This window comes from Paraburkholderia sp. BR14374, assembly GCF_040948685.1.
Lineage (GTDB): Bacteria > Pseudomonadota > Gammaproteobacteria > Burkholderiales > Burkholderiaceae > Paraburkholderia > Paraburkholderia youngii.
In genome coordinates this window covers 1-461373 of the sequence record NZ_JBFPKF010000001.1, presented here as the reverse complement: position 1 = coordinate 461373, position 461373 = coordinate 1, and the positions used below count along the sequence as shown (strand labels likewise).

At 64.5% G+C, this 461373-nt stretch carries 402 protein-coding genes, 2 tRNA genes, 1 other RNA gene, 3 pseudogenes and 2 riboswitches; of the genes and pseudogenes, 223 read left to right on the top strand and 185 right to left on the bottom strand.

Features of this window, described 5'->3' with window-relative positions:
- The first annotated feature begins 52 nt into the window (after positions 1-52).
- The gene (locus tag AB3X86_RS02040) at positions 53-439 is read left to right on the top strand and encodes a RidA family protein (RefSeq protein WP_008923846.1); all 387 of its coding nucleotides are present in this window, start codon (positions 53-55) and stop codon (positions 437-439) included.
- A gap of 87 nt (positions 440-526) precedes the next feature.
- Here the strand turns inward: AB3X86_RS02040 and queF are convergent, their stop codons facing one another.
- Genes queF through ilvA form a run of 3 tightly spaced genes read right to left on the bottom strand, consistent with a single transcriptional unit; the run spans position 527 to position 3818 of the window.
- Positions 527-1351, bottom strand: coding sequence for an NADPH-dependent 7-cyano-7-deazaguanine reductase QueF (gene queF / locus AB3X86_RS02035; protein WP_368594739.1), 825 nt, complete (start codon positions 1349-1351; stop codon positions 527-529).
- A complete protein-coding gene (locus AB3X86_RS02030) occupies positions 1348-2250 on the bottom strand; it encodes a 5'-nucleotidase (protein WP_368594738.1) in 903 nt (300 codons plus the stop codon). The genes queF and AB3X86_RS02030 overlap by 4 nt, the downstream gene beginning before the upstream one ends.
- Positions 2251-2273: 23 nt before the next feature.
- Positions 2274-3818, bottom strand: coding sequence for a threonine ammonia-lyase, biosynthetic (ilvA, locus tag AB3X86_RS02025; protein WP_368594994.1), 1545 nt, complete (start codon positions 3816-3818; stop codon positions 2274-2276).
- Positions 3819-4340: 522 nt separating this feature from the next.
- Between ilvA and AB3X86_RS02020 the strand changes: the two genes are divergently transcribed.
- From AB3X86_RS02020 to AB3X86_RS01935, 18 genes are all read left to right on the top strand, one after another.
- Entirely contained in the window at positions 4341-8447 is a 4107-nt protein-coding gene (locus AB3X86_RS02020) for a DUF3683 domain-containing protein (protein ID WP_368594737.1), read from the top strand.
- A gap of 33 nt (positions 8448-8480) precedes the next feature.
- A complete protein-coding gene (locus tag AB3X86_RS02015) occupies positions 8481-8909 on the top strand; it encodes an HIT family protein (protein ID WP_176109577.1) in 429 nt (142 codons plus the stop codon).
- Positions 8910-9007: 98 nt separating this feature from the next.
- On the top strand, positions 9008-9421 hold the full coding sequence (locus AB3X86_RS02010; RefSeq protein ID WP_013088372.1) for a gamma-butyrobetaine hydroxylase-like domain-containing protein: 414 nt from the start codon (positions 9008-9010) through the stop codon (positions 9419-9421).
- 66 nt (positions 9422-9487) lie between these two features.
- Complete coding sequence (gene ubiE / locus AB3X86_RS02005; protein ID WP_368594736.1) at positions 9488-10219, top strand: bifunctional demethylmenaquinone methyltransferase/2-methoxy-6-polyprenyl-1,4-benzoquinol methylase UbiE; 732 nt, start codon at positions 9488-9490, stop codon at positions 10217-10219.
- Positions 10220-10256: 37 nt separating this feature from the next.
- Positions 10257-11261, top strand: a complete 1005-nt coding sequence (locus AB3X86_RS02000; RefSeq protein ID WP_368594735.1) for a TIM44-like domain-containing protein — start codon at positions 10257-10259, stop codon at positions 11259-11261.
- A gap of 174 nt (positions 11262-11435) precedes the next feature.
- A complete protein-coding gene (locus AB3X86_RS01995) occupies positions 11436-12080 on the top strand; it encodes an SCP2 domain-containing protein (RefSeq protein WP_176122427.1) in 645 nt (214 codons plus the stop codon).
- Positions 12081-12095: 15 nt separating this feature from the next.
- A complete protein-coding gene (gene ubiB, locus AB3X86_RS01990) occupies positions 12096-13673 on the top strand; it encodes a ubiquinone biosynthesis regulatory protein kinase UbiB (protein ID WP_368594734.1) in 1578 nt (525 codons plus the stop codon).
- Positions 13674-13769: 96 nt separating this feature from the next.
- Positions 13770-14393 (top strand): methyltransferase domain-containing protein, encoded by a 624-nt coding sequence (locus AB3X86_RS01985; RefSeq protein WP_368594733.1) that lies wholly within the window; start codon positions 13770-13772, stop codon positions 14391-14393.
- Between the two features lie 171 nt (positions 14394-14564).
- Positions 14565-14897 carry an FmdB family zinc ribbon protein gene (locus AB3X86_RS01980; protein ID WP_368594732.1) on the top strand — a complete coding sequence of 111 codons (333 nt, stop codon included), beginning with the start codon at positions 14565-14567 and terminating at the stop codon, positions 14895-14897.
- Between the two features lie 75 nt (positions 14898-14972).
- Positions 14973-15629, top strand: a complete 657-nt coding sequence (locus tag AB3X86_RS01975; RefSeq protein ID WP_176122430.1) for a DUF502 domain-containing protein — start codon at positions 14973-14975, stop codon at positions 15627-15629.
- A gap of 75 nt (positions 15630-15704) precedes the next feature.
- Complete coding sequence (gene aspS, locus AB3X86_RS01970) at positions 15705-17504, top strand: aspartate--tRNA ligase (RefSeq protein ID WP_368594731.1); 1800 nt, start codon at positions 15705-15707, stop codon at positions 17502-17504.
- Between the two features lie 180 nt (positions 17505-17684).
- Positions 17685-18200: a dihydroneopterin triphosphate diphosphatase gene (gene nudB / locus AB3X86_RS01965; RefSeq protein ID WP_368594730.1), complete on the top strand. Its 516-nt coding sequence runs from the start codon at positions 17685-17687 to the stop codon at positions 18198-18200.
- Positions 18197-19456: a cardiolipin synthase ClsB gene (gene clsB, locus AB3X86_RS01960; protein WP_368594729.1), complete on the top strand. Its 1260-nt coding sequence runs from the start codon at positions 18197-18199 to the stop codon at positions 19454-19456. Before nudB ends, clsB begins: the two co-directional genes overlap by 4 nt.
- A 214-nt stretch (positions 19457-19670) precedes the next feature.
- Positions 19671-20270 (top strand): TetR/AcrR family transcriptional regulator, encoded by a 600-nt coding sequence (locus tag AB3X86_RS01955; RefSeq protein WP_368594728.1) that lies wholly within the window; start codon positions 19671-19673, stop codon positions 20268-20270.
- Positions 20271-20368: 98 nt separating this feature from the next.
- Positions 20369-22156: an acyl-CoA dehydrogenase C-terminal domain-containing protein gene (locus AB3X86_RS01950; RefSeq protein ID WP_176367933.1), complete on the top strand. Its 1788-nt coding sequence runs from the start codon at positions 20369-20371 to the stop codon at positions 22154-22156.
- A 123-nt stretch (positions 22157-22279) separates the two neighbouring features.
- A complete protein-coding gene (locus AB3X86_RS01945; protein ID WP_368594727.1) occupies positions 22280-24715 on the top strand; it encodes a 3-hydroxyacyl-CoA dehydrogenase/enoyl-CoA hydratase family protein in 2436 nt (811 codons plus the stop codon).
- A gap of 28 nt (positions 24716-24743) precedes the next feature.
- On the top strand, positions 24744-25943 hold the full coding sequence (locus tag AB3X86_RS01940) for an acetyl-CoA C-acyltransferase (RefSeq protein WP_368594726.1): 1200 nt from the start codon (positions 24744-24746) through the stop codon (positions 25941-25943).
- 117 nt (positions 25944-26060) lie between these two features.
- On the top strand, positions 26061-26831 hold the full coding sequence (locus tag AB3X86_RS01935) for an enoyl-CoA hydratase (protein ID WP_368594725.1): 771 nt from the start codon (positions 26061-26063) through the stop codon (positions 26829-26831).
- 68 nt (positions 26832-26899) lie between these two features.
- Here AB3X86_RS01935 and fdhD read toward each other — a convergent pair whose 3' ends face one another.
- Positions 26900-27784: a formate dehydrogenase accessory sulfurtransferase FdhD gene (gene fdhD, locus AB3X86_RS01930; RefSeq protein ID WP_176378989.1), complete on the bottom strand. Its 885-nt coding sequence runs from the start codon at positions 27782-27784 to the stop codon at positions 26900-26902.
- A gap of 158 nt (positions 27785-27942) precedes the next feature.
- Here fdhD and AB3X86_RS01925 point away from each other — a divergent pair, with 158 nt between their 5' ends.
- Positions 27943-28419: a nitrate reductase associated protein gene (locus AB3X86_RS01925; protein WP_013088389.1), complete on the top strand. Its 477-nt coding sequence runs from the start codon at positions 27943-27945 to the stop codon at positions 28417-28419.
- Between the two features lie 192 nt (positions 28420-28611).
- A complete protein-coding gene (locus AB3X86_RS01920) occupies positions 28612-31791 on the top strand; it encodes an EAL domain-containing protein (protein ID WP_368594724.1) in 3180 nt (1059 codons plus the stop codon).
- A gap of 63 nt (positions 31792-31854) precedes the next feature.
- Here the strand turns inward: AB3X86_RS01920 and AB3X86_RS01915 are convergent, their stop codons facing one another.
- The gene (locus AB3X86_RS01915) at positions 31855-32466 is read right to left on the bottom strand and encodes a glutathione S-transferase family protein (RefSeq protein WP_176367928.1); all 612 of its coding nucleotides are present in this window, start codon (positions 32464-32466) and stop codon (positions 31855-31857) included.
- A gap of 121 nt (positions 32467-32587) precedes the next feature.
- Positions 32588-32983 carry an acyl-CoA thioesterase gene (locus AB3X86_RS01910; protein ID WP_176122442.1) on the bottom strand — a complete coding sequence of 132 codons (396 nt, stop codon included), beginning with the start codon at positions 32981-32983 and terminating at the stop codon, positions 32588-32590.
- A gap of 206 nt (positions 32984-33189) precedes the next feature.
- Here AB3X86_RS01910 and AB3X86_RS01905 point away from each other — a divergent pair, with 206 nt between their 5' ends.
- Positions 33190-35088, top strand: coding sequence for an ABC transporter ATP-binding protein/permease (locus AB3X86_RS01905; protein ID WP_368594723.1), 1899 nt, complete (start codon positions 33190-33192; stop codon positions 35086-35088).
- A 3-nt stretch (positions 35089-35091) separates the two neighbouring features.
- Here the strand turns inward: AB3X86_RS01905 and murU are convergent, their stop codons facing one another.
- Both murU and AB3X86_RS01895 read right to left on the bottom strand, forming a co-directional pair.
- Complete coding sequence (gene murU / locus AB3X86_RS01900) at positions 35092-35805, bottom strand: N-acetylmuramate alpha-1-phosphate uridylyltransferase MurU (protein WP_176378993.1); 714 nt, start codon at positions 35803-35805, stop codon at positions 35092-35094.
- Positions 35806-35808: 3 nt separating this feature from the next.
- Complete coding sequence (locus AB3X86_RS01895) at positions 35809-36876, bottom strand: aminoglycoside phosphotransferase family protein (protein WP_368594722.1); 1068 nt, start codon at positions 36874-36876, stop codon at positions 35809-35811.
- A 223-nt stretch (positions 36877-37099) separates the two neighbouring features.
- On the opposite strand from AB3X86_RS01895, the gene AB3X86_RS01890 reads away from it, so the two are divergent.
- The 4 genes from AB3X86_RS01890 (at position 37100) to rsmA (ending at position 42877) form a co-directional block, all read left to right on the top strand.
- Positions 37100-39472 carry an LPS-assembly protein LptD gene (locus tag AB3X86_RS01890; protein WP_368594721.1) on the top strand — a complete coding sequence of 791 codons (2373 nt, stop codon included), beginning with the start codon at positions 37100-37102 and terminating at the stop codon, positions 39470-39472.
- 65 nt (positions 39473-39537) lie between these two features.
- Positions 39538-40902: a peptidylprolyl isomerase gene (locus AB3X86_RS01885; RefSeq protein ID WP_368594720.1), complete on the top strand. Its 1365-nt coding sequence runs from the start codon at positions 39538-39540 to the stop codon at positions 40900-40902.
- A 13-nt stretch (positions 40903-40915) separates the two neighbouring features.
- Positions 40916-41926: a 4-hydroxythreonine-4-phosphate dehydrogenase PdxA gene (gene pdxA / locus AB3X86_RS01880; protein WP_368594719.1), complete on the top strand. Its 1011-nt coding sequence runs from the start codon at positions 40916-40918 to the stop codon at positions 41924-41926.
- A gap of 108 nt (positions 41927-42034) precedes the next feature.
- Positions 42035-42877, top strand: coding sequence for a 16S rRNA (adenine(1518)-N(6)/adenine(1519)-N(6))-dimethyltransferase RsmA (rsmA, locus tag AB3X86_RS01875; RefSeq protein WP_176367922.1), 843 nt, complete (start codon positions 42035-42037; stop codon positions 42875-42877).
- A 44-nt stretch (positions 42878-42921) separates the two neighbouring features.
- Here the strand turns inward: rsmA and AB3X86_RS01870 are convergent, their stop codons facing one another.
- Together AB3X86_RS01870 and gloA are read right to left on the bottom strand one after the other, a co-directional pair.
- Positions 42922-43869 (bottom strand): DMT family transporter, encoded by a 948-nt coding sequence (locus AB3X86_RS01870; RefSeq protein WP_368594718.1) that lies wholly within the window; start codon positions 43867-43869, stop codon positions 42922-42924.
- 187 nt (positions 43870-44056) lie between these two features.
- Complete coding sequence (gloA, locus tag AB3X86_RS01865; protein ID WP_176122451.1) at positions 44057-44452, bottom strand: lactoylglutathione lyase; 396 nt, start codon at positions 44450-44452, stop codon at positions 44057-44059.
- Between the two features lie 336 nt (positions 44453-44788).
- On the opposite strand from gloA, the gene AB3X86_RS01860 reads away from it, so the two are divergent.
- From AB3X86_RS01860 to AB3X86_RS01840, 5 genes are read left to right on the top strand one after another with little or no spacing between them, the layout of a single operon-like run.
- Positions 44789-45625, top strand: coding sequence for a transporter substrate-binding domain-containing protein (locus tag AB3X86_RS01860; protein ID WP_368594717.1), 837 nt, complete (start codon positions 44789-44791; stop codon positions 45623-45625).
- 37 nt (positions 45626-45662) lie between these two features.
- Positions 45663-46379: an amino acid ABC transporter permease gene (locus AB3X86_RS01855; protein ID WP_368594716.1), complete on the top strand. Its 717-nt coding sequence runs from the start codon at positions 45663-45665 to the stop codon at positions 46377-46379.
- Positions 46380-46400: 21 nt separating this feature from the next.
- Complete coding sequence (locus tag AB3X86_RS01850) at positions 46401-47045, top strand: amino acid ABC transporter permease (protein ID WP_368594715.1); 645 nt, start codon at positions 46401-46403, stop codon at positions 47043-47045.
- Positions 47042-47794, top strand: coding sequence for an amino acid ABC transporter ATP-binding protein (locus AB3X86_RS01845; RefSeq protein ID WP_368594714.1), 753 nt, complete (start codon positions 47042-47044; stop codon positions 47792-47794). Before AB3X86_RS01850 ends, AB3X86_RS01845 begins: the two co-directional genes overlap by 4 nt.
- Before the next feature lie 31 nt (positions 47795-47825).
- Positions 47826-48575, top strand: a complete 750-nt coding sequence (locus AB3X86_RS01840) for an IclR family transcriptional regulator (RefSeq protein WP_368594713.1) — start codon at positions 47826-47828, stop codon at positions 48573-48575.
- A 9-nt stretch (positions 48576-48584) separates the two neighbouring features.
- On the opposite strand, the gene AB3X86_RS01835 is transcribed toward AB3X86_RS01840, so the two are convergent.
- The 8 genes from AB3X86_RS01835 to AB3X86_RS01800 form a co-directional block, all read right to left on the bottom strand.
- Entirely contained in the window at positions 48585-49478 is an 894-nt protein-coding gene (locus tag AB3X86_RS01835; protein WP_368594712.1) for a M48 family metallopeptidase, read from the bottom strand.
- Between the two features lie 48 nt (positions 49479-49526).
- Positions 49527-50285 carry a 1-acyl-sn-glycerol-3-phosphate acyltransferase gene (locus tag AB3X86_RS01830; protein WP_176109543.1) on the bottom strand — a complete coding sequence of 253 codons (759 nt, stop codon included), beginning with the start codon at positions 50283-50285 and terminating at the stop codon, positions 49527-49529.
- Between the two features lie 39 nt (positions 50286-50324).
- The gene (gmhB, locus tag AB3X86_RS01825; RefSeq protein WP_176379003.1) at positions 50325-50879 is read right to left on the bottom strand and encodes a D-glycero-beta-D-manno-heptose 1,7-bisphosphate 7-phosphatase; all 555 of its coding nucleotides are present in this window, start codon (positions 50877-50879) and stop codon (positions 50325-50327) included.
- A gap of 10 nt (positions 50880-50889) precedes the next feature.
- Positions 50890-52989 (bottom strand): glycine--tRNA ligase subunit beta, encoded by a 2100-nt coding sequence (gene glyS, locus AB3X86_RS01820; RefSeq protein WP_368594711.1) that lies wholly within the window; start codon positions 52987-52989, stop codon positions 50890-50892.
- 15 nt (positions 52990-53004) lie between these two features.
- Positions 53005-54012, bottom strand: a complete 1008-nt coding sequence (gene glyQ / locus AB3X86_RS01815) for a glycine--tRNA ligase subunit alpha (protein WP_013088411.1) — start codon at positions 54010-54012, stop codon at positions 53005-53007.
- A 182-nt stretch (positions 54013-54194) separates the two neighbouring features.
- Complete coding sequence (locus AB3X86_RS01810) at positions 54195-55805, bottom strand: FMN-binding glutamate synthase family protein (protein WP_368594710.1); 1611 nt, start codon at positions 55803-55805, stop codon at positions 54195-54197.
- Positions 55806-56080: 275 nt separating this feature from the next.
- Complete coding sequence (gene mnmA / locus AB3X86_RS01805; RefSeq protein ID WP_368594709.1) at positions 56081-57343, bottom strand: tRNA 2-thiouridine(34) synthase MnmA; 1263 nt, start codon at positions 57341-57343, stop codon at positions 56081-56083.
- A 61-nt stretch (positions 57344-57404) separates the two neighbouring features.
- A complete protein-coding gene (locus tag AB3X86_RS01800) occupies positions 57405-57884 on the bottom strand; it encodes an NUDIX hydrolase (protein WP_368594708.1) in 480 nt (159 codons plus the stop codon).
- A gap of 282 nt (positions 57885-58166) precedes the next feature.
- Here AB3X86_RS01800 and AB3X86_RS01795 point away from each other — a divergent pair, with 282 nt between their 5' ends.
- The 3 genes from AB3X86_RS01795 to AB3X86_RS01785 are packed head-to-tail and all read left to right on the top strand — an operon-like array spanning position 58167 to position 61111.
- On the top strand, positions 58167-59309 hold the full coding sequence (locus tag AB3X86_RS01795; RefSeq protein WP_368594707.1) for a Re/Si-specific NAD(P)(+) transhydrogenase subunit alpha: 1143 nt from the start codon (positions 58167-58169) through the stop codon (positions 59307-59309).
- Positions 59310-59320: 11 nt separating this feature from the next.
- On the top strand, positions 59321-59659 hold the full coding sequence (locus AB3X86_RS01790; protein WP_176109536.1) for an NAD(P) transhydrogenase subunit alpha: 339 nt from the start codon (positions 59321-59323) through the stop codon (positions 59657-59659).
- Positions 59660-61111: an NAD(P)(+) transhydrogenase (Re/Si-specific) subunit beta gene (locus AB3X86_RS01785; protein ID WP_368594706.1), complete on the top strand. Its 1452-nt coding sequence runs from the start codon at positions 59660-59662 to the stop codon at positions 61109-61111.
- 52 nt (positions 61112-61163) lie between these two features.
- Here AB3X86_RS01785 and AB3X86_RS01780 read toward each other — a convergent pair whose 3' ends face one another.
- From AB3X86_RS01780 to AB3X86_RS01750, 7 genes are all read right to left on the bottom strand, one after another.
- Positions 61164-61907 carry a helix-turn-helix transcriptional regulator gene (locus AB3X86_RS01780; protein ID WP_368594705.1) on the bottom strand — a complete coding sequence of 248 codons (744 nt, stop codon included), beginning with the start codon at positions 61905-61907 and terminating at the stop codon, positions 61164-61166.
- Positions 61908-61945: 38 nt separating this feature from the next.
- A complete protein-coding gene (locus AB3X86_RS01775) occupies positions 61946-62329 on the bottom strand; it encodes a VOC family protein (protein ID WP_018431914.1) in 384 nt (127 codons plus the stop codon).
- 222 nt (positions 62330-62551) lie between these two features.
- Positions 62552-63838, bottom strand: a complete 1287-nt coding sequence (locus AB3X86_RS01770; protein WP_368594704.1) for a class I SAM-dependent RNA methyltransferase — start codon at positions 63836-63838, stop codon at positions 62552-62554.
- Positions 63839-64026: 188 nt separating this feature from the next.
- Complete coding sequence (locus AB3X86_RS01765) at positions 64027-64776, bottom strand: membrane integrity-associated transporter subunit PqiC (protein WP_368594703.1); 750 nt, start codon at positions 64774-64776, stop codon at positions 64027-64029.
- A complete protein-coding gene (locus AB3X86_RS01760; RefSeq protein WP_368594702.1) occupies positions 64773-66434 on the bottom strand; it encodes an intermembrane transport protein PqiB in 1662 nt (553 codons plus the stop codon). The genes AB3X86_RS01765 and AB3X86_RS01760 overlap by 4 nt, the downstream gene beginning before the upstream one ends.
- On the bottom strand, positions 66427-67077 hold the full coding sequence (locus tag AB3X86_RS01755; RefSeq protein WP_368594701.1) for a paraquat-inducible protein A: 651 nt from the start codon (positions 67075-67077) through the stop codon (positions 66427-66429). Before AB3X86_RS01755 ends, AB3X86_RS01760 begins: the two co-directional genes overlap by 8 nt.
- Positions 67078-67084: 7 nt before the next feature.
- Complete coding sequence (locus tag AB3X86_RS01750; protein ID WP_368594700.1) at positions 67085-67864, bottom strand: paraquat-inducible protein A; 780 nt, start codon at positions 67862-67864, stop codon at positions 67085-67087.
- 347 nt (positions 67865-68211) lie between these two features.
- Here AB3X86_RS01750 and AB3X86_RS01745 point away from each other — a divergent pair, with 347 nt between their 5' ends.
- From AB3X86_RS01745 to AB3X86_RS01730, 4 genes are all read left to right on the top strand, one after another.
- Positions 68212-68772 (top strand): cytochrome b, encoded by a 561-nt coding sequence (locus tag AB3X86_RS01745; protein WP_176122467.1) that lies wholly within the window; start codon positions 68212-68214, stop codon positions 68770-68772.
- Positions 68773-68780: 8 nt separating this feature from the next.
- Positions 68781-69344 carry a YceI family protein gene (locus AB3X86_RS01740; RefSeq protein ID WP_368594699.1) on the top strand — a complete coding sequence of 188 codons (564 nt, stop codon included), beginning with the start codon at positions 68781-68783 and terminating at the stop codon, positions 69342-69344.
- A 111-nt stretch (positions 69345-69455) separates the two neighbouring features.
- Positions 69456-70025 carry a YceI family protein gene (locus tag AB3X86_RS01735; protein WP_176122469.1) on the top strand — a complete coding sequence of 190 codons (570 nt, stop codon included), beginning with the start codon at positions 69456-69458 and terminating at the stop codon, positions 70023-70025.
- Positions 70026-70302: 277 nt separating this feature from the next.
- A complete protein-coding gene (locus AB3X86_RS01730; RefSeq protein ID WP_368594698.1) occupies positions 70303-71580 on the top strand; it encodes an MFS transporter in 1278 nt (425 codons plus the stop codon).
- Between the two features lie 99 nt (positions 71581-71679).
- On the opposite strand, the gene secF is transcribed toward AB3X86_RS01730, so the two are convergent.
- The 5 genes from secF to queA all read right to left on the bottom strand — a co-directional run bounded on the left by secF (position 71680) and on the right by queA (position 77759).
- Entirely contained in the window at positions 71680-72630 is a 951-nt protein-coding gene (gene secF / locus AB3X86_RS01725; protein ID WP_176367908.1) for a protein translocase subunit SecF, read from the bottom strand.
- Positions 72631-72648: 18 nt separating this feature from the next.
- Entirely contained in the window at positions 72649-74739 is a 2091-nt protein-coding gene (secD, locus tag AB3X86_RS01720; protein ID WP_368594697.1) for a protein translocase subunit SecD, read from the bottom strand.
- Positions 74740-74854: 115 nt separating this feature from the next.
- Positions 74855-75184, bottom strand: coding sequence for a preprotein translocase subunit YajC (gene yajC, locus AB3X86_RS01715; RefSeq protein ID WP_176109522.1), 330 nt, complete (start codon positions 75182-75184; stop codon positions 74855-74857).
- Positions 75185-75395: 211 nt separating this feature from the next.
- On the bottom strand, positions 75396-76586 hold the full coding sequence (gene tgt / locus AB3X86_RS01710; protein WP_176122473.1) for a tRNA guanosine(34) transglycosylase Tgt: 1191 nt from the start codon (positions 76584-76586) through the stop codon (positions 75396-75398).
- A gap of 114 nt (positions 76587-76700) precedes the next feature.
- Positions 76701-77759 (bottom strand): tRNA preQ1(34) S-adenosylmethionine ribosyltransferase-isomerase QueA, encoded by a 1059-nt coding sequence (gene queA, locus AB3X86_RS01705; RefSeq protein WP_368594696.1) that lies wholly within the window; start codon positions 77757-77759, stop codon positions 76701-76703.
- 189 nt (positions 77760-77948) lie between these two features.
- On the opposite strand from queA, the gene recG reads away from it, so the two are divergent.
- From recG to ubiA, 6 genes are all read left to right on the top strand, one after another.
- A complete protein-coding gene (recG, locus tag AB3X86_RS01700) occupies positions 77949-80249 on the top strand; it encodes an ATP-dependent DNA helicase RecG (protein WP_368594695.1) in 2301 nt (766 codons plus the stop codon).
- A gap of 104 nt (positions 80250-80353) precedes the next feature.
- Positions 80354-81313, top strand: a complete 960-nt coding sequence (locus AB3X86_RS01695) for a LysR substrate-binding domain-containing protein (protein ID WP_368594694.1) — start codon at positions 80354-80356, stop codon at positions 81311-81313.
- Positions 81314-81725: 412 nt separating this feature from the next.
- Positions 81726-83180 carry a catalase gene (locus AB3X86_RS01690; RefSeq protein ID WP_368594693.1) on the top strand — a complete coding sequence of 485 codons (1455 nt, stop codon included), beginning with the start codon at positions 81726-81728 and terminating at the stop codon, positions 83178-83180.
- Positions 83181-83275: 95 nt separating this feature from the next.
- On the top strand, positions 83276-83440 hold the full coding sequence (locus AB3X86_RS01685; RefSeq protein WP_368594692.1) for a hypothetical protein: 165 nt from the start codon (positions 83276-83278) through the stop codon (positions 83438-83440).
- Between the two features lie 156 nt (positions 83441-83596).
- A complete protein-coding gene (locus AB3X86_RS01680) occupies positions 83597-84094 on the top strand; it encodes a Dps family protein (protein WP_018431894.1) in 498 nt (165 codons plus the stop codon).
- Positions 84095-84328: 234 nt separating this feature from the next.
- Positions 84329-85192, top strand: coding sequence for a 4-hydroxybenzoate octaprenyltransferase (gene ubiA / locus AB3X86_RS01675; protein WP_176109515.1), 864 nt, complete (start codon positions 84329-84331; stop codon positions 85190-85192).
- Positions 85193-85331: 139 nt separating this feature from the next.
- On the opposite strand, the gene proC is transcribed toward ubiA, so the two are convergent.
- The 6 genes from proC to AB3X86_RS01645 all read right to left on the bottom strand — a co-directional run bounded on the left by proC (position 85332) and on the right by AB3X86_RS01645 (position 92529).
- Positions 85332-86147: a pyrroline-5-carboxylate reductase gene (gene proC / locus AB3X86_RS01670; RefSeq protein WP_368594691.1), complete on the bottom strand. Its 816-nt coding sequence runs from the start codon at positions 86145-86147 to the stop codon at positions 85332-85334.
- Positions 86148-86223: 76 nt separating this feature from the next.
- Positions 86224-86946, bottom strand: a complete 723-nt coding sequence (locus tag AB3X86_RS01665; protein ID WP_368594690.1) for a YggS family pyridoxal phosphate-dependent enzyme — start codon at positions 86944-86946, stop codon at positions 86224-86226.
- Positions 86947-86982: 36 nt separating this feature from the next.
- Positions 86983-88209 (bottom strand): glycolate oxidase subunit GlcF, encoded by a 1227-nt coding sequence (glcF, locus tag AB3X86_RS01660; protein WP_368594689.1) that lies wholly within the window; start codon positions 88207-88209, stop codon positions 86983-86985.
- 8 nt (positions 88210-88217) lie between these two features.
- Complete coding sequence (gene glcE / locus AB3X86_RS01655; RefSeq protein WP_368594688.1) at positions 88218-89306, bottom strand: glycolate oxidase subunit GlcE; 1089 nt, start codon at positions 89304-89306, stop codon at positions 88218-88220.
- 181 nt (positions 89307-89487) lie between these two features.
- A complete protein-coding gene (locus tag AB3X86_RS01650) occupies positions 89488-90981 on the bottom strand; it encodes an FAD-linked oxidase C-terminal domain-containing protein (protein WP_368594687.1) in 1494 nt (497 codons plus the stop codon).
- A gap of 129 nt (positions 90982-91110) precedes the next feature.
- Complete coding sequence (locus tag AB3X86_RS01645; protein WP_368594686.1) at positions 91111-92529, bottom strand: FAD-linked oxidase C-terminal domain-containing protein; 1419 nt, start codon at positions 92527-92529, stop codon at positions 91111-91113.
- A 221-nt stretch (positions 92530-92750) separates the two neighbouring features.
- Between AB3X86_RS01645 and AB3X86_RS01640 the strand changes: the two genes are divergently transcribed.
- Positions 92751-93305 (top strand): cob(I)yrinic acid a,c-diamide adenosyltransferase, encoded by a 555-nt coding sequence (locus AB3X86_RS01640; RefSeq protein WP_368594685.1) that lies wholly within the window; start codon positions 92751-92753, stop codon positions 93303-93305.
- Positions 93306-93367: 62 nt separating this feature from the next.
- Here AB3X86_RS01640 and AB3X86_RS01635 read toward each other — a convergent pair whose 3' ends face one another.
- From AB3X86_RS01635 to AB3X86_RS01610, 6 genes and pseudogenes are all read right to left on the bottom strand, one after another.
- A complete protein-coding gene (locus AB3X86_RS01635) occupies positions 93368-93700 on the bottom strand; it encodes a helix-turn-helix domain-containing protein (protein WP_008923434.1) in 333 nt (110 codons plus the stop codon).
- Positions 93697-94042: pseudogene (locus AB3X86_RS01630) on the bottom strand (type II toxin-antitoxin system RelE/ParE family toxin). Before AB3X86_RS01630 ends, AB3X86_RS01635 begins: the two are co-directional and overlap by 4 nt.
- Positions 94043-94243: 201 nt before the next feature.
- Positions 94244-95317: a 3-deoxy-7-phosphoheptulonate synthase AroG gene (gene aroG / locus AB3X86_RS01625; protein ID WP_176109507.1), complete on the bottom strand. Its 1074-nt coding sequence runs from the start codon at positions 95315-95317 to the stop codon at positions 94244-94246.
- A gap of 340 nt (positions 95318-95657) precedes the next feature.
- Positions 95658-97124 (bottom strand): metalloprotease TldD, encoded by a 1467-nt coding sequence (tldD, locus tag AB3X86_RS01620; RefSeq protein WP_368594684.1) that lies wholly within the window; start codon positions 97122-97124, stop codon positions 95658-95660.
- Between the two features lie 87 nt (positions 97125-97211).
- Positions 97212-98072, bottom strand: coding sequence for a carbon-nitrogen hydrolase family protein (locus AB3X86_RS01615; RefSeq protein WP_176122486.1), 861 nt, complete (start codon positions 98070-98072; stop codon positions 97212-97214).
- A gap of 149 nt (positions 98073-98221) precedes the next feature.
- A complete protein-coding gene (locus AB3X86_RS01610) occupies positions 98222-102475 on the bottom strand; it encodes a YhdP family protein (RefSeq protein ID WP_368594683.1) in 4254 nt (1417 codons plus the stop codon).
- Between the two features lie 260 nt (positions 102476-102735).
- On the opposite strand from AB3X86_RS01610, the gene glnE reads away from it, so the two are divergent.
- On the top strand, positions 102736-105534 hold the full coding sequence (glnE, locus tag AB3X86_RS01605) for a bifunctional [glutamate--ammonia ligase]-adenylyl-L-tyrosine phosphorylase/[glutamate--ammonia-ligase] adenylyltransferase (RefSeq protein WP_368594682.1): 2799 nt from the start codon (positions 102736-102738) through the stop codon (positions 105532-105534).
- Between the two features lie 112 nt (positions 105535-105646).
- On the opposite strand, the gene recN is transcribed toward glnE, so the two are convergent.
- Both recN and AB3X86_RS01595 read right to left on the bottom strand, forming a co-directional pair.
- Positions 105647-107314, bottom strand: a complete 1668-nt coding sequence (gene recN, locus AB3X86_RS01600; RefSeq protein ID WP_368594681.1) for a DNA repair protein RecN — start codon at positions 107312-107314, stop codon at positions 105647-105649.
- A 63-nt stretch (positions 107315-107377) separates the two neighbouring features.
- Positions 107378-108280 (bottom strand): NAD kinase, encoded by a 903-nt coding sequence (locus tag AB3X86_RS01595; protein WP_176122489.1) that lies wholly within the window; start codon positions 108278-108280, stop codon positions 107378-107380.
- A 210-nt stretch (positions 108281-108490) separates the two neighbouring features.
- On the opposite strand from AB3X86_RS01595, the gene hrcA reads away from it, so the two are divergent.
- From hrcA to AB3X86_RS01580, 3 genes are all read left to right on the top strand, one after another.
- Positions 108491-109510, top strand: a complete 1020-nt coding sequence (hrcA, locus tag AB3X86_RS01590) for a heat-inducible transcriptional repressor HrcA (protein ID WP_026227992.1) — start codon at positions 108491-108493, stop codon at positions 109508-109510.
- 178 nt (positions 109511-109688) lie between these two features.
- Positions 109689-110759: a ferrochelatase gene (gene hemH, locus AB3X86_RS01585; protein ID WP_176122490.1), complete on the top strand. Its 1071-nt coding sequence runs from the start codon at positions 109689-109691 to the stop codon at positions 110757-110759.
- Between the two features lie 8 nt (positions 110760-110767).
- On the top strand, positions 110768-111175 hold the full coding sequence (locus AB3X86_RS01580; RefSeq protein ID WP_176109499.1) for an RNA-binding S4 domain-containing protein: 408 nt from the start codon (positions 110768-110770) through the stop codon (positions 111173-111175).
- Here the strand turns inward: AB3X86_RS01580 and AB3X86_RS01575 are convergent.
- The gene (locus AB3X86_RS01575; protein ID WP_176109498.1) at positions 111147-111308 is read right to left on the bottom strand and encodes a hypothetical protein; all 162 of its coding nucleotides are present in this window, start codon (positions 111306-111308) and stop codon (positions 111147-111149) included. The two genes, AB3X86_RS01580 and AB3X86_RS01575, sit on opposite strands and share 29 nt — an antisense overlap.
- A 363-nt stretch (positions 111309-111671) precedes the next feature.
- Between AB3X86_RS01575 and grpE the strand changes: the two genes are divergently transcribed.
- The 4 genes from grpE (at position 111672) to pabB (ending at position 117859) form a co-directional block, all read left to right on the top strand.
- Positions 111672-112259, top strand: a complete 588-nt coding sequence (gene grpE / locus AB3X86_RS01570; protein ID WP_176122491.1) for a nucleotide exchange factor GrpE — start codon at positions 111672-111674, stop codon at positions 112257-112259.
- 331 nt (positions 112260-112590) lie between these two features.
- On the top strand, positions 112591-114546 hold the full coding sequence (dnaK, locus tag AB3X86_RS01565; RefSeq protein WP_368594680.1) for a molecular chaperone DnaK: 1956 nt from the start codon (positions 112591-112593) through the stop codon (positions 114544-114546).
- 268 nt (positions 114547-114814) lie between these two features.
- On the top strand, positions 114815-115954 hold the full coding sequence (gene dnaJ / locus AB3X86_RS01560; protein ID WP_368594679.1) for a molecular chaperone DnaJ: 1140 nt from the start codon (positions 114815-114817) through the stop codon (positions 115952-115954).
- Between the two features lie 18 nt (positions 115955-115972).
- Complete coding sequence (gene pabB / locus AB3X86_RS01555; RefSeq protein ID WP_368594678.1) at positions 115973-117859, top strand: aminodeoxychorismate synthase component I; 1887 nt, start codon at positions 115973-115975, stop codon at positions 117857-117859.
- Between the two features lie 48 nt (positions 117860-117907).
- Here the strand turns inward: pabB and panB are convergent, their stop codons facing one another.
- Genes panB through hda form a run of 6 tightly spaced genes read right to left on the bottom strand, consistent with a single transcriptional unit; the run spans position 117908 to position 123070 of the window.
- The gene (gene panB / locus AB3X86_RS01550; RefSeq protein ID WP_176122495.1) at positions 117908-118723 is read right to left on the bottom strand and encodes a 3-methyl-2-oxobutanoate hydroxymethyltransferase; all 816 of its coding nucleotides are present in this window, start codon (positions 118721-118723) and stop codon (positions 117908-117910) included.
- A gap of 37 nt (positions 118724-118760) precedes the next feature.
- Complete coding sequence (locus tag AB3X86_RS01545) at positions 118761-119441, bottom strand: deoxynucleoside kinase (RefSeq protein ID WP_368594677.1); 681 nt, start codon at positions 119439-119441, stop codon at positions 118761-118763.
- Positions 119438-119980: a 2-amino-4-hydroxy-6-hydroxymethyldihydropteridine diphosphokinase gene (folK, locus tag AB3X86_RS01540; RefSeq protein WP_176109492.1), complete on the bottom strand. Its 543-nt coding sequence runs from the start codon at positions 119978-119980 to the stop codon at positions 119438-119440. The genes AB3X86_RS01545 and folK overlap by 4 nt, the downstream gene beginning before the upstream one ends.
- A gap of 51 nt (positions 119981-120031) precedes the next feature.
- Positions 120032-121642 (bottom strand): polynucleotide adenylyltransferase PcnB, encoded by a 1611-nt coding sequence (gene pcnB / locus AB3X86_RS01535; RefSeq protein WP_368594676.1) that lies wholly within the window; start codon positions 121640-121642, stop codon positions 120032-120034.
- Positions 121639-122325, bottom strand: a complete 687-nt coding sequence (locus AB3X86_RS01530; RefSeq protein WP_368594675.1) for an HAD family hydrolase — start codon at positions 122323-122325, stop codon at positions 121639-121641. Before AB3X86_RS01530 ends, pcnB begins: the two co-directional genes overlap by 4 nt.
- Positions 122318-123070: a DnaA regulatory inactivator Hda gene (gene hda, locus AB3X86_RS01525; protein ID WP_368594674.1), complete on the bottom strand. Its 753-nt coding sequence runs from the start codon at positions 123068-123070 to the stop codon at positions 122318-122320. The genes AB3X86_RS01530 and hda overlap by 8 nt, the downstream gene beginning before the upstream one ends.
- Positions 123071-123347: 277 nt before the next feature.
- Between hda and purM the strand changes: the two genes are divergently transcribed.
- A complete protein-coding gene (gene purM, locus AB3X86_RS01520; protein WP_368594673.1) occupies positions 123348-124415 on the top strand; it encodes a phosphoribosylformylglycinamidine cyclo-ligase in 1068 nt (355 codons plus the stop codon).
- A gap of 63 nt (positions 124416-124478) precedes the next feature.
- On the opposite strand, the gene miaA is transcribed toward purM, so the two are convergent.
- The gene (gene miaA, locus AB3X86_RS01515) at positions 124479-125459 is read right to left on the bottom strand and encodes a tRNA (adenosine(37)-N6)-dimethylallyltransferase MiaA (protein WP_368594672.1); all 981 of its coding nucleotides are present in this window, start codon (positions 125457-125459) and stop codon (positions 124479-124481) included.
- A 46-nt stretch (positions 125460-125505) separates the two neighbouring features.
- Positions 125506-127596 (bottom strand): DNA mismatch repair endonuclease MutL, encoded by a 2091-nt coding sequence (gene mutL, locus AB3X86_RS01510; RefSeq protein ID WP_368594671.1) that lies wholly within the window; start codon positions 127594-127596, stop codon positions 125506-125508.
- Between the two features lie 194 nt (positions 127597-127790).
- On the opposite strand from mutL, the gene AB3X86_RS01505 reads away from it, so the two are divergent.
- Entirely contained in the window at positions 127791-128462 is a 672-nt protein-coding gene (locus tag AB3X86_RS01505) for a VTT domain-containing protein (protein WP_368594670.1), read from the top strand.
- Between the two features lie 122 nt (positions 128463-128584).
- Here AB3X86_RS01505 and AB3X86_RS01500 read toward each other — a convergent pair whose 3' ends face one another.
- Both AB3X86_RS01500 and AB3X86_RS01495 read right to left on the bottom strand, forming a co-directional pair.
- Positions 128585-129403: a mechanosensitive ion channel family protein gene (locus tag AB3X86_RS01500; RefSeq protein WP_176122504.1), complete on the bottom strand. Its 819-nt coding sequence runs from the start codon at positions 129401-129403 to the stop codon at positions 128585-128587.
- 191 nt (positions 129404-129594) lie between these two features.
- Entirely contained in the window at positions 129595-129969 is a 375-nt protein-coding gene (locus AB3X86_RS01495; RefSeq protein ID WP_368594669.1) for a hypothetical protein, read from the bottom strand.
- A 524-nt stretch (positions 129970-130493) separates the two neighbouring features.
- Here AB3X86_RS01495 and AB3X86_RS01490 point away from each other — a divergent pair.
- Complete coding sequence (locus AB3X86_RS01490) at positions 130494-130817, top strand: hypothetical protein (protein ID WP_368594668.1); 324 nt, start codon at positions 130494-130496, stop codon at positions 130815-130817.
- 251 nt (positions 130818-131068) lie between these two features.
- Here the strand turns inward: AB3X86_RS01490 and AB3X86_RS01485 are convergent, their stop codons facing one another.
- Positions 131069-131335 (bottom strand): hypothetical protein, encoded by a 267-nt coding sequence (locus AB3X86_RS01485; protein ID WP_368594667.1) that lies wholly within the window; start codon positions 131333-131335, stop codon positions 131069-131071.
- A gap of 275 nt (positions 131336-131610) precedes the next feature.
- Between AB3X86_RS01485 and AB3X86_RS01480 the strand changes: the two genes are divergently transcribed.
- The 3 genes from AB3X86_RS01480 (at position 131611) to AB3X86_RS01470 (ending at position 135953) form a co-directional block, all read left to right on the top strand.
- Positions 131611-133833, top strand: a complete 2223-nt coding sequence (locus tag AB3X86_RS01480; RefSeq protein WP_368594666.1) for a LamG-like jellyroll fold domain-containing protein — start codon at positions 131611-131613, stop codon at positions 133831-133833.
- A gap of 41 nt (positions 133834-133874) precedes the next feature.
- A complete protein-coding gene (locus tag AB3X86_RS01475; RefSeq protein WP_368594665.1) occupies positions 133875-135116 on the top strand; it encodes a glycosyl hydrolase family 28 protein in 1242 nt (413 codons plus the stop codon).
- 150 nt (positions 135117-135266) lie between these two features.
- Positions 135267-135953, top strand: coding sequence for a hypothetical protein (locus AB3X86_RS01470; protein ID WP_368594664.1), 687 nt, complete (start codon positions 135267-135269; stop codon positions 135951-135953).
- Positions 135954-136158: 205 nt separating this feature from the next.
- Here AB3X86_RS01470 and AB3X86_RS01465 read toward each other — a convergent pair.
- The 9 genes from AB3X86_RS01465 to ydfG all read right to left on the bottom strand — a co-directional run bounded on the left by AB3X86_RS01465 (position 136159) and on the right by ydfG (position 142925).
- Positions 136159-136234, bottom strand: a tRNA-Lys gene (locus AB3X86_RS01465).
- A gap of 178 nt (positions 136235-136412) precedes the next feature.
- Complete coding sequence (gene ybgF / locus AB3X86_RS01460) at positions 136413-137162, bottom strand: tol-pal system protein YbgF (protein ID WP_176122511.1); 750 nt, start codon at positions 137160-137162, stop codon at positions 136413-136415.
- A gap of 20 nt (positions 137163-137182) precedes the next feature.
- Positions 137183-137689, bottom strand: a complete 507-nt coding sequence (gene pal, locus AB3X86_RS01455; RefSeq protein ID WP_176109473.1) for a peptidoglycan-associated lipoprotein Pal — start codon at positions 137687-137689, stop codon at positions 137183-137185.
- Between the two features lie 32 nt (positions 137690-137721).
- Positions 137722-139014 carry a Tol-Pal system beta propeller repeat protein TolB gene (gene tolB / locus AB3X86_RS01450; RefSeq protein ID WP_368594663.1) on the bottom strand — a complete coding sequence of 431 codons (1293 nt, stop codon included), beginning with the start codon at positions 139012-139014 and terminating at the stop codon, positions 137722-137724.
- Positions 139015-139151: 137 nt separating this feature from the next.
- Positions 139152-140195, bottom strand: coding sequence for a cell envelope integrity protein TolA (gene tolA, locus AB3X86_RS01445; protein WP_176367635.1), 1044 nt, complete (start codon positions 140193-140195; stop codon positions 139152-139154).
- The gene (tolR, locus tag AB3X86_RS01440; protein WP_013088523.1) at positions 140192-140638 is read right to left on the bottom strand and encodes a protein TolR; all 447 of its coding nucleotides are present in this window, start codon (positions 140636-140638) and stop codon (positions 140192-140194) included. Before tolR ends, tolA begins: the two co-directional genes overlap by 4 nt.
- 10 nt (positions 140639-140648) lie before the next feature.
- Complete coding sequence (gene tolQ / locus AB3X86_RS01435) at positions 140649-141326, bottom strand: protein TolQ (protein WP_176109470.1); 678 nt, start codon at positions 141324-141326, stop codon at positions 140649-140651.
- Between the two features lie 187 nt (positions 141327-141513).
- Entirely contained in the window at positions 141514-141978 is a 465-nt protein-coding gene (ybgC, locus tag AB3X86_RS01430; RefSeq protein ID WP_368588596.1) for a tol-pal system-associated acyl-CoA thioesterase, read from the bottom strand.
- Between the two features lie 200 nt (positions 141979-142178).
- Positions 142179-142925, bottom strand: coding sequence for a bifunctional NADP-dependent 3-hydroxy acid dehydrogenase/3-hydroxypropionate dehydrogenase YdfG (gene ydfG / locus AB3X86_RS01425; RefSeq protein ID WP_176122515.1), 747 nt, complete (start codon positions 142923-142925; stop codon positions 142179-142181).
- A gap of 247 nt (positions 142926-143172) precedes the next feature.
- A riboswitch (ZMP/ZTP riboswitch) is annotated at positions 143173-143299 on the top strand.
- A gap of 178 nt (positions 143300-143477) precedes the next feature.
- On the opposite strand from ydfG, the gene glyA reads away from it, so the two are divergent.
- The 7 genes from glyA to AB3X86_RS01390 all read left to right on the top strand — a co-directional run bounded on the left by glyA (position 143478) and on the right by AB3X86_RS01390 (position 148296).
- A complete protein-coding gene (gene glyA, locus AB3X86_RS01420) occupies positions 143478-144725 on the top strand; it encodes a serine hydroxymethyltransferase (RefSeq protein ID WP_368594662.1) in 1248 nt (415 codons plus the stop codon).
- 6 nt (positions 144726-144731) lie between these two features.
- Positions 144732-145214: a transcriptional regulator NrdR gene (gene nrdR / locus AB3X86_RS01415; protein ID WP_008919734.1), complete on the top strand. Its 483-nt coding sequence runs from the start codon at positions 144732-144734 to the stop codon at positions 145212-145214.
- Between the two features lie 213 nt (positions 145215-145427).
- Positions 145428-145994 (top strand): GspH/FimT family pseudopilin, encoded by a 567-nt coding sequence (locus AB3X86_RS01410; protein ID WP_176122517.1) that lies wholly within the window; start codon positions 145428-145430, stop codon positions 145992-145994.
- Positions 145991-146440 (top strand): hypothetical protein, encoded by a 450-nt coding sequence (locus AB3X86_RS01405; RefSeq protein WP_368594661.1) that lies wholly within the window; start codon positions 145991-145993, stop codon positions 146438-146440. The genes AB3X86_RS01410 and AB3X86_RS01405 overlap by 4 nt, the downstream gene beginning before the upstream one ends.
- On the top strand, positions 146437-147243 hold the full coding sequence (locus AB3X86_RS01400; RefSeq protein WP_368594660.1) for a PilW family protein: 807 nt from the start codon (positions 146437-146439) through the stop codon (positions 147241-147243). The genes AB3X86_RS01405 and AB3X86_RS01400 overlap by 4 nt, the downstream gene beginning before the upstream one ends.
- 158 nt (positions 147244-147401) lie before the next feature.
- Entirely contained in the window at positions 147402-147842 is a 441-nt protein-coding gene (locus AB3X86_RS01395) for a hypothetical protein (protein ID WP_368594993.1), read from the top strand.
- Between the two features lie 22 nt (positions 147843-147864).
- Positions 147865-148296, top strand: a complete 432-nt coding sequence (locus AB3X86_RS01390; protein WP_368594659.1) for a type IV pilin protein — start codon at positions 147865-147867, stop codon at positions 148294-148296.
- Between the two features lie 87 nt (positions 148297-148383).
- Here AB3X86_RS01390 and AB3X86_RS01385 read toward each other — a convergent pair whose 3' ends face one another.
- The 3 genes from AB3X86_RS01385 to AB3X86_RS01375 all read right to left on the bottom strand — a co-directional run bounded on the left by AB3X86_RS01385 (position 148384) and on the right by AB3X86_RS01375 (position 149782).
- Positions 148384-148899, bottom strand: a complete 516-nt coding sequence (locus AB3X86_RS01385; protein ID WP_368594658.1) for a DUF3318 domain-containing protein — start codon at positions 148897-148899, stop codon at positions 148384-148386.
- Between the two features lie 57 nt (positions 148900-148956).
- Positions 148957-149346 carry a phage holin family protein gene (locus AB3X86_RS01380; RefSeq protein ID WP_176122523.1) on the bottom strand — a complete coding sequence of 130 codons (390 nt, stop codon included), beginning with the start codon at positions 149344-149346 and terminating at the stop codon, positions 148957-148959.
- Between the two features lie 133 nt (positions 149347-149479).
- A complete protein-coding gene (locus tag AB3X86_RS01375) occupies positions 149480-149782 on the bottom strand; it encodes a YqjD family protein (RefSeq protein ID WP_026227987.1) in 303 nt (100 codons plus the stop codon).
- A 342-nt stretch (positions 149783-150124) separates the two neighbouring features.
- Between AB3X86_RS01375 and AB3X86_RS01370 the strand changes: the two genes are divergently transcribed.
- A complete protein-coding gene (locus AB3X86_RS01370; RefSeq protein WP_368594657.1) occupies positions 150125-150763 on the top strand; it encodes a peroxiredoxin in 639 nt (212 codons plus the stop codon).
- Between the two features lie 76 nt (positions 150764-150839).
- Here AB3X86_RS01370 and AB3X86_RS01365 read toward each other — a convergent pair whose 3' ends face one another.
- Complete coding sequence (locus AB3X86_RS01365) at positions 150840-152030, bottom strand: acyl-CoA dehydrogenase (protein WP_368594656.1); 1191 nt, start codon at positions 152028-152030, stop codon at positions 150840-150842.
- 94 nt (positions 152031-152124) lie between these two features.
- Between AB3X86_RS01365 and AB3X86_RS01360 the strand changes: the two genes are divergently transcribed.
- On the top strand, positions 152125-152910 hold the full coding sequence (locus AB3X86_RS01360) for an IclR family transcriptional regulator (protein ID WP_368594655.1): 786 nt from the start codon (positions 152125-152127) through the stop codon (positions 152908-152910).
- 40 nt (positions 152911-152950) lie between these two features.
- On the opposite strand, the gene AB3X86_RS01355 is transcribed toward AB3X86_RS01360, so the two are convergent.
- Positions 152951-153784, bottom strand: a complete 834-nt coding sequence (locus AB3X86_RS01355) for a diguanylate phosphodiesterase (protein ID WP_368594654.1) — start codon at positions 153782-153784, stop codon at positions 152951-152953.
- A gap of 8 nt (positions 153785-153792) precedes the next feature.
- Between AB3X86_RS01355 and AB3X86_RS01350 the strand changes: the two genes are divergently transcribed.
- The 4 genes from AB3X86_RS01350 to fahA all read left to right on the top strand — a co-directional run bounded on the left by AB3X86_RS01350 (position 153793) and on the right by fahA (position 158110).
- Entirely contained in the window at positions 153793-153915 is a 123-nt protein-coding gene (locus AB3X86_RS01350; protein WP_368594653.1) for a hypothetical protein, read from the top strand.
- A gap of 135 nt (positions 153916-154050) precedes the next feature.
- On the top strand, positions 154051-155406 hold the full coding sequence (locus AB3X86_RS01345) for an MFS transporter (protein WP_368594652.1): 1356 nt from the start codon (positions 154051-154053) through the stop codon (positions 155404-155406).
- A 62-nt stretch (positions 155407-155468) separates the two neighbouring features.
- Entirely contained in the window at positions 155469-156815 is a 1347-nt protein-coding gene (hmgA, locus tag AB3X86_RS01340) for a homogentisate 1,2-dioxygenase (RefSeq protein WP_368594651.1), read from the top strand.
- Positions 156812-158110 (top strand): fumarylacetoacetase, encoded by a 1299-nt coding sequence (gene fahA / locus AB3X86_RS01335; RefSeq protein WP_368594650.1) that lies wholly within the window; start codon positions 156812-156814, stop codon positions 158108-158110. The genes hmgA and fahA overlap by 4 nt, the downstream gene beginning before the upstream one ends.
- A 107-nt stretch (positions 158111-158217) precedes the next feature.
- Here the strand turns inward: fahA and AB3X86_RS01330 are convergent, their stop codons facing one another.
- The 7 genes from AB3X86_RS01330 to AB3X86_RS01300 form a co-directional block, all read right to left on the bottom strand.
- A complete protein-coding gene (locus tag AB3X86_RS01330; protein WP_368594649.1) occupies positions 158218-159999 on the bottom strand; it encodes a PQQ-binding-like beta-propeller repeat protein in 1782 nt (593 codons plus the stop codon).
- Between the two features lie 125 nt (positions 160000-160124).
- Positions 160125-161342 (bottom strand): MFS transporter, encoded by a 1218-nt coding sequence (locus AB3X86_RS01325; protein WP_368594992.1) that lies wholly within the window; start codon positions 161340-161342, stop codon positions 160125-160127.
- On the bottom strand, positions 161300-161875 hold the full coding sequence (locus AB3X86_RS01320) for a hypothetical protein (protein WP_368594648.1): 576 nt from the start codon (positions 161873-161875) through the stop codon (positions 161300-161302). Before AB3X86_RS01320 ends, AB3X86_RS01325 begins: the two co-directional genes overlap by 43 nt.
- Positions 161872-162504, bottom strand: coding sequence for a hypothetical protein (locus tag AB3X86_RS01315; protein ID WP_368594647.1), 633 nt, complete (start codon positions 162502-162504; stop codon positions 161872-161874). The genes AB3X86_RS01320 and AB3X86_RS01315 overlap by 4 nt, the downstream gene beginning before the upstream one ends.
- A 402-nt stretch (positions 162505-162906) precedes the next feature.
- The gene (locus AB3X86_RS01310) at positions 162907-164064 is read right to left on the bottom strand and encodes an MFS transporter (protein ID WP_152850873.1); all 1158 of its coding nucleotides are present in this window, start codon (positions 164062-164064) and stop codon (positions 162907-162909) included.
- A gap of 173 nt (positions 164065-164237) precedes the next feature.
- Positions 164238-164630: an SRPBCC family protein gene (locus tag AB3X86_RS01305; protein WP_176379066.1), complete on the bottom strand. Its 393-nt coding sequence runs from the start codon at positions 164628-164630 to the stop codon at positions 164238-164240.
- A gap of 34 nt (positions 164631-164664) precedes the next feature.
- A complete protein-coding gene (locus AB3X86_RS01300; protein ID WP_368594646.1) occupies positions 164665-165498 on the bottom strand; it encodes a crotonase/enoyl-CoA hydratase family protein in 834 nt (277 codons plus the stop codon).
- Positions 165499-165640: 142 nt separating this feature from the next.
- On the opposite strand from AB3X86_RS01300, the gene AB3X86_RS01295 reads away from it, so the two are divergent.
- Positions 165641-166219 carry a hypothetical protein gene (locus tag AB3X86_RS01295; protein WP_368594991.1) on the top strand — a complete coding sequence of 193 codons (579 nt, stop codon included), beginning with the start codon at positions 165641-165643 and terminating at the stop codon, positions 166217-166219.
- Between the two features lie 44 nt (positions 166220-166263).
- Here the strand turns inward: AB3X86_RS01295 and AB3X86_RS01290 are convergent, their stop codons facing one another.
- On the bottom strand, positions 166264-167259 hold the full coding sequence (locus AB3X86_RS01290; protein ID WP_368594645.1) for a 2-hydroxyacid dehydrogenase: 996 nt from the start codon (positions 167257-167259) through the stop codon (positions 166264-166266).
- 461 nt (positions 167260-167720) lie between these two features.
- Between AB3X86_RS01290 and aspT (AB3X86_RS01285) the strand changes: the two genes are divergently transcribed.
- The 8 genes from aspT (AB3X86_RS01285) (at position 167721) to AB3X86_RS01250 (ending at position 179672) form a co-directional block, all read left to right on the top strand.
- Positions 167721-169403 carry an aspartate-alanine antiporter gene (gene aspT, locus AB3X86_RS01285; RefSeq protein ID WP_368594644.1) on the top strand — a complete coding sequence of 561 codons (1683 nt, stop codon included), beginning with the start codon at positions 167721-167723 and terminating at the stop codon, positions 169401-169403.
- Positions 169404-169537: 134 nt separating this feature from the next.
- Positions 169538-171220 (top strand): aspartate-alanine antiporter, encoded by a 1683-nt coding sequence (aspT, locus tag AB3X86_RS01280; protein ID WP_368594643.1) that lies wholly within the window; start codon positions 169538-169540, stop codon positions 171218-171220.
- Positions 171221-171341: 121 nt separating this feature from the next.
- Positions 171342-173006 carry a bifunctional aspartate transaminase/aspartate 4-decarboxylase gene (locus AB3X86_RS01275; protein WP_176379071.1) on the top strand — a complete coding sequence of 555 codons (1665 nt, stop codon included), beginning with the start codon at positions 171342-171344 and terminating at the stop codon, positions 173004-173006.
- Between the two features lie 156 nt (positions 173007-173162).
- Positions 173163-174386, top strand: a complete 1224-nt coding sequence (locus AB3X86_RS01270) for an alanine--glyoxylate aminotransferase family protein (protein ID WP_368594642.1) — start codon at positions 173163-173165, stop codon at positions 174384-174386.
- A 719-nt stretch (positions 174387-175105) separates the two neighbouring features.
- The gene (locus AB3X86_RS01265) at positions 175106-176095 is read left to right on the top strand and encodes a carboxylate--amine ligase (RefSeq protein ID WP_368594641.1); all 990 of its coding nucleotides are present in this window, start codon (positions 175106-175108) and stop codon (positions 176093-176095) included.
- A gap of 40 nt (positions 176096-176135) precedes the next feature.
- The gene (locus AB3X86_RS01260; protein WP_368594640.1) at positions 176136-177389 is read left to right on the top strand and encodes an FAD-dependent oxidoreductase; all 1254 of its coding nucleotides are present in this window, start codon (positions 176136-176138) and stop codon (positions 177387-177389) included.
- Between the two features lie 61 nt (positions 177390-177450).
- Positions 177451-178335 carry a polysaccharide deacetylase family protein gene (locus AB3X86_RS01255; RefSeq protein WP_368594639.1) on the top strand — a complete coding sequence of 295 codons (885 nt, stop codon included), beginning with the start codon at positions 177451-177453 and terminating at the stop codon, positions 178333-178335.
- 92 nt (positions 178336-178427) lie between these two features.
- Entirely contained in the window at positions 178428-179672 is a 1245-nt protein-coding gene (locus tag AB3X86_RS01250) for a glycosyltransferase (protein ID WP_368594638.1), read from the top strand.
- 396 nt (positions 179673-180068) lie between these two features.
- Here AB3X86_RS01250 and AB3X86_RS01245 read toward each other — a convergent pair whose 3' ends face one another.
- Positions 180069-180452, bottom strand: coding sequence for a hypothetical protein (locus AB3X86_RS01245; RefSeq protein ID WP_176122541.1), 384 nt, complete (start codon positions 180450-180452; stop codon positions 180069-180071).
- Between the two features lie 221 nt (positions 180453-180673).
- Here AB3X86_RS01245 and AB3X86_RS01240 point away from each other — a divergent pair, with 221 nt between their 5' ends.
- From AB3X86_RS01240 to AB3X86_RS01215, 6 genes are all read left to right on the top strand, one after another.
- Complete coding sequence (locus AB3X86_RS01240) at positions 180674-182893, top strand: GNVR domain-containing protein (protein ID WP_368594637.1); 2220 nt, start codon at positions 180674-180676, stop codon at positions 182891-182893.
- 142 nt (positions 182894-183035) lie between these two features.
- Positions 183036-184136, top strand: coding sequence for a glycosyltransferase (locus AB3X86_RS01235; protein ID WP_368594636.1), 1101 nt, complete (start codon positions 183036-183038; stop codon positions 184134-184136).
- Between the two features lie 4 nt (positions 184137-184140).
- The gene (locus AB3X86_RS01230; RefSeq protein WP_368594635.1) at positions 184141-185346 is read left to right on the top strand and encodes a hypothetical protein; all 1206 of its coding nucleotides are present in this window, start codon (positions 184141-184143) and stop codon (positions 185344-185346) included.
- 157 nt (positions 185347-185503) lie between these two features.
- Entirely contained in the window at positions 185504-186421 is a 918-nt protein-coding gene (locus tag AB3X86_RS01225) for a glycosyltransferase family 2 protein (RefSeq protein WP_368594634.1), read from the top strand.
- A 57-nt stretch (positions 186422-186478) separates the two neighbouring features.
- Positions 186479-188215: a hypothetical protein gene (locus AB3X86_RS01220; RefSeq protein WP_368594633.1), complete on the top strand. Its 1737-nt coding sequence runs from the start codon at positions 186479-186481 to the stop codon at positions 188213-188215.
- Positions 188216-188239: 24 nt separating this feature from the next.
- On the top strand, positions 188240-189529 hold the full coding sequence (locus tag AB3X86_RS01215; RefSeq protein WP_176379083.1) for an oligosaccharide flippase family protein: 1290 nt from the start codon (positions 188240-188242) through the stop codon (positions 189527-189529).
- A gap of 19 nt (positions 189530-189548) precedes the next feature.
- Here AB3X86_RS01215 and AB3X86_RS01210 read toward each other — a convergent pair whose 3' ends face one another.
- The gene (locus AB3X86_RS01210) at positions 189549-190760 is read right to left on the bottom strand and encodes an MFS transporter (RefSeq protein WP_368594632.1); all 1212 of its coding nucleotides are present in this window, start codon (positions 190758-190760) and stop codon (positions 189549-189551) included.
- Between the two features lie 44 nt (positions 190761-190804).
- On the opposite strand from AB3X86_RS01210, the gene AB3X86_RS01205 reads away from it, so the two are divergent.
- The 4 genes from AB3X86_RS01205 to xdhC all read left to right on the top strand — a co-directional run bounded on the left by AB3X86_RS01205 (position 190805) and on the right by xdhC (position 195712).
- On the top strand, positions 190805-191080 hold the full coding sequence (locus AB3X86_RS01205; RefSeq protein WP_368594631.1) for a hypothetical protein: 276 nt from the start codon (positions 190805-190807) through the stop codon (positions 191078-191080).
- A gap of 69 nt (positions 191081-191149) precedes the next feature.
- On the top strand, positions 191150-192667 hold the full coding sequence (gene xdhA, locus AB3X86_RS01200; RefSeq protein ID WP_368594630.1) for a xanthine dehydrogenase small subunit: 1518 nt from the start codon (positions 191150-191152) through the stop codon (positions 192665-192667).
- A 33-nt stretch (positions 192668-192700) separates the two neighbouring features.
- Positions 192701-195070, top strand: coding sequence for a xanthine dehydrogenase molybdopterin binding subunit (gene xdhB, locus AB3X86_RS01195; protein WP_368594629.1), 2370 nt, complete (start codon positions 192701-192703; stop codon positions 195068-195070).
- A 30-nt stretch (positions 195071-195100) separates the two neighbouring features.
- Positions 195101-195712, top strand: a complete 612-nt coding sequence (xdhC, locus tag AB3X86_RS01190; RefSeq protein ID WP_368594628.1) for a xanthine dehydrogenase accessory protein XdhC — start codon at positions 195101-195103, stop codon at positions 195710-195712.
- Between the two features lie 105 nt (positions 195713-195817).
- On the opposite strand, the gene AB3X86_RS01185 is transcribed toward xdhC, so the two are convergent.
- From AB3X86_RS01185 to AB3X86_RS01175, 3 genes are all read right to left on the bottom strand, one after another.
- The gene (locus AB3X86_RS01185) at positions 195818-196756 is read right to left on the bottom strand and encodes a LysR substrate-binding domain-containing protein (protein WP_368594627.1); all 939 of its coding nucleotides are present in this window, start codon (positions 196754-196756) and stop codon (positions 195818-195820) included.
- A gap of 202 nt (positions 196757-196958) precedes the next feature.
- Entirely contained in the window at positions 196959-197618 is a 660-nt protein-coding gene (locus tag AB3X86_RS01180) for a 2-hydroxychromene-2-carboxylate isomerase (protein ID WP_368594626.1), read from the bottom strand.
- Between the two features lie 161 nt (positions 197619-197779).
- Positions 197780-199183, bottom strand: a complete 1404-nt coding sequence (locus AB3X86_RS01175; RefSeq protein WP_368594625.1) for a TAXI family TRAP transporter solute-binding subunit — start codon at positions 199181-199183, stop codon at positions 197780-197782.
- 553 nt (positions 199184-199736) lie between these two features.
- Between AB3X86_RS01175 and AB3X86_RS01170 the strand changes: the two genes are divergently transcribed.
- Complete coding sequence (locus AB3X86_RS01170; RefSeq protein WP_176122554.1) at positions 199737-200075, top strand: BON domain-containing protein; 339 nt, start codon at positions 199737-199739, stop codon at positions 200073-200075.
- 264 nt (positions 200076-200339) lie between these two features.
- Positions 200340-200588: a hypothetical protein gene (locus AB3X86_RS01165; protein WP_176109425.1), complete on the top strand. Its 249-nt coding sequence runs from the start codon at positions 200340-200342 to the stop codon at positions 200586-200588.
- A gap of 45 nt (positions 200589-200633) precedes the next feature.
- On the opposite strand, the gene AB3X86_RS01160 is transcribed toward AB3X86_RS01165, so the two are convergent.
- Together AB3X86_RS01160 and AB3X86_RS01155 are read right to left on the bottom strand one after the other, a co-directional pair.
- The gene (locus tag AB3X86_RS01160) at positions 200634-201422 is read right to left on the bottom strand and encodes a sulfite exporter TauE/SafE family protein (RefSeq protein WP_368594624.1); all 789 of its coding nucleotides are present in this window, start codon (positions 201420-201422) and stop codon (positions 200634-200636) included.
- A gap of 254 nt (positions 201423-201676) precedes the next feature.
- Positions 201677-202312, bottom strand: a complete 636-nt coding sequence (locus AB3X86_RS01155) for a LysE family translocator (protein WP_368594623.1) — start codon at positions 202310-202312, stop codon at positions 201677-201679.
- A gap of 214 nt (positions 202313-202526) precedes the next feature.
- Here AB3X86_RS01155 and AB3X86_RS01150 point away from each other — a divergent pair, with 214 nt between their 5' ends.
- From AB3X86_RS01150 to AB3X86_RS01135, 4 genes are all read left to right on the top strand, one after another.
- Entirely contained in the window at positions 202527-203420 is an 894-nt protein-coding gene (locus AB3X86_RS01150) for a LysR family transcriptional regulator (RefSeq protein WP_176109422.1), read from the top strand.
- A gap of 277 nt (positions 203421-203697) precedes the next feature.
- Positions 203698-204714 (top strand): hydroxymethylglutaryl-CoA lyase, encoded by a 1017-nt coding sequence (locus AB3X86_RS01145; RefSeq protein ID WP_368594622.1) that lies wholly within the window; start codon positions 203698-203700, stop codon positions 204712-204714.
- Positions 204711-205967, top strand: coding sequence for a CaiB/BaiF CoA transferase family protein (locus AB3X86_RS01140; protein ID WP_368594621.1), 1257 nt, complete (start codon positions 204711-204713; stop codon positions 205965-205967). The genes AB3X86_RS01145 and AB3X86_RS01140 overlap by 4 nt, the downstream gene beginning before the upstream one ends.
- A gap of 73 nt (positions 205968-206040) precedes the next feature.
- Complete coding sequence (locus AB3X86_RS01135; RefSeq protein ID WP_368594620.1) at positions 206041-207546, top strand: MFS transporter; 1506 nt, start codon at positions 206041-206043, stop codon at positions 207544-207546.
- Here the strand turns inward: AB3X86_RS01135 and AB3X86_RS01130 are convergent, their stop codons facing one another.
- Complete coding sequence (locus tag AB3X86_RS01130) at positions 207547-207696, bottom strand: hypothetical protein (RefSeq protein ID WP_176122562.1); 150 nt, start codon at positions 207694-207696, stop codon at positions 207547-207549.
- Between the two features lie 880 nt (positions 207697-208576).
- Here AB3X86_RS01130 and AB3X86_RS01125 point away from each other — a divergent pair.
- The 5 genes from AB3X86_RS01125 to AB3X86_RS01105 all read left to right on the top strand — a co-directional run bounded on the left by AB3X86_RS01125 (position 208577) and on the right by AB3X86_RS01105 (position 216172).
- On the top strand, positions 208577-209572 hold the full coding sequence (locus AB3X86_RS01125) for a GlxA family transcriptional regulator (RefSeq protein WP_368594990.1): 996 nt from the start codon (positions 208577-208579) through the stop codon (positions 209570-209572).
- A gap of 83 nt (positions 209573-209655) precedes the next feature.
- Positions 209656-211257: a sugar phosphate nucleotidyltransferase gene (locus tag AB3X86_RS01120; protein ID WP_368594619.1), complete on the top strand. Its 1602-nt coding sequence runs from the start codon at positions 209656-209658 to the stop codon at positions 211255-211257.
- A gap of 53 nt (positions 211258-211310) precedes the next feature.
- On the top strand, positions 211311-212696 hold the full coding sequence (locus AB3X86_RS01115; RefSeq protein WP_368594618.1) for an undecaprenyl-phosphate glucose phosphotransferase: 1386 nt from the start codon (positions 211311-211313) through the stop codon (positions 212694-212696).
- A 40-nt stretch (positions 212697-212736) separates the two neighbouring features.
- On the top strand, positions 212737-213879 hold the full coding sequence (locus tag AB3X86_RS01110; protein WP_176379101.1) for a polysaccharide biosynthesis/export family protein: 1143 nt from the start codon (positions 212737-212739) through the stop codon (positions 213877-213879).
- Positions 213880-213928: 49 nt separating this feature from the next.
- On the top strand, positions 213929-216172 hold the full coding sequence (locus tag AB3X86_RS01105) for a polysaccharide biosynthesis tyrosine autokinase (RefSeq protein WP_368594617.1): 2244 nt from the start codon (positions 213929-213931) through the stop codon (positions 216170-216172).
- 103 nt (positions 216173-216275) lie between these two features.
- On the opposite strand, the gene AB3X86_RS01100 is transcribed toward AB3X86_RS01105, so the two are convergent.
- Positions 216276-216845 (bottom strand): hypothetical protein, encoded by a 570-nt coding sequence (locus AB3X86_RS01100; protein ID WP_368594616.1) that lies wholly within the window; start codon positions 216843-216845, stop codon positions 216276-216278.
- A gap of 10 nt (positions 216846-216855) precedes the next feature.
- On the opposite strand from AB3X86_RS01100, the gene AB3X86_RS01095 reads away from it, so the two are divergent.
- Entirely contained in the window at positions 216856-217842 is a 987-nt protein-coding gene (locus tag AB3X86_RS01095; RefSeq protein ID WP_368594615.1) for a hypothetical protein, read from the top strand.
- Between the two features lie 346 nt (positions 217843-218188).
- Here the strand turns inward: AB3X86_RS01095 and AB3X86_RS01090 are convergent, their stop codons facing one another.
- The gene (locus AB3X86_RS01090) at positions 218189-218806 is read right to left on the bottom strand and encodes a hypothetical protein (RefSeq protein WP_368594614.1); all 618 of its coding nucleotides are present in this window, start codon (positions 218804-218806) and stop codon (positions 218189-218191) included.
- Positions 218807-219126: 320 nt separating this feature from the next.
- On the opposite strand from AB3X86_RS01090, the gene AB3X86_RS01085 reads away from it, so the two are divergent.
- The 3 genes from AB3X86_RS01085 (at position 219127) to groL (ending at position 221872) form a co-directional block, all read left to right on the top strand.
- On the top strand, positions 219127-219516 hold the full coding sequence (locus tag AB3X86_RS01085; RefSeq protein ID WP_368594613.1) for a hypothetical protein: 390 nt from the start codon (positions 219127-219129) through the stop codon (positions 219514-219516).
- 371 nt (positions 219517-219887) lie between these two features.
- On the top strand, positions 219888-220178 hold the full coding sequence (gene groES, locus AB3X86_RS01080; RefSeq protein WP_008923887.1) for a co-chaperone GroES: 291 nt from the start codon (positions 219888-219890) through the stop codon (positions 220176-220178).
- A gap of 53 nt (positions 220179-220231) precedes the next feature.
- The gene (groL, locus tag AB3X86_RS01075) at positions 220232-221872 is read left to right on the top strand and encodes a chaperonin GroEL (protein WP_013088588.1); all 1641 of its coding nucleotides are present in this window, start codon (positions 220232-220234) and stop codon (positions 221870-221872) included.
- 204 nt (positions 221873-222076) lie between these two features.
- Here groL and cysC read toward each other — a convergent pair whose 3' ends face one another.
- The 3 genes from cysC to AB3X86_RS01060 form a co-directional block, all read right to left on the bottom strand.
- Positions 222077-222715, bottom strand: a complete 639-nt coding sequence (cysC, locus tag AB3X86_RS01070) for an adenylyl-sulfate kinase (protein ID WP_368594612.1) — start codon at positions 222713-222715, stop codon at positions 222077-222079.
- Between the two features lie 26 nt (positions 222716-222741).
- Entirely contained in the window at positions 222742-223953 is a 1212-nt protein-coding gene (locus AB3X86_RS01065) for a chondroitin 4-O-sulfotransferase (RefSeq protein ID WP_368594611.1), read from the bottom strand.
- 170 nt (positions 223954-224123) lie between these two features.
- Entirely contained in the window at positions 224124-224987 is an 864-nt protein-coding gene (locus AB3X86_RS01060; protein WP_368594610.1) for a hydroxymethylpyrimidine/phosphomethylpyrimidine kinase, read from the bottom strand.
- 298 nt (positions 224988-225285) lie between these two features.
- Here AB3X86_RS01060 and AB3X86_RS01055 point away from each other — a divergent pair, with 298 nt between their 5' ends.
- From AB3X86_RS01055 to AB3X86_RS01020, 8 genes are all read left to right on the top strand, one after another.
- On the top strand, positions 225286-225456 hold the full coding sequence (locus AB3X86_RS01055) for a rubredoxin (protein WP_006047743.1): 171 nt from the start codon (positions 225286-225288) through the stop codon (positions 225454-225456).
- Between the two features lie 296 nt (positions 225457-225752).
- Positions 225753-227159, top strand: a complete 1407-nt coding sequence (locus AB3X86_RS01050; protein ID WP_368594609.1) for a hypothetical protein — start codon at positions 225753-225755, stop codon at positions 227157-227159.
- A gap of 308 nt (positions 227160-227467) precedes the next feature.
- Positions 227468-228046 (top strand): YqgE/AlgH family protein, encoded by a 579-nt coding sequence (locus AB3X86_RS01045; protein WP_013088593.1) that lies wholly within the window; start codon positions 227468-227470, stop codon positions 228044-228046.
- A gap of 10 nt (positions 228047-228056) precedes the next feature.
- Positions 228057-228497 carry a Holliday junction resolvase RuvX gene (gene ruvX / locus AB3X86_RS01040; RefSeq protein WP_368594608.1) on the top strand — a complete coding sequence of 147 codons (441 nt, stop codon included), beginning with the start codon at positions 228057-228059 and terminating at the stop codon, positions 228495-228497.
- Entirely contained in the window at positions 228484-229023 is a 540-nt protein-coding gene (pyrR, locus tag AB3X86_RS01035; protein ID WP_368590163.1) for a bifunctional pyr operon transcriptional regulator/uracil phosphoribosyltransferase PyrR, read from the top strand. The genes ruvX and pyrR overlap by 14 nt, the downstream gene beginning before the upstream one ends.
- Before the next feature lie 65 nt (positions 229024-229088).
- Positions 229089-230114, top strand: coding sequence for an aspartate carbamoyltransferase catalytic subunit (locus tag AB3X86_RS01030; RefSeq protein ID WP_368594607.1), 1026 nt, complete (start codon positions 229089-229091; stop codon positions 230112-230114).
- A gap of 60 nt (positions 230115-230174) precedes the next feature.
- On the top strand, positions 230175-231455 hold the full coding sequence (locus AB3X86_RS01025; protein WP_368594606.1) for a dihydroorotase: 1281 nt from the start codon (positions 230175-230177) through the stop codon (positions 231453-231455).
- Between the two features lie 38 nt (positions 231456-231493).
- Positions 231494-232351, top strand: a complete 858-nt coding sequence (locus AB3X86_RS01020; RefSeq protein ID WP_368594605.1) for a lysophospholipid acyltransferase family protein — start codon at positions 231494-231496, stop codon at positions 232349-232351.
- Between the two features lie 36 nt (positions 232352-232387).
- Here AB3X86_RS01020 and AB3X86_RS01015 read toward each other — a convergent pair whose 3' ends face one another.
- A complete protein-coding gene (locus tag AB3X86_RS01015) occupies positions 232388-233260 on the bottom strand; it encodes a symmetrical bis(5'-nucleosyl)-tetraphosphatase (protein ID WP_368594604.1) in 873 nt (290 codons plus the stop codon).
- Positions 233261-233431: 171 nt separating this feature from the next.
- Between AB3X86_RS01015 and AB3X86_RS01010 the strand changes: the two genes are divergently transcribed.
- The 19 genes from AB3X86_RS01010 to AB3X86_RS00920 all read left to right on the top strand — a co-directional run bounded on the left by AB3X86_RS01010 (position 233432) and on the right by AB3X86_RS00920 (position 255229).
- Positions 233432-234343 (top strand): GDP-mannose 4,6-dehydratase, encoded by a 912-nt coding sequence (locus AB3X86_RS01010; protein WP_176367708.1) that lies wholly within the window; start codon positions 233432-233434, stop codon positions 234341-234343.
- Between the two features lie 385 nt (positions 234344-234728).
- Complete coding sequence (rfbB, locus tag AB3X86_RS01005; RefSeq protein ID WP_013088601.1) at positions 234729-235790, top strand: dTDP-glucose 4,6-dehydratase; 1062 nt, start codon at positions 234729-234731, stop codon at positions 235788-235790.
- 10 nt (positions 235791-235800) lie between these two features.
- Positions 235801-236694 (top strand): glucose-1-phosphate thymidylyltransferase RfbA, encoded by an 894-nt coding sequence (gene rfbA / locus AB3X86_RS01000; RefSeq protein WP_013088602.1) that lies wholly within the window; start codon positions 235801-235803, stop codon positions 236692-236694.
- Positions 236679-237230: a dTDP-4-dehydrorhamnose 3,5-epimerase gene (gene rfbC / locus AB3X86_RS00995; protein ID WP_368594603.1), complete on the top strand. Its 552-nt coding sequence runs from the start codon at positions 236679-236681 to the stop codon at positions 237228-237230. The genes rfbA and rfbC overlap by 16 nt, the downstream gene beginning before the upstream one ends.
- Before the next feature lie 9 nt (positions 237231-237239).
- Entirely contained in the window at positions 237240-238166 is a 927-nt protein-coding gene (gene rfbD, locus AB3X86_RS00990) for a dTDP-4-dehydrorhamnose reductase (RefSeq protein WP_368594602.1), read from the top strand.
- 267 nt (positions 238167-238433) lie between these two features.
- Entirely contained in the window at positions 238434-239849 is a 1416-nt protein-coding gene (locus AB3X86_RS00985) for a mannose-1-phosphate guanylyltransferase/mannose-6-phosphate isomerase (protein ID WP_368594601.1), read from the top strand.
- 1 nt (position 239850) lies between these two features.
- Positions 239851-240669 (top strand): ABC transporter permease, encoded by an 819-nt coding sequence (locus tag AB3X86_RS00980; RefSeq protein ID WP_176109395.1) that lies wholly within the window; start codon positions 239851-239853, stop codon positions 240667-240669.
- A gap of 4 nt (positions 240670-240673) precedes the next feature.
- Positions 240674-241453, top strand: a complete 780-nt coding sequence (locus tag AB3X86_RS00975; RefSeq protein ID WP_176109394.1) for an ABC transporter ATP-binding protein — start codon at positions 240674-240676, stop codon at positions 241451-241453.
- 200 nt (positions 241454-241653) lie between these two features.
- Entirely contained in the window at positions 241654-243036 is a 1383-nt protein-coding gene (locus AB3X86_RS00970; protein WP_368594600.1) for a phenylacetate--CoA ligase family protein, read from the top strand.
- Positions 243033-244610, top strand: a complete 1578-nt coding sequence (locus AB3X86_RS00965) for a polysaccharide deacetylase (protein ID WP_368594599.1) — start codon at positions 243033-243035, stop codon at positions 244608-244610. The genes AB3X86_RS00970 and AB3X86_RS00965 overlap by 4 nt, the downstream gene beginning before the upstream one ends.
- Entirely contained in the window at positions 244607-245728 is a 1122-nt protein-coding gene (gene wecB, locus AB3X86_RS00960) for a non-hydrolyzing UDP-N-acetylglucosamine 2-epimerase (RefSeq protein WP_368594598.1), read from the top strand. The genes AB3X86_RS00965 and wecB overlap by 4 nt, the downstream gene beginning before the upstream one ends.
- A complete protein-coding gene (locus tag AB3X86_RS00955) occupies positions 245721-246974 on the top strand; it encodes a glycosyltransferase (RefSeq protein ID WP_368594597.1) in 1254 nt (417 codons plus the stop codon). The genes wecB and AB3X86_RS00955 overlap by 8 nt, the downstream gene beginning before the upstream one ends.
- Positions 246971-248104 carry a glycosyltransferase gene (locus AB3X86_RS00950; protein WP_368594596.1) on the top strand — a complete coding sequence of 378 codons (1134 nt, stop codon included), beginning with the start codon at positions 246971-246973 and terminating at the stop codon, positions 248102-248104. Before AB3X86_RS00955 ends, AB3X86_RS00950 begins: the two co-directional genes overlap by 4 nt.
- 339 nt (positions 248105-248443) lie before the next feature.
- Entirely contained in the window at positions 248444-249868 is a 1425-nt protein-coding gene (locus AB3X86_RS00945) for a UbiA family prenyltransferase (protein ID WP_368594595.1), read from the top strand.
- A 2-nt stretch (positions 249869-249870) separates the two neighbouring features.
- A complete protein-coding gene (locus AB3X86_RS00940) occupies positions 249871-251187 on the top strand; it encodes an FAD-dependent oxidoreductase (protein ID WP_368594594.1) in 1317 nt (438 codons plus the stop codon).
- Positions 251184-251924 (top strand): SDR family oxidoreductase, encoded by a 741-nt coding sequence (locus AB3X86_RS00935; RefSeq protein ID WP_368594593.1) that lies wholly within the window; start codon positions 251184-251186, stop codon positions 251922-251924. Before AB3X86_RS00940 ends, AB3X86_RS00935 begins: the two co-directional genes overlap by 4 nt.
- 79 nt (positions 251925-252003) lie before the next feature.
- On the top strand, positions 252004-252402 hold the full coding sequence (locus AB3X86_RS00930) for a GtrA family protein (protein WP_176122591.1): 399 nt from the start codon (positions 252004-252006) through the stop codon (positions 252400-252402).
- Between the two features lie 120 nt (positions 252403-252522).
- Positions 252523-253944 (top strand): hypothetical protein, encoded by a 1422-nt coding sequence (locus tag AB3X86_RS00925; protein WP_368594592.1) that lies wholly within the window; start codon positions 252523-252525, stop codon positions 253942-253944.
- A 181-nt stretch (positions 253945-254125) separates the two neighbouring features.
- A complete protein-coding gene (locus tag AB3X86_RS00920) occupies positions 254126-255229 on the top strand; it encodes a hypothetical protein (RefSeq protein ID WP_368594591.1) in 1104 nt (367 codons plus the stop codon).
- Positions 255230-255258: 29 nt separating this feature from the next.
- Here the strand turns inward: AB3X86_RS00920 and AB3X86_RS00915 are convergent, their stop codons facing one another.
- The 3 genes from AB3X86_RS00915 to AB3X86_RS00905 form a co-directional block, all read right to left on the bottom strand.
- Positions 255259-256422, bottom strand: coding sequence for a methyltransferase domain-containing protein (locus AB3X86_RS00915; RefSeq protein ID WP_368594590.1), 1164 nt, complete (start codon positions 256420-256422; stop codon positions 255259-255261).
- A 77-nt stretch (positions 256423-256499) separates the two neighbouring features.
- Positions 256500-257573 (bottom strand): zinc-binding dehydrogenase, encoded by a 1074-nt coding sequence (locus AB3X86_RS00910; RefSeq protein WP_368594589.1) that lies wholly within the window; start codon positions 257571-257573, stop codon positions 256500-256502.
- A 42-nt stretch (positions 257574-257615) separates the two neighbouring features.
- Positions 257616-258572: a class I SAM-dependent methyltransferase gene (locus AB3X86_RS00905; protein WP_368594588.1), complete on the bottom strand. Its 957-nt coding sequence runs from the start codon at positions 258570-258572 to the stop codon at positions 257616-257618.
- 490 nt (positions 258573-259062) lie between these two features.
- Here AB3X86_RS00905 and AB3X86_RS00900 point away from each other — a divergent pair, with 490 nt between their 5' ends.
- From AB3X86_RS00900 to AB3X86_RS00885, 4 genes are read left to right on the top strand one after another with little or no spacing between them, the layout of a single operon-like run.
- Positions 259063-260052: a glycosyl transferase family 1 gene (locus tag AB3X86_RS00900; protein WP_368594587.1), complete on the top strand. Its 990-nt coding sequence runs from the start codon at positions 259063-259065 to the stop codon at positions 260050-260052.
- A 49-nt stretch (positions 260053-260101) separates the two neighbouring features.
- Positions 260102-261112, top strand: coding sequence for a glycosyltransferase (locus tag AB3X86_RS00895; RefSeq protein ID WP_368594586.1), 1011 nt, complete (start codon positions 260102-260104; stop codon positions 261110-261112).
- A gap of 5 nt (positions 261113-261117) precedes the next feature.
- A complete protein-coding gene (locus AB3X86_RS00890; RefSeq protein WP_368594585.1) occupies positions 261118-261708 on the top strand; it encodes a histidine phosphatase family protein in 591 nt (196 codons plus the stop codon).
- Positions 261705-262610 (top strand): hypothetical protein, encoded by a 906-nt coding sequence (locus tag AB3X86_RS00885; RefSeq protein WP_368594584.1) that lies wholly within the window; start codon positions 261705-261707, stop codon positions 262608-262610. The genes AB3X86_RS00890 and AB3X86_RS00885 overlap by 4 nt, the downstream gene beginning before the upstream one ends.
- A 67-nt stretch (positions 262611-262677) precedes the next feature.
- Here AB3X86_RS00885 and AB3X86_RS00880 read toward each other — a convergent pair whose 3' ends face one another.
- From AB3X86_RS00880 to AB3X86_RS00865, 4 genes are read right to left on the bottom strand one after another with little or no spacing between them, the layout of a single operon-like run.
- The gene (locus tag AB3X86_RS00880) at positions 262678-263793 is read right to left on the bottom strand and encodes a glycosyltransferase (protein WP_368594583.1); all 1116 of its coding nucleotides are present in this window, start codon (positions 263791-263793) and stop codon (positions 262678-262680) included.
- On the bottom strand, positions 263790-267026 hold the full coding sequence (locus tag AB3X86_RS00875) for a glycosyltransferase family 4 protein (RefSeq protein WP_368594582.1): 3237 nt from the start codon (positions 267024-267026) through the stop codon (positions 263790-263792). The genes AB3X86_RS00880 and AB3X86_RS00875 overlap by 4 nt, the downstream gene beginning before the upstream one ends.
- The gene (locus AB3X86_RS00870; protein WP_368594581.1) at positions 267019-269214 is read right to left on the bottom strand and encodes a glycosyltransferase; all 2196 of its coding nucleotides are present in this window, start codon (positions 269212-269214) and stop codon (positions 267019-267021) included. Before AB3X86_RS00870 ends, AB3X86_RS00875 begins: the two co-directional genes overlap by 8 nt.
- Positions 269211-270182, bottom strand: coding sequence for a glycosyltransferase (locus AB3X86_RS00865; RefSeq protein ID WP_368594580.1), 972 nt, complete (start codon positions 270180-270182; stop codon positions 269211-269213). The genes AB3X86_RS00870 and AB3X86_RS00865 overlap by 4 nt, the downstream gene beginning before the upstream one ends.
- Before the next feature lie 507 nt (positions 270183-270689).
- On the opposite strand from AB3X86_RS00865, the gene AB3X86_RS00860 reads away from it, so the two are divergent.
- The 8 genes from AB3X86_RS00860 to AB3X86_RS00825 all read left to right on the top strand — a co-directional run bounded on the left by AB3X86_RS00860 (position 270690) and on the right by AB3X86_RS00825 (position 277683).
- Positions 270690-270821: a hypothetical protein gene (locus tag AB3X86_RS00860; RefSeq protein WP_368594579.1), complete on the top strand. Its 132-nt coding sequence runs from the start codon at positions 270690-270692 to the stop codon at positions 270819-270821.
- Complete coding sequence (locus AB3X86_RS00855) at positions 270818-271777, top strand: NAD-dependent epimerase/dehydratase family protein (RefSeq protein WP_368594578.1); 960 nt, start codon at positions 270818-270820, stop codon at positions 271775-271777. Before AB3X86_RS00860 ends, AB3X86_RS00855 begins: the two co-directional genes overlap by 4 nt.
- A gap of 52 nt (positions 271778-271829) precedes the next feature.
- Complete coding sequence (locus AB3X86_RS00850; protein WP_368594577.1) at positions 271830-272852, top strand: glycosyltransferase family 4 protein; 1023 nt, start codon at positions 271830-271832, stop codon at positions 272850-272852.
- 11 nt (positions 272853-272863) lie between these two features.
- Positions 272864-274744, top strand: coding sequence for a nucleoside-diphosphate sugar epimerase/dehydratase (locus AB3X86_RS00845; RefSeq protein WP_176367702.1), 1881 nt, complete (start codon positions 272864-272866; stop codon positions 274742-274744).
- 454 nt (positions 274745-275198) lie between these two features.
- Positions 275199-275717, top strand: a complete 519-nt coding sequence (locus tag AB3X86_RS00840; protein WP_176121099.1) for a DUF2778 domain-containing protein — start codon at positions 275199-275201, stop codon at positions 275715-275717.
- The gene (locus tag AB3X86_RS00835) at positions 275698-275952 is read left to right on the top strand and encodes a hypothetical protein (RefSeq protein WP_176121100.1); all 255 of its coding nucleotides are present in this window, start codon (positions 275698-275700) and stop codon (positions 275950-275952) included. The genes AB3X86_RS00840 and AB3X86_RS00835 overlap by 20 nt, the downstream gene beginning before the upstream one ends.
- Positions 275953-276401: 449 nt before the next feature.
- Positions 276402-276659 (top strand): hypothetical protein, encoded by a 258-nt coding sequence (locus AB3X86_RS00830; RefSeq protein WP_368594576.1) that lies wholly within the window; start codon positions 276402-276404, stop codon positions 276657-276659.
- A gap of 634 nt (positions 276660-277293) precedes the next feature.
- A complete protein-coding gene (locus tag AB3X86_RS00825; RefSeq protein ID WP_368594575.1) occupies positions 277294-277683 on the top strand; it encodes a hypothetical protein in 390 nt (129 codons plus the stop codon).
- Between the two features lie 79 nt (positions 277684-277762).
- On the opposite strand, the gene AB3X86_RS00820 is transcribed toward AB3X86_RS00825, so the two are convergent.
- Positions 277763-278863, bottom strand: coding sequence for a glycosyltransferase (locus AB3X86_RS00820; protein ID WP_368594574.1), 1101 nt, complete (start codon positions 278861-278863; stop codon positions 277763-277765).
- Between the two features lie 249 nt (positions 278864-279112).
- Here AB3X86_RS00820 and AB3X86_RS00815 point away from each other — a divergent pair, with 249 nt between their 5' ends.
- Entirely contained in the window at positions 279113-280678 is a 1566-nt protein-coding gene (locus AB3X86_RS00815; RefSeq protein WP_368594573.1) for a methyl-accepting chemotaxis protein, read from the top strand.
- A gap of 104 nt (positions 280679-280782) precedes the next feature.
- Positions 280783-282336: a hypothetical protein gene (locus tag AB3X86_RS00810; RefSeq protein ID WP_368594572.1), complete on the top strand. Its 1554-nt coding sequence runs from the start codon at positions 280783-280785 to the stop codon at positions 282334-282336.
- Between the two features lie 79 nt (positions 282337-282415).
- Here the strand turns inward: AB3X86_RS00810 and galE are convergent, their stop codons facing one another.
- The 4 genes from galE to AB3X86_RS00790 form a co-directional block, all read right to left on the bottom strand.
- Positions 282416-283438 carry a UDP-glucose 4-epimerase GalE gene (gene galE / locus AB3X86_RS00805; RefSeq protein ID WP_176121105.1) on the bottom strand — a complete coding sequence of 341 codons (1023 nt, stop codon included), beginning with the start codon at positions 283436-283438 and terminating at the stop codon, positions 282416-282418.
- A 12-nt stretch (positions 283439-283450) separates the two neighbouring features.
- Positions 283451-284599: a glycosyltransferase family 4 protein gene (locus tag AB3X86_RS00800; protein ID WP_368594571.1), complete on the bottom strand. Its 1149-nt coding sequence runs from the start codon at positions 284597-284599 to the stop codon at positions 283451-283453.
- Between the two features lie 119 nt (positions 284600-284718).
- Positions 284719-285549 (bottom strand): glycosyltransferase, encoded by an 831-nt coding sequence (locus AB3X86_RS00795; RefSeq protein WP_368594570.1) that lies wholly within the window; start codon positions 285547-285549, stop codon positions 284719-284721.
- Entirely contained in the window at positions 285546-286808 is a 1263-nt protein-coding gene (locus AB3X86_RS00790) for an oligosaccharide flippase family protein (protein WP_368594569.1), read from the bottom strand. The genes AB3X86_RS00795 and AB3X86_RS00790 overlap by 4 nt, the downstream gene beginning before the upstream one ends.
- 328 nt (positions 286809-287136) lie before the next feature.
- Between AB3X86_RS00790 and AB3X86_RS00785 the strand changes: the two genes are divergently transcribed.
- The 5 genes from AB3X86_RS00785 (at position 287137) to AB3X86_RS00765 (ending at position 292959) form a co-directional block, all read left to right on the top strand.
- Entirely contained in the window at positions 287137-288531 is a 1395-nt protein-coding gene (locus tag AB3X86_RS00785; RefSeq protein WP_176109359.1) for a phosphomannomutase/phosphoglucomutase, read from the top strand.
- Positions 288532-288765: 234 nt separating this feature from the next.
- Complete coding sequence (waaC, locus tag AB3X86_RS00780; protein ID WP_368594989.1) at positions 288766-289707, top strand: lipopolysaccharide heptosyltransferase I; 942 nt, start codon at positions 288766-288768, stop codon at positions 289705-289707.
- A gap of 80 nt (positions 289708-289787) precedes the next feature.
- Positions 289788-290672, top strand: coding sequence for a Kdo hydroxylase family protein (locus AB3X86_RS00775; RefSeq protein ID WP_368594568.1), 885 nt, complete (start codon positions 289788-289790; stop codon positions 290670-290672).
- A gap of 97 nt (positions 290673-290769) precedes the next feature.
- Positions 290770-292083, top strand: coding sequence for a lipid IV(A) 3-deoxy-D-manno-octulosonic acid transferase (waaA, locus tag AB3X86_RS00770; RefSeq protein ID WP_368594567.1), 1314 nt, complete (start codon positions 290770-290772; stop codon positions 292081-292083).
- 126 nt (positions 292084-292209) lie between these two features.
- Complete coding sequence (locus AB3X86_RS00765; protein ID WP_368594566.1) at positions 292210-292959, top strand: Fic family protein; 750 nt, start codon at positions 292210-292212, stop codon at positions 292957-292959.
- A gap of 12 nt (positions 292960-292971) precedes the next feature.
- On the opposite strand, the gene ureG is transcribed toward AB3X86_RS00765, so the two are convergent.
- The 21 genes and pseudogenes from ureG to AB3X86_RS00660 all read right to left on the bottom strand — a co-directional run bounded on the left by ureG (position 292972) and on the right by AB3X86_RS00660 (position 309181).
- The gene (gene ureG, locus AB3X86_RS00760; protein WP_184227810.1) at positions 292972-293634 is read right to left on the bottom strand and encodes an urease accessory protein UreG; all 663 of its coding nucleotides are present in this window, start codon (positions 293632-293634) and stop codon (positions 292972-292974) included.
- A gap of 20 nt (positions 293635-293654) precedes the next feature.
- A complete protein-coding gene (locus AB3X86_RS00755; protein WP_368594988.1) occupies positions 293655-294335 on the bottom strand; it encodes an urease accessory protein UreF in 681 nt (226 codons plus the stop codon).
- Positions 294322-294930, bottom strand: coding sequence for an urease accessory protein UreE (gene ureE / locus AB3X86_RS00750; protein ID WP_368594565.1), 609 nt, complete (start codon positions 294928-294930; stop codon positions 294322-294324). Before ureE ends, AB3X86_RS00755 begins: the two co-directional genes overlap by 14 nt.
- A gap of 2 nt (positions 294931-294932) precedes the next feature.
- Complete coding sequence (ureC, locus tag AB3X86_RS00745; RefSeq protein ID WP_368594564.1) at positions 294933-296639, bottom strand: urease subunit alpha; 1707 nt, start codon at positions 296637-296639, stop codon at positions 294933-294935.
- Between the two features lie 87 nt (positions 296640-296726).
- Complete coding sequence (locus tag AB3X86_RS00740; protein WP_368594563.1) at positions 296727-297032, bottom strand: urease subunit beta; 306 nt, start codon at positions 297030-297032, stop codon at positions 296727-296729.
- A gap of 25 nt (positions 297033-297057) precedes the next feature.
- A complete protein-coding gene (locus AB3X86_RS00735) occupies positions 297058-297360 on the bottom strand; it encodes an urease subunit gamma (protein WP_368594562.1) in 303 nt (100 codons plus the stop codon).
- Between the two features lie 109 nt (positions 297361-297469).
- A complete protein-coding gene (locus AB3X86_RS00730) occupies positions 297470-298282 on the bottom strand; it encodes a transporter substrate-binding domain-containing protein (RefSeq protein ID WP_368594987.1) in 813 nt (270 codons plus the stop codon).
- A 215-nt stretch (positions 298283-298497) separates the two neighbouring features.
- Positions 298498-299367, bottom strand: coding sequence for an urease accessory protein UreD (locus AB3X86_RS00725; RefSeq protein ID WP_176109349.1), 870 nt, complete (start codon positions 299365-299367; stop codon positions 298498-298500).
- A gap of 72 nt (positions 299368-299439) precedes the next feature.
- A complete protein-coding gene (locus tag AB3X86_RS00720; protein WP_176109348.1) occupies positions 299440-299637 on the bottom strand; it encodes a hypothetical protein in 198 nt (65 codons plus the stop codon).
- A gap of 59 nt (positions 299638-299696) precedes the next feature.
- Entirely contained in the window at positions 299697-300056 is a 360-nt protein-coding gene (locus tag AB3X86_RS00715; RefSeq protein ID WP_368594561.1) for a hypothetical protein, read from the bottom strand.
- Between the two features lie 151 nt (positions 300057-300207).
- On the bottom strand, positions 300208-300900 hold the full coding sequence (urtE, locus tag AB3X86_RS00710) for an urea ABC transporter ATP-binding subunit UrtE (protein WP_368594560.1): 693 nt from the start codon (positions 300898-300900) through the stop codon (positions 300208-300210).
- Positions 300901-300950: 50 nt separating this feature from the next.
- Complete coding sequence (gene urtD, locus AB3X86_RS00705) at positions 300951-301814, bottom strand: urea ABC transporter ATP-binding protein UrtD (protein WP_368594559.1); 864 nt, start codon at positions 301812-301814, stop codon at positions 300951-300953.
- 10 nt (positions 301815-301824) lie between these two features.
- Positions 301825-303015, bottom strand: a complete 1191-nt coding sequence (urtC, locus tag AB3X86_RS00700) for an urea ABC transporter permease subunit UrtC (protein ID WP_368594558.1) — start codon at positions 303013-303015, stop codon at positions 301825-301827.
- Between the two features lies 1 nt (position 303016).
- The gene (gene urtB / locus AB3X86_RS00695) at positions 303017-304651 is read right to left on the bottom strand and encodes an urea ABC transporter permease subunit UrtB (RefSeq protein ID WP_368594557.1); all 1635 of its coding nucleotides are present in this window, start codon (positions 304649-304651) and stop codon (positions 303017-303019) included.
- Between the two features lie 189 nt (positions 304652-304840).
- Positions 304841-306139 carry an urea ABC transporter substrate-binding protein gene (urtA, locus tag AB3X86_RS00690; protein ID WP_176109344.1) on the bottom strand — a complete coding sequence of 433 codons (1299 nt, stop codon included), beginning with the start codon at positions 306137-306139 and terminating at the stop codon, positions 304841-304843.
- Positions 306140-306659: 520 nt separating this feature from the next.
- Positions 306660-307085 carry a hypothetical protein gene (locus AB3X86_RS00685; RefSeq protein WP_368594556.1) on the bottom strand — a complete coding sequence of 142 codons (426 nt, stop codon included), beginning with the start codon at positions 307083-307085 and terminating at the stop codon, positions 306660-306662.
- A 45-nt stretch (positions 307086-307130) separates the two neighbouring features.
- Positions 307131-307247 (bottom strand): annotated as a pseudogene (locus AB3X86_RS00680) (sulfurtransferase); the annotation flags it as partial.
- 16 nt (positions 307248-307263) lie between these two features.
- A complete protein-coding gene (locus AB3X86_RS00675; RefSeq protein ID WP_368594555.1) occupies positions 307264-307689 on the bottom strand; it encodes an STY0301 family protein in 426 nt (141 codons plus the stop codon).
- Positions 307683-307865 (bottom strand): BPSL0067 family protein, encoded by a 183-nt coding sequence (locus AB3X86_RS00670; RefSeq protein ID WP_368594986.1) that lies wholly within the window; start codon positions 307863-307865, stop codon positions 307683-307685. The genes AB3X86_RS00675 and AB3X86_RS00670 overlap by 7 nt, the downstream gene beginning before the upstream one ends.
- Before the next feature lie 249 nt (positions 307866-308114).
- Positions 308115-308438, bottom strand: a complete 324-nt coding sequence (locus tag AB3X86_RS00665; protein WP_018431735.1) for a rhodanese-like domain-containing protein — start codon at positions 308436-308438, stop codon at positions 308115-308117.
- Between the two features lie 89 nt (positions 308439-308527).
- On the bottom strand, positions 308528-309181 hold the full coding sequence (locus AB3X86_RS00660) for a protein-L-isoaspartate O-methyltransferase (RefSeq protein ID WP_176121122.1): 654 nt from the start codon (positions 309179-309181) through the stop codon (positions 308528-308530).
- 286 nt (positions 309182-309467) lie between these two features.
- Here AB3X86_RS00660 and AB3X86_RS00655 point away from each other — a divergent pair, with 286 nt between their 5' ends.
- The 6 genes from AB3X86_RS00655 to AB3X86_RS00630 all read left to right on the top strand — a co-directional run bounded on the left by AB3X86_RS00655 (position 309468) and on the right by AB3X86_RS00630 (position 316390).
- Positions 309468-310556, top strand: a complete 1089-nt coding sequence (locus AB3X86_RS00655) for a LacI family DNA-binding transcriptional regulator (protein ID WP_368594554.1) — start codon at positions 309468-309470, stop codon at positions 310554-310556.
- A 3-nt stretch (positions 310557-310559) separates the two neighbouring features.
- Positions 310560-312047: a sugar ABC transporter ATP-binding protein gene (locus AB3X86_RS00650; RefSeq protein ID WP_368594553.1), complete on the top strand. Its 1488-nt coding sequence runs from the start codon at positions 310560-310562 to the stop codon at positions 312045-312047.
- Entirely contained in the window at positions 312028-313041 is a 1014-nt protein-coding gene (locus tag AB3X86_RS00645) for an ABC transporter permease (protein ID WP_013088671.1), read from the top strand. The genes AB3X86_RS00650 and AB3X86_RS00645 overlap by 20 nt, the downstream gene beginning before the upstream one ends.
- A gap of 100 nt (positions 313042-313141) precedes the next feature.
- A complete protein-coding gene (locus AB3X86_RS00640; RefSeq protein ID WP_368594552.1) occupies positions 313142-314104 on the top strand; it encodes a substrate-binding domain-containing protein in 963 nt (320 codons plus the stop codon).
- Positions 314105-314172: 68 nt separating this feature from the next.
- Entirely contained in the window at positions 314173-315222 is a 1050-nt protein-coding gene (locus AB3X86_RS00635) for a sugar phosphate isomerase/epimerase family protein (protein WP_368594551.1), read from the top strand.
- Positions 315223-315238: 16 nt separating this feature from the next.
- Entirely contained in the window at positions 315239-316390 is a 1152-nt protein-coding gene (locus AB3X86_RS00630) for a Gfo/Idh/MocA family protein (RefSeq protein ID WP_368594550.1), read from the top strand.
- A gap of 39 nt (positions 316391-316429) precedes the next feature.
- Here AB3X86_RS00630 and AB3X86_RS00625 read toward each other — a convergent pair whose 3' ends face one another.
- A complete protein-coding gene (locus tag AB3X86_RS00625) occupies positions 316430-316690 on the bottom strand; it encodes a hypothetical protein (protein WP_176109336.1) in 261 nt (86 codons plus the stop codon).
- Between the two features lie 158 nt (positions 316691-316848).
- On the opposite strand from AB3X86_RS00625, the gene AB3X86_RS00620 reads away from it, so the two are divergent.
- Positions 316849-317613, top strand: a complete 765-nt coding sequence (locus tag AB3X86_RS00620; protein WP_368594549.1) for a hypothetical protein — start codon at positions 316849-316851, stop codon at positions 317611-317613.
- 12 nt (positions 317614-317625) lie between these two features.
- Here AB3X86_RS00620 and AB3X86_RS00615 read toward each other — a convergent pair whose 3' ends face one another.
- From AB3X86_RS00615 to AB3X86_RS00600, 4 genes are all read right to left on the bottom strand, one after another.
- Positions 317626-318390, bottom strand: coding sequence for a ParA family protein (locus AB3X86_RS00615; protein ID WP_368594548.1), 765 nt, complete (start codon positions 318388-318390; stop codon positions 317626-317628).
- Positions 318391-318487: 97 nt separating this feature from the next.
- Positions 318488-318898, bottom strand: coding sequence for a DUF302 domain-containing protein (locus tag AB3X86_RS00610; RefSeq protein WP_368594547.1), 411 nt, complete (start codon positions 318896-318898; stop codon positions 318488-318490).
- A 56-nt stretch (positions 318899-318954) separates the two neighbouring features.
- Positions 318955-320124 carry an ABC transporter substrate-binding protein gene (locus AB3X86_RS00605; protein ID WP_368594546.1) on the bottom strand — a complete coding sequence of 390 codons (1170 nt, stop codon included), beginning with the start codon at positions 320122-320124 and terminating at the stop codon, positions 318955-318957.
- Between the two features lie 51 nt (positions 320125-320175).
- Complete coding sequence (locus AB3X86_RS00600; RefSeq protein ID WP_368594545.1) at positions 320176-321117, bottom strand: CysB family HTH-type transcriptional regulator; 942 nt, start codon at positions 321115-321117, stop codon at positions 320176-320178.
- Between the two features lie 228 nt (positions 321118-321345).
- On the opposite strand from AB3X86_RS00600, the gene AB3X86_RS00595 reads away from it, so the two are divergent.
- From AB3X86_RS00595 to cobA, 6 genes are all read left to right on the top strand, one after another.
- Positions 321346-323025 carry a nitrite/sulfite reductase gene (locus tag AB3X86_RS00595; RefSeq protein WP_368594544.1) on the top strand — a complete coding sequence of 560 codons (1680 nt, stop codon included), beginning with the start codon at positions 321346-321348 and terminating at the stop codon, positions 323023-323025.
- A 22-nt stretch (positions 323026-323047) separates the two neighbouring features.
- A complete protein-coding gene (locus tag AB3X86_RS00590) occupies positions 323048-323593 on the top strand; it encodes a DUF934 domain-containing protein (RefSeq protein ID WP_368594543.1) in 546 nt (181 codons plus the stop codon).
- A complete protein-coding gene (locus tag AB3X86_RS00585) occupies positions 323590-324336 on the top strand; it encodes a phosphoadenylyl-sulfate reductase (protein ID WP_368594542.1) in 747 nt (248 codons plus the stop codon). The genes AB3X86_RS00590 and AB3X86_RS00585 overlap by 4 nt, the downstream gene beginning before the upstream one ends.
- 99 nt (positions 324337-324435) lie before the next feature.
- Entirely contained in the window at positions 324436-325398 is a 963-nt protein-coding gene (gene cysD, locus AB3X86_RS00580) for a sulfate adenylyltransferase subunit CysD (RefSeq protein ID WP_176366993.1), read from the top strand.
- Between the two features lie 24 nt (positions 325399-325422).
- Complete coding sequence (locus AB3X86_RS00575) at positions 325423-326739, top strand: sulfate adenylyltransferase subunit 1 (RefSeq protein WP_368594541.1); 1317 nt, start codon at positions 325423-325425, stop codon at positions 326737-326739.
- Positions 326740-326826: 87 nt separating this feature from the next.
- A complete protein-coding gene (gene cobA, locus AB3X86_RS00570) occupies positions 326827-327582 on the top strand; it encodes a uroporphyrinogen-III C-methyltransferase (RefSeq protein ID WP_090803404.1) in 756 nt (251 codons plus the stop codon).
- Positions 327583-327641: 59 nt separating this feature from the next.
- Here the strand turns inward: cobA and AB3X86_RS00565 are convergent, their stop codons facing one another.
- From AB3X86_RS00565 to lptF, 3 genes are read right to left on the bottom strand one after another with little or no spacing between them, the layout of a single operon-like run.
- Positions 327642-328022 carry a sirohydrochlorin chelatase gene (locus AB3X86_RS00565; RefSeq protein ID WP_368594540.1) on the bottom strand — a complete coding sequence of 127 codons (381 nt, stop codon included), beginning with the start codon at positions 328020-328022 and terminating at the stop codon, positions 327642-327644.
- 47 nt (positions 328023-328069) lie between these two features.
- Positions 328070-329218 (bottom strand): LPS export ABC transporter permease LptG, encoded by a 1149-nt coding sequence (gene lptG / locus AB3X86_RS00560; RefSeq protein WP_176121137.1) that lies wholly within the window; start codon positions 329216-329218, stop codon positions 328070-328072.
- Between the two features lie 3 nt (positions 329219-329221).
- The gene (gene lptF / locus AB3X86_RS00555; protein ID WP_013088688.1) at positions 329222-330319 is read right to left on the bottom strand and encodes an LPS export ABC transporter permease LptF; all 1098 of its coding nucleotides are present in this window, start codon (positions 330317-330319) and stop codon (positions 329222-329224) included.
- A gap of 137 nt (positions 330320-330456) precedes the next feature.
- Here lptF and AB3X86_RS00550 point away from each other — a divergent pair, with 137 nt between their 5' ends.
- The 3 genes from AB3X86_RS00550 to AB3X86_RS00540 all read left to right on the top strand — a co-directional run bounded on the left by AB3X86_RS00550 (position 330457) and on the right by AB3X86_RS00540 (position 333309).
- Positions 330457-331968, top strand: coding sequence for a leucyl aminopeptidase (locus AB3X86_RS00550; RefSeq protein ID WP_368594539.1), 1512 nt, complete (start codon positions 330457-330459; stop codon positions 331966-331968).
- 52 nt (positions 331969-332020) lie between these two features.
- Complete coding sequence (locus AB3X86_RS00545; protein ID WP_368594538.1) at positions 332021-332437, top strand: DNA polymerase III subunit chi; 417 nt, start codon at positions 332021-332023, stop codon at positions 332435-332437.
- A gap of 65 nt (positions 332438-332502) precedes the next feature.
- Complete coding sequence (locus AB3X86_RS00540) at positions 332503-333309, top strand: DUF2486 family protein (RefSeq protein ID WP_368594537.1); 807 nt, start codon at positions 332503-332505, stop codon at positions 333307-333309.
- 24 nt (positions 333310-333333) lie between these two features.
- Here the strand turns inward: AB3X86_RS00540 and AB3X86_RS00535 are convergent, their stop codons facing one another.
- A complete protein-coding gene (locus AB3X86_RS00535) occupies positions 333334-333672 on the bottom strand; it encodes a c-type cytochrome (RefSeq protein WP_176379182.1) in 339 nt (112 codons plus the stop codon).
- Between the two features lie 147 nt (positions 333673-333819).
- Entirely contained in the window at positions 333820-335493 is a 1674-nt protein-coding gene (gene ilvD / locus AB3X86_RS00530) for a dihydroxy-acid dehydratase (RefSeq protein ID WP_368594536.1), read from the bottom strand.
- A 158-nt stretch (positions 335494-335651) separates the two neighbouring features.
- Here ilvD and AB3X86_RS00525 point away from each other — a divergent pair, with 158 nt between their 5' ends.
- A complete protein-coding gene (locus tag AB3X86_RS00525) occupies positions 335652-336638 on the top strand; it encodes a LysR family transcriptional regulator (RefSeq protein WP_368594535.1) in 987 nt (328 codons plus the stop codon).
- Positions 336639-336695: 57 nt separating this feature from the next.
- Positions 336696-337601: a prolipoprotein diacylglyceryl transferase gene (lgt, locus tag AB3X86_RS00520; protein WP_176109317.1), complete on the top strand. Its 906-nt coding sequence runs from the start codon at positions 336696-336698 to the stop codon at positions 337599-337601.
- Between the two features lie 102 nt (positions 337602-337703).
- Here lgt and AB3X86_RS00515 read toward each other — a convergent pair whose 3' ends face one another.
- From AB3X86_RS00515 to AB3X86_RS00495, 5 genes are all read right to left on the bottom strand, one after another.
- A complete protein-coding gene (locus AB3X86_RS00515) occupies positions 337704-338426 on the bottom strand; it encodes an SIMPL domain-containing protein (protein ID WP_368594534.1) in 723 nt (240 codons plus the stop codon).
- Positions 338427-338683: 257 nt separating this feature from the next.
- Positions 338684-339142 carry an EVE domain-containing protein gene (locus tag AB3X86_RS00510; RefSeq protein WP_368594533.1) on the bottom strand — a complete coding sequence of 153 codons (459 nt, stop codon included), beginning with the start codon at positions 339140-339142 and terminating at the stop codon, positions 338684-338686.
- 138 nt (positions 339143-339280) lie between these two features.
- Positions 339281-339462, bottom strand: a non-coding RNA gene (gene ssrS / locus AB3X86_RS00505) — 6S RNA.
- A gap of 77 nt (positions 339463-339539) precedes the next feature.
- Positions 339540-339854, bottom strand: coding sequence for a cell division protein ZapA (locus AB3X86_RS00500; protein WP_013088698.1), 315 nt, complete (start codon positions 339852-339854; stop codon positions 339540-339542).
- Positions 339851-340210, bottom strand: a complete 360-nt coding sequence (locus AB3X86_RS00495; RefSeq protein ID WP_176109314.1) for an ATPase — start codon at positions 340208-340210, stop codon at positions 339851-339853. The genes AB3X86_RS00500 and AB3X86_RS00495 overlap by 4 nt, the downstream gene beginning before the upstream one ends.
- Positions 340211-340430: 220 nt before the next feature.
- Positions 340431-340695: riboswitch (cobalamin riboswitch) on the top strand.
- A gap of 90 nt (positions 340696-340785) precedes the next feature.
- Here AB3X86_RS00495 and AB3X86_RS00490 point away from each other — a divergent pair.
- The 6 genes from AB3X86_RS00490 to cobC all read left to right on the top strand — a co-directional run bounded on the left by AB3X86_RS00490 (position 340786) and on the right by cobC (position 347194).
- Entirely contained in the window at positions 340786-342717 is a 1932-nt protein-coding gene (locus AB3X86_RS00490; protein ID WP_368594532.1) for a TonB-dependent receptor, read from the top strand.
- A gap of 39 nt (positions 342718-342756) precedes the next feature.
- Complete coding sequence (locus AB3X86_RS00485) at positions 342757-343821, top strand: FecCD family ABC transporter permease (protein WP_368594531.1); 1065 nt, start codon at positions 342757-342759, stop codon at positions 343819-343821.
- Positions 343818-344672, top strand: a complete 855-nt coding sequence (locus tag AB3X86_RS00480; RefSeq protein WP_368594985.1) for an ABC transporter ATP-binding protein — start codon at positions 343818-343820, stop codon at positions 344670-344672. Before AB3X86_RS00485 ends, AB3X86_RS00480 begins: the two co-directional genes overlap by 4 nt.
- Before the next feature lie 35 nt (positions 344673-344707).
- A complete protein-coding gene (gene cobT / locus AB3X86_RS00475) occupies positions 344708-345769 on the top strand; it encodes a nicotinate-nucleotide--dimethylbenzimidazole phosphoribosyltransferase (protein WP_368594530.1) in 1062 nt (353 codons plus the stop codon).
- Between the two features lie 73 nt (positions 345770-345842).
- On the top strand, positions 345843-346619 hold the full coding sequence (locus AB3X86_RS00470) for an adenosylcobinamide-GDP ribazoletransferase (protein ID WP_368594529.1): 777 nt from the start codon (positions 345843-345845) through the stop codon (positions 346617-346619).
- Positions 346604-347194, top strand: coding sequence for an alpha-ribazole phosphatase (gene cobC, locus AB3X86_RS00465; RefSeq protein WP_176121149.1), 591 nt, complete (start codon positions 346604-346606; stop codon positions 347192-347194). The genes AB3X86_RS00470 and cobC overlap by 16 nt, the downstream gene beginning before the upstream one ends.
- Before the next feature lie 52 nt (positions 347195-347246).
- Here the strand turns inward: cobC and AB3X86_RS00460 are convergent, their stop codons facing one another.
- Genes AB3X86_RS00460 through cobU form a run of 4 tightly spaced genes read right to left on the bottom strand, consistent with a single transcriptional unit; the run spans position 347247 to position 350857 of the window.
- On the bottom strand, positions 347247-348197 hold the full coding sequence (locus AB3X86_RS00460; RefSeq protein ID WP_368594528.1) for a cobalamin-binding protein: 951 nt from the start codon (positions 348195-348197) through the stop codon (positions 347247-347249).
- A gap of 54 nt (positions 348198-348251) precedes the next feature.
- A complete protein-coding gene (cobD, locus tag AB3X86_RS00455; protein WP_368594527.1) occupies positions 348252-349328 on the bottom strand; it encodes a threonine-phosphate decarboxylase CobD in 1077 nt (358 codons plus the stop codon).
- A 33-nt stretch (positions 349329-349361) separates the two neighbouring features.
- Positions 349362-350303: an adenosylcobinamide-phosphate synthase CbiB gene (gene cbiB / locus AB3X86_RS00450; protein WP_368594526.1), complete on the bottom strand. Its 942-nt coding sequence runs from the start codon at positions 350301-350303 to the stop codon at positions 349362-349364.
- Positions 350303-350857 (bottom strand): bifunctional adenosylcobinamide kinase/adenosylcobinamide-phosphate guanylyltransferase, encoded by a 555-nt coding sequence (gene cobU / locus AB3X86_RS00445; protein ID WP_368594525.1) that lies wholly within the window; start codon positions 350855-350857, stop codon positions 350303-350305. Before cobU ends, cbiB begins: the two co-directional genes overlap by 1 nt.
- Positions 350858-350946: 89 nt before the next feature.
- Here cobU and AB3X86_RS00440 point away from each other — a divergent pair, with 89 nt between their 5' ends.
- A complete protein-coding gene (locus tag AB3X86_RS00440) occupies positions 350947-352473 on the top strand; it encodes a cobyric acid synthase (protein ID WP_368594524.1) in 1527 nt (508 codons plus the stop codon).
- A 57-nt stretch (positions 352474-352530) separates the two neighbouring features.
- Here AB3X86_RS00440 and AB3X86_RS00435 read toward each other — a convergent pair whose 3' ends face one another.
- The gene (locus AB3X86_RS00435; protein WP_013088711.1) at positions 352531-352950 is read right to left on the bottom strand and encodes a PaaI family thioesterase; all 420 of its coding nucleotides are present in this window, start codon (positions 352948-352950) and stop codon (positions 352531-352533) included.
- Between the two features lie 245 nt (positions 352951-353195).
- Between AB3X86_RS00435 and AB3X86_RS00430 the strand changes: the two genes are divergently transcribed.
- On the top strand, positions 353196-353834 hold the full coding sequence (locus AB3X86_RS00430; protein ID WP_176367012.1) for a ParA family protein: 639 nt from the start codon (positions 353196-353198) through the stop codon (positions 353832-353834).
- 46 nt (positions 353835-353880) lie between these two features.
- On the opposite strand, the gene panD is transcribed toward AB3X86_RS00430, so the two are convergent.
- From panD to AB3X86_RS00410, 4 genes are all read right to left on the bottom strand, one after another.
- A complete protein-coding gene (gene panD, locus AB3X86_RS00425; protein ID WP_018431692.1) occupies positions 353881-354267 on the bottom strand; it encodes an aspartate 1-decarboxylase in 387 nt (128 codons plus the stop codon).
- 60 nt (positions 354268-354327) lie between these two features.
- Positions 354328-355161 (bottom strand): pantoate--beta-alanine ligase, encoded by an 834-nt coding sequence (gene panC, locus AB3X86_RS00420; RefSeq protein ID WP_368594523.1) that lies wholly within the window; start codon positions 355159-355161, stop codon positions 354328-354330.
- 282 nt (positions 355162-355443) lie between these two features.
- Entirely contained in the window at positions 355444-356379 is a 936-nt protein-coding gene (locus tag AB3X86_RS00415) for a ScpA family protein (RefSeq protein WP_368594522.1), read from the bottom strand.
- Between the two features lie 20 nt (positions 356380-356399).
- A complete protein-coding gene (locus AB3X86_RS00410) occupies positions 356400-356585 on the bottom strand; it encodes a DUF3460 family protein (protein WP_013088716.1) in 186 nt (61 codons plus the stop codon).
- A 267-nt stretch (positions 356586-356852) separates the two neighbouring features.
- Between AB3X86_RS00410 and AB3X86_RS00405 the strand changes: the two genes are divergently transcribed.
- Both AB3X86_RS00405 and AB3X86_RS00400 read left to right on the top strand, forming a co-directional pair.
- Complete coding sequence (locus tag AB3X86_RS00405) at positions 356853-358700, top strand: autotransporter assembly complex family protein (protein ID WP_368594521.1); 1848 nt, start codon at positions 356853-356855, stop codon at positions 358698-358700.
- A 44-nt stretch (positions 358701-358744) separates the two neighbouring features.
- Positions 358745-363085 carry a translocation/assembly module TamB domain-containing protein gene (locus tag AB3X86_RS00400; protein WP_368594520.1) on the top strand — a complete coding sequence of 1447 codons (4341 nt, stop codon included), beginning with the start codon at positions 358745-358747 and terminating at the stop codon, positions 363083-363085.
- 97 nt (positions 363086-363182) lie between these two features.
- Here the strand turns inward: AB3X86_RS00400 and metG are convergent, their stop codons facing one another.
- Both metG and AB3X86_RS00390 read right to left on the bottom strand, forming a co-directional pair.
- Positions 363183-365318, bottom strand: coding sequence for a methionine--tRNA ligase (gene metG, locus AB3X86_RS00395; RefSeq protein ID WP_368594519.1), 2136 nt, complete (start codon positions 365316-365318; stop codon positions 363183-363185).
- A gap of 401 nt (positions 365319-365719) precedes the next feature.
- Entirely contained in the window at positions 365720-366373 is a 654-nt protein-coding gene (locus AB3X86_RS00390; RefSeq protein ID WP_176121160.1) for an OmpA family protein, read from the bottom strand.
- Positions 366374-366711: 338 nt separating this feature from the next.
- Between AB3X86_RS00390 and apbC the strand changes: the two genes are divergently transcribed.
- The 5 genes from apbC to AB3X86_RS00365 all read left to right on the top strand — a co-directional run bounded on the left by apbC (position 366712) and on the right by AB3X86_RS00365 (position 372342).
- A complete protein-coding gene (gene apbC, locus AB3X86_RS00385; protein WP_176379912.1) occupies positions 366712-367800 on the top strand; it encodes an iron-sulfur cluster carrier protein ApbC in 1089 nt (362 codons plus the stop codon).
- 130 nt (positions 367801-367930) lie between these two features.
- Complete coding sequence (locus AB3X86_RS00380) at positions 367931-368467, top strand: superoxide dismutase family protein (RefSeq protein ID WP_368594518.1); 537 nt, start codon at positions 367931-367933, stop codon at positions 368465-368467.
- Between the two features lie 180 nt (positions 368468-368647).
- Entirely contained in the window at positions 368648-369217 is a 570-nt protein-coding gene (gene dcd, locus AB3X86_RS00375) for a dCTP deaminase (protein ID WP_176109297.1), read from the top strand.
- Between the two features lie 90 nt (positions 369218-369307).
- Positions 369308-371593 carry an arginine/lysine/ornithine decarboxylase gene (locus tag AB3X86_RS00370; RefSeq protein WP_176379911.1) on the top strand — a complete coding sequence of 762 codons (2286 nt, stop codon included), beginning with the start codon at positions 369308-369310 and terminating at the stop codon, positions 371591-371593.
- A gap of 2 nt (positions 371594-371595) precedes the next feature.
- Positions 371596-372342 (top strand): lysozyme inhibitor LprI family protein, encoded by a 747-nt coding sequence (locus AB3X86_RS00365; RefSeq protein ID WP_368594517.1) that lies wholly within the window; start codon positions 371596-371598, stop codon positions 372340-372342.
- A 31-nt stretch (positions 372343-372373) separates the two neighbouring features.
- Here the strand turns inward: AB3X86_RS00365 and AB3X86_RS00360 are convergent, their stop codons facing one another.
- The 4 genes from AB3X86_RS00360 to zwf form a co-directional block, all read right to left on the bottom strand.
- Positions 372374-373300, bottom strand: coding sequence for a bestrophin family protein (locus AB3X86_RS00360; RefSeq protein ID WP_368594516.1), 927 nt, complete (start codon positions 373298-373300; stop codon positions 372374-372376).
- 151 nt (positions 373301-373451) lie between these two features.
- On the bottom strand, positions 373452-375368 hold the full coding sequence (locus tag AB3X86_RS00355; RefSeq protein WP_176121163.1) for a bifunctional transcriptional regulator/glucokinase: 1917 nt from the start codon (positions 375366-375368) through the stop codon (positions 373452-373454).
- Positions 375346-376062, bottom strand: coding sequence for a 6-phosphogluconolactonase (gene pgl, locus AB3X86_RS00350; RefSeq protein WP_368594515.1), 717 nt, complete (start codon positions 376060-376062; stop codon positions 375346-375348). The genes AB3X86_RS00355 and pgl overlap by 23 nt, the downstream gene beginning before the upstream one ends.
- Positions 376063-376252: 190 nt before the next feature.
- Positions 376253-377716, bottom strand: a complete 1464-nt coding sequence (gene zwf, locus AB3X86_RS00345; RefSeq protein ID WP_368594514.1) for a glucose-6-phosphate dehydrogenase — start codon at positions 377714-377716, stop codon at positions 376253-376255.
- A 597-nt stretch (positions 377717-378313) separates the two neighbouring features.
- On the opposite strand from zwf, the gene AB3X86_RS00340 reads away from it, so the two are divergent.
- From AB3X86_RS00340 to AB3X86_RS00325, 4 genes are all read left to right on the top strand, one after another.
- Positions 378314-379561, top strand: a complete 1248-nt coding sequence (locus AB3X86_RS00340) for an ABC transporter substrate-binding protein (protein ID WP_368594513.1) — start codon at positions 378314-378316, stop codon at positions 379559-379561.
- Between the two features lie 146 nt (positions 379562-379707).
- Positions 379708-380646 carry a carbohydrate ABC transporter permease gene (locus tag AB3X86_RS00335; RefSeq protein WP_176121165.1) on the top strand — a complete coding sequence of 313 codons (939 nt, stop codon included), beginning with the start codon at positions 379708-379710 and terminating at the stop codon, positions 380644-380646.
- Positions 380636-381493 carry a carbohydrate ABC transporter permease gene (locus tag AB3X86_RS00330; protein WP_368594512.1) on the top strand — a complete coding sequence of 286 codons (858 nt, stop codon included), beginning with the start codon at positions 380636-380638 and terminating at the stop codon, positions 381491-381493. Before AB3X86_RS00335 ends, AB3X86_RS00330 begins: the two co-directional genes overlap by 11 nt.
- A gap of 125 nt (positions 381494-381618) precedes the next feature.
- Positions 381619-382734, top strand: coding sequence for an ABC transporter ATP-binding protein (locus AB3X86_RS00325; RefSeq protein WP_368594511.1), 1116 nt, complete (start codon positions 381619-381621; stop codon positions 382732-382734).
- Positions 382735-382819: 85 nt separating this feature from the next.
- On the opposite strand, the gene AB3X86_RS00320 is transcribed toward AB3X86_RS00325, so the two are convergent.
- From AB3X86_RS00320 to trxB, 4 genes are all read right to left on the bottom strand, one after another.
- The gene (locus AB3X86_RS00320) at positions 382820-383740 is read right to left on the bottom strand and encodes a LysR family transcriptional regulator (protein WP_368594510.1); all 921 of its coding nucleotides are present in this window, start codon (positions 383738-383740) and stop codon (positions 382820-382822) included.
- 130 nt (positions 383741-383870) lie between these two features.
- Positions 383871-384530, bottom strand: coding sequence for a glutathione S-transferase family protein (locus AB3X86_RS00315; protein WP_368594509.1), 660 nt, complete (start codon positions 384528-384530; stop codon positions 383871-383873).
- 114 nt (positions 384531-384644) lie between these two features.
- Complete coding sequence (locus AB3X86_RS00310; protein ID WP_368594508.1) at positions 384645-385412, bottom strand: Smr/MutS family protein; 768 nt, start codon at positions 385410-385412, stop codon at positions 384645-384647.
- 186 nt (positions 385413-385598) lie between these two features.
- Positions 385599-386600 carry a thioredoxin-disulfide reductase gene (gene trxB, locus AB3X86_RS00305; RefSeq protein ID WP_176109287.1) on the bottom strand — a complete coding sequence of 334 codons (1002 nt, stop codon included), beginning with the start codon at positions 386598-386600 and terminating at the stop codon, positions 385599-385601.
- A 391-nt stretch (positions 386601-386991) separates the two neighbouring features.
- Between trxB and AB3X86_RS00300 the strand changes: the two genes are divergently transcribed.
- From AB3X86_RS00300 to AB3X86_RS00285, 4 genes are all read left to right on the top strand, one after another.
- Entirely contained in the window at positions 386992-389301 is a 2310-nt protein-coding gene (locus tag AB3X86_RS00300; RefSeq protein ID WP_176121170.1) for a DNA translocase FtsK, read from the top strand.
- Between the two features lie 153 nt (positions 389302-389454).
- Positions 389455-390198: an outer membrane lipoprotein chaperone LolA gene (gene lolA, locus AB3X86_RS00295; protein ID WP_176379901.1), complete on the top strand. Its 744-nt coding sequence runs from the start codon at positions 389455-389457 to the stop codon at positions 390196-390198.
- A 316-nt stretch (positions 390199-390514) separates the two neighbouring features.
- Positions 390515-390745, top strand: a complete 231-nt coding sequence (locus tag AB3X86_RS00290) for a hypothetical protein (protein WP_368594507.1) — start codon at positions 390515-390517, stop codon at positions 390743-390745.
- Between the two features lie 203 nt (positions 390746-390948).
- The gene (locus AB3X86_RS00285) at positions 390949-391137 is read left to right on the top strand and encodes a hypothetical protein (protein WP_309240633.1); all 189 of its coding nucleotides are present in this window, start codon (positions 390949-390951) and stop codon (positions 391135-391137) included.
- Between the two features lie 118 nt (positions 391138-391255).
- On the opposite strand, the gene cytX is transcribed toward AB3X86_RS00285, so the two are convergent.
- A complete protein-coding gene (gene cytX, locus AB3X86_RS00280) occupies positions 391256-392572 on the bottom strand; it encodes a putative hydroxymethylpyrimidine transporter CytX (protein WP_368594506.1) in 1317 nt (438 codons plus the stop codon).
- A gap of 226 nt (positions 392573-392798) precedes the next feature.
- On the opposite strand from cytX, the gene AB3X86_RS00275 reads away from it, so the two are divergent.
- The 10 genes from AB3X86_RS00275 to AB3X86_RS00230 all read left to right on the top strand — a co-directional run bounded on the left by AB3X86_RS00275 (position 392799) and on the right by AB3X86_RS00230 (position 402813).
- Positions 392799-394112, top strand: coding sequence for a replication-associated recombination protein A (locus AB3X86_RS00275; protein ID WP_368594505.1), 1314 nt, complete (start codon positions 392799-392801; stop codon positions 394110-394112).
- A 64-nt stretch (positions 394113-394176) separates the two neighbouring features.
- The gene (gene serS / locus AB3X86_RS00270; RefSeq protein WP_368594504.1) at positions 394177-395472 is read left to right on the top strand and encodes a serine--tRNA ligase; all 1296 of its coding nucleotides are present in this window, start codon (positions 394177-394179) and stop codon (positions 395470-395472) included.
- 196 nt (positions 395473-395668) lie between these two features.
- Positions 395669-395759, top strand: a tRNA-Ser gene (locus AB3X86_RS00265).
- Positions 395760-396501: 742 nt separating this feature from the next.
- A complete protein-coding gene (locus tag AB3X86_RS00260) occupies positions 396502-398097 on the top strand; it encodes a hypothetical protein (protein ID WP_368594503.1) in 1596 nt (531 codons plus the stop codon).
- A 486-nt stretch (positions 398098-398583) separates the two neighbouring features.
- A complete protein-coding gene (map, locus tag AB3X86_RS00255) occupies positions 398584-399369 on the top strand; it encodes a type I methionyl aminopeptidase (protein WP_176109278.1) in 786 nt (261 codons plus the stop codon).
- A gap of 92 nt (positions 399370-399461) precedes the next feature.
- Complete coding sequence (locus AB3X86_RS00250; protein ID WP_026227959.1) at positions 399462-399995, top strand: GNAT family N-acetyltransferase; 534 nt, start codon at positions 399462-399464, stop codon at positions 399993-399995.
- Positions 399996-400207: 212 nt separating this feature from the next.
- Complete coding sequence (gene minC, locus AB3X86_RS00245; RefSeq protein WP_368594502.1) at positions 400208-401041, top strand: septum site-determining protein MinC; 834 nt, start codon at positions 400208-400210, stop codon at positions 401039-401041.
- 105 nt (positions 401042-401146) lie between these two features.
- On the top strand, positions 401147-401962 hold the full coding sequence (gene minD, locus AB3X86_RS00240) for a septum site-determining protein MinD (RefSeq protein WP_013088749.1): 816 nt from the start codon (positions 401147-401149) through the stop codon (positions 401960-401962).
- A 14-nt stretch (positions 401963-401976) separates the two neighbouring features.
- Positions 401977-402231 (top strand): cell division topological specificity factor MinE, encoded by a 255-nt coding sequence (gene minE / locus AB3X86_RS00235; protein WP_008922443.1) that lies wholly within the window; start codon positions 401977-401979, stop codon positions 402229-402231.
- Between the two features lie 270 nt (positions 402232-402501).
- Positions 402502-402813, top strand: a complete 312-nt coding sequence (locus AB3X86_RS00230; protein WP_176367028.1) for a YXWGXW repeat-containing protein — start codon at positions 402502-402504, stop codon at positions 402811-402813.
- Positions 402814-402855: 42 nt separating this feature from the next.
- Here the strand turns inward: AB3X86_RS00230 and AB3X86_RS00225 are convergent, their stop codons facing one another.
- Positions 402856-404292 carry a chloride channel protein gene (locus AB3X86_RS00225; RefSeq protein WP_368594501.1) on the bottom strand — a complete coding sequence of 479 codons (1437 nt, stop codon included), beginning with the start codon at positions 404290-404292 and terminating at the stop codon, positions 402856-402858.
- Between the two features lie 236 nt (positions 404293-404528).
- Here AB3X86_RS00225 and waaC (AB3X86_RS00220) point away from each other — a divergent pair, with 236 nt between their 5' ends.
- On the top strand, positions 404529-405533 hold the full coding sequence (gene waaC / locus AB3X86_RS00220) for a lipopolysaccharide heptosyltransferase I (protein ID WP_368594500.1): 1005 nt from the start codon (positions 404529-404531) through the stop codon (positions 405531-405533).
- Between the two features lie 510 nt (positions 405534-406043).
- The gene (locus tag AB3X86_RS00215) at positions 406044-406172 is read left to right on the top strand and encodes a hypothetical protein (RefSeq protein WP_368594499.1); all 129 of its coding nucleotides are present in this window, start codon (positions 406044-406046) and stop codon (positions 406170-406172) included.
- 30 nt (positions 406173-406202) lie between these two features.
- Here AB3X86_RS00215 and AB3X86_RS00210 read toward each other — a convergent pair whose 3' ends face one another.
- From AB3X86_RS00210 to ppc, 6 genes are all read right to left on the bottom strand, one after another.
- A complete protein-coding gene (locus AB3X86_RS00210) occupies positions 406203-406382 on the bottom strand; it encodes a hypothetical protein (protein WP_013088754.1) in 180 nt (59 codons plus the stop codon).
- 209 nt (positions 406383-406591) lie between these two features.
- Positions 406592-407899, bottom strand: a complete 1308-nt coding sequence (locus tag AB3X86_RS00205) for an MFS transporter (RefSeq protein WP_176379847.1) — start codon at positions 407897-407899, stop codon at positions 406592-406594.
- Positions 407900-408258: 359 nt separating this feature from the next.
- A complete protein-coding gene (locus AB3X86_RS00200; RefSeq protein WP_368594498.1) occupies positions 408259-408789 on the bottom strand; it encodes an energy transducer TonB in 531 nt (176 codons plus the stop codon).
- 362 nt (positions 408790-409151) lie between these two features.
- Positions 409152-410558 (bottom strand): argininosuccinate lyase, encoded by a 1407-nt coding sequence (gene argH / locus AB3X86_RS00195; RefSeq protein ID WP_176367034.1) that lies wholly within the window; start codon positions 410556-410558, stop codon positions 409152-409154.
- A gap of 152 nt (positions 410559-410710) precedes the next feature.
- Positions 410711-411523, bottom strand: a complete 813-nt coding sequence (locus AB3X86_RS00190; protein ID WP_368590271.1) for a helix-turn-helix transcriptional regulator — start codon at positions 411521-411523, stop codon at positions 410711-410713.
- A 192-nt stretch (positions 411524-411715) separates the two neighbouring features.
- A complete protein-coding gene (gene ppc / locus AB3X86_RS00185; RefSeq protein WP_368594497.1) occupies positions 411716-414874 on the bottom strand; it encodes a phosphoenolpyruvate carboxylase in 3159 nt (1052 codons plus the stop codon).
- Between the two features lie 493 nt (positions 414875-415367).
- On the opposite strand from ppc, the gene hemC reads away from it, so the two are divergent.
- The 5 genes from hemC to AB3X86_RS00160 all read left to right on the top strand — a co-directional run bounded on the left by hemC (position 415368) and on the right by AB3X86_RS00160 (position 422597).
- Positions 415368-416366: a hydroxymethylbilane synthase gene (gene hemC, locus AB3X86_RS00180; protein WP_368594496.1), complete on the top strand. Its 999-nt coding sequence runs from the start codon at positions 415368-415370 to the stop codon at positions 416364-416366.
- Positions 416366-418357, top strand: coding sequence for a fused uroporphyrinogen-III synthase HemD/membrane protein HemX (gene hemDX / locus AB3X86_RS00175; protein WP_368594495.1), 1992 nt, complete (start codon positions 416366-416368; stop codon positions 418355-418357). The genes hemC and hemDX overlap by 1 nt, the downstream gene beginning before the upstream one ends.
- Before the next feature lie 2 nt (positions 418358-418359).
- Positions 418360-419550: a heme biosynthesis protein HemY gene (locus tag AB3X86_RS00170; RefSeq protein WP_176109267.1), complete on the top strand. Its 1191-nt coding sequence runs from the start codon at positions 418360-418362 to the stop codon at positions 419548-419550.
- A gap of 158 nt (positions 419551-419708) precedes the next feature.
- Positions 419709-420743 carry an SDR family oxidoreductase gene (locus AB3X86_RS00165; protein ID WP_368594984.1) on the top strand — a complete coding sequence of 345 codons (1035 nt, stop codon included), beginning with the start codon at positions 419709-419711 and terminating at the stop codon, positions 420741-420743.
- A 177-nt stretch (positions 420744-420920) separates the two neighbouring features.
- The gene (locus AB3X86_RS00160; RefSeq protein WP_368594983.1) at positions 420921-422597 is read left to right on the top strand and encodes a SulP family inorganic anion transporter; all 1677 of its coding nucleotides are present in this window, start codon (positions 420921-420923) and stop codon (positions 422595-422597) included.
- A gap of 141 nt (positions 422598-422738) precedes the next feature.
- Here the strand turns inward: AB3X86_RS00160 and AB3X86_RS00155 are convergent, their stop codons facing one another.
- The 4 genes from AB3X86_RS00155 to AB3X86_RS00140 all read right to left on the bottom strand — a co-directional run bounded on the left by AB3X86_RS00155 (position 422739) and on the right by AB3X86_RS00140 (position 428781).
- Positions 422739-423341 (bottom strand): hypothetical protein, encoded by a 603-nt coding sequence (locus AB3X86_RS00155; RefSeq protein ID WP_368594494.1) that lies wholly within the window; start codon positions 423339-423341, stop codon positions 422739-422741.
- Between the two features lie 225 nt (positions 423342-423566).
- The gene (locus AB3X86_RS00150) at positions 423567-424181 is read right to left on the bottom strand and encodes a hypothetical protein (RefSeq protein WP_368594493.1); all 615 of its coding nucleotides are present in this window, start codon (positions 424179-424181) and stop codon (positions 423567-423569) included.
- Positions 424182-424394: 213 nt separating this feature from the next.
- The gene (locus AB3X86_RS00145; RefSeq protein WP_368594492.1) at positions 424395-425009 is read right to left on the bottom strand and encodes a hypothetical protein; all 615 of its coding nucleotides are present in this window, start codon (positions 425007-425009) and stop codon (positions 424395-424397) included.
- 1 nt (position 425010) lies between these two features.
- On the bottom strand, positions 425011-428781 hold the full coding sequence (locus AB3X86_RS00140) for a type VI secretion system Vgr family protein (RefSeq protein ID WP_368594982.1): 3771 nt from the start codon (positions 428779-428781) through the stop codon (positions 425011-425013).
- Positions 428782-429156: 375 nt separating this feature from the next.
- On the opposite strand from AB3X86_RS00140, the pseudogene AB3X86_RS00135 reads away from it, so the two are divergent.
- A pseudogene (locus AB3X86_RS00135) lies at positions 429157-429450 on the top strand (glutamate dehydrogenase); the annotation flags it as partial.
- A gap of 111 nt (positions 429451-429561) precedes the next feature.
- Here AB3X86_RS00135 and AB3X86_RS00130 read toward each other — a convergent pair.
- A complete protein-coding gene (locus AB3X86_RS00130; protein ID WP_368594491.1) occupies positions 429562-431088 on the bottom strand; it encodes an aldehyde dehydrogenase family protein in 1527 nt (508 codons plus the stop codon).
- Between the two features lie 310 nt (positions 431089-431398).
- On the opposite strand from AB3X86_RS00130, the gene AB3X86_RS00125 reads away from it, so the two are divergent.
- From AB3X86_RS00125 to AB3X86_RS00115, 3 genes are all read left to right on the top strand, one after another.
- Entirely contained in the window at positions 431399-433438 is a 2040-nt protein-coding gene (locus AB3X86_RS00125) for a sigma-54-dependent Fis family transcriptional regulator (protein ID WP_368594490.1), read from the top strand.
- Between the two features lie 182 nt (positions 433439-433620).
- Positions 433621-434316: a glycine zipper 2TM domain-containing protein gene (locus AB3X86_RS00120; protein WP_368594489.1), complete on the top strand. Its 696-nt coding sequence runs from the start codon at positions 433621-433623 to the stop codon at positions 434314-434316.
- A 143-nt stretch (positions 434317-434459) separates the two neighbouring features.
- A complete protein-coding gene (locus AB3X86_RS00115; protein ID WP_176109260.1) occupies positions 434460-434753 on the top strand; it encodes a hypothetical protein in 294 nt (97 codons plus the stop codon).
- A 98-nt stretch (positions 434754-434851) separates the two neighbouring features.
- Here AB3X86_RS00115 and AB3X86_RS00110 read toward each other — a convergent pair whose 3' ends face one another.
- From AB3X86_RS00110 to AB3X86_RS00100, 3 genes are all read right to left on the bottom strand, one after another.
- Positions 434852-436171 carry an MFS transporter gene (locus tag AB3X86_RS00110; RefSeq protein WP_368594488.1) on the bottom strand — a complete coding sequence of 440 codons (1320 nt, stop codon included), beginning with the start codon at positions 436169-436171 and terminating at the stop codon, positions 434852-434854.
- A 139-nt stretch (positions 436172-436310) separates the two neighbouring features.
- Positions 436311-437069: an SDR family oxidoreductase gene (locus tag AB3X86_RS00105; protein WP_176121200.1), complete on the bottom strand. Its 759-nt coding sequence runs from the start codon at positions 437067-437069 to the stop codon at positions 436311-436313.
- A gap of 91 nt (positions 437070-437160) precedes the next feature.
- Positions 437161-438600: an aldehyde dehydrogenase family protein gene (locus AB3X86_RS00100; RefSeq protein ID WP_368594487.1), complete on the bottom strand. Its 1440-nt coding sequence runs from the start codon at positions 438598-438600 to the stop codon at positions 437161-437163.
- 297 nt (positions 438601-438897) lie between these two features.
- Between AB3X86_RS00100 and ppa the strand changes: the two genes are divergently transcribed.
- Positions 438898-439425: an inorganic diphosphatase gene (ppa, locus tag AB3X86_RS00095; RefSeq protein WP_013088778.1), complete on the top strand. Its 528-nt coding sequence runs from the start codon at positions 438898-438900 to the stop codon at positions 439423-439425.
- A 231-nt stretch (positions 439426-439656) separates the two neighbouring features.
- Positions 439657-441753: an FUSC family protein gene (locus AB3X86_RS00090; protein ID WP_368594486.1), complete on the top strand. Its 2097-nt coding sequence runs from the start codon at positions 439657-439659 to the stop codon at positions 441751-441753.
- Positions 441754-441759: 6 nt separating this feature from the next.
- On the opposite strand, the gene AB3X86_RS00085 is transcribed toward AB3X86_RS00090, so the two are convergent.
- A complete protein-coding gene (locus AB3X86_RS00085) occupies positions 441760-442077 on the bottom strand; it encodes a GIY-YIG nuclease family protein (RefSeq protein WP_176121203.1) in 318 nt (105 codons plus the stop codon).
- A gap of 10 nt (positions 442078-442087) precedes the next feature.
- Positions 442088-443257, bottom strand: coding sequence for a GNAT family N-acetyltransferase (locus tag AB3X86_RS00080; protein ID WP_176109254.1), 1170 nt, complete (start codon positions 443255-443257; stop codon positions 442088-442090).
- A 150-nt stretch (positions 443258-443407) separates the two neighbouring features.
- Here AB3X86_RS00080 and AB3X86_RS00075 point away from each other — a divergent pair, with 150 nt between their 5' ends.
- Positions 443408-445132, top strand: a complete 1725-nt coding sequence (locus AB3X86_RS00075; protein ID WP_368594485.1) for an NAD+ synthase — start codon at positions 443408-443410, stop codon at positions 445130-445132.
- A 99-nt stretch (positions 445133-445231) separates the two neighbouring features.
- Positions 445232-445570 (top strand): P-II family nitrogen regulator, encoded by a 339-nt coding sequence (gene glnK / locus AB3X86_RS00070; RefSeq protein WP_006048444.1) that lies wholly within the window; start codon positions 445232-445234, stop codon positions 445568-445570.
- Positions 445571-445754: 184 nt separating this feature from the next.
- Here the strand turns inward: glnK and AB3X86_RS00065 are convergent, their stop codons facing one another.
- The 5 genes from AB3X86_RS00065 to AB3X86_RS00045 all read right to left on the bottom strand — a co-directional run bounded on the left by AB3X86_RS00065 (position 445755) and on the right by AB3X86_RS00045 (position 450819).
- Positions 445755-446912, bottom strand: a complete 1158-nt coding sequence (locus AB3X86_RS00065; protein ID WP_176121205.1) for a porin — start codon at positions 446910-446912, stop codon at positions 445755-445757.
- 617 nt (positions 446913-447529) lie between these two features.
- On the bottom strand, positions 447530-448309 hold the full coding sequence (locus AB3X86_RS00060) for an ABC transporter ATP-binding protein (protein WP_008918159.1): 780 nt from the start codon (positions 448307-448309) through the stop codon (positions 447530-447532).
- A 39-nt stretch (positions 448310-448348) separates the two neighbouring features.
- Complete coding sequence (locus AB3X86_RS00055; protein WP_368594484.1) at positions 448349-449062, bottom strand: ABC transporter permease; 714 nt, start codon at positions 449060-449062, stop codon at positions 448349-448351.
- Positions 449059-449748, bottom strand: coding sequence for an ABC transporter permease (locus AB3X86_RS00050; protein WP_176109249.1), 690 nt, complete (start codon positions 449746-449748; stop codon positions 449059-449061). Before AB3X86_RS00050 ends, AB3X86_RS00055 begins: the two co-directional genes overlap by 4 nt.
- A gap of 294 nt (positions 449749-450042) precedes the next feature.
- Positions 450043-450819, bottom strand: a complete 777-nt coding sequence (locus AB3X86_RS00045; protein ID WP_368594483.1) for an ABC transporter substrate-binding protein — start codon at positions 450817-450819, stop codon at positions 450043-450045.
- A 608-nt stretch (positions 450820-451427) separates the two neighbouring features.
- Here AB3X86_RS00045 and AB3X86_RS00040 point away from each other — a divergent pair.
- Positions 451428-452138, top strand: coding sequence for a pirin family protein (locus AB3X86_RS00040; protein WP_176121208.1), 711 nt, complete (start codon positions 451428-451430; stop codon positions 452136-452138).
- Between the two features lie 146 nt (positions 452139-452284).
- Here AB3X86_RS00040 and AB3X86_RS00035 read toward each other — a convergent pair whose 3' ends face one another.
- Entirely contained in the window at positions 452285-452842 is a 558-nt protein-coding gene (locus tag AB3X86_RS00035; RefSeq protein WP_368594482.1) for a periplasmic heavy metal sensor, read from the bottom strand.
- Between the two features lie 218 nt (positions 452843-453060).
- Between AB3X86_RS00035 and AB3X86_RS00030 the strand changes: the two genes are divergently transcribed.
- Both AB3X86_RS00030 and AB3X86_RS00025 read left to right on the top strand, forming a co-directional pair.
- On the top strand, positions 453061-453786 hold the full coding sequence (locus AB3X86_RS00030) for a response regulator (protein ID WP_018419780.1): 726 nt from the start codon (positions 453061-453063) through the stop codon (positions 453784-453786).
- Complete coding sequence (locus AB3X86_RS00025) at positions 453770-455086, top strand: ATP-binding protein (RefSeq protein ID WP_368594481.1); 1317 nt, start codon at positions 453770-453772, stop codon at positions 455084-455086. Before AB3X86_RS00030 ends, AB3X86_RS00025 begins: the two co-directional genes overlap by 17 nt.
- A gap of 60 nt (positions 455087-455146) precedes the next feature.
- Here AB3X86_RS00025 and AB3X86_RS00020 read toward each other — a convergent pair whose 3' ends face one another.
- Complete coding sequence (locus tag AB3X86_RS00020) at positions 455147-455413, bottom strand: hypothetical protein (RefSeq protein ID WP_013088792.1); 267 nt, start codon at positions 455411-455413, stop codon at positions 455147-455149.
- Between the two features lie 168 nt (positions 455414-455581).
- Positions 455582-457273: a diguanylate cyclase gene (locus tag AB3X86_RS00015; protein WP_368594480.1), complete on the bottom strand. Its 1692-nt coding sequence runs from the start codon at positions 457271-457273 to the stop codon at positions 455582-455584.
- Positions 457274-458060: 787 nt separating this feature from the next.
- Here AB3X86_RS00015 and AB3X86_RS00010 point away from each other — a divergent pair.
- Both AB3X86_RS00010 and AB3X86_RS00005 read left to right on the top strand, forming a co-directional pair.
- Positions 458061-459812, top strand: a complete 1752-nt coding sequence (locus AB3X86_RS00010; RefSeq protein WP_368590293.1) for an ABC transporter permease — start codon at positions 458061-458063, stop codon at positions 459810-459812.
- An 18-nt stretch (positions 459813-459830) separates the two neighbouring features.
- Complete coding sequence (locus AB3X86_RS00005; RefSeq protein ID WP_176109243.1) at positions 459831-461177, top strand: AAA-associated domain-containing protein; 1347 nt, start codon at positions 459831-459833, stop codon at positions 461175-461177.
- Positions 461178-461373 lie beyond the last annotated feature (196 nt).

The following is a 461373-nucleotide window of genomic DNA, read 5'->3' as shown; positions in this document are numbered from 1 at the left end:
CACGCGCGGCGAGGGCGCCGCGCACGTGCCCGACTTTTTAAGGAGTGTGACGATGAAGCGATATGGCGTGGAAGGCGGAAAGGGAACGGGCGGTCAGGTGATGCCGTTCGCGCGTGCGGTCGAAGCGGACGGCTGGCTGTTCGTGTCGGGCCAGACGCCGATGGAAAACGGCGAAGTGATCAACGGCGGCATCGTCGAGCAATCGCACAAGGCGATCCAGAACGTGTTCGCGATCCTGAAGGAAGCGGGCTACGGCGCCGAGCACGTCGTGCGTTGCGGTGTGTGGCTCGACGATCCGCGCGACTTCGCATCGTTCAATAAAGTGTTTCGCGAGTATTTTGGCGAGAATCCGCCGGCGCGCGCGTGCGTGGTGTCGTCGATGGTGATCGACTGCAAGGTCGAGGTGGATTGCGTCGCTTACAAGAAGCCGGCGGCCTGAGCGCTTTGAGGGCTCTGAAGTGACGAGGGCGCCGCAGGCTGTGATGGCCTGCGGCGCCCTCGTTGCGTTTGTCGCGGTGCTTTACCGTTACTGCCGCGCGAGCCGCATGTTGTCCGGCATCGGCAGATTGTAACTGGTGCGGAACGGGTTGATGTCGAGCCCGCCGCGGCGCGTGTAGCGCGCATACACCGCGAGCTTCAGCGGTTTGCACATCTTCATGATGTCGACGAAGATTCGCTCGACGCATTGCTCGTGAAAGCCGGTGTGATTGCGGTAGGAGATGATGTAGCGCAACAGGCCCGCGTGATCGATTTGTGGCCCGGCATAGTGGATCTGCACGCTGCCCCAGTCCGGCTGACCGGTCACCGGGCAGTTCGACTTCAGCAGGTTCGAGAACAGCGTTTCCTCGACCGGTGCCTCGTCGTGCGCCGCGCTGAGGAGCGATGCGTCCGGCTGATACACGCTCGCCTCCAGTTCGAGCCGGTCGAGCGACAAGCCGTCGAATTCATCCATTTTCAGCTTGCCGAATTCGTGCGGCGTGTGCAGATGCACCGACACCGTCGCGCCGCACGACGCGGACACGTCGCGCTTGATCGTGTCGCGCACGCTCTCGGCCGATTCGAAGGCGGTCTGCGCGAACGAGCCGAGATACAGCTTGAACGACTTAGATTCGACGATGTTCGGCGAATCGGCCGGCACGAAGAACGTCGCGACCGCGATCTGCGGTTTGCCGCGTGTATTCAGCCACGACAGCTCGTAGGCGTTCCAGATATCGGTGCCGAAAAACGGCAGTCGCGCGGTAATGCCGATCGCCTCGCGCGCATTGCTGCGCGCAATCGGAAATAGCAGCGTCGGATCGTATTGTTCGGTGTAAGTCGAGGACTTGCCGAGCGGGGATTGTTCGGGTGTCATGATGCGTTCACGATGCCACTCAGCACGTGCCCGGTCGCCGTTACGACGCGGGCCGATTCGCAGTGGCCGATCTGGTCGTCGAAGAAAAAGTCGGGCTCGAACTCGCGCAAAAATGCGCCCTTGTCGAGGCCGCCGAGGAACATCGCTTCGTCGATTTCGATGTTCCACGCCATCAGAGTGCGGATCGCACGCTCATGCGCGGGGGCCGAGCGTGCGGTTACCAGTGCCGTGCGAATGCGCATCGGCGCGGCCGCGTCCGCCAGTTTTTGCAGCCGGTGCAGCGCTTCGAGCAGCGGCTTGAGCGGACCGTCCGCGAGCGGCAGATGCTTGTTGTCGATCTCGTGACCGACGAACGCGCGCAGGCCGTCGTTCTGGAAGATGCGTTCCGCTTCGTCGGAAAACAAGACCGCGTCGCCGTCGAACGCAATGCGGATTTCGTCCGGATACTTGCTCGCCATTTTCGCCGATTCCGGCAACACGCGTGCGGCAGGGAAGCCAGCGGCGAGCGCATCGCGCACGTCCTGCTGATTCGCCGACAGAAACAGCGACGCGCTCAGCGGCTTCAGATAACCGAACGGCGCGCGGCCGCGCGTAAACACCCCGCGCTCGATCGCGAGTCCGTGTTCGCGGCACGAATGAAACGCGCGCAGGCCGCTGATCGGATCGCTGCGCGACAGGATCACCACTTCGACGCGATGACCGACGGCGTTCAGCGCAAGCAATTTGCGGATCAGCGGAAACGCGACGCCCGGTTTCGCGGGCACGTTCAGGCGCTCGCGCTGCAACGCTTCGTAAGCCTTCAGGTCGCCGGCCTCGTAGACGCGGTTCTCTTCCTCGAAGTCGAACAGCGCGCGCGACGAGATTGCGACCACCAGTTTGTCGACAAGCGAAAGCGCCATCGGTGAGTTCGCGTCCGAAGAGATCAAGCGAGGAAGAGGCGGTAGACTGGGTTTTTCGTTTCTTCCCAGCACGGATAGCCGAGCGTTTCGATGAAGCGCTCGAACGCCGCGTGGTCGCTTTCGGGCACCTGAATGCCGACCAGAATCGAGCTGTAGTCCGCACCCTGGTTGCGATAGTGGAACAGGCTGATGTTCCAGTTCGGCGCCATCGACGACAGGAATTTCATCAGCGCGCCCGGACGCTCGGGAAACTCGAAGCGGAACAGACGTTCATCGCGCGCGAGCGGCGAGCGGCCGCCGACCATGTAGCGGATGTGCTGCTTCGACAGTTCGTCGAAGGTCAGATCGACGGTGGCGAAGCCGTGCGCTTCGAAGGCGCCGGCGATCTGCGCCGGTTCGCTGCGGTTGCGGATCTGCACGCCCACGAAGATATGCGCCGAGTTCGCGTCGGCGATCCGGTAGTTGAATTCGGTGACGCTGCGCGTGCCGACCAGTTCGCAGAAACGCCTGAAGCTGCCGCGCTCTTCGGGGATCGTCACCGCGAAAACCGCCTCGCGGGCTTCGCCCACTTCGGCGCGTTCGGCGACGAAGCGCATGCGGTCGAAGTTCATGTTCGCGCCCGATGTGATCGCGATCAGCGTCTGGTTCTCGATGCCTTCCCGTTCGGCGTACTGCTTCGCGCCGGCCACCGCGAGCGAGCCCGCCGGTTCGAGCACGCTGCGCGTGTCCTGGAACACGTCCTTGATCGCGGCGCACAGGGCGTCCGTGTTCACGAGCAGCACTTCGTCGAGATATTCGCTGCACAGGCGGAAGGTTTCTTCGCCCACGAGCTTCACCGCGGTGCCGTCGGAGAACAGGCCCACTTCGTTCAGCGTCACGAGCTCGCCGGCCTTCAACGATGCGGCCATCGCACACGAGTCATCGGTCTGCACGCCGATCACCTTGATCTCCGGGCGCACCGATTTCACGTACGCGGCGACACCGGCCGCGAGACCACCGCCGCCGATCGGTACGAAGATCGCGTGAATCGGGCCCTGGTGCTGGCTCAGGATTTCCATCGCGACGGTGCCCTGGCCGGCAATCACATACGGATCATCGAACGGATGCACGAAGGTCAGGCCGCGTTCTTCCTGCAGCTTGACCGCGTGACCATAGGCGTCGCTATAGGACTCACCGAACTGCACGACCTCGACGGTCGGCCCGCCGTGCGTGCGGATCGCGTCGACCTTCACCTGCGGTGTCGTCACCGGCACGACGATGATCGCCTTCACGCCCATGCGCGCCGCCGACAACGCCACGCCCTGCGCATGATTGCCCGCCGACGCGGTGATCACGCCGCGCCCGAGCGCCTCGGCCGGAATATGCGCCATCTTGTTGTACGCGCCGCGCAGCTTGAACGAGAACACCGGCTGGTTGTCCTCGCGCTTCAGATAGACCGGATTGCGCAGCCGCGCCGACAGGTTCGGCGCGCGTTCGAGTTCGGTCTCGCGCGCCACGTCGTAGACGCGCGCGGTCAGGGTCTTTTTCAGGTAGTCGTGGGAAGCCATGCGGGTCGCGCGGTGCGCTATGTGAGACGGGAAAACGTCAATGATAGCGCCAACGGTGCCTGCTCTGGCCGTTCCGCGCGCGGCGGGAAGGGTGGCACGCCGCTGGCCGGGCTGCTTCGGCACCGTGGAGCGAAGTTTGCCAAACCGTCCGGCCGGTCAATGGAGTCGCATGTGAAACGCCGCGGGATTCGCCGCCAAATCCCCCGAAGCGCCGTCACCGCCCAGCTTCCTGCCGTCAACGCGTGGCGGGATGATGCGGTAGAATTCCATTTTGGAATAAGGATCGGAAGATGCACTGGCAGCCTCGGATCGCCCATTTGATGCCCGTTCCGCGCGAATCCTGCCCCGCGGGGGAACGGCATGTCCGCCACGCGCGATCGTGTAGCTGTCCCTGAGTGCCGCGACGCGACCGCCGTGAGTTGGCCGCCGGTCGCGTTCGCTCCCCTGGAAGCCCTAGAAGATTTCAAGCATTGCGCCCCACGCGCATTGTCGGCCGACGCCTCGTGACGAGCGCGCCAGGCCGACCTACCGAGTCGTCCAAACATGAACGCACCTCAAGTTTTCGATCCGCACGGCGCCGCCGCTGCGGTGGCCGCCGATCCCGAAGCGCGTCTGCGCGAAATTCCCTACAACTACACGTCGTTCTCCGACCGCGAAATCGTCATCCGCCTGCTCGGCAACGACGCCTGGGACGCGCTCGCCGAACTTCGCGCCGAACGCCGCACCGGCCGCTCGGCGGGCATGCTGTATGAAGTGCTCGGCGATATTTGGGTCGTGCGCCGCAATCCGTATCTGCAAGATGACCTGCTCGACAATCCGAAGCGCCGCGCGCTGCTGATCGAAGCGCTCAATCACCGCCTGGCCGAAATCGAGAAGCGCCGCCGCGCCGATCTGAGCGAACACGGCGACGAAGCCGGCGTCGAGCGCGCCGCGCGCGTCGAAAAGCTGGTGCAGGCCGCGCGCCGCGCTGTCGACCAATTCGCCGGCGAATTCCAGCAGACCTACGACCTGCGCCGCCGCACCACCCGCGTGCTTGGCAAGGTCACGCAGAAGGACAACATCAAGTTCGACGGCCTGTCGCGCGTCTCGCACGTGACCGATGCGACCGACTGGCGCGTCGAATACCCATTCGTCGTGCTGACGCCGGACTCGGAAGCCGAAATCGCCGGCATGATCAAGGCCTGCTTCGAACTCGGCTTGACCGTGATTCCGCGCGGCGGCGGCACCGGCTACACGGGCGGCGCGGTGCCGCTCACGCCGTTCTCGGCCGTCATCAACACCGAAAAGCTCGAACAGCTCGGCCCGGTCGAAATGACCCAGCTGCCGGGCGTCGATCGCAAGGTCGCGACGATCTTCTCGGGTGCGGGCGTCGTCACGCGCCGCGTGACCGAAGCGGCCGAGCAGGCCGGCTTCGTGTTCGCGGTCGACCCGACCTCGCTCGACGCGTCCTGCGTCGGCGGCAACGTCGCGATGAACGCGGGCGGCAAGAAGGCGGTGCTGTGGGGCACGGCGCTCGACAATCTCGCGTGGTGGCGCATGGTCGACCCGGAAGGGAACTGGCTCGAAGTCACGCGTCTCGAGCACAACATGGGCAAGATCCACGACATCGAAGTCGCGCGTTTCGAGCTCAAGTGGTTCGACGGCAACTACGCGCCGGGCGAGAAGCTATTGCGCTCCGAAGCGCTCGATATCAAGGGCCGGGTGTTCCGCAAGGAAGGCCTCGGCAAGGACGTCACCGACAAATTCCTCGCCGGTCTGCCTGGCGTGCAGAAGGAAGGCTGCGACGGGCTCATCACCTCGGCGCGCTGGGTGCTGCACAAGATGCCCGCGCATACGCGCACCGTCTGTCTCGAGTTCTTCGGCCAGGCGCGCGAGGCGATTCCGAGCATCGTCGAAATCAAGGACTACCTGTTCGAGACGTCGCGCCAGGGCGGCGCGATTCTCGCGGGCCTCGAGCATCTCGACGAGCGCTATCTGCGCGCGGTCGGCTATGCCACCAAGAGCAAGCGCAACGCGTTTCCGAAGATGGTGCTGATCGGCGATATCGTCGGCAACGATGCGGACGCGGTCGCGCAGGCCACCTCGGAAGTCGTGCGCATGGCCAACGGCAAGAGCGGCGAAGGTTTCGTCGCGGTCAGCGCCGAGGCCCGCAAGCGCTTCTGGCTCGACCGCAGCCGCACCGCCGCGATCGCGAAGCACACCAACGCGTTCAAGATCAACGAAGACGTCGTGATTCCGCTCGACCGCATGGGCGAGTACACGGACGGCATCGAGCGCATCAACATCGAGCTGTCGCTGAAGAACAAGCTGCAACTGGTCGACGCGCTCGAAGCGTTCTTCAAGGGCGGCAAGCTGCCGCTCGGCAAGAGCGACGACGCGAACGAAATCCCGAGCGCCGAGCTGCTCGAAGACCGCGTGCAGCAGGCGCTCGATCTGCTCGCGCGGGTGCGCACGCGCTGGGAGTTCGTGCGCGACAAGCTCGATCTGTCGCTGCGCGAGGCGCAGCACTATCTGGTCGGCCTCGGCTATGAATCGCTCGCGGAGAAGTTTGCCGATCGCGTCGACGCGCAACCGGAAGCAACCGTATTCCACCTCGCCCAAGACCGCACGATCCGCGTGTCGTGGAAGCAGGAAATCCGTGCCGAACTGCGGCAGATTTTCAATGGCGGCGAGTTCAAGCCGATCCTCGACGAAGCCCAGGCGATCCACAAGCAGGTGCTGCGCGGCCGCGTGTTCGTCGCGCTGCACATGCACGCGGGCGACGGCAACGTGCACACCAACATCCCGGTCAACTCCGACAACTACGAGATGCTGCAGGACGCGCATACGGCGGTCGCGCGCATCATGAAGCTCGCGCGTTCGCTCGACGGCGTGATCTCCGGCGAGCACGGCATCGGCATCACGAAGCTCGAATTCCTGACCGACGACGAGATCGGCGAATTCCGCAAGTACAAGCAGCGCGTCGATCCGCATGGCCGCTTCAACGCCGGCAAGCTGCTCGAAGGCGCGGATCTGCGCAACGCGTACACGCCGAGCTTCGGCCTGATGGGCTACGAATCGCTGATCATGCAGCAGTCCGATATCGGCGCGATTTCCGAGTCGATCAAGGACTGTCTGCGCTGCGGCAAGTGCAAGCCGGTCTGCGCGACGCACGTGCCGCGCGCAAACCTGCTGTACAGCCCGCGCAACAAGATTCTCGCCACCTCCCTGCTGGTCGAGGCATTCCTGTACGAAGAGCAGACGCGCCGCGGCGTGTCGATCAAGCACTGGGACGAGTTCAACGACGTCGCCGATCACTGCACCGTCTGCCACAAGTGCGTGACGCCGTGCCCGGTGAAGATCGACTTCGGCGACGTGTCGATGAACATGCGCAACCTGTTGCGCAAGATGGGCAAGAAGAAGTTCAACCCGGGCAACGCGGCGGGCATGTTCTTCCTGAACGCGACGAATCCGCAGACCATCAATCTCGCGCGCACCGCGATGATGGGCGTCGGCTACAAGGCGCAACGCCTCGGCAACGAGGTGCTGAAGAAGTTCACGAAGAAGCAGACCGCGCATCCGCCCGCCACGGTCGGCAAGCCGGTGATCACCCAGCAGGTGATCCACTTCATGAACAAGAAGATGCCGGGCAACCTGCCGAAGAAGACCGCGCGTGCGTTGCTCGATATCGAGGACAACAAGATCGTCCCGATCATCCGCAATCCGAGGACGACCACCGCCGACACCGAAGCGGTGTTCTACTTCCCGGGCTGCGGCTCCGAGCGGCTGTTCTCGCAGGTGGGTCTCGCGACCCAGGCAATGCTGTGGGAGGCGGGCGTACAGACGGTGCTGCCGCCGGGCTATCTGTGCTGCGGCTATCCGCAGCGCGGCTCGGGCCAGTACGACAAGGCCGAGCAGATCGTCACCGACAACCGCGTGCTGTTCCACCGAGTCGCCAATACGCTGAACTACCTCGACATCAAGACGGTGGTGGTGTCGTGCGGCACGTGTTACGACCAGCTCGCCGGGTACGAATTCGAAAAGATCTTCCCGGGTTGCCGGATCATCGACATCCACGAGTACCTGCTGGAAAAAGGCATCAAGCTCGATGGCGTGAACGGGGTGCGCTACATGTACCACGACCCGTGCCATTCGCCGATCAAGACGATGGACCCGGTCAAGCTCGTCAACCAGCTGATGGGTTCGGAGCAGGACGGCTACAAGATCGAGAAGAACGACCGCTGCTGCGGCGAATCGGGCACGCTCGCGGTCACGCGTCCCGACATCTCGACCCAGGTGCGCTTCCGCAAGGAAGAGGAAATCCGTAAGGGCGCGGCGAAGCTGCGCGGGATACCGCTCGTCGCCGAAGCGGGCGCGAACGCGATCAATCCCGCCAATGCATCGGCCGGATCCGCCGGTGCGCCGAACGGTTCCGTGCTGAAGGCCGGCGACGGTCCGCAGCCAGGTAACGGCAACGCGGGTTCGACCGACGTGAAGATCCTCACGAGCTGCCCGTCGTGCCTGCAAGGGCTGTCGCGCTACAACGAAGACGCGGGTACCGAGGCGGATTACATCGTGGTCGAGATGGCACGTCACGTGCTCGGCGAAAACTGGATGGCGGACTACGTACAACGGGCGAACAATGGCGGAATCGAGCGCGTGCTGGTTTAATGGCACGACCGACGATATTTGCCGAGGACGACGATGGACTGCGTTTTTTGCCGTGAAGACGGCGGCGATGTGCTATGGCAGGACGACGCGTTGCGAGTCGTCCTCGCCGACGAACACGACTACCCGGGCTTTTGCCGGGTCATCTGGAACGCTCACGTAGCCGAGTTTTCGGATCTTTCCGCCGACGACCGCGATCACGTGATGAAGGCCGTCTACGCAGTCGAGCGTGCGCAGCGGCGCGTGATGCAGCCCGCCAAGGTCAATCTCGCGAGCCTCGGCAACCAGGTGCCGCACGTGCACTGGCACGTGATTCCGCGTTTCTCGAACGATGCGCATTTCCCCCTGCCGATCTGGGCGCCGCGCCAGCGCACGGTGTCCGAAGCGATGCTGTCGTCGCGTCGCGCGCACGCCACGCTGCTGCGCGAAGCCGTGCGGCAGGAAATCGAACAGGCGCTGGGCTGAGCATCGCTGAATCCGCCGCCGCGCACCGCCGGGCTCCGGTCGGTGCGCGGGGCGGCCGAGCCGTCGTTATCACCCCGCCGTTATCTGATGAGGCCAACATGAGCGGATTGACTCCCGAGACGCCGGTGCCGACCGGCGTGGTCGTGCATTCGAAGTCGCGCGTGCTCGAACTGCAGTACGCGAACGGCGAAGCGTACCGGCTGCCGTTCGAACTGCTGCGCGTGTATTCGCCGTCGGCGGAAGTGCAGGGCCACGGGCCCGGCCAGGAAACGCTGCAGACGGGCAAGCGCGACGTGACGATCACGATGATCGAAGGCGTCGGCAATTACGCGCTGCAGCCGACTTTCTCCGATGGCCACTCCACCGGTATCTATTCGTGGGACCTGCTGTACGACATGGCCGTACGTCAGGACGAACTCTGGCGCGCGTATCTCGCCAAACTGGCAGCGGCCGGCATCGATCGCGACACGCCGATGGTGCCCGCCGCTGCTGCGCACGGGCACTGTCACTGATACGATTCGCCCCCGAACGCCGCTCGAGCGGCGCAACATTCAAGAACACGCGAAAGGACGAGCGCGATGAGCAAAACCCACTTCGGCTTTCAATCGGTCGATGAACACGACAAGGCGCAGAAAGTGGCGGGGGTGTTCCACTCGGTGGCCGCCAACTACGACCTGATGAACGACCTGATGTCGGGCGGATTGCACCGGGCGTGGAAGGTGTTCACGATCGCCCAGGCGAACGTGCGGCCGGGCTACAAGGTGCTCGACATCGCGGGCGGGACTGGCGATCTGTCGAAAGCGTTCGCCAAACAGGCGGGCGAGACGGGCGAGGTCTGGCATACCGACATCAATGAATCGATGCTGCGCGTCGGCCGCGACCGGCTGCTCGACAAGGGCATCATTACGCCGACGCTGCTTTGCGATGCCGAGAAAATCCCGTTCCCGGATAACTATTTCGACGTCGTGACGGTCGCGTTCGGCTTGCGCAACATGACGCATAAAGACATCGCCCTTGCCGAGATGCGTCGTGTGTTGAAACCGGCCGGGCGGCTGCTCGTGCTCGAGTTCTCGAAGGTATGGGACCCGCTGAAGAAGGTCTACGATCTGTATTCGTTCAAGGTGTTGCCGTGGCTCGGCGAGCGCTTCGCCAAGGACGCGGAAAGCTACCAGTACCTGGCGGAATCGATCCGCATGCATCCTGACCAGGAAACCTTGAAAACTATGATGGAACAAGCTGGTCTCGACGGCGTCAAATATTACAATTTGTCAGCTGGCGTGGTAGCGTTGCATGTGGGGACCAAATACTAGGGTCCCTAACCCATCGATTTTTAAAGGAAAGTGCGAAATGTCCGATTCGAATCTGTTATCTGCTCGTAAGGTTAAGGGGTCGCTGGCGAGAAGAATCGGACTGATCGCGATGGTCGGTCTGCTGACGGCCGGCACCCTTGCCTCTCTCGACGCCGAAGCACGCCGCATGGGCGGAGGCCGCAGCTTCGGCCGTCAATCAAACAGTCTGCAGCAGCAGCGTCAGACGCCGCCGCCGTCCCAGCCGGCGCAGAACAATCAGGCCACGCAGCAGAGCGCGCAACCGGCGGCTCCTGCAACCAAGCCCACGCCGCCCGCCGCGCCGAACCGCAATCGCTGGCTCGGGCCGATCGCCGGTCTTGCGGCCGGTCTTGGCATCGCCGCGTTGCTGTCGCATTTCGGGCTCGGCGAGGCGTTCGCCGGCATGTTCGCCAACGTGATCGTGATTGCGCTGATGGCAATGGTCGTGATCTGGCTCATCCGCCGCTTCACCGGCCGCAAGCGCGATGCGGCGCAACCGGCTTACGCGGGCACGGCGCCGTCGCTGAACACCAAAGGCACCGACTATATTCAGGAGCCGCGTTACACCGCGCCGCCGACCGGCTCGTATCTCGAACCGCAGGGCAACCCCTTGACCACGCCATCGCTCGGCGCGACGCCGTCGGTGCCGGCCGGCTTCGATTCGGAAGCGTTTCTGCGTAACGCGAAGGTGTACTTCGTGCGCCTGCAGGCCGCGTGGGACGTCGGCAATGTCGATGACATCCGCGAATTCACGACGCCGGAAATGTTCGCCGAAGTGCGCGTCGATCTCACCGCGCGCGGCACGCAGCCGAACCAGACCGACGTCGTGCAGTTGAACGCCGAGCTGCTCGGCGTCGAGGAGCGCGCGACCGAATACTTCGCGAGCGTGCGCTTCTCCGGTTTGATCCGCGAGACGCCGGGCGCGGCGGCCGAGCCGTTCGTCGAAGTCTGGAATCTGACGAAGGCGAACCGCCCTGGCGAAGGATGGCTGCTTGCCGGCATCCAGCAGGTCGAGCAACACTGACATGCCGAAGCATCGAGTCGCGTTTGCCTCGAAAAAAGCCGGCCATGGCACGGCGATTCCTCGCCTCGCGCATCGCTTAGGCCGTTCGGCATAGAAGGCCGCGAAGCGAACGGACGTTACAATGGGAGCCCGCGCAAGCACCTCGCTCGCGCGGGTTTTTTCTTGCCACCTTCGATGACCCTCGCCGCCAAGCCCTTCGCTGCTGCTGTCAATCATCTGCTCGCCCGCGAATCGTGGGCCCGTGAGCGCCTCGCCCCGTACGCGGGCAAGACCGCACGCCTGTCATGTCCACCGGTTGTGCTTGCACTGCTCGTGCAGCCCGACGGCTATCTCGGCACGCTCGACGAAGCCGATGCGCATCAGTTCGACGTAACCATCTCGGTGCCGTCCGACGCACTGCCGGCCTTCCTGCAAGGTGGCCAGGCCGCAGTGATGAAGCACGTGAAGATCGAGGGCGACGCCGAGTTCGCGACCGTGATCGCGAAGCTCGCCGAGCATCTGCGCTGGGAGCCGGAGGAAGATCTCGCGAAGCTGATCGGTGATGGGCCCGCGTGGCGCATCACGTCGCTCGTGCGTTCGGTCGGCGAGCATGTGCAACGCACCGGCCGAAACCTGCTCGACACGGCAGCCGAGTATCTGCTCGACGAGAATCCGCAACTGGTGCGCCGCACCGCGCTCGCGGACTTCAACGTCGAACTGGCGCGCGCGCGTGATTCGCTCGCGCGCGTCGAAAAGCGCATCGAGCGTCTCGAACAGAAGGTCGAAGCCCGCGGCGCGCAAGCGTCGGGCGGCGCCGCCACGTCGCGCGGCACGCGCTAGTCAACGGGCCCAGTCATGCGTTTTCTGCGTTTTCTCAAGATATTTTTTACGGTCATCCGCTTCGGCCTCGACGAAATGATGTTGAGCCGCATCAACGATCGGCGCGTGCGTCTGCTGTTGCGTATCACGACGCTCGGCCGCAAGTTCGATGCGCCGCCGGGCGTGCGTCTGCGGCTCGCACTCGAAAGCCTAGGGCCTATCTTCGTCAAGTTCGGCCAGGTGCTGTCGACCCGTCGCGATCTGCTGCCGGTCGATATCGCCAACGAACTCGCGAAGCTGCAGGACCAGGTGCCGCCGTTCGATTCGGCGGTCGCGATCGCACTCGTCGAGAAGTCGCTCGGCGCGCCGGTCGACGTGCTGTTCGACGATTTCGAGCGGGTTCCGGTCGCGAGCGCGTCGATCGCGCAGGTCCACTTCGCGACGGTGAAGGCCGGCCAGCACGCGGGCAAGGCGGTCGCGGTGAAGGTGCTGCGGCCGAACATGCTGCCGGTGATCGATTCCGACCTCGCGCTGTTGCGCGACATCGCCGTGTGGGCCGAGCGTCTGTGGGCCGACGGCAAACGCCTGAAGCCGCGCGAGGTGGTCGCCGAATTCGACAAGTATCTGCACGACGAACTCGACCTGATGCGCGAGGCTGCCAACGGTAGCCAGTTGCGGCGCAACTTCCAGGGGCTCGACCTGCTGCTCGTGCCCGAGATGTACTGGGAATTCTGCACGCCCACGGTGCTCGTGATGGAGCGCATGGTCGGCGTGCCGATCAGCCAGGTCGATACGTTGCGCGCGGCGGGCGTCGATATCCCGAAGCTCGCGCGCGAGGGCGTCGAGATTTTCTTCACGCAGGTGTTCCGCGACGGCTTTTTCCACGCCGACATGCACCCCGGCAACATCCAGGTGAGCCTCGATCCCGCGCACTTCGGCCGCTATATCGCGCTCGACTTCGGCATCATCGGCGCGCTGTCGGACTTCGATAAAAACTACCTCGCGCAAAACTTCCTCGCGTTCTTCAAGCGCGACTACCATCGCGTCGCGACGCTGCATCTGGAGTCGGGCTGGGTGCCGCCGACCACGCGTGTCGAGGAGCTCGAAAGCGCGATCCGCGCGGTCTGCGAACCGTACTTCGATCGCGCGCTGAAGGACATTTCGCTCGGCCAGGTGCTGATGCGCCTGTTCTCGACGTCGCGGCGCTTTAACGTCGAGATCCAGCCGCAGCTCGTATTGCTGCAAAAGACGATGCTCAACGTGGAAGGACTCGGCCGTTCGCTCGACCCCGAACTGGATCTCTGGAAGACCGCGAAGCCTTACCTCGAACGCTGGATGAACGAGCAGATCGGCTTGCGCGGCTGGTACGAGCGTCTGAAGATCGAGGCGCCGCAGTGGAGCAAGACCTTGCCGCAGTTGCCGCGCCTCGTCCACAACGTGCTGGCCGAGCGCCATCATCCGGTGGGCGGCGCGAACGACGACGTGATCCGCCAGATCCTGCTCGAGCAGAAGCGCACCAACCGTCTGCTGCAAGGCCTGCTGCTGTTCGGTGTGGCGGTCGGTGTCGGCGCGATGCTGGCACGCGCGTTCCTGGCGCTCGCATACGGCGGTTGAGTGCGGCTGCCGGCCCATTGGCCGCGCGGTGTTTCAGCGGCGGTGTACGCCGCGGCTCGCGGTGACGGCCGCGCGCAAACCTGAACGAGGCATCCGATGAGCGATCCGACCCAACCCCCCATGCCCGATTTCGCGAACCGCGATCCCAACTCACCCGAGTTCTGGGACGAACGTTTCGAGCGCCGTTACACGCCATGGGACCAGGCGGGCGTGCCTTCCGCGTTTCGTGCGTTCGCCGAACGGCACCGCGACGCCGCCGTGCTGATTCCAGGCTGCGGCAGTGCCCACGAAGCGGTATGGCTCGCACGTCAGGGCAACCCGGTGCGCGCGATCGACTTCTCGGCCGCCGCCGTCGCGGCGGCGCGCGAGCAACTCGGCGCGGAGCACGCATCGCTGGTCGAGCAGGCAGACTTTTTCACCTATGCGCCCCCGTTCACGCCCGCGTGGATCTACGAGCGCGCGTTCTTCTGCGCGCTGCCGCCGACGCGCCGCGCCGACTATGCGCAACGCATGGCCGAAATGCTGCCGTCCGGCGGGTTGCTCGCAGGGTACTTTTTTATCGGCGCGACGCCGAAGGGGCCGCCGTTCGGCATCGAACGCGAGGAGCTCGACGCGCTGTTCACGCCACACTTCGAGCTTATCGAAGACGAAGCCGTCGACGACTCGATCGCCGTATTCGCCGGACACGAGCGCTGGCTCACCTGGCGGCGTCGCGGCTAGCGTCACGCGCCGCTCTTGAGAGTTCCGCGGGACGCCCCCATCTTGCGCGGTGGCGGGCGCGTCACGCGTCCGCTTCCCGAAATCCGGGGAACGGACATCGTTTGCGGCTATAATTCAAGGCTTTGCAAGCGTTTACAAGATTTCAGTAGGGATTTGGAGTAGGAAAGGATCATGCCGATCTACGCTTATCGTTGCGGGTCATGCGGCTTTGGGAAGGACGTGCTCCAGAAGATGAGCGACCCCCAGTTGACGCAGTGCCCCGAGTGCGGAAAAGACACATTTAACAAGCAAGTCACCGCCGCCGGCTTCCAGTTGAAAGGCTCCGGCTGGTACGTGACCGATTTCCGCGGCGGCAGCGGCGGCGCGAGCACGCCGGCCACGTCGGAAGGGAAGTCCGAGCCGTCCGCGGCCGCTGCCCCGGCTGAACAGGCTGCCCCGGCCGCGCCCGCGGCCCCCGCCGCAGCGCCCGCCGCCGCGAGCGCGAGCGGTTCCGGCAGCGCCTAGTGGGACCGCCGCCCCGGGCGGGCGGCGTATCTACCGCGCATGGGCTTCGGCCCGCGCAGCTTTCTGGCGGTACACATGACGACGAAGAAATTCACGCTCAAATCGGTGTTTCTGACCGGCCTGCTGGTGCTGGTGCCTCTGGCTATCACACTGTGGGTGCTCGGTCTGATCATCGGCACGATGGACCAGACGCTGTTGCTGCTGCCTACCTCGTGGCAGCCGGAACGCGCGATCGGCTATCGCTTGCCGGGCCTCGGCGCGGTGCTCACGCTCGCGTTCATCTTCGTCGTCGGGCTGTTGACGCAGAACTTCATCGGGCAGAAGCTCGTGCAGTGGTGGGAACTGCTGGTCGCGCACATTCCGGTGGTCGGCCCGCTCTACACCAGCGTCAAGCAGGTGTCCGACACGCTGCTGTCGAGCAGCGGCAACGCTTTCCGCAAGGCGCTGCTGATCGAATACCCGCGCCGCGGTTCCTATACGATCGCGTTTCTGACCGGCATCCCGGGCGGCGACGTGGCCAACCATCTGAAGGAAGATTACGTCAGCGTGTACGTGCCGACCACGCCGAACCCGACGTCCGGCTTCTTCCTGATGGTGCCGAAAAGCGAAGTGATCGAGCTCGACATGACGGTCGACGCTGCGCTCAAGTACATCGTCTCGATGGGCGTCGTGGCGCCGTCCGCGCCACCGCCGGCGCCGGTGCGCCGCACCACCGTCGAGCCTCCGCTGTAATGCCGGCGCGCAACGCTTCATGCAGGATCGTCTGCGGCGCGCCGTTCAACCAATGCAAAACGAAAGACAAACATCATGTCGATGAGATCTGAATACTGCGGTCTGGTGACCGAAGAACTGCTGGGCCAATCCGTCTCGCTGTGCGGCTGGGTAAGCCGCCGCCGCGACCATGGCGGCGTCATCTTCATCGACCTGCGCGATCGCGAAGGGCTCGTTCAGGTCGTCTGCGATCCGGATCGCGCGGACATGTTCAAGATTGCCGAAGGCGTGCGCAACGAGTTCTGCGTGCAGATCAAGGGCGTCGTGCGCGGTCGTCCGGAAGGCACGACCAACGCGTCGCTGAAGAGCGGCAAGATCGAAGTGCTGTGTCACGAGCTGATCGTGCTGAACGCGTCGGTCACGCCGCCGTTCCAGCTCGACGACGACAACCTGTCGGAAACCACGCGTCTCACGCATCGCGTGCTCGACCTGCGCCGTCCGCAGATGCAGCACAACCTGCGTCTGCGCTATCGCGTCGCGATCGAAGTGCGCAAGTACCTCGACGAGCAAGGCTTCATCGACATCGAAACGCCGATGCTGACGAAGAGCACGCCGGAAGGCGCGCGCGACTACCTCGTGCCGTCGCGTACGAACCCGGGCCAGTTCTTCGCGCTGCCGCAGTCGCCGCAGCTGTTCAAGCAGTTGCTGATGGTCGCGAACTTCGACCGTTACTACCAGATCACCAAGTGCTTCCGCGACGAAGACCTGCGCGCCGACCGTCAGCCGGAATTCACGCAGATCGACTGCGAAACGTCGTTCCTGTCGGAGCAGGAAATTCGCGATCTGTTCGAGGCGATGATCCGCCACGTGTTCAAGACGACGATCGGCGTTGCGCTCGACGAGAAATTCCCGGTCATGGAATACGCGGAAGCGATGCGCCGCTTCGGTTCGGACAAGCCGGACCTGCGCGTGAAGCTCGAGTTCACCGAGCTGACCGACGCGATGCGCGACGTCGACTTCAAGGTGTTCAGCACGCCGGCCAACACGAAGGACGGCCGCGTCGCGGCGCTGCGCGTGCCGAAGGGCGGCGAGCTGTCGCGTGGCGACATCGACAGCTACACGGAATTCGTGCGCATCTACGGCGCGAAGGGCCTTGCGTGGATCAAGGTCAACGAAGCGGCGAAGGGCCGTGACGGTCTGCAAAGCCCGATCGTCAAGAACCTGCACGACGAAGCGCTGAAGGCGATCATCGAGCGCACCGGCGCGCAAGACGGCGACATCATTTTCTTCGCGGCGGATCGCGCGAAGGTCGTCAACGACAGCCTCGGCGCGTTGCGTCTGAAGATCGGTCATTCGGAGTTCGGCAAGGCCAACGGTCTCGTCGAGTCCGGCTGGAAGCCGCTGTGGGTCGTCGACTTCCCGATGTTCGAATACGACGAGGAAGACAACCGCTACGTCGCCGCGCATCATCCGTTCACGAGCCCGAAGGACGAGCACCTCGAGTACCTCGAAACGGACCCGGCGCGCTGCCTCGCGAAGGCCTACGACATGGTGCTGAACGGCTGGGAAATCGGCGGCGGCTCGGTGCGTATCTATCGTGAGGAAGTGCAGAGCAAGGTGTTCCGCGCGCTGAAGATCAACGCGGAAGAAGCGCAGGCCAAGTTCGGCTTCCTGCTCGACGCGCTGCAATACGGCGCGCCGCCGCACGGCGGCATCGCGTTCGGTTTGGACCGCATCGTCACGATGATGGCCGGCGCCGACTCGATCCGCGACGTGATCGCGTTCCCGAAGACGCAACGCGCGCAGGATCTGCTCACGCAGGCACCGAGCGAAGTCGACGAGCGCCAGCTGCGTGAGCTGCACATCCGTCTGCGTTCGCCGGAACCGAAGGCGTAAAACCGTGGCCGCTTCGCGCGGCCGCGAAAAAGCCACACGAGCGAAACGAAAAGGCGCTGAGGTGTTCTCCACCTCAGCGCCTTTTTCATTTTTTGCGTTACAGTGAAGCCACCGCTTTCCCGACCCTTTCGACCGTCATCCGACATGTACCGCGCGTCGCGTCGCGCCCAGTTTTGAGCCATGCCGAAACCGCCGAAAATTCCGCAGTCCGTCCTCGTCATCATTCATACGCCCGCGCTCGACGTGCTGCTGCTCGAACGCGCCGACCATGCCGCGTTCTGGCAGTCGGTAACGGGTTCGAAAGACCGGCTCGACGAACCGCTCGCCGAGACGGCGGTGCGTGAAGTCGGCGAGGAAACCGGCATCATGATCGGCGGCGCGCTGGTGCCGCGCAGCGCGTTGTTCGACTGGCAGTACTCGATCGACTACGAGATCTACCCGGAATTTCGTTACCGCTACGAAGCGGGCGTGCTCTACAACACCGAGCACTGGTTCAGCCTGCAGGTGCCCGAGCGTATCGACGTGTCGCTCGCGCCGCGTGAACACACCGCCTATATGTGGCTGCCGTATGAAGAGGCCGCATCGCGCTGCTTTTCGTCGTCGAATGCCGATGCGATCCTGCAGTTGCCGCGCCGCCTCGCCGCGCGCCCGATCGACCCCCAATCCGGCCAGCTGGCCGGGGAGCGCGGCCAGTGAGCGCAGGCGGTTCGGGCCGTCTCGCGCGTCTGCGGCATACGTTGCTCGGCCGTCGTTACTTTCAGCGCTACCGCTTCACCGGCAACAACCAGGTCGAGCTCCTGCGCTCCGGCGACGACTTCTTCGACGCGCTGATCGAGCGCATCGATGCTGCAGAGCACAGCGTCGCGCTCGAAACCTACATCTTCTGCGACGACGAAGCCGGCCATGCGGTCAGCGAGGCGTTGCTGCGCGCGGCCGCGCGCGGCGTCAGGGTGCGCGTCATCACCGACGGCATCGGCACCGCGCGCCTGAAAATGTTCGAGCAATGGCCGGCGGGCGGCATCGAGCATCGCATCTACAACCCGCATCTGTTCGGCCGCTTCGGCTTTTCGCGCACGCACCGCAAACTGGCGGTGATCGACGATCGGATCGCGTATTGCGGCGGCATCAATATCGTCGATGACTACGAGAACAACGGCGAGAAGCTGCCCTACCACCGCTGGGACTTCGCGGTCGAACTGCGCGGGCCGGTGGTCGCTGACGTGCGCGACGTGATCGAGGTGCAGTGGCGGCGGATTCGCCTCGGCCATCGGCCGCTCGATTCGATCAGGCCAGACGTGTCGTCGCAGGACGCCAACTCGCTCGGCAGTCTGCGCCGGCGCCGGCGGCGCCGCAACGAGGAGCTGTGGGCCGGCGGCGAGCCGTGCGTCGCGTTCGTGGCGCGCGATAACCTGATCAACCGCCGTGCGATCGAAAAGGCCTATCTGGCCGCGATCGGCCAGGCACGCCATGAAATTCTGCTGGCGAATCCGTACTTCATGCCGGGGCGCAAGCTGCGCCGCGCGCTGGTGTTCGCGGCGCGGCGCGGCGTGGTCGTGAAGCTGATCATCGGGCGCAAGGAGTTCAAGGCGCTCGATTACGCGGTGCCGTTCCTGTACCACGCACTGCTGCGCGCGGGCGTGCAGATCGCCGAATACGAGAAGACGCTGCTGCACGGCAAGGTCGCGGTGGTCGATTCGAACTGGGGCACGGTCGGTTCGTCGAATCTCGATGCGCTCAGCCTGATGCTCAACAACGAAGCGAACGTCGTGCTCGTCAACGATCCGTCGATCGCGAAACTTCGCGAGGCGATTCTCGATGCGTTCACGGACGCGCGCCGGATCGATGAAGCGCACTACGAATCGCGACCGGCGCGCTTGCGCGCGCTGAGTTGGCTCGCGTACACGAGCTACCGGGTCGCGATGAAACTGCTGACGGTGGGCGGCTACGATTGACACCAATAGAACACGCGTGCACTCGTCCGCAACCGTCAATACAAGGCAAACGCCTCTAAAAAATCTGATTAATCTGATGGTCGAAAGCCGCAAAATTAGAGGCCCGGTTAGAAACCGGTTTCTAATAAAGTCCTTGTTTCTAGGACGGCAAGCGCTCAATAATAGTACGGCCGTTCGATTTTGAATTCGGTCACATTAGAACGGTAGAACAGCTATGCGAAAAGGCGAACAAACCCGAGCCGCGATTCTCGACGCAGCACTCGATCTGGCAAGCCGAGACGGACTGGAAGGTCTGACGATTGGCCTGCTCGCCGAGCGCATGCAGATGAGCAAGAGCGGCGTGTTCGCGCATTTCGGGTCGCGCGAGGATCTGCAGGTCGAGGTCGTGCGCGAATATCACCGCCGTTTCGAAGACGAGGTGTTTTTCCCGAGCCTGCGCGAGCCGCGTGGTCTGCCGCGCTTGCGCGCGATGATTTCCCGCTGGTTCGAGAAGCGCATTCAGGAAGTCACGACCGGATGCATCTACATCAGCGGCGCCGTCGAATACGACGATCGCGCGGACAGCCAGGTGCGCGAGCAACTGGTGTCGAGCGTGACGACGTGGCGTGCGGCGCTCACGCGCGCGATTTCGCAAGCGATGGACGAAGGGCATCTGCGCGCCGATACCGACCCGCAGCTGATGCTGTTCGAACTGTATAGCGTCACGCTCGGCCTGCACCACGACGCGCGCTTCCTGCATTTGCCGGATGCGGTGCGCCTCACGTGGGCCGCGCTGGAAAAACTGATTAATTCATATCAGAGCGAAAGCCGTTAGCGGCGTCGCCGGAACTTACCGGAAACGCGCGGCGCACAAGGTCCCTACACGGACCCGGCCAACGGCCTGGCTTTTTGTCAATCCAGGGAGAGGAAGTCATGGGACAGTACGCCGCGCCGCTGCGCGACATGCAATTCGTGTTGCACGAACTGCTCAACGTCGAAGCCGAACTTCGGCACATGCCGAAGCACGCCGATCTCGATGCCGACACGATCAACGCGGTGCTCGAGGAAGCCGGCAAGTTCTGCTCCGAAGTGCTGTTCCCGCTCAACCACAGCGGCGATCAGGAAGGCTGCACGTATGCCGGCGACGGCGTCGTGACCACGCCGAAGGGCTTCAAGGAAGCCTATCAGCAATACGTCGAAGCCGGCTGGCCGGCGCTTGGCTGCGACCCGGAATACGGCGGTCAAGGGTTGCCCGCGTTCGTCAACAACGCGCTCTATGAAATGCTGAACTCGGCGAATCAGGCGTGGACGATGTATCCGGGCCTGTCGCACGGCGCGTACGAATGCCTGCACGCGCATGGCACGCCGGAACTGCAGCAGCGCTATCTGCCGAAGCTCGTCGCGGGCGTCTGGACCGGCACGATGTGTCTGACCGAGCCGCATTGCGGCACGGACCTCGGCATTCTGCGCACCAAGGCCGAGCCGAATGGCGACGGCTCGTACTCGATCAGCGGCACGAAGATCTTCATCTCGAGCGGTGAACACGATCTGGCGGAGAACATCGTTCACCTCGTGCTCGCGCGTCTGCCGGATGCGCCGAAGGGCACCAAGGGCATATCGCTCTTCATCGTGCCGAAGTTCGTGCCGAACGAAGCGGGCGAGCCCGGCGAGCGCAATGGCGTCAAGTGCGGCTCGATCGAGCACAAGATGGGCATTCACGGCAACGCGACTTGCGTGATCAATCTCGACAACGCGAAGGGCTGGATGGTCGGCGAGCCGAACAAAGGCCTGAATGCGATGTTCGTGATGATGAATGCCGCGCGTCTCGGCGTCGGCATGCAGAGCCTCGGCCTCACCGAAGTTGCGTATCAGAACTCGCTCGCCTACGCGAAAGAGCGTCTGCAAATGCGTTCGCTGACCGGTCCGAAGGCGCCGGAGAAGGCCGCCGATCCGATCATCGTGCATCCGGACGTGCGCCGCATGCTGCTCACGCAAAAGGCCTACGCCGAAGCCGGCCGCGCGTTCTCGTACTGGTCGGCGCTGCAGATCGACAAGGAGCTGTCGCACGCCGACGAAGCCGAGCGCAAGGATGCCGCCGACCTCGTCGCATTGCTCACGCCGATCCTGAAGGCGTTCTTGTCGGACAACGCGTTCGAAGGCACCAATCACGCGATGCAGATCTACGGCGGCCACGGCTTCATCGCCGAATGGGGCATGGAGCAGTACGTGCGCGACGCGCGCATCAACATGATCTACGAAGGCACCAACGGCATCCAGTCGCTCGATCTGCTCGGCCGCAAGGTGCTCGGCGACATGGGCGCGAAGCTGAAGAAGTTCGGCAAGCTCGTCGCCGAGTTCGTCGAAGCCGAAGGCATCAAGCCGGAAATGCAGGAGTTCGTGAACCCGCTCGCCGACATCGGTGAAAAGGTGCAGAAGCTGACGATGGAAATCGGCATGAAGGCGATGCAGAACCCGGACGAAGTCGGCGCCGCGGCCGTGCCGTATCTGCGCACGGTCGGCCATCTGGTGTTCTCGTACTTCTGGGCGCGCATGGCACGTATCGCGCTGGACAAAGAGGCATCGGGCGATCCGTTCTACAAGGCGAAGCTCGCGACCGCGCGGTTCTACTTCGCGAAGCTACTGCCCGAAACGGCGATGACGATCCGCCAGGCGCGGGCCGGTTCGAAGCCGATGATGGACGTCGAAGAAGCGTTGTTCTAACGCTCACAGATGGAGCGAGGCGCCCGCGCGCAGCGAACCCGCGCTGCCTCGCTCCAGACCACACACCTCGCGCGAAGCATGGCTGACGCTTCGCGCCACCGCACAACTCTCCGGAGAAACGACGTGAGCAATCTGATCATTCGCAAGGTAGCCGTGCTCGGCGCCGGCGTGATGGGCGCGCAGATCGCCGCGCACCTGATCAACGCCAGGGTGCCCGTGCTGCTGTTCGATCTGCCCGCCAAGGAAGGCCCGAAAAACGGCATCGCGCTGAAGGCGATCGAGAATCTGAAGAAGCTGTCGCCGGCGCCGTTCGGCGTGAAGGACGACGCGCAATACATCCAGCCCGCGAACTACGACGACGACATCGAAAAGCTCGCCGAGTGCGACCTCGTGATCGAAGCGATCGCCGAACGCATGGACTGGAAGCACGACCTGTACAAGAAGGTCGCGCCGCACATCGGTCCGAACGCGATCTTCGCGACCAATACCTCGGGGCTGTCGATCACCGCATTGTCCGAAGGTTTCTCGGACGAACTGAAGGCGCGCTTCTGCGGGGTGCACTTCTTCAATCCGCCGCGCTACATGCATCTGGTCGAACTGATCCCGACCGCGACGACGCGTCCGGAAATTCTCGATCAGCTCGAAACCTTCCTGACCAGCGTGGTCGGCAAGGGCGTCGTGCGCGCGAAGGACACGCCGAACTTCATCGCGAATCGCGTCGGCGTTTTCTCGATCCTCGCGGTTATCGCCGAAGCCGAGAAGTTCGGCCTGCGTTTCGACGAGGTGGACGACCTGACCGGCGCGCGCCTCGGCCGCGCGAAGTCGGCGACGTTCCGCACCGCCGACGTGGTCGGTCTCGACACGATGGCGCATGTGATCAAGACGATGCAGGACACACTGCCGGACGATCCGTTCTTGCCGGTCTACGAAACGCCGGCCGTGCTAGCTGAACTGGTGAAGAAAGGCGCGCTCGGCCAGAAGAGCGGTGCCGGCTTCTACCGCAAGGAAGGCAAGGCGATCAAGGTGCTCGATCCGAAGACCGGCAACTACGTCGACGGCGGCGGCAAGGCGGACGAAATCGTCGGCCGCATCCTGAAGCGTCCGGCTGCCGAACGCCTGAAGCTGTTGCGCGAAACGCAGCATCCGCAGGCGCAGTTCCTGTGGTCGATCTTCCGCGATGTCTATCACTACATCGCCGTGCATCTGGAGTCGATCGCCGACAACGCGCGCGACGTCGATCTCGCGATCCGCTGGGGCTTCGGCTGGAACGAAGGCCCGTTCGAAGGCTGGCAGACGGCCGGCTGGAAGCAGGTCGCCGAGTGGGTGCAGCAAGACATCGCGGCGGGCAAGGCGCTCGCCGATGTGCCGCTGCCGTCGTGGGTGCTCGAAGGCGCGGTCGCCGACAAGGGCGGCGTGCACACGGCCGAAGGTTCCTGGTCGCCGGCTACGCAGAGCTTCGTGCCGCGCTCGTCGCTCGACGTGTACAACAAGCAGGTGTTCCGCGCGCCGCTCGTCGGCGAAACCGGCGCCGATCCGAAGACCTACGGAAAGACGCTGTTCGAGACCGATGCGGTGCGCGCATGGGTCGACGATCGCGCGGGCGAGGACGACGTGCTGATCGTGTCGTTCAAGAGCAAGATGAACACGATCGGACCGGCGGTGATCGAGGGTCTGACGCAGGCGATCGAACTGGCCGAGAAAGACTACAAGGGCCTCGTCGTGTGGCAGCCCACGTCGCTGAAGCTCGGCACGCCGGGCGGTCCGTTCTCGGCGGGCGCGAACCTCGAAGAAGCGATGCCCGCGTTCATGATGGGCGGCGCGAAGGGCATCGAGCCGTTCGTGAAGAGTTTCCAGCAGGGCATGCTGCGCGTGAAGTACGCGAACGTGCCGGTGGTTGCGGCGATCTCGGGCATCGCGCTCGGCGGCGGCTGCGAGCTCGCGCTGCATAGCGCGAAGCGCGTCGCGCACATCGAGAGCTATCTGGGTCTCGTCGAAGTCGGCGTAGGTCTGGTGCCGGCGGGCGGCGGTCTGAAGGAAGCGGCGCTGCGTGCGGCCGAAGCGGCAAGCCAGGTCGGAGCAACCAACGATCTGCTGAAGTTCCTGCAGAAGTCGTTCGAGAACGCGGCGATGGCCAAGGTCTCGTCCTCCGCGCTCGATGCTCGCGCAATGGGCTACCTGAAGCCGTCCGACACGATCGTCTTCAACGTGTTCGAACTGCTCGACGTCGCGAAGAAGGAAGCGCGCGCGCTTGCTGCTGCGGGCTATCGTGCGCCGCTGCGCGCGACGCAAGTGCCGGTCGCGGGCCGCTCGGCGATCTCGACGATCAAGGCGTCGCTCGTCAACATGCGCGACGGCCGCTTCATCAGCGATCACGATTTCCTGATCGCGAGCCGCATCGCGGAAGCGGTGTGCGGCGGCGACGTCGAAGCGGGCAGCCTCGTCGACGAAGAATGGCTGCTGCAACTCGAGCGTCGTGCGTTCGTCGAGCTGCTCGGCACGCAGAAGACGCAGGAACGGATCATGGGCATGCTGCAGACCGGCAAGCCGGTGCGCAACTAAGCGGTTTGCCGACAAAGGAGATTCACAAATGGCAAAGCAATTGCAAGACGCATATATCGTCGCCGCGAGCCGCACGCCGATCGGCAAGGCGCCGCGCGGCATGTTCAGGAACACGCGCCCGGATGAACTGCTGGTACACGCGATCAAGTCGGCCGTCGCTCAGGTGCCCGGCCTCGACACCGGCGTGATCGAAGACGCGATCGTCGGCTGCGCGATTCCGGAAGCGGAGCAGGGCCTGAACGTCGCGCGGATCGGCGCGCTGCTCGCGGGTCTGCCGAACACGGTCGGCGGTGTCACGGTGAACCGCTTCTGCGCGTCGGGTTTGACCGCGCTCGCGATGGCCGCGGACCGCATCCGCGTCGGCGAGGCGGACGGAATGATCGCGGGCGGCTGCGAATCGATGAGCATGGTGCCGATGATGGGCAACAAGCCGTCGCTGTCGCCGCATATCTTCGATCGCAACGAAGACGTTGGCATCGCATACGGCATGGGTCTGACCGCGGAGAAAGTCGCCGAGCGCTGGAAGATCAGCCGCGAAGCGCAGGACGCGTTCTCGGTCGAATCGCACCGCCGCGCGATCGAGGCGCAACGGTCCGGTGAATTCAACGACGAAATCGCCGCGTACACGATCACCGACCGCGTGCCCGATCTCGCGACCGGCGAGATCAACGTGAAAAGGCGCGAGGTGAAGCTCGACGAAGGCCCGCGCGCGGACACGTCGATGGAAGGCCTGGCGAAGCTGCGCGCGGTGTTCGCGAACAAGGGCTCGGTCACGGCGGGCAACAGCTCGCAGACCTCGGACGGCGCGGGCGCGTTGATCGTCGTGTCGGAAAAGATCCTCAAGCAGTTCAACCTGACGCCGCTCGCGCGTTTCGTCAGCTTCGCGGTGCGCGGCGTGCCGCCGGAAATCATGGGCATCGGCCCGAAGGAAGCGATTCCGGCCGCGCTGAAGGCTGCCGGCCTGAAGCAGGACGACCTCGACTGGATCGAGCTGAACGAGGCGTTCGCCGCGCAGTCGCTCGCGGTGATCCAGGACCTCGGCCTCGATGCATCGAAGATCAACCCGCTCGGCGGCGCGATCGCACTGGGCCATCCGCTCGGCGCGACGGGCGCGATTCGTGCGGCGACCGTGGTGCACGGTCTGCGCCGCCGCAACTACAAGTACGGCATGGTGACGATGTGCGTCGGTACCGGCATGGGCGCGGCGGGGATCATCGAGCGTCTGTGAGCCGCTGATCTCACCGGGGATCCTTCGGTGATCCAGTGAGGACCGCGCAACGGTTCGCAGGCCGCCCGGCTTGCGAACCGTTTTTACATTCAGCAGGAGCACAAGGAGATGAGCGGGATGACGACGGATATTCTGGTCGAGCGCGCCGATGCGGTGCTGACCATCAGCTTCAACCGGCCCGGCAGGAAAAACGCGATCACGGCCGCGATGTATCAGACGATGGCCGACACGCTCGTGGAAGCGCAGGGCGACGCGTCGGTGCGCGCGATCCTGATTCGCGGCAGCGCGGGCATTTTCAGCGCAGGCAACGACCTGGAAGACTTCATGAAGACGCCGCAGGTCGGCGGCAACCCCCCGGTGATCCAGTTCCTGCGCGCGATCAGCGCGGCGGAGAAGCCGCTCGTGGCGGCGGTTGCGGGGCCGGCGGTGGGCGTCGGCACGACGCTGCTGCTGCATTGCGATCTGGTCTACGCGGCCGACACCGCGAGCTTTTCGCTGCCGTTCACGCAACTCGGGCTGTGCCCGGAGGCTGCGTCGAGCTTGCTGCTGCCGCGCGTAGCCGGCTATCAGGCGGCGGCGGAAAAACTGCTGCTCGGCGAGGCGTTCGACGCGGCGGAAGCGCTCCGGATGGGCTTGGTGAATCGCGTGCTGTCGGCGGGCGAAGTCGACGCGTTCGCGGCGTCGCAGGCTGCGAAGCTGGCGGCGCTGCCGGCGTCGTCGCTGCGCGTGACGAAGAGCCTGATGAAACGCGCGAGCCAACAGGAAGTGCAGACGCAGATGACCGAGGAGTTCGTGCACTTCGGCAAGATGCTGCTCGCGCCCGAGGCGCGCGAGGCTTTCAAGGCGTTCTTCGAGAAGCGCAAGCCGGATTTCCGGCAGTTCGACTGAGGGACGTACGGCGCAGCCGTGCTTCGGGGCGGGTTTGCCGTGAGTCGGCGCTGCGCCGCTTCAATCGCTCAAACCCGCGGCTGCCAGGTGTCGTAATCGACGTAGCTGCCTTCGCGGCAGAAGCTCACGAGCCGCACACCCGCCTCGCGCGCAATCGCAATCGCGAGCGACGAGGGCGCCGAGATCGTCGCGACCATCGGCACGTCGACGCGCGCGGCCTTGCGCACCAGTTCGTAGCTCGCGCGGCTCGACAGAAACACGAAACCGTCGCGCGTATCGGCGCGCTCGAGCACGAGCTGGCCGATCAGCTTGTCGAGCGCGTTGTGGCGGCCGACATCCTCGAACGCATAGCGGATCGCGCCTTGCGCATCACACCACGCGGCCGCGTGCAGGCCGCCCGTCAAACGCGTGAGCGCCTGGTGCTCGGGCAGCGCGCGCGCGGCGCGCGCGATCGCATCGGGCGCGAGCCGCTGCAGAAAGCCGGTATTTGCTACACGCTGCGGTTTCAAATCGAGCAGATCAATGCTTTCGATGCCGCATACGCCGCAGCCGGTGCGCCCGGCGAGCGCGCGGCGCTTTTCCTTCAGACCGGCGAACGCCTGCTGCACGACCTGCAATTGCACCTCGGCATGCGGCAGTTCGCCGTGCCCGTGCAGTTCGACCTCGATGTCCTGAATATCGCTGCCGCGCTCGACGATCCCCTCGGAAATCGCGAAGCCGACCGCGAACGCTTCGAGATCGCGCGGTGTGCACATCATCACCGCGTGCGAGATGCCGTTGAACACCAGCGCGACCGGCCACTCCTGGCCGACGTGATCGGTCGCGGTTTCGATCGCCGTGCCCCGATGGCGGCGCACCTCGAGTTGCACCGCGCCGGGTTGTTCGTCGCTGTCGAGGTCGTGGGGCTGGCCGTTTGCCGCCTCGGTTGCACGTCCGTTTTCCTGTCCGTTCAAGCTGCTTCACTCCTGTGGCATGCCGCGCATTCAAGTGCCCGCCCGGCTCGCCGTATGCTTAGCGGCCGCCGCCGCGCGGGCCGCCGTCGCGCGAATAAGGTTCTAAAATACCTCAAGCGACGCCCGTACGCTGTCCGCCACCGACAAGGAGCACTGACATGGGACTCAACGAAGCACCGCTTCTGTTCGACTTCGAAGTCGCGTCTTCGGAGAATTTCACTTATATCCCGATGTCGGTGCGCTTCAATCTCGACCGGTTCGGCCTGCGCATCACGCTCGCGCAGTGGCAGCAACTGCCGCTCGAAGACCGCAAGCTGCTCGCGCGTTTCCCGGTCGAAGAAGACACGCAGATCGAACCCAATTTCGATCACGCGCTGTTCGAGATGCTGCGCACGCACGCGAACATCGAACCGGAGTGGTTCACGCCGGAGGAGTCGCCGGCCTGGCGACAAACCGACAGCGTGCCCGACGGCGTCGCGCATCAGGCGGGGCTCGCCGGACTCGCCGCGCCGAGCGTCGCGCGCTGGGCGGAGCTCGATCCATTCAAACGTTACGTGCTCGCGAAGCTGTCGCGCAAGCCCGAGGCGAACCACGATTTCGTCCCGGCGATGAAGGAATTTGGCGCGGCCGGCTAGGCGCGGCCGGCTAGGCGCGGCCGGCTCCGCAACTCCCCCAATCCTCAGATTTTTTTCACGCCGACCCTCAACCCGCTTCCGATCGCTGCCGATATCCAAAGGTTGGCGCGTAAAAGATTTGCATCGATGCGGCCCGACGCACCGGTAGCGAGCGCGCTCTCCCGTCCTCGGAACGATTGACGTTCGGAACCCATGAATCCTTTTTTGTCGAAGCGACTGCTGATCAATATTGCGGTCGTGGTCGTCGCGGTCGGTGCAAACGCGTTCGTCGCGTACACGCAGATTCGCGGGCAGCGAGATGCCGATGCGCGCCTCGCGCGCTCGACCAGCGTGCGCCAGAACCTCGATGCCTATCACGCCGCGCTCGGCAAAGCGCTCGCCGCGGTGCACCGCCTGAAGGAATCGGGCGATCCGGTCCCGCCGGACGCGGCCGCTTCGATGACGAACACACTCGCGAGCCGCGAGGACGCACTGCGCGACGAACTCGCGAGCGAACCGTCCATGTCGGCGGCGCTCGCCAGCCTGAGCGCGGCGCGGCACGCGCTGCAGCACGATCTCGAGGACACGCTGCGCAACCACGCGAGCGACTTACCCGGCGCGGCCAGCGCGACGTCGGGCGCGGCATCGACCGAAGCACCGATCTCGGCCCACGACGACGCGCGATTCGACGCATCCGTCGACCCCGCGCCGTCCGACCCGCAGCTTGCCCCCTCGCTAGAGCGTGTCGAAGCCGCGCTCGCCGCGTTGCGCAGCGACGAAAACCGCTCGTTGCAGACCGCGCTCGCGGCATCGGCGAGCGACAGCCAGCGCGCGATGTTCGTCCTGCTCGTGACGATGCTCTGCGGCAGCGTGCTGCTGATGCTCACGTTCGGCGTGCGCGAGAACAGCGCGCGTGAAAAGCTGCGCAGCGCCCGCGCGCTGGCGCGCAACGACGAGCGTTTTCGCAGCCTGTTCGACGACCACAGGGTGCCGATGTACATCTTCGATCGCGATACGCTGCGCTTTCTCGCCGTCAACGCAGCCGCGATCGAGCAATACGGCTACACGGAACGCGAGTTTCTCGGCATGACGATCCGCGCGATTCACCCGAATTCCGAAGTTGCGCGCCTCGAGAAGCATCTAGCGCGCAGCGCGGACTTGCGCCAGAGCCACACGATGGCCGGCATCTGGCGGCATCGGCGCAACGACGGCTCGATCATCAGCGTCAACGTGTCGTATCACGCGCTCAGCTTCATGGGCCGCGACGCGTCGTTCGTGCTGGCGGACGACGTGACCGATCAGATCAACGCCGAAGCCGAAGCGCTGCGCTCGAATCAGATGCTCGAAGCGGTGATCGACAATATTCCGCAGCGGATTTTCTGGAAGGATCTGAACTCGCGCTATCTGGGCTGCAACATGGCGTTCGCGCGCGACGCGGGGCTCGCGTATCCCGAGCAGGTGATCGGCAAGAGCGACACCGATTTGCCGTGGCGCGCGTTCGCCGACCTGCTGAACGAGCACGATCGCGAAGTCGCGAGCACCGGCGTGCCGAAGATGAACTTCGAGGTCGACTTCGTGATCGACGGCGTGCATCGCACGAGGGTCACGAGCAAGCTGCCGTTTACCGACGGCGACGGCCGGGTGATCGGCGTGCTCGGCTCGTACACCGACATCACCGAGCAAAAGCGCGCCGATCTCGCGCTGCGTCTGCAAAGCCGTGCGCTCGACGCGAGTGTCAACGCGATCCTGATCACCGCGCCGTCGCCGTCGGGCAATCTGATCGAATACGTGAATCCGGCGTTCATGCGTATCACCGGCTACGATCTCGATGAGGTGATCGGTCACGACTGTCGCGTGCTGCAACGCGACGACCGTGACCAGGAGGGCGTCGCATTGATTCGCGAGGCGCTCGCGGCGAATCGGGAGGTCAGCGCCGTGGTGCGCAACTATCGCAAGGACGGCGCGCTGTTCTGGAATCAGCTGTTCATCGCGCCGGTGCCGAACGCGGAAGGCGTGATCACCCATCATATCGGCGTCATCAACGACGTGACCGAGCTGATCCGCTACCAGGAGCAGCTCGAATACCAGGCCAACTACGACGGCCTCACGCGGCTGCCGAACCGCAACCTGCTGCGCGACCGGCTCGAACACGCGCTCGTCGTCGCGCAGCGGCACCACACGGGCGTGGCGGTCGTGTTCCTCGATCTCGACGGCTTCAAGAACGTCAACGACAGCCTCGGCCACAGCGTCGGTGACCGGCTGCTCAGCGTGGTCGCCGAACGGCTCGCGCGCTGCTCGCGCACCAGCGACACGGTTGCGCGCCACGGCGGCGACGAGTTCGTGATCGTGATGACCGACACCGTCGACGAGCAATCGCTGATCACGTGGATGGAGCGCGTGCGCGCGTCGATCGCCGAGCCGGTGTGGCTCGACGGCACCGAGCTGTACGTCGGCTGCAGCATGGGCGCGAGCCTGTTCCCGCAGGATGGCGAGGACGCCGAAACGCTGATGAAGAAGGCCGACGTCGCGATGTACCGCGCGAAGGACATGGGCCGCAACACGTTCCAGTTCTATCAGCCGGAGATGAACGCGAGCGCGGGCGCGCGCCTGAATCTCGAACGACGCCTGCGCCGCGCGCTGCGCGACAACGAGTTCCTGCTGCACTATCAGCCGCAGGTCGATATCGTCAGCGGCCAGATCGTCGGCATCGAGGCGCTGGTGCGCTGGCGCGATCCGGAGGCCGGCCTCGTGCCGCCGTCGTCGTTCATTCCGCTTGCCGAGGAAAGCGGGCTGATCGGGCCGCTGTCGGAGTGGGTGCTGCGCGAGGCGTGCCGCCAGAACAAGGCGTGGCAGGATCAGGGCTTGCCGCCGGCGCGCGTGTCGGTAAATCTGTCGGCGCGGGTGTTCCAGCAGCGCGACATCGCGAAGCTCGTGACGCAGGTGCTCGCCGAGACCGGGCTCGAACCGAAGTATCTCGAACTCGAGCTGACCGAAAGCACGATCATGCGCAATGCGGAAGAAGCGGTGTTGATGCTCAACGAGCTGCACGCGCTCGGCATCGGTCTCGCGATCGACGACTTCGGCACCGGCTATTCGAGCCTCAGCTATCTGAAGCGCTTTCCGGTGGACCGCCTGAAGATCGACCGCTCGTTCGTATCGGATATCGGCGTGTCGGGCGACGACGAGACGATCACGTCGGCGATCATCGCGCTCGCGCATTCGCTGAAGCTGCAGGTGATCGCCGAGGGCGTGGAAACGTCCGCGCAACTCGACTTCCTGAGGGAACGCGCGTGCGACGAGATGCAGGGCTTCTATTTCGCGAAGCCGCTATCGACGGAAGGGATCTCCGAACTGCTGCACGGCGGGTTGGTGCGGGAGCTGGAGCCGGCGTGAAGGGAGCGTGACGCGCGGCGCCCAGGGTCGCCGCGGGTCACCGCGTGTCGCGTCAAACGCCGGTCACTCCGCTGGCGTGTCCTTGAATACCGGCAGGCTTTCCGCGAACGCGGAAAATTTCTCGAGCCGCGGATGATCGGCCTTGCTGACCGCCTCCGGCAGCATCATGTGCGTGAACTGCCACGCGACGGCGACGGCCACGTCCGCCGCGCTGAACTGCTGCTGCGTGTCGGGCAGCGGCCCTTCGCCCAACTCGCGTTCGAGTTCGGCATAGGCGGCGAGCAGTTGCGCTCGCACGCGCTCGACCCACGCTTCATGCTGCTTCTCCTGCGGTCGCAGATTGCGCTCGTAGACGATCTGCACGCTCTTTTCGCACGCGGCGAGCGCGAGACCCGTCAGACGCGCGGCGCGCAACGCCGCGTCGGCTTGCGTCGGGAACAGCGGGGTGGGGCCGGCGAGCGTCGCCAGATACTGCAGGATCACCGTCGAATCCATCACGACCGCGCCGTTGTCGGCGACGAGCGTCGGCGCCTTGACGACCGGGTTGATCTTCGCGAACTGGTCGTAGGTGCGGAATACCGAAATCGACTCGTGTTCGAAGTCGAGCGCGAGCAGCTTCATGCAGATGGCGACGCGCCGCACGTACGGCGAGTCGAGCATTCCGATCAGTTTCATCACGTATCCATTAGAAGAGCGACTATCGGGCGCCCGGCCTCGTGCGCTGATCGGCTGAAACGGCTAGCGGGTGGCGCGGCGCGGGACGCATGGAACCGCTAGCTTAAGCATCCTTGCTGGCTCAGTCCAGCGCGGGCAGCGCGCGCGGACGGCGGTCGCTGTCGGTGGCGACGTAGGTGAGGATCGCTTCCGTGACCTTGACGACTTCCTGCGACAGTCTCATCCGCTGCGCGTAGACCTCGACCGACACCGTCACCGACGTATTGCCGGTCTTCACGATATCCGCGTAAAAGCTCAGCAGGTCGCCGACGAACACCGGCTGCTTGAACAGGAACGAATTGACCGCGATGGTCGCGACCCGTCCATTCGCGCGACGGCTTGCCGGAATCGAGCCGGCGATGTCGACCTGCGCCATGATCCAGCCGCCGAACACGTCGCCGTGAATGTTCGCGTCCGACGGCTGCGGCATCACGCGCAGCGCGCAAGGCTTGGAAGGAAGTTGAAGAAGATCGGTCATCGGGACATCCTTGGGAAACGTGTTCGAGTGTATTGACGCGCATGGACCGAACGGCTGGGGCCAGCCCGGCCACAGGCCGCGGAAAGCGCCGCCAGCTGGCTTCTGCGACAATACGGGGGATCAGGAATTGTACGGGAAAGCGCCCAGCCAGGCGCGCGAGCCGCGCCGCTGCGAACTCCGGCAGTTCCACACTCTCCCCACGATTTATGCGCCGCGCTCCTTCGTCAGAACCCTCGCCGATTTCCACTGGACCCCGCAACGACTGGCAAACGATCCTGTCGCTGCTGCCATACCTTGCAACCTACAAATGGCGAGTCGGCATCGCGCTCGGCTGCCTGATCGGCGCGAAGGTCGCGAACCTCGGCGTGCCGATCGTGATGAAGCACATCGTCGACAGTCTCGCGTCGATCCGCCATCTGACCGCGCTCGGCCGCGCGCAGGACGCGCCCGGCATCGTGCTGCTCGGCGGCGTCGGCTTGCTGGTGGTCGCGTATGCAGTGGTGCGGCTGTCCACGTCGTTCTTCACCGAGCTGCGCGAAATACTGTTTTCGAAAGTGACGGAAAGCGCGGTGCGCCAGCTTGCGCTGAAAGTGTTTCGTCATCTGCACGGGCTGTCGCTGCGCTTTCATCTGGAGCGGCAGACGGGCGGCATGTCGCGCGATATCGAACGCGGCACGCGCGGCATCACGCAGCTGATTTCCTATTCGCTGTACAGCATCCTGCCGACGCTCGTCGAAGTCGGGCTCGTGCTCGGCTTTTTCGTCGTCAAATACGAGGCCTATTACGCGATCGTCACGTTCATCGCGCTCGCGGCGTACATCGCGTTCACGGTGAAGGTCACCGAGTGGCGCACGCACTTTCGCCGCACGATGAACGAGCTCGATTCGAAGGCGAATTCGCGCGCGATCGACTCGCTGCTCAACTACGAGACCGTCAAGTACTTCGGCAACGAGGAGTGGGAGGCGAGCCGCTACGACGAAAACCTGAAGCGCTATCGCGCGGCGGCGATCAAGTCGCAGCGTTCGCTGTCGGCGCTGAACTTCGGGCAGCAGGCGATCATCGGCACGGGGCTCGTGTTCATCCTGTGGCGCGCGACCCAAGGCGTGATGGCCGGGCGCCTGACGCTCGGCGACCTGGTGCTGATCAACACGTTCATGCTGCAGCTGTATATCCCGCTGAATTTTCTCGGCGTGGTCTATCGCGAGCTGAAGCAGAGCCTGACCGACATGGACCGCATGTTCACGCTGCTCGGCGCGCCGCAGGAAGTGCCCGATGCGCCGAATGCGGTGGCCTTGCGGGTGAGCGGTGCGCAGGTGCGTTTCGACAACGTGAGCTTCGCGTACGAGTCTTCGCGACCGATTCTGCACGACGTGAGCTTCACGATCGCGGCCGGCACGACGACCGCGGTGGTCGGCCACAGCGGCTCGGGCAAGTCGACGCTCGCGCGGCTCCTGTTCCGCTTCTACGATCTCGACCGCGCGACGGGCGGCGCGATCCGGATCGACGGGCAGGATATTCGCGATGTCACGCAGGATTCGCTGCGCGCGTCGATCGGCATCGTGCCGCAGGACACGGTGCTGTTCAACGACTCGATCTACTACAACATCGCGTACGGGCGGCCGTCGGCGACGCGCGACGAAGTGATCGCGGCGGCGCGCGCCGCGCATATCCACGAGTTCATCGAGAGTCTGCCGAAGGGCTATGACACGCCGGTCGGCGAGCGCGGGCTCAAGCTGTCCGGCGGCGAAAAGCAGCGCGTGGCGATCGCGCGGACCATCCTGAAGAATCCGCCGATCCTGCTGTTCGACGAAGCGACGTCCGCGCTCGATTCGCGCTCCGAGCGCGCGATCCAGCATGAGCTCGACCTGATCGCGCGCGAACGCACGACGCTGATCATCGCGCACCGGCTTTCGACGGTCGTGCACGCGCAGCAGATCATCGTGATGGACAAGGGGCGCATCGTCGAGCGAGGCACGCACGCCGAGCTATTGCGCGCGAACGGCCTGTTCGCGCAGATGTGGGCGCTGCAGCAGCGCGCCGCGCAGACCACCGACGCGGTGGAAAGGGCGGAAGCGGTCGGGGCCGGCGAGAGCACGGCGAAGTAAAGCTCAGCGCGCGCGCAGCAGCCGATCGAGCGCTTCCAGCTGCGCCTGCGTGCCGACGTTCTCCCACACGCCTTCGTACAGCTCGCCGCTCGCGAGCCCACGCGCGATCGTCGCGCGGTAATACGGGCTCAGCGCGCGCCGTGTGCCGCGCGGCAGATCGCGGAACATGCGCGTGTCGTACAGCCCGAAACTGCCGAACGTGAGGCGCGGCTGCGTGTCGAGCGACAGCACGCCGTCGACGAGGCCAAAGTCGCCGTTCGGGTGAAACGGCGGATTCGGTACCATCACCAGATGCATGCCGGGCTCGGGCAACGCCTGCAGCGCGCCGGCGTGCGCATGCAGCGCGGCGTAGTCGTAATCGGTGTACACGTCGCCGGCCACCGCGACGAATACGTGATCCGCGCCGTCGTCGGTCAGTAGCGGCAGCGCCTGCGCGATGCCGCCAGCGGTCTCCAGCGCCTCTTGCTCGGGCGAGTAGCGCAGTTCGACCTGCCAGCGCGAACCGTCGCCGAGCGCGGCTTCGAGCTGCGCGCCGAGCCACGCATGATTGATCACTATGCTACGGATGCCGGCCCGCGCGAGCCGTTCGATCTGCCACACGATCAGCGGCTTGCCGCCCGCTTCGAGCAAAGGCTTCGGGCACGCGTCGGTCAGCGGACGCATGCGCTCGCCGCGGCCCGCGGCAAAAATCATCGCTTTCTTCACGGACATCGTCATCGGTCAGAAGGTATAGCCGATTTCCTGCGCGCGGCCTTCGAGGTCGTCGAGCAGTTTCGCGAACCCGCGCAGCGGCGCATAACGCTCGGCCACCTTGCGCGCATAGCCGATGAAGCGCGGCAGGTCTTTCATGTAATGCGCCTTGCCGTCGCGGTAGTTGATGCGGCAGAACAGGCCCAGCACCTTGATGTGCCGTTGCAGCCCCATCCATTCGAGCTGGCGGTAGAACTCGCCGAAATCGGCATCGACCGGGAGGCCGGCTTTTTTCGCGCGCTCCCAGTAGTACACGAAGCAGTCGAGCTCGAACTCCTCGTCCCAGCTGAGGAACGCATCGCGCAGCAGCGACACGACGTCGTACGTGATCGGCCCGTACACGGCGTCCTGGAAGTCGAGCACGCCGGGGTTCGGCTCGGCGATCATCAGATTGCGCGGCATGAAATCGCGCAGCATGAAGCCTTGCGGCTGCGCGCGCGCGCTCGCGATCAAGAGCGCGAACGTGCGATCGAGCTGCGCGCGCGTTGCGGCATCGACTTCACGGCAAAGGTGCCGGCCGATGAACCACTCGGGCATCAGCTCCATTTCGCGATGCAGGAACGCTTCGTCGAACGGCGGCAGCACGTCTTCGCGCGAGCCGAGCTGCCAGCGGATCAGCGCGTCGAGCGCGTCGCGCATCAGCGTGCGGGCCGCGCGGGTGTTCCCCGCGGCCTGCGCGTCGGTCAGCGCGCCGAGGTAGGACGCGGTACCGAGATCGGTGACGAGCATGAAGCCCGCGTCGAAGTCGACCTCGAGCACGCGCGGCACGTGCACGCCGGCGGCGTCGAGCAATTGCGCGATCTGCGCGAATTCGCGGCATTTTTCGGGCGGCGGCGCGTCGACGGCGATTAGCGTAGCCGCGCCGTTGCCTTGCGGCGCCTTACCGGCGAGCCGGAAATAACGGCGGAAACTGGCGTCGGACGAGGCCGGAACGATCGTGTCGAGCTCCAGCGCATGACGCGCTGCGTGGCCTTGCAGCCAGGCCTTGAGCAGGGAGAGGCGGGTGTCGGTGAAGTCTTGAGTGGAAGGCAGCGTCATGAAAAGCGGCGGCAAATTCTTGGGGACAACGTCTTGCCATATAATACCCCACGACTTTTTTGACGCGACTTACACGCCAGCTTTCGCGTGCTCCGTTTTACCGCCCGCCTTATCACTCGGCAATTGGGAATCCAGACGTGCAGCCGACTCTCACGGTCGCGGTGTGCAGGCGGTGGATCGTGATGACGGAAGCTTGCACACGGGTCGACTCGCCAAACGATACATGCCGCCCAGACAGCTTTCCGATACCACTCCTTCCTGTGCAGTAGTGCCGCGCAAAAGGCGGCTCGTCGCGGCGTTGATCGCCGCTCCGGGCCTGATGCCCGCGCTTGCGCACGCCCAGCTGGTGGGGGAAGCTGCGCAACCGCAAGCGGTCTACCCGCCGTGGGGCATGCAGCTCGCTCCGCAGCTCGAAGAGCATCCGTTGCAAACGGGTCAGCGGCCGGCCACCTTCGTGCTCGGCGACCACGCGAGCGGCACGATCGACCAGGACCTCGCCGCCAAGGGCTCGGCCGAAGTGCGCCACAACACGTCCGTGATCAAGGCCGACGGCCTGCACTACGACCAGGACACGGACATGGCCGATGCGTACGGCAATGTCCACGTGATCAATACCGGCAATACCTTCATCGGGCCCGAAGCGCATCTGCGCGTCGATTCGACCGAAGGCTTCATGACCGCGCCGAAGTATCACTTCACGTTGACGGGCGGCTCGGGCAGCGCGCAGCGCGTCGACCTGCTCGACGCCGAGCGCTCGGTGTTCACGAAGGCGACTTACACGGCGTGCCAGTGCACGGACAATCCGGCCTGGTACATCAAGGGTAGCGAGTTCGATTTCGACACCGGCGCGGACGAAGGCGTCGCCTACAACAGCGTGCTGTTCTTCCAGGGCGTGCCGGTGTTCGCGTCGCCGTGGCTGTCGTTCCCGCTGTCGGGCGACCGTCGCAGCGGTCTGTTGCCGCCGACGTTCTCGCTGAGCTCGACGAACGGCTTCGAGCTGTCGGTGCCGTATTACTTCAACATCGCGCCGAACCGCGATCTGACCGTGACGCCGCGTCTGATCTCGAAGCGCGGTGTGCAATTGCAGAGCACGTTCCGCTATCTGTCGCCGACGTATTCCGGTTCGATCACCGGTGAATTCCTGCCCGACGATCGCCTGACGAAGACCAACCGCTACGCGCTGTACATCCAGCACAACCAGAATTTCGGTAACGGCTTCGGCGGCTACATCTACTACAACAAGGTCTCGGATAACACCTATCCGCAAGACCTGTCGTCGTCGGTCAACCAGTTCATGAACGGCCTCCAGCTCCTGTATCAGCAGGAAGCCGGGGTGACCTACAACAACGGGCCGTGGTCCGTGCTCGCGCGCGAGCAGCACTGGCAGACGCTGGAGGGGTCGACCGCCCCGTACGGCCGCGAGCCGCAGTTGAACGTGAAGTACGCGAAGTACAACATCGGCGGCTTCGACTTCGGCGCCGAAGCCGACTACACGAACTTCCGCATCACCACCGCGGACCTGACCGAAGGCCAGCGGGTGCTGTTCAACCCGTACGTGTCCTATTCGGTGGTGGGGCCGGGCTACTTCGTCACGCCGAAAGTGCAGTGGCACTTCGCGTCGTACAACCTGAACAACATCGGCACCGACCTTAGCGGCGTGCCGAACGCGCAGAAGAATTTCACCGAGTCGATCCCGACCTTCACGTTCGACACGGGGTTGACGTTCGAGCGCTCGGTGCGCCTGTTCGGCCAGGATTTCATCCAGACGCTGGAGCCGAGGCTGTACTACGTGTACACGCCGTACCGGAACCAGAACAACGCGCCGCTCTTCGACACCGCCGAGTCCGACTTCGGTCTCGCGGAAATCTTCACGCCGAACACGTTCGTCGGTAACGACCGGATCGCCGACGCGAACCGCCTGACCGCGGGTCTCACCACGCGCTTCATCAACCCGGCCACCGGCGACGAACGCGCGCGCTTCGTGATCGCGCAGCAGTACTATTTCCGGGATCAGCGTGTCACGCTGCAGCCCTCCCAGACGAGCACGCAGGCCACGCACTCGGACCTGATCGCGGGTGCGTCGATCAAGCTGGGCGCCGGTTTCGCTTCGGAAACGGCGTTCCAATATAATGCGGACAACAACCAGCTCACGAAGACGAGCGTCGGCTTCGGGTTCAGTCCGGAGACCGGCAAGGTCCTCAACGTGGCGTACCGCTACACCCGCGCCAACACCACGCTCGACAACCAGCCGATCAACCAGGTGCTGATTTCGGGCCAATGGCCGCTGTCGCATCGGATGTACGGTGTCGGCCGGTTCAACTACGACCTCGATGGCCACCGTATCGTCGACGGCCTCGTCGGCCTGCAATACGACGCGGATTGCTGGACGCTCGGCGCCGGCATCCAGCGCTACGCGAACGGCCTGAACTCGTCGGGACAGAATCAGTCGAGCACGCGGTTTCTGGCGCAGTTGACGTTCAAAGGCTTGTCGAGCGTCGACAATGGGCTGATGACCGCGTTCCGCACCAGTGTGGCCGGCTACACGCCGTTGCCGCCGCCGCCGCCGCCGGAGTCGCGGTTCACCAACTACGAATGACGGTCGCCCGGTCATTCACGGCTTGCGAAAAGACGGGCGAAGCGCCCGACATCATTGGAGTATCTGTGGCAATCATGAAACAGCTTCGCTTGGCAATACTCGCGGCGGGTCTCGTCGCCGCGGCGTCCTTCGTTCCAGTCGCGTCGGTACAGGCGCAGGCATTGGGCGGCAATAGCGGCCAGACGGTCGACACCATCGCCGCGGTGGTCAACAACGGTGTCATCACGCAGCGCGAGCTCGACGAGCGGGTCGGTCTGATCGCGCACCGGCTGAACCAGCAGAACGCTCCGGTGCCGCCGACGGATCAGTTGCGCCAGCAGGTGCTCACGCAGATGGTGCTCGAGCGCATCCAACTGCAAAAGGCCAAGGAAGACGGCATCAACATCGACGACGCAGCCGTGCAGCGCACGCTCGAGCGTCTCGCGCAGGCGAACAACATGCCGCTCGCAATGTACCGCGCGCGCATCGAGGCGCAAGGCGTGCCCTGGGCCACCTTCTCGAACGACGCGCGCACCGAGCTGACGCTGTCGCGTCTGCGCGAGAAGGAAGTGGACAGCAAGATCACGGTGACGGATGCCGAGGTCGCGAACTACATCGCCAGCCAGCGCGGCCCGGGCGCCGGCCAGACGAGCGACCTGCACATGCAGCACATTTTCGTGAGTGCGCCGCTGAACGCGCCGGAGACCGACATCGAGGCGGCGCAGAAGAAGGCCCAGGGGCTGCTCGCCGAAGCGAAGGGCGGGGCGGATTTCGGCAAGCTCGCGAAGGCCAATTCACAAGCGCCCGACGCGTCGCAGAACAGCGGCGATCTCGGCTTCCTCGCACCGTCGAAGCTGCCGCCCGAGTTCGTAAAGGCCGCCTCGACACTGCGTCCGGGTGAGATCAATCCGGATCTGATCCGCACCAACGACGGCTTCGAAATCGTGCGTCTGGTTGAGCGCCGTGCCGGCCAAGGCAGCAGCGCGGATGCGCCGAAGCTCGTGCAGACGCACGTGCGCCACATTCTGCTGCGCGTCGGCGACGGCCAGTCCGAACCGCAGGCACGCCAGAAGCTGATCGACATCCGCAATCAGATCGCCGCGGGCGGCGACTTCGCGAAGTTCGCGCACACCTACTCGCAGGACGGCTCGTCGTCGCAAGGCGGCGACCTCGGCTGGATCAGCCCGGGCGAGACGGTGCCCGAGTTCGAGCGCGCGATGAACGCGCTGCAGGACGGCCAGATCAGCGAGCCGGTGCGCAGCGAATACGGCTACCACCTGATTCAGGTGCTCGGCCGCCGCGATGCGGAAGGCTCGATTGCGCAGCAGATGGATCTCGCGCGTCAGGCCATCGGCCAGCGCAAGGCGGAACAGGCGTACGCCGACTGGCTGCGCGAGTTGCGCGATACCGCGTACGTCGAAGTGAAGCCGACCACCGCGAACGTGCAGTAACGGAGCCCATGCCATGACGAGCGCCGCTCAGCTCACCCACCGCCCGCTGCAGATCGCGATCACGACCGGCGAGCCCGCCGGCGTCGGTCCCGAGCTGACCGCGCAGGCGCTGGCGGGTGCGGCGGCGCACTGGCCTCACGCGCAGTTCACCGTGCTCGGCGATGCGCAATTGCTCGCTGAGCGGGCGCGCGCGGTCGGTGTCGATTGGGCCGCGCTGCTCGCGCAGGGCCCGCGCGTGCGGCTCGAACCTCACCCGCTCGGCGCGCCCGCGCGGGCAGGCAAGCTCGACGCCGCGAACGGCCGCTACGTGCTCTATCTGCTAGATGCGGCGATCGACGGTGCGGTGGCGGGCAGGTTCGACGCGATCGTCACCGCGCCGCTGCAAAAAAGCACGATCAACGACGCCGGTGTGCCGTTCACCGGCCACACCGAATATCTGGCCGAGCGCACCCATACGCCGCGCGTCGTGATGATGCTCGCGGGCACCGGCAAGCGGCCGCTGCGCGTCGCGCTCGCGACCACGCATCTGCCGTTGAAGGACGTGTCGGCGGCCTTGACGATCGAAAGCCTCGTCGCGACGCTGCGCATCATCGATCACGACCTGCGTCATCACTTTGGTTTGCCCGCGCCGCGCATTCTCGTGACGGGGCTCAATCCGCACGCGGGCGAAAACGGCTACCTGGGCCGCGAGGAAATCGACGTGATCACGCCGGCGTTGCAGCAGGTGAACGGCGAGGGCATCGACGCGCGCGGTCCGTATCCGGCCGACACGCTGTTCCAGCCGCGTTATCTCGACGAAGCCGACTGCGTGCTAGCGATGTTCCACGATCAGGGCCTGCCGGTGCTGAAATTCGCGACGTTCGGCGAAGGGATCAACGTGACGCTCGGGCTGCCGATCATCCGCACCTCGGTCGATCACGGCACCGCGCTCGATCTGGCCGGCACCGGCCGCGCCGACGCGGGCAGCCTGATGGCCGCGATCGAGACGGCTGTTTCGATGGCGCAGCATCGTCGCGCGGGCTGACGCACAGGTGACCTGAGCGGTTGCGGTGCCCGTGACGCGCCGCGTGGCGTCGTATTTCCATCGTGACGTCTTTCATTCTCAAGCAGTTTTCTTTCTAGCGTTTCTCCGATGTCCACCAGCAGACAGCAAGGCCGGCACCAGGGCCATCTCGCGCGCAAGCGTTTCGGTCAGAACTTTCTGGTCGACATGGGCGTGATCGATTCGATCGTCGACGTGATCCGGCCGCAGCGCGGCGAGCGCATGGTCGAGATCGGTCCGGGCCTCGGCGCGCTGACCGAACCGCTGATCGAGCGGCTCGCGACGCCCGAGTCGCCGCTGCACGCGGTCGAACTCGACCGCGACCTGATCGGCCGTCTGAAGACGAAGTTCGGCGACCTGCTCGAACTGCACTCGGGCGACGCGCTCGAGTTCGACTTCGGCTCGCTCGCGGCACCGGGCGACAAGGCGTCGCTGCGCATCGTCGGTAATCTGCCGTACAACATTTCGAGCCCGCTGCTGTTTCATCTGGCAACCTTCGCGGACCGCGTGATCGATCAGCACTTCATGCTGCAGAACGAGGTGGTCGAGCGGATGGTCGCGGAGCCGGGTACGAAGGCGTTCAGTCGCCTGTCGGTGATGCTGCAATACCGCTACGTGATCGACAAGCAGCTCGACGTGCCGCCCGAGTCGTTCCAGCCGCCGCCGAAGGTCGATTCGGCGATCGTGCGGATGATCCCGTACGAGCGGCACGAAATGCCGGTAGTCGATGAAAACGTGCTGGGCGAGGTGGTGACGGCGGCGTTCTCGCAGCGTCGCAAGATGCTGCGCAACACGCTTGCCGCGCTGCGCGATACCGTCGATTTCGACGCGCTCGGCTTCGATCTGCAACGCCGCGCGGAGGACGTGCCGGTTGCCGAATACGTGAGCGTGGCGCAGGCGGTGGCGGCGCGCTCGGCCGCGGCGCCGGAATAACCTGGACGCTCGACGCTTGACCGCGGCGGACGCCGTCCAGTCCCTTACCGCTTCGCCGGCGCGTTGACGAGCGCGATGCCGGTCAGCACCAGCAGCGCGGCGATCACAAAGCGCGCGCTGAACGACTCGCCGAGCAGCAGCACGCCGAAGGTCACGCCGAACATCGGCGTCAAAAACGAAAACACCGACAGCCGCGATGCGATGTAACGCGTCAACAGCCAGAACCACAACAGATAGCTGACGAACGCGACGATCACGGCCTGATACGCGAGACTCGCGAACGCGAGCGGCGTCACGCTTTCCACGCGCACTTCACCGAGCGTGAGCGCCAGCGCGAGCAGCACCGCCGCCGACACCGTCAACTGATAGAACAGCGTCTTGCTTGCGCTCGTCTGCGCGAGCCGCGAGCCGCGCACGACCACCGTGGTCGCGGCCCACGCGATGCCGGCCAGCACGCCGAGCGCATCGCCGGCCGCACCCGCGAGCGTCGAGCCGTGGGCTGCGCTTGCAGCCGCGCCGGCGTTCGGGTGCAGGAAGCCATCGGCGAACGCGAGCGCTATCCCCACGAACGCGACGCCGATACCTAGCCACTGGATGCGCCGCATGCGTTCGCCATCGACGAACCAGTGCAGGCCGAGTGCCGTGAAACACGGCGCCGTGTACAGAAAGACCGCCATGCGCGACGCACTCGTCAGCGTCAGGCCGAAAAAGATGCAAACGAACTCGGCCGCGAACAGCACCCCTGCAAGCAGACCCGCACCGAGCGTGCCGTCGTCACGAAAGAGCGGCGTGCCGCGCGAGCGCGCCCATGCCCACACGAGCAGTGCCGCGATCGTCGAGCGCAGCCCCGCTTGAAAGACCGGCGGCACAGCCGCATTGGTGGTCTTGATCGCGACTTGCTGTAGCCCCCAGATTGCGCATAGGCCGATCATCAACAGGATCGCGAAGCTATCCGGGGCGCGGCGCGCGGGCGGGGCGGTGGTCGTGCTCATCGTGAATAGTCGGCTTTATTTTTGATAGTGCCGGCGCGAGACAGGATTGCCGGGCGAATACGCCCGGCAGCACATCCCCGGGTACAACGTGAAGCCGGGCTTTATGGTCGTTCTGGCGCCTCGCCCGAATCTGAGCAGCGGGCGCATGCGTTTCGGGAAGTGCCCAGCGTGAACGGTTGAACTCGAGTCAGTCGACTCGTCCCTTCTTCTGTATCAGCTCGATTTTGTAGCCGTCCGGATCGGCGACGAAGGCGATGACCGTCGTGCCGTGTTTCATGGGTCCCGCTTCGCGCGTCACGACGCCGCCGCGTTTCTTCACCTGTTCGCACGCCGCATAGGCGTCGTCGACTTCAAGGGCGATGTGACCGTAGCCGGTTCCGAGGTCGTACTTGCTCGTGTCCCAGTTGTAGGTCAGTTCGATTGCTGCGCCTTCCGATTCGTCCTCGTAACCGACGAATGCGAGGGTGAACTTCCCGTCCGGGTAGTCGTTCTTTCGAAGCAGGCGCATGCCGAGAACTTCGGTGTAGAAACGGATCGAGGCGTCCAGATCACCGACTCGAAGCATGGTATGCAGGATACGCATGAGTACTCCTTTGACAGTTTGTCGATAAATGCATTGACCTGCGGGAATTGTAAATGATTGCCTGGTAGGGCGAAGCGGCGTGGCCAGCCCGGACTGGATGCGCCTCATGGAATCCGCTCGGACCTATTCCAACAAAAAGGTGTGGGCAATCAGGGTTTGTGTCCGGTTGCGGGTTCGATATTAGTGCCCAACACTCAGTATCAATCCGGTTCCTCAGATAGCAGTCTGATATATCGGACAATCGATGCGTGAGCCGGCGAATATTCATGCATGCCGAAAGGCGCCGAAGCCGGTACGTCTGCCCCGGAACCCTCTTCTCCGCATAGGACCCTGCCCATGAAGCTTGCCAATCGAGGCGCCAGAGCCGCCTTTCTGTTCGCTGTTGCTGGATTGCTCGCCATCACTGGCTGCACCAAGGTCGCCACGCCGGAGCAGAGCGCGGCGGCAGCTCCGTCGACGCTTCAGGGCGTGTTGCAGCGGGGCACGCTGCGCGTCGGGGACTGCCTGACGTTCGCGCCGTTCGGGTTCTACAACAAAGACGGCCAACCGGACGGCTATGACGTGGACCTCGCGAAGGAACTCGCGAAGCAGATGGGCGTGAAGCTCGAGGTCGTGAATACGACGAGCGCGAACCGGATTCCGAATCTGCAGACCAGCAAGGTGGACGTCGTGTTCTGCAACTTCACGCGCAATCTGGAGCGCGCAAAAGTGATCGAATTCACGGCCCCTTACGTGGTTGCCAGCGAAGCGCTGCTGGTCAGAAAAAACAGCGGTATTCAGTCGATCAAGGACATGGGCGGTCGCACGATCGCGACGGTCAAGGGCTCGACCAATGGCGATGAAGTGCGCTCGTTGAATATCCCGGTGAAGATCCAGGAATACGACAGCTCGCAGGCCGCGATACTTGCCGTCAAGCAGGGGCAAGCCGACGCGATGATCGAGGACAACAACTTCCTCGCGTATCAGGCCAAGCTCGATCCTGAACTTGCCGTCACGAACGAGGCGCTGGTGCCGCTCGAATACAACGCGTTCGGCGTCAAGGCCGGTGATCAGGAATGGCTCAACTATCTGAATCTGTTCCTCTTCAACGTCAATGCGTCGAAGCTCAACGCGCAGCTCTACAACAAGTGGTTCGGCACCGATCCGCGCTATCCGCTCAATCCGCAGTTTTAAAGCGCGGCAGTGAAACCCGCACTATGGGGAGCATGAGATGAGTTACGAGTGGCTGACTTTGTGGGGCTACGTGCCCGAGTTTTTGAGCGCGAGCTGGCTGACGTTGCAGGTGACCGTGCTGGCCTTCGTACAGGCGCTAGTCCTGGGTTTGTTGACCGCGCTGGCCGGCGCTTCTCCGCTCGCGCTGCTTCGGTGGATCGCCCGTGGCTACGTTGAAATCATCCGCAATACGCCTGTCCTCCTGCAGATTTTCATCGTGTTCTTCGGTCTGCCGTCGGCGGGTATTTCGCTCGACGCATACTGGGCGGGCGTCATTGCGCTCGGCGTCAACGTCGGTGCTTACCTGTCGGAAGTGTTCCGCGCCGGCATACAGTCGGTGCCGCGCGGCCAACTCGAGGCTGCCGGCATTCTCGGCCTCGAACGCGCGCAGATCTTCGTCGAGGTCGTCTTGCCGCAGGCGACGCGCGCGGTCTATCCGGCCATCGTCAACTACCTGATCCAGTTGCTGCTCGGCACGTCGCTGCTGTCCGCCATTGCATTGCCGGAGTTGACCGGCACGGCGACCGTGATCAACTCGCGAACGCTTCTCTACCTTCAGACGTTCAGCGTGACGCTCGTCGCGTATCTCGTGCTCAGTAACGTACTGTCCTGGCTGGCGGGCCAGCTCGGCGCGCGGATCTTTCATCCTCCCCTCGCCATGCCGGCGCGCAGCGGTTTCGGGACAGGCTTTATGCGCCGGACGAAGCGGGCCTGATTCCCGGATTGGAGTTGGATCATGTCAGTCGAATTGCTGAAAACCAGTCTATCGATCCTGCTGCAGGGTCTGATGACGACGCTGTTGCTCTCCATCGCGTCCATCGTGGGCAGCACGTTGATCGGCCTGTTCGCCGCGGTCTTGCGATCGTTCGGCCCGTGGGGCACCGACCGCATCGCCAGACTCTATACGGAGCTGTTTCGCGGCACGCCGGTGCTCATCACGCTGATGTTGATCTATTTCGGCGTGTCGTACTTCGGTTATGCGATCGACGTGTTCGCAGCCGGCGTGATTGGCTTGAGCGTCTATCAGGGCGCCTATATCGCCGAAATTTTCCGCTCAGGGATCGAAGCAGTACCCAAAGGTCAATGGGAGGTATCGCAGATCCTCGGCCTCACGCGGGCTCAGGCGTTCTCGTTCGTCGTGCTGCCTCAGACCGGAAAGATCGTGTTGCCGCCTCTCGTCGGACAGTATCTGTCGCTCATCAAGGACACGTCGATCGTCAGCATGATCGGAATGTCCGAGTTGATGCACGGTGGCCAGGCGATCGTCGACCGGATCGGCAAGCCGGTGGAAATCTATGGACTCGTCGCACTCATTTACTTCGCCGTGTGCTTCCCGCTTTCGCAATGGGTGCGCCACCATGACCGCAGGAGATTGTCGTGAGTAACCAAAGCCAAACCAGGCCGATCATTTCACTGACGGGCGTCAGCAAAGCATTCGGTTCGACGAGAGTGTTGAACGAAATCAATCTCGAGGTCCGCTCGGGTGAAGTGCTGGTGCTGATCGGCGCGTCCGGCTCGGGCAAGAGCACGGTCCTGCGAATCATGGCGGGATTGGAGACCACCGATTCCGGCGAGGTCTGGGTCAACGAGGTGCCCTTGCATGATCCGCGTCGAGCACGGGAGATTCGTGGCCACGTCGGCATGGTCTTCCAGCAATTCAATCTGTTTCCTCACAAGACCGCGCTCGGCAATGTCACGCTCGCGCTGATCAAGGCGCGCCGCATGAGTCCGGCCGACGCGCGCAAGCGCGCGATTGAGACACTCGATCGCGTCGGGCTCGCGGACCGCGCGGAACACTATCCCAGCCAGCTTTCGGGCGGTCAGCAGCAACGCGTGGCGATTGCGCGCGCGCTCGCGGTCGAACCCGGCATCATGTTTTTCGACGAGGCGACGTCCGCGCTCGACCCGGAGCTGGTCGGCGAGGTCACCGAGGTGATGCGCGGGCTCGCGCGCGACGGCATGACGATGGTCGTCGTCACGCATGAAATGGGCTTTGCCCGCAAGACCGCTGACCGCGTCGTCTTCATGGACAAGGGGGTCATCGCGGAGCAGGGCGATCCGGAGCAGATCTTCGTCAATCCCTCGAACGAACGCACCCGGCAGTTTCTGCATCGAGTTCTCGACCATTGACGGTCGGATCAACGCATTACGGAGTGAACGCATGGCTGTTACAGAATCGTCTCGGGCTAGAGGCGTGGACCGCGTGATCGCGATCTTCCGGCAATTGCATGTCGCCCAACGCCCGCTGACGATGCGCGAACTGATCGAGGCAACCGGTGCGCCGCGTTCGAGCATTTACGAGCTGGTCGCGATTCTCACGGAAGTCGGCTGGCTCGAGACGGCCGCGGATGGCAGCGTGTTTTTTGGGCGCGAGATGCACTACTACGGGTCCGACTATGCCACGCACAACGATCTGATCAGCCGTGCGCATCAATCCATCCTGGGACTGGTGAGGAAGTACGACGAGACCACGCAGCTGTGCATGCTGGAAGGCAACAAGTACACGGTCGTGTTGTCCGAGCACAGTGCGCGGCCCTTCAACATCAGTTCGGACATCGGCGTGAGAGTGCCGATACCTTGGACCGCTACCGGACGTCTGCTGCTGGGTCACCTGAGCGCCGACGAGATTCGCGCGCTGATTCCGGCGGAAGATTTCATTCTCGACAATGGGGCGAGCATCGAATTCGACGCATTCCTGAAGGACGTGCAGGCCGCAAAAGAACGAGGCTACTGCTGCACCGAAGGACTTTCGAACGCGTTCAGGCTGTGTATGGCAGCGCCGATTCGCGATCGTGCGGGACTGCCGATTGCAGCGCTGTGTTTCATGACTGGCCGCGACACGAGCCCGGACAGGCGCGGCGTGATGCTCGACGATCTGTTGCAGTCCGCGAAAGCGCTGTCGCAGAGATAGCGTCCGGGCTCAAAGCGTCGGCAACAACTCCGGCGGATGCGACTTCAGTGTCTGCCGCGCCTCGCGGAATTCCGGAAAAATCGATTCGACCGTTTGCCAGAAGCGCGGACTGTGATTCATCTCGCGCAGATGCGCCAACTCATGGGCGACGACGTAATCGATGATGGACAGCGGAAAGTGGATGAGCCGCCAGTTCAGGCGAATCTTGCCGTCGCTCGAACAACTGCCCCAGCGCGTCGCCGCCGAAGACAGCGCATACGAGCGATAGTTGACGCCGAGCATCTGCGCGTAGATCTCGAGACGTTCGCCGAACAGCCGCTTCGCTTCGCCTTGCAGCCAGCCCTGCACGCGATCCTTGATCTGCTGCGGATCGGCTTGCAACGGCAGCGGCAATTGCAGCGCGCTGTGCTCGGCGCTGAACGCGAGCATGCCTTGCGGCGCGCCGAGCGTCACCCGCACCGGCTGACCGAGGTAGGGCACTTCGGCGCCATCTTTCCAATCGATCTTCGGCAGCGCACGCTGTTCGACGCGCGTTTGCCATTCGATCAGCTTCGTAAAAATCCAGCGCTGTTTTTCGGTGATCGCGGTTTCGATATCGGCGAGCGTGACCCAACGCGGCGCGGTGATCGTGAGGCCGGTGCTGTCGATCGCAAAGCCGATCGAGCGGCGCGCGGAACGCTTGAGCGCGTAATGCAGCGTGCGTGAACCGATGGTGAGGCTGCGCAGCTTGCTGCCATCCGGCGCGAGCGGCGCGACGGGCGGCCTGGCCGGCGCTGTGCCGGATGAACCCGGCGTGGAAGGCGAAGGGGTCGACGACGTCGACCCCGGCTCGGCGAAGAGCGGGAGATCGAGCTGCCGGTTTTCGAGCGCCGCGGCGGGCTGCGGCGTGGGAGACTTCTGCATCGGGTTCGCTTCGCGCAATACGCCCGCGGGCTTCGAGGGCGTGGCGCGTCAGATGGGAGCGGCGGCGGAGTCGTTAGCCGCCGCGCTGTAGGCAGTCGGATCGATGCGGCGCATTTCGGCTTCGATCCACTGTTCGACGCGCGTGTTCACTTCGTCGGGCGTGAGCCCCGTCGTTTCGATCGGCTTGCCAATCGACACCGTGACTATACCCGGATATTTCGTAAACGAGTTGCGCGGCCACACACGACCCGCATTGTGCGCGATCGGTACGACCGGCGCGCCGGTCGCGATCGCGAAGCGCGCGCCGCCGGTCTTGTACTTGCCCTGCTTGCCGGTCGGCGTGCGCGTGCCTTCCGGAAACATGATGACCCATGCGCCTTCGGCCATGCGCGCCTTGCCCTGGTTCGTGACCGATTCGAACGCGTACTTGCCTTCCTTGCGGTTGATGTGAACCATCTTCAGCATGCCGAGCGCCCAGCCGAAGAACGGCACATACAACAGCTCGCGCTTGAACACGTAGCACAGCGGTCGCGGCATGATCGCCGGAAATGCGATTGTTTCCCACGCCGACTGATGCTTCGACAGCAGCACGGCCGGGCCGTTGGGCAGGTTCTCGAAGCCTTCGATGCGGTAGCGGATGCCGTTCAGGTAGCGCACCGCCCACAGCGTCAGGCGACACCAGCCGGCCGCCATCCAGTAGCGGTTTTCCGCGCGCAGGAACGGAAACGCGATGATGCACGCGGTCGCGTACGGCACCGTGACCACAACGAAATAAATCAGCAGCAGCAGGGAACGGATAAAGCGCATCGGCGTGGTCGGTGAGGGTTGGGAGCGCGCAGTGCGCGTTTATTCATGCGCGTCGGCGAGAAAGTCGAGCGCGAACGCGCGCAGGTCGTCGTGCACGATCGTGCCTTCGGGCAGGCCGCCCGCGGCGAGGGTCTTGCGGCCCTTGCCGGTCAGCACGAGGTGGATCGGGTGACCGAGCGCCGCGCCCGCTTGCAGATCGCGCAGCGAATCGCCGACGGTCGGCGTATGCGCCGGATCGACCTCGAAACGCTCGGCGATCATCTTCAGCATGCCGGGCTTCGGCTTGCGGCATTCGCAATGATCTTCCGCCGTATGCGGACAGAAGAACACCGCTTCGATGCGCGCGCCGACCGCTGCCGCCATGCGGTGCATCTTCAGATGCATCGCGTTCAACGCATCCATGTCGAACAGACCGCGGCCGATGCCCGACTGGTTCGTCGCGATCGCGACGCGATAGCCCGCCTGGTTCAGACGTGCGATCGCTTCCAGCGCGCCGGGCAGCGCAACCCATTCGTCCGGCGACTTGATGAACGCGTCGGAGTCGACGTTGATCACGCCGTCGCGGTCGAGGATCACCACTTTCTTGATCGGCATGGCGCGGTGCTCAGGCGGCGAGTCGGGAAATATCGGCGACGCAGTTCATCTGCTGATGCAGCGCGCCGAGCAGAGCCAGACGGTTCGCGCGCAACGCCGGGTCTTCCGCGTTGACCATCACGTCGTTGAAGAACGTGTCGACCGGCTCGCGCAGCGCGGCCAGTGCGGTCAGCGCGCCGGTGTAGTCGCGTACTGCCAGTTGCGATTGCACGCGCGGCGTCACCTGTTCGAGCTGCGTGTTCAGCGCCTTCTCCGCCGCTTCGGTGAGCAACGCGGGCTGCACGCCGCCGTTCGTCACGCTTTCCGACTTCTTCAGGATGTTCGAGATGCGTTTGTTGGCCGCCGCGAGCGAAGCCGCTTCGGCGAGCGACGCGAATTCGCGCACCGCGTCGAGGCGCGCGACGATGTCGTCGAGGCGCGTCGGGTTCAGCGCGAGCACCGCGTCGATTTCACCGGCCGCGTAGCCGCGTTCACGCAACAGGCCGCGCAGGCGGTCCATGCTGAACTCGTAGATCGCGTCGGTCGAATCGGCGACGTTCGGCATGCCGGCGAATTGCGCATAAGCGATGCGCAACAGATCGACGAAGTCGACGTTCAACTGCTTCTCGATCAGGATGCGCAGCACGCCGAGCGCATGACGGCGCAGCGCGAACGGGTCTTTTTCGCCGGTGGGCTGCAGGCCGATGCCCCAGATGCCGACCAGCGTTTCGAGCTTGTCGGCGAGCGCGACGACGGTGCCGGTCGCGGTAGTTGGCAACGCGTCGCCCGAGAAGCGCGGCTGGTAGTGTTCCGAGCATGCGAGCGCGACTTCTTCCGCCTCGCCATCGTGGCGCGCGTAGTACGTGCCCATCGTGCCTTGCAGCTCGGGGAATTCACCGACCATGTCGGTGATCAGGTCGGCCTTCGCGAGGCGCGCGGCGCGGGTCGCGCGCGCGACGTCGGCGCCGGTCATTGCGGCGATCGCGCCGGCCAGCCCTTCGAGCCGCTCCACGCGTTGCAGCGCCGAGCCGAGCTTGTTGTGATAAACGACGTTCGCGAGCAGCGGCACGCGATCCGCGAGCGGCTTCTTCATGTCCTGCGTGAAGAAGAACTTCGCGTCGGCGAGACGCGGACGCACCACGCGCTCATTGCCTTCGACGATCTCGGCCGGCGTCGCCGTCTCGATGTTCGACACGATCAGGAAGCGCGAGCGCAGCTTGCCGTTCGCATCGGTCAGCGCGAAGTATTTCTGGTTGGTCTGCATCGTCAGGATCAGGCATTCCTGCGGTACCTGCAGGAATTCGTCCTCGAAGCGGCACTCATAGACGACCGGCCATTCGACCAGCGACGTCACTTCGTCGAGCAGCGCCTCGGGCATCACGACCTTGTCTTCGCCGGCATGCGCGAGCAGTTGCGAGCGGATCGCTTCCTTGCGCCTGGCGAAGCTCGCGATTACGCGGCCGCGGTGTTCGAGCGTTTCGGCATAGGCCTGCGCGTGCTGGATCTGCACGAAGCCCTCGGACAGGAAGCGGTGGCCGAGGGTGGTGTCGTCGGCGTCGATGCCGAGCGCGCTGATCGGCACGATTTCTTCGCCATGCAGCGCGGTTAGACGATGCACCGGGCGCACGAACTGCACGCTCGACCCGTCCGGGCGCTGATACGTCATCACCTTCGGAATCGGCAGCTTGCCGAGCGTTTCGTCGAGCGCGGCTTGCAGGCCGTCGGCGAGCGTCGCGCCCGGCGCGGCGTAGCGCAGGAAGAACGCTTCGGCTTTACCGTCCTGGGCGCGTTCGAGATCGTTCACCGTGAAGTCGGGGAAGCCGAGCGCGGCGAGCTTCTTCGCGAGCGGTGCGGTGGGCTGGCCGTCTTTATCGAGCGCGACGGAAACCGGCAGCACTTTTTCGCGCACGTGTTTTTCCGGCGCGACCGCGCGCACGTTGTGAATCGTCACCGCGAGACGGCGCGGAGTAGTAAAGCGTTCGAACGACGGTTCGCCTTCGATCAGGTCGCGCGCCGCGAGGCGCTGCGCAATGCCCTCGGCGAAGGCGTCACCGAGACGCGCGAGCGCCTTCGGCGGCAGTTCTTCGGTAAGCAGCTCGACGAGCAGGGTAGCGTGTTGAGATTGAGTCATTGGTTGAAGTTCTCGTCAGTCCTGGTCGATCTTGCGTTCGACCTTCAGCGGCGGCGCCCACGCGGGCATCGCGGCGTCCTGCTCGTCGGTGGTGAGGCCGGGCACGCCATGCACCGGATTGCCGAGCATCGGGAAGCCCAGCTTTTCGCGCGAGTCGTAGTAGGCCTGCGCGACCAGACGCGACAGCGCGCGAATCCTGCCGATGTACGCCGCGCGCTCCGTGACCGAAATCGCACCGCGCGCGTCGAGCAGGTTGAACGTGTGGCCGGCCTTCAGCACGAGTTCATAGGCGGGCAGCGCGATCTGCGCATCGATCATGCGCTTCGCTTCCGCTTCGTAGCTGTTGAAGAACGTGAACAGCAGATCGACGTTCGCGTGCTCGAAGTTGTAGGTGGACTGCTCGACCTCGTTCTGGTGATACACGTCGCCGTAGGTCAGGCGGCGCAGTTCGGGGCCGTTCGGGCCTTGCTCTTCCCACTCGGTCCAGACGAGGTCGTAGACGTTCTCGACCTTCTGCAGATACATCGCGAGGCGTTCGAGACCGTAGGTGATTTCGCCGAGCACCGGCTTGCAGTCGAGACCGCCGACCTGCTGGAAGTACGTGAACTGCGTCACTTCCATGCCGTTCAGCCACACTTCCCAGCCGAGACCCCACGCGCCGAGCGTCGGGTTTTCCCAGTCGTCCTCGACGAAACGCACGTCGTTCTGCTTCAGGTCGAAGCCGAGCGCTTCGAGCGAGCCGAGGTACAGGTCGAGAATGTTTTCCGGCGCGGGCTTGAGCACCACCTGGTACTGGTAGTAGTGCTGCAGACGGTTCGGGTTCTCGCCGTAGCGGCCGTCTTTCGGGCGGCGCGACGGTTGCACGTAGGCGGCGCGCCACGGCTCGGGGCCGATCGCGCGCAGAAACGTATGGACGTGGGACGTGCCCGCGCCGACTTCCATGTCGATCGGCTGGAGCAACGCGCAGCCCTGCTTGTCCCAATAGGACTGCAAGGTCAGGATGATTTGCTGAAACGTGAGCATGAAGTGCCTTTCGGGCATGGGGGGCCGTGCCGCGTGCGCCTAAGCGCGCGAGCGGGCCGTGGAGCGAAGTGCTAAACCCGAGATTTTAACGGAAAGGAAGGGGGGCGGCCCGTTTTACGAGGGCGGACGGGCCGCGATGCGGCTTTTGGGCGACACGCGGCGTGGCGAGGGTCCGCGCGCACTCAGCAAGCCGCCAGCTCCGCCTTCGGCGAGAACGAATCGCTTTGCGCGATCGGCCAGTACTTCTCGAACAGCGTATAGCGAAAGTTGCCGTTCAGCAGATCGTTCGGTTCGAGATACTTGAGCAGCTCCGACATCAACCGCACCTCATGCGACGACACGCGCCGCACGATGTGATGCGCGCGCAGCTCCGCCGGATGCCGCAGCCCGGCGGCCTGGATGATTTCCTGCAACGCGTGCAGCGTGTTGTGGTGGAAGTTGAACACGCGATCGGCCTTGTCCGGCACCGCCAACGCGCGCTGGCGCACCGGGTCCTGGGTCGCGACGCCGGTCGGGCAGCGGCCGGTATGGCAGGTCTGCGCCTGAATGCAGCCGACCGCGAACATGAAGCCGCGCGCCGCGTTGACCCAGTCGGCGCCGATCGCGAGCGTCTTCGCGATATCGAACGCGGTGATCATCTTGCCGCTCCCGCCGATGCGGATGCGCTGCCGCAGACCGATGCCGACCAGCGTGTTGTGCACGAGCAGCAGCCCTTCCTGCAACGGCACGCCGACGTGATCGGTGAATTCGAGCGGCGCCGCACCGGTGCCGCCTTCCGCGCCATCGACGACGATGAAGTCCGGCAGGATGCCCGTTTCCAGCATCGCCTTCGCGATCCCGAAGAATTCCCACGGATGCCCGATGCACAGCTTGAAGCCGGTCGGCTTGCCGCCCGACAGCGTGCGCAGCCGCTCGACGAATTCGAGCAGCTCGCGCGGCGTCGAGAACTCGGAGTGCGTCGCCGGCGAGATGCAGTCGCGGCCCATCGGCACGCCGCGCGTCTCGGCGATTTCGGGCGTGATCTTCGCGGCCGGCAGCACGCCGCCGTGGCCCGGCTTCGCGCCTTGCGACAGCTTCACCTCGATCATCTTCACCTGCGGTTCGGCGGCCTGCTTCGCGAATTTTTCGGCGTTGAAGCTGCCGTCGTCGTTACGACACCCAAAATAACCGGATGCGATTTCCCAGATGATGTCGCCGCCATGTTCGCGGTGATATTTCGACATCGAGCCTTCGCCGGTGTCGTGCGCGAAGTTGCCTTTCTTCGCGCCGAGGTTCAGCGCCATGATCGCGTTGGCCGACAATGAGCCGAAGCTCATCGCCGATACGTTGAAGATCGACATCGAATACGGCTGCGCGCGATCGGGGCCGACGACGATGCGAAAGTCGTGACCATCGAGCCTGGTCGGCGCTAGCGAGTGGCTGATCCATTCGTGCGCGATCGCCTTCACGTCGAGTTCGGTGCCGTACGGGCGGCTATCCACATCGTTCTTCGCGCGCTGGTAGACGATACTGCGTTGCGCGCGCGAGAACGGCTTTTCGTCGGTATCGTCTTCGACGAAATACTGGCGGATCTCCGGCCGGATGAATTCAAAAATGAAGCGCAGGTGGCCCCACAGCGGGTAGTTGCGCAGGATCGCGTGGCGCTGTTGCGTCAGGTCGAACACGCCGAGCGCGACGAGCGCGGCCGGCGCGATGATCCAGAACCACGACAGGCGATGCGTCGCGGCGAGCGCGGCACATACCGCGGCGAGCGCGATTGCGCACCACATGGCCAGGAAGCGTCGAGAAAACATGGAGACTCCAGTGCAGTGAAGATCATTGTGGCGGGATCGTCCGCGCGAGGGGCGCGGGCGGTACCCGTCGCGAAGGAAAACTGGCGGCTGCGGTCACGGCGCGGCGTGGACGGTCGAAGCCCGAAGATGAGGCCTGCGAATGGAAGCCAGGCCTCGCACGCGAAGGTGAAACGAGTGTGACCGCGCCAGGCGGCGGAAACAAGATGAACGGCTAGGATGAACGGCGCGAGTGTGTCGGAGTGGTGTGACCCACCGCGCGCGCCGTTATGCATCGCTCAACGCGCGCCGAGCAGCGCCGCTTTTTGCCGCGGGGTCTGCGGCTCGTCCTGCGAGGCGCGTTGCGGCTGCTTCGGCTTATGCGCCTGCTTGCGACGCTGCGCGCGAGTTTGCTTCGGCGCCAGGTCCGGCGGCAGCTCGGCCGGTTGTCCGGTCATCGCGCGTTCGATGATGCCGCCGCCGAGGCACACGTCGCCGTCGTACAGCACCGCCGATTGTCCCGGCGTGACGGCCCATTGCGCGGCGTCGAAGGTCAGCTCGAACAGGCCTTCGCCCGAACCGCCTGCCGCCGCGGCGTTGAACGTGCACGCCGCGTCGGCCTGCCGGTAGCGCGTCTTCGCGCCGCACGCGAAGCCGTCGGCCGGCGGCTCGCCCGCGACCCAGCTCGTGTTGCCCGCCGACAGCGTATGGCACAGCAGCCACGGATGATCGTGCCCCTGCGCGACGTACAGCGTGTTGCTCGGAATATCCTTGCCCGCGGCGAACCACGGCTCGCCGCTGCCGTCCTTGCTGCCGCCGAGACCGATGCCCTTGCGCTGGCCGAACGTGTAGAACGCGAGGCCGATGTGCTCGCCGACGGTCTTGCCGCCGGTAGTCTTCATCGGCCCCGGCCTGGTCGGCAGATAGCGGTTCAGGAAGTCGCGGAACGGCCGCTCGCCGATGAAGCAGATGCCGGTCGAATCTTTCTTTTTCGCATTCGGCAAGCCGATCTGCGCGGCGATCTCGCGCACTTTCGTCTTGGGAATTTCGCCGAGCGGGAACAGCGTCTTCGACAACTGCGCCTGGTTCAGCCGATGCAGGAAGTACGACTGGTCCTTCGTATGATCGAGCGCCTTCAGCAGCTCGAAGCGGCCGTCGCGCTCGTGGTTCTGGCGCACGCGCGCGTAGTGGCCGGTCGCGATCGTTTCCGCGCCGAGCGACATCGCGTGATCGAGAAAGGCCTTGAACTTGATTTCGGCGTTGCACAGCACGTCCGGGTTCGGCGTGCGGCCGGCCGAATATTCGCGCAGGAACTCGGCGAACACACGGTCTTTATATTCGGCCGCGAAGTTGACCGCCTCGACGTCGATGCCGATCAGGTCCGCCACCGACACCACGTCGATCCAGTCCTGGCGCGTCGAGCAGTATTCGCTGTCGTCGTCGTCTTCCCAGTTCTTCATGAACAGGCCGACCACGTCGTAGCCCTGTTCCTTCAGCAGCCACGCGGTAACCGACGAATCGACGCCGCCCGACATGCCTACTACGACTTTACGCTTGCTCATAAGGTACTCACTGGGTGCTGCATGACTGCATGGATCTTGTGGGGGGCCGCTCGTGACGGCCTTATCGCTTCGGCCCGACCGAATGGGTATGGACGAAGTCGAGCGGGAAACGCCGGCCGGCCAGGTAATCGTCGATGCACCGCATCACGAGCGGGGTGCGATGCCGCTCGGGGCATTCGCGCAACTCTTCGGCGCTCATCCACAGCGTGCGGACGATGTCGGGATCGAGCGAACTCGCCGGGTCCGGCTCGCCGCCCGCGCCGCAATAGGTGAAACGCAGGTACGTGGTGCCCGCTCGGTTCGGCCGCTCGAAGTGGGTCATGTACATGCCGACGAGCGCCTCGGGCGCAAACGGATGGGCGGTTTCCTCGAACGTTTCGCGGACCACCGCTTCCAGCAGCGTTTCGCCCGCCTCGAGATGGCCGGCGGGCTGGTTCAGGCGCAGGCCGGCGGCGGTGTGTTCCTCGACCAGCAGGAAGCGCCCGTCACGCTCGACGATCGCCGCGACGGTCACATGCGGCAGCCAGGTTTCCGGTTTCATGGGTGCGCATTTTACCGGTTATGCGCGCCGGCTGCCGGGCGCCGCACCGACTCCTGCCGGGCAATCGCCGGCGTAAGCTGACGGCCGGTTCGCGGCGGGTTCGCAGCATGTTCGCGACCGAATCGCAACAGTTTGGCGGTCTGCCGCGCATTCGCATCGACCCCGATTTTGGCGGCGTGACGGTTTCGGTTAAAGTGGGGCCTGCGTTAGCCGTTGCATGTGCAAGCCGGCGAGCCTCGTCGGCAGATCTGTCGTCAAACAGGAAGTCGAGGAGGAACAACGATGCACATCGGAGTGCCAGCCGAAACGCGCGCGCATGAAACCCGCGTTGCCGCGACGCCCGAAACGGTCAAGAAATACGTGGCTCAAGGCCACCGGGTCACGCTTCAAAGCGGCGCCGGTGCCGGCGCGAGCTTTCCCGATGACGCCTATACGGCCGTGGGCGCGGAAATCGTCGATGCCGCCACCGCGTTCGGCGCCGATCTCGTCCTCAAAGTCCAATCCCCCACCGATTCCGAACTACCGCTGCTCAAGCGCGGCGCGACGCTCGTCGGCATGCTCGACCCGTTCAACGCCGAGAATTCGGGCAAACTCGCCGCGGCCGGCGTCACCGCATTCGCGCTCGAAGCCGCGCCGCGCACCACGCGCGCGCAGAGCCTCGACGTGCTGTCGTCGCAGGCGAATATCGCCGGCTACAAGGCGGTGCTGCTCGCGGCGACGCTGTATCCGCGCTTCATGCCGATGCTGATGACCGCGGCCGGCACCGTGAAGGCGGCGCGCGTGCTGATTCTCGGCGCGGGCGTGGCCGGCCTGCAGGCGATCGCGACCGCGAAGCGCCTTGGCGCGGTGATCGAAGCTTCCGACGTGCGCCCGGCCGTCAAGGAGCAGATCGAATCGCTCGGCGCGAAATTTCTCGACGTGCCGTACGAAACCGACGAGGAGCGCGAGGCCGCACAGGGTGTCGGCGGCTATGCGAGGCCAATGCCGCCGTCGTGGCTCGCGCGCCAGTCGGCTTTGGTCCACGAGCGCGCGAAGCAGGCCGACGTGGTGATCTCCACCGCGCTGATTCCGGGCCGCCCCGCGCCGACGCTGCTGTCGGTCGAAACCGTGCAGGCGATGAAACCAGGCTCGGTGCTCGTCGACCTCGCGGCAGGACGCGGCCCCGAAATCGACGGCCGGCGCGGCGGCAATTGTCCGCTGACCGAAACGGACCAGGTGGTGGTGCGCTATGGCGTGCAGATCGTCGGCTATACGAATCTCGCCGCGATGGTGCCCGCCGACGCATCGTCGCTATACGCGCGCAACCTGCTCGACTTCCTGAAGCTGATCGTCACGAAGGAAGGCGTGCTTAACATCGATCTCGCGGACGATATCGTCGCGGCCACGCTGCTGGCCCGCGATGGCCAGGTCACACGCAAAGCATAGGGAGACCGAAGATGGAAGTCCTCAATCACACGGTGATCAACCTGATCATCTTCGTGCTGGCGATCTACGTCGGCTACCACGTGGTCTGGAACGTCACGCCCGCGCTGCATACGCCTCTGATGGCGGTGACCAACGCGATCTCGGCGATCGTGATCGTCGGCGCGATGCTCGCGGCGGGTCTCACGGTGGGCAGTGCGGGCAAGTTCTTCGGCACCATCGCGGTGGCGCTCGCGGCCGTCAACGTGTTCGGCGGCTTTCTCGTCACGCGGCGAATGCTGGAGATGTTCAAGAAAAAAGAGCCGAAGAAGCTGGAATCCAAACACCAGGCTGGTGGCAGGGAGGGTGCGTAAATGAGCCTGAACGTCGTCACATTGCTGTATCTGGTCGCGTCGGTCTGCTTCATCCAGGCGCTCAAGGGGCTGTCGAATCCGAAGAGCGCGCGCGCTGGCAATACCTTCGGCATGGTCGGCATGGCGATCGCGATTCTGACCACCATCGCGCTGATCTCGCGGCAGGCCGAAGTACTCGGCTCCAATCTCGGCCTCGGGCTCGGCCTGCTGCTGTTCGGGCTCGTGATCGGCGGCGCGATCGGCGCGTTCGTCGCCGCGCGCGTCGAGATGACCAAGATGCCCGAACTGGTCGCGGCGATGCACTCGCTGATCGGTCTCGCGGCCGTGTGCATCGCGTACGGGGTCGTGTCGGAGCCGGCCGCGTTCGGCCTCGTCGATCCCGAGGTGCCGATCGAGGGCTTCCTGCCGTACGGCAACCGCATCGAGCTGTTCATCGGCACCTTCGTCGGCGCGATTACGTTTAGCGGCTCGGTAATCGCCTTCGGCAAGCTGTCGGGCAAGTACAAGTTCCGGCTGTTTCAGGGTGCGCCGGTCGTCTACGGCGGCCAGCATCTGATCAACCTGATGCTCGCGCTCGCGATGCTCGGCTTCGGCGTGCTGTTCTTCCTCACGCAGTCGTGGCTGCCGTTCATCATCATGACGATCATCGCGTTCGTGCTCGGCGTGCTGATCATCATTCCGATCGGCGGCGCGGACATGCCGGTGGTGGTGTCGATGCTGAACTCGTACTCGGGCTGGGCGGCGGCGGGGATCGGCTTTTCGCTGAACAATCCGATGCTGATCATCGCCGGCTCGCTGGTCGGCTCGTCGGGTGCGATCCTGTCGTACATCATGTGCCGCGCGATGAACCGCTCTTTCTTCAACGTGATCCTCGGCGGCTTCGGCAACGAGCCGGGCGCGGCCGCGGGTGGAACAGCCGAGCAGCGGCCGGTGAAATCGGGTTCGGCCGATGACGCGTCGTTCATGATGGGCAATGCCGAGACCGTCGTGATCGTGCCGGGCTACGGGCTCGCCGTGGCGCGCGCGCAGCATGCGCTCAAGGAGCTGACCGACAAGCTGGTCGAGAAGGGCATCGAGGTGAAGTATGCGATTCACCCGGTGGCCGGCCGCATGCCGGGTCACATGAACGTGCTGCTCGCCGAAGCTGAAGTGCCGTACGACATGGTCTACGAGATGGACGATATCAACGGCGAATTCGGCCAGGTCGACGTGGTGCTGGTGCTCGGCGCGAACGACGTGGTGAATCCGGCCGCGAAGAACGATCCGAAGTCGCCGATCGCGGGCATGCCGATCATCGAGGCGTACAAGGCGCGCACCGTGATCGTCAACAAGCGCTCGATGGCGGCGGGCTACGCCGGGCTCGACAACGATCTGTTCTACATGGACAAGACGATGATGGTGTTCGGCGACGCGAAGAAGGTGATCGAGGATATGGTGAAGGCGGTCGACTAGATCGTCTTTGGTGAGTAGCCGTCAGGATCGCGGTGCATCGCCGCGATCCTTTTCATCTGTTCGGCCTCGCGTTCACATGCCGCAGCAAATCCGCGAGCCGCCTGCCTTCCTGATCCGGGTAGGTCTCGAGCACTGTCAGATCGCGCATCTTCTCCAGCCCGAAGTTGCGGAAATCGCTGCGCAGCTCGCACCATGCGCCGAGCGTCCAGCGCTCGCCCCAGTACGCGAGCGCGAGCGGCCAGACGCGGCGCTCGGTGTCGGCGCCGTTCGCGTCGGTGTACGCGAAGCGCACCACCTGGCGCGTGTCGATCGCGCGATGCAGCGTGTCGAGCTGCGTCGAAAAATCTCCCTTGATGTGAAACGACGGCGCGAAGATCGCGAGCCGTTCGAGCGCTGCGCGCTTGTCGGCGGGCATCGCCGATGCGATCTTGGCTAGCGCGCCGCGCGCGCCGCTCGCGAAGCCCGCGCCGCCCCACGATTCGAGCATGCGCGCGCCGGCGGCTAGCGCGGCGAGTTCGTCGGCGGTGAAGGTGAGCGGCGGCAGACTCGCCGAGCGCGACAGCCGATAACCGATGCCTGCTTCGCCTTCGATCGGCACCCCCGACAATTGCAGATCGCGCACGTCGCGGTAGACCGTGCGCAGCGAGATGTTCAGCCAGTCGGCCAGCTGCTGTGCGGTGGTCAGTCGCCGGCCGCGCAGCAGCTCGGCGATCTGGAACAGGCGGTCGGCGCGGCGCGTCATCGTGGGCGTCGGGTAGAGGATGAGGGGAACGGTCCCGCGATGATAGCGCCGCATGGCGGCCTTCGGTTGGGGCGCGGTGGCTGCGGATGCGCCTAGCCGTTGGTGCGCGAATGCAGCCCGAGGCGGTTGCCTTCGGTATCGGTGAAGAACGCGATATAGCCGATGTCCTGCGGCAACTTGATTACCGGGCCGTCGGTCTTGCCGCCCGCCCGTTCGATGCGCTCGAGCGCGGCGTCGACGGTGGGCTGCGCGTTCAGGTAGACGGTGACGCCGTCGGCAGCCGGCGTCATCGACGGACTATGGACGATCGCGCCGCCGGTCGCGGGCTCCTCGTAGCTGAACACGGCGATCGGCTGGCCGCCGATTTCCTGACGATTCAGCGGGGCGTCGAGCGCGGCTTCGTAGAAGCGCACCGCGCGATCGAAATCGACGGACGGGATTTCGAACCAGGCAACCACTTTGGGCAATGCGGACATGACACTCTCCTTCGATTGGCAGTAGGCCGTTCAAGCGCCGGATGGCGTGAGAAGGAGTGTGCGGGGGTGCTGCTGACAGCGTGGTGGCAGTAGGGTGGGGAACGGGTAGCCTGCACTTCGAGTGCGCGCTGTCGAAGGAAGGGAAACGGCGTGACGGGCGCAATAAAAAACCGCGGCACGAGGTCCGCGGTTTCGATGTCGACTTGCCCGACCGGCGCAGCGTCAACCCGCCTGCGTATCGCCCTGCGGACGCTGCCGCACGCTGCCGGCGATCAGGTCGAAGCGGAACAGCCGGCATTCGAGTGCGCCATTGAAGAGCGGCGTCTTCGTCGATTCGCGCAGCCGCAATTGCCCCGGCAGCTTGCGATCCGACGTCAGGATGAACGCGTGCCAACCGGCAAAGCGCTGCTTCAATGCATTGCCGAGCAACTGGAAAAACTCGCTGTCCGGCGCTTCTTCCTGAATGCGGCGGAAGCCGTCGTCGTCGCGATTGCCGCGGCCTTCGCGAAGCTCGCCGCGCGCATTGCGGCCGCGCACTTCGATCCGCTCGCCATACGGCGGATTCGCGACGAGGATGCCCGGCGCCGAGGTAGGCGGCGTCATGTCGCGCGCGTCGAGCTGCTTGAGCGCAATGGCCGGCAAGCCGGCGCGCTCGAAGTTCGCGCGCGCTTTTTCGAGCATGTCTCCGGAGATGTCGCTGCCGAAGATCTGCAAGTCCGCGCCGCGCGAGTCGCGCGCCGCGTTCTTCGCTTCGAGCGCGGCGCCCCGCAGCGTTTGCCAGGTCCGCGTATCGAACTGTATGAGCTTTTCGAAGCCGAAGCGCCGCTGCACGCCCGGCGCGATGTCCAGCGCGACCTGCGCCGCCTCCGCGAGGAACGTGCCGCTGCCGCACATCGGATCGTAGAGCGGCGTGCCGGCCTGCCAGCCGGTCAGACGCAGAATGCCCGCCGCAAGGTTCTCGCGCAGCGGCGCCGCGCCCTTGTCGAGACGCCAGCCGCGCTTGAACAGCGGATCGCCGGACGTGTCGAGGTACAGCGTGCAGTCGGTCGCGGTCAGGAACGCGAACACGCGCACGTCGGGCATCGCGGTATCGATGCTCGGTCGCGCCCCGCTTTTTTCGCGCAGACGATCGCAGATCGCGTCCTTCACGCGCAGCGTGGTGAACTCGAGACTGCGCAGCGGCGACTTGATCGCGGTGACGTCGACGCGCAGCGTCTCGTGCGCGGAGAACCACTGCTCCCAGCGCTGCTCGAGCGCGAGCGCGTAGATATCCTGCTCGCTGCGATAGGGCCGCTGCGCGATTTTCAGCAGCACGCGGCTCGCCAGACGCGAGTGCAGATTGGCAGCCATGCCGGCGGCCCAGCCGCCGCGAAAATGCACGCCGCCCGGCACTTGGGCGCCGGCCGTGAACGGGGCGCCGTTCAGATGTTTGGCGGCAATTTCGGCGAGTTCGGCCGCGAGCGGAGCTTCGAGCCCGCGCGGGCAAGGAAGGAAGAAATCGAAGGACATTGAGGTTGCCGCAAGGCGTTGGATAAGGCGCTATTGTACGCGGTCGGGCTCGGCGGGCCGGCGCGATTGGCGCGCCGGGCCGTCGATCGCGTCGCTTGTCGTTGCGTGATCTCGCCTCGCGTACCGCCCGACCCGGCGATGCCCGCAGGCATGCGGACGCCGTTGGGCTGGTTGCGCCGCCGGGCCTGTCAGGCGCCGGTTTCCGCGGCCGTTCCCGCCGAAGGGCAGGGCGGCACGACCGGCGCCGCGGCCGGCCTGGACGAAGACGAAGTCCGGCCCGTCGTGCTCGTGGTAGTGGCGGCCACTGCCGCCATCGCGCGTACGCCCGTCGCGATCTGCGTCGACACTTGCGCGAGCGCGCGCCGATGTCCGTCGACGAGCGCGTCGTACCCGCCTCCGACCGTCTCGCTGACCACGCTGCGACACGTCATCACCGCATTGCTGCGCACGGCCCGCACGCTCCACACCGCATCGATCAACGCATGCGAGCCGGGCCACGACTCGAAGCGCTGCACGTTCATCGCGATCCGGTAGACGGCCGCGTCATCGGGGTGCGCGGTGCCGAACGTATCGATGGTGCCGAGCTGCTGCGTCAGATTCGTCGACAGCGCGCGGCGGATCTCATCGCCGGGCAGCGAGGCCCAGCGTTCCTGTTCGAGCAGCTGCACCTGAGTCGGCCCGGTCTGCACGACCAGCTGGTTTCTCGCCACCTGCGGTGGCACGTTGACCGGCGCGACTTCGATCAGCCACGCGGGCGCGGCGCCCGTGCGCGCGGCGGCGCCCGCGCTATCCGCGCCGCCCAGCGTATAGAAACGGCTCGACGGCGACGAGCACGCCGAGATCGCGAGCGCCGCGGCCAGTGCGGCGCCATACACGACGCCGCGTACGGCACCGCGCACGAGCGCGCGCCGCGGACGGGGGAGCCGGGCAAACATCATGGTTTGTCTCCTGATTTACCGCGCAACAACGATTCGGGATGACGCTCGAGGTAATCCGACAGCGCATTCAGCGACTGCAAGGTGCGCGTCAGTTCCTGCAACGCCTGATGAACGTCGGACTGCATCGGCGAATCCTGCTGCAAGGTTGCCTGAGCCGAATTGAAGGTCTGCTTCGCGGCGCTCAGCGTGTCGCGCGCCTGCGGCACGACTTCCTTGTCGAGACGCGAGAACAGCTGATCGGCGTTCTTCAGCGCGATGTTCAGATTCGCGCCGATCTGGTCGAACGGCACCTTGTCGAGCTTCTTCGCGATGTCGGCGACCTGCAGCTGCAATTCGTCGAGCGTGTTCGGAATGGTCGGCAGCTCCAGCGGGTCCTTCGTCACGTCGACCTTGGCCGGCGCCGCTTTCGGGAAGATATCGAGCGCCACATATAGCTGGCTCGTGATCAGGTTGCCGGTGCGCAACTGGCCGCGCAGGCCGTGCCCGACGAGCTCCTGCAGCATGTTCTCGCCAGCGAGCGTGCCCGGCTGCGGCGCGCTCTCGCGGAAGCGCTTGCCGAGTCGGTCCGGGTACAGGTTCAGCGTGACCGGCATCGTGAAGCTCTGCGTTTTCGGATCGTAGTCGATGCCGATATTGGTCACCTGGCCGAGCACGATGCCGCGGAAGTCGACCGGCGCGCCGATCGACAGCCCGCGCAGCGACTGGTTGAAGTTCATCACGACGCGCAACGGGACGCCGTCCGGTTCCCGCATCGCGTCCGCTTCGTCCGAAGCGAGGCGGAACGTCTGGTTGTTCGGCGCCTGCGGGCCCATATTCTGGCCGGGCGGCGACTGGAACGACAGACCGCCGACGATCACCGTCGCGAGCGACTGCGTGTTCAGCTTGAAGCCGCTCGAATCGAGCCGCAGATCGACGCCGCTGGCATGCCACCAGCGCGTGTTCGTGCCGACGTACTGGTCGAACGGCGCCGACACGAACACCTGCATCGTCACGCCGGTGCCGCTCTTGTCGAGCGAGAAGCCGACCACCTGGCCGACCTGCACGCGCCGGTAGAAGATCGGCGAGCCGATGTCGATCGAGCCGAGCGACTCGCCATGCAGCGTGTACTGATGGCCTTTCTGGTCGCCGGTGATGGGCGGCGGCGTTTCGAGGCCGACAAAGTCGCTCTCGCTGTCGCTCGAGCGGCCCGCGTCGGCGCCGATATACGCGCCCGACAGCAGCGTGGTCAGGCCCGATACGCCGCTCGCGCCGACGCGCGGACGCACCACCCAGAAGCGCGAGTCCTTGACCGCGAACTTGCCGCCTTCCTTGGTCAGCTGCACCTGCACGAGCACGTGCGACAGATCCGGTGCCAGCGTGATGGTCTTCACTGAACCGATCGCGACGTCCTTGTACTTTACCTGGGTCTTGCCCGGCTCGAGCCCTTCCGCGCTGATGAAGCTGATCGTGATCACGGGCCCGCGCTCGGTCACCGACCTGACCACGAGCGCGATGCCGATCAGCGCGGCGATCAGCGGAATCACCCAGACGAGCGATGGCAGCCAGCGGCTGCGTGGTTCGATGTCGGGGTCGGGCAGTTGGGGCGGCAGTCCTGGTCCGTTCGAATCGTTGCGCGGCGCGTCACCTGAAGCGGGCGTCGGTCCTTGCGGGCTAGTCATGGTCGAGATCCTGAGGTGTTGGGGTACTGCTTTCCACGGGGTCCCAGATGAGGCGTGGATCGAATTGCATGGAGGCCAGCATCGTCAGGATCACGACCGAGCCGAACGCAATCGCGCCGGGCCCGGCCGTGATCACGGCCAGCGATTTGAAACGCACGAGCGCCACGGTCAGCGTGACGACGAACACGTCGAGCATCGACCAGCGGCCGATGCGCTCGACCATCCGGTACAGCGTCGTGCGCTGTTGCGGACGCCAGCGCGAGCGGCGCTGCGCGGTGATGGTCAGCAGCACGAGCACCGAAAGCTTCAGCATCGGCACCATGATGCTGGCGATGAACACGATCACCGCGAGCGGCCAGTCGCCCGAGGTCCAGAAATAGACGACGCCGCTCATGATGGTGTCGTCCTCGGAGCCAAGCAGCGATGACGTGTGCATCACCGGCAGCAGATTCGCCGGAATATACAGCAGCGCCGCGGCGATCAGCAGCGCCCACGTGCGCATCAGACTGTCGGGGTTGCGCGAGTGCAGATGCGCGCCGCAGCGGCTGCAGTGCTGCGGCGTGATCGAGCGGATGCGCGGTTCGACGCGCCCGCACGCGTGACAGGACACGAGGCCCGCGCGTTTCGCGGTGACGTATTTCATCGCGGGCTTATCCTTCGCGCGGCGCCGGCGGCAAGCCGGGCGGAGCGCTGCCGGCGGCACCGTCAGCGCTGCCACCGGTCGAGCCCGCGACGCGCGTGGACGGCGCCGGCGGATCGGCGAGCGAGCCGAGCGCGAGCGCCGCGCTGTCGGCCGACGTGCGCGGCAACGGCCGATCGCCGCTCGCATCGATCTCGTCGGCGACATCCCACAGCACCCGCGGATCGAACGTGACGACGACCGCGAACATCAGCGTGAGCGCGCCGAACGCGAACAGCGCCGCCTCGGGGATCACGCGCGCGAGACTGACCATCTTCACGATCGTGATCAGCACGCCGAGCATGAACACTTCGATCATGCCCCACGGCCGCACGAACTGGATCGCGCGCAGCACGCGATTGAAATGCGGGGGCACGTAGCCGGAGCGCAGCGGCACCAGCACGTACAGCAGCGCGACGAGTTCGGTGAGCGGAAAGAGGATCGTCGAGCAGAACACCATCACGGCGACGATCTCCATGTCCTCGCCCCACAGCGCGACGAGCGCGCCGAACAGCGTAGTCTGAGAGGTGATGCCGTTGGTTTCGAGTTCGACGATCGGAAAGCCCTGCGCGATCACGAACGTGATCAGCGCGGCGAGCGTCAGTGCGCAGATCGCGTCGAGCTTGCGCGATACGCCGCGAAAGAGCGTCGCGCGGCAGCGCGGACAACGCGCGGCGACGCGCCCGACAAGCAGTGGCTTGCGGAACAGCGTATCGCATTCATGGCACGCGATCAGGTTCTCATGTTCCATGCGGCAGATGGGCTAACGACGTAGTGGCGGCGTGCAAGGCCTGCTCGTTACGAGGGAAGGGGCGGCAGTGAGCAGCAATAGTACCAAACGCGGCCTCGCGACCGACGCGAAGCGCGCGCGGCGCGCTCCGGCGTGCTGCGCTGCAAAATTCGGGTCCAGTTCCGCCGATGCGCTGCAGCCAGCTTTGCGCGCTTGGGGTAGCATGGCGCCCGTGGCACCCCCAGCGACCTTTTCTGGCGATGATGCCGGCCGCATCGGCGGCGCGCGCCGTGCCGGTGCGCGGCAGGGATCGCGGAATAGCCGGCCGCGGCGCGCCGTTAACTTCTAACAGCCTGCGTTGATCTGTCATGACACTCAATCCATCGTTCGGTACCCGGGAGTCGTACACGCGGACCGCCATCGCGTTTCACTGGCTGATCGCATTGCTGATCGTCTGCGGCTTTGCGCTCGGCTGGGTGATGACCGACATCCCGGGCTTCACGCCCACCAAGCTGCGCTATTTCTCGTGGCACAAATGGATCGGCGTGACCGTGTTCGCGCTCGCGATCGTGCGCATCCTGTGGCGCGCGACCCATGCCGGACCGCCAATGCCGCGCCGCATGCCGAGCTGGCAGCGCGCCGCCGCGCATCTGACGCATCTGCTGCTGTACGCGCTGATGATCGTGATCCCGGTGTCCGGCTATCTGTATAGCTCGGCGGCGAACGTGCCGGTCGTCTACCTCGGGCTGATTCCGCTGCCGCGAATCATCGCGCCCGATCCGCACCTGAAGGAACTGCTGAAGAACCTGCATATCGCGTTGAATTACACGTTGCTCGTGCTGGTCGCGCTGCACGTCGCGGCGGCGCTCAAGCATCAATGGCTCGATCGCGACGGCCTGCTGTCGCGCATGATCCCCTTCCTCAAATAAGGACAACCATGAAGGTTTCGTTTTATCGCTACATGCTCGCCGCATTCGCGGCGGCGTCGCTGAGCGCCGCGGGCGCGGCGCTCGCGCAGGTCGACGTCGCGAAGAGCTCGGTAACGGCCACCTCGAAGCAGATGAACGTGCCGGTCGAAGGCAAGTTCAACAAGTTCACCGCGCAGGTCAGCTTCGATCCGGCGAAGCCGACGGCCGGCAACGCGCAGATCGACATCGACGTCGCCAGCTACGATCTCGGCGACGAGAGCTACAACGAGCAGGTGCGCGGCAAGGAATGGTTCGACGCAAAGACTTTTCCGCGCGCGACGTTCGTGTCGAGCGAGATCGCGCCGGCCGGCGGCAATCAGTTCAAGGTGACCGGCAAGCTGACCATCAAGGGCAAGTCGCAGACGGTCGTGGTGCCGGTCACGGTGAGCCAGCAGGGCGCAACGCAGACTTTCGACGGCGCGCTGCCGATCAAGCGCTCGCAGTTCGACGTCGGCACCGGCGAATGGAAGGATACGTCGGTCGTCGCCGACGAGGTCGTGATCAAGTTTCATATCGTCGCCGCGCACAAGTAACGCGCGCGGCGTTTGCGATGTGCGCCGCGCCACGTGGGGCGCGGCCGTTTTCCCACCGCAGGTTGCACCGCGATTTTCAACGCAAAACAGGAGCACGAATTGAAAACGTCCATGTTGATCGCTGTTGGCGCGCTGGCTTCGTCGCTGTCGCTCGGCGCCTTCGCCGCCGATACCTACATGCTTGATCCGATGCATACGTTTCCGAGCTTCGAGGCCGACCACTTCGGCGGTCTGTCGATCTGGCGCGGCAAATTCACGAAGACCACGGGCACGGTCACGCTCGATCGCGCGGCGAAGACCGGCACTCTCGACGTGAGCGTCGATCCCGCTTCGGTGCAGACCGGCAACCCGAAACTAGACGATCACCTGAAATCCGACGAGTTCTTCGACGTCGCGAAGTATCCGACCGTGACCTACAAGGGCACCGAGATCAAGTTCGACGGCGATAAGCCGGTCGAGGTGATCGGCAATCTGACGATTCGCGGCATCACGAAGCCGGTGAATCTGAAGGTCGATTCGTTCAAGTGCATGCAGCATCCGGTGCTCAAGCGCGAAGTGTGCGGCGTCGAGGCGAGCACCGAATTCAATCGCGCCGATTACGGCATGGACTTCGGCGCGAAGTACGGCTTCAGCATGCAGACGCGCCTGCATATCCAGTCGGAAGGCATCAAGCAGCAGTAAGCGCGACGGCATCTTCGCGCTGCACCGCCACACGAAAACCGCTTCGGCCGTTCTCCGACGAAGCGGTTTTTTATCACCCGTAGCGAACGACGCGGCCATGCTTGGCGCGCATCGGCCCGCATCCACCCGCATCGGGCATTTGTCGCTCGCTTCACCTTTATTTTTTCAGTTAAATAGAGCGCACGCAGTCATGCCGGTGGTGCGCGTTGCCGGGATGGTCAACGCGGACGTCACGCGTTGCTTCGAATAAATATTTCGCGCAGCACAGGAGATCTGGATGAATGCAACGACAGCAGCAAGCGTCGCGGGAAGCCGGCAGAATTCGTGGCGCGCGGTGGCGGCCGCCTCGATCGGCAACGCGCTCGAATGGTTCGACCTCGTGGTCTACGGCTTTTTCGCCGTGACCATCTCCAAACTGTTTTTTCCAGCCGGCAACGACACCGTGTCGCTGCTGCTGACGCTCGGCACCTTCGGCGTGTCGTTTTTCATGCGGCCGCTCGGCGCGATCGTGATCGGCGCCTACTCGGACCGCGCCGGGCGCAAGGCGGCGCTCACGCTTTCCATCCTGCTGATGATGAGCGGCACGCTGATCATCGCGATTCTGCCGACCTATCAGAGCATCGGTCTCGCCGCGCCGCTGATCCTCGTGCTCGCGCGGCTGATGCAAGGCTTCTCGGCCGGCGGCGAGTTCGGCAGCGCAACCGCGTTTCTCGCCGAGCACGTGCCGGGGCGGCGCGGCTTCTACGCGAGCTGGCAGATGGCGAGCCAGGGCCTGACGACGCTGCTTGCGGCCGGCTTCGGCGCGTTGCTGACGGGCGGGTTCTCGCAGGAGCAGATGACGTCGTGGGGCTGGCGCGTGCCGTTCTTCTTCGGTCTGCTGATCGGGCCGGTCGCGTTCTACATCCGCGCGAGGCTCGACGAGACGCCCGAATTCCTCGCCGCCCAAACGACACAGACGCCGCTGCGCGACACGTTCGCGACGCAGAAGCTGCGGCTCGTGATCGCGATGGGCGTAGTGATCCTCGGGACGGTGTCCTCCTATCTGATGCTGTTCATGCCGACTTATGGCGTGCGGCAACTGGGGCTCGCGCCGTCGGTCGCGTTCGCGGCGATCGCGGTGACGGGTCTGATCCAGATGGTGTTCTCGCCGGTGGCCGGGCATTGGTCGGATCTGCATGGACGCACGCGCATCATGCTCGGCGCGGCCGTGCTGCTGTTCGTGCTCGTCTATCCGGCGTTCGCGTTCCTGATCGCGCATCCGAGTTTCGGCACGCTGATCGTGTGGCAGATCGTGTTCGGCTTTCTCGTCAGCGGCTACTTCGGCGCGACGCCGGGCCTATTGTCGGAGATCTTCCCGGTACAGACGCGCACGACCGGCATGTCGCTCGCGTATAACATCGCGGTGACGATTTTCGGCGGCTTCGGGCCGTTCATCATCGCGTGGCTGATCAGCGTGACCGGATCGAAGGCGGCGCCGAGCTACTACATGATGTTTGCCGCGCTGCTGAGCATCGCGGCGCTGATTGGCGCGCGGCGCAAGCTGGGGTTTCGCTAAGTTCGAGGCGGTGGCGACCGCGCACGGCGTAAACGCAAAAGGCCGATTCGACAGAACCGGCCTTTTTTATTCGCGCAATCATCAGCGACTACTTGTGCATCAAACCTGCGCGCCAGCGTTCGGATCGTCCGGATTGTGGCTTTCTTTCTTTTCCTTGATCAGGTCTTCGCGCTTGACGCCGAGCCACATCGCGAGCGCCGCGGCGACGAATACCGACGAGTAGATACCGAACAGAATACCGACCGTCAGCGCGAGCGCGAAGTAGTGCAGCGTCGGCCCGCCGAACAGGAACATCGACAGCACCATCATCTGCGTGCAGCCGTGCGTGATGATGGTACGCGACATCGTGCTGGTGATTGCGTGGTTGATCACTTCGATCACGCTCATCTTGCGTTCGCGGCGGAAGGTTTCGCGAATCCGGTCGAAGATAACCACTGACTCATTGACCGAATAGCCGAGCACCGCGAGCACCGCGGCCAGCACCGACAGCGAGAACTCCCACTGGAAGAACGCGAAGAAGCCGAGAATGATCACGACGTCGTGCAAGTTCGCGATCACGCCGGCGACCGCGTACTTCCATTCGAAGCGGAACGATAGATAGATGACGATACCGACCACCACGCACGCGAGCGCGAGCAGACCGTCGGTAGCGAGTTCTTTGCCGACCTGCGGACCGACGAACTCGACGCGCTGCAACTGCACCTCGGGCGTATCGGCTTTCAGCGCGCTCATCACCTGCTCGCTCTGCTGTGCGGACGTCAGGCCCGGCTTCAGCGGCAGACGGATCAGCACGTCGCGCGCGGTGCCGAAGTTCTGCACCTGCGCGTCGGCATAGCCGAGCTTGCCGAGCGTGGCACGCACCGGGTCGAGCGGCACCGCGCCCGGATACTGAACCTCGATCACCGTACCGCCGGTGAATTCCACCGACAGATGCAGCCCGCGATGCACGAGGAAGAACACGGCGGCGAGAAAAGTGATCAGCGAGATCGCGTTGAAGATCAACGCGCGCTGCATGAACGGGATGTCTTTGCGGAAACGGAAAAATTCCATGGTCTTGTTCTCCGGGACTCAGCGGGATGAACCCGGTTTCTGCGGCGTCGAGCCATTCGACGTCGGCGTGCCCGGCGCATTGCGGCGGCGCACGGTCGGCTTCGTGCGACCCTGCGCGCCGGCTGCGGCCGGTGCCTTCGAGCTTGCCTTCGCGCTCGCCTTCGCCGTGGCGATGGCCTGCGCGGTGTCGGTCGCGGCGTCGCTGCTGCCGAGGCCGCCGGCGTAAGCAGCCGAGCCGGCGGCTGCCGCTTGCGGACGCCACACCTGGCCGATCGACAGCGACTTCAGCTTCTTCTTGCCACCGTACCAGAAGTTGACGAGGCCGCGCGAGAAGAACACCGCCGAGAACATCGACGTCAGAATGCCGATACAGTGGACGATCGCGAAGCCGCGCACCGGACCCGAGCCGAACGCGAGCAGCGCGAGGCCGGCGATCAGCGTGGTGACGTTCGAGTCCAGAATCGTCGCCCATGCGTGCGCGTAGCCGTTCTGGATGGCTAGTTGCGGCGGCGCGCCGTGGCGCAGTTCTTCACGCACGCGCTCGTTGATCAGCACGTTCGCGTCGATCGCCATACCGAGCGCGAGCGCGATAGCGGCGATACCCGGAAGCGTGAGCGTGGCTTGCAGCATCGACAGCACCGCGACCAGCAGCAGCAGGTTCACGGACAGGCCGATCATCGAGATCACGCCGAACAGCATGTAGTACGCGATCATGAACACGGCGATCGCCGCGAAGCCCCACACGACCGAGTGGAAGCCCTTCTTGATGTTGTCGGCGCCGAGGCTCGGGCCGATCGTGCGTTCCTCGATGATTTCCATCGGCGCGGCGAGCGAGCCGGCGCGCAGCAGCAGCGCGAGGTCGGCGGCCGCTTGCGGGGTCGGCTGGCCGGTGATCTGGAAGCGGTCGCCCAGTTCCGACTGAATCGTCGCGACCGTCAGCACTTCGCCCTTGCCGCGCTCGAACAGCACCATCGCCATCGGCTTGCCGATGTTGTCGCGCGACACCGCGCGCACCGCGCGGCCGCCGGCCGAGTCGAGACGGATGTTGACCGACGGGCGCTGATGCTCGTCGAAGCCCGCCGATGCGTCGATGATGCGGTCGCCGGTGAAGATCACCTGCTTGCGCAGCAGCACCGGCGCCTGGTTGCCTTGCGTGAAGAGTTCGTCGCCCGGCGGCACCGGGTCGTTCGGATTCGGATGCGTGTTGACCGGGTCGGCGAGGCGCGCTTCGAGCGTCGCCGTGCGGCCGATGATGTCCTTCGCCTTCGCGGTGTCCTGCACGCCCGGCAACTCGACCACGATGCGGTCCGCGCCCTGCTGCTGGATCACCGGCTCGGCCACGCCGAGTTCGTTCACGCGGTTATGCAGCGTCGTGATGTTCTGCTTGAGCGCAGCGTCCTGCACCGCGCGCTGCACGGCCGGCGTGAAAGTGCCGACCAGCTGCACGCCGCCGTCCGCGCCGGTGTTCGGCTGCGAGGTCCACTGGAGTTCGCTGACGCCGCGGCCGAGCAGCTTGAGCGCCGCGTCCGCCGTGGCCTGATCGGCCAGATTCACCACCACCGACTGGTTCACGCGATTCACGCCGCCGTCGCGGACGTTGTTGTCGCGCAGCAGCGTGCGCACGTCCGAGGCGTCAGAATCGAGCTTCTTGTTCAGTGCGCCGGCCATGTCGACCTGCAGCAGGAAGTGCACGCCCCCGCGCAGGTCCAGACCGAGATACATCGGCAGTGCGCGCAGCGCGGTCATCCATGTCGGCGATGCGCTTTGCAGGTTCAGTGCGACGATGTATTGCGGATCGTTCGGATCGCTATTGAGCGACTTCTGCAGCAGGTCTTTGACGCGCAACTGCGTGTCCGTGTCCGTCAGGCGCACGCGGATGTTGGCGTTGGTCTGCGAGTTGTCGAACGTGACCGCGGTCGGCTTGATCTGATTGCCCGCGAGCGCGGCTTCGACCGACGCCAGCGTGGTGGCGTCGAGCCTGACCGTGGCCTTGCCGCTCGACACCTGCACCGCCGGCGCTTCGCCGTACAGATTGGGCAGCGTGTACACGAGGCCGATGACCAAGGCCACCAGCATCACGGCGTATTTCCAGAGGGGGTAGCGATTCATGAGTGGTCCAACGGGAAGGTTGGCTTGGATGCGATGCGTCCGGCGATGAGCGCGGGCCGTCAGCGAAGTACCTGAACCGCCGGCGAGGCCGCGCCGGACGCGAGGAGTGCAGGCCTTACAGCGACTTGATCGTGCCCTTCGGGAGAATTGTCGTGACCGACGCCTTCTGCACGGTAATTTCCGTGCCTTCCGAGATTTCGATGCCGACGTAGGCTTCGCCCACCTTCGTCACCTTGCCGACGATACCGCCGTTCGTCACGACTTCATCGCCCTTGGCCATCGCTGCGAGCATGTTGCGATGTTCCTTCTGACGCTTCATTTGCGGGCGAATCATGATGAAGTACAGCACGCCGAACATCAGGATCAGCGGCAGGAAGCTCATCAGGTTCGATTCGACACCACCTGCTGCAGCGCCTTGGGCGAAGGCATTGGAAATGAACGACACGTTGGTCTCTCCGTTATTGGTCAAACAAACGAACAAAAAATCAGCCGATTATTCTACCACCGGCCACACGCACGCCGGCACGGGCGAATCGGCTTTGCGATCAACCGTTTAAAGGTCCGATGCGGGGCAAATTCAGCGGTCGGCGAAAGAAAATTGTAAGTTGTCCGCGTGCGGCATGGGCAGTCTTCAGTGGCATTCGCCTACCGGGCCGTCAGGACGACGGTTCGACGCCGCGCGCGCGGTCTTCGTGGAAGCGCTTGCGGAACGCGTCGAACAGCTTCGCCTCGATCGCATCGCGCATTTCCTGCATCAGTTCGAGGTAGTAGTGCAGGTTGTGGATCGTGTTCAGCTGCGCGCCGAGGATTTCGCCGACGCGATGCAGGTGGTGCAGATAGCCGCGCGTGAAGTTGCGGCAGGTGTAGCAGCCGCATTGCTCGTCGAGCGGGCGCAGCGAGTTCTTGTGCGTCGCGTTGCGGATCTTGAGGTCGCCGAAGCGCGTGAACAGCCAGCCGTTGCGCGCGTTGCGCGTCGGCATCACGCAGTCGAACATGTCGACGCCGGCCGCGACGCCGGCCACCAGGTCTTCCGGCGTGCCGACGCCCATCAGGTAGTGCGGCTTGTTGGCCGGCAGCTTCGGGCCGATATGGTTCAGAACCCTCATCATGTCTTCCTTCGGCTCGCCGACCGACAGACCGCCGATCGCGAGGCCGTGGAAGTTCTTCTCGGCGAGACCGGCGAGCGACTCGTCGCGCAAGTCCTCGAACATGCCGCCCTGCACGATGCCGAAGAGGGCATTCGGATTGCCGAGGCGCTGGAATTCGTCGATCGAGCGCTGGGCCCAGCGCATCGACATGCGCATCGATTCAGCGGCTTCCTTGTGCGAGGTCGGGATGTTGTTGGTCGCGTACGGCGTGCATTCGTCGAACTGCATCACGATGTCCGAGTTCAGCACCTTCTGGATCTGCATCGACACTTCCGGCGACAGGAACAGCCGGTCGCCGTTGATCGGCGACGCGAACGTGACGCCGTCCTCGGTGATCTTGCGCAGATCGCCGAGCGAGAACACCTGGAAGCCGCCCGAGTCGGTCAGGATCGGCTTCTTCCAGCCCATGAAGCCGTGCAGGCCGCCGTGCGCCTCGATCGTTTCGAGGCCGGGGCGCAGCCACAGATGAAACGTATTGCCGAGGATGATCTGCGCGTGCATTTCGTCGAGCTCGCGCGGCTGGACTGCCTTCACCGTGCCGTAGGTGCCGACCGGCATGAAGATCGGCGTCTCCACCACGCCGTGGTTGAGCGTGACGCGGCCGCGGCGCGCGAGGCCGTCGGTGCCGAGCAGTTCGAATTTGAGGCCATTCTCCGGGCGCTCGTGGGCAGGATGCTGCGAGGGATGACCAAGGGTCATGGGGATCACTCCTGTGCTACCGGAAAACAGTCCGGCGCAATCAATGAAAACCGCCACGAAGGATCGCGGCGGCTAGGAAAACTGCCAATACGGTGAAGCAGTGCTGGAACCGGCTCAGGCATCGCGCCGCGTCAGCAGCATCGCGTCACCGTAGCTGAAAAAGCGATAACGCTCGTCGATCGCATGACGATACGCGGCGCGAATCGTCTCGACGCCCGCGAACGCCGACACCAGCATCAGCAGCGTCGACTTCGGCAAATGGAAGTTCGTGACCAGCCGGTCGACCACGCGGAAGCGGTAGCCCGGCGTGATGAAGATGTCGGTTTCCGCGCTCGCCGCGGCGAGCGGATGGCCGGCCGCTTCGGCGTCGCGCGCGGCGGCTTCGAGCGCGCGCATCGACGTGGTGCCGACCGCGATCACGCGGTTGCCGCGCGCTTTGGTCGCAGCGATCCTGTCCGCCAGCTCTTGCGGCAGGTGATACCACTCGCTGTGCATCTTGTGCTCGGCGATGTTTTCGACCCGCACCGGCTGGAATGTGCCAGCGCCGACGTGCAGCGTCAGCGTCGCGCGTTCGATGCCGAAGGCGTCGAGCCTCGCGAGCAGCGCGTCGTCGAAGTGCAGGCCGGCGGTCGGCGCGGCGACCGCGCCCGGGTTCTGCGCGTACACCGTTTGATAGCGGGTTTCGTCGGTCGCGTCGGGATCGTGCTCGATGTACGGCGGCAGCGGCAGACGGCCGTATTGCTCGATCAGCGTCAGGCAGTCGGCGGGGAAATGCAGCGTGTAGAACTGATCGACGCGCTCGCCGACGGTGACGTCGAACGCATCGGCGAGACGGATCGTCGTGCCCGCCTGCGGGCTCTTGCTCGCGCGGATCTGCGCAAGCGCGCTGCGCTCGCCGGTCAGGCGCTCGACCAGCACTTCGATCTTGCCGCCGCTCGCCTTCTGGCCGAAGAAGCGCGCCTTCAGCACTTTGGTATCGTTGAAGACCAGCAGATCGCCGGGCGCGAGGCACTCGGGCAATTCGGTAAAGCGGCGGTCGATCAGGCGCGCGGCGCCGTCGGCGGCGCCCGCGGCGTCCACCTCGAGCAGACGGCTTGCGCTGCGCTCGGGCAGCGCGACTTGCGCGATCAGCTCGGGCGGCAGATCGAAATCGAAATCGGAAAGCGTAAACATGCGAACGACTGGAAGCGGATTGGTACTGATTTGGGACTGAATTGAGCCGAAGCCGGAGCCGGGCGGCTATGATGGCGGGACGCCGAAGCGGCCCGCGCGCGCGTTGAGCCGCATCTTGCCCACGCTGGATGCGCGCAGAGCGGCACGTTTTTTTCGACAGCAGCCGATATTGTACTTGCGAAGCAGCCCATGCCTTTGTCCGACCGCCGATCGTCCGTTGCCACCCTCGAAGCGGGCGCCGCGCCGCGCCGCCGCGGTGCGCGAGCGGAGGCGGGGGAACGGGATGCGGCAGAAGGGCGCGCGCAAGGCGGCATGATCGCCGCAGGCCGTGATGCCGGGCGCGACGGCGACCCGGCCAGCGGCGACAAGCCCGCCGCCAAAACCAGAGCCACCGCGAAGGCCGCCGCCAAACCTGCAGCCAAAGCCCCCGTCAAAACCGCCGACAAGCTCGCCAAACTCGGCCTCACACGCGACATCGACCTCGTGCTGCATCTGCCGATGCGCTACGAAGACGAAACCTCGCTGACGCCGATCGGTCACTTGCTGCCCGGCGGCGTCGCGCAAACCGAAGGCGTGGTGTTCGACAACGAGATCGCCTATCGCCCGCGCCGGCAGCTGCTCGTGAAGCTGCGCGACGCCGACGGCGACGAGCTGGTGCTGCGCTTTCTGAATTTCTACGGCTCGCAGGTCAAGCAGATGGCGCCCGGCGCGCGCCTGCGCGTGCGCGGCGACGTGCGCGGCGGCTTCTTCGGCATGGAGATGGTGCATCCGACCGTGCGCGTCGTCGATGAAGACACGCCGCTGCCGCAGGCACTGACGCCGGTCTATCCGAGCACCGCGGGCGTGTCGCAGGCGTATCTGCGCAAGGCGATCGACAACGCGCTCGCGCGCACCTCGCTGCCGGAGCTGCTGCCCGCGCCGGTCGCACGCGCGTTTCTCGAACCGCTCGGCGTGCCGGCGCTGATGGACGCGGTGCGCACGCTGCATCATCCGGGCGCGCAGTCGGACGAAACGGCGCTGATCGACGGCACGCATCCAGCGTGGGTGCGCATCAAGTTCGAGGAGCTGCTCGCGCAGCAGATGTCGCTCAAGCGCGCGCACGACGAGCGGCGCAACCGCGCCGCGCCGGCGATGCCGCGCCGCAAGCTCGGCGACGAATCCGCACTGGTCGCGCGTCTGCTGAAGGCGCTGCCGTTTTCGCTGACGGCCGCGCAGCAGCGCGTCGGCGGCGAGATCGCGCTCGATCTGACGCAGCCGCATCCGATGCAGCGCCTGTTGCAGGGCGACGTCGGCAGCGGCAAGACGATCGTCGCGGCGCTCGCCGCCGCGCAGGCGATCGACGCCGGCTACCAGGCCGCGCTGATGGCGCCGACCGAAATCCTCGCCGAGCAGCACGCGCGCAAGTTGCGCGGCTGGCTCGAACCTCTCGGCGTGAACGTCGCGTGGCTCGCGGGCAGTCTGAAGACGAAGGAGAAGCGCGCCGCGATCGAAGCGGCCGCGCTCGGCACCGCGCAGCTGGTGATCGGCACGCACGCGATCATCCAGGACGCGGTCGACTTCGCGCGCCTCGGGCTCGTGATCGTCGACGAACAGCATCGCTTCGGCGTCGCGCAACGGCTCGCGCTGCGCGCGAAGGCGCAAGGCGCCGCCGACGGCGCGTCCGACTTCCAGCCGCATCAATTGATGATGTCCGCGACGCCGATTCCGCGCACGCTCGCGATGACCTACTACGCGGACCTCGACGTCTCCACGATCGACGAACTGCCGCCGGGGCGCACCCCGATCCTCACGAAGCTCGTGTCCGACGCGCGCCGCGAAGAGGTGATCGGCCGCGTGCGCGAGGCGGCGCTGACGGGGCGCCAGGTGTACTGGGTGTGTCCGCTGATCGAGGAAAGCGAGACGCTGCAGCTGCAAACCGCGGTCGAGACCTACGAGACGCTCGTGGCCGCGCTGCCCGAGCTGAGGGTCGGCCTCGTGCACGGGCGCCTCGCGCCCGCCGAAAAGGCCACGGTGATGGACGCATTCTCGCGTAACGAGATCCAGCTGCTGGTCGCGACCACGGTGATCGAGGTGGGCGTCGACGTGCCGAACGCGTCGTTGATGGTGATCGAGCACGCGGAGCGCTTCGGTCTCGCGCAGCTGCATCAGCTGCGCGGACGGGTGGGGCGCGGCAGCGCCGCGTCGGTCTGCGTGCTGCTGTACACCGGACCGCTGTCGATGACCGCTCGCGCGCGCCTGCAAACGATGCGCGAAACCACCGACGGCTTCGAGATCGCCCGCCGCGACCTCGAAATCCGCGGACCCGGCGAGTTCCTCGGCGCGCGGCAGTCGGGCGCGGCGATGCTGCGTTTCGCCGACCTGCAAAACGATCAGCACCTGATCGAGCCAGCGCGCGAAGCCGCCGCGACGCTGCTGGACCAGTATCCGGACGTGGTCATTCAGCATCTGACGCGCTGGCTCGGCGCGCGCGAGCAATATCTGAAAGCCTGAGTGCAAACCCTTCGCCACGAACGGAACGGCTAAAAGGTTGGCGAACCGACCCTATAGGTGTATAACTAGAACCTATCGAATCTATCGCACTGATTGATCCCCGAATGACGCTCACCGAATTGAAATACATCGTGGCGGTGGCCCGCGAGCGGCACTTCGGCCGGGCCGCCGAAGCGTGTTTCGTCAGCCAGCCCACGCTGTCCGTCGCCATCAAGAAGCTCGAAGACGAGCTGAACGTGCAGATTTTCGAGCGCGGCACCAGCGAGGTCAGCGTCACGCCGATCGGCGAACAGATCGTCACGCAGGCGCAACGCGTGCTCGAGCAGACGCTCGCGATCAAGGAAATCGCCAAGCAGGGCAAGGACCCGCTGGTCGGTCCGCTGCGGCTCGGCGTGATCTACACGATCGGGCCGTACCTGCTGCCCACCCTCGTCAAGCAGATGATCCAGCGCGTGCCGCAGATGCCGCTGATGCTGCAGGAAAATTACACGCTGAAGCTGATCGAACTGCTCAAGCAGGGCGAAATCGACGTCGCGATCATGGCGCTGCCGTTTCCCGAAACCGGTTTGATGCTGCGTCCGCTGTACGACGAGCCATTCGTCGTCGCGCTGCCGTCCGGTCACGCGTGGGAAGGCCGCTCGAAGATCGACCCTGACGATCTGAAGCAGGAAACCATGCTGCTGCTCGGCAGCGGCCACTGCTTCCGCGATCATGTGCTCGGCGTATGCCCCGAGCTGATGCGCTTTTCGCAGAATGCGGACGGAATCCAGAAGACCTTCGAGGGTTCGTCGCTCGAAACGATTCGTCATATGGTCGCGAGTGGCGTCGGCATTACCGTGCTGCCGCGCATGTCCGTGCACGAGGTCAAGCCGCATGCGGGCGGTATCGACGCGGGCCTGCTCAGCTACGTCGCGTTCGACGAGCCGGTGCCCGATCGCCGCGTCGTGCTGGCGTGGCGCAAGAGCTTCACGCGCATGCCCGCGATCGATGCGATCTGCGAGGCAATCGCCGCCTGCGATCTGCCGGGCGTCAAAAAACTCGATCTGCCCGCTGCCGTCAACTAACGCACGGGTCATCCCGCAGCCGCGCCGGATCACGGCGCGGCCTGCCGCCAAAAAGGGCGCGAGCCCTATCGAATAGATTAAATTAATCAAATACGAATATTCGATAGCTATTGCTATTGTTTCCTCCATGGATCGCCCGATCCTCTTATTCGACAAGGCTCAGCCTCAGACTCCCCATTCGGGGCGTCAGACACGCCAGGAGGAAAACATCATGCAAGCAGTTTCACAGCCCATCCACGCTTTTCCCGCCCAACCGACCGTGACGGACGCCGCGCCGAGTATCCGCGCGGTCGCGATGTCGTTGCTGGTCGACCGGGTGCTGGCCGCCTGACGCACCTACCCATGACGGCGTCCGTCCCGCACCGATGCCGCGCGATTTCCTCTGATCCAATAAAACCACGCAGGAGTGCTCATGTCCGAACGTAGGCTCACCAATGCCGCCGGCGCGCCCGTCGCCGATAACCAGAACTCTATGACCGCCGGCCCGCGCGGCCCGGCGGTGCTGCAGGATGTCTGGCTGCTCGAAAAGCTCGCGCACTTCGATCGCGAAGTGATTCCCGAGCGTCGCGTTCACGCGAAGGGTTCGGGTGCGTTCGGCACGCTGACGGTCACGCACGACATCTCGCGCTACACGAAGGCGAAGGTGTTCGCGCAGGTCGGCAAGGAAACACCGCTTTTCATGCGCTTTTCGACGGTGGCCGGCGAGCGTGGCGCGGCCGATGCCGAGCGAGACGTGCGCGGCTTCTCGATCAAGTTCTACACCGAAGAAGGCAACTGGGACGTGGTCGGCAACAACACACCGGTGTTCTTCATCCGCGATCCGCTGAAGTTTCCGGACTTCATTCATACGCAGAAGCGTGATCCGTACACGAACCTGCGTAACAACGTGGCGGCGTGGGATTTCTGGTCGCGTCATCCGGAGTCGCTGCATCAGGTGACGATTCTGATGAGCGATCGAGGGATTCCGAAGAACTACCGGCAGATGCACGGCTTCGGCTCGCACACGTACTCGTTCATCAACACGAACAACGAGCGTTTCTGGGTCAAGTTCCATTTCAAGTCGCAACAGGGCATCGAGAACTTCACCGACGCCGAAGCCGCGCAGGTGGTCGCCAATGACCGCGAAAGCGCGCAGCGCGATCTGGTGAACAGCATCGACGCGGGCAACTTCCCGAAGTGGCGCTTCGCGATTCAGGTGATGCCCGAAGCGGATGCGGCGAACTACCGCTTCAACCCGTTCGACATCACGAAGGTGTGGTCGCAGAAGGACTATCGGTTGATCGACGTCGGCACGATCGAGCTGAACCGCAACGCGGCGAACTATTTCGCGGACGTCGAGCAGGCGGCGTTCACGCCGGCCAACGTGATACCGGGCATCGGCTTTTCGCCGGACCGTCTGTTGCAGGGCCGTCTGTTCTCGTACGGCGATACGCAGCGTTACCGGCTCGGCATCAATCATCACCAGATTCCGGTGAATGCGCCGCGCGTGCCGAACCCGCATTCGTTCCATCGCGACGGCGCGATGCGTACCGACGGCAACCTCGGCGGCAACGTGAATTACGAGCCGAATCGCTTCAGCGACTTCGCGCAGGACGCGAACGCATCGGAGCCACCGCTCGCGGCGGGCGCGGTCGCGCGTTACGAGCATCGCGAGGACGACGACTACTACACGCAGCCGCGCATGCTGTTCGCGCTGTTCGACGACGCGCAGCGTCAGCGTCTGTTCGGCAATATCGCGCGACATATCGACGGTGTGCCGCAGGACATCGTCGCGCGTCAGATCGAGCATTTCCGCCGCGCCGATCCGGCTTACGCGGAAGGTGTGATCGCGGCGCTCGCCGCGTTGCAGGAACGCAGAAACCGCTAGGCGTCCAGTACGCGGCGCATGGCAAGGCAGTAGCACAGTAATCGACGGCGCAGCGCGTTGCTGCGGCCGTCACGAGACGAACCGGGAGTACGATCATGATTCAGATGATGATGGCAAGCATCGGCGGTTCGACCGCCATGCCGAGCATGCAGGTGCAACGGCAGGTGTTGATGCTGCGCAAGGCGATGGGCGTTGCGATCGTCGCGAGCGGCTTTGCGGTAATCGCCGCGCAGGCGGTGCAGCACGCGCTGGGCGGCTAAGCGCAGTACCGCCGGGATGGCGGCGCAGCAAGGCCTCCGGAGCACGTCTTGAGCGAAGCTTGCGGCATTTCACGCTACACTGTCGAACAGTTTTATTCGTGTTTCCGCAGACCGTCATCTGCCGACCGGTTCGTATCACTCTTCGAAGGAGTCATCATGGCCAAGAAAGAAGCCGCAGCAGCCGTACAGCACGTCAACATCGGGATCAGCGACAAGGATCGCAAGAAGATCGCCGAAGGGTTGTCGCGTTTGCTCGCCGACACCTACACGCTGTACCTGAAGACCCACAACTTCCACTGGAACGTCACGGGTCCGATGTTCAACACGCTGCACCTGATGTTCGAAACGCAGTACAACGAACTGGCGCTCGCGGTCGACTCGATCGCCGAACGCATCCGCGCATTGGGCGTGCATGCGCCGGGCACCTACAAGGATTTCGCGAAGCTGTCGTCGATCCCCGAAGCGGACGGTGTGCCGGCCGCGGAAGACATGATCCGCCAACTGGTCGAAGGCCAGGAAGCGGTGGTGCGCACCGCGCGCGCGATCTTCCCGGCGACGGAAGCCGCCAACGACGAGCCGACCGCCGACCTGCTCACGCAACGCATGCAGACGCACGAAAAGACCGCGTGGATGCTGCGCTCGCTGCTCGCGTGATTCGACGCGGCTAAGCCGGCCGAGTCACGTTCGAATGCAGGTGCGGGCAACACCCGCGCCGTGCCAGAAACGCACAAGCCTCCCTGCACGGGAGGCTTTGTTTTTTGCGCCGCCGCCGCGTGATGCAGGGGCGCGAGCGCGAGGCACTTCGATACGCGGCCAGATGAATTCAGAGCCGCCGTGCGCTTCCCGTAAAATAGGCGCACCGTGTTCGCACTTCACCGAATTCGTCCCATGTTCGCCCGACTTCCCCTGTATCTGCGCCTCGTGCGCATGGACAAGCCGATCGGCAGCCTGCTGCTGCTGTGGCCGACGCTCAACGCACTGTGGATCGCTTCCGGCGGTCATCCGTCGTGGCAATTGCTGGTGATCTTCACGCTCGGCACGGTGCTGATGCGCTCAGCCGGCTGCGCGATCAACGACTACGCGGACCGCGATTTCGACCGCCACGTGAAGCGCACCGAGAACCGGCCGATCACGTCTGGCAAGATCAATGCGTGGGAGGCGGTCGTGCTGGCCACCGTGCTGTCGCTGATCGCTTTTCTGCTGATCCAGCCGCTCAATGCGTTGACCAAGGAGTTGTCGGTGGTCGCGCTGTTCGTCGCCGGCACGTATCCGTTCATGAAGCGCTTCTTCGCGATTCCGCAGGCATATCTGGGCATCGCGTTCGGCTTCGGCATTCCGATGGCGTTCGCCGCGGTGCTGGATCACGTGCCGCTGCTCGCATGGGTGATGCTGGTCGCGAACATCTTCTGGGCCGTTGCGTACGACACCGAATACGCGATGGTGGATCGTGACGACGACATCAAGATCGGCATCCGCACGTCGGCGCTGACTTTCGGTCGCTTCGACGTGGCCGCGGTCATGCTGTGTTACGCGGTGACGCTGGGGATTTACGTCGGCATCGGCCTGACGCTCGGGTTTGGTCTGCTGTACTGGCTCGGCTGGGCGGTCGCGGTGGGTTGCGCGATCTATCACTACACGCTGATCCGCAATCGCGAGCGCATGCCGTGCTTTGCCGCGTTCCGTCACAACAACTGGCTCGGCGGCGCGTTGTTCGCGGGGATTGCCGCGCATTACGCGGTGACCTCGTTTTAATTCGCGCCGCGCTTTTCTGGCTTCAAAACGCTGGTGTTTCTACACGCCGTAGCGCGCGTGCCCTTAATTAGAAAATTAGAAAAGGCAGGCGTGCCACGGCGTGTTAGTTTCCGCTGATTCTTTTCGACGCCGGTTCGCGTTACTGCTCGCCGAACTCGTCGCCCATCTCGCGCGCCCGTGCATCGGCGGCCAGTGCGCCCCGTACGATCGCGTCCTTGATGCCGCTCGCGTCGAACGAGGCGAGCGCTGCCGCGGTCGTGCCGCCCTTCGAGGTCACGCGCTCGCGCAGCACGCTCGGCGGTTCGTCGGAATTGGCCGCGAGTTGCGCGGCGCCCGTGAACGTCGCGACCGCGAGCGCGCGGCCCTGCGCTTCGTCCATACCTAGCTGGCGCGCTGCTTCCTGCAGCGCTTCGATGAAATAGAACACGTAGGCCGGTCCACTGCCCGAGATCGCAGTGACCGCGTCGATCTTCGCTTCGTCGTCGAACCAGACGGTCTCGCCGACCGCGCCGAGCACCTGCGACGCGAGCGCGCGGCCCGCTTCGTCGACGCTGCCGCTCGCGACGAGACCCGTCACGCCCATGCCGATCAGCGCCGGCGTATTCGGCATCACGCGCACGATGCGGCTGTGGCCATTCAGCCAGCGCGACATGTCGCCGATGCGAATGCCCGCGACGATGCTGACGATCAGTTGCGACGCGCGCAGATGCGCCGCCAGCGTCTCGGCGACGCTCTTCAGGATCTGCGGCTTCACCGCGAGCACGACCGCGTCGTAGTCGGCGAGCGTGCCGTCGGCGGCCGCGCCGGTGCGGATGCCGAATTGCTGCTCGTTGCGCTTGCGCGCGTCTTCGTTCGGATCGATCGCGTACAGGTCCGCGGGCGCGGTGCCCCGCTTGATGAGGCCGCCGATCAACGCCGCGGCCATGTTGCCGCCGCCGATAAACGCAATTTTCATGATGGTCCGGATAGCTTCAGATGAGATGCGGTGAGGGCTTCGCGCAGCCAGGTTCGCGCAAGGCCCGTGGAAAAGCTCAGTGCGAGTAATCGCGCGCGCCGAAGATCGCGGTGCCGACGCGCACGATCGTTGCGCCTTCGAGCACGGCTGCTTCGAGATCGGCCGACATGCCCATCGACAACGTATCGAGCTCGAGCCCGTCGTTAGATAAGCGCTCGAACAGCTCGCGCAATATGCGATGCGGCGCGCGCTGTTCTTCGAGATCGCCGCCCGGTTCCGGAATCGACATCAGTCCGCGCAGCTTCAGCTTTGGCAGTGCGGCGATCTGGTGCGCGATGGCGGCCGCCTCGTCGGGCGCAACGCCGCTCTTCGACGCCTCGCCGCTGACGTTGACCTGCAGGCAGACGTTGAGCGGCGGCAGGTTGTCGGGGCGCTGCTCCGACAGCCGCTGTGCGATCTTCAGCCGATCGACCGAATGCACCCAGTCGAAATGCTCGGCAACGGGGCGCGTCTTGTTCGATTGCAGTGGCCCGATGAAATGCCATTCGAGCGATGCGCGCAGATCGGCGAGCGTCTGGATCTTGTCGAGCGCTTCCTGCACGTAGTTCTCGCCGAATGCGCGCTGACCGGCCGCATGAGCGGCGCGTACGGCATCGGCGGGAAACGTCTTGGAGACTGCGAGCAGCATCACAGACTGCGCATCTCGGCCGGCCGCTTGCGCGGCGCGGGCGATGCGCTCATGCACGTCGGCGAGACTCTGAGCGAAGTGATCGGCGAAACGGTGAGGCAGATCGGACATGGAACGAACCGGTGTTCAGCGAAGACGATGCCCCGATTATACGGACAGCATGTGCTCGACCAATTCGATCCAGTGCGCGACCGGCGTCGACGTGCCGCTTTGCAGATGCGCGATGCAACCGACGTTCGCCGACACGATCACCTGCGGCTCCTGCTCCTGCAAACGCTCGAGCTTCTGGTCGCGCAGCGCGTACGACAGGCGCGGCTGCAGCAGCGAGTAGGTGCCGGCCGAGCCGCAGCACAGATGGCTGTCGGTGGGGAGGTGCACTTCGAGGCCGAGCGCGGTGAGCAGTTGCTCGACTTTGCCGCGGATCTGCTGGCCATGCTGCAGCGTGCAGGGCGGATGAAACGCGACCGTGTGCACCGAGCGGCGACGCGTGATCGCGACGAGCCGTTCTTCGAACTCGGGCAGGATTTCGGAGACGTCGCGCGTCAACTCGACGATGCGGCGCGCCTTCTCTGCATACTCGGGATCGAGGCGCAGCAGGTGCGCGTATTCCTTGACCGTCGCACCGCAGCCCGACGCGTTCATTACGATCGCTTCAACGCCCTGTTCGACGTAGGGCCACCATGCGTCAATGTTCGCGCGCACGTCGTCGAGTGCTTCTTCGTTGTAGCCGAGGTGCAGGCGGATCGCGCCGCAGCAGCCGGCTTCGGGCGCGATCAGCGTTTCGATACCGAGCGCGTCGAACACGCGCGCGGTCGCGATGTTGACGTTCGGCATCATCGACGGTTGCACGCAGCCCGCGAGCATCAGCACCTTGCGTTCGTGTGTCGCGCTCGGCCATTCGAGCGGGCGTTGACGCGCAGGGACCTTGTCGCGCAGCTTCTTCGGCAGCAGGCCGCGCACATGCTGGCCCAGCCGCATCGCGGGCGTGAAGATCGCGCTGTTCGGCAGCACGCTCGCGAGCAGCCGCCGCATCAGCCGCTGACTGAGTGGACGCGTGACCTTCTCCTCGGTGAGCTTGCGGCCGATTTCCACGAGCCGCCCGTATTGCACGCCGGACGGGCACGTCGTTTCGCAGTTGCGGCAGGTCAGGCAGCGGTCCAGGTGTACCTGGGTGCTGCGCGTGACCGGCGCGCCTTCGACCATCTGCTTGATCAGATAGATGCGCCCGCGCGGACCGTCGAGCTCGTCGCCGAGCAGTTGATAGGTCGGGCAGGTGGCCGTGCAGAAACCGCAATGCACGCATTTGCGCAGGATGGCGTCCGCTTCGTTGCCATCGGGGGTATTGCGAATGAAGTCCGCGAGGTTGGTTTGCATCGCGTCGCTCAGAAGTCGGGGTAGAGACGGCCGCGGTTGAAGATGCGGGCCGGGTCGAATGCATGTTTGAGGCCGCGATGGATTTTCATCAACGGCGCGGGCAGCGGTGTGAATACGCCGGCGCTGCGGTCGTAGCCGTGGCCGCTGCGAAAAATGGTTGCGTGGCCGCCGGCCTGCTTCGCGCTGATGCGCACGGTCTGCGCGTCGGTGTCGGTGATCCACCAACGCTGGCCGCCGCCCCATTCCATCAGTTGCGCGCCGGGCAGTTGCAGCGGCTCGGTGATCGACGGCAACGCGAGACGCCACAGCGCGGCCTTCGGCGGAATGCTTGCAAAGAACGAGTCGGTCTGTTCGCGCAGGCCGCCCCAGAAGCGCTCGGCTTCGACCGCATCGACGACTTCGCCGCCGAGCCCGGTGCGCGCGGCCTTGACCGCGGCCTCCGCGCCGCCCAGGCGCACCGCGAGCGTGCCGTTGCGCCATGCGCTCGCGGTGATGGGCAGTGGCCGGCCGCCCCATTCGTTGAGCTTGCGTACCGCGTCGGTGCCATTCATGTCGAATTTCAGCGTGGCTTCGGCCTGCGGGCGCGGTAGCACTTTGACCGACAGCTCGAGGATCAGCCCGAGCGTGCCGAGCGAGCCCGCGAGCAGCCGCGACACGTCGTAACCCGCGACGTTCTTGACGACCTGGCCGCCGAAGTGCAGCACCTGGCCCTGGCCGTTCATCACGACCGCGCCGAGCACGAAGTCGCGCGCGGCGCCGACGGCCGGCCGGCGCGGCCCGGAAATGCCCGCGGCGATGCAGCCGCCGAAGGTGGCCTGCGGACCGAAGTGCGGCGGCTCGAACGCCAGCATCTGGTCGTGCTCGGCGAGCGCGGTTTCGATTTCCAGCAGCGGTGTTCCCGCGCGCGCGGTGATCACGAGCTCGGCCGGATCGTACGCGATGATGCCGCGATAAGCGCGCGTGTCGAGGATCTCACCTTCCAGCGTCTGGCCATACCAGTCCTTGGTGCCGCCGCCACGGATGCGCACCGCGCGTCCCTCGGCGCTGGCCGAGCGCACGCGTTCGGACCATACGGCGACGATGTCGTCCTCTTCCATGGTGTCCTGCTCGTTGTGTTTCGTTTGATTGTACCGGGCGGCGGCTCGCTGGCAAGCCGGAGCGCACCCGCATGACGGGGCGCGGCATCGGTCTGAAGGGGCGGCGCAAATCGCCGTGCAGGCCGCGCCCGCATCGGCGCGGGCGCGGCAAACGGTGGCTGCGCGATGCCGACGCCAGCCGCTAGAAGCGCGGCAGCTCGGGATGTGGCAGCAGTCCGCCGCGCACGTGCATCTTGCCGTATTCGGCACAGCGCGCCCGCGTCGGAATGCCCTTGTCGGGATTCAACAGACCGGGCGCGTCGAATGCTCGCTTGACCGCGTGGAACGTGTCGCGCTCCTCGGGCGAGAACTGCACGCACATCGAATTGATCTTCTCGATGCCGACGCCATGCTCGCCCGTCACCGTGCCGCCGAGCTCGACGCAAGCTTCGAGGATGTCGGAACCGAACAACTCGGCGCGATGCCACTCGTCCTGGTCGTTGCCGTTGAACAGGATCAGCGGATGCATATTGCCGTCGCCGGCATGGAACACGTTGATGCAGCGCAGCTGGTAGGTTTTCTCCATCTCCTCGATGCGCGCGAGCAGTGGCCCGATACTTCGGCGCGGCACGGTGCCGTCCATGCAGTAGTAGTCCGGCGAGATGCGGCCGGCGGCCGGGAACGCGTTCTTGCGCCCGGACCAGAAGCGCAGGCGCTCGGCCTCCGTGCGCGAAATCTGGATACGGGTCGCGCCGTGCTCGCGCAGCACCGCGGTCATGCGCACGATCTCGGCCGCGACTTCCTCGGGCGTGCCGTCCGATTCGCAGAGCAGGATCGCCGCCGCGTCGAGGTCGTAGCCCGCGTTGACGAACTCCTCGACCGCGCGCGTGGCGGGCTTGTCCATCATCTCGAGGCCGGCCGGGATGATGCCCGCCGCAATGATGCCGGCAACGGCGTCGCCGCCTTTGACGACATCGTCGAAGCTGGCCATGATGACCTGCGCCGTTTGCGGCTTCGGGATCAGTTTGACGGTGACCTCGGTGACGATCGCGAACATGCCCTCGCTGCCGATCAGCACCGCGAGCAGATCGAGCCCCGGCGCGTCAGGCGCGAGCGAGCCGAACTCGACGATCTCGCCGTCCATCGTCACCGCGCGCACGCGCAGCACGTTGTGCACGGTGAGGCCGTACTTCAGGCAATGCACGCCGCCCGAATTCTCGGACACGTTGCCGCCAATCGTGCAGGCAATTTGCGACGACGGATCCGGCGCGTAGTAGAGGCCATACGGTGCCGCGGCTTCGGAGATCGCGAGGTTGCGCACGCCCGGCTGCACGGTCGCGATGCGCGCATACGGGTCGACCTCGACGATCTTGCGAAAGCGCGCGAGCGACACCACGACGCCGTGCCGAATCGGCATTGCGCCGCCGGACAGCCCGGTGCCCGCGCCGCGCGGCACGATGGGCACATCGAGACGATGGCAGATCTGCACGATGCGCTGCACTTGCGATTCGGTTTCCGGCAACGCGACTGCGAGCGGCAGACGCCGGTACGCGGCGAGGCCGTCGCAGTCGTACGCGACGGTATCTTCCTCGCGATAGAGCAGACAGTGGCTCGGCAACACGGCCATCAGCGCCTGCACGACTTCGCGCTGACGCTGCGCGAGGACTTCGGCCGACAGTTCAGCGGGTGCGTTCATGTGAGTTGTCTCCTCGTGGCTTGCGCCGGTCCGGCTTCCAGGTTCGAGCCGGCTGTTTCGGGCGGCCTGCTTCGCGTCACTTGCGTGTTCCGGCCGGCGGCTTGTCGCGGCCGGCCTTCTCAATGTAGATCAGGCCGCCGCCCAAGCGAAAATCTTGCCCGGGTTCATCAGATTGCGGGGGTCCAGCGCGTGCTTGATGGAGCGCATCGTGTCGACCGCGACGTCGCCATGCTCCTCGAGCAGAAAACCCATTTTGTGCAGACCGACGCCATGCTCGCCGGTGCAGGTGCCGTCCATGCGCAGCGCGCGCTGCACGATGCGATGGTTCAGGCGTTCGGCTTCTTCGAGCTCTTCGGGCTTGTCCGGATCGATCAGGATTGCGACGTGGAAATTGCCGTCGCCGACATGGCCGACGATCGGGCAGGGCAGCGGCGACGCCAACAGATCCTGCTCCGTTTCGACCACACACTCCGCCAGACGCGAGATCGGTACGCAGACGTCGGTAGTCACGGCGCGCGAGCCGGGCTTCAGTTGCAGCATCGCGAAATAGGCGTTGTGACGCGCGTTCCACAGGCGGCTGCGGTCTTCGGGGCGCGTCGCCCATTCGAAGCCTTCGCCGGCATTTTGCGCGGCGATTTCCTGCACGAGTTCGGCCTGTTCCTTGACGCCGGCCTCGGTGCCGTGAAATTCGAAGAACAAGGTGGGCGCTTCGCGCAGCGTCAGATTCGAATGGCGATTGATCGAGCGGATCGCCAGCGAATCGACGAACTCGACACGCGCGATCGGCACGCCGATCTGGATCGTCTCGATGACCGCGCGCACCGCATCGCCCATCGACGGGAACGTGCACACCGCGGCCGACACCGCCTCCGGCTGCGGATAGAGGCGCAGCGTGATTTCGGTAATCACGCCGAGCGTGCCTTCCGAGCCGACGAACAGGCGCGTGAGGTCGTAACCCGCCGACGATTTGCGCGCGCGCGAGCCGGTCTTGATCACGCGGCCATCGGCGAGCACGACCGTCAGGCCGAGCACGTTCTCGCGCATCGTGCCGTAGCGCACGGCGTTGGTACCCGACGCGCGGGTCGCCGACATGCCGCCGATGCTCGCGTCCGCGCCCGGGTCGATCGGGAAGAACAGGCCGGTATCGCGCAGCGCTTCGTTCAGCTGCTTGCGCGAGATACCGGGCTCGACGGTGACGGTCAGGTCTTCGGCGTTGATCGACAACACCCGGTTCATCTCCGACAGATCGATCGACACGCCGCCTTGCACGGCAAGCAGATGTCCTTCGAGCGACGAGCCATTGCCGTACGGAATGATCGGCACGTCGAACTGGCCGCATAGCTTGACGGCGGTTTGCACGTCTTCGCTCGTGCGCGCGAAGACGACGGCGTCAGGCAGTTGTGGATCGAACGGTGATTCGTCGCGGCCGTGGTGCGCACGCACGGCTTCGGCAACCGAGATCCGATCGCCGAAAGCGGCTTTGAGCTGGTTCAGCAATTCGGCGGGAAACGGCCGGCGAAGCGGGGCCGGCGGTACGGGATGGTTCACGCATGTCTCCTGTCGAGCGGAGTTGGCGCTTCAACGCTTACTCCGGTCCGATGAAAGTTTCTTTAGATAACAGCCTGTTTGCAGCAGCCGTTTCATTTTACGCCGTTCGCCCGCCGGACGGCGCTGCGCCGGCTTCCGCTCATATAATGGCGGCGATTTCGCGATGCGTGCAATATGGACAAACGTGGTGGCCGCATCGTCACTGAATACAGGGGAGCATCATGGGCAATCGGCTCAGCAAGATCGCCACTCGCACCGGCGACGACGGCACCACCGGTCTCGGCGACGGCCGCCGTGTGCGCAAGGACAGCGCGCGAATCGCCGCGATCGGTGATGTCGACGAACTCAATTCGAACCTCGGCGTGCTGTTGTGCGAGAACCTGCCCGAAAACGTACGCGCGGCGCTGATCGCGATTCAGCACGATCTGTTCGATCTGGGCGGCGAGCTGTGCATTCCCGGTCACACGATGATCACCGAGCGGCATCTCGCGCAGCTCGACGGCTGGCTCGCCGACTACAACGCCACGCTGCCGCCACTGAAGGAATTCATTCTGCCGGGCGGTTCGCGCGCGGCTGCGCTTGCGCATGTGTGCCGTACAGTTTGCCGCCGAGCGGAGCGCGCGATCGTCGCGCTTGGCGAACACGAGACGCTGAACGCGGCGCCGCGTCAGTACGTGAACCGGCTGTCCGATCTGCTGTTCGTGCTGGCGCGCGTGCTCAATCGCGCGGACGGCGGCACCGACGTGCTGTGGCAGCACGATCGCGGCACGCCTTGAGCGGCGACGCCCATCCGCATATAGATAGGTACTGAGCTTCGCACGAGCCGACGCTCAACCGCTCAACCGACGGCGAGCGTAACCGGCTTGCCGATGCGGCTCAGCATTTCAACGAGCGTGTCGATCGTGAACTTGGTGGTTTTCTTGTTGACGACGTCTGACACGCGCGGACGCGACACCATCAGAATTTCGGCCGCCTCGGCCTGCTTCAGATGATGCTGTTCGATCCACGTGGACAGCTCCGTCATCAATTGTTCCTTGAGCAGCCGCGTATCGTTGATCTGCTTTTGCGACGCCGCGTGAAGGCGCTTCGCTTCCTCGGCCGAAAAACCGAGTTCGAGGAACACGTTCGCGCCGGCTCGCGTTACGTGACGAATGTTGGTGTCGATCGTCATGGCTGGGTGGTCCTGTAATGAGTGATGGCGCGATAGCGCGTTTCGGCAATTTTTCTGTCGCGCGGTCCGAGCTTCTGCGTTTTCTTCTGAAAGCAATGCAGCACGTACAGCGCTTCGGCATATTTGGTCACGTACATCACGCGAAAAATACCGTCCTCGTCTCTGATGCGAATTTCGCGAGTTCCCGCGCCGATAGACTCGAACGGTTTCCAGTCGTCAGGGTCGAGTCCTGACTGGATCTTGTGAAGCTGAAACCCGGCGAGACGACGCGCTTCGTTGGGAAAAGCAAGGCAAATCACGGTAGCTGGAGCCTAACCAGCGAATTTCTTTTTCCTGCTCCATCGCCACCTCATGTACAAAATATTATACGCATTCTCCAGCCCGGTCAAGTCGTGCAAGCAACCAGGCAACGAGCTATGACGATAGCGAGGCGGCCGGCTTAGTACCATTCGTCCGAATGGCCAATAAAAAACCCGGTTCGAAATCGAACCGGGTTTTCTACGGACTACCGACAAGCCCCCGCGATGGCGGCGGGGCAGGCGTTCAGTTGCCGCTGCCGCGCGCGACGCGGCGCTGCTTGACCGCTTCGGCAAGGCCTTCGAGCACGGCGACGCTTTCGTCCCAGCCGATGCATGCATCGGTAATGCTCTGGCCGTACGTGAGCTGGCAGCCTTCCTTCAGATCCTGGCGACCCGCGACGAGGTGCGACTCCACCATCACGCCAACGATGCGCTCGTCACCCGCGGCGATCTGACGGCCGACGTCCGCGCACACCGGAATCTGGTTTTCGTGCTTTTTCGAGCTGTTCGCATGGCTCGCATCGATCATCAGACGCGCGGCGAGACCCGCCTTGCCGATGTCCGCGCAGGCCGCATTGACGCTGTCGGCGTCGTAGTTCGGCGTTTTGCCGCCGCGCAGAATGACGTGGCAGTCCTCATTGCCCGCGGTCGATACGATCGCCGAGTGCCCGCCCTTGGTGACCGACAGGAAGTGGTGCGGCTGCGAAGCGGCCTTGATTGCGTCGACGGCGATCTTCACGTTGCCGTCCGTGCCGTTCTTGAAGCCGACCGGGCACGACAGTCCCGAAGCCAGCTCGCGATGCACCTGCGATTCGGTCGTGCGCGCGCCGATCGCCCCCCACGAGATCAGATCCGCGATGTACTGCGGGCTGATCATGTCGAGGTACTCGGTGCCGGCGGGCAGACCGAGTTCGTTGATCCGCAGCAGCAGCTCGCGCGCGGTGCGCAGACCTTCGTTGATCTTGAAGCTGTTGTCCATGTGCGGGTCGTTGATGAGACCCTTCCACCCCACCGTCGTGCGCGGCTTTTCGAAGTACACGCGCATCACGACTTCGAGTTCGCCGGCGAAGCGCTTGCGCTGCTCGATCAGGCGTCCCGCGTATTCGATGGCGGCCTTCGGATCGTGAATCGAGCACGGGCCGATCACGACGATCAGACGGTCGTCCATGCCGTGCAGAATGCGATGCATCGCGGTGCGCGATTCGTAGATCACGTTGGACACCGTCTCGTCGCAAGCAAACTCGCGGATCAGGTGAGCGGGCGGCGTGAGTTCCTTCAATTCGCGGATGCGGACATCGTCGGTATTGTGCGGGGGCATGTGGTTCTCCTGAATCGGTTCGTAGCGTGTTCGCGTAGGTCAAATAGGTATCGAAAAGCGCGAGGCGAAAAAAAACCGCCAGGCTAGCTGGCGGTTTTTCGGGAATTCTCGGTGTCCTGCGTGTACTAACACCCCTCTCGATCCGCCAGCGGTCTGAGATACCAAAAAAAGTAAAAATAAAACTTGGCGGACATGGCGAAGTGAATGCGTCGCTGGTCAAAAAAGGGTGAGTGACTTTATAACCCGGTACAGGCTCGGGTGACAAGCCGGGGCGTCGAAAAATGCGGAAAACCCGCACGCTTCGCGTTTTGCGTGCGCAAAGCGTGCATTCGCCGAGTAATCAGGCCGTGCCGCCGACCGTCATCTTCTCGATGCGCAGCGTCGGCTGACCGACGCCCACCGGCACGCTCTGGCCTTCCTTGCCGCACACGCCGACGCCCGAATCGAGCTTCATGTCGTTGCCGATCATCGTGACGTACTTCAGCGATTCCGGGCCGCTGCCGATCAGCGTCGCGCCCTTGACCGGATACGTGATCTTGCCGTTCTCGATCATGTACGCCTCGGAGGCCGAGAACACGAACTTGCCGTTCGTGATGTCCACCTGACCGCCGCCGAAGTTCACCGCATACAGGCCGTTCTTCACGGACGCGAGGATTTCCTGCGGGTCCTTGTCGCCGTTGAGCATGTACGTGTTGGTCATGCGCGGCATTGGCAGCGCCGCGTACGATTCGCGCCGCGCGTTGCCGGTGACCGGCATCTTCATCAGGCGCGCGTTCAGCGTGTCCTGGATGTAGCCCTTCAGGATGCCGTCCTCGATCAGCGTCGTGCACTGGGTCGGATTGCCTTCGTCGTCGATATTGAGCGAGCCGCGGCGGTTCGGCAGCGTGCCGTCGTCGACCACGGTGACGCCCTTCGCGGCGACCTGCTCGCCGATGCGTCCCGCGAACGCCGACGAGCCCTTGCGGTTGAAGTCGCCCTCGAGCCCGTGACCGATTGCTTCGTGCAGCAGCACGCCGGGCCAGCCCGGGCCGAGCACGACGGTCATTGCGCCGGCCGGCGCCGGACGCGCGTCGAGATTGACGAGGGCCGCGTGCACCGCATCGTCGACATAGCGCGACAGCACTTCATCGGTGAAATAGCCGTAGTCGAAACGTCCGCCGCCGCCGCCGCTGCCGATTTCGCGGCGGCCGTTCTGCTCGGCGATCACAGTGACCGACACGCGCACGAGCGGCCGGATGTCGGCCGCGAAGCCGCCGTCGCTGCGTGCGACCAGCACCACGTCGTATTCGCCGGCCAAGCCCGCCATCACCTGCTGGATGCGCGGATCGCGGCCGCGCGCCATCTGTTCGATGCGCTCGAGCAGCTTGACCTTCGCGGTGGCGTCGAGCGAATGCAGCGGGTCGGACGGCAGGTACAGATCGCGTCCGGCGATGCCGGTCAGCGACGACGCCACCTTGATCTTCTGCTTGCCGCCGCCCGCCCTGGCGATTGCGCGCGTGGCGATGGCCGCCTGGCGGATCGCTTCGGGCGACAGGTCGTCCGAGTAGGCGAACGCGGTACGGTCGCCCGACACGGCGCGCACGCCGACGCCCTGGTCGATGCTGAAGCTGCCCGATTTCACGATGCCTTCCTCGAGACTCCACGCTTCGCTGCGGGTGGTCTGGAAGTACAGGTCCGCGTAGTCGACGCGGTGCGTGAAGATTTCGGCGAGCGTGCGCGTGAGCAGCGACTCGTCGAGGCCATAGGGAGTGAGGAGGATGTCCTTGGCGGCGGCGAGATTACGGATACCGGGTTCGATGATGTTCATGCGAAGTATGTTCTGCTCGATACGAAGGGGTCGGGGAGCGCCTGCGTCGGTATATGCGTGGCAGGCGCGGCAGTTTCAATGTCGGTTTCAGGTCAGCACGCGGTGACGCCATGCCGGCAGGCTCTGCCGCACTTCGTCGATGCGCGCGCGTTCGAGGTTGCCCGCGACCACGCCGGCGCCCTCGTCGCGCACCGCGACGATCTCGCCCCACGGGTCGATCAGCATGCTGTGGCCCCAGGTGCGGCGGCCGTTTTCATGTTTGCCGCCCTGCGCCGCGGCGAGCACGTAGCACTGGTTTTCGATCGCGCGGGTGCGCAGCAGCAGCTCCCAATGCGCGCGGCCGGTCGTGTAGGTAAACGCGGACGGCACCACGATCAGCGCGCAGTCGCCCAGGCGCCGGTACAGCTCGGGAAAGCGCAGATCGTAGCAGACCGACAGGCCGACCCGGCCGAATGGCGCCTCGAAGCTTTGCACCGAGGTGCCGGGCCGGATCGTGCGAGCTTCGTCGAACGATTCATCGCCTTTTTCGAAGTTGAACAGGTGGATCTTGTCGTAGCGCGCGGCTTCGTTGCCGAGCGGGTCGAACACCAGCGTCGTGTTCAGCACGCGCGACGCCTCCGGCGCGTTCAGCGGCAGAGTGCCGCCGATCACCCAGAGCCGGTGGCGGCGCGCGGCGTCGGCCAGAAAGCGCTGGATCGGGCCATCCCGATGCGGCTCGCGCACGGCGAGCTTGTCGGTGTCCTTGAAGCCCATGAAACAGAAATACTCGGGGAGCAGCACGAGCTGCGCGCCGTCGGCGGCGGCTTCGGCGATCAGGCGCTCTGCGTCGGCGAGATTGCGATCGCGATCCGGCGTGCTGACCATCTGCAGCGCGGCGACCCGAAAGGGGCTGGCGACAGAGCCGGACGTTGCGGCGGATGCGGATGATGTGACGTGTGTTTCGCTCATGAGCGTGTCGAAAGACTCCCGGCGGGTGGCGGTATGAAGCGCGGGCACCGCATGGTTCTGGGCTGGCTCGGCCCCGTTGGCGCATCGAGTCGGCAGAGCGGCACGAGCGGCCGCGTGGAACGAGACAGCGGCGCCAGGGAAACCGAAGCTCAGTGCGCTTCCACGGTCGAAGCCGGAGCGTCAATCTTACCCCGTTCGCCCGTCACCCGCTGAACCTGCGGTTTGGACCACGAACCGGTGATCGCGTAGTCGCGCGCGAACACGTGCGACACCCCATGTGTGAAGGCGATATCGGCGACCAGCGCGCCGAGGCCGATCAGCGGATTGATGATCGTCGCGGCGATCACCGCGGAGCCGGCGCTGACGGTCGGTATCACGTGCAGGTGCAGGTTCTGGGTTCTCTGCGCGATGTCGACCGAGCCCACCATTTCGGCGCGGGCCGGCGCGGTCACCATCCTGAAGTTGTCGGTGCGGGCGATGCCGTCATGAATCTGCGCGGTACCGGTCACGCTCGAGAACGGCAAGCCCTCGCCGAGCACGTCGCGAAAATCGAGCGTGGCGATGCGCGCGAGGCTTTGCAGGCTCAGAACGCCGAGCAGCGTTGCGACGCCTGGATCAACTTTCAGGATCTGGCCGTGGCGCAGATCGAGCGCGAGGTTGCCGTTCAGCGTCGAATAGTCGATCGTGGTCGGGCCGCCCTGCCACACGGCCTTGCCCTGGATAGAGCCGATGCCGCCCTTGAGCGTTCTCGGCAGACCGAAGCGCTCGAGCATCGCGCCAGCGTCCTTGATGTCGAGCTTGAAATCGAACACGGTGCGGCGCGGCGTGGCTTCGTCGGCCGAGATGGGCAGTTCGGTCGAGGTGCGCCAGTTCGCGGTCGCGGTGAGCGTCGCGGTAGGGTTCGTCACGTCGAGCTTGTCGAGCTGCCACACCGGCACGCCGTTCTCGTCGTAGTTGTGCGCGTCGACCTCGAGCCGGCCGACGTTGCGGTCGTGCACGATCAGCTCGTTCACGACCAGATCGATCGACGGCATGTTCAGCGCGGGCGCCGACATCGCCGGGCCGAGCAGGTCCTTGTCCGCGACCGATGGAATCACGACGCGTGCGAAGCGCGCCTGCAGTTCTCCCGGCGATTCGCGGGTCACGCCCGGCAGCCACGACACGTGGCCGGACACCTGATTCGACGCGATGTTCGCCTGCCACGTGCGGTCCATGTGCGACGCGCCGACGATCACGTTGTCCCAGTGACGCTTGAGAAGCGTCAGCGTGTCGATGTGCAGCGCGAAGCGGTTTGGCAGGAACTGCGTGAGCATCGGATTCGGCGCGGCGGCGGGGGTGGTCGCGCTGCTGGCGTTGGTTGCGCTATTGCCGCCGTTCGCGCCGCCGTTCACGCCATTCGCGCCGGCCGCGCCCGCGCGCAACTGCGCGGCGAGCGCGCGCCAGGCATCCGCGTTGAACTCCTTGATGTCCACCGCGGCGACCACGCCCTCGGACGGCAGCTCGACCGCCCGGTTCACGCCGATCGCGCCGCGCACGACGGTCGGTGGCGTACGCGGCTGCGCGCTCGGCCGATAGCGCAGCAGATACGCGGCGGCGACCGGCCCCAGCGTCAGGTCGGCGCGTTCGAGGCCGGCTTCGCCCGGCACCGTCGACGGATTGACCGCGAAATGCAGCGGCATCGGTGTGCCGGCCTGCTTCTCGAACGGTGCTGGAAAATCGAGAGCGAGGCCGCTCAGATCCGAGTTGGCGCTGACCTGCGGCAGGCGGCCCCTCGCGCCGGCGACGCGCAACGCATAAGGCGCGCTGCCGCTCATATGCGTTAGCACCTGCGCGGCCGCGCCAGGCGGATGCAGCTCGCGCGCGGCATCGACGGCGATGTGGCCGTTGAGCGCGAGCGCGTATGTGCCGTCTTGCCGCAAGCCGCCGTTCGCATGCACGTCGCCGCCAAGGAACTGTCCGGAGAGCCGCTCGACCTCGGCCGTTCGTTCGGTGAAGCGCACCCGGCCGTTCAGCCGCGACAGCGGCGGCGCATTGCTCACGCTCAGGCGATTGTTCAGGAAGCCTAGCGCGCCTTCGACGCCGACATGCGGCTTCGGCGTACGCGGGATCGTCAGCTTCAGCGCGAGGGATGCAGGCCCTTCCGCGCGAATCTTTTCGGTCTGATGCCGCGCCATGATGCCGAGCGAGCTGCGGTTCACATAGTCGAGCATGTCGGCGAGCGGGCCCCGGCCATTGCCCTGGATGGTGAGGTTCGAGCCTTTGGTGCCGAGGTCGTCGATGCGGCCGTTCACGCCGGTCAGCGCGACGCGCTTGTAACGGCCGCGGTCGATGTCGAAGCGCAGCACGTTCTGCTTGAGCTCGAACACGCCGTCGATGCCGTCGAGCGGCGGCCAAACGTTTGGCGTGCCGTTGCGCATGTTGCGCGGCGGGAACGGCGTCGGATCGAACTTGCCGCCGGTGAACGGCGCGACGATGTGGAAGAGGCCGGCGTCGGCGTCGCGTGCGTAGGGGAACTTGGTCAGGTCGCCGTGCACTTCGATCGTGCCGCCGCGCGACACGCCAGCCTGCAGGCCGTGGTCTAGGTAAATACGCAGCTTTTCGCTGACCGCGGTCGGCAGATAGCGGGCGATACGGGTCACCTGCGCGCGCCGGAAGTCGGCTTTCAGGTCGAGCGAGCCGCGGCCGTGGCCGGGATTGCTGTAGCTCGCGGTCGCGCTTGCCTCGACGTCGGAGTTCGATACGCTGAAATCGTTGAGCTTGACCGCGAACGCGGGACGCGTGTCGCCCGGTGCCTTCTTGCCCATCGTCCACTCGGCGCGGCCGCGCAGACGCGCGAGCGTCAGACGCGGATCGTCGAACACGCCTGGCAGCGTGATCGCCACGTTGGACGTATCGAGGTTCGCGCGGCCGCCTTTTTCGTCGGCGTCGACGGTGCCCCACAGGTTCTCGATGCCGGGAATGCCGGCGCGCGGGTGGCCGCGCGGCGTCAGGCCCGGCCCCGGCTCCTGGGCGGCGAAGCTGATGCCCTGCAGATCGCCCTTGAAGCGATAACGCTCGATCGGCTCCGCACCCGTCGGCCGATGGTCGCTGCCCACTTCTCCGGATTCCGGTTTGTCGCGCTCGACCTCGATCACGTAGTTCGCGACCAGCCCGCGCGGATTGATGCGCACGAGTTCGTTCAGAAAGTGCCGCGGCAACGGCAGCGCGCGGCTGAATTCGGCGAGGATGCCGAGATCGACGCGATCGCCGCTGATGCTCAAAAGCTGCCCGTGCTGCTGCGACGCGGTCCGGTAGCGGCTGTCGAGGGTCCGGAAGCGCAGGATGCGCGTGAGCGGCGTGCCGTCTTCGAGCGGCGGCTGGCCGAGCTCGGCACGCAGGTCCGACAACTGCAGCCGGTACTCGCCGTCGTCTGCCTCGACGCGCCACAGAAAGTGGGCGATCGGCACGAGCAGCTTTGGCTGGGTCGGGCGCACCCGCATCGCGACGTCGTTGCCGTTCAGCTGGCCGGTCGCCTGGTTCATGCGGCCTTCGCTGAAGTCGATCCAGATTGCATTGTCGATGCGGCCGGCGAACGTCTCGATCGGGAATTCGACGTAGCGCGCGAGAGTCGGCAGATCGACCGGGCCCGTCGACATATACACCTGGCCGCTCCAGTTGATCGGCTTGCCGATCGCGGAGAGCGGCGCGTGGCGAAAGTGCGTGCGGAAGTCGAGCGGGCCTTTCAGCACGCTGCCGTCGGGCGGTGCCTGCAGCGCCATGCGGTGGTCGCGGCCGTCATTGAGGATCGCGATGCGGATATCGCGCAGCGCCAGCTCGGGCTCGTGGCGGGTCGCGTCGCGCCAGCGCAGCACGCCGCCGCGCACGACGATCGCCTGCTGACGCAACAACCAGGTGGACAGCGCGTCGTTGCCGCTGTGGCGCGTCGGTACCGGCACGCCCGCGACCGACAGCACGCCGTCGTCGCTGCGCGACACCAGCACGTCCGGCTGATCGACGATCAGGCTCGACAGCGCCGGATGAAACTCCCATAGCGAGCGCCAGGATACCGTCGCGGTGGCGTGCGGAATCGTCAGCGCGGGTTGGCCGTCGTGATCGCGGATGACGAGGTTGGTGACGTCGAGCCCAGGCTGGAAGCCGCTCCAGTGCGGCGCGAGCCGGCCGATCGTGAATTGGGTGTGCAGCTTGTCGGAGACTGCGGCTTCGATGCGCGGCCGGAACGTGTCGACTCGCGGCAGCACCACGTACCGCAAACCCAGAAACACTCCGCCCGCGATGAAATAGAGGACGAGTGCGAGCGTGGCGAGCACGCGCAACGTCCGACGCAACACGATGTGGTCGCTTCCGCTCACATGCCGGACCTGCGATGGGGCTTGCGGGTCGGCGGATTCGTTTCGCTCGGACATGCTGCGGCGGCTGGGCGTATGGTAGTTTTGCGTGTTAACGACGAAATGTAACACACGGGAAAGTGTCGGCGGACTTCCTGCAAACCCTGTCCGAAAGCCCGTGACGGGGATTCGCGAGGCCGTTCGGCACGGGCTTCGGCATGCTTGCCGCCGGGTGCCGGTTGCACAATAGAACGATATGACAGCGACCCCGAAACGACACCCCACATCGTCAGAATACCGCCGGACAAATTCGATCAAGCAACGAGCGAGCCAGATTTTTGATGACTGACGCAACCCTCCTGAGTTCCAGCTATTCGCACTATGCCGCGCGCGCCGCCGCGGCCCGCCCGCAACTGGTCGCGCATGTCAGCGCGCTGGCCGACGAACCGCTGACGCGCGAGCGCATCGACGCGCGTCTCGACGCACTGTGCGCCGAGGCGGCTGGCCCCGCCGGTGCGCCGGTCAATGAAGATGCGCTGAAACGCGCGCTGCGCCAGTTGCGCACCGAAGTGTTCTGCGCGGTGATGGAGCGCGACCTGGCCGGCGAAGCCGATATCGCCGAAGTCACCGGCGCGATGACCGATCTCGCGGAAACGACGATCCAGCGCGCGCTGACGGTGCTGAGCGCCGAGCTGGAAGCGCTGTATGGCGAGCCGCGCGACCAGCAGGGCGAGCGGCTCACGCTCGGCGTGGTCGGCATGGGCAAGCTCGGCGGGCGCGAGCTGAACGTGTCGTCGGATATCGATCTGATCTTCGTCTACGAGGACGATGGCGAGACGACCGGCGGCCAGCGCTCGCCGCTCGCGACCCAGGAGTTCTTCACGCGGCTCGGCAAGCGGCTGATCGGCGCGCTCGCGGAAGTCACCGCCGACGGCTACGTGTTTCGTGTCGATATGCGTCTGCGGCCGAATGGCGATTCGGGGCCACTCGTGTGCAGCCTCGGCATGCTCGAAGAGTATTTCTACGTGCAGGGCCGCGAGTGGGAGCGCTACGCGTGGATCAAGGGCCGGCTCGTGTCCGAGGGCGCAAGCGCCGCGGCGCAGCGGCTGCAGAAGCAGCTCGATGCGATCGTCACGCCGTTCGTCTATCGACGCTATCTGGATTTCGGCGTGATCAGCGCGATCCGCGCGCTGCATCTGCAGATCCGCCAGGAGGCGCAGCGCCGCGCGTCGATGCGCCCCGACAAGGCCGACGACATCAAGCTCGGCCGAGGCGGCATCCGTGAAATCGAGTTTAGCGCGCAGGTGTTCCAGCTGATCCGCGGCGGCCAGGACGCCGGCTTTCGCGTGCGGCCGACGCTCGCCGTGCTGCGCCATGCGGCCACGCATGGGTTGATGGACCCGTCGGTGTGCCTGAAGCTGTCGCAGGCGTATCGCTTTCTGCGCGAGCTCGAACATCGCTTGCAATATCGCAACGACGCGCAGACTCACGCGATGCCCATCGATGCCGAAGACCGCGCGGCGCTCGCGCGCGCGATGGGCTGCGACGACTACCCGGAATTGATGACTAAGCTCGACGCGCATCGCGAGTTCGTCGAACAGCAGTTCGACCAGATTTTCGCCGACAAGGTGGGCGGCCGCGACGGCTGCGGCGCGCCCGAGGACGGCGCGGCCGCGTGGGTGTGGAGCAGTGCGCTCGCCGACGATAGCGCCGACGACGCGCTGCGCGCGCGCCTCATCGAACTCGGTGTGGCCGAACCCGGCGAGTTGCTCGCGCGGCTGCAGGCGGTGTGGCGCTCGTCGCGCTACACGGGCCTGAACGAGCGCAGCCGGCAGCGCTTCGACATCGTCGCGCAGCGCGCGCTCGAAGCTGCGCGCACGCTGGAGCCGGCCGGCCGGCGCGGCGATACGGTCGCGCGCCTGTTCGATCTGCTCGAAGCGGTGAGCCGGCGCGGCGCGTATCTGGCGCTCTTGACCGAGTATCCGCAGGCGCTGCACCAGGTGCTGTCGGTGCTGGGCGGCTCGCGCTGGGCGGCCGGCTATCTGATCCGCCACCCGCAGCTGCTCGACGAACTGCTCGACGGCGAGGCGATCAACAGCCCGTTCGACTGGCCCGAATTCAAGCGTACGTTGCGCTTGCGGCTCGCCGCCGCCGACGGCGTCGAGCAGCAGATGGATCTGCTGCGCCACGCGCATCAGGCCGAGGTGTTCCGCATTTTGCTGATCGATCTTGCCGGCAAGCTGTCCGTCGAGCACGTCAGCGATCGGCTGTCCGAGCTCGCCGACGCGGTGCTCGACGTGACGATCGAAGCCGTGTGGAATCAGTTGCCCAAACGTCACCGCGACGTGCCGCGCTTCGCGGTGATCGCCTACGGCAAGCTCGGCGGCAAGGAGCTCGGCTACGCGTCGGACCTCGACCTGATCTTCCTGTATGACGATCCCGACGATGCCGCGGCCGACGTCTACGCCACCTTCACGCGGCGCCTGATCACATGGCTGACCACCGCGACCGGCGCCGGCACCTTGTTCGACATCGATCTGCGGCTGCGGCCCAACGGCGAGTCGGGCCTGCTCGTCACCGATCTCGACGCGTTCCGCCGCTACCAGCTGCGCGAGGGCGACGCGGCGAATACCGCGTGGGTGTGGGAGCATCAGGCGCTGACGCGGGCACGCTACTGTGCGGGCGACCCGGAGATCGGCGCGAAGTTCGAGGCGATTCGCGAACAGGTGCTGACGACACCGCGCGAAGCGCCGCCGCTCGCGAAAGAGATCGTCGAGATGCGCGCGCGTGTCGAAGCGGGTCACCCGAACCAGACGCCGGCGCTATTCGACCTGAAGCACGACCGCGGCGGCATGGTCGATATCGAGTTCACCGTGCAGTACTGGGTGCTGCTGCATGCGGCGCGCGATCCCGAACTGATCCGCAATACCGGCAACATCGCGCTGCTGCGTGAAGTGTCGCGTTTCGGGCTGATGAGCGAAGCGGAAGCGGAGACGGTCGGCGCCGCCTATCGGCGCTATCGCAAGCTGCAGCACACGCTGCGGCTCGATGGGATGGAGAAGGCGCGGGTCGATCCGGCGCTGGTCGCGGCCGAGCGCGAGGCGGTGCTGGCGTTGTGGAAGAGGGTGTTTGGGTAAAGGCGCTTGCGCATTTCGCGTAGCGCCAGCGCAGCATGCGCGGCCGGGATCGGTGTGACGTCCCGGCCAATCCGACTCAGGCCGTGTGCGGTGAGCTGCGCACGGCGCAATCTCAGGCGGCCAGCATTTCCTTCGCGTGCTTGCGCGTGGTCGCCGTGATTTCGAGGCCGCCGAGCATGCGCGCGACTTCCTCGATGCGGCTCGCCTTGTCGAGCGAGGTCACGCTGCTGAGCGTGCCGCCGGTGCCGTTGCTCATCTTTGCGACCTGGAAATGATGATCGCCGCGCGCCGCGACCTGCGGCAGATGAGTCACGCACAACACCTGGCGCGCCTCGCCGAGTTGATGCAATAGCCGCCCGACCACTTCGGCCACGCCGCCGCCGATGCCCGTATCCACTTCGTCGAAGATCAGCGTCGGTGTCGGGCTGGCCGCGCTCGCGATCACTGCGAGCGCGAGACTGATACGCGCGAGTTCGCCGCCCGACGCGACTTTCGCGAGGGGCCGCAGCGGCACGCCGGCGTGACCCGCCACGCGGAACTCGATCTGCTCGAGCCCATGCGCACCGCCTTCGGGCAACGGCACCAGCGCGACTTCGAAGCTGCCGCCTTTCATCGACAGTTCCTGCATGCCGGTCGTGACCGCCTCGCCGAGCGCCTTGCCTGCTTTGGCCCGTGCCTTCGACAGTTTTTTAGCCTCGGCGACGAACGCGTCCTTCGCTTGCGCCTCGGCGGCGCGCAGGCCGTCGAGGTCGGCGGCGGCGTCGAGCGCGGCCAATTGCTTGCGGCGCGCTTCGTGTTCTTCCGGCAGCGTCTCGGGCTGCAGGCGGAATTTTCGCGCGGCCGAGTGCAGCGCGTCGAGGCGCTTTTCGACCTGCGCGAGCCGCTCCGGATCGAGTTCGAGCTTCTGCGCGTAGTGGCTCAGCGAATACGCGGCTTCCTGCAACTGGATCTCGGCGGGTTCGAGCGCGGCGAGCACGTCGTTCAGCGCCGGGTCGATCTCCGCGAGGTCGCGCACCTTCGATACGATCGAGCCGAGATGCGTGATCATCGCGTCGTCCGATTCGGAGAGCGCGCCGAGCGCACCCTGCACGCCGTCGATGAGATTCGCGGAATGCGACAGCCGCCGATGCTCGGTGTTGACCTCTTCCCATTCGCCCGGCTGCGGCGCGAGCTTGTCGAGTTCGGTGAGTTGCCACGCGAGTCGCTCGCGTTCGAGTTGCAGCTCGCGATCGCGCGTTTGCGCGTGCTCGACCGCCTGCGCCTTGTCGCGCCACGTGCGCCACGCGCGTGTCACGGCGGCGGCCAGGTCGGACAGGCCCGCGTGGGTGTCGAACAGCTCGCGCTGCGCTTCCGGGCGCATCAGCAACTGGTGCGCATGCTGGCCGTGAATATCGACGAGCATTTCGCCGACCTCGCGCAGCTGCGCGAGCGTCGCGGCCGTGCCATTGATGAACGCGCGTGAGCGGCCGTTCGCGTCGACCACCCGCCGCAGCATCACGGTGCCGCCGTGCTGGCCGTCGTCGGCCGCGCCGAGCGCCTGCGCGTCGAGCCATTGATCGACCTGCGCGTGCGTTTCGAACTCCGCGGTGATATCGGCGCGGCTCTCGCCGGTGCGCACGACGCTCGCCTCGGCGCGGGCGCCTAGCGCGAGCGCGAGGGCGTCGATCAGGATCGATTTGCCGGCGCCGGTTTCGCCCGAGAAAACGGTAAAGCCGCTGTCGAATTCGAGGTCGAGCGCGGCGACGATGACGAAGTCGCGTATCGAGAGGTGGCGAAGCATGGAGGTCGTCGGGTAGCTTGGATTCGGTTGGCGGCCGCGGCGGCGTGGGCATGAAAGCGCCGCTTACGGCCTCGGGTCTTCTTCGTGCGACGGGTACTCGTGCCAGTGCAGCTTCTTGCGCAGCGTCGCGTAATAGCTGTAGCCGACCGGATGCAGCATTGGCACCGTGTGACGCGAACGACGCACCTCGATCGTGTCGCCGAGCTCCAGCGACGTGAACGACTGCATGTCGAAATTGACGTTCACTTCGCGCCCGGAAACGATCTGGATGCTGACCTTCGAGTCGTCCGGCAGCACGATCGGCCGGTTCGACAGCGCGTGCGGCGCGATCGGCACGAGCACGAAGCCCTGCAATTGCGGATGCAGGATCGGCCCCTGCGACGACAGCGCGTACGCGGTCGAGCCGGTCGGCGTCGCGACGATCAGGCCGTCCGAGCGCTGGTTGTACATGAAACGGCCGTCGACCGACACGCGCAGCTCCGCCATGCCCGAAAAACCGCTACGGTTGACCACCACGTCGTTGAACGCGAGCGCGTGATAGATCGACGTGCCGTCGCGCACGATGCGCGCTTCGAGCAGCACGCGCTCCTCGCGCTCGAAATTGCCGGACAGCATTTGCGGCACGATCTCGCGCATGTCGGAGATCGGAATGTCGGTGATGAAGCCGAGCCGTCCGTGGTTGATGCCGATCAAGGGCGTGCGATATGGCGCGAGCTGGCGACCGATGCCGAGCATCGTGCCGTCGCCGCCGAGCACCACGGCGACGTCGGCGCGCGCGCCGATCTCGGCGGGACGCAGCGCCGGATAGTCGGTTACGCCGATCTCGGCGGCGGTGTCGGCTTCGAACACGACTTCGAGGCCGAGCTTCGCGATGCACGCGGCGAGCGCGGTCAGCGGCTCGCCGATGCCTGGCGTATTGCTGCGCCCGACGAGCGCGACGGTCTTGAACTGGCTGGTCACTTGCATGCCGGCATTACACCATAGGTAGGGCCTGAAAAGAACCGCAGGCCAACCCGGTAGCGGGCCGGCGCACGCGGGGCGTCTGCGCATGTCGCGATTATCGTTAGAATGATGAAGACCCGATGACCTGCGCGCCCGCTGACGGCGCCGCATTGGCCGGGAGCGGGCGCCGCGGGCGCTCGCGGCTGCGATGCCATTGAGCTAAAATTTTTCGTCATGCTAGATCCTCGCGCACAAACCCTCCTCAAAACGCTGATCGAGCGCTACATCGCCGAAGGTCAGCCGGTCGGCTCGCGCACGCTGTCACGTTATTCGGGCCTCGAGCTGAGCCCGGCCACGATCCGCAACGTGATGTCGGACCTCGAGGATCTGGGGCTCGTGATCAGTCCGCATACGTCGGCGGGGCGCATTCCGACGCCACGCGGCTACCGTCTGTTCGTCGACACGATGTTGACGGTCGAATCCGCCGCCGACGAAGAAGCGGTGATGCGCGCGGTCAAAACCACGCTGCAGGTGGGCGAGCCGCAGAAGATCGTCGCCGCGGCGGCGAGCGTGCTGTCCAACCTGTCGCAGTTCGCCGGCGTGGTGCTCACACCGCGCCGCAGCCACGTATTCAAGCAGATCGAATTCATGCGCCTGTCCGACAAGCGCATTCTGCTGATCATCGTGACGCCCGAAGGCGACGTCCAGAACCGCATTCTCGCCACCCAGCGCGACTTTTCGCCTTCGCAGCTGGTGGAAGCCTCCAATTACATCAACGCGCACTTCGCGGGCCTCTCGTTCGACGAAGTGCGCCGCCGCCTGCGCGAGGAAATCGACGAGCTGCGCGGCGACATGACCTCGTTGATGCACGCGGCCGTTACCGCGAGCACCGACGAATCCGATACCGGCGAAACTGTGCTTATCTCCGGCGAGCGCAATCTGCTCGAAGTCGCCGATCTTTCGTCGGACATGGCGCGCCTGCGCAAGCTGTTCGATGTGTTCGACCAGAAGACCAGCCTCCTTCAGTTGCTCGACGTGTCGAGTCACGCGGCGGGTGTGCAAATTTTCATTGGCGGCGAATCGACGCTGGTGCCGATCGAGGAAATGAGCGTCGTCACCGCGCCGTACGAGGTGAACGGCAAGATCGTCGGCACGCTCGGTGTGATCGGACCGACCCGCATGGCCTACAACCGCGTGATTCCGATCGTGGACATCACCGCGCGGCTGTTGTCCATGACACTCAGCCAGCAGTAGTCCTCGCGCTCCGCGGCGCCGCCGTCATCGCAGCCCGTGCCGGCCATGATGCGCGAACGGGCGGCGTCTGCCAATCGTCCGAATGGCCAGGGTCCGGCGACTCCCGGCCGAACCCGCGCCGCTATAATGAATTTCCATTGAATCGACTCGCCGCGTGAAGCGGTGATTTCTGCTGCCTATGCGCTTCGACCTCGAGCGGCCGTCACAGAACGCCACATCGCATCGCGTCGCCGTGTTGCTGATCAACCTCGGCACGCCCGACGCGCCGACGCCGCGCGCGGTGCGCCGCTATCTCGCGCAGTTCTTGTCCGATCCTCGCGTGGTCGAAATTCCCGCGCTGCTGTGGCAGCTGATTCTGCGTCTGCTGATCTTGCCGTTTCGCGGCCGCAGCTCGGCGAAGAAGTACGCGGCGGTGTGGATGCCTGAGGGCTCGCCGCTGCGCGTGCACACCGAAAAGCAGGTCGAGGGCTTGCGCCATCTGCTGCAAGTCAACGACTACACGGTGCTGGTCGACTACGCGATGCGCTACGGCACGCCCGGCATTCCGGCAATGCTGAACCAGCTGAAGCTCGCCGGCACCGAGCGCGTGCTGCTGATGCCGATGTATCCGCAGTATTCGGCGTCGACCACGGCGACCGCGTTCGACGAAGCCTTTTCCGCGCTCAAGCGCATGCGCAACCAGCCGGAAATCCGCACGGTTCGCCAGTACGCCGATCACCCGGCGTATATAGCGGCGCTCGCCGCGCAGGTGCGTCATCACTGGCATCTGCACGGCCGCCCCGATTTCGCGGCGGGCGACAAGCTCGTGCTGAGTTTCCACGGCGTGCCCAAGCGCACACTCGACCTCGGCGACCCCTATCACGAGCAATGCCAGCAGACCGGCGCGCTGCTGATGCAGGCGCTGGAGTTGACGCCGGTCGAATGCCGCATCACGTTCCAGTCGCGCTTTGGCAAGGCCGAATGGCTGCAGCCCTACACGGCGCCGACGTTGAAGGAACTGGGCGCGGCAGGCGTGCGGCGTGCTGACGTGTTTTGTCCGGGTTTCACCGCCGACTGCCTCGAAACGATCGAGGAAATCGGCATGGAAGTGCGCGACGAATTTCTGCAGGCGGGTGGCAAGGAGTTTCACCGGATTCCCTGTTTGAACGCGTCTCAGCCGTGGGTTGCCGCGCTCGGCGAAATCGTCGCGCAGCATCTGCAGGGCTGGCCGGTGCAGGCGGTGCCGGTGCCGCACACGACAGGAGCTTGAATACGCAGATGAACTACCGCATCTCAACCGAACCGGGCGCGAAACTGCGCATCGACAAATGGCTGTGGGCCGCGCGTTTCTTCAAGACGCGTTCGCTGGCCGCGGATGCGGTCGACAAGGGGCGGGTGCGCATCGGCGGCGCGGCCGTGAAGCCGGCCAAGGACGTGCGTGTCGGCGATCTGGTCGAAATCGAGATCGAGCGCTACGTGTGGCAGGTCGAGGTGCTGGGCGTGTGCGACGTGCGCGGCCCGGCGAGCGTGGCGCAGACGCTTTACGTTGAAACCGCGCAGAGCAAGGAGAAGCGGCAGGTCGAGCAGGAACGGCGCAAGGTGTATCACGAGCCGGCCGCCGCGCTGCACGGGCGACCGACGAAACGCGACCGGCGCACTATCGACAGATTTTCGGGTGGGAACTAAAAAACTGCTCGACCGTGGCGTGTGCGCCACCGTACTCGGTGGTGTGGTCGTTAACCGCGCCGGACATGCAGATGGTCGTGGTGCCCGCGATCAGTACCAGTGCGACCACCCCGATTGCAACGGTCAGTTTCACGGTACTCCCCTCGATGGGCTGAAACGGGCTATCGGAACGACTGTCAGGTGTCGGTAAGGCGTACGTCAAATTAGGGTTAACGTGCGTTGCCGCTCCATGACTGGAGAATAGGTCAGTTGCGGGCTGCACTCAATCCCTATCTGATTACGCCACGTGAATGCCTGTTACGGCGCATTTCGCCTGCACGACGGTGGTGCGAAAAAACCTCGGAGCCGCTTGAAACGGCTATTTCAGGCCCCATCTGGGGTCCGGTCTGGCGGATCGGCGCGAAGACACGTGTCGCGATTTTGCAAAGCACGAATCGTACTGTGTCGGAACGGCTATTTCCGTCTTTGCTTTTACTTTTTAACGACTTTCAGCGACATGGAAAACACGCAAGAGAACCCGACGAGCCAGAATCCCACGCCCGCCGACGAAGCCGCGCGCCAGGCCGCCGAGGCGGCTGAGGCCGCCACTCAACAGCAGGACACCGGCGCCACCACTGAATCCGCCCAGGCTGCCGCCGAGCAGGCGCTGGCCGACGCTCAGGCGAAGATCGCCGAGTTGCAGGAAGACTTCCTGCGCGCGAAGGCCGAAACCGAAAACGTGCGCCGCCGCGCTCAGGAAGACGTCGCCAAGGCGCACAAGTTTGCGATCGAGAACTTCGCCGAGCATCTGCTGCCGGTCGTCGACAGCCTCGAGGCGGCCGTCGCCCATTCGTCCGACGACCTGCAGAAGGTCCGCGAAGGCGTCGAGCTCACGCTGCGCCAGTTGAGCGGCGCGCTCGAGAAGGGTCGCGTCGTGGCCATCAACCCGGTCGGCGAGAAGTTCGACCCGCATCGCCATCAGGCCATTTCGATGGTACCGGCCGACCAGGAGCCGAACACCGTCGTCGCGGTGCTGCAAAAGGGCTTCGTGATCGCAGATCGTGTGCTGCGTCCCGCGCTCGTGACCGTCGCCGCGCCGAAGTAAGCACGTCGAAGCGCACCCCGGGCGTCCACGCCGGCGGCGTCTGCTTCGTCGCTTCGCATCGCCGCGCGCCGCAAAACATCCAGTCGATTCAGGCACTTCCGGCGAACCCCGCCGGGGCGCCGTGCAGGCTGGCGGAGCGGGCTCGCAGCTAGGATTCACGAGGCCGCCCCGTGATTGAAAAAAATTAAAGACCGCATCGCGATAGAGGTCTTGAAAACGATGTGGCCGCACTTATTTTGAGTGCAGGTAGGAATTGAGAGCGGATCGTCCCGCCGCCAGATGGGCCAACCGGGCGCTTTCCGCAGCGATCAAAGTCAGGAGATTTGTAAAAATGGGCAAAATCATCGGCATCGACCTCGGCACGACCAACTCGTGCGTGGCGATCATGGAAGGCAACTCGGTCAAGGTCATCGAGAACTCGGAAGGCGCGCGCACCACGCCGTCGATCATCGCTTACATGGAAGACAGCGAGATCCTGGTCGGCGCGCCGGCCAAGCGTCAGTCGGTCACGAACCCGAAGAACACGCTGTTCGCGGTCAAGCGCCTGATCGGTCGCCGCTTCGAAGAGAAGGAAGTGCAGAAGGACATCGGCCTGATGCCCTACAAGATCATCAAGGCCGACAACGGTGACGCATGGATCGAAGTGCGCGACCAGAAGCTCGCGCCGCCGCAAATCTCGGCCGAAGTGCTGCGCAAGATGAAGAAGACCGCTGAGGACTACCTCGGCGAGACCGTCACGGAAGCCGTGATCACGGTGCCGGCGTACTTCAACGACAGCCAGCGTCAGGCGACCAAAGATGCAGGCCGCATTGCCGGTCTGGAAGTGAAGCGGATCATCAACGAACCGACCGCGGCCGCATTGGCATTCGGTCTGGACAAGGCTGAAAAGGGCGACCGCAAGATCGCCGTGTTCGACCTCGGCGGCGGCACGTTCGACATCTCGATCATAGAAATCGCAGACGTCGACGGTGAAATGCAGTTCGAAGTGCTGTCCACGAACGGCGATACGTTCCTCGGCGGTGAGGACTTCGACCAGCGCATCATCGACTACATCATCGGCGAGTTCAAAAAGGAACAGGGCGTCGATCTGTCGAAAGACGTGCTCGCGCTGCAGCGCCTGAAGGAATCGGCTGAAAAGGCCAAGATCGAGCTGTCGTCGAGCCAGCAGACCGAAATCAACCTGCCGTACATCACGGCCGACGCGTCGGGTCCGAAGCACCTGAACCTGAAGATTACGCGTGCGAAGTTGGAAGCGCTGGTTGAAGAACTGATCGAGCGCACCATCGAGCCGTGCCGCGTGGCCATCAAGGACGCGGGCGTGAAGGTCGGCGAAATTGACGACGTGATCCTGGTCGGTGGTATGACCCGTATGCCGAAGGTGCAGGAAAAGGTAAAGGAGTTCTTCGGCAAGGACCCGCGCCGTGACGTGAACCCGGACGAAGCCGTGGCCGTTGGTGCCGCGATCCAGGGCCAGGTGCTGTCGGGCGACCGCAAGGACGTGCTGCTGCTCGACGTGACCCCGCTGTCGCTCGGCATCGAAACGCTCGGCGGCGTGATGACGAAGATGATCAACAAGAACACCACGATCCCGACCAAGCACGCACAGGTCTACTCGACGGCTGACGACAATCAAAGCGCCGTGACGATCAAGGTGTTCCAGGGTGAACGCGAAATGGCAGCGGGCAACAAGCTGCTCGGCGAGTTCAACCTCGAAGGCATTCCGCCGGCACCGCGCGGCGTGCCGCAGATCGAAGTGAGCTTCGACATCGACGCGAACGGCATCCTGCACGTCGGCGCGAAAGATAAGGCGACCGGCAAGGAAAACCGCATCACGATCAAGGCGAACTCGGGTCTGTCCGAAGCCGAAATCGAGAAGATGGTGAAGGATGCGGAAGCGAACGCTGAAGAAGATCACAAGCTGCGTGAGTTGGCCGACGCCCGCAACCAGGGTGACGCACTCGTCCATAGCACGAAGAAGGCGCTGACCGAGTACGGCGACAAGCTCGAAGCGGGTGAGAAGGACAAGATCGAAGCCGCGTTGAAGGAACTCGAAGACACGCTGAAGAGCAGCTCGAGCGACAAGGCCGCGATCGAAGCGAAGATCGAAGCGGTGGCCACGGCCTCGCAGAAGATGGGCGAGAAGATGTACGCCGACATGCAGGCTGCGCAAGGTGCCGAAGCGGCAGCGGGCGCGGCGGGCGGTGCGGGTGCCGGTGCATCGACGGGCGCGAGCCAGCAGGCCGACGACGTGGTCGACGCTGAGTTCAAGGAAGTGAAGAAGGACTAAAGCCAGGTCGGCATCCGACCGTAAAGCCGTGCACAGCGATGTGCGCGGCCCGGCTGCACGAGATCGGCGCCCTTTGGGCGCCTTGAGTGCAAGAGCGGTTTTTCGCGCCTGGCGAGCCTTTTGGGCTCTCCGGGCACGTTCGTTTTATGGAGGGCGTTGTTTTGAACCGTGTCGAGACGCGGCGCAGACAGCGGCCGGACGAGTCGTGAGACTCCACAGCATTCACAAGGAGCTACCGCGTCGCTTTGCGCGGCGGCGTTGAACCGATATGGCGAAACGGGATTACTACGAGGTTCTGGGCCTCGCAAAGAACGCGAGCGACGACGAAATCAAGAAGGCTTATCGCAAGCTCGCGATGAAGCACCACCCCGACCGCAATCCGGGCAACAAGGATGCGGAAGAGCATTTCAAGGAGGTGAAGGAAGCCTATGAAATGCTGTCGGATTCGCAAAAGCGCGCCGCGTACGATCAGTACGGTCACGCGGGCGTCGATCCGAACATGGGTGGGGCCGGTGCGCAAGGTTTCGGCGGCTTTGCCGATGCATTCGGCGACATCTTCGGCGACATCTTCGGCCAGGCGGCCGGCGCCGGCGCACGCGGAGGCGGCCGCGCGGGCCCGCAGGTGTATCGCGGCGCGGATCTGCGCTACAGCATGGAAATCACGCTCGAGCAGGCCGCACACGGCTACGACACGCAGATCCGCGTGCCGAGCTGGGTTTCGTGCGAAGTCTGTCATGGCTCGGGCGCGAAGCCGGGCACCAAGCCGGAAACCTGCCCGACCTGTAGCGGCTCGGGTTCGGTGCGCATGTCGCAGGGCTTCTTCAGCATCCAGCAGACTTGCCCGAAGTGCCACGGCAGCGGCACCTACATCCCCGACCCGTGCAATCACTGCCACGGCGCGGGCAAGGTGAAGGAAACCAAGACACTCGAAGTGAAGATCCCGGCCGGTATCGACGACGGCATGCGCATCCGCTCGGCCGGCAATGGCGAGCCGGGCATCAACGGCGGACCGTCGGGCGATCTGTACGTCGAGATTCATATCAAGCAGCACTCGGTGTTCGAGCGCGACGGCGACGATCTGCATTGCCAGATGCCGATCCCGTTCACCACCGCGGCGCTTGGCGGCGATATCGAAGTGCCGACGCTGGCCGGTCGCGCAACTTTCACCGTGCCGGAAGGCACGCAGTCGGGCAAGACGTTCCGTTTGCGCGGCAAGGGCATCAAGGGGCTGCGTTCGAGCATCGCCGGTGATCTCTACGTGCATGTGCAGGTCGAAACGCCGGTCAAGCTCACCGAAGCGCAGCGCGACCTGCTCAAGCAGTTCGAAAAGGCGCTCGTGGAAGGCGGTGCGCGGCATAGTCCGCAGAGCAAGAGCTGGTTCGATCGGGTGAAGAGCTTTTTCGATTGATCTGATTTGGCGGTCAGGATGACGGTGGACAGGCGCGGCGCGGTGTTCGCGCTGCTTGACGATTGCGGTGCAACGGCGGCGCGTCCGTCGAGCCGCTTGTACACGGGTTTCGTGCGCGAGCGGGTCTGCACCGAGGCGGCGCAGCTCGAAGCGGTGTGCGACAGCGTCGCGGCCGATACCCGCAACGGCCTGCACGCCGTCGTGCTGGCCGACTATGAATTTGGTCGTGGGCTCGTCGGTATCGACAAGCTTCGGTCCACTGAAACGCAGCGTGGCAATGCCACGCTGCGTTTTTTATTGTTCGAACGCTGTGCGAAGCTTGCGCGCGACGAGGTCGACGCGTGGCTGTTGACGCGTGACAACGGTGCTCCGGAGCCGTCGGTCGCGGGTACGGCGAACTTGCGCGAGAGCGTCGATCGCGCCGAATTCGATGCGTCGATCGACGCGATTCACGCTGCGCTGCGCGCGGGCGATTCCTATCAGGTCAACTACACGTACCGCCTCGGCTTCGACGTGTTCGGTTCGCCGCTTGCGTTCTATCGGCGTTTGCGCGCGCGCCAGCCGGTGTCGTTCGGCGCGCTGATCGCGTTGCCCGACGATGCGTGGGTGCTGTCGTGTTCGCCCGAATTGTTCGTCGAGAAGCACGGCCCGACGTTGCGCGCGCGGCCGATGAAGGGCACGGCGCCGCGCTCGCAAGATCCCGCCATCGACCGCGGCAACGCCGAGTTCCTCGCCACCGATCTGAAGAACCGCGCCGAGAACGTGATGATCGTCGATCTACTGCGCAACGATCTGTCGCGGGTTGCGCGGATCGGTTCGGTCAATGTGCCGGCGCTGTTTTCGGTCGAGCCGTACGCGTCGGTGTGGCAGATGACGTCGACAGTGGAGGCGACGTTGCTCGATGGCACCTCGTTCGCGACGATCCTGCGCGCGCTCTTTCCCTGCGGTTCGATTACCGGTGCGCCGAAGCATCGCACGATGCAGCTGATCGACGAACTGGAAAGCACGCCGCGCGGACTTTATACCGGCGCGATCGGCTGGCTCGATGCACCGGACGATGATCAGGATTGCGGCGACTTCTGCATGTCGGTCGCGATCCGCACGCTGACATTGACCGCGTCGACGGCGCAAGCGGGCGGCACGGACGGTCTGCGCGGCAGCATGGGTATCGGCGCGGGCATCGTGCTCGACAGCGTGGCCGCCGACGAGCACGAGGAGTGTCGATTGAAAGCACGTTTTCTGACCGGCGCCGAGCCCGGCTTCGAACTGTTCGAAACGATGTACGCAACGCGGGAAGACGGCGTGCGGCATGTCGAGCGGCATTTGCGGCGCTTGTCGTCGAGCGCCGCGACCCTTGGTTTCGGGTTCGACGAAGCGCGCATTCGCGAGGAGATTTCAGCGCGGTGCGCCACGCTGCCGGCGCAGACGCCGCATCGTATGCGGCTTGCGTTGAGCAAAAGCGGTGTGACGCAGTTCACCGCCGCGATACTTACGCCGTTGACGGATGCGATCGTTGGGGTTCTGCTCGGCCCCGAAGCGCAGTTCACGCCGACCCAGGCCGCCGATCCGCTGCTGCGCCACAAGACCACGCGCCGCGCCGACTACGACCGCGGCTGGCGCGAAGCCGAGGCGAAGGGCGCCTTCGATACGCTGTTCTTCAACGAACGGGGCGAACTGACCGAGGGCGGCAGATCGAACGTGTTCGTGAAGCTAGGGGGACGATGGTGGACTCCGCCGCTCGCGTCGGGCGTGCTGCCTGGCGTGATGCGAAGCGTATTGCTCGCCGGGGCCTCGGACCTGCAGGCGGGTGAAAAAGTGCTGACGCAGCAGGACGTGCTGAACGCCGAAGCGCTGCTCGTGTGCAACGCGCTGCGCGGCGCGATACCCGCACGGGTTGTCAGTTAGAGCACTGAAACAAACGGGAATGCTGCGCGCCCGCGCGGCAAACATACATCAGAACGTGTGCTCGGCGCCTGGGAACGTGCCGTCCTTCACCGCCCGCACATACGCCTCGACGGCCGCCTGAATGTTCGGCTGTCCCTGCATGAAATCTTTCACGAAGCGCGGCCGCTTGCCGGGGAAAATCCCGAGCATGTCGTGCAGCACGAGCACCTGACCCGAGCAGTCGAGACCCGCGCCGATGCCGATCGTCGGAACGCGCAGTTGCCTCGTGACCTCGCCCGCGAGTTGAGCCGGGATCGCTTCCATCAACAGTGATTGCGCGCCGGCGGTCTGCATCGCGAGTGAATCGCGCAGTAGCTGGCTCGCGCCCGCTTCGGTCTTGCCCTGCACCTTGAAGCCGCCGAATGCATGCACCGACTGCGGCGTCAGACCCACGTGCGCGCACACCGGAATCGAGCGCTCGACCAGAAACCGCACCGTATCCGCGAGCCATTCTCCGCCTTCGAGCTTGACCATCTGCGCGCCCGCGCGCATCAGTTCGACCGAACTCCTGAACGCGTCTTCGCGCGTGCCGTACGTGCCGAACGGCAGGTCCGCCATGATCAGCGCCGACGGCCGCGCGCGCGAGACGCTCGCCGTGTGATACGCGATGTCCGCCAGCGTCACAGGCAGCGTGGTCGCCTGGCCTTGCAGCACATTGCCGAGCGAGTCGCCGATCAGCAGCACGTCGACGCCCGCGCGATCGAGCAGCGCGGCGAAGCTCGCGTCGTAGCAGGTGAGCATCGCGATCTTTTCGCCGGCGTCGCGCATTGCCTGCAGTTTCGGCACGGTGATCGCGCTCCGGCTCGCTTCCTGCAAATAAGTCATGGTCAATCCAGTGAGAAAAATGAACTAGCCGCGCCGCTCACAGCGACGTGGCTTTGACAAAGAATTCCTTGCGGCCGCGCATTGTCTCGATGCGTTCGGCGAGCAGCGCAAGGTCCGCGTCGGAGTCGAGCGGATTCAGGTGTTCGGCGTTGACCGTCAGCACGGGCGTGCGGTCGTAGTGGTAGAAGAATTCGTTGTATGCGTCGCACAGCGCGCGCAGATACGCATCGGAAATCTGCAGCTCCATCGGCACCGCGCGCTTCTGGATGCGCGCGAACAGCACCTCGGGACTCGCCTGCAGATAAACGACGAAGTCAGGCTCCGGCGCGCTGACGTCGAGCCGCGCGGTCAGCGCGCGGTACAGCTGCCACTCGTCTTCCTGCAAGGTCAGACGCGCGAAGATGTCATTTCGCTGTGTGATGAAGTCGGCGATCAGCGGTGTGCCGCTCGCCTGCGCGGCGCTCACTTGCTGCGCCTGCTGCGCGCGTTGCAGCGCGAAGTGCAACTGCACCGGCAGCGCATAGCGCGCGGTGTCGCGATAGAAGCGTTCAAGAAACGGATTGTCCTGCGGGCGCTCGAACAGTTCGTGCATCGACCAGCGTTGCGCGAGGCGCCGCGCGAGTGAGGTCTTGCCGACGCCGATCGGCCCCTCGATCGCGATGTAGCCGAACGGCGGGCGCAACTGCGGCGCGGTGACCGTGAGCGGCGGCGAACTCATTCGCAACGGCCTTTTCCGGCGGAATTACCGGCGAGCGCATTGAGCATCGGACACTGGCAGGGCCCCTTCACCTTCTCGATGCGCTGATCGCTGACGCTATCGAGCAGCGCGGCGGCCCGGCCATGTTGCGGAATCACGATCGCCGCGTCGATCTCGACCAGCGGCACCAGCGCAAACGCGCGCTCGACGAGGCGTGGATGCGGCACGATCAGATCGGCTTCGTCGATCGATTGATCGCCGTACAGCAGGATGTCGAGATCGAGCGTGCGCGGCGCATTGCGGAACGGCCGCTCACGGCCGAAATGATGCTCGATCTTGTGACACAGCGCGAGCAGATGCCGCACGGGGAGCGTCGTCTCCAGCTTCACGACGCAATTGAAATAGTCGTCGCCGCCCGCGTCGATCGGGGCAGTGCGATATAGGCTCGATTTGGCGAGCACGGTGATGGTGTGCTGTTGTGCGAGGCACACCACCGCGTCTTTCAGGGTCTGGCGCGCGTCCCCGAGATTCGCGCCGAGGCCAAGATAAGCAACCGTCATGGCATAACTTCCTGCAGCTATCGTTTCGACGGCTCTTCCGCGAACGCCGCGTCAGTCTTCGTGCGAGCCTTCGCGGCCCGCGTCGTTGTCCGTGCGTTCGGCGGATGAGCCGCCCTCCACCCCGTCACCTGATTTGCGGTTTCTGGCGCCACCGCGCCGCCGTCGTTTTCTGGGGCTCCGGTCTTTCCCGCCCTGCGTGAGCAATGCTTCGCGCGCGGCGGCGTCTCCTTCGATGAACTCCGTCCACCACGTACCGACCGACTCGTCGAGTTCGCCCGATGCGCAGCGCAACAGGAGGAAATCATACCCCGCTCTAAATCTTTGGTGTTCCAGCAGCTTCAGCGCGCTGCGGCCCGAGCGCTTTTCGAGGCGCAGCTGCAGACCCCAGATCTCGCGCATGTCGGCCGAGAAGCGCTTGTGGATCGCGAGCTTTTCGGTCTGCATGTCGAGCACTTCGTCCATCGCGCGATGCAGCGCGGGCACCGGATACTCGCCTTCGGCCTCGAACTTCTGCCAGCGCTGCTGCACGTCGTGCCACAACAGCGTCGCGAACAGGAAGCCCGGCGACACCGGTTTGCCGGCGAGCACGCGTGCATCTGTATTAGAGAGTGCCAGAGAAATGAATTTCTCGCCGGTCGGCTGCTCGAGCACCACGTCGAGCAGCGGCAGCAGCCCGTGATGCAGGCCTTCCTGGCGCAGCCGCTTCAGGCACGCGAGCGCGTGACCCGACAGCATCAGCTTCAGCATTTCGTCGAACAGACGCGCGGCGGGCACGTTGTTGATCAGATCGGCCATCTTTTCGATCGGCGCGCGCGTGGCGTCGTCGATGTCGAAGTCGAGCTTGGCGGCGAAGCGCACGACGCGCAGCATGCGCACCGGGTCCTCGCGATAGCGCGTAGCCGGGTCGCCGATCATGCGCAGCAGGCGCGTGCGCATGTCGGCCATGCCGTTGTGGTAATCCAGCACGGTTTGCGTGGCCGGATCGTAGTACATCGCGTTGATCGTGAAGTCGCGGCGCGTGGCGTCCTCGTGCTGCTCGCCCCACACGTTGTCGCGCAGCACGCGGCCGCTCGCGTCGACCGCGTGGGTGCGGCGGTCGAGCTCGTCGCGCTTCAGACGCTTCGGCGGCGGCGCGTCGGCCGCGGGCGGATCGACCAGCGCGCGGAACGTCGAGGTCTCGATGATTTCCTGGCCGAACTGGACGTGCACGATCTGAAAGCGCCGGCCGATGATGCGCGCGCGGCGGAACAGCTTCTGCACCTGTTCGGGCGTCGCGTCGGTCGCGACGTCGAAGTCTTTCGGCTTCACGCCGAGCAGCAGGTCGCGCACCGCGCCGCCGACGATGAACGCGCGAAAGCCCGCCTGTTGCAGGCCCTCGGTCACGCGGATCGCGTTGCGCGAGATCAGCGTGGGGTCAATGCCATGCACGTCGTGCGGAATGATGACGGGGACGTCCGGTTCGCGCGGCGCTTGTGCGGCGGCAGCGGCGGTGGATTTGCGACGCGGCCGCGCGGCCGTGCCGGATACGGCCGTGCCGGAAGCGGACTTGCCGCGCGCCGGCGGCTTGTCATTGGCGTTGCCGTCGACGCTGGCGGCGGAGAGCGCGTCGTCAGCGCTCGCCGCGTCCTGGCCGAATAGCTTGCGGATGAGTTTCTTGATCACGAGGGTTGGAAGAGTTCGAGGATGCGCCAGCCTTTAGCCTGCGCATGGGCGCGCAACGTGTCGTCCGGATTGGTCGCGATGGGATCGGTGACTTTTTCGAGCAGCGGGATGTCGTTGTGCGAATCGCTATAGAAATAGCTGTGCTCGAAGTCGCTCCACGTCTTGCCGAGCGACGCGAGCCACATTTCGGTGCGCACGATCTTGCCTTCCTTGTAGCTCGGCGTGCAGGTCGGGCGGCCGGTGTAGGCGCCGTGCGGATCGCCGCCGACGGTCTCCGCCTCGCACGCGATCAGCGTGTCGACGCCGAACGCCTGGGCGATGGGACGCGTGATGAATTCGTTGGTCGCGGTGACGACGCAGCACAGGTCGCCCGCTTCGCGATGCTGCTTCACGAGCTCGATCGCCACCGGCTGGATGGCCGGCGTGATGACCTCGTGCATGTACTGCGCGTGAAAGTCCGCAAGCTGCGCGCGCGTGTACTTCGCGAGCGGCGTCAGCATGGCGATCAGATAAGCGTGAATGTCGAGCTTGCCGGCCTTGTAGTCGGCGTAGAAGCGGTCGTTTTCACGGGCGAAATTTTCGGCGTCGACCATGCCTTTTTTCACCATGAAGCGGCCCCATTCGTGGTCGCTGTCGGTGGGAATGAGCGTGTGGTCGAGATCGAAGAGTGCAAGGTTAGCCATGGGGGCCCATTTTACTTGAAGCCGGAAGAACGGCGTGTGAACCCGGCGTGGTGGCGGGATCGGGCGACGCGAGCATCGTGCGCAACAGCGGCAGCGTGACCGCGCGTTTCTGTTCGAGCGAGAAGCGGTCGAGCGCGTCGAGCAGCGCCATCAGGCTCGGCATGTCGCGGCGAAAGTGCGTGAGCAGGTAGGCCGGCACGTCGTCGGCGAGCATGATGCCGCGCTCGCGCGCCGCGCGTTTCAACACTGCGGCCTTCGCGTCGTCGGGCAGCGGCGCGAGGTGAAACACGAGACCCCACCCGAGCCGCGTGCGCAAATCCTCGCGCACCGTCATGCCGATCGGCGCCGCGTTGCCCGCGGCGACAAGCGCGCTGGTCGGATGCGCGCGCACCTCGTTGAACAGGTTGAACACGGCGATCTGCTGAGCGGCCGACAGCGCGTCGCAGTCGTCGATCGCATAGAGCGCGACGCGCGGATCGAAGCCGAAGGCGGCAAGGCTGCTTTGCGGACCGGCGAAGCGCGCATGTCCCGGCGGCGCTTCGTGCACGAGCGCCTGCAGCAGGTGCGTGCGGCCGCTGCCGGCTTCCCCCCAGATGTAGAAGGTGCGATCGGCGACCGGTCCGGAGGCGAGCGCGTCGTCGAGCTCACGCAGGCGCGTGACCAGCTCGGCGTTCGCGCCGGCGAAGAAATTGTCGAATGTCGATGGCGGCGGGGTGCCGAGATCGAGCGTCAGTTGACGAAGCACAGTAGGTTAATGCCGAAAATGAGGCTCGGGCCGCGAGTGGCCCGGACCGCGGAGCCTGGAACGTTGCCAGGCGCTCAGTTGTGGTGAAGCGTGCTCGCCGGGTCGTGAGGCCGCAGGTCGCGAAGCGCGACGGACGCAAATGCGCGGGGCGGCGGCGCCGGAATCGGGGTATCGTGCTGCAAAGGTCGTTTCCAGGATCTCGTCGGAACGCGCGAATTCCAGCCACGCGGCCAGCATCGGGTAAAATCGCATTTTACCGACCTTCTTGCTCTTCCCCATGAATCAACCGAAATCCGCCCAGCCTTCACCCGATTCGGCCCAAGGTTTGTCGTATCGCGACGCCGGCGTGGACATCGATGCGGGCGACGCCCTCGTCGACGCCATCAAGCCCTTTGCCAAGAAGACCCTGCGCGACGGCGTGCTGGGCGGCATCGGTGGATTCGGCGCGCTGTTCGAAGTGCCGAAGAAGTACAAGGAACCGGTGCTCGTGTCCGGCACCGATGGCGTCGGCACCAAGCTGCGTCTCGCGTTCCAGCTGAACAAGCACGACACGGTCGGCCAGGATCTGGTCGCGATGAGCGTCAACGACATCCTCGTGCAGGGCGCCGAGCCGCTGTTTTTCCTCGACTATTTCGCCTGCGGCAAGCTCGACGTCGGCACGGCGGCGACCGTCGTGAAGGGCATTGCACACGGCTGCGAGCTGTCGGGCTGCGCGCTGATCGGCGGCGAAACCGCGGAAATGCCGGGCATGTATCCGGACGGCGAATACGATCTGGCCGGTTTCGCGGTCGGCGCGGTGGAAAAGAGCAAGATCATCGACGGCAGCAAGATCGCTCCGGGCGACGTGGTGCTCGGGCTCGCGTCGAGCGGCATCCATTCGAACGGCTTTTCGCTGGTGCGCAAGATCATCGAGCGCGCCAATCCCGATCTGAACGCGGACTTCGACGGCCGCCCGCTCGCCGACGCGCTGATGGCGCCGACGCGCATCTACGTGAAGCCGCTGCTCGCGCTGATGCAGCAGCTCGAGGTGAAGGGCATGGCGCACATCACCGGCGGCGGCCTGGTCGAGAACATTCCGCGCGTGCTGCGCGAGGGTCTGACGGCCGAGCTCGATCATCGCGCGTGGCCGCTTCCGCCGCTGTTCTCGTGGCTGCAGAAGCACGGCGGCGTCGCCGATGCGGAAATGCACCGCGTGTTCAACTGCGGTATCGGTATGGCGGTGATCGTGTCGGACGCGGATGCTCAGGCGGCGATCGGTCTGCTGTCCGCGGCGGGCGAGCAGGTCTGGAAGATCGGCACGGTCCGCGAAAGTGCGGCGGGTGAAGCGCAGACGGTCGTGGTCTAACGATTGACGACGGTTCGCGTGGCGTGCCGCAACGGCGCGCCGCGCGGGCTTCAAATCCCCGCTTCAGGTCCCTCTAATTCCCTCACTTCGATCGGCGTCTCCAACCAGCGTCTCGATCAACTCCACTACCCGCGCCGTCGCGTGCGGATCGCAGCAATCCACCACCTGTCTCTCCGGCATGCTGCGCAGCCACGTGAGCTGCCGCTTGCAGAGTTGCCGCGTCGCGAAGATGCCCTTGTCGCGCATGGTCCGATAATCGACCGCGCCATCGAGGTATTCCCACACCTGCCGATAGCCGACGCAGCGCATCGACGACATTTCCGGCAGCAGGTCGCCGCGCGCGCGCAGCTTGACCACTTCATCGACGAAACCGTGCGCGAGCATCGCATCGAAGCGCTGCTCGATGCGCGCGTGCAGCAAGCCACGCTCGGACGGCTCCAGCGCGACCGGCACGAAGCGCCATGCCGACGCGACGTCGTCCGTGCGCGCGGGCGCGGCGAGCAGCGCCGACATCGGCTGGCCGGTCAGCATGAACACTTCCAGCGCGCGCTGAATGCGCTGCGAATCGTTCGGTGCGAGACGCGCGGCGGTGACCGGATCGAGCGCGGCGAGGCGTGCGTGAAGCGCCGGCCAGCCGTCGCGGGCGGCATCGGCGTCGAGCGTCGCGCGTAGTTCGGCATCGGCGCCGGGCAGGTCGTTGAGCCCCTGCGTGAGCGCCTTGTAGTACAGCATCGTGCCGCCGACCAGCAGCGGCAGCCGACCGCGCGCATGAATTTCACCGACGAGCCGCAGCGTGTCGGCGCGAAACTGCGCGGCCGAGTACGAGTCGGCCGGATCGACGATATCGATCAGATGATGCGGCGCGACCGCGCGTTCTTCCGCGGTCGGCTTCGCGGTGCCGATGTCCATCTCGCGATAGACAAGCGCCGAGTCGACGCTGATGATTTCGACCGGCCGCCGCGCGGCGAGCGCGAGCGCCGCGGCGGTCTTGCCGGACGCGGTCGGGCCGAGCAGGCACGGGATCAGGGTAGGGCGTGACGTCATGGGCAAGCGGGCTCGCGGCGCGGGCGGTGTGATCGAACGCGGCGCGTTACTGGCCGCGCATGAACAGCCGATCGAGATCGGCCAGCGTCAGCTGATACCAGGTCGGACGCCCGTGGTTGCACTGGTCAGCGCGCTCGGTCGCTTCCATCTGGCGCAACAGCGCGTTCATTTCGTCAAGCGTCAGCCGCCGGTTCGCGCGCACCGCGTGATGACACGCGAGCGTGCCGAGCAGTTCGTGCTGACGCTCGGTCAGCACGCGCGAGCCGCCGAACGCGTGCAGGTCGGACAGCACCGCGCGCGCGAGCGCTTGCAGATCGGCGTCCTTTAGCAGCGCGGGGACCGCGCGGATCGCGAGCGTGGTCGGCGACAGTACCGCGAGGTCGAAGCCGAGCGCATCGAGCGTATCGCGTTCTTCCTCGACCGTGCCGATTTCGACCGGATCGGCCTGCATCGTCTGCGGAATCAGCAGCGGCTGCACCGCGATCGCTCGGTCGGCGAGCGCGTTCTTGAACTGCTCGTACAGGATGCGCTCGTGCGCGGCATGCATGTCGACGATCACGAGCCCGTGGCGGTTCTGCGCGAGCACGTAGATGCCGTGGATCTGGCCGAGCACGAAGCCGAGCGGCTGATCGTCGGTGGCGTCGAATGCGGGGGCAGCCGGGCGTGACGCGAACGGTGCCGCGTCGTATGGCGACGTCGTTTCGCTCGCCGAGTCGCGCGCTTCGAACAGCGACGCGCCTTCGACCCGGCCCGCGAGCGGATCCTTGCGGCCGAACAGCGCGTCGTAACCGGCGAGCGGTTGCGCGACCGGCAGCGTGCCTTGCGTCATGCGCGCCTGGCGCATCCACGTGTTGCCCGGCTGCGAGGCGCCGAAGCTGCTGAAGCCGCCGCCAAAGCTGCCACGGCTTCCGGCGTCGAAGCCCGCGCCGCTCGAAATACCGGGGCCCGCACCAATGCCGTCGCCTGCGCCGCTTGCGCCGCCCAGCGGCGTTGAACCAAACGAAGCCGGTTCACCGGCCGACGGTTCCAGGTGCGCCGCATGCCCGCCAGCCGTCGTTTCCGGCGACGCGCCCGCGTGCCGCGCGAGCGCGCGCTGCACCGCATGGAACACGAACTGGTGAATCGAGCGCGAATCGCGGAAACGCACCTCGATTTTCGACGGATGCACGTTCACGTCGACGCCCTCGGGCGGCAGATCGAGGAACAGCACGTACGACGGATAACGATCACCGTGCAGCACGTCTTCATACGCGGCGCGCACTGCGTGCGTGAGCAGCTTGTCCCGCACGAAGCGGCCGTTGACGAAGAAATACTGTTGATCGGCGCGGCCGCGGCTTGCGGTCGGCAGACCGGCGCAGCCGTAGATTGCGAGCGGACCGGCGGATTCGTCGAGCGGCAGATGGGCGGTCGCGAACGTGTCGCCGAGAATCTTCGCGACGCGCGCGGGCGGCTCGCTCGCGTTCCAGTGTTCGACGGCCTTGCCGTTGTGCAGCACCGAGATCGCCACGTCCGGCCGCGCGAGAGCGGCGCGGCGGATCTGTTCGAGACAGTGGCCGAGTTCGGTCTGTTCGCTTTTCAGGAATTTGCGGCGCGCGGGCGTGTTGAAGTACAGCTCGCGGACTTCGATCGTCGTGCCTTGCGTGCCGGCGGCGGGGCTCAGCACGCCGGTTTGCGCATCGATGCGCACCGCGTGCGGCACGTCGGCGGTGCGGCTCGTGATGCTCATCTGCGCGACCGACGCAATCGACGCCAGCGCTTCACCGCGGAACCCGAGCGTCGTGACCGCCTCGAGCTCGGCAAGCGAGCGGATCTTGCTGGTCGCATGGCGCGTCAGTGCGAGCACGAGTTCGTTCTCGGGGATGCCACAGCCGTCGTCGGTGATCGAGATGCGTTTGACGCCGCCTTCGTCGAGCAGGATGCGCAGCGTCTGCGCGCCCGCGTCGAGCGCATTCTCGAGCAGCTCCTTGACCACCGACGCCGGCCGCTCGACCACTTCGCCGGCGGCGATCTGGCTGATCAGTTGATCGGGGAGCGGCTGGATCGCGCGCAGCGGACGCGGCGCGGGCGCCGCGCGGGAGCCGTCGGAGGGTGCGGCCGCGGCCGCGGTGCCCGCAGGCGTTTCGGAGAATTCGGACATGGCGAAATTATAGCGACTCGGCGTACGTCGCCCGTGCCGGTGCCCGACCCGCAGTTTTTTAATCGACCCGAGGCACTTTCTGTATCATGTCGCGGTCAATTCGCAGCGGTCGGCCCGCCGCTTGCTGCCCCTGTTATCGGGTCGCGCGACGGCCGTTTTTCCTCTACGCAATCATCGGTTTATAAGGACATTCCTTGGATACGTTGCTCCATTTCGCCAACCTTGTCCTACACATCGACAAGTTCCTCGGGGACTTCATCCAGGTGTATGGCACCTGGGTCTACGCGGTGCTATTCGCGATCGTGTTCGCAGAAACCGGACTCGTGGTTCTGCCGTTTCTGCCGGGCGACTCGCTGCTGTTCATCGGCGGCGCGTTCTGCGCGGCCGGGCAGATGCATCTCGGGCTGCTGATCCTGCTGCTGCTGGTGGCGGCGATCGGCGGCAATACGACCAACTATCTGATCGGCCGTGCGATCGGACCGCGCGTGTTCAATACGCATATTCCGGTGCTCGAGCGCTTTCTCGATCGTGCCGCGCTGCAGAAGACTCACGATTTCTATGAGAAGCACGGCGGCAAGACGATCGTGCTCGCGCGTTTCATCCCGGTCGTGCGGACCTTTGCGCCGTTCGTCGCCGGTGCGTCGTCGATGACCTGGAGCCGCTTCCAGATGTTCAACGTCGTCGGCGCGCTGTCGTGGGTGCTCCTGCTCGTGCTGCTCGGCTATTTCTTCGGCAACATTCCGTTCATCCGTCAGTATCTGAACGTGATCGTGCTGGTCGGTATCGGCGCGGCAATTGTGCCGGTCGTGCTCGCCGCGTTGTGGAAGATGCTGCGCAAGAATGGCGCGAACGCGAGTACGCGTTGACGAGCTGTAGCCGGCTGTAGTTCGGACCTTGATGACCAGAAGGCGTCGCGAATCTCGCGACGCCTTTTTTCATGCCGGGGTGCCGGCGACCCGTGCCGGCTTCGCGCGCACGTTAGGTCGCATCAATCGCGCGTGATCGCGCGTGGCGCGAGCGGCGTTTCCGGCGTCGGATAGCCGGCTTCCTTGAAGGTCTGCACGATCGCGCGATTGGTGTCGAAGTAGACCTGCCAGTAGTTTTGATTGGACGAGTAAGGGCGTACGCACAGCAACGGTCCTTCCGGCGTGAAGCTCAAGACCTCGATGTCCGGCGCGGGGTTTTCGGACACGTTCGGAATCTTTGCGACGGCGGCTTTCAGACGCGCGATCGCATCGGTCGGATCGACGCTGTTGGCGATCTTCGCGGTCAGCTCGACGCGCCGGAACGGCAGCACGCTGTAGTTCGAGATCGTGTCGGAAAAGATCTTGTTGTTGCCGACGATGGTCATCACGTTGTCCGGCGTGACGATCGTCGTGCCGAACAGGCCCAACTCGGTGACGGTGCCGGTGACGCCCGCGGCCGTGACGAAATCGCCGACCTTGAACGGTCGCAGCACCTGCATGAACACGCCGGCCGCGAAGTGCGCGAGCAGGCCGCCCCACGCAGTACCGATCGCGAGGCCAAGACCGGCGAGCAATGCGGCGAACGACGTTGTCTGCACACCGAAGATTTGCAGGATTGCGAGGATGAGCAGCAGGTTCAGCAACGCCCCGAGAATCGACGCGAGGTAGTGGGCGAGCGTCGGATCGACCTTGCCGTTGCGAGCGAGCACCTTGCGCAACAGGTTGGAGATCAGCCCGATGACCCAGCGGCCGACGATCCACAGCACGATGGCGCCGAGCACCTTGGTGCCGATGTCGATGCCCCGGGTCATGATGAATGCACGTGCGGTTTCGATATCCAAGATGTTCCTCGTTATAAGTTGCCATCAACGGATTGAACGACGGTGGTGCCATGACCCACAACGCGCGGTCTTCGGAGTTATAGCCGACGGCGCCCGCATGCGCAAGGACCGTTCCTGCCCTGCTCGCGGGCGGCAATTGAGAGACGAAAAATGGCGGGGCGTATGCGAGAAGCCGCTCGAGCGCGCCGCCCCTACATGCGCAATCGCGATTCGGAATACGGTGACGTGCAGATGACAACCGCGTTGCCCTGGTCGCTTTTCACGGCTCGCCTGCGCTTCGACACGCGATGCCATGAGAACGCGATCACGATTGCGAGCGCATATGCGCCAGCACGCCGAAGAAATAGAGTCGGCCGGACGAATTGTCCATAGCGACTCTGCGCGTCGGCGAACACGACAAAAGTCAACAAGCCGTCGAGCACGCACCCGAGCAGCGCGAGCACGATGAAAATCGCCGGGCCGCTCAACGCGGCACCCGACCCGAACCGGTTATACAGTCGGCAGACCATCGATACGATGGCGAGCAAGGCGAGGTTCGATAGCAGATCGAACAGAAAATTGGTCATTATCGGTTCAATGAAAAAGCAATGCGCCGTGGGGTTGTGGAGTTGCCGGAACGGATGCTCACGCAAGGTTCAGACATGCTCCGCTGATCCGGCGGCGATCATTGCATATCTTTTCATCTCGATAAATAACCAGAAAAAGCGATAGCCGTGTCGCGCTTTCTCTCGAGCGTTTCTATGCGCAATCGGAATGTGAAAAGTTCTTTGCAAATTTATAGTACTGCGACGGACTCCGATTGCTGCGCGTCAGAAGCGACAAGAAATGCCGAGTTGCAGCGTCGGATACCATCGAAAAGGCGAGACCTCTAAGCCATAGCCGATGCCGAGGTAGGTCATCGCGCTCGCCGGGAAAGGCCGGCGACGGTGCGTCGTCAATGAATGACGCGTTGCGTCGCAACACTCCGCCACTGTGGTGAAAATGCCAAATCGAACTTGTTTGTATTTTGAAACGTCGCGCCGTGCGTTTATACGTGCGAGGATCAGGTCATCGTATTCCTGATACGAAGATCCAGACTCACGGGGGCTCCATGAGTAGCATTCCGCTTATCTGGGCAGCGGTGCCGCATAACAGCGACGGTGTTGTCTTTCAGATCCAGCTTGGCCGCGGGCTTCAGCGTTTTCACGTGTCGCGGCGGGTGCTCGAAGACGTATTCGGGCTCGAACGAAAAGCGTCCGACGCGCGCCAACTCGAATTGTTCTATGTGCACGAGCAGCGCATCTTCGCGCGTGCCAGCGCCAAGCGTTCGCTGGCCAATTCGGCCACCGTTTCACTGCAGGCCACCGATTTCGGCGTGTCGAACGACCGGGAGCGTTGGGAGAGGACGAGCGGCATCGCGCACGGCCTCATGTAGGCGGGCCGGTGTTTCACACGCAGCGGCGAGGCTGCCCTCATCGAGCGCCATCGTTTTTGCGCCTTCCTGCGTTGGCATATTCTGCGCAACCGTGTAGTGGTCCGCATCGTCTTCATGCACGATCGTTAGCGTGCGGTCCGCGCCGTTCGAACTGGGCGCGAGCTTCAAGGACGGATCGAAAGCCGCAGCATCAGGGCGGCCCCCTATCAACACCTAGGCCACGCGACGGCCCGACGTCGCATCGACGATCATCATGCGGTGATTGGCGCAAACCGGCCCCGCGCGTACTGCGCATACGCGCTCCATTGCGGCGTGATCTGCTGATGCAGAATCAATGACGGCAGAACCTTGTCCCAGGTGTGGCGGAAATCGAGCGGTTCACCGGTCTTCTGGTTCATCGGCGTATCGATGCTGCGGTGGAACGACACGTACTTGAGTCCCGGCGTAATCGTCGAACCGTTCTGCAGTTGCCAGGCGCATTGCAGATATGGCTGGAATGTCAGCATCGTGTCGTTCATCGTGAAGTTCTGCGAAATGAACGCGAAGTTCAGCGCGACGCATCGGCATTGGAGTTGTCGCGGGCGTTCCTGCTCGGTCCATAGGATTTTCCCGCGCCAGGTTTCAGGCAATCCCTACACGATTCCACGGTCAGGAAACAGCACTTTGCGTCGATAACACGGAAGGATGCGTCTCTGCTGCACCAGTTCGCCGTCCACCGACGCAAACGTTTGCTAGCAGGGCGCCTCCACCGGATCAGTTTCGTCAGCCACGGCCTCATAAACGGAATCGCGATATGGATCGAACCAAAACAAACAGTTTCACCTTGGCAGTGTCGCGCCGCACCTTTTTGCACAGCCTCGGCGCGTTGGCGCTGAGCGCTTGCGGCGTCGGCGAAGCGGCCGTGAGCCGCTCGGCCGTTGCGAGGGCGGCGAGCATCAACACGGCCAGCCTGGTGCTCGCACGAGCGGCAACCGGCGAGGCCGCCGTTGCAACGAGCGGCGCGTTCGTGCATCCGGGACTGCTGCACACGCGGACCGACTTCGACCGCATGGCGCAGAAGGTCGCCGCGCAGGCGCAGCCCTGGTACGCCGGCTTTCAGGTGCTGACCGCCAACGGCCACACGCGACTGTCCTGGTCGCCCCGGCCGGCCGCGCAGATCAATCGTGGCGGCACCGGACCGCAGAACTATCCGCAGCTGTATGGCGACATCGCCGCCGCCTACGCTTGCGCGCTGTACTGCAAAGTCACTGGCGACACGGCCTACGCCGACAAGGCGGTGCAGATCATGAACGCGTGGTCCTCGACGCTGCAGAGTCTCGCCGGCGACACCAACGTCGATCTGGCCGCCGGCATCTATGGCTACGAGTTCGCGATCGTCGGCGAGATCATGCGCAGCTACCCAGGTCTCGCCGCAGCGGACCTCACGGCGTTCCAGTCGATGATGTCCAACATCTTCTATCCGATCAACATCGACTTCCTGAACCGCCACAACAACACCGACTACACGCACTACTGGGCCAACTGGGACCTGTGCAGCATGGCGTCGATCATGGCAATCGGCGTGCTCTGTGACGACCGCGCGATGTTCGCCGAAGCGGTCAACTACTACCTGAGCGGGCTTGGCAACGGTGCGATCGCGCAGGCGGTCTACTACCTGCACCCGGGCTACCTCGGCCAGTGGCAGGAGAGCGGGCGCGACCAGGGGCACAACAACCTCGGTATCGGGCTGTGCGGCGCCATCTGCGAGGTGGCCTGGAACCAGGGCATCGATCTCTACGGCTACGACAACAACCGCTTCCTCGCCGGCGCGGAGTACGTGGCGAAGGCGAATCTCATTCAAGCCGACGGAACCTACCTCACGGTGCCGTACGAGAGCTATGCGAATGTCGACGTAGTGCAGCCCGGGTTTTCGACGGCCTCGCAAGGCGATATCCGTCCGATCTGGGCGCTCGTCTACAACCACTATGTCAATCGCAAGGGGCTGGCCGCGCCGTGGTCCGAGAAGTTCGCGCTCGCGATCCAGCCGGAAGGCGGCGGCGGCAACTACGCTACGACGAGCGGCGGCTACGACCAGCTCGGCTACGGCACGCTCGCCTACACGCGCGATCCGGTGACGCCGGCCGCCGCGCCGAGCGGCGTGACCGCCTGGCCGGCGGCCGGGCAGGTGGTGCTGTCGTGGTGGGGCGTGGCGAATGGCACGAGCTACAGCGTCAAGCGCGCCGCGAATTCGGGCGGCCCCTACACGACCGTCGCGAGCGGCATCACCGACGTGCTGACCTATACCGACAGCCCGCAGGCCGGCGTGTGGTACTACGTCGTCAGCGCGACGACGGCAGCGGGCGAGAGCGCGAACTCGAACGAGGTCGCCGCGGTGACGGCCGTGCAGTTACATACCTGGCTGAACTTCGACGAGTCGAGCGGCACGACCGCCGCCGACGCGACCGGCAACGGCCATACGGGCACGCTAGTCGGCGGCGCGTCGCGCACCGCTGGCAAGTCCGGCAACGCGGTGCTGCTCGACGGCTCGAGCGGCTACGTCAGCCTGCCCAACGACATCGTCGGGGACGTCTCGGATTTCACGATCGCGACGTGGGTGTTCCGCAATTCAAACAGCACGAAGCAATGGGAGCGCGTGTTCGATTTCGGCACGGGCACCGGCCGATACATGATGCTCACCCCCGACAGCAGTGGTGGCACGGTGCGCTTTTCGATCACGCTGAACGGGTCTCACAACGAGCGTCAGGTCAATGGCAACGCGCCGCTGCCGAGCGGCCAATGGACCCATGTGGCCGTGACGCTCTCGGGCACGACGCTCACGCTGTACGTCAACGGCAGCCAGACCGGCCAGACGACGGGCGTGGCGTTCGCGCCGTGGCATCTCGGTCCGAGCGCGCAGAACTGGATCGGACGTTCTCAGTACGCGGCGGACCCGTACTTCAACGGAGCGATCGACGAGTTTCGCATCTATCGCGGCGCGTTACCGCCGGATCGGATCGCGACGCTCGCGCAGGGTTGATTGTCAGCGTGAACTTCTTCGTCAAAAGGATGACCGTTTCAATGAAAATGAACAACGACGCCAGCCTCTTCATCGCCGCCATCTTCCTGAGCGTGGGCTCAGCGGGCGCGCAATCGCTGGCGACCGGCGATAGCCGGTCCGTGAGCGAAACGGCCTATCCCGGCGTCTGCCAGACGCTGTACGCGAATTTCTCCAGCTCGCAGCGCTCGTCGCCTCCGGCCGCCGACGACACGAGCCGCCTTCAGGATGCACTGAATCAGTGTGCGGGAACCGGCCAAAGCGTGGTGCTTGCGCCATCGGGCTCCAACGATGCGTTCTACACGGGCAGCCTGACGATCAATGGCGCGGGCCTCGCGATCAGCGCGGGCGCGACGCTCATCGGCAACAGCTACGCGAGCAATGCCAACCTGCTGCAATTCTCGGGCACCAATGCATCGCTGATGGGACCGGGAACCGTCGACGGGCGCGGCAACCTCATCTCCGGAACGCCGAGGCTGGTGCAGGCCAGCAAGATTTCGAACTTCATCGTCTACAACGTGACGCTGGCGCAGGCCGCGCATCCGAATCTCTATGTGGAAGGCGGCAACAGCTTCACCGCCTGGGGCGTGTCCATCCGTACGCCCGCGACGCGCAAGAACGCCGATGGCATCGATATTGATAGCCTCACCAACGCATCGGTGATCAACTCCGACATCGAGGCCGGCGACGACGGCATCGCGATCAAGACCAACTCCGGCAACATCTCGAACGTCACCGTTGCCAATACCCGGCTGCATGGGACGCACGGCCTTTCGGTGGGCGGCATCGACAAGAACACCGTGTCGAACATCCTGTTCCAGAACAACTACGTGTACGGGAATGATCTGAACGGCACGCCGTCGACCGACGCCAACGGCATCAACGTGAAGACCGGCCCGTGCGCGCTGACGGTGAGCCAGGTGAGCTACGTCAATACCTGCATGGTCGATGTGAAGCACCTGATCGTCATGGACACCAACTACGACACCTGCACGGCAGGCGGCAGCCCGTCGCTGTCGAACATCGTCGTGAACGGCGCGTATGCGACCCAATCGCTGTCGGGCGCCTACACGAAGATCGACGGGCGCAATTCGAGCTATCCGGTCAACGCCTGGCTGGCCAACGTCAGCCTGGATGCGACCGCGCAAAGCGGCGACCAGTATGCGAATGTCGGCTTGTATAACTCGAACGTCACGCCGTCTGGAACCGGCGTGACCACATCGAGCTTCACGACGACGGGAAGCGTGCCGAACTGCGCTTTCTGAAACCGCCAATCCGCTGCGCGCCCCATCCGACGGAACCCGTCAGCGGTCCGTGCGCATGGGGGAAACGGGATATCCATGCAGATTGATAGCCACATCGAACAACGCCGTTACATGCGGCACCTGTGCATCATTGCGGTCGCGGTGGTCTGCGTGACGGCGGGCGTGCTGCGGATTCTGCATGCCGATCTGGAACCTGCCGTCGCGAGTCCGACGAGCGAGGCGCGCCCGGCCGGCTCGTCTAGCTCGTCCGGCTCCGAGCCGAGCGTCGGGCGTGACGATCCCCGGCTCATCGTCGCGGAAAACCACGAGCTGATCGTGAATGCCGCGCTGCTCGACCTGATCAATGCTTTCCTGCTGCGGAAGACGGACGACGACCGGGCCGATCAGTTGCGGATCTATCTGAAAAGCGAACTGCCGTCGCCCGCGTACGGCGAAGCGGAGCGGATCGTCGAACGTTACCAGGCGTACATGAGAGCGCACGACGAGTTGCTCGCCGCTCAACATCTCGCCGGCGCGACGGATGCATCGGCGGTTGACATCGAACGCGTTGCGGTCTGGTGTCAGCAGCGCGACCGCTTGCGGCGAAGCATACTGGGCGATACCGTCGTGCAGGCGTGGTACCAGAACGATGACGCGCAACTCGATCAGGTACTTCAGGAGTGGAGGCAGCGCGCCGAGGATGATCAGGCGCCGGAATTGTCCGCACAGCAGCCGCGATATCCGGTTCCTCACTGGCGCAACAAGAGCGACGAAGAGCGCCATCGCCAGTACATGCTGAGTGTACTCGATCACGCTATGACGAGTTTAGAGACGTTGAGTCATGACTCGGGGCTTTGACGCGCGGTGCGGGTAAGCGAGTAACGCTTCCCGGCGGACGCACTTTTATGCTGCCGTGCGGGTGACAGCACTTTGCCAGCGTTTTGCCAGCGTTTTGCCGATAGGCACGAGGATCGAAATGGATTCAATTTGCTCCGAAATGCCTACTCGGTTCAGCAAAAAGAAAAGGGCTTACATACGAATGTATGTAAGCCCTCGAATCTTTTGGTAGGCCGTACGGGATTCGAACCTGTGACCAACGGATTAAAAGTCCGCTGCTCTACCAGCTGAGCTAACGACCCAAAAGAGAAGCGAAATTATATCGGCGAACCGACGACCTGTCAACACTGCAGGCCAATGTGAAAAGCCCGGGCATTACTACCCGGGCTTTCCAGCGAGAGGCGCGCGTGGCTATCACTTCGGACACTGCGCGTTACTGCCGACAACTACTTCAAAACATGATCAATCCGCCACCACGAACTACTTGATCTGCGACAGCTTGCTCTGCGCCGACTGCGCGACGTCCGAGCCGGCGTATTGCGCGACGATCTGCTCGAGCGTCTTTTTCGCCGCGGCCTTCTGGCCTTGTTCGAGCTGATTGTTCGCGATCGCGAGCAGCGCTTCCGGCGCGCGCGGATGCTGCGGGTACTTGGCCACAATACCTTGCCAGACCGCCGTCGAACCCTTGTAGTCGCGCAGTGCATACAGCGCGTTGCCGAGCCAGTATTGCGCGGTCGGCTGATAGGGGCTGGTCGGATATTTGGAGATGAAGCTGCGGAACGATGCTGCGGCGGTCTTGAAGTCTCCGCTGCGGAACTGCTGTGAAGCCGTGTTGAACGCATCGGTTTCACCCGGCTGGACCTCGCCCTGGACACCATCAACCGTCTGCTGCTGCGGCTCGAATTTCTTCAGGCGCGTGTCGAGATCGGTGTAGTAGTCCTTCTGCTGCTTTTGCAGCGTCGTGAGCTGGTTCGCCATGTCCTCGTTCTGTCCGCGCAGAGTCGCGACCTGCTGGTTCAGCTGGTCGAGGCGGTTGGACTGATCGAGGATCGTGCGCTGCGCCGCCGACAGCTGGCTCGACAGACTATCGGTCTTCGAGCGCAGATCGAGAATGGCCTGGCGGGCCTGATCGTCGTCGAACATGCCCGCATGGGCGGGCACGGCCGCGAGGGCCGTGCCTGCGACGCAGGCCGCTGCGGCAACCCGCAGCCAGGAGAAACGATGCGTCATTCGGCTTATCACCCGTTGACTTACTGTTGATACACGAGGTCGGCGCGGCGGTTCTGTGCCCACGACGCTTCGTCATGACCCGTTGCCAGCGGCTTTTCCTTGCCGAGGCTCACGGCTTCCATTTGCGAATCCGACACGCCCATCAGCGACAGCGAACGACGCACGGCTTCAGCACGCTTCTGGCCGAGCGCGAGGTTGTATTCGCTCGTACCGCGCTCGTCGGTGTTGCCCTGGATCAGCACGTGACGCTGCGGGTGACCCTTCAGATATTGCGCGTGTTGTTGCAGCAGCGGTTGATAGTCGTCCTTCACCGAGTAGCTGTCGAAGTCGAAGTAGATGCTGCGCTTTGCGAGCGGGCTGTTCGGATCGTTCAGCGGGTCGACGTTGACCGTCGCGACGTCGTTCGGATTCGGTTGAGCCGAGCCTGCGCCCTTGCCGGCGTTTTCGTCGAGCTTGACGCCAGAGTGACATGCGGCCAATGCACCGACCATCACGACGGCGAATGCGAAACGAAGTTTGGACATCATTTGATTACTCTCCTTGTGTTATTGCATCAACGTTATTGCATAAACGGGCCCCAGGATGGCTCGCGTACGCTGCCCCCCTGAACGGACAGGACCTGCCGAGTGCGACCATCGGTCGATACTGCGGCCAACACGCCACGGCCGTTCACCTGAGTGGCGTAAAGAATGTACTGACCATTCGCCGCGAAGCTCGGCGATTCGTCATGCGAGGTGTCCGTCAGGCCCGTGGCAGTTCCGCCTTGCAGGTCCTGGATGTACAGCTTGAATGCACCGCCGACGCGCGAGATGTAGGCAAGCTCCTTGCCGTCAGGACTCACACGCGGGCTGGTGTTGTAGCTGCCCGTAAACGTGACGCGTTGCGCGTTGCCCGCGCTTTCACCTTGCGCCGGCATCTTGTAGATCTGCGGAGCGCCGCCGCGGTCGCTCGTGAAATAGATCCACTGACCGTCAGGAGAGTAGGTCGGCTCGGTGTCGATCGAGCTGCCCTGCGTCAGACGACGCAGACCGCTGCCGTCCGCGTTGACCGCGAAAATCTGCGTATTGCCGGTACGCGACAGCGCGACGGCGAGCGTGCGGCCATCCGGCGACCACGCCGGCGCGCTGTTGTTGCCCTTCTGGTCCGATACGACGATGCGCCGGCCGGTGGGCAGGTCGTGGATGTAGACAATCGGCTTTTTCTTCTCGAACGACACGTACGCGACCTTGGTGCCGTCCGGCGACCAGGCCGGCGAAATGATCGGCTCGGGGCTCGACAGCGCGATATGCGCGTCCTGGCCGTCCGAATCCGAGATCTGCAGCTGGTAGCGGTTGCCCGACTTGATCACATACGACAGGCGCGTCGCGAACACGCCGCGATTGCCCATCAGCTTGGCGTAGATGTAGTCCGCGACCTTGTGCGCGCTCATGCGCAGACCGCTCTCCGGGCTCACCAGCACGAGGCCGCCGAGGCTTTCGCCCTTGACCGTGTCGTACAGCTTGAAGCGCACTTCGTACTGGCCGTTCGGCAGGCGGTTCACGCTGCCCGCGACGAACGCGTTGGCGCCCTTCGCCTTCCATGCGCCGAAGTCGACGGAATCGGTCTCTGACACCGGCGTCGAGCCTGCGTCGATATTCGTGAATTTGCCGCTGCGTTGCAGGTCCTGACGCACGATCGTGCTGACCTGCTGCGGGGAGTTCGCTTCATTGGCGAAATTCGCCGTTGCGATCGGAAACTGGGTGGATCCGACGCCCGTCACGAGGACGTTGAGTTGTGCGTTGGCGGCGCCGCCGACGGCGATCAGGCACGTTGCCACGAGTGTTCGCAGGCCTAGCTTGGTCATCAAACTCATGCTGTATGGGTTCCTCAAAACGGTTTTACTTAATACTCGAAGACAGCAGACAGACCGGTAAACGGCTATTTCGTTCCCGCGCAACGCCGGCCTGGTGGGGCGCGGCGTTGGATGTCAGTGCGCTGTCAGCCTGCACATCAAGCCGCCGGCCGCAGCGTGATAGTGAAGTAGTCCGGCGTCTTGCCATTCACGTCCCGCGGCATCGGATCGGAGGCTTTCACCGCCCGCAACGCGGCGGCGTCCCACGCGGCGTTGCCGCTGCTGTGGGTAATGTTTGCGCTCAGCTGATTGCCGTCCGGCGAACAGCGCACGGCGATCACGGTCTCCAGACCTTCCGTTTCGCCGCCCCAGTTCACATGCTGAAGCACCAGCCGGCGCACCTTGTCCGCGTAACCCGGCGATGCCGCCGTGCCCCCGGAGCCGCTACCCGTTCCGCTCTTGCCCAGCCCGTTGCTGCTCGAACTGCTGCCGCCGACGCCGCCAGCCAGACCCTGCATTTGCGCCAGCCGCGCGCGACGGTCCGCATCGAGCTGCTTCTTCGCTTGTGCCGCCGCTTCGGCTTGCGCCTTCGCCTTCGCCGCCTTCTCGGCCTCAGCCTTCTTTTGCGCTTCCGCCTGAGCCTGTTTTTGCTGCTGCTCCTGCTGTTCCTTCAGTTGCTGCTGCTTCTGCTGCTCGGCGAGCTGCTGCTGCTTGAGCTTCTCGGCCTGCTGCTGTTGCTGTTGTTGCTGTTGCGCCTGTTGCTGCTTGAGCTTGGCGGCTTTCTGCGCCGCGAGTTGGGCCGCCTGTTCGGCCGCCAGTTGCTGCTGACGCTTCGCTTCCGCTTCCTGCTGCTCTTTCAGCTTCAACTGGCGCTGCTGTTCGGCCAATTGCGCGGCGCGAGCCGCTTCCTGCTGCTGACGCTTCTTTTCCTGCAGCGCGATGTCGGCCTGCTCGTCGCGCACGGGCGGGGCAGGGGCGACCGGCGCGGGCGGCGGCGTGACGACGGGATGCGGGATTGCCGAATCCGGCACCTCGGTCCACAGTTCCGCCTGCTCGCCCTCGGGCGTGCTGTTTTGCCACTGGATGCCGTGATAAAGAAAGAATCCGAGCAGCGCATGCATCACCAGCGCGAACAGAAAAGCTCGCCCGGTGCCGCGTTCACGCGGTGGCTGAAGCGGATATTCGGTGTTCTTGCGGATCATTGCGATTTGACAAGCAATCCAACGCGCTTGACGCCCTGAGCCTTCAACTCGGACATCACATTCATCACGACTTCGTACTTCACGGTTTTGTCGGCGGCGATCACGACGGGCTGATCCGGGTGCGATTGTGCCCGATCGGCGATGAAACCTTTGAGGCCAGCTTTCGTCATGTCTTCCTGCTGCTGCGTGCCGGAGTCGTCCTTGTACTTGACGCTCATGTTGCCGTCCGCGCGGATGTTGACGATCACGGGCGGCGTCTGCTGCTGCGGCGCGGCGCCGCCGACGGTCGGCAGATTGACGATCGACGGTGCGACGAGCGGCGCCGTGACCATGAAGATCACGAGCAGCACGAGCATCACGTCGATGTACGGCACGACGTTGATGTCGGCCATCGCGCGACGCGAGCGCGAGCCGCGCATGCTGGAGGAGCGGGAGCCTGCCATCGGGGCCTCCTTAGTGTGCCTGACGCTGCAGGATGTTCGAGAACTCTTCGATGAAGGTTTCGAAACGGATCGCCAGACGGTCGATGTCGTGCGCGTAGCGGTTGTAGGCGACCACTGCCGGAATCGCCGCGAACAGGCCGATCGCGGTGGCGGTCAGCGCCTCGGCGATGCCCGGCGCGACGTTCGCGAGCGTGGCCTGCTGCACGTTGGCGAGGCCGCGGAACGCATTCATGATCCCCCACACCGTGCCGAACAGACCGATATACGGGCTGACCGAACCGACCGACGCGAGGAACGCGAGGTTCGCTTCGAGCACGTCCATTTCGCGCTGGAACGATGCGCGCATCGCGCGCCGGGCACCGTCGAGGATCGCGCCGGCATCGTTCAGGCGTTTCTCTTTGCCTTTCAGGAATTCGCGCATGCCCGACTCGAAAATCCGCTCGAGCGCGCCGATCCTGTGGCGGTTGTTCGCGGCGCTCTGATACAGCGCCTGCAGGTCGCCGCCCGACCAGAAATCACGCTCGAAGCGTTCAGTTTGCGCGCGCGCCCGGCGAATCGCAAACCACTTGCGGAAGATGAAAGTCCAGGAGAGTAGCGACAGCAACAGCAGCAGAGCCATGACGGCCTGGGCCAGCAGGCTCGCGTTGAGTACGAGTGAAACGATCGACAGATCTTGTGTAGTGTTCATAAAGGTTCGTTTTAACGTCCCGGGAAGGGGGCGTCCGGCTGCAAAGCCGCTTCAAGCTTGCCGTGAGCAAAACGGAAGCTTCGGCGATATCGAAGCCGAACCATGCTTTGTATTACCTGACCGGTATGTGTTCGCTGGCCCCGTAACAACGAGGCGCAGGTATCGTCCGTTGACATGCCGCCGGGGTTCAGTCCGCGCTCTCGCCGACGCCCGGTCCGTGCCGCAGCGCGGCAAGAACCGAAGGCGGGATCGCGGCTGGCCGCAGCGTCGCGCGGTCCACACAGCCAACCCGGACCGACCCGCTGGCAAGCAACGTGCCTTCGCGCCAGGCTTCCTGCACGAAGTCTACCGAAGCTCGGCCAAGACGCTCGATCCGGCTGATAATTTTCACCAGATCGTCGAGCCGGGCCGGAGCCCGGTAATCGACCGCGGTACTGCGCACGATGAAAATCGCGTCGTTTTCTTCCGCAAGCCGATGCTGGTCGACGCCGCACGCGCGCAGCCATTCGGTGCGAGCCCGTTCGAAAAATTTCAGGTAATTGGCGTAAAACACGATGCCGCCGGCGTCGGTATCTTCGTAATACACGCGGATGGACCACGTATAGCCGATTTCCGTGCCTGGCTGGCTGGTCGACATATTCATGCGGCGCATTCTACCGGAACGCAAACTCCGGGGTCTGTTTCGAAGTGTGAGTTGCGCGTGGCGGGTGTCGGCGGCGATGGTGGCCGGCTTTGCCGGCCGCGCCGGGACTGGGGGAGCGGGATATCGGCGCGCCGCGAGAAAAAGCCAGCACGGTGACGGGCGGCGGCGCGACCAATGGAAGGGGCGGCTGTCGCCGCCCGCCTTCAAACTCAGCCGCGATGCACGGATAGACCCGCGAACGACTGTGCGACCGGCATCAGCTCGATCGTGTTGATGTTGACGTGGGCCGGGCGCGTGGCGATCCAGTAGATTGAATCGGCGATGTCTTCGGCCGTCAGCGGCTGCACGTTTTCGTAGACCTTGGCGGCCTTGTCGTCGTCGCCGCGATAGCGCACGTTCGAGAATTCGGTGCCGCCGCACAGACCCGGCTCGATGTCGGTCACGCGCAGCGCGGTGCCGGCGAGGTCGGCGCGCAGGTTCAGGCTGAACTGGCGCACGAACGCCTTGGTCGCGCCATACACGTTGCCGCCTGCGTACGGCCAGCGGCCCGCCACCGAACCAAGATTGAAGATGTGTCCGCGATTGCGCTCGACCATGCCGGGCAGCAGCGCATGCGTGACCTGCACGAGGCCCGTGCAATTGGTCTCGATCATGGTGTTCCATTCGTCGAGGCTCGCCTTGTGCGCCGGCTCGGTGCCGAGGGCGAGGCCGGCGTTGTTGACGAGCACGTCGATTGCGGCGAAGTCGGCCGGCAACGAGGCCGGCACGGCTTCGACGGCGGCGCGGTCGCGCACGTCGAGCTCGTACGGCAGCAGCGCGTCGCCGAGTTCGTCGGCGAGTGCCTGGAGACGGTCCTTGCGGCGAGCAGTGGCGACGACACGATGGCCGCCCTTGACGAACGAGCGGGCGATGGCAGCGCCGAAGCCGGCCGACGCTCCTGTGACAAACACGATCATTGCAGTTCCCTGGTCGGTAAGAGACAAAGGCCCCAAGCCTACTTCCAATGCCGCGCTGCGGCAAGGATCCACGAGCCGGATCGGCGGCTGCCGCGGCGGCGCGCAACGGGTGCGCGGCGCGGTCGGGGTGCTTTCGTCAGATGGTTGCGCAGCGGGGTCGCCAGACCGTCCGCAGGGCCCGCCAGCAGCCGCCGGAGCGCCCGCAAGTCGGTTGCCTATTCGGGCCTCTTCCAATACACTAACGCGCTCGACCCTGCGTGACTGGCGATAGAACCGAGTCGTCCGACTCAGCCGATTCAACCAATCGGGTTCAAGGTGGAACAACCCACCGTGAAGCGCAGGGTGCCGTTTTGCCGTTCGCCTGGGCAGCCGTGAACCGCGCGCATTAATCTGCGCTGACGGTGGCTGGCCTGCCTCGCGTATGCGGCGACTCTCCACTCGCCAAGTCAGGGCAAGCCTCGCCGCCCACAGCGCTGCGTACCCCGCTGTGTACCCTCTACGCAGGATTCGGCGCACGATCCGGTCAACCTGAAAACACTCAACGGAACCCGTATGTTTGACAGAGCCCAAAGCACCATCGCCAACGTCGATCCTGAACTCTGGAAGGTCATCGAGCAGGAAAACCGCCGTCAGGAAGAGCACATCGAACTGATCGCGTCGGAAAACTACACGAGCCCGGCCGTGATGGCCGCGCAAGGCTCGCAACTCACGAACAAGTACGCCGAAGGCTATCCCGGCAAGCGCTACTACGGCGGCTGCGAGTACGTCGACGTCGCCGAGCAGCTGGCGATCGACCGCGTGAAGCAGCTGTTCGGCGCCGAAGCCGCGAACGTGCAGCCGAACTCGGGCTCGCAGGCCAACCAGGGCGTGTTCTTCGCAATGCTCAAGCCGGGCGACACGATCATGGGCATGAGCCTCGCGCACGGCGGCCACCTCACGCACGGCTCGCCGGTCAACATGTCGGGCAAGTGGTTCAACGTGGTCAGCTACGGTCTGAATGAAGCCGAAGACATCGACTACGACGCTGCTGAAAAGCTCGCCCAGGAACACAAGCCGAAGCTGATCGTGGCGGGCGCATCCGCGTTTGCGCTGCGCATCGATTTCGAACGCATGTCGAAGATCGCGAAGTCGGTTGGCGCCTACTTCATGGTCGACATGGCGCACTACGCCGGTCTCGTCGCCGCGGGCGTTTATCCGAACCCCGTGCCGCACGCCGACTTCGTTACCACCACCACGCACAAGAGCCTGCGCGGCCCGCGCGGCGGCGTGATCCTGATGAAGGCCGAGTTCGAGAAGCCGATCAACTCGGCGATTTTCCCAGGCATACAGGGCGGTCCGCTGATGCACGTGATCGCCGCGAAGGCCGTCGCGTTCAAGGAAGCGCTGTCGCCGGAATTCAAGGCTTATCAGCAGCAGGTCGTCGAGAACGCGCGGGTGCTCGCTGAAACGCTGGTCAAGCGCGGTCTGCGCATCGTGTCGGGCCGCACGGAGAGCCACGTGATGCTGGTCGACCTGCGTGCGAAGAAGATCACCGGCAAGGCTGCGGAAGCGGCACTCGGCGCGGCGCACATCACGGTCAACAAGAACGCGATCCCGAACGATCCGGAAAAGCCGTTCGTCACTTCGGGTATCCGCCTCGGTTCGCCGGCCATGACCACGCGCGGCTTCGGCGTAAAGGAAGCCGAGCAGGTCGGCAACCTGATCGCCGACGTGCTGGACAACCCGGATGATGCAGCGACGATCGAGCGCGTGCACGCGCAAGTCGCCGAGCTGACCCAGCGCTTCCCGGTTTACGGCTAAGCCGTCATGCATTGCCCCTTCTGCCGCCACGCCGATACGCAGGTCGTCGACTCGCGCGTATCCGAAGACGGCGCGACGATTCGCCGGCGCCGCCGCTGCCCGGCCTGCGACAAGCGTTTCACGACGTATGAGCGGGTCGAGCTGGCGTTGCCGTCGGTCGTCAAGAAGGATGGCACGCGCACGGAATTCGATCGCCGCAAGATCGTCGCGAGCATGCAACTGGCGCTGCGCAAGCGCCCAGTTGCGGTGGATGCGATTGAAGCGGCGGTCGCCCGCATCGAGTATCAGCTGCTCGGCAGCGGCGAGCGCGAGGTGCGTAGCGAGCGCCTCGGCGAACTCGTGATGAACGAGTTGCGCGCGCTCGACACAATCGCTTACGTCCGCTTCGCCTCCGTATACCGGCGCTTCGAAGACGTCTCCGAATTCGAGGACGTGATCGAGGAATTTCGCCGCGCCTCTTCCCCGCCCAAGCCTTCCCGCAAGCGCTGAGCGCGCGCGTGCCGCAGCTGAGCTGCGGTCATTCGCATCCATCGCCTCGCGCATTTCGCGCTTTTCTTCACGCATCGCTTCTCCCGCCTTCGTGATCGATCGTCACGTGCATTGTTGCGTGCGCTGACGTCTGAATGCCACCTGGCCATTCGGACGATGGTCGGCGCGCTCGCAAATCGCTAGATTGGCTGCATCCGTTCGAAACGCTCAGGGATGCAGATGAAAATCAAGGGAACTCGCCGGCCATCGCGCGCCGGTTTCACGCTCGTCGAGACGCTGGCGGTGATAGCGCTGGTGATGCTGATGGCGGTGATGGCGATGCCGTCGTTCGCCGCATGGCATATGCGAGATCAGGTCGACGCGCGCTCGAAGGCGCTGCTGTCCACCTTCGCCTACGCGCGCAGCGAGGCGCTGCGGCGCGGCGCGCGCATCACGGTGTGTCGCGTCGATGCCGCGCGCGTCTGTCTTGCGTCGGGCCAACCCTGCGCCGACGGCGTCGCCGACTGGGCCTGTGGTTGGGCCGTATTCGCCGAACGCGGCGGCAAGCCGGCGTTGTTGCGCGCGCAGCCGGCGCTCGCGGCGGTGAGCATCGCCGGCGTGCAGACGGATATGACGTTCACGCCGCCTGCAGGGCAACTGATCGGCGCGTTCCGAAGTTTCGATATCGCGCCGCGCAGCCCATCGAAGTCGATGCAGGGAAACCCGTGGCGGCGCTGCATCAGTGTCGCGGCAGGAGGTCGCGCGCGGATCTCAGAAGGCGCTTGCGGAGCGACGTCATGAGACGGCCCACATTCCACATCCGTTTGCGTGCGCAAGCGTCGGCATGTGGCGGCAGTTCGTTGATCGAGGTGATGCTGGCGGTCGCGTTGGTCGCGGTGAGCGCGCTGGGGTTGATCGCGGCTCAGGTGTGGACCGCACGTGAAGCGCACGCGATGTCGCTGCGCGAGAGCGCCACGTGGATAGCCGACTCGATCGCCGAAGCGACGCGCACGCCTTCCGTGGGCAATGCCGCACTCGATCAATCGAGCGGGTGGGCGAGTGTTCTACTGCCGCAAGGCGACGCATCGATCGGCGAGAGCAGCGCGGTCGCGTCGGCGCGCGTGACGTGGGCGTCCGTGCGGGATCGGCCCATTGCGGGCGATGGGATCGGGCCGCCGGCGGAGCCTTGCGGCGACATCGATGCACCGGCCGGATCGTCGTGTGTCGCGTTGGCGTTCGCGAAATGAAGCGGCCGCATCGCCCACGCGGTCACACGCTGGTCGAATTCCTGATCGCGATGGCGCTCGGGCTGATCGTGACCGCGGGCGCCGTGTCTCTTTACACGGCGCAGCGCAACGCGTTCGTGCAGGCGAGCAACGCGACCCGGATTCGCGAAGCCGGCTTGACCGCGCTGACGCTGATCGGCCAGCAATTGCAGATGGCCGGCTTCGTCCCTGCCGACGTCGTTGGCTATAACGCGGCGCCTGCGCTGTTCGGCTGCTCGGGCGGTCGCCCGACCGGCGCCGACGACAACCTCGCTTGCACCACGTTGAGTACCGGCTCCGATGGCGTCGCGATCCGTTACGTCGCAGACGTCGTATCGACGTGGCCATCGTCGAGCGGGCAGATCACCGACCGTGTCGGCCAGGCCGTCAAGAGCAGCGATGCAGTCCTTGGCGATCAGGGCGCGCCGGTGGTCAATCGGTACTTCGCCAACCTCAGCGGCTCGACCGGCGAGCCGGAGCTTTACTGCGTCGGCAGCGGCAATGCGGGGTCCGCGCAGCCGCTGGTCGAAGGCGTCGAGCGCGTGCGGTTGCGTTACTGGCTGGGCGGGTCGGCCAATGCTGTGAATGCGTCGGCCGTCGCGGCGGATCAATGGACGAACGTCGTCGCGGTGGATGTCTGCGTGCTGGTGCGCGGCGCGCCGCAAGGACGGCGCTCTAAGTACGTCGACTGCGATGGCGTGAGTACGCTCGGCAGCGACTTGCGGCCTCGACAGGCGTTTTCGCGCAGGGTGGCGCTGCGCAATCGCGCGGAGGTGTCGTCGTGACAAACCGTGACTCAGCAACGCAACGCTGCCGCGCCTACGACATATGCGGCGGGGCAAGTGGAAAAGCGAAACGCTTAGGTAGGCGAAGTTGTCGGGACGGTGTCCGACGCACACATCAACGCGGTGTCGTGCTAGCTATCGTGCTGTTGATCTCGGCCATGATGCTCGCCACGTCCGCGATCTGGTTCGAAACATCGCTCGCGGCCGCTCGCGCGGCGACCAATACGCGCGACTATCTGCAGGCTTTCCATGCGGCCGATTCGGCGTTGAGCTTGTGCGCGCGCAAGGTGCAATCGGCACCTGGCGACGCGCCCAATGGGCCGCTCTCATCCGGCGAGCCGGCTCAATGGAGGCTTGAAGCCGCGTTCGACGCAGGCGCCATCACGCCTGTGCCGCAATGGCCGGGATCATCGCGTGCGCCGCAATGCCTGATCGAGCCTTGGCGTCTCTCGACTCGACCGAACGCGAGCGCTTATCTGCTCACCGCGCGCGGCTTCGGGCAGAGCGGCGAGTCACAGGTCTGGTTGCAGATGGAGCTGGTGACCGAGGATGGCGCGATCGAGCGTCATTGGCGGCGCGTTGCCGCGAGACCATTCTGAGGAACGCACCCACTGGACACGTATGAAAAGGCCCAACACATCCGCATTCACGCTGCTCGAACTAGTGATCGCGCTCGCGATTGCCGCCACGCTCGCCGCGTTTGCGATCCCTTCGTATCGAAGCCACATCGCGCGCACCCATCGCATCGACGCGGCGTCGGCGTTATATCGGGCGGCGCAATTCGTCGAGGCCGCGGCGAGCGATGGCGTGCCGGCCTTGCCACCGGGCATCGATCAGGCGCCGCAGTTCGGCGCGCCGGTGTATCGCGTGCGCGTGCTGCCCGCCGACGATACGAACGGCGGCTATTCGATCGAAGCGGGTCCAGCGGAAGCGGGCCCGATGCGCGATGACCCGTGCGGCACGTTCACGCTGGACGCGACAGGTCAGCGAGGCAATAGAAACGACACGAGCGGCGCGACGCCCACGAGCAGCGAATGCTGGAATACGGGTTAGCGGGTGAATTGAAAACCGACGCGCGCAGCCTTGCGAGCGAGACATCCGATAGTTCGCAGATCGCAGCCACTCGCCGCGGCCAGGACCTCAATAGCCGCTTCTCGTCGAATCGGCCTGCTCTGCCGCCGACTGCGCCGTAGCGGAAGCCACCGCGGCAGCCCGCGCCGCCGCCGACTCGTTCTTCATCTGTTGCCAGATCCGGAACGCTTCCCACGCGCCGAGCGCAAGGCTGCCCCACTTGAGCGCGGGCCTCGCGCTCCTGACGACCGTCGCGCGCAGCGGTTTGGCGAGCAGCAGCGAAACGACCGAACTGATGAACGGGTACTGCTTGAGCAATGCGCCGATCGTCCCCGCGTTGAGCACGCTTGCCTTGGCCCCTTTGCCGACACGCACGCCGCCGAAGCCGGGGATCACGAACCTGAGCCAGCTGAAATGCGTGACGGCCTGGCGCAGTTCGAAGGTGGCCTGCGCGAGCTCGACGCGTTCGACATCCGCGCGCACGAGCAGCAATTCCTTGCGCAGCGCCCGCAGATGCGGGGCGCTCAGATCCTTCGACGGATGGCGCTTGTTACGAAAGGCTGTATCGGGACGGGATGGGCTCATGGCGTGTCGGCGGGAGTGGAGGTGAGGCGATGGATCGGATGCAGACAAACTTGCCCATCAGTTGCGGCTGCGAAACGCTTCGCGATCCTTTTCGAACTCGGCGAGGGTCGCTTCGAATACCAGCGGCGCATTGCGCAAACCGCTGCGCGCCTTCAGCGCACAGGCGAGCCCAGCAATCGCGTAGACCGCGGTGATGCCGGCAAGCGCCTGCCATCGGTAGGTGTCCCAGAAGGCAATGGCGACGAGTGCGGTCAACGCGATCAAGGCCATCGTGGCGAGCATCATCGCGGCAAGGCCGAGAAACAGCACGCCGAGCAGGCGGTCTTTTTCCTCGGCGAGTTCGATGCCCACCAGTTCGAGCCGCGTCTGCAGAATCGCAAACACGGAACTGAGAATACGGCGCAACGGGCTGTGTTCTGCGCGCTGCGAGTGTGTTTCGGTCGTCATGGCTGTGGGCGTTGCGCGTGAGGGCCTGGCCAGCGCGCGCGCGCGCCAGCAGAAGGGGACCGGCGAGGCTCGCGCCGGTCCGCCCGTATCGCCGGTGCGCCGGGCATGCCTGCTCCGGCGGACTCACCGGCCTTTACTTGCGATTGATCAGCAGACCGACCACCATGCCGATGCCGGCGGCGATGCCGATGGACGCCCACGGATGTTCGTGCACGTAGTCGTCGGTAGCGCGGGCAGCCTTCTTCCCTTTTTCAACGACCACGACCTGAACGTCGGCTGCTTTTTCTTTCGCCTGCTTCAGGCGCGTCAGCGCGGTCTCGCGCAGTTCGGACGCGCGTTCGCCGGTAGCGCTCGCGGCCTGTTTCAGCAGGTCTTCAGCGTCCGCGAGGACGGTTTTGATATCCGACATCAATCTCTCCTTGTTGACTTCCGACATTGACAGCTCCCTTTGTCTCACGCTACGCGTAAATCGTAACCAAAGAAACGGTCGCTGGCGAGCCTAGTGCCGGTTGCAGGCCGCCGACGCACGATCCGTTCCCGGCAGCGCGTGGCGACACCAGGTTGAGGGCACTTTGCTCCAGACCAGTATCGGATTGAGTTGATCTGTCCCGCAAAGTTTCCATCAAACGGGAGAAAATTACAAAAACGCATAAAGTACTGACGCGATCTTGGTTCGCCATGTACCACCGCGGCCTTATGCTTTATCTTGACGGGCCGTCGCGCGCACACGCCCGCGACCTTATCTGGATACGTTCCGAATACCTACAGGAGATGCACTATGAGTCTACGTCTTGGCGACATTGCGCCGGATTTCGAACAGGAGTCGAGCATTGGCCGTATCAGTTTTCATGACTGGCTCGGCAATAGCTGGGGCGTGCTGTTCTCGCATCCTGCCGACTTCACGCCGGTCTGCACGACCGAGCTGGGCCTGACCGCGAAGCTTGCAAGCGAGTTCGAAAAGCGCAACGTGAAGACGATCGCGTTGTCGGTAGACAGCGCGGAGTCGCACAAGGAGTGGATCAAGGACATCAACGAGACGCAGGCCGCCAACGTCGGTTTTCCGATTCTCGCGGACGGCGATCGCAAGGTCTCCCAGCTTTACGACATGATTCATCCGAACGCGAACGAAACGTTCACCGTGCGTTCGCTGTTCGTCATCGATCCGAATAAGAAGGTGCGTTTGATCATCACGTATCCGGCGAGTACCGGCCGCAATTTCGACGAAGTGCTGCGCGTGATCGATTCGCTGCAACTGACCGACAGCCACTCGGTCGCGACGCCGGGCAACTGGAAGCAGGGCGATGACGTCGTGATCGTGCCGTCGCTGAAGGACGAAGAACTGATCAAGCAGAAATTCCCGAAGGGCTACAAGGCACTGCGTCCGTACCTGCGCATGACGCCGCAGCCGAACCAGTAAGGTGCGCAGCATCGAACAGAAAAGCCGGATCGAATGAACCGGCTTTTTTTGCACCATCGGAACGCCAGCATCGGCATCAGAAGAACGCCTGAATACCTGTCTGCGCACGGCCGAGGATCAGCGCATGAACGTCGTGGGTGCCTTCGTAGGTGTTGACGACCTCGAGGTTCACCAGATGGCGGGCAACGCCGAACTCGTCCGAAATACCGTTGCCACCGAGCATGTCGCGCGCGAGGCGGGCGATGTCGAGCGCTTTGCCGCACGAATTGCGCTTCATGATCGACGTGATTTCGGTGGCGGCCGTGCCTTCGTCCTTCATGCGGCCGAGGCGCAGCACGCCTTGCAGCCCGAGCGTGATTTCGGTTTGCATATCGGCGAGCTTCTTCTGGATCAACTGGTTCGCGGCAAGCGGCCGGCCGAACTGCTTGCGATCGAGCACGTACTGCCGCGCGATGTGCCAGCATGCTTCGGCCGCGCCGAGCGCGCCCCAAGCGATGCCGTAGCGCGCCGAGTTCAGACACGTGAACGGACCGCGCAGGCCGCTGACGCCCGGCATGATGTTCTCTTCCGGCACGAACACATCGTCGAGCACGATTTCACCGGTGATCGACGCGCGCAGCCCGATCTTGCCGTGGATCGCCGGCGCCGACAGACCCTTCCAGCCCTTCTCGAGAATAAAGCCGCGGATGTGGTCCTTGCCGTTTTCCTCGAGCTTCGCCCACACGACGAACACGTCGGCGATCGGCGAATTGGTGATCCACATCTTCGAGCCCGACAGCGAATAGCCGCCATTGACCTTCTTCGCGCGCGTGACCATGCTGCCCGGATCGGAGCCGTGGTTCGGCTCGGTCAGGCCGAAGCAGCCGATCCACTCGCCGCGCGCGAGCTTCGGCAGGTATTTTTCCTTCTGCGCGTCCGAGCCGAACTCGTAAATCGGCACCATCACCAGCGACGACTGCACCGACATCATCGAGCGATAGCCGGAGTCGACACGTTCGACTTCACGCGCGATCAGCCCATACGCGACATAGTTCAGACCGGGGCCGCCGTACTGTTCGGGAATCGTCGGGCCGAGCAGGCCGAGTTCGCCCATTTCGCGAAAGATCCCGACATCGGTCTTTTCATGGCGGAACGCTTCGAGCACGCGCGGCAGCAGCTTGTCCTGCGAGTAGGCCGCGGCGGCGTCGCGCACCATGCGTTCGTCTTCGGTCAACTGCTGACCCAGCAGCAACGGATCTTCCCAGTGAAACTGCGCGGCTACGGCCATGACGTATCTCCTGATTTCACGCTCAGAACAAGCTTGACTTGGGTTCCGCCTTGCGAAACAATGTTTTGCAAACGACGCCCGAGTGTAGCACCCTATGACGCTGCCATCCACTTTCTCCGCTCCGCTCGACGAACGCAAATTCGTCGTCGCCCTTGCCCGCGGGCTGGACCTGTTGCGCGCGTTCCAGCCGGGCGATACGTTGCTCGGCAACCGCGATTTCGTCGAACGTACGGGTTTGCCGAAGGCAACCGTGAACCGGCTCGCCTACACCCTGACCGTGCTCGGCTATCTGCGGCTCGACGAAAGACACGGCAAATATGCGCTCGACGCGGGCGTGCTGTCGCTCGGCTTCGCGCTGCTATCGGGCAGCGACATGCTCGAACTCGCGCGCCCGCACCTGCGCAGCCTCGCGCGCGAGGTCGGCGCGGCGGTTTCGCTCGGCTGCCGGGATGGGCTCGACATGGTGTATCTGGAGACGATTCGCAGCGAGACCGCGTTGACGCTCGGCCTCGCATCCGGCTCGAAACTGTCGATGCTGACGAGTTCGATGGGCCGCGCGTATCTCGCCGTGCAGCCGCTCGACGCGCGTACCGCGTTACTCGCGGAACTGAAAAAAGCGGCAGGCAGGGCAGGGGCGATGCTGGTCGCCGAAGCCGAACAGGAGATCGCCGCGTTCGCGACGGAGCGCTGCTGCTACTCGTTTCGCGCGTGGCATGACGACGTGAACGCGGTCGCGGTGCCGTTTCGCGAGCCGCGCGAAAACCGCTGGCTCGTGCTCAGCTGCAGCGGGCCGGCATCATCGATGGGGGAGGAGGTGTTTCGCGAGAACGTCGCGCCGCGCCTGAAGGCGCTCGCGGCGCGGCTAGGGGAGCCGGGCTGAGGGAAGGCCGGGGCGCCCGGGTCAACCGGCCCACGCCGTGTCACGCCGCCCGGTCGTGATAATGCGCGTTGAACAATGGCCCTTGCACGAACCGCACGTCGTACTGTTGTAGCGCGGAGAACTGCGTCTCGTCCATCACGCGATTGAAAATCAGCGGCACCCGCAGCCGGCCTGCGTAGCCGACGAGCGGCTTCACGGTCGCGTCGCGCAATGCGGCCGTCGCATCCATCTTGATGAAATCGAGCCGCGCGGTTTCCGATACCGACAGGATCTGCCCCGCGTTCGACAGATTGCCCGCCACCTTGAAGCCGTAGTGCTGATAGCTGCGCGTCAGATAGCCCAGAAACGTCTTGTGTGCGACCGCCGCCGCCGGCAGCTCGATGACGATGCGCGTCGGACTCAGATCGAACGACGTCAGCACGCTCGAAAAATGCCGGCCGTGGTCGTACTTCACGCTCTTCAACAGCCTCTCGTGCACGCGTAGAAACAGCAGCCCATGCCGCTGCGGCCCGAAGAAGTTGATTGCGTGCAGCGCGCGCGACATGCGATCCAGCGCGACCAGCTGCTGATCGTCGGCGATGTTGTCGAACGGATCGAACACGTCGAACGGCGGTGCGCCAAGCCGGTGCGTGACCGCCTGAAAGCCGAGCTCGTCACCGAAGCGGTCGACCCCTTCCGCGCCGCATGACAGCGACTGCGCGAGCCCGTGCACGCTGATGTCGAAGATCGGCTCGTAGGCGCTCGTGAGCTCGATGCCGTCGAAATGCGCGAGCGCGATGCCGGCGTGCGCGCCTTGTCCCATCGCCAGATGCTCGCCGAGAAACGGGTGATGAGCGGCGCGGGCGATCAGATCGGGGATGGTCGGCGAAATCATGAAGGCGAATGAAAGGCGACGATGAACGCGCACCGGGCGCGTGGCTGCGCGACGCGATGGCCGCATCCATTGATGGTAGCAGTACGCGCCCTGCGCAGATTAACAAAATGCTCATAACGTTATTGGCCTAAGGCTTATTGGCCGGGCCTCAGCGCGCAATCACAAGATTGGCACGCACGTTTCCAGGGGTATACGTTAGTTTCACTATTCGTAATTCGTTTTACTATGCGTAAAACGCAATTTCACCCAGTCCGAGGGATGCCCCAATGAGTGACCAACCCGCCGCCAATGTCATCGAAGTCGAGCGCGTGCTTGCCGGAACGCATCGCCCGACTTTTCAGGCGATGCTGCTCGCGCTGTGCGGGCTGTGTCTGCTGATCGACGGCTTCGACGCGCAGGCGATGGGCTATGTCGCGCCCAGCGTGATCGCCGAATGGCACGTCGCGAAAACCGCGCTCGGCCCCGTCTTTAGCGCGAGCCTGTTCGGCATGCTGCTGGGCGCGCTCGGCCTGTCGGTACTGGCCGACCACATCGGCCGCCGGCCGGTGCTGATCGGCGCGACGTTCTTCTTCTCGCTGTCGATGCTCGCCACGCCGTTCGTCGCGACGATTCCCGCGCTGATCACGCTGCGCTTCATCACCGGTCTCGGGCTCGGCTGCATCATGCCGAACGCGATGGCGCTGGTCGGCGAATTCTCGACGCCCGCGCATCGGGTCAAGCGCATGATGTTGGTGTCGTGCGGCTTCACGCTCGGCGCGGCGCTCGGCGGCTTCGTCAGCGCCGCGCTGATTCCGGCCTACGGCTGGCGCGCGGTGTTCTGGGTCGGCGGCGCGGTGCCGTTGCTGCTCGGGTTCGCGATGCTGACGAGGCTGCCGGAGTCGCTGCAGTTTCTGGTGCTGAAAGGGCGCAGTGCGCGCGCAGCGAGCTGGCTGGCGAAGTTCGACCCGGCCTTGCCGATCAACGCGAACACGCGCCTCGTCGTCAGCGAAAAGCGCAACGACGGCGCGCCGGTCGCGGAGCTGTTCCGCGCGGGACGCGGTCCGGTCACGCTGATCCTGTGGGCGATCAGCTTCATGAACCTGATCGTGCTGTACTTCCTGTCCAACTGGCTGCCCACCGTGATGCGCGAAGCCGGCTACACGCCGGGCACGGCGGTGATCGTCGGCACGGTGCTGCAGACGGGTGGCGTGATCGGCACGCTGCTGCTCGGCTGGTTCATCGAGCGCATGGGTTTCGTGCGCGTGCTGTTCGCGTGCTTCGCGGTTGCCACGGTAGCGGTCGGCACGATCGGCGCGGTCGCGCATCTGCTGCCGTGGCTGCTCGTCGTCGTGTTCGCGGGCGGCTTTTGCGTGGTCGGCGGACAGCCGGCGGTCAATGCGCTCGCCGGGCATTTCTATCCGACCGCGCTGCGCTCGACCGGCATCGGCTGGAGTCTCGGCATCGGCCGGATCGGTTCGGTGATCGGGCCGCTCGTCGGCGGACAGCTGATCGCGCTGAACTGGTCGAATGCCGCGCTGTTTCATGCGGCGGCGGTGCCGGTGCTGTGCTCGGCGCTGCTGGTGGTCGTGCTCGCGGGCGCAACGCGGCAACCCAGGCGCGCGTCCGAAGCGGAGCCCGCCTGAGCCTGACTGCAAAGATCACGTAGCACCCGGGAAAGAATCGAGCAACTCGCGGAGAACCTTGTATGGATACCTCGACACGTACGCCGGCCGACCAACGCCTGCGACCTGAAATCGAGCCCGGCTATCAGACCGGTTTCGCCAACGAATTCGCGACCGAGGCGTTGCCGGGCGCGCTGCCGACCGGCCGCAACTCGCCGCAGCGCGCGGCCTATGGTTTGTATGCCGAGCAGATGTCGGGCACGGCGTTTACTGCGCCGCGCGGTCACAACCGTCGCTCGTGGCTGTACCGGATTCGTCCGGCGGCGATGCACAAGCCGTTCACGATGATGCCGTCGGAGCGGCTCGTCGCGAACTTCGCTGAGGTGCCGCCGACGCCGCCGAACCAGCTGCGCTGGGACCCGTTGCCGATGCCGGGCGAGCCGACCGATTTCATCGACGGCTGGGTGACGATGGCGGGCAACGGCTCGGCCGAAGCGATGAACGGTTGCGCGATCCATCTATACGCAGCCAACCGTTCGATGCACGACCGTTTCTTCTACGACGCCGACGGCGAACTGCTGATCGTGCCGCAACAAGGCCGCCTGCATATCGCGACCGAAATGGGTCGCGTCGCTGTCGAACCGTTCGAGATCGCGGTGATTCCGCGCGGCGTGCGCTTCGCGGTCAGCCTGCCGGATGGCAGCGCGCGCGGCTATATCTGCGAGAACTTCGGCGCGTTGCTGCGTCTGCCGGAACTGGGGCCGATCGGCTCCAACGGTCTCGCGAATCCGCGCGATTTCCTGACGCCGCACGCCGCGTACGAAGACCGCGAAGGCGCGTTCGAACTCGTCGCGAAGATGAACGGCAATCTGTGGCGCGCGGACATCGGCCATTCGCCGCTCGACGTCGTGGCCTGGCACGGCAACTACGCGCCGTACAAATACGACCTGCGCCGCTTCAACACGATCGGCTCGATCAGCTTCGACCATCCGGACCCGTCGATCTTCCTCGTGCTGCAATCGCAAAGCGACACGCCGGGCGTCGATACGATCGACTTCGTGATCTTCCCGCCGCGTTGGCTTGCCGCCGAAGATACGTTCCGCCCACCCTGGTTCCATCGCAACGTCGCGAGCGAGTTCATGGGGCTCGTGCATGGCGTCTACGACGCGAAGGCCGAGGGCTTCTTGCCCGGCGGCGCGAGCCTGCACAACTGCATGACGGGCCACGGCCCGGACGCGGACACGTTCGAGAAGGCGTCGCATAGCGATACCTCGGTGCCGAAGAAGGTCGACGACACGATGGCCTTCATGTTCGAGACACGTACGCTGATCAAGCCGACGCGCTTCGCGCTCGAAACCGCGCAACTGCAGGCGCATTACTACGAGTGCTGGCAAGGCCTCGAGAAACACTTCAATCCGGAGCAACGATGAACGCGGTGAACGATCTCAAGGCGACGCTCGATGCGTCGCGCAAGAGCTGGATCGAGTCGGCCAACGATCCGGCTAGCGACTTCCCGATCCAGAATCTGCCGTTCGGCATTTTCAGCGATCGTGGCAACGACGCGCGGCGCGTGGGCGTCGCGATCGGCGATCAGATCGTCGATCTCGGCGCGCTGCAGGCAGCGGGTCTGCTGAGCGTGCCGGCGCAGAACGTGTTCGCGCGCGAGGCGCTGAACGATTTCATCGCGCTTGGCCGCGATGCATGGCGCAGCGTTCGAATCCAGCTGAGCCAACTGCTCGCGCGCGACGCCGCGACGCTGCGCGACGATACCGCGTTGCGCGCGAAGGTGCTGGTGAGTCAGGCCGATGCGCGTCTGCATCTGCCGGTGCAGATTCCGGGCTATACGGATTTCTATTCATCGAAGGAACACGCGACCAATGTCGGCGCGATGTTCCGCGATCCGAAGAATGCGCTGCTGCCGAACTGGTCGGAGATGCCGATCGGCTACAACGGACGGGCGTCGTCGGTGGTCGTGAGCGGCACGCCGGTGCGCCGTCCGAATGGTCAGCTGAAGCTGCCGGATCAGGAGCGGCCGGTGTTCGGCGCGTGCCGCAAGCTCGATATCGAACTGGAGACGGGTTTCATTATCGGCGGCGGCAATGCGCTGGGCGAGCCGATCGCGTGCGAGGACGCGGAAGCGCACATCTTCGGCATGGTGCTGCTCAACGACTGGAGCGCGCGCGACATCCAGCAATGGGAATACGTGCCGCTCGGTCCGTTCAACGCGAAGACCTTCGCGACGACGATTTCGCCGTGGGTCGTCACGCTCGATGCGCTCGAACCGTTTCGCGTCGCGCAGCCGGTGCAGGAGCCAGAGCCGCTCGCGTATCTGCGGCATCGAGGAAAGCATGCGTTCGACATTCACCTCGAAGTGAGCTTGCGCGCGCCACGCGCGCGGCAAGCGAGCACGATCGCGCGGACCAACTTCAAATACATGTACTGGACGATGGCGCAGCAGCTCGCGCATCACACGGTGGCGGGCTGCAATACGCGGGTGGGCGACCTGATGGGCTCGGGAACGATCAGCGGGCCGACCGAGGATTCGTACGGCAGCCTGCTCGAACTGACGTGGAACGGCAAGAAGCCGCTGGAGTTGCAGGAGGGCGGTACGCGCACGTTCATCGAGGACGGCGATGAGTTGACGCTGGTCGGCTGGTGCCAGGGCGACGGGTATCGCGTCGGGTTCGGCGCGTGTGCCGGAGAGATTCTGCCGGCGCGAGAGTGAGCGCGCGGCAGTCACGATCAGCGAGGGCCGGCAACGAATGCCGGCCCTCGTCGTTTGTGCGAGACTGCGGGCGCGCCATGTCGCAATGACTCGGCGCGTCGTCCGCTTCACCCACCCAGCAAGCCGAACACGGCCACGCCGTTCGTCGTGCCGACATACACCTTGCCGTTCGCGATCATCGGTGTGATGAACTTGTTGCCGGTGCCGAATTGATCGCGCGTGCCCATCTGGTTGCTGTTGTAAAGCTCGTTGAGCGTGACCGGGTCGAACGCATGCAGTGCCGCGACGTTGCCGTTTTCGGCGGCCCATACGATGCCATTCGTCGTGCCATTCGCCGAGATGCTCGGCGTCGTGCCGGGATAGGCGAACGTCATCGCGCTTTGCGCGGTTGGGGTGATCGACAGCTTCGCATTGGTCACGGTGAATGCCTTCAGATGATCGCCGACCGAGCCGAAATACACGCGCCCGTTGAAATAGGCGGGCATGCCGAACTCGCCTCCGGCCAGTTGCGCGGGAATCTCCTGATAGATGTTGTCGGTCGTCGGGTTGAACTTGCCCATCGAATCGCGATTCAGCACGTAGATGGTGCTGTCCTTGCCCGCGCCGAGCGTCAGATGCTGCACGACGCCGTTCGCGTCGGTCAGGTCCGGCAGCACCAGTGCGCCGCCGGAGCCGAGGTCGATGTCGTCGTTGGACTCCTGCACGAGGTTCGTCATCGCGAAGTAGTCCGCGACCGACAGGCCGCCCGACGTGCCTAGCTTCAGGAACGTATTGCCGAAGTCGTTGTTGGCCGGAAAGCCGCTCGAGGTCATCGTCGTTTCGAAGGTGCCGTTCGCATCGAGCAGATAGATCGACGAGCCGTCCGACGCCGGTCCCGCGCCACTCATCCAGATCGCGCCGCCGATGCCGTTAGGCGTCACGTTGAGCACGGTGGTCTGCTGCAACGTGTCGGCGCCGTAGCCCATGATCCAGCCGGTATAGCCGCCGTGGTCGCAGTGCGAGGTCCATGATGTGTAAAGCGTGCTGCCGAGCAATAGCAGCCCCGCGCGCTCCGCGTACAACGACGTGGTGAACGGCAGGACGCCGTTCGTATTGCCCGCGCCAGTGCCCGGGTAAGAGGCGACGGCGACTTCGGTGGGACCGTTCAGCAGTTCGGCGCCGGTCGCGAGGTCGAGCGCGTGAATGCGATGATGGTAGCCGCCGGCCGCGTCCTTCGACATCGCGACGACATAGATCGTGCCGTGCGTGCCGCGCGAACGGTCGATCACCGGTGTCGAGGTGATGCCGATCGTGTTCACGATCTGGCCGCAGCCGAGATCGTCGCTCGGAGTTTCGCCGCTGCCGAGTGTGCGCACCTGCCACAGGGTCGCGCCGGTGTCGGCATCGAATGCGTACACGGTGTCGTTCTCGGTCGCGACGTACAGCACGTTGTGCGTGCCGCCTGCGATCGCCAGCGAAGCGACGAATAGCGGCTGCGCGTCGACCTTGCCGTCGACACTAAAGAAGCCGACCTTGCCGAACTTCGCGGCCGTCACGTTGGCGGGCGTCAGCGTGGTTTCGCCGAGGTTCTGGCCGGTGCGCGCAATGTCGTTGTGATATGTGAGCACGTCCTGCACGGCTGCCGTCGATGTACCGCCCATCGACGTGCCCGAGCCGCTGCCCGAGGTGCCGGTGCCGCCGCTCGTGGTGCCACCGGTGGTGGTGCTGCTGCCGCCGCTTGCCGCGGCTGGGGTCGATGCGCCGGATGAGGCGCTGCCGCCGGCGCTCGTGCCCGTCGGGGCACTGCTGTTTCCGCCTCCGCCGCCTCCACAGTTTGCGGCGACGATCGCGGCTACCGCGATCGCCGTGCCCAACAGGCTGGCACGGAGCAACAAGCGCATCGAGACCATGGCGGACTCCCCGTTGCTTGCGGTGGCACCACCAAATATGGGCCGTGTCGAGTGCCCGCGCAACGTGGGTTGAAGATTATCACCCGGCGTATAGATCGTAAAAGCCAGCAACTAGCGTCTAATCGTCAACTCGCCACCCGCAGCGTGATCCGCCGACGCTCCCACCACGCCGTCACCAGAAACGCGAGCGCCGCGCACAACAGCACGCCGATCACCGCATCGTGGCCGACCGTTTTCATCAACGCGCCGGCGACGAGCGGGCCGCCGAAGCTCGCGGCGCTCCACGACGCGCCGACCAGCGAACTCGCCGACACCAGCGCGACACCGCGAAAGCGTTCGCCGCAGGCCACCAGCGACAGCGTGTAGATCGCGCCCGCGGCCGCGCCGAGCACGTACAACAGCGGCCAGCGCAGCCACGGCGAGCCGACTGCCCACGGCAGCAGCGGCAACAACGCGACGACCACGATGCCGCAGCCGATATGCACCCGTTCGCGACCGAGCCGGTCGGCGAGCCAGCCGATCGGAAACTGCATCGTCGTGTCCCCGAGCAGCAGCGCGGACGCGAACAGCACGGCCACTTCGCTCGAAATGCCATGCGACATCGCGAACAGCGGCAGCAGCGATAGCGCGATCGTGTCGAACAGAGCGAAGAAGCCGGTGCCCATCACGAGCGCGGGCATGCGCGGCAGTACGCGACGCCAGCCGCCATGCTCGGCGTGTTCTTCACTCGATGCATGCGGTGTGGCGCGGATCGCCGCGAGCAGCGGCAGCGCGAGCAGGAAGATCGCGCCGCACAGCAGAAAGCGCCCCTGCGTGAAGCCCGCGATCTGGCTCACCAGCACCGGCCCCGACATCTGGAACAGCGTGAAGTTGGTCGCGTAGATCGCGATCACGCGGCCGCGCGACGCATCGTCGGCGAGCTGGTTGACCCACGCTTCGCCGATCGTGAACAGCAGCATCAGCGCCGCGCCGCACAGCACTCGCAGCAGCGCCCATAGCCACAGGTTCGCGGTGAGCTGCATCAGCGCGGTCGCGCAGGCCACCACCAGCACCGCGCCGACGATCACCCGACGGCCGCCGAAGCGCGCCGCGATCCAGCCGGCGAGCGGCACCACGGCGAGACCGCCGCCCGCCTGCGCGGCGGTCATCAAGCCGACCACGTCGGTGCCGTAACCGGCTTGGGCGAGCGCGAGGGCGGTGAGGGGAAGGGTGGCGCCGCTGCCGAGGCCGACGGCGGCGACGCTCAGGATCAGCGCGAGGAAATCGCGGGTGAGGATCACTTTCATCGGCGGGGATGCTACTACGCGTGCGGGGGGCGCGCGATCTTCATCCCATCGGCGGATTTGCCGCGTCGCGGCGGTATCGTCAGACCGCTCAGACGGATTTGCGTGAGACGCTCGTCGTCATCGACGCCGATCGCGAGCGTTGGCGCAATACCGTACCAGTGAGACACGTTACCCCACGACAGATAAAGGGTGCCGTCGCGAGGCTCGTAAAAGACCTCCGGCGCGCCCATGTCGTCCGCATGTCCGTGGGCGTCGAATTCTGACTCGATGTGTGGAGTTTCGTCGCTTGGCTCTGCCAGTTCGGACGTGCGGACGGCCCATCGCTCAGGATTGGTGTAAAAGTCCAATCCGGTCAATCGGTGATGCTGGTCGACAAGCATCGATAAGGTGCCCGCCGTGAGGACATAACGGGGCGCGCCAATGCCGAAGCGTGCATTCAGCAAGTCGCTGAGATTGTTTTGCGGGTCCGGCGGCGCAGCCAAAGGCGGATATGTGACCTCACAGGTCAGCGTAGAGCTTTGTTCATCCCACCGCATGACGGCGGAAACGCCGGTGGCAGGGGTAGTCGTGTAGACGGTGGGATGCTTCATCGAAGAGGTTTATAGGCAAAGTGCAGAATGGTGTGATCGCTCTCGCGAACCACGACTTCGAGCCTATAGGCCGTGCCGTTGCGTGTGATGGGATAGGTGTATTGGAACACTCCCGCATGCCCGGCGGGGTCAGAGGCACGTTTGCCGTATTTCAGCGTGAGTCGAAGGATGTGAACGGGTACATAGCGGGCGGGATTATCCATATGCGCGAGCGGCGCGGCGGCAAAACGCAAAGGCCGCTGCATGAGCGCATAGTACCGCGTTCGCAAACCAAGAAGCGTCGCCCGGTCGATTGCGGAGCCGACTCCTCTTATCCCCGCTCGCGTTATCCCTCGAGCGCCGGCCGTCCAGATGCCGCCGACCACGAACAGCAGGTCGACCGGATCGATTAGCGGGGCTTCCAGCGGTTTTTCGCTCCAGGATACCCCGCCGTCCAACGTATAGATACGGAACACGCCCGCTGCTTCCTGCTTGTATCCAACGATGCAGCGGAGATTTTCGTCGTAGATGGGTTTCGCGCCACGTGGAACGGTAGGAGGGCGGGCGTCAAAGAGTGCGGTGCATCCCGGTTTTTTCCCGTTCCAGGCGAAGGACGGTTCGGAGGCTGTGTAAGGCAACGTCGTGGCCATGTGCGGATAGACCGTCTGGCCCGACAGGGACGACAAGCCGTGGCGAATCTGCCGTTACCGTCGGACGCTGTCGCACGTCGCCGTCGAGCCTGTGAGTCTTGAGAGTTGGAGGACCGACAACCTAGCATGGCGGTCCGCACGCGGGGCATGCCACTGCTCATCGCAAAAGCCACGCTTGCTGGAAAGCGTGAGTGGACGCGCGCATTGGCCTTGGCGCCCGGTTCGAGATTTGTTGCAGACCGTTTCCACTGGTTGGGTATTGCTGTCGAATGAAGCCTTACCCTCAGTGGTGCTCGTCGTTGCAGCGAGACATCGCGCACTGCTGAACTGGTGCCCGAAAGCGGCTGTCACGGGCAGGAAACAGATACGTCAAACCGCGCATCGCCACAATGGTCGGCAAGCTTACCCCGCCACCGCCACCCGCCGCTCGATCGACACCGACCACAACGTCAGCAACAGCGCACCCAGCGCGGTCGCGACACCGACCCACGGCAGCGTCGTCAGCGGCGCGCCCGCGCCGATCGCCATGCCGCCGAGCCACGCGCCGGTCGCGTTGCCGAGGTTGAACGCGCCCTGATTCAGCGTCGATGCAAGATTCGGCGCATGACTCGCGCGATCGACGATCAGCATCTGCAGCGGCGGCACGATCGCGAATGCGAGCACACCCCACACGAATACGGTCAGCATCGCCGGAATGCGCGCGTGCATCGTGCCCGCGAACACGCACAGAATCACGACGATCGCCATCAGGAACGCGACCAGCGACGGCATCAGCCGCCAGTCCGCGAGCTTGCCGCCGAGCGTGCTGCCGACCGTCAGTCCGAGGCCGAACAGCAGCAGGACCAGCGTGACCGCGTGCGGCGTGAAGCCGGTCACGTCCTCGAGAATCGGCGTGATGTAGGTAAAGGTCGAAAACAGGCTCGCCGACGCAAGCACGCTGATGCCGAGCACCATCAGCACCTGCGGGTTCTTCAGCACGCTGAACTCGCGCACGAGGCTCGCCTTGTGCATCTCGATCTTCGCGGGCAGGCACACCGCGAGCGCGGCCGCCGCCAGCACACCGATGCCGGTCACGGCCCAAAAGGTGGCGCGCCAGCCGACCGCCTGGCCGAGCGCGGTGCCGAGCGGCACGCCGAGCACATTGGCGAGCGTGAGGCCGGTGAACATCAACGCGATCGCCTGCGCGCGGCGATTCGGCGCGACGAGGCCGGCCGCGACCACCGAGCCGATGCCGAAAAACGCGCCGTGGCAGAACGCGGTGACGATGCGCGCGGCCATCAACACCGCGTAACCCGGCGCGATCGCGCACAGCAGATTGCCGACGATGAACACCCCGATCAGGCTCATCAGCGCCTTCTTGCGCGGCATGTTGGCGACCGCGATCGCGACGATCGGCGCGCCGATCGTCACGCCGAGCGCATACGCGGACACCAGCATGCCTGCCGCTGGAATCGACACGGACAGATCGCGCGCGACGTCGGGCAACAGCCCCATGATGACGAACTCGGTGGTACCGATTCCAAACGCGGCAACGGCAAGGGCAAGCAGAGGCAAAGGCATGGCGATGATGGGGGGTGTGGCGCGTGAAGCGGCGCGAAAAACAGGCGCCGGGCGGGCGTTTCGGAAGGCGGAAACGCTGTCGCCGGATAGGGGAAAACAGTAGGGGATTCTACCTAAGTCAAATCTGCCTTGCAGGCCGTCAGGGCGGCTGTTGTTTTTATGGAAAGCGGCGCTCAGTGTCGCGCCAGGTTGCGCTGCAGCGCCGCGCAGCCCGCATCTACCAGCATTTCGACCACGGTTGCGCGCTCGTCGGGCTTGAAGTCGCTGATCCAGATCACGCGGCAACGCGTGGGCGTCTCGGCGACGACCTGCAACGTCGAGTGATGATGCTCGAAGCGTCCGCCGCCCACCGAGTAGGCGAGCCGCAGGTGCGCATCGTCGACGGCGATCACGCGTTCCTCGACCACGGTGCCGTCGGCGAACGTGACCCAGCGCAGCTCGCCTTCCATGCGCGCCTCGGTCAGCACGCCCGCGAACGCGCGGGCGACGTCGGCGGGATCGCGCAGCGCGGCCCATGCATCGGCCGCGGCGGTTTCCACGGCGATTTCCCGGTAGATCGTAGCCATCGCAGTTCCTCTCTTCGATTCAGGTAAGCATGTCTCAACGATTGGGCGGCGCCGGCTGATCCGCGTCGAACCTGTCGCCATGACGGCCCGCGCCCGACGCAAAGCGCGCCGCGCCCGCCACGCCCTCGGCGAAGACCGCCGCGTAGCCGCCCGCGCCTTCGCGCCGCAACGCCTCGGCGAGATCTTCAAGCGTGCTGTTCTCGAGCACGGAGCGGCGATCGGCGAGCAGCGCCGCCTGCGGAAACGCCGCGAGCTCCGCGGCCAGTTGCTCGGCGGCCGCGCGCGCTTGGCCCTTCGGCACCACGCGATTGGCGAGCCCGAACGCGAGGGCCTCGCGCGCATCGACCGCGCGGCCGGTCAGGATCAGATCGAGCGCGCGCGACAAGCCGATCAGCCGCGGCAGCCGGATCGTGCCACCGTCGATCAGCGGAATGCCGACGCGCCGGCAGAACACGCCAAGCACCGCGTCTTCCTCGACGACGCGCAGATCGCACATTGCGGCAAGCTCGAGTCCACCCGCGACCGCGTAGCCGGCGACCGCGGCGATCACCGGCTTGCTGAAGCGTGTGCGTGTCGGTCCCATCGGACCCGGGCCGCTGCCGTCGGCGTGCAGTTCGTTGCGGCGCGTGTCGTCGGTGAGCGCGCTCAGGTCGGCGCCCGCGCAAAACGTGCCGCCCGCCCCGAACAGCACGGCCGCGCGCCATGCGGACTCGGCCTCGAAGCGGCTGAACGCGGCGCTCAATGCGTCGGCCACCTGCCGGTCGACTGCGTTGCGCCGCGCGGGCCGGTCCAGCACGATCGTCGCGACGCCGTTGACGTCATGCGACTCGATTCGCACGTGGCTATTGAAATGTTCGGTGGCTATCATCGTTATGTATACCTGAAGGGTATCTGAAGCGCCGTATTCGCCTGCTGACCAGGCGGTGTTGCCAACCGCTCATGCAGCGCAATTAATCCGGTAGGCCGTCATGTTTTCGTCACATCCGGCTCGTAGCGTGAGCGCTCTATTAATGCGCTGGCGTCCTGCCGCCAGCTTGCCGAGTGTGCCTTTGTCCCTGCCTTTGCCCAATTCATCCCCGGCCTCCGCACCGACCAGCGCCGAAACGGTCTGGATCGTGCCGTTGCGCGAGCATTCGTGGTACGACCATGTGCGTCTGAAGCGCGTCTTCGTGACTGACGGCACGCGTCATCAGGTGGTGCTCGTCGATCTGCGCAAGCTGCTCGTGTGCGCGAATCGCGACAACACCGATTACGTGCTGAAGCCGGTCGCCGAATGGCACGCGGGCAAGGTCCGCGGCATTCGCGAGTTTCTCGACCCCGACAGCGCGCGCATTCCGCAGATGCCTTACGTGACGATCTCCACCCGACGCGCGCCGGGACTGCTCGGCTGGATCGGCATCGAGCGCGAGGGGGTGGTGGCGTTTCGCAACGGCCAGCATCGCGCGCGCTATCTGGCCGAGGCGGGCGCGCGCTGGTGTCCGGTAGAAGTGCACGAGCGCGAGGCGGCATTGCTGCGTGAGCTGTGCGGCGCGGCCGATGATGCCCGCACCGAGATTCGCGCGACCCAACTGGGCGACAGCGACGTCTGACTTTCGCGGTCCTCGGCAACTCGCATAGGCCCCGGTTATCACCGCTACCCCGCCTGCACGACGTTGCGCGGCGTGCCCGCCTGCCACGCCGCGATGTTCGCGAGCGTGGTCTGCGCGATCTCGGTCATCGCCTCGCGCGTGAAGAACGCCTGGTGCGCGGTGACGATCACGTTCGGGAACATCAACAGACGCGCGAGCACGTCATCTTGCAGCGGCAGATTCGAATGATCCTCGAAGAAGATGCCGCCTTCTTCCTCGTACACATCGAGCCCGAGATGGCCTAGCTGGCCGTCCTTCAACGCGCCGATCAGGGCGTTCGCCTCGACGAGCCCGCCGCGCCCGGTGTTGATCAGCATCGCGCCGCGTTTCATCTTCGCGAGCGCGGCGCGGTTGATCAGATGATAGGTGTCGGGCAGCAGCGGGCAATGCAGACTGACGATGTCCGATTCGGCGAGCAAGGTATCGAGCGGCACGTAGCGCGCGCCGAGCGCGATCAGTTCGTCGGCGTGCGGCCCCGGGTCGTAGGCGAGCACCTGCATGCCGAAACCCGCCATGATGCGCCCGAATACCCGGCCGATGATGCCGGTGCCGATCACGCCGACCGTCTTGCCGTGCAGGTCGAAGCCGAGCAGCCCATGCAGCGAGAAGTCGCCTTCGCGCGTGCGCGCGACAGCGCGTGGCAGGCGCCGGTTCAGCGCGAGAATCAGCCCGACCGCGTGCTCGGCGACCGCATACGGCGAATAGGCCGGCACGCGCGCGACCGGCAGGCCGAGCCGCTCGGCCGCCGCGAGGTCGACGTGATTGAAGCCCGCCGAGCGCAGCGCGATCATGCGCGTGCCGCCCGCATGAAGCCGTTCGAGCGTGGCGGCGTCGACGTTGTCGTTGACGAACGGGCAGACCACGTCGTAGCCATGCGCGAGGATCGCGGTCTCGCTGTCGAGTGGGGATTCCTGGAAATGCAGTTCATAGCCATGCGCGGCATTGGCTTCGGTGAAAGTATCGACGTCGTATTGACGACTGCTGAACAGGATCGTGCGCATATGAGGCTCCGAAGAAGCGTGCTTTAGACGTGATTTGCGAAGTCGGTTTTTCGTAAAAAATAACGTTGACAGGGCTGGCGAACTGCAATATCAAATAACCAGCATTCCGAACAAAGCATGTACAAACATGCGGCAAGAAACTGGCCAAACAGCAGATTATCTTTTCACGATGTTAGGCGACTTCGCGATGAAAGAGTAACTGTCGGGCGTTCGGGAAATCGTTTCACCGCCGGCATTGCCAGGCGGTGCGTTCGTCCAGGCGCGCCGGTGCCCGCTGTGCGGCGCTTGCGGCATCCATTGCGTGGTTCTCCTGTCGTCGCAGCGTTCTTTGAGGTGTCGTGCATCGCGCCCGTTGTCCGCGCGACGTCACCATCGCGTCACCTTTGTCAGACGGTTTGATTCGGTTTTCAAACGGTTGGTGTTCCGTTTTTCGTTAATCAACTGTAAATCGGCGAGCCAACATGATCGGTGAATTGCTGAGATCGCAACCCGAAATCGCACTATTCGCATGTCTCGCCATTGGCTATTTCATTGGCTCGTTTCATATCGGACCGATTCAGCTCGGCGGCGTGTGCGGCACGCTGATCGTCGCGCTCGTGCTCGGGCAGAGCGGTGCGCGCATCGCGCCCGACCTGAAGAACATCGCGTTTGCGCTGTTCATCTTCGCGCTCGGCTTCACCGGCGGGCCGCAGTTCTTCGCGAACATCGGGCGCGGCTGGCGCTATGGGCTGCTGTCGCTGATCGAAATCGTCTCGGTGCTGGTGCTGATCATGATCGCGGTCAGCGTGCTGCGGCTCGACGTCGGCACCGCGTCTGGACTGCTCGCGGGCGCGGCGACCGAGTCGGCGGTGATCGGCACCGCGTCCGAGGCGATCGCGAAGCTCGGTCTCGGCGACGCGGCAACCCAGCGTCTGCAGGCCAATATCGTGACCGCTTACAGCGTCAGCTACCTGTTCGGCCTGGTCACGATCGTGCTGTTTACGAGCCAGTTCGCGCCGCTGCTGCTGCGCGTCAATCTGCGCGAAGAAGCCGAGCGCGTGTGGCGCAAGCTCGGCGGCGAGGGCGCGTTCAGCGAAGGACAGAGCGCGGCCGCGCCGGCGCTCGTCGGCCGCGCGTTTCGAATCGGCAAAGCCGCCGGCATCACGGTGCGCGCGCTCGAGGAGCAATACGGCTACAACCTGACCGTCGAGCAGATCGAGCGCCACGGCGCGGACCTGCCGGTCGCCATGGAGACGCGGCTCGCGGCCGGCGATGTCGTGCTCGTCGCCGGACGGCGCGCGGCGGTCGTCGCGGCGTCGGCTGGCCTCGGTGAAGAGGTGCTGGGCGCCGATTTCGGCCAGGTGTTCGCGCAACGGCTCAACGTGGTGCTGACGCGGCCCGACGTCGATGGGATGACGGTCGCGCAACTGCGCGCGCAGGCCAAGCCGGAAAACGCGCGCGGCGTTTATATCGCCGCGATCACGCGGCTCGAATCGACGATTCCCGCGCTGCCCGGCACCGATCTGCATCGCGGCGACGTGCTGACGCTGGTCGGCGCGAAAGCCGACGTCGAACGCGGCGCGAAGCGGCTCGGCTATGTATTGCCGCCGACCGAAAAGACCGACTTCGTCTATCTCGGCCTCGGCGTGCTGGTCGGTATAGCGATCGGGCGGCTCGGCGGCACGATCGGCGGCGTGACGCTCGCGCTCGGCACAGGCGGCGGCTGTCTGCTGTCGGGGCTGCTGTTCGGCTGGGTCCGCTCGCGCCATCCGCTGGTCGGCTCGCTGCCGTCGGCGGCCGCGCAGATCCTCAAGGACTTCGGACTCGCGACGTTCATCGCCGCGGTCGGGCTGTCGGCCGGTCCCGACGCGATCAAGCTCGTGCGCGAGTACGGGCTCGCGCTGCCGCTCGCCGGGATCCTGATGGTGCTGGTGCCGGGCCTGCTGTCGCTATGGGTCGGCCATGCGCTATTGAAGCTCGAAGCGCCGATGCTGCTCGGCGCGATCGCGGGCCAGCAGTGCAGTACGCCGGCCATCAGCGCGCTCGTCGGCGTGGCCGGCAATTCGACGCCGGTGATCGGCTACACGATCACCTATGCGCTCTCCAACATCCTGTTGCCTTTGATGGGGCCCGTGGTGGTGGGCCTCGCCGGCAAGCTCGGCTAGCCGGACTTGCCGAAGCCGCATGCCGCGCGGCGTTTCGCAGTTCGCGGCAAATCAGGCGCTCGCGCCGCACAGGTGCGCGCCGTACCCGTGCCGGGTATCGCCAACGAACCCGACAACTACTCAGCGAGGGCGCGATGGACTGGCTACACAACATCTTTCACAAGTCACCGGAGATGGCGCTGTTCCTGTCACTCGCGGTCGGCTATTTCATCGGGCAGATCAACTTCGGCAAGTTCCAGCTCGGCGGCGTGGGCGGCTCGCTGCTCGCGGCGGTCGCGATCAGCCAGGCGGGCGTGACGGTCGACAACGGCGTGAAGGCGGTGATGTTCGCGGTGTTCATCTACGCGGTCGGCTACGACTCCGGGCCCGGCTTCTTCAACTCGCTGAACCGCAAGACGCTGCGCGAGATCGCGATGGCCGTGTTTCTCGCGGTCACCGCGCTGATCACGGTGGTCGTGTGCGCGAAGCTGTTCCATCTGAACAAGGGGCTCGCGGCCGGACTCGCGGGCGGCGCGCTCACGCAGTCGGCGATCATCGGCACCGCGGGCGACGCGATCGCGCGGCTCGGCCTGCCCGCCGATCAGGTTAGATTACTGCAATCGGACGTCGCGATCGCGTACGCGGTCACCTACGTGTTCGGTTCGCTCGGCGCGATCATCGTGTGCGTGAACATCCTGCCGAAGTTCATGGGCCAGGGCTTGCGCGAAGCGTCGATCGAGGCGGAGCGCGAACTGTCGTCGGGCGCGCCGACGCGCGGACCGGGGCAGGTGGCGGCGCTGCCTGAACTGGTCGGGCGCGCATACCGGATCGACTTCAGCGCCGGCAAGAGCGTGCAGGCGGTCGAGTCGCTGCACGGCGAAGGTCTGACGATCGAGCGCGTCAAGCGCGGTAACCAGCAGATCGAGCCGAAGCCCGACTTCGTGCTGCAACCGGACGACATCGTGCTCGTCGTGGGCCGCCGGGAGGCGGTCGTCGCGTTCGGCGCGAAAGGCAACGAGGTCGGCGACGCCGAGGACATCGGCGTCGTGATGCAGACGCGCGAAGGCGTGTTCACGCGCAAGGGCATGAATCACACGACGATCGCGGCCGCGCGCCAGATGATCGATCGCGACATGCGGCACGGCGTCTACGTTCAGGGCATCACGCGCGTCGGGCAGCCGCTGCCGGTGTTGCCCGAAACCGAGCTGCAGCACGGCGACGTGATCACCTTCTACGGCTCGCCAAAAGATACCAAGCGCGCGGTCGAAGCTGCCGGCTACGAGCTGCCGTACAGCAACAAGACCGATTTCATCTACATGGGCGTCGGCCTCGTGATCGGTCTGCTGATCGGGCTGATCGTCGTCAACGTGGGCGGCGTGCCGCTCACGCTCGGCTCGGGCGGCGGCTGTCTGCTCGCGGGCCTGCTGTTCGGCTGGATGCGCGGCAAGCATCCGATGTACGGCGTGATGCCATCGGCCGCCTCGCAATTGCTGAAGGACTTCGGGCTCGCCGCGTTCGTCGCGGTGGTCGGTCTGAACTCGGGCCTGCAGGCGGTCGTCACGGTCAAGCAAAGCGGCGTGACCATCTTCCTGCTCGGCGTGTTCGTCACGCTGTTTCCGCTGCTGCTGACGATGCTGTTCGGCCGTTACGTGCTGCGCTACAACAACGCAGCGATTCTGGCCGGCGCGCTGTCCGGTTCGCGCAGCGCCAACCCGGCGTTCGGCGGCGTGCTCGATAAGGCCGAAAGCGCGGTGCCGACCGTGCCGTTCGCGATCACCTATGCGATCGCGAACGTCGCGCTGACACTGCTCGGGCCGCTGGTGGTCGGGCTCGTGTAGCGCTCACCCGTCGTTGATCGCACGGTTATCGAAAGCCGTTGCGTATCGATCCCTGTAGCCGGCCGCAACCGGGACCCCTCGCCACGCCGGCGTGTTTCACCTCTTCACTGGAGAACGCATCATGGCTAAAGAGAAGGGCGATAAGAAACGCTCGGGCGTCGACGCGGGTCTTGCCGCGCTGAGCCCGTTCGAACTGAAGGACGAACTGATCAAGGCCGCCGGCGGCGGCGCGGTCGAGCGGGCCGCCAACATCGCGATGCTCAACGCCGGCCGTGGCAATCCGAACTTTCTCGCGACGATCCCTCGCCACGGCTTCTGGCAGCTCGGCCTGTTCGCGATGCGCGAGTCCGAGCGCTCGTTCGCGTACATGCCCGAAGGCGTCGGCGGTTTTCCGCGCCGCGACGGACTCGCGGAGCGCTTCGACCTGTTCATACGCGAGAACCGCGGCGTGCCCGGCATCGACTTTCTGCGCGGCGCGGTGTCGTACGTGCGCGATCAGCTCGGGCTGTCCGGGACCGACTTTCTGTATGAGATGTGCGAGGGCATTCTCGCGTCGAACTACCCGGTGCCCGACCGCATGCTGAAGCTGTCGGAAATCATCGTCGGCCAGTATCTGCGCCGCGAGATGATCGGCAAGCATCCGTTCATCGGCGAGTTCGACATCTTCGCCGTAGAAGGCGGCACCGCGGCGATGACCTACATCTTCAACACGATGCGCGAGAACCATCTGATCAAGGCGGGCGACTCGATCGCGCTCGGCATGCCGATCTTTACGCCCTACATCGAGATCCCGGCGCTGAACGACTATCAGCTGAAAGTCGTGCATATCAATGCCGACGTCGCGCACGGCTGGCAGTACTCGAAGCAGGAGCTCGACAAGCTGCGCGATCCGAAAGTGAAGGCGTTCTTCCTCGTCAATCCGAGCAATCCGCCGTCGGTGAAGATCGACGACGCGAGCCTCGAGCACGTCGCGGACATCGTCAAGGAACGGCCCGATCTGATCCTGCTGACCGACGACGTATACGGCACGTTCGCCGACAACTTCGTGTCGCTGTTCGCGCTCGCGCCGAAGAACACGATCCTCGTCTACTCGTACTCGAAGTATTTCGGCGCGACCGGCTGGCGTCTCGGCGCGGTGGCCACGCATCGCGACAACGTGCTCGACAAGCTGATCGGCAAACTGCCGGCCGACGTGAAGAAGGAGCTGCATCGTCGCTACGAGTCGATCACGACCGAGCCCGACAAGCTGAAGTTCATCGACCGGCTCGTGGCCGACAGCCGCACCGTCGCGCTCAATCACACGGCCGGGTTGTCGACGCCGCAGCAGGTGCAAATGGTGCTGTTCTCGCTGTTCTCCTTGATGGACACGCCCGACGCGTACAAGAACGCGCTGAAGCGCCTGATCCGCAAGCGCAAGCAGGCGCTGTACGAGGAAGTGGGCATCGCGTTCGAGGACGACGACCCGAACCAGGTCGACTACTACACGATCGTCGACATCGAATTCCTCGGTGAAAGAGCCTACGGGCGCGAGTTCGTCGACTGGCTGCTGAAGAACACCGAGCCGTCCGAGCTGCTGTTCCGGCTCGCGCGCGAGGCGCGCGTGGTGCTGCTGCCAGGCCGCGGCTTCGGCACCCAGCACCCGTCGGGGCGCGTGTCGCTCGCCAATCTGAACGAGTCCGACTATCGCAAGATCGGTCGGGCGATGCGCAGGCTGATCGAGGAGTATGTCGAGCGCTACAACGCGGCGACCGGCAGCAAGCTCGACAAGAGCAAGGTGATGAAGTGATTGGCGAGGGTGTATCGGTCGCGCCTGCGGCCCGCGACCCTGGCCAAAAAACTTGCGCAATCGCGCGGTTCGGTGAATGATCGGACGAACGGCCTCGAGCAGCGTATCTGCGGCGAGGCCGTTCGTTCCTTTGCGCTTCACATTCACACACCGATCATGCCGACTTCAACCTCTACTACCGTTGCTTCGTCCGTCCCCTGTCCGGTTGTCGAATCGCTCGACGCCATCCTTCCCGAAGAACCGCTGCTGATGATGGGCGCCGGCCCGGTGCCGATTCCCGCTGCGGTCGCGAAGGCCAATGCGATCGTGATCAACCATCTGGGCGGCACGATGGCGAAGGTGGTGAACCAGGTGAAGACGATGGCGCGCTACGTGTTCCAGACGCAGTCGAAGTGGGTGCTCGGCGTGGCAGGACCGGGATCGGGCGCGATGGAGATGGCGATCTGCAATCTCGCGTGGGAAGGCACGCGCATGCTGTGCATCAAGAACGGCTTCTTCAGCGACCGCATGGGCGAAATGGGCCGGCGCGTCGGCGCGAAGGTGACCACGCTCGAAGTCGCGGACCGCACGGTCGCGAGTCTCGATCTGGTCGCCGACGCGCTGCGCCGCGAGCGTCCCGAGGTCGTCACGGTCGTGCAGGGCGAGACTTCGAACACCGTGTGGAACCATCATCTGAAAGACATCGTCGCGCTCGCGAAGGAAGCCGGCGCGCTCGTGATCGTCGACGCCGTGTGCACGCTGAGCACGATGCCGCTCGAAATGGACAACTGGGGCATCGACGCGGTGATTACCGGCGGCCAGAAGGGCTTGTCGTCGATTCCGGGTGTGTCGCTGATCGCGTTCTCAGACGCGGCGTGGGCGCGCGTCAAAGGCCGCACGGTGCCCAACACGCACTGGTGCCTGGATGCGTCGCTGGCGGAAAACTTCTGGCACAACGCCGGCTATCACTACACGGCACCGGTGTCGGGCGTACTCGCTTTGCATGAGGCGCTGCGGCTCGTCTGCGCTGAAACGCTGGAGAAGCGCTTCGCGCGCCATCTGAAATGCTCGCTCGCGTTGCAGCAGGGCGTCACCGCGATGGGCCTGCAACTGTATGCGCCGGAGAATTGCCGGCTCAACTCGGTGATCGGCATCGAGGTGCCTGACGGCCTGAGTCCCGCCGACGTCTGCGCGCATATCTCGCGACAGCATCAGGTGGAAATCGCTGGCTCGTTCGGTTTGCCGATCGTGCGGATCGGCCAGATGGGCGAGCAGTGCCGCGAGCACAACCTGTTTCGCACCGTGCACGCGCTCGGCCGCACGATGGTCGATCTCGGCGTCAAGGTCGATCTGCCGGCGGGTGTCGCGGCGCTCGAGCGCGGATTGAGCGAAGGTAAATAAGGCATTTGACGACGCGCTACGAATAGCATTCGTAGCGCATATTTTTTTGTGCGATCCAGCACTTTATAGTCCCATTAGAAAGCTTTTTTCCGCCGTTATCGCGTTGCGATAAATTAATGCTTCGCAACCTTTTTACATAACAATTGCAGCATCGCTGAAAGCCTTACGGAATAAGGCTCTGCGCCTTTCGAAAGGGCTTTTTTCTGTTCTTACTTTCTAGTGTCCTCTGTGCGCCGGCGCACGTATCGAGATCAGGCGGAAACGTAAAGTAGGTCACGGCGAGAGCAGCGCAATGCGCTCGCTGCGGTAAATCGCAAGACCATGATTCGACACACGGCGCGTGCCAGGACGCGCCTGCCGCGCTCATGCATGCTTTCCGCCGAAACATGGCTTTAACGCCCGGGCGCCCCCGCGGGGCGATAAAAAAGGATTTCTATCCGATTCGATTGTTCGATCGCGTGGAGCTCGAAGCATGTCTTCGAGGGACCATGCACGTACGAAGCAAGGAAATCGACACTATGGCGAGCGCATACGACTCAGGTCAATCGGCAGGGGTTATTGTTGGAGCAGAGTTGAACGGACTGGGGGTAGCGCGATCGCTCGCGCAGGCCCGCGTTCCGGTTATTGCAGTCGATACGAGGAGCCGCGCGGCGACGTGGTGCCGACACGTTCATGCGCATCAGATAAAAAGCTTTGTCGGGAAAATATTTGTTGACGAAATGATCGAACTCGGCAAACGGTTCGATCGTCTGCCGGTACTGATACTGACCGACGAAGACGCGGTGCATGCGGTGTCGGAAAATCGGCTGGCTTTGTCGCACTGGTATCGATTCCGTTTGCCGGCCGACGACACCGTCAAGATGTTGTCGAGCAAGGCGCGCTTTCACGAATTCGCACAGAGCCATGGCTTTCCGGTGCCGCGCTCGGTCGTGCTCGAAAAGCTTGCCGACATCGAAGGGCTGGCCGAATTGCGCTACCCGTGCGTGCTGAAACCAGACGACAAGCGCAACGTGCTGCGCGGCGAGAAAGAACGCGCGGTGCGCGTCGACACGCTGCAGCATGCACGCGATCGCGCGATCGCGATGCTCGCGACGCCGGGCGGCATCATTGCGCAGGAGTGGATCGAGGGGCCCGACAGCAACATCCACTTCACGCTGTTCTATCGCGGCGCCGACGGCAAGATGGTCAGCATGTTCACCGGCCGCAAGGTGTTGAGCTCGCCCCCGGGCGTCGGCAACACCGCCATCTGCGTGGCCGCGCCCGACGCCCGCGGGACGCTCGAACCGCTGACGCGGCGCTTTGCCGAGGCGGCCGGTTTCGACGGCATGGGCAGCATCGAGTACAAGTGGGACGACAACTACAACGAGTTCGTGATGGTCGAGCCGACGGTCGGCCGCACGGACTGGCAGGAGGAGATCGCGACGCTGTGCGGCGTCAACATTCCGCTTGCCGCGTACCGCCATGAACTCGGCCTGCCGTTGCCAGTCGAGCGCCTGAGCCGGCTACCGGTTGCGTGGCGCGCGACGTTTTCCGACCGGCCGCCGCCCGAACTGCTGAGCGAACGCACCAAAATTTTCGATGGCTATTTCCGCTGGAACGATCCGTTGCCAGCGCTGCAGCACTATGTCGTGATGAATCCGCTCCGACGCATGAAGCGCAGCTGGAAAAAAGCGATCAGGGCGCCCGAGTCGCGTCAGGCGAAAGCCTGACGCTAACGACAAAAAAGCCGTTCCCCCCTGGAGACCAGCAATGTCTTGGACCGATACCATCATCATTGGCGCGGGGCCGTACGGGTCATCTCTTGCCGCGCATCTGAAGGCCGCCGGCGTGGATCACCAGATCCTCGGGGAACCGATGGGAGCGTGGCGAAACTACATGCCGCCCGGCATGCTGCTGCGCTCCGAAGCTTTCGCGTCGAGCATGCACGCGCCGCGCAGCGGCTTTACCGTCGAAGACTTCTGCCGCCTGAAAGGCCTGCCTTACCGGCCGCTCGGCATGGCGCTGCCGCTCGAGACCTTCGTCGAGTACGGGCTGTGGTTCCAGTCGAATCTGGTCGGCGAAATCCAGCCGGTCGATGTGCTCGCATTGCGCCGCGTCGGCGATCAGTTCCAGCTATCGCTGAGCGACGGCCGCTCGGTCGCCGCACGCCGGGTCGTGATCGCGCTCGGCCTGAAGGGCTTCGCGCAAACTCCGCCGGCGCTGCAGGGCTTGCCGCCGCAGTATGCGTCGCATTCGGAGCTGTACGGCAACCTCGAATGGGCGCGCGGCAAGGACATTGCGATCGTCGGCGGCGGGCAGTCGGCGCTCGGGCTGTCCGCGTTGCTCAATGAGCTCGGCGCACGCGCGCACGTGCTGATGCGCGAGAGCAGCGTGGTGTGGCACGAGCGGCCGCACGGCGGGCGCAACATCCTGTCGCGCATCAAGGGGCCCGACGCGGGGCTCGGGCGCGGCTGGCGGTCGCTGTTCCTGTCCGAGTTTCCCGGCGTGTTCCACATGCTCGACCCGCGACGCCGCAAGCTGATCATGGAGCACACGTATGGCGCGTCTGGCGCGTGGTGGCTGCACGATCGCGTGGTCGGCAAGGTACAGATATCGCATCGCACCGTGGTGCGCTCCGCGGCGATCGAAAACGACCGCGTCGTTCTGAACGTGCTGACCGACGGCAAGGAAGCACGCGTGAGCGCCGATCACGTGATCGCCGCGACCGGCTTCAAAACCGACATGCGCCAGCACGCGTTCCTGTCGAAAGATCTGGCCGACGCGATTTCGAATCAAGGCGGCATGCCCGACCTGAACTCGCACTACGAAACGCGCGTGCGCGGCCTCTATGTGATCGGACCCGCATCCGCGCATAGCTTCGGGCCCGTGATGCGCTTCGTCTATGGAACCAAGCACGCGTCGCCGACCGTGGCGCGGCATCTTGTCGGCTCGTTGAAAGCGGGCTCGCGGCAACGCGCGTGGCCCGTCGCCCATGCACCCATGCCGGAGCGCTCAGGTGAATAAGACCCAAACAACGGGCGCGTCTGTGCGCTCGCGCCTGTCCGATCACTACCGCGGGCCCCGCATGAAGCGCTACAAAGCGCTCGTGAAGGAGATGCTCGCGGGCTTCGTGTTGATGTCAGGGCTCGCGTGGTGCACGCGCAAGCTGCTGTGGCGCGATCGCGTAGCCGTGCTGCTTTATCACGATCCCGATCCGCACACGCTCGACCGTCATCTGACTTATCTGAGCAAGCTGTGCGAGTTCGTGCCATTGACCGACGTCAGCGCGCCCGGCCGCGGCCGGCCGCGCGTGGCGATCACGCTCGACGACGGCCACGTGGGCAACGCGAAGCTATTGCCGGTGTTCATCAAGCACAAGGTGCGCCCGACGATCTTTCTGTGCAGCCGCATCGTCGGACGGCCGCGCAGTCACTGGTGGCTGCATCCGGGTTCGCTGCGCGTCGGCCATGAACGTCTGAAGCGCATGACGAACGAAGAGCGCCTCGCCGCGCTCGCGGCTCAAGGCTACCAGCAGGACGGCGACGACCGGCCGACCGGCCTGTCGATCGAACAGATGCAGGCGATGCGCGAGCACGTCGACTTCCAGGCGCATACGCGCTTCCATCCGATCCTCACGCATTGCAGCGACGCTGAAAGCGAGGCCGAAATCAGCGACAGCCGCCGTGAAATCGCGGCGCTGCTGCAACAGCCGTGCGAGCACTTCGCGTATCCGAACGGCAATTATGGCGAGCGCGAAGTGGAGTTCGTGCGCGCGGCGGGCTTCAAAACCGCGCGGACTTGCGACATCGGCTGGAACGATCAGCACACCGATCCGTACCGGTTGCGCACGATCATCATCGACGATGCGGCGTCGACGCTGCGCTTCGCGGCGCAATTGAGTGGCATTGCGCTGTTTCTGCGCTATCTGCGCGAGGGGGGTGGCTGGCGCGGCAAGTTTCCGCAGTTTTGAACAGGGGGAGCGCCCGGACCAGGCGATTGGTCCGGGCAAGCCGTCCGGGTTCTTCGCGAGACGGCACGAGAGGCAGACAACAGGAGGGGAACATGCAGCGCTGCAGGGTACTGGTGATCAACGATTACGCGCACATGGGCGGCGCGGAAGTGGTCTATCAACAATCGGCCGAGCTATTGGGCACGCTGCGCGGCGTCGAGGTCGAGCGTTTCGACGATAGCCAGTTTTCCGGCCGCTCGACGATGCTGACGCGCTCCTGGAACACGACCGCCGCGCGCGCGCTCGAAAAGACGCTGCACCGTTTCCGGCCGCATCGGCTGATGGTGCACAACTACCACAACGTGCTGTCGCCTTCGATTCTCAGCGTGATCGCGCACAACCAGCGTCAGTTCGGTTACCGCGCGTATCACACCTGCCACGACTATCACCTCGTCTACTACAACCCGTCGCTGCAGTACTTCGACAAGGACAAGCGGCCGATCATTCTGCCGCTCGACGTGCTGCGCACCCGCGCGGTCCTCACGTTGCGGCCGACGCCGAAGGGCCTCATGCACGATCTGATGACGAAGGCATGGTGGCATGCGGTACGCGCGGCCTATCAGCCCGCGCGCGTGTTCGACAGGATCTTGTGCCCGAGCCTGTTCATGCAGCAGGCGCTGCATCGCGTGGGCATCGAGAACACGGTGATCGTGCACAATCCGTCGGCGGTACCGAGCGCGATGCCGATCGTCACGGTGCGTGGCAAGGAACGCTTCAACATCGCGTTCGTCGGACGGATCTCGCCCGAGAAAGGCCTGATGCAATTTCTGACGCTCTGCGAGGCGGCGGGCTTCGAACGCATCAATAGCATCGGCGTGTATGGCGACGGGCCGGATCGCGCGGCGATCGAAGAACGCTACGCGTCGCTGATCGCCGAGCGCAAGCTGATCCTGTTCGGCACGATGCCGCAGCAGCAGTTGTTTCCCGCGATGCGCGAGTTCGCCGATGCGGTAGTCGTGCCGTCGGTGGGCGCGGAGAACGCGCCCCTCGTCGTCGTCGAGGCGGCGATGCTCGGCCTGCCGGTGCTGATTCGCGATGGCGGCAGCATGGCGGTGACCGCGGAATCGGTCGGCAACAAGATCAAGTTCAAGTTCGATCCGGGCAGTCTGAAACAGGCGCTCGGCGAGTTGGCCGTTCATCTGGCCGATGAGCACAGAAAGTACGACGTCGGAGAATATCTGCCCGAGCATTACGCGCGGCGTCTGGCCGAAATCATGCACATCGGCGAAAGCTCGGCGCCCAACGCGCCGTCGCGCCGGCGCGCGCGTTATGCAGATAATCCGCGTCCGGCGCCCTGAAAATAGTCGGCGCTGATTGTGGCGAACGGCGTGTATATCCACACGGTTATCGTCGCTTTAAACATGCGTTTTTTATTGCGTGATTTGTCTGAAGCAATCCTGTAGCAATCGGCTTTGTGTGCGCTGCCGAACGTTGTAAGGACGGGCTCTCTGAATATTATGATTGCCAAGAAAGGCTTTTTATCGAGCGTTGTAGCGCGCCGACGAAACGGCCGACTCATCAAAACAAGAGCATGTGCATGTCGTGAGCGTTTGCGTGGAAAGACGGCGGACGAGACGCGGCTAATCGGGGATACATCTCTACCGGGCCCGGCAGTCAGCTCAACCCAAACAGGAATGTGGCCGCAAGCGGCCACATCGGCGATACGGGGGATCCAGACGGTGATGCGCTACAGCTCAGCGCACGCTGTAGGGATCGGAGGTCTCGGGAGACGCGTAGGTCTGGTCTGAATTCCACAAATCGCTGCCGTAGGGGTCCGCTGAGTTCTTGCCGCGGACAGGCTGTGCAACGCTTGTACGTTTCTGCTTCGGAAGGCTGTTTTTAGTTTGGGTGTACACGTTGGGCGCGACATAGCGGTTCTTTTTTGCGTACGCGAGATCCGACGGAGAGCCGTAGAGCGTCGGTGAACTGGCCGCATGAGGCGTCATCGCGTCGAGTTGCGAGTGCTTGGCGACATAACGCGGGGCATAAGCGGAAGAGGAGGCGGACACGATGCTCTGGGCGTAGCCCACCTGGGCAGTCAGTAATACCGGTAATACGGCGGCAAGAAGTTTTTTCATTTCGGTCTCCGTAAGAACGCGAGTGGTGCGATGTTAGGGAAAAGAGCCGAGCTCGCATAGGTGCTGTTACACACAAAGGTAGCCGATGTGGCGTAAATCGGCTACCCCCGTCCGATCGAGGCGGTCGGCTCGATCGGACACGGGCGTGACTGGATGCGGCGATGTGCCGGTTCGGGCGCCGGGAAGAAGTGGGAAACCGTCGGGACTTTGGGAGAACTCGCATGAACCAAAGCAGTGCACCATTCGATAGCCGGAACAACAACAGCGAACATCCGCCGGCAGGCTTCGCGAACTATCTGGATGCGCTGTATGACAACCGCAAGCTGATTGCCCTCACGACGGCCATCGCGGTCGCGCTCGGCATCGGTTATTCGGTGTTCTCCGAACCCGTCTATCGCGCTGACATCCTGGTGCAGGTCGAGGAGAACGCAGGTACCTCGTCCAAGAGCGTGATCGGCGACGTGTCCGCGATGTTCGACGTGAAGACCGCGACGTCCGGCGAGGCCCAGGTGATCGGCTCGCGCATGGTGGTGGGCCGCGCGGTCGACAAGCTCAATCTCGACATCGAAGCGGCACCGCGCTACTTCCCGCTGTTCGGCCGCTGGCTCGCCCGTCATTCCGATCATCTGTCGACGCCGGGACCGCACGGCTACGTGTACGGCAACGAGCGCATCAAAGTGTCGAAATTCGATGTGCCGGAAGAGCTGTTCGATCGTCCGTTCGTGCTGAGGATGGGCGAGGGATCGAGCTACGAACTGCAATACGGCAAGCTGAAGCTCGAAGGCACGGTCGGCCAGGCGCTGAACGCGACGACCAACTACGGGCCGCTTACGCTCGTCGTCGACCGGATCGACGCGAAGCCCGGTGCGACCTTCGAGGTGCGGCGCCAGTCCGCGCTGACGACGACCGAAAAGCTGCGCAAGGAATTGACGATCTCCGAAAAAGGCAAGGAGTCCGACATCCTCGGCGTGTCGCTCGAAGGCAGCGATCCGAATAAGATCAGCGCGATTCTCGGGACCATCGCGGGCGAATACGTGAGCCAGAACCTGAAGCGCAAATCCGAGGAAGCGGAGCGTTCGATCCGTTTCCTCGAAATGCAGCTTCCGGAAATGCGCCAGCAGCTTTCCGATTCGGAAACGCGCTTCAACGACTTCCGCGCGAAGCATGGCACCGTCGATCTCGGCGAGGAAGCGACCAACCTGCTGCAGCTGTCGGTTCAGGCGCAGACGCGGCTCGCGGAACTCCAGCAGAAGCGCAATGAACTGCTGTCGCGCTTCACCGACCAGCATCCGGCCGTGCAGTCGGTCAACGCGCAGTTGCGCGCGGCGCAACAGGAAGCGAAAGATCTCGCGAGCCGGACGCAGTCGCTGCCGCCGCTCGAACAGAACGTGCTGCGCCTGCAGCGCGACGTGCAGGTCGGCACCGAACTCGACACGTCGTTGCGCAATACGCTCGAACAACTGAAGCTGATCAAGGCGGGCAAGGCCGGCAACGTGCGCATCGTCGACGGCGCCGTCGCGCCCGATACGCCGGTCCGGCCCAAGCCGCTCCTGATCATCATCGGCGCGATGATGATCGGCGTGTTCGTCGGCTCGGTGATCGCGCTGGTGCGTCAGCGTCTGTTCGATGCGATCGACGATCCGTACGAAGTCGAGCTGCGCACTGGGCTGCCGGTCTACGCGAGCGTGCCGTTCAGCCGTCAGGAAGAGCGCTTCGCGCATAGCCGTCGCCGTCCGGAATCGAAGGCGCTCGTGCTCGCGGGTGAAGCGGTGATCGATCCGGCGATCGAAAGTCTGCGTGGCTTTCGCACCGCGCTCGAATTCACGATGACCAAGGCGCGCAACCATATCGTGCTGATCACGGGCCCGACGCCGGGCATCGGCAAGTCGTTCGTGTCGCTGAATCTCGCCGCGGTCATCGGTGCGACCGGCAAGCGCGTGCTGCTGGTCGACGGTGACCTGCGCCGCGGCTTCCTGCATCGGCATCTCGGCGGCGATCGCGGTCCCGGCCTGTCCGATCTGATCCAGGGCGCGTACCGCCCCGAAGAGCTGATTCGCGCGACCCGTTTCCAGGGTGTCGATTTCATCGCGAGCGGCCGCCAGGTGGCGAGCCCGAGCGACGTGCTGTCGAACACCCGGCTCGAGTCGGTGCTGCGCCAGGTCGCGACCGGCTACGACGTCGTGCTGCTCGACGGACCGCCGGTGCTGCTCGCCGCGGATGCGGTGCGGCTCGCGTGCGTGGCAGGTACGACGTTCTTCGTCGCGCGTCAGGGAGTGACGGGTATCGGCGAGCTGCGTGAGTCGGTCCGCCAGATGCAGAAGGTCGGCCTGCCGGTGCGCGGCGTGATCATGAACGGACTGAAGATGCGGCCGGGACGCTACAGCTACGGTTACGGACGCTATCGCTACGCGGCCTACATCTACAAACCGTACGACCGATAAACCCGGGCGCGTGGTTCGTGACGCTCCCGCGGTGCGGGGCGTAGCGCCCGAATGGACCGATCAGAAAACCAACATAGCAATGCGAAGGGATCTTACGGCCGCGCTTGCCGAGCGCACACCGTACAGGCAAGGGACTACTCGGATGAAACAGCTATTTGTCACGCCTTTTCTGCCTCAGAAAAACGCGCCGCAAGCTGGCCACCGGTTGGCCTACGACTACCTGATCAAACTGAGCGCGGAATCGGAGCTCGACGTGCTGATCGTGTCGCGCGTGCCGGTCGACGAAAAAGACATCGAGTTTCGCGCGAACGTGCGCAACGTCTACATCCAGTACGTGAGCCGGTTCGACCTGATTCCGTCGTTCCTCGCGAACCCGCTGGCGTTTTCACCGCGCCTGTTCTCGCGCTATAAGCCCGCGATCGGCAAGTTCCTTTGCGAGCTCGTCGACAGGCACCGTTACGACACGGTGCGGCTCGAATTCTCGCAATGCTTCACGTATGCGCAGAATTTGCGCGAGCGTTTCGACGACGGCGTGAAGATCGTGATGTGCGCGCATGACGTGCAGATCCAGGTCATGCTGCGCATCAAGTCCATCGAAGGATGGCTGTTTACACGGCAGACCTTCATGCTCGAACAGCGTCTGCTGAAGCTGGCCGACAAGGTGCTCGTGCTGTCGAGCAAGGACGCGCAGCTGATCAACGGCCTGTACCCCGGGGTCGGCACGGTGCAGGTCGTGCCGATCTCGCTGCCGGCGTTTCTGAAGGAAGTGCGGCGCTCGAAAGACACGGTCGAGAAAGGCAACATCCTGTTCTGGGGCGCGATGCAACGCCGCGAAAACGAAGAGGCGCTGCTCAATTTCATCGACACGATTTTTCTGCCGCTGCGCCGGCGCGGTCTGCAACTGAAGCTGTTCGTGGTCGGTTCCGATCCGAGCGAGCGCGTGAAGCGCCTCAATAGCGACGATATCTGCGTGACCGGCTTCGTCGAAAATCCGGGCAAGTACTTCGAGGCCGCCGCTATTGGCGTGGTGCCGCTGCTGTCGGGCGCCGGCGTCAAGCTCAAGACGCTCGAAATGCTCGCGGCGAAACTGCCGGTCGTGTCGACGCCGCTCGGCGCGGAAGGCGTCGAGCACGACGGCACCTTGCTCAACGTCTGCGAGATCGATGAGTTCCAGCACGTGATCGAGCGCATCTACCGCGGGGAACCGGTCAACCTCAACGCCTCCGTGGCGTATCAGGCGTGACGCCATGATCGCCACCATTGCCTATCTGCTGGCCGTCGTGCTGTGCGCATCGCGCGGCGTGCTCGAGTATCTGATCGGCAAGGACGCCGCCTATCTGATCCAGGTCGGCGGCATCGTCGGGCTGCTCGTGTGGTACATCTCGCCGACGGCGATCGCCGCTTACTTCCGCGACCAGGGACGCCTCTCGTTCGGCTTGCTCGTGGGCATGCTGTTCTCGATCGGGCTGTCGATCGTCGCGACCCTCGCGCTCACCGATCAGCTCGGGCTGTCCTATCTGTTCGTCTTCATCTTCACGCTGTTCATCTATTTCTACGCGATCTCGAACTATCAACGGCGCTTCGTGCGGCCCCGCGTCGCCTATGTCGGGCTCGTGCTGATCGCGCTGATCGAGGCGGGCGTCGCGCTCGCGCAGCAGCAGAACGTGTTCCCTATCGATCTGCCCGGCGCGACTTACGGTTTCGACAATCTGCGCGCGCCGTCGCTGACCGGCAGCTATCTGCATTACCCGCTGTTCGTCGCGATTGCCGCGTCGCTGTGCGGCGTCGACTATCTGGTGCGCAAGAACGTGCTGTCGGGCCTCGCATGCGTGGTGCTAAGTTTCGCGATTTTCTCGGCACTGTCGCGCAGCGGCATGCTGATCGTTCTCGGCACATTCGGGCTCGCGTTCGTGCAAGGACCGATCGAGTTCATCACGAGAAACGCGAAGCTGATCGTCGCCACCGTGTTTGCGACGATGGCGATCATGATCTTCGGCGTCGCGGTGAGCAGTCAGAACGATAGTGTCGTCAACGTCGGCACCGAACGGATGATCGGCGCGACCGACCTGCAATCGGACGGCAACGACGGCCGCACCGAAGCATGGGAAAAGGCCAAGTCGCTCGGATTGCCGGTCAACGCGATCGCTGGCACGTACTTCGGGCTCGTCACGAACTCGGCGCCAGAACCGGTGAAACAGGAGTACGGCGTCGTCGAATCGAGCGTGCTGCAGCAGATTCTGAATATCGGCCTGATGGGCGCGATCTTCTATTACGGCGTGCTGATATCGGTGACGAAACTCGTGAGCAGCGCAAGCCGGATTGCGTTGTGTGTATGGGCCGCTTTATTTCAAACGCTCTTCTATCAATCGATCGAAGTGATTCCGTTTGTCTTCATCCTGATGACATTGCCGGTGTTCGATTACGTGGACGGACCGCGTCGAAACAGCGCGTAGCGAACCGCAAGGCAGTGCATGCCAGATCGTCCGCATCGCGCGGACGAGCAGTGGGTGGTCGATAGTGCGCGCGACGAGCGCGAAGCATGGTGAACGAACTGGAAAGCCGTGTTTGGGGGTAATTCCACGAACACCAGATGCAAAGCAGGAGGTGGGGATGAACCTGAAGGGAATGATCAGTGTGGTGATCGTCAATTACAACACGCCGAAACTGGTCGGAAATTGCGTGCGCTCCGTGCTGGAACTTTCGATTGCGGATAAGGAGGACATCGTCGTAGTGGACAACGCTTCACCTGACAATTCGTTTTCCTATCTGAGGGAGACGCTTCCGACAGGAGTGAGACTCGTCAAAACGTCGATCAATCGCGGCTTCGGAGCCGGCGTCAATTTCGGCATGGTCGGTTGTCTGCGCGAACTCGTGCTCGTGCTGAACCCGGACACCTATTTCGTCGATACATCGCTCGAGAACGCGGTGCAGTTGTTCGAGACGGAGAAGGATGTCGGCCTCGTCGGTCTCGATCTGGTCTATCCGGATGGCGAGCGGCAGTTTTCCGCGCGGCGCTTCTATTCGGTGCTCGACATACTCGGCCGGCGCTCGCCGCTCGGGCGGCTCGGCGTGTTCAAGCGCCGCATCGACATCCACATGATGCGCGAAGCGTGGGCCGCGGGCACGCCGTTCGAAGCCGAGTGGGTGCTGGGCACGGGCTTTATCGTGCGGCGCGCATTGTTCGGCGAACTAGGCGGCATGGACGAGCACTTCTTCCTCTATATGGAGGATGTCGATTTTTGCGCGCGCATCTGGCAGGCGGGCTACCGCGTGCTGTGCGTGCCGGGCGCGCGGCTCACGCACGAGCATCAGCGCGCGTCGGCAGCGGGCTTCCTCAGCAAGGCGGGACGCCGGCATATGAACAGCTTGTGGCGCTTCAGCCGCAAGTATCGTGTGCCGCTGTTCAGGCCGCCAGGCGTGCAGGGCCTGATGCGCGGCGCGAAGGCGCGTGCGCTGCCGGTCCCGATGGCCGCCGTGAGCGCGCGTGCGGCGGCCGCCGAGCAGGCGCAAAGCATCACGGTCGAGTGACGCCTTGCGCCGTATCGACGTGAAAAAAGCAGGAGTAACGCAATGGGGGAGGGGTAGATGAAAACCCGGCGACAGGCGCTCAAGACGTTCCTGCTCGGCGGCCTGGCCGGGGCCAGTGCAAGCGCAGCCGATCTGGGCATCGCGCGCGCGACCGGTCACGCGCCGCGCGCGCCCGTCGCGTTCGCGACCGCGGGTAACGGCGCGGCCGACGGCGCAGGCGGCATCCTGCGCGTCGGCGCGTCCGTGCCCGAGCGTGCCGCATCGGAACCGGTCGCGCCGAGCTACTTGAAGACGCTCAGCGACATCGTCGCGGGACTCGAGGTCAGCGTCGCGCGCTTCGTCGATCCGCGCAGGCTGGCGGCGATCCAGCGCGGCGCGTCCGGCTACGATGTCGGCGCCGAACTTCGCGAGGCGTTCGCAAGCGGCGCGCGCGGGCTGTATCTGCCGCGCGGCATCTGGCGTTACACGGGCGACTTGACCACCGCGAACGGTTCGAGACTGCGCGGCGACGGCGGCGGCGAATACGTGGTGATCACCGACATCGCGATGGGGGCGACCGTGCTGGAGAGACAGGACGCGGGCGGCCCGACGTCGGCGGCGCTGAAGCTCGGCGACTCGGCCTTCGTCGAGCATGTGCAGGTGCGGCCCGCGCATTACGACAAGGTCATCTACTACCTCGCCAACTATCCGGCGCACACCGGCAACACGGCGATCGGCATTCACTTCGGCACGTCGGCCGGAGCGAGTCGTTGCACGGCGATCGGTTTTTCGCGCGCGGGCTACGAGCTCGGCGTCACGTCGACGCTCGAGCGCTGCTATGCGTACATGTGCGAGCGCGGCTTCTATGCGACCGAGCACACCGACGGCTCGCTGATCAACTGCATCGGCATGTTCTGCCATACGGCCGGCGCGGATATCGTCGACAACTTCTGGCAGGTGATCGGCGGACGCTGGGAATGGAATGCGCGTCACGGCGTGATTCTCGGCGCGGAGTCGCTGATCGTCGGCGCGGTGTTCGATCGCAATGGCTTTGCCGGCGTCTATATGAAGAGCGGCAACTGGGGCAAGGTGGTGAACGGCAACTACTTCTCGCGCAACGGTTGCGGCGGTGACGGCAAGATCGGCCGCTGGAAGTTCTCGACGCGCGGCCATCCGTCGTACCTCGATGTGCCGCCCGGTCAGAGCTGCCACATCCAGATCGACTACCAGCAGGGCGCGACGATCGTCGGCAATCGCTATCGTGCCGGCCAGGACGACGAGAACGCCGGCTGCGACGGCCCGCAGTTCGTGTACGGCAGTTCGACCGCGCCGGGCAGCACGCCGCTCGACGGCATCACGATTCAGGGCAATTTCGGCGATCGCGCCGGCGATTCGATCGTCGGTTACGCGAAGGCGTATCCGGGCGGCGGCGCGATCGCGGGCGGCAAGGACGCGAGCCTCGTGCATGCGCTGAATCTCGGCGTCGGCTACGAACGCGGCGGCGTCGCGGCAGCACTGCATTGCGGCAACCAGACGGTCTCGCAGGAGACGACGCGCATCTCGATCAACGTGCTGCGCTCGACCTCGGGCCGCGTGGTGCTGCGTGCGGCCACACGCGGCCATGCTCTACTCGCCGAAATCCTGTTCGCAACCGACGCAAGCGACGCCAACTACAAGACCGTCGTGAGCAATCTGATCGGCAATGCGGTGAAGAGCGCGGTATTGAACGCAAATAGTGAAGACGATCGCTACAACAAGATCGATGTCGCACTAAGTGAACCTGCTTTCGTGTCGTATTCCGTTTTTTCGACTTGAGATTTAACTGCAAACAGGACGATCGTGTCGACGAGAAACGTCATCATCGCGCTGTATTCGGTGTATGCGCTGAACTACGTGCTGCCGCTCGTTACGTTGCCGTATCTGTCGCACGTGCTTGGGCCGGCCGGGTTGGGTGTGATCGGTTACGCGCAATCGATTTCGCAGATTCTTCTCGTCATCGTCGACTTCGGCTTCGGTCTGTCGAGCGCACGCAAGGTGGCGGTGCACATTGGCAATCCGCAAGTCGTGAACCGCATCTACTGGTCGACTACGATCGGCCGCGCGATTCTCGCGTTGCTGTGCTCGCTGGTGCTGGTCGTCTGGGCGTTCGCCGCTCACATGTCGCCGCAGGAGCGCGGTGCGACGCTGCTCGGCTCGCTCGTGATCTGGGGCGGCGTGCTGACGCCCGGCTGCTTCTACGAAGGCACGCAGCGCCTGCCGGTGCTCGCGGGCACGCTGCTCGCCACACGCGTGGGTCTGCTGATTCCGCTGTTTCTGTTCGTGAAGACTCGCGACGACGTGATGCTCGCGGCCGCGCTGCAATATGCGCCGACCTTCGTGTGCGGCTTGATCCTGATGGGCGCGCTGATCTGGAAGCGCGAGATTCTGCTGACCGTGCGGGTCGGTTGGGCCGACGTGATGGCCGAGGCGAAAGAGGCGTATCACATCTTTCTCGGCTCGGCGCTGACGTCCGTGTACATGTACGCGAACGTGATCATGCTGCGCATGATCAGCGGCCCGGGTGCGGTCGGCTATTACGTGGCGGCCGAGCGACTCACCAACGCGCTGCGCGCGTGCACGGCGCCGGCCATCCAGGCGTTCTTTCCGAAGATCTGCGTCGCGTACGAGCGCAACGACTTCGGCTATATCCACAAGGTCAACCGCGGCTTCATGCTCGCGTTCGCGGCGTCGGCGGTGCTGATCCTGGTCGGCTTTACGGTGCTCGGCGAATGGTTCGTCGGACGTTTTCTCGGCGAGGCGTTCGGCGAGACGTTCCGCATTTTGCGCGTCCTCGTGTTCGTGCCGGCAATCGTCGGCATGACGACGACCCAGGTCATGTTGACGGTGATCGCGTCGGGCAATCAGTCGTTGCTGAAGCGGATCTATCTCTACGGCGCGCTGTTCCATCTGGTGCAGGCGCCGATCAGCATCTACTTCTGGGGCGGCGTCGGCACCGCGTGCTCGGTGGCCGCGACCGAGCTGTTCATGCTGATCGGCGTGTACAACTTGTCGAGCCGGATCAATCACGGCCAGATCGCGGTGCGCTCGCAGACGGCGATCAAGCAGGAGATGGCCGCGGAGAGGGATTAGCCGCCGAGACGGGCGGTGTTCACTGCGCGGTGGACAGATTGGTCACTTTCGCGTTGCGCAGATACAGCACCGTCGACAGCACGACCGCCGCGGCAGCCGCGAGCGCGGCGAACAGGAACACGGAGCCATAACCGAACTCCCCGGCGATATACCCCGCCAGCGGCCCGGTGATGCCGAGCGACAGATCGAGAAACACCGAGTACGCGGACAGTGCCGCGCCGCGGCTCGCCGGCGGCACCAGCCCGACCGCCTCGACGCCGAGCGCCGGAAATACCAGCGCGAAGCCGAAGCCGGTCAGCGCGGCGCCCGCGAGCGCGATATGCGGCTCGGGCGCGAGCCACAGCATCAACAGACCCGCGCATTCGAACGAGAACGATGCGATCGCGACGCGAAAGCCGCCGTAGGTCTTGATCGTGTTCGCGAACAGCAGGCGCGCGCCGATGAACAGCGTGCCGAACAGCGTCAGCGACAGCGCCGCGTTCGGCCAGTGCTTCGCCGCATAGAACAGCGTGATGAAGGTCGCGATCGAGCCGAAGCCGGCCGAGCCGAGCGCGAGACCCATGCCGTGCGGCAGCACGCGCGTCAGCACGCTGCGATACGACATGCGCTCGCCGTGCACGACCGGCACCGGCGCGATCAGACGCGCGAGGTAATAGCCGAGGCCTGCCAGCGCGATCACCAGGATGCCGAGCGCGGTGAAGCCGATCGAGCGCGAGATCATCACGCCGAGCGGCGCGCCGATTGCGAGCGCGCCGTAGGTTGCGATGCCGTTCCACGAAATGACCCGGGCGTTGTTCGACGTGCCGACCCGGCCGATCCCCCACAGGATCGCGCCGGTGCCGCACAGACTCTCGCCGAAACCGAGCACGAGGCGGCTGCACACCAGCAGCGCGAGGCTCAGCACCGGCCAGGAACCGGCCAGCGCGGCGAGCAGCAGCAGCACGCCACTCGCGCCGCAGCCGAGCAGACCGATCGATACCGTGCGCTTCGGCCCGAGCGTATCGGCGGAGCGGCCCGCGAGCGGCCGAGACGCGAGCGTCGCGAGGTACTGCACGCTGATCGCCGCGCCGGCCAGCACCGCGCTGTAGCCGAGGTCGCCGTGCACGTAGCCGGGCAGCACCGCGAGCGGGATTCCGATCGCGAGGTAGCAAAGAAAGGTGAAAAAGACGACTGGAATGATTTGTAGGGTCGTCGCAAATTCGCTGCGGGCGGGCGCGGAGTCGGTGGACATCGGGAAAACGAGACTTGAAATCGGCGATGAGGCGTGATTGTCCCATGGAACCGATTCCTTTGCAGGGCTTGCCTAAAAAAACGGGACGAACGAATGGCGGGTCGCGACTCGGTAAAGGTCCGTTTTCGCGCGTTGGCCGCGTGATTTTCTGGCGAGTCGGCTGGCTTACCGCGCTAGAGCATGTCATTTCGTCCGCAAAAACTATAAAAATACGGAAAAATACCAATAGCAAAATAAGCGTTGCCGCGCGCAAATCCAGTTCTATATCGCGCCACGAATATGTCCCCCATGTGATTCAGGCTATGGGTTGCGTTTATTGACGGTGATAGCTTTCAAACCATCGACGCGGCGCGTCCGCGCGAACACCGAACACACGAGAGCACCGAGACATGACCGAGCCGATTCGCTTCTATCACCGCAACGCGATCCGCGAAATCCAGGACGCGCCCGTCACCCGTACGGTGCTGCAGTATCTGCGCGAAGACGCGCATTGCACCGGCACCAAGGAAGGCTGCGCCGAAGGCGACTGCGGCGCCTGCACCGTCGTGATCGGCGAGCGCAACGCGGCGGGCGGCGTCGACTTCAAGGCGGTCAACGCCTGCATCCAGTTCGTGCCGACGCTCGACGGCCGCGCGCTCTTCACGGTCGAAGACCTGCGCCAGCCGGACGGATCGCTCCATCCGGTGCAGCAGGCGATGGTCGATTGCCACGGCTCGCAGTGCGGCTTCTGCACGCCGGGCTTCATCATGTCGATGTGGGCGCTCTACGAGAAGCACGGCCACGAGCATGGCTGCGCGAACCGCACGGTGCCGTCGCGCGAGGCGATCGGCAATGCGCTGACCGGCAACCTGTGCCGCTGCACCGGCTACCGGCCAATCGTCGATGCGGCCGAGCGCATGTTCGACGCGCCCGCGCCGCAAGCGCCGCTCGACGTGAAGGCGCTCGCCGACACGCTCGCGACGCTCGAACGCGACGACACATTCCAGTACGAGCACGCGGGCCAGCGCTTCGTCGCGCCGCGCACGGTCGCGGCGCTCGCGCAGCTCAAGGAGCGGGAACCGGCCGCGCGCATCCTCGCGGGCAGCACCGATATCGGCCTGTGGGTCACCAAGCAGATGCGCGAACTCGGCAACCTCGTCTACATCGGGCAGATCGCCGAGCTGCAAAAGCTCGAAACCAATGACGAGTGGATCGATATCGGCGCCGGCGTCAGCGTCGAAAGAGCGTATGCCGAGATCGCGAAGCAGTATCCGGAGCTGACCGAAATGTGGCAGCGCTTCGCGTCGCTGCCGATCCGCAACGCCGGCACGCTCGGCGGCAACATCGCGAACGGCTCGCCGATCGGCGATTCGATGCCGGGGCTGATCGCGCTCGGCGCGCGCGTGATCGTGCGCGGCGGCGACATCGAGCGCGAGATGCCGCTCGAAGACCTGTACCTCGCATATCAGAAGAAGGACATGGCCGAGCACGAGTTCGTCGTCGGCCTGAAGGTGCCCGCGCGCGGCGGCGCGCGCAAGAATCTGCGCTTTCGCACCTACAAGCTGTCGAAGCGCTTCGATTCGGATATCTCGGCCGTGTGCGCGGCGTTTTCGTTCATCGCCGACGGCGACGTGATCCGCGAGCCGCGCATCGCGTTCGGCGGTATGGCCGCGACGCCGAAGCGCGCGCTCAATGCCGAAGCCGTGCTGCGCGACGCCGCTTGGCACGAGGCGACCGCGCAGGCCGCAATGCTCGCGCTCGGCAACGACTACGCGCCGCTCACCGACGTGCGCGCGACCAGCGACTACCGCCTCGAAGCGGCGAAGAACACGCTGTACCGCTTCTGGCTCGAAACGCGCGCGCGGGAGCCGCTGCCGAAGAGCGCGCTCGATGTGCGCGCGGTCGCGCCGGCCGGCGCGAGCGTTTGAGCGCCGCGCGTCCACGGATACGGAGACCCAACAATGAACCAGCAAGCCGAACCGTTCCTGAAAGAGCTTCAGGATCTCGACGAGTTCACCCAGGTGCACGTGTCGCGTCCGCACGAGTCCGCGCATCTGCACGTGAGCGGCCGCGCGACCTACACCGACGACATCCCCGAAGTGGCCGGCACGCTACACGCGGCGCTCGGGCTGTCGGCGAAGGCGCACGCGAAGATCGTGTCGATCGCATTCGACCGAGTGCGCGCGACGCCCGGCGTGGTCGCGGTCTTCACCGCCGACGACATCCCCGGCGCCAACGACGTCGGCCCGATCGTTCATGGCGACGATCCGATCCTCGCCGACGGCGTCGTGCAATACGTCGGCCAGCCGATGTTCATCGTGGTCGCCAGCTCGCATGAGGCCGCGCGGCTCGGCGCGCGACGCGCCGAGGTGGTCTACGAGGAACTGCCGGCGGTACTGACCGCGCAGCAGGCGCGCGCCGCGAACCAGTTCGTGCTGCCGCCGATGAAGCTCGCGCGCGGCGATGCCGGCACTAAGATCGCGCGCGCCGCGCATCGCGAGGCCGGCGAGATGCTGCTCGGCGGCCAGGAGCAGTTCTATCTGGAAGGGCAGATCTCGTACGCGGTGCCGAAGGATGACGACGGCATGCACGTCTACTGCTCGACCCAGCATCCGAGCGAAATGCAGCACCTCGTCGCGCACACGTTGGGCGTTGCATCGCATAACGTGTTGATCGAATGCCGGCGCATGGGCGGCGGGTTCGGCGGCAAGGAATCGCAGTCGGCGCTGTTCGCCTGCTGCGCCGCGCTCGCCGCATGGAAGCTGCTGTGCCCGGTCAAGCTGCGCCCCGATCGCGACGACGACATGATGGTGACCGGCAAGCGCCACGATTTCCACTACACGTACGAAGTCGGTTACGACGAAGACGGCGTGATCGAAGGCGTCGCGGTCGACATGACCTCGCGCTGCGGCTTTTCCGCGGACCTGTCGGGCCCAGTGATGACGCGCGCGCTGTGCCACTTCGACAACGCGTACTGGCTGTCGGATGTATCGATCGACGGCTTCTGCGGCAAGACCAACACGCAGTCGAACACGGCGTTTCGCGGCTTCGGCGGTCCGCAAGGCGCATTCGCGATCGAGTACATCCTCGACAACGTCGCGCGCTCGTGCGGCATCGATGCGCTCGACGTGCGCCGCCGCAATCTGTACGGCAAGACCGAGCGCAACGAGACGCCGTACGGCCAGGTGGTCGAAGACAACGTGATTCACGAGCTGATCGACGAACTGGAAGCGACCAGCGACTATCGCGCGCGCCGCAAGGAGATCGACGCATTCAACGCGAACAACGAGATCCTCAAGAAGGGCCTCGCGCTGACGCCGGTCAAGTTCGGCATCGCGTTCAACGTCACGCACTTCAACCAGGCCGGCGCGCTCGTCCATATCTACACCGACGGCTCGGTGCTCGTGAATCACGGCGGCACCGAAATGGGCCAGGGGCTGAACACGAAGGTCGCGCAGGTCGTCGCGCATGAACTCGGCGTCGGCTTCAAGCGCATTCGCGTGACCGCGACCGATACGAGCAAGGTCGCCAATACGTCGGCGACGGCTGCTTCGACCGGCTCCGATCTGAACGGCAAAGCCGCGCAGGACGCGGCGCGCCAGTTGCGCGAGCGGCTCGCCGCTTTCGCGGCCGAGCGCTACGGCGCGGGCAGCGTGACCGCGCGCGACGTGCGCTTCGCGCATGATCGCGTGGTGGTCGGCGAGCTCGCCGTGCCGTTCGAGGAAGTGATCGCGAAGGCTTATCTCGCGCGTATCCAGCTATGGTCCGACGGTTTCTACGCGACACCGAAGCTCTACTGGGATCAGTCGAAGCTGCAAGGCCGGCCGTTCTATTACTACTCGTACGGCGCGGCGGTATCGGAAGTCGTGATCGACACGCTGACCGGCGAAATGCGCGTGCTGCGCGCCGATGCGCTGCACGACGTGGGCGCCTCGCTGAATCCGGCGCTCGACGTCGGCCAGGTGGAAGGCGCGTTCATTCAGGGCATGGGTTGGCTCACCACCGAGGAACTGTGGTGGAACGCGGGCGGCAAGCTGATGACGCACGCGCCGTCGACGTACAAGATCCCGACCGTCAACGACGTGCCGCCGGTCTTCAACGTGAAGCTGTTCAAGAACCGCAACGTGGAGGACAGCATCCATCGTTCGAAGGCGACCGGCGAGCCGCCGCTGCTGCTGCCGTTCTCGGTGTTCTTCGCGGTGCGCGACGCGGTGTCGGCGGTGGGCGGCCACCAGGTCAATCCGCCACTCAATGCGCCCGCGACCAGCGAGGAAATCCTCAAGGCGGTCGGAGCGGTGCGCGCCGCGACCGCGGCCGCTCGGCAGGCGTGATGGCGAATGGCGGACGAGCGGGAGCGCGATATGGAAACACACCTGAACAATTATCTGAACGGCACCGGCGCCATCGACGATGCCGCACCGGTGCGGATCGGCCGGCGTAGCGTCGCGTCCGAACTGGCAGCGCGGCCCGCGCCGATGCATATCGTGCTGTTCGGCGCGGGGCATGTCGGCCATGCGCTCGTGCATTTGCTCGGCGGCCTGCCGTGCGTGGTCCAGTGGGTCGACGAACGCGACGAGCTGTTCCCTGACGAAACGCCGCCCAACGTGCAGGTCGAAGCGACCGACACACCCGATGCGATCGTCGACGCGGCGCCGCCCGGCGCGTGGTTTCTGGTGATGACGCACAACCATGCGCTCGATTTTTCGCTCGCCGCGCGCATCATGCGACGGCGCGATTTCAGCTACTTCGGCATGATCGGCTCGAAGACGAAGCGCGTGAAGTTCGAGCGGCGTTTGCTCGCGCGCGGCGTGGAGCTGGAGCGGCTCGCGGAGATGACCTGTCCGATCGGCGTCGAGGGTATCGTCGACAAGGCGCCAGCGGCGATCGCGATCGCGGTGTGCGCGCAACTGCTGCGGGTGAGGACGCGGCAGGCCGCGAGCCAGATCCACGCAACCGAGCAGATCGTGGCATAGGCCACGCGCAACGGCTTGCGCGAGTGTTCGAGGGGGACGGGCTCACACGCCGTCCCCTTCTTTATTTGCCGCTGGACGGTTGTTGTTGGCCCCGCTGCGGCGTCTTCACGCGCGGCGCTTGCGCGCCACCAATTCATCCGACACCTCGGACATCAACGTCCTCAGCCAGCCGATATCGCTCGGCCGATCCGGCTGCGGATGCCACAACTGATAGCAGCGGATGCGCGGAAACGCGATCGGCACATCGACGACCGCGAGCGGCAGCATGCTCGCGTAGTGCATCGCGAAGCGCCGCGTGGTCGTGAAGATCAGATCGGATTGCAGAAGCGTCTGCGCGACGAGCCCGAAGTAGGGCAGCGTAGCGACGATGCGCCGGCTCGCCTTCGCGCGCGCGAAGCCGGTATCGATCGCGCCGCCGCGCGTGCCGCTGTACGGTGTCGGCGCCAGATGCGGCGCGGCCAGATAGGCGTCGCGCGTGAGCGGCTCGCGCGCGAGCGGATGGTCCGCGCGCATCATGCACACGACGGTATCGGCGAACAGGTCGCTGCGCTCGAAGCGCGGATCGGGCTTCGGCCAGTTGCCGATCACGAGATCGAGTTCGCCGGCGTCGAGCGCGGCCGAATGATCGAGCAGCGGCCCCAGCGATTCGATTTCGAGCCGCGCATGCGGCGCCGCTTCGCGAAATCGCGCGATCACGGTCGGCATGAAGAAGTCGTTCAGATAGTCGGGCGCGGCGACGCGAAACGTGCGGCGCGAGCGGCCCGGGTCGAAATCGCCGTGCGGCGTCGCGACGAAATCGACATCGCGCAGCACGCGCTGCGCGGCCGCGAGCAGCGACTCGCCGTATTCGGTCGGCACCATGCCCGACTTGCCGCGCACCAGAATCGGATCACCGAGCGTTTCGCGCAGCTTGCGCAGTGCGGTGCTGATTGCGGGCTGGGTCTGGTTCAGCCGCATCGCGGTCTGCGTGACGCTGCGCTCGACGAGAAGCGTGCGCAGCACGCGCACGAGCCAGATATCGAGTGAGGCGGCGGTGTCGTCCATGGTCGAAGCGTGGTGACGCGGGCGCAGCCGATCGGCTCGCCGCGCGGCGAGCGCGTGGGGTGCGAAAGCTTATAACCTTAGGCCCGTTTGCGCGTCGGCGGCATAGCGGGCGCGGTATGGCCGGCATCAGCGCGGCGCGTGCCGGCGGCGCTTCGTTCGGGCGGAAGCCGCAGCCGCGGCGCGGCGCGCTGCCGCCGCCGAGTTATGGCGCCGGTGCCGGCTTGTCCGCGAGGCCCCACGGCAGCGAACTGATCCGCTTCACTTCGCGCGATTCGAGCCAGTTCGGCGTGCGCGCGCAGTACAGCACCATCGGCAGCGCGTCCTCGCCCCAGAACAGCTGGTCGTTCAGACGAAACGTCGGCACGCCATAGACGCCGAGGTCGATCGCATCGGCGGTATTGCGCTGCAGTTGCGCCTTCACCGCTTCGTCCTGGATCAGCTTTGGGCCGTCCGGCTTGCCGACGCGCTCGCACAGCTCGGCGAACGCTTCATCGCTCGACGGGTCGCGCCCGTCGCGCCAGATGAAGCGGAAAATCTCGCGCACGAATTGCACGTCGCCGTTCGCGGCGGTCGCGAGCAGCAGCGGTTTCATCGAATCGAACGGATGAGCGGGCGGCATCTTGTACGGAATGCCGAGCTGCTCCGCGCGAAACAGCGCATGCCGGTACATGAAGGTGCGCTTGGCGGGCACGCTGTACGCGGAGCGCTGGCCCCAGTGGCGATACAGATCGTTCAGCACGACCGGCGTGAATGCGAAGTCCATGCCGGGCCATTTGTCGTGTTGCTCGAGCAACAGGTAGGTGAACGGCGAGACGAAATCGTAAAACCACAGCGGCTGTTGGGCGTCGATGCCAACGGTCATAAAGGTCTCCCGGTTTGCCTGGGTCGGACGGAGCGGAGGGTGCGTCCGTTATCTCATCAAAATTGTAGCGATCTTACGCGGTGCGCTCCCGGCTTGCACCGGTCGATATCCCCTGGTGGAGGGCGGCGGGTGCGGGGTCAGGCGGTGTCGCCGGCGCGCGCTCAGCCTTTGACTTGATCGGCCGCCTGCTCGTCGGCTTCGTCCAGCCCGGCCGGCGTGTCGCGGCTTGCCATGAGCCGCCGTCGCACGAAGCCGATGTGCTCGCGCAGCACGTAGAACTGGTCCGCGTACGCGAGCGGCATCTTCATGCCGTTGACCGAGTCTTCGATCGTGTCGAGCCGCTCGATCAGCGACGCGCGTTCGGCCGACGAGTGTTCGCTGAGCGCGCTGCGCTCGATCGCGATCAGCGCGCCGTACCAGCGATAGATGCGCGACTTGACGCGCCACGCGTACAAGCCCGGCACGACGCGCAGCGCCGGCACCAGCAGCACGATCAGCGGCACGACGATCACCAGCAGGCGGTCGGCGAGGCTCGCGATCCAGAACGGCAGCGTCCGGTACAGGAAGCTCTTGCCCGACTTGTAGTAGCGCGCGGCATCGTCGGACAGCGGGAAGTCGTGCGCGAGCGGCGCGGGGAATTCACCGGCGCGCTGCATCGTCGTCGCGCCGCCGTGCACCTCGCGCGCGGCTTCGATCAGCAGATCCGACAGCGCCGGATGCAGCGAATCGCGCGCGATCAGCTCGGCGGTCGGCGCGACGATGCTGATCGAGTTCGCCGGCAGGTTCTTGCCGAGGTCGAACGCGCCCATCGGCACCTTCAGCTGCGTCAGGTACGGAAAGCGGCGGGTGTACGCGTCGGCCTGCGAGAAATCGTAGAAGCGCACGTTCTGCGTGCGGTAGAGCTTGCCCATCACGGCCGGCTGCGCCGAGTCGCCGGCGAGGAAGGTCGCGTCGATCGTGCCGTCGATCAGCGCGTCGGCGGCTGCGTCGCCCGTCAGCGGCAGCAGTTGGGTCGGGCCGCCCGGCACGATGCCGTTGGCCTTCAGCAGCGCGAGCGCGAGCTCGCGCGTGCCGCTGCCCTCGGGGCCGATCGCGAGGCGCTCGCCCTTGAAGCCGGACAGCCAGTCGACCGGCGCGCCGCGATAGAAGATCGCGAGCGGCACGTAAGCGACACTGCCGAGCGACATCAGGCTTTTGTCCTTGTCGGCCGCGGCGGGCGCGATGCCGCTCTGCACGAAGCCGACATCGACGTTGGCGTTGGGGTCCAACAGCCGCTTCAGATTTTCCTGCGAGCCCTGCGAGGCCAGCACGTTCAGCGTGATACGGTTGCGCGCGAGGATCGCCTTGTACTTCTGCGCGGCGATCCAGAACGTGCTGCCGACCGGGCCGGCGCTAATCGTCAGCGTATTCGGCGGGGCGGGCTGAATCAGCCGCACGGCGGCCCAGATGCCGACGATCACGAGCAGCAAGAGCGGGCCGAACGAGACCGCCAGGTCGCGCCACGAGATCGCGACAAAACGGGCGACGAGACGGGTAGGGCGGCTGCGGCCGGTGTCAGGCTTCATCGGATCTTCTGAAAACGGCGGTCGGTCGGGCTCGAATGCGCGCAGGCGGCTTGGGCGGCGCGCCAGCACGCGTCGCGCCGATGGTACCTGAGATTGGCACGGCCGCGAATCGCGTAGCCGCCCGTCAGGCCGACAAACGCGTAACAAATGGTGAGCGTCGCGGGTGCGTCAGCACGACGCCCAGGCAATTTTTGCGCGACCACGGAGCGTGTCCGTATTTATCCGGCAAGCATGACGCAGCCGCTGTCGGTGCGCCACGCCGCGCGCTAAACCCTTTGCGCTTCTGTGCCGGCTAGATTAAATTGTGCATCGCTACCGCGATCCAACGTTTGCGGCGATATCCCGGCAAGACGGACAAGAACCGGGCACGTCGGCGGACTTCGCGGTTTGCCGGTTACCGATTACAGGTAATCAGCCTCTCTCGCCTCTTGCACATCGTGTCAGACGTTGATGGCCGTCGCGCACGCGCGCGTTCGCGCGATGACGGCCGCCCGTAGTCGTAACGAAGCCGCTCGTTGATGCGGTCCAATGTGAAACCAAGGAGAAGAGAGCTATGAAAACGGTCGGTTTTCTGAAAACACTGGGTGCGGTCGTGGCGATGGTGGCGGCGTGCAGCGTCTACGCCCAGAACGCTCCAGATACGGCGTCGGCGGCAGCCACCGTCAAGGCCGGCAAGGCAGCGAATCACGAACTTGGCCGTAAGGTGCGCCACGCGCTGACCAAGACCCAGGGTCTCGACGTGTCGCACATCGCCGTGCGCGCGCGTGGCGGTGCCGTGACGCTGACCGGCACGGTGCCGGACCAGGGCCAGGCCGATAAGGCCGGCGAGGCAGCCAAGGGCGTCGAGGGCGTGACGTCGGTGACCAACAAGCTGACGGCGAAGCAGCAGTAAGCGGTGCGCGTGCGCGCGGCGCCGCAAGGCCCGCGTCGCGAGGTCTATCAATCGATTCGGAGGCTCCGGCATTTTCGCCGGAGCTTTTTTTTCGCCGCCGATTTGGGGCGCGAGACGGGCGAGGTTTGCGGGACCGCAGCAATGTGGCTTGCCGCACGCACAGGTGCTGATCGAGACGCGGCTGTCCCTGCTTCGTGCGCTGCGGCACATTACCGATGCATCGCGCGGGGTACTGTGACGAAGAGGGAACGGGGAGCCAAGCTCATGCAAACCACGCAGTTTCGCTACATCGATCTGCCGATCGGCGATCGCGCGGCATTCGAACTGGTGTGCGCAAGGCACGGTTTCGCGCCCGCGCATTTCGACATCAGCGCGAGCGCGGCACCGGGTGAGCCGGCGCATGAGCGGGTCGTCACCGTGCGGCGTGTCGACTGGTCACGGTCGTATCGCGACGGCCACGGTCAGTGGGTCCGGCAGTTCGAGGCGGATCTGACCAGCCGGTTTTTCAAATAGACAGCGGTCGCGGCGTGTGCGCTTGACGCGTCTTCAGCGGGCGGCTCACGACAACACCAGCCGCACGCCGACCAGCGTCAGCGTCGCCGCGAGCAGATTGCGCAGCAGTACTTCCGGCGCGCGCGACGCCATATAGCTGCCGATTGCGATGCCGGGCAGCGATCCCACCAGCAGCGACAGCAGCATCGACCAGTCGATCGAGCCGAGCAGCCAATGTCCCGCGCCCGCAAGCAAGGTCAGCGGCACCGCGTGCGCGATGTCGGAGCCGACGATGCGTGTCGTCGGCAGCATCGGATACAGCAGCAGCAACACCGTCACGCCGATCGCGCCCGCGCCCACCGACGTCAGCGACACCAGCGTACCGAGGATCGCGCCGGTCAGCATCGTCAGCGCGAGCGTGCGCCCCTGGCTCGGCGCGCGCAGCTTGCGCGCGCCGAGCGCCGCAAGCTGCGGACGGAACACCAGCGCGATCGCGGTAACCAGCAGCGCCGCGCCGAGCACGACCTGGATCAGCCGGCCCGCGCCCGGCGTGTCCATCCCGTAGCGATGCAGCAGGATCAGCGTGATGGTGGCCGCGGGCACGCTGCCGGCCGCGAGGCGCAGCGTGATCTGCCAGTCGACCGAGCCCTTCAGGCCGTGCACCAGCGTGCCGGTCGCCTTGGTGGCGGCCGCGTACAGCAGGTCGGTGCCGACCGCGGTGGCAGGGTGCACGTTGAATAGCAGGACGAGGATCGGCGTCATCAGCGAGCCGCCGCCGACGCCCGTCAGCCCGACCAGAAAGCCGACGAACAGGCCGGAGACGGAGTACAGCAGATCGATGTGGGGGAGTGCCATTGAACGGACAGCTGACGCAGCGCGGGTGAAGGATTGGGCGGCAAGGCCGGCGGACGCGCCGGGGCGGCTGGCGGCGGCGGTGTGCGGTGCGCTGCACGGCCGCGTCGGCCGGCGCCTGAGCGGCGAAAGGCGCTATTGTCGCAAAACTGCCGCGCCCGCGTGCGGCACTTACTCAGGGGAGCGCGTCGCGGCTGGCAGCGGGCCGCGTTCGGCGGGTGCGGCGCGGATGCGCCGCTTCGCGCGCGAAGCGCCGCTCAGAGCGCGCGGCGGATTTCGACGACGCCGAACGCCGCGAGCATCAGGCCGACCACGCGATCGATCGCGTGGCGCAGCCTGCTGCCGATCGCATGACGCGCGAGCGACACCATCGTCACCAGACAGCACCACCACGCGATCGAGCCGGCGAACACGCCGCCGACCGTCGTCAGCGCGATGGCCGGCGAAAACGCGCCGCGCGGTGCGAGCGTCGTGAACAGCGCCGCGAACATGATGATGGTCTGCGGATTGGTCAGCGTCAGCAGCAGCGCGCTCGCGTACGCACGCAGCGCGCCGGCGCGGCCGATCTGCGCGAGCTTGCCGTTGCCGTCGGCGCTTTCAGCGGACGGCTTCTGCAGCAGCGCGCGCACCCCGAGATACAGCAGGAACAGGCCGGCGAGCAGATGCAGCGGGCGGTCGTACGCGAGCATGAACTGCGAAATGCCGACGAGGCCAAGCGCTGCGATCAGCCCGTAGGCCGCGTCGCCGCTCGCGATGCCGAAGCCGATCGCGAGTCCCGCGCGCGGGCCGCCGGTCAGCGTGCGGCGGATGCACAGCATCCCCATCGGGCCGACCGGCGCGGCGATCGCGAGGCCGACGCCGGCGGCGGTGAAAAACAGACTGTTGGTGGACATGAGCAGGTTCTCGAGCGGTTGTTCTGGTTGGAGTGTGCGGTGCAGGCGCGGCCCGGTCGTCCGCGGGTAGCCGACGCACCCGCCAGCATAGCCAGACCGCAAATCGCGGGCAAGCTCGGGCAAGGGCGAAACGCGTGGCTGGGTGACCGCTCGTCAGCGCCCGCCGTCGTCAGGGCATAATTCCCCACTCCCAACTCCCAAATCCGCTTCGCCGATGTGGCAAATCGATCAGGTCACGCTGCGCTTGTTCATCGCCGTGTGCGAGGAAGGCACGATCGCGCGCGCGGCCGAGCGCGAGTTCATCGCACCGTCGGCGGTCAGCAAGCGGCTCGCCGATCTCGAAGCGCTCGTCGATGTTGCACTGCTGTCGCGCAGCCAGCGCGGCGTGCGCGCGACCGCCGCGGGCGAAGCGCTGTTGCGCCACGCGCGGCTCATCATGCGCGGCCACGAACGCTTGCAGGCCGAGCTCAGTGAATACGCGGCCGGCGCGCGCGGCCATGTGCGGGTGCTGGCGAACGTGTCGTCGATGGTGGAGTTCTTGCCCGAGGCGTTGTCCGCGTTTTTGCAGGCGAATCCGGCGATTCGGGTCGATGTCGAGGAGCGCGTCAGCGCGGACATCGTGCGCGGGCTCGAAGAGGGCGTCGCCGATCTGGGCATCTGTCGCGACACGGTGCCGCTCGGCAGTCTCGACACGCTGCCGTATCGCGCCGATCATCTGGCGCTGATCGTGCCGCGCGCGCATCCGCTCGCGGGCGAGACGCAGGTCGGCTTCGAACAGACGCTCGGATTCGATCATCTGGGGCTCGCCTCCAATGCGTCGGTCAACGCGCTGATGCAGCGCATTGCGCTGGAGAAAGGCAGCGAGTTGAACTACCGCACCTATGTCTCGACGTTCGATGCCGCCTATCGCTTCATCCAGGCGGGTCTCGCGGTCGCGATCCTGCCGCGCGAGGCATTGCCGCGCCATGCCGCCAACGAGTACGGCATCGTCGCCGTGCCATTGCGCGACGCGTGGGCCGAGCGGCGCTTCGTTATTTGCATGCGCGATCGCGCGGCGTTGACGCTGGCGGCCGCGCGCTTGCTCGAGCATCTGTTGGACGCCAGGTAAGACGGGAGACGCACCGGGTCTCTCGCACCGGCAGTCCCTGGCAGCTCCCCCGGCGACGCCGTTCGCCACCTCTCCAGACAAACCCTTAAGCATTTCACCCAGGCGAGCGTCAAAGGCCGCCCCATCGGCCTGAGCGGCCATCGCGAGCGGCGATGGCGGGCGTCGTCAATGCAGACTTTGCCGCGCGTCTGCGCGCGAGCACGCTGTGATCCAGTTAGCGCATCACTTCTATCCAACGGGCGTCCGAAGCCCGCGTCCACGATCAGGATTCAAACCGATGAATGACACCCGCGAGCGCGTCGTCGTGACCGAAGTCGGTCTGCGCGACGGTCTGCAAAGCATTCCCCGCATCATGTCCACCGACGACAAGCGCCGCTGGATCGACGCCGCCTACGCGGCCGGCGTGCGTCATATGGAAGTCGCGTCATTTGTGCCGGCGAAGCTGCTGCCGCAAATGGCCGACGCCGCCGCAGTAGTGGCCCACGCCCGTAGCTATGGCGATCTGAGCGTCACGGCGCTCGTGCCGAACCTGAAGGGCGCGCAGCACGCGCTCGATGCCGGCGTAGAGCGCATCGTCGCGCCGATTTCGGTGAGCGTCGCGCATAGCGTCGCGAACGTGCGCAAGACGCCTGCCGAGATGATCGACGCGTTCGCCGCGATGCGTGAACTGATCGATCGCGCGACTTCGGCGGGTGGGCGCCGCGTCGAGTTGATCGCCGGTTTGTCGACGGTGTTCGGCTGCACGCTGCAAGGCGCGGTGCCGTACGCGGATATCGCCGCGATCGCGCGCGCCGCGGTGCAGGCCGGCGCCGACGTGATCGCGCTCGGTGACACGACCGGCGAGGCGACGCCGCGCCAGGTCGGCAAGGTGATCGAGCTGGTGCGCGACGTCGCGGGCGACACGCTCCGCTCGCTGCACTTCCACGACACGCGCGGCCTCGGTCTTGCCAACACGCTGGTCGCGCTGCAGCACGGGATTCGCGAATTCGATGCGTCGCTGGCCGGTCTCGGCGGCTGTCCGCATGCGCCGGGCGCGACCGGCAACGTCAATACCGAAGACCTCGTGTTCATGCTCGACAGCATGGGCTACGACACCGGCATCGACATCACGCGGCTGCTCGCCTCGCGCGCGGTGCTCGCGCAAGCGCTGCCGGGCGAGCCGCTGTATGGCTATCTCGCGCGAGCGGGATTGCCGAAGCAGTTCTCGCACGCGCAATCGACCGCGCGCGAATCCGCTGAGCCCTCCGAATCTTTGCGTTATTCCCATTCTTCCGCTCCGCAGGTGCCGCAATGACTCCGCTGTCCTCCTCTACCTCAACTCCGTCTTCGACGTCTTCGGCGTCTTCGCCGCAGCCCGGCACGTTGCCGCTCGCAGGCATCCGCGTGATCGAGCTGTCGCATATGGTGATGGGCCCGACCTGCGGCATGATCCTCGGCGACCTCGGCGCCGAAGTGATCAAGGTCGAGCCGCCGCGTGGCGACAGCACACGCCGGCTGCTCGGCACCGGCGCAGGATTTTTCCGCACCTTCAATCGCAACAAGAAGAGCGTCGCGCTCAATGTCGACAGCGAAGCCGGTCTCGCCGCGCTGAAGCAACTGGTCGATAGCGCCGACGTCTTCGTCGAAAACTTCAAACCCGGCCGCATGGCGAGTCGCGGCCTCGACTACGCGACGCTGCGCGAGCGCAATCCGAAGCTGATCTACGTGTCGCACAAGGGCTTTCTAAATGGTCCGTACGAACATCGTCTGGCGCTCGACGAAGTCGTGCAGATGATGGCGGGCCTCGCGTACATGACCGGGCCGGTGGGCCGTCCGCTGCGCGCGGGCAGCTCGGTCAACGACATCATGGGCGGCATGTTCGGCGCGATCGGCGTGCTGGCCGCGCTGCACGAGCGGCACGCGAGCGGCCGCGGCAAGGAGGTGCAGAGCGCGCTGTTCGAGAACTGCGTGCTGCTGAGTGCGCAGCACATGCAGCAGTTCGCGGCCACCGGCGTGGCCGCAGCGCCAATGCCCGAGCGCATCAGCGCCTGGGCCGTCTACGACGTGTTCACGCTCGCGCACGGCGAGCAGATGTTCATCGCCGCGACCGGCGACGCGCAGTGGCGCGCGCTGTGCGCGATTCTCGAGCGCGACGATCTGCTCGCCGATGCGCGCCTCGCGACCAACAACGACCGCGTGCTCGCGCGCGGCTGGCTGCTGCCGACGCTCGGCGAAAGCCTGAGCCGTTTCGACGGCGCGACGCTCGTGCCGCTGTTCGAGCGCAATCACATTCCGTTCGCGTCGATCACGAAGCCCGAAGAGCTGTTCGACGACCCGCACCTGAACGCGAGCGGCGGCCTCGTGCCGCTGACTCTCGACGACGGCAGCGAAACCGCGATGCCGTTGCTGCCGATTTCGCTCGATGGTGCGCGTCTCGGGCCGCGCCAGCCGATCGCGAAGATCGGCGAGCACACCGTCGACGTGCTGCGCGAACTCGGCTTCGACGACGCGCGGATCGCGGAACTGAGCGGTGCCGTGCCATCGCGGAAGCCCCGCGCGGCTGCGTGAGCGGCTGCACGAGCGCCGTGCCGCGCTGCACCCGTTGCAACGGGCAATAGACCAAAAACTCTGGAGACAGACGATGAAATCGTCGAATCAGGCGATGTACGCCACTGCGCTCGGCGAGGCGGCCGGCGCGCTCGATGGCTCACCCACGGACGTGCGCGCCGATGCGACAGCGACGGAGCGCGCCGGCGCGATCGCGCTCGATGGCGCGCGGATTTCCGCGCGGCTCGACCGGCTGCCCGCGACCCGCACGATCTGGCAGCTCGTGATGCTGCTGAGCTTCGGCATGTTCTTCGAACTCTACGACCTGATGTACTCCGGCTATATCGCGCCGGGGCTCGTGCATAGCGGGCTGCTCACCGCCACGACGCGCGGGCTGTTCGGCACGAGCGGCGTCGCGAGTTTCATCGCCGCGCTGTTCGCGGGCCTGTTCATCGGTACGGCGGCGTGTGGCTTTCTCGCCGACCGCTTCGGCCGCCGCGCAATCTTCACGTGGTCGCTGCTGTGGTACACGGCGGCCAACGTCGTGATGGCGTTCCAGCACACGGCGTTCGGCTTGAACTGCTGGCGCTTTATCGCGGGGATCGGCATCGGCGTCGAGATCGTCACGATCGGCACGTATATCTCCGAGCTCGTGCCGAAGCACATTCGCGGGCGCGCTTCGGCGTGTTCGCAGGCGGTCGGCTTCTGCGCGGTGCCGATCGTCGCGTTCCTGTCGTATCTGCTGGTGCCGCAACGGGTGTTCGGTTTCGATGGCTGGCGTGTGGTCGTGCTGATCGGCGCGATTGGCGCGATCGTCGTGTGGTGGATTCGCAGAGGTTTGCCGGAGAGCCCGCGCTGGCTCGCGCAAAAGGGCCGCCTCGAAGAAGCCGACGCGGTGATGACGCGTCTCGAAGCACGCGTCGCGCGCGAGTACCAGCGGCAATGCGGCCTGCCGTTGCCCGAGCCCGCGTTGCCCGAACCGGTGCGCGCGCGGGCGGCGTTTCGCGATCTGCTGGTGCCGCCGTATCGCAAGCGCACGCTGATGCTGATCATCTTTCACGTGTTCCAGACGATGGGCTACTACGGCTTCGCGAACTGGATTCCGACGCTGCTGATCAAGCAGGGCGTCACGGTGACGACGAGTCTGATGTACGCGAGCATCATCGCGATCGCGGCGCCGCTCGGTCCGTTGCTGGGATTGCTGATCGCCGATCGCTTCGAGCGCAAGAGCGTCATCATCTGCATGGCGGCGATCAACGTCGTGTGCGGACTCGCGTTCAGCCAGGCGCGCGAGACGGTGCTGCTCGTGAGTCTCGGCGTGTGCCTCGTGCTCGCGGGCAACATCATTTCGTACAGCTATCACGCGTATCAGGCCGAGCTGTTTCCGACCGGCATCCGGGCGCGCGCGGTCGGCTTCGTTTATTCGTGGAGCCGGATTTCGGCGATGTTCTCGGCGTTCGTGATCGCCGCCTGCCTCGGCCGCTTCGGCGTGAACGGCGTGTTCGTGTTCATCTCGGGAGCGATGGCGATCGTCATGGTCGCGATCGGTACGCTCGGGCCGAAGACGCGCGATGTCGCGCTCGAGGATATTTCGAAGTAGCTAGGAGTCCTGGCGAGTCTCGTCGTTGCTCGACAGCCGGTCCGACACGTTGCCGAGCAGCAGCGCGAGCAGCAAGACGCCGATCATGGCGAACAGGAATCCGCCGATCATCGTGGCAAGTATCAGCGTGATCCATGAAATGCCGTTCATGTGTGCGGTTCCAGCGCGTTTGTCGGGGGCATCGTAGCCCGTTCAACATCATTTCTATGTGCGCTTGCCCGCCGTAAGCCTGTCAGGCGACGCCGAACTATCGTCGCGACGTGCCATTACGCGGCGCGTTCTGGATGGCTGTCACCTTCGTTGCGTACCGGGAAGCGGGTTTCGTTCGCTGTCCGCGACCATCCTTGCGAAGAACCTCATAGTGCCTTTCCGCAATCGGTTGGCGGAAATGCACCCGGTCGCACCCGATGTATTCCGCCATTGGCCCGCCTATTGCAGTGACGCTAAAGTTGTCCGATATCCATGTTTCAAGTCTGAAACGTTAATCGCCATGTTTATATTCCGGCCGTCAATAAAAATGATTTAAATAATCTTTTCTGGCGCGTTGAGTGTTCGTATTGGACGGTGGAATCGGCGGTCGCGCGGTGCTTGCGCCGATGGTTAGGGGAGCTTGCCGATGAAGCCGGGCTCGCTAGGGGAGGGTGGGGTACCTTCTACTCATCATCGGCGACTTCTAGCAAAAAATCGCTTTTAAAATACGCGCCAGTGGGTGAATAAAGCGGAGGTGCGTCGTTTTTCGAGTAGCCCGATAGTGTGCGCTGGCGTACGCATTCATTTTTCAAATTGCTTTAAGCTTCACGAGTGCATATTCAACCATATGCGGATAGACGATTAATCCATTGAAAAGACGGTCGCTTCGGTATTGAGCCGAATTGCACTGGCCGATCATGTAGTCATAGCGCCAATATGTCCGCACTTTCGGACATGGCGGCAGAGCGCCGGAGGTCGTCGCTATGATGCACTGCGCGGAGTTCGCATTGCGCGTGATCGTCAAAGGTGTAGTTGATCGTTTTCTGTCGAGAGGATGACTATGACCTGCGCGAGTCTCGAGTCTGCAATGCTGCGTTGGGTGCATGCGCCGAACAAGGGCGTGCGTCGTGTCGCGATTCTGTTGTTCAACGACTGCTCGCTGCAAGGAGCAGGAGTTATCGCCGAGATGTTCCAGGCTGCCAACGAACTGTCCACTTCCGGTTCGGGCGCGTGGCTGTACGACGTATCGTTTTTATCCGCCGACGGCGGCATGGTGAGTTCGTCGTCGGGGTTGCGCGTATGGACCGATGGACTCGACGCGCGCCATTACGTCGGCTTCGATGCGCTCTATGTGGCGGGCGGCAAGGGCGCGGCGTCCGCAGCGCGCGATGAGCGGGTGCTCGGATGGCTGCGGCGGGTGCGTCGCAACACCGCGATGATCCGCTCGATCGCCGAAGGGCGCGCGGTGCTCGACGCGGCGGCGCTGCCCGAGGACAAGGATGCGAGCGACCTGCGCCAGCCAACTATGGCCAGGAATGGTACGGGTTCGGCAGAGCAGGGTGCCGTCGAACTGAGCGACCGGCTGGAATCGATGCGCAGCGCGCTCGCGATGATCAAGCGCGATCTGGGCAACGCAACCGCACGCTCGGCAGCCGAACGGCTGCTGTCGGACTCGTGCACGAACCTCGCGCCGCTGCTCGGCGAGGACGGCGGCATGAGTCCCGGCGACAAGGTTCGCGCGGCGGCGCGCTGGCTGCAGGAAAACTGCCAGCAGGCGATTTCGATTGCGGATGCCGCGCAGTTCGCGGCGATGAGCGAGCGCAACTTTCTGCGCCGCTTCAAGATGGAAATGGGTATTACACCGTCGAGTTTCCTGTTGCACGAGCGCCTCGCGGTGACGTGCAGCCTGTTGACCGAATCGGAATTGCCGGTCGACAAGATCGCACGTCGAACCGGGATGGGCAACGGCGATCGGCTCGCGAAAGTGTTTCGCAAGCGGATGAGGATTTCACCGACCGAGTTCAGGATTCAAAGCCGCCGCATGGCGGGCGAGTAGCACCGACGGAGCCAACCCGGTCACCGCGCAGTGCAGGCGGGGACGGGTCCGTTGTACCTTGCAGACCGATAAGGATTCCCGATATGTTGACGCAGGCAGGTGTGAGCGCCCGATCCGTCGAGCCGAACGGCGCAAGCGCCGGGGTTGCTGGCGCGCGCTGCGCGCACATCGTCCCGGTCATTCTCGCGGGTGGCTCGGGCACGCGGCTTTGGCCGGTGTCGCGCGAAAACTTTCCGAAGCAGCTGATCGACGTGGTCGGCTCCGACTCGCTGCTGCAGGCGACCGCGCGGCGGCTCGAGGGCTTCCCGGCGGGCTGGAGCGTCGATGCATCGCCGATCGTCGTGTGCGGCGAGGAGCATCGCTTCGTGATCGCCGAACAGTTGCACGAAAACGGCGTCGACGCGCGTCTGATCGTCGAGCCCGCGCGCCGCGACACGGCGCCGGCGCTGACACTCGCGGCCTCGCTCGCGTGCGCCGCCGGCGACGACGCGATCCTGATCGTGATGCCGGCCGATCACGCGATCGCGGACGTGCCCGCGCTGCAGCGCGCGCTGGCGTGCGCGGCCCACCACGCGAGCGAGGGCGCGATCGCGACGCTCGGCGTGCCGCCGACGCGTCCCGACACCGGCTTCGGCTATATCCGCATCGGCGCCGCATTGGCCGCCGGCGGCCACGCGATCGACGGTTTCGTCGAGAAGCCCGCCGAGGAAATCGCGCGGCAATACCTGAGCGCGGGCACCTATTGGTGGAATAGCGGCATCTTCATCGTGCGTGCGCGCGTGTGGCTCGACACGCTCGCGTCGCTGCGGCCCGACATGCATGCGCCGTGCACGAGCGCGTTCGCGAGCGGCAAGCAGGACGGCGACGTGTTCCGGCCGTCGCACGACACGTTCCTCGACGTGCCCGCCGATTCGATCGACTACGCGGTGATGGAGCGTTTGACCGAACCACCGCCGGCAGAAGGCGACAGCGGGAGCAACGCCGACACGCAAGGCGCGGCGCCAAGCGAGACGCAAGCTCGAAACCCGGCCGCGGACATGCCGCCCGGCGTCGTGATCCCGCTCGAAGCCGGCTGGTCCGACCTCGGCTCGTGGGACGCGGTATGGGCCGCGATGGAGAAGGACCCGAACGGCAACGCCGGGCGCGGGCGCGTGACGTTCGAAGGCGCGGTGTCCTGCTATGCGCATTCGGAAGGGCGGCTCGTCGCGTGCGTCGGCACTGCCAACGTCGTCGTGGTCGAGACCGCCGACGCGGTGCTCGTGGTGGACCGCTCGCATGTGCAGGACGTCAAGGGGCTCGTGTCGCGCATCAAGGCGCAGCACGCGCCGGAGGCCGACGCGCATCGCAAGGTGCGGCGCCCGTGGGGCTTCTACGATTCGATCGATCGCGGCGAGCGCTTCCAGGTCAAGCGCATCGTCGTGACGCCCGGCGCGAAGCTGTCATTGCAACTGCATCATCACCGCGCCGAGCATTGGGTGGTCGTGCGCGGCACCGCGCTCGTCACGCGCGGCGAAGAGCAGTTCCTGCTCAGCGAAAACGAATCGACCTATATTCCGCTCGGCACGCGTCACCGGCTCGAAAACCCGGGCAGGGTGCCGCTTGAAATCATCGAAATTCAGTCGGGTACCTATCTCGGCGAAGACGACATCGTGAGGTTTGACGATAACTACGGCCGCTGCCCGTAGGCAGCTCATGCACACCCTTTTTGCGTACAGGAAGGCAGAACGAGGTAAGGAAAATGCGCAAGTTTCAGGATCTGCTCGCGCGGATTTTCGATGTCGCTTTGGTATTGGTGGGCGCGACCGTGGCGTCACGGATTCGCTTCGACTATCTCGGCCAGTCAGGTTTCTACTGGGCGCTGGTGATGTTTTCGGCTGCGTTCGCGCTCGCGATCTTCCCCGCGTTCGGGGTATATGAATCATGGCGCGGACGCTCGAAGCTCGGGCTCGCCGGGCAGGTGTCGCTCGCGTGGCTGATCGTGCAGGCCTGCGCGCTCGTGCTGATGTACTCGCTGCATCGCATCGATATCGTGTCGCGGCTGTGGTTCTCGTACTGGACGGCGACGACGGGCGGCCTGCTGATCGCGAATCGGGTGATTACGCACGCGGTGCTCGCGCGGGCGCGCGGCGCGGGCATGAACCTGCATCAGGTCGCGATCGTCGGCAGCGGCTCGCAGTGCGATGCGATCCTGCGCCGCATCGAGTCGGCGCCGAGCGCGGGCTTTCGCGCGACCGCCGTCTACAACACGCGCCCGGACGACTCTGGCGTGACGAATCCGCGCGTGCCGGTGTTCGATCGCGTCGATCTGCTGGCCGACTACATCCGCAGCAACGACGTGCACGAGCTATGGCTGATGCTGTCGCTGTCCGAAGAGCCGCTGATCTGCGCGCTGATCGACGAGTTCCGCGACGACCTCGTGAATATCCGCTTCATGCCGGACGTGCGCAGTCATGCGCTGTTCGAAGGCAGCGGCGTGGTCGATCTGCTCGGCATGCCGGCGATCAATCTGGTCGCCTCGCCGCTGTCGGCCAACGCGATGCTGAAGAAGGAAATTTTCGACCGGCTGTTCGCGGCGGCCGCGATCGTGGCCCTCGCGCCGCTGCTCGTTTGCATCGCGATCGCGGTGAAGCTCTCGTCGCGCGGACCGGTGCTGTTCAAACAGAAGCGCAAGGGCGCGGACGGCCGCGTGTTTACGATCTACAAGTTCCGCTCGATGCGCGTGCATACCGAAGCGAAGGGTACCTTAAGCCAGGCGACGCGCAACGACAAGCGCGTGACGAAAGTGGGCGCGTTTTTGCGCCGCACGAGCCTCGACGAGCTGCCGCAATTTTTCAACGTGTTGCGTGGCGACATGTCGGTCGTAGGACCGCGTCCCCATGCGCTCGAGCACGACGACCTCTATCAAAAGGTGGTCGCGGGCTATATCCATCGCTACCGGATCAAACCGGGAATCACGGGCTGGGCGCAGATCAACGGCTTCCGTGGCGAAACCGACCGCATCGAGAAGATGGAGCGTCGCGTCGAACATGACCTGTACTACCTGGGTCACTGGTCGTTCGCACTCGATATGCGGATCATCGGCGCGACGATTGTCGCCGGACTGGTGCATCGAAACGCTTATTAGAAAGTCGATAACAACGCCTCGGGGCGAAGGAGTAAAGATCATGAGCTCACTTGGTTTTCGCACAGGAAGTCTTGTGGTTTTCGCTAGTGCAGCAGTATTACTTTCCGGATGCCAGATCGTGCCGGGACAACGGATGATCACGCCGGCCGGGATTCAGGACACGGGTGGCGAATTCAGTACCGAAGCTTCGCAGCAGAAGCAGATTCCGATCACCGATATCAATCTGGAACTGCTGAGGAAGATTGGTGCCGATCAGAAGGCTTCCCAACTGCCGCCGGAGACGGCGGGGCTGTTCGGCAAGCCGGCGCCGTACAAGCTGGGCCCTGGCGACGTGCTGCAGATCGTCGTGTGGGATCACCCGGAACTCGCGGCCGCTCTTGGCCAGCCGCCGACCAATTCGCGCCCTAGCGATGCGATGCCGGGCTTCCTGATCGATGAAACCGGCGACATCCAGTTTCCGTATGCGGGCACACTGCACGTCGTGGGCAAGACCGTCTCGCAGATCCAGCGCGAATTGAATCAGCGTTTGAGCAAGGTGTACCAGAAGCCTGAGATAACGGTGCGCGTCGCGTCGTTCCGTAACGCGACGGTGTATGTCGATGGCGAAGTGCGCACGCCGGGCACGCAATCGATCAACGACGTCCCGATGTCGCTGACGAATGCGATCGGCCTGGGCGGCGGCTTCACCACGACCGCGGATCGCAGCCGCGTCGATCTGATCCGCAACGGCACGACCTATAGGCTGAACATCGACGACCTCGTCAAACGCGGCCGCAATCCGTCGGAAATCTATCTGCAGCCGGGCGATACCGTGCGCGTGAACGCGCGCGAAGACAGCGGCGTCTACGTGATGGGCGAAGTCAACAAGCCGGCCACGGTGCTGCCGCTGCGCAACGGCTCGCTGACGCTGTCGCAGGCGATCTCGGACGGCGGCAGCTTCGACTCGAACACGGCCTCGGGGCAGCAACTGTTCGTGATCCGCAATTCGACCAGCGAGTCGCCGCAGATCTATCACCTCGACGCGACTTCGCCGGTGGCGATGCTGCTCGCGAACCAGTTCGAGCTGCAGCCGAAGGACATCGTGTACGTCGGCCAGGGCGGTCTCGTTCGCTTCAACCGCGTGCTGAACCTGCTGTTGCCGGCGATCAACGCGGCGGTGACGGGAGTCGTCGTGTCGAAGTAACGCAGGCGTGACGCGATATCTGAACCGGCAGGCCTTGTTGGGTGAAAACATGGCAATCAATTACGAAAATCGCTACGCCGGCGTGTATGAACCGGGGCAGTTGCATCTGTCGGACTACGTGCGCACGATCGTGCGCGGTTGGCGCACGATCCTCATCGTGACGCTGATCGCGCTCGCGCTCGGTAGCGCGTACGCGTTCCTCACGCCGCCGGTCTATCGTTCGGACGTGCTGTTTCACGTTCAGGACAGGACGGCGAATGCGGCGAACGTCAATGCGAACGGCCGGGATGCGGCATCGCCGCTTCCCGGCGCGTACGATTCGAAACCGTCGACCGCGGCGCAGATCGAGCTTTTGAAGTCGCGTCTCGTCACCGAGGAAGCGGTCCGCGCGCTGCACCTCGACATCACGGCGAAGCCGCGTTATCTGCCGGTGATGGGCAGCAGGATCGCGGGACTCGTGAACGGGCACTGGTGGTTCCGGCTGCCGTCGTTCATCAACCTGCGCGGATTCGCGTGGGGCAACGAAAGCATCGCGGTGTCGCGCTTCGACGTGTCGAAGGACCTGTATGGCGAGACCTTCACGCTGGTTGCGGGCGCCGGCAACACCTTCATGCTGCGCGATCCTCACGGCAGCGCGATTCTGTCGGGGCGCGTCGGCGAGACCGTGCAGACCGATACCGCGGTCGGGCCGATCACGCTGCACGTCGACACACTGGTCGGCGCGCCGGGCTCGCGTTTCGAACTGACGCGCGCTTCGACGCTCGGCACGGTGGAGCGTCTGGCGAAGACGATGGTCGTGCAGGAGACGGCCGAGGACTCCGGCGTGATCCGCGTGAGCCTCGAAGGCGCCGACCCGGCGCTGACCGCGGCGATCGTCAACAACGTGGCGCGCCAGTTCGTGCGCCAGGATCTGGCGAGCCGTTCGAGCGAGTCCGATCACACGCTCGCGTATCTCGAGCAGCAACTGCCCGCCGCGCGCAAGGCGCTCGACGATGCGGAAGAACGCTACGGCAAGTTCCGCAATGCCCATGGCACCGTCGATCTCGGCGAAGAAAGCAAGCTGCTGCTGCAGCAGATCGTCGACAACAAGACGAAGCTGCTCGATCTGCAGCAGCAGCGCGCGGAGCTATTGCAGAAGTTCACGCCGAACCATCCGACGGTCGCCGCGCTCGATGCGCAGATCGCCGCATTGCAGGGCGCGCAGAGCACGATGAACCGCAGCGTCTCGACGATGCCCGACACCGAGCAGACCGCGTTGCGTCTGCAGCGCGACGTGCACGTGAACACCGATCTCTACACGAACCTGCTCAACAGCGTGCAGCGGCTGCGGGTGGCGCAGGCCGGGCAGGTGGGCGGCGTGCGCGTGGTGGACTTCGCCGAAACGCCCGACGATCCGGTGCGCCCGAAGCGGATGCTGGTGATTTTGATGTCGCTCGGCGGCGGCCTCGTGCTCGGCTTGCTGCTGGTGTTCCTGAAGCGCGCGATGCGCGGCGGCGTGGAGCGCCCGGACGAACTCGAGGGGATGCTCGGCGTGCCGGTATTCGCGGTGGTGCCGCGCAGCCAGACGCAATTGCGTCTGCAGGAAAAGGTGTCATTGCGCCAGCGCGGGCAGCATGTGCTCGCGCAGCAGGCGCCCGAGGATCTCGCGGTGGAGGGCGTGCGCAATCTGCGCACGTCGCTGCAGTTGTCGCTCGATCATGCGGCCAACAACGTCGTGATGATCACCGGGTCGCGGCCCGATGCGGGCAAGTCGTTTCTGTCGGTGAATCTGGCGACGCTGGTCGCGTCGGCAAACAAGCGCGTGCTGATCATCGACGGTGACATGCGGCGCGGCGACGTGCATTCGCATTTCGGCGTCAGTCATCGGCCGGGACTGTCCGACGTGCTGTGCGGTGGCGATCTCAACGCAATGATCCAGCGCGACGTGCTGCCGGGCCTCGACGTGCTCGCGAAAGGCACGCTCCCCTCGCACCCGGCCGAACTGCTGATGAGCCGACGCTTCGAGGCTATGCTCGAGGTGCTGAAGCCGCAATACGACGTCGTGATCATCGATACGCCGCCGGTGCTCGCCGTGACCGATTCGACGCTGATCGGCAAATACGCGGCGACGTCGCTGCTGGTCGTGCGGCATGGGCGTCAGCCGCTGCACGAGATCATCGAAACCGCCAAACGCCTGCGTAACGGTGGCGTCGGCCTGCGCGGCGTGCTGCTCACTGACGTGCCGCAGGAAGCTGCGTTCCTCGGCTCGGGGTATCAGGGCGGCTATTACGGCTACGACAGCATCGTCGGTTGACACGGCTGCCCGCGCGGCGCGTCTTTGGGGAGCGCCGCGCGGGCAGCCGTGATTGGCGGCATGCTCGTGCCGCCGTCTCGCGAGATCCCTCGCAATCCTTAGCTCAGTGGTGGCGCAGCAGATCGCGCAATGCGTGCGACTCTTCCGCCGGCGGCTCCACGGTCTGCCACGCCGACGGCGGGATGGTCTGCCACGCCGATTCGTGCGACGCGAGCGAGACGAGGCGCTGCGCGTCCTTGCTGCTCGAATCGATCCGCAACGCTTCGTTGGCGTTGTGCGACGCGCACTCCCAACGTCCGACGTTGCTACAGCCGCGCGCGAGACTCAGCAGCGCGTCCCGTTGCTGCTCTAGCGTGCTCACCTGGGCGCGCATGCGGCGCGCGTCGCGATTGTCGGGCTGCGCGGTAATGGCCGCGCCGAGGCGCGCTTTGGTCGCCGACAGATTGCCTCGTTGCAGATAACCGTGCGCGGCTTTCAGATTGCGCTCGGCGTCGGCGCGCTGTTTGTCGGCCAGCTTGAGCGGGGCGGCCAACGTGTCGGTGTTGCTGCTGTGGTTGGTGTTGATCGACGCGACCGCCGTACCGCGCGGCGTGGTCGCGGCGACGCCCGCGCCCGATTTCGTGGTTGGCGCTGCGGTGGGTGCGGTGGTGACGACGAGTGGAGACGATGGCACGACGGCCGGCGTGGTCGCAACGACTGACGGTGACGGTCGGGCCGGGATGGGTGCGGTCGCCACGGCTGGCGGTGACGATCGCGTCACGGTAGACGCGGACGCGACGACGGGCGGTGCTGCGCGAGCTACGGTCGGCGTGGTCGCCACGGCCGGCGGTGCCGAGCGCGTTACGGTTAGCGCGGACGCGACGACGGGCGGTGCTGCGCGAGCTACGGTCGGCATGGTCGCCACGGCTGGCGGTGCCGATCGCGTTACGGTTAGCGCGGACGCGACGACGGGCGGTGCTGCGCGAGCTACGGTCGGCGTGGTCGCTACGGCTGGCGGTGCCGATCGCGTTACGGTTAGCGCGGACGCGACGAAGGGCGGTGCTGTGCGAGCTACGGTCGGCGTGGTCGCCACGGCGGTCGGCGCCGAGCGCGCTACGGTTGGCGCGGTCGCCACGACGGGCGATGACGATGGTGCGACGGTCGAGGTGGTGGCCACGACTGGCGGTGACGACCGCGCCAAGGTGGGCGCGGTCGCAACGACGGGCGACGAGGACGGCGCGACGTTCGGCGTGGCCGCCACGGCCGGCGGTGACGATCGCGCTACGGTGGGCGCGGGCGCGACGACGGGCGGTGACGAGCGCGCCACGGCAGGCGCGGTCGCCACGACCTGCGACGCCGATGACGCGACAGGCGCGCTCACATTCGCCGGTTGCTGCCGCGCGACGATCACGGGACGCGGCGCTTGCGCGACGATCGACGCAGGCGTCGGCGCCGCGGCAACCGACGGCGCCGCATTCCGCGCAACGCTCTGCGCAGGGACTTGCCCAGGCGTGTCCGGGTGCACTGCGCCGGAGAACGTCACTGGCGTGTCGACGCTCGCATCGTCGTCGAGAAGAACGAAGCCGATATACACGGCGCCGAGCGTCGCGAGCGCGGCCGCGGTTAGCGCAAGCGGATGCCGCCGTCGACGTCCGCCCGGCTCGAACGTGGCCTCGTCGAGCAATTCGTAGGGGCTCATCTTCGTTTGCGCGGAGCGCCGCGACGCACGGTCCGCGGGCAAGCCCGCGGCCGCTCGCAGCGGGTCGAGTTGCGCGCGCGATGTACTCAGCGCCCGGGATCGCGCGGTGCGCTCGCCGGGCTTGTCGTCCGTATAGAACGAATCGATCGGCAGCGCATGGCACGCGGGACACGGCGAAAAGCGGCCCGGCAGCGGCACGCCGCAGTATGCGCAATGATGGAAAAATGGCTGGTCGGAAGTCGAGTCGCGCGGCATGGCCGTGTCGCTCCACTGGCGCCGAAGGTCGGCGCCATTAGAAAGAATGAATGCGACGACGCTCGCAGGCGGCGTCGGCCGAACTACTGGACGACGTAACCGCGCGCCTGCATACACGCGCCGTAGGCGGCCCAATAGCGGGTCATCGGAGGCTCGGGCGCGGGCAGCGGCGGCAGCTTCACGTTCGACGCCGCGTTGGCCTGCATCGAAGCGCCCGCTCCATCCGACGCGCCGGCTGCCGCGCTCGCACCCGGTGTCGCCGCCGATGCGCTCGGCGGTGCATTCGCCGTCGCGGTGGCCGGTGCCCCTGGCGCGCTGGCGCCGTTCGCAGCTTCGTTCACGGGCTTCGCCGACGCTGCGCCGCCAGGCGCTTGCGCGCCGGCGAGCGGCGCGCTCGCGGCTTCGGGCGCGCTCGCGTTCCACGGCAGCGGCGTGGCCGAGAAGGAACTGGGGGGAAGCGGGGGTTTCGACGCTACGCCGGTCGACGCACCTTTGGCCGCCGGCGGATGACGCGGCGGAATCTGCGACTCGTGGGCCATGTTGACCCCGGTCACGCGGTTCGCCTCGGCGTAGCACATCGCGTTATCGATGCTGCGCTCGTAAGGGCTCTGACTTCGGATCGGATAGGTGACTGGCCGCCACGCGAACGCGGCAGTGCTCGTCACCAATAGCGTCAGTACGGTATATGTTTTGAATGCCATCGCAGTCACTCCCGCAGCGATGTCTCGCCTTTTTGTGTTTGATTTCGTGTCGTGTTCGAGCTTGTTGTCGATGCCTGGCGCTCGTGTTTCTGTCGCGGCCTGCCGATAGGCCGTGGCGTTGCGGTGCTCGTGCCACGGCTCCCCGGAAGGGCACGTCGCGAATGCCGCTTTGACGAGCGTAGCACCGCGGCTTGGCCGCGCGATGCATCGAATAGCGCGCGAAAACGCCATCGTGCAGTGCAATCAGGACACAATCGGCGAGGCGACGTTGAAGATCGGGACAATCCCTGGTCGCCACGAAGGATCGTCACGAGTCGAAGATGAAGAATCCATCGTATCGCTATCGATCGCTTTGCGCTGCGCTTTGTTTGTCGATGCTGTCGTTCGCCGCGCCGCTCGCGAGCGGCGCGAGCGACGCCAACATGAGCGCGGAGACGGCGGGCGAGCGGGCGAGTTTCGCGCAGGCGTTTTGCGGCGTGCCGCCCGAGCGCATCGGCGCCTATAAGGAGCGGCTCCGAAAGGTGCTGACCGGAGCGACCGATTTCGATCAGCACTGGGACGCGGGCTGGCATCGCGCCGACGACACCAATAGCCAGATGAACGCACTACGCGAGCGAGACCCGACGGAATTCGCGGCGCGTATCAAGGTCAATTGCGAACGGCTCAAGTGGATGGCAGGTAACGCGTTGCGCCCGCCTGCGCAGAAGTGAGTGGAACCATGCTCGATCGGACGGGGGTTTTCCCTGGAAATCGCAGATCCGACGGTATCGAGTACGGTGCGCGGCTGCGGTTTGTTTGCGATAGCGCCCCTCCGCCGTGCAGCGACAAGCCGCAAATCTCGCCGCAAGTATTTGTTTTTGCTTGGGTTCGCAGCTCAGACGCATGATTGCGCCGGCGCGCCGGAACCGCGCCGGTCGTGCAAAAGCTCGGCCGCAGCGCGGCTGCTCCCTACTTCTTGAATTTGTCACTACCCGTCCATATAATTAGCACTCGCTGCACGAGAGTGCTAACAACATCTCCGGTTGGCTCGTCCAGCCGGGTTTTCTCAGCGTTCTTCAGTCTCAATCAGAGAGGAGTATGTATGAACCTTCGTCCTTTGCATGATCGCGTGATCGTCAAGCGTCTGGATCAGGAAACCAAGACCGCGTCGGGCATCGTGATCCCCGAAGCCGCAGCGGAAAAGCCGGATCAAGGTGAAATCCTCGCAGTCGGCCCGGGCAAGCGCGACGACAAGGGCGCAGCGATCGCCCTCGACGTGAAGGTCGGCGACCGCGTCCTGTTCGGCAAGTACGCAGGCCAGACCGTCAAGGTCGACGGCAACGAACTGCTGGTGATGCGCGAAGAAGACATCATGGCCGTGGTGCAGAAGTAAGCGCAAAGTCGCTACTTCCCCGGTTATATCCAAAGTATTCAAGGAGTTAGAAGATGGCAGCTAAAGACGTCGTATTCGGTGATTCCGCCCGTGCCAAGATGGTCGAAGGCGTGAATATTCTCGCCAACGCCGTGAAGGTCACGCTGGGTCCGAAGGGCCGCAACGTGGTCCTCGAGCGCAGCTTCGGCGGCCCGACGGTCACCAAGGACGGTGTGTCGGTCGCAAAAGAGATCGAACTGAAAGACAAGCTCCAGAACATGGGCGCGCAAATGGTCAAGGAAGTCGCTTCCAAGACCAGCGACAACGCAGGCGACGGCACGACGACCGCTACGGTTCTCGCGCAATCGATCGTCCGCGAAGGCATGAAGTACGTCGCATCGGGCATGAACCCGATGGACCTGAAGCGCGGCATCGACAAGGCTGTTGCAGCCGCAATCGAAGAACTGCGCAAGATCAGCAAGCCGTGCACGACCAACAAGGAAATCGCCCAGGTTGGCGCGATCTCGGCGAACAGCGATTCGTCGATCGGCGAGCGCATCGCTGAAGCAATGGACAAGGTCGGCAAGGAAGGCGTGATCACCGTCGAAGACGGCAAGTCGCTGCAAGACGAGCTGGACGTCGTCGAAGGTATGCAATTCGACCGCGGCTACCTGTCGCCGTACTTCATCAACAACCCGGACAAGCAAGTTGCCGTGCTCGACAACCCGTTCGTGCTGCTGCACGACAAGAAGGTGTCGAACATCCGTGATCTGCTGCCGGTTCTGGAACAAGTCGCGAAGGCTGGCCGTCCGCTCTTGATCATCGCTGAAGATGTCGAAGGCGAAGCGCTCGCAACGCTGGTCGTCAACAACATCCGCGGCATCCTGAAGACCGTTGCTGTGAAGGCACCGGGCTTCGGCGATCGTCGTAAGGCGATGCTGGAAGACATCGCGATCCTGACCGGCGGCCAGGTCATCGCAGAAGAAACCGGCCTCACGCTCGAGAAGGCAACGCTGGCTGAACTGGGCCAGGCGAAGCGTATCGAAGTGGGCAAGGAAAACACCACGATCATCGACGGCGCTGGCGAAGCAGCGAACATCGAAGCTCGCGTCAAGCAAGTGCGCAAGCAGATCGAAGAAGCGACCTCGGACTATGACCGTGAAAAGCTGCAAGAACGCGTTGCCAAGCTGGCAGGCGGCGTTGCAGTGATCAAGGTCGGTGCTGCGACCGAAGTCGAAATGAAGGAAAAGAAGGCACGTGTCGAAGACGCACTGCACGCAACGCGCGCAGCTGTGGAAGAAGGCATCGTCGCTGGCGGCGGCGTCGCGCTGATCCGTGCGCGTACGGCGATCGCTGGCCTGAAGGGCGCAAACGCCGATCAGGACGCAGGTATCAAGATCGTTCTGCGTGCAATGGAAGAGCCGCTGCGCCAGATCGTCACCAACGGTGGCGAAGAAGCGAGCGTCGTCGTGGCAGCGGTTGCTGCTGGCAAGGGCAACTACGGCTACAACGCAGCGACCGGCGAGTACGTCGACCTGGTTGACGCAGGTGTCGTGGACCCGACGAAGGTGACGCGCACGGCGCTGCAAAACGCAGCTTCGGTTGCTGGCCTGCTGCTGACGACCGACGCAGCTGTCTGCGAACTGCCGAAGGAAGATGCTCCGATGCCTGGCGGCATGCCCGGCGGCATGGGCGGCATGGGCATGGACATGTAATTCCGCTCGGGCCTCGTGGTCCGGCCGCGTGGTTGAACTGCCGCGCGTCTGGATCACGGACGAGGCCCGCTTGGAAGATCATGTGGGGGGTGCGCGCCGCGAGGCGTTTCCTCAAACGAAAAAACCCGCTCAGGCGGGTTTTTTCGTTTGGAGCCGGCGTTGATGTGGCGGCCAGCAAGCGCTTCCGGACGCCCTTTGTCCGGATCAGGCGCCCGCGACGTGAGCCGTACGCTGAGCCGATCTTCCGAGACACTTTTCGTGCAGGTAGCGGAAAATCTGCGCGACGCTTTGCGCGGGGCTCAGCGTTCCGGTTTCGACGTGCAGGTCAGGATCGATCGGTGCTTCATAGGGCGCTGACACGCCGGTGAACGAGCTGATCTCGCCAGACCTCGCTTTCGCGTAAAGACCTTTGGGATCGCGGCTTGCGCAGGTGGCGAGCGAGGCGGACACGTAGGTTTCGACGAACTTGTCGGCTCCGATGATCTCGCGCGCCATTGCGCGGTCTTCGCGTAGCGGTGAAATCAGCGCGGTAATCACGATCAAACCCGCATCGTTCATCAACTGGGCGACGTGCGCGACGCGGCGGATGTTTTCGCGCCGGTCGTCGCGCTCGAAGCCCAGGTCGCTCGCCAGACCGTGGCGGATGTTATCGCCGTCGAGCACATAGCAGGCATGACCGAGCGCGATTAGCCGCTCTTCGAGCGCGAACGCCAGTGTGGATTTACCGGCGCCGGACAGGCCGGTCAGCCATATCGTGGCGGGCGTCTGATCGAATATGCGCATGCGGTCCTGCGCCGCGATCTTGCCGGTGAAGCGTTGCACGAAGATGGGCGGCTCTTTCATGTATAAGTTCTCCTGTCTCCTTTGGCTCACTCGCAGTGCCAGCCTTGTCGCCACGTGCCAGCGTTGTGCAGGCGTTCCGTGGAATCCGCGATCGTAACGCAAAAGCCTTCTGGGATGCCGTCTGGCAGCGCAATTGAAAATCCGCTGTTCGAACTCGGATAGCCGGCGCTTGCCACATCGGGCCGCGGTTCGCCGCTGAGGCCGGTTGCGACGATCTGCGCGCCGATCCGCACTTCGAGCGGCACTTGCCGCTCTGGCCTGCTCAAGTTGACGGCCCAGCCGCGCACTACACCGTCCCCCACCGTGTCGACGAAGCCGTCGAACAGGTCGGCTAGCGGACGCCGCTGGCTTTGCGCGAACTCCAGATAAATATCGATCGGCGTCAGATCGAAGCGGCGGATCACCTGATGCACGCGCGACAGGAATGAGCCGTCGATGCCTAGAACGGTTGCGCTATAAATGTGCGGATTCTCGAGCTGATCTATTTCTGCCTGGATCACGCGGACCAATTCGAGTGCATTCGAAAAGACGCTGCCCGATTTTTTCGCATAAGCTTCGACGATGCGATTGGCATCGCGAAACAGCTCGTAATCAAGACTATTGTCATCGATAAATTTCTGTCTTGCTGCTTCGCTTAACAGGGCTGTGCCATTCGGTTTGCCATTAATGCGGTTCGCTTGGAAGCAGAACGGTAATTTCATTCCGGTCGAACCGCACAACCGCAGTAAGAATTCGCTCATGTCCTCGCAGACGCCCACGGTACCGATATGTTCGCGCAAATGGATTTGCGCGACGGCGAGGGATGCTTCGTTGACCGCCGGTTCGCCGCTCAGCATCTGCACGAACAGGTTCCGGCCGCCGAGCGATTCGCTGACCCACTCGTCGAGCGATAGCACGCCTTGAAGCGCCATAGCCTCCGGCGTCGACACGCTGACGCCGCGCATGATTTGGCCGTTCTTGCCGTTCGCGGCATACCGGTAGTGAGAGATGTGGCGCGAGAGCGGATCGCGCAGGATCGTGCAGTAGTTGACCGGATGTTTCATCACCCGATGAATCCCAAACGGATGATGTCCACCGCCGACTTGCGTCTCGAGCAGCTTCGCGCGACAGTTTCCCCACCCATCCTGATCCCAAACAAAGCTAATGAATTGATCATTACCTTTGTTCAAATCAAAGCACGAAATAACGGTCGAACCGCCGCATTTCGGTGGATGGATAAAAAAGGTCGGAAAAGACATGTGGGGACATATGGCTGTCAGTGATGCGTAAAGTCTAGGCAAAAGGTGTCCTTGACGTTGTAACGTTTAATTACGCAGGAACACGTCTGGTTACATTGGCGCGAAGACGCGCTGAATGAAAAAACCCGCCTGATAGCGGGTTTCTAGTCGATTACCGATGAATGACGAGGTCAGTGTCGCGCTTCCCCGGGCGCTGCGCCCTTGCCTTGGGCCGGCGGGGTTTCGTCGTCGTCGCTGCCGCGTGCCCAGAAGAAACGATCGGGCATGTACGCCCCCATGCCGGGCCGGAACGCATTGCGCACCGCCTGGTACAGATACTCCTGGCTTTCGCGCACCGCTTCCGCGGGCTCCTGGCCGTTGGCGAGCAGCGCGGCGATCGCCGCGCCAAGCGTATCGGTCAGGCCCGTCAGCCGATGGGGCGCACGGTCCCACAAGTCCTGACGCAACTGGCCGTCCTCGCTGAAAAGCGTGTTGACGAGCCGGTGCGTGCCGGTTTCGGTCGACAGAATGTACTCGCAGCCCTGCGACAGCAGATGCGAGATCGCGGCGTCGAGGCTCGGCGCCTCCGCGTCGCCGTCGGGCTGCGCAAGCGCGAGCAGCGTCGAGGAGTCGGCGACCAGCAGCGTGGTTTGCGGGGCGAGCAGATCGGCGATCGCTTCGCGCAGTTCGTCGGCGGCGAGCACGTGTTCGTCGTCGAGCGTGAAGTCCGGGGCGAGGATCAGCGGGACATCGTCGTAGTCGGCAACCACTTCCGCGATCGCGCTGACCACCTCGGCGCGCGTGCACGCGCCGACCTTGAAGGCGGCGATCGGCATGTCCTCGAGCAGCATGCGCGCCTGCGTCGCGACGATGTCAGGGTCGAGGCCGGTGACTTCATCGCAGCTCGCCGAGTCGCGCACGGTATAGCCCGTGAGCACGGATACGCCGTGGCAGCCCATGCTGGCAAGTGTCATCAGGTCCGCTTGCAGGCCGGAACCGCCAGTGGGATCGGAGAGGCCGAAGGTGAGGACGATCGGAGGCGTGTCGCTGGGCATGAAAATGGATAAGAAAAGCAGGATTTCGGCGCACAGTGCGCAATTGGCTCAATTATGCGGCCTAAACCGTTGACAGGGCGTTTTTTCGCGCGGCTTGCCCGAGGGCCCGCTCCACCGTGTCGCTGGCGCCCGCCCAACGCGTGGCAAGACGCCGCAAGCGGCGCTGACACGGCGCGCGGGCGCCCCGCCGAAGGCCGGTCCACGCTGCGGTTGCGCGTTTTCGATTGCTAGGCATGGGGGCGCCAACACGGTACCATCATGGCTCCCGTTTCCACGGACTCAACGACGCGACAAAAGAATGGAATATCAAAGTTGGATGTGCCTGATTTGCGGCTGGATTTACGACGAAGAGGCCGGCTTGCCCGACGAAGGCATTGCGCCGGGCACGCGCTGGGAAGACGTGCCCATCAACTGGACGTGTCCCGAATGCGGAGCGCGCAAGGAAGACTTCGAAATGGTCCAGATCTGAAGCACGGCAAGCCCCCGGAAGCTTCGGCCCCAAAACGGTGTCCCGAGGTTCGGTCCCGAACCTGAACCCTGAGCTTCAATCCCGAAAGTGAGCGGTGTCGCCACCGCACAATTGCTGCAATCGCTTGATGCGTCCGGCGCACCCGGCGCCTGTCTGAGCGCGCTGGCGCGGAACATCGCCGGACGCGTCGTGTCGCAACGGTAGTCTGTCATTGTCCTGTCGCCGGTTCGCGCGGTGGCCGCTCACTCGGCACGCGGCGCGAAGCGACGGCGCCGTCAGCTTCGTGTCGCCTGCCCATGACTCTTCGATCCGCAGCACCCGTTTCCAACGATGCACTGCCGAACCCGCGCGGCGGCGCGGTCCGCCCGGCGGAACTGGCGCTCGCCGAGGCGTCGCTCTCGTTCGAGCAGCGTCACGAGAGCGGTGCCGCGCTTCTGCGTGCGTCGCATGCCTTGCGCACGGCGGGCTGGCTCAGCGCGCAGCGTTTCGCCGACGCGCTGGTGCGGCTCTCGCCGCTCGCGAGCGACGAGTCGGCCGAAGCGCAAAGCGCCCGGCCGGTGTTCGGCGCGGCGCTGCGCGACTTCCGCGCGGCGCTCGAACGTCACAATCTGCGCGAGCTCAGCTGCTCGCCGACGCTGTTCAACCATTACCGCGAGCTGTGCGCGCAACTCGTCGAACCCACGCCGGGCTCCGCCGTCGCGTTCGAAGAGCTCGCGCTGTGCGCGCGGCCGGTGCCCCCGGCGTCCCTGCACGCTCAATCGGCCGATCAGCTGGCACATCTGCGGGCGCGCTACGAGCGCGCTCTGCTGCCGGTGCTGCGCTCGCAGGCCGACACGGGTAGCGCGGTTGCGCTTGCGGTCACGAACGCCGCGCTCGACGAGCTCGACGCCGTGTTCACCGAACTCGCCGGTCCCGATCCCTACGACTTCTGGCGGCTCGCGCGCGCCTGCGCGAAGGCGCTGCGCGCGCGCGGCCACGCAATTCGCGATACCGAGGCACGGCGCTTTTACGCGCGCTGCAACCTGGCGCTCGCCGATCACGCGCGCGGCATCGAGCGCGCGCCCCGTTCGCTGGTGCGCGCGACGCTCGCGCTGCTGTGGCGCGACTACGCGCTGTTCGGCGCGGCCGCCCAGGACGCCGACCAGGTCGAGGTGCTGCACGATTACGGCTTGACCGTCGACTGGCACGTCGCCGGCACGCAGTCGTCGGAAGCGCTGTGGGAGGCGCGCGCGCTCGAGGCGCAGTCGCTGCCGCACACGCGCGATCTCGGCGTGCTGAGTGTCAACGCGAACGCGTACGAAGATTTCCTGCAGACCGCCGAAGCGTCGATCGAGGCGCTCGCCGCGCATGCCCGCGCGGCCGATCAGCCAGAGAAAGCCGACCCGAGCGAAGCACTGCAGGCGGGCGACGCCGCCTACCGGCTCGGCTCGGCCGCCTGCGCGCTCGGCCTCGGTCACGTGGCGCTGCTCGCCGATGCGCTCGGGCTCGCATGGCGGCGTCGTGCGCATGCGGCCGTCGCGACGCCGGCGGTGCGCGTACACGTGATCGTCGGCGCGCCGGCGGCCGACACGCTCGAGCAGGCCGCCGAGGCGTTGCGCGCGTCGCTGCACAAGGTCGCCGCGGGCGTTGGGCCGGCCGGCGGCAGCTTCACGCAGGCGGCGCTCACCGCGCTCACGCGCGCGATCGAGCAGGGCGGCGCGTGAAGCGCAAGCCAGGCCGAACCAAACGCGCGACGTGGCGCGCGAATTGCGTCCGCAACGCCTCGACCGACGCGCGCCGAATCCGCTGAAACCCATTTTGACGAGTCACGACCCCGCTACTTCGCGACACGCGTCGAACCTGCCGTTCTACGCGGTGTTTCGGCGCCTGATCGCGGCATGGCGCGAGTCGCGCGCGTGATAGAGTGGAACTTGATCCGGCGTCGATGACGCCGCACGTAGCGTGCAACCCAACGCGTTGCAATGCTCAAAGCAGCCCGCCATCGCGCATCGTCTTTGCTAAAATCCGAACTATGTCCAAGAGTACCGATCGCATCAATCTGACCAACCAGTTCCTGATCGCCATGCCGAACATGGCCGATCCGACGTTTTCAGGAACGGTGGTCTACCTTTGCGATCACAGTGAGCGCGGCGCGCTCGGCCTCGTGATCAACCGGCCGACCGATATCGACCTGGAAGCGCTCTTCAATCGCATCGATCTGAAGCTCGAGATCGAACCTCTTCTCCATGTTCCCGTGTATTTCGGCGGCCCGGTGCAAACCGAGCGCGGCTTCGTGCTGCACGATCCGAAAGGCGGCAGCGCGTACACGTCGTCGATGTCGGTGCCGGGCGGGCTCGAAATGACCACCTCGAAAGACGTGCTCGAGGCCGTCGCGAGCGGCAACGGTCCGGAGCGTTTCCTGCTGACGCTCGGCCACGCCGGCTGGGGCGCCGGTCAGCTCGAAGACGAAATCTCGAAGAACGGCTGGCTGACGGTCGAGGCCGATCCGAAGATCGTCTTCGACGTGCCGGCCGAAGATCGTCTCGAAGCGGCGCTCGCGCTGCTCGGCGTGTCGCTGTCGATGCTGTCGGGCGAGGCCGGGCACGCATGAGGGGCCGCGCATGAATCTGCCGGCCGGACGTGAGGCGACGCTGCTTGCGTTCGACTACGGCGTGAAACGTATCGGCGTGGCGGTCGGCAATTCGCTGACGCGCCGCGCGCGGCCGCTCGTCGTCGTGCAGAACCGCAGCAAGGATTACCGTTTCGAAGCGCTCGGCAAGCTGATCGCCGAATGGAAGCCCGATGCGCTGGTGGTCGGTTTGCCGATGCACCCCGACGGCACGCCGCACGAGCGCACGCAGCTCGCGAAGCGCTTCGGCAACCAGCTGAACGGCCGCTTCAATCTGCCGGTCACGTGGGTCGACGAGCGCTACTCGTCGGTCGAGGCCGAGGCGCAAATTCGCGCCGGCAACGCCCGCGCCGACATGCTCGACGCCGAAGCCGCGAGCATCATCCTCCAGCAATATCTTGACGGACTTTCCGACGATCATGAGTTCCATTGACGCCGAAGCGCTGTATCGCGCGTTGCTCGACCAGATTCGCGCGGCCTATGGCGACCAGCTCGCCGCAGCGCACGACGGCGCCCAGGCGGCGGTGCTCGCGGGTATCCATAGCGGCGGCGCATGGCTCGCCGAGCGGCTCGCGCGCGACCTGAACCTGCCGAGCTTCGGCGTGGTGAACGTCGCGCTGCATCGCGACGACTACGCGAAGAAAGGGCTGCACGCGCAGGCGAGCCCGACCTCGCTGCCGTTCGCCGTCGATGGCAGCCGCATCGTGCTGGTCGACGACGTGCTGTACACCGGCCGCACGATTCGCGCGGCGGTAAACGAGCTGTACGACTATGGCCGGCCTGCCTCGGTCGAACTCGCGGTGCTCGCCGATCGCGGCGGACGCGAGTTGCCGGTGGCGGCGCGCTTCGTCGGCGGCGTGGTCGACGTGCCGGCCGACGCGACGCTCGTGCTGGCCCATGAAGACGACGGCGCGGGCGGCCAGCGGTTCTCTTTTCACACTGAAGCACGCGTCGATTGAAACTTGCGCGAGCAACGCGCCGCGTTCTCGATCACGTTGCAGTCCGTATTTGAAGCAGGTACATCATGAACACCGCCACCCAGGCTCCGCAGGATTCCTCCGCTAGCGCATCCGAGCGCTTCCGTTACGGCTTCCTGAAGGGCAACCCGCAGCTCACGAAGAACGGCGAGCTCAAGCATCTGCTGTCCATCGAGGGCTTGCCGAAGGCCATCGTCAATCACATTCTCGAGACCGCCGACCAGTTCGTCAGCGTGACCGACCGCGAAGTGAAGAAGGTGCCGCTGTTGCGCGGCAAGTCGGTGTTCAACCTGTTCTTCGAGAACTCGACGCGCACTCGTACCACGTTCGAGATCGCGGCCACGCGGCTGTCGGCCGACGTGCTGAATCTGAACATCAACGCGTCGTCGACGAGCAAGGGCGAATCGCTGCTCGACACGATCAACAACCTGTCGGCGATGCACGCGGATCTGTTCGTCGTGCGTCATGCGTCGAGCGGCGCGCCGTTCCTGATCGCGCAGCATTGCGCGCCGCACGTGCACGTGATCAACGCCGGCGACGGCCGTCACGCGCACCCGACGCAGGGTCTGCTCGACATGTACACGATCCGCCACTACAAGAAAGACTTCACGAAGCTGCGCGTGGCGATCGTCGGCGACATCCTGCATTCGCGCGTCGCGCGTTCGGACATTCATGCGCTGACCACGCTCGGCGTGCCCGAAGTGCGCGCGATCGGTCCGCGCACGCTGCTGCCGGGCGGCCTCGAACAGATGGGCGTGCGCGTGTTCCACAACCTCGACGAAGGGCTGAAGGACGTCGACGTCATCATCATGCTGCGCCTGCAGAACGAACGCATGAGCGGCGCGTTGCTGCCGTCGTCGCAGGAGTACTTCAAGAGCTGGGGGCTGACGCCCGAGCGTCTCGCGCTCGCCGCCCCGGATGCGATCGTGATGCACCCCGGCCCGATGAACCGTGGCGTCGAGATCGACTCGCAGGTCGCGGACGGCCCGCAATCGGTGATCCTGAATCAGGTGTCGTTCGGTATCGCGGTGCGCATGGCGGTGATGGGGATCGTCGCGGGTAACAACGATTAAGCAGCGACTCATCAGGAAGCCGAAGCACAGGCTGAACCACAGGTTTAACAAAGGCAGCGCATGAAGATTCATATTCAAGGCGGCACGCTGATCGATCCGGCAGCGGGCACCGAACAGCAGCAGGACATTTTTATCGAGGCGGGCAAGATCGCCGCTCTCGGCCAGGCGCCGGCCGGCTTCCAGGCGGAGCGCACGCTCAACGCCCAGGGTCTGTCGATCGCGCCGGGTCTCGTCGACCTGTGCGCGCGTTTGCGCGAGCCGGGCTACGAGCACAAGGCGACGCTCGGCTCGGAAATGGCCGCGGCGCTCGCGGGCGGCGTGACGAGCCTCGTATGTCCGCCGGACACCGATCCGACGCTCGACGAACCGGGCCTCGTCGAAATGCTGAAGTTCCGCGCGCGCAATCTGAACAAGGCGCACGTATATCCGCTCGGCGCGCTGACGGTCGGTCTGAAGGGGCAGGTCATCACCGAGATGGTCCAGCTGACCGAGGCGGGCTGCGTCGGCTTCTCGCAGGCCGATACGCCGATCGTCGATACCCAGGTGCTGATGCGCGCGCTGCAATACGCGAAGACCTATGGCTTCACCGTGTGGCTGCGTCCCGTCGATGCGTACCTCGGCAAGGGCGGCGTCGCCGCGAGCGGAGCGCTGGCGTCGCGGCTCGGCCTGTCGGGCGTGCCGGTCTCGGCCGAAACGATCGCGCTGCATACGATCTTCGAACTCGTGCGCGTGACCGGCGCGCGCGTGCATGTGTCGCATGTGTCGTCGGCGGCGGGCGTCGCGCTCGTGCGCGCGGCAAAGGCCGAAGGCCTGCCGGTGTCGTGCGACGTCACCGTGAACCACGTGCATCTGATCGACCTCGACATTGGCTATTTCGACGCGCAGTTCCGGCTCGATCCGCCGCTGCGTCAGCAGCGCGATCGCGAAGCGATCCGCGCAGGCCTCGTCGACGGCACGATCGACGCGATCTGCTCGGCGCACACGCCGGTCGACGACGACGAAAAGCTGCTGCCGTTCGCCGAAGCGACGCCCGGCGCAACCGGCCTCGAACTGTTCCTGTCGCTGACGGTCAAGTGGGCCGACGAAGCGGGCGTGCCGCTCGCGAGCGCGCTCAATCGCATCACCGCGGCGCCGGCGCAGGTGCTCGGCCTCGAAGCGGCTGGCCGCATCGCGGTCGGCGCGGTGGCCGACCTCTGCGTGTTCGATCGTCATGCTCACTGGCGCGTCGAGCCGCGCGCGCTGAGGAGCCAGGGGCACAACACGCCGTTCCTCGGCTACGAGTTGCCGGCGCAGGTGCGCGCGACCGTCGTGTCGGGTCAGCTCGCGTACGAGCAGCGCTGAGCGGCATCGTCTCGGTCCAGTCAAGGAAAGCCCCGCCCATGAAGCTCGCGTTACGCAAGATCCGTCTCATCACGCATCTGCTGCACGGCATGTGGACCGTCGCGACACGCTTTCCGAACGCGAGCGCCGAGCGGCGTCACGCGCTCAATCGCGCGTGGTCGCTGAAGATGCTGCGGCTGTGCGGCATGCGCCTTGTCGTGCATAACGATGCGGTGCGGCTCGATCGTGGCGCGCTCGTCGTCGCCAATCACATCTCGTGGATCGACATCTACGTGATCAACGCGTGGCGGCCGACGCCGTTCGTTTCGAAGGCGGAGATCCGGCAATGGCCGGTGGTCGGCTGGCTCGCGCAGCAGCTCGACACCGTGTTCATCCAGCGCGAGAAGCGCAGCGACGCGAAGCGGATCATGCACGAACTCGCCGATCGCCTCAGTGCGGGTGAACTGATGTGCGTGTTTCCCGAAGGCACCACGTCGAACGGGCTCGGGTTGCTGCCGTTTCACGCGAACATGTTTCAGGCGGCGGTGTCGGCCGGTGTGCCGGTGCAGCCGCTGTGCATCATGTACGAGGATGCGCAGGGCCGGCAGTCGACCGCACCCGCGTATATCGACGATGTCTCGTTGTCCGACTCGCTCGACATGCTGTTGCGTGGCGGTCCGCTAACCGCTCACGTCTATGTCGGCGCACCGCTCGCACCGAACGCTGACCGGCGGGTGCTCGCGGCGCAGGCTCAGAACGTGGTGGCGAACGCGTTGCGGGACATGCAGGCCGGCAACGCAGTGGCGGGGACGGTCGCGCAAGAAGGCGACGTGGTAGCTGCCTCGTCGTCGAGCGACGCCGCCGAGACGCCGCAAACGCTGATCGAGCCCGTCGATCAGCCGCGCCGCTCGGCCTGAGCGGCGGCGCTGCCGGGCAGCGTCGCCGGCTTCTGTTTAATTGCCCCCGCGCGGCACACCGCACGAATCGCAATCGACCTGCGTCAACGTACGCTCCGCAGGATTTCGCGCGAGCCGTACCGCCGACAGCTTCTGCCCCCACACGCAACCCGAGTCGAGGCCGATCAGGTTGTCACGCAGCATCAGGCCGAGCGCGGCCCAATGACCGAACACGACGGTCACGTCGGCGGTCTGGCGCGACGGCACGTCGAACCAGGGCATGCAACCGCTCGGCGTGGCTGCGAGCGTGCCGCTGCTGCTGAAATCCATCACCCCATCGGCGCTGCAAAAGCGCATGCGTGTCAACGCGCTGCACGTCACGCGCAGACGCTCGATTCCCTTCAGGCCCGGCTTCCAGCGGTTCGGCTCGTTGCCGTACAGGCCGGCAAGCGTTTCTTTCCAGTTCGGCGCACGCAGCGCGCGCTGCAATTCGTCGGCGAGTTCCAGCGTCAGCGTCGTATCCCATTGGGGCAGCACGCCCGCGTGCACCATCAGCATGCCGTTGTCGAAATGCGCGAGCGGCCGGTGGCGGATCCAATCGAGCAGATCGGCGGCATCGGGCGCGGCGAGGATGTCTTCGATCGTGTCGCCTTTCTTCGACTTGCGAATCCCCGCCGACACCGACAGCAGATGCAGATCGTGATTGCCGAGCACCGGCACTGCGCGCTCGCCGAACGCGATGACGTCGCGCAAGGTGTCGAGCGAGTCGGGGCCGCGGTTGATCAGATCGCCGGCGAACCACAGCGGTGTGCCGTCCGGCGGCGCGGCCTTGGCGAGCAGTTGCTGAAACGGCGCACGGCAGCCTTGCAGATCGCCGAAAGCAAGAGGAACGAGAGGAGCGGACGTACTGGAAGCGTTGTGGGGTGTCATCGAGGAAATCGGATCGATTCGATACGCGCGGTGTTGCACGACGCGTGCCACGCTGGGCAGAGCAGCAAGCTAGCGTGACATAATAGCCCGTTTGCGGTTCGGATATCGCGCTATGGACCGCGCGCTATTCCAATACAACAACAGGATGACTCTCTCGTGAACGAAGCCAGCATGTCGTCTCCCGCCGCGAAACAATCATTTCGCACGCTCGTCACCGGTGCGAACGGTTTTACCGGCCGCTATCTGGTCGAGAAGCTGATCGGGCGTGGGCACACCGTGATCGAAGCGGTGTCCGGCCGCGACGAGCCCGACACGCCGACACGCGTCAAGCTCGATATCACCTCACCGGAAGACTGCCGGCGCGTGCTCGACGCCGTGCGGCCCGATTACATCGTGCATCTGGCCGCGATCAGCTTCGTGGGACACAACGATCCGCTCGACTTTTATCGCGTCAACGTGATCGGCACGCTGAACCTGCTGGAAGCCTGCGCCGCGATCGGCCACGTGCCGCGCAAGCTGCTGATCGCAAGCAGCGCGAACGTGTACGGCAACGTCAGCAGCGCCGCGATCGACGAGAGCTTTGCGCTGACGCCGGTCAATCATTACGCGGCCAGCAAGGCGGCAATGGAAGCGCTGGTGCGCACATGGTTCGACCGTCTGCCGATCCTGATCGTGCGGCCGTTCAACTACACCGGCCGCGGCCAGGCGGTGAACTTCCTCGTGCCGAAGATCGTCAGCCACTTCGCACGTCGCGCGGCGTCGATCGAACTCGGCAATATCGACATCGCGCGCGACTTCTCCGACGTGCGCTATGTGGCGAGTGCGTACGAGGCGCTGCTCGACTCCGATGTCGCCGCCGAGATCGTCAACGTCTGCACCGGCAAGCCGTATTCGTTGCGTGAGATCCTGACGACCGCGAGCGAACTCACCGGTCACGACATCGAAGTCCAGGTCAATCCCGCCTTTGTCCGGCAAACGGACGTCAAGATGCTTGCCGGATCGCCCGCCAAATTGCAGTCGCTGGTGCCGGCGGTCGAGTCGATCCCGTTCATCGATACGCTGCGCTGGATGCTCGCGGCCTGAGCGCGTTCGCGCGAGCAATCTTCTGATGGTCTGCATTCGCGGCCGTTCGCGGTGCTTTTGCCCGTTCTTCCTGTTCGTTTCCCGGTCTTTGCGCGCTGGACCGCATAGTATGTCGTGCAGATCATTACAAGCGTCAAAATGCGCGTAACCGCACCGAAAGGCTCCATTTTGCAGACCAGCGGCAACGAATTCTGTCAAGCTGTTTCAAGTTGTTAGGGTTCTAGTTTTTGCACTGGGCAGCTTTATAATTGTGGCTTCATAAAATTGGCGTCTGAGTGTCCGCTCTCCGCGGGACGCGTCGGTCGGCCAGAGAAACAGACACCACACGGGGTGAACAGGTCGCAAGTTCTTCGCTGCCTGTCACTAACATCGACAAGGGAATTAAATGATCCTGGTAACGGGCGGTGCCGGCTTCATCGGCGCTAATTTCGTGCTCGACTGGCTGAATGCGTCGGACGAAGCGGTGCTCAACGTAGACAAACTGACCTACGCCGGCAACCTGGGCACGCTGAAGTCGCTACAGGGCAATTCCAAACACATTTTCGCGCGCGTCGACATCTGCGATCGCGCCGCGCTCGACGCGCTATTGGCGGAACACAAGCCGCGCGCCGTGCTGCATTTCGCGGCCGAGAGCCATGTGGATCGCTCGATTCACGGTCCGGCCGATTTCGTGCAGACCAACGTGGTCGGCACCTTTACGTTGCTCGAAGCGACGCGCAGCTACTGGAACACGCTGGGTGAAGCGGAGCGCGCCGCGTTCCGCTTCCTGCACGTGTCGACCGACGAAGTATTCGGCTCGCTGTCCGCAACCGATCCGCAGTTCTCCGAAACGACGCCTTATGCGCCGAATAGCCCCTATTCGGCGACCAAGGCCGGTTCGGATCACCTCGTGCGCGCCTACCATCACACGTACGGCCTGCCGGTGCTGACCACCAACTGCTCGAACAACTACGGTCCGTACCAGTTCCCCGAAAAACTGATTCCGCTGATGATCGCCAACGCGCTCGGCGGCAAGCCGCTGCCGGTGTATGGCGACGGGCAGAACGTGCGCGACTGGCTGTACGTCGGCGACCACTGCAGCGCGATCCGCGAAGTGCTCGCGCGGGGCACCCCGGGCGAGACGTACAACGTCGGCGGCTGGAACGAGAAGAAGAATCTCGAGGTCGTGCACACGCTGTGCGACCTGCTCGATCAGCAGCGTCCGAAGGCGGCGGGCTCCTATCGCGACCAGATCACCTATGTGACGGATCGTCCGGGCCACGACCGCCGTTACGCGATCGACGCCCGCAAGCTCGAGCGCGAACTCGGCTGGAAGCCGGCGGAAACGTTCGAGACGGGGCTCGCCAAAACGGTCCAGTGGTATCTCGACAACCAGCAATGGGTCGACGAAGTCGCTTCGGGCGAATACCGGAAGTGGGTCGAGACCAACTACGCGCAGCGCGCGTAAAGGCACGGCAATGGCGCGCAAAGGCATTATTCTCGCGGGCGGTTCGGGCACCCGCCTGTATCCGATCACGCATGTCGTCTCCAAGCAACTGCTGCCGGTGTACGACAAGCCGATGATCTACTACCCGCTGTCCACGCTGATGGTGGCGGGTATTCGCGACGTGCTGATCATCTCCACGCCGCAGGACACGCCGCGCTTCGAGGCGATGCTCGGCGACGGCAGCCAGTGGGGCATGAATATCCAGTATGCGGTGCAGCCGTCGCCGGATGGGCTCGCGCAGGCGTTCATCATCGGCCGCGAGTTCGTGAACAACGATCCGTCGGCGCTGATTCTCGGCGACAACATCTTCTACGGCCACGATCTCGCGAAGCAGCTCGAACGCGCCGACGATCAGACCGAAGGCGCCACCGTGTTCGCATATCACGTGCAGGACCCGGAGCGCTACGGCGTGGTCGAATTCGACAAGCAGTTCCGCGCGCTGTCGATCGAAGAAAAGCCCGCCAAGCCGCGTTCGAACTACGCGGTCACGGGACTGTACTTCTACGACAAGCAGGTCTGCGACATCGCCGCGGACATCAAGCCGTCCGCGCGCGGCGAGCTCGAAATCACCGACGTGAACTCGCGCTACCTCGCGAACGCGGCGCTCAACGTCGAGATCATGGGCCGCGGTTATGCGTGGCTCGACACCGGCACGCACGACTCGCTGATCGAAGCCGCGACCTTCATCGCGACGCTGCAGAAGCGCCAGGGTCTGGTGGTCGCGTGTCCGGAAGAGATCGCCTACCGGCGTCAGTGGATTGACGGCGAGCAGCTGCTCGCGCTCGCCAAACCGCTCGCGAAGAATGCCTACGGGCAATACCTGCAAAACATTCTTACGGATCACGTCGCATGGCCATCCAGGTAAGCGCAACCTCACTGCCCGAAGTCAAGATCATCGAGCCGAAGGTGTTCGGCGATGCGCGTGGCTTCTTCTTCGAAAGCTTCAATGCGCTCGAATTCGCCGAGAAGGTCGAGCCGGGCGTCGAGTTCGTGCAGGACAATCACTCGCGCTCGGCGCGCGGCGTGCTGCGCGGTCTGCACTATCAGATCGAGCATGCGCAGGGCAAGCTCGTGCGCGTGGTCGAGGGCGAGGTATTCGACGTGGCCGTCGACATCCGCAAGAGTTCGCCGAACTTCGGCAAGTGGGTCGGCGTGACGCTGTCGGTCGAGAACCACCGGCAGCTGTGGGTGCCGCCCGGTTTCGCGCACGGCTTCGTCGTGCTGTCGGAGTCCGCGCAGTTCCTCTACAAGACCACGGATTACTGGTTTCCCGAGCACGAGCGCAGCATCGTATGGAACGATCCGTCGATCGGCATCGAATGGCCGATCGACTTCGAGCCGCTGCTCGCGGCCAAGGATGCGGCGGGCAAGCGTCTCGCCGACGCCGAAGTCTACGCATAGGGGAAACGCATGAGCGCACACGACGCGACACGGACGATTCTCGTCACCGGCGTAAATGGCCAGGTCGGCTATGAGCTCGCGCGCACGCTGCAAGGGCTCGGCAACGTGGTCGCGGTCGACCGCTCGCGGCTCGATCTGTCGAACCTCGATCAGATTCGCGCGGTGGTGCGCGACGTGCGTCCCGCGCTGATCGTCAATCCGGCCGCTTATACCGCGGTGGACAAAGCCGAAGAAGAGCGCGATCTGGCGATGCGCATCAACGGCGAAGCACCGGGCGTGCTCGCCGAGGAAGCGAAAAAGCTCGGCGCCGCGCTGATCCACTATTCGACCGACTATGTGTTCAACGGCACGAAAGAAGGCGCATACGTCGAAGACGATCCGACCGATCCGCAGAACGTCTACGGCCGCAGCAAGCTCGCGGGAGAGCAGGCGATCGCGGCGAGCGGCGTGAATCACCTGGTATTGCGCACGAGCTGGGTATACGGCACGCGCGGCAAGAACTTTCTGCTGACGATGCTGCGGCTCGGCGCCGATCGCCCCGAGCTGAAGGTGGTCGCCGACCAGATCGGCGCGCCCACCTGGTGCAACACGATCGCGACGCTGAGCGCGCATCTGTGCGCGCAAGCCTTCGCCGCCGAAGACAGCGCGAAGTGGTGGAGCGAGCGTTCGGGCATCTATCACCTGTGCGCGGGCGACGCGACGTCGTGGCACGGCTTCGCGTCGGCTATCTTCGAACTCGCGGATTTGCCGAACAAGCCGAACACGCTGCCGATTCCCGCCTCGGATTACCCGACGCCGGCCAGGCGCCCAGCCAATTCCAGAATGTCGAACGACAAGCTGGCGCGCGTGTTCGGGCTGGCCGCGCCGCATTGGCGCGACGCGCTGAAGCTGTGTTTGACGGACGGTTTTCCGAAGTCGCCGGCGGCGCGCGCCTGAGTCGCGGTTTCGACGCGGGGGCTCGCAAGCGCCGATGCGGCGAAGCTGCCGCGCATGCCGCTCGCCATGACGCCGTCGTGGTTCTATAACGAGATCGAAGCGATGGTTCCCTGACAATGGTGAAAGGGGGCGGCGGTAGAATGTCGCTCGACGTGAGCGGGTTCCAGGCGCGGATTTCGCGTTCTATGCGCAGTAGATTGCCAACGTGTTTCAACCGTACGCAAAACCAGTGTGGCCGCGTAAAAAATACGGTATTGAGAGGGATCTGTGAGTTTGTTACCGATCATTCTGTGCGGCGGAGCGGGATCGCGGCTTTGGCCGGTCTCGCGCGAATCGCACCCGAAGCCGTTCATCCGTCTCGCGGACGGCGAAAGCCTGCTGCAGAAAGCCTTCCTGCGGGCGGTCGCGTTGCCCGGCGTGAAGGAAGTGCTCACGGTAACCAACCGTGAGCTGTTCTTCAAGACCGAGGACGATTTCCGCGAGGTGAACCGCAAGAACATCGCGACCTCGTTCATTCTCGAACCGTTCGGCCGCAACACGGCCGCCGCGGTTGCCACGGCGGCCTTGCACACGGCGAAGGCGCATGGCGAAGACACGGTGATCCTGGTGCTCGCAGCCGATCACCTGATCGCGGATCAAACTGCGTTCGCCGCGGCGGTCGCGCGTGCGCAGACGCTTGCGCAGGCCGGCAACGTCGTGACCTTCGGCATGCATCCGGATGCGCCCGAAACCGGCTACGGCTATATCGAAGCCGATGGCGAGCGGGTCGTGCGCTTCGTCGAGAAGCCATCGCTGGAAAAGGCCCGCGAGTATCTGGCGTCGGGCAGGTTCGTGTGGAACTCGGGCATGTTCTGCTTCACGGCGGGCACGATCCTGAAGGAAATGCGCGTGCATTGTCCGGACATTCTCGATGCCGCGGCCGAATGCATGGACAAGTCGCCGTCCGCCGAAGGCAAGAGCGGCGCGCAGGTGCGTCTCGAGCCGGGCTGCTTCGGCGCGGTGCCGGAGTTGTCGTTCGACTACGCGGTGATGGAGAAGTGCGAGCACGCGGCGGTCGTGTGCTGCGACCTCGGCTGGACCGACGTCGGTTCATGGACCGCGCTGTCCGACCTGTCGCCGGCCGATGCGAGCGGCAACCGCGTCGAAGGCGAGGCGCTGCTCGTCGACGTGAAGAACTCGTATCTGCGCAGTGCCGGCCGTTTGATCGGCGCGGTCGGCGTCGACAGCCTGATCGTGATCGACACGCCGGATGCATTGCTCGTCGCGCACCGGGATCGCGCGCAGGACGTGAAGCAGATTTTCGCGGAGCTGAAGTCGCGCGGCCACGAGACGTACAGGGTGCATCGCACCGTGCATCGGCCGTGGGGCACGTACTCGGTGCTCGAAGAGGGGCCGCGTTTCAAGATCAAGCGCATCGAGGTGAAGCCGGGCGCGAGCCTCAGCCTGCAGATGCATCATCACCGCAACGAGCATTGGGTCGTGGTAAGCGGTATGGCGAAGGTCGTCAACGGCGAGAAGGAATTCTTCGTGTCGACCAACGAGTCGACCTATATCCCGGCGGGTCACAAACATCGCCTCGAAAATCCGGGCGTCGTCGAGCTCGTGATGATCGAAGTGCAAAGCGGCGAATACCTGGGCGAAGACGATATCGTTCGCTTCGAAGACATTTACGGACGTACTTGAGATGGATATCAGTTTTACCAACGACTCCGAAGACCTGACACGTCACAACGAGCGCGACGACCTGCTGGTCGGCATGAAAGCGGTGCGGGTCTGGGGCACGCTCGGCTGGCACGACATCCGGCAGCGCTATCGCCGCTCGGTGCTCGGGCCGTTCTGGTTCACGCTCAGCACGATCATCATGGTGGTCGTGCTCGGCGCGTTGTATTCGACGCTGCTGAACCAGGAAATCTCGGACTACCTGCCGTATCTGGCGGTGGGTCTCGTCGTGTGGGCGTATCTGGCGTCGGTCGCCAACGAGGGCTGCATGGCCTTCATCGGCTCGGCCTATCTGATCAAGCAGATCAGGCTGCCGCTGACGGTCCACGTATGCCGCATCGCCTGGCGCAACTTCGTGATCCTGCTGCATAGCCTGCCGGTCGTCGTCGTGCTGCTGTTCGTGTTCGGCCACTGGCAGGGCTGGGAAATCCTGCTGGTGCCGTTCTCGCTCGTGATCCTGCTGCTGCACGGCGTGTGGCTCGGCGTCACGCTCGGCGTGCTGTGCGCGCGCTTTCGCGATATTCCGCCGATCGTCACGAACCTGATCCAGGTCGTGTTCTTCTTCACGCCGGTCATGTGGTCGCCGGAAATCCTGAAGGACCGCGCGTGGGTCGCCGAATACAACCCGCTGTATCACCTGATCGAAACGGTGCGCGCGCCGCTCACCGGCCGCCCGACCCACTGGGAGTCGTGGGCGTGGTCGATTGGTCTGTTGATCGTCGGATTCGCGTTCGCGCAGATCCTGATGAAGCGTTTCCGTAATCGCGTTCCTTACTGGCTTTGATATTGTGAGTTCCTCATCGATTGTCGCTCGTAACATCTCCGTCGAATTTCCGATCTACGAGAACTCGCATCGCTCGCTGAAAAAGGCGGTGCTCAATCTGACGACGGGCGGCCGGATCGGCCAGGACGCGGGTCGCCATGCGGTCGTGCGCGCGATCGATGACCTGAGCTTCACGTTCAGCGAAGGCGAGCGCATTGGCCTGATCGGCCACAACGGCTCGGGCAAGACGACGCTGCTGCGCACGCTGTCGGGCGTCTATGCGCCGGTGCGCGGCGAGTTGAAGGTGCAGGGCAAGATCGCGTCGCTGCTCGACGTGTCGATGGGCCTCGACCCAGACGCGACCGGCTTCGAAAACATCTATCTGCGCGGCATTCTCGACGGGCTGAAGCCCGCGCGCATCCGCAGCAAGATCGACGAGATCGCCGAGTTCAGCGAACTCGGCGACTACCTGAATCTGCCGGTGCGCACCTATTCGAGCGGGATGATGCTGCGCCTCGCGTTCGCGATCTCGACGAGCGTCGAAGCCGACATCCTGATCATGGACGAATGGCTCAGCGTCGGCGACGCCGAGTTCAGCGTGAAGGCGGCCGAGCGCCTGGAAGGCCTCGTCGGCAAGGCGGCGCTGCTGGTGGTGGCGTCGCACGATCCCTCGCTGGTCGCGCGCGTGTGCAACCGCAAGATCTCGATGGAGCACGGCAAGATGGTCGCAGACGAACCCGTGCTGCCGCCGCCGGAACCGATCGACGAGCCGCTCATCAGCCACACCGCGCAGCTGCCGCACTGAGCACACGGGCGCGCCGCCGGCGCGGCGCGTTGCGCGCCGGCCCTATGCGCCCCATAGCGCGATGTGTGCCCTGCGAATGCGCCGGCGGCAGGCGAATCCGACGGCTTGGCGGCTTGCCGGCTCTCTTCGGCGCCAACCTGTCCCGCAGTTCAGCAACACCCTCGTGGCAGTCGCCCGAGGCGTAACAAGGTTCGAATTTGATGCGAGCTAATCACCCATTTCTGCGCTACTCCGAATCCCTGCTGGTGCGTCAGCCGTTTCGCACACTGAAGGGTTTCGCGGGCGGCTATATCGCGTATCCGATTGCGGAGAACGCCGAAAAGCGCAACGTGCGCCCGAAAATCCGCGAGCTGCGCGAGCACTATTCGCTGCCGATGCCGCATCGCCGGCGCATCGCGCTCGAACGGCTCGTCGCCACGCTCGAATTCGCCGGCGCGAAGGTGCCTTATTATCGCGAGCTATTCCATGCGAAGCAGTTCGATCCCGCCAAGGTCAAGGACGACCCGCGGTACCTGGAAGAACTGCCATATCTGACCAAGGACATCATCCGCGAGCAGGGGACGCGTCTGCTTTCGGGGCCGCTCGAGGCGGGCAAGCACCACGCGTGCAAGACCGGCGGCTCGACCGGCCTGTCCACGACGATCTACTACGACCTGGAAGGCGCCGATTATTCGTCGGCGGTCACCAACTATTGCCGCGAGCGGATCGGCAAGCTGCGCCATCGTTCGGAGCTGCACTTCGCGTGCCGCTTCCCCGATCAGGCGGTGCCCGAGTGGCCATCGCGCGAAGACTTCAAATGCTTCGCGATGAATCGCAGCAACATCTTCTTCGACCGCATCGACGATCAAGGCCTCGAGGAAATGTGGCGCACGCTGAAGCGCCGCCGCCCGTATCTCGCGCACTCGCATCCATCGACAATGTACGCGCTCGCCTGCTACGTCGAGCGCAAGTACGGCGGCGGCAACGCGTTCCAGGTGTTCGAATCGAGCGGCGAACTGCTCGAGCCGCATGCGCGCGAGATGATCGCGAAGGCGTTGCGCTGCCGCGTGATCGACCGTTACGGCCTCGCCGAGCTCGGTGTGATGGCCTACGAGCTCGACGGTCATGAGGGCGGCTTCCAGATCCTCGAATCGGAAGGCTGGCCGGAGAGCCGCGTCGCGCCCGACAACCCCGATGGCGCGCACGAACTCGTGTTCACCGGTTTCCGCAACCGGCTGATGCCGCTGATCCGCTACACGACGGGCGACCTCGCCCGCGTGCAGGAGACCGAGAAAGGTTTCTTCCTGACCGACGTGGTCGGCCGGATTCACGACGTCGTGCCGATCAACGGCGTCGCGCATCCCACGCACCACATCCAGGACATGCTCGATCACCGCGTCGGCGGCATCCAGGAATTCCAGATCGATCTGCGCACGACGCCGCCCACGCTGCGCATCGTGCTCGAACCGCACGCGAACGCGGAAGAGACGACCGCGAAGCTGCGCCACTTCTGGCAGGACGCATTCACGATCGCTTACGTCGGTCACGACGATTTCGTGCGGGTGGGCAGCCGCGCCAAATTCCGCCACGTGGTGAGCGCATGATCGGCGTCGCATTTCCCGATGCGCGCGCCGACGCTGGCCAATATGTGCTCGCGGCGCTGCGGCGCTCGGTCAGTGGGACCCAGGCGCAGGCGATCACGCGCAACATGCTGCACGAGATCGCGCCCGACGTCGTGGTCGCGGTCGACGCGCCCGACGCGTGGAGCGCCGACCTGATCGCCTACGTGAATGCGCGGCCGCGCAAGCTGATCGTATTCGGCCATATGCCGATCGCGCTCGCGGGCTATCTGCGCTATCGGCCCGCGGCCTTGTCAACCGAACTGGCACAAGCGAGCCGCAGTGCATCGGCGCCTTCGGGCGAGTCGCGCGAAAGCGCGGCGGCGGTGCGCTACGGCGCGCTCGCGCGGACACTCGGTGGCGCGGCCTGGCATCGCCCGTTCGAGCGCTTCGATTTCACCGACGAATGGAACAACCTCGGCTATGGCGCGATTCGCGCCGACGGTTCGATCTGGGCGCTCGCGGAAGCGCCTGAAGTCCCGGCCGAGGCAGAACTGGCCGCGGTCGTCGTGAACGGCGAGCGGCAGTTCGCGTATGCGGCGCTGTGGGATGCCGGCACATCGGGCGTGCTGTGGTTCAACCGGCCGGTCGGCCCGTGCGATTCGTTCGAATGGCGCCTCGTCGAGCAGTTTCTGTCCGGCTACCGCTCCGATTCGCTGCCGTGTCAGCCGGTGCTGAGCGAACTGCCGTGGGGCTATGACGCGGCGATCACGTCGCGGCTCGATTGCGACGAGGACGTCGAATCGGCGCGCCCGCTGTGGCAGGCGTATCGGCGTCTCGGCGTGCCGTTCACGCTCGCCGTGCATACGCAGAACCTGCAACGCGGCGGCCAGCACGACATCCTGCGCGAACTGCTCGCCGATCGGCAACAGGGCGCGGTGCTGTCGCACACGGCGACGCATTCGCCGAACTGGGGCGGCAGCTACGACACCGCGATCGCGGAAGGTGCGCAATCGGCCGAACTGCTCGAACGCGCGACTGGTGTGCCGGTGCGCTACGCGGTGTCGCCGTTTCACCAGTCGCCGCCGTACGCGATGCGCGGCCTGATCGACGCGGGCTACGCGGGCTGTATCGGCGGCATCATCCGCAATGATCCCGAGTTTCTGACCGCGCGCGGCGGCGCCCTGGCCGGCTTGCCCGCGGGCTTCGTCGGTCATAGCCAGCAGTGCATGCTGCACGGCGACTGCATGCTGAAACAGGGCGATCCGCTTGCGATCTTCAAGCAGGCTTTCGACACCGCATACGCGACCAACACGCTGTTCGGCTATCTCGACCATCCGTTCTCCGAGCGTTACGCGTACGGCTGGTCCGACGAGGCGGCGCGCATCGACGCGCACGAGCAGTTCATCGCCTACATGCGCGGCAAGGCGCGACGGCCTCTGTTCCTGCACGAGGAAGCCGCGCTCGATTTCCTGCGCTTTCGCTCGCTCGCGCAGATCGTCGAACAAGACGGCGTATTCAGCGTCGTCACGCCATGCGCCGACACGACGCCGCTCGCGCTCGGCGTCGAGTTCCGGGGCGCTCATACCCAGGTCGAGGCGGGGAAAGCACTGCGATGAAAGTCATGGTAGTGATGGGCACGCGCCCCGAGGTCATCAAGCTTGCACCGCTCGTGAGAGCGCTGCGCAGCGAGTTCGACACGATCGTCTGCGCGAGCGGGCAGCACAGGGACATGGCCGCGCAGGCGCTCGAATTCTTCGGCATCGAACCCGACATCACGCTCGAAACGATGCACCCGGGGCAATCGCTGAACGCGCTCGCGTCGCGCCTGATCGCCGCGCTCGATCGCGCGCTCGACGAAGTGCGCCCCGACTGGGTGATCGTGCAGGGCGACACGACGACTGCGTTTTGCGCGGGCTTCGCGGCGTTCCACCGTGGCATCCGCGTCGGCCACGTCGAGGCGGGGCTGCGCACTGGCGATCTCACGAGTCCGTTTCCGGAGGAAGCGAATCGCAGCCTGCTCGGCCGCATCGCGACGCTGCACTTCGCGCCGACCTCGCGCGCCCGCGACAGCCTGCTTGCCGAAGGTGTCGCGGCGGAGAAGATCGTCGTGACCGGCAACACGGTCGTCGATGCGATCGGCGAAGTGCGCGCGAGTTGGAGCGTCACGCCGCCGACGAGTCCGCTGCCCGCATGGCATGGCGCGCAGCAGCAGCACGTGCTCGTGACATGCCATCGGCGCGAGAATTTCGGCGATGTGCTGCAGGACATCTGCCGCGTGCTGCGCGATTTGTGTCAGCGCTATAGCGAATACCGCTGGGTGTTCCCCGTGCATCTGAACCCGGCCGTGCGCGAGCCCGTGCATCGCGAGCTCGATGGCATTCCGAATCTCGCGCTGATCGAGCCGGTCGACTATCCGACGAGCCTTTACCTGATCAGCGGCAGCGCCGTCGTGGTCAGCGATTCGGGCGGCATCCAGGAGGAAGCGCCGACCTTCGGCGTGCCGGTCGTCGTGATGCGCAATCACACCGAGCGCCGCGAAGGCGTCGATGCCGGCTTCGCGACACTCGCGGGCCAGAGCGCGGCGAGCATCGAAAGCGCGGTAATCGGCTGGCTCGACGATCCGGCGCGGCGCGCCGCGCTGCGCGATCGCGCGAATCCGTACGGCGACGGGCTGGCGTCGCGGCGCATCGTCGACAGCCTGCGCGGCCGACCGGTCGAGGTGTTCGTTGGCTGACGGCGAGAACCCCGTGCTTCCCCCGCAAGACTGCGTGCTGTTTTCGACCGCCGACTGGGACGAGCCGTACTGGACCAACAAGCAGCACACCGCCAGTATCCTCGCCGCGCGCGGCTGGCGGATCCTGTATGTGGAAAGCGTCGGCTTCCGTTCGCCGAAAGTGGCCAGCGGCCGCGACTGGTCGCGACTGTGGCGGCGCCTGTGGCGCGGCGTGCAGTCGCTCGTGCTCGGTCCGCCGCGCCGCGCCGACAACATCTGGGTGCTGTCGCCGCTGATGGTGCCGGCCGGGCATCATCTGCCGTTCGTGCGCTCGCTGAATCAGGCGATGCTGCGCTTTTCGGTGAAGCGCTTCGCGAGGTCGCGTCGCTACGACAAGCCGGTCGTGTGGACCTACCACCCGTACATGCTCGATGCGATCGCGACGCTGCCGCGCGGGCCGTTGGTTTACCACTGTGTCGACGATATCGCGGCGATTCCGGGTGTCGACGTCGACGCGTTCCGCAATGCCCAGCAGGATCTGCTCGGCCGCTGCGAGGCGGTGTTTACGACCGCGCAGTCGCTGAAGGACGTGTGTCTGCCGTTCAACCCGAATACGCATTTCTTCGGCAACGTCGTCGATGAAGCGCACTTCGGCACGGCGCGCGAAGACGGCCCGCTGCCCGCCGAGCTCGCCGCGATCGACGAGCCGCGGCTCGTGTATCACGGCGTGCTGTCGGACTTCAAGGTCGACCTGCCGCTGCTGCTGCAGACCGCGCAGGCGCGGCCGCGGTGGCAATGGGTAATCATCGGCGAGGAGCGCGAAGGGCAGCGCAGCGACCTGCTCGCGCAGCTCAAGCGTCTGCCGAACGTGCATCTGCTCGGCTACCGGCCGTATCGCGCGCTGCCGCAGTATTTGCGCGGCATGCGGGTCGGTGTGCTGCCGACGCTGATCAACGAATACACGCACTCGATGTTTCCGATGAAGTTCTACGAATATCTGGCGGCCGGTCTACCGGTTGTGTCGACGCCGCTCGATTTCGCGAAGGAACCGCGCGCAGGGCTCGAAGTGGGCGGCGATGTGGACGCGTTCATCGCGGCGATCGAGAAGCAGCTTGCGCGCGGCAACCTGAGCGCGGATGAAGCGCGCGCGGCGGTCGGCGAGAACACGTGGGAAGCGCGGCTGGACAAGATGCTGGCGATTACTTTCCGCTACCCGCAAACGGGCGGCGGCAGCGCGCAGCCACACGGCGCGGAGGTGCGCACGTGAGGGTCGTCCATGTGTACCGCACCTACTTCCCGGACCCGCCCGGCGGCTTGCAGGAAGCGATCCGCCAGATCGCGCTATCGACCCGTGAACGCGGCGTCGAAACGCGCATCCTGACCCTGTCACCGAGCCCGACGCCGACGGTCGTCGAGCGTCCGGAAGGGCAGGTGATCCGCGAGAAATCGTGGGCCGCGCCGGCATCGTGCGATCTCGGCGGGCCGTGCTCGGTGATCAGGTATCGCGAGATGGCCGACTGGGCCGACGTCGTGCATTTTCACTTCCCGTGGCCGTTCGCCGACGTCTTGCATCTGCTCGGACGCACGAACAAGCCGACGGTGATGACGTACCACTCCGACATCGTGCGGCAGAAACTGCTCGGCACTGTCTATGGGCCGCTGATGCGGCGCACGCTGCGCAGCATGTCCGCGGTGGTCGCGACGTCGCCGGCCTATGCGCAGACCAGCGAGACGCTCGCCGCGTGCGTGTCGAAGGAGCGTTTGAAGACGATTCCGCTCGGCATCATCGACTATCGCGACGAGCCGCAGCCGCTCGACGCGCAGCGCCAGATCGAGAGCCGGCTCGGTATGGTGCCGGGCGAGCCGTATTTTCTGGCGCTCGGCGTGCTGCGCTACTACAAGGGACTGCATACGCTCGTCGAGGCCGCCCGGCACGTGCAAGCGAAAATCGTTATTGCAGGCTCCGGGCCGGAGCGCGAGCGGCTCGCCGCGTTGGCGCGGGAGCATGGCGCGAGCAACGTCGTGTTTGCCGGCCAGGTCACGCATGAGGAAAAGGTCGCGCTGCTCAAGGGCTGTCGCGCGATGGTGCTGCCCTCGCATTTGCGCTCCGAAGCGTTCGGGATGGTGCTGGTCGAAGCTGCGATGTTCGGCAAACCGATGGTGTGCTGCGAGGTCGGGTCCGGGACGTCGTTCGTCAACGAGGATGGCGTGACGGGCTTCGTCGTGCCGCCGGAGGCGCCGGAACCGCTGATCGCCGCGATCAACCGGCTGGCGCTGGATGAAGCACTGGCGCGCGGCATGGGGGCGGCGGCGCGGCAGCGATATGAGCGGCTATTTTCCGGGCCAGCGTTGGGAAACGCATATAAATCGCTGTACGAGCAAGTATCGTCTTCCTGAGTCGCTATTTTCTTTGCCGGTATTGCGCCGAAAAGCTTGCGAACGTGTTTAATTCACGTTTGTTCGCGCTAATTCGGCCTATAAGCGAGATGTTGGTATTATCTGCGCCGTTGAGCCCGGCACACTGATTAATCTGCTTCGTCATAATCTCGCAGGCTCATGGTTGTTGAATCAGTCGGCAATATATTGACACGTAAATTTGCGGCGGGTTGTAGGGCAGGGCGCGAGATGGTAGCGTGATGCCGCTTTACGCGGTCAGGATATCGAACGCGCCAGAACCGATTTCTATGACATCGCTTCGCCTTCCACACTCTTTTTTGCTTTGCGACGGTTTACTGAATGAGTAGCAAACCCCTCGTTGTCGATCTGGATGGAACTCTCATTCGCTCGGACGTCCTGATTGAATGCGGTTTTGCTTTTACCCGATCCGCTCCGCATCGGTTCTACGAGCCGCTTCTGTGGCTCCTGCGCGGGGGTAAAGCCGGGCTCAAAGCGCGCCTCGCCGAAGCGACCGATATCGACGTCACCGTCCTGCCCTACGACGCCACGGTCATCGAGTGGCTGAGGGAGGAACGGGCCGCCGGGCGCTCGCTCGTGCTGGCGACCGCTAGCCATGAACGCTACGCGAATGCGATTGCCGATCATCTCGGGCTATTCGACAAAACCTTCGCCACGCATAGCGACATCAATCTGTCCGCGCATCGCAAGCGCGACAGGCTCGTGGCCGAGTTCGGCGAGAAAGGCTTCGACTACGCGGGCAATTCGCACGACGATGTCGCAGTCTGGGCCGCGGCCGAGCGTGCCTATGTGATCAATCCGTCGAGTGGCGTAGAGCGCGCGGCCCGCAAGCAGGGCAACGTCGAGCGCGTGATCGACCAGCGCTCCGCATGGCCGGGAACCTGGGCGAAGTCGCTGCGGCTGCATCAGTGGCTGAAGAATCTGCTGATTTTCGTTCCGCTGCTCGCGGCGCATCAACTGTCGGACGCCGCACTGGTCGTGTCCGCGCTGCTCGCTTTTTTTGCCTTCGGTGTCTGTGCGTCGAGCGTCTACCTGTTGAACGATCTGCTCGATCTCGAGGACGACCGGCATCATCCGACCAAGCGCAAACGCCCGCTTGCCTCGGGCGCGTTGCCGCTGGTGTGGGGCGCGGCGCTATTTCCCGTTCTGCTGGTGGTGGGGGGCGCGATCGCATGGTTCTGCCTGCCTCATAAATTCGCGCTGGTTTTGCTGGGATATTACGTACTCACGCTGGCCTATTCGTTGCATCTGAAGCGGCGAGTCATGATGGACGTGGTCGTGCTGGCCTTGCTTTATACGACGCGCATCATCGCCGGAAGTGCAGCGATCGATGCGCGGCTCTCGTTCTGGCTGCTCGCGTTTTCGATGTTCGTTTTTCTCAGCCTCGCGCTCGTCAAGCGGTATGCGGAACTGCACGCATTGAAGGAGCGCGGCCTCGTGAAGTCGCGCGGCCGCGGCTATGTCGCGAGCGATCTGCCGTTGATTTCGTCATTAGGCGCGGCCTCGGGCTATCTGTCCGTGCTGGTTCTCGCTCTTTATATTCAGGACGGCAATACGGCGGGCCTCTACCGGCACCCGCAGTACATCTGGGTGGCCTGTCCTCTGCTGCTTTACTGGGTGAGCCGCACGTGGATCATCGCGCATCGCGGTTCCATGCATGATGACCCGATCATATTCGCGGCAAAAGACCGCAGCAGCTGGCTCATCATGGCGCTATGCGGCGCGGTGTTCTGGATGGCGATCTAGCCATGTCCAAGGTTCAATCCTGGGGGCGCTATCCGTACGCGCCGCAAGATGCCCATCCGATCGCCTGGCGTGATACGGCCGCGGCCGTCTGGCGAAGTGTCGGCGGCGCGCAGCGCACGACCCTTGCGTTTGGCAATGGGCGCAGTTACGGCGACAGTTGCCTCGCGTCGTCAGGGCACGTGGTCCAGACGCTGCCGCTGGACCGGCTGATCCTGGCTGACTGGCAAAACGGCGTGTTGCGCGCTGAACCAGGCATGACGCTCGAGCAGATTCTCGACGTCGCGATTCCCCGTGGATGGATGTTGCCGGTGACGCCGGGCACGAAGTACGCAACCTTGGGCGGCGCGATCGCCAACGACGTGCACGGCAAGAATCACCATGTGCGCGGCACGTTTGGCCGGCATGTGCGGCGGTTCTCCTTGCTGCGCAGCGACGGCGCGCAGTTCGAATGTACGCCGGACCTGCACCCTGAGTACTTCGCCGCAACGATTGGCGGCCTTGGCATGACGGGATTGATCACGTGGGCGGAAATCCAGTTGATGCCGATCACGTCGAGCATGCTCGACGTGACCAGCATTCGCTTCGCCAATCTCGACGAGTTCTTCGCGCTGTCCGAACGGCTCGACCAACTGCATGAGTACAGCGTCGCGTGGGTGGACTGTCAGAGTCGCGATGCCGCGTTGGGCAGGGGCATTTTCATGGTCGGCGATCACGCTTGCGAAGGCGGACTTGACATCGAACGCCGCAAGACGCGGACCGTGCCGTTCACGTCGCCGATCCCCGTTTTCAACCGCTTGACGCTGCGCGCCTTCAACGAGCTGTACTACCGGCGGCAGCGCGCGAACGCGGTTCGCTCGACCGTCAGTTACGACTCGTACTTCTATCCGCTCGACAGCCTGCTTGAATGGAATCGCATCTATGGCCGCTCGGGCTTCCAGCAGTATCAATGCGTGATGCCGGCGCCCGTTGCGCGGGACGCAACGCGGGCCATTCTCGACGCGATTGCCCGCAGCGGCACGGGGTCGATACTTGCCGTGCTGAAGCGCTGCGGCGCCATCGAATCGCCGGGCCTGCTGTCTTTTCCGCTCGAAGGCACGTCGCTCGCGCTCGATTTTCCGCAGCGCGAGGAATCGAATCGCAAGCTCTTCGACCGGCTGGATGCGATCGTGCGCGAGAGCGGCGGCCGTCTGTATCCCGCCAAGGATGCGCATATGTCGGGCGAAGATTTTCGCGCTGCCTATCCACAGTGGGAACAGGTCGAAGCACTGCGTGATCCGGCCTTGCTGTCACGCTTTTGGGAACGAACTACTCGAGTATGAAAAACATCGTCATCGTAGGCGCCACTTCGGCGATCGCCATTGCCTGTGCACGGCAATGGGCTAAACAGGGCGCGCGCTTCTTTCTCGTCGCGCGCAACATGGAGCGCCTCCAGCAGGTTGCCGACGACCTGAAGGCACGCGGTGCGCAAGAGGTCCTGTGCCAGCAGTTGGACATCGATCAGCTCGGTGAACATGCCACCATGATGCAGCGCTGCTCGGCCGAGTTCGGCGCGCTCGACATCGTGCTGGTGGCGCCCGGTACGCTGCCTGACCAGCAGGACTGTCAGAACGATGCCGACGTCGCGGTCCGCGAGTTCAATACCAATGCCGTGTCGATCATCGCGTTGCTGACGCGTTTCGCGACTGTGATCGAGCAGCAGCGGCGCGGCACGATCGCGGTGATCTCGTCGGTGGCCGGCGATCGCGGTCGCCAGTCGAATTATCTGTATGGCAGCGCCAAAGCCGCGCTCTCCGCGTTTTGCGAGGGTCTGCGGGCGCGCCTGTTCAAAGCGGGCGCGCATGTGGTGACGATCAAGCCTGGCTTTGTCGCTACGCCCATGACCGCGGGCCTTCCGTTGCCGGGACCGCTTGTTGCTACGGCGGACAAGGTCGCGGGCGATATCGTGCGCGCAGTGGAAAAGGGCAGGGATGTCATTTATACACCGTGGTTCTGGTGGGGCATTATGCTGATCATTCGCTCCATTCCTGGCCGCGTGTTCAAGCGGCTCTCGTTGTGATGCATTGCGCACTTCGCGGCGAAGCGTTGTTCGATCTTTCTGACCTGGCGTGCCTCTCGTGAACTCATCGGCAAACTCCATGAGCGCTTCGCGCCTCGTGATCTTTTACGCGATGTTCGCGGCGATTTCGATCGCCGCGAACATCGGTCTTCAGAAGCTCTCGCTGATCACCTATTCGGGAGCGTTCAGCGTGCCGCTGTCCGTGGTCGTCGGAACGGGTGGCGGGCTGGTGGTGAAGTTCCTGCTCGATAAGCTGTGGATCTTTCGATACCAGCATCGCGATCTGTCGCACGGCATACAGAGTTTTCTGCTGTACACGGTGATGGGGCTCGCCACTACCGCGATTTTCTGGGGCTTCGAATTCGGCGCGGACGCGATCTATCACTCCGAGCCTGCCCGGTTTACGGGAGGCGTGATTGGCCTCGTGATTGGTTACGTCGTCAAATACCGGCTCGACAAGAAGTTCGTTTTTGCCTGATTGCGGCGATGCATTGATTTTTGTAGTTGCGCTACTGCCGCGCGCGCGTAATCAAAAAAATATTGACCAACGAATATGCAACGATTTAGACAGTACCTTTCGGAGAACGCGCTTCTACTGGTGGTTACCATTGCGGTGGGTGGTTATCTCTCATGGCAGACGCGCAACTATCAGCTCGATGATTCGCTGATTTATTTGCGATACCTGCGCAATCTGTTTGACGGACAAGGGCTCACCTACAACGCGGGCGATCGCTTTAACGGGCTGACCTCGCCGTTGTATTCCTACTTGCTGATCGTGGCCAACGTGGCGGCCGGAAATTTGCAGTACACGACGATCTTTTTGTCGTTCGTATTCCTGTGCGCAGCCGCGATCACCGGAGCGCATCTGCTGGCGAGGGGGAAATACGAACAGACGCTGTGCGCGCTGATCGTTGTTTCGTTCAATTACTTTTACGACACCTTTGGAATGGAAACTTCGTTGTTTCTGTTCCTCTCCGCGCTCGCGTTGATACTCTATCGCAGGGAGCGATTTTTCGGTCTGGGTGTGGTGCTGGGTCTGCTGTTCATCACGCGCGGTGAAGGTGTGTTCCTTGGCCTGGTCGTGGTCGTCGATTACCTGATCAAGAACAGAAAGCTGCCGCATGTTAAGTATGTCGTTGCGCCGGTCATCCTGGTCGCGGCCAATTTCATCTTTAACTATTACTACTACGGCGCGTTTCTTCCGGCTACCGGTAATGCGAAGCTCGGACAGGGCAAGTCAGGGTACTGGGGCGAGGGACTGATTTTTCTCCACGTGCAGTATATGAAGGACGCTTTCTTCGGCGGCAATTTTCGGCTGCTCGCGTTCATGCTGCCGGTCGGCCTCATCGGCGTGCTGTCGAGCCTCGGCAAAAGGATCGCGTGGCTGGTTGCTTTTTATCTTGTCCTGCTGGGTTCGTTTTATGTATTTCTGCGTATTCCGAATTACCACTGGTACTACGCGCCATTCTTCTTCTTCGGCTTGCTGTTCGTTGGTGTCGGCGCGTGGAAGGTGCTCAGCTTCACGTACGAGCGGTCCAGGGAGAGTACTGTTTTCCTCACGCTGTTCCTTGCGTTTTTTCTCGTCACGAGCGGATTCGTTTACCACAGCTTTGGTATCTCGAACGTGCAGCGTGGCCCGATGGACGAATACAAGAATATCGGTGAATGGATAAAAGCCAACACACCGGGTAATGCGGTCGTTGCAAGCGTCGAGATTGGAACCGTGGGCTGGTATTCCGACCGGCACATCATCGACATCCTGGGGCTGACCAATCCATATAACGCAGACTACATTGCGCGCAAGGATCTGTACTCCTGGCTCTCGAAGTACAGCCCGGATTACATTCTCGTGCATGAGCCGCTGTGGACCTTCGAGGCAAGCGCGAATTGCCTGCTCGCGAGCCACGCGTATGCGCCCGTGGACGCGTTCGATTTCGCTGGTTACCGCCTGCTACGGCGCAGTGACGACGCGCAGGCGCAGCAGCAGATTCAAACATGTGCAAAAGGGCCGCGGGCCTGATAAGCCGCAGTGGCACTCGTAAACGGCCGACTCGATCTTCGAGTCGGCTGTCGATTTCTGCTCATCTTGTCTTCTGAAAGAATAGCGAATTGCTAGCATGCGGCGAGAGAAAACCTGCCTTTTTCCATTGCTGATGTTCTTATGCGCGTTGCTGCTCATGTGGTATCGGGCGCCACAGCGCGTGGAACACGGTTTTCTATGGGCCGAAGACGCCACGATCTTTATCGCGCAAGCGCACGAACTGGGTATCCGGTCATTCGTGCAGGGCTATTCCGGCTATTGGCATTTCGTTCCGCGTCTCGTCGCGTGGCTGCAGATGAAAACGACGCCGATCGACGAGGCGCCGTACTTTTTCATGTGGGCATGTGCGTTGATTACGGCCGGTTCGAGCGCCTACATGGCTCACGCGTTTCGGATTTTCCCGCGTCCCATCGCCGGGCTGCTCGCACTCGCACCTTTGCTGGTCCCGCAGACGGGCGAGACGCTGCTGAACGTGACGAATGTTCAATGGATACTCCTTCCGACGCTCATCGTTCTGCTGTGGGAAAACCTGTTCAATCCGCCGACATCCTGGTATAGCCCTCGGGCATTGGCGGCTGCCATCATTGCATTGACGGGCCCGTTCGGCATCATCACGTTCGGCCCGGCGGTGCTGGCTTGTATCCATGCGTGGCGTCGAGGGAAATTTTCATCTCGTCAGACCGGATTTCTGCTCGCGTACACCGCGGGCGTAGCGGCGCAGGTTTACGCGATCGCAACCAATGCGTCGCCGCCGCTCGATTTCGGCCCGGCGCCGTATGTGTGGCGCTATGGCGCCCGGATGATCCGCGAGCTGTTTTGCGGTCTGCTGCCTTCGCCGGATAGCGCTCCGCTCATCGCTGGCTTGATCCTGGCGATAGTGTTGGTGTTCGTCGTGGCGAGCTCGCGAGCGGTTCTTGCCTGTCTGCTGCTCGCGCCGATGGCGGGCATGATCTGGTTGCTCGGCGCGGCGCGATCGAATCCGTACTCGCTACACATGGAGTGGTACGGCTTCGGTGCCCGGTACATCTATCCCGCCTTGCTGTTCTTTTTCTGGGCCGCGCTGCTGTCGATCGCAACCTCGAGCTCGAAGCTGTCAAGGGTATTGGCGGGTGGCTTTGCCGTGGTTATGCTGCTCGCCAGCGCCACGCAGTTTCGCGCGTCGGAATGGCCAATGTGGAGCATTACGGCGAACGACAACGGGTATTCGCTAAAGATCGCGCCGAACTGGGCGGTACAGATTCCTGATAGCGCGCCCAGCCATTAAGCCCTCGAGCGTTTCTCCGGTTTCGATCGTTATCTCGTTTCAACGGCAACCGCAGCTGGCGCAGCCTGGGTCGCCGCGGGGGCCGGCCGCAAGCCCCGCCCTTCCCGCCACCCATGTTGCAGGTAATGCTGACCCGCGTTCACTCCCGCCGCCGCCACGTCCGTATTGACGGCGAGATATTCCTGTTCATTGAAGCTCGGGGGCAATTCGACCGCTACGTCCGGGTCCAGTTCGCTGGGCTGTCCGCTCACGCGCGGCGTGCTCTTGCCGGCGCCGGGTTCGGCGCATAGTTCCTTCAGTTTGCGGTGCGTGCGCCAGAACGGCACGGCCGGCGTTGCGTCGTTAGCCATGCGCTCCATTCGGCGCCAGCTGTCGGCGATATATCCGCGATCGCGCGAGCGCCTCATCACGACAGAAAACTCGATATCGTTGTGCAGCGTGTCGTTGAAATCTTCACAAGCGAAATCGATCAGCTCCATTTCGCAAAGCTCGGCGAACAGCTTTGCAAACGAGCGCGGCGTGAAAACCCAGCAGTGCACGTCGTGATAGGTGCCGTTCTCGAAGGCGTCGCGTGCGATATGCAGCGCGCCCTGCCATGTATGGAGCCGCTTGACCGAACGCGGGTCGATCTGTTTTTGCCATGCTTCCAGCGTCGGGATATCGGCGGCGGACAGGCAGTGATCCAGCAGCGAGTAGGGCTGCGGTATCCGGGCACGGGAGATATAGCTCGCCAGCACTTCGGGCAGCCGGCTTTCGCGGCGGAAGTAATCGAAAGTGTAGCGCCGGTCGGGCACGGCGAGCCGAACTTCGCCGGTTCGCTTGAGCACCGTGGCCAGTTCTCTTAGCCACGTCACGAGATCAGGAACATGTTCGACAACGTGAGAGGCCACCACGTAGTCGACATAGCGGCCTTTGATCGCTTCGTGCAATGTATTGCGCCCCCACACCGCGTCCACATCGACGATCTCGTTGACGTTGAGATGAGGATCGTCCTTGTACTTCTCCCGCAGGTGCGGTGTGTCCGTATGGTCCACGTAAATGATTTCGCCGCCGTCGCTGCGTCGTACGAGAGGCCAGCAAAGCGGGCCGATTTCCACGCCGACGCTGTCCTTGACGTTCAGTCCTTTCAGCAAACGGCAGCGCCGCTTATCTCGAATTTCGTCGATGCTTGGAGCATTGTCTTCCTTCGCCATGTTGCCTCCTCGTATTGGACGGCACAGCTTCCAGTGATGACCGATGTTCACCGCATTGCGCGAGACCGCTTACGCCATCAGGTATGCATCTGCACCTTGATCGAGTCCGAACTCTTGTCGCTGGCCAAACGGAAGGCCTCGTCGACGTCGTCGAGGCTCAGGTCGTGCGTGATCATGGCTCGCAACGTATCGCCCTTGCGCGCCAGCAGATCGATCGCGAGCGCGAAGTCGTGCTGACCGTCGACATAGCCGTAGCAGTTCGGCAGATGAATCGTCAGTTCCTTGATGTGCGGCTTGATGATCTCGATGTTCCTGAAGCCGTGATCGAAGGCGCCGAGCACGCACACGTGGCCGAGCGGGCGCACGAACTGACAGGCGAAGTCGAAGGTGTCGGCCGTTCCGCCGACCGCTTCGATCGCATAGTGCGCACCCAATCCGCCGGTTGCCTGCTCGACCACGGCGAGCGCTTCGGCGCGATCGGCCGGCAAGATCGCGGCGGCGCCCATTGCCAGCGCCGCGCGCGCCTGAGCCGCATGCCTCGCGACCACGTAGACTCTTTCACTGCCGGCGTCCAGCGCCGCGGCGAGTGCCGCGAGGCCTATCGTGCCCGCGCCGATCACCACGCCGACCGAGCCGCGCGCAATCGGCATCTTGCGGCACCCGTGGATGCCAACCGCCACCGGCTCGACGATGGCGCCGAGCTGATCGTCGACGGCATCGGGCAGCGGGAACACGCCCGCTTCTTTGGTGCGCACGTATTCGGCAAAGCCTCCGCCGAACGAAAACTCGCGCGCGCGGCAGTGAATCGGCGTGCCGAGTTTGCAGTACTCGCATTTGCCGCACGCGGTGCCCAACACCATGTCGGTCGTCACACGCTGGCCGACGCGCACGTTCGTCACACCGTCGCCGATCTCGACTACGGTGCCGCTCAGTTCGTGGCCGTTCGGAAAGCTTTGATGCACGTCGACGTTCCGGTAGGCGTGCAGATCGCTGCCGCAGATGCCGACGCTCGCCACCTTGACGATCACGGTGCCGGGTAGCAGATCAGGTACCGGGATGCGGCCGATCTTCATCGCGCGCACGCCGTCTTGCAAGCCGGCTCGCATGGACGCGCCTGCGGCGCGATGCTCGAGCGCGTTCGTCGAAGTCATCTATGAACCTCCGCAAAATGTGAAACGTTTGCGCTGCGGCGCCTAACGAGTCTTTCGAATCCAGAAGCTCGCGCCGGGATTGCGCATGAAGAGCGGCATCCGTGCGTTCATCAGATCCGCGTGGAAGTGTCCCAGGAAGGTATTCATCAGGACAACTTCGAACGCGCTGTTGTACTGGAGGAAGGCGCGCAGCAGATAGGCTTCGTTCCACGCGCGGCCTTCGTAGATCCACTGCGGCGGGTATTCGAGCGGCAGGAATACATCGTGGAAGTGCACGTGCACGCCGGGCGCGAGGATCGGCAGTATCTCGAAGACGATGCGGTTCACATCGCTGCCGATCTTGCTCACGTGCGACGAGTCGACGAACAGGATGTCGTTCGCTTCGAGTTCCGCGAATACCGACAGGTCGACGTCCTGCGCGAGCGACTTGACGATCTTCGAGGTGACCTTGTCCTTCTCAGTCAGCAATGACAGCAAGCGTTCGTTGTTCGGTTCGACGAAGGTGCACTGGATCTGCCCGTCGAAGAACAGGTCGTTGGTATCGAGCGAAACGGCGGACGAGAATCCCGAGCCGATCTCGACGATGCGGCGCGGCCGCAGGTGGCGAATCATGCAGTACAGCGACGTCGCGTCGCCATACGAGAACATCACGTTCTCGAAGTAGAAGCGCAAGCCGTCTTTCTTGTGCGGCTCGAACGGCATCTGGCCGTAGTACTTGTCGGCAAATGCCTCGACGAGCCGCACCTGCGCGTCTTCGTTGAACTCGATGCCGGGCAGCGTGCGCGAGACGTTGCCGAACAGCCTTGCTTCGTCCTGCTTGATGTCGGGGATCGACGGGATCGGCGAATAGTAGTGGCCCGGAGGCACGTCGCCGAGATTCGAAAAGTGCGGAATGTTGACCTGAAGCGCGTCGCGATATTTGTTCCGTTCAGCGATCAGTTCAGCAATCTCGGGATGCTGCGTGGCAAGTGAATCGAGAAGTTCAGCCGATGCCGACATCTTGTTTCTCCACTTGAATGAATTTGCAAAAAGCCGTGACAGAAGCGCACATCGATAGCGGTATGCGGATTGGCTTGCGGCCAGGCATTTCAGGCTGGCCCAGTCTATCGTACCGCCAGTATTCTGCACGCCCAATACTTCCCAATGTTCCGACATAAACCAGCATTTACCGTTACTTACAAATTATTCGTCGGAGTAGTCGACAGGTGTGCAAGCCCGCCGGATAGCGCGTTCAGGCTGCAATTGAGCGGGAAAAAGATCGGGGCGGCCGCCGTTTTCGGTAAGCGATGTAATGTTAAAAATGCCTGGCACAAGGGGCGCGCTGCGTCGCCGGGGCGGTCGTTTGCGCTCCGATTTGGCGTAAAATCAAGCCCCTGCCGATAACGGTCCGCGCCTCGTTCGCAAGCGGCGCGAGCGCGTGATTCCGCACCGTCCGGCGGACGGCAGCAGCGCCCATCAAACGGGACGATTCGGGACGGAGCCCCGCAATATGCATTTCAAAATTCTCCTGACTACTCACAGTACCGCGTTCATGACGAGCGGTGGTGGTGAGTCGGAACTCGTGCAGGTCGCCGAACTTCTGAACGATTCGGACGTACAGGCCGACATTTACGGCATTCGCAGCCGGCCGCTACGCTTTTACGACGCGGTGATGCATTTCTCCGTCCATGCGGACGGCGAAGCGATCGTTCGCGAAACGGTGAATCAAGGCAAGAAGCTGTTCCTGTGGCCGAACGTCTGGTGGTTGAACGCGCCCGACCCGGCGGAAATCAGCCGCATCGAGGCGTTCGTGCAGCGTGCGGAGCGGCTGCTGTTCAAGTCCGCCACCGAGCTCGCGCACTTCAACACATACATCACGGTCGATCCGGGCAAATCCGTGGTGGTGGGCTCCGGCATATCCGACCGGTTCCTGCTGCCCGCCGACAAGGACTTGCTCCCGACGGTCTGCGACGTCTCAGACTACGTGCTGTGCCTCGGCTTGATCGAGCCGATCAAGAATCAGCTCGAACTGATCCGCGCGCTGAACGAGCTCCAGATCAACGGCTTGATGGTCGGCGGTTTCAGGGACGAGGAGTACTACCGGCAGTGCGTTCGCGAAGCGCATCGCGGCATTCATTTCCTGCCGTTCATCCAGCCGTGCAGCGCGCTGTTGCGCTCCGCGATCGCGAACGCGCTGGTGGTGGCGGAGCCGAGCTTCGATCCGCCCGGGCGCTCGTGTCTCGAAGGCGCGTTCGTGAAGAAGCCGCTCGTCATGGTTGATGGGGATTGGCAGCGCGAGCACTTCGACGACAATGTCTGGTATGCGGCGTCCACCCGCGCGCCGGACATCGTTCCCGCCCTTCAGGCTGCCCTGTCCGACCCGGCCAGGGACGAAAAGATCGAACGTAACTACCAACGCGTCTATGCACGGCACTCGTCGAGCACGGTAGCAGCAGACCTAATCAGACACCTGATCGATGCCGGCCTCACAAATTACTAAAATTCCCCGACTGCTGGTCGTACAGCGGCGCTCCATGACCGATGGGCGAATGAATTCACGCACCATCGGCGCACGCTTCGCACCTTTGCTTTCGTATATGCAGCGCCATCAACTGATCGAGTGGGAGCAAATCTCGGAAGCGGACGTTGGCGTCAGCCACCTGCATCGCTTCGACGTCGTGCTGTTCAACAAGCACGTGTCGAACCTGTCGCTGAAGATCATGCGGATGGCGAACGAACTCGGTCTTCATACGATTTACGATCTCGACGACTGGCTGCTCGATCTGCCGTCGTGGAGCGTGCTCGAAATGAACGAGGACGTGCTCTACAACGTGCTCGCGATGATTCGCGAAGCGAGCGCGGCCACGGCGTCGAACGCGCTGTTGCAGGAGCGCATGCGCAAAGTGCGGCGCTCCGACGACGTGCTGATCATCCCGAACGGGTTCGACGATCAGGCGTTCGACCTGTCGCCGGAACTGTGGACCGAAGCGCAGCCGCCCAAGATCATCTTCTCCAATCTCGACGGCATCAAGCTCGTGAGCTTTCGCCAGGAGTTTTTCGGCACCTTGCGCAGTTTTCTCGCGCGTCACGAAAACGTGACGATCGACTTCTGGGGCGATCCGTTTCCGGAGCTCAATACGATTCCTCGTATGACCCATCGCGGCAGCCGCGGCAACCTCGAATACAAGAAGGCCATTCGCGACGAAGGCTACACGTTCGCGATCGTGCCGCTCGGCGCCGAAGAGGATCCGGAGACGCTGTTTTTCAACTCGTGCAAGTCGCCGATCAAATACGCGGACTACGGCAGCCTCGGCATCCCGAGCATCTATTCCGATTGCCCGACCTACCGCGAGAACGTCAAGCATCGTGAGACCGGATACATTGCGTCGAACACGGCCGAGAGCTGGACACGAGCGCTGGAGGACATGCTGGGCGACGCGCAGCTTCGCCAGTCGATCCGCCGCAACGCCTACGCCGACGTATTCGACCGTTTCAGCGTGAGACGCATTTCGTCGATGTTCCTGAAGGCCTTGCCCGGCCCCAAGTCCCAAAGCAGCTAACACCTATGGATCTTCTTCTGATTCGCCACGGCCAGTCGCATGCGAACGTGGCCGGCCTGTTGAACTCGACCGAACAGGACGAGTTGACCGAACATGGGCTGCAGCAGGCCGCGAAGCTGCGCACGTTGATGGAAAGCCACGGCTTCGTGCCCGACCGGGTTTTTTCGAGCCCGTGGCGGCGTGCGTTGCAGACCACTGAAGTGCTGTTCAAGGACAGCAGCGACTGGACCGTCGACGCCCGTCTCGGCGAAACCAACGCAGGGCGCTTCGCGACCTGGAAGGCCGAGGATTTTCGTCTGGCGTTTCCCGACTGGGGCAAACATCTGTCGGACCGATACGAGGGCGGCGAGTCGCATCTCGAACTGGCTATGCGTTCGGTGAACTGGCTCGAGGAGGAGGTGCTGCGGCATGCGGAGCAACCCGGCCTGATCGCCGCGGTGTGCCACGCGGGACCGATCTCGGTGATCTCGCAATACCTGCTGAACGTGCCGTTGTCCCGATTTCCCAACGTGCTGGTACCGAACGCATCGCTCACGCTGTTCCGGCGCAACGTGCATACCGGAAACTTTTATCTGCAGATTGCAGGGCTGTCATGAGTGCATCGATCAAGATCTTCGAGCCGCTTTACGCGCCGGGGCAGGTCCTGTCCGAACCGGCTTTTCATCCGCTCGAGATGCGCGACAATGCGCACGCAGCGTGGCGCGAGTTCTATATCCTCGTCGACATGTACCGCAAGGGCATGCATCGGCAGCAGCAGATCACCGGCCTGTTTTCGCCGAAGTTCGCACTGAAGGCGCGCATCGACGGCAGCCGGTTTCTGGAGTTCGTGAAGGCCAATGCCGACGCCGACGTCTGGATGATCAATCCGTTTCCGCAGCTTGCGTATTTCTCGTACTCCGCGTGGATGCAGGGCGAGCACGCGCATCCGGGACTCGTCGAACGCAGCCAGCAACTGCTCGACGCCTGCGGCATTGCGTGGAATCTGCGCAAGGCGCCCCGTCAGTCGCCGCGCACGCTGTGCTACTGCAATTTCTGGGTCGGTTCGCAGTCGTTCTGGGAAAACTACGTCGGCAAGGTGCTCGAGCCGATTGCCACGTTCCTCGAAACGCAGAGCAACACCGAAGCCGCGCGCGGTGTGCTGGAGCCCACGATCCACTCGGACGACGCCCCGTTCCTTCCGTTCGTTGCCGAGCGTCTGTTCAGCACCTATCTGTCGCTGCATCCCGAGTTGAAGGTGGCAGCCTATCCGATCGAAGGCGATCAGGTGCTGGACTATTGCGTCAGCGATTTCGAAAAAGACATCGTGCGCTACATGCAAAAGCCGATCGACGCGGCGGATCGCGCGCCGGTCTTTCCGCCCGAACAGATTGCGTTGATGGATTTGCTGTGCACGCTAGCGCAGAAGTACGTGCGCGCGCATTTCTCGTTCACGCCGCACCCGCATACGGGGCAACCGATCGACTTCGACAGGGCCGGCAAGCCACCTGTGAACGAGTGACGCGGCGCGATGGGTTCGATCGCGCCGATATGCCGAATATGCGCTGGTCAGCGGCGGCGCTGACTCTCTATCTCTTCTCAGCGGAAGCGCTCGCCGTACCCGCGCGCGCATGCGTTGACGCGGCCGCGATGCCGACACCGGCGCTGATGAAAACGTTGCGCCATACCTCGTCGCTGGCACGTTGCAGGACGCCGTCGGCGTGCTTGACGAAGGCCGCGTCGATCGGACTGCGGCCGTTGGTCTGGCCGAGGCGCTGCGTGATCACCGGTATCCAGGCGGCGAGTTCGGCATTGGCGTCGAACACGCAGTCGGGCGGGCAAATCTCCTGAGCGGCCGTACCGCCGCGCACGAATACGGGCTTGCCGTAATGCATCGCTTCGAGCACCGGCACACAGAAGCCTTCGTGGCGGCTCATCGCAAGCAGCGCGTGGGCGGATTCGTAGCATTCGAACAGATCGGCGTCGTCGAGCATGCCCTTGAAGTCGACCTGCTCGAGCACGCCGAGACGCCGCGCGTGATTGATCAGAAATTTCAGGTAATCGTAGTTCGGCGTGCTGCCGACGATGCTCAGCGTCGCGCCGAAACCACGCTGCTTCAGCAGCGACAGAATCTCGATGCCGTCCTCGATGCGTTTATGCGGCACCACACGGCCCACCATCAGCAGGTTGGGCTCAGGGCGCTTGCGGCCCTTGCGCGGCCGTTCGCGCCGGAACACGTACATGTCGGGAAAGATCGGCGGCACGACCTTGATGGCGTGCGCCGCGACGATGCCGGCGAGGCTCGCCGCCGTGCTGCGCGAATTCGCGACGACGGTGTCGGCGCGCGCGAGCAGCGGCAATTGCGCGAGTGCCTTCTCGCACAACTGCGCGGTGCGCGGTTCCAGCGCGCGCAGCAACTGCGGGTCCGTCACGCCGTGGACGTAGCAGATCTTCCTGCAGTCGAGCGCGAGTATCCGTTCGAGGTACGGATCGTAGATCGAGTAACTCAGCAGGACCACATCGTCGCGAGTGACCTCTTCAAACAATGCGTCGAGCGGGCGCACTCCATTTGTTCCCTCCTCGAAACCGCTCGCATACAGCTCGGCCCTCATGGCGAGACGCTCAGCCATGCGTACGAAACCGATGCAGTGGTTACCCACCGCATCGCCTGAGAAAATGTCCGGAGCACATACCCTCAGCGTCATGTCGTCTTCGCCTCCGCAATGTCGTTCAACCGCCGCGCATACGCGCGTGCGACTGCCTCAACTGAGTAATCGCGCTCGATGCGCGCCTTCCCCGACAGTGCGATGCGCTCACGGAGTGGCGCATCGTCGATCATGCGTTTGAGCTGTTCCGCCGCGATCGATACATCCGGATCGCACCAGTACTGACCTTCGGCGAACAGGTAGTCGCCGGGACGCAGCGGCACGAGTTCGCCGTCTACGAGAAATGCGGTGTCGGGTTCGCAGAAGTCGACATTGCCCGAGAAGTTCGTGACTACGACCGGCTGCCCCAACGCCATCGCCTCGGCAATCACGCGGCCGAAACCTTCGCTCCGGTGCAGCGAAATGTACGCGTCGCAGCAGGCCATGAAGTCGGTCGAGTCCTGGCGGCTCAGACGCTCGGACACGATGTGGATGCGGCTATCGCCCGCGGCCAGGTCGAGCACGGCGCGCCACACCGGGTCGTCGTCGCGCACGTTCATCGCCTTGATGACGAGCCCGACGCCCGGTGAGCTGTTGCCGAACGCCTGCTTGAACGCCTGCACGCCGGCGAGCGGATTCTTGCGGCTCAGCCACGAGTTGCCGTCGAACATCAGGTAGAACAGGAACTCGTTGGTCGGCAGGCCAAAGCGTTCGCGCTTCGGCTCGAGCGGCGCGGGCACTTCGACCGCCATCGGCATCTGGTAGACCGGCGTGTTGCCGAGCCGGCTGTAGACGCTCTGCACGAAGCGGCTCTGCGCCCAGATTTCGTCGACCATCTGATGCACGTTGCCGAACGCGTTCGGCCAATGAGGCAGTTCCCACGGCCACGCGCCGATCTTGTGCGTGGGCGCGTCGATCAGCTTGCGGCCGCCTTCCAGCGCGAGCCGCACCATTTCGGGCGCCGGCAGGCAGATCAGGCTGATGTTGTACTTGAGCTCATCGCTGATCAGATGATCGACCGAGTGTTCGAGACGCGCGGGTCCCGCCATCGGCGCATTGAGCAGCGTGACCGGCGTCGACGACAGTTGCAGCACGCGCGCGGCCATGCGCGCGTCTTCGCCGAGGCCGAGCACGCCCTGCGGGAAGCCGATGATGTTGACGCCGAATTCATAGCCGATGCCTTCGACGCGCGCGTGATAACGGGCGGGCTCGGGCGCGTCGTCATCGGCTTCTTCGTCGGCGCTGTCGGCCCAGCGCACCTTCAGCGAGCCGACCAGCGGGTATTCGCTCGGCGCCCACTCGTTCCACCAGCGCACGAGCTGGTCGCGGCCTTCCGTGGTGGTCAGGTCGTACACGGCGCGCAGATCCGGGCGGTCGTTCGCGATCATCGTCAGGAAGCGCGGCAGCGACGTGTTGTCGGCCGGCTGCTCGTCGTCGATTCTCGCGAGTTCTTCGGCGAGATGAGTCGGCGTCCATTTGATCGCGTAGTACTCGTCGTGGCCGTGCTGGTCCCACCACGCGATGAAGCCGAGCCGCTCGCTGAAGCTGTTCAGGTTGAACGACGCCTGCAGGTCGGGGCGCTCGTTCCAGATCAGCAGTAGAAAGCGCGGCAGCAGCGGCAGCGCGCCTTGCTCGCCGGCTTCCCCGGCGAACAGGGTGTCGGGCAACGGCGGGATCACCCAGTGAAGCGCCGGATACTGTTGCTGCCCATGTTCGATCCACCACGACAGGCACTTCAGACGCCCGGTGAAGGTGTCGAGCGAGCAGAGTTCCTGCAGATCCTGGCGCTCGTCATGCAAGAGCCGCAAAAAGCGCGGCACCGGCAGCCAGTCGGCGTGCGTGCCCCATTCGGGCTCGAACATCAGCGCGGGCGTGGCGGGCTGCACCCATTCGCCCTCGCGTGCTTCGGCGAGATCTGGCGGCGACCATTCGATCGCGTTGTACTCGCTGTGCCCGTGCTTTTCCCACCACGAAATGAAGGCGAGCCGCTCGCGGAAGCTGCTCAGGTTGAACGACGCCTGCAGGTCGGGCCGCTCGTTCCAGATCAGCGGCAGAAAGCGCGGCAGCAGCGGCAGCGCGCCTTGCTCGCCGGCTTCCATTTTGAACAGGCTGTCGGGCAACGGCGGGACGCCCCAGTTAATCGCCGGATACTGTTGCTGCCCGTGCTCGATCCACCACGACAGGCACTTCAGGCGCCCGGTGAAGCTGTCGAGCGAGCAGAGCTCCTGCAGGTCCCGGCGCTCGCTGTGCAGAAGCCGCAGGAAGCGCGGCACCGGCAGCCAGTCGGCATGCGAGCCGAATTCCGGCTCGAACATCGCGGCGGACGGCGTGGGCGGCACCCATTTGATCGCGTGGTACTGATGCTGGCCGTGTTCGATCCACCATGACAGGCAGCTGAGCCGCCCGCGGAAGGACTGCAGCGTGAAGGTCGCCTGCAGGTCCGGCCGGTCCTTGTAGATCTCGCACAGGAAGCGCGGCACGTAAGGGCCGCCGTCCGCGGGAGGCGCTTCGGGCTCGAGCATGAAGCCGCCGATCGGCGGCTGCGACCACTTGATGCGCGGATACTCGCGCTGGCCGTGGTCTTCCCACCAGCTGAGCGCGTTGAGCCGCGACGTGAAACTGTTCAGATTGAAGGCGCTGCGCAGATCGGGCCGCTCGGTCGTGATGAGCGCGAGGAAGCGCGGAAACGGCATCGCGCTGGAGTCGGGTGCGTCGATCGCTTCCAGCAGCCCCGGCCACGCGATCGGCGGACGCCACGTCACGCGCGGACAGGTGACCTGACCGTACTGCTCCCACCAGTCGAGGACGTTCAGATAGCCGGTCAGCGTGTTCAGGTTGAACGCCTGGGACAGATCGCCGCGATTGCGCACGATCGTCGTCATCAGCTTTGGCAATTGCAGGCCGGCTTCTTCGAGCACGGTGACGGGTTCGTGCAGCGTTTCGCTCAGATGCTTCGCATCGAGCACGCTCGGTTTGGTCGAACCGAGCCAGTACGTGACGGCGTCCGGATGCCGCTCGATCAGCGTGTCGTTATCGAGCCGGCGCAGATATTCGAGGTCTTCCTGTCGCAGTACCCAGTCGAAGTCCGGATACGTCTCGCGCGCCGACATTTCCCACCAGAAGTACAGCGTGACGCGGTCATCGAGCACTTTGGAATTGAAGCGTGCGAGATCGGCTCTGAACTTCATCAGAAAGTAGATCGCGCTCGGCAGGCAGAACAGTTCCCCCGGCGATGGATGGCGGTACTCCGCCAGCCATCCGGTCTTATTTTTTTTGGGTCCCAGATTAATCAAGATTTGCAATCCTTGAAGGCCAAGCAAAAGAAAAATCGTCGGCAGTCAGTGTCAGATTCGGTGAATAGCAGGGGTCGTTCATTAACAGATGTCCCCAGCGCTGTCTGACCAACTCGGATTCCTGGTTGAAGCGGCTGATTTTTTCCGGTGTGTCTTCGGCGCCGCGGGTTGCCGATTCGTGATGATAAAGCTCCGCGTAGGGCGTCCACACATTGCGATAGCCCGCTTGCCGCACGCGCAAGCAAAAATCGATGTCGTTGTAGGCGACGTGTAATTGTTCGTCGAGGCCGCCGACTTCCTTGTAGATCGATTGGCGGATCAGCAGGCACGCGGCGGTCACCGCGCACATCGCGTTGCGCAGGCGCGCGCGCGCGAAGTAGCCGGGGTGCGTATTGGGGAAATGCTTGTGCGCATGGCTCGCGATCCCGCCGACGCCGAGCACCACGCCGCCATGCTGGATCGTGTCGTCCGGATACAGCAGCTTCGCGCCGACCGCGCCGACATTCGCCTGCAACGCGACCGACACCATTTCCTCGAGCCAGTCGGCGTTGATCACTTCGATGTCGTTGTTCATCAGACACACGAAGTCCGCGGTGCTCGCGAGCGCGACGCGGTTGTTCAGCGCCGAGTAGTTGAACGGCGAATCGTCGCGTATGACCTTGATGCGCTCGTCCTGTTGCAGGCGGGCGAACAGGTCGTGCGTTTCCTGCTTGACCGAGCCGTTGTCGATGATCGTGATGCGGAAGTTCGGATAGCTCGACTTCTGCCGCACCGATTCCACGCATTGCTCGACGAGTCCGGCGGAATCGCGCGTCGGAATGATGATCTCCACCGACGGCAGCACCTCGGGCAGGTCGTACACGACCTTGTTGAACGCATCCGTGCCCGGCGCGTGCTCGGTGTGCGCGTTGATGCCGTTGCGCGCGAGATGTTCGTCGAGCGCGCGCATCGCAGCAATGTGCGCATACGGCTTGGCTTCGTGGCCGGCCGCCGTGCTTTCGGGAATCATGCGCCAGTGGTACAGCGCGCGCGGCACGTGATAGACCGTGTGATGGCCCGCGCGGTCGATCACGCGCAGCGCGAGGTCATAGTCCTGCGAGCCTTCGAAGCCGGCTCTGAAGCCGCCGACCTCCTTCATCACCGAAGTCTTGTACACGCCGAAATGCGAGATCATGTTCTGGCTCAGGAACAGATCGTAGTTGAAGTCGCATTTGAAGTACGGGTCAGAGCGGACGCCGTCGATCGAGATCTTGTCTTCGTCGCTGTAGATTACCGTCGCGTCCGGATGCGCGTTGATCAGTTCGGCGACGCAGTAGAGCGCGAGCGGATGCAATTCGTCGTCGTGGTCGAGCAGGCCGACGAAGTCGCCGACGGCGAGTTCGAGCGCCGTGTTGCTCGAGTTGCTGATGTGGCCGTTGGTCGTGCGATACGCGATCTTGATGCGCGGATCTTTCGCCGCGTAGCTGTCGAGCACCTGCTTGACCTCGGGGTTCGTCGAGCAGTCGTCGGCGATACAGAACTCCCAGTTTTCATAGACCTGGTCGACGACCGAATCGATCGCCATGCGCAGCCATTTGGCCGGCGTGTTGTAGGTCGGCATCACGATGCTGATGAGCGGCTGCAGCGCCCAGGTTTTCGAGCGCGCGCGCAGTTCCGGGTAATGCGACGCGGGCGGCTCGTGCCGCTCGATCCATTCCTGATACGTGTGACCGACGGTGGGTGCCGGCGCGGGCTGCGCGCCGCCGCCCCACGACGCCATTCGGCGTGCGCGTTCGAGCAGCTCCGTCGGGCAGTCGGCGTCGGCCACCAGTTCGACCTTGAAGCCGTTGATGGAAAACAGTCCTGAGCGCGCGATCGGATCGAGGCGCAGCGGACCGACCAGCGGCGGAAACGCGACCACCTGATCCACCTTGCCGTTAGCGTCGACCACGAGGCCGATAGTCGCGTGCTCCGACATGCCCGCGCCCGCATCGAAGTAGATCATGCACGGCGAGGCCGGCATGTCTTCTTTCGCAAGCTCGAACGAAATGCGCGCGGCGCGACCCGACAGCTCCTCCCATCCCGTGAGCTCGAACTGTGGATCGCTGTTCGTCGCTTTCCACGCGAACCTGGAATTCGAGGCGGCCTCGACGTGATTCAGGGGACGAAGTTCAAAGTTCTTCATGATGTTCGTCACGGGATTTGTCATTTCGTCAGCAAGGAATCGTAGAGGTCTTTCAGGGGCGACAGGACGGCCTGCCAGGCCAGATCTCGCGTCGGGGCCGCGCCAGCGCCGCGCGGTTGCGCGAGCGCCGCGCGGATCGAACCGGCAATGCTGTCGACGTCGAACGGATCCAGGTAGGCGACATGCTGCGCGAAATATTCTTCGGTAGAGCCAACTTTCGTCACCGCGATGCGCGCGCCCGCCGCATGCGCTTCGAGCGCGGCGAGCCCCGGCGTTTCGAGCGTGCTCGGCAGCACGAACGCTTCGCAAGCCGCGTAGGCCGAGCGCAGCAGCGGCGAATCGTGAGGCAGCGTGCCGGCGTAGACGACTTGCTCGCCACCCTCGTCGAAGCACGTCTTCGCATATTCGGGATCGCGCTGATGGCCGATCAGCACGAGCTTCAGTTCGGGGAACGATTTCATCGCGCGGATCAGCGCGAGCTGGTTCTTGCGCGGCTCGATGTTGCCGACGTTCAGGATGAAGCGTTCTTCGATGCCGAATTCACGGCGGAACGGCTCCGGCGCGACTGGCTCGTAAAAGCTCGGTTCGACGCCGTTCAGCACACTCGCAAATTTTTCGCGCGGCAGATCGAAGATGCGCGCGAGCGTATCGCACTCGATCTCGGAGTTCGCGACCACACGGTCCGCGAGAGAAAACTGATGATGGATCTCGCCGATCGGATAGAGGTGCCTGGTTTCTTCGGTCACCCACAGGCTCGACGACACGACGAGCGGCAAGCCGAGTTGCTTGACGAAGTTGCACAGGTGCACCGAGCCACCGACGCACGAGAAGAAATGCACCACGTCGTGTTCGAGAAAACGCGGCTTCCACGGATCGAACAGCGTGACGTCGACGCCATGCGCGGGCAGATGCTTGTGATACGCAAGCAACTGGATTTCTCCGCCGCCGGGGGTGTGGAAAGCCATCGGGTAGGTGGCGAACAGCACTTTCATAGATCGGACTCTAGTCGCTCAAACAGTTCTTTTCTTCAGACCAGCACGTCGTGGCACGCCGCTGCGCGTAGCGCGCGGGATCGGCGGCGAGACCGGCAGGTTTCGGGGCATTCACGTGGATGCGCGCCGCGCGCTTGCGCGGCCTTCAGGCGTTGACTTGCCGGTGCGCGGGCCGGGGCCTGTTCGCACGGCCAGCGAGCAGGCCTGAGTGTGCTGTTGTCGAGCACGTCGGATCGATACCACGAATTCCACATGCGCGAATATGTTTGAGTTGTTACGAAGTGTACGAACGACGCGCCAGCGGGCGCAGGTCCGTTTTATTATCACGGCCCGACGCTCGTGCCGCGTGTTGGGGCTGCCGGCGTGGTCGCGGCGGCGCAGACATTCTAGCGCCCAGGTGACGCGCTGCCATCCCTGACGACTCGCAGGCCGCGACGGGTGTCGCCCGAATACAATACGTTCCCAGCCAGACTTCCTGAGAAAGCACCGCCGATGCCAGATTGTATCGTGTCTGATCCGCCTTTCCCGCCGTTTGCGGCCGTGTCGAGTCCTGACGGCGACCGTCTGTTTGCGTGGGTCGCGCGGCATGGCGTCGGCGAAGTCGGGCGCCGCGAAGTGCGTGACGGAGCGTTGCGATGAGTCTGCAGATCCTCGTCACCGGAGCCAACGGTTTCGTCGGCCAGGCGGTGTCGCGCGCGCTGCTGCGGCGGGGCGATCGGGTGACCGGCGCGGTGCGCCGGCCGCAGACGGCCGCCGAGGGCGTGCGCGAATGGCTGCTCGATACCGAAGACTTCGCGGGTATCGACCAGCGCTGGCCGGTCGCTCTCACCTGCGATGCGGTGATCCATCTGGCGTCGCGCGTGCACGTGATGCAGGAAACGCTGACCGAGCCGCTCGCCGCCTATCGTGCGACCAACGTCGAGGGCAGCTTGCGGGTCGCGGCCGCGGCACGGCGCGCGGGCGTGCGGCGCTTCGTGTTCGTCAGCAGCATCAAGGCGGTGGGCGAGGCGAGCAGCGGCCGGCCGATCGCCGAAACGGATCAGCCCGCGCCGTCCGATGCATATGGCATCTCGAAACTGGAAGCCGAGCGCGCGCTGTTCGACTACGGCCGCTCGGCGGGACTGGAAATCGTCGTGGTGCGCCCGCCACTGGTCTACGGACCGGGCGTGCGCGCGAACTTCCTGCAGCTGATGAACGCGGTCGCGAAGGGCATTCCGCTGCCGCTCGGCGCGGTCACCGCGCTGCGCAGCCTCGTGTTCGTCGATAACCTCGCGGACGCGCTCGTGCATTGCGCGACCGATCCGCGCGCGGCCGGTGAAACCTTTCACGTGACCGACGGCCGCGATCTCACCGTGCCGGAGCTCGCGCGGCTGTTGGCCACCCAGCTTCACGTGCCCGCGCGGCTCGTGCCGGTGCCGGCCAGCCTGCTGCGTGTCGCGGGCCGCCTGACCGGCCGCTCGGCGCAGATCGACCGGCTGATCGGCGAGCTGAGGGTCGACAGTTCGCATATCCGCGAATGTCTTAACTGGTCTGCGCCGCATACGGTCGAGCATGGGCTGCTCGAAACCGTCGCGTGGTATCGCTCGACGCATTGACCACGTACCGAACCCGCCTCGACTCCGACCTGATCCGCTAACGCTATCGACGATGCCGCTCGCCGCACATTCCGCCTCTTCCGTCGTCTCTCTACTGCCGTGGGGCGTCGCCGCGCTGGCCGCCTGCGCGGCGATCCTGTGGACGCTGCTGCGCACCGGCCTCGCGTGGCGGCTCGCCACCGACATCCCCAACGACCGCTCGCTGCACACGCGTCCGACACCCCGCGTCGGCGGCTGGGGCATCGTGCCGGTCGTAGTGTTGCTGATCGCGCTCGCGGTGCCGTCGCTGTGGCTGCCCGCGCTTGCCGCGGCGTTGCTCGCGGCGCTTTCGCAGATCGACGATCGCCGCGGCCTGCCCGCACGGGTGCGCTTCGGCGGCCATGCGGCGGCGGTGGCGGCGCTGATCGCCGTCTATCCAGCCGACGTGCCGTGGTGGGCGCTCGCGTGCATGGCGGTCCTACTCGTGTGGCTCGTCAATCTCTACAACTTCATGGACGGCTCGGACGGCCTCGCGGGCGGCATGGCGCTGTTCGGCTTCGGCGGCTACGCGGTGGCCGCCTCGCTGTCGGCGCATGCGGACCCGGCGCTCGCGACGGCGAGCCTGATCGTCGCGGGCGCGGCCGCGGGCTTTCTGCTGTTCAACTTTCACCCAGCGCGCATCTTTCTCGGCGACGCCGGCTCGATCCCGCTCGGCTTTCTGGCCGGCGCGCTCGGCTATTGGGGGTGGCGCGAAGGCGTGTGGCCGGTGTGGTTTCCGGCGCTGTGCTTTGCGCCATTTATTGGCGATGCGTCGGTCACGCTGCTCAAGCGCCTGCTGCGCGGTGAAAAATTTTGGCAGGCGCATCGTGAACACTACTATCAAAGACTGGTGCAGTCGGGTTTGGGGCATGCGTCGACCGCGTGGATTTGGTACTTGTTCATGGCGGCGGGCATAATGCTTGCTCTCTGGGCGCTACAATTCGCTCCTATGTATCAATGGCTGGTTGTCGTCGCATGGGCCGTCGTGCTGGTCATAGCAGGGCTGTGTATTGATCGCCGCTGGCGGCGCCATGTGTCCCGTTCCGGGCCAATCTGAGGTTCTGCGCAATGAAAAGCTTCAAAGCCAGATGGCTTTCGTTCAGTGCGTTTGCGTTCGACCTGTGCGCGGTGGCCATGGCCTGGATGCTGGCCTATGTGATCCGGTTCAACGGACCGGTGCCCGCGCCGTTCTGGTCGAGCGGGCTCCATGCACTCGTGTGGGTGCTGCTGATCTACGCGGTGATGTTTCGCAGCTACGGCCTCTATCGCGGCATGTGGGTGTTCGCGAGCCTGCCCGATCTCGTGCGGATCGCGAAAGCGATCGGCGTCGGCGCTCTCGTCGTCGTGATCGGCTCGGCGCTGTTGCAGCCCGCGCCGGTTGTGCCGCGCTCGGTGCTGATCGTGTCGCCGATGCTGCTGTTCCTGACCATGGGCGGTTCACGCGCACTGTATCGCGCGGCCAAGGAGTTCTATCGCTACGGCGGGCTGGTCGGCCAGGGCAAGCCGGTGCTCGTGCTTGGCGCGGGCAATGCCGGCGCGAACCTCGTGCGCGAGCTGAAGCGCTCGGGCCAATGGCGCCTCGTCGGTCTGCTCGACGACGATCCGATCAAGCAGGGCCGTGAAATCTATGGCTATCGCGTGGTTGGCGCGATCAGCGATCTGCAGAAAATCTGCACGGAGCTGAAGGTCGAGCACGTGATCATCGCCGTTCCGTCGGCGTCGGTGGAAGCGCATCGGCGCATCGCCACGCTGTGCGTGCGCGCCGGCGTACGCGCGATGACGCTGCCCGCGCTCACGCCGCTCACGCAGGGCCAGGCATTCCTGTCGCGGGTGCGGCAGATCGATCTCGAAGACCTGCTCGGCCGCGACCCGGTGACGATCGACACCGAGCACGTCGCCGCGCTGCTGAAGAACCGCGTCGTGATGGTGACGGGCGCGGGCGGCTCGATCGGCTCGGAGCTGTGCCGGCAGATTCTGCGCTTCGGTCCGGTGCAACTGGTCGCGTTCGACATCTCCGAGTTCTCGATCTATCGCCTGAACGAAGAGCTGCGCGACAAGTATCCGGAAGTGTCGGTGGTGCCGCTCGTCGGCGACGTGAAGGATTCGCTGCTGCTCGATCAGGTGATGGCGCGCTACTGTCCGCACATCGTGTTTCATGCGGCGGCCTACAAGCACGTGCCGTTGATGGAAGAGGTCAACACGTGGCAGGCGGTGCGCAACAACGTGCTCGGCACGTACCGCGTCGCGCGCGCGGCGATCCGCCACGACGTCGCGCATTTCGTGCTGATCTCGACCGACAAGGCCGTCAACCCGACCAACGTGATGGGCGCGAGCAAGCGGCTCGCGGAGATGGCGTGCTCGGCGCTGCAGCAGCAGGGCGCACGGCGCACACAGTTCGAGACCGTGCGCTTCGGCAACGTGCTCGGCAGCGCGGGCAGCGTGATTCCCAAGTTTCAGGAGCAGATCGCGCGCGGCGGGCCGGTGACGGTCACGCATCCGGAAATCACGCGGTTCTTCATGACGATTCCGGAGGCGTCGCAACTCGTGTTGCAGGCGTCGAGCATGGGGCGCGGCGGCGAGATTTTCATTCTCGACATGGGCAAGCCGGTGCGTATCGCCGATCTCGCGCACGATCTGATCCGCCTGTACGGCTTCACCGAAGAGCAGATTCGCGTCGTGTTCACGGGTTTGCGCCCGGGCGAGAAGCTTTACGAGGAACTGCTCGCCGACGACGAAACCACCACGCGCACGCCGCACCCGAAGCTGCGCATCGCGCAGGCGCGCGAGGTGCCGGACAGCCTGATCGACAACCTGCTGCCGTGGCTGATGCAGCATCGCGTGCCGGCCGACGATGAAGTGCGGCGCGATCTGCGGCGCTGGGTGCCGGAGTATCTGCCGGCGACGGCGACGACGCTGCGTAGTGTGGCGCCGGCGACGCGAGTGTCGTAGGCGGTTCGCTGTCGCGAGTCGTCGGCGTAGTCGCCCCAGAAGGTAGGTCATTCGACCCGTTGAAATTGGCCGGTGGATGTTTATCGATATGAGCCCCTGCAGACCTGCTGGGGCTTTTTTATTTTTTGCCCATCAGAGTAGACGAGCATCGCGCACGACCGCGCTTTTCGGAGTTGTCTGAAGCGGGCGCCCGGCACATACACCTAGCATTGAACCGTCGCCGCCCAGTATGTCAGCCCGCTGAGGTGGCGGCTCTGTTGGCTCTCTTATCTGTGATGCAAATGTTTTGCGCGCCCTCGAGGCGCGCTTTTTTGTCCAGGCAAAAAAGGCGGCAAATCCGCAATCGACTTGTAGGGCGCCAGTTGCACGCGTGCTTGCGGTCAAGGCTCACCAACGGGAGGAACCTATGCAGGACGCAATGACCTACGGCCAGCGCAATCAGGAGACGTGACACATGGCCTACACTGGCAAATTTCTCGTGAATAACGAGCCACTATCACCGCTCATCATTTCTGGCATTGGAACGTTCAACGCTTATTCGGGTGACCGGCAATACCGCAATCGGGGCGGCTGCACGGCGGTGCCCAACAAGGGGCCGATTCCCGCCGGCAAATACTGGATCGTTGACCGTCCGACTGGCGGCATACGTTCCAAGGCTCGGGCGTGGTTGGCAGATGAATGGAATGCCTCCCGGGGAAAGCCGACATATCACGCTGAATGGTTCGCCCTGTATCGGGATGACGGGAGCATTGATGACTTTACATGGGTCAATGGTGTCAAGCGCGGGCATTTCCGGCTACATCCGGCAGGCGGTGACGGCGTATCACTTGGTTGTATTACACTGCCGAGCCGTACGGATTTCCTGAGAATCCGTAACTCACTGCTGCACACCATGACGACTCCTGCCGGCAATTCGGGGCTTCGCGCCTACGGAACAATCGAGGTCATCACGCATGGCAACACTTGTCCGTAGGCTGTTCAAGATTGGGCTATTCATTTCGTTGTTCCTGCTGTCGATTCGCTATGTCCCGCCAAATAATGTGTGGACAGAAAGCGAGTCGAACGCATATTGGGCGGCTTCTGATTGGCTCGGTGTTCAGGACCCTAGGGACTTCTATTTCGTGTTCTGGGTGACTATCGAACTGATCGTGGCGGCGCTGGCGTATGTGGCGATCATGAAGCTATGGCGGTGCTATCGTATGAAGTAGACGAAAGCCCTGGGCGGCGGGGCTCTTTTTTGGCCCTCAGAGTTGACGACCAACGCGCGCGCGCCGGCTTTTCGGAGTTGGCTGAAGCCTTCGCCCGGCACATACATGTAGCATTGAACCGCCGCCGCCCAGTATGTCATTCCCGCTGAGGTGGCGGCTCTGTTGGCTCTTTTATCTGTGATGCAAATGTTTTGCGCGCCCCTGAGGCGCGCTTTTTTTGTCCAGGTGAAAGAGGCGGCAAAACCGGAATCGAGCTGTAGCGCGCCAGCGGCACGCGTGCTTACGGTCAAGGCTCACCAACGGGAGGAACCTATGCAGGACCCAACGACTTACGGTCAGCGCAATCAGGAGGCGTGACACATGGCCTACACCGGCAAATTTCTCTTGAATAACGATTCCCGCGCGCACTTCGGGGCTTCGCGCCTACGGAACAATTGAGGTCATCACATATGGCAATACTTGCCCGTAGGGTGTTCAAGGTCGCGCTGTTCATTGGCCTGTTCTATCTCTCCCTTCTCTATGTCCGTCCATACCCCTATGAATGGACAGAAAGCGAGTCGCGCGCATGGTTTGCTGCTTCGAGCGGGCTTGGTGTCCGCGACCCCGAAGATTTGTATTACCTGGTGTGGGTAACGATTGAACTGATCGCGGCGGCACTGGCGTATATGGCGATCATGAAGCTATGGCGGCGGTATCGCACGAAGTAGACGAAAGCCCCGACGACGGGGCTTATTTTTTGCCCATCAGAGTTGACGACCATCGCGCACGCCCCGGCTTTTCGGAGTGGTCTGAAGCCAGCGCCCGGCACATACACCTAGCATTGAACCATCGCCGCCCGGTATGTCCCCACAACATCGAAGATCAGTGTTCCAAAGACGGGGGTGTCCTAGCGGCATTCTTCACTCTTTAAGGGAACCGGTATGACGTATAACGGGAGCTTGGCTGCAGATTTCGCGTATAGCAACGCTAAGGGACACAGCACGCAGAATTGCGCGAAATTTGTTCGGCAGGCGATTCAATGGGGCGGCGTCACCGTTGCGCCAACCAACAGCGCAAAGGACTATGGCTCACACCTTGTTCAAGCGGGGTTTTACGAGGTTTCCGGGCCTGTGCGTAAGGTGATGTCATCGTGATACAAGCCACCAGGAGGCATCCACATGGACACATGGCGATCTTCGATGGGTCGATCTGGATATCCGACTTCAGGCAGCGGCCCGGTCCAGATGGATTTTATCCCGTCCAGACTACCGAACCACAAGGCCCTCATACAAGATCTACCGCCACGACTGACATGCACATCAAGCGCTTTCTTTCAGTTCTCGCGCTATTGGCCTTCGTCTTTTGGCAATCGGCGTTTTCCGCTACCACGCAAACGACGCCGGAAGGGCAAGCAAAGGCGTTTTATTCCTGGTAGGTGCAAACCTGGCGTTTCCGTTGCTTGACGAAGGAATCTTTGACTACGTGGCGAAAGGTACAGTCAGCAAGCTACGAGACGACTATGAACACGACAGGTTGCCCGGCGATAGTGACTACTTTCTTAAGGTGCAAGATGAAGATGAGAATGATTGGCTCGCCGACATTGCAGTTCATCCAGCAGTGATGTTAGGCCATGTCGCGGTCGTGCCGGTTACGTTCGGTTCGAAGGACAAATTGAGCGTGATTGTGTTCATGCGCAATTTTGGTGGCATCTGGAAAATAACGAAGGTTGACGACATATCCGACCTTCCCTAGTCGGAGGCGAGCGACTAGTTAGAACAGCCGTGTGAGGTCGCACGGTCTTTTTTCGCGTGCATTAATGAATTTCGAGGAATTACCGCTTCCCCTTCCTCACCACCATCCACCTCGGCGACTTGAACCGCACGATGCTCACGTAAAGCCACACATAAGTCGCCGCAAATACGACAACGAAGCAGAACAGATGCAGCGTGTGCCGCCAGAACAGCGTCGCCGGCACGACCGCGATCAGGCACAGCAGCCACAGGTACGGCGACGTCAGCGAGTTGCGGCGCGTCAGCTCGCGCGCGGTGCGCGCGCCGACCGCCCACCGCATCAGCCGCTTGTAGACCAGCATATGCAGATGCACGCCGTCCGGAATGCCCGGCGACATGCCGCGAATGAACTTCTTGCGGTAGATCGAGAAGCAGGTCTCGAAAATCGGGTACATGAAGAGCAGCACCGGATACCACGCGGATACGTCGCGATTGCGCATCACGAGCAAGATCGACAGCTCGGCGAGCATGAAGCCGATGAAGTACGCGCCGCCGTCTCCGAGAAAAATCAGCCCGGCCGGGAAGTTCCAGATGAAGAAGCCGAGCACCGCGCCCATCATCATGAACGACGCCGACAGCACGACCGGGTCGTGCACCTGGAACGCCACGTACGCGAGCGACGCGAACATCATGAACGCGACCATCGACGCGAGGCCGTTGAAGCCGTCGATGATATTGATCGCGTTGGCGAGCGCCGCGACCGCGAGCACCGTGACCACGAACGAGATCGCCGCATATGACAGCAGAAAGTCGAGCGGCGGCACGCTGATGCGCGTGACCGCGATGTCGAGAAAGAACCAGGCGAGGGCGGCGGCCGCCATCGTGCAGACGAGGCGTACGAGCGGCGACACGCGCTTGGTCAGATCCTCGACGAGCCCCGAGCCGAACGCCGGCATGCCGCACGCGATCAGCCCGAGAATGCTGCCCGACACGGCCGGATACGCACGATGCAGTTGCATCGCGGCGGCGAGCAGCCCGAGCAGAATCCCGGTCCCGCCGATGCGCGGCACCGGACGCACATGGAATTTCTGCACGCCGGCCAGATCCGTATCGGTCGAAAATTTTTCATGCAGATGCGCATAGCGCACGATCAACAGCGTGATCAGCAGAGAGACGAGAAAGCCGAGCGCAAAACTAAGCATGAAAATGGGCCTGAGCGAAGACGCGGAATTATACAAACGAAACGCACGGCGGCCGGCGCGCGGCAGGGACGCAAAGCTTTCAGGAGGGCCAGCAGGAATATCCCAGATAGCGAGATCGAGGCGGCCCTCAGAGGCCCGTCAGCACTCGCTCCTCATGGATTCCCCCTATGCGCCGCATGCGCGCCGCAACCGTAAACCTGGATGCGACGAAGTGTCAGTCGCGCGCAACAAAGGCGTTCCGGAGACCCAATGCTAAACAACATCACAATTCGCGGCGGACTGACGCTCGTGATCAGCGTATTCGTCGCCTTCCTGCTGACAGTCATCGCTGTTGGATACGGCGCGCTGAAGCTCGCCAACGACAGCCTCGACGACACGCAGCGCAGCGAGGCCGCGCTGTCGCATCTGAAGGCCAGTTCCGAGAAGCTCCTGCAGGTGCAGCTCGCGCTGGGCACCTATCAGACGTTGTTCAGTATCGGCAAGCAGACCGACGATCTGCTGCCGGCCGCGCACAAGGTGCTGGTCGAATCGAACGACGACTTCCGCAACTACATGGCCGGCCCGTTCGCGAGCGACGCCGAGCGCAAGCTCGCGCACAGCGTCGGCGAAGCGCGCGCGGCGCTCGTCGACAAGGCGATCGAACCGGAATTCAAGGCACTGACCGACTTCGACTTCAACACCTTCCGTACCATCCAGGGGGATACCGCGAACAGCCTGTACGCGTCTTACTCGAAGGCGATCGACGCGCTCGAAAAAGCGCAAATGGACAATCAGCATCAGCAGGCCGCAACCGGCGCGCGCCGCTTCCAGCTCGCGACAGTGCTGTTCGGCGCGATCGCGGTGATCGCGCTCGTGATTGCCGTGGGCGCGCGCGTCGCGTTGTCGTCGGCGCTGATCAAGCCGGTCAACGCGACGGTCAAGCACTTCGAGCGCATCGCGGCCGGTGACCTGAGCGTCGTGATCAAGGTGAAATCGCGCAATGAGATGGGCCAGCTGCTCGGCGCGCTGACGCGGATGCGCGACGGCCTCGTCGAAACGGTCGGCAAGGTGCGCGGCAGCACGAGCGCGATCACGCGGGGCGCGAACGAGATCGCGTCGGGCAATGCCGACCTGTCGGCGCGCACCGAGCAGCAGGCGGCCGCGCTGCAGGAGACCGCGGCGAGTATGGAGCAGCTGTCGGCGACCGTGAAGCAGAACGCCGACAACGCGAAGCAGGCGAACCGCCTCGCGCACGGCGCGCTCGATACGGTCACGCGCGGCGGCAAGGTGGTGTCGCGCGTGACGGAGACGATGGACGGCATCAGCGATTCGTCGCGCAAGGTCACCGAGATCATCGGCATGATCGAGGGGATCGCGTTCCAGACCAACATCCTCGCGCTGAACGCGGCCGTCGAAGCGGCTCGCGCGGGTGAGCAGGGCCGCGGCTTCGCGGTGGTCGCCTCGGAAGTGCGCAGCCTCGCGCAGCGCTCCGGCGCGGCGGCCAAGGAGATCAAGGAGCTGATCGGCGAGTCGGCGGCGAAGGTCGAGGAAGGTGCGTCGCTGGTGTCGGATGCGCAGAAGACGATTCAGGAAGCGATGAAGGCCGTCGAGCGTGTGACCGGCGTGATGAGCGAGATCGAGGCCTCGGCACTCGAACAGAGCGACGGCATCGAGCAGGTCAACAAGGCGGTGTCGCAGATCGACGAGGTCACCCAGCACAACGCGGCGCTCGTCGAGCAGGCGGCGGCCGCGGCGAAATCGCTGGAGGAGCAGGCGGTCATTCTGAAGGATGCCATTGCCGTGTTCCGGCTCGAAGAGTCGGGGGCGGCAGCTTAGTTTCCGGCCGGAAGAAATGCGTGGCTGTCGATGACATAGCGCGCCGACAGCTACCTTAGAATCCTGTTTTCCATCTGGTTGGATAAAACGAAAACAGGTGTTCGATGCTCAAAGGGTTGGCAGCGTTCGTTATTTCGGCGCTCTGTGTCTGGCTGTTCATCATCGTGTTCGGTCAGACCTTTCCGTCGGCGCAATTGCACGAGGTCGGAGACTTTGCGGCGAATTCGTTGCTGATCGACGATGCAAAGCATCTGAAGCTGCTCGTCGGACATTACTCGCGCGTGGGGTTCAATCATCCTGGTCCTGCGCTTCTTTACGCGCTTGCCGCGGGCGAGATCGTATTTTTCGACCTGACGCACGCGGTCGCGTCGCCGTTTTCCGGTCAGATCCTTGCGGTCGCGCTGCTTTCCGCTTTCTGGATCGCGGCAATCGGGACGCTTTTGCTCAGGATGCAGCAGGCGGCGAGGGACGCCACCGCGGCAGCCGTCGTCACCACGGCCCTATTCGTTGGTGTCACCGCTTACATCAACTACCAGGCCTTCGCGGGTCCCTGGTTCCCGCATCTCTACTACTTTGCTTTTGCGGCGTTCACTGTGTCCGTCGCCGCATTGATCATGGGACGCGCAGACGGGCTTATGCTCCTTGCCGTAAGCCTTGGATTTTTGCTGAACGGTCATGCTTCTTTTCTGGGTATGACGGCCGTCATGCTGGGGTGCGCGCTGATAGCCAATACCTGGATTTCCGTCAGATCGGGTTCCAGTGAAACCTGGGTCTTGAGCCGGCAATTCCTCGCGGGCAATGTTCGAACGATTGCCGTTGCACTGGCGATCGTGGCGCTTTTCCTCATTCCTCTCGCGATCCAGACGATCCTTCATTTTCCCGGACCGCTCGCTGAATATGCCGCTTTTAGCCATGTCCACCGAGCGAATCGTTTAGTGGACGCCGCGCGTTTCGCCGGAGTTTTCTGGAGTAGTGGACTCTTCGGCATCCTGCTGGGCGCGGCGGCTTGTGCTGTGCTCGTGACGAACGATCCCGCGCGCGACAATGAAAGCCGCGTCGCGCCTGAGCGTGCATTGTCGCTGGCGCTAGCGAGCGCGACAGTCGCCTTCGTCTTCTATGCCGCTTTCGGCGTCGACGATCTTTCGCTGACCTATGTCGGAATTTTCTACGACGTCGTTCCTGCTCTGGCGCTGACGCTGCTGGTCAAGCGCTTCCTCGACAATGTGACAGCGGCGACCGTGCCCGTTGCCGTGATCGTTTGTGTGATCGTGGCGGCTTTCACGGCGATCCGGATTCATCAGCCGCCTGAAAACGTTTCCCAGTACGACGATCCGCGAATTCCGGCTGCTTACTCGACTATCCGCAATCTCAACGCGGGGAGCGGCATCGCGGTCTTCGACCTCGATGGATCCGCGGATTGGGAACGGCTGTGGCCAATTCTGGTGGGCATCGAAGCATACGCGAAGCGTCAGGGCAGCGTGCCGTTTTGCATCGCGCAAAACTGGCAGCTCGTGTTCACCCGGGCGGCGCGCTGCACGCCTGACGAAATGCGAGGCGCCCACAGGCGTTTTCTGGTGTCGGCGGTGCCGAAGGAAGGAATGACCGGTGCGTTGAGCGTTGCCGGCTTGTATTTTTATCCGCGCGAATCCGCGCAGTAGGCGGGCAAACGGCGGCGGTATCCGCGTTATGCGAATGCCGCCGTCGTTTTTTATCCCGACGCGATGACGCCGAAGCGCTTTAAGCAAACCCCTGCGGATTCGTCGACTGCCAGCGCCAGTGGTCCGCGCACATGCGCTCGATGCCGAACTGCGCGCGCCAGCCGATGATCTTCTCGGCCGCGCTCGGGTCCGCGAAACACTGCGCGACGTCGCCCGGTCGGCGCGCGACGATCTCGTACGGCACCGGTCGGCCCGACGCCTTCTCGAACGAGCGCACCACGTCGAGCACGCTATAGCCCTGGCCCGTTCCCAGATTGACGACGAAGCTCGCATCGCGCTCGACGAGCGCATCGAGCGCGGCGAGATGCCCGCGCGCGAGATCGACCACGTGGATGTAATCGCGCACGCCGGTGCCGTCGGGCGTTTCGTAGTCGCCGCCGAACACGCGCAGCTTTTCGAGCTTGCCGACCGCGACCTGCGCGACGTACGGCATCAGGTTGTTCGGAATGCCGGCCGGATCTTCGCCGATCAGGCCGCTCTCATGCGCGCCGACCGGATTGAAGTAGCGCAGCGTCGCGATGCGCCACGACGGGTCCGACACTTCCAGATCGCGCAAGATCTGCTCGGCGATCAGCTTCGATTGACCATACGGATTGGTCGCCGACAGCGGGAACGATTCGTCGATCGGCGAGCTTTTCGGCACGCCGTACACCGTGGCCGACGAACTGAACACGAACTGCTTGACGTTGCGATCGCGCATCACGCCGAGCAGCGTCAGCAGGCTGCCGACGTTGTTCGCGTAATACTCGATCGGCTTCGCGACCGATTCGCCGACCGCTTTCAGCGCCGCGAAATGGATCGCGCCGGTGATCGGATGCGCATCGAAAATGCGCTGCAGCGCGGCTGCGTCGCGCGCGTCGTTGTCATAGAAGCTCACCGCACGGCCGGTTATTTGCTCAACGCGCCGCAACGATTCGCGCTTGCTATTCACGAGGTTGTCGATCACCACGACGTCGTAGCCGCCGTTCAGCAGTTCGACGCAGGTGTGCGAGCCGATGAAACCCGCGCCGCCGGTTACCAGAATCGTGCCCTTCGTGGTCATGCTGTTGCTCCCTTAAAGTAAAACACCCGTGATTTTCTGGACCAGGTCTTTATACGTTTCGACGACCATGCGTTCGTCGAATTCGGTCGCGACTTTCTGCCGGCCGCGTTCCGCCATCGCGCGCCGCTCCGCGTCGCTCATATCGAGCATGCGCGCGAGACTCGCGGCGAGGCTCTGCGCATTGCGCGCTTCGCACAACAAGCCGTTGACACCGTCGGCCACTACCTCGCGGCAGCCGGGCACGTCGGTCGCGACGATCGGCCGGCCCATCGCCGACGCTTCCATCAGCGTGCGCGGCACGCCTTCGCGATACGACGGTAGCACGACACAATCCGCATCGGCGATGCACGGCCGCACGTCGTGCGCTTCGCCCAGATATTCGACCACGCCCTCCTGTTCCCACGCGGCGACTTCGTCGCGCGTGATCGCGCTCGGATTGTCGACGCCGACAGGCCCGAGCAACTGGAAGCGCGCATGAGGATAGCGCGCGCGCAATTGCCGCGCGGCCTCGACGTACTCGCCGACGCCTTTGTCCCACAGCAGCCGCCCGATCAGCACGAAGCGAAACTCCGCCCGAGCGCGCAGCGGCGTGAACGCGAACTGTTCGAGATCGACGCCCTCGCCGTGCAACAGCCGCGCGCGCTCGGGATGCGCGAGCAGCTTGCCGTCGATGAACGCGGCCTGATCGTCGCGATTCAGGAACCACACTTCACGCGGAAAGCGGAACGCGAAACGATACAGCCTTTTGGCGATCTGCGCGGCACGGCTGTGCTGGATGAATACATAGCCGAGCCCCGTGGTGACCGCCACCGACTGCACGCCAGCCAGCTTCGCCGCGATCGAGCCGTAGATGTTCGGCTTGATCGTGTAGTGAAACACCACATGCGGACGGATCGTCCTGTACTGCCGATAGAGCGCGAAGAGCGTGCGCAGATCTTCGCCCGGACTCGTGCCCTTCGACGCCATCGGCAGCTCGATGCAGCGGCAGCCCATCGCGGCGAGCAGCTCGAACGTGCGGTCGCGCGGCGCAAGCACCGTCACATCGACCCCGCGCCCGATCAGTGTGCGGATCAGCCCTTGCCGATACGTATAGATTGCCCAGGCCGTGTTGCAGACGAGTGTAATGCGCAGCGCGGGCGTCGACTTGAAAGAGGGCTTCATGCGAAAAAGGGCACGGCGTTGAATGAAGTGTGGACCAGTGATACGAAAACAGCACCGTACGCAGCGGCGCGAAGCTCAGCGAACCAGGCGGCTGCGACAGCGCTCATACGCGGCGCGCCTCAACGGCTCGCGCGCGGCGTGAGCAGCGCGCGCTTGACCCGCTGCAACGTGCGATAAGGCAGCAGCAGATGCGACAGATTCTTCGCGAGGCCGAGCCAGTCGTATGGATTGGCCACGTTGAAATAGCGCATCTGCAAACGCAGCGTCGAACCGATCTGCCGGCGCCGCTTCGTCGCGCTGATGCCGCCTTCGTTCAGCTCATAGAACAGGCCGAGTTCCGGCAGATTCGCGCAGTCGTAGCGTTCCATCAGACGTAAGAACAGATCGAGGTCCTCGGCCGAAGGATACGCGGCGCGGTAGTTGCCGACTGTGCGGACGGCATCGATACGCAGCATCATCGACGGATGCGCGAGGCACGAGCGGAAAAAGCGCTGGCGCCGAATTACATAGGGCTCGGCCGGCGGCGTCAGCATGAAAAGCGGCTCGCCCGCACGCGTGACGACCTGGGTCCACATGCCGAGGCCCGCCACGTTCGGATGCGCTCCCATGAACGCGCGCTGCTTCGCGAGCCGCTGCGGCACCGCGCGATCGCCCGCGTCGATGCGCGCCGCAAAACGAAACCCGCGCTGCGCGAGGGCATCGATGCCGGTTTGCAGCGCGCGCTCGATGCCGCTGTTGCGCGCCATGCGCAGCACTTCGATCTTCAGGTTCGGCAGCGTGGGCGCGACGATCGGCGGCGTGCTGCCGTCATCGACGATCAAAACGTGCACCAGCGCACTTTCTTCAAACGACGCGAGCGTAGAATCGACGTCCGCCTGGCCGTTGTAGGCGGGCATCAGCACCGCGACGTCGTCGAGCGTGGTTTGCGCGGTGGCGGATGAATTCGTCATGGGCGCAATTTGAAACGGATGTAATAAAGATTGACCGAGGCGGCCGCCAGATAACCGGCCGCGAGGCCGACGAGCGCGCCATACGCGCCGAGTCGCGGGATCGCCAATAGATTGACGGCGAACGCGACGGCGAGCGCGAGCAGCCACTTCGCCAGCAACACGAACTTGGCCTGATACTTGAGCACGACCAGATTGCCGATCGCCTCGATACCCGCGGGCACCGACAGCCACACGGCCCAGCGGAAGATCTCGATCGCGCCTTCGAACTCCGGCCCGAACACGCGGCGGATGATGAAGCCCGCGAGCAGATCGAGCACGAACGCGCCGCACACCATCAGCACGGCGGTCAGCGCGGTGAGCCGCCACATGTTGCGGCGCAGTTGCGCGATGCCTTGCACGCGGTAGACGAAGGCGGGCGCAATGGTTTGCGCGAGCATCAGCGCGAGCGTGATCCAGTTTTCATTCAACTGCTGGGCGGCCGAGTAGCGTCCGAGGTCGGCGAACGAAATCGCGCGCTCGAGCATCAGCCGGTCGAGCTTCAGGAACAGATACATACAGATGAGCCCGAGCCAGAATACCGTGCCCGCGCTCGCGAAGTGCTTGAAGAGCGAACGTTCGACATGCCAGCCCAGCTTGCCGCCATGCCGGCGCATGAAGTAGAGCAACAGCACCGCGCCGATCGCCGCCGATTCGAGCGCCCACAGCCAGCCGAAACGTGCGGGCGCGGCCGTCGCGCGCACCAGCAGATAGACGAGGCCGGCCTTGATCACAGCGGTGCTCATGCTGGTCAGCAACTGCGGCTTGCTGTAGGTCATGCTTTGCAGCCACGCGTTGATCACGCCGACGAACGGCTCGCGAAACAGCATCGTGAGCGCGAGGCCGGCGAGCATCGCGCCGACGAGCGGCTCGAAGAAATGCAGCGCAATGCCGAGCCACGTGAGCAGCAGCGCGACGGCCGAGACGGAGAAACGCAACGCGAACGCGCTGCCGAGTACGGTACCGAGTTGTTCGGGCGGCCGGTTGACGATGGTCGGTACGAGGATTTCCGCGCCGCACACCCATGTGATCGGCGACAGCACCAGCAGCAGCGTGTTCGCGTACTGCCATTTGCCGAACGTATCGGGTCCGAAGTAACGCGCGAGGATGCCGCTGATCACGATTGCCACGCCGATCTGCGTGAGCCGTTCGAGACCCAGCCAGACGATGTTCGTAAACGCGCGCGTGACGTCGGGATTGGCAAAGCGCTTGAGTGTCAGCATCCGTTGGCCGCTCGCCGCTGCGCGTCGGTCAAGCCACCTCGTGCGGCCATGCATGCGGCGCTATGCGCGTTCGCCCGCCCGGCCGGCAGCCACGGCAACTTTACAAAGGGAGGGCGTCTAAGCATTAGAATGGCGTTATTCAGGCTGGTCAGAAGAACGCAATTATAAGTTGGAACCGGACCGCTTCCGGCAAGGGCGCAACGAGGCGTGATAACGCGGTTTTTTAACGCGCGTATTACGGTGGTTTTTAATGCGATTTTTTCCGCGTTTTTACCGGTTATCGTCTGTGCGCAGGTCAAAATTTTCCATTGCACGCAAGTGAGCCAACATGATCTCCAAATCGATTTTCAAGGCGTATGACATTCGTGGCGTCATTGGCAAGACGCTCGACGCGGACGCCGCGCGTTCCATCGGCCGCGCCTTCGGCAGCGAAGTGCGCGCGCAGGGCGGCGACGCGGTCGTGGTCGCGCGCGACGGGCGCCTGTCGGGCCCCGAACTGATCGGCGCGCTGTCCGACGGCCTACGTGCGGCCGGCGTCGATGTCGTGAACGTGGGTATGGTGCCCACGCCGGTCGGCTACTTCGCGGCGAGCGTACCGTTGAAGCTCGCGGGCGGCGAGCGCCGGGTCGACTCGTGCATCGTCGTGACCGGTAGCCATAATCCGCCGGACTACAACGGCTTCAAGATGGTGCTGCGCGGCGCGGCCATTTACGGCGAGCAAATCCTCGCGCTGCATCAGCGCATCGTCGACGAGAACTTCGCCGACGGTAACGGCAGCTACACCGAATACGACATCGCCGACGCGTATCTCGAGCGCATCGCGAGCGACGTGAAGCTCGCGCGTCCGATCAAGATCGTCGTCGATACCGGCAACGGCGTGGCCGGCGCGCTCGCACCCAAGCTGTTCAAAAAGCTCGGCTGCGAACTGGTCGAGCTGTTCACCGAAGTCGACGGCAACTTCCCGAATCACCACCCGGACCCGGCGCACCCGGAGAACCTCGAAGACGTGATTCGCGCGCTGAAGGAAACCGATGCGGAAATCGGCTTCGCGTTCGACGGCGACGGCGACCGCCTGGGCGTCGTCACCAAGGATGGCCAGATCATCTACCCGGACCGTCAGCTGATGCTGTTCGCCGAAGAAGTGCTGTCGCGCAACAAGGGCGCGCAGATCATCTACGACGTGAAGTGCACGCGCAATCTCGCGAAGTGGGTCAAGGACAAGGGCGGCGAGCCGCTGATGTGGAAGACCGGCCACTCGCTCGTGAAGGCGAAGCTGCGCGAAACCGGCGCGCCGCTGGCCGGTGAAATGAGCGGACACGTGTTCTTCAAGGACCGCTGGTATGGTTTCGACGACGGCCTGTACACCGGCGCGCGTCTGCTCGAGATCCTCACGCGCGTCGCCGACCCGAGCAAGCTGCTGAACTCGCTGCCGAACTCGCACTCCACGCCCGAGCTGCAACTGAAGCTCGAGGAAGGCGAGAACTTCGAGCTGATCGCGCGTTTGCAGCAGAACGCCAAGTTCACCGGTGCGGACAACGTCGTGAAGATCGACGGTCTGCGCGTCGAGTATCCGGACGGCTTCGGCCTCGCGCGTTCGTCGAATACGACGCCGGTCGTCGTGATGCGTTTCGAAGCCGACAACGACGCGGCGCTCAAGCGCATCCAGGACGACTTCCGCCGCGTGATTCTCGCGGAGAAGGCCGATGCGAAACTGCCGTTCTGACGGCTGATGCGGCGGCGCGCTTCGAAATTCGTCAAGACGGATCGAAGCTCGCCGCTACCGAACGCGGCGCGGGTTGCCTTACCGCGCCGCGTTTTTCATGTCTTTGATATCCGACGCGCTAGAATTGCGGTCCTTTCAACGCATCTTCGAGCCGGATAGCCGGTTTTCCCACTCTTGAGCGCGCAAAAGATACTCATCGTGAGGGTGTCGTCGCTGGGCGACGTCGTTCACAACATGCCCGTGATAGCCGACATCCGGCGCCGCCATCCCGACGCGCAGATCGACTGGCTCGTCGAGGAGAGCTTCGTCGGGCTCGTGGAGCTCGTGAGCGGCGTGCGGCGCGCGATTCCAGTGTCGCTGCGGCGCTGGCGCAAGCGCATCCTGTCCGTCGACAACTGGCGCGAGATCGGCGCGTTTCGTCGCGCGCTCGCCGCCGAGCACTACGATCTGGTGATCGACTGCCAGGGGCTCATCAAGACCGCGTGGGTCGCTCGCATGGCGCGCGGACCTCTCGTCGGCCTCGGCAACCGCACCGACGGCGCCGGCTACGAATGGCCGGTGCGCTTCTTCTACGGGCGGCGCGTGCCGATCGCGCCACGCACGCACGTGGTCGAACGCACGCGGCAACTGGTGGCCGCGGCGCTGAACGATCCGCCGCCGCAACCCACCGACGACATCGACTTCGGTCTCGATACGGGCCGTGCCGCGCTCGCGCTGTCGCAAGCCAATCTGAATCTGCCGGTGCCGTACGTGGTGTTCGTGCACGCGACTTCGCGCGCCGACAAGCAGTGGCCCGACGCCGCGTGGATCGAACTCGGGCAAACGCTGGTGCGGCGCGGCGCGTCGATCGTGCTGCCGTGGGGCAGCGACGCCGAGCGCGCGACCAGCGAGCGGCTCGCGAAGGAATTCGGCGCGGCCGCGATCGTGCCGCCGAAGCTGTCGCTGTCGGCGGTGGTCGGGCTGATCGATGGCGCGGCCGCGACGGTCGGGGTCGACACAGGTCTCGTCCACATCGCGGCGGCGCTGAAGCGGCCTACGGTCGAGTTGTACAATTTCTCGACCGCGTGGCGCACCGGCGGCTACTGGTCGCCGAACGTCGTCAATCTCGGCGCGGCCGGTCAGCCGCCCACGCTGCAGCAGGTCAAGTCGGCGCTGGCCGCGTTTGGTTTGCTGTAACCCGGGCCGGCAGTCATCGGCACGGGCTGTCACCCGCCGGTGCGCTTCGCCTTGCGCACCCTCCGTTCCCAAGGGCGATCATGAACGAAACCCAGATCATCGAAGTAGCGAACGCCGACTGGCACGGCTGCAACCTGTCCGTGCCGCGCGAGACGCTGCTCGCCGGCGTCGAGCGCGGCAAGGTGCTGTACTTCCCGAACCTGCGCTTCGCGATCGACGGTGGCGAGCAGGCGTTGCTCGATCCCGCGATCGCCGATCCGAACCGCAAGAACATCAGCCTCGAACCGAACGGCGGCGCGTTGCATGGCGTGGCCGGCGATGCGGTCACGCAATCGGCGGTGCGCGCGTTGATCGCGCGTTATCAGGCGAATGCGCGCACGCTCGTCGACGGGCTCTTTCCCGAGTACAACGGCAAATTGCGCGTCGCGCCGACGAGCCTGCGGCTGCATCAGGTCGAGACGCGCGAAACCTCGTGGCGCAAGGACGACAGCCGTCTGCACGTCGACGCGTTTCCGTCGCGGCCTAACTACGGCGAGCGCATCCTGCGCGTGTTCACCAACGTGAACCCGCATGGCGTGCCGCGCGTGTGGCGCGTCGGCGAGCCGTTCGAGGACATGGCGCAGCGCTTCCTGCCGCGCATCAAGCCGCAGATGCCGGGCTCCGCGTGGCTGCTGAACCTGCTGCATGTGACGAAGTCGCTGCGCAGCGAATACGACCATCTGATGCTCAATCTGCACGACAGCATGAAGGCCGACCTCGACTATCAGAAGACGAGTCCGCAAGAGACCATGCCGTTTCCGCCGGGCAGCGTGTGGGTGTGCTTCTCCGACCAGACCTCGCACGCGGTGATGTCCGGCCAGTTCATGCTGGAGCAGACTTTCTTCCTGCCGGTGAAGGCGATGGCGCAGCCGGAATGCGCGCCGCTCGGCATTCTCGAGCGCCTGAAGGGCAGGGCGCTGGTTTGAGCGCGGCTGTCGATTCGAGGGCCGGGCAGGTGCCGGCCCGCATCGGGCGTATCAGCGCCGTGGACTTTGCGACGAAGACGAACCACGCGGAGCGCCGATGCTAAGAGCGATCTATCGCGCGCTCTGGTGGCTGATCGCGCCGCTTGCCGTGCTGCGTCTGTTGATCCGTTCGCGCAAGGAGCGCGGTTACCGCGAGCATATCGGCGAGCGCTTCGGTTATTCGCGTGGACGCCTGCCCGAAGACAACGCGCCGTTGATCTGGGTGCATGCGGTGTCGGTTGGCGAGACGCGCGCCGCGCAGCCGCTGATCGATGCGCTGATGAAGGCGCGCCCCGACGCGCGCATTCTGCTCACGCACATGACGCCGAGCGGCCGCGCGACCGGCAGCGAGATTTTCGGCGATCGCGTGTTGCGCAGCTATCTACCGTACGACATGCCGCATGCGGTACGGCGCTTCTTGCGCGCGTGGCGGCCGTCGCTCGGTCTCGTGATGGAGACCGAGGTATGGCCGACCTTGATCGACGAATGCCGGCGCGCCGACGTGCCGCTCGTGCTGACCAATGCGCGGATGTCGGCGCGGTCGTTCAAGCGCGCGGCGAAGTTCGGCGGCGCGACGAAAGACGTGTTCGGCGGCTTCGCGCGCGTGCTCGCGCAGAGCCCGTCCGATGCCGAGCGGCTGACCTCGCTCGGCGCGCGCAACGTCGCGGTGCTCGGCAATCTGAAGTTCGACATGAGCACGCCGCCCGAACTCGCGGCGCGCGGCCACGCGTGGCGCGCGGCGATCGGCACGCGGCCCGTGTGGGTCGCGGCGAGCACGCGCGAGGGCGAAGAAGCGCTGGTGCTCGACGCGTTCGCGGCGCTCGGCGTCGACGATGCGCTGCTGATTCTGGTGCCGCGTCACCCGCAACGCTTCAATGAAGTCGCGGCGCTCGTCGAGAAGGCGGGGTTGCGGCTCGAACGCCGATCGAACTGGGCACCAGATGCAAAGGTCGCGTCGGCCGCGCGCATCGCCGACGATGGCGTGCCACCGCTGCCGCGAGACGTGAACGTGCTGCTCGGCGATTCGATGGGCGAGTTGGGCGCTTACTACGCGGCGTCGGATCTTGCGTTCATCGGCGGCAGTCTGCTGCCGCTCGGCGGACAGAACCTGATCGAAGCGTGCGCGGTCGGCGTGCCGGTGCTGATCGGGCCACACGTTTTCAACTTCACGCAGGCCACCGCCGATGCGGTCGCGGCCGGTGCCGCCGTGCAGGTGCAGGACCCGGCCGATCTGGCGCGCGCGCTGCGCGAGCTGTTCGGCGACAAGTCGCGGCGGCTCGCGATGGGCGGTGCGGCTGCCGCGTTTGCGGCGAGGCATCGCGGGGCGACGGCGAGGACGGTCGATGTGTTGGCGGCGTTATTGCCGGAGTGACCAAGGGTGCCGCGCGAGGTGGCCCCTGGTCTTGCGCTTCACGCGCCCACAAATAAGTTATTCTCCGCACATTGGGGTTCTGCAAGCACCGGCCCTGCCATCTGAACTGCTTTCTCAACACCTGCGATGACGCTTTTCACCGAACTCGGTTTTCAATGGGATCGCGCTGCGGTTCCACAGGACATTCCGGTCCATTCGATCAAACGGGTGTGTTTCCGTTTTCATCGCATGCTGCCGGAATTCGTCTGGGATGCAAGCGTGCTCGAAGGGAATCCGTTTACGTTTCCCGAGGTTAAGACGCTTCTCGACGGCGTCACGGTTGGCGGACGGAAAATCTCCGACCAGGAACAGATCCTCAATCTCGCCGAGAGCTCGAAACGTTTGCTGCTGATCGTCCAAAACGGTCAGTTTGCACTCGACAAGGCGACTTTCTGCGACCTGCATCGCCTCGTCGCGCGTAACGAAGCGCTCGAATGGGGTGTTTTCCGCGGTGAAGGTGAAGAGACGCGCTATACGCCAGACGTCGCGTTGGGTGAGGCGGGGCGATATACGCCTTTGCCCACCGTGCCTGGTGCTCCAGAGCTCAACCGGGTTTTTGGCGCAGGTGTCCGCGCGCTCAGCCAAGAAGTTTCCAATCCATTCGAACGCGGCTGTGCGTTCTTCCTGTTCGGCGCGTTGCAGCAGTTTTTCTTCGACGGCAACAAGCGCACGTCGCGCTTCATGATGAACGGCGTGCTGATGGCGAACGGTATCGATGCGATCAGCGTGCCCGCTCAGCGCGCGGCCGAGTTCAACGAGAAGATGGTGCGCTTCTATCTGTCGAAGGATGGCAGCGAAATGATGGCATTCCTGCACGAATGCCATCCTGGCGAGTGACACGTCACTGGCTCACACCTTCAACAACCCCTTCTTCTCAATAAACTTCACCACCTCGTCGAGCCCCTCGAGCGCCTTCAGATTGCACATCACGAAGGGCCGCTCGCCGCGCATCTTCTTCGCGTCCGACGCCATCACGTCGAGATTCGCGCCCACCAGCGGCGCGAGATCGGTCTTGTTGATCACGAGCAGATCCGACTTCGTGATGCCGGGTCCGCCCTTGCGCGGGATCTTCTCGCCGCCCGCAACATCGATCACGTAGATCGTCAGGTCCGAGAGCTCCGGGCTGAAGGTTGCCGCGAGATTGTCGCCACCCGATTCGATGAACACGATGTCCGCGTCCGGAAAACGCGTGAGCATGCGCTCGACCGCTTCGAGGTTGATCGACGCGTCCTCGCGGATCGCCGTATGCGGGCAGCCGCCCGTCTCGACACCCATGATGCGCTCGGCCGGCAGCGCGCCCGCGACGGTCAGCAGACGCTGATCCTCTTTCGTATAGATGTCGTTCGTGATCGCGACGAGGTCGTACTGGTCGCGCATCGCCTTGCACAGCATTTCGAGCAGCGTGGTCTTGCCCGAACCGACCGGGCCGCCGACGCCCACGCGCAGCGGCGGCAGCTTCTTCGTGCGGGTCTGGGTCGCGGTATGAGAGGCCGGATGATGAGGTGCGTTCATGATGGACCGTAGAAATCGTGTTACGAGCGGAAGAGCCGCGAATACTGCGACTCGTGGCGCGCCGACAGAATGCCGAGCTGCGGTGCGAATGTGTTGAGGCCGTCACGCGAAATGGCGAGCGCACGCGCGACGGCTGCGTCGATTGGTTCGCGCAGCGCGACGATGATGCGCTGTCCCGCGAGCTGGCCGAGCGGCACCGCCTTCAACGCGGCGGCGGCCTGGTTCTCGACCCAGCTGAACGCGTAGGCGGCGAGCGCGGCATCGGTGGACGCATCGTGCGCGTAGGCGGCGAATGCGAACGCGCTCGGCAGCGCGAGCGGCGCGAGCGACGCGAGCGTTTCGCGCCTCGCCGCATCGCCCCATTCGAGCGACACGGACAACTGCCGCAGCGACCAACCCATCTGCTCGGTTTCGCGGCGCAGTTCGGCGGACTCGCGGCTCGCGAGGAATTCGGCGTTGGCGTCGGCGAGTTCGACGGCGTCGTGCGTGCGCCAGCGTTCGATCTGCTGCGCGAGGAACGGCAACTCGCCGCGCGCGAGCACGTCAGTCAGCCCGCACTCGATCCACGTACGCGCGGAGTCGGCGTCGGTGATGAGTTGCGCTTCGATCGCCGCTTCGAGACCCTGTGAATAGCTGAACGCGCCGATCGGCAGCGCCGGCGACGCGAGATGCAGCAGCGCGGTGAGTTCAGCGATGCGCATGGTGATGCGAGTGGTGCCCATGTCCGCACGATTCGTCGTGCACGTGGTCATGGTCGTGATCGTGCGAGTGCTCATGCCCATGATGCTCACCAAACACCTGTTGCGCGATCGCATAGTCCTCGGCGAACGTCTCGTCGTGCCCATGCTTGTGCCCGCCGCCATATGCACCGGCCTCAGGGTGAAACGGCAGCGACACCTGCTCGAGCGTCGCGCCGATGCGCTCGAGCATGTCGGCGAGCACCGGATCGTATTCGAGCTTCAGATAATCGGTGCCCACTTCGACCGGCGTATGACGATTGCCCAGGTGATACGCGGCGCGCGTCAACGTCAACGCGTCCGAAGCGCGTACCACAAGCACGGCTTCGTCAGCCGCGACGACACGCACGAGCGCGCCATCATCGGCGACGAGCACGTCGCCATCGCGCAGCACGGTGCCGCGCGGCAACAGCAAGGCGATTTCCTCGCCGTTATCGAGCGTCGCGGCAAGACGGCTCTTGCGACGTTCATCGAACGCGAGCGTCAATGTCGGCGCTCGCTTGACGAGTACGGGCGCAATCCTCAGATGCGGCGCGAGAAGTTTGTTCAGTGTACGCATGGTCAGAACAGGAAATAGCGTTGCGCCATCGGCAGCACGGTGGCCGGGTCGCAGGTCAGCAGCTGGCCGTCGGCGATCACCTGGTAGGTTTCCGGATCGACGCTGATGTTCGGGCGCCACGCGTTGTGAATCATGTCGGCCTTCGTCACGCTGCGGCAGTTCTTCACCGCGACGATGCGCTTTTCCAAACCATAGCGTTCGGCGACGTTCGCATCGGCGGCGAGTTGCGACACGAAGGTCAGCGACGTGCGACCCAGCGCGCCACCGCGCGTCGCGAACATCTCGCGATAATGCACGGGCTGCGGCGTCGGAATCGATGCATTCGGATCTCCCATCTGCGCCATCGCGATCATGCCGCCCTTCAGGATCAGCGACGGCTTGATGCCGAAAAACGCCGGCTCCCAGAACACCAGATCGGCCCACTTGCCAGGCTCGATCGAGCCGACCTCATGCGCGATGCCGTGCGTGATCGCCGGATTGATCGTGTACTTCGCGACGTAGCGCTTCGCGCGGAAATTGTCGCAACGCGCGTTGTCCTCGGGCAGCGCGCCGCGTTGCACCTTCATCTTGTGCGCGGTCTGCCACGTGCGGATGATCACTTCGCCGACGCGGCCCATCGCCTGCGAATCCGAAGATAGCATCGAAAGCGCGCCGAGATCGTGCAGGATGTCCTCGGCCGCGATCGTCTCGCGGCGAATCCGCGATTCGGCGAACGCGATGTCTTCCGCAATCGACGGATCGAGGTGATGGCACACCATCAGCATGTCGAGATGCTCGTCGAGCGTGTTGACCGTGTACGGCCGTGTCGGATTCGTCGACGACGGCAGCACGTTCGCTTCGCCGCACACCTTGATGATATCCGGCGCGTGGCCGCCGCCCGCGCCTTCGGTGTGATAGGTATGGATCGTGCGGCCCTTGAACGCGGCAACGGTCGTTTCGACGAAGCCCGCTTCGTTCAGCGTATCGGTGTGGATCGCGACCTGCGTGTCGGTATCGTCGGCGACGGAAAGACAGTTGTCGATCGCCGCGGGTGTCGTGCCCCAGTCCTCGTGCAGCTTCAGGCCGATCGCGCCAGCGGCGATCTGTTCGGTCAGCGGTGCCGGCTGGCTCACGTTGCCCTTGCCGAGAAAGCCGAGGTTCATCGGATAACCATCGGCCGCTTGCAGCATGCGTTCGAGATGCCACGGCCCCGGCGTGCAGGTCGTCGCATTCGTGCCGGTCGCGGGGCCGGTGCCGCCGCCGAGCATCGTCGTCACGCCGCTCGCGAGCGCTTCCTCGATCTGCTGCGGGCTGATGAAGTGGATGTGCGTATCGATGCCGCCCGCGGTCACGATCAGCCCTTCGCCCGCGATCACTTCGGTGGCCGCGCCGATCGCGATCGTCACGTTCGGCTGAATGTCGGGATTGCCCGCCTTGCCGATCGCCGCGATGCGGCCGTCCTTGATGCCGATGTCGGCCTTCACGATGCCCCAGTGATCGAGGATCACCGCATTCGTCACGACGGTATCCACGACCTCGGCATGCACGCGCTGCGATTGGCCCATGCCGTCGCGAATCACCTTGCCGCCGCCGAACTTGACCTCTTCGCCGTAGGTCGTGAAGTCGCGCTCGATCTCGATCAGCAGTTCGGTGTCGGCGAGGCGCACGCGGTCGCCGGTGGTGGGGCCGAACATCTCCGCGTACGCGCGGCGGCCAATGCGTAGTGTCATGGTGTGGGTCCGGAGTGAGCTACAAGCGGGCTACAAGCAACGTATGGCCGAGCAGGGTGGTCGAATCGCCAGGGCGCGGGCAGCGCATCACAGCTTGCCCATCACCTTGCCGTTGAAGCCGTACACGATGCGCTCGCCCGCCACCGCGACGAGTTCGACCGTGCGCTCCTGGCCGGGCTCGAAGCGCACCGCGGTACCCGCCGCGATATTCAGCCGAAAGCCGCGCGCTGCTTCGCGATCGAATGACAGCGCGTCGTTCACTTCGTAGAAGTGGTAATGCGAGCCGATCTGCACGGGACGGTCGCCGGTATTCGACACGACCAGCGTGAGCGTCGCGCGGCCCGCGTTCAGTTCGTGCTCGCCGTCGTCGATGAGGAGTTCGCCGGGAATCATGGGGCCTGCCTTGACGAAGAGGACTTCAGGGAATCGGATGATGGACGGTGACGAGCTTGGTGCCGTCGGGGAACGTCGCTTCGACCTGGATGTCGGGGATCATTTCGGGGACCCCCTCCATCACGTCGGCGCGCGTGAGCAGCGTGGTGCCGTGGTGCATCACCTCGGCGACGCTCTTGCCGTCGCGCGCGGCTTCCATCAGCGCGGCGGTGATGAAGGCGACCGCCTCCGGATAGTTCAGCTTGAGGCCGCGCGCACGGCGCCGTTCGGCGAGCAGCGCGGCGGTGAAGATCAGCAGCTTGTCCTTCTCGCGAGGTGTCAGCTTCATCGGGTGTGGATCTCGGCGTTGATTTGTCGTGGCGGCGTGGTCGTCGCGCCATCAGCCGGTCACGGTATCAAGCCCGGCTAACGGCGCGCTTACAGTCGTGCTTGCAGGATCACAGATCGGCAGGCAGCGGTGCGCCGAACCACTTCTTCGACATCGCACCGAGCGTGCCGTCCTGCTTTGCCTGCGCGATCGCGGCATCGACCTTCTGTTGCAGACGCGGCTCGTTTTTATTCATGCCGACGAAGCACGGCGAGTTCTTGATCACGAACTTCGGTTCTGGACGGCGCGGCGGATTTTTCGCGAGGATCGCGGCCGCGACGATGTTGCCGGCCGCGATCAGCTGCACCTGGCCGGACAGGAACGCGGCGATCGTCGCGTTGTTGTCCTCGAAGCGTTTGATCGTCGCGTTCGGCGCCATCTGCGTGAGACCGATTTCCTCGAGCGCGCCGCGCGTCGCGCCGACGGTCTTGCCTGTCAGATCGGCAGGACCGCTGACCTTGATATCGGCGGGACCGAACACGCCCTGGTAGTACGGCGCGTACGCGCTCGAGAAGTCGATTACTTTCTCGCGCTCAGGCGTTTTGCCGAGCGACGAGATCACGAGATCGACCTTGCCCGTTTGCAGATACGGAATGCGGTTCGCGCTGTTGACCGGCACCAGTTCGAGCTTCACGTTCATCGCTTTGGCGAGCAGCGCGGCCGTGTCGATGTCGTAGCCCTGCGGCTTCATGTCGGGACCGACCGAGCCGAACGGCGGATAGTCTTCGGGCACGGCGACCTTCAGCACGCCGGCCTTGGCGATGTTGTCGAGCGTGTCGGCGTGCGCGGCGCCCGCATGAAACGCGAGGTCGGCGACGATGGGCAGGGCGAGCAATGCGGCCAGCAAGGTGCGGCGCGCGGAGCGGGAGAAGGTGCGGGTCATCGGCGTGAGCGGTGGTGGTGTCGTTGGGGTCGGGTCGTCGCTGGCTTCTTCGTGTCCGGTGGCGAAGTGGCGAATCCAACGCAAACTGTGTGCCATCGCGCTGGGCTGTGGCTGGGCGGCACGCTACGCCGGTTCGCGCACATGGTTGGGGCGCGCGCGTGCGCCGCCTTGGTGCGCGAAGAGGGTGATGAAGGCGAAAGAAGGAAGCCGCGCGCTCAGGTCGACCAGATCCGCAACGGCACCGCCGCGACACCATGCACGACCGGCCGCAATTGCAGCCAGCAGCGCGTGAGCGCGTGCTGCAGCGTTTCCATCGAGCGCGACACCGCGCGCACGAGCAGTACGCCGTTGGTCACGCACGAGGCTGCCGCTCGCAACGTGTCGTCGAACGGCAGTTGCGCGGTGAGCGACTCGGCGAGCGCGTCGTCGCAAGCGGCGCCTACGGCCCACAGCGTGCCGTAGGCCGGAAAGCCGGCGAGACCCTGCGGCGCGTCGCGCAGCGGATCGTCGGCGCTGAGAGTCGCGCGTTCGAACCACAGCAGCTCGCCATTCGCGCCGACGATGCGCGACACCGCGCGCAAGCTACCCGCCGACCAGCGTTCGCCGGCCGCCTGGCGTCCGAGCTGCGTCGCGTCCCAGCCGATCGCGCTCGCGCCGGCGCCGAGCGTCAGCGAAAAATCGAGTTGCGCGTTCGCGTGATCGAACACGATGTTGTTTTGCGGCAGCCAGTCGAGCTTCGCCTGTTCGCCGACCCTGAGCGCGATGCACTGCCGCGCCGCGCGGCCATTCGACTTGTACCACTTGGTTGCGCCCGGCGTCGTCAGCACCGCATGTGTGTGCGCGGCGAGCGTGATGTCGATGTCGAGCTGATCGCCACCCGCGACGCCGCCGGGGGGATGCACGATCACCGCGTGACAGATCGCCGGGCCTTCCGGATAGAGCGGCCGTTGCACGCGCAGCGGCCCATCGTGAAGCCGGTGGGCGAGCGTCGTGCGAGCGTCGCCGCCGACGAAGCCGAGTTCGAGTCGCGCGCGCCACGAGGAGTGCGCGGCGGCGAGCGAGGCGTGATTTTCGTGGAGCGACATGCGGATGAAAGGGGGAACCGGCGTGCGGCGAGGATAGCACGCGGTCGCGGCGCGAGAGCCGCGCGCTAGCGACTACGACGCAGTGCCTTCAGGCGAGGCCTCGGTCACCGACAGCACCTTGATGCCCTCCCACTGCGGATGCAGCAGCCGCAGCAACGCGACGATCGCGCGCGGGGTGTTTTCCTGGACGGTCAACGAGTCGCTGCCTGTCTCGATTGCTTTCTTGCCATGTCGGCAGTACTGATACTCGACGTGAACCGTCACGGACATGCTTTTCTCCCTTCTTTAATGATGTTGTGTTGCTAACCTGGTTTTTACTGCGGCAGTGTCTAGCGCACGCGGGTCGGCGCGGCGTGATCGTCCACGCCGCGTTCCGCGCGATTGATGAACCCGCAGTCGAGCAAGAGCTGACAGAAAGCTTCCGGCGAACACGACGGACCGGTCGTCTCAGCCATTCTCGCGAGGACGTCCTGGAACGACGCAAGCACGTGCCAGCTGTCGTAGTACGCGTGCAGCTGGGGCGCGAGCTCGTTGCCGAGCTTCTCGCAGCGCACCGACAGCATGCCGACCGTACCGCCGCTGTCCACCTCGAATAAACCGAAGGTGACCGCCGACACCACGTTCATCACCCTGCAATAGGAGGCTGGGTTCCTGTAAAACTCGCGTCTGACCTGCTTGTTGTCGTCCATGGTGTCCACCTCGTCGAACCGTTGCGGCGCTGCCTAGCCTATGTAACGGTTGCGCGGCGGATAACTTGAGTGGTGAGCTTCAGTCGCATCAGACGGGGCCGACGGCGCGGGCCGCAAGCTTTCTAATGGCTGTTGCAGATTGAAGAAACGCTTACACGGCAATCAAACCCCGCACTCCATCGGCATCCATGTTCGCCCCTTCACCGCCCGCGATGATTTCGCCGCGACTCATCACCCAGTAACGATCGGCGATCGCTTTGGCGAAATCGTAGTACTGCTCGACGAGCAGCACCGTCATGCCCATGTCCTCGACGAGCTGCCGCAGCGTGCGGCCGATGTCCTGAATGATCGACGGCTGGATGCCCTCGGTCGGCTCGTCGAGGATCAGCAGTTGCGGCTCGCTCATCAGCGCGCGGCCGATCGCGAGCTGTTGCTGCTGACCGCCGGACAGATCGCCGCCGCGCCGGTTGCGCATGTCCTCCAGCACCGGGAACAGCTCGTAGATGCGATCGGGGATTTTCTTCGGCGACTTTCTGCTGGCGGCGCCCACCAGCAGGTTTTCCTCGACGGTCAAGCGCGGAAAAATATCGCGGCCCTGCGGCACGTAGGCGAGCCCCTGGGCGACGCGCGCATGCGTGGGTAGTTTCATCAGCGGTTCGCCGCGCCACGCGATCGCACCGCTCTTCGCGGGCACGACGCCCATCAGGCAGCGCAGCAGCGTGGTCTTGCCGACGCCGTTGCGCCCTAGCAGCACCGTCAGCTTGCGGTCGGGCACCGTGAGCTTCACGTCGCGCAGAATATGGCTGCCGCCGTAGTACTGGTTCAGTCGGTCTACTTCGAGCATGGTTCAGTCATCCTGTCGGGTGGACGATGCGGTACCGCCTCGAGCTGCAATCAGCGGCCGAGATAAGACTCGATCACGGTCTCATCGCGCTTCACTTCGTCGAGCGTGCCGTGCGCGAGCAGGCGGCCTTCGGCCATCACCGTCACCTTGCCCGTGTCGCCCGCGAGCGCCGCGACGAACTCCATGTCGTGCTCGACGACCATCATCGAGCAGGTGCCGCGCAGGTGGTTGAGCAATTCGGCGAGCTGCATGGTTTCGTCGTCGGTCATACCGGCCGCGGGTTCGTCGAGCAGCAGCAGCGCTGGGCGTTGCATGAGCAGCATGCCGATTTCGAGGCGCTGCTTCTGGCCGTGCGATAGCTCGCCGGCGAGCCTGCGCGCTTCGCTTTCCAGCCCGATCAGCGCGAGCGTTTGCTCGATGCGCGCCTGCGCGTCGCGATCGAGCCGCGCGCGCAGCGACGCCCACCAGCCCTTGTCGGTTTTCATCGCGAGTTCGAGGTTTTCCCACACCGGATGCTGCTCGAATACGGTCGGCTTCTGGAACTTGCGGCCGATGCCGGCGCGCGCGATCGCCGGTTCGTTCATCCGCGTCAGATCGATCGACTGGCCGAGAAACACCTTGCCGTGATCGGGTGCGGTCTTGCCCGTGATCACGTCCATCATCGTCGTCTTGCCCGCGCCATTCGGGCCGATGATGCAGCGCAGTTCGCCCGCGTCGATCGCGAGCGATAACGCGTTGAGTGCGCGAAAGCCGTCGAAGCTGACGGTCACGTCTTCGAGGTACAGGATCGTGCCGTGCGATATGTCGATCTCGCCGGGCACGACCGTGTGCCCCATGCTCGCGACGCCGCTCAGCGAGCGTTCCGGCGGTGCTTCGGGCAAATCCAGATCGGGAACCATCGGGTTTTCGTTCATCAGCGGTTCCTCAGCGGTTTCTTTTACGCGTCAGCAGATCGGCGAGACCCATGATGCCGTTCGGCAGCAGCAACGGCACCAGCACGAAGATCAGGCCGAGAAAGAACAGCCAGTATTCGGGGAAGTTCGCCGTAAAGAAGCTCTTCGCGCCGTTCACCGCGAACGCGCCGATGATCGGTCCGATCAGTGTGCCGCGTCCGCCGACCGCCACCCAGATCGCCATTTCGATCGAGTTGCCCGGCGACATCTCGCCCGGATTGATGATGCCGACCTGCGGCACGTACAACGCGCCCGCGATGCCGCACAGCACCGCCGACACGGTCCACACGAACAGCTTGTACGCGAGCGGGCTGTAGCCGAGAAACATCAGCCGCGTTTCGCCGTCGCGCACTGCGGTCACGACACGGCCGAGCTTCGACGTGACGATCGCGCGCGCGCCGATGAACGCGGCGATCAGCACCGCGAACGTGATCAGCAGCAATACGGCGCGGGTGCCCTGATGCGTGATCGGAAAACCGCCGATGCGCTTGAAGTCGGTAAAGCCGTTATTGCCGCCAAAGCCCGTTTCGTTGCGATAGAACAGCAGCATCGCGGCGAAGGTCATCGCCTGCGTGATGATCGACAGATACACGCCCTTCACGCGCGAACGGAACGTGAAGAAGCCGAACACCCACGCGACCACGGCCGGCACCAGCACGACGAGCAGCAGCGCGTAGCCGAGATGCTGCGTGCCTTGCCAGTACCACGGCAACTGGTGCCAGTCGAGAAACACCATGAAGTCGGGCAGATCGCTGCCGTACTTGCCGTCGTGACCGATCGCGCGCATCAGGTACATACCGATCGCATAGCCGCCGAGCGCGAAGAACAACGCGTGGCCCAGACTCAGGATGCCGCAGTAGCCCCACACCAGATCGAGCGCCAGCGCGGCGATCGCATAGCACATGAACTTGCCGGTCAGCGTCATCGCGTACGCGGACAGATGCAAGGCGCTCGTTTGCGGAATCACCAGCGCGGCGAACGGCACGCCGAGGCCGACCACGATGATCAACGCGATCAGCGCGAGCCACGCGCGACGCGACAGCAACGCGGGCCGCGGTGGCAGGCCGAGCGCAAAGCCGGTGTTGAACTCGCGCGCGGCGCCGGCACCTGCGCGCGACGATGTCGCGGAAGAGGGGTTCGCCGATGAAGTAGCCGATGCCATCTCATGCCTCCGCGCTGCGTCCCTTCAAGGCGAACATGCCCTGCGGACGCTTCTGGATGAACAGCACGATCAGCACGAGTACCGCGATCTTCGCGAGCACCGCGCCCCAGAACGGTTCGATCGCCTTGCTGACGAGCCCGAGGCCGAAGCCGCCGAGCACAGTACCCGCAAGCTGGCCGACACCGCCTAGCACGACCGCCATGAAGGAATCGATGATGTAGCTCTGGCCAAGGTCGGGCCCGACATTGCCGATCTGCGACAGCGCGCAGCCGCCGAGCCCGGCGATGCCCGCGCCGAATGCGAACGCATACGAATCGACGCGCGCGGTTTTTACGCCGACGCACGCGGCCATCCGGCGGTTCTGGGTGACCGCGCGCACGAACAGACCCAAGCGCGTGCGCGTGAGCACGGCCCACGCGATCGCGACGACGATCAGCGAGAACGCGAGAATCGCGAGCCGGTTGTACGGCAGGATCAGGTTCGGCAGGACGGTGACGCCGCCGCTCATCCACGACGGATTGACGACCTGGACGTTCTGCGCGCCGAACAGCATGCGGGTCGCCTGAATCAGAATCAGGCTCACGCCGAAGGTGGTCAGCAGCGTTTCGAGCGGGCGGCCGTACAGATGCTTCAATACGAGCCGCTCGAGCACGATGCCGACCAGCGCGGCCGCGACGAAGGAGGCCGGTATCGCGAGGAGCGGATACCAGTCGAACGCGTTGGGCGCGAAGCGCTGAACGAGGTTCTGCACGACGTAGGTCGCGTAGGCGCCGATCATCAGGAATTCGCCGTGGGCCATGTTGATCACGCCGATCAGCCCATACGTGATTGCGAGGCCGAGCGCGGCGAGCAGCAGCACGCTGCCGAGCGACAGCCCGGCGAACAGCGTGCCCGCGATCTGGCTGCGGCGCTGGATCGCATCGAGCTCGTCGATGCCGCTTTGCGCGGCCGCGCGCACGCGTTCGTCGGTTTCGACATACGTGCCGTCGCCTTTCTTCGCGACTAGCGGGCGCAGCAACTCGTTCATTTCGAGGTCGTGGCGCGCGGCGACCAGTTGCACGGCTTCGAGACGCTTCGAAGGGTCCGGGTCGTGCAATGCGCTCATCGCCCAAAGCGTGTCGAGACGCTTCTTCAGCGCGGGATCGGTTTCTTTGGCGCGGGCGGCGTCCACCAGCGGTTTGATCGATGGATCGGGGTTTTGCAGCAGCGCATCGATGGCGGCTGCGCGTGTCGCCTGATCGGGCGACGCGAGTTGCAGACCCGACAGCGCGCCCGCTACTTTCGAGCGCAGCAGATTGTTCAGCGTGATGGGTTGCCCGTCGCTCGCGGCGACCGGTTGGCCGGTGACGGCATCGCGGGTGGCGTCGCCGTCCTGCAGCAGTACCGCGCCTGAGTCGGTGGCGAGCGCGCTGTCGTCGGCGAGGGCCTTCAGCACCGCGAGCGACGCGGTATCGTGCGTGGCGATCAGTTTGTCGATCGCGGCGGACTTCGCCTCGAAGTCGTCGCCGGCGAGCGGCGCGACGTCGGCCTGGGTCAGCGCGAATGCGGCGCCCGGCGCGGCGGCGAGAAGGACCGCGAGCGGCAGCACGAGCGCCGCGCTGCGTCGTCGTACGGAAGTCGGAAATGAAAACGCCATGATGGCCTTTTGCACTGGATTGAATCGATGAGCCGCTCGGGCGCGCGAGGGTGCCGCCGCGGCTTCAGGGAGGCGCCGCCGCGCGTGCGCTGCGCGTGCCGGTACGCAGGCCGCACGTCGCGGCACGCGGCTGCTGTGGCGAGACACGCGCGGTTCGCCGCGCGCCGCGGTGCGATTCACGCCGACACGTCACGCGACGCGCGAGCGCCGCAGGAACGCCGGAATCGAGCTGACGACATCCGGCTTGCCCGCATTGCCGGCGATGAACGGGCTCCACGGTTGCGCGCGGATCGGCCCCTTGGTACGCCACACGACGTTGAACTGGCCATCCGCGCGTACCTCGCCGATCATCACCGGCTTGTGCAGATGGTGGTTGCCGTCCATCTCCAGCGTGAAGCCCGACGGTGCCGCGAAGGTCTGCCCGACCATCGCGACGCGCACCTTGTCGACGTCGGTGCTCTTTGCTTTCTCGACCGCCTGCTTCCACATATGGATGCCGACGAAGGTCGCCTCCATCGGATCGTTGGTCACGCGCTTCGTGCCACCCGGCAGGTTGTTGTCCTTGACCCACGTGGCCCATTGCTTCTTGAACTTCTCGTTGGACGGGTTGCGCACCGACATGAAGTAGTTCCAGGCAGCGAGATTGCCGACGAGCGGCTTCGTGTCGATGCCGCGCAGTTCCTCTTCGCCGACCGAGAACGCGACGACCGGCACATCCGACGCCTTCAGCCCCTGGTTGCCGAGTTCCTTGTAGAACGGCACGTTCGAATCGCCGTTCACGGTCGAGATCACCGCGGTCTTGCCGCCTTGCGAGAAGGTCTTGATGTTGGCGACGATGGTCTGATAGTCGCTGTGACCGAAAGGCGTATAGACCTCCTGAATGTCGGCTTCCTGCACGCCCTTCGATTTGAGGAATGCGCGCAGGATCTTGTTGGTCGTGCGCGGATACACATAGTCGGTGCCGAGCAGGAAGAAGCGCTTCGCGCCGCCGCCTTCGGCGCTCATCAGGTATTCGGTCGCGGGAATCGCCTGCTGGTTAGGAGCTGCGCCCGTATAGAACACGTTGCGCGACATTTCCTCGCCTTCGTACTGCACCGGATAGAACAGCAGGCCGTTCAGTTCCTCGAACACCGGCAGCACCGACTTGCGCGACACCGAGGTCCAGCAGCCGAACACGACCGCGCATTTGTCCTGCGTGAGAAGCTGGCGCGCCTTCTCGGCGAACAGCGGCCAGTTCGACGCCGGGTCGACGACCACCGGCTGGATCTGACGGCCCATCACACCGCCGTTCTTGTTGATGTCGGCGATCGTCATCAACGCGGTGTCTTTCAGCGAGGTCTCGGAGATCGCCATCGTGCCGGACAGCGAATGCAGGATGCCCACCTTGATCGGACCGCTATCGGACTGCGCGTGCGCGAACGGCACGCGGCCCGCGAGCGCGAGCGCGCCGGACATGGAGCCGTACTTCAACAGACTGCGACGTTTCATGTGCTTTCCCCTTGTCATCGATGGTCACTGTTTATGAGCGCCGATTTCAGCCAGCCTGGCTGAGCTCGCACGGCTTGCCGCTCGTCTACTGCAAGGCACATGCCATGTGATGCGTTCGACGCAATGCGCGTGCGATGCCTGTGGTGGCGCGGTTATGGGCGCGGGGGTGGCGACACGGTCCATCGATGGCACGGCGCGAAACTGGTGCAGTCGCGCGCGGCGCGCCTCGTTCGGGTGCGCGTCGCGCCGCGACGAAGCGTGCTTCGACGCCAGCGAAGCGTCGCTGGCGCAGGGGGTGCATCGGCGGTGCATCGGCGCCCCATGAGACGCCGCGCTTTTGTGCATGGCGTGGGCGTTGCCCACACCGGAACGCCAGTGATACTGAATGCTGGTCAGGGAGACCGGACATGATCGAACGCGCCGCGGTTGCTCGCGAGCGCGAAAGGGATGTACTACACGACGATCACTTTGGGCTATTCAGCTCGAAGATCTTTAGGAAGCGGTGTGTCATGCAATGAGCTTAGTCTGGTCCTGCCATTAAACACGACAAAACTTGCCGTTCGGGTAACGGGGAATTTTTCCAATCTGGCAAATCCCTTTTTTGAAATCTTTCCAAGGACTGGTAACCACTCACATTCCAGTTGTGACGACTTGCTTGCTCAGCTTCCACAATCTTGAATCGACACTGATGACCTGGATTTTTCAAGTGAAAGACAATGCGTCTTTGCTCATCGCTGAAATTCTTTTCCAATATTTCGTAGCGTGTTGGCTTACAGAAGCTATACGTTGAATTCCATTCAATTGTGTTAGCTCGCACGTAGAGCGCACCGGAACACGCACGACCTGTTCCCTCAAAATCCCCTTTAAAGCCGCCTTCGGCGCCAATCGCTATATTTGATATGCTGTAAAGAATGATGCACATCGCCGTAATTTTCACTGAGCACATAATTTAGTCTTGCGCCGCTTTAACGCGCTACCTTCGCGCCAAACCTCAATAAGTCAGAACCGACGGATCGACCTCACGCGACCATGCGTCTATCCCACCTTGCAGATTGAACACGTGGGCATGTCCGCAGGATTCGAGGAACATCGCGACCTGCGCGATGCGCTGCTCGTGAGCATAACTACTCGCAGCTAATCTTCTTGACGACTCCAGCCGGGCCATAAACAAGCTGGCATTCTTTATAGGAAGCGGGTAGTTGCCTTGTAAGGACGATGCCAGTGCCCTCATATCGACACCCGAGCCAGACCGGGATACCGCTTGGTCGAAAGCGCCACCGGGCTATTCGGTCGTGGCCTGTCAAGGCTGTGTCGCTAGTAGGGACGATGCTTGCGTTCTTTTTAGAATCATCATCGAAGAATGTTATCCCCTGCAAAAAGCGAGGTGACTTATCCAACTGGGGAATCCATTCTTGGGATATCGGTTGACTCAATGACTCATTGACTGAAATTGATGGCAAGCACGTCAATTCTTTTGCGCAAGCCTGATTCGCGAGAGCGGCGCCAAGTGACACGATTACCGCTACCGCAAAGAGATTGGATTTCACCATTCGATCACTGATAAAGCATTCGCATCGTTGCTCAAGCCACCGGAATGCGGGTGCCAATATAAAGTTCGCCGGTGTACCTGATTCTGACTGTTCCACTGATTCATGACCTGAGTACCACTAGCGTCCTGTTCGAGATAGATAGCAGCGTGTTTTGCCCGTGCTCCCGTGTTGCGGATACCGGCCGCTCACAAACGTGTCTCGTCGTGTCTTGAAAGCCTCGAAGGCTACGCGCGAAACTCCACCGTACATATGGGCATATTCCGAAAAGATATGGCTGAATAACGCGTCAGCAAAAACAAAGACCCCGCAAGCCAAAACCTTGGCTTGCGGGGTCCTTGCCCCCATCCAGGCACAGCACAAAAGAAAAACGGCGCAAGGACCATCAGCCCTTGCGCCGCTTCAACGCGCTACCTTCGCGCCGAACCTCAATAAGTCGGAACCGACGGATCGACCTGTCGCGACCACGCATCGATCCCACCTTGCAGATTGAACACATTGGTGTGTCCGCGCGATTCGAGGAACATCGCGACCTGCGCACTGCGCGCGCCGTGATGGCAAATGCAGACGATCTGCGCGTCGTCATCGAGTTCTTCGCTGCGCGCAGGAATCTCGCGCATCGGAATCGACACGACGCCGGCCATCGACGCGGTTTGCAGTTCCCACGGCTCGCGCACGTCGAGCAGCACGGGTGCGGGACGCGAGGTATCGGCGAGCCATTCGGCGAGTGCGGGAGCGGTCAGATTTTGCATCAGCGAGACATCCAGTTCGTGGGACGGTGGGCTTGCTCGCCGCCCGTCCAGATCAACAATACAACTCGAAGCGCAGCGAAAACCGCCGCTTAGAACCTGAACCGCGCCGGCTGCACTGCATTGGCGAGCGGCTCGACATAGGTTTCGAACACGTCGGAGATGCGGTATTGCTTCTCGTCGATGCGCGTGATGATTTGCGCCTTCATCACCGGCGCGCTGCCGACGAACGCCGCGAGACGGCCGCCGACCTTCAGCTGTTCGAGGATTTCCTGCGGCAGCACCGGCAGACCGCCCGACACGCAGATCACGTCGTACGGCGCCGCGCCGCTCCAGCCGCGCGAAGCGTCGCCGGTCACGACTTCGACGTTCAGCACGCCGTTGGCGATCAGGTTGCTCTTCGCAAGCTCGGCCAGTTCCGGTTCGATGTCGACGCTCAACACGTGTTGCGCGCGATGCGCGAGCAGCGCCGCCATGTAACCCGAACCCGCGCCGATTTCGAGCACGCTTTCATGCTTCTTCACCGCCAGCTCCTGCAGCACGCGCGCCTCGACGCGCGGCGCCAGCATGTGCTGGCCGGCCGGCAGCGGCACTTCGAAGTCGGCGAAAGCGAGGTCGCGGTAAGCGGCGGGGACGAATTTCTCACGTTTGACGATCGACAGCAGATTCAGCACGTCCTGGTCGAGCACTTCCCAGGGGCGGATCTGCTGTTCGATCATGTTGAAACGCGCTTGCTCGATGTTCATGGTGGATTCGGCGGTTTTGGTTTGGCGAGCGGGCGACGATTGCCGCTGACTTTTGTCCTGACCCGGCCACGGCGGATGCTGTCGGCCGCGGCTTCCGAAAGGCGTTCGCTTGGCAAGCCGCGTCAGGAGAACTGCGGGATTGTACCAAATGACGGACTTGCGCCGGACGCTCGCGGGCAAGTGCCAGGCCGGCCCGCCCCCGTGTTAATCCCTAGCGATCCGGGCTTGCGATTCGCATCGCCATCGCCACAAAATGTAATCGATTACATTTTTGCTGCGAGGTCGTGTGTCCCGAACGCCGTCCCGATCGTCGCCGGCCGCGTCGTCCGGCGCGAGCAGTCAACCGCTACGTCAGACGCCGAGGCACTCGCCGCGCACGGCCGATGAGCCGTCGATCGCCGGCGTGGCCGAGCAGGCGGGCGTGTCGGTCGCGACGGTGTCGCGCGTGCTGAACGGCCACGACAATGTGCGGCCCACCACGCGCGACAAGGTGCTCGCCGCGATCGACGCGAGCGGCTACCGCGTCAACGAACTCGCGCGCAATCTGCGCACCGCCGAAAGCCGCCTGCTGCTGACGATGGTGCCGGACTTCGGCAATCCGTTTTACGCGGAGATCGTGCGCGGCATCGACAGCGTCGCGCGTCAGCACGGCTACTTCATGCTGCTATGTGACACCGGCGCGGACCCGGGCCGCGAGCGCAGCTACTTCGACATGCTGCGGCGTCGCCGCGCGGACGGCGCGATCTGCCTCGATCCGGCGACGATCCAGCAGGCGCTCGGCGAGGCGTCGCAGGCGCTGCCGTGGGTCGCGTGCTGCGAGTTCGATCCGGAGATGGGCGTGCCGTACGTCGGCATCGACAACTATCGCGCGGCCGGCGACGCGGTGCGCCATCTGCTCGCGCGCGGTCACCGGCGCATCGGCCTGATCAATTCCGACGTCGACTATCTGTATGCGCGCCAGCGTCAGCAAGGCTACCTCGACGCGTTGAGGGACGCGGGCATCGCGCCCGATCCGCGCTGGCGCATGAATCTGAACAGCCTCGATTACGAGGCGGGCGCGTCCGCCGCAGCCGGGTTGATGCAGCGGTCCGATGCGCCGAGCGCGATTTTCGCGGTGTCGGACACGCTCGCGATCGGCGTGATCCACGGCTTGCGCAGCGTCGGCAAGCGCGTGCCCGACGACGTCGCGGTGGCCGGCTTCGACGACATCTCGCTCGCCGCGCAGATCGATCCGCCGCTCACGACGATCGCGCAGCCGATGCGCGAGCTCGGCGAGACCGCCGCGCGTTTGCTGCTGCAGCGTCTCGCGAATCCGCAGGCCAACGTGCCGGGCGTGCTGCTGCCGCATCGTCTGGTGATTCGTGGGAGCGCGTGAACCATGAGCCTTGCGATCCGCTTCGACGACATCCGCAAGGACTTCGGCCCGGTGCGCGTGCTGCACGGCGTGAGCTTCGAGCTGGCGCCCGGCCGCATCTACGGTCTGCTCGGCGAGAACGGCGCGGGCAAATCGACGCTGATGAAAATCCTCGCCGGTTATGAAGCGGCAACCTCGGGCAGCGTGCTGGTCGATGGCCACGCGCAGCGCTTCGCCGGTTCGCGCGACGCCGAGGCACAGGGCATCGTGCTGATCCACCAGGAATTCAACCTCGCCGAGCATCTGACGATCGCGCAGAACATGTACCTCGGCCACGAGAAGCGCCGCGGCTGGTTCGTCGACGATGCCGCGATGCGCAGCGACGCCGCGCGCTATCTCGCGCAGGTCGGGCTCGAGCGCGCGCCGGACACGAAAGTGCGCGAGCTGATCGTCGCGGAAAAGCAGATGGTCGAGATCGCGAAGGCGCTGTCGCGCCGCGCGCGTCTGTTGATCATGGACGAGCCGACCGCGACGCTGACGCCCGCCGAAACCGAGCGGCTCTTTGCGCTGATGCTGAAGCTGAAGGCCGATGGCGTGACGATCGTCTACATCTCGCACAAGCTCGATGAAGTGGAGCGCATCACCGACGAAGTGATCGTGATGCGCGACGGCCGCTTCGTCGCGCGCGGTCAAACCTCGGGGCTCGCGCGTCAGCAGATGGCGAACCTGATGGTCGGACGCGACGTGTCCGACATGTTCCCCGACAAGCAGACGGTGCCCGCCGACACGCCGGTCGCATTGCGTGTGAACGGCCTGACGGTGCCCGACTGGGTCGAGGATCTGAGCTTCGACGTGCGCGCGGGCGAAGTGCTCGGCTTCGCGGGCCTCGTCGGCGCAGGCCGCACCGAGGCGTTCGAGGCAATCATCGGCTTGCGCAAACGCACCGGCGGCACGATCGAAATCGCCGGCCGGTCCGTCGATCTGAAGAACCCGCGCGACGCGATGCGCCACGGTCTCACCTATCTGAGCGAGGACCGCAAGGGCAAAGGCCTTCATGTCAACATGAGCCTGCAGGACAACGTCACGCTGATGACGCTCGAACGCTACGCGCATCCGCTGCTCGATCTGAAAGCGGGACGCGCGGCGTTGCAGAAGGCCGTCGGCGAATTCGGCATACGCACCGGCGACCTGTCGAGCCGCGCGCGCATGCTGTCGGGCGGCAACCAGCAGAAGCTCGCGCTCGCGAAGTTCCTGCAGCCCGACCCGAACGTGATCGTGCTCGACGAACCGACGCGCGGCGTCGACGTCGGCGCGAAACGCGACATCTACTTCCTGATTCATCGTCTCGCCGCGCAGGGCCGCGCGGTGATCGTCATTTCATCCGAACTGATCGAGCTGATCGGCTTGTGCCATCGCGTCGCCGTGATGCGCGCGGGACACCTGCAAGCGACGCTGACGCTCGAGCATCTGACCGAAGAGGAGTTGATCGCTCATGCGACCGGCACCCACTGAAGCCGTGCAATCACGGCGCGCGCTGCGCGTCGCGCAGCGGCTCTACACGCTCGGGCCGCTCGCCGGGCTGATCGTGCTGTGCATCGTCGGCACGCTGCTCAACCGCGACTTCGCGACGCTCGACAACCTGATGAACGTGCTCACGCGCACGTCGTTCATCGGCATCATCGCGGTCGGCATGACCTTCGTGATCATCTCGGGCGGCATCGATTTGTCGGTCGGCTCGATGGCCGCGTTGATCGCCGGCATCATGATCTGGCTGATGAACGGGCTCGCGGCCGGTGCTACCGGTCATGCGTTGCCGCCGTTGCTGATCGTGACGATCGGCATCGTCGCGGCGTTCGTGCTCGGCGCGCTGTTCGGCTGCGCGCATGGGCTGCTGATCACCAAAGGGCGCATCGAGCCGTTCATCGTCACACTCGGCACGCTGGGGATTTTCCGCGCGGTGCTGACATGGCTCGCCGATGGTGGCGCGCTGACGCTCAACGATTCTCTCTCGAATCTGTATGGTCCCGTCTATTACGCGAGCCTGTTCGGTGTCCCGGTCCCGATCTGGGTGTTCCTCGTGGTCGCGGCGGGCGGCGCGCTGATCCTCAATCGCACCGCGTTCGGCCGGCACGTGCAGGCGATCGGTTCGAACGAGCAGGTCGCGCGTTACGCGGCGATTCGCGTCGATACGGTCAAGATCGTCACGTACGTGCTGCTCGGAATCTGCGTAGGCGTGGCTACCGTGCTCTACGTGCCGCGCCTCGGCTCCGCCACGCCGACCACCGGCCTGTTGTGGGAGCTCGAAGCGATCGCGTCGGTGGTGGTCGGCGGCACCGCGCTCAAGGGCGGCGAGGGACGTGTGATCGGCACCGTGATCGGCGCGATCCTGCTGTCGGTGATCGCGAACATCCTGAACCTGACCAGCATCATCAGCGTGTATCTGAACGCGGCGGTGCAGGGCGTGGTGATTATTTTCGTCGCGTTCGTGCAGCGCGGGCGGCGGTAGACGTGCGTTTCAAGCAGGTGTAGCAAGGCAGGCGCGGTAAACCAACGGCAGGTCCGAAAAATCGGGGCGAGCGAACGCCTCTTGATTGGAGACACACACCATGAAGCAAGTCATTCGAGCGATCGGCGCCGGCGTGCTGGCGTTGGGGATGCTGGGCACGAGCGGCGCGGCGCGCGCCGACGACAAGGTCACGCTGGGCGTCGCGATTCCGACGGCCGATCACGGCTTTACCGGCGGCATCGTCTGGTGGGCGAACAAGGCGAAGGAGGATCTGGAAAAGGCGCATCCCGATCTGAAAGTGATCGTGAAGACCGCGGCCAATGCGCCCGAGCAGGCGAACCAGTTGCAGGATCTGGTGACCGTCAACAAGATCAATGCGCTCGTGATCTTCCCGTATGAATCGGCGACGCTGACGCAACCGGTCGAGCAGGTGAAGCGCAAGGGCGTGTACGTGACGGTGGTCGATCGCGGTCTGACGAACACCAGTGCGCAGGATGCCTACGTGGCCGGCGACAACACCGCGTTCGGCAAGATTCCGGCCGAGTACCTGGCGAAGGCGCTCGACGGCAAGGGCAACGTCGTCGCGCTGCGCGGCATTCCGACCACGCTCGACAACGAGCGCTGGACCGCTTTCACCGGCGTGCTGAAGAACTACCCGGACATCAAGATTCTCGACGCGAAGTACGCGAACTGGAATCGCGACGACGCGTTCAAGGTGATGCAGGACTACCTGACGCGCTTCAAGCACATCGACGCCGTGTGGGCCGCCGACGACGACATGGCGGTCGGCGTGCTGAAGGCGATCGATCAGGCCAAGCGCAACGACATCAAGATCGTGTTCGGCGGTGCGGGCTCGAAGGGCATGGTGAAGAACGTGATGGACGGCGCGCCGATGATCAAGGCCGACGTGTCGTACTCGCCGAAATTCATCTACGACGCGATCAAGCTGACAGCCGAAGCTCGGCTGAAGGGCGACAAGCTGCCGCCCACGACGATCATTCCGTCGGTGCTGATCACGAAGGAAAACGCCCAGCAGTTCTATTTCCCCGACTCGCCGTTCTGAGCGGCGCTCCGAGCATCGTCTAACGCGCGCGGGTGCGGCCCGCGCGCAACGTTCGAGGAACCGTAAAGATGAAAACCACCAAAGGGCCGGCGATTTTTCTCGCGCAGTTCATGGGCGACGACGTGCCGTTCGACAACCTCGCACATCTCGCCGAATGGGCCGCGGGTCTCGGCTTCAAGGGCATCCAGGTGCCGTGCGACCCGCGCCTGATCGACCTCGAGAAAGCGGCCGCGAGCGACGCGTATTGCGACGAATTGCGCGAGACGGTCGACAACGCGGGCGTCGCGATCACCGAACTATCGACGCATCTGCAGGGCCAACTGGTCGCCGTGCATCCCGCATACGACACGCTGTTCGACGGCTTCGCCGCGCCGCACGTGCGCGGCAAGCCGGCGGCGCGCACCGAGTGGGCGATCGCGCAGATGAAGCTCGCGGCGCAGGCGTCGCGTCGCTTGGGCCTGAGCACGCATGTGTCGTTTTCGGGGGCGCTCGCGTGGCCGTATATCTACCCTTGGCCGCAGCGGCCGGCCGGTCTCGTCGAAACTGCGTTCGACGAACTCGCGCGCCGCTGGACGCCGATTCTCGATACGTTCGACGCGGCCGGCGTCGACGTCTGCTACGAACTGCATCCGGGCGAAGACCTGCACGACGGCGTGACGTTCGAGCGCTTTCTCGCGTCGGTCAAACAGCATTCGCGCGCGAACATCCTGTACGACCCGAGCCATTTCGTGCTGCAGCAGCTCGACTATCTCGCGTTCATCGATATCTATCACGAGCGCATCAAGGCGTTTCATGTGAAGGACGCGGAGTTCCGTCCCACCGGCAAGCAGGGCGTGTACGGCGGCTATAGCGGCTGGGTCGAACGCGCGGGGCGCTTTCGTTCGCTCGGCGATGGGCAGATCGACTTCGGCGCGATCTTCTCGAAGATGGCGCAGTTCGATTTTCCGGGCTGGGCCGTGCTCGAATGGGAATGCGCGTTGAAGCATCCGCACGACGGCGCGCGCGAAGGCGCGGAGTTCATTCGTCGGCACATCATCCGCGTGGCCGAGCGCGCATTCGATGACTTCGCGGGCAGCGGTGTCGATACCGCGCAGTTGAAGAGCGTGCTGGGCATCTGACATGGGAGCGCAAACGATGCAGCGAAGAAGGCTCAGGCTGGGCATGGTCGGCGGCGGGCAGGGCGCGTTCATCGGCGCGGTGCACCGGATCGCCGCGCGGCTCGACGATCGCTTCGAACTGGTGGCGGGCGCTCTGTCGTCCGATCCTGAGCGCGCGCGGGCGAGCGCCGTCGAAGCGGGCATCGCGCGAAGCTACGCGGACTGGCGCGAGATGGCGCGCGCCGAGGGCGCGCGCGACGACGGCATCGACGCGGTCGCGATCGTCACGCCCAATCATCTGCACGCGCCGGTCGCGACGGCATTTCTCGAAGCGGGCATCCACGTGATCTGCGACAAGCCGCTCGCGGTCTCGCTCGCCGAAGGCGAAGCGCTCGCGAAGCTCGCGCAGTCATCAAAGCGGCTGTTTGCGGTGACGCATACCTATTCGGGCTACCCGCTGGTGCGGCATGCGCGCGAACTGGTCGAACGGGGCGAGCTGGGTGAGATACGCGTCGTGCAGGTCGAGTATGCGCAGGACTGGCTCGCCGAGCCGCTCGAAACGGGCGGCGCCAACAAGCAGGCGGGCTGGCGTACCGATCCGGCCTTGGCGGGGCCGGCCGGGTGCCTCGGCGATATCGGCACGCACGCGTATCAGCTGGCCGCTTTCGTGACGGGGATGATGCCGCGCGCGCTGTCGGCCGAGCTGCACACGTTCGTGCCGGGGCGTCGTATCGACGATCACGTGCAGGCGATGCTGCGTTATGCGAACGGCGCGCGCGGCATGTTGTGGGCGAGCCAGGTGGCGAGCGGCGCGGAGAACGCGCTGCGTTTGCGGGTGTATGGCACGAAGGCGGGGCTCGCGTTCGATCAGGAGGAGCCGAACGCGTTGTGGTTCACGCCGCTAGGCGGCGCTGCCGAGCGATTGACACGCGCGCGTGTGAAAAGTGCGGTTGCCGCGCATGCAACGCGCGTGCCGGCCGGGCATCCGGAAGGCTATCTGGAAGCGTTCGCGCAGTTGTACAAAGATGCGGCGTTGCAGATCGATGCACTGAACGAAGGCCGCGCACCGCCGGCGGAAAGCCTGTTGTTGACGACGGTCGAGGATGGCGTCGACGGATTGCGGTTTATCGAGGCGGTGCTGAAAAGCAGTGCGGCGGACGGGCGGTGGGTGGAGATCGAAGGGGCGTAAAGCATCGCAACGAAGCGCCAGGTCGGCGAAGCTGGAGCGTCAACCGCCCTTGCTTTTCTTGATCTGCGCTTCGAACGCGATATCGAGCTTGCTGGCCTTGCGCGGTTTCTGCGGGCCGTAGGCGTCGACGAACTTGACGAAGTCGTCGAGTGTCAGCGGGTCGGATACCTTCTGGTCGACTCCGGTTGATTTGTCCACGAGATAGAACAGGCCGCCGGACAGGCTGATCGCGGCGAAGCGCGGGTTGCCGGTGCGCGTTTTCAGGCGCTCGACGGCGTGGATGGCTCGGGTGGTGCGCATGATGGGGGACTGCGGCTGCTGATTGACGAGAGCGTTACTTTAACAAGTTTGCTGACGATGTGCGGATGGCGCCAACGGACGAAAACACGCGATGAACCTCGACCCGCCCAGCCCCGAGCTACCGCGTCTCACGCAGATGTCCGCAACGGAGGCATTGCATGCAAGCATTCGTCGATCATCCTGGCACGCTGTTCGTGGTACTGCTGGTCGCGTTCGTCGGCGCGATCACTTTTGGCGCATTGGCGCTGCGACGCGTTCTCGCATTGAAGAGCGAGGAGCGCGAAGATTTCACGATCGTGGAGACGTCGACGTTGACGTTGCTCGCGCTGCTGATCGGCTTCAATCTGTCGATGGCGGTCAATCGCTACGACCAGCGCAAGAACCTGGAGGAAAACGAAGCGAACGCGATCGGAACCGAGTACGCCCGGGCCGATGTGGTCGCGCCGCCCGTCAGCGCGCAGATCAAGGCTGAATTGACGCATTACGCGCAATTGAGACTCGCGCATTTTCGAACCCGAGATGCGCAGGAAATCGCTCGCATCGAGGCAGACACAGCGAAGTCTCAGGCCGCACTTTGGCGCCTCGCGGCACAGGTCGCGAGGGACCAGCCGACGCCGATCGGCGCCGTCGTGATGACCGGCATGAACGACGTCCTCAATTCGCAGGACTATTCCCAGGCGGCGTTGTTGAACCGGATTCCGCTGGGCGCGTGGACGCTGATGATCCTGATCGGACTATTTGCGTGCGTCGTGCAGGGTTATGGAGCGAGAGGCAGCGTCCGACGAGGCATCCTGATTATCGTGCTGCCCGTTACGGTTGCTCTGTCGCTGACGCTGATCGCGGACATCGACAGTCCGCGAGGCGGGATCATTCATATCGAGCCGCAAAACCTCGCGCGGCTGCTGAGATCGCTGGGGCAATGACGTCGCTCGGGCTTATTCGCTCAATTCGCGATGCAGCGCCCGATACTCCTGCGCGAGCTTATGCCCCGGATCGAGATGAATGACGGGCGTCGCCAACTGATGCGACTCACGGATCTTCACCGACGATGACAAGCGCGACCCCAGCACCGGCAGCCCTTCGCCGATCAGTTCGTCGACGAGCTTCTGCGGCAGGCTCGCGCGCGGCTGGAACTGGTTGATGACGATGCCTTCCACCTGCAGCGCGTCGTTGTGATCCTGCTGGATCTCCTTGACGTTTTCGAGCAGCGTGTAGAGCGCGCGACGCGAAAAGTCGTCGCAGTCGAACGGAATCAGACAACGCTCGACGGCGATCAGCGCCGAGCGCGTGTAGAAGTTCAGCGCGGGCGGCGTGTCGATGTAAATCGCGTCGTACATCGAGAGTTCGTTCAGCGCGTCGCGCAGCTTGTAGATCTTGTAGCGCGATTCGAGCTTGCCATGCAGCGTGTCGAGATCGGGATGGGCGGGCATCACGTCCAGATTCTCGAAGCGCGTCGGATGGATGTACGAGGTCGCTTCGACGGGCTTGAAGCTGAAGCCGAGCGCGGTTTCGAAGAAGCCTGCGACAGTGGGGTGGACTTCGCTCGCCTGCGGACCGAGCAGATACTGGGTCGAATTCGCCTGGGCATCGAGGTCGATCACCAGCGTGCGCAGCCCTTCGCTCGCGCTGATGGCCGCCAGGTTGCAGACGATGGTCGATTTGCCCACGCCACCTTTCTGATTGAATACAACGCGCCGCATGATCTCCCCTTGAACGGAAGCGGTTACAAAGGGCCCAGCATACCTGAGTCGCGTGACGGCGAAGATTTCGATGGGTTGTTCGTGACCGTTCGACGCTTTACCGCGCGGCCGCATCCACGAGGGCGGCCACACCGCTCACCGGCTTCATCAAGTCGTCCGGCAGACCATGACGTTCGCGAAGATAGGCCGTCGAGTTGAAGGATAGCCACGCGCGGCCGTCCGCGTCTTCCCACACGAGCACCTTCAGGGGAAGATCGAGCGCGGCGGTCGGCGCGAGTTGCATCAACGGTGTGCCGGCTTTGGGATTGCCGAAGACCAGGAGCTGGCTGAACGGCATCGTCAGTCCCGCGCGCTCAGCGTCGCCGCTGAAATCGATGCACGCGAAAACGGTCAGCCCGCGCTGCAGAATGATGGTTTGCAGACGCTCGGCCGTCGCGCTGCCCGCGTGGGCGCTTGGAACGGTGACGATGCCAGTGCTGGCGTTCTCTGCGATCGAAGCGGTGGCCATCTTGCCTCCCGTAGTTCTACCGAAAGGCGGAGCGTCATCGACGCCCCGCTGCCGGATTACTGGCTCAGATAAACGAACTTGCCATTCTTGATGGTACCCATCACGCTCGCGCGCTGATCGAGACCGACGTGATCCTTCGGGCTCGTATTGACGACCCCGTTCGGCACCACCAGCTCATGCGCATGCTCGAGCTCATCGCGCAGCGCGACGCGAAACGCCGGCGTGCCCGGCTGCGCGGTCTTCAACGCGCGCGCGACGGCATCCTGCAGGCGCGGGTACACGCCGGCCGCGTCGCCCGCGAACTGCGTGACGCTGCCGGGGCCGTACTTCGCTTCGTACGCGTCGACGAACGCGAGCGCCGCCTTCTTCGACGGATGATCGGCCGGCAGCGTGCGCGCAACGACGACCGGCTGCGTCGGGAACAGCGTGCCTTCCACGTCTTTACCGCCGAGCTTGATGAACTCCGGCGTCGCGATGCCATGCGTCTGATAAATCGGCCCCTTGTAGCCGCGCTCGATCAGCGTGCGCTGCGGCAGCACCGTCGGCGTGCCCGCGCCGGCGATCAGGATCGCGTCGGGCTTCGCGGCCATCAGCTTCAGGATCTGGCCGGTCACGCTCGCGTCGGTGCGGTTGTAGCGCTCGGTCGCGACCAGCTGGATATGCCGCAGCGCCGCGAACTTGCTGAACTCGTTGAGCCAGCTTTCACCGTAGCCGTCCGCGAAACCGATGAAGCCGACCGTTTTCACGTTGTGATTCGACATGTAGCGCGTCATCACGTCGGCCATCGCGCTGTCGGTCTGCGCCATCTTATACGCCCAGACCTTCTTGCCTTCCTGGGGTTCGACGACGCTCGCCGAGCCGATCAGCGTGATCATCGGCGTCTGGCTGTCGGCGACCGGATCGAGCGCGGCCATCGCGGCCGGCGTGATGTTCGGGCCGACGACCACATCGACGTGGTCCTCGTTGATCAGCTTGCGAATGTTGCGCACCGCGTTGCCGGGGTCGGACGCGTCGTCGAGGAAGATGTAGTCGGCTTTCTGGCCGGCGATCGTCTGCGGCCACATCAGCATCGCGTTCTTGCTGGTGATGCCGATCACGGCGGCCGGCCCGGTGTTCGACAGATCGATGCCGACTTTCAGGTCGGCGTGCGCCGCGCCGGCGACGAGCAGCGCCGCGGCCGCGAGGCCGCGCAGGGTGTCGCGTACTTTATTGTTGTGCAACTTCATCAGAAGTGTCTCCGTAGCGAGAGAGCGGTATGGAAGCGGTATGAAAGCGGTTCAAAGCTCATAGGTTTCGTGTTCGCCCTTCAGCGCCTGCTCGATGAGCTTGCGGTTCAGGCTCGGCGACAGCAGCTCGACGAGCGTGTACACGTAGCTGCGCAGATACGCGCCCTGTTTCAGCGCGACGCGCGTCACGTTGCTGCCGAACAGATGGCCGACCGGCATCGCGCGCAAATGGCGGTCGCGCTCGCCGTTGAACGCGATGTCGGCCATGATGCCGACGCCGAGGCCCAGCTCGACGTAGGTCTTGATCACGTCGGCGTCGATCGCCTCGAGCACGATGTCCGGATGCAGCCCGCGCAGGCGGAACGCCTCGTTGATCTTGGTGCGGCCGGCGAACGCATTGTCGTACGTAATCAGCGGGTACTGGGTCAGGTCGTCGAGCGACAGCAGCTTGCGCTCGAGCAGCGGATGGTCCGGCTGCACCACCGCGACGTGGTGCCACTGGAAGCAGGGCAGCGACACGAGATCCTTGTAGTTCGAGATCGCCTCGGTCGCGATCGCGAGGTCGGCCTGGTCGTGCAGCACCATTTCGGCGACCTGGGTCGGGCTGCCTTGCAGAATCGAAAGATGGACCTTCGGGAAGCGCTTCTTGAACTCGGCGATCGCCGCCGGCAGCGAGTAGCGCGCCTGCGTGTGGGTCGCGGCGATCGTCAGGTTGCCCTGATCCTGCGCCGCGTAGTCCTTGCCGACCCGCTTCAGGCTTTCCACTTCCTGCAGGATTTTTTCGATCGATTGCAATATGATGCGGCCCGGCTCGGTCAGCGAACGCACGCGCTTGCCGTGCCGGGTGAAGATTTCGACGCCGAGTTCGTCTTCCAGCTCGATGATCGCCTTCGAAACGCCTGGCTGGCTCGTAAACAGCGATTTGGCAGCTTCGGTGAGGTTGAAATTCTGGCGCACAGCCTCGCGGACGAAGCGGAATTGGTGCAGGTTCATATATAACCTCGCCGCATATAAAAAGAATTTTTTAGTCGTTTGAAATATAAGACGAGTTTATTACGATCTGTCCATCTTTTTCAATATGGATATCTGTTTTTGTTATAAGCAAATGAGCGATGGGTCTAAACGCTTGCTTGCGACAGCTGACAAACACGGATATTCGAGCCGCGGCGGAAACCGGACCGCTGCGAGTCACGCGAAGTTTCGAATAATTGGGGCCCCCGAATGTACCAATACGATCAGTACGACCAGACCATCGTCGATGAACGGGTCGCGCAGTACGCCGATCAGGTTCGCCGCCGCTTGTCGGGCGAATTGAGCGAAGAGGAATTCCGTCCGCTGCGTCTGCAGAACGGCCTGTACTACCAGCGCCACGCGTACATGCACCGCATCGCGATTCCCTACGGCAACCTGCGCAGCGACCAGATGCGCGTGCTCGCGCAGATCGCGCGTGAACACGACCGCGGCTATGGCCATTTTTCGACCCGTTCGAACATCCAGTACAACTGGATCAAGCTCGAAGAAACGCCGGAAATCCTGCGCAAGCTCGCCGCCGTGCAGATGCACGGCATTCAGACCTCGGGCAACTGCATCCGCAACATCACCGCCGATCAATTCGCCGGCGTCGCACCCGACGAAGTCGTCGATCCGCGTCCGTGGGCCGAAATCCTGCGTCAATGGTCGACGTTCCACCCCGAATTCGCGTGGCTGCCGCGTAAGTTCAAGATTGCCGTGTCGGGTTCGAAGGAAGACCGCGCGGCCGTGCAGATCCACGACATGGGCGTGTATCTGAAGAAAAACGCGCAAGGCGAACTGGTGGTCGACATTCTGGCGGGCGGGGGTCTCGGCCGTACGCCGATCGTCGGCGCGATCATCCGCCGCGATCTGCCGTGGCAGCATCTGCTGACCTACAGCGAAGCCGTGCTGCGTGTGTACAACCGCTACGGCCGCCGCGACAACATGTACAAGGCGCGGATCAAGATTCTGGTGAAGGCGCTGTCGCCGGAGAAGTTCTCCGCGCAGGTCGAGGAAGAGTGGCAGCACCTGAAGGACGGTCCGTCGACGCTGACGCAGGCCGAAGTGGATCGCGTGTCGCAGTACTTCGCGCCGCCCGCTTACGACAAGCTGCCGGACACCGATACGTCGTTCGAAAAGCATCTGCTGGAAAACCGCGCGTTCGCGCGCTGGGTCGAGCGCAACGTGCGTCCGCACAAGGTCGCGGGCTATGCGTCGGTCACGCTGTCGCTGAAGCCGACCACGGTCGCGCCGGGCGACGCGACGGACGCGCAGATGGAAGCGGTCGCCGACTGGGCCGACGAGTACTCGTTCGGCCAGATCCGCGTGTCGCACGAGCAGAACCTGATTCTCGCCGACGTGAAGAAGCGCGACCTGTTCGCGCTGTGGGAAAAGGCCAAGCCGCAGGGTTTCGCGACGCCGAACATCGGCTTGTTGACCGACATCATCTCGTGCCCGGGCGGTGACTTCTGCTCGCTCGCGAATGCGAAGTCGATCCCGATCGCGCTCGCGATCCAGGAACGCTTCAACGATCTCGACTACGTGTACGACCTCGGCGACGTGTCGCTGAACATCTCGGGCTGCATCAACGCGTGCGGTCACCATCACGTCGGCAACATCGGCATTCTGGGCGTCGACAAGGATGGCTCAGAGTGGTACCAGGTGACGCTCGGCGGCGAGCAGGGCACGGGCGCGACCGGCGCTCACCTTGGCCGCGTGATCGGCCCGTCGTTCTCGGCCGAGGAAATGCCCGACGTGATGACGAAGGTGATCGATACGTTCGTGGACAACCGCCAGGAAGGCGAGCGTTTCATCGATACGTATACCCGCATCGGCATCACGCCGTTCAAGGAGCGCGTGTACGCCGCGCGTCAACCGGCTCACGCGTAACCGCGAAAAGGATACTGAACAGATGGCTTCTATCATCAAGAACCGCGACATCGTCAACGACGACTGGAGCGTCGTGCGTGCCGCGGAAGACGGCGCTTTGCCGGCGCTGAGCGAACTGCCGGCCGGCAAGGTCATCGTGCCGCTGGTGCTGTGGCAGGCCGAGCGTGAAGCGCTGGTCGCCGCGCGCGGCGCCACCGAAATCGGCGTGTGGCTCGCGCCGGATAGCGAACCGGCGGACATCGCTGGCGACTTCGACAAGCTCGCGCTGATCGCCGTGGACTTCCCGGTGTTCCGCGACGGCCGCGGCTACAGCATCGGCCGTCTGCTGCGCGAGCGCTATGGCTACAAGGGCGAACTGCGCGCGATCGGCGACGTGCTGCGCGACCAGGTCAGGCTGATGTTCCGCTGCGGCTTCGACGCGTTCGCGGTGCGCGCGGACAAGGACATCAACGACGCGCTGAAGGCGTTCGACGACTTCACCGTGCAGTACCAGGGCGCCGTCGATGACCCGTCGCCCCTGTTCCGCCGCCGCGCGGCGCAGGCTGGCGCCGACAAGGTGCCGGCATGAACACCGCCCAATCGTTGAGCCCGGAGCTGGCAGCGAAGGTCGAGCGACTCGACGCGCTGCTCGATTCGATCGCCGCGCGTCACGCGAACGTGAAGCTCGCGAGCAGCCTCGCCGCCGAAGACATGCTGCTCACGCACGCAATCCTGTCGCGCGGCGTGAAGATCGGCATCTTCTCGCTGAACACGGGCCGTCTGCATGCGGAAACGCTCGGCATGCTGGACCGCGTGAAAGAGCGCTACGGTTACGACATCGAGCAGTTTCATCCGCAGGCGGCGGCGGTCGAGCAGTACGTGGGCGAACACGGCCTGAACGCGTTTTACGAAAGCGTCGAGCTGCGCAAGCGCTGCTGCGAGATCCGCAAGGTCGAGCCGCTAAATCGCGCGCTCGCCGACGTCAGCGCCTGGGTGACCGGGCAGCGTCGCGAGCAGTCGGTCACGCGTGCCGAGCTGCACGAGGAAGAGCACGACGGCGCACGCAACATCGCCAAGTTCAACCCACTCGCGGACTGGACCGAAGCCGAAGTCTGGGATTATCTTAAGGCGTTCGATGTGCCGGTCAATCCGCTGCATGCGCGCGGTTATCCGAGCATCGGCTGCGAGCCGTGTACGCGTGCGATCCGCCCCGGCGAAGACAGCCGGGCGGGGCGCTGGTGGTGGGAGTCGCGCGATACGAAGGAATGCGGCTTGCATATCACGGCGATTACCCCGATTGCGGTCGAGCGCAACGAAGACGCGCCGGCCTGAATGCCGCGCACGAGCTTGCGGTCGACCGCCGCCGAAACCGATCCGAATACTTCCGCCCACACGCATGCGCTTGCCGGGCGAATCAACGAAGGACCCGCTATGAGCACCACGCTCGATTCCACTGTCAACGCTCCGCTTGCCAACACGGTCAACCGGATGGATCACCTCGATTGGCTCGAAGCCGAGTCGATTCATATCCTGCGCGAACTGGTCGCCGAATGCAGCAAGCCGGCGCTGCTGTTTTCGGGCGGCAAGGATTCCGTCGTGGTGCTCGCGCTTGCACTGAAGGCGTTCGGCCTCGGCGCGAACCGCAAGACGCAGCTGCCGTTCCCGCTCGTGCATATCGACACCGGTCACAACTACGACGAAGTGATCGACTTCCGCGATCGTCGCGCGCAAGAAATCGGCGCGGAACTGGTGGTCGGTCATGTCGAAGATTCGATCAAGCGCGGCACTGTGCGTCTGCGTCGCGAAACGGATTCGCGCAATGCCGCGCAAGCGGTCACGCTGCTCGAAACGATCGAGCAATACGGCTATACCGCGATGATCGGCGGCGCGCGCCGCGACGAAGAAAAGGCCCGCGCGAAGGAGCGCATCTTCTCGTTCCGCGACGAATTCGGCCAGTGGGACCCGAAGGCGCAGCGCCCGGAACTTTGGAGCCTGTACAACGCGCGTCTGCACAACGGCGAACATATGCGCGTGTTCCCGATCTCGAACTGGACCGAGCTCGACGTGTGGCAGTACATCGCGCGTGAGCAGCTCGAACTGCCGTCGATCTACTACGCGCACCAGCGCGAGATCGTGCGCCGTAACGGGCTGCTGGTGCCGGTCACGCCGCTCACGCCGATGCGCGAAGGCGAGACGAGCGAACAGGCACTGGTGCGTTTCCGCACGGTGGGCGACATCAGCTGCACGTGCCCGGTCGAAAGCGACGCGGACGACATCGAGAAGATCATCGCCGAGACCGCCGTCACCGAGATCACGGAACGCGGCGCGACGCGGATGGACGATCAGGTCTCTGAGGCTGCGATGGAACAACGCAAGAAGCAAGGCTATTTCTAAGCACACGACGAGGGCAATGCAATCATGAGCAGTATTCATCAACCAGAAGACCTCGGCGTGCTGCGTTTCATCACCGCGGGCAGCGTCGACGATGGCAAGAGCACGCTGATCGGTCGCCTGCTGTACGACAGCAAGGCGGTATTGAGCGACCAGTTGTCGGCACTGTCGCGCGCGAAGAACAAGCGCACCGTCGGCGACGAAATCGATCTGTCGCTGTTGACCGACGGCCTCGAAGCCGAGCGCGAGCAGGGCATCACGATCGACGTCGCGTATCGCTACTTCGCGACCGCCAAGCGCAAGTTCATCATCGCCGATACGCCGGGCCACGAGCAGTACACGCGCAACATGGTGACGGGGGCCTCGACCGCGCATGCGGCGATCATCCTCGTCGACGCGACGCGCGTGACGTTTGAAAACGGCGTCGCGCAACTGCTGCCGCAAACCAAGCGTCATAGCGCGATCGTCAAGCTGCTCGGTTTGCAGCACGTGATCGTCGCGATCAACAAGATGGACCTCGTCGACTACAGCGAAGCGCGCTTCAACGAGATCCGCGACGCGTATGTCGAACTCGCGCGTCACCTCGGACTGCAGGACGTGCGCTTCGTGCCGGTGTCGGCGCTGAAGGGCGACAACATCGTCACCGCGAGCGAGCGCATGCCGTGGTACGCGGGCCAGCCGCTGCTCGACGTGCTCGAAGCGCTGCCGGTCGAAACCGCGAGCGGTGAGGCGCTGCGCTTCCCGGTGCAGTGGGTCGCGCGTCAGGACGGCAGCCAGGCCGACGATTTCCGCGGCTACATGGGCCGCGTCGAATCGGGCGAAGTGAAGCTGGGCGACACGATCGTCGTGCTGCCGGCCAATCGCGAAGCGACCGTGGCCGAGATCATCGCGCCGGTGGTCGGCGGTACCGCGCAGGTGGACCGCGCGTTCGCCGGTCAGACGGTGACGATCCGTCTCGCGGAAGACGTCGACGTGTCGCGCGGCGACACCTTCGTGCTGCGAGCAGCGGCGCCGCAACCGGCGAAGAAGCTCGAAGCGGACCTGTGCTGGTTCGACGACACGCCGCTGTCGACGCAGCGCAAGTATCTGCTGAAGCAGACCACCAATACGGTATTCGCGAAGATCGGTGCGATCAAGGAAGTGCTCGACGTGCATACGCTTTCGCAGGCGACCGATCGCAAGGAACTGGCGATGAACGACATCGGTCGTGTCGCGCTGACTTTGCAGAAGCCGCTCGTATGCGATGCGTACGACGCGCATCAGGGCACGGGCGCGTTCGTGCTGATCGACGAGGCGACGAACCATACCGTCGCGGCCGGCATGATCCGGGCGTTTTCGGCCTGAGTTCAGCATAGGCCGGTAGGCGACGGCAGGGCCACGCAGCGGCGCAACGCGCCGCCTGCGTCCGCTCCAACGAACAGGTTGAGGTCAATGGGTAAGGTTTATCTGATCGGCGCGGGACCCGGTGCTGCGGACCTGATCACGGTACGCGGCGCGCGGCTGCTAGGCGCCGCCGACGTGGTGCTGCACGACGCGCTGGTCGAGCCGGCGATGCTCGACTACGCGCCCGCGCGCGCGAAGCGCATTGCGGTCGGCAAGCGCTGCGGGCAGCTATCGACGGCCCAGCAGTTCATCAACAAGCAGATCGTCGATGCGGCTTTGGAGCACGACGTGGTCGTGCGTCTGAAGGGCGGCGATCCGATGCTGTTCGGCCGCGCCGACGAAGAGATGCGCGCGCTCGAAGCCGCGGGCATCGAGTATGAAGTGGTGCCGGGCATCACCGCCGCACTGGCGAGCGCGGCCACGCTGAAGCGTTCGCTGACGTTGCGCGGCGTGTCGCGCAGCGTCGCGCTCGCAACCTTCAGCCGCGCGCCCGGTTCCGACGAGATCCGCGAGCAGGTCAACGCCGATTCGCTGGTGTTCTACATGGGCCGCGACAGCGGCGTCGAGATCGCACAGCAACTGATCGACGCCGGCAAGCCCGCGACGACGCCCGTGGCGATCGTCGAGGCGTGCAGCACGCCGCGCGAACGCATGCTGACGCTGACACTCGAAGATCTGGCGGCGGGCGAAGCGCAGCGCTGGGTCGATGCGTCGCAGCCGAGTCTGTTGATGATCGGCGAGGCGTTCGCGGCGCGGCAGACCGAGGCGAAGCGCTCGTCGAACGGGATGCTGGTCGCGGCCTGAATGTCCCCGGCAGGGCCGGCCTGAAAGAGCGGCGAATCTGAACAACTAGAACGAAAAAATCAGAGCTGCCGCAAGCAATACTGCGCGAGCGCATCGAGCACCGAATCATCCTCACCGACCGCCACCGCGCAGCGAATCTCGACACCGGGATGCGCGGCGCGGCATTGCTCGACGAGCGCGGGCAAATCCGTGCGGACATGTCCGCCTTGGCCGAAGAACACCGGCACCACAGTGATCGCAGCGCAGCCTTGCGTGACGAGGTGCGCTACGGCCGCGGGCAGGTCGGGTTCCATCAGTTCCAGAAAGGCGAGCGTAACCGCATCCGCTTCGCCCGTTGCCGCGCGCGCGGCGCGCAGCTTGTCGGCGAGTCGCTCGAACGGCTCGCGCCAGCGCGCATCGCGCGCGCCGTGGCCAAACAGAATCAGTCCGTGCATAGCCATCGCATCAGCTCCTGACGATGCCTCTCAACGCCCTCTGGCGTTGCGAGTTAGTGCCGGTCGACCCACTTCAACCCGACGAGCCCGAGCACCAGGTAGATGAGCCCCGGCGTCGCCGCAGTCAATGGCGCGGGCCACGTATTGAGCGTGCCGATGTGCGAGAACAGCGTGTTGAACAACTGGAAGCTCATGCCGAGCATGATGCCGCCGAACACCTTCATGCCGACCACGCCCGCGCGCGTATGCAGATACGCGAACGGCAGCGACAGCACCAGCATCACGAACACCGCGAACGGATACAGTACCTTTTTCCAAAGCGCGATTTCATAGCGCTGCGTGTCCTGATGGTTTTCGGTCAGATGCTGGATATAGCGGAACAGATTGAACATCGACATCCGGTCCGGCGACACCAGCAGCACCGACAGAATCTGCGGCGTCAGCTCCGAGCGCAGCGAATACTCAGGCAGCGTGACCTGGTTCGCGCGATACACCGGATTGAGCGCATCGTCCGGCGTGCCGGGAACTCGGGCCACGTCGAGCAGTTGCGTGTCGGTCACGCCAGTCAGCAGCCAGTGGCCCGGTGGTTGATAACGGCCGCTCTGCGCGATGCGGATGTTCGACAGACGGAACTTCGAATCGAACTCGTAGATGCGCACGTTGCTGATCGTCGCGTCGGGTCTCAGTTCGCCGACGTTGACGAAGCGCGTGACCTGCTCGCCGTCGGCGCGCTCGGTCAGCGTGTCCTTGACCCACACGCCCGACTGGAAGTTGCTCGACACCGATGAGCCGAGCGCCTCGAGCCGCACGCGCTCGGACAGCTGATCCGTGTAGGGGCCGACCACTTCGCCGATCAGATAGGTGACGAGCACGAGCGGAATGCCGATTTTCAGCAGCGAGCGCAGCGCCCGGTTGGTGGCGAGACCGGACACGCGGAAGATCGTGTACTCGGAGTTGGCCGCCATCTGCGCGAATACGTAGATCGCGCTGATCAGCGCCGCGACCGGAATGATTTCGTAGAAGCGCGACGGCGTTTGCAGTGCGACGCGCAGCACCGCGTACTGAAACTTGTAGTTGCCGTGGCCGACCGAGTTCAGTTCGTTGATCAGGTCGAAGAAGAAGAACAGACCTGAAAATGCAAACAGGATGAAGACGAACGTGAGATAGATCTGACGCGCGAAATATCTTTCATAAATGCGCATCGGTCAGGCTCCCTGCGAACGGCTGAACATGGCGCGTGTGAACAGCGGCCGGTTGCGCACCCGCATCCAGAAGATGAACGCGACGATGCCGAGCACGATCACGTGCAGGATCACGAGCCCGATGCCGAACGACATCTTGCCCTGCTCGATCCACGCCTGCACGACGTTCAGCAGATTCGAATAGGTGAGGTAGATCAACACGGCCATCACGAGGTTGATCGTGCGGCTGCGCCGCGGGTTCTGGTGCGCGAGCGGAATCGCGAGCAGCATCAGGTTTATCGCGATCAACGGCAGACCCGCGCGCCACGCGAATTCGGCAAGGTTCTCGTTGGTCGGATTGCGCAGCAGCGTCATTGTCGGCAAGCCGGTGGTGGTCGGTGTATTGACGACCGGCTGGCTCTGGATCTTCACGCCGTAGCGCTCGAACTCCATGATGCGGAAATCGGGGTGGCCCGGCTCGCCGTCGTAGCGGCGGCCGTTTTCCAGCACGACGAAGCGGTCGCCGTTCTTATGCGTCTCGACGTGGCCGTTCTTCGACACCACGACGTTGACCTTGCCGCCCTCGGTGCTCGTCACGAACACGTTTTCCACGTGCCCCTGGTCGGGCGACATCTTCTCGATGAAGAACACGCGGTGCGTGCTCGGCGATTCGCGGAACTGCCCGGGAGCCAGCAGCGAGACTTCGTCGCGCTGCTGGAAGCGCGCGCGGATCAGCTTGCTCTGCTGGTTCGACCACGGCCAGCCGACGAACACGAAGAACATGATCAGGATGATGATCGGTGTGGCGAAGATACCGATCGGCTTGATGAATTGCGTGAGACTGACGCCCGAAGACAGCCACACGACCATCTCGGAGTCCTTGTACCAGCGCGTGAGCACGAACAGGATCGACACGAACAGCGTCGCGACGAGCATGATGGCCAGATAGCCGATCACGGTGAGGCCGATCAGGACCAGCACGTCGCGCGGATCGATCTCACCCGAGGCCGCGAAGCCGACGATGCGGATCATCATCGTCGTCAGCACGAGCGTGAGGAGAACCATGAACACGGCGCCAGCCGTGTACGCGAGCTCGCGCTGGAGGGAGCGTTCAAAGATCATTATTGATGACGAGAGGGGGCGCTCACGGCGACGCGGGGGTTCGTTCCCGTCACGCCTCCGGTGCAGCCGCCGCGGGAAAAATAGCGGATAATTGCGGCTTTCATCCTAAGCCCAGATTTTATCCGAGGACAAGCGCGATGGACTTTAGCATAAAAGCCTGTGATTGGACCAAAGGCTCGACGAACGGTTTCCTGACCGGGAAATCCGATTGCATCGTGATCGGTGTGTTCGAGTCGCAAACGCTGTCGGGCGCCGCGCTGGAAATCGACGCGGCCACCAAGGGCCTGCTCACGCGCATCATCAAGGCGGGCGACATGGACGGCAAGGCGGGTACCACGCTGTTCCTGCACGAGGTGTCGGGTATCGGCGCGTCGCGCGTGCTGCTCGTCGGCCTCGGCAAACAGGATGCTTTCAGTCAGAAAGCCTACGGCGAGGCGGTCCGCGCCGCCTGGCGCGCGCTGCTCGGCACGAAGATCGTGCAGGTCACGTTCACGCTCGCACAACTGCCGGTGCTCGAGCGCACGGCCGACTGGTGCGTGCGCGCCGCGATCCTTGCGCTGCGCGAGCTGACCTACCGCTTCACGCAGATGAAGAGCAAGCCGGACAACACGCCGCGCGCGTTGAAGCGCGTCGTGTTCAGCGTCAACATGGGCGACGAGAAGGCCGCCAAGCTCGCCGCGAAGCAGGGTGCCGCGCTTGCGAACGGCATGGACCTGACGCGCGACCTCGGCAATCTGCCGAGCAACGTCTGCACGCCGACCTACATTGCGAACACCGCGAAGAAGCTCGCGAAAGACTGGAAGCTGAAGGTCGAGGTGCTCGGCGAGAAGCAGTGTGAAGCGCTGAAGATGGGCTCGTTCCTGTCGGTCACCGCGGGCGCGGTCGAGCCGGCGCAGTTCATCGTGCTGCAGTACCAGGGCGGCGCCGCGAAGGCCGCGCCGGTCGTGCTGGTCGGCAAGGGCGTCACGTTCGACACGGGCGGCATCTCGCTGAAGCCGGGCGAGGGCATGGACGAGATGAAGTACGACATGTGCGGCGCGGGCTCGGTGCTCGGCACGCTGCGCGCGGTCGCCGAAATGGGTCTGAAGATCAACTTGGTCGGCATCATTCCGGCCGTCGAGAACATGCCGTCGGGCACGGCGACCAAGCCGGGCGACATCGTCACCAGCATGAAGGGCATCACGATCGAGGTGCTGAACACCGACGCCGAGGGCCGCCTGATTCTGTGCGACGCGCTCACCTACGCGGAGCGCTTCAAGCCGGCCGCGGTGATCGACATCGCGACGCTGACGGGCGCCTGCATCATCGCGCTCGGCCATCACAACAGCGGCCTGTTCTCGAAGGACGATGCGCTCGCGGGCGAACTGCTCGACGCGTCGCGCGAAGCGGCCGACCCGGCCTGGCGCCTGCCGCTCGACGACGAGTACCAGGATCAACTGAAGTCGAATTTCGCCGACGTCGCGAACATCGGCGGGCGTCCGGCCGGCAGCGTGACGGCCGCTTGCTTCCTGTCGCGCTTTACGGATTCGTACCCGTGGGCGCATCTCGACATCGCCGGCACCGCGTGGAAGAGCGGCGCGGCGAAGGGTGCGACGGGTCGTCCGGTGCCGCTGCTCGCGCAGTTCCTGATCGACCGCGCCGGCCAATGACGCAGTGCGCTAAGCGCGCGCACGGCGCACGGCAAGCGGGGCGGAGCGGCCGATGACGAGAATCGACTTTCACTCGAACGTCGGCGATTCGCTGCTGTACGCGTGCCGCCTCGTGCGCAAGGCGTATCTGGCGGGCCAGCCGCTCGTCGTGCTGGCCGAGCCCGCGCGTCTGCGCGCGTTCGACGAAATGCTGTGGAGCTTCTCACCGCTCGACTTCGTGCCGCACTGCATGGCGGGCACTCCGCTTGCCGCCGATACGCCCGTCGTGCTGGCCACGAATCTCGACGACGTGCCGCATCATCAGGTGCTGCTGAATCTGGGCGCAACGGTGCCGGCGCAATTCGCGCGCTTCGAAAGATTGCTCGAAGTGGTCGGTAACGCACACGAGGAACTCGCTGCGGGCCGCGAGCGCTATCGCTTCTATCGCGATCGCGGCTATGCTTTGAACAACTACAAGCAGGGCGGCTAGTTCGTTCCGCTCTCGCGGCATGCGGACCGCCTGCCCTGGCTTCGACTCAAACACGGAGAGCGCACGTGTCCGATCCCAACGACAATTCGATTCCGATCCTGAACGAGGTCATCGTGCCGGGCCGCGCGCGCGAAACGCGCGAGGCGTCGGCCGATGGCGCCGCGCCCGCGCCCCAGGGCGCCAAGCCCGCAACCCCAGCAGCCGCGCAACCGGCGGCGCGCGAGCCGGGATTGCGCACCGAGCCCGCGTTCGCGCCGCCGGCCGCGCATCCGGCCGCGCCTCCGGTCGAACCGACGCTGGCGCCCGAGCCCGTGCTCGCGCCGCAGCCCGTGCCCACACCCGAGCAACTGAGTTCGCCCGAGCCGGTTCTCGCGCCGGAGCCGGCGCAGACCGAACTTCATCAGCCGCACGTGGCCGATCACACGCACGCGAGAAAGCAGGCCCGGCCGCATCACGGCATTCATGCGCGACATGGGCATGAGGAGCTGCGCGACGGCCTGCATGAAGGACTGCATGAGGACGTGCCCGAGGTGTCGCCCGGCGTGTTCGATCGTACCGAACCCTTCATACCGCTCGAAGCCGGCGCGACCGTGCCGCCGGACGTCGCCCATGAAGGCGCGCACGAAGCCGCTCCCGCTCAGCCCCCACTCGACGCCGACGCGCTCGCCGAACGTTTGCACGGACGCTTCCAGCGTTTTCTGACGGGCGAGGGGCGCGGCATCATCGAGGCGCGCTGCCGCGACTCAGTGCAGCAGCACACGAGCCTGCTCGTCAGTCAGATCACGCGCGAGGTCGCGCAGACACTCGAAGCCGAGATGACCGGTTGGGTACGTGAAGCGGTGGAAGAAGAAATCGCGCGGCGCTCGCGTTGACGCCGCGGCGACACGAAAGGTCCGTTATTTGAGAGTCAGCACCCAGGCCGCCAGCGTGGCCGCCTGATCGGGCGTCAGTTGCGTGTTCGCGGGCATCGGCATGGTTCCCCATGCGCCGGTGCTGCCATCGAGGATCTTGTGCTTAAGATAGGTCGCGGCGTCGTCGCGACCCGCATACCGGATAGCGACGTCGTGCAGCGCCGGCCCCATGAACGGGCGGTTGACCGAGTGGCAACTCATGCAGTTCTTCTGCTGGGCGAGCGCGAGGCCGGCTGCTTCGGCGCGGGCTGCGGGACTCGTGGCGCTCAATGCGGCGGCGAGCGCAACAGAGGCTGCTACGGCTGCGTACGACATCGATTTCATTATGGTCTCCGCCAGTGCAGTTGCCCGGCTCGTGGTGCACGCATTATAAGAGCAAAGGGGCGCACGGATTTTCGTGCGCCCCTGGCGTTTTTGCGTAGCGTGGCGGCGGGTTCGTCCAGCGGAGCGGGGCGCGCCGGCCCGTAGCAATTAACCCGTCACCGCCCCTCGATTCGCCGGCAGCGCGAGCGCGAAATACTTCGCCAACACGCCGCGTGTATAACGCGGCTTCGGCGCCTGCCATGCGGCGCGGCGGCGCTGCAGCTCGGCGTCGTCGATGTTCAGTTGCAGCAGCAGCCGGTGCGCGTCGATCGTGATCGAATCGCCTTCCTGCACGAGCGCGATCGTGCCGCCGACGAACGCCTCCGGCGCGACGTGCCCGACCACCATGCCCCACGTGCCACCCGAGAAGCGGCCGTCGGTGATGAGCCCAACCGATTCGCCGAGCCCCTTGCCGATGATCGCCGAGGTCGGCGCAAGCATTTCCGGCATGCCGGGGCCGCCCTTCGGGCCCAGATAGCGCAGCACGACGACATCACCGGCGACGATCCTGTCGGCGAGGATCGCTTCGAGCGCGCTCTGCTCGTCGTCGAATACGCGCGCCGGACCCGTGATGACCGGGTTTTTCAGCCCGGTGATCTTGGCGACCGCGCCGTCTTCGGCGAGATTGCCCTTCAGGATCGCGAGATGGCCTTCGGCGTACAGCGCGTGGTCGATGGGGAAGATCACCTGCTGATCGCTGCGCGGTTTGCTGGGTACGTCCTTCAGCTCCTCGGCGAGCGTTTTGCCGGTGATAGTCATGCAATCGCCGTGCAGAAGCCCGGCGTCGAGCAGGATCTTCAGCACCTGCGGAATGCCGCCCGCCTTGTGCAGATCGGTGGCGACATACTGGCCCGACGGTTTCAGGTTGCAGATCACCGGCACTTTCTTGCGCATGCGCTCGAAGTCCTCGATCGTCCATTCGACCTCGGCCGCGTGCGCGATCGCCAGATAGTGCAGCACCGCGTTGGTCGAGCCGCCGGTCGCCATGATCAGGGCAACCGCGTTTTCGATCGACTGCTTCGTGATGATGTCGCGCGGCTTCAGATCCTTTTTCACCGCTTCGACGAGCACGCGCGCCGATTCGGCGGCCGAGTGGACCTTCTCCTGGTCGGGATTCGCCATCGTCGACGAATACAGCAGCGACATGCCGAGCGCCTCGAACGACGAGCTCATCGTATTGGCCGTGTACATGCCGCCGCACGAACCGGTCGACGGACACGCGTTCTTCTCGATGCCCTCGAAATCCTCCTGCGACATGCGGCCCGCCGTGAATTCGCCGACCGCCTCGAACGACGACACGATCGTCAGATCGGTGCCTTTCCAGTTGCCCGGCCGGATCGTGCCGCCATACACGTAGATGCCCGGCACGTTCATGCGCGCGAGGCCGATCATGCCGCCAGGCATGTTCTTGTCGCAGCCGCCGATCACGACCACGCCGTCCATCCATTGACCCTGCACGCAGGTCTCGATGCAGTCGGCGATCACCTCGCGCGACACCAGCGAGTACTTCATGCCTTCGGTGCCCATCGACATGCCGTCCGAGATGGTCGGCGTGCCGAAGGTCTGCGGATTCGCGTCGGCGCGCTTGATCGCGGTGACGGCCGCGTCGGCCAGACGCTGCAGGCCCGCGTTGCACGGCGTGATCGTCGAGTGGCCGTTGGCGACGCCGATCATCGGTTTGTCGAAATCCTCCTTCTGGTACCCGAGCGCGTAGTACATCGAGCGATTCGGGGAACGCGCGATGCCTTGCGTGATGTTCTTCGAACGACGGTTGTAGGCCATGGGGAGCTCCAGATCTGGCTGTTCTGTTGAGTGCGCACGCGGCGCCCGCGCGCGCATCCGTTCAGTGTAGTTCCGCCAGACCGCGCGAACAGGCGGTTTTGCGTGGCCCGCGTCGCATGTATTATTCGCGGCTGTTCAGGTCGTAAATTATATTAATCATGCTGCCGACGATTCCTGATCTGCGCCAGTTGCGCTATTTCGTCACCGTCGCCGAAGAAAAGCACTTCGGGCGCGCAGCCGCGCGTTTGTCGATGACGCAGCCGCCGCTGTCGCAGGCGATCCGCGCGCTCGAAGAGACGCTCGGCGTCGAGCTGTTCGCGCGCACCAAGCGCTCGGTGGAGCTGACCGCGGTCGGCGCCGATCTGCTGCCGGAGGTGCAGCGGCTGCTCGCGGCGGCGGAAGGTTTAAGACCGCTCGCGCAGAGCCTCGCGCGCGGCGAGGCGGGCGTGCTGTCGCTCGCGTTCGTGTCGACCGCGGATTACGGCCTGCTGCCGCTGCTGCTGCGCGATTTCGGCGCGCGGCATCCGCGCGTGCGGCTCGAGCTGACCGAGGCGACCAGCGACGTGCAGGTCGAGGAACTGGTGGCTGGGCGTATCGACGCGGGTCTGGTGATCGCGCCGCTGCCGTCGCGGCATGCATCGCAGCTGTCGTGGCTGCCGATCGCGCGCGAGCCGCTCGTGATCGCGATGTCGACGGAGATGGCGCGAGGCTTGCAAGGCAGCGTGAACAAAAACGGCAAGGGCAAGCCAAATGAAGACCCCGCCGCCGAATGGCTCGACACGCCCGTCAGCTTGCGCGATCTCGGCGACGCGCCGCTCGTGATCTTCCCGAGACGTCTCGCGCCAGGCTTTTATGACATCATTATGGATTGCTACGGCGTCGCGGGGCTCGCGCCGCGGATCGGCCAGGAGGCGATCCAGATGCAGACCATCGTGAGTCTCGTGTCGGCCGGCATGGGCGTCGCACTGGTGCCGCAATCGTTGCGTAACCTGCGGCGCACGGGCGTCGTGTACCGGCCGTTGTCCGAGTCGGTGCCCGCGATCGAAACGGGGCTCGTCTGGCGTACCGACGAGGTCAGCCCGGTGCTGGCGGGCTTCATCGACATCGTGCGCGCGCATGCGGCGAGCGTGGCCTTGCGCGTCTAGATCCCGCTTCTGATCCTGTAAAACTGCTTTCGAACCTGAACTGCCCATAACTACACGATGCTCATTCACCCGAATTTCGACCCTGTCGCCATCCATCTGGGGCCGCTCGCCGTGCGCTGGTATGGCTTGATGTACCTCGTCGCGTTCGTCGCGGCGATCGTGGTCGCCCGGCTGCGGCTGCGGCTGCCGTACGTCGCCGCGCAAGGCTGGACCGCGAAAGACATCGACGACATGCTGTTCTTCGGCGTGCTTGGCACGATCCTCGGCGGCCGGCTCGGCTATGTGCTGTTCTACAAGGCCAGCTTCTACTTCGCGCATCCGCTCGACATCTTCAAGGTGTGGGAAGGCGGTATGTCGTTTCACGGCGGCTTTCTCGGCGTCACCATTGCGATGATGCTGTTCGCGTATCAGCGCAAGCGCTCGTGGCTGCAGGTCACCGACTTCGTCGCGCCGATGGTGCCCACGGGCCTCGCGGCGGGGCGGCTCGGCAACTTCATCAACGGCGAGCTGTGGGGTCGCGTGACCGATCCGGCCGCGCCGTGGGCGATGCTGTTCCCCGGCGCCGCGCCTGACGACGCCAGCTGGCTCGCCGCGCATCCGCAATTGGCCGCGCAATGGCATCTGAACGAAGTGTTTGCGCAATATCACATGCTGCCGCGGCATCCGTCGGAGCTGTACGAGATCGCGCTCGAAGGCGTGGCGCTGTTTTTCGTGCTGATTTTCTTCTCGCGCAAGCCGAAGCCGCTCGGCGCGATCTCCGCGATGTTCCTGATCGGCTACGGCCTCGCGCGCTTCACGGTCGAATTCGCGCGCGAGCCGGACGATTTCCTCGGCCTGCTCGCGATGGGGCTGTCGATGGGTCAATGGCTGTCGCTGCCGATGATCCTCGCGGGCATCGGCCTGATGGTGTGGGCGTATCGCCGTGGGCGGCGCGAGCCGGCACAGGCGGTTGGCGCGAACTGAGCGACGCCAGGCTCGCGTAGCGAGCGCTGCATGAAAAAACGCCACGGCTTCGATGGATGCCGTGGCGTTTCTCTTTGATGCGCTGGCGTTCGCGCGTGCGCGTCACTTCATCTGCACCGACCCCGACACGTTGACCGTCACCGTCGAGGTGCCGCCTTCGAGCGGCATCGGCGCGCTCTTCGCGTCGGCGCCCATCGTGCGTGCGCTCATCATCATCGGACGCGGCATCACGCCGCTGTGATTCACGTTGACCTCGCGGATCGAATAGCCGCTAAAGCCGAACGCCTGCGACGATGCCGCGGCCTGCTCGCGAAACGATTTGATCGCCTCGCCGCTGAGCCGCTGTTCGGCGGCGCGCTGCGCTTCCGGCGACAGCGAGAAACGCACGTTGCCCACCTGCATGATCGATGCCATCTGTCCGGCGAGCTTCGAAGCCGCGGCGAAGTCGCGCGATTCGAGCACGACTTCCGTGCGGCCGCGCCACGCCGAGATGCGTCCGTCACGGTCCGTCGACGGGAAGATCGAGAACGCACCCGAGCGCGCGGTTACGCCGGCGACGCCGCGCGCCTTCTGCAATGCCGCGTCGGCACGTTGGTTCAGCGTCGCCGTCAACGCCGACGGCTCGCTCGCTTCCTGCTCGTAAAACAGCGTGATTTCGACTTCGTCCTGCGGGACTTCCGCGCTCGCCTGCGCGTTCAGCGACAACACGCCCGAGGGCTGCGGCATCATGGTTTGTGCGCGAGCGGGCGCTGGGTTCAGCGCGAGCGCCACAGGCGCGCCAAAGGCGAGCGCGAGTGCGAGAGCCCGTGCGGTTTTTGTCGTCATGGCTGGAATCCTTGTTTGACTAGGTTGTGCACGTTCGACGCGTGCGCCGCGTGATGACGCGATGGTGGCGCGCGGTTTGACGGATGCGCTGGCGAATGGATCGGGGGTGCCGTTGAGCGGTTGATTCGAGCTCGCGCGTTCGTCGACCGATTAGGCGCGTTTTACCGACGCTTGGTTCCCCAATTAGTACTTCGCCGCCGCATCGGAAATGATCGCCCGGACGCGATCACGACACGCGCCGCGTCGCGCATTTGCCCTTAAACCAGCTGTTTAGTAATGAAGCGCCATTCGGCGTCGGTCACCGGTGTGATCGACAGACGGTTGCCTTTGGCGAGCACGCGCATGTCCTGCAATTCGGCATGCTCGCGCAGCGCGGCCAGCGGAATCAGCGCGATTTTCTTCTTGAACACGACGTCGACGAGCATCCAGCGCGGCGTTTCCGGCGACGATTTCGGGTCGTAGTACGGACTCTTTTTATCGAACTGCGTCGGGTCCGGATACGCGGTCGACGAGACTTCCGCGATGCCCGCGATGCCGGGCTCCGGACAGCTCGAATGATAGAAGAGCACGCCGTCGCCGACCTGCATCACGTCGCGCATGAAGTTGCGCGCCTGATAGTTGCGCACGCCGGTCCACGGCAAGGTGCGATGCGGTGCGTTGGCGAGGTCGTCGATGCTTGCTTCGTCCGGTTCGGACTTCATCAGCCAGTAGCGCATGAATCGGAGTGAGCGTGTGAGATTGAACGAGGCGCCAACAACAGGCGCGTGCGGAAAGCCCCTGAAACAGGCACTCAAACGAAAGAACGACGACCAAAGAAAAACGGCATCGAACCGAAGTCCGATGCCGTTCCAGATAAGGTCCCCGCCTTAGCCGCTAGGCCGGCATCCTGAACCGAGGGTTCAGAATTGGTCGCAGTTAGCAACACTTCGGGTACATCAGACAGAGTGACGCGCACACCCGTGCTACAAATTTCCGCAACCGTGCACATGGCATTGGTTCAAGGAATATATGACCTTGGCGAACCAGGCAGGGAAGCTAAACGATGAAGCTACAACACAAACTGTTGAACAAGCGACCGGTTCGAAACCGGCCCGCTATTGAGTCAACTACTGCTTACTGCATGCTGTACTGCTCAATCACAGTACCTAGCTGTTCGTTCATTTGCTGCATTGTACGCCGGATTTCTTCAGCAGGAAATGCTTCTCCGTGTCGCACACTGCTTTGCAGCTTAAGCAGTTCCGATGCCAGCGACAGTGCCGCCATCACCGCGATGCGATCGGTGCCGCGCACATTGCTGCCGCTGCGGATTTTCTTCATCTCGGCGTCGACGCGCGCGACCGCCTCGAGCAGCGCGCCTTCCGTTTCGGGCGAACAGGCGAGACGGTAGGGTACTTCCAGAATCGATACTTCGATCTGCTTGGTGGTCATGCGCTTTCTCCGTGTCGGCTCACGTCGCCTTCCGCTTCCTCGTGTTCGGGCTGGGCGGACTCGAGCAGATCGAGCTGGTTATCCGGTTCGCTGCTTGCGCGTGCGCGCGGCAATTTTTCGAGAATCGCATTCAGGCGCACCTGAGCGTCGTCGATCTTGGCGGACAGCGCGTCGCGTTCAGCTTGCAGTGCGTCGCGCTCGGCACGCAATTGCGCGAGTTCGGTGTGCGTGGCTTGTACTTCGGCACGCGTTTGCGCGAGCTGCTCTTCGAGCGCGATCCGCGCTTCGTTGTGGCGCTTGCTGATCGCAATCAGCTTGCCGATGTTCTGGGAGAGTGATTCGAGTTCGGTGAGCATGTGCTGCGTCCTCTAAAGACATCGCATTTTAGCGCGGAATATTACAGGTTCCGACAATTGTCTCGTTTCGAGACGTAACAGCATCGCTTCATGCAAGTTCGTTGCGAGTCGTGTCGTCGACCATAAGATCAAACACCGGCAATCCATCGGACAATAACCTGCATTCGACAGAACGGATCGCGCTCCGGTTGGCCTTTCTTGACGCCCCGCGAAGCCGCTCCTACACTTCCCGCACTCTGGTGCCCGCGCGCGCTTTTCGGCGCGCGCAGTTAAACGGGAAGCAGGGCGCGCGCGGTGCCAAACCGGATGCGCGAACCTGCGCTGCCCCCGCAACGGTAAACGACCGCATGTGATGTGCTCATGCAGGTCGGTCCTTGTCGCACGGTTGGAAGTTCAATCTGCGAGTGTGCCACTGCGCGTCACGCGTGGGAAGGCGGGATCGATGTGTCGTAGCCCGGATACCGGCCAGAAAAGAGGGACGTCCCCCGCGAAAACGTTAAACATGGGGGACGCCTCGTGACGCGTCGGCCTGCGGGGAAGCAGGCCGCGCATGCCATCCACAGGAATGTCATCCCATGTTGTCCCCCATCGCCCGCGCGACGCTGCTCGCGTTCGCGAGCCTGCCGCTCGTCGCGCATGCGCAAAGCGCCGAGCCTGTGCCTTCATCGTCAGCTGCGGATGCAAACACCGCGAACGCCCTAAACGTTGCCGATGCGGCCAATCCCACTTCCGCCGATGCATCGGGCAACGTGCTGTCGCCGATCGTCGTGACCGCACAACGCGGAGCGCAAGCGTTGCGCGACGCGATCCCGCAGACCACGCAGTTCGATCAGCAGGATATCGCCGACACGACCGCGACCGATCTGCCCGGCCTGCTGCGACTCGCGCCCGGCGCGCAAATTTCGCGCACGGGTGGCCCCGGTTCGACCACGAGCCTCTTTCTGCGCGGCGCGTCGTCGACGCAATCGCTGCTGCTGATCGACGGCGTGCGCGTCGATTCGGTGAGTCTCGGCTCCGCTCAGCTCGCACAGATTCCGCTCGACCAGGTCGATCACGTCGAAGTCGTGAACGGCAACGTGTCGGCGTTGTACGGCTCGGGCGCGATCGGCGGTGTCGTGCAGGTGTTCACGAAAGACGGCGGCGATCATCCGCCGCGCTTCAATTTTTCGCTCGGCTACGGCAGCTATCACACGCAGATGCAAACGGCCGGCGTGAACGGCGCGCTCGATCAGGACGGCCGCACGACCTTCAACATCTCGCTAGCGCGCACGAAGAGCGACGGCTTTTCGTCGCTCGATCCGCTCGAGGCGCCGGGCGCGAATCCGAACGCGAACGGCAATCTGAACGAGAGCATCAGCGCGTCGCTGCGCCATGAGTTCACCGACAAGTGGGATGCGGGCGTCAGCTACTTCCAGTCGAACAACAACAACAGCTACGACAATGCGTACGGCGTGCCAACCGATCTGAACAACCTCTATAGCAAGGTGCGTCAGGTATCGGTGTTTGCGAACGGCAAGCTGACCGACTGGTGGACCACCCACTTCACGCTCGCCGAGGGCGACGACCGCAGCGTATCGAACACCAATGGCATCTACAACGACCGCTTCGATACCGACAATCGCCAGTACACGTGGCAGAACGATTTCGCGCTCGCCGCGAACCAGAAGCTGCAATTCGGCTACGAGCATCTCGACCAGACTCTCGACTCCGACACGTTCGCCGCGCCCGACCGTCACGTCGATTCGGTCTTCGCCGGCTACAGCGCACGCTTCGGCCGCAACCAGATTCAGGCCAACGTACGCCGCGACCAGTACTCCGATTTCGGCGGAGCGAACAGTTACTATCTCGGCTACGGTTTCGACATCACGTCGCACTGGAAGGTAACCGCAAGCTATTCCGATGCGTTCCGCGCGCCGAGCTTCGACGATCTGTACTATCCGATCAGCGGCAACCCGTCGATCCAGCCCGAGCGCAGTCACTCGGTCGAAGCCGGTTTGCAGTACGCGACCGATGCGCTCGGCGTGATGCGTCTGAACGCATTCCAGACGCGCTATACGAATCTGATCGACTACGTGCAGACGATCCCCGGCATCTATCTCGCGGAGAACGTCGGCCATGCGAAGGTGCAGGGACTCGAAGGATCGTGGAGCGGTCATGTCGGCAAGACCGACGTACGCGCGACATTGACGCTGCAGAACCCGGTCGATCTCGACAGCGGTACCGACCTCGTGCGACGCGCGCGACGCTTCGGGTCGTTCGCGGCGAATCGCAGCATCGGTGGATGGCGGGTTGGGGGCGAGTGGATCGTCAGCGGTCCGCGTCCAGACAGCACCGGCAAGCTCGGCGGTTATGGCATCGTGAATCTATCGGCGCGCTACAACATCACGAAGGCGTGGTACGTCAGCGCGCAAATCGACAATCTGTTCAACAAGGACTATGAGACGGCCTACTCGTATAACTCGCCGCGACGCGGTGCGTATGTCATGCTCGGCTGGCAGCAGCAGTGACGCGCGCGCCGGGTTGGCCGCATGCGTGAGCGCACGCGGATGAGTCGCGCGTCCGGTTCGCTGTCCGCCGCGATGGCAACGCCGCGCCCGATGAACGCGAAACGCGCGGCCGCGATCTGGCTCGGGCTCGCGCTCGCCGCCGTCGCGCTGCTCGGCGCGTCGCTGGTGCTCGGCAGCGTGCCGCTCGCGCCGTCGCGCGTGCTTGCGGCGCTCGTGCCAACGCACACGTTCGGCGCCACGGGCAGCGACGATCTCACCGGCGAAATCGTGCGCACGTTGCGATTGCCGCGCGCGCTCGCGGGCTTCGCGTGCGGCGCGTTGCTCGCGCTCGCCGGCGCGCTGCTGCAGGTGCTGCTGCGCAATCCGCTGGCCGAGCCGTACGTGCTCGGCGTGTCGGGCGGCGCGGCCAGCTTCGCGCTGGTCGCGATGATCGCGGGCGGCGCATGGTGGATCGTCGATGCGAGCGCGTTCGCGGGTGCGTTCGTGTCGATCCTGCTGGTGCTCGGACTCGCGCGTCGCGAACTGTGGCGCGGCGAGCCGCAGGACACGTCGCCGCGCTTGCTGCTGACCGGCGCGGTGATCGCGGCCGGGTGGGGCGCGATGATTACGCTGCTGCTCAATCTCGCGCCCGATAGCCGTCTGCGCGGCATGCTGTTCTGGCTGACCGGCGACCTCAATGGCGGCGCGCTGCCGTGGACCGCGCTGATCGCGCTCGCGCTCGTGTTGCTCGCGATCGTGCCAGCCGCGCCGCGTCTGAACGTGCTGCTGCGCGGCGACGCAGCCGCGCAAGCGCTCGGCGTCGCGGTAATGCCACTGCGTTTGCGCGTGTACCTGGTCGCGTCGCTGGCGGCGGCCGTGGCGGTGACGACCGCGGGCACGATCGGCTTCGTCGGTCTCGTCGTGCCGCATATGCTGCGGCTCGCGTTCGGCAACGACCAGCGCATGCTGCTGCCGGCCGCTGCACTCGGCGGCGGTGTCGCGGTGATGGGCGCGGATCTGATCGCGCGGACCGTGATTGCGCCCGCGCAATTGCCGGTCGGCGTGATCACGTCGCTGGTCGGCGTGCCGGTGTTCCTTTGGATGCTGCTCAAACGCCGCCGATGATGCAAGCCGAACCCAGCCCCACCTCTTCGATGCTGAGCACGCAGCGCCTGACACTGCGCGCCGGCGCGCGCACCTTGCTCGACGCGTTCACGCACACCTTCAATGCGGGCGAAGTCTGGTGTATCGCCGGGCCGAACGGCGCGGGCAAGACCACCTTGCTGTCGACGCTGGCGGGCCTGTTGCATCCGGCGGCGGGCCATGTCGAACTCGATGGCGTGCGCGTGGCCGACTGGCAGCCTCTGCCGCTCGCACGGCGCCGCGCGCTGATGCCGCAAAGCGCGGCCGATGCGTTCAATGCCAGCGTGCTCGACATCGTGCTGCTGAATCGCTTCCCGCATCTGGGCGGTTGGGGCTGGGAGCGCGATGAAGATCGCGCGGCTGCACAGGCGGCGCTCGAATCGCTCGGCCTTGCGGGCTTTGCGGCGCGCGACGTGCTGTCACTATCGGGCGGCGAGCGTCAGCGCGTCGCGCTCGCGGCAGTGCTGTGCCAGGACGCGCCGCTGTTGCTGCTCGACGAACCGTTGTCGCATCTCGACCTGCATCACCAGATCGACTGCCTCGAAGCGCTCGTTGCATGGACGCGCGAGCCGGGACGCAGCATGCCGCGCAGTGTGCTGTTTTCCTGCCACGACCTGAACCTCGCGCGCCGCTTCTCGACGCACGCGTTGCTGCTCGACGGCGCGGGCGGCGCGTATGCGGGCCCGGTGCGCGACGTGCTGACGCCCGCGTTGACGAGCCGCGCGTTCGGCTATCCGCTGATTCTGATTCGCGATGGCGAGCACGAGGCGCTGATTCCCGCGCCGCGCGCGCGTCATGAATCGCCTCCCGGTCATGACGAACAGTCAGGCTGACTATTAATCCCCTATACCTTGTTTCGATCACACCTATGACTCGCATCCCACTCCCGGCCGGTTTGCCCGAAGTCGCGCCGCTCGATCAGACGCTGCGCGCCGAGCTGCAACGGATCATCGATACGCGCACCAAACCGCCCGGCAGCCTCGGCCGGCTCGAAACGCTCGCACGGCAGATGGGCCTGATCCAGCGCAGTACGCGTCCCAGCGTGCAGCGTCCCGCGATGATCGTGTTCGCGGGCGATCACGGTATCGCCGCCGAAGGCGTGAGCCCGTATCCGCAAGCGGTGACCGCGCAGATGGTCGCGAACTTCATCGCGGGCGGCGCGGCGATCAATGCGCTCAGCCGCGTCGCCGGTCTCGAACTCGAAGTGGTCAACGCGGGCATCGCGACGCCGCTGCCGTCCACCGACGGAGTCGTCGACATTCCGGTCGGGCCCGGCACGCGCAACTTCGCGCACGAAGCCGCGATGACGCAGGCCGAAACGCTCGCCGCGATGCAGGCAGGCGCCGCGCGCGTGCGTCATCACGCGGCGCTCGGCACGAACGTGATCGGCTTCGGCGAGATGGGCATCGCGAACACGTCGGCGGCCGCCTGTCTGATGAGCCGCCTGTGCGGCGTGCCAATCGACGACTGCGTCGGCCGTGGCACCGGTCTCGACAATGCCGGGCTCGCGAAGAAGCGCAACGTGCTCGCGGCGGCGCTCGCGTGTCATGCGGACGCCACCGCGCCGCTCGACGTGCTCGCGACCTTCGGCGGCTTCGAGATCGCGATGATGACGGGCGCATTTATGGCGGCCGCCGAGGCGCGCATGACGATCCTCGTGGATGGCTTCATCGCGACGTCGGCGCTGCTGGTCGCCGATGCGCTGTCGCCCGCCGTGCGCGAGTACTGCGTGTTCGCGCATGCGTCGAACGAGGCCGGCCATCGGCGCATGCTCGATCATTTCGGCGCGCAGCCGCTGCTGTCGCTCGACATGCGGCTCGGCGAGGGCACGGGCGCCGCGCTCGCGGTGCCGCTGCTGCGCGCGGCGGCGGCCTTCGTCAACGAGATGGCCAGCTTCGATTCCGCGGGCGTCGCGGATCGCGAACCGTGACGCGCTCGAACCCACGCTTCGCGGCAACGCGAAGCTCGGCCCGCATCGCAGCGAACATGCACTCGACACGTCCATGAACCCGCTCGCGGAGCTGCGCTATTTCTTCACGGCGCTCGGTTACTTCACGCGCGTGCCGGTGCCGCGCTGGGTCGGCTACGAGCCGCATTATCTGAACGCGGCGGCGCGCTATTTTCCGCTCGTCGGCGTGCTGGTCGGCGGCTTCAGCGCGCTCGTCTATCTGGCCGCGCTGCGCGTGTTTCCGGCGGGCGTCGCGGTGCTGCTGTCGATGGCCGCGTCGCTGCTCGTGACGGGCGCGTTCCACGAGGACGGTCTAGCCGATTGCGTCGATGCGTTCGGTGGCGCCTATACGCGCGACGATGCATTGCGCATCATGCACGACTCGCGCATCGGTGCTTTCGGTGCCATCGCGCTCGTGATCGCGTTGGCGATCAAGTGGCAAACGCTCGCCGCGTTGCCGCCGCTTTCCGCCGCAAGTCTGATGGTTGCGGCGCATGGCGCGAGCCGCGCGTGCGCGATCAGTTATCTGTCCACGCTCGACTATGTGCGCGCCGCGGGCAAAGCGAAGCCGGTCGCGCAGCGTCTGAGCGGGCTGGCGCTCCTGTGCGCCGCGCTGTTCGGGCTGCCGTGGCTGCTGTGGCCGAACGGCCCCGGCGCGCCCGACTTTCGTTTCGCCGCGCTCACGTGTGTCGTGCTGTTGGCGCTGCGCTTCGCGATGGGCCGTTATTTCGTCAGACGCATCGGCGGCTATACCGGTGACTGTCTCGGCTTCGCGCAGCAAATCTTCGAATTGAGCATCTATCTGGTGGGGCTTGCATGGATATCGTCCTGATTCGACATCCCGCTGTCGCGCTCGAGGCGGGGGTTTGTTACGGCCATAGTGATGTCGCGTTGGCGGAAAGCGCCGAGGTCACGTCCAATGCGTTGGCGGTCAAGCTCGCGAGCTTGCAGGTGCCGGCGCCGCGCGTGCTGATCACGAGTCCGCTCACGCGCTGCGCCGCGCTCGCGAATGAGATCGCCAACGACTTCGGCTGCGTGGTCAGTCACGACGAGCGTCTGAAGGAGATGGACTTCGGCGAATGGGAAGCGCAGCGCTGGGATACGATCGATCGCGCCCAGCTCGACGACTGGGCCGCCAATTTCGAGCATGCGCGCGCGCATGGCGGCGAGAGCGTCGCGCAATTCGTCGCGCGCGTGCGAGCGTGGTTCGATGCGTTCGCGCTGACGCGCGAGCTCTCGCCCGCGTACGTGGTCACGCACGCGGGGGTGATGCGCGCGATCGCTTCGTGGGTGCTGGAGGTGCCGCTCGCGCGTTGCCTGCAGTGGTCGCTCGATATGGCCGGGATCGTCTGGTTGCGGCGTAACGACGAGACGCTGCAGTGGTCGCTGGTGCGATGGAATGCGTGACCCGCGTGGTCATGCGGAGAACTGAGCGTTTTTTTGCGCGACCCGCGGCGCGTCATGGCGCGGGTTTGTTTGCGCGCGAGCGCGCCATTTCGAGGTCCTCGCACAGTTGCCGCGCGCCTTGCGCGATGCGCGGCGCGGGGCGATTGATCAGATCGCCGTCGATCGCAAACAGGTTGTCGTTCGCGACGGCCGCGAGACGCGGCCACGCGCGCCATGCGTCGAGTTGCGGCAGCGTCGTGTCGGGCTGCGTCGCGCCGGGCGCCGCCGTGACGATCGCCTGCGGATTCGCCGCGAGCACCGCTTCGGTCGATACGGTCGGCACGAGCGGCTGCAAGTCCGCGAACACGTTGCGGCCGCCGCATAGCGTGATCACGTCGCTGATCATGTGCTCGCCGTTGAGCGTCATCAGCGGCCGGTCCCATACCTGATAAAACACGCTGACTACGGGGCGATTCGCATACCGCGCGCGCAGGCGGCCGATGTCGTCGCGATAGGCGGCCGCCGCCGCGTCCGCGCTCGCGGAGGTGCCTAGCAGCCGGCCGAGCTTCGTCAGCGACACGGCGATGTCGTCGAGACGGCGCGGCTCGCTGAAAAAGAGCGGCACGTGCAGCTCGCGCAAGCGCTCGAGCTGACGCTGCGCATTGCCATGCCGCCACACGACGATCAAATCCGGTTTCAGCGCGACGATGCGTTCGAGGTCGAGCGCCTTGTTGTCGCCGACGCGTGGCAGTTGTTTCGCTTCGGGCGGATAGTCGCTGTACGACACCGCGCCGACAATCTTCGGGCCGCCGCCCGCGGCGTACAGCAATTCGGTCACGTGCGGGGCGAGGCTGATCACGCGCTGCGCGGGCGCGGCGAGCGTGACGGTCGCGCCGCTGTCGTCGGTGACGATGATCGCGGCGTGCGCGCTCAGCGCAGTTAGAGCGAGCGCTGCGGCGCTGAACCAAGGGATGAAGTGGCGCGCGGGCGCGGCAAAGCGAGCGGCGCGAGTGAAGCGGGTCATCGGGCGAGGGCGGGTCACGAAGCGTTGAACGGCTGGGGTGCGAAGGACGGTGCGCTAACTCGAGCGCGCGGTATCGATCGAATCAACCGCCTGTTGAAGCAGTTGTTCGAAGCGGGTCCATTCGGCTTCATCGCCCGGCAGCCCGAAGCGCACGCTGGCCGATGGCACTAGGGGCGATGGCGGAAAAAGACGCGTCCACACGCCGCGCCGCGCGAGCGCTTCATGCAATGCGGCGGCGCGCGCATCGTCGGTCCATGCGAAAAGCGGCGTGCCGCGAGTCGCGAAACCGTGCGCATGCAACAGTCCGGCAAGCCGTGCACTTTCGCCGATCAGCCGCTCACGCATCCGCGTTTGCCACGCGGCATCGGCGAGGGCGGCGCTCACCGCATGACGCGCGGGACCGCTGACCGTCCACGCGCCCAATCTGTCGCGCAACGCGGCGAGCAAGGCGGGCGCGCCCAGTACGAAGCCGGCGCGCACACCCGCGAGCCCGAAGAACTTGCCGGGCGAGCGCAACACGACGAGCCCGTCCCGCTGCGTATGCGCCGCCAGCGACGCGACGCGCGCGGCCGGCAGCGTATCGGCGAACGCCTCGTCGACCAGCAGCGTGCCGCCGCGTTCGCGCAGCTGCGCATGCCAGTGCAGCAGCCTCGCGGCATCGAGATGCGTAGCCGTCGGATTGTTGGGATTGACGATCACGACATGCGTGAGCGCGGCGGGCAGCGCGTCGAGCTGCACGTCGAGCGGCGCGACCTCGTGTCCGGCACGCGCGAACGCGGGCGCGTACTCGCCGTAGGTCAGCGGCGCGATGCCGAGCGTCGCGCGCGGCAGCAGCGCGGGCAGCGCGCGAATCGCCGCCTGGCTGCCGGCCACCGGCAGCACATGCGCGGCATCGGGTGCGCCGTAGTAGCGCGCGGCCCGTTCGGCGAAGCCGTCGCCTTCGTCGGGCAAACGACGCCACGCGTCGGCGGGCAACGGCGGCACCGGATAGCCGTGCGGATTGATGCCGGTGGACAGATCGAGCCACTGTGCGTACGGAATGCCGTAGCGCGCCGCCGCTTCGTGCAGGTTGCCGCCGTGTGCGATCGGATCGCCTGCGGCGTGTTCGCGCGCTTGTCTCCGGTCGGTCATGCGCTCATCCCATCGCTACGCGTGTCGTTTCGCTCAGCCATGAAACGGCACGCTCAACAAGGCCAGCACGATCAGTACGGCCAGCCACAGAATCACCGTGCGTTCGACCAGCATCAACGCGGCGCCCACATGACGCGCCTCGGCGCGATGCCCGAAGCCCAGCGTCGGCCGATGCTCGAGCGTGCCGTGATACACGGCGGGCCCGCCGATCAGCACGTTCAGGCTGCCGGCGCCGGACGCCATCACCGGTCCCGCGTTCGGGCTGTCCCAGCGTGGCGCCTGCTCGCGCCAGCAGCGCCATGCGGTCAGCGTGTCGCCGAGCAGCGCGTAGCTGGTGGCGGTCAGCCGCGCGGGAATCCAGTTCAGTACGTCGTCGATGCGCGCGGCGGCCCAGCCGAAGCGCACAAAGCGCGGCGTGCGATAACCCCACATCGCGTCGAGCGTATTGGCGAGGCGAAAGCCGAGCGCGCCAGGCCCGCCCGCTAGCGCGAACCAGAACAGCGCGCCGAAGATCGCGTCGTTGCCGTTTTCGAGCGCCGATTCGACCGCGGCGCGCGCGAGTGCGGCTTCGTCGGACTGACTGGTGTCGCGCGACACGATCCGCGCGGTCAGCTCACGTGCGGTGGCGAGATCGTGCTGGCCGAGCGCCCGCGAGATCGGCGCGATGTGATCGCGCAGGCTGCGCGCGCCGAGCGCGAACCACAGCAGCGCGACATGCAGCGCGCAGGCCGCGAACAACGGCAGCACGGCGACCAGCCACCACGCGATCAGCACCGGCGGCAGCACCGCGAGCGCCCACGCGAGCAGCCCCTTGAGCCGCAGACGCCGGTCGTGATTGAAGCGCGCCTCGATGCGCGCGGCCCAGTTACCGAAGCCGACCAGCGGATGCCGGCGGCTCGGCTCGCCGAACCAGCGATCGACGGCGACGCCCGCGACCGTGAGCGTCGCGACCAGCGGCATCGTCAGCGGCGGCATTACGAGCGGCTCGCGCTTTTCAGCGCGAGCGGCAGTCCCGCGACCATCAGCGTGGCCGCGCTGCTCAGTGCGGCGATGCGCTGATTGAGGCGGCCGAGTTCGTCGACGTAAAGACGGGTGGCTTCGCCAAGCGGCACGACGCCGAGCCCGATCTCGTTGCTGACGACGATGATCTTGCCGCGCGCGCCGGCGAGCGCCGCTTCGAACGCGGAGGCCTGCTCGTAGTAGTGCGACAGCGGCGGCGCGGTGCCGTCGGCGGGACACAGCAGGTTGGCGAGCCACAGCGTCAGGCAATCGATCAGCAGACACTGGCCCGGCGCGTCGTGTTGCGCGAGCGCGCCCGCGAGATCGTCGTCCGCTTCGACGAGCCCCCAGTGCGCGGGCCGCCGCGCGCGATGATGCGCGATGCGCGCGTTGAATTCGGCGTCGTCGGTGACGCGGGCGGTGGCGATGTAGGTGACGGGGAGGGCGCTGTCGCTGGCGAGCCGCTCGGCATGCGCGCTCTTGCCCGAGCGGGCGCCGCCGAGGACGAAGGTGAGGTCGCGGGGAGTCATGCCCTGATTGTACCGGCGCGATGGGATAATGCCGCTCGATTCCATTGCAACGCCACTGTCCACCTTCCACCTGCACCGCCGTGATCCGAATGCCCATTTCCCCCGACACCCTGCCCGTGCCTCGCGGCACGCTGATGATCCAGGGCACCACGTCCGACGCGGGCAAGAGCACGCTGGTCGCGGGACTGTGCCGCCTCGCGCGGCGCGCGGGCGCGCGGGTCGCGCCGTTCAAGCCGCAGAACATGGCGCTGAACAGCGCGGTCACCGTCGACGGCGGCGAGATCGGCCGCGCACAGGCATTGCAGGCGCTCGCCGCGGGCATCGACGCGCACACCGATCTGAACCCGGTGCTGCTGAAGCCGACCAGCGATCGCGGCGCGCAGGTGATCATTCACGGCAAGGCGCGCATCAATCTCGACGCGCGTGCCTATCACGACTACAAGCCGGTCGCGTTCGAGGCGGTGCTGGAGTCGTATGCGCGGCTGCGCGCGGCGTACGACACAATTTTCGTCGAAGGCGCGGGCAGTCCGGCTGAGATCAATCTGCGCGAGCGCGACATCGCGAACATGGGTTTCGCGGAGGCGGTCGATTGCCCGGTCGTGCTGGTCGCCGACATCGACCGCGGCGGCGTATTCGCGCACCTGACCGGCACGCTCGCGTGTCTGTCCGACAGCGAGCAGGCGCGGGTGCGCGGTTTCATCATCAACCGCTTTCGCGGCGACATCGGTTTGCTGAAGCCTGGGCTCGACTGGCTGGAAGCGAAGACCGGCAAGCCGGTGCTCGGGGTCGTGCCGTATCTGCACGGCCTGACGCTCGACGCCGAGGACATGCTGCCGCCCGAACTGCGCGCGGCGGCGAGCGGGGGATCGCGCCGGCTGCTGCGCGTGGTCGTGCCGGTGCTGCCGCACATCAGCAACCACACCGACTTCGACGCGTTGCGCGCGCATCCGCAGGTCGATTTTCACTATGTGCGCGCGGGTACGCCGCCGCCGGCCGCCGATCTGATCATCCTGCCGGGCTCGAAGAACGTGCCGGACGACCTCGCGTTTCTGCGCGCGCAGGGCTGGGGCGACGTGCTCGCGCGGCATCTGCGCTATGGCGGCCGGGTGATCGGCATTTGCGGCGGCATGCAGATGCTGGGACGAGAGATCGCCGATCCGCATGGCATCGAAGGCGCGCCCGGCACCTTTGCGGGCTTCGGCTGGCTCGACTATGCGACGGTGCTCACGCGCGACAAGACGCTGAAGAACGTGAGCGGGCGCCTCGCGCTGCCCGGCGCACCGGACGTCGCCGGCTACGAGATTCATATGGGCGAGACGCGCGGGCCGGCATTGGATACGCCGGCGCTGCGGCTCGACCGTGCTGGTCCGCGCGAGGGCGGCGCGGACTTCGGGCGTCCCGATGGCGCGTTGTCCGCCGACGGCCAGATTCTCGCGACCTATGTGCATGGCCTGTTCGACACGCCGGCCGCGTGCGCGGCGCTGCTCGCGTGGGCGGGGTTGAGCGACGCGGAAGCGCTGGACTATCCGGCGTTGCGCGAGGCGTCGCTGGAGCGGCTGGCCGATACGCTCGCCGAGCACGTCGATATGCGCGGGCTGTTCGCGGCGCTGGGGTGACGCTTTGCGCTGATCTTTTCGATCGGATCGAAAGCCATTGCTGCGCGGGCGCGTCGCTTAGTACAACACCATCTGCGTGCAACGAAACAGGGCGATGGTCTTACCATCGGGACCAGTGACCGTCGCGTCCCAGACCTGCGTGCTGCGCCCAAGGTGCACACTCTTCGCGACCGCGCGGATCGTGCCCTGTGTGGCGGTGCCGAGGAAGTTGCTCTTCAGCTCGACCGTCGTGAAATTGCGCGAATTTTCGGGCAGATGCGCGATGCACGCATAGCCGCAGGCGGTGTCGGCGAGGCCGATCACGGTGGCCGCGTGCAGGAAGCCGTTCGGCGCGAGCAGTTCCTCGCGCACGGTCAGTTCGGCGATCAGCGTGCCCTGGTCCACGGTCAGCACGCGCAGGCCCAGCAGGTCCGGCAGCGTGCCCTTCTGGCGCTCCTGCAGGCGTTCGACGGTGTATTCCGGGCGCAGTTTGCTCATGAGATTTCAGGTCCTTGTCGATAAAAACGGCGGTTTGCGGCGGCCGATTCGCGATGCGGGGGTTTCGGCCGCGCGGGATTTGTCGATATTATCAACGGCTGAACCGGTGGGCGAACCTGAAAGCCGAACTTCGAACGGCAGCGTTCATGGAGCCCGCCGGCGCCGGTCACAGCGGATCGGCGGGTACGGAGCAATAGCGCGGCAAACCGGCTGGCAGCGGTCCAGCCTTCTTTCCGGGAGATTTCATGTCGGTGATCGTGGTGGCGAATCCGAAGGGCGGCGTGGGCAAGAGCACGCTATCGACCAATCTGGCCGGCTATTTCGCCGCGGAGGGCGAATGGGTCGCGCTGGCCGACCTCGACAAGCAGCACTCCGCGCACGCGTGGCTCGAATTGCGGCCCTCCACGCTTCCGACCATCGAAACCTGGGAGGTCAATCCCGACACGCCGGCCAAGCCGCCGAAAGGCCTCGAGCACGCGGTCGTCGACACGCCGGCCGGCCTGCATGGCAATCGCATGAACATTGCGCTCGATCTCGCCGACAAGGTGATCGTGCCGCTCCAGCCGTCGCTGTTCGATATTCTCGCGACCCAGGAATTTCTCGAGCGGCTCGCGAAGGAAAAGGCGGTCAGAAAGGGCGCGATCGAGATCGGCGTGGTCGGCATGCGCGTCGATGCACGCACGCGCTCGGCCGAGCAGCTGCATCGCTTCGTCGAGGGATTGAAGCTGCCGGTGCTCGGCTTTCTGCGCGACACGCAGAACTACGTGCAGCTCGCGGCGCACGGCCTGACGCTGTGGGATGTCGCGAAAAGTCGCGTGGAGAAGGATCTCGAGCAGTGGCAGCCGATCGTCGAGTGGACGAACGGCGCGGGAAAGAAGGGCTGAGGCGGGGGCTGCCCGCCATCAGTGAAGCATCGAGCTGATGCCTCGCTCAGCTCCAGGCCTGCGTGGGCACGTGGTCGCGGCTACCCTTGATCTTGTTGTTTTCATCGACGAACACGAGGTCCGGCTTCCAGCCCGCCTTCAGCTCCGCCTCGTCGACCACCGCGAACGCCGCGATGATGACCAGATCGCCGAGCTGCGCGCGGCGCGCGGCCGAGCCGTTCAGCGAAATCATGCCGCTGCCGCGCTCACCCTTGATTGCGTAGGTCGAGAAGCGCTCGCCGTTGTTGATGTTCCAGATGTCGATGCGCTCGTTTTCGACGATGTTCGCCGCTTCCAGCAGGTCTTCGTCGATCGCGCACGAGCCCTCGTAGTGGAGCTCGCAGTGCGTGACCGCGACGCGGTGAATCTTCGACTTCAGCATATTGCGTTGCATGATCAATCCAATCCTGTGTGACAGCGCAGTGTAGCTGTGTTTGCGCGGGCGGGTGCGGCGTCAGACTTCGAGGTTGTCGATGAGCCGGGTCGCGCCGAGTTTCGCGGCGGCCAGCACGACGAGCGGTGCGTTGGCGTCCTGCGCGCCGGGCGCGATCAGGTTCGAGCGCTTGCGGATCGCGATGTAATCGGGATTCCAGCCGCGCGCCGCGAGCGTCGCTTTGGCGGACTCCTCGAGCTTCGCGAAGTCGCGCTCGCCCGCGAGCACCGCGTTGCGCACCCGATTGAGTTCGGCGGCCAGCATCGGCGCCTCGGCGCGCTCGGCGGCCGAAAGGTAGCGGTTGCGCGAGCTGAGCGCGAGGCCGTCGGTGTCGCGCACGGTTTCGGCGGCGACGATGTCGGTCGGCAGCGCGAATTGGTGGCACATCTGGCGCACGATCATCAGCTGCTGATAATCCTTCTTGCCGAACACCGCGACGCGCGGCTGTACGCACGACATCAGCTTCATCACCACGGTACAGACGCCGTGGAAGAAGCCGGGGCGGAATTCACCCTCGAGGATGTCGCCGAGATCGTGCGGCGGATGGACGCGATACTCCTGCGGCTCCGGATACATGTCCTTTTCGGTCGGCGCGAACAGCACGTAGACGCCTTCCTTCTGCAGCTTTTCGATGTCGGCTTCGAGCGTGCGCGGATATTTGTCGAAATCCTCGTTCGGGCCGAATTGCAGGCGATTGACGAAAATGCTCGCCACGACCGGGTCGCCGTGCTGGCGCGCGAGGCGCATCAGCGACAGATGGCCCTCGTGGAGGTTGCCCATCGTCGGCACAAAGGCCGTGCGATTCTGGCCGCGCAACTGGTCGCGCAATTCATGGATCGAGCTGATGACTTTCATGATCGGACAGGGATAGGCTCGCGCGGCGCGCGATCCGGTTGGCGCGACACCTGGCGGAATCGCGCGGGTCATCGCCTCGCCGGCAAATGACGGGTTCGGAGCGCGGATTGTAGTGGATTTGGGCAGCGGGCGCATCGGATCGCGGCGGCACTTCCGAGCGGCGCGCCGCGCGCTTGCCGCGCAGTTCCCGCTGAGGCCCGCCAGGCTTCGCTGCGACGGTTCCTAACGATTTTCCCGCGGTTGCGGCCGCGATCCGGCCGTTAAGCGGCTGTCTTTCCGCACTCAGGCCGGCAGATACGCCAATCGCACGTAAATCGGCGCGAACGGCTCCGCCTGAGTGATTTCGACGAGTGATTCACGGCACAGTTCGAGCACGGCGATGAAGTTCACCACGACCACCGGCACACCGCGGCTCGTGTCGAACAGATCGGAAAACTCGATGAAGCGCGCGTTCTGCAACTGCCGCAGGATCAGGCTCATGTGCTCGCGCACCGACAGTTCCTCGCGCGAAATCTTGTGATGCTGGACCAGCTTCGCACGCTTGATCACGTCGGCCCACGCGGCGCGCAGGTCGTCGCTGTTCACGTCTGGAAATCGCGGCGTGACGCTCTGCTCGATGTAGACCTCGGCGCGCAGAAAGTCGCGCCCGAGCTGCGGCAATTGGTCGATGCGTTGCGCGGCGAGCTTGATCTGCTCGTATTCGAGCAGGCGGCGCACCAGTTCGGCGCGTGGGTCTTCGGCTTCCTCGCCGGTGTCGGCCTTCTTGACCGGCAGCAGCATGCGCGACTTGATCTCGATCAGCATCGCGGCCATCAGCAGATACTCGGACGCCAGTTCGAGATTGGTCTTGCGCAGTTGCTCGACGTAACCGAGATATTGCTCGGTGACATCCGCCATCGGGATGTCGAGCACGTTGAAGTTCTGCTTGCGGATCAGGTACAGCAGCAGGTCGAGCGGCCCCTCGAAGGTCTCGAGGAACACCTCGAGCGCATCCGGCGGGATGTACAGGTCGTTCGGCAGCTTGAACAGCGGCTCGCCGTACAGACGCGCGAAAGCGACGCCGTCGACCGTGTCGGGCGTCGAATCGGTAGCGGGCGTGGCAAGCGCGGTGTCGGACGGTGCCGGCGCTGGGCCGCGAACCGGGCCGTGTATCGGGCCGTGAACTGGGCCGTGAACTGGGCCGTGAAGCGGACCATGCACCTCGTCAGCGTGACTCATCGTCGGCGTGACTTGAGGGCTTAGAAGTTCTGGTAGTACGAGTAGGGCGTCTGCTGCACGCGCGAAGCTTTCTGCTCGGCGCGCTCTTCCAGATCGATCGGCTGTTTGTCCCACAGCAGTGCGCGGCCTTTGCGTTGCTCGGCCTCCAGATTGGGCTTCTGTTGCTTGAGCTGGTTCAGGAACTGGGTGATGTCCGATTGATACATGGCTCGACGTCCGTGGTGGGTAAGGTGGCGGCTCTCGGGCTGGCCGCTGCGCGGTGCCTCGAGGGGGCGCCTTCGTCCGCGATTTTACCGCATGCGCCGCGCGCGGTCGAAAATCGCCGCAAGCCGTCTATTTTCGAGATGAAGCGCGGGGCGCCGCCTGGGGCACGATAGGGGCCGATTGGGGTCGCATTGTGGTCAAATAGCATGCCTCGATCGCGCAGCGCGGCCGGGACACGAGAATTCACTCATTGAGGCCGGAGGTCCTGTTTGGCGGGAGGTACGATCGACAAGCCGCGTGTGTGGCGCGGCGCAACCGGTCAGACGCGAGGGCGCGCGCGTGAGCGCGAGTCGCTCGCGCGGTGCTGGCTGCGCGTGTCGCTCGCCTTCGGCCTCCTGATGATGCTGCTCGCCGGGGGCGAGGCCTGCGCGGCGAGCAAGGCGCCGAGCTACAAGGTCGAGGTGGTCGCCGAGCCGCGCGCGCTGCGCCGGCTGCTCGAACAGAACCTCGATATCTCGCGTTTCGCGAAGCGCCCCGACGTCACCGACGACCAGTTCTCGTTCCTCATCACCGCGACGCCGCAGCAGGTGCGCGATCTCGCCGCGACGCAGGGCTATTTCTCCCCGCTCGTCAGCACCGACGTGCGCACAGTCGACAACATGCGCCAGGTCACCGTGCGCGTCGAGCCGGGCCCACAGACCAAAGTCACGTCGGTCGATCTGTCGTTTCGCGGCGCGGTGCTGACCGAAGACCCGTCGCGCGAAAACGCGACGCGCTTCGCGTTCTCGCTGCACGAGGGCCAGCCGTTCTCGCAGGGCGACTGGGACGACGCGAAGAACGCGTCGCTGCGCGAGCTGCAATCGCGCCGCTACCTCGCCGCGAAGATCTACCACTCCGAGGCGCTGATCGATCCGCGCACGCACACCGCGAAGCTGTCGGTGATCTACGACAGCGGGCCGACCTTCACGATGGGCCAGCTCGACGTGCAGGGCACGAGGCGCTATCCGGAACGCATCGTCCATAACGTCAATCCGATCTCGCCGGGCGACATCTACGACACGCGCACCGTCGCCGAGCTGCAACGGCAACTGCAGAACACCCCGTACTTCGCGAGCGTGGCGATCGACCTCGACAACGACCCCAGCAAGCCGCTCGACACGCCGGTGCACGTGAAGGTGTCGGAGTTTCCGTATCACAGCTTCCGCGGCGGCGTAGGCTATTCGACCGACAACGGTCCGCTCGTGCAGGGCGGCTACACGTATCTGAACACGTTCGGCGCGGCGTGGCCGTTCACCGTCGAGGGCCGCGCCGACCAGACTCAGCAGTACGGCCAGGTCCAGCTATCGATGCCGCCGGGCCTGCACGGCTGGACCAATAGCGTGCTCGCGTCGTACACGACCACCGACGTCTCCGACACGCGCATCTACAGCATCCGCGGCGGCGTGCAGCGCTCGCGCACGTCGCAGTTCCTCGACTACAGCTATTCGCTGCTGTTCTACGACGATAAGCTCGACCAGAACGCCGCGCCGCCGACCCGCGCGCACGCGCTGGTGCCGGGGTGGTCGTGGACGCGGCGCGACACCGATGACCCGCTGTTCCCGCGCCGTGGCAACCTGATCCACGTCGAGGCGGGCTTCGCGGTCAAGGGAGTGCTCGCCGACCAGTCGTTCATCCGCGGCTACGCGCGCGGCCAGCAGTATTTCCCGATTCGCGACAACGACATCGTGCTGATCCGCGCCGAACTCGGCGGCGTCTTCACGAGCGGCAGCTCGAGCGGCATTCCGGCGTCGCTGCTGTTCCGCGCGGGCGGTTCGAACTCGGTGCGCGGCTACGGCTTCCAGAGCATCGGTAACAACGTCGCCGGCTCGGTCCTGCCGACCAAATACCTGGTGACGAGCGCGGCCGAATACCAGCACTGGTTCTCGCGCAACTGGGGCGCGGCCGTGTTCTTCGACATCGGCACCGCCACCGACACCTGGGGCGAGAAAATTTTCTATCCGGGCGCCGGCGTCGGCGCGCGCTGGCGCAGCCCGGTCGGCCCGGTCAATCTCGATGTCGCTTACGGAATCCGCGACAACCGGGTGCGGCCGTATATCACGCTCGGCATCGCGTTCTGACGTTTGACGACAACCCGCCACCTTATTTGCCATCGTATTCACGCATGACCACCGACGTCACCGACCCGCCCCCCGCGCAGCCGCCCGGCGCCACGCCGCCAGGACCGCCGGACGGGCGGCAGCCGCCCGACACGCCGCCGCCGAAGCGGCGCTGGGGCCGGCTGCTGCTGAAGACGATCGCGGGCACGGTGATCATGCTGTTGCTGCTCGCCGTACTCGCGCTCGGCCTGTTGTACGGCGCGCTGACGACCGAACGCGGCACCGCGTATGCGTGGCACGCGGCCGTGAAGCTGCTGGGCGGCCGGCTCACCGGCACGCTCGACGGCGGCACGCTCGCGCAGGGCGTGCAACTGCGCGACGTGCGCTGGCGCAGCCTCGACGGCAACGGCACCGACATCCAGATCGACCGCGTCGCGGGCAGCTGGGCGCTCGCGCGCGAGCCGTGGCGGTTCACGATCGATTACCTGCACGTCGGCACGATCGAGGCGCGCGTGGGCCCGCCGTCGCCGAGCAGCAACGAGCCGATGAAACTGCCGCAAGATCTGCAATTGCCGATGCAGCTGGAGATCCGCGACGTGCGGGTCGAGCGGCTGCTGCTGCACCAGGGCGCGTCGACGACGGAGCTGTCGAGCTTCGCGTTTCATGGGCGCAGCGACGGGCGTCATCACGAGGCCGCGATCGACCGGCTCGAGACGCCGTTCGGGGCGCTGACGGCAGCGGCGAAACTCGATGGCGTGCAGCCGTTCCCGCTCACGGGCGAAGTCGGTTATGCGGGCAAGGTCAACGATGAAGCGGTGCAGGTCGCAGGTCACCTGAGCGGCACGCTCGAGCAACTGGTCGCCGAGCTCGATGCGAGCGGCATGAAGCTCGCCGGCCACGCGCGGGTCGAAGCGGCGCCGTTTGCCGCGGTGCCGTTGCAGCGCGCGACGCTGAGCTTCGATCATGTGAATCCGCAGGCCTTCGCGCCCGGTGCGCCGTTGGCCGATCTGGCGGTGCGCGCGGAGTTGCAGCCGGTGGAGTCCGGCGCGGCCAGCACAGCCCACGCAGCGAGCGCGGCCAGCGCGGCCGAACCGTCGGCCGCCAGCCATCCGCACCACGTGTTCGGCGGCCATCACGCGCCGGTCGAACCGGCGGCGGGTTTCGCCGTCGCCGGCCATATCTCGATCGTCAACGCGAAACCCGGCGCAATCGACCAGAAACTGCTGCCGCTGATCGACGCGAACGCCGACGTGCGGCTCGACGCCCGCACGCAGAGCATCGCCAACCTGAACGTGCGGCTCGTGCGCAACGCGACGCTCACCGGCGGCGGCACGCTGAGCGGCCGGCACGGCCAGCTCGATCTGAACGTCGCGCGGCTAGACCTGAACGCGCTGCAGGCGACCGTGCGGCCGACGCAACTGTCCGGCCCGATCGGCATCCGCCTGAACGACGACATCCAGAGCCTGACGCTCGATCTCGCCGACCCCGCCGCCGCGCTGCGCGCGCAGGGCAAGATCACGTTCGACCCCGCACGCATCAGTTTCAACGACATGCGCGTCACGTCGGGCCGCGGCCGCATCGATCTATCGGGCGCGCTGAAGCACGATGCGAACTCGACCTACAACCTGAAAGCGCAACTGACCGATTTCGATCCGCTGTCGCTGACCTCGCAGATGCCGGCGCGCACGCCCGTCACGAGTTCCGGCGCGCCCGCCGCGAGCGGCGCGCGGAGCGAGCGGCAAGCGCAGGCCGCGGCGCTCGCGGGCAGCACCGCTCGCGCGAAGAGCGCGGCGCCCGGCGATCAGGCCGCGGCCATCGCAAAGAACACCGCGCAGGCGGCGGTGCGGACCGAAGTGCTCGAGCGCAGGACGCCCGCGCCCGCGCATCGCGCAGCCGGGCGCGCGGCCCTGCGCCCGGCCACACCCGCGCGCAGGATCGAGGCGCGCGTAACCGCCACGATCACCGCGGCCGGTGTGCTCGCGCCGGTCTTCACGACGCGCGCCGAATTCACGCTCGGCCCGAGCGTCTACAACGACCTGCCGCTGACGGGCGGCGGCATGATCCAGTTGGCCGGCTCGCGAATCCTGCCGAGCCGCGCGAATCTTTCCGTAGCGGGCAATCAGGTCAATCTGCAAGGCAGCTTCGGCGCGGCCGGCGACCGGCTGCGCTTCGCCATCGACGCGCCGCAGCTCGATCGGCTCGGCTTCGGCCTCGCGGGTGCGGTCGCCGCTGACGGCGACGTGACCGGCTCGTTCGCGCATCCGAACGTGACGCTGAATTACAAGGCCGACAGCGTCGTATTCGCGAGCAACCGCGTCGGCCACGCACAAGGCCATGCCGAGTTGCGCGACGGCGCGAACGGCGCGCTCGCGTTCACGACCGACGCGCGCAATGTGAGCGCGGGCGGCGTGGACCTCGCCACGCTGAGCGCCCGCCTGTCCGGCACGCGCGCGAATCACACGCTCGAAGCCGCCGCGACCGGCAAGCTGCAGGACCGTCCGCTTGACCTGACGCTCGCCGCCCACGGCAAGCTGACCGACACGCGCGACGGCTCGCGCTGGGACGGTACCGTCACGCGTCTGCAGAATCGCGGTACGCCGGCGCTCAATCTTGAATCACCGCTCGCGGTCAGTGCCGGGCCGGGCCACCTGACGCTCGGCGCGACGCGCCTGACGATTGAAGGCTCGGTGCTGGCCCTGAAGTCGTTCGCGTTCGATCACGGCCGCATCCAGTCGACTGGCAGCCTGACCGATGTGTCGCTCGCGCACTTGCAGGAGCTGCGTCGCCAGATCACCGGCGAGCCGCCCGCCGTGCGCACCGACCTCGTGTTCGACGGCGACTGGGACTTCTCGCTCGGCACGACGGCCAGCGGCCACATCGAGCTGCGCCGGCGCAGCGGCGACGTGACGGTCGAAATCGGCCGCGGGCTCGCGTCGATGGGCATTGGCGCGATCCGCGCGCGCGCCGAATTCACCGGCGGCAACCGGCTCAACGCGACGGTGCATGCGCAGGCGAGCCGCATCGGCGTGATCGATGCCGACGCGCACACGCCGCTAGTGCTGCGCGACGGCATGTTGACCGTCGATCCGCAGAGCGCGCTGTCGGGCAACGTCAACGCGAACGTGCCGTCGCTGCGCACGACGGGCGGCCTGCTCGGCCCGAGCTACCTGCTCGACGGCCGTCTCGCGCTGCAACTCGCGCTCGGCGGCACGGTCGCGAAGCCGAACGTGACCGGCTCGCTGACCGGCGACGGTCTGTCCGCGACGGTCGTGAGCCAGGGCGTGCAACTGAAGGACGGCGTCGTGCGCATCGCGCTGTCGCAGAACACGGTGGACTTCCAGCAGGTCGAGTTCCACGGCGCGAGCGGCACGCTGCGCGCGACCGGCCGCGTGCGCCTCGACAGCGCGGAGCCCGACATGACCGCGAGCATCGTCGCGGACAAGCTCGATGTGTTCGCGTCGCCGGACCGCCATCTGTCGCTGTCGGGCAGCGCGAACATCTCGAACGGCGGCGTGGAGCGCGGCCCAGTGATCGACGGCAAGTTCGTGGTCGACCGCGCGCTGTTCGATCTGCCCGAGCAGGCCGCGCCGAGCCTCGGCGACGACGTCGTGATCATCCGCCCGGACGGCACGCGCTCGGGCGGCCGGCCGCGTCCGACCGAAGGCGGTCAGCCGCCGGCGAGCCCGTTCGCGCCACGCGCGAACATCGAGATCGGCCTCGGCAACGACTTCCGTTTCCGCGGCAAGGGCGCCGATCTCGGCCTCGCCGGTACGATCACCGCGACGAGCGCGCCGAATACGCCGCTGCGCGCGGTCGGCAACGTGCGCGTCACGCCGGGTTCGACCTACACCGCATTCGGCCGCAAGCTCACGATCGAGAACGGCTTCTTCACGTTCAACGGTCCGGTCACGAATCCGGGCATCAACATCCTCGCGATGCGCCGCAACCAGCAGGTCGAGGCCGGCGTGCAGGTTACCGGCACGCTGCAGGCGCCGGTCGCGCGGCTCGTGTCGGAGCCGAGCGTGCCGGACAACGAAAAGCTGTCGTGGCTGCTGTTCGGCCACGGCACCGACCAGGGCAACAACCTCGGCCAGCAGAGCACGATGACGACCGCGCTCGCGCTGCTCGGCAGTGCGACGGGCGCGCGGATCGCGCAGACCGTCGGGCTCGACGAGTTTTCGATCGGCCGCAGCGATGTCGGTCTGACCGATCCGCAAGTCGTGATGGTGTCGAAGGCGATCAACGAGTGGCTCGTGATCGGCTACGAGCAGGGGCTGCAGTCGGCCAGCAATGCGATCAAGGCGACGATCAATCTGACGCGGTACTGGTCGCTGGTCGTCTACGGCGGCACGTTCTATGGCGCCGACGTGCTCTACACGCGGCGCTTCGATCGGATCGCGTGGTGATGAGGGCAGCATAAAAAAACGGCACGCCTGGAAGCGTGCCGTTTTCGTCATATCTGCGTGCTGCGAGGTGGGTCGGGGCGCCCGAAAGCGCCGCGCGTTACTTCACGCGCATGCCGGGCTTCGCGCCGCTATGCGGCTCGAGCACGTAGAGGCCCGGTTCGGCCTTCTCGTCCGCGGCCGAGGCCGCCAGCACCATGCCTTCGGACATGCCGAACTTCATCTTGCGCGGCGCGAGGTTCGCGACCATCACGGTCAGCTTGCCGATCAGCTGCTCGGGCTGATACGCGGACTTGATGCCCGAGAACACGTTGCGGGTCTTCTCTTCGCCGACGTCGAGCGTCAGTTGCAACAGCTTGTCCGAGCCTTCCACCACCTTGCAGTCGACGATCTTCGCGATACGCAGATCGACTTTCGCGAAGTCGTCGATCGAGATGATGCCGGACTCTTCTTCCTTCGCGGCGGCGGCGGCCTTGGCGTGGGCCTTCGCCTTCGCCTTCGCGTCGGCCGCCGCCGCTTCCGGCGTGGCCTGCAGCGACTCGCGATTGGCCGCGAGCAGCGCCTCGATCTGCTTCGGATCGACGCGCGTCATCAGATGCTTGTACGCGTTGATCGGGCGCGCCGAGTTGAGCGGTACAGTGGCGTCGGCCCACACCAGCGGCTCGATGCCGAGGAATGCCTCGACCGCTTCGGCGAGCTTCGGCAGCACCGGCTTCAGCGCGAGCGACAGCAGGCGGAACGCCTCGATGCTGACGCTGCAGGTCTCGTGCAGTGCGACCGCGTTGGCCGGGTCTTTCGCCTGATCCCACGGCTTCGCGGTATCCACGTACGCGTTGACCGCGTCGGCGAGCTCCATGGTTTGACGCAGCGCGCGGCTGTACTCGCGTGCCTCGTAGTGCGCGGCGATCTGCGGCAGCGCCGCGCGCAGCGTGCCGAGCAGCGGATGGTGCATCGCGCTGTCCTGTACGCGGCCGTCGAAACGCTTGATCAGGAAGCCGGCCGCGCGGCTCGCGATGTTCACGTACTTGCCGACCAGATCGCTGTTCACGCGCGCCTGGAAGTCGTCCAGATTCAGGTCGAGGTCTTCCATCGTGCTGTTCAGCTTGGCCGCGAAATAGTAGCGCAGCCATTCCGGATTCAGGCCGGTGTCGATCACGCTTTGCGCGGTGATGAAGGTGCCGCGCGACTTGGACATCTTCGCGCCGTCGACGGTCAGAAAGCCGTGCGCGAACACGTTGGTCGGCGTGCGATGGCCCGAGAATTCGAGCATCGCGGGCCAGAACAGCGTGTGGAAATACAGGATGTCCTTGCCGATGAAGTGGTACTGCTCGGCCGTCGAGCCCTGGCGGACCCACGCGTCGAAATCGAGGCCGCGCTTTTCGGCGAGGTTCTTGAAGCTCGCGTAGTAACCGACCGGTGCGTCCAGCCACACGTAGAAATATTTGCCGGGTGCGCCCGGAATCTCGAAGCCGAAGTACGGCGCGTCGCGCGAGATGTCCCAGTCGGCGAGCTTGGCTTCGCCGGCGTCGCCGAGCCATTCACGCATCTTGTTGGTGGCTTCCGGCTGTGCAAGGCCGCCGACCCATGCGCGCAGGAAGTTCTCGCAGCGCGGATCGGACAGGCGGAAGAAGTAGTGCGTCGAGGTCTTGCGGATCGGCGTCGCGCCCGAGACGACCGAGTACGGATTGACGAGCTCGGTGGGCTGGTAGGTCGAGCCGCAGACTTCGCAGCTGTCGCCGTATTGGTCTTTGGCGCCGCATTTCGGGCACTCGCCCTTGATGAAGCGGTCCGGCAGGAACATTTCCTTGACCGGGTCGTACGCCTGTTCGATCTCGCGCGCGTCGATCAGCCCCGCTTCCTTCAGCGCGAGGTAGACGTTTTCGCTGAGCACGCGGTTTTCGTCGGAATCGGTCGAGTAATAGTTGTCGAACGAGATGCCGAAGCTGTCGAAGTCGCGCTTGTGCTCCAGCCACACGCGATCGATCAGCTGTTTCGGCGTCAGTCCTTCTTTTTCCGCGCGTAGCATGACCGGCGTGCCGTGCGTGTCGTCGGCGCCGACGTAGTAGACCTCGTGGCCGTGCATTCGCAGCGCCCGGACCCAGATGTCCGTCTGGATATATTCGACCAGATGGCCGATATGAATCTGCCCGTTCGCATACGGAAGGGCCGACGTGACGAGAATCTGACGGCGGCTTGACGGGGCGCCTGCGCGGAGGTCGGTGGCGGGTGCTGACATAAGGATCGGGGTGCCTGCGGTGGGACGAAACGATGATTTTAGCAGGGCGCACGCCGCACGCGGGCTGGGACGCGGCGGGCTGGACGAGCGGAGCGGAAGGGGATCGGCGCCGCGGTGACGGACAACCGGGGCGACGCCCGCGAGCGAGATGCAAAACCGCGCGAGCAAAAAAAACCGGGGTCGATAAACCCCGGAGCAACAACGACAAGAGGAGAATGGTGACGTGACGGCTTCGCCAGTCACGTACCGTAAAGAGAGACCGCGGATTTTCCGTAGAGTTCGAAATTTTTTTTCGATTTGCGGACAAACAGGTCCGGCGGCTCGTTCCGCCCGCCAGCCGGGCTCGTGTGGCCGCAACACCCGGCCGGCCCGGCGGCGCTTTCTCTCCTTTTGACTTGCCCTTATTGCGTCGCGTGCTGGGCGGTGGCCCGGAGGTAGATCTCGACGCGACGGTTCGCCGCACGACCGGCTTCGGTGTTGTTGTCGGCGATCGGCTGGTTCGGGCCCATGCCGGTGGCCGACAGGCGCTGCGGCGCGATACCGCGTTGCGTCAGATAGCCGGTCACGCTCTGTGCGCGGTTGACCGACAGCGTCTGGTTGTATTGCAGCGAGCCGGTGTTGTCCGTATGGCCGACGACCGATGCAACGACTTCCGGATTCTGCTGCAGCGTCTGCGCGAGCTGGTCGAGTACCGGCGCGAACGTCGGCTTGATCGCGTAGCTGCTGGTGTCGAAGGTGACCGAACTCGGGATGTTCAGCTTCAGCGAGCCGTCCGGCTGCTCGGTGATCTGCGTGCCGGTGCCCTTGGTCGCGCCCGACATGCGGTTGCGGATGTTGTCCCAGTTGTAGCCGGTGATGCCGCCCACCGCCGCGCCGGTGGCCGCGCCGATCGCCGCGCCCTTGCCGCCGCCGAAGATTGCGCCGAGCGCGGCGCCGGCACCGGCGCCCACGCCCGTGCCGACTGCTGTGTTGGTGCCCTGTTGGGTCGCGCAGCCTGCCACAAGTGAGCCTGCCACGGCGAATACGGCCACGCGAGTCATGATTCTTGCATTCATCTTGGTTTCCTTTCGGGTGCGAATAAACCAGCGGGTAGCGGTCAGTCTATGCAGCGAACATTACGGCAACGCAGCGACCACTCAGAAAGTTCAGGAACGGTTTCTGCGCCTTGCTTCGCGCGGCCCGACAGCGAAGCAGGGTCTTCGGGCACCGCCTGCCGTCAGACACTACAATATGCCTGAACAAGCAGCGGTGCGACCCTACGGCTTCCCGCGTGCCCCGAAGGGTGCCCGGCACGTAACATTTTCGCAATGCCGCATAACAATTTCTTGCAAATTCCGCCGCGTGCGCGATTCGTCCATCTCGCCACGCCGCACCTCTTCCCCACGGAGTATCAATGAGTATCGATCGGGCTTTGGTCGACGCCGCTGTCGCGGCCGTCACTGACCCCAACACGGGCGCGCCGTACGCGGCCGCGAAGAGCATCCGCAGCGTGGTTGTGGAGGGCGACGCGGTCAGCCTTCAGGTGACGCTCGGCTATCCGGCGAAAAGCCAGTTCGACGCGATCCGCCAGCAGTTCGCCGACGCGCTGCGCGCGGTGCCCGGCGTCGCGCACGTGCGCGTCGAGGTTTCGCAGCAGATCGCCGCGCACACGGTGCAGCGCGGCGTGAAGCTGCTGCCCGGCGTGAAGAACATCGTCGCGGTTGCGTCGGGCAAGGGCGGCGTGGGCAAGAGCACGACCGCCGTGAATCTCGCGCTCGCGCTGGCGAGCGAGGGCGCGTCGGTCGGCATTCTCGACGCCGACATCTACGGCCCGTCGCTGCCCACCATGCTCGGCATCGAGGGCCGCCCCGAATCGCCCGACGACAAATCGATGAACCCGATGACGGGCCACGGCGTGCAGGCCAACTCGATAGGCTTCCTGATCGAGGCGGACAACCCGATGGTATGGCGCGGCCCGATGGCGACCTCGGCGCTCGAACAGCTGCTGCGCCAGACCAACTGGCACGAACTCGACTACCTGATCGTCGACATGCCGCCCGGCACCGGCGACATCCAGCTGACGCTCGCGCAGCGCGTGCCGGTCACGGGCGCCGTAATCGTCACGACGCCGCAGGACATCGCGCTGCTCGACGCGAAGAAGGGCCTCAAGATGTTCGAAAAGGTCGGCATCCCGATCCTCGGCATCGTCGAGAACATGGGTCTGCACATCTGCTCGAACTGCGGCCACGAGGAGCACATCTTCGGCGCCGGTGGCGCCGAGCGCATGAGCAAGGAGTATGGCGTCGACGTGCTCGGCAGCCTGCCGCTCGACATCACGATCCGCGAACAGGCCGACTCGGGCCATCCGACGGTCGCCGCGGACCCGAACGGGCGCATCGCGGAGATCTATCGCTCGATCGCGCGCAAGGTCGCGGTGCATATCGCCGAACGCGCGCGCGACATGAGCTCGAAGTTTCCGAACATCGTCGTGCAGAACACCTGAGCGGCCGTTCGGGCAAGGGATTAGGGGCGATCTCGATCCCTATTTTCACCAGCTCTCGCGGTATCATGTCGACTTCACGAGTTCGGCTCGGCGGCCGCAGGGGCGGCCGCCAGGCCGACAAGAGGATCGCATGGGAAAACGAATCGACGGGCACGCGGTACATGCGTTCATCATTCTGACTGCCGGCTGTGTGCTGTTGAGCGGCTGTGGCGTCTTCCTGAGACCACAGGAAAAGCGCGCCGACGCGCAATTGCTGCCCACCGTGGGCAATCAGGCCCACGGCCTCGTGACCTTCATCGAGCGCTCGGACGGCGTCCAGGTCACCTACAATCTCACTGGCTTGCCGCCCAATAGCGACCACGCGCTGCAGGTGCACGAGCGCGGCGACTGCAACGCCGCCGACGGCTCCAGCGCCGGTCCGGTATTTTCACCGGCGGCCGAACGGCTCAAGGCCGGCGCGCGCGTCGAGGGCGATCTCGGCAATATCCATGCGGACGCGAACGGCGTGGCCACCGGCTTCATCGTCGCGCCGGACGTGTCGCTCGACGGCATCCGCTCGGTGCTGCAGCGCGCGGTTTTGCTGCACCGCGACGCGACCGATCCCTACGCGTACCCTCAGCATGGCGCTGGCACGGCCATCGCCTGCGGCGTGATTCGCCAGCAGTGAACGGCGAGCGCGCTTTCGCCGCCAGGCCACCGCTCGGTGGCGCACATGACGCCATCGGCGGCAGCGATTCCGTGATCGCGTAAAATAAGCGGCCTTCGCCGGCTGAGCGCCGCAGCGCCGCCGGCAGTTTTCATCTATCTTTTCGTCACACCTGACATTCACGTCAAGCAGCGTTCACCTATGACCATCAAATCTGACAAGTGGATCCGGCGCATGGCCGAGTCGCACAAGATGATCGAGCCGTTTGCGCCCGATCAGGTTCGCGTCTCCAAAGACGGCCGGAAGATTGTCAGCTACGGCACCTCGAGCTACGGCTACGACATTCGCTGCGCCGACGAATTCAAGATCTTCACCAACATCAACTCGACGATCGTCGATCCGAAGAACTTCGACGAGAAATCTTTCGTCGATTTCAAGGGCGACGTCTGCATCATCCCGCCGAACTCGTTCGCGCTCGCGCGCACGGTCGAGTACTTCCGCATTCCGCGCAGCGTGCTGACCGTGTGCCTCGGCAAATCGACGTATGCGCGCTGCGGGATCATCGTCAACGTGACGCCGTTCGAGCCGGAATGGGAAGGGCACGTCACGCTCGAGTTCTCGAATACGACACCTTTGCCTGCGAAAATCTACGCGAACGAAGGCGTCGCCCAGGTGCTGTTTTTCGAAAGCGACGAGATTTGTGAAACCTCGTACGCGGATCGCGGCGGCAAGTATCAAGGTCAGCACGGCGTCACGTTGCCGAAGACCTGACGTCGGCAGCGTCTGAACCCACCAGTTATTCGGGTGACCGCTGCGCTTTCTACGTAACGCAGCGGTCGTTTTCTTTTTGGAGAATCGCCCATGAAGTTCCGTTTCCCCGTCGTCATCATCGACGAAGATTTCCGCTCGGAGAACATCTCGGGTTCCGGCATCCGGGCTTTGGCCGAAGCCATCGAGAAAGAAGGCGCGGAAGTGCTCGGGTTGACGAGCTACGGCGATCTGACCTCGTTCGCGCAGCAGTCGAGCCGCGCGTCGTGCTTCATCCTCTCGATCGACGACGACGAACTGCTGCCGTACGTCGACAACGTGGTCGTCGAAGGCGAGACACCCGAGCTCGCGGCCGCGATCGTCGCGCTGCGCGCGTTCGTGACCGAAGTGCGCCGCCGCAATGCCGATATCCCGATCTTCCTGTACGGCGAGACGCGCACCTCGCGCCATCTGCCGAACGACATCCTGCGCGAACTGCACGGCTTCATCCACATGTTCGAGGACACGCCGGAGTTCGTCGCACGCCATATCATCCGCGAGGCGAAGGTGTACCTGGATTCGCTCGCGCCGCCGTTCTTCAAGGAACTGGTGCAGTACGCGGAAGAGGGTTCGTACTCGTGGCATTGCCCGGGCCACTCGGGCGGCGTCGCGTTCCTGAAAAGCCCGCTCGGCCAGATGTTCCATCAGTTCTTCGGCGAGAACATGCTGCGCGCCGACGTCTGCAACGCGGTCGACGAACTCGGCCAGCTGCTCGACCACACCGGTCCGGTCGCGGCCTCGGAGCGCAACGCCGCGCGCATCTTCAGCGCCGACCACGTGTTCTTCGTGACCAACGGCACCTCCACCTCGAACAAGATCGTCTGGCACGGCACGGTCGCGCCCGGTGACATCGTGCTGGTCGACCGCAACTGCCACAAGTCGATCCTGCACGCGATCACGATGACCGGCGCGATTCCGGTGTTCCTGACGCCGACCCGCAACAACTTCGGCATCATCGGCCCGATCCCGCGCAGTGAGTTCGAACCGGAGAACATCCGCAAGAAGATCGAGGCGAATCCGTTCGCGCGCGAAGCGCTCGCGAAGAACCCGAACCTGAAGCCGCGCATCCTGACGATCACGCAAAGCACGTACGACGGCGTGGTCTACAACGTCGAGATGATCAAGGAGATGTTGGGCGAATGGCTCGACACGCTGCACTTCGACGAAGCGTGGCTGCCGCACGCGGAATTCCACGAGTTCTATCAGGACATGCACGCGATCGGCGCGGGCCGTCCGCGCATCGGCGCGATGGTGTACGCGACGCACTCCACGCACAAGCTGCTCGCCGGCATCTCGCAGGCGTCGCAGATCGTCGTGCAGGATTCGAAGAACAGCCGCTTCGACAAGCATCGCTTCAACGAGGCGTATCTGATGCATACGTCGACGAGTCCGCAGTACGCGATCATCGCGTCGTGCGACGTCGCCGCGGCGATGATGGAAGCGCCGGGCGGCACCGCGCTCGTGGAGGAATCGATCGCCGAAGCGCTCGACTTCCGCCGCGCGATGACCAAGGTCGACACCGAATACGGCGACGACTGGTTCTTCAAGGTGTGGGGCCCGGACCAGTTCGCCGAGGAAGGCATCGGCTCGCGCGAAGACTGGATGCTGCGTCCGGACGACGCGTGGCACGGCTTCGGCCCGCTCGCCGAAGGCTTCAACATGCTCGACCCGATCAAGGCGACGATCGTCACGCCGGGTCTCAACATGGACGGCGGCTTCGACGACAACGGCATTCCGGCGGCGATCGTCACGAAGTACCTGGCCGAGCACGGCATCATCGTCGAGAAAACGGGCCTGTACTCGTTCTTCATCATGTTCACGATCGGCATCACGAAGGGCCGCTGGAACTCGATGGTGACCGAGCTGCAGCAGTTCAAGGACGACTACGACACCAACCAGCCGCTGTGGCGCGTGCTGCCCGAGTTCGTCGCGCATCATCCGATGTACGAGCGTGTCGGCCTGCGCGATTTGTGCCAGCAGATCCACAGCGTGTATCGCGCGAACGATATCGCCCGTCTGACGACCGAGATGTACCTGTCGAGCATGGAGCCGGCGATGAAGCCGTCCGACGCATTCGCGAAGCTCGCGCACCGCGAGATCGACCGGGTACCGATCGACGAACTCGAAGGCCGCGTCACGTCGATCTTGTTGACGCCGTATCCGCCGGGCATCCCGCTGCTGATTCCGGGCGAGCGCTTCAACAAGACCATCGTCAACTATCTGCGTTTCGCGCGCGAGTTCAACGAGCGCTTCCCGGGCTTCCATACGGATATCCACGGGCTCGTCGGCGAAATGGTCAACGGGCGCATCGAATATTTCGTCGATTGCGTGCGCATGTGACGATGGCGTGGGTGAAGTTGCTGACGGGCCTGCCCGCTATCGGGCCTTGGCGGCGCCGGGCCGGCGTGCTGAGCTTCGCGCTCACGGCCGGTACGCTGGTGCTCGTCGCCATCGCTAGCCCGGCGGCGCATGCCGAGGTGGCCGCCGCCGATCCGATCGATGCCGCGATGCGCACGTGTCTAGCGCGCGCCGACATGTCGACGACGATCGGGCAGGTGCAGTGCATGGACAATGCGCGCATCGGCTGGATGGCCGCGGTCGATAGCGCGTACCAGCAGTTGCTCGCGAAGGTGCCGCCCGCGCGGCGCAGGCTATGGGAAAAGAGCCAGTCGAGCTGGCTCGCGTCGCGCGATGCCGAGAAGCAACTGCTCGCCGCGGTGTTCGCAACGACCCAGGGCTCGATGTACGTGCTTTCCGAAGCCGACATGCAACTGCAGCCAGTGCGCGACCGCGCGCTCGTGCTGCGCAGCGCGCTCGCCGATGCGAGCGGTCCGGCGCCGCGCCGGCCGCGCTCGTGCAACGCCGATGCGCGTTGCGAACACGCGATGTTCGATCTGAACCGCTACTACCGTGTGCTCGAAGCGAAGATGCCAGCGAAGTCGCGGCCGACGCTGGTGCACGCGCAACGCGCGTGGAATGCGTATCTGACGGCATCGACGCCGCTCGTCGACGAGCGCGGACGTATCGACATCATCGGCGCGCGCGTCGCGACGATCAAACGGCTCTCCGAAACGGCCGGCAACCACTGACGGCCGCCGAGCGGCGCGGCCCGCCGCAGATTCAATCCCATTGAACCCCGTCTGCGCGCGGCTGCGGCGCCGCGAGCGCCGGCTCGCCGCGCAGATCGCGCATCGCATCCTCGATGATCGCGGACATCGTGTTGAGCGCGAGGTCGTTGTCGTCGGTGCCGAACGGTTCTTCGAGCTGCGACGCGATCGCTTCGTGCGCCATGAACGTGTACGCGACGAACACCGCGAACACCGGCGTAAAAATACCGATGCTGTTGACGAGCCCGAACGGCAGCGACGCGCAGAAGAAGTACACGGTGCGGTGGATCATCACCGAATACGCGAACGGCAACGGCGTCGAAGCGATGCGCTCGCAGCCGCCGATCACGTCCGATAGTCCGTTCAGATTGCGGTCGAACGCGAGCGCCGTGATCGGATCGAGAGTGCCCGCGCGCGCCGCGCGCTGCACCCATTCGCCGAGGCACAGCATCAGCGTGGCCGGCTTGTAGCGTGATCCCATCACACGTTCGAGCAGTGCGCCGGGCAGCCGCGCGGCAAGGTCGTCGCGCGGTTCGGTCTTGCGCAACTGGTGACGCAGCGCGTGCGGGAGCGCGCTAAGAATCGCCAGGAACGCGGCGGCTTCTTCTTTGGGCAACTCGCGCTGCGGCAACGTCAGCGCCTGGCGCGTCAGCGAGCGCGACTCGTTGAGCAATTGCCCCCACAGCTTGCGCGCTTCCCACCAGCGGTCGTAGCTCGCGTTGTTGCGAAAGGCGAGAAACACCGCGAGCGCGATGCCGACCAGCGAGAACGGCGCGATCGAGTTCAGGTTCAGGCTGATGGGCAGCAGATGATCGTGCGCGGCGAGCGCAATGATCGAGATGATAAAGATCAGGAATAGCCGCGGCAGCAACTGCGGCAGCACCGAGCCGCGCCACGCGAGCAGCATGCGGAACCAGTGGAGATGCGGGCGAATGATCATGGACGCGCGGTTCGTCTGAAGCGATAGAGCGCTTATTATCGATCGCTTTTCGTGTCCCCCGAACAGAAAAACCCGCGGCGTGCGCATCGGAGACGATGCACGCGCCGCGGGTTCGTCCACCGCAAGCGAAGCGGACAGCGCTAAGTCAGCCTCAGTCGCGCGCCGACGAAGCCGCGCCGTGACTCAGCCAGTCGAGTACGGCCGTCGCGTCGTCGTCGGCGCCTTCGCGCGCTTTCTCGACGGTCTCGGCCACTTCATCGCTCGGCACCGCGCGGCGAATCGCCACGCCGACCGCCAGAATGTCGATCATCACGAGGTGCAGGATGCGCGAGATCATCGACAGTTGCGACTCGCGAATCTCGATGTGATCGGTTTCCAGCGCGACGGTCGCGCGCTTCGCGAGCGGCGTGTTGCTCGAGGTGATCGCGATCACCTGCGCGCCGGCCTGCATTGCGACGTCGAGCACGCGCAGCAGCTCGGGCGCGCGCCCGGACTTCGACACCGCGACGATCACGTCGCCCTTGCCGAGCAGCGCGGCCGAGGCCGCCTGCATGTACAGATCGCCGTATGCGATGGTCGGAATACCGAAACGGAAGAACTTGTAGTGCGCATCTTGCGCGACGATGTTCGAGTTGCCGAGCCCGTAGAACTCGATGCGCCGCGCGCCGTTCAGCAGGTCGATCGCGCGTTCCACGTGCTCGAAGTTCAGATGCTCGCGCAACTGCAGGATCGCCGACACGGTATTGTCGAGCACCTTCGCGCCGAAGTCGGTCGCGGTGTCGCCGAGATGCACCTGGCTGTGGCTGACCGGAATCGTGCCGGTCAAACCAGTCGCGAGCTTCAGCTTGAAATCGGACAGCCCCTGGCAGCCGAGCGAGCGGCAGAAGCGGATCACGGTCGGCTGACTGACGTCGGCTTTGCGCGCGATGTCGACGATCGGATCGTTGATGATCGAACGCGGATGGTTCAGCGCGAGGTCGGCGACGCGGCGCTCGGCCGGCGTCAGCGCGTCGCGCATCTGGCGAATCCGCTCGAACACCGCCGACGAGCTGCCGCCCGCGCGGTTCGACAACTGCTCCGCGAGAATCGCCGATACGCCGAGGAACGCCGGGTATTCGGCGGTGATCACGTAGGTCGGCACGTTCTGCAGATACGCCTCGAAGCGGCCCTTCGCCTCGAAGCGCTGGCGGAACGACGAACGCGCGAACAACTCGCCGAGACGCGGCACGACACCGCCGCCGATATAGATGCCGCCGAGCGCGCCGAGCGTCACCGCGATATTGCCGGCGAAGGTGCCGAGGATGCCGCAGAATACGTCGACCGATTCGGCCGCGAGCGGCTCGCCTTCGTGCGCGCGCTTGACCACATCGGCCGGATTGACGCTGGCCGGCACGCGTTTCTTGTCGCGGCCCGCGAGCGCGCGATAGATCACCTCGAGGCCCGGACCCGCGGCCACCCGTTCGAACGACACGTGCGACCACTTCTTGCGCGCGTAGTGCAGCACGATCTCTTCGCGTTCGTCGGCGGGCGCGAAGGTGGCGTGGCCGCCTTCGCTGCCGAGCGCGATCCAGCGATCGTCGGCGGGGATCAGGCCCGACACGCCCATGCCGGTGCCGGGGCCGAGCAGGCCGATCACGCTGTTGGGCCGGCGCTGGCCGCCGCCCACCTGCACGCGCTGGGTGTCGGTGAGGCCGGGCAGCGCCATCGCGAGCGCGGTGAAGTCGTTGACGACGAGCAGCGTGTCGAAGCCGAGCGTGCGGCGCGTCGCTTCGATCGAAAAGGTCCAGTCGTGATTGGTCATGCTGACCTGGTCGCCGTCGACCGGGTTCGCAATCGCGATCGCCGCGTGATTGACGCGGCCGATCTTCGTGTCCTTCAGATACGTCTTGATGACGTCGGCGACGCTCGGATACTCGGCGCAAGGATAGACCTGCACCGAACCGATTTCGCCGGGGCCCGTCTCGAGCGCGAAACGCGCATTGGTACCGCCGATGTCGGCCAGCAGCCTCGGTCCATCGGCGTGCTGGGCCGCGCCCGGCACAGCTTTAGTTTGCACACCAGTAGACATCGAGTCTCACTCCCTTGTCGTTTGCCAGTTGCGAGATGGCATTTTTTTGTAGCGCAGCGGATGCGGCGTTGAGCACGTCCATCTTGCGCGGTCCTGCAATCAGCAGAAACAGATGCTTGACGTCCTTCAGCGCGGACAGCGACCAGCTCACGCGCGCGTGCGGCGCCGCGCGCGGATGCACCGCGACGAAACGCTCGGTCGTGGTGATCGCGTGATCCCATTCGGGCGCATCGGCGAAGATCGACGCGGTGTGGCCGTCTTCGCCCATGCCCAGCACCGCGACGTCGGGTGCCGTGGCGAAGCGCGCGTCCGCGTTCAGCGCGGCAACGCGCGAGTGCAGATCCTGGCTGGTGTCGACGAGCGGCCAGAAGGTCGCGTGTTGCGCGGCGTTCTGCAGCAACGTGGCGCGCACGAGTTGCGCATTGCTCGCGCCATCGGTCTCCGGCACCCAGCGGTCGTCGACCAGCGTGATCGCGATGCGGGGCCAGTCGAACGTCTGCGTCGACAACGTTTGCAGAAACGGACGCGGGCTGCTGCCGCCAGACACGGCCAGCATGGCCGGGCGCGCGAGCGGGGTTGACGTCCCCGTGCCGGCCGCCTGTGCGGCAAGCGACGCATGTAATGCGTCGCCCACCGCTTTCGCCAGCGCGTCGGATTGGGCGCGCTGGTCGTCGAAAGCGTGAAGCTCGATCACTTCTCCTCCGTGCTGCATTTTTGTTAGGTCTGCGGAATCAGCCTGACTGCTCTCGCGCGATGCCTGCACAACCGGATGGCTTGCAGACACCTACGCGATACCGGCGCGACTCCGTTCAGTTCGTCGGTGGTGTTGCCGACGCCGCGCTGGGTGTTTATCGCGCGCGGCGTCGTACGTCAGTTCATCAAAATCAATTCTCTTCTTCGAGCCAGCAGGTGCCGTGCTGGGCGAGCATCGCGCTCGCCGCGGCCGGTCCCCACGTGCCCGCCGCGTACGGCTTGGGCGGCTTGGTCGAGGCTTTCCATTCGTTCAGGATCGGCTCGACCCAGCGCCATGCGGCTTCCTGTTCGTCGCGCCGCACGAATAGCGCGAGGCGCCCATGAATCACGTCGAGCAGCAGCCGCTGATACGCCTCCATCTGGCCTTCGCGGAAGAACCGGTCGAACGCGAGATCGAGGTACACGCTCGCGAGGTTCATACCCTCGCCGGGCTGCTTCGCGAGACAGTACAGACGAATCGTCTCGTTCGGCTGCAGACGGATCACGAGGCGGTTCGCGCCCGCGCGCAGCGCCGACGCGCCAAGCGCCGAATGCGGCACCGCACGGAAATTCACGACGATCTCAGCGACGCGATCGGCGAGCCGCTTGCCGGTACGCAGGAAAAACGGCACGCCGGCCCAGCGCCAGTTCTCGATCTCGACCTTCAGCGCGACGAAGGTTTCGGTCGAGCTGTCCGGTTTCACGCCGTGCTCGGTCGCGTAGGCCGGCACCGTGTTGCCGCGGATCACGCCCGAATGATACTGGCCGCGCACCGCGACCTTGCCGATTTCCTGCGAATCGACCGGTTTTAGCGCGCGCAGCACGCGCAGCTTCTCGTCGCGAACCGAGTCGGAGTCCATCGAGTGGGGCGGCTCCATCGCGACGATCGACAGCAGCTGCAGCAGGTGGTTCTGCACCATGTCGCGCAGCGCGCCGGTATTGTCGTAGAAATCGCCACGCGCTTCGACGCCGAGTTCCTCGGCGATCGTGATCTGGATGCTCTCGACCCATTCGCGGCGCCACAGCGGCTCGAACAGCGCATTGCCGAAGCGCAGCGCGAGCAGGTTCTGCACCGGCTCCTTGCCGAGGTAATGATCGATCCGGTAGATCTGCTCTTCCGCGAAGATTTCGCCGACCGCGTCATTGATCGCATTCGACGACTTCAGATCGTAGCCGAGCGGCTTCTCGAGCACGATGCGCGCGTTGTGGTTCAGACCCACCGCGGCGAGCGCATGGCAGATCGGCACGAACAGCGACGGACCGGTCGCCAGATAGAACACGCGGATGCCGGGCATATCCTGGATCGCGTCGCGCAGTTGCGCGAAGTCATCCGGATTGCCGAGATCGATCTTCACGAACTCGATGCGCGCGAGGAAGCTCGTCCACGCGGCTTCGTCGAGGCCGTTTTTCGACACGTGCGGCTTGACGTGCCCGTCGACCCACTGCAGGTACTCGCCGCGATCCGCGATGTGCCGCGCGACCGCGACGATCTTGCCGTTGTCGGCGAGCATGCCCCCCGCGCGGTGCGCCTCGAACAGCGCGGGCAGGATCTTGCGCATCGACAGGTCGCCGGTGCCGCCGAAGAGAACGAAGGTGAAGCTTGAGTCGGTATGCATGAGTCTCCGTCGATGTCCTGAAGGGCCGCCGCGCTGATCGGACACTGCACGTGCAGCGACCTGGAAGAGCGACCGTAGTCCAATAAAATATTTTTTGACACTGAATTGTAGTTTAACTACAATCCAAATCAAGAGGTAGCGTTAATTCGAAGAAAAAAGCGTGCGCTGTGCACACGAATTGCACGCTTTTTGCGAATCGGCGGGCGTCCCCGGCATGCTAACGGACAATGGGGCAACGCTTTCCGGTACGCGCCAGCAGGGTGCCGGCGGACCTTACGGAAGGCCGGGGAGTCGACGGGCTTGCGGGTCGTTTCCGTGGCCGACGTCAGGCTGGCGTCGGATTGGTATATGAGGTACCTCGAGTCTGCCGCGCGATGCGGGCAGGCAAAAATCAAAAGAGGAGACAGTCAGTTGCATCCCGAACCACTCACCTCTTGAGCGTCTAGCGGCCGGACATCGGTCCGCCGGCACATGCCCTCGCGCATGCGCCCGACCGTGCTCGATCGCCCAGTTTTTGCCTGTTTGAACCAACCACAGCACCCTGGCGACATCAGGGGCCATTCGTTTTTTTGTTCAGGTGTCTGGAGGAGATAAGCAATGAAATTTCGCGCGATCATGGGCGCTCTGTGCGCTGCGGGTCTGATGTGTGGCGTGTCGGCCGTGCAGGCCGCCGAGTCGATCGAAGTGCTGCACTGGTGGACTTCGGGCGGCGAATCCAAGGCCGTCGGCGTCCTCAAGGACGACATGACGAAGCAGGGCTACACGTGGAAGGACTTCGCGGTCGCAGGCGGCGCTGGCGCGGCTGCGATGACGGCACTGAAGACGCAGGTGATCTCGGGCAACGCGCCGAGCGCCGCGCAGATCAAGGGTCCGCTGATCCAGGACTGGGCTTCGCAGGGCGTGCTGGTGCCGATCGACTCCGTCGCGGGCGACTGGAAGAAGAACCTGCCGCCGCAAGTCGACAAGATCATGCAAGCGGACGGCCACTATGTCGGCGCGCCGTTCTCGGTGCATCGCGTGAACTGGCTGTACATCAACAAGGCAGCGCTGGACAAGGCAGGCGGCAAGGTGCCGACCACGTGGCCCGAGTTCTTCGCGGTGGCCGACAAGATGAAGGCCGCGGGCATCCAGCCGATCGCGATGGGCGGCCAGCCGTGGCAAGACCTGACGCTGTGGGAAGACGTCGTGCTGTCGGAAGGCGCGGACTTCTACAAGAAGGCGCTCGTCGACCTCGACGAGAAGACCCTGACCTCGGAAAAGATGGTTCAGGTGTTCGACACGGTCCGCAAGATCCAGGGCTACTTCGACGCGGGCCGCACGGGCCGTGACTGGAACCTTGCCACGGCGATGGTCATCAACGGCAAGGCCGGCATGCAGTTCATGGGCGACTGGGCGAAGGGCGAGTTCACCAACGCCGGGAAGAAGTCGGGCACGGACTACATCTGCGCGGTGGTGCCGCAAACGGACAAGGCCTACACGTTCAACGTCGACTCGTTCGTGTTCTTCCAGCAGAAGGGCCAGAAGGCCGCGACGCCGGGCCAGCTCTCCCTCGCGAAGACGATCATGTCGCCGGAGTTCCAGGAGCAGTTCAGCCTGTACAAGGGTTCGATCCCGGTGCGTCTCGGCGTGCCGATGGACAAGTTCGACGACTGCGCGAAGAAGTCGTACGCGGATGAGCAGATCGCGATCAAGGCCGGCGGTTATGTGCCGTCGCTCGCTCACGGCATGGCTCAGCCGGATGCCGCGGCAGGCGCGATCTCCGACGTCGTCACGAAGTTCATGAACTCGCAGCAAGATTCGAAGACCGCGGTTCAGGCTCTCGCGAAGGCAGCGAAGACCAAGTAAGCGTAGGTACGAAGCGTTGCGCCCGGCCGCTTGCATCCGAAGCGCCGGGCGCGCCCGGGTTTCATGGAGTCACACCCAGGCCGTCGCGGTCCCGCGCCATTCGCGCACGGGCAGCCCGGCGGTACAGTTTCAGCAGGAGTCGAGTAGTGACTGCTTCCATCAGCGGGAACGGGAAAACGGCCACCGTCGCCCGCCGCACGTCGCCCATGGCGGCCCTTGCCGATCGCTATATTCCGAAGCTGGTGCTCGCACCCAGCGTCGTGATTAGCCTCATCTTCGTGTATGGCTTTATCGCAATTACCGGCTATCTGTCGCTGTCTACTTCGCGACTGATGCCTCGTTGGGAGTTCGCGGGTCTCGACCGCTATCGCGAGCTGTTCCAGAACGACGTGTTCTGGACTTCGGCCGAAAACCTCGGCTGGTTCGGCATTCCGTTCATCGGTATCTGCATCGGTCTAGGTCTGTTGCTCGCGATCCTGCTCGATCAGCAGATCCGCAACGAAGGCGCGCTGCGCGCCGTGTTCCTGTATCCGATGGCGCTGTCGTTCATCGTGACCGGCACCGCGTGGCAATGGATTCTGTCGCCGGGCATCGGCATCGAGAAGGTGTTTCACGACTGGGGCTGGACCAGCTTCGAGTTCAACTGGCTCGGCGACCCGGACCGGGCGATCTTCTGTATCGTGATCGCGGCGGTCTGGCAATCCACCGGCTTCGTGATGGCGCTGTTCCTCGCCGGTTTGCGCGGCGTCGACAGTGAAATCTTCAAGGCCGCGCAGATGGACGGCGCGGGCCTGCCGACCATCTATCGCAAGATCGTGATTCCGAGCATGCGGCCGGTGTTCTTCTCCGTGCTGCTGATTCTTTGCCACATCACCATCAAGACGTTCGACCTGGTGGTCGCGCTGACCGCCGGCGGTCCGGGCACGTCGTCGTCGCTGCCGGCCATCTTCATGTACACGTTTTCGTTCAATCGCGGGCAGCTCGGCGTCGGCGCGGCCTCGTCGATCATGATGCTCGCCACCGTGGTGGCCGTGCTCGTGCCGCTGATGTATCTCGAATCGAGGAGCACCCGCAATGCAACCTAAGATGACGATAAGCCGTGCCGTCATTTACGCGGCCCTGCTTCTGTTCGCGCTGTACTTCCTGTTTCCGCTGTATGTGATGCTGTCGACGTCGTTCAAGGACATCGATCAGCTGCGCACCGGCAACCTGCTGACGCCGCCGACGAGCTGGACCTTCGCGCCGTGGATCAAGGCGTGGAGCGGCGCATGTACGGGCGTGCGCTGCGACGGCATGCAGCCGTTCTTCATGAACTCGGTGCGCATGGTGATTCCGGCCGTGCTGATCTCGTCGATCATCGGCGCGTTCAACGGCTACGTGCTCACGCACTGGCGCTTCCGCGGCGCCGATCCGATCTTCACGATGCTGCTGGTCGGCTGCTTCATCCCGTTCCAGGCGATCCTGCTGCCGATGGCGCGCCTCGAAGGCATCCTCGGCCTGTCGAACACGGTGAGCGGTCTGGTGCTCGTGCACGTGATCTACGGTATCGCGTTCACCACAATGTTCTTCCGCAACTTCTACGTGAGCGTGCCGGCTGAACTCGTGAAGGCGGCGCGTATCGACGGTGCGGGTTTCTTCACGATCTTCACGAAGATTCTGCTGCCGGTGTCGCTGCCGATCTTCATGGTGTGCCTGATCTGGCAATTCACGCAGATCTGGAACGACTTCCTGTTCGGTATCGTGTTCTCCGGCGTCGATTCGATGCCGATCACCGTGGCGCTGAACAATCTCGTGAACACCTCGACCGGCGTGAAGGAATACAACGTGGACATGGCCGGCGCGATCATCGCGGCGCTGCCCACGCTGCTCGTCTACATCATCGCCGGACGTTACTTCGTGCGCGGCCTGACCGCGGGCGCGGTGAAGGGCTAACCAGCTCGACCCCGGGGGCGTGCCCCCGAGAGCGCGGCGGCGCTTCGGCCAATCAGCGTGACTGAACGGGCGCCGCCGTCAGACAGACGTTTTAAGGCAGTACCAGAGACAAGAGGATTCACAGCATGGCAAGCCTTTCCATCCGTGACGTGTACAAGACCTACCCGAACGGGGTGCCGGTTCTGAAGGGTGTCAACATCGACATCGAAGACGGCCAGTTCCTGATTCTGGTCGGCGGCTCGGGCTGCGGTAAGTCGACGCTGCTCAACATGATTGCCGGTCTCGAAACCGTGACCAAGGGCGAGATCCAGATCGACGGCAAGACCGTCAACAACCTGTCGCCGAAAGATCGCGACATCGCGATGGTGTTCCAGTCGTACGCGCTGTATCCGTCGATGACGGTGCGCGACAACATCTCGTTCGGCCTGAACATCCGCAAGGTGCCGAAGCAGGAGCAGACGCAGATCGTCGAGCGCGTGTCTAACACGCTGCAGATCAAGCATCTGCTCGAGCGCAAGCCGGGCCAGCTGTCGGGCGGCCAGCGTCAGCGTGTCGCGATGGGCCGCGCACTTGCGCGTGATCCGGTGATGTTCCTGTTCGACGAGCCGCTGTCGAACCTCGACGCGAAGCTGCGTATCGAAATGCGCTCGGAAATCAAGCTGCTGCATCAGCGCCTTGGCACGACGATCGTCTACGTGACGCACGACCAGATCGAAGCGATGACGCTCGGCGACCGCATCGCGGTGATGAAGGACGGCATCGTGCAGCAGTTCGGCGCGCCGCAGGAAATCTACGACTCGCCGTCGAACCTGTTCGTCGCGGGCTTCATCGGCGCGCCGCCGATGAACTTCATCGAAGGCAAGCTGGTCGAGCAGGGCTCGGGCGTCGGCATCGAACTCGATACGGGCATCGCGCGCAAGGTGCTGGTGCTGCCGTTCGATTCGGCGAAGGTGCGCTCGCACGTCGGCAACAACGTGATTCTCGGTCTGCGTCCGGAGCGCATCACCGATGCGCGCAGCGCGCACGGCGACGACTCGAAGCTGCAGCCGGTCGAAGTGAAGGTCGACGTGATCGAGCCGACCGGTCCGGACACGCTGGTGTTCGCGCAGGTCAACGGCAAGCGCATCGTGAGCCGCGTGCACCCGGCGTCGAACCCGCAACCGGAGAAGAACGCGACGCTGCTGTTCGATACGTCGAAGGCGGTGTTGTTCGATCCCGCGAATGAAGAGCGCATTGCGTAAGCGGTCGCATACGCGCTAGAGACGTCGCTTCAGAAGAGCCCCATGCGTTCAGTTGCGCGTGGGGCTTTTGCTATTTTTGCAGCCGTCATGCCGACTCTGGCAAACGCAAATCCGGATTGCTGCGCGCGAGCTCGCCGACCCAATCGATGAACGCGCGCAGCCGCGAACTCAGATTGCGGCGGTGCGCATACAGGATCGACAGCGGCGTGCCGGGGCTCGTGTAGTTGCCGAGAATCTCCGTGAGCGCGCCTTGCTCGATCAGCTCGGCGACCATGAAGCGCGACGGCTGGATGATGCCGTGGCCCAGCACGCCCGCGGTGATGTAGACGGAGCCGTCGTTGACGGCGAGCGTGCTGTCCATCGCGACGCGCTCGATTTCGCCGTCGACTTCGAATTCGAACGGGAAGGTACGGCCGCTGCGCGCGGACACGTAGTTGACCGCGCGATGCTCGCCGAGCTCGGCCAGCGTGGTCGGCGTGCCGAACTTCTGCAGATACGCGGGCGACGCGCATGTGACGATGCGCGCAAGCCCGATGCGCTTCGCGACGAGGCTCGACTCTTCGAGCGTGCCCATGCGAATCACGCAATCGACGCCATCCTGGATCAGATCGATGTTGCGATCCGCGAGACCGAGACGCACGTCGATCGCGGGGTATTGTTCGTAGAAGTCGTCGAGCGCGGGCAGCAGCAGCGAGCGCGCGAGCGTGCCGGACGTGTCGACGCGGATCGTGCCGGCCGGATTCTCGCGCTTGTTCGATAGCGACGACTCGGCATCGGCGACGTCGGCGAGAATGCGCACACAGCGCTCGTAGAACGACGCGCCGTCTTCGGTCACGCTGACCTGACGCGTCGAGCGGTTCAGGAGCCGCACGCCGACGTGTTCCTCGAGCGCCTGGATCGTGCGGCTGACCTTCGCGCGTGGCAGATCGAGCGATTCCGAGACCTTGGTGAAGCTGTTCGCTTCGACCACGCGCGTGAAGATCTCCATCGCTTCGAAACGGTCCATGGTGTGCCTTGTGGGTGGTGAGCCAAAAGAAGGGCGGGGCAGGCTTGCGATACGACAGAAAGTCTACAGCCACGAAATCAGGTTGTCTGCCGTGCCACGTTCGCGCAAATCTGCCACCGCCGCTCGCGGCTCAATCCCGGTCTGGCGCACCCAGCGGAAATAGCGGCCGATACGGCCGCGCCTCGTCGACCGCGCGGGCGAACGACGGCCGCGCGAGCAGCCGCTGCCGGTACGCGCGCACGTGCGCGAACGCGGGGTCGATCGGATGCGTCCAGTCGGCGTAGAACAGAGACGGGGCGGCGCCGCAGTCGGCGAGGCTGAAGCTGTCGCCGGCGGCCCATTCGCGCTCGGCCATGTGGCGGTTGAGCCAGGCATAAGCGGTGTCGAGCATCGCGCGTGCATCGGCGACGCCACGCGCGTCGCGCTCGGCTTCGGGACGCAGGCTATCGAACACGACCTTTTGCTGCGGCGTCGAAATGTAGTTGTCGAAGAAGCGGTCCAACATGCGCAGCTCGAGCGCGGCGCGCGGGTCGGCCGGCAACAACGCGACAGGCCCCGGATACTGCAGGCCAAGATATTCGATGATGATGGTCGCCTCGACCACCGTGCGCCCGCCGTCGACGAGCACCGGGAAGCGCTTGATCGGCCACAGCGCGGCGAATTCGGCCATGATCTGCGGGTCGTCGTACGCGAGCACGCGCATCTCGAACGGCGTGCCGTTTTCGTACAACGCGGTCAAGGCCTTCTGGCAGTACGACGAGAACGGATGGGCATAAAGCTTCAGGGGCATCGCGATCACCTTTGAAGGTTGCACAGCACGAATCCACGGTGGCGACGAGAGCCACCGCGCGACGGCCAGGCTGGCCGTTTACCCCACGACGAACGACGGCCGAAAAAATCGACCTCAGACCTTCAGGTTTGTCCCGTGCGGCGGCAAGGACCCCGGCTGCAACAGCACGACCACCGCGCCGGCGCCGCCGTCATGCGGGCGCGCCTGACAGAACGCGATTACTTCGGCTTTCTGGACGAGCCACGCGCGCACTTTGCCTTTCAGCACCGGCTCCTTGCCGATCGACCCCAAACCCTTGCCGTGAATCACGCGCAGGCAGCGCAGGCCGCGTTTGACCGATTCGCGAATGAATTCCGCGAGCGCCTCGCGTGCTTCCTCGCGCCGCATGCCGTGCAGGTCGATCTGCGCCTGCACGATCCAGTCGCCACGCCGCAGCTTGCGCACGACGTCGCGGCTCACGCCGGGGCGGCAATACGACAGCGTTTCGTCGGTTTCGAGCAGCACTTCGGGGTCGAACTCATCCGAAATCGCTTCGTGCAGCACCGCTTCCTCATCGAGCAGCGTCTGCACCGGCAGCGGCGGCGGGGGATTGCGCGTGAGCGTCGCGCGTGGCGGAACCGCGAGCGGCGCGACTTCGCCGATCTCGCGGCGGAACAGATCGGCGTCGGCGGCCGCTTCGCGCTGCGCCGCTCGCGCCGCCGCCTGTTCGCGCTCGCGCCGCTCGGCGTCACCCTTTAACGCTTCACGCAACGCACCCAGTCCGGCGAGCCCGGACGCGCGATCGAGCTTCGGCGCAACGGCGGGCGCGGCTGTTGCAGGTGCGGGGCGCGGGGCGGCTTGCGGGCGTTTCGGTTCGTTCGGATGGGGCTGATTCTTCGGCATGTCGGCAATACAGGCGGAGAGGTCGGTGGCTGGTGCGAAGCTGAGGCGGCAAAAACGACAAAGGCCGCCGGCATTGCAGCCGCGGCCTTCGTGAGCCAATGACGGCAGCGCTGCGCGCTACCGTCATTTTACTGTCGCGACCCTTGTCGCGACATTGTGCGCGGTACGGCGCCGCGGATCAGCGGATCACCGGTCCGCTTCCGCGCTCATCGCGTGCTCGCCGGCCATCTCGTTGATGGTCTCGAGATAGCGCTGTGCATCGAGCGCGGCCATACAGCCGGTGCCCGCGCTCGTGATCGCCTGGCGATAGATATGGTCCTGCACGTCGCCAGCGGCGAACACCCCCGGCACGCTCGTCGCGGTCGCGAAACCGTTCAGGCCGCCCTTGGTGATGATGTAGCCGTTCTTCATCTCGAGCTGGCCTTCGAAGATGTCCGTGTTCGGCTTGTGGCCGATCGCGACGAACAGGCCCTGCAGCGCGATGTCGGTGGTCTCGCCAGTCTGCGTGTGCTTGATGCGCAGGCCGGTGACGCCGGAGGCGTCGCCGGTTACTTCTTCGAGCACATGGTTCCACTTGATCTCGACGACGCCTTCCTTCTCTTTCGCGAGCAGACGGTCGATCAGGATCGGCTCGGCGCGGAACTTGTCACGGCGATGAATCACGGTGACCTTCTTCGCGATGCCGGCGAGGTACAGCGCCTCTTCGACGGCCGTATTGCCGCCGCCGATCACGGCGACGTGCTGCTGCTTATAGAAGAAGCCGTCGCAGGTGGCGCAGGCCGACACGCCCTTGCCCATGAACGCCTCTTCCGACGGCAGGCCGAGATATTGCGCCGATGCACCCGTCGAGATGATCAGCGAGTCGCACGTGTATTCGCCCGAATCGCCGATCAGGCGAATCGGCTTCTCATCGAGCTTCGCCGTGTGGATGTGGTCGAAGATGATCTCGGTGTTGAAGCGCTCGGCGTGCTCGAGGAAGCGCGCCATCAGTTCCGGGCCTTGCACGCCGTTGGCGTCGGCGGGCCAGTTTTCGACGTCGGTCGTGGTCATCAGCTGGCCGCCTTGCGCGAGGCCGGTGACGAGTACCGGCGCGAGGTTAGCGCGCGCCGCGTAAACCGCCGCCGTGTAGCCGGCGGGGCCGGAACCGAGAATCAGAACCTTGGCGTGTTTCGTTGCAGTTGCGGGCATGATCGAATCCTTGTACGGCGCGCGGCTCGCCATTGCGTAGCCGTGCGTTTTTGAACTGAAACTGTAGATGGGTATCAGACCGGCATTATAAAGGGCGGGGCCTACGGCTGCGCCATCAAGCTTTCTCATCGCCGCGATAGCGTGGCGGCGTGGGCGCGCGGTGCGAGCACGCGGCGCGATACGACGAATTCAGCGCGCGTCGCTCGTTCATTTGTGGTCAAACCGCCAAGTTACCGTCATTTACAGCCTCGCGCGGGACACAGCGTTTACAATAGCCCGGATCGAAGTTTCCGGTAGCCGGGATCGGGCCCGAAGCCGCGCGCGGCGAGGCTCGGGCCGCGTTCCCGGCGGCAGTTTCAGCCTGAACCGGCTACCCCAGGCAACAGGATCAATGGCAAAAGCTCCCTATACCGCGAGCGCGCAGGCATTGCCGCACCGCATGTCGCGCCTCTTCACCGAAATCCGCTGGATTCTGCAGGTGGCCCTCGGCGTGTTCCTGCTGATGTCCCTCGTCAGCTACAGCAGGCACGACCCGAGCTGGACCCATGCCGCGCAGGTCGACCATATCTCGAACTGGGCGGGCCGCGTCGGCGCGTGGACCTCGGACATTCTGCTGCTGCTGTTCGGCCTGTCCGCCTACTGGTGGATCGTGCTGCTCGGCCGCCACATCTCCGCGAACTACAGGCGCATCACCCGCAACGAAGAGCCGCAGGACGACGACGCGCCGCGCGGCGTCAGCTGGCTCGCGGACGCGTTCGCGTTCATGCTCGTGCTGCTGTCGTGCAACGGCCTCGAGGCGCTGCGCATGTGGTCGCTGAGAGTGCAGTTGCCGCGCGCGCCGGGCGGCGTGATCGGCGAGGCCGTCGCGCGCGGCATCTCGCATGCGCTCGGCTTCACCGGCGGCACGCTCGCTCTGCTGCTCGGTCTGGGGATCGGGCTGTCGCTGTACTTCCGGTTTTCGTGGCTGTCGGTCGCGGAGAAGGTCGGCGAATCCATCATTTCCGCGGTGACGTTCGCGAAGCTGCGCCGCGAGGCCGGGCTCGATCGCAAGCTCGGCGAAGCGGCCGCCGTCAAGCGCGAAGGCAAGGTCGAGAAGGGCCGCGTGCGCATCGAGGAGCACGAGCCCGTGGTGATCGTGCCGCCGCTCGCCACGCCGGCGAAGTCGGAGCGTGTCGAGAAGGAACGCCAGGTGCCGCTCTTCACCGATCTGCCCGGCGACTCCACGCTGCCGCCCATCTCGTTGCTCGACCCCGCGCCCGCCGCGCAGGAAACCATTTCCGCGGACACGCTCGAATTCACGTCGCGCCTGATCGAGAAGAAGCTGAAGGACTTCGGCGTCGAAGTGAGCGTGGTCGCCGCGTATCCGGGCCCGGTCGTCACGCGCTATGAAATCGAGCCGGCCACCGGTGTGAAGGGCAGTCAGATCGTCAACCTCGCGAAGGACCTCGCGCGTTCGCTGTCGCTCGTGTCGATCCGCGTCGTCGAAACGATTCCGGGCAAGAACTACATGGCGTTGGAGCTGCCGAACCAGCGCCGTCAGACCGTGAGCCTGTCCGAAATTCTCGGCTCGACCGTGTATGCGGATGCCGCGTCGCCGCTCACGATGGGTCTCGGCAAGGACATCGGCGGCAAGCCGGTGTGCGCGGACCTCGCGAAGATGCCGCATTTGCTCGTCGCCGGCACGACCGGTTCGGGCAAGTCGGTCGGTATCAACGCGATGATCCTGTCGCTGTTGTACAAGGCGAGCGCCGAGCAGGTGCGCATGATCCTGATCGATCCGAAGATGCTCGAAATGAGCGTCTACGAAGGCATTCCCCATCTGCTGTGTCCGGTCGTCACCGACATGCGTCAGGCGGGCCATGCGCTGAACTGGGCGGTCGCCGAGATGGAGCGCCGCTACAAGCTGATGAGCAAGGTTGGCGTGCGTAACCTCGCCGGCTACAACAACAAGATCGACGAAGCGGCCAAACGCGAAGAGAAGCTGCCGAATCCGTTCAGCCTGACGCCGGACGATCCGGAACCGCTGACGCGTTTGCCGAACATCGTGATCGTCATCGACGAACTGGCCGACCTGATGATGGTCGTCGGCAAGAAGGTCGAAGAGCTGATCGCGCGAATCGCGCAGAAGGCGCGCGCGGCCGGCATCCATCTGATACTCGCGACGCAGCGTCCGTCGGTCGACGTGATCACCGGCTTGATCAAGGCCAACGTGCCGACCCGGATGGCGTTCCAGGTGTCGTCGAAAATCGATTCGCGCACGATTCTCGACCAGCAGGGCGCCGAGTCGCTGCTCGGCATGGGCGACATGCTGTATCTGCCGCCGGGCACTGGTTTGCCGGTGCGTGTGCACGGCGCGTTCGTGTCGGATGACGAAGTGCATCGCGTCGTCGACAAGCTCAAGGAGCAGGGCGAGCCGAACTATATCGAGGGCATTCTCGAAGGCGGCGTGAGCGGCGAGGGCGACGAAGGCTCGGCGGGAACCGCGTCCACCGAAGGCGAGTCGGACCCGTTATACGACCAGGCGGTCGACGTCGTGCTGAAGAACCGCCGCGCGTCGATTTCACTGGTGCAGCGGCATCTGCGCATCGGCTACAACCGGGCGGCGCGTCTGCTCGAACAGATGGAGAATTCGGGCGTGGTGTCGGCGATGTCGTCAAACGGCAATCGCGAGATTCTGGCGCCGGCGCGCGAAGCGGAATAGCCGCAACAAGTCATTGCGGCTATTGCGAGCGCCGCTGCGTACACCGCCATGTGTGCGCTATTGCGGCTCGACACCGGGCCAGTCCCTTTGTGTTCAGCGAGGGCGGCGTCCCGGCACAGTCCATCACCGAATTCATTCAACGGAGAAATACCTATGCAAGCAATCGCGCGGCAGGATGCCCGACAGCGTCGAGCGGGCCGCCTCGGCGAGCGCGTGTGCCGCGGCATGCGCAAGATCGCGCGCGCCGCCGGCAGTGTCGCGATCGGTGCGTCGCTGCTCGTCGCGTCGCACGCGTTCGCGAGCGGCACCGAGCAACTGAAGGCCTTCGTCTCGCAGGTCCATTCGGCGCGTGGCACCTTCGTGCAACAGGAAGTGCGCGCGCCGAGCAAGGCGCAGGGCGCGAGCGGCGCGCTGTCCACCGCGAACCCGGGCAAGCCGACCACCTCTAGCGGCACGTTCATGTTCGCGCGGCCCGGCAAGTTCATCTGGCAATACGAGAAGCCCTACTCGCAATTGTTGCAGGCGGACGGCGACAAGCTCTTCGTCTATGACAAGGATTTGAACCAGGTGACGGTGCGCGCGCTCGGCAATGCGCTCGGCGCGAGCCCGGCGGCGATCCTGTTCGGCAGCAACGACCTTGAGAAGAATTTCACGCTGCGCGACGCGGGCGTGAAAGCCGGCATCGACTGGCTCGAACTGACGCCGAAGGCGAAGGACACGCAGTTCGAGCGCGTCGGCATCGGCTTCAAGGACGGCAATCTGGAAGCGATGGAATTGCACGACGTGTTCGGTAACGTCACGCTGCTGACGTTCTCGAACATCCAGAAAAATCCGCCACTACCGTCCGATGCGTTCAAGTTCACGGTGCCGAAGGGCGCAGATGTGATCAACGGATGAATCACGCGGTGCGCGCCGGCGAAGCCGCGCTTGTCGAGCGCGGCTTTTTTTATTGTGCGCGGCACGTGGCGCGTGGATTGCTCAGGGTGCGCGCTCTGTGCCGCGATGAAAAATCAAATCGTCGTGCCGGCAGACGTAATGATTTAGTGGGAGACTGTAAAGACCGGCATCGCTGATCGGCTGCATTAGCGCGTGCGATCATTTCCAGGATTGGGCGCGCAGTCTCTAACAATTTTTTGCTGCAACGCAACAAAATAACGCCTAAACTGATTGGAGCTGGTTGTTGCTTCGAATGTCTGGAAAGGTGAGGCATGTCATGAGATTGTCTTCTTCACACGAGTTACGCTTGTCCCCGTCCCTCCATGTATTCGAGCAGGAGGGCGGATGGCACTGGGGAATCACGGTTCCACGGTCGGCCGGAAGTGGTTTCAAGGTCGTGGCATACAGCGAAAAAACCTTTATCGATGAGGCCGAAGCTCATCGGGAAGGCAATCGCGCGCTTGAACGTTTTGCCGACGAGCCGTCGGTTTCCCTCGAGCGGCAATAACGCCATAGATTTTCATGCATATAACGTGCACATTATTTCGATCGCCGGTGAAAACCGCAATGATTACCTGTCGGAATACCTTGATATGCAACGAATTGCATATCTTTTTTGACTTCCGAAAAATCGTAGCGATAATGTCTCGTTTTTGAGATATCGCTCTTACTTTGACTTTCGCGGAATATGAAACCACCCACGCGCTCAGCGTGGAACTGGACGGCGTGAACTATGCCGGAACCTATCGCGTCATGACGGGCACCGTCGTTGTCCACTTCGCGAACGAGAGCAAATTCGCGTCGTACGCACCGAACCGGCCCGAGACCGTCGCCCGTTGGCTGCTCACGGACCTGTGTCGAAAGGTCGAATCGCGTCGGCGCAAAGCCGCGAAAAAATAGCCGGCGGCGCGAACAGCGGCTGGCGGTTTCAGGTCATAAAAAAGACCTGCAATTGCACTGCAGGTCTTCGTTACTTTCTGGCAGCCGCGTTTAACGCAACGCGCTCAGACTAATGCGCTCATGCATACGCAGTCTTGCGCGCCGATACGAACACGTAGTAGCACGCCGCACCGATCGCGAGCGACGGCAGCGTCGCGCCGAGATTCGGCAGCCATTGATTGATCACCTGATACGAGGCGATGCCGATCGCCCATGCGACGAACGCGCTCAGGTGCCAGCCGCCCGAGAAGCCGTAGCGGCCGCGCACATCGGCGAGCACCGCGGCATCGATGCGACGCTTGCGCACGATGAAGTGATCCATCAGCACGACGCCGAACAGAGGCGCGAATACCGAGCCGATCAACAGCAGGAAATTCTGGTACTTCGCCATCGGCACGAGCAGCGCGATCAGTGTGCACAGCGCGCCGAACGCGGCCGACAGCAACGGCACGCTCGCGCGTGTCCAGAACGTGCCGGTCGACACCGCGGCCGAGTGGATATCGGCGAACGCATTGTCGATTTCGTCTATCAGGATCAGCAGCAGCGCAAACCCGCCGCCTGCTTGCGCGAGCGCGCCGGTCAGCAATGCATCGCCGCCGCCGGCCGCGAGGCCATAGACCGCGCCGAGCGCATAGAACCAGATGTTCGCGATGCCATAGCCGTACAGCGTGCCGCGGAACGTCTCGCCGGCGCGGCGGCCGAAGCGCGTGTAGTCGGCGATCAGCGGCAGCCACGACAGCGGCATCGCGACCACGAGGTCGACCGCGCCGCCGAACGACATCTCGCCGGTGCCGGGACGCTGCATCAGATCGGCGAGATTGTGGCGCGCGAGCAGGTTCCACGTGAGCCACGCGGCGCCCGCGAGCAGCAGCCAGATCCCCCACTTGCGCAGAAAACGCCGCACGAAAGACAGCGGGCCGCTGATCGCGAGCAAGGTTGCGAGCAGGCCGAAGATCACGGTCCACACGAGCGGCATCGACAGGCCGAAAGCCTGCTTCGCGAGCGCATCGGCGGAATCGCGCATCACGATCACCTCGAACGAGCCCCAGCCGACCAGTTGCACCATGTTCAGGACGGCCGGCACCGACGCGCCGCGCACGCCGAGCGTCGGACGCAGCGACGACATCGCCGCGAGCCCGGTGTCGGTGCCGATCACGCCCGCGAGCGCGAGCAGCACGACGCCGATCACGCTGCCGAGGACGATCGCGACGAGCGCATGCGGCAGCGACAGCCCCGGCACCAGCAGCGCGCCCGCCTGGGCGACGAGCAGGCCGATGCCGAGCGAGAACCACAGCGCGAACGCGTCGCCGGTACGGAACGCGCGGCGCGCGTCGGGCACCGGCGAGAGCGGCGCGTAGGTGGAGCCGGCTTGGCCGGCGACAGAATCTTGTGCCATCTGATGTGTGTTCCTCCTGGTGGTGCGGTGAAGCTCTGTGCTGTGAATTTATGCGCTGTCGGCGCGCCGGGTCGGCCATCGCGCGGTCGCCGTCACTGTCATAATGCAGGACGTTGCCCGCGTTGTTGCCTCTGCTTGCGGCCGTGCGCTGGCTTTGCGCTTGTCCTGCGCGGCGCCGCTCGAACGCGGTGCGTACCCGGAAAGCCGAGATTATCCCCAAAACGTCATGTTTGAAGAAACCCGTGCCAATGTTCCGCTCGCCGAACGCCTGCGGCCACGCAATATCGACGAAGTGATCGGCCAGTCGCATCTGCTCGGTCCGAACAAGCCGCTCAGGGTCGCGTTCGAATCCGGCGAGGCCCATTCGATGATCCTTTGGGGCCCGCCAGGCGTCGGCAAGACCACGCTCGCGCGGCTGATGGCCGATGCGTTCGACGCGCAGTTCATCGCGTTGTCCGCGGTGCTGTCGGGCGTGAAGGATATCCGCGAGGCGGTCGAGACCGCGCAGATCCATCGCGCGAACGGCCATCAGACGCTGGTGTTCGTCGACGAGGTGCATCGCTTCAACAAGAGCCAGCAAGACGCGTTCTTGCCGCACGTCGAGTCGGGCCTGTTCGTGTTCGTCGGTGCGACGACCGAGAATCCATCGTTCGAGGTCAACAGCGCGCTGCTGTCGCGCGCCGCGGTCTACGTGCTGAAGAGCCTGACAGACGACGAACAGCGCGAGTTGCTCGAGCGCGCGCAAAAAGAACTCGGCGGCCTCGCGTTCACCGAGGAAGCGCGCGCCGCGCTGATCGGCTCCGCCGACGGCGACGGCCGCAAGCTGTTGAACAACCTCGAGATCGTCGCGCGCGCGGCCGCCCAGCAGAAAACCACCGAAATCGACGGCGCGTTATTGGGCAGCGCGCTCGCGGAAAATCTGCGCCGCTTCGACAAGGGCGGCGACGCATTCTACGACCAGATCAGCGCGCTGCATAAATCGGTGCGCGGCAGCAACCCGGACGGCGCGCTGTACTGGTTCTGCCGCATGCTCGACGGCGGCGCCGACCCGCGCTATCTGGCGCGTCGCATCGTGCGTATGGCGTGGGAAGACATCGGCCTCGCGGACCCACGCGCAGCGCGCATCACGCTCGACGCCGCCGAAACCTACGAGCGTCTCGGCTCGCCCGAAGGCGAACTCGCACTCGCGCAGGCGATCATCTATCTGGCGGTCGCGCCGAAATCGAATGCCGGATACAACGCGTACAACGAGGCGCGGCGTTTCGTCGGCAAGGACCAGTCGCGCGCGGTACCGGTGCATCTGCGCAACGCGCCGACGAAGCTGATGAAGGAACTCGGCTACGGCCACGACTATCGCTATGCGCACGACGAACCCGATGCGTACGCGGCCGGCGAGACCTATCTTCCGGACGGCATGCGCGAGCCGCATTGGTACGAGCCGACGCCGCGTGGCCTCGAAGGCAAGATCGGCGAAAAGCTCGCGCGGCTTGGCGAGCTCGATGCGCGGTGGCGCGCCGAGAACAAGCCCAAGAAGACTTGAGGCGTTTCGCCTTGGCCGGTGCGTTAAAATCGCGGTTTCATACAACGAACATCCGTCCCATCCCATGCTCGACATCCAGTTGCTGCGCAAAGACCTCGACGGCGTCGCAAAGCGCCTCGCCGACCGCGGCTATATCCTCGACGTCGCGGCCTTCACCGCGCTCGAAGCGGAACGCCGCGATACCCAGACCCGTACCGAAGAACTGCAGGCGCGCCGCAACAGCCTGTCGAAGCAGATCGGCGCGATGAAAGGGCGTGGCGAAGATACGTCGGCGGTAATGGCCGAAGTGAGCGGCATCGGCGACGAGATGAAGGCGTCGGCGGTCAAGCTCGAAGACATCCAGAAGCGTCTGTCGGATCTGCTGCTCGGCGTGCCGAATCTCGCGCACGAAAGCGTGCCGGTCGGCAACGACGAAGCCCATAACGTCGAAGTGCGCCGCTGGGGCACGCCGCGACAGTTCGACTTCGAAGTCAAGGATCACGTGGACGTCGGCACGCCGCTTGGCCTCGACTTCGAGACAGGCGCGAAGCTGTCCGGCGCGCGCTTCACGATGCTGCGCGGCCAGATTGCGCGGCTGCATCGCGCGCTCGCACAGTTCATGATCGACACGCACACGCAGCAGCACGGCTATACCGAGATATACACGCCGTACATCGTGAATCCGGACATCCTGTACGGCACCGGCCAGCTGCCGAAGTTCGCGGACGATATGTTCCGCGTCGAGAAGGGCGGCGGTGAAAGCACGGTCACGCAGTATCTGATCTCGACCTCGGAAATTTCGCTGACCAACACGGTGCGTGAGAGCATCGTCGAAGCGGACGCACTGCCGATCAAGTTGACTGCGCATTCGCCGTGCTTCCGCTCGGAGGCGGGCTCGTACGGCCGCGACACGCGCGGCATGATCCGCCAGCATCAGTTCGACAAGGTCGAGATGGTGCAGGTCGTCGCTCCTGACGCATCGTACGACGCGCTCGAGCAGATGGTCGGCCATGCCGAGGCGATTCTGCAGAAGCTCGAACTGCCGTATCGCGTGATCACGCTGTGCACCGGCGACATGGGTTTCTCCGCAGCGAAAACCTATGACCTCGAAGTATGGCTGCCCGCGCAGAACACCTATCGTGAGATTTCGAGCTGCTCGAATACCGAGTCGTTCCAGGCGCGACGCATGCAGGCGCGTTTCCGAAACGCGCAGGGCAAGCCGGAGCTCGTGCATACGCTGAACGGCTCGGGTCTCGCGGTGGGCCGCACGCTCGTCGCGGTGCTAGAGAACTTCCAGAACGCCGATGGCTCGGTGACGGTGCCCACGGCATTGCGGCCGTACCTCGGCGGCGTGGAGCGGCTGGAAGTGCCGGCGGCCTGAGCGTCGCTGGCATGTGTGCAGGTGCGGTATCGTCGCGTGTCTGACGGTGCCGCTGCCGGCACCCAGGCCTCTCGAAAAAATTTTGAGGTTTTTTCGTCGAGGGGCTTGGAAAACTGATTCAAGCTGTTTTATAATCTTTTTCTCCCAAGCAACGGCCCGCTTGGATCCGACGAAGCAGCAACGAGTTGGAATACCCGGAAAGGTGGCAGAGTGGTCGAATGTACCTGACTCGAAATCAGGCGTACGGTTTCCCCGTACCGTGGGTTCGAATCCCACCCTTTCCGCCAAATTCTGAAACCCCTTGATCTCACCGAGATCAAGGGGTTTTTTGTTTTGGGTTTTCGAATTGTTTTGCCAAGGCAATCCGATGTCGTTCGAGCATTATTTCTATTGGCGAAATCCATTGTTTCAATTTTTTGTACATGAGCTATTCGTCGCTCGTGGGTTTTTTCATTCCGATTTCCATACAAATACCTTAAGCGATACCTGCTGCGCTGTCTCCGCATTCATACGCGCGGACATATTCGGGACATGGCCGTCGCGCGCTATAAGGGGTCGAAGTAAGAAAGTTTGCGGGCGACCCGCCCCCCGATCGACTTCTTAAAGTGCGAATCTTCGCGGACCCAACACATCTCCGCAAGATCTGCCTTTTTTTACAAATAAATACGATTTTTGGCTGGGCTCGGTCATTCGTTCAGGGTACGATTTACGCCGTCAGCAGCTTTTACGGGAAGAATTTTCCTACAAGTCAAGAGTTGCGGCAGCAATCGGTAAAAGGTTCGCAAGGCAAACGTTTGCGGACTGACGCGCACCAGCTTTGTCAATCTGGACCACCGCGAGGAGCTCTTCGCGAGCATCGGTTCAATCGGACATCACAGACGTGCGTTCCACGGCACCTCAGGACAAGTGTTTTTTAAGGAATGCAAATTCATTTGCATCGAATCCTTATGCATTGTCCGTCCGAATCACAGCGAATTCACCTTTGGTCTTTTTATCGGGAATTTTCCCGACATTTGGAATTACTCTGCGATGATAAAACGACGTCAATTCATTGGGGGCCTCACGGCCCTGAGCGCAAGTTATCTTTTGGCCGCATGTGGTGGCGGTGGATCCGGCACCTCGGACGACAAGACTGCCGCTGCTGCCGCTGCATCCGGCGCTTCCGGTACCGCGGCTTCGAAAACGGCCGTCGCAAAGACGAGCGATCCGAACAGTGTCTCCATTCCGCCCGCCTCGTCCATCACGGACAACTCCGGCAACGTCTGGACGCTGTCCGGAGGTGTCGGTGGCTCGGTCTACTGCAACGGTTCGCCGGCAAGCAACACCTACAACGTGCAGATGGTCCTGTTTTACGCCGGCGTGATCTATCACGAGGGCACGGGTGGTCAGTTCTACCAATGGACGGGCTCGGGCTGGAAAGGTTGCATCGACCCGCGCCTCGGTGGCACCTCGGCTGATGGCACCACGATCCCCGGTTCGTCGTACATCATCGACAAATCCAACAACATCTGGACGGTGAACAACGGTGTCATTCTCTGCAATGGGGCGCCCGTAGGCAACACGTACAACGTCTCGCTGCTGTTGTGGTACGGCGGCAAGATCTGGCATTGCGGCACGGGTGGCCAGTTCTACGTGAACAACGAGACCGCCGGTCATTGGCTGCCATGTAGTGATCCGCGCACCGCGATCGCACCGGCCGCGGGCATGTTCTACGGCATGAACGGCCACTTCGACTACACCTACACGCCTCAACAGGTCGTGTCGATCCTGAAGGGCATGGGCTGCACCAGCTATCGCGTGGGCTGCACCAACACTTCGAACCAGCTGAACGCACTGATCGGGCTTGCGCAGGCTTTCCAGTCAGCGGGCATGACGTTGGTCGTGCTGATCAATCAGGGCGTCTACGACTCCAATGGCAACGTGTTCGCCAACGAGAGTGCCGCTTACAACCAGGGTTACTCGGTCGCCCAAGGCATCGCGAACGCACTGAAGCCGTATGGCGTGACCATTTACGAATGCGGCAACGAGTTGACGCGCACGAACGCCACCGTATTGGACTTCACCTGTGCGGGCACGAAGGCGTCGGACTTCAACAACGCGAACTGGCCGGCGATGCGCGGCGTGATGCGCGGCATGATCGACGGCGTGAAGTCGGTTCAGTCCAACGCGAAATGCGGCATCAACTTCTGCGTGAACGATGTGGGCGCAGCGGACGCGCTGTGGGAAGGTATGCAGCCCGATGGTAGCGGCGGCCACCCGACCGTGCGCTGGGATATCACCACGTGGCACAACTACGAGGTGTATGGCGACGTGTTCTCGCTCGGTGCGGACGGCGCCCAACCTGGCTTCGATCTGCCGACCTATTGCAAGGCCCGTTACGGCGTGCCGTTCCTCATCACCGAGTGGAACACCGGACCGGAACGGGACGAGACCTATCGTGGGAACTACATCACGACGAGGCTCGGCGAGTTCTATCAGAATCGCAAGACGCACAATATCCAGGGCGTCATGTATTACGTGCTCGACAGCGGCGACGAGACGTTCGGCATCATGAAAAACGGCACGCCGTTGAACCCGGCGTACAGTGCGTTCCAAAGTTTCACCGCAGCTAATCCCGACAACTAAGCCGGGACCTCGACGCAAGCAGCCTTGCGCGTCAGTCAGAATCGCGCCCGAACCCTTGTCTCAGCGTATCGAGGCTAGGGGACGGGTGTCTCATGCGACTCGAACCCCCTCCATTACCTCCGTCAACGCGCCCGGCGACGACCGCGAAGCCGAGCGAACCCACAATTTAGTTCGGGAAACTGAACGATGGGCGTTGCATGGCTCGATCAACGTTCGAGCCTTCTCGCCGCAAGTCCGTGTGAATGCGCAAGCCGGGCAAGCCGACCACGCACGAACGGGTCATCCCGATTCGGGCGCGTGCCCCGGCATCCCCCCCTTAGCGCCGCCGCCTTCCGAGCATCTTTTCAGCCGGTTTGCTCGGGGTCCCTCCGCGATCCTCTGTACAATTGCCCGAAATCGCCCATCGAGCGGCGGTTGCGGGCCGCCGGGCTTTCGGGCGCGGCGGGTCATCTCGCGTTTGACCCGCGACTCACATCGACTGAATTCATGGCCATTACCTACAAGACTCCCGACGATATCGCGAAGCTGCGCATTGCAGGCCGCCTCGCGGCCGATGTACTGGCAATGATCGGCGAGCACGTCAAGGCAGGCGTCTCGACCGACGACCTCGACGCGCTGTGCAACGACTACATCGTCCATACGCAGAAGGCGATTCCGGCCAACGTCGGCTATCTGGGCTTTCCGAAGACCGTCTGCACGTCGGTCAACCATGTCGTGTGCCACGGCATTCCGAATCGCGGCGAGATCCTGAAGGACGGCGACATCATCAACATCGATGTCGCGATCATCAAGGACGGTTATTTCGGCGACACCAGCCGCATGTACTGCGTCGGCCAGCCGAGCACGGTCGCGCGTGCGCTGATCGACACGACCTATGAGGCGATGGTGGCCGGCATCCGCGAGGTGAAACCGGGCGCGACGCTCGGCGACGTCGGCCACGCGATCCAGAAGGTTGCGCAGCGCGAGGGCTTCTCGATCGTGCGCGACTACTGCGGACACGGCATCGGCAAGATCTATCACGAGGACCCACAGGTGCTGCACTACGGCCAGCCGGGGCAGGGCGTTCGCCTGAAGCCGGGCATGGTCTTCACGATCGAGCCGATGATCAACGCGGGCCGCGCCGGCACGTCGGTGCAGCGCGACGGCTGGACCGTGATCACGAAGGACCGCTCGCTGTCGGCGCAATGGGAACACATGGTCGCCGTGACCGACGACGGCTATGAACTGCTGACGCCGTGGCCGGACGGCACCGGCGACTACGACGCACCGTGAGCGGCATCGCATATTCTGGTCAATAATAAATTTGACTCGCCGGCCAGTTCGGTTAAAGCTACGCGTTAGGGTTTCCAGGGGTTTTCGTCTGCATGAGTCCGTCATTGACCGTTCGCCGCATCACTGCTGATCAGGGCGCCGTTTTTCGCGAACTCCGCACCGCCTCGCTGCGGGAGGCGCCATATGCGTTCGGCGCGACGCTCGAGGATGCGTTGTCGGCCGATGCCGCCAGTTTCGACGCGACCGCGGCGAATCACGCGGTTTCGCAGTCCGTCGGCACCTTCCTGCTCTACACCGAGGGCCATCCGGCCGGCCTCGTCGAGGCGCATTTCGACGACACCGCGGCGCGCCGCGCGTTCGTCTGCGAGTTGTGGGTGGCGCCGGCCGTGCGTCATCTGCGCGGCGGCGAACTGCTCGTCGACACCGCGAGCAGCTGGCTCGCGAATGCGGGCGCCACGGAAATCTACGCGTGGGTCGCCGACACGAACCGCAACGCGATGCGCTTCTACGAGGCGCTCGGTTTTGGCCCGACCGGCGAGCACCGGCGCGTCGAGCGCGCGCCCGAGCAGGTCGAAAGTCTGCTGGTGCGGCACGTGCCGACTACCTCGCAGGTGCTTCAACAGTGATCACCCGAGCGGCGCGTTGCGCGTGCCGCTCGTCTTCGCCGTCCGTCCATCACGGTCTTTTTCCCGCCAGCATTTTTCTTGCGCACCGTCGCGCGTCGATAGCATCGACGACACGCGTCGCGCCCACGCGCGCGAGCACCGATTCTCCCGGGAAAAATAGTGGCCGCGCGCACGTACGCCTGTAAAATACGCAAAATTTTTTGCCGAACGCTATGTCGCCCAAGAAATCGCCCTTTTTCGAACTGCGCAGCGGCTCTGTCGACACGCTGATGTTCGTGGTCAAAACGACCGACCTCGATGCGATGCGTGCCGAGCTGACGCGACGCTTCGAGGCGACCCCCGAATTCTTCGCTAACGACGTCGTCGCGATCGACGTACGGCGTCTCGCCGACAGCGAACGCGTGCCGCTCGCCGATATCGCGCAACTGCTCGACAGCGTGCGCATGCGTCCGGTCGGTGTGGTCGCGAATGCGGAGCAACAGTGGGCGACGGAGTCGGGATTGCCGCTGCTCGAAGCGCGCGACCGACGCGGCGCGCCGGCCAGACAGGCCGATGAGGACAGCACGGCGAGCGCGGCAAGCGCGGCGGCAGGCACCGAGGCAAGCGCCGCCACGAGCGCGGCCACCAGCACCGCATCCGCAACCGCCAGCACCGCTTCCGCCGCCGTCGAACCCACCTCCGCCGCCGAGCCGGTGCGCCTCGCCACGTCGCCGCAAACGATGGTGGTCGACAAGCCGCTGCGCTCCGGCCAGCGCATCTACGCGAAAGGCGATCTGGTGGTGCTCGGTCTCGTCAGCTATGGCGCCGAGGTGATCGCGGAAGGCAACATCCATATTTACGCGCCGCTGCGCGGCCGGGCATTGGCCGGCGTGCAGGGCAATCACGACGCGCGCATCTTCTGTACGTGTCTCGAACCGGAACTGATCTCGATCGCGGGCATCTATCGAACGACCGAGAACCCGCTGCCGGCCGACGTGCTCGGCAAGCCGGTGCAGATCTGGCTCGAAGACGAAAAACTGATGATCGAACCGCTGCGGCTCACGTAAAGCGCCGAGAAACGCGCGCTGCCCGAGCGATTTCGGCATGCGGCGTTTCAGGGCGACGCGCGCCGCGCATCAATTGACGCATTTGACGAACACAAGGTAAGGGTAATGGCAAAAATCATTGTGGTGACTTCGGGCAAGGGTGGCGTGGGCAAGACGACCACGAGCGCGAGCTTTGCGTCGGCCCTCGCGCTGCGCGGCAGCAAGACCGCCGTGATCGACTTCGACGTCGGCCTGCGCAATCTCGACCTCATCATGGGCTGCGAGCGCCGCGTCGTGTATGACCTGATCAACGTGATCCAGGGCGAAGCGAATCTGAACCAGGCGCTGATCAAAGACAAGAAGTGCGAGAACCTGTTCATTCTGCCGGCTTCGCAGACGCGCGATAAGGACGCGCTGACGATGGAAGGCGTCGAGAAGGTCATCAACGATCTGATCGCGATGGACTTCGAATACATCGTCTGCGATTCGCCGGCCGGTATCGAGTCGGGCGCGCTGCTTGCGATGCACTTCGCCGATGAAGCGCTGATCGTGACGAACCCGGAAGTGTCGTCGGTGCGCGACTCCGATCGCATTCTCGGCATCCTGTCGTCGAAGACCAAGCGTGCGATCGAAGGCAAGGAGCCGATCAAGGAGCATCTGCTGATTACCCGCTACAACCCGAAGCGCGTCAGCGAAGGCGAAATGCTGTCGCTGACCGACATCCAGGAAATTCTGCGCATCGATCTGATCGGCGTGATTCCGGAGTCGGAAGCGGTGCTGCACGCGTCGAACCAGGGTCTGCCGGCCGTGCATCTGGACGGCACCGATGTGGCCGAAGCCTATAAGGACGTCGTGTCGCGTTTCCTTGGCGAGCAGAAATCGCTTCGCTTTGTCGATTACCAGAAGCCCGGGCTGCTGCAGCGCCTCTTCGGCACCAAGTAAGGGGAGCGCACGTAATGTCGATTCTTTCGTTTTTGCTGGGCGAGAAAAAGAAGTCCGCGTCGGTAGCGAAGGAACGCCTGCAGTTGATCATCGCGCACGAGCGCGCCGGCGGCCATGCGCCCGCCGATTATCTGCCTGCGTTGCAACGCGAACTGGTGGCCGTGATCTCGAAGTACGTGAAGATTTCCGATGACGACATTCGCGTGAGTCTCGAGCGTCAGGACGATCTCGAAGTGCTCGAAGTCAAGATCGAAATACCGCAGGCCTGAGCTTCCGATGGACCGCGGTCCATCTCGCATCATGTGCAGGACGTCGCATTGCATCGCGTTGGTTCGACGCGATGGCGTGCGGCGTTCGGCTCGTCCTCTGGCTTCTGTCTGAAGCCGTCTCTTCGCGCCTGCACGGCGCTCGTCATTTCCCGGTCGAAATAAACCGTTGCACTTCAGCGGGTGCCGTTACACGCGCATCGTCAGCCTCGTGTCGCCCTCGCGCATTAAACCGGTAACGCCGCATCCGGTGTTCAACCTAAGAGGGAAATCATGAACAGAAGCTTTCGCCTGCTGCTTGCCAACACCGTTCTGATCGCCGCGGGTGCCGCCGCAATGGCCTCGGCTTCGGCCGCGGAAGTCATCATCGTCGCGCCGTCCGCGCCGCCCGTCGAACGCTTCGAAGCGGTGCCCGCGCCGCGTGTCGGTTACGTATGGGATCACGGTCACTGGCGCTGGGATCACGGCCGCTACGTGTGGGTCGCCGGACACTGGCAGGCCGAGCGCGTCGGCTATCACTGGATGCCCGGCCACTGGATCGAGCATGGTCCGAACTATCGCTGGGTACCGGGACACTGGGCTTGATGCGGCCGTCGATGGTGCTTGCGACGCGCCGCGCGTGGTCGTCTACGGACGCGGCGAGCCGGAAGCATCCGTCGTGATGTCGTCTGCGGCATCACCGGCGGGCGGCTCGCCGTCGACGCTTCCCGCTTCCGGCACCTCGACCTCGGGCACTTCCGGCACCGGCGCGGGCGCCGGTTGCGGCAGCGGCGCCATGTAGCGCTCGGCGAGCGACTCATAAAGCGGCGGTGCGAACAGGCGCGACACGCGGCTCGCGATCAACGCGGTGGCCATCAGCGAAATCACGAGCGCGTGACCGTCGATCATCTCCATCACGATCACGAACGACGTGATCGGCGACTGCGTGACCGCGGCCAGATAGCCGACCATCGCGAGCGCGATCAGCATCGGCAACTGCATCGAATCGAACACCATGTGCAGCAGATTGCCGAAGCCCGCGCCGATCGACAGCGACGGCGCGAAGATGCCACCCGGAATGCCGGGCAGGTACGAGCCGACCATCGCGATCATCTTCAGGAACGGATAGAACACCGACAACTGCCCGTGTCCCTCCAGCAGGCCACGCGCTTCGGTATAGCCGCTGCCGAACGTCGTGCCGCCCGCGATCACGCCGACCACGGCGATTGCGAAGCCGCACAGCGCGGCGAACACGACCGGCCGCTCGCCGTGCAACTGACGCAGCGGCGCCGGAATCCAGCGCGCGGTGTTGAGCAGCAGCCAGCCGAAAATGCCGCCCGCGATGCCCGTGACGATTGCGGTGAGCACTACCGCGACGGCGAGCAGATCGGGGAAATGCGCGCCGATCCTGATCGTGCCGAAATACGTGTAGTTGCCGTTCAGGCCCAGCGCGACTACACCCGCAACGACGATCGCGGTGATCAGCACACCGCTCGTGCGAGCCTCGAAGCTGCGCGTCAATTCCTCGATCGCGAACACGACGCCCGCGAGCGGCGTATTGAATGCCGCCGATAAACCCGCTGCCGCGCCCGCTAACGCGAGTTGCCGTTCGATTTGCGCATTCGAGCGCGGATAGAACCGGCGCAGATTGAACATCAGCGCGGCGCCGACCTGCACGGTCGGTCCTTCACGGCCGATCGTCAAGCCGCCGAGAATCGCGATAAACGATACTCCGATCTTGCCGAGCAGAATTCGCAGCGAGAGCAGCCTCGCGCCGTACCCGCGCTGCTTCGTGTGCAGCGTCGCGATGACCTGCGGGATGCCGCTGCCCTCGGAGCCGCGAAAGAACTTGCGCGTGAGCCAGACCGCGAGCGCCGCGACCACGGGTGTGATCACGAGCGGTGCCCACGGATATCGCTGCCGGACATCGAGAAACGCGTCATAACCCCAGTCGATCAGACGCGCATAGAGCACCGCGACCAGACCGACGGCGATGGCACCGAGCCAGAAGATGCCGTATTGTCGCCACAGGCGTTTCGCGCGACGCATGACAGCGTGCGAACGGGAAGGGAAGGGCCGGGACATGAATTGGATTCGTGCAAAGGGCCCAGTATAAAACGTGCGGGACAGGCCAGAATGCGTGAAAGACTTTTGAAAAAATGAACTACGATGGATTGTCAGGCGTATAACTTTTGTTGCGTATATCTTTTGTTGTAATTCGCCGTATTGAAAACCGGACCGGGCACAATGCCCATTTGGCAGGGGGGCGGTAATAACGTCGGCTAGAATAGTTTCCACTTCGGAAAACGAAGAGACCCTCAATGAAGCGAATCCTAATCGTCAAGGTCACTTCACTAGGCGATATCGTGCAGGCGCTGCCAGTCGTCGCCGATATCAAACGCGCATTTCCTGGTGTTCAGGTGGATTGGGCGGCGGACGAAGCATTTGCACCAGTCGTGCAGTGGAGCCAGGGCGTCGATCGCGTGCTATGCGCGCCGCTGCGCCGCTTCAAGAAGTTGCGTCGCTGGAGCGATCTCAAGGCGATCTGGGCATCGATCGGGGAGCTGCGCGCGTATCACTACGACTACATCATCGATATTCACGGCGTCTACAAGAGCGCGATCATCGCCTTCCTCGCGCGCTCGTCCCGGCGCTTCGGCTATCAGTCTCAGGATCTGGGCGAGCGGGGCGCCTCGTTCGCCTATACCGGGCGTTTCGGTCCACGCCCGCAAGGCAGCGCGTGGCACGGCATGCGCATCAGCGCTAGCGAGGCGCTCGGCTACGAAGTGGAAGGCCCGCCCATCTACGACCTGCGGCTACCTGCAGTCGTGCCGCAGCCGTTCGCGACGCAGGACGCGCCTGTCGCGGCGCTCTTTCATGCCACCTCGAAAGCCGAGAAGAAATGGCCGCTCACCCATTGGGCGGCTGTCGGGCGCGAGTTGAGCGAGCGCGGGTTTCGTGTGGTTCTGCCGTGGGGTTCGGACGGTGAGCTTGCCGAAGCCTTGCAGATCTCCGCACAGGTGCCGGGCGCGACCGTGCTGCCGCAAATGAGCGTGACCGAAGTCGCGAAGATGATCGACGCGTGCGCGCTCGTGGTCGGTACCGATACGGGCTTCGTGCACCTCGCGCATGCGCTGCAGAAGCGCACCGTGATGATCTTCGTCGCGACGTCGCCATCGCATTGCGGCGTCGAGACGCCGTATCGCTCGACCTCGATCGGTGACGGTCGCTCGGTACCGCCCATTAGCGCGGCGCTCGAAGCGATCGACTATGTACATGCGGCGGAGCCGGTCCTCGCTATGCAGCACGGATCGGCCGCCGCCTGAGTTCACGCCATCGTTTGCGCAAAAGAAAAAGAGGCGCGACGCGTAGTCCACCCCTGCGGGCGGGGACTGCATCGTCGCGCCTCGAAGAACGCCCGTGTCGGGGAACAGCGGGCGGAGAGGAATCGATTACACGTCTGTTAAAACTGTCGCTTTTCGTTGGACGCCGCAGCGTCCGATGCGCGCACGACAAGGCGGCCAGCTGGTAGGTTGCGGTGCATCGAGGCTAGCGCGGCGCGCGTTGAACCGCTCGATTGCGGCGACGCTGGCGCGGCCAGCAAGGCTTCTATCGCGACAGTGCGCTCAACGGAGTATAGGCGGTGTTTTTCGCCAGGGCGGCGTGACCAGGCGATAACGGGGCAGGTCGTTCGAACGCGCTCGTCCAACGCGCCGTTCCTGTAACAGCCCGGTGATCTTCCCTTACAAATGGCAACGTTCGCCGCGGCGCGCATCGTGTCCAATCGGGTCATTCGGGGTTTGCGCTCGAATCAATCCGACTCGATGGAGAACAACATGAAACGCTTGATCCTGACTCTCGTGGCCGGCGCACTGCTGGCATCGGCGCTCGGCGGCTGCGTCATTGCGCCGGCGCCGGGCTACTACTACGGCGGTGGCTACTACCATCACGGCTACTACCACTAAGCCGCGCTCGAGCTCCTCGAGCCACTGGTCTTAGGCGACCAGCATTTCGAATGCGACCACAGCGGCAATAGCCGCGGCGTTCGCGGCCAGCGCCTCGACGACGATGGATTTCCATGACGCCGGACGGAAGCGCAGCGCGAGCAGCAGCGAGCCGAGCAAGGCCAGCGCGATGATCATCACGATATCGGCATTGTGAAGATGGACGTTCATGCGAGTCTCCCTGTTTTTTATAGGGTTAATTCGGGGAGTATAGGCAAGTCAAAAAGACGCGCAAGGCGGGGGATTACCCGGACCGCCGGGCGGAAACGTCGAAGCAATAATGCCCGTTGCCGACGCGTAAAAACTGCGCGTGAGCGGCATCGGTCGAACTTCGGCAAACGCGAATCGACGCAAGCGTGGTTGCGTCGATTCGCATTGCATCACTTCATCAGACTCGCGTCACGCGTCTCGCGCATGCAAAGCACGCCGACGAGACTCACGGCCGCCGCGACCGACACGTACGCGCCGACCCACGGCAAGCCGCCATGCGCGGCCAGCACCTGCGCGATATACGGCGCGACCGACGCGCCGAGAATCCCGCCGAGGTTGTATGCGACGCCGGCGCCCGTATAGCGCACATTGGTCGGAAATAGCTCTGGCAGCAGCGCGCCCATAGGCGCGAACGTCACGCCCATCAGGAACAGCTGGATTACGAGGAACAGCAGCACCAGCAACGGCTCACCGCTGCCGAGCAGCGGCGCCATCGTGAAGCCCGACAGGATCGCCGCGATGATGCCGACGATCAGCACCGGCTTGCGCCCGAAGCGGTCGCTCGCGCGGGCCGACAGCGGCGTCGCGATCGCCATGAACACGACCGCGATGCACAGCAGGCCGAGGAACGTCTGCCGCGGAATATGCAGCGAGCCGACGCCGTACGACAGCGAGAACGTCGTCGCGTTGTAGAACAGCGTGTAGCAGACCACCATCGCGAGCGCGCCGAGCACGGTCGGCACCCAGTGCTGCGAGAACAGCGTCGCGATCGGCACGCGCACGCGTTCCTTGCGCTCGATCGCTGCCTGGAACGCGGGCGTCTCGGCGATCTTCAGCCGCACGTACAGGCCGAGCGCGACCAGCACCGAGCTGACGAGGAACGGCACGCGCCAGCCCCAGCTACGGAACTGCTCGTCGGAGAGCGACATGGCGAGCGCGAAGAACAGGCCGTTGGACGCGAGAAAGCCGATCGACGGTCCGAGCTGCGGAAACATGCCGAACCAGCCGCGTTTGCCGGCCGGCGCGTTTTCGGTGGCGAGCAGCGCGGCGCCACCCCATTCGCCGCCGAGGCCGATACCCTGGCCGAAACGCAGCACGCACAGCAGGATCGGCGCAAGGCTGCCGATCGCGTCGTAGCCCGGCACGAAGCCGATCAGCGTGGTAGACAGGCCCATCACGAGCAGCGACGCAACCAGAGTCGACTTGCGGCCGATGCGATCGCCGAAGTGGCCGAACAGGAACGAGCCGATCGGTCGCGCGACGAACGCGATGCCGAACGTGACGAACGCGGACAGCGCTTGCGCGGTGGCCGAGCCATGCGGGAAGAACACCGGTCCGATCACGAGCGCCGCGGCGGTCGCGTAGACATAGAAATCGTAGAACTCGATCGCGGTGCCGATGAAGCTCGCGAAGATGATCCGCGCGCTACTGTTTTGCCCGCTTGCGGGCTGAGCCGCGGAAATCGGCGAAGTGGACATGCAGGGGTCTCCAATTGTCGTGAGGCCGCGGCGCGCCGAGCCTTGCTTCGCAAGGCGGCGCGCGAGGTCGGCATCCTCGTTGAGGTATAGGCTTGGGCGCCGCACGCGGGTGGCGCCGCGGCACTGCAGTCGGCTCATGCGCCGCGCCGACGGGTGTGCGGGCAGCGTGAGCCATGCCGGAAGGCTCCGGCGCGGGGAATCGGAAAATTATAGCGAGCGCGCTCGTCGCGCAGCAATGGCGGCGTAAGCTTGCGCGGCAACGAGGGGGGCGTTGAGAGCTATGCGCAATGACTCGAGCAGGTCACCTGTGGCCTGGTGATGCGCGAGATGGCGCGTGTCAGTGCACGCGCCAAGCACGCTCATTCGTACGTTTCCGCTTGCGGCGAGGCGAGTTCGCGCAACTGGAACTTGCCGTTGTCGTTGAACAGCCAGTCTTCGAACAGCTCGAGCTGGCCGCGGCCGTTCAGCAGCTTGCCGGGCGGTAGCGGCAGGGGCGCCGAGCGGCGCAGCGACGCGAGCGCGGTGCTTTCGGCTTCGTCGTCGCCGTTGGTGCGATACACCGACGACTGGACGATGCGTCCATCACGATCGACCGTGAACGACACGACCACCAGCGAGCGCAGCATCGGCTGAGGCCTGCCCTGGAGCACATACGACGGATTACGCTCGACGATTCGTCGGGCGACCGCGTCGCGATATTGATCGAGCGTCGCGCTGTTGATCGCGGCGACCGGTGTGCTGACGGTTTCGTGCGGCGCGAGCGGAGTGATCGTGCAACCGGCCACGGCAACGACACCAAGCGCGGCGAGCAACAGCCGATGCCTGGGTGCTGCGGTGAAGAAGTGCGGGGCCACACGGGGAACAGAACGGAGAGAAGTGCGTGAGAGCATCGTCGACGAACCGCGAGGAGAGCCTGATTGAATGGTAGTCAAAAACCGGCGGGATTCAATTGGCGTTCGCCCGCTGAATGTCATTGCGCATGCGCCGCTGACGCGCTTCGCTTTTGGATGTAATGGTCGGAAATATGCGCGCGTTGGTCGGCGGGCGAAACCCGCCTACACTCTGATGGCCTCATGCTGAGGCATCGGTGGAAGTCTTTTCAGCCCGCTTCTCGCGGGCTTTCTTTTATCTGCGATTCGCCAATTAAACGCGGCAACAAAAAAGGCGAACCCGCCAAACGGGTCCGCTTTTTCGCTCTCGGTTCAACCAGCCACGCCGCAAGCCCAGGCTCACGGCGCTGCCCAATCATCGATTACTTCAACGCCGCACGCGCTGCCTTCACCGCGGCCAGCACCTGCTCAGGCGCGGTGCCGCCCGGATGATTGCGGCTCGCCACCGAGCCCTCGAGCGTCAGATACGAGAACACGTCGTCGCCGATCAGATGCGCGACGTTCGGCAATTCGCTGCGCATTTCGTCGAGCGTCAGGTCCGCGAGGTCGCAGCCGCGGTCGGCGCATACGCGCACCGCGAGCGCGACGGCTTCGTGCGCGTCGCGGAACGGCAGGCCGCGCTTGACCAGATAGTCGGCGAGGTCCGTCGCGGTCGAGAAGCCTTGCAGCGCGGCGTCGCGCATCGCCTGCGGCTTGACCGTGATGCCGGCGACCATTTCAGCGAAGATGCGCAGCGTGTCTGCGACCGTATCGACGGTGTCGAACAGCGGCTCCTTGTCTTCCTGGTTGTCCTTGTTGTACGCGAGCGGCTGGCCCTTCATCAGCGTGAGCAGCGCCATCAGATGACCGTTCACGCGGCCGGTCTTGCCGCGCGCGAGTTCGGGCACGTCCGGGTTCTTCTTCTGCGGCATGATCGACGAGCCGGTGCAGAAACGGTCGGCCAGATCGATGAAGCCGACGCGCGGGCTCATCCACAGCACCAGCTCTTCGGAGAAGCGCGACACGTGTGTCATCACGAGCGCGGACGCGGCCGTGAATTCGATCGCGAAGTCGCGGTCGGAAACCGCATCCAGCGAATTCGCGCAGATGCCGTCGAAGCCGAGCGTCTTCGCCACGGCGTGACGATCGATCGGATAGCTGGTGCCGGCGAGCGCAGCCGCGCCGAGCGGCAGACGGTTCACGCGCTTGCGGCAGTCGACCATGCGCTCGGCGTCACGCGAGAACATCTCGACGTAGGCGAGCAGGTGATGGCCGAACGTGACCGGCTGCGCGACCTGCAGGTGCGTGAAGCCCGGCATGATGGTCGCGGCGTTCTGCTCCGCGATGTCGAGCAGCGCTATGCGAAGTTCGGTGAGCAGCCCGCCGATGCGGTCGATCTCGCCGCGCAGCCACAGGCGGATGTCGGTCGCGACCTGATCGTTGCGCGAGCGGCCGGTATGCAGGCGCTTGCCGGCGTCGCCGATCAGCGCGGTCAGGCGCGCTTCGATGTTCAGGTGTACGTCTTCGAGATCGAGCTGCCATTCGAACTCGCCGCGCTCGATTTCACCCTTGATCTGCGCCATGCCGCGCTCGATCGCTGCGAGGTCGTCGGCGGAAATGATCTTCTGCGCGGCGAGCATCGACGCGTGCGCGAGCGACCCTTCGATGTCGACGAACGCCAGACGCTTGTCGAAGAAGACCGACGACGTATAGCGTTTGACGAGCTCCGACATCGGCTCCGAGAAGCGAGCCGACCAGGCTTCGCCTTTTTTGTGCAGTTGGGACGTCATGGTGTTGAGCGGTAAAAACGAGCGGTGAAGAGGCTGGCGACGCGAGTGCGCGAGTCGTGCAGAAGCGCCGCCGCAGCGAAGAAAGACGGAGATTTTAACACCGGGCGAGGGCGGCCAAGGCGCTGCCGCCCGTCGCGGACACATTCGCGGGCCTATTCGCGCACCAGCACCACCAGCTTCAGATCTTCGCGATGCGCGGGCTTGAACGTGATCTGGTCATAAACGATGCGCCCGTCGCGCGGATGGTTGAACTCGCGCCTGCCGCCCTCGCGCCCGCCGACGTCCTGCGAGGCCCAGTAGCGCGCGAACTCGTCGCTCGCGGCTGAAAGCGAATCGATCAGCCCACGCGTGGGCGCATCGTTCAGATGGCGGATCGAGTCGGCGCGGAATTCGGCGGCGAGCCGCCGCGCGCGCGTTTCCCAATCGACGATCAACGCGCGCGCGGCCGGCTCGGTGAACGTGTAGCGCAGCAGGTTGCGGTCGTGCGCGCCGTCGAGCCAGCCGACGAACAGATCGGCCGCGCGCTCGTTCCACCCGAGCGCATTCCACTGCCGGTCGAGCACGTAGGCCGGCGTGTCGATGAGCTGCACGGTTTGCAGCAGCGTGGCGGGTGCATCGGCAGCGGCCGGATCGGGCTCGGCCGGATCGCGCTGCGCGGCCAGCTCGAACAGATACGCGCGCTCGGCGCGCGACAGCTGCAACGCGACCGCGATGCGCGCGAGCGCATCGGCGGAAGCGGACACCGGCCGGCCCTGCTCGATCCACGTGTACCAGGTCGGGCTCACGCCGCATAACTGCGCGACTTCCTCGCGCCGCAGACCGGGCGTGCGGCGGCGCGGCCCTGGCGGCAGACCGACCGCCTGCGGCGACAGCCGCTCGCGATGGGCGCGGATGAAGTCGCCGAGTGCGCGGGCCGGCGTGGCGTCGAGCGGCGGCGGGTGATCGGCGGAGGACGGCGTCGTCATGCTATCGGCTGCGCGTGGAGGGGAGTAGTAGAGATACCAGAATAATTGCCGAACTTGTACTGGTACATGGCGGGCTCTATTGTAGCGGCTGGATTCGCGCAACGCGTTGTTCGCCATCTCGACGCGCAATGAAAAAAGCCGGGTGTGGCCTGCGTCGGCCACACCCGGCTTTTGCTTGCTTCAGCGTCGAGCTCAACCGGTATTGCGCAACCCCGCCGCGATCCCGTTGATGCACAAATGAATGCCGCGCCGCACGCGCGCATTGGTGTCGCCCGCGCGATAGCGTTTGAGCAGTTCGACCTGCAGGTGATTGAGCGGGTCGAGGTACGGGAAGCGATTCTTGATCGAGCGCGCGAGCAGCGGATTCTCGGCGAGCCGCTCGCTCTTGCCGGTGATCTCCGACAACACCTTCGACGTGCGTTCCCACTCGGCAACGATGCGCTCGAACACGTGCTTGCGCAGCTTCTTGTCGGTCACGAGCGCGGCATAACGCGACGCGACCGCGAGGTCGGTCTTCGCGATGACCATGTCCATGTTCGACATCAGGTTCGCAAAGAACGGCCAGCTCTTGTGCATCTTCTTCAGCAGCGCGAGGCGGCGCGCGCGTTCCGCGTCCGACGGCGCGCTGTCCAGATGCTCGGTGACCGCGCTGCCGAAGCCGTACCAGCCGGTCAGCAGCAGCCGGCATTGGCCCCACGAGAAGCCCCACGGAATCGCGCGCAGATCCTCGATCTTGCGCTGCTTGGGGTCCTGCAGCTTGCGCGACGCGGGGCGGCTGCCGATGTTCAGCTCGGCGATCTCCGCGATCGGCGTCGACTCGAAGAAATACTCCTTGAAGCCCGGGGTTTCGTAGACGAGCGCGCGATACGTGGCCATCGCCGTATCGGACAGCTGCTGCATCGTTTCCTCATACACCGGCAGCTCGGCCAACGTGTGGTCGTGCGGCAGCAGCGACGCTTCGAGCGTCGCGGCCACGACGGTTTCCAGATTGCGCCGGCCGATTTCCGGATTCGCGAACTTGCTCGCGATCACTTCGCCCTGCTCGGTCAAACGGATCTGACCGTCGACGGTGCCTGGCGGCTGCGACAGGATCGCCTGATAGGTCGGGCCGCCGCCGCGGCCGACGGTGCCGCCGCGTCCATGGAACAGACGCAGCTTCACTCCGCGTTCGTTGAACAGCGACACGAGCGCCAGCTCCGCGCGATACAGCTCCCAGTTCGACGTCAGGAAGCCGCCGTCCTTGTTGCTGTCCGAGTAGCCGAGCATCACTTCCTGCTCGTTGCCCTGATGTTCGATCAGCGTGCTGATGCCCAGCAGCGCGAACAGATCGCGCATGATGTGCGGCGCATTGCGCAGATCGGGGATCGTCTCGAACAGCGGGATCACCATCAGGCCCGCGCGCGCGGGGTCGCGCTCGTCGCCGAGACGCCCGCGCAACAGGCCGGTTTCCTTCTGCAGCAGCATCACCTCAACCAGATCGCTGACGGTTTCCGTGTGCGAAATGATGTAGTTGCGCACCGCGCGCGCGCCGAATTTCTCGCGCGTGAGGCGCGCTTCCTCGAGCACCGCGAGCTCGCTCTTCACGAGGTCGGAGTACTCGGCGTAGGGCACGCGCAGCGCGCGCGGCTGCGCGAGTTCGGCGAGCAGCACGTTCAGCTTGTCCGTTTCCGACAACCCCGCGTAGTCGTCCTCGACACCGGCGCGCTTCAGCAGCTCGGCGATCACCGCTTCGTGGATGTCGGAGCTTTGCCGCAGATCGATGCTCGCGAGATGGAAGCCGAACACTTCGGCCGCGCGAGCGAGCGGTGCGAGACGCGGCGCGGCGAGCGGCGCGCCGTGATGCTCGGCGAGCGAATCGATCAGCACGTGCAGGTCGCGCACGAAGTCGGCGGCGTCGTCGTAAGGGGTCGCGCGAATCGGCGCGACGCCGCGGCCGGCGCTGCGCAGCGGCACGCTGCCTTCGCCGAGACGCACGCGCGCGCTCGCCGCGAGCCGCGTGTAGATGCCGATCAGCGCGCGACGATACGGCTCGTCGGTGCGATGCGGCGAGTGGTCGGGCGAGATGGCCGCGAGCTCATTGAGCGCATCGCTCACGCCGACGAGCACATTCGACATCGACAGCTCCTCGCCGAGCTTGTGCACCTGCACCAGGTAGTGCTCGAAGATCACCGCGGCCTGACGGGTGATCGCGTTTTCGAGCGTTTCGGCGGTGACGTTCGGATTACCGTCGCGATCGCCGCCGATCCAGCTGCCCATCTGGAAGAACGGCGGCAGGCGCGCTTCGAGGCCATGCTCCTTCAGCGCCTCCTCGATGTCGGCGTACAGCGCCGGCACTTCTTCGAGGAAGGTGCTGCGGTAGTACGACAGCGCGTTCTCGATTTCGTCGGCGACCGTCAGACGCGCGTCGCGCAGCATCCGTGTTTGCCACAGCGACGTGACGCGCGCCCGCAGCATCGCTTCGTTGTGCGCGCGCTCGCGATTCGTCAGCGGCTGGTCGCGCTCGGCGAGCAGCCGCGCGATGTCGTGCTGCGCGTCGAGAATGCTCTTGCGCTGCACCTCGGTCGGGTGCGCCGTCAGCACCGGCATGATCAGCGCGTGATCGAAAAACCGCTGCAGCACCGGCGTCGCGGCGGCACCGACCGCAACGAGCCGCTCGAGCGCATGCGCGATCGTGCCCGGCTGCGAGGCCGAGCCCGCGAGCGCATGAATGCGGTGACGACGGTTGCGGTGGCGGTCCTCGGCGATATTCGCGAGATGCGAAAAATAGCTGAACGCGCGCACGACGCTGACGGTCTGCTCCGGCGTCAGCGAGCGCAGCTTCTTGTCGAGCGTCTGCGCGGCGGCGCTATCGTCCTCGCGACGGAAGCGCACCGCGTTCTGCCGGATCGTTTCGACGACGTCGAATACGGCGTCGCCTTCCTGCTCGCGCAGCACGTCGCCGAGCAGCCGGCCGAGATAGCGGATGTCCTGGAACAGCGGGTGGTCCTTGTCCTCGCGCGTGCGGCCGCCGTTCTTCACGGTGGGCGCGGCGGCGGGCTCAGCTTGCGACACGGCCTCGAGCTTTTCCGTTTTAGCGGCGCGCGGGGGTGTCGCGTCCCCTTCGATCTTGATCTTGACCTTGGCCGGCTTGCTGGCGGTGGCCGAAGTCGCGGCTTTTTCGGCCTTGCCGGATTTCGTTGCTTTGGGCGCCTTCTCCTGCTTGACGGGCACAGAGGTTTGCGAGGCCTTCGAGGCCTTGGCGGCTTGCGCGGCAGCGTTGGACAGGACGTCGGGCGCCGCGGCGTCGGCCGGGCGAGCGGTGTGCGAGGCAGTGTTGCGGCGGGCGGGGCGCGCCGATCCGGAAGACGTCACGATGAGTTTCCTCGGGGAAGCCAGGGTCTGTTGATTGATGAACTGCGACTGCGAACTGCAACCAGCAAGTACAACGTGAACTGCGTGCAATAGGGACTGCGCAACGGACTACAAGACAGACTGCTAATGCGACTGCAACAAAGACTTGAGACGGCGGACTGCAAACGGCGACTGCCGACCCGCTACGAAGCGAGCCGCGCGTGCCGCACCGCGTGCGACGAACCGCGCAAGCGCTGCCGATCGCGCGACGCCGACGAGGGAGAAGGGAGCCACGGGCTGCCAGCCCGCGGAGAGACTGAACGCGCGGCACGCATTGCCGCGGCGTGTTCGCCGCATTGCATCATCCCGCATGCCGCCGCGCGGCGCGAAGCCCGTCTCCTCCGTCGATAGCGCTTGCGCACGGCGCCCCGCGGTGCCTTGGAACCCAAGGGCACAAATAAGGGCGCGTGCTAACATTGATTGTTATCCCATCACGACATCAAGCAGCAAGCTAATGAACACCGAGACGTTTTCCACGCCACCCCACACGCTTGTGATTGCGTCGCGAGAGAGCCGCCTTGCCATGTGGCAAGCCGAGCACGTGCGATGTGCGCTGCACAAATTATATCCATCTTGTGACGTAAAAATCCTCGGAATGACGACACGTGGTGATCAGATTCTCGATCGCACGCTGTCGAAGGTCGGTGGTAAGGGGCTCTTCGTGAAAGAGCTGGAAGCCGCGCTCGCCGATGGCCGCGCCGACCTCGCGGTGCATTCGCTGAAAGACGTGCCGATGGAGTTGCCCGCCGGTTTCGCGCTATCCACCATCATGGAGCGCGAGGACCCGCGCGATGCGCTCGTATCCAATGAGTACGACTCGCTCGCCGCGCTGCCGGCCGGTGCCGTGGTCGGCACCTCGAGCCTGCGCCGTGAAGCGATGCTGCGCATGCGCTATCCGCATCTCGACGTGCGGCCGTTGCGCGGCAATCTCGATACCCGACTCGCCAAGCTCGATCGCGGCGACTACGCGGCGATCATTCTGGCCGCGGCCGGGCTGAAGCGTCTCGGTCTCGCCGAGCGCATCCGCGCGCTGCTCGATCCCGAGGATAGTCTGCCCGCGGCGGGCCAAGGCGCGCTCGGCATCGAGATTCGCGCCGATCGCGTGGACCTCGCCGCATGGCTCGCGCCGCTGCATCATCAGCACACGGCGGCGGCGGTCGAAGCGGAGCGGATGGTGTCGCGCGCGCTCGGCGGCAGCTGCGAGGTGCCGCTCGCCGCCTACGCAACCTGGGGCGACGGCGCGCTGCATCTGCGCGGCATCGTCGCGACGCCGGACGGCCAGCGCGTACTGAGCGCGCAGGCGTCGGCGCCGGCGCCCACCATCGAACGCGCGCTCGCGCTCGGCGAGGAAGTGGCGCAGTCGCTCGTGCAGCAAGGCGCGCTCGAGATCGTCCGCGCGCTCAGCACCGCGAGCGGTCCCGCGGCTGCGCCCGGCGCGGCGGCCAGCGAGTGATGGCCGCCGGCACGCCCGGGAAGGCGCCGTTCACGGTCGTGATCACGCGGCCGGCCGGCCAGTCGAGCGAACTCGTCGAACGGCTCGAAGCAGCCGGACTCGCGTCGCTCGACTTCCCGCTGATCGATATCGCGCCCGTCATCGACGACGCGCCGTTGTGCGCCGCGCTCGCGTCGCTCGAACGCTACGCGCTGGTCGTGTTCGTGTCGCCGAACGCGGTCGATCACGCGTTCGCGCGCCATCACGATATCTGGCCGCACGCGCTGCCGGTCGGCGTGGTCGGTCCGGGCAGCGTGCATGCGCTCGCGCGCCACGGCGTCAGCGCGCCGGAGCATCGCGTGATCAGCCCCGCAGCGGGTGCCGACGACGAATCGACGAGCTTCGACTCCGAGGGCCTGTTTGCGGCGATCGAGGCGCAACTCGGCGCCGCGGGCCTCGAAGGCAAGCGCGTGCTGATCGTGCGCGGCGACGGCGGCCGCGAATGGCTCAGCGAGCGCCTGCGTGAAGCTGGCGCCGAAGTCGACACGGTCGCCGCGTACCGGCGCATCGTGCCGGAGCCGTCGATCGGCGCCTGGGCGCGCGTGCACGAACTGCTCGCGGGCGCGCCGCACGCATGGCTTCTGAGCAGCTCCGAAGGCGTACGCAATCTGCAGGAACTCGCGCACGAACATCTGACCGCCGGCGAGATCGAGCAGCTCAAACACGCGCCGCTCGTCACGCCGCATCCCCGCATCGCGCAGACCGCGCGGGCATTGGGTTTTGATAGGATTACGGTGTCCGGCGCGGGCGACGAGCGCATAGTCCGCGCCCTCGTGGCCGCGGCCGCCGTGCCTCCCGTCGTCCAACCGGTATCGTCCAACCCGGCTCAACCACGCATGACTGAAACGAACGCATCCACGAACGCCTCACCTCAGCCGCCGGCAAGCACCGCCTTGCCGCCGAATCAACCCTTCACGCCGTACGAAGCGCAAAAGCGCAGCAGCACGAGCGGACCGCTGCTGTGGTTAGTCATCGTGGTCATCGCGTGCGCGGTGGGCGTGGGCGGCTTCGCGATGAACCGCAAGCTGGTGCGCACCGAGCAGGAGCTCGCGCAGCGTCAGCAGGCCAACGACACGCAGACCAACGAGCTGCGCATCAAGATCGACCAGGCGCTCGCCACCGTGCATCAATCGGACGCGCAGGTCGCGCAGCTCGAAGGCAAGCTCGCCGATGCACAGGCCGCGCAGCAGGCGCTGCAACAGCAGTACGCGGATCTCGCGCGCAATCGCGACGACTGGACGCTCGCCGAAGTCGGGCAGATGCTGTCGGCGGCCAGCCAGCAGTTGCAGCTGACCGGCAATACCCAGCTCGCGCTGTTCGCATTGCAAAGCGCCGATACGCGCCTCGCGGCGTCCGATAGCCCGCAGGCGCTCGCCGTGCGCAAGGCGATCGCGCAAGACATCGACAAGCTGAAGGCCGCACCGTCCACCGATCTGACCGGCCTCGCGATCAAACTCGACAACGCGATCGATCACGTGAGCGGCCTGCCGCTCTCGGGTGAAGCACCGATTCCGCGTGCCACGCCGCACGCGGCCACGTGGGCCGACACCGCCAAGGTGGCGGCGGCCACCGGCAAGCCGCGCTGGGAAGTGTGGATCGACGAGGTCACGCACGGCATCGGCGAACAGCTGTCGAGCCTCGTGCAGGTGCGCCGTATCGATAACGCCGACGCGATGCTGGTTACGCCGGATCAAGGCTACTTCGTGCGCCAGAACCTGAAGCTGCGTCTGCTATCGGCGCGTCTCGCGCTGCTGTCGCGCAACCAGACCACGCTGAAGTCCGACCTGGAGGCGGCGCAGTCTGCGTTGACACGCTACTTCGACACTTCGTCGAAAGACACGCAGATGGTCATCGATCTCGTCAAGCAGGTGGACGCCGGTTCGGCCGCGGTCGAGCTGCCGAACCTCGATACGAGCCTGCAGGCCGTCAATCAATACCGGAACCGGGGTTAATCATGGCGATCCGGGGACTTCTGTGGCTCGCGGCGCTGTTCGCCGTCGCGGTCATGCTCGCGGTGGGCGGGCGCTTCGACGCGGGGCAGGTGCTGCTGATCTATCCGCCGTACCGCGTCGACATGTCGCTGAATCTGTTCATCGTCGGGCTGGTGGTGCTGTTCATCCTGCTCTACGCGCTGTTGCGCATCATCCGCAATATCTGGCGCATGCCGCAGCGCGTCGCCGCGTACCGGGCGCGCGCGCGTGTCGCGAAGGCGCACGCGGCGTTGCGCGACGCGATCGGCAACCTGTACGCGGGACGTTTCTCGCGCGCGGAAAAGGCTGCCAAGGACGCGCTCACGAATGGCGACAACAAGGGCGCGGCCGGTTTGATCGCGGCCACCGCCGCGCATCGCATGCATGAGTATGGGCGGCGCGACGAATGGCTCGCGCAGATCGACGAAGCCGAGTGGCAGGACGCGCGCCTGATGGCCACCGCCGACATGCGCGCCGACGGCCGCGACGCCGACGGCGCGCTCCATGCGCTCACCGAGATGCAATCGCAAGGGGCGCGGCGCATTCACGCGCAGCAGATCATGCTGCGCGCGCAGCAGCAATTGAAGAACTGGGGCGAAGTGCTGAAGCTCGTCAAGACGCTGGAGAAGCGCGAGGCGATCCATCCGGCGGTCGCGGTGCGTCTGCGTCAGCTGGCGGCGGAAAATTTGCTGCGCGATCGTCGCCACAACGCTGAGGCGCTGCTCGAATTGTGGCATTCGCTGTCGGCGACCGAGCGTCATTCGCCGCGCCTCGCCGATACCGCCGCCGAACTGCTGGTCGCGCTGAATCGTCCGCAAGAGGCGCGCAAGATCGTCGAGGAAGCGCTTGCGCAGAACTGGGATGCGCGGCTGTTGCGGCGCTATCCGGACACGGCCGGCGGCGATGCGTTGCCGCTCATCCAGAAGGCCGAGGCGTGGCAGAAGGATCGGCCGGAAGACGCGGACCTGATGTTCGCGCTGGGGCGTCTGTGTCTGCATCAGCAGTTGTGGGGCAAGGCGCAGTCGTTCCTCGAACGCGCGCTGAAGCTCGCCGACAACGAGACGCTGAAGATCCGTTCGCATCGCGCGCTCGCGCGTCTGCACGAGCAGCTTGGAGACACCGACAAGGCGAGCGAGCACTATCGCGAGAGTGCGTTGGCGATGAACGTGACGTGAGTTAAGCCTCTTTAGCCGCTACCGGATGGCCGCAGCCTCGTGCTGCGGCCATTTGTTTTTCCGGCGCCGCTGTCCGGCTCGAATCGGCGGGACTGCGCTTTGCTTCACACCTCACTGGATGCGCAGCCTGGGAGGTGTTCAAAGTGGCCAGCGACGCTATGACGGTGCAAACCGACACCAGCAGCGGCGACGTCGAGCGCAAGGGCGTCGTCGTCATTACAGGGGCAAGTGCCGGCGTGGGGCGCGCCACCGCGTCCGAGTTCGCGCGCCAGGGCTATGACGTTGGGCTGATCGCGCGCGAGCCGCGACGGCTCGCGCGTGCCGCCGAGGAGATCGCCGCGACCTATGGCATGCGCGCACTCGCGTTGCCCGCCGACGTCGCCGATGCAGATGCGATCGAGCGCGCCGCGCAGCGCGTGAATCGCGAGCTGGGCGGCATCGACGTGTGGGTCAACGTCGCGATGGCGACCGCGTTTGCGCCGGTGTCCGCGCTCAGTGCGCGCGATGTCGAACGCGGCACGCAGGTGACCTATCTGGGGCAGGTCAACGGCATGCTGGCGGCGCTCCCCGTGATGCGCGCGCGCGGGCACGGGACGATCGTCAATGTCGGCTCGGCGCTCGGGTACCGGTCGGTGCCGTTGCAGTCGGTGTATTGCGGCGCGAAGTTCGCTGTGCGCGGCTTTACCGATTCATTGCGTTCCGAGTTGCTGCACGACGGGGTCGATATCCATCTGACGATGGTCGATCTGCCCGCGGTCAATACCCCGCAATTCGACTGGGCGCTCAATCGCACGGGGCGCAGAGCGCGGCCGGTGGCGCCGGTGTTTCAGCCGGAAGTGGCGGCGCGGGCGATCTACTTTGCGGCCACTCATCGGCGGCGACAGGTGTGGGTCGGGTGGTCGACGGTCAAGGCGATCCTCGCGAACCGGATCGCGCCGACGCTGCTCGACCACTATCTCGCGCGTGCGGGTTACGACGGGCAACTGACCGATGAACCATTGCCCGCCGATGCGCCCGCGAATCTCTACGAGCCGGTGCCCGGCCACTACGCCGCGCATGGCCGCTTTGACGATGAAGCGCGCGCGTACTGCTGGGAGCTGTTTACCGATCGGCATCGCAACGCGGTGTATGGCGCGGCGGTGCTGGCACTGGCAGGGGGCATCGGGTGGCTGCTGAGGCGCAAACGGCCTTGATGCGCAATCGGTGTGCCTCCTCCCTGTCGCCGATGAAAGGTCTGGACTATCCTTCGAATGACAGGGCCGCCCACAATCCGTGGCGCGGCGTCCTCGACTGCGAACATTCCAAAAATGGAAGCGGACAGGCCAGTTCCTCACAAAGAGCAGACCACTGCAAGCAGCGAGCACCGCTTGATGCGCTGGCTGCCGGGACTGACGGTGCTCAAGGCGTACCGCTTGAGCTGGCTGCCGAGCGATCTGACGGCCGGACTGGTACTGACCACGATGCTGGTACCAGTCGGGATCGCTTACGCGGAGGCATCGGGGGTCCCCGGCGTGTTCGGCCTCTACGCGACGATCGTCCCGTTGTTGGCGTACGCGCTCTTCGGCCCGAGCCGGATTCTCGTGCTGGGCCCCGACTCCGCGCTTGCGGCTCCGATTCTGGCGGTCGTCGTGCAAGTGGCGGCGGGCGACCCGTCGCGCGCGATTGCGGCGGCCAGCATGATGGCGATCGTGTCCGGGGTTTTCTGTATCGTGATGGGCTTGCTGCGGCTGGGATTCATCACAGAATTGCTGTCTAAGCCGATTCGATACGGCTATATGAACGGCATCGCGCTCGCGGTGCTGATCAGTCAGTTACCCAAATTGTTTGCCATTTCGATCGAAGAGCGCGGGCCATTGCGGGACATCGTGAGCCTCGTGCAGGCCATCGCCGATGGCAAATCGAACTGGTACAGCTTCGCGGTGGGCGCGGGAAGCCTCGTGCTGATCCTGTTTCTCAAGCGGTTCGAGAAACTGCCGGGCATTCTGATCGCCGTGATCGTCGCGACGTTATGCGTGAGCGCATTGCACCTCGATAGCGTCGGCGTGAGAGTGCTCGGCAAGATCCCTCAAGGCCTGCCGACCTTTGCGCTACCGTGGCTCACCGACGCCGATCTGGTGAAGATACTGCTCGGCGGCTGCGCGGTCGCGCTGATTTCGTTCGCGGATACCAGCGTGCTGTCGCGGACCTTCGCGGCACGTTTTCGCAGCCGCGTCGACCCCAATCAGGAGATGGTCGGGCTCGGCGTGGCCAATCTCGCGGCCGGCCTGTTCCACGGTTTCCCGATCAGCAGCAGTTCGTCGCGCACGCCGGTCGCCGAGGCGGCGGGCGCGAAGACGCAACTGACGGGCGTGGTCGGCGCGCTGGCGGTCGCGGCGCTGCTGCTGGTCGCGCCCAACCTGATGCACTACTTGCCCAACAGCGCGCTCGCCGCGGTTGTCATCGCGGCGGCGATCGGCCTGTTCGAGATCACGGACCTGAAGCGGATTTTCCGCATCCAGCAATGGGAGTTCTGGCTGTCGATGGCCTGCTTTGCCGGCGTCGCGGTGTTCGGCGCGATTCCAGGCATCGGCTTCGCGGTGGTCATCGCGATTATCGAGTTTCTGTGGGACGGCTGGCGACCACACTACGCGGTGCTCGGTCGCGTCGAGGGTTTGCGCGGCTATCACGACCTGGAGCGTTATCCGCACGCGGAGCGAATCCCCGGACTCGTGCTGTTTCGCTGGGATGCACCGCTGTTCTTTGCGAATGCCGAGCAGTTTCAGGAGCGCCTGCTCGAAGCCGTCGCCGACTCGCCGGCACCCGTCAAGCGCGTGGTGGTGGCGGCCGAACCGGTGACGAGCGTGGACGTCACCTCGGCCGACATGCTGCGGGAGCTGACGCGCTCGCTCGACGAGCGCGGGATTGCACTGCACTTTGCGGAGATGAAAGATCCGGTTCGCGACAAGCTCAGGCGCTTCGAGCTGACCGATCTGATCGGCGATGCGCGCTTTCATCCTACGGTCAGTAGCGCGGTTGATAACTATGTCGAGACGGTTGGGGAGGAATAGTTTTCGGAGCTGAGGCTAGATCCACCGGAGAACGGGTTTGCGCCTCGCTTTTGCTTTTGAAATGGCTGTGAAAACGGTTTGGGGCCGCGCCAGTTCACTCCTGTTCTTGGTCATCGGGCGACGCCCTTTGCCACCATCTGTTCACGAGGGATTCTGTCCACGGCGTCGCGGTCTCAGCGCGGAATAGTCACGATTCAGGAGAACGTCCATCAGGACCGGCGTTTTGGGTTCATCAGGCGCCGGATTGTTTGGGTCTGGGTCTCCGAAAGCCAGATCTACATCCACCGGGAACCGGCTCGTCGGCAGATTCGAAGCACGATAGCGATAGCCATGCAGACGGACCTGCGGCGGCAACACTCCCATATCATTGCCGGACCGCCGGATGCCGTCCCCATCGATCCAGTAGCCGATATCGAGAGGAAAGAGGTCTTCCAGCGTCGAGCGGCTAATGTCTGTCAATAGTGGACTGAAACGGATCGTGAAGTCGGTGACGACTCGGTTGACTTTCGTGCGGTCGGCGGAGGGGTCGAGCGGATCGGGTATCGCAACTACGATGATTTGCGTATCCGGCAAAACCGGATTCACGAAGCAATACTCCGTAACACCTACTACACCGCGCTCAGGCCGCGCCGCAAGAATGCGGCCGAATATCGTACGAGCGGGATCGAAGGGCTGGTCGTCCCGCAGGATCGCCATTGCCGTGGTCAATATTCTGAAGGCCATGTCGCGCTGCGCGTCGGTCACGGTCTCTCTGGTCGCCGCTCCTGGCGCTGACGGTCCCGTGAGCGTCGACGTACTGGGCTGTGCAGGTACTGAGGTTGCGAATGAGAGGATCATCAGGATTCCGCCAGTATGCTTGGACCACTTCCGCGCTAGCGTAGGCATCTTTTTCATGAAGTTGGCACCTATAGCCGGGTTTGAATTGCGCCATCTTTTGTGCTGTTTCCGCAGAGACGTTCAACAGGTCACTCAAGAAGGGCTCTGTCCATGGCGTCGCGGTTTCAGCGCGGAATAGTCACGATTCAGGAGAACGTCCATCAGGACCGGCGTTTTGGGTTCATCAGGCGCCGGATTCTTTGGGTCTGGGTCTCCGAAAGCAAATTCCACATTCACCGGAAACCGGCTCGTTGGCAGATTCGAAGCACGATAGCGATAGCCATGCAGGCGAACCTGGGGTGGTGCGGTTCCTAGATCATTGCCGGGCCACCGGTTGCCTTGCCCGTCGATCCAGTAGCCGATATCGACCCGGAGGAGGTCTTCCAGCGTCGAGCGGCTGATATCTGTCAATAGTGGATTGAAACGGACGGTGATGGCCGTCACGACTTGCTTCACTTTCGTACGGTCGGCAGAGGGAGCGGCCGGATCGGGTACCACATACAGAATGATTTGCGTCTCCGGCAAAACCGGGTTCACGAAGGAATACTCCATAACACCTACCACACCGCGCTCAGGCCGCGCCGCAAGAATGCGGCCGAATATCGTATGTGCGGGGTCGAAGGGCTGGTCGTCCCGCAGGATTGCCATTGATGTGGTCAATATATTGAATGCCATGTCGCGCTGGGCGTCGGTCACAGTCTGTCCCATCTCAGTTCCTGGCCCCGACGATCCTGAGGGCATCGACATACTGAGCTGTGCATGTACCGGGATTGCGAACGAGAGGATCACCAGGATTGCGCCAGTAGGCCTGAACCACTTCCGCGCAAGCGTAGGCGCCTTCTTCATGAAGTTGGCTCCTATAGCCGGTTTCAAATTTCGCCATTTTTTGTGCTGTTTGAGCAGAGACGTTCAACAGGTCACTCAAGACGGGCTTTGTTCACGGCGTCGCGGTTTCAGCACGGAATAGTCACGATTCAGTAGAACGTCCATCAGGACCGGCGTTTTGTGTGCGTCCTGCGCCGGGTCCTTTGGGTCCGGGTCGCCGAAAGCAAATTCGACGTCCACCGGAAATCGGCTCGTTGGCAGATTCGAAGCACGATAGCGATAGCTATGCAGCCGAATCTGCGGCGGAGCCGTGCCCATATCATTGCCGGGCCGTCGCTCGCCATTGCCGTCGATCCAGTAACCGATATCGACCTGCAGGAGATCTTCCAGCGTCGAGCGGTTAATGTCGGTCAATAGTGGACTGAAGCGAATCGTGAAGTGGGTCACGACTTGCTTGACTTTCGTGCGGTCGGCGGGGGGAGCAAGCGGATCGGGTACCACATAGAGAATGATTTGCGTCCGCGGGAAAGCCGGATTCACGAAGGAATACTCCGTCCCACCTCCTTTGCCGCGCAGATGGTCAGCCGCAAGAACGCGGCCGAAAATCGTATGAGCGGGATCGAATGGCTGGTCGTCCCGCAGGATCGCTATTGCAGTGGTCAAAATGCTGAATGCCATATCGCGCTGGGCGTCGGTCACAGTCGGTCTCATCTCAACTCCTGGCCCCGACGATCCTGAGGGCGTCGGTGTACTGAGCTGTGCATGTACCGGGATTGCGAACGAGAGGATCACGAGGATTTTGCCAGTAGGCTTGGACCACTTCCGCGCAGGCATAGGCATCTTCTTCATGAAGTTGGCTCCTATAGCCGGTTTCGAATTGCACCATTTTTTGTGCTGTTTCAGGAGATACGTTCAGCAGGTCACATACCTTCCTTTCGGCAAGCGGGAGATCTCGGCTGAGATACTCCCGACCGGGCATGTCCTGCATGTAAGAGATCAGCCAGTAGTAGTGGAAGACAAGCATCCTGTGCAGACCGATGTGAACGCGGTGATCGTCAGGTAGTGGCGTGTTCCCAGCCGCTGTATAGGCTTCTTTTAGCATCGTCGACCAATACAACCTCTGGACATTCGGCAGGTCTTTGTAGTCGTCTGGAAAGTGCTGAAGCAAAGAAAACATCCAGAAGTACTGTTGGCAGTGGCGAGACTCGTGATACAGCGTGTCGGCAAATGCCTTGAGGCGGTTATCCAGCAAGGTCGGCTGGTGCTTGAGTTCGACGATGTGCGCGATCTCGCTCTCGTTGACGGCGATAAGCCAGTACTTCCCGATGAATGCGGCACTGACGTCCTGTCGCAGGTTGTACTGCGTTGTCCGCTCTGGATCGACTATCACGATCTGTGGCATGCCATCACTAGTTTCCGGACTAGCGGCATCGCGTCGTGGCAATCCAAAGGGCCCGGCACCAAGCGCGTCTTCCAATTTCGGCATGACCGCGTTTTGAATCATTCTTATCGAATCGGCAGTCAACGGCCACGCCACCCCGCCCCAATCGATCCCCTGCAGCGCAGCCTTAATCGCAGCCGCATAAGCCTTGGTCACCGGGTATTCGACACCCTTGCGCATCGACATACCGGCGGGCGTGTCACCCTCGGCCGCACCATTGACGAAGTGATAAAACCGCAGCCCGAAGTTCATCGGATCGCACGAGACGAATTCGGGTCGTTTATCTTCCGTCGTCGCGCTCTCGTTCGGAGAGGCCACGGCCTTTCCTGCGACCGTGGCACTGCGTTTCTCGGCATTGGGTACAGCGCCAGTGAATGACTCATTCGCCGCTCTGATCACCGCGCCTCTGCTAACCGCAATCACTTTGTCCGGCTCGCTCGCGGCAAGCAGTTCGACCGTCGCGAACGCAAGCATATTGCTGGTGACGAGGCTCGTTTCGCCAAGCGCGTTCGTCACACCCTGAATCAGCCGACCATCGTCGAGCGTGATCCGGTATGGCTGATTCGGCAGCGCAAAGCCGGAATCGTGTTCGATCAGCACATGATGCGCCGCCAGCCTGCCGGGATCGTCTGGCGTGACGGGCAGACTGACAGGCCGTGCCGCTGGCCCGTCGGTCCGATGACCGCTCGCATGGACCCGATGCTCGCCACCCGTATAGACCTTGTACCCATCCGAATTGATGACCACCTTCGTGTTACCCGCATGAAAGACGATTTCCTTGCTGGCCATCAGATTGATCGAATCGGTTCTACTGATGATACTGACGACACGTTGCGCGATGACCTCGACATCGTCGTTTTGCGCATCGATCTGCACCTTGCCCGATGCGGCCTTGAGCCGGATGCCGAGATGTTGCGCAAACACCCGCACGCCGTTGACCGCCGACGCCAGCAGCGATTTCACCGCCGCGACGCTGACGTGTCCGCCCGCGCTGAGCGCGATGTGTTCGGCACTCGCCACGTGCGTGCTTTGCGCTGCCGTGAGACCGAGACCCGCCGCGCTGGCCAGCACCAGCTCGGGCTGGGTCAGTTGCGGAAAGGGAAGCTCCGCGCTTGCCCTGCCGCCGCGAATCGCGTCGTTCTGCGCCTTGATGGCCTGCGCGACTTCGCTTTGACTGGTCTGCTGTTCCTGTGCCTCGTGCCGCCGCGCGAGACTCGCGAGGTTCTCGTGGGTGTCGCGCGCCTGAGTGAGGCGCGCCACGGTCTCACCGGCATCCTTTGCCGGCGTGCTCGCGCCGTGACGTGCCTCGGTGGTGATCAGCATGCCTCGGTTGGCTCGCGCGACACCCCATGCGTTCGTCGCCAGTTCCCAGCCTTCACCGCGTGCCTGCTGCCGGCCTGCGTCGCGCACGACACGCGTGTTGTAGCCCAGCACGAGGCGCGACTGGGCGTGGTCGCTGGCGATCTGTGCCTGCAGCTGGCCCGGCGTGTCATCCAGTACGACGTGATTGGTCTGGCTCGCGCAGCCCGCCTTGAGCTCGCTGCTAAGGATGCCCGAGAGCGCCTGGTTGTCGGGCAGCCTCCAGGGCGGCTGATTCTGGCCGTTGACCATCCGGTCCGACACGTAAGGCTTGTCCGGGTCGCCTTCGTGATAACTGACCGTGACCTCCTGACCGATGCGCGGCGGATAGATCGCACCGAAGCCGTTGCCTTGCCACGGCGACGACACCCGCACCCAGCAACTGGCGCAGTCGTTCTTCGGGGCAAGCCGCTCCCACGCAAAGCGCACCTTCACGCGTGCATATCCATCGACCCATATCGGCTGATCCTCGGGGCCGACCACGATTGCCGTTTCCGCCGCGCAACGCGGCTTTTTCTTCGGACGGTTTTTGAAGAACGTATTGGCGGGTTGGAGCACGAAGTCGGTCGCGCACTGGTGCAGCGCATCGTACGTGTCCGCGCCGGGTGACCGCGTGTTCTGCGGTGCATTACGGATATCGAGGGTCGTCGATATGACCAGGTACTCGGCGTTGACTTCCCGCAGCGGATGGTTGTCGAGCCAGAATGTTTTCCCGGTTGTCAGACCGCGCAGATTCCCTTGACCCTTCAGCCGCAGACGATGACCGCGCATTGCATCGACACGCACGCTCGCGAGGTGCCCGGCTTCATCGCGGAAGTCGCTCCGCTCACCTGACAGTCCCGTCGCACCCGCAAGCGGCTGCGAATAGTCGCCCCAACCGTATTGCTCGATGTTGTCGTGGGCCTGCTCACTGTGGCTCTCGTACTCGCCCTCGAAGCGCGCGCCGGGGCGCGTGTAGTCGTAATCGATCAGGCTGACCTTGCCTGTCGTGATTTGATGCGACACATCGAGCTTGTGAACGTGCTCCTCGTCGACGTGCCTGCTGTCGGGCGCATGGTAGCGCAGCGTGTCGTATGCGTTGTCGTGTCGCTTGTGCGAGCCGGGCGAATCGCACAGTACCAGCGTCATTCCGTCGAACAGGTAGTAGATTCCCCATTCTCTCCAGATCCGCGTGAGGAAATCGAAGTCGGATTCCCACATCTGCCGGACATAGTCCCGCTTCGGGTAGCCGTTGCGCAGGCCTGGCGCGCCGAGTTCCATCACGAGCGGGAAGTGATATCGCTCCTTGAGTACCCGGTCAGTGATGTCCACCACGCTGGCGTCCTGGAAGATCCTGCTGTCGCAGTTCTTCGTGGCCAGCCACAGCCAGGGACGGACGACGAGGCGGTAATAGGCGCGCCGTTCATCGGCACCCATCTGTTTGATGCCTGTGATGAGGCCCGACATCGTGCGGCGGCCGGCGCTCGCGTGTGCCACGTCGCCGCGTACCAACCCATGACGACCGAACAATCCGTTGCCGTCGAAAGCGATCGAAATGTCGATGACCTTGCCGATCAGGCGATCAGCCACGACGAGTTCCTGTGCTTGCCACACTCCGAGCGTCGGACTTTCGATCGTCGCGACATCGAGCGTGTATCGATAAAGCTTGCCTAGGGTTTCGGCGCCGCGCAGACGGAGCGGCACCAGCAAAGGCGCATTGCCCCATGTGGGTAATGCGTCAGAGGAAAGACCCAGGATGTGTTCACGGGGGTGAGCAAGTTCTCGCAATTGGCACGCTCACGATGCAGTCAGAATCGCGCCGCAGCCCGTGCTATTGCCTGCGAGCCGGATCATTGGCCGGCCGTTGCCGTTCGTCATCGTCGTTCCTTGTTATGTGCGAACGACAAGTATCGGGACGAAGATGACCCGCGGCGATCGGAATTGGATGAATTTTTAGCGTGATTAGGCAATAAATTTGATTCGTCGGGCGAAGGACTCTTCATGACGATCAACATCGCAGGACCAGCGACCCGATTCCTACAATTGAATTCATTGCGCCACGCAAAACGAACTGAATGCGAGGACGCCGCAACGCTGATCAAAAACGGCGTGCTTTGCGTCGCCGAAGGCGCCAACATGCCGTCGACCAACGACGCGGCCAAGTGCTTCGAAAGCAACGGCGTTCTGTACGCTATGCGCATCTCCTGGCCGCGCTAAGAAGTCGATGCACGTCTGCACGACATGATGCGCAGCATTCACGAAGTCTGCCTGCGACATGGCCGTCGCGACGACGGTTCGGTCAGCTATTTGAACGGAGCGAATATCGCCGGCTTTGTGAGGGTCGCCGACGCAATGCTGGCACAAGGCGTGGTCTGCGCGACGGGGTGGGATGCCAGCGCAATTGCTTGCCCCCGCGCCTACCCAACGTGTGCGGCACGCGCAGGGTAGAGCGCGCGTCGTCAGCAAACGACGCGCGCCCTTCGCTCAGAAGAACCCAAGCGCCTCCGCCTGATAGCTGACCAGCAGACACTTCGTCTGCTGATAATTCGACAACGCCATCTTGTGCGTTTCGCGCCCGATCCCCGACTGCTTATAGCCACCGAATGCCGCGTGCGCCGGATACAGGTGATAGCAGTTGGTCCACACGCGTCCCGCCTCGATCTCGCGTCCCATCTTGTAAGCGCGCGTCCCATCGCGCGTCCATACGCCCGCGCCCAGGCCATAGTACGTGTCGTTCGCGAGTTCGATCGCTTGCCGTTCGTCCTTGAACGTCATCACCGAAGCGACCGGCCCGAAGATTTCCTCCTGGAACACGCGCATATCGTTGTTGCCGAACAGCATCGTCGGCTTCACGTAGAAGCCCTCGCCGAGACCGGCGCCGGGCGTGGCGCGCTCGCCACCGACGAGGCACTGCGCCCCTTCGTCCCGGCCGATGTCGATATACGACAGGATCTTGTCGAGCTGCTGCTGCGAGGCCTGCGCGCCGATCATCGTTTCGAGGTTCAGCGGATGGCCGGCCTTGATGCGTTCCACACGGGCGATCGCCTTCTCGATGAAGCGCTCGTAAATCGACTCCTGAACCAGCACGCGCGATGGGCACGTGCAAACCTCGCCCTGATTCAACGCGAACATCGCGAGACCTTCGAGCGCCTTGTCGAGAAATGCGTCGTCGCGATCGAGCACGTCGGCGAAGAAGATGTTCGGGCTCTTGCCGCCGAGTTCGACCGTCGACGGAATCAGGTTGTCCGCGGCTGCGTGCAGGATGCGCCTGCCGACCGGCGTCGAGCCGGTGAACGCGATCTTCGCGATGCGCTTGCTGGTGGCGAGCGCTTCGCCCGCTTCCCTGCCGAAGCCGTTGACGATATTGATGACCCCGGCAGGCAATAGATCGCCGATCAGTTCGATCAGCACGAGTACCGAAGCCGGCGTCTGCTCGGCGGGTTTCATCACGATGCAGCAGCCGGCCGCGAGGGCGGGCGCAAGCTTCCATGCGGCCATCAGCAGCGGGAAATTCCACGGGATGATCTGGCCCACCACGCCTGCCGGCTCGTGAAAGTGATAAGCGACCGTGTTGTCGTCGATCTCGGAGATGCCGCCTTCCTGCGCGCGGATGCAGCCCGCGAAATAGCGGAAATGATCGACGGCGAGCGGAAGGTCCGCGGCCATGGTTTCGCGCAGCGGCTTGCCGTTATCGATTGTCTCCGCGACCGCGAGCAGCTTCAGGTTCTTCTCCATGCGCTCGGCCACTGCGAGCAGCAGGTTCGCGCGCTCCGTCACCGACGTCTTCGCCCATTTGCGGCGCGCCGCGTGCGCGGCGTCGATCGCGAGGTCGATGTCCGCGGCGCTCGAGCGAGGCACGCGGCAAAACGGCTGCCCGTTGATCGGCGACACATTGTCGAAATAGTCGCCGCCGACCGGCGGAACCCACTTGCCGCCGATGTAGTTTTCATAACGCTGGCGATAGGGATACTCGATGTCGATGCCAAGAGCTTTCAGGTCAAATGGATTCATCACTTGTCTCCGTTTTGTGATGGTGATCGGGTGACTGCGCGGCACCACATCAGGCAGAAACCATACCAATGCATCGACATGCAAAATTTCAGGGATTGGGCTGGGCTATTAAGCGGAAGTGTTCCGTTTCGGAACAGATGCGCGGGCAGCGGTTGTTCAGAAACGCCGCAGATTCGGCCGACGCTGATGCAGATCAACGATGCGGGCCCGCGCGGGGTCACGGCGGGCGTCGGGCGGCCTAGCAAACGGAGTATTCTGTCGACACGCATCAAAGCGTCCGGCACGAGCCGGGCGCACCAAGGAGGAGACAATGCGCGAAGACGTTCATCCGGTCAGCCCGGCGGCGGCTAACCGCTCCAAAGCTTGGCCTGCCCCGGCGATCCAGAAAGCGCACGAACGCTCCGAGACGTTCGGCCTGCGCGCATCGTTCCGGCCGGATTACGACATCCTGTCCGACACGGGACTCGCGCTGAAGCGCGAGCAAAACCAGGTGCTGTGCGCGCATGCGATGCCGGTCATGGAGACGCTGCGCGAGCAGATCGTCAATACGCAAAGCATGATCGTGTTGACCAACGCCGAAGGGTTGATCCTGCATTCGATCGGCGACGCCGACTTTTTGCATCGCGCGGAAAAAGTGGCGCTGCGGCCTGGCGCGAACTGGGCCGAGGATCGTCAAGGGACCAACGCGATCGGTACCTCGCTTGCCGAGGGGTGTGCGATGGTCGTTCATGGCGATCAGCACTATCTGGCGGCGAACCGCTTCCTGACCTGTTCGAGTGTGCCGATTCTCGATCCGTATGGTGATCTGATCGGCGTGCTCGACGTGACGGGCGACCACCGCAGCTATCACCAGCACACGATGGCGCTCGCGAAGATGTCGGTGCAGATGATCGAAAACCATCTGTTCTCGACTGCGTTTCGCGACGTGCTGCAAGTGTCTTTTCACGGACGTCCTGAGTTTCTCGGTACGCTGATGGAAGGGATCATTGCGTTTACCGACGATGGTCGCTTTCTGTCCGCGAACCGGAGTGCGCAATTTCAGTTGGGCTTGTCGCTAGCTGCGTTGCGCGCGCATACACTGTCGTCGCTGTTCCAGATCTCGTATGCGCAACTGATCGACCGTTTGACGCATGGCGTTGCACCGCATCTGATGCTGAATCTGCACAACGGTGCGGTGGTTTGCGCACGTGGGCAGTTCAGGCGGGCGTCGTTTGGGCTGGAGCGCGGGGCTGTTGACGTGCAGGGTGCGGCCGCACCGCGACCGGTCTGTGCGAATGCGCGTCAACCGGCTGCGGGACTGTCGCGGCTCAGCGATCTCGATACCGGTGATGCTCGTGTGTCCGCACTGATCGCGAAGGTTCGCAAGGTGCTCGGCAAGGATATTCCGATTCTGGTCACCGGCGAGACCGGTACCGGCAAGGAGTTGCTCGCGCAGGCGATTCACAACGATTCGCCGCGACGTGATGGGCCGTTTATTGCGGTCAACTGCGCTTCGATTCCAGAGTCGCTGATCGAATCCGAGCTGTTCGGGTATGAAGAGGGGGCGTTTACCGGCGCGCGGCGTAAAGGGGCGATCGGCAGGCTGATGCAAGCGAATGGAGGTACGCTGTTTCTCGATGAGATTGGGGATATGCCGTATTCATTGCAGGTGCGGTTGCTGCGTGTTTTGCAGGAGCGGATGGTGACGCCGCTGGGGGCGATGCGGTCGGTTCCAGTCGATGTCTCCGTTATTTGCGCGACACACCGCAACTTGCGCGAGATGATTGCGCAGAATCAGTTTCGTGAGGATCTCTACTATCGGATCAACGGGCTTGCGGTTCGGTTGCCGGCGTTGCGTGAGCGGAGCGATCTGGCGGTCGTCGTTCAAAAGATGCTGCAGTGGGAATCAGTGGAAAGCGGGGGGCGACACGCGCTTAGCGTTGCGGCTGATGTGATGGCGGCGTTCGGGCGGCATGCGTGGCCGGGTAACTGCCGGCAACTGGCTAATCTGCTGCGGACTGCGGCGGCGATGGTGGAGGAGGATGGGGTGATCCGGTGGGAGCATTTGCCGGATGATTTTTTGGAGGACGTTCGTGGTGCGGGTTGTGGCGACGACGCAGGTCAAGGTGACTCTGCCATATCGGCCGTCGCCGACGTTGCGAATGCGGACGCGCTTGCCACAGGCGAAGCGTCGGTACGCGACGGCGCGCGGCTGCAGGATGTCGCCGCATCAGTCGTCGCGATGACGCTGGCGCGGTACGGCGGCAACGTTTCGGCGGCGGCGCGTGCGCTTGGCGTGTCGCGGAACACCATTTACCGGAGGATGCCAGCGGCGCAGTCGCAGTCGGGACGGAGCGCGGAAAAGGATTGACGCGGAAGTTTTCGCGGGCCCAATCGATCATGGCCGGGAGACCGGCCATTGTTTTTTCTATAAGTCGATTTGGAATGCCAGCGTGTCCCGGCGAACTACAACTGCTTACATATCTCACAATAGCCAGGTCCACCGACTCGATGGCATCGGCGTTCTTGCAGGCACATACCACGGAGCCAGCAATGACCACCAACCTGCCTTCCGATTCATCCGCGCGCAGCCGCATTCATCCTCTGGTCGCCGGAGCTGCCGTTGCTGTGATTCTCGCCAGCGGCACCGGCATTGCCGCAATGACCGGTCTGCTTCCGACATCCCGAGCGCTAACCCCGCCGCCGTCGCAAACTGCATCGGTTGCGGTGAAGCCGGCCAGCACGCCGCTCGACTCGGCTAAACCGTATGCGGAGCAACAAGGCACGCGGACCAACACGGTGAGCGAATCCCATGTTCATCCCCACCACAGCAGTGCGTCGTCGCCCGCGCCCAGATACGCGCATGACGATAGTTACCGTGATGCCACGCAGCCGCCATCTCGACCCGTTGCCGTCGACCCTGATGCAGGTGAAGTCGTCGCGGTCAACGCGGTCCAAACGCAGGAGCCGACCACCGGACTCGGTGCGGTAGGCGGTGCGGTGGCGGGCGGGCTGCTGGGCAATCAGGTTGGTCAAGGTCGCGGCCGTGTTCTGGCGACGATAGCGGGTGCGGTTGGCGGCGGCCTTGCCGGTAACGGCATCGAACATGCGGTACGCAAAGCTGCCACCTACCAGGTGCAAGTCAGGATGCAGGATGGCAGTTATCGAAACTTCAATTACGACAATCAGCCTGCCGTTCATGTTGGTGAGCGGGTGCATGTCTATGGCGATTCTCTGAGTGCTTCGTAAGCACGCAGAGAACTGGAGGGCACGAGGCCTTACAAACGGTTACCAGACTGACACTTCGCGTTTATTTGCCAACCAGAGCTACACATACAATCGATATCGCTAATTCGCATCAACAACCGATGCCAGCGAACAGGGAGAGAAACATGAAGCGCAGCTTCATTTTGTGGATTGCAGGCGTTTGCGCTGCGTGCGCTTCCAGCGCTGCGCTGGCTCATGTCGACCTTGGTGTTTACCTTGGCGCGCCGGGGCCGGTTTATGTCGCGCCGCCTCCGGTGGTCTACGAGGCGCCACCCGTGACGTACGTGCCTGCTCCGGCCTATGGCTACGGTTACGGCTATGGGTACCAGTACAACGACGACCGTGACAGGCACTGGCGCCATGACCATGGCTGGCACAGGGGCTGGGAGCACCGTCATCACGGGGACGATGACGACTGATCTGGCAGGCCATTCGATGGTTGGAAGCTCGTACCCCTGGCAACAAAAAGCCCTGGCGCAGAAAGACCGCCAGGGCTTTGCTCATCTGCGAGTCTGTTTCATCTATTAACCATCCTCGCCGGCACACTAATAGCAAGCAAACCGCCGAGCACCATGAACGCCGCGAGCATATACATCCCTGAGTCATTAGCCGCGGTAACCTCTTTCAACCACCCCACAGCATAAGGACTAAGGAACCCCGCCAGGTTCCCAATGGAATTAATCATCGCGATCCCCGCGGCCGCCCCGGTCCCAGCAAGAATCGCCGTAGGCAAACTCCAGAACAACGGCAGGGTAGTGAGGATGCCCATCGTAGCCAGCGTCAATCCGGTCATAGCAAGCACGGTGTTATGCGTCCAAACGACGGAAAGCACGAGCCCCACAGCACCAAGAAACGCCGGCACCGCAATATGCCACCGCCGTTCCCTCGACCGGTCCGCACTCCGCGCAACGAACACCATCGCCACGACAGCCGCCGCAAACGGCACCGCCGACAGCAAGCCGATCAAAAATGCATCGGTAACGCCGGTCGATTTGATGATCGTCGGCAACCAGAAACTCACCCCATAAAGCCCCATCACAAACGAGAAGTAGGTGAGGCTGAACATCAACACCCGTCCGTTAGTGAGCACCTGCCGAATCGGCATATCGTGCTTGGTCGCTTCCTCGGCCGACACCTGACTCTCGAGCAACTGTTGCTCTTCCCGGGTAAGCCACCTGGCGTTCGTAATCCGATCGTCGAGCACCACGAACACGATGATCCCAACCAGTACCGAAGGTATCCCTTCGAGCAGAAACAGCCACTGCCAGCCGTGCCACCCGTTCACGCCATTAAAGTTCTTCAGGATGTACCCCGACACCGGCCCGCCGATCACCCCAGACAGCGCAATCGCCGTCATAAACCAGGTCGTCATCCGCCCACGCCGATGCGCCGGATACCAGTAGGTGAGGTACAAAATAATCCCAGGAAAGAACCCCGCCTCGGCAATCCCGAGCAAAAAGCGCATCACGTAAAACATCGTCGGCGTGGTGACGAACATCGTCAGCATCGATATCACGCCCCACGAAACCATGATCCGCGCGATCCAGACACGCGCGCCGACCTTATGCAGAATCACGTTGCTCGGCACTTCGAAGATGAAATAGCCGATAAAGAAAATCCCCGCGCCGAAGCCGTACACCGCATCGCTCAAGCCAAGATCCGTGCTCATCCCCAGCTTCGCGAAACCGACATTCACACGGTCCAGATATGCAACGATGTAGCACAGCATCAACAGCGGCGCGAGCCGCCAGGTAACCTTGCGATAAGTCGCCTCTTCGAACGTCGAAGGTGGCGCGCCAGCGCCGGGATGGTGGAGCGGATCTGCAGGACTAGCCATGACTGTGTCTCCTCTTGTTATGGAATTGAAATGCCACCGCCGGTCGATTCTATCCGCGCCAGGCCATTTGCACGACGAATCGATATTGGGGGAAAACACTGAATGCGCACGCAGCGCGTGCGCAGCGTCGGACCCACCACTACACGCAGCGCCCCCCATCCACTTCGAGGCACACGCCGGTAATGAACTCCGCTTCATCCGAAGCCAGATACAGCGCCGCATTCGCAATATCCTGCGGCGTCGAAAACCGCCCGAGCGGTATCCCCGCGAGGAACTTCTGCCGATTCTGCGGCGTATCCTCGACCCCCATGAACTCGGACAGCAGCGCGGTCTCGCCGATTACCGGATTCACGCAGTTCACGCGAATCCGCTGCGGCCCGAGTTCGACGGCGAGCGACTTGCTGGCGACGATCACCGCGCCCTTGCTGCCGTTGTACCAGACGAGCCCCGGCCGCGGCCGCACGCCCGCCGTCGACGCGATATTGATGAAGCTGCCGCCGCCTTGCTCGCGGAAATACGGCACGAACTCCTGCACGCTCCAGTAGATGCTCTTTACGTTCACCGCATAGACGCGGTCGAACTCGGCCTCGGTCACTTCGAGCACCGGCTTGTTGCGATGCGTGGTGCCCGCGTTATTGACGACGATCTGCACGCTGCCGAAGTCTTCGAGCGCGGCTTCGCGCAGCGTGCGCCAGTCGTCGCGATGCGCGACGTTGCCGGGCACCGCGATCGCTTTTCCGCCCGTAATCGCGATCTCGCTCGCGACGCGTTCGGCGGCCGGCCCGTTGAGGTCGTTGACCACGACGTTCGCGCCTTCGCGCGCAAAGGTTTTCGCGATGCCTTCGCCGAAACCCGAACCGCCGCCCGTGACGATGGCCGTTTTACCTGTCAACCGCATGATGTCTCCGTTGTTTGTGATGGATAGAGCGATGCGTTGCTGCATGTAACGCGCTGGTCGCGATGATCGCGAGCGAGCCCTGCCGGATTCGCTAGCCGTGGCGGATCGCGATCGTCTTCAGCACCGTAAAGCCATACAGCGCCTCGAAGCCTTTCTCGCGGCCATGCCCCGAATGCCTGACGCCGCCGAACGGCAACTCGACGCCGCCGCCCGCACCATAGTTGTTGATGAATACCTGGCCCGAGCGCACGCGTCGCGCGAGCCGCATCTGGCGCGCGCCATCGCGTGTCCAGATACCGGCGACGAGTCCGAACTGCGTGCCGTTCGCGAGCGCGAGCGCTTCGGCTTCGTCGCGGAACGACATCGCGGCGAGTACCGGGCCGAACACTTCGTCTCGCGCGAGGCGGTGGCTCGCGGGAACGTCGCGCAGCAAGGTCGGGGCTTGGTAGAAGCCGCTTTCAGGCGCTTCGGGAACCACTTCGCCGTGCGCGGCCATTGCGATGCCGTCGTGTTGCGCGTCCGACAGGAAATCCCACACGCGCTGCTGCTGTTTCGCGCTGATCAGCGGCCCGCAGTCGAGGTCGGCTTTCGACGGCCCGACGCGCAGTGCCTGAAAGGCGCTGCTGAGCCGGTCGAGCAGCGGCTCGTAAATGGCCTGCTCGATCAGCACGCGACTGCCCGCCGAGCAGGTTTGCCCGGCGTTCTGCACGATCGCGGAAATCAGCACCGGCAGCGCGGCGTCGAGATCGGCGTCGGCGAAGACGATTTGCGGCGACTTGCCGCCGAGTTCGAGCGTGACGGGGACATGGTTTTCGGCGGCCATCTGCGTGACGAGCTTGCCGGTTTCGGGCGAGCCCGTGAACGAGATGTGATCGATGCCCGGATGGCGCGCGAGCGCGGCGCCCGCTTCGTGGCCGTAGCCGGTGACGATGTTCAGCGCACCGGCCGGCAGGCCGGCTTCGGCGGCGAGTTCTGCGACACGCAGTACGGAAAGGCACGCGTCCTCGGCCGGTTTGACGACGCACGCATTGCCGGTCGCGAGCGCCGCGCCGACGCTGCGCCCGAAGATCTGCATCGGGTAATTCCACGGCACGATGTGGCCGGTCACGCCGTGCGGCTCGCGAATCGTCAGCACCGTGTAGCCGGATTGGTAGGGCAGGGTCTCGCCGTGCAGTTTGTCGGCCGCGCCGGCGTAGAACTCGAAGTAGCGGGTGAGGGCGGCGGCGTCGGCGCGCGCCTGCTTGAGCGGCTTGCCGGTGTCGCGCGCTTCGAGCTGTGCGAGGTCTTCCTGGCGCGCGGCCACCAGCAGCGACAGCCGGTACAGCACGCGGCCGCGCTCGGCGGCGGCGAGCGCGCCCCAGGCTCCGTCGAACGCGCGGCGCGCCGCGTGCACGGCGGTGTCGATATCGGCCTCGGTGCCGCGCGCGATGCGCGTGAACGGCTGGCCGTCCGATGGATCGAGTACGGCGATCGATTCGCCGCCGGAAGCGGCGCACCACTCGCCGCCGATGAAATGCCGTGCTTCTTCCATGCATGCTCCTTGATGACGTGCGGCCGGCGTGCGGCGGCGCGGGTTCGAAGGGGAGACACAAAACGGTAGAGACGCGAAGCGAGACTCGCCAGACGATTATCGCGCCGATCCGACCGCGGATGCCACCTGCCGATTGGCTATAATGGCGCATTCCGTACGGTCCGGTGCGCGGCCCCGTCGTTCGGGGCGAAAGGGCTTCAGGGCTTGGCGTTCGCGGTTCGCACGCAGTTCGCACCGCATCCGCAGCCCGCGCGCCGTTCGCCGCCTTCCGATTTCCATCCCCTTCAGAGAGCGCTCATGAGCTTCAATCACGTTCCCGCAGGCAAAGACCTTCCGCACGATTTCAACGTCATCATCGAAATCCCGGCGCAAAGCGACCCGGTGAAGTACGAAGCCGACAAGGAGCTGGGCCTGCTCGTCGTCGACCGTTTCATCGGCACCGGCATGCGCTATCCGGCCAACTACGGCTTCATTCCGCAGACGCTGTCGGGCGACGGCGACCCGGTCGATGTGCTGGTGATCACGCCGTTCCCGCTGCTGGCAGGCTCGGTCGTGCGTGCCCGCGCGCTCGGCATGCTGCAGATGACCGATGAATCGGGCGTCGACGCGAAGCTGATCGCCGTGCCGCACGACAAGATCTGCCCGATGACGGCGAACCTGAAGTCGGTCGACGACGTGCCTGCTTACCTGAAGGACCAGATCAAGCACTTCTTCGAGCAATACAAGGCGCTCGAGAAGGGCAAGTGGGTCAAGGTCGAAGGCTGGGCCGACGTCGATGCCGCCCACAAGGAAATCAGCGAAGGCGTGGCGAACTACAAGAAGTAAGCGCACCACGGTTCATCCGCTCGCTGCATGCAGTACGAAAACCGCGCGAGTCCGCAAGGACCGCGCGGTTTTTTTATGCGCTTTGCGGCGCGCATAACCTGAACGCATCGCTTCGATGAACGGAACGCATTTTTATATTTAGGTGTAAACCCTTATGATTCGCCGCACGACCTCGCGCGCGAACTCACGGCATCCACGCGCGTTTCCATCACTTCAACGAGCACTATCCGGATGATGAACCGCAGCAAGTCCCGCTCGACACCGCCGCGCTGGTCGACCCGGCTGAATTCGGTCGTCAGCGCGATCTATCGCAAGCGGCCGGTCTGGATGGTGTCGTTCGCGGCGAGCGAGGCGAATCTGTCGGAGGGCTTGAGGGCCGCGTGCGCATCGACGGCGATGCTCGCGCTCGGCAACGTGCTGCACGATCCGGTGTTCGCGTGGGCCGCAATTGGCGCGTTCTGGACCTGCCTCGCCGATGCGGCCGGCTCGAACCGCGCGCGCTTCATGTCGATGATGGGCTTCGCGCTGCTGTCAACGCTGTGCGGTGGCATCGCCGCATTCGCCTCCGCGTCGGGCACCGCGTGGGCCGCGCTCGCGGTGCTCGCGTTCACGACGCTCGGCGCGTTCGGCCGCATCTGGGGCGCGGCCACGTCGCAGGTGACGATCCTCGCGGCGACCGCCTGCGTCGTGATGGTCGATCGGCCGATGCACGACGCGCGAGCCGGTGTCGAGTTTCTCGGCGTCTATCTGCTCGGCTGTCTGTTCGCGATCGTGCTGAGCCTGACCGTGTGGCGCATCCATCCGTTCGGCGCGAGCCGCGCGTCGCTGCGCGCGGTGTATCTGCGCCTTGCCGATATCGCGTTCGATAGCGCGCGGCTAGTCGGCGCACGGGCCGCGCCGCGTGAGTGGGCCACGCATGCCGCGCGCTTTCGCGCCGATGCGCGCGCGTCGCTCGAACGCTCGCGCGATGCGCTCGCGAACGTGCCTGCCTCGAAAGCGGGCGGCGCGGCCGTCTACGACACGCTGCTCGGCTTGCTGACCGATGGCGAAGCGTTGTTCGCTTATCTGATCGCGGTGTCGGGCGCGGGCGAGAAAGTGCCCGACGATCCGCGCCGCACGCAACGCGCGGTGCGCCTGCTCAATGCGATCGGCGAAGTGCTGAGCGACATCGGCAGCGCGACCGGCGACGCGCGCTGGGAACGTCTGGCGGAGCCGCAGGCGCGTCTGCGACGTCTCGCGCATCGGCTCGAAAGCGTGCTGATCGAACCGGTGAAGCTGCAATCCGGTTTCGAGCTCGTCGATTTCGCGCCGCGTGAGGTGCATGCCGAGCCGTGGAGCGCATGCGTCGCGCGTTATACGGCGCGCGCATGGTCGACGCTGAAGGCGAACCTGTCGTGGCAGTCGGTCGGCTTGCGCCACGCTGCGCGTGTCGGCGTGACGACGACCGCGGGCTTCGTCGTGATTCGGGCGCTCGGTCTGCCGTTCGGCTATTGGGCGACGATGGCCACTCTTCTGATCCTGCAGCCGTCGATCGCCGCGACCTGGCCGCGCAGCATCGAACGCGCAGCGGGCAGTATCGTCGGCGGCGTGCTCGCGGCGGCGATCGGCTACGCGATTCATTCGCCGCTCGGCATCTCGCTTGCGGTGTTCCCGCTCGTGATGGCGACGATGGCGCTGCGCCCCGTCAGCTACAGCCTGTTCGTCCTGTTCCTGACGCCGACCTTCGTGCTCGTCGCCGACTTCGCGACGCCGGGCGCCAACGAACTGTCGTTCGCGCTGACGCGGCTCGGCAACAACGTGCTCGGCTGCGTGCTCGCGCTGCTCGCGACCTTCCTTCTGTGGCCGACGCGCGAGAAGTTCGACCTGCGCGTCTATCTCGGCGACGCGGTGCGCGCGAATCTCGCGTACCTGCGCGCGTCGCTCGAAGCGCCGCGGCACAGCGGCAAGGAGATCGAGCAATTGCGCCGCGCGGCGGGCCTCACCAGCAACAACGCGGAAGAAGCGATCGGCCGCGTGCGGCTCGAAAAGCTCGAGGACTCGATGGCCGATACCGTCACGCTGACGGTGCTGAGTCTGCTGCGGCGGATGGCCGGCACCGCGACGCAGTTGCGCCTCACCGCGAACCGTCGCGACATGCATAGCGAACTCGACGAATGGGTCGTGGCGATGAGCGAGGCGATCGAGGCCGCGTTGAACCGCACGTTACGGCCGGTGCGGCTCGAGTTGCCCGCGCGCGAGCGGTTGACGTCGCTGGAAGCGGATGTGGTGGGAGAACTCGCGCGCGTGCATCGGCTGCTGACGGAGAGGATGCGCGAGGCGAGGGGGTAGTGCGACTCAGCCGTCGGAGCTCGCGCCGTCGTCGGCGGCGTCGTTCACCGCCACCGCCGGCAACACCGACTGCAGCGTGAACACGCCGGCCGCCAGCGCCCGCTTATCGGCGGCCGTGAGCCGCTTGACCCAATACTCGGCGCTCGACGCGCTCGACCGGTCCGCCAGCTCGAATGACGCCAGCACTCGCACCGGCTTGCGCGAGCGTGTATAACGCGCGCCCGTGCCGCTCACGTGTTTGTCGAAGCGGGCAGCGACATCGGTCGCGATGCCGGTATAGACGCTGCCGTCCGAGCATTCGAGCAGATAGAGAAACCACGCCATAACCGCGCTTCTAGCCTTTGAACGGATTGTGTTCGCGCAGCTCGTCCACGTATGCGTGGATGCTGTTCTTTTCGTTGTCGAGGAAATGGCCGACCGCATCGGCGAACGCCGGATGCGCGAGCCAATGCGTCGAGCGCGTGACCGTCGGCAGAAAGCCGCGCGCCATCTTGTGCTCGCCCTGCGCGCCGCCCTCGAATGCGCCGAGCTTCTCTTCGATGCAGAATTCGAGCGGCTGATAGTACGCCGTTTCGAAGTGCAAGCACGGCACGTGTTCGAGCGCGCCCCAGTAGCGGCCATACAAGGTACCGCCGGTTTTGTCGTCGCGCTGATAGACGACGAGCGAGCTCGCGATCGGCTTGCCTTCATATTCGGCGATCACCAGCAGCAGATTCTCCGGCATCGACGCGCCGATCATCCGGAAGAAATCTAGGTTCAGATACGGACTCGAAAAATGCTCGCGATAGGTTTGCCGATAGCACTTGCTGAAGAAGCGCCAGTCGGCATCCTTGATGTCTTCGCCGCGGATGCGCCGCATCGTGATGCCGGCCTCGTGCACCTTGCGACGTTCGGCGCGAATGTTCTTGCGCTTCTTCTGTTCGAGCGTCGACAGGAAGTCGTCGAAGTCGCGGTAGCCGTCGTTGAGCCAGTGAAACTGCACGCCTTCGCGTTGCATCATGCCGATATCGGTGAGCGCGTCGGCTTCGCTCTGCGTCGGAAACAGCACATGCAGCGACGACACCTCGGCCTGCTCGGCGAACGCCATCAACGTCGCCGCGAGATGGCGCAACGCGTGCTCGTTCGCCGATAGCAGGCGGTTGCCCTGCACCGGCGTGAACGGCACCGCGCATAGCAGCTTCGGGTAGTAGGGCAGGCCGTTGCGCTTGTACGCGTCGGCCCAGGCCCAGTCGAACACGTACTCGCCGTACGAGTGACCCTTCAGATAGACGGGGGCCGCTGCCGCGAGCTTGCCCGTGCGTGCGTCGGTCAGTGTGACGAATTGCGGCGCCCAACCCGTGTCGGGAACCGCGCATTGCGTCGCGTTCAGCGCGCTCAGAAACTCGTGCCGCAAAAACGGCGTGGGCTGCGGCTGCGCGGCAAGGAGGGCGTTCCACTCGGCGGCGTCCACCTCGGAGGGCGATGCCAGAATGCCCGTGCGATAATCGATACGTTGCTGGTTCAATCTGAGTGACTGTTTGCAATGACCGGCGCGGCGCGATGAAGCTGAAGCTGCCACGTCGTTCGTTGAGTTCGTTTATCCGGTTTGTTCAATTCCGTCGAGCCATCGAGCCGCGGTACCGCGAGCCGTGAAGGCTTGCCTGTCGATCCTGCCATGAAGACCCGAATCGCTCTTGCTCAAATCAATGTCACCGTCGGCGACTTCGCCGGCAACGTCGCGAAGATCGTCGCCGCCGCGCGCGCCGCGCACAGGGATGGTGCGAAGCTGCTGGTCGCGCCTGAACTCGCGTTGTCGGGTTATCCGCCCGAAGACCTGCTGCTGCGCCCCGCGTTCTATACCGCGAGCGCGGCCGCGTTGGCCGATCTCGCCGCGCAGTTGAAGCCGTTCACCGGTCTGCATGTGATCGTCGGTCATCCGCTGCGCGACGGGTCGGACAACCTCGCGCACAAGCTCGTGCACAACGCGGCGAACGGCCATGTTAATGCAAACGCGCCGATCGAGCGCGGCGTGCCGCCGGTCGATACATTCAACGCGGCGTCTCTGATCGTCGACGGCGAATTGAAGGGCACCTATCGCAAGCAGGATCTGCCGAACACCGAGGTGTTCGACGAGAAGCGCTACTTCGCCGCGGACCCGCAGCCGTTCGTGTTCGAACTCGATGGGATCAAGTACGGCGTCGTGATCTGCGAGGACGCATGGCATGCGTCGGCCGCGCAGATGGCGAAGGCCGCGGGCGCGCAGGTGCTGCTGATTCCGAACGGCTCGCCGTATCACCTGAACAAGGAAGCGGTGCGCTTCGACATCTTGCGCGCGCGCATTCGCGAGACCGGCATTCCGATGGTCTACGTGAATATGGTCGGCGGGCAGGACGAACTCGTGTTCGACGGTGGTTCGTTCGTGCTCGACGCGCAGGGCGCACTCGTCGCGAAGCTCGCGCAGTTCGAGGAAGCCACGGCGATCGTCGAGTTCGAGGACGGCAAGCCGCTGCCGGCCGCGATCGCGCCGGAGCAGTCGATCGAAGCGCAGGTGTACGCGGCGCTCGTGATGGGCGTGCGCGACTACATCGGCAAGAACGGTTTTCCGGGCGCGCTGATCGGTTTGTCGGGCGGCGTCGATTCGGCGCTCGTGCTGGCCGTTGCGTGCGACGCGCTCGGCGCCGACAAGGTGCGCGCGGTGATGATGCCGTCGCGCTACACGGCCGACATTTCCACGACCGACGCCGCCGAGATGGCGCGCCGCGTCGGCGTGCGTTACGACGAGATCGCGATCGCGCCGATGTTCGATGCGTTTCGCGCGTCGCTCGCCGAAGAGTTCGCGGGCCGCGCCGAAGACGCGACCGAAGAGAACATTCAGGCGCGCATTCGCGGCACGCTGCTGATGGCGCTGTCGAACAAATTCGGCTCGATCGTGCTGACCACCGGCAACAAGAGCGAGATGGCGGTCGGCTACTGCACGCTGTACGGCGACATGGCCGGCGGCTTCGCGGTGATCAAGGACATCGCGAAGACGCTCGTGTACCGGCTGTGCCGCTATCGCAACGCGGCCACGACGTTTGCAAAGCGCGACGTGATTCCCGAGCGGATCCTGACGCGTGCGCCGTCCGCCGAGCTGCGCGAGAACCAGACCGACCAGGACAGCCTGCCCGAATACGAAGTACTCGACGCGATCATGCGCATGTACATGGAGGAGGACCGTTCGCTCGCGGAAATCATCGCGGCGGGCTATCGGGTCGACGACGTGAAACGGGTCACCCGCCTGATCAAAATCAACGAGTACAAGCGTCGTCAGGCGCCGATCGGCATCCGCGTCACGCATCGCGCGTTCGGCCGCGACTGGCGCTATCCGATCACGTCGCGCTACACCGAACCGGTGGAGTGAAGGACGGCACCCGCGCGGATGCCGCAATGCATCCGGCGCGGCGTAGAATAAAAATCATCTTTTCCCTTTTCACTCTTCCCATCAAGAGACGAGGTCGCCATGAAGCGCATCACCGCAGTCATCAAACCGTTCAAACTCGACGAAGTGCGCGAGGCGCTCGCGGAAGTCGGCCTCACCGGCCTGACCGTTACCGAGGTCAAGGGGTTCGGCCGCCAGAAAGGGCATACCGAGCTGTATCGTGGTGCGGAGTACGTGGTCGACTTTCTGCCGAAAGTGAAGATCGAAGTCGTGGTCGCAGACAACCAGTGCGATCAGGTCATCGACGCGATCATCGGCGCGGCGCGCACCGGCAAGATCGGCGACGGCAAGATCTTCGTCGCGGATGTCGAGCGCGTGATCCGCATCCGTACCGGCGAAGAGAACGAAGCGGCCGTCTGAAGCCGCGCAAGCACGCACCGGCCCGGTGCGCGCAAGAACTCAAATTCGGCCGCCGAAGAAAAAACGGTGCAATACCCTTGCGGATATTGCACCGATACGCGCCTCTCGCAGCAGCGTGAAAAAGATTCTCTTGAAGAAACCTGTGTTACACCCCGAGGTGTGACCCTCGGGGCGCACCGTCCGATTAGAACGAGTGCTGGATGCCTGCGTACACGCCGGTTTGCTGGCGGCCTTGCAGCGGGTTGTCCGTTGCAGCGGCGAAGCCCGCATTGTTCGCGTTCAGACCGAAGTTAGCATTGCGGCTGTTGCGCACCGTTGCTGCCTGCAGGTCGAGCAGCGTGCGCTTCGACAGGTTGTACGAACCGCCGACCGTGTAGATCGTCGCATTGCCAGCGCCGTTGTTGCCGTTCACGTGATAGACCGCCGCGATCAGCGCTGCAGCCGGCGTTGCCTGCCACGTCACACCGCCCCATTCGTGATCCAGGGTCGTCGGCTGACCAGGAGCAACGTTCGTCGCACCTGCCGAGCGGACTGCCTGGTAAGCGGCCTGAATCTTGAACTGGCCGAGGAACACGTTCACCAGAGCTGAGTACTCGCGCGATGCCGCGAATACGCCGTTGCTCGTGTTAGCCGTATTGATGCCGTTGTTGGCGACCGGGCCACCCCACAAACCGCCGGTCGTCGGGTTGCGAATTTCGTCGTACAGACCGCGGATCTGGAACAGCGAGGTCGTGTAGGTGACCTGCGCGCCAGCTTCGCGACCTTGCGGCGTCGTGCCGTTACCGTTCCAGCTCGTCGCGTTCGACAGCGCGTATTGACCGTAGAAGTCAAAGCCCGCGATCTTCGGCGACTGGTACGCGAAGTTGTTGCTCGACTGCGGCCAGTTGCGGCCACGCACGAGCGATGCCGACGACCAGTTGGACTGACCGAACGGGTCGAAGTCCCACACGCCGTTCGAGATGAAGAGCATGCGGCCCATCGTGAACGTACCGAACTGGTCGTTCGAAATGCCGACCGTTGCCCAGCGATTGAAGAGACCACCGCCGCCAGGACCCGCGCCCGTCATCGTGTTGAACGAGCCTTCCAACTGGAACAGAATCTTGTTGCCAGCGCCGATGTCCTCGACACCCTTCATGCCCCACAGGCTGGTGCCCCAGTCGCCGCTTTCCGCCTTGAAGCGGTTCGAGCTGGTGTTGGCCGCGCCGTTGGCGTTAGCGCCGGTCGGGACGCCCGACATGTACTCGAGACCTGCATCCAAACGGCCATACAGCGTGACGCTGCTCTGAGCGTGTGCAACAACGCCGGCCGACATCAGCGCAGCGACGAGCAAAGCTTTCTTCATCTTCTCCTCCATACCCTGTCAAAAAAAGAAACCCAGTACTGCGAGTGGTGTTCGGACGCGATCAGCGCCGAACAGAAAGCGGTACCAGGGGAGAGTGGCGGGTGGATAGGGGTGCTCCTGCCATGACATGTAGCGTCGAGCTATCTTTGCGTCATGCCGATCCCACGCCGACCGGTTCTCCTCTGTGTTTTGAAGTGAAACTACTTTTAATCAACTTTGTTTTGCTACTTTGGTTACCAATTTATCAAAAATAACTTTAACTGGGAGAAGAAATTGGTACCGTCCACAGGCGGTGTCGCCAAATTGCAATACGAATGTGCGGCGGAACCCGGAGGAACCCCTCGGAAAAGGGCGCAGAGCCTTGTCCGGCAAGGGAAGCGCGGCTCGGAAGGGGACGCATTAAGGATTGTCACTATTGACGAGTCAAAAGTGGCAGGTTAGGGCGAAAACCAGGCCGGAATAGCCCGTTTTGTGGGATTTTCGGCGCTTTTTCGTCGTTCGAATGACCGGGAGGAAGGACGCGGTAAAAATGGAAAAGGCGCTCGTAAGCGCCTTGTAAAACTACATTGACTACATTTTCGATGTTATTCGCATCGTAAGTCGCGGGGCAATTTTTATTACTTGAGACTGCCCGACAGGAATTGCTTCAGACGCTCGCTTTTCGTGTTTTTGAACACTTCGTCGGGATGGCCTTCTTCCTCGACGCGGCCCTGGTGCAGGAACATCACATGGTTCGACACGTTGCGCGCGAAGCCCATTTCGTGTGTGACGACGATCATCGTGCGGCCTTCCTCGGCGAGCTTCTGCATCACCTTCAGCACTTCGCCGACGAGCTCCGGGTCGAGCGCCGAGGTCGGTTCGTCGAACAGCATCACATCCGGGTGCATCGCCAGCGCCCGCGCAATCGCCACGCGCTGCTGCTGGCCGCCCGACAGATGCGACGGATACTGCTTCTCGAGACGCGGCGCGAGGCCGACTTTCTCCAGATATTCGCGCGCGCGGTCCTCGGCTTCCTTGCGCTTCAGACCGAGTACATGCACCGGCGCCTCGATGATGTTCTCGAGCACGTTCATGTGGGACCACAGGTTGAAGTGCTGGAACACCATCGAAAGCTTGGTGCGCACGCGCTGCAACTGTTTCGGGTCCGACACGCGCAACGCGCCGTCTTTGGCGGTCTGCGTGCGCACTTCCTCGCCGTCGACGAAAATGCGCCCTGCGTTCGGCTGTTCGAGAAAGTTGATGCAGCGAAGCATCGTGCTCTTGCCCGAACCGGACGAACCGATCACGCTGATCACGTCGCCGGCATTGGCTTTCAGCGACACGCCCTTGAGGACTTCGTTGTCGCCGTACTTTTTGTGAAGCTCGTCGACGAAGAGCTTCTGCTTCTTGGAGTTCATCAGGATCCTTAACGAGCTTGCTTGTCCAGGGACGCGCAGTTACTTGCCTTGCGGCCGCAGGTAAGCGAGCCAGCGACGCTCGGCGCGGCGGAACAGCCACACGAGCGCGAAAGAAATACACAGATACAGCAGCGCGGCGATGCCGAACGCGTTGAACGACTGATACGTCGCGGAGTTCACGTCGCGCGCGATCTTCAGGATGTCCGGCACCGTGGCCGTGAACGCGACCGTGGTCGCGTGCAACATCAGGATCACTTCGTTGCTGTAGTAGGGCAGTGCGCGGCGCAGCGCCGACGGCAGAATCACGCGCCGGTACAGCGTGAACGACGACATGCCGTACGCGCGCGCCGCTTCGATCTCGCCATAAGGCGTCGCCTTGATCGCGCCCGCGAAGATTTCGGTCGTGTACGCGCAGGTATTCAGCGTGAACGCGAGCAGCGTGCAGTGCATGCCGTCGCGGAAGAACGCGTTGGTCAGCTCGTTGTTGCGAATGATCTCGAGGCTGTAGAGACCCGTGTAGCACAGCAGCAGCTGCACATAGAGCGGCGTGCCACGGAAGATATAGGTATAGAGCCACACGAGGCCCGCGAGCCATTTCTTCTTCGAGACGCGCGCGACCGCGAGCGGCACCGACAGGCAGAAGCCGAAGCCGATCGACACGACCAGCAGCCACAATGTGATTGCGACACCGGTGAAGCGATAGCCATCGGTGAACAGATAGTTGCGCCAGTATTGCTGAATGATCTCGATCATAGATCCGCCTTTCGCACGCCGGTCGAGTAACGCTTTTCGAGGTACATCAGCACGAAGTTCGACACTGTGGTGATGACGAGATAGATCGCCCCCGCGAGCAGGGTGAAGAAGAAGAACCGCAGGGTGCCCTTGCCGGCGTCCTGCGAGGCCTTGACGACGTCGGCGAGACCGATGATCGACACCAGCGCGGTCGCCTTGACCATCACCTGCCAGTTATTGCCGATGCCCGGCAGCGCGAAGCGCATCATCTGCGGGAACATCACGCGCGAGAACACCTGCCAGCTCGTCATGCCGTACGCCGCGCCCGCTTCGAGCTGGCCGCGCGGCACCGCGAGAAACGCGCCGCGGAACGTCTCGGTGAAGTACGCGCCGTAGATGAAGCCGAGCACCGCGACGCCGGCCACGAACGGGTCGATGTCGATCTGGTCCCAGCCCATCGCGTCGGTCAGGTTGTTGAGCCAGATCTGAATGCTATAGAACAGCAGCAGCATCAGCACGAGATCGGGCACGCCGCGCACGAGCGTCGTGTAGACGGTGCCGATGCCGTTCGACAGGCGGTTCTTCGACAATTTCGCCGCCGCGCCGAGCAGGCCGAGCACGAACGCGAGCGCGAGCGAGAACACCGCCAGCTTGACGGTTTGCCAGGTGCCGCTGAGGAGTAGCGGGCCGTAGCCTTGAAGGAACATAGGAAGTCCTCGACGATGCGTTTCTCGCGCACCGCGAAAGACGCGGCCCGCGATGCGCCGCGTCGGGGTCGAGCGCCTGGCTCGCCGTGATCCGCGGCGCACAGCGTGCCGCTGTGCAAATCATGCCGCAGAAACGTTGGTGGCTCCTGCGGCGCGCTTTTGGGACTTTCGTCTCGGATTGTTTTGAATCTACTGCCTGGTATTGCCACCTTCGGTTGTCACCTTCGGTGCCACTTGCACTGCCATCGCCACCGGCCCGAGCCGGCTTACCACTCAGTATCCTGCCTGTTTTGCTCAACGGCCAGGATAAATGTCGAAGTCGAAGTACTGCTTCTCGAGCTTTTTGAACGTGCCGTCGCGATGAACCTCGGCGAGCGCCTGATTGAACTTCACCTTTAGCTCGGCATCGCCCTTGCGAAGACCGATCGCGGTGCCTTCGCCGATCGTCTTCGGATCTTTCACTTCCGGACCGGCCCAACCGAAGCCGTTGCCGCGCGGTGTCTTCAGAAAGCCGGCGTCGGCCTGCACTTCGTCCTGCAGCGCGGCGTCGAGACGGCCCGATGCGAGATCCGCGTACACCTGGTCCTGATTCTGGTACGGCACGACGACCACGCCCTTCGGTTCCCACCAGACCTTCGCGTACTGTTCCTGCGTCGAGCCCTGCTCGACGCCGACGCGCTTGCCTTTCAGCGATTCAGGGGTGGGCAGAAGCGGAGAACCGGTCTTCGCGATCATGCGGGCGGGCGCGTCGAACATCTTGTCGGAGAAGTCGATCTGCTCGCGGCGCTTGTCGGTAACGCTGAGCGAGGAGACGATCGCGTCGAACTTGCGAGCTTTCAGCGCCGGAATAAGGCCGTCCAGATCCTGCGCGACCCATACGCACTGCACGTCCATCTTCGCGCACAGCGCGCGGGCCAGGTCGGCATCGAACCCGACGATGTCGCCATTAGGTGCCTTCGATTCGAATGGCGGATAACTGGCGTCGACCCCGATGCGCACCGTTTTCCATTCTTTCGCCATCGCGCCGGTGGCCATGACTGCCAGAGCCACGCACAGTGCGAACTTCTTCATGTTTCTCCTGAACCAAACTGATCGTCGTGATGACTCGACCTCGACCCGACGAGCGCCGGCCGAGGCCGACGGTCGCTATTCTAGGCGGTCAAAATTGCCGTGCCGCAGGGATTGTCGCCGCGCGCTCGTCGTTCTTGCGCGGGCGGTTCGTCCGACGTGGTGCGCTGTTCCGGCGCGTTCGGTGCTTGCCGGACGTGCCTCGCGCGGGTTGGCGCCGAGTCGGAGCCCGTCGCACACCGGTTGCGGCCGGCCCGGCGAGGCTTGCCGGCGCTGCCTGCACGTCCCGCTGGACGTCCACGCGGCTTGAAAAGCGCGGTATTTTACCCGAAGAGCGGCAAGCTGCCAGTGCGGGGCGGCACCGAGCGGCAAGACGCAGCGCAGCGCGTTGTGCGTGCGCGACGCCGGCGCGGTTTTGCTCGCGCCGGGCATCCGGGCGCCGGGCAGCCGGACGCCCGCCTTTCCGCGCGGTCAGCTCGCCGACCGCGCCGTGCGTGTGATTGCATGCAGCGATGGAACGCTGCGGTGCGGTCGCGCACGATTGTTTAGTGGGCACGCAGCCCCTACATTCCTCGCATCGCTCTGATTGAGTACTTACCGGGAGACTTTCCATGATCGAGATTCGCCGCTCCGCAGAACGCGGTCACGCCAACCACGGCTGGCTCGACTCGTATCACAGCTTCTCGTTTGCCGATTACCGCGACCCCGAGCATGTGCACTTCGGACCGCTGCGCGTGATCAACGAAGACCGCATCGCCGGCGGCCAGGGTTTCGGCGCGCATGGGCATCGTGACATGGAGATCGTCACGTATGTGCTCGAGGGCGCGCTCGCGCATCGCGACAGCATGGGCAACGGCTCGACGATCCGTCCGGGCGACGTGCAGCGCATGAGTGCGGGCACCGGCGTGCAGCACAGCGAGTTCAACGCGTCGCGCGACGAACCCGCGCATCTGCTGCAGATCTGGATCATTCCGCGCCGCGCGGGCGATCAGCCCGGCTACGAGGAAAAGCGCTTCGACGCCGACAGCAAGCGCGGCCGCCTGCGCGTGATCGCGTCGCCCGACGGCCGCGACGGCTCGGTGACGATCCATGCGGACGCGTCGATCTACGCGGGACTGTTCGACGGCGCCGAACACGCGACCTTCGCAATACCGGCGGGGCGTCTCGCCTATCTGCACGTCGCGCGCGGCACGCTGAGCGTGAACGGCACGGTGCTCGAAGCGGGCGATGCCGCGAAGCTCAGCGACGTCGACACGGTGACGCTCGAAAAGGGCGCCGACGCGGAAGTGCTGCTGTTCGACCTCGGCCAGTTGAACGGCTGATCCGAACGGTTGGTTCGCGCGGCCCGCGGACCGCGGACCGAGCCGCGAGCAGTGCCAAACGACAACGCCACGGAAAACCTCTTCCGTGGCGTTTTTCTATGAGCGAGGCGCCCTCCCTGGCACGCCTCGCGGATGCAACGTGCCGCTTACTGATTGGGGGCCGGCGCCGACGCCGCGTCTTTGTGATGCTCCCAACGCTCGCGCATCTTCTCGTGGCGCTGTTCCATCCGCGAGAAGCGCTGCTTGATCGCCGTGCTCACCGTGGTCTTCTGCTGGTCGTTCAGGCCGTTATAGAACTTGAGCCATGCGTCGGTGGTTTGCTGACGCAGTTGCGCGTCCTTCTGCTCGATCTGCTGATGCGTCGCGGCCATCGCGTTCAGATCGAGGATCGGCTGCTGTTGCGCGGCCTTGAACCGGTCGTGAGCCTGCTCGTGGTTCGCGCGCATCGCTTCGTGATTCTGCTTCATGGTATCGAGCGCGCTTTGCCACAGCTTTTCCTGATCCGCGTTCAGCTTCAGCTGATCGTGGAGTTGGGTCAGTTCCTTCATGAAGTGGCCGTGCCAGCTGCCAGGGCCGCCATGCGCCTGCTCGGCGGGTTGAGCGGCGGGTTGAGCGGCGGGTTGGGCGGCGTAAGCGGCGCCCGCGCCGATGGCGAGAGCGGTGGCAGCAACGGCGAGAACGCGCGACATCTTTTTGGTGGACATATGAGGCTCCTTGTAATGGAATAGCCGACGATGCAACCGGTCTTTGGACTGCCTGCACTCGGTAAGCCACAGCGTAGAGAACCGCGTGCGCCGCTGTGTTACGCGCCAGGACGCCGCCATTACCAGCAATTACGCGCGGCTTTCACCGTAACACCCGGTAACCCTTCAGACCGTTTGGAAAACGAAATCCCTTTCTGCCGCGCGTTAAACTTCATTTCATGGCTACTCAAATCCTGGTCGTCGACGACGACGTCGAACTGCGCGATCTGCTGCGCGACTATCTGGCCCGTCAGGGCATCGAAGTTTCGGTGCTGCACGACGCGGGCTCACTCGAACGGCGCCTCGAGCGCGAGCGCCCCGACCTCATCGTGCTGGACCTGATGATGCCCGGCGTCGACGGCCTCACCGCGCTGCGCAAGCTGCGCGCATCGGGCGACGATATCCCTGTCATCATGCTGACCGCGCGCGCCGACGACGTCGACCGTATCGTCGGCCTCGAACTCGGCGCGGACGACTACCTCGGCAAGCCGTTCAATCCGCGCGAACTGCTCGCGCGCGTGCAGGCGGTGCTGCGGCGGCGCCGCACGCTGCCGTCCGCGGCCGCGCCCGAACAGCGCGAGCCGTTCAGCTTCGGCCGCTTCACGCTGGATTTCCAGTCACGCACGCTGCATCTCGAAGACAAGCCGCTCACGCTGTCCGGCAGCGAGTTCGCTCTGCTGAAGATCTTCGTCAATCACCCCATGCGCACGCTCACGCGCGAGCGCCTGCTGGAACTGCTGCACGGTCCCGAGTACGACGGTACCGACCGCGGCATCGACGTGCAGGTGTGGCGCCTGCGTCGCATTCTCGAAACCGATCCATCCACACCGCGCTTCATCCAGACTGTGCGCGGCCGCGGTTACGTGTTCGTGCCGGACGGCGAGCAGCATGCGTCGGCCCATTGATTCGCTGTTCGGGCGGCTCGCACTGCTCGTCGTCGCGGTGCTGATGTTGTCGCATTTCGCGTGGTACGCGCTGATGCGGCTCGAACGTTCGCAACTGCAAACGCGCTACGCGGTCGAGGAAGCGACCTTCCTCGTCGACGCGGTGCGTCAGCACGTCGCCCGCACACCGGATCAACCGTTGCCGTCGCGCGTGAAGCTGGTCGACCCGGCCAGCCCGGATGTGCCGGCAGCCAGCGCGAACATGCCGGCGCCGCTCGAGCGTTTCGTCGAGGACGTGCGCGACCGCATGCCGGCCGACACCCAGGTGCGCATCAGTCCGCCCGGCGGACCGCCCACGCTATGGGTGCGCGCCGCGACTGATCGAAACTGGATCGTCGTGCCGGTTCAACCGCTGCGCATGCCGCGCTCGCTCGACCGCACGGTGTCGTGGCTCGTCATTATTTTCTCGTTCGCAGTGATGGCGGCGCTGTTCGCCGCCTGGGCTCTCCAGCGGCCATTGCGCTTGCTCGCGCAGGCGGTCGCGCGCTTCGGCCGCGGTCTGCCGGTGCCGCCGGTGCCGGAGCGCGGGCCGCGCGAGTTGCGGCAACTCACGCATGGCTTCAATCAGATGGTGCAGGAAGTCGCGCGCACCGAGAACGATCGCGCGGTGATGCTGGCCGGTGTCGCGCATGACCTGAAGACGCCGCTCGCGCGTCTGCGGCTGCGCGCCGAAATGATGGACGACGCGAAGACACGCGACGGCGTCGTGCGCGACGTCGATTCGATGACGCATATCGTCGAGCAGTTCCTGCTGTTCGCGCACGACGGAGCGGACCGCAGCGAACCCGTGGAAGTCGATGCACAGTGCGAGCGTGTCGTGCGCAGTTATCGGGCGGTGGCCAGCGGCGCGCCGATCGTACACACGGAGCTGAACGCCGGGCCGTCGTTTCAGCTGCCTGCCGCCACGCTCGACCGGATCCTGTCGAACCTGATCGACAACGCGCATGCGTATGGCGCGCCGCCGGTGGTCGTCGCGACTGCGCGCACACCGCAGGGCTTTACGCTATCCGTTAGCGACAACGGCAAGGGCATCGCCGCCCAGGATCTGATCAGCGCGAGCCGGCCGTTCGTGCGGCTCGATCCGGCGCGCGGCGGCAACGGCCACAGCGGGCTGGGCCTTGCGATCGTCGAGCGGCTGGTGCGGCGCGCGGGCGGTGAGTGGGAAATCGGCAATCACGACGGCCGCGGTTTGCGGGTGTTGATGAGCTTTCCGTTCGAAGTGCTGCCGCGGGTCGCGACGGCCTCGGAAAATGCGTGGTAGGAGCGGGGTATTGGAGTCGCGATGCGCGCGCGGGGCGTCGGCATCGCGAGCGGCGAGAGGTCAGTCCGAAAACAGCGTATTCAACGCATTCGCCGTTTCGCTATCGACGGTATTCCACGTCACCGATTCCGCCTCGAAAATATAGTGCGTCGTATATTTGCCGAGCCGCGCGAGTATTTCCTCCTGAATCAATTCCGGCGCGACCTCCAGTTTCAGATACCACGCGGTCGACGACAGACGCGTCTGGAACGCGCCGTATTCGGCGAGCAGATGGTCGAATGCCTCAGCGTCCTGATCGCGACAGACGATCACCAGATTTCCCTTCATGCGAATCTCCCGTTAGTGCGGTAGTGACACTCCGATATCAGGATCGATGATACCTGCTTCGTTGCGGGAAGCTCGGCGTCGTTTTAGCGCGGGCAGGGTGTTGGCGTGGGTCGGCGAAGCGGAGAGGGCGATACCGTCGCGCCGAGTACTCCGGCTAGCGTCGGGCATTCACCATGCGTTCACCGCCGTGCGCGCAGACGGTGCGGTATCGTCGGGCGGCAGCGCTTCGGTGCGGTCGCGCCCGCCGGTTTTCGCCGCGTACAGCGCGGTATCGGCTCGGCTCATCAGGCGCTCGGGCAGATCGTCGGGCGACAGCTCGGTGATGCCGATGCTCACGCTCAGCCCCGCCGCGGCCGGCAGCTTCGGCGAGGGTATCGCTTTTAGCCGCAGCCGCAGACGCTCGACCACCTCGCGCCCGCCTGCCAGATCGGTGGCCGGCAGCAGCAGGCCGAACTCTTCGCCGCCGAGCCGGCCGATCGCGTCGGAGCTGCGCAGCTCGGCGCGACACGTATCGACGAAATGTTCGAGCGCGCGGTCGCCGGCGGCGTGGCCGAAGCGGTCGTTGATCTGCTTGAAGTGGTCGAGATCGGCGATCGCCATGCACAGCGGCTCGCGGCCCGCGTGCGCGCGATCGATCTCGTGGCGCAGCAGGTCGAGGAAATAGCGCCGCGACAGCGCGCCGGTCAACGCATCGTGCCGCGCCTCGGCCGACAGCAGCGTATTGGCCGACTGCAACTGCTCGGCGAGATCGCGGGTCGCGCGATGGTGGCGCCGCTCGCGCACGTAGGAGACGGTGATCACCCACGCGAGCGCGACGGTGCCGGACAGCGTCAGGAACACCAGCAGATGGTCGCGCTTGTGGTTGCGCAGCAGTTCCGGCCACGCGGCGAGCGGATCGACCAGATGCGCGGAGAGTCCGGAGTTCAGGCCACCGCGGTTCTGATAGAGCGCCGGGGCCGGCTGCTCGATCATGCCGAACAGCTGCGCGGCGACCGACGCCGGCACCCACGGCGCCTGCTCACGCACTTGCGTGTCTTCGCGGATCAGCATGTCGGGGAAGGTCTCGCGGCGGTAGATGATGCGCCGCTCGGCTGGGCTCATCTGCGTGACGCGCGAGTTCGGCAATGCGTGGCCTTCGAGCGCGCTGTTGTGCGCCATGATGATGACGCCGTTCTCGTCGGAGACGAAGGTGCCCGCGTGCGCGACCCAGTGGCGCAATCGCGCGATGCCGACCTTGGCGACCACCGCGCCGACCAGCAGCCCCTTCGAGTACACCGGCGCGGCAATGAAGATGCCCGGCTCGCCGCTCGCGCGACCGACGCCGTAGGCTTCGGCGAACGCGCCGAGCAGTGCGCTCGTCAGATAGCCGCGCGCGCGCATATCCATGCCGACGAACGATTGCTGCGCGCCCTCGGGGTTCGACATCGTACTGCTGGAGGCGACGCAGATGCCGTTCGCGTTGACGATCCAGACCTGGTCGAGCCCGGAGAAGCCTTGCGCTTCATGCAGGAACCTGCTGACCGCGGCCATCTGCGGATCCTTCAGCAACGCGGCCCGCAACGCGGGTTCCGCCGCCTCGCCGTTCACGGCATAATTCTGCGATTGCACGAGGGCACGCTGGACCACGTCCATTTCGGCCATGGTTGCGGGGATGGCGCGGGACATCGCGAGGTCGCTGGCAATCACTTCAGCCATGTTGTCGACGATCGACGTGGACATTTGCCGCTGCGTGCGCAACGCCGCGTCCAGCTCTTGCTGTACCATCCGGTCCGCGACCATGCCAGCCACGAACCAGCAGACGAGGACGATCAGCACGAAGCTGACCGGCCCGGCTACCTGGCGCAAGGTTGTCCTGTTCATCGACCCTCTGATCCGTCTGGCTGTGACATGCAACTTGCTTGTTGGTGGGCAGCGCACTCTCAACGCTGTGTCGTTATCTGCGTCAGCTGCGGTTTCGCCGCGGTTTCGCTCCGTCACGAGCGACGCGCGCTGCGCCGTCGCCATGCCCGGAAGGAATCGCTGATAAACAGGTACTTCGTTTCCCGATTTTAACCGTCGCGAAGCACGTTGCCACCGTTATTGCTGGGATGCTGTCTGCATATGCCGCGCCGATCAGATTCTTAACGGCAGCCGCGCGGCATTCTTGATAGTTGTGCGGGCAGATGGGGCGAATGAGCGGCGGCGGCCGCGGCGACGCGCCGATGTGGCTTACGCGCCACGCCGCGAGACAGCCTCGCGACGTGTCACGCCGAAGTACGCGCGAGCAGAGGACAGTGCGGCGCGGGGACGCGGGCCGGGGCTTGCTGAAGCCTTACGCCGCGCGTGCGACGCCGTCTCGCGATTTGCGGCGAAAGGTTGTGCCTGAAACATAGGATGGTGTAGTGTCGTGCCGTCCAAAACGAGGAAAGCCCGCCAGCCCTCGGGCGGCGCACGCGGCGACAGGAGTTCGGCGTGATGGTTGTGGTCGTGGGCGACGCGTCCACGTAACTGCCCATTGCCGGCCCATGTGTCTCCAACGCTAACGATTTACCACGCACGCGCGTTTTGCCATGCCTGATTTCCGCTTTCCGGACCGACCCATAGACCGCCGCGGAGCCGCGGCCTCCTTCGAGCGTTCGAATGCCTGTTTCAAGAGGGAGGGCATCTGATGGATTTCAGCTTCAACCTGAAGCGCACCGCCAATGCGTCGGCATGGCGCGTGTTGCCCAACCGCTGGGACTTCGTCGCGTTCCCGCTGATCATCTGCCTGATCGCGATGGCGTCGATCGGCTTTCACGAGACGCTCGCGCCGATGTCGACGCTAAAGACCCAGGCGATCTCGCTCGATCCGGCCAACCTGCCCGAGTACGCGATGCGCACCACGCTGCGCATGCTCGCGGCGATGGTCGCCTCGCTGATCTTCACGCTGGTCTACGGCACGCTGGCCGCCAAGAGCCGCCGCGCCGGCCTCGTGCTGGTGCCGATTCTCGACATCCTGCAGTCGGTGCCGGTGCTCGGCTACATCTCGTTTACGGTCACCTTCTTCCTCGCGATGTTCCCGGGCCGCGTGCTCGGCGCCGAGCTCGCCGCGATCTTCGCGATCTTCACGAGCCAGGCGTGGAACATGACGTTCAGCTTCTACCAGTCGCTGCGCACGGTGCCGCGCGACCTCGATGAGGTGTCGCGCGGCTTTCACCTGACGTCGTGGCAGCGCTTCTGGAAGCTCGAAGTGCCGTTCTCGATGCCGGGCCTGATCTGGAACATGATGATGTCGATGTCGGGCGGCTGGTTCTTCGTCGTGGCTTCCGAAGCGATCACGGTCGGCAACAACACGATTACGCTGCCGGGCATCGGCGCCTACCTCGCGCAGGCGATCAGCGACAAGAACCTGCACGCGATCGGCTGGGTCATCCTCGCGATGACGGTCGTGATCCTCGCCTATGACCAGCTGCTGTTCCGTCCGCTCGTCGCGTGGGCCGACAAGTTCCGCATGGAGTTCACCAGTTCGGGCGATGCGCCGGAATCATGGCTGCTCGACCTGATCCGCCGCACGCGTCTGATTCACCGGCTGCTGGTGCCGCTCGGCTGGATGTTCGCGCGCGCGGCGCGCGTGCGCTTCCAGTTGCCGGCGTTCAGCGCGCCGCGCTTTCACATCCCGCAGCGCGAGAAGAACTCGAAGCTCGGCGACATCATCTGGGCGGCGATCGTGCTGCTCGCCACGGTCTACGTGGTGTACCGCGTGTTTCTGTATGTGCGCACCGGCGTCACGCTGGACGAGATCGGCCACGTGTTCGTGCTCGGCCTGATCACGCTGCTGCGCGTGGTGGTGCTGATCGCGATCGCCTCCGTGATCTGGGTGCCGGTCGGCGTGCTGATCGGCCTGCGCCCGGCGCTCGCGGAAAAGGTGCAGCCGCTCGCGCAGTTCCTCGCGGCGTTCCCGGCGAACCTGCTGTTCCCGGTGTTCGTGATCGTCATCGTGCGCTTTCACCTGAATCCGGACATCTGGCTGTCGCCGCTGATCGTGCTCGGCACGCAGTGGTATATCCTGTTCAACGTGATTGCCGGTGCAAGCTCGTATCCGAACGACTACCGCGAGGCGGCCAAGAATTTTCACATTCGCGGCTGGCAGTGGTGGCGTCAGGCGATGCTGCCGGGCATTTTTCCGTACTACGTGACGGGCGCGATCACCGCGTCGGGCGGTGCGTGGAACGCGAGCATCGTCGCCGAGTTCGTGCAGTGGGGCGATACCAAGGTCGCCGCGCATGGCCTCGGCGCCTATATCGCGCAGACCACCGCGGCGGGCGACTATCCGAAGATCATCGTGGGCATCGCCGTGATGTCCCTGTTCGTGACCCTGTTCAACCGTCTGCTGTGGCGTCCGATGTACGCCTACGCCGAAGGCAAGCTCCGTCTAGATTGAGAATGAAGGCTTAACGCGATGCAAAATCCTAAAGCTGCTATGACCGCCGCGCCGATCCAGACGCCGCCGAAGCCCCCGCGCCTCGGCGAGGAAATTCTGCGCGTCAAGGACGTGTGCCGCGGCTTCAACAAGACTCAGGGTGAACTGCTCGTCCTCGACGACGCGAATCTGTCGCTGCGCGAGGGCGAGATCGTCGGTCTGCTCGGCCGTTCGGGCTCGGGCAAGTCGACGCTGTTGCGTATCATCGCCGGCCTGATCGAGCCGACCGACGGCGAAGTCACGTACATGGGCAAGCCGCTCGAAGGCCCGGCGAAGGGCGTGGCGATGGTGTTCCAGACCTTCGCGCTGTTTCCGTGGCTGACCGTGCTGCAGAATGTGGAAGCGGGTCTCGAGGCACAAGGCGTCGGCGCGTCGGAGCGGCGCACGCGCGCGCTCGCGGCGATCGACCTGATCGGTCTCGACGGCTTCGAAAACGCGTATCCGCGCGAGCTGTCGGGCGGCATGCGTCAGCGCGTCGGCTTCGCGCGCGCGCTCGTCGTCGATCCGACACTGCTGCTGATGGACGAGCCGTTTTCCGCACTCGACGTGCTGACCGCCGAAACGCTGCGTACCGACCTGCTCGATCTGTGGACGCAGGGCCGCATGCCGATCAAGGCGGTGCTGATCGTCACGCACAACATCGAGGAAGCGGTGTTCATGTGCGACCGCATTCTGGTGCTGTCGTCGAACCCGGGCCGCGTGATCGCCGAGATCAAGGTGCCGTTCAAGCATCCGCGCAATCGTCTGGACCCGGCGTTCCGTCGTCTCGTCGACGAGATCTACGCGAAGATGACCGCGCGCCAGACCGACGAAAAGACCAAGAAGGGGCTCGAGCTCGGTAGCTGGCTGCCGCACGTGTCGACCAACCTGATGGCCGGTCTGATCGAGACGCTCGCCGCCGCGCCGTATCACGGCCGCGCGGACATGCCGGAAATCGCGCGCTCGCTGCATCTGGAGGTCGACGATCTGTTTCCGATCGCCGAAGTGCTGCAGCACCTCGGTTTCGCCGACGTGCGCGAGGGCGACATTTTCCTGACGCCGCCGGCACGCGTGTTCTCCGAGTTCGGTACCCAGGAACGGAAGATGATGTTCGCCGAGCATCTGCTGCGGCACGTGCCGCTCGCGGCGCGGATCAAGAAGGTGTTGAACGAGCGACCGGGGCATCGCGCGCCGCGCGTGCGCTTCGAGCAGGAGCTGGAAGACTTCCTGTCGGACAGCGCGGCGGAAGAGACGCTCGACGCGGTCATCAACTGGGGCCGTTATGGCGAGATCTTTTCGTATAACGATCAGACGGAAATCTTCAGTCTGGAAGACGTGGAGTCTTGAGCCCGGGTTGCCGCGGAAACGACCGCGGTTCAGACAAAAAGGCGGCGAGGAAAACTTCGCCGCTTTTTTTTATTGCAAATTGCCCCAGCGTGCGACCGCCGGCTCGGCCGTCGCCCACTTCCAGCCCTTGTCCTGCTGGCAAGCGCTCGCCGTGAACCACCTCTCGGGCGCGTTCGGGCCGTCGCCGTCCTGCACC

What these genes read in the sequence shown, in the direction of transcription:
- AB3X86_RS00115 (WP_176109260.1), top strand. Translation starts at nt 434,460, where the DNA reads ATGAAGCGCAGCTTCATTTTGTGGATTGCAGGCGTTTGCGCTGCGTGC.
- hemC (WP_368594496.1), top strand. Translation starts at nt 415,368, where the DNA reads ATGAACACCGAGACGTTTTCCACGCCACCCCACACGCTTGTGATTGCG.
- ubiB (WP_368594734.1), top strand. Translation starts at nt 12,096, where the DNA reads ATGCGTTTTCTGCGTTTTCTCAAGATATTTTTTACGGTCATCCGCTTC.
- AB3X86_RS01925 (WP_013088389.1), top strand. Translation starts at nt 27,943, where the DNA reads ATGGGACTCAACGAAGCACCGCTTCTGTTCGACTTCGAAGTCGCGTCT.
- AB3X86_RS01695 (WP_368594694.1), top strand. Translation starts at nt 80,354, where the DNA reads ATGACGCTCACCGAATTGAAATACATCGTGGCGGTGGCCCGCGAGCGG.
- AB3X86_RS00545 (WP_368594538.1), top strand. Translation starts at nt 332,021, where the DNA reads ATGACGAGAATCGACTTTCACTCGAACGTCGGCGATTCGCTGCTGTAC.
- AB3X86_RS00645 (WP_013088671.1), top strand. Translation starts at nt 312,028, where the DNA reads ATGCGACCGGCACCCACTGAAGCCGTGCAATCACGGCGCGCGCTGCGC.
- AB3X86_RS01390 (WP_368594659.1), top strand. Translation starts at nt 147,865, where the DNA reads ATGAAAAGGCCCAACACATCCGCATTCACGCTGCTCGAACTAGTGATC.
- AB3X86_RS00620 (WP_368594549.1), top strand. Translation starts at nt 316,849, where the DNA reads ATGCAAGCATTCGTCGATCATCCTGGCACGCTGTTCGTGGTACTGCTG.
- glyQ (WP_013088411.1), bottom strand. Translation starts at nt 54,012, where the DNA reads ATGCTCACGTTTCAGCAAATCATCCTGACCTTGCAGTCCTATTGGGAC.
- AB3X86_RS01940 (WP_368594726.1), top strand. Translation starts at nt 24,744, where the DNA reads ATGGCAAAGCAATTGCAAGACGCATATATCGTCGCCGCGAGCCGCACG.
- AB3X86_RS01530 (WP_368594675.1), bottom strand. Translation starts at nt 122,325, where the DNA reads ATGGCTAACCTTGCACTCTTCGATCTCGACCACACGCTCATTCCCACC.
- AB3X86_RS00900 (WP_368594587.1), top strand. Translation starts at nt 259,063, where the DNA reads ATGCATTTCAAAATTCTCCTGACTACTCACAGTACCGCGTTCATGACG.
- AB3X86_RS00035 (WP_368594482.1), bottom strand. Translation starts at nt 452,842, where the DNA reads ATGTCCACCAAAAAGATGTCGCGCGTTCTCGCCGTTGCTGCCACCGCT.
- AB3X86_RS01795 (WP_368594707.1), top strand. Translation starts at nt 58,167, where the DNA reads ATGCACATCGGAGTGCCAGCCGAAACGCGCGCGCATGAAACCCGCGTT.
- AB3X86_RS00225 (WP_368594501.1), bottom strand. Translation starts at nt 404,292, where the DNA reads ATGTCCCGGCCCTTCCCTTCCCGTTCGCACGCTGTCATGCGTCGCGCG.
- AB3X86_RS00795 (WP_368594570.1), bottom strand. Translation starts at nt 285,549, where the DNA reads ATGACGAATTCATCCGCCACCGCGCAAACCACGCTCGACGACGTCGCG.
- AB3X86_RS01240 (WP_368594637.1), top strand. Translation starts at nt 180,674, where the DNA reads ATGAACCAAAGCAGTGCACCATTCGATAGCCGGAACAACAACAGCGAA.
- zwf (WP_368594514.1), bottom strand. Translation starts at nt 377,716, where the DNA reads ATGCATACCGACTCAAGCTTCACCTTCGTTCTCTTCGGCGGCACCGGC.
- AB3X86_RS00075 (WP_368594485.1), top strand. Translation starts at nt 443,408, where the DNA reads ATGAAGACCCGAATCGCTCTTGCTCAAATCAATGTCACCGTCGGCGAC.
- urtA (WP_176109344.1), bottom strand. Translation starts at nt 306,139, where the DNA reads ATGAAACGTCGCAGTCTGTTGAAGTACGGCTCCATGTCCGGCGCGCTC.
- ubiE (WP_368594736.1), top strand. Translation starts at nt 9,488, where the DNA reads ATGAGCAAAACCCACTTCGGCTTTCAATCGGTCGATGAACACGACAAG.
- AB3X86_RS01830 (WP_176109543.1), bottom strand. Translation starts at nt 50,285, where the DNA reads ATGCGCTTTATCCGTTCCCTGCTGCTGCTGATTTATTTCGTTGTGGTC.
- AB3X86_RS00355 (WP_176121163.1), bottom strand. Translation starts at nt 375,368, where the DNA reads ATGTCTACTGGTGTGCAAACTAAAGCTGTGCCGGGCGCGGCCCAGCAC.
- AB3X86_RS00945 (WP_368594595.1), top strand. Translation starts at nt 248,444, where the DNA reads ATGAGTAGCAAACCCCTCGTTGTCGATCTGGATGGAACTCTCATTCGC.
- AB3X86_RS00325 (WP_368594511.1), top strand. Translation starts at nt 381,619, where the DNA reads ATGGCAAGCCTTTCCATCCGTGACGTGTACAAGACCTACCCGAACGGG.
- miaA (WP_368594672.1), bottom strand. Translation starts at nt 125,459, where the DNA reads ATGACGTCACGCCCTACCCTGATCCCGTGCCTGCTCGGCCCGACCGCG.
- nudB (WP_368594730.1), top strand. Translation starts at nt 17,685, where the DNA reads ATGCCGAAACCGCCGAAAATTCCGCAGTCCGTCCTCGTCATCATTCAT.
- AB3X86_RS00685 (WP_368594556.1), bottom strand. Translation starts at nt 307,085, where the DNA reads ATGTGCTCAGTGAAAATTACGGCGATGTGCATCATTCTTTACAGCATA.
- ydfG (WP_176122515.1), bottom strand. Translation starts at nt 142,925, where the DNA reads ATGATCGTGTTTGTCACAGGAGCGTCGGCCGGCTTCGGCGCTGCCATC.
- AB3X86_RS00480 (WP_368594985.1), top strand. Translation starts at nt 343,818, where the DNA reads ATGATGCAAGCCGAACCCAGCCCCACCTCTTCGATGCTGAGCACGCAG.
- AB3X86_RS00165 (WP_368594984.1), top strand. Translation starts at nt 419,709, where the DNA reads ATGACGGTGCAAACCGACACCAGCAGCGGCGACGTCGAGCGCAAGGGC.
- murU (WP_176378993.1), bottom strand. Translation starts at nt 35,805, where the DNA reads ATGACGATGTCCGTGAAGAAAGCGATGATTTTTGCCGCGGGCCGCGGC.
- AB3X86_RS00025 (WP_368594481.1), top strand. Translation starts at nt 453,770, where the DNA reads ATGCGTCGGCCCATTGATTCGCTGTTCGGGCGGCTCGCACTGCTCGTC.
- AB3X86_RS00230 (WP_176367028.1), top strand. Translation starts at nt 402,502, where the DNA reads ATGAACAGAAGCTTTCGCCTGCTGCTTGCCAACACCGTTCTGATCGCC.
- cbiB (WP_368594526.1), bottom strand. Translation starts at nt 350,303, where the DNA reads ATGCCGCCGCTGACGATGCCGCTGGTCGCGACGCTCACGGTCGCGGGC.
- AB3X86_RS01380 (WP_176122523.1), bottom strand. Translation starts at nt 149,346, where the DNA reads ATGACGACCGAAACACACTCGCAGCGCGCAGAACACAGCCCGTTGCGC.
- ubiA (WP_176109515.1), top strand. Translation starts at nt 84,329, where the DNA reads ATGTTCGCCCGACTTCCCCTGTATCTGCGCCTCGTGCGCATGGACAAG.
- AB3X86_RS00020 (WP_013088792.1), bottom strand. Translation starts at nt 455,413, where the DNA reads ATGAAGGGAAATCTGGTGATCGTCTGTCGCGATCAGGACGCTGAGGCA.
- AB3X86_RS00625 (WP_176109336.1), bottom strand. Translation starts at nt 316,690, where the DNA reads ATGCGCACCACCCGAGCCATCCACGCCGTCGAGCGCCTGAAAACGCGC.
- AB3X86_RS00585 (WP_368594542.1), top strand. Translation starts at nt 323,590, where the DNA reads ATGAACACCGCCCAATCGTTGAGCCCGGAGCTGGCAGCGAAGGTCGAG.
- AB3X86_RS01610 (WP_368594683.1), bottom strand. Translation starts at nt 102,475, where the DNA reads ATGTCCGAGCGAAACGAATCCGCCGACCCGCAAGCCCCATCGCAGGTC.
- AB3X86_RS00310 (WP_368594508.1), bottom strand. Translation starts at nt 385,412, where the DNA reads ATGCCGAAGAATCAGCCCCATCCGAACGAACCGAAACGCCCGCAAGCC.
- AB3X86_RS01210 (WP_368594632.1), bottom strand. Translation starts at nt 190,760, where the DNA reads ATGTCCACCGACTCCGCGCCCGCCCGCAGCGAATTTGCGACGACCCTA.
- AB3X86_RS01495 (WP_368594669.1), bottom strand. Translation starts at nt 129,969, where the DNA reads ATGACCAATTTTCTGTTCGATCTGCTATCGAACCTCGCCTTGCTCGCC.
- rfbC (WP_368594603.1), top strand. Translation starts at nt 236,679, where the DNA reads ATGGCCATCCAGGTAAGCGCAACCTCACTGCCCGAAGTCAAGATCATC.
- AB3X86_RS01980 (WP_368594732.1), top strand. Translation starts at nt 14,565, where the DNA reads ATGCCGATCTACGCTTATCGTTGCGGGTCATGCGGCTTTGGGAAGGAC.
- AB3X86_RS00525 (WP_368594535.1), top strand. Translation starts at nt 335,652, where the DNA reads ATGCTGCCGACGATTCCTGATCTGCGCCAGTTGCGCTATTTCGTCACC.
- rfbB (WP_013088601.1), top strand. Translation starts at nt 234,729, where the DNA reads ATGATCCTGGTAACGGGCGGTGCCGGCTTCATCGGCGCTAATTTCGTG.
- cobC (WP_176121149.1), top strand. Translation starts at nt 346,604, where the DNA reads ATGGATATCGTCCTGATTCGACATCCCGCTGTCGCGCTCGAGGCGGGG.
- argH (WP_176367034.1), bottom strand. Translation starts at nt 410,558, where the DNA reads ATGACGTCCCAACTGCACAAAAAAGGCGAAGCCTGGTCGGCTCGCTTC.
- aspS (WP_368594731.1), top strand. Translation starts at nt 15,705, where the DNA reads ATGTCGATGAGATCTGAATACTGCGGTCTGGTGACCGAAGAACTGCTG.
- AB3X86_RS00970 (WP_368594600.1), top strand. Translation starts at nt 241,654, where the DNA reads ATGCGAGCTAATCACCCATTTCTGCGCTACTCCGAATCCCTGCTGGTG.
- AB3X86_RS01665 (WP_368594690.1), bottom strand. Translation starts at nt 86,946, where the DNA reads ATGTCCGATCTGCCTCACCGTTTCGCCGATCACTTCGCTCAGAGTCTC.
- groES (WP_008923887.1), top strand. Translation starts at nt 219,888, where the DNA reads ATGAACCTTCGTCCTTTGCATGATCGCGTGATCGTCAAGCGTCTGGAT.
- lolA (WP_176379901.1), top strand. Translation starts at nt 389,455, where the DNA reads ATGCAAGCAATCGCGCGGCAGGATGCCCGACAGCGTCGAGCGGGCCGC.
- AB3X86_RS01065 (WP_368594611.1), bottom strand. Translation starts at nt 223,953, where the DNA reads ATGTCTTTTCCGACCTTTTTTATCCATCCACCGAAATGCGGCGGTTCG.
- AB3X86_RS00340 (WP_368594513.1), top strand. Translation starts at nt 378,314, where the DNA reads ATGAAATTTCGCGCGATCATGGGCGCTCTGTGCGCTGCGGGTCTGATG.
- minE (WP_008922443.1), top strand. Translation starts at nt 401,977, where the DNA reads ATGTCGATTCTTTCGTTTTTGCTGGGCGAGAAAAAGAAGTCCGCGTCG.
- aspT (WP_368594643.1), top strand. Translation starts at nt 169,538, where the DNA reads ATGGACTGGCTACACAACATCTTTCACAAGTCACCGGAGATGGCGCTG.
- AB3X86_RS01475 (WP_368594665.1), top strand. Translation starts at nt 133,875, where the DNA reads ATGAAAATGAACAACGACGCCAGCCTCTTCATCGCCGCCATCTTCCTG.
- pyrR (WP_368590163.1), top strand. Translation starts at nt 228,484, where the DNA reads ATGAGTTCCATTGACGCCGAAGCGCTGTATCGCGCGTTGCTCGACCAG.
- AB3X86_RS01220 (WP_368594633.1), top strand. Translation starts at nt 186,479, where the DNA reads ATGAAAACCCGGCGACAGGCGCTCAAGACGTTCCTGCTCGGCGGCCTG.
- AB3X86_RS00910 (WP_368594589.1), bottom strand. Translation starts at nt 257,573, where the DNA reads ATGACTTCGACGAACGCGCTCGAGCATCGCGCCGCAGGCGCGTCCATG.
- AB3X86_RS01205 (WP_368594631.1), top strand. Translation starts at nt 190,805, where the DNA reads ATGGAACCGATTCCTTTGCAGGGCTTGCCTAAAAAAACGGGACGAACG.
- cysD (WP_176366993.1), top strand. Translation starts at nt 324,436, where the DNA reads ATGAGCACCACGCTCGATTCCACTGTCAACGCTCCGCTTGCCAACACG.
- AB3X86_RS02030 (WP_368594738.1), bottom strand. Translation starts at nt 2,250, where the DNA reads ATGGCGCTTTCGCTTGTCGACAAACTGGTGGTCGCAATCTCGTCGCGC.
- AB3X86_RS00300 (WP_176121170.1), top strand. Translation starts at nt 386,992, where the DNA reads ATGGCAAAAGCTCCCTATACCGCGAGCGCGCAGGCATTGCCGCACCGC.
- AB3X86_RS00360 (WP_368594516.1), bottom strand. Translation starts at nt 373,300, where the DNA reads ATGATCATTCGCCCGCATCTCCACTGGTTCCGCATGCTGCTCGCGTGG.
- AB3X86_RS00415 (WP_368594522.1), bottom strand. Translation starts at nt 356,379, where the DNA reads ATGAGTCACGCTGACGAGGTGCATGGTCCGCTTCACGGCCCAGTTCAC.
- groL (WP_013088588.1), top strand. Translation starts at nt 220,232, where the DNA reads ATGGCAGCTAAAGACGTCGTATTCGGTGATTCCGCCCGTGCCAAGATG.
- xdhB (WP_368594629.1), top strand. Translation starts at nt 192,701, where the DNA reads ATGAACCAGCAAGCCGAACCGTTCCTGAAAGAGCTTCAGGATCTCGAC.
- AB3X86_RS01485 (WP_368594667.1), bottom strand. Translation starts at nt 131,335, where the DNA reads ATGAACGACACGATGCTGACATTCCAGCCATATCTGCAATGCGCCTGG.
- dnaK (WP_368594680.1), top strand. Translation starts at nt 112,591, where the DNA reads ATGGGCAAAATCATCGGCATCGACCTCGGCACGACCAACTCGTGCGTG.
- AB3X86_RS00675 (WP_368594555.1), bottom strand. Translation starts at nt 307,689, where the DNA reads ATGGTGAAATCCAATCTCTTTGCGGTAGCGGTAATCGTGTCACTTGGC.
- serS (WP_368594504.1), top strand. Translation starts at nt 394,177, where the DNA reads ATGCTCGACATCCAGTTGCTGCGCAAAGACCTCGACGGCGTCGCAAAG.
- AB3X86_RS00065 (WP_176121205.1), bottom strand. Translation starts at nt 446,912, where the DNA reads ATGAAGAAAGCTTTGCTCGTCGCTGCGCTGATGTCGGCCGGCGTTGTT.
- pal (WP_176109473.1), bottom strand. Translation starts at nt 137,689, where the DNA reads ATGATGTCCAAACTTCGTTTCGCATTCGCCGTCGTGATGGTCGGTGCA.
- lptF (WP_013088688.1), bottom strand. Translation starts at nt 330,319, where the DNA reads ATGATCTTTGAACGCTCCCTCCAGCGCGAGCTCGCGTACACGGCTGGC.
- AB3X86_RS01545 (WP_368594677.1), bottom strand. Translation starts at nt 119,441, where the DNA reads ATGAGTTCGCCGCCGCTCACGGTCACCGCGCCGCAGTTGCGCCCGCCG.
- AB3X86_RS01835 (WP_368594712.1), bottom strand. Translation starts at nt 49,478, where the DNA reads ATGCAGAAGTCTCCCACGCCGCAGCCCGCCGCGGCGCTCGAAAACCGG.
- AB3X86_RS01615 (WP_176122486.1), bottom strand. Translation starts at nt 98,072, where the DNA reads ATGAGCGAAACACACGTCACATCATCCGCATCCGCCGCAACGTCCGGC.
- AB3X86_RS00735 (WP_368594562.1), bottom strand. Translation starts at nt 297,360, where the DNA reads ATGAAGCTGACACCTCGCGAGAAGGACAAGCTGCTGATCTTCACCGCC.
- AB3X86_RS01950 (WP_176367933.1), top strand. Translation starts at nt 20,369, where the DNA reads ATGGGACAGTACGCCGCGCCGCTGCGCGACATGCAATTCGTGTTGCAC.
- AB3X86_RS00850 (WP_368594577.1), top strand. Translation starts at nt 271,830, where the DNA reads ATGCCGCTCGCCGCACATTCCGCCTCTTCCGTCGTCTCTCTACTGCCG.
- AB3X86_RS00630 (WP_368594550.1), top strand. Translation starts at nt 315,239, where the DNA reads ATGCAGCGAAGAAGGCTCAGGCTGGGCATGGTCGGCGGCGGGCAGGGC.
- AB3X86_RS00365 (WP_368594517.1), top strand. Translation starts at nt 371,596, where the DNA reads ATGGCGTGGGTGAAGTTGCTGACGGGCCTGCCCGCTATCGGGCCTTGG.
- waaC (WP_368594989.1), top strand. Translation starts at nt 288,766, where the DNA reads ATGCCCGTGATAGCCGACATCCGGCGCCGCCATCCCGACGCGCAGATC.
- AB3X86_RS00535 (WP_176379182.1), bottom strand. Translation starts at nt 333,672, where the DNA reads ATGAAATCGATGTCGTACGCAGCCGTAGCAGCCTCTGTTGCGCTCGCC.
- AB3X86_RS01270 (WP_368594642.1), top strand. Translation starts at nt 173,163, where the DNA reads ATGCCGACTTCAACCTCTACTACCGTTGCTTCGTCCGTCCCCTGTCCG.
- AB3X86_RS00575 (WP_368594541.1), top strand. Translation starts at nt 325,423, where the DNA reads ATGAGCAGTATTCATCAACCAGAAGACCTCGGCGTGCTGCGTTTCATC.
- AB3X86_RS00060 (WP_008918159.1), bottom strand. Translation starts at nt 448,309, where the DNA reads ATGAACTCCAAGAAGCAGAAGCTCTTCGTCGACGAGCTTCACAAAAAG.
- AB3X86_RS01165 (WP_176109425.1), top strand. Translation starts at nt 200,340, where the DNA reads ATGCAAACCACGCAGTTTCGCTACATCGATCTGCCGATCGGCGATCGC.
- AB3X86_RS00605 (WP_368594546.1), bottom strand. Translation starts at nt 320,124, where the DNA reads ATGAAGTTGCACAACAATAAAGTACGCGACACCCTGCGCGGCCTCGCG.
- rfbA (WP_013088602.1), top strand. Translation starts at nt 235,801, where the DNA reads ATGGCGCGCAAAGGCATTATTCTCGCGGGCGGTTCGGGCACCCGCCTG.
- mnmA (WP_368594709.1), bottom strand. Translation starts at nt 57,343, where the DNA reads ATGAGCAAGCGTAAAGTCGTAGTAGGCATGTCGGGCGGCGTCGATTCG.
- AB3X86_RS02020 (WP_368594737.1), top strand. Translation starts at nt 4,341, where the DNA reads ATGAACGCACCTCAAGTTTTCGATCCGCACGGCGCCGCCGCTGCGGTG.
- AB3X86_RS00250 (WP_026227959.1), top strand. Translation starts at nt 399,462, where the DNA reads ATGAGTCCGTCATTGACCGTTCGCCGCATCACTGCTGATCAGGGCGCC.
- folK (WP_176109492.1), bottom strand. Translation starts at nt 119,980, where the DNA reads ATGACGGTTGCTTATCTTGGCCTCGGCGCGAATCTCGGGGACGCGCGC.
- AB3X86_RS00110 (WP_368594488.1), bottom strand. Translation starts at nt 436,171, where the DNA reads ATGGCTAGTCCTGCAGATCCGCTCCACCATCCCGGCGCTGGCGCGCCA.
- AB3X86_RS00190 (WP_368590271.1), bottom strand. Translation starts at nt 411,523, where the DNA reads ATGACGACGCCGTCCTCCGCCGATCACCCGCCGCCGCTCGACGCCACG.
- AB3X86_RS01230 (WP_368594635.1), top strand. Translation starts at nt 184,141, where the DNA reads ATGATCGCCACCATTGCCTATCTGCTGGCCGTCGTGCTGTGCGCATCG.
- AB3X86_RS01255 (WP_368594639.1), top strand. Translation starts at nt 177,451, where the DNA reads ATGAAGCGCTACAAAGCGCTCGTGAAGGAGATGCTCGCGGGCTTCGTG.
- AB3X86_RS01250 (WP_368594638.1), top strand. Translation starts at nt 178,428, where the DNA reads ATGCAGCGCTGCAGGGTACTGGTGATCAACGATTACGCGCACATGGGC.
- AB3X86_RS00490 (WP_368594532.1), top strand. Translation starts at nt 340,786, where the DNA reads ATGTTGTCCCCCATCGCCCGCGCGACGCTGCTCGCGTTCGCGAGCCTG.
- waaA (WP_368594567.1), top strand. Translation starts at nt 290,770, where the DNA reads ATGCTAAGAGCGATCTATCGCGCGCTCTGGTGGCTGATCGCGCCGCTT.
- ppa (WP_013088778.1), top strand. Translation starts at nt 438,898, where the DNA reads ATGAGCTTCAATCACGTTCCCGCAGGCAAAGACCTTCCGCACGATTTC.
- hrcA (WP_026227992.1), top strand. Translation starts at nt 108,491, where the DNA reads ATGCTAGATCCTCGCGCACAAACCCTCCTCAAAACGCTGATCGAGCGC.
- mutL (WP_368594671.1), bottom strand. Translation starts at nt 127,596, where the DNA reads ATGTCCGAATTCTCCGAAACGCCTGCGGGCACCGCGGCCGCGGCCGCA.
- cysC (WP_368594612.1), bottom strand. Translation starts at nt 222,715, where the DNA reads ATGAAAGAGCCGCCCATCTTCGTGCAACGCTTCACCGGCAAGATCGCG.
- AB3X86_RS00815 (WP_368594573.1), top strand. Translation starts at nt 279,113, where the DNA reads ATGCTAAACAACATCACAATTCGCGGCGGACTGACGCTCGTGATCAGC.
- panD (WP_018431692.1), bottom strand. Translation starts at nt 354,267, where the DNA reads ATGCAACGCAATATGCTGAAGTCGAAGATTCACCGCGTCGCGGTCACG.
- AB3X86_RS00790 (WP_368594569.1), bottom strand. Translation starts at nt 286,808, where the DNA reads ATGCTGACACTCAAGCGCTTTGCCAATCCCGACGTCACGCGCGCGTTT.
- AB3X86_RS01110 (WP_176379101.1), top strand. Translation starts at nt 212,737, where the DNA reads ATGAGCTCACTTGGTTTTCGCACAGGAAGTCTTGTGGTTTTCGCTAGT.
- AB3X86_RS01810 (WP_368594710.1), bottom strand. Translation starts at nt 55,805, where the DNA reads ATGTTTTCTCGACGCTTCCTGGCCATGTGGTGCGCAATCGCGCTCGCC.
- AB3X86_RS00145 (WP_368594492.1), bottom strand. Translation starts at nt 425,009, where the DNA reads ATGAGACCGACTGTGACCGACGCCCAGCGCGATATGGCATTCAGCATT.
- dcd (WP_176109297.1), top strand. Translation starts at nt 368,648, where the DNA reads ATGACCATCAAATCTGACAAGTGGATCCGGCGCATGGCCGAGTCGCAC.
- AB3X86_RS00940 (WP_368594594.1), top strand. Translation starts at nt 249,871, where the DNA reads ATGTCCAAGGTTCAATCCTGGGGGCGCTATCCGTACGCGCCGCAAGAT.
- AB3X86_RS01105 (WP_368594617.1), top strand. Translation starts at nt 213,929, where the DNA reads ATGGCAATCAATTACGAAAATCGCTACGCCGGCGTGTATGAACCGGGG.
- AB3X86_RS01750 (WP_368594700.1), bottom strand. Translation starts at nt 67,864, where the DNA reads ATGGAACATGAGAACCTGATCGCGTGCCATGAATGCGATACGCTGTTC.
- AB3X86_RS01935 (WP_368594725.1), top strand. Translation starts at nt 26,061, where the DNA reads ATGACGACGGATATTCTGGTCGAGCGCGCCGATGCGGTGCTGACCATC.
- AB3X86_RS00215 (WP_368594499.1), top strand. Translation starts at nt 406,044, where the DNA reads ATGAAACGCTTGATCCTGACTCTCGTGGCCGGCGCACTGCTGGCATCG.
- rfbD (WP_368594602.1), top strand. Translation starts at nt 237,240, where the DNA reads ATGAGCGCACACGACGCGACACGGACGATTCTCGTCACCGGCGTAAAT.
- apbC (WP_176379912.1), top strand. Translation starts at nt 366,712, where the DNA reads ATGAGTATCGATCGGGCTTTGGTCGACGCCGCTGTCGCGGCCGTCACT.
- AB3X86_RS01060 (WP_368594610.1), bottom strand. Translation starts at nt 224,987, where the DNA reads ATGCCCAGCGACACGCCTCCGATCGTCCTCACCTTCGGCCTCTCCGAT.
- AB3X86_RS00765 (WP_368594566.1), top strand. Translation starts at nt 292,210, where the DNA reads ATGACGCTTTTCACCGAACTCGGTTTTCAATGGGATCGCGCTGCGGTT.
- AB3X86_RS01025 (WP_368594606.1), top strand. Translation starts at nt 230,175, where the DNA reads ATGAAGATTCATATTCAAGGCGGCACGCTGATCGATCCGGCAGCGGGC.
- AB3X86_RS01755 (WP_368594701.1), bottom strand. Translation starts at nt 67,077, where the DNA reads ATGAAATACGTCACCGCGAAACGCGCGGGCCTCGTGTCCTGTCACGCG.
- AB3X86_RS00390 (WP_176121160.1), bottom strand. Translation starts at nt 366,373, where the DNA reads ATGAATGCAAGAATCATGACTCGCGTGGCCGTATTCGCCGTGGCAGGC.
- AB3X86_RS01125 (WP_368594990.1), top strand. Translation starts at nt 208,577, where the DNA reads ATGACCTGCGCGAGTCTCGAGTCTGCAATGCTGCGTTGGGTGCATGCG.
- AB3X86_RS01120 (WP_368594619.1), top strand. Translation starts at nt 209,656, where the DNA reads ATGTTGACGCAGGCAGGTGTGAGCGCCCGATCCGTCGAGCCGAACGGC.
- AB3X86_RS00885 (WP_368594584.1), top strand. Translation starts at nt 261,705, where the DNA reads ATGAGTGCATCGATCAAGATCTTCGAGCCGCTTTACGCGCCGGGGCAG.
- AB3X86_RS01145 (WP_368594622.1), top strand. Translation starts at nt 203,698, where the DNA reads ATGAATGACACCCGCGAGCGCGTCGTCGTGACCGAAGTCGGTCTGCGC.
- metG (WP_368594519.1), bottom strand. Translation starts at nt 365,318, where the DNA reads ATGTCAGCACCCGCCACCGACCTCCGCGCAGGCGCCCCGTCAAGCCGC.
- AB3X86_RS00980 (WP_176109395.1), top strand. Translation starts at nt 239,851, where the DNA reads ATGGATATCAGTTTTACCAACGACTCCGAAGACCTGACACGTCACAAC.
- AB3X86_RS01395 (WP_368594993.1), top strand. Translation starts at nt 147,402, where the DNA reads ATGATGCTCGCCACGTCCGCGATCTGGTTCGAAACATCGCTCGCGGCC.
- hemDX (WP_368594495.1), top strand. Translation starts at nt 416,366, where the DNA reads ATGGCCGCCGGCACGCCCGGGAAGGCGCCGTTCACGGTCGTGATCACG.
- AB3X86_RS01680 (WP_018431894.1), top strand. Translation starts at nt 83,597, where the DNA reads ATGGCCAAGAAAGAAGCCGCAGCAGCCGTACAGCACGTCAACATCGGG.
- AB3X86_RS00380 (WP_368594518.1), top strand. Translation starts at nt 367,931, where the DNA reads ATGGGAAAACGAATCGACGGGCACGCGGTACATGCGTTCATCATTCTG.
- xdhC (WP_368594628.1), top strand. Translation starts at nt 195,101, where the DNA reads ATGGAAACACACCTGAACAATTATCTGAACGGCACCGGCGCCATCGAC.
- tldD (WP_368594684.1), bottom strand. Translation starts at nt 97,124, where the DNA reads ATGAACATCATCGAACCCGGTATCCGTAATCTCGCCGCCGCCAAGGAC.
- AB3X86_RS00260 (WP_368594503.1), top strand. Translation starts at nt 396,502, where the DNA reads ATGATAAAACGACGTCAATTCATTGGGGGCCTCACGGCCCTGAGCGCA.
- AB3X86_RS00320 (WP_368594510.1), bottom strand. Translation starts at nt 383,740, where the DNA reads ATGGACCGTTTCGAAGCGATGGAGATCTTCACGCGCGTGGTCGAAGCG.
- AB3X86_RS01850 (WP_368594715.1), top strand. Translation starts at nt 46,401, where the DNA reads ATGTCAGTCGAATTGCTGAAAACCAGTCTATCGATCCTGCTGCAGGGT.
- aspT (WP_368594644.1), top strand. Translation starts at nt 167,721, where the DNA reads ATGATCGGTGAATTGCTGAGATCGCAACCCGAAATCGCACTATTCGCA.
- AB3X86_RS00330 (WP_368594512.1), top strand. Translation starts at nt 380,636, where the DNA reads ATGCAACCTAAGATGACGATAAGCCGTGCCGTCATTTACGCGGCCCTG.
- AB3X86_RS01045 (WP_013088593.1), top strand. Translation starts at nt 227,468, where the DNA reads ATGTCCAAGAGTACCGATCGCATCAATCTGACCAACCAGTTCCTGATC.
- AB3X86_RS01915 (WP_176367928.1), bottom strand. Translation starts at nt 32,466, where the DNA reads ATGAAACTGATCGGAATGCTCGACTCGCCGTACGTGCGGCGCGTCGCC.
- tolB (WP_368594663.1), bottom strand. Translation starts at nt 139,014, where the DNA reads ATGAGTTTGATGACCAAGCTAGGCCTGCGAACACTCGTGGCAACGTGC.
- AB3X86_RS00895 (WP_368594586.1), top strand. Translation starts at nt 260,102, where the DNA reads ATGAATTCACGCACCATCGGCGCACGCTTCGCACCTTTGCTTTCGTAT.
- pdxA (WP_368594719.1), top strand. Translation starts at nt 40,916, where the DNA reads ATGACGAGCGCCGCTCAGCTCACCCACCGCCCGCTGCAGATCGCGATC.
- AB3X86_RS00865 (WP_368594580.1), bottom strand. Translation starts at nt 270,182, where the DNA reads ATGAAAGTGCTGTTCGCCACCTACCCGATGGCTTTCCACACCCCCGGC.
- AB3X86_RS01640 (WP_368594685.1), top strand. Translation starts at nt 92,751, where the DNA reads ATGGGCAATCGGCTCAGCAAGATCGCCACTCGCACCGGCGACGACGGC.
- AB3X86_RS01135 (WP_368594620.1), top strand. Translation starts at nt 206,041, where the DNA reads ATGAAATCGTCGAATCAGGCGATGTACGCCACTGCGCTCGGCGAGGCG.
- AB3X86_RS00810 (WP_368594572.1), top strand. Translation starts at nt 280,783, where the DNA reads ATGCTCAAAGGGTTGGCAGCGTTCGTTATTTCGGCGCTCTGTGTCTGG.
- AB3X86_RS01235 (WP_368594636.1), top strand. Translation starts at nt 183,036, where the DNA reads ATGAAACAGCTATTTGTCACGCCTTTTCTGCCTCAGAAAAACGCGCCG.
- glcF (WP_368594689.1), bottom strand. Translation starts at nt 88,209, where the DNA reads ATGCAAACCAACCTCGCGGACTTCATTCGCAATACCCCCGATGGCAAC.
- AB3X86_RS00055 (WP_368594484.1), bottom strand. Translation starts at nt 449,062, where the DNA reads ATGATCGAGATCATTCAGCAATACTGGCGCAACTATCTGTTCACCGAT.
- AB3X86_RS00105 (WP_176121200.1), bottom strand. Translation starts at nt 437,069, where the DNA reads ATGCGGTTGACAGGTAAAACGGCCATCGTCACGGGCGGCGGTTCGGGT.
- AB3X86_RS01360 (WP_368594655.1), top strand. Translation starts at nt 152,125, where the DNA reads ATGACGCTGCCATCCACTTTCTCCGCTCCGCTCGACGAACGCAAATTC.
- cobT (WP_368594530.1), top strand. Translation starts at nt 344,708, where the DNA reads ATGACTCGCATCCCACTCCCGGCCGGTTTGCCCGAAGTCGCGCCGCTC.
- AB3X86_RS01955 (WP_368594728.1), top strand. Translation starts at nt 19,671, where the DNA reads ATGCGAAAAGGCGAACAAACCCGAGCCGCGATTCTCGACGCAGCACTC.
- AB3X86_RS01050 (WP_368594609.1), top strand. Translation starts at nt 225,753, where the DNA reads ATGACTCTTCGATCCGCAGCACCCGTTTCCAACGATGCACTGCCGAAC.
- gloA (WP_176122451.1), bottom strand. Translation starts at nt 44,452, where the DNA reads ATGCGTATCCTGCATACCATGCTTCGAGTCGGTGATCTGGACGCCTCG.
- AB3X86_RS00015 (WP_368594480.1), bottom strand. Translation starts at nt 457,273, where the DNA reads ATGAACAGGACAACCTTGCGCCAGGTAGCCGGGCCGGTCAGCTTCGTG.
- AB3X86_RS01170 (WP_176122554.1), top strand. Translation starts at nt 199,737, where the DNA reads ATGAAAACGGTCGGTTTTCTGAAAACACTGGGTGCGGTCGTGGCGATG.
- AB3X86_RS01480 (WP_368594666.1), top strand. Translation starts at nt 131,611, where the DNA reads ATGGATCGAACCAAAACAAACAGTTTCACCTTGGCAGTGTCGCGCCGC.
- AB3X86_RS01905 (WP_368594723.1), top strand. Translation starts at nt 33,190, where the DNA reads ATGCGCCGCGCTCCTTCGTCAGAACCCTCGCCGATTTCCACTGGACCC.
- AB3X86_RS01685 (WP_368594692.1), top strand. Translation starts at nt 83,276, where the DNA reads ATGATTCAGATGATGATGGCAAGCATCGGCGGTTCGACCGCCATGCCG.
- AB3X86_RS00660 (WP_176121122.1), bottom strand. Translation starts at nt 309,181, where the DNA reads ATGAACATCGAGCAAGCGCGTTTCAACATGATCGAACAGCAGATCCGC.
- AB3X86_RS00510 (WP_368594533.1), bottom strand. Translation starts at nt 339,142, where the DNA reads ATGCGCTACTGGCTGATGAAGTCCGAACCGGACGAAGCAAGCATCGAC.
- aroG (WP_176109507.1), bottom strand. Translation starts at nt 95,317, where the DNA reads ATGCCCCCGCACAATACCGACGATGTCCGCATCCGCGAATTGAAGGAA.
- AB3X86_RS01320 (WP_368594648.1), bottom strand. Translation starts at nt 161,875, where the DNA reads ATGAAGCATCCCACCGTCTACACGACTACCCCTGCCACCGGCGTTTCC.
- AB3X86_RS01920 (WP_368594724.1), top strand. Translation starts at nt 28,612, where the DNA reads ATGAATCCTTTTTTGTCGAAGCGACTGCTGATCAATATTGCGGTCGTG.
- AB3X86_RS01650 (WP_368594687.1), bottom strand. Translation starts at nt 90,981, where the DNA reads ATGAACGCACCCGCTGAACTGTCGGCCGAAGTCCTCGCGCAGCGTCAG.
- AB3X86_RS00640 (WP_368594552.1), top strand. Translation starts at nt 313,142, where the DNA reads ATGAAGCAAGTCATTCGAGCGATCGGCGCCGGCGTGCTGGCGTTGGGG.
- AB3X86_RS01140 (WP_368594621.1), top strand. Translation starts at nt 204,711, where the DNA reads ATGACTCCGCTGTCCTCCTCTACCTCAACTCCGTCTTCGACGTCTTCG.
- AB3X86_RS01860 (WP_368594717.1), top strand. Translation starts at nt 44,789, where the DNA reads ATGAAGCTTGCCAATCGAGGCGCCAGAGCCGCCTTTCTGTTCGCTGTT.
- AB3X86_RS01365 (WP_368594656.1), bottom strand. Translation starts at nt 152,030, where the DNA reads ATGGCCGTAGCCGCGCAGTTTCACTGGGAAGATCCGTTGCTGCTGGGT.
- AB3X86_RS01310 (WP_152850873.1), bottom strand. Translation starts at nt 164,064, where the DNA reads ATGCCTTTGCCTCTGCTTGCCCTTGCCGTTGCCGCGTTTGGAATCGGT.
- AB3X86_RS00030 (WP_018419780.1), top strand. Translation starts at nt 453,061, where the DNA reads ATGGCTACTCAAATCCTGGTCGTCGACGACGACGTCGAACTGCGCGAT.
- AB3X86_RS01760 (WP_368594702.1), bottom strand. Translation starts at nt 66,434, where the DNA reads ATGACTAGCCCGCAAGGACCGACGCCCGCTTCAGGTGACGCGCCGCGC.
- AB3X86_RS01855 (WP_368594716.1), top strand. Translation starts at nt 45,663, where the DNA reads ATGAGTTACGAGTGGCTGACTTTGTGGGGCTACGTGCCCGAGTTTTTG.
- AB3X86_RS00665 (WP_018431735.1), bottom strand. Translation starts at nt 308,438, where the DNA reads ATGCAAAATCTGACCGCTCCCGCACTCGCCGAATGGCTCGCCGATACC.
- ybgC (WP_368588596.1), bottom strand. Translation starts at nt 141,978, where the DNA reads ATGCGCCGCATGAATATGTCGACCAGCCAGCCAGGCACGGAAATCGGC.
- fahA (WP_368594650.1), top strand. Translation starts at nt 156,812, where the DNA reads ATGAACGCGGTGAACGATCTCAAGGCGACGCTCGATGCGTCGCGCAAG.
- AB3X86_RS01275 (WP_176379071.1), top strand. Translation starts at nt 171,342, where the DNA reads ATGGCTAAAGAGAAGGGCGATAAGAAACGCTCGGGCGTCGACGCGGGT.
- AB3X86_RS01245 (WP_176122541.1), bottom strand. Translation starts at nt 180,452, where the DNA reads ATGAAAAAACTTCTTGCCGCCGTATTACCGGTATTACTGACTGCCCAG.
- urtD (WP_368594559.1), bottom strand. Translation starts at nt 301,814, where the DNA reads ATGAACGAAAACCCGATGGTTCCCGATCTGGATTTGCCCGAAGCACCG.
- AB3X86_RS00210 (WP_013088754.1), bottom strand. Translation starts at nt 406,382, where the DNA reads ATGAACGTCCATCTTCACAATGCCGATATCGTGATGATCATCGCGCTG.
- AB3X86_RS00130 (WP_368594491.1), bottom strand. Translation starts at nt 431,088, where the DNA reads ATGAATCCATTTGACCTGAAAGCTCTTGGCATCGACATCGAGTATCCC.
- AB3X86_RS00150 (WP_368594493.1), bottom strand. Translation starts at nt 424,181, where the DNA reads ATGGGACAGACTGTGACCGACGCCCAGCGCGACATGGCATTCAATATA.
- ureC (WP_368594564.1), bottom strand. Translation starts at nt 296,639, where the DNA reads ATGACACTACGCATTGGCCGCCGCGCGTACGCGGAGATGTTCGGCCCC.
- AB3X86_RS01300 (WP_368594646.1), bottom strand. Translation starts at nt 165,498, where the DNA reads ATGATAGCCACCGAACATTTCAATAGCCACGTGCGAATCGAGTCGCAT.
- AB3X86_RS00965 (WP_368594599.1), top strand. Translation starts at nt 243,033, where the DNA reads ATGATCGGCGTCGCATTTCCCGATGCGCGCGCCGACGCTGGCCAATAT.
- AB3X86_RS01730 (WP_368594698.1), top strand. Translation starts at nt 70,303, where the DNA reads ATGAATGCAACGACAGCAGCAAGCGTCGCGGGAAGCCGGCAGAATTCG.
- AB3X86_RS00125 (WP_368594490.1), top strand. Translation starts at nt 431,399, where the DNA reads ATGCGCGAAGACGTTCATCCGGTCAGCCCGGCGGCGGCTAACCGCTCC.
- AB3X86_RS00050 (WP_176109249.1), bottom strand. Translation starts at nt 449,748, where the DNA reads ATGTTCCTTCAAGGCTACGGCCCGCTACTCCTCAGCGGCACCTGGCAA.
- AB3X86_RS01785 (WP_368594706.1), top strand. Translation starts at nt 59,660, where the DNA reads ATGAGCCTGAACGTCGTCACATTGCTGTATCTGGTCGCGTCGGTCTGC.
- AB3X86_RS01030 (WP_368594607.1), top strand. Translation starts at nt 229,089, where the DNA reads ATGAACACCGCCACCCAGGCTCCGCAGGATTCCTCCGCTAGCGCATCC.
- AB3X86_RS01315 (WP_368594647.1), bottom strand. Translation starts at nt 162,504, where the DNA reads ATGGCCACGACGTTGCCTTACACAGCCTCCGAACCGTCCTTCGCCTGG.
- panB (WP_176122495.1), bottom strand. Translation starts at nt 118,723, where the DNA reads ATGACTTATTTGCAGGAAGCGAGCCGGAGCGCGATCACCGTGCCGAAA.
- cobD (WP_368594527.1), bottom strand. Translation starts at nt 349,328, where the DNA reads ATGACCGACCGGAGACAAGCGCGCGAACACGCCGCAGGCGATCCGATC.
- map (WP_176109278.1), top strand. Translation starts at nt 398,584, where the DNA reads ATGGCCATTACCTACAAGACTCCCGACGATATCGCGAAGCTGCGCATT.
- waaC (WP_368594500.1), top strand. Translation starts at nt 404,529, where the DNA reads ATGAAGCGAATCCTAATCGTCAAGGTCACTTCACTAGGCGATATCGTG.
- AB3X86_RS00090 (WP_368594486.1), top strand. Translation starts at nt 439,657, where the DNA reads ATGATGAACCGCAGCAAGTCCCGCTCGACACCGCCGCGCTGGTCGACC.
- ruvX (WP_368594608.1), top strand. Translation starts at nt 228,057, where the DNA reads ATGAATCTGCCGGCCGGACGTGAGGCGACGCTGCTTGCGTTCGACTAC.
- AB3X86_RS00200 (WP_368594498.1), bottom strand. Translation starts at nt 408,789, where the DNA reads ATGCTCTCACGCACTTCTCTCCGTTCTGTTCCCCGTGTGGCCCCGCAC.
- AB3X86_RS00740 (WP_368594563.1), bottom strand. Translation starts at nt 297,032, where the DNA reads ATGATTCCCGGCGAACTCCTCATCGACGACGGCGAGCACGAACTGAAC.
- AB3X86_RS01375 (WP_026227987.1), bottom strand. Translation starts at nt 149,782, where the DNA reads ATGTCGGAAGTCAACAAGGAGAGATTGATGTCGGATATCAAAACCGTC.
- panC (WP_368594523.1), bottom strand. Translation starts at nt 355,161, where the DNA reads ATGAAAGTCATCAGCTCGATCCATGAATTGCGCGACCAGTTGCGCGGC.
- AB3X86_RS00470 (WP_368594529.1), top strand. Translation starts at nt 345,843, where the DNA reads ATGAACCCGCTCGCGGAGCTGCGCTATTTCTTCACGGCGCTCGGTTAC.
- cobA (WP_090803404.1), top strand. Translation starts at nt 326,827, where the DNA reads ATGGGTAAGGTTTATCTGATCGGCGCGGGACCCGGTGCTGCGGACCTG.
- recG (WP_368594695.1), top strand. Translation starts at nt 77,949, where the DNA reads ATGCCTTTGTCCGACCGCCGATCGTCCGTTGCCACCCTCGAAGCGGGC.
- AB3X86_RS00840 (WP_176121099.1), top strand. Translation starts at nt 275,199, where the DNA reads ATGGCCTACACTGGCAAATTTCTCGTGAATAACGAGCCACTATCACCG.
- AB3X86_RS01185 (WP_368594627.1), bottom strand. Translation starts at nt 196,756, where the DNA reads ATGGACGACACCGCCGCCTCACTCGATATCTGGCTCGTGCGCGTGCTG.
- AB3X86_RS00100 (WP_368594487.1), bottom strand. Translation starts at nt 438,600, where the DNA reads ATGGAAGAAGCACGGCATTTCATCGGCGGCGAGTGGTGCGCCGCTTCC.
- AB3X86_RS01085 (WP_368594613.1), top strand. Translation starts at nt 219,127, where the DNA reads ATGAAGAATCCATCGTATCGCTATCGATCGCTTTGCGCTGCGCTTTGT.
- AB3X86_RS00610 (WP_368594547.1), bottom strand. Translation starts at nt 318,898, where the DNA reads ATGGCCACCGCTTCGATCGCAGAGAACGCCAGCACTGGCATCGTCACC.
- AB3X86_RS00515 (WP_368594534.1), bottom strand. Translation starts at nt 338,426, where the DNA reads ATGACGACAAAAACCGCACGGGCTCTCGCACTCGCGCTCGCCTTTGGC.
- AB3X86_RS00315 (WP_368594509.1), bottom strand. Translation starts at nt 384,530, where the DNA reads ATGCCCCTGAAGCTTTATGCCCATCCGTTCTCGTCGTACTGCCAGAAG.
- AB3X86_RS00410 (WP_013088716.1), bottom strand. Translation starts at nt 356,585, where the DNA reads ATGTATCAATCGGACATCACCCAGTTCCTGAACCAGCTCAAGCAACAG.
- AB3X86_RS01740 (WP_368594699.1), top strand. Translation starts at nt 68,781, where the DNA reads ATGAAGGTTTCGTTTTATCGCTACATGCTCGCCGCATTCGCGGCGGCG.
- AB3X86_RS01090 (WP_368594614.1), bottom strand. Translation starts at nt 218,806, where the DNA reads ATGGCATTCAAAACATATACCGTACTGACGCTATTGGTGACGAGCACT.
- AB3X86_RS01180 (WP_368594626.1), bottom strand. Translation starts at nt 197,618, where the DNA reads ATGACCGTTGGCATCGACGCCCAACAGCCGCTGTGGTTTTACGATTTC.
- ureG (WP_184227810.1), bottom strand. Translation starts at nt 293,634, where the DNA reads ATGAACGCACCTCATCATCCGGCCTCTCATACCGCGACCCAGACCCGC.
- AB3X86_RS00715 (WP_368594561.1), bottom strand. Translation starts at nt 300,056, where the DNA reads ATGGACGACAACAAGCAGGTCAGACGCGAGTTTTACAGGAACCCAGCC.
- AB3X86_RS01765 (WP_368594703.1), bottom strand. Translation starts at nt 64,776, where the DNA reads ATGATGTTTGCCCGGCTCCCCCGTCCGCGGCGCGCGCTCGTGCGCGGT.
- AB3X86_RS01410 (WP_176122517.1), top strand. Translation starts at nt 145,428, where the DNA reads ATGCAGATGAAAATCAAGGGAACTCGCCGGCCATCGCGCGCCGGTTTC.
- AB3X86_RS00170 (WP_176109267.1), top strand. Translation starts at nt 418,360, where the DNA reads ATGGCGATCCGGGGACTTCTGTGGCTCGCGGCGCTGTTCGCCGTCGCG.
- galE (WP_176121105.1), bottom strand. Translation starts at nt 283,438, where the DNA reads ATGACCACGAAGGGCACGATTCTGGTAACCGGCGGCGCGGGTTTCATC.
- AB3X86_RS00870 (WP_368594581.1), bottom strand. Translation starts at nt 269,214, where the DNA reads ATGACAAATCCCGTGACGAACATCATGAAGAACTTTGAACTTCGTCCC.
- wecB (WP_368594598.1), top strand. Translation starts at nt 244,607, where the DNA reads ATGAAAGTCATGGTAGTGATGGGCACGCGCCCCGAGGTCATCAAGCTT.
- AB3X86_RS01995 (WP_176122427.1), top strand. Translation starts at nt 11,436, where the DNA reads ATGACCCTCGCCGCCAAGCCCTTCGCTGCTGCTGTCAATCATCTGCTC.
- AB3X86_RS00495 (WP_176109314.1), bottom strand. Translation starts at nt 340,210, where the DNA reads ATGCTCACCGAACTCGAATCACTCTCCCAGAACATCGGCAAGCTGATT.
- AB3X86_RS01770 (WP_368594704.1), bottom strand. Translation starts at nt 63,838, where the DNA reads ATGTCCTTCGATTTCTTCCTTCCTTGCCCGCGCGGGCTCGAAGCTCCG.
- AB3X86_RS01150 (WP_176109422.1), top strand. Translation starts at nt 202,527, where the DNA reads ATGTGGCAAATCGATCAGGTCACGCTGCGCTTGTTCATCGCCGTGTGC.
- glcE (WP_368594688.1), bottom strand. Translation starts at nt 89,306, where the DNA reads ATGGAAGAGGACGACATCGTCGCCGTATGGTCCGAACGCGTGCGCTCG.
- pabB (WP_368594678.1), top strand. Translation starts at nt 115,973, where the DNA reads ATGACGGTGGACAGGCGCGGCGCGGTGTTCGCGCTGCTTGACGATTGC.
- AB3X86_RS01155 (WP_368594623.1), bottom strand. Translation starts at nt 202,312, where the DNA reads ATGTCCACCAACAGTCTGTTTTTCACCGCCGCCGGCGTCGGCCTCGCG.
- AB3X86_RS01370 (WP_368594657.1), top strand. Translation starts at nt 150,125, where the DNA reads ATGAGTCTACGTCTTGGCGACATTGCGCCGGATTTCGAACAGGAGTCG.
- AB3X86_RS01305 (WP_176379066.1), bottom strand. Translation starts at nt 164,630, where the DNA reads ATGGCTACGATCTACCGGGAAATCGCCGTGGAAACCGCCGCGGCCGAT.
- proC (WP_368594691.1), bottom strand. Translation starts at nt 86,147, where the DNA reads ATGAAAATTGCGTTTATCGGCGGCGGCAACATGGCCGCGGCGTTGATC.
- hmgA (WP_368594651.1), top strand. Translation starts at nt 155,469, where the DNA reads ATGGATACCTCGACACGTACGCCGGCCGACCAACGCCTGCGACCTGAA.
- queF (WP_368594739.1), bottom strand. Translation starts at nt 1,351, where the DNA reads ATGACACCCGAACAATCCCCGCTCGGCAAGTCCTCGACTTACACCGAA.
- minD (WP_013088749.1), top strand. Translation starts at nt 401,147, where the DNA reads ATGGCAAAAATCATTGTGGTGACTTCGGGCAAGGGTGGCGTGGGCAAG.
- AB3X86_RS01985 (WP_368594733.1), top strand. Translation starts at nt 13,770, where the DNA reads ATGAGCGATCCGACCCAACCCCCCATGCCCGATTTCGCGAACCGCGAT.
- ureE (WP_368594565.1), bottom strand. Translation starts at nt 294,930, where the DNA reads ATGCGTACACTGAACAAACTTCTCGCGCCGCATCTGAGGATTGCGCCC.
- AB3X86_RS01735 (WP_176122469.1), top strand. Translation starts at nt 69,456, where the DNA reads ATGTTGATCGCTGTTGGCGCGCTGGCTTCGTCGCTGTCGCTCGGCGCC.
- AB3X86_RS01595 (WP_176122489.1), bottom strand. Translation starts at nt 108,280, where the DNA reads ATGCAAGTGACCAGCCAGTTCAAGACCGTCGCGCTCGTCGGGCGCAGC.
- AB3X86_RS01350 (WP_368594653.1), top strand. Translation starts at nt 153,793, where the DNA reads ATGAAAGGCGACGATGAACGCGCACCGGGCGCGTGGCTGCGCGACGCG.
- glnK (WP_006048444.1), top strand. Translation starts at nt 445,232, where the DNA reads ATGAAGCGCATCACCGCAGTCATCAAACCGTTCAAACTCGACGAAGTG.
- cytX (WP_368594506.1), bottom strand. Translation starts at nt 392,572, where the DNA reads ATGGCACAAGATTCTGTCGCCGGCCAAGCCGGCTCCACCTACGCGCCG.
- AB3X86_RS02000 (WP_368594735.1), top strand. Translation starts at nt 10,257, where the DNA reads ATGTCCGATTCGAATCTGTTATCTGCTCGTAAGGTTAAGGGGTCGCTG.
- AB3X86_RS01015 (WP_368594604.1), bottom strand. Translation starts at nt 233,260, where the DNA reads ATGACACCCCACAACGCTTCCAGTACGTCCGCTCCTCTCGTTCCTCTT.
- AB3X86_RS01260 (WP_368594640.1), top strand. Translation starts at nt 176,136, where the DNA reads ATGTCTTGGACCGATACCATCATCATTGGCGCGGGGCCGTACGGGTCA.
- AB3X86_RS01385 (WP_368594658.1), bottom strand. Translation starts at nt 148,899, where the DNA reads ATGAGCCCATCCCGTCCCGATACAGCCTTTCGTAACAAGCGCCATCCG.
- AB3X86_RS01840 (WP_368594713.1), top strand. Translation starts at nt 47,826, where the DNA reads ATGGCTGTTACAGAATCGTCTCGGGCTAGAGGCGTGGACCGCGTGATC.
- AB3X86_RS02040 (WP_008923846.1), top strand. Translation starts at nt 53, where the DNA reads ATGAAGCGATATGGCGTGGAAGGCGGAAAGGGAACGGGCGGTCAGGTG.
- AB3X86_RS00205 (WP_176379847.1), bottom strand. Translation starts at nt 407,899, where the DNA reads ATGTCCACTTCGCCGATTTCCGCGGCTCAGCCCGCAAGCGGGCAAAAC.
- purM (WP_368594673.1), top strand. Translation starts at nt 123,348, where the DNA reads ATGAATCAACCGAAATCCGCCCAGCCTTCACCCGATTCGGCCCAAGGT.
- AB3X86_RS01890 (WP_368594721.1), top strand. Translation starts at nt 37,100, where the DNA reads ATGCCGCCCAGACAGCTTTCCGATACCACTCCTTCCTGTGCAGTAGTG.
- AB3X86_RS00890 (WP_368594585.1), top strand. Translation starts at nt 261,118, where the DNA reads ATGGATCTTCTTCTGATTCGCCACGGCCAGTCGCATGCGAACGTGGCC.
- queA (WP_368594696.1), bottom strand. Translation starts at nt 77,759, where the DNA reads ATGTTTACGCTTTCCGATTTCGATTTCGATCTGCCGCCCGAGCTGATC.
- AB3X86_RS00440 (WP_368594524.1), top strand. Translation starts at nt 350,947, where the DNA reads ATGCCCATTTCCCCCGACACCCTGCCCGTGCCTCGCGGCACGCTGATG.
- AB3X86_RS00785 (WP_176109359.1), top strand. Translation starts at nt 287,137, where the DNA reads ATGATCTCCAAATCGATTTTCAAGGCGTATGACATTCGTGGCGTCATT.
- AB3X86_RS00085 (WP_176121203.1), bottom strand. Translation starts at nt 442,077, where the DNA reads ATGGCGTGGTTTCTCTATCTGCTCGAATGCTCGGACGGCAGCGTCTAT.
- AB3X86_RS00820 (WP_368594574.1), bottom strand. Translation starts at nt 278,863, where the DNA reads ATGCTTAGTTTTGCGCTCGGCTTTCTCGTCTCTCTGCTGATCACGCTG.
- AB3X86_RS00880 (WP_368594583.1), bottom strand. Translation starts at nt 263,793, where the DNA reads ATGACGCTGAGGGTATGTGCTCCGGACATTTTCTCAGGCGATGCGGTG.
- urtB (WP_368594557.1), bottom strand. Translation starts at nt 304,651, where the DNA reads ATGGCGTTTTCATTTCCGACTTCCGTACGACGACGCAGCGCGGCGCTC.
- glyS (WP_368594711.1), bottom strand. Translation starts at nt 52,989, where the DNA reads ATGACTCAATCTCAACACGCTACCCTGCTCGTCGAGCTGCTTACCGAA.
- urtC (WP_368594558.1), bottom strand. Translation starts at nt 303,015, where the DNA reads ATGGCATCGGCTACTTCATCGGCGAACCCCTCTTCCGCGACATCGTCG.
- glyA (WP_368594662.1), top strand. Translation starts at nt 143,478, where the DNA reads ATGTTTGACAGAGCCCAAAGCACCATCGCCAACGTCGATCCTGAACTC.
- ybgF (WP_176122511.1), bottom strand. Translation starts at nt 137,162, where the DNA reads ATGACGCATCGTTTCTCCTGGCTGCGGGTTGCCGCAGCGGCCTGCGTC.
- AB3X86_RS00775 (WP_368594568.1), top strand. Translation starts at nt 289,788, where the DNA reads ATGAACGAAACCCAGATCATCGAAGTAGCGAACGCCGACTGGCACGGC.
- AB3X86_RS01055 (WP_006047743.1), top strand. Translation starts at nt 225,286, where the DNA reads ATGGAATATCAAAGTTGGATGTGCCTGATTTGCGGCTGGATTTACGAC.
- secF (WP_176367908.1), bottom strand. Translation starts at nt 72,630, where the DNA reads ATGGAATTTTTCCGTTTCCGCAAAGACATCCCGTTCATGCAGCGCGCG.
- AB3X86_RS00615 (WP_368594548.1), bottom strand. Translation starts at nt 318,390, where the DNA reads ATGCGGCGCGTTGTATTCAATCAGAAAGGTGGCGTGGGCAAATCGACC.
- AB3X86_RS00565 (WP_368594540.1), bottom strand. Translation starts at nt 328,022, where the DNA reads ATGGCTATGCACGGACTGATTCTGTTTGGCCACGGCGCGCGCGATGCG.
- AB3X86_RS00400 (WP_368594520.1), top strand. Translation starts at nt 358,745, where the DNA reads ATGACCACCGACGTCACCGACCCGCCCCCCGCGCAGCCGCCCGGCGCC.
- AB3X86_RS01975 (WP_176122430.1), top strand. Translation starts at nt 14,973, where the DNA reads ATGACGACGAAGAAATTCACGCTCAAATCGGTGTTTCTGACCGGCCTG.
- AB3X86_RS00855 (WP_368594578.1), top strand. Translation starts at nt 270,818, where the DNA reads ATGAGTCTGCAGATCCTCGTCACCGGAGCCAACGGTTTCGTCGGCCAG.
- AB3X86_RS00045 (WP_368594483.1), bottom strand. Translation starts at nt 450,819, where the DNA reads ATGAAGAAGTTCGCACTGTGCGTGGCTCTGGCAGTCATGGCCACCGGC.
- AB3X86_RS00595 (WP_368594544.1), top strand. Translation starts at nt 321,346, where the DNA reads ATGTACCAATACGATCAGTACGACCAGACCATCGTCGATGAACGGGTC.
- AB3X86_RS01225 (WP_368594634.1), top strand. Translation starts at nt 185,504, where the DNA reads ATGAACCTGAAGGGAATGATCAGTGTGGTGATCGTCAATTACAACACG.
- AB3X86_RS01115 (WP_368594618.1), top strand. Translation starts at nt 211,311, where the DNA reads ATGCGCAAGTTTCAGGATCTGCTCGCGCGGATTTTCGATGTCGCTTTG.
- AB3X86_RS02010 (WP_013088372.1), top strand. Translation starts at nt 9,008, where the DNA reads ATGAGCGGATTGACTCCCGAGACGCCGGTGCCGACCGGCGTGGTCGTG.
- secD (WP_368594697.1), bottom strand. Translation starts at nt 74,739, where the DNA reads ATGAATCGCTACCCCCTCTGGAAATACGCCGTGATGCTGGTGGCCTTG.
- AB3X86_RS01160 (WP_368594624.1), bottom strand. Translation starts at nt 201,422, where the DNA reads ATGGCACTCCCCCACATCGATCTGCTGTACTCCGTCTCCGGCCTGTTC.
- AB3X86_RS01775 (WP_018431914.1), bottom strand. Translation starts at nt 62,329, where the DNA reads ATGTCCGCATTGCCCAAAGTGGTTGCCTGGTTCGAAATCCCGTCCGTC.
- AB3X86_RS01870 (WP_368594718.1), bottom strand. Translation starts at nt 43,869, where the DNA reads ATGAGCACGACCACCGCCCCGCCCGCGCGCCGCGCCCCGGATAGCTTC.
- AB3X86_RS00120 (WP_368594489.1), top strand. Translation starts at nt 433,621, where the DNA reads ATGACCACCAACCTGCCTTCCGATTCATCCGCGCGCAGCCGCATTCAT.
- AB3X86_RS01355 (WP_368594654.1), bottom strand. Translation starts at nt 153,784, where the DNA reads ATGATTTCGCCGACCATCCCCGATCTGATCGCCCGCGCCGCTCATCAC.
- AB3X86_RS01790 (WP_176109536.1), top strand. Translation starts at nt 59,321, where the DNA reads ATGGAAGTCCTCAATCACACGGTGATCAACCTGATCATCTTCGTGCTG.
- AB3X86_RS01175 (WP_368594625.1), bottom strand. Translation starts at nt 199,183, where the DNA reads ATGAAGCCTGACACCGGCCGCAGCCGCCCTACCCGTCTCGTCGCCCGT.
- AB3X86_RS00430 (WP_176367012.1), top strand. Translation starts at nt 353,196, where the DNA reads ATGTCGGTGATCGTGGTGGCGAATCCGAAGGGCGGCGTGGGCAAGAGC.
- cobU (WP_368594525.1), bottom strand. Translation starts at nt 350,857, where the DNA reads ATGACTCCCCGCGACCTCACCTTCGTCCTCGGCGGCGCCCGCTCGGGC.
- ilvD (WP_368594536.1), bottom strand. Translation starts at nt 335,493, where the DNA reads ATGGCCTACAACCGTCGTTCGAAGAACATCACGCAAGGCATCGCGCGT.
- AB3X86_RS00800 (WP_368594571.1), bottom strand. Translation starts at nt 284,599, where the DNA reads ATGAAGCCCTCTTTCAAGTCGACGCCCGCGCTGCGCATTACACTCGTC.
- AB3X86_RS00600 (WP_368594545.1), bottom strand. Translation starts at nt 321,117, where the DNA reads ATGAACCTGCACCAATTCCGCTTCGTCCGCGAGGCTGTGCGCCAGAAT.
- AB3X86_RS01490 (WP_368594668.1), top strand. Translation starts at nt 130,494, where the DNA reads ATGAGTAGCATTCCGCTTATCTGGGCAGCGGTGCCGCATAACAGCGAC.
- AB3X86_RS00720 (WP_176109348.1), bottom strand. Translation starts at nt 299,637, where the DNA reads ATGTCCGTGACGGTTCACGTCGAGTATCAGTACTGCCGACATGGCAAG.
- lgt (WP_176109317.1), top strand. Translation starts at nt 336,696, where the DNA reads ATGCTCATTCACCCGAATTTCGACCCTGTCGCCATCCATCTGGGGCCG.
- tgt (WP_176122473.1), bottom strand. Translation starts at nt 76,586, where the DNA reads ATGACCCTTGGTCATCCCTCGCAGCATCCTGCCCACGAGCGCCCGGAG.
- hemH (WP_176122490.1), top strand. Translation starts at nt 109,689, where the DNA reads ATGCGCTTCGACCTCGAGCGGCCGTCACAGAACGCCACATCGCATCGC.
- AB3X86_RS00905 (WP_368594588.1), bottom strand. Translation starts at nt 258,572, where the DNA reads ATGTCGGCATCGGCTGAACTTCTCGATTCACTTGCCACGCAGCATCCC.
- grpE (WP_176122491.1), top strand. Translation starts at nt 111,672, where the DNA reads ATGGAAAACACGCAAGAGAACCCGACGAGCCAGAATCCCACGCCCGCC.
- AB3X86_RS00635 (WP_368594551.1), top strand. Translation starts at nt 314,173, where the DNA reads ATGAAAACCACCAAAGGGCCGGCGATTTTTCTCGCGCAGTTCATGGGC.
- tolQ (WP_176109470.1), bottom strand. Translation starts at nt 141,326, where the DNA reads ATGAACACTACACAAGATCTGTCGATCGTTTCACTCGTACTCAACGCG.
- xdhA (WP_368594630.1), top strand. Translation starts at nt 191,150, where the DNA reads ATGACCGAGCCGATTCGCTTCTATCACCGCAACGCGATCCGCGAAATC.
- AB3X86_RS00485 (WP_368594531.1), top strand. Translation starts at nt 342,757, where the DNA reads ATGAGTCGCGCGTCCGGTTCGCTGTCCGCCGCGATGGCAACGCCGCGC.
- AB3X86_RS00725 (WP_176109349.1), bottom strand. Translation starts at nt 299,367, where the DNA reads ATGTCGCTCCACGAAAATCACGCCTCGCTCGCCGCCGCGCACTCCTCG.
- tolR (WP_013088523.1), bottom strand. Translation starts at nt 140,638, where the DNA reads ATGGCAGGCTCCCGCTCCTCCAGCATGCGCGGCTCGCGCTCGCGTCGC.
- AB3X86_RS00275 (WP_368594505.1), top strand. Translation starts at nt 392,799, where the DNA reads ATGTTTGAAGAAACCCGTGCCAATGTTCCGCTCGCCGAACGCCTGCGG.
- AB3X86_RS00460 (WP_368594528.1), bottom strand. Translation starts at nt 348,197, where the DNA reads ATGACCCGCTTCACTCGCGCCGCTCGCTTTGCCGCGCCCGCGCGCCAC.
- AB3X86_RS00500 (WP_013088698.1), bottom strand. Translation starts at nt 339,854, where the DNA reads ATGACCACCAAGCAGATCGAAGTATCGATTCTGGAAGTACCCTACCGT.
- recN (WP_368594681.1), bottom strand. Translation starts at nt 107,314, where the DNA reads ATGCTTCGCCACCTCTCGATACGCGACTTCGTCATCGTCGCCGCGCTC.
- AB3X86_RS01330 (WP_368594649.1), bottom strand. Translation starts at nt 159,999, where the DNA reads ATGGTCTCGATGCGCTTGTTGCTCCGTGCCAGCCTGTTGGGCACGGCG.
- AB3X86_RS00915 (WP_368594590.1), bottom strand. Translation starts at nt 256,422, where the DNA reads ATGGCGAAGGAAGACAATGCTCCAAGCATCGACGAAATTCGAGATAAG.
- AB3X86_RS01265 (WP_368594641.1), top strand. Translation starts at nt 175,106, where the DNA reads ATGATCGAACTCGGCAAACGGTTCGATCGTCTGCCGGTACTGATACTG.
- AB3X86_RS00550 (WP_368594539.1), top strand. Translation starts at nt 330,457, where the DNA reads ATGGACTTTAGCATAAAAGCCTGTGATTGGACCAAAGGCTCGACGAAC.
- AB3X86_RS01635 (WP_008923434.1), bottom strand. Translation starts at nt 93,700, where the DNA reads ATGACGATCGACACCAACATTCGTCACGTAACGCGAGCCGGCGCGAAC.
- AB3X86_RS00650 (WP_368594553.1), top strand. Translation starts at nt 310,560, where the DNA reads ATGAGCCTTGCGATCCGCTTCGACGACATCCGCAAGGACTTCGGCCCG.
- AB3X86_RS00755 (WP_368594988.1), bottom strand. Translation starts at nt 294,335, where the DNA reads ATGCGCATCGCTGAACTCACCGCGCTGCTGCATCTCGCGTCGCCGGCG.
- AB3X86_RS01130 (WP_176122562.1), bottom strand. Translation starts at nt 207,696, where the DNA reads ATGAACGGCATTTCATGGATCACGCTGATACTTGCCACGATGATCGGC.
- AB3X86_RS01345 (WP_368594652.1), top strand. Translation starts at nt 154,051, where the DNA reads ATGAGTGACCAACCCGCCGCCAATGTCATCGAAGTCGAGCGCGTGCTT.
- AB3X86_RS01010 (WP_176367708.1), top strand. Translation starts at nt 233,432, where the DNA reads ATGTCGTCTCCCGCCGCGAAACAATCATTTCGCACGCTCGTCACCGGT.
- AB3X86_RS00370 (WP_176379911.1), top strand. Translation starts at nt 369,308, where the DNA reads ATGAAGTTCCGTTTCCCCGTCGTCATCATCGACGAAGATTTCCGCTCG.
- AB3X86_RS01400 (WP_368594660.1), top strand. Translation starts at nt 146,437, where the DNA reads ATGAAGCGGCCGCATCGCCCACGCGGTCACACGCTGGTCGAATTCCTG.
- AB3X86_RS01910 (WP_176122442.1), bottom strand. Translation starts at nt 32,983, where the DNA reads ATGACCGATCTTCTTCAACTTCCTTCCAAGCCTTGCGCGCTGCGCGTG.
- AB3X86_RS00160 (WP_368594983.1), top strand. Translation starts at nt 420,921, where the DNA reads ATGCGCTGGCTGCCGGGACTGACGGTGCTCAAGGCGTACCGCTTGAGC.
- AB3X86_RS01780 (WP_368594705.1), bottom strand. Translation starts at nt 61,907, where the DNA reads ATGCGGCGCTATCATCGCGGGACCGTTCCCCTCATCCTCTACCCGACG.
- AB3X86_RS00935 (WP_368594593.1), top strand. Translation starts at nt 251,184, where the DNA reads ATGAAAAACATCGTCATCGTAGGCGCCACTTCGGCGATCGCCATTGCC.
- AB3X86_RS01290 (WP_368594645.1), bottom strand. Translation starts at nt 167,259, where the DNA reads ATGCGCACGATCCTGTTCAGCAGTCGTCAATACGACGTCGATACTTTC.
- trxB (WP_176109287.1), bottom strand. Translation starts at nt 386,600, where the DNA reads ATGCCCGCAACTGCAACGAAACACGCCAAGGTTCTGATTCTCGGTTCC.
- AB3X86_RS01800 (WP_368594708.1), bottom strand. Translation starts at nt 57,884, where the DNA reads ATGAAACCGGAAACCTGGCTGCCGCATGTGACCGTCGCGGCGATCGTC.
- AB3X86_RS00290 (WP_368594507.1), top strand. Translation starts at nt 390,515, where the DNA reads ATGAGATTGTCTTCTTCACACGAGTTACGCTTGTCCCCGTCCCTCCAT.
- dnaJ (WP_368594679.1), top strand. Translation starts at nt 114,815, where the DNA reads ATGGCGAAACGGGATTACTACGAGGTTCTGGGCCTCGCAAAGAACGCG.
- AB3X86_RS00835 (WP_176121100.1), top strand. Translation starts at nt 275,698, where the DNA reads ATGGCAACACTTGTCCGTAGGCTGTTCAAGATTGGGCTATTCATTTCG.
- AB3X86_RS00435 (WP_013088711.1), bottom strand. Translation starts at nt 352,950, where the DNA reads ATGAGCAAACTGCGCCCGGAATACACCGTCGAACGCCTGCAGGAGCGC.
- lptG (WP_176121137.1), bottom strand. Translation starts at nt 329,218, where the DNA reads ATGCGCATTTATGAAAGATATTTCGCGCGTCAGATCTATCTCACGTTC.
- tolA (WP_176367635.1), bottom strand. Translation starts at nt 140,195, where the DNA reads ATGATCCGCAAGAACACCGAATATCCGCTTCAGCCACCGCGTGAACGC.
- AB3X86_RS00590 (WP_368594543.1), top strand. Translation starts at nt 323,048, where the DNA reads ATGGCTTCTATCATCAAGAACCGCGACATCGTCAACGACGACTGGAGC.
- AB3X86_RS01405 (WP_368594661.1), top strand. Translation starts at nt 145,991, where the DNA reads ATGAGACGGCCCACATTCCACATCCGTTTGCGTGCGCAAGCGTCGGCA.
- AB3X86_RS00830 (WP_368594576.1), top strand. Translation starts at nt 276,402, where the DNA reads ATGGCAATACTTGCCCGTAGGGTGTTCAAGGTCGCGCTGTTCATTGGC.
- AB3X86_RS00010 (WP_368590293.1), top strand. Translation starts at nt 458,061, where the DNA reads ATGGATTTCAGCTTCAACCTGAAGCGCACCGCCAATGCGTCGGCATGG.
- minC (WP_368594502.1), top strand. Translation starts at nt 400,208, where the DNA reads ATGTCGCCCAAGAAATCGCCCTTTTTCGAACTGCGCAGCGGCTCTGTC.
- AB3X86_RS01580 (WP_176109499.1), top strand. Translation starts at nt 110,768, where the DNA reads ATGAACTACCGCATCTCAACCGAACCGGGCGCGAAACTGCGCATCGAC.
- nrdR (WP_008919734.1), top strand. Translation starts at nt 144,732, where the DNA reads ATGCATTGCCCCTTCTGCCGCCACGCCGATACGCAGGTCGTCGACTCG.
- AB3X86_RS00005 (WP_176109243.1), top strand. Translation starts at nt 459,831, where the DNA reads ATGCAAAATCCTAAAGCTGCTATGACCGCCGCGCCGATCCAGACGCCG.
- urtE (WP_368594560.1), bottom strand. Translation starts at nt 300,900, where the DNA reads ATGCTCGAAGTAGACCGACTGAACCAGTACTACGGCGGCAGCCATATT.
- AB3X86_RS00040 (WP_176121208.1), top strand. Translation starts at nt 451,428, where the DNA reads ATGATCGAGATTCGCCGCTCCGCAGAACGCGGTCACGCCAACCACGGC.
- AB3X86_RS01020 (WP_368594605.1), top strand. Translation starts at nt 231,494, where the DNA reads ATGAAGCTCGCGTTACGCAAGATCCGTCTCATCACGCATCTGCTGCAC.
- AB3X86_RS00845 (WP_176367702.1), top strand. Translation starts at nt 272,864, where the DNA reads ATGAAAAGCTTCAAAGCCAGATGGCTTTCGTTCAGTGCGTTTGCGTTC.
- AB3X86_RS01295 (WP_368594991.1), top strand. Translation starts at nt 165,641, where the DNA reads ATGCGCTGGCGTCCTGCCGCCAGCTTGCCGAGTGTGCCTTTGTCCCTG.
- rsmA (WP_176367922.1), top strand. Translation starts at nt 42,035, where the DNA reads ATGTCCACCAGCAGACAGCAAGGCCGGCACCAGGGCCATCTCGCGCGC.
- AB3X86_RS01690 (WP_368594693.1), top strand. Translation starts at nt 81,726, where the DNA reads ATGTCCGAACGTAGGCTCACCAATGCCGCCGGCGCGCCCGTCGCCGAT.
- AB3X86_RS01895 (WP_368594722.1), bottom strand. Translation starts at nt 36,876, where the DNA reads ATGACGCTGCCTTCCACTCAAGACTTCACCGACACCCGCCTCTCCCTG.
- gmhB (WP_176379003.1), bottom strand. Translation starts at nt 50,879, where the DNA reads ATGCCGATCAAGAAAGTGGTGATCCTCGACCGCGACGGCGTGATCAAC.
- AB3X86_RS00930 (WP_176122591.1), top strand. Translation starts at nt 252,004, where the DNA reads ATGAGCGCTTCGCGCCTCGTGATCTTTTACGCGATGTTCGCGGCGATT.
- AB3X86_RS02015 (WP_176109577.1), top strand. Translation starts at nt 8,481, where the DNA reads ATGGACTGCGTTTTTTGCCGTGAAGACGGCGGCGATGTGCTATGGCAG.
- AB3X86_RS01745 (WP_176122467.1), top strand. Translation starts at nt 68,212, where the DNA reads ATGACACTCAATCCATCGTTCGGTACCCGGGAGTCGTACACGCGGACC.
- AB3X86_RS00730 (WP_368594987.1), bottom strand. Translation starts at nt 298,282, where the DNA reads ATGACCCGCACCTTCTCCCGCTCCGCGCGCCGCACCTTGCTGGCCGCA.